Raw genomic sequence first — 348118 nt, forward strand, 5'->3', positions numbered from 1 at the left:
TACCTTTTATTGTATATATGTTTATCCATATATCAAGACGTTGACGTAAACTTCATAAAACTGTCATAATGGCGCACTCCCCAGTTGCAAGTGAACACAAGTCTTGTGTCTTGCAACGAAGAACAGAGAACAGATTAAAATGGGGCTGGATGCTCCCGTAAAAAGCTACCCACTTCCTCTAACACATCATCATGTAGTTCAAGATCAAAAGCAGCCAGATTCTCATTAAGTTGCTCATCGCAAGTAGCACCAATAATGGTTGAGGTAACACCATCAACCTGATTCACCCACGCCAATGCTAACTGTGTTGGGCTTAGTTGATGTGCTGCTGCCAAATCAACAAAAGCCCGGATCGCAGCATTGGATTGCGGGGTATCACGAAACAAACCATTGCGCTGTACCAGGCTCCAGCGACTGCCCTCTGGCCTTGCACCACCCAGATATTTACCGGTAAGGGCCCCACCCGCCAGTGGTGACCAAGGTAGATAGGCAATATTTTCATGCTGGCATTGCTCAATTAAATAGGGCCAATCTTTGGTGTGTAGCGGGCCAAACTCATTTTGAATAGACACCATACGCGGCAAGTTGTGCTGCTCACTGAGTTTTAAATACTGGCTGATCCCCCAAGGCGTTTCATTCGATAAACCGCAATGGCGAATTTTACCTTGCTGCACTAGCTTGGCTAAGGTTTGCAAAATCGCCAGTATCTCATCTTGTTGCTGCTTGGCATCAACGTTTGAAAAAGGGATTTGATTAACAGCATGCCGACCAAAATGTGGCGAACGTCGGTTAGGCCAATGCAGTTGATACAGGTCGATATAGTCGGTATTAAGCCGTTGTAACGAGCCTTCTACTGCTTGAACCAAGGTTGCCGGACTGACATTGCTGCCATCTCGAATATGGCTTAAGCCATTACCTGCTATCTTGGTGGCGATCACCAGTTTGTCGCGTTGATTGCGGTTTCGACTAAGCCAGTGACCAATGATTTTTTCAGTCGCGCCATAGGTCTCTGGACGTGGCGGAATGGCGTACATCTCGGCGGTATCAATAAAATTCACGCCGGCAGCGAGTGCTAAAGCAAGCTGTGAATCGGCGTCGGCTTGGGTATTTTGTTGACCCCAGGTCATGGTACCTAAGCACACTCGAGAAACGGATAAGCCGCTGCTACCTAAGATTGAATACTGCATAATTGTCTCTGAAGTGGTTATAACTGGCTGACTATACCAGATTAAAGCGGATTTTGATCAGTGCAGTAGATGACTAAGCGGCTAAGGGCGCAGTGCAAATCTCCAATCTGCTTTTACATCAGGTATAGCAGATTCAAGACTGGGGCATCCGGCGGCTAAACGCGTCGTTATATTCTGGTGTTGCTATCAGGCTTACTTGTTTTGCGAGCCAATAAAGCACACATTTGCAGCTAGGCAGCGAGCCGATAATGCTAAACAAAGCCTGTCCAGCATGGATGCTGGAGAAGAGCTTACAGGGATGTTTTTACAGCGTCTTTGTGTGCGTTATCGGCTGCAAGCAGCCTAGCGGTTCGGTTCAAACACCCCCACAGAAGCAAATCGCAAACCACAAAGTACGCATTTGTAGCTGGGCAGCGAGCCGATAATGCTAAACAAAGCCTGTCCAGCATGGATGCTGGAGAAGAGCTTACAGGGATGTATTTACAGCGACTTTGTGTGCATTATCGGCGGCAAGCAGCCTAGCGGTTCGGTTCAAACACACCCACAGAAGCAAATCGCAAACCACAAAATACACATTTGCTGCTAGACAGCGAGCCGATAATGCTAAACAAAGCCTGTCCAGCATGGATGCTGGAGAAGAGCTTACAGGGATGTATTTACAGCGTCTTTGTGTGCGTTATCGGCTGCAAGCAGCCTAGCGGTTAGGTTCAAACACACCCACAGAAGCACAAGGCGAACCTATAAAATACAACATTTTTAGCTATACACAGCCGTCAGTTAAAAACCTCTGACAACCACTGCCATACCCGCTGTTGCTGCGCTTCTCCAAACTCATGTCCCATCTCCGGCCAAAGCTCAGTGGTAAGCTGCTGCTCAGCACCATGCGCCTGCCAGACCTGTCGCATTTGCTGAAATGCCTGTAGGGTCCCAGCTGCGGGCATCAGCTTATCTTTGTCTCCCATAATAAAAAGCATCGGCTTTGGTGCTGCAATAGCTGCAACGTGAGGATAATCCAACTGCGCAGCAAGACCAGGATGCACTGTCCAAAAAGCCGTTTGCCCGCGAAGCTGGTTATTACCGGGCGTTATCGCTGTATCCGCAGTAGTCATCCAACTTATCGCAACAGCAGCCTGAATATCATCAGTTAACGCCGCTAACTGCCACGCTCGAAACGCGCCCATTGAGAACCCAAGTGCGGCAATTTTACGATCATCACTGGCCGGTAGTTGCTTTAAAAATGCAGCCAAACGCAGATCTTCATAAGCGGCAAAGCCCGCCAAAGAGCGGCCTAGTTGCAAAAAATTCGCGGCTAAAGCCTGCTGCAACTCGTAGGTTAATGGCCCCCGATCTCCCCACCCCAAAGTATCAGCCGCTAAAACCAGATAACCCTGCCTTGCTAGCGCATCGCCAACAAAGTGCCCACCATAATATCGTTCAGTCCAAGCCTGTGCTCTTGCTATTTTTTCATCAAGGATGAATGGGCGGATCAACTTTTCTTTTCCAATATCAAAATGCGCGCCATGATCATGTAGCAGCAAGACCGCAGGAAAAGGGCCGTCACCCTCGGGGCGTAACAGCAATATAGGTATGCGATTATTAGGCGTTATTGTGATCAGCCAGCGTTCGGCTTGATACCCGTCGCGGCGTTCGGCTGCAATTAACTGTGGTGCAAAGTCGATATCTTGCTCAGGCCAGAGCAAGGCATTGCGTAGACGTTGTCTGGCCTGCACACGCCATCTTGCTGGATCTTGTGACGGTGTATTGTGCCAAGCGGCTGGAAAGCTCTGCTCAGCTTTTAATTGGTGATAAAAACTGGGCAGCACCAATTCAGTTAACACTACTGGCTTTGGTACCATGCCTTCTGAGGCCATTATCTTGCTATTTAGCGATAATACGAGTATGCAGCAAACCAATAGCTGAAAGCATCTTTTACCTTCAATCAAACAACTTATTGAAAATAATAAAATGCCGCACGGTATAAAAACCTGCGCGCCTAATACTGAAAAAAATGTCGTCATATAGGCGTTAAACCCATCGTCATAGCATATCAACGTGTGAACCCGCAAAAGGGAGTATTAACCAAAAATTTGATTAACAACATTAAAGACGTTTCGTTAGCGCTGAAAGACCAAATATGAACATTATGTGAGATAACAGCCATGACGTTTGATCACCCTGTTTGTTTGCTATGCTAAAAAGCGCTTCACGCAACAGACGGCTAGGGTTTAGTGAGCGTAAAAACGCTATCAGCAACCACTCGCTGTAGTTGCACATTAAGTATCACGCTTTGAAATGGCTTAAAAAACTGCGCTAATTGCACCAAGGGGATCTGTAACCCAGCAGTCGCATTTGCCGCTACTGCGTGAAAGCCGACTGGCTGACGTGGCGGTTTAAAATGCGGCTGCGCGTTAAAGCTTAAATAAAGTCGTTGAAACTTCGGATCCTGTTTTAAACGCTGCAACACCGCAAGATCAAAGTAAAATGCACGATTTGCCGGATCGTCATTATGCGCATGCACGTTGACTAAAAACTCTCGGTACAAGGTTTCCTCAAAACGCGTATCGCTGCCTGCCGTACGATACATCTCTAAAAAGTAATCACGCACTCCCAAACCATGTTGATCGGTTAACCGACATAACACTTGACTACGCGGATCGGCCTGCCAATTTTCAGGAGGATTGAGCGCATCAAGCTGCCGTTGCCAGGTAAAGCTCTGCGCGTTATCAAGTTGATAGTCCTGATCTGATACCATTAACGCTTGGCGAATAAGTGACTGCGTTAATGGATTATGTGGTGCGTTGCGCCCTTTGAAGACAATAGTACTGTGGTTTTCGTTGGCTAACACCGAAAACGCGATAGCGCCTTTACTGGCCTGCTGCTGAACGCTACCAGGAATAATGTGTTGGCGCGCATCTAAGGCGAAGGATAAAAACTGACAATTGAGATTTGCTCCACAGATCCTTACCGTACCATCAGAGCCCGCCTCGTTGGCAATGGCACTGATACCACGATACCCCGTATCGCCGATCAACACCGTAGCTAGCATCTTGCCAGCACCATACCACGTGTCTTCAGCAAACAAATCTTGCTGGGCTAAGGACCGAGTATACGCGGAGGCCAACTCTAACCCGGTTAAAATAGCAGTCCCAGTTTGAAAACCGGGCTGATTCCACCCTTTAACCGCCCTACCATAAAAACTGCGCCCCTTATGCGCCAAAGGCGAGCCAAAGTTTGCCGGCGCGAGTTGAACAAAACGCTTTACTGGGTTCGTGTTAGCGGTGTAATAGCGCGTAAACCAATGCCGCGTGACTAAGGCACCGGTACTATGCACAATAATATCAACGCTTTGTGGTGTGGTGGGCAGTTCCAGCGCCAACCAGGCTTTTTGCATAGCCTCAGCCAGATCGGCATAATTGATATCATCATGCATCGACAACCAATCGGCTAAATACAACGGGTGAACTGCCGCGCCAAAGGTGTGTTGTAGAAAGTCGGCGAGGACTTTAAACGCTCGGCTGTTATCACTCCAGCCATGTAAAATAACGATCGGATTACGCATAACACCCTCCCAAGAGAACACGATCTTCAGCTTAAGGGTACGGCGTAATCCCCAACACAATGTTTAACACATTAACTAGCTCACCAAGACTGCACCATATACTGTGCCCGTTCACCAGTATAGCTACTCAACGCCCGTATAGCTGCATCATCTAGGGCATTTTGTAATGAAAACCCCTGTCGTTGCCAGTACCCAACCGAGCCCTGAACCGCTACTAATCCCAATTGCCTAACACTCAGGTGCTGCGCATGCTGTTTAGCCTGTGTGAGCAACGCGGTCGCTACCCCTGTGCCTCTAGCGGCTTCACTAACGGCCATATCATGCAAATAAAGCAGATCTGGCTTTTCTGCAATAACAAATGGCGATGCCAACGCCGATAGCTTGCCAAAATAAGAGGGGTAACTAAATAAATATGCCAGTACCGGTATATGCTGTGCCGGTTTATGCGCCTGCAAAGACGCTGTTGTGCAAGCCTCAATCTTCTCTACGGCGGTCATTTCTGCAATCCAGCAACTTTGCTTAGCAACAGCTAAACGCGCTGATAAAAGGGTTGGTGGTTCATATAATGCGGCGCTGTAACAACGATCTTGCAAGGCAATCACCGCTGGCAAATCCGTTTGCTGCATCAACCGTATCTTGACTTGCATAAATCTACTCAACTCCCTGTAACGCGACTCTTCGCACAATTGGATCACACAGGCATCTGTTCAGCACACTTACCCCGCACAAAATTTAACGCCCCGACAATAGCCGCAACCTGTGCCAGAATACATTGTTCTGGTGTGGCACTTGGGCTGTCTGGGTAAACTTCAGTGGTAGTCACATAGCGCGCAGCAGTCATACCGCCACATAATCCTAGTACACGTTTTGGATAATTAACTACGCCAAACTGCGCGATGGGCTCACCAATCAAGCAGCCCTGTTCGTCGGCGGGAGCAATATGCGTCACGTTGGCGACCTCTGCAATAATAGCAGCCTGAAAAGCCGGTTCTGGATTTTCACTATCGCCCACAAGGTAAAAACCATCCGGTATAGTCCAATTGCTATTTACCGTGCCATCTCGCGCGGCTTTAGCGGGGCGAAATTCGCTGTTATCACTGTCAGTCGTTTCATGTAAATCGATATGCAGCAACGGCGTGATCCCCTGTGCAATAAGATACTCACGTAACAAACCGGCTTCGGCTGATAGACTATTTGCCACAAAAGCACGATTTGGATCTACGGTTAACGGATTCCAACGATTAATGGTTTCGTATCCCCACGGGCTAATACAGGGGACAATAAGCACGTTAAACGCTGCTGTATACTGTTTGGCTGTAGTAGCAGCAAAACGTAACGCCCCTAGTACACCACTGGTTTCATAGCCATGCACGCCACCTGTTACAAGCGCTACTGGTTTGTTCGGATGCCAATCAAGACTTTTTAAGATAAATAGCGGATATTGGCCTAATCCTAAAGCTGAATAATCTAACTCACCATACTGGATCACGGCAAAATCCGTTTGCAGTGCGGGTAGCATTTCTACAACATCTGTTTGATAAGCACGCTTTTTACGTTGCTCTGCAAGCCATTGCTGCTTTTCAGCCTCTCTCCACGGTTGCCCTTGGGTACCAATATGATAAATAAACGGTTGCATTGAGTCCTCGCAAAAAATGAGCCCACATTGATACGTGGCAAGTAAAACAGCTACTACAAGCTATACAACACCAGCAAAGCCGTAATAAAAAACCGAGTATAGCAAAATAACAACCTTGGCCCAACGCTACGCAAACTTGCTATATCCAATTCGCTCTTTTAAGCCCTTGCACAAACCTTCACATTGATACCCCAATGTATTATTAATGATGGCATAATTTAAAGATGGGGCATTAACATCAGGTTAGCTTCACTTTCTTGCTCCAATCCAAGCGTCATAACATGCTGCTGCAGGGCAGGATAAAAAACTAAAAAAAGTTGCTCAAAAGCTAAATAATTCGGGGTTATTTCATCAATAATACCGGTAAAGGCGTTTTCAAAACGGATACGTGACGCGACGTTATCTAGGGCACGTGCCAACCCAGGTAAATGCTGATAGGCATTTAGCCAATCTTGTTGTCGCACTTTTTGCATGGTAAAGCGCATCGGTAAGGGCATCAAGGGTTCAGCATGGGCGAGATGTTGATAAAGCTGTGCCTTCGCCACATCAAAGGGCGATAGATGAAAACGCTGCCAATGCCGGATCAGATAATGATCAAATAACATATCCAGTGCCACCCCTGCAAACCGCCGACGTGCTGGTGAAAAGGCCATTTTGGCTTGCTGCACCAAAGGATGCGTGTCGGTAAATCTGTCAACTGCACGATGATTAGCCAAGCCTGCGAGCATCGATTCAGGCAGGGACGATAACGCGACGCCTTTACAAAAATCCCCCAGTAAATTACCCACTAAAGATTCCTGTGTCGCTCTGGCCAAGGCGGCATGTGCAAGGTAATTCATATCAGCATCATCTTTAATAACACGCCAGAAGCGCAGCTAACCCCTATTTTTATTGGGATAACTCTGCAACGTAGTTAAAAGAAGTTAGTTAAACCCAAAACAGTCGTTAGTTTAACGAGCAAACACTCAAACAAATAGGCTAAAAATAAAAAACCCGCTATAAAGCGGGTTTTTAATAAGGAAAGCACCTTATAAGCTAACGTTTTTAATACGCGCTTTTTCTTTAATGTAACTTTCCCAACTACGTGTTTGGCGCTCTGTTGCCGGATCACGCTTGGCCGCTTGTAATGACGTATTGGCTTCGCGTAACTTGCCCTGATAGAAGTAAGCTTCCATCATGCTCATGTGGATCCGACCAGCATTGCTAGAATCACGGGCTAATGACGCTTCAAAAGCACGAATTGCGTCGTTGTACTTTTGAATAGCCATAAATGCCATACCTTGACGACGATACGCATCGGCTTCATTCGTCATCGCAGCCAGCTCGCCGTAATAGGCTGCAGCTTTTGCAAATTCACGAGCTGCCTGGAAGTTAGATGCTACTGCATTTAACATCGTGCGGTCTTTTTTAATTTTACCGCTTTTCAGGTACTTCTCGTAAATAGTCGCTGCTTTGTATGGAATATTATTATTCGCATACATTTGACCTAACATTTTAAGCTCAGATTCAGACTCCAAATAGCCATTGGCATAGGCAATCTGAAACGCGCTTAACGACTTCTGATAATCTTCTAATAGCGTGTAAAAGTTACCCAGGTAAACCCAGTACTGACGTTCTTCAGGGAACAACTGCACCATGGTTTCAACCGTTTCAACGGTTTTAGGGTAATTTTTAGATTCGTATAACGCGCCCATTTTCAACATATAATGTTGTTTATTAGGTGCTTTTGCATAACGAATCGCATTGTCGATAGGGGTTAACGCTTTGGTAAACTCACCTAACTGATAATGCGCGTTAGCAATACGAAGATAGACATCAGGATCATTTTCGCCCGTAAACTTAATCCAAGCTTCGTAATTTCTGATCGCATCTTTATGCATGCTTTCCATTGATTGCAAATCAGCAACCAACTTTAATGATGCAGATTGATCAGCGTAGCTTAAAATATCAGGCTTGGTGGCTTGCTCAAGGTATTTGATCGCTTGCTTAGCATCTTTAGTAGCATATAAGTTACCAATAAAGCGGGCTAAAAACGCCGTATCAAACTCATTACCACCGCGAACTTCTAACAGGATCTTTAACGCTTCATCAACTTTTTCTTCGTTGTAAAGCTCGAACGCTTGAGTAACACTTCGACCAACACGTTCACCAGGAAGCTGCGTTTTACGCGCTTTGCGTTCTTCAATGCGAGCACGGTCTGCGTCCGTCAGCGTTACCTGTGCCATAGCTGGCACAGTAAACGTAAAGCTGGCGGCGACAATTAACGCAGAGGTAAGTAAAGATAATTTTTTCATTTCTTTAGCCTCCTTGTGCCATGTCTAAAGTAAAGTCAAGTTGAACCTGCTGGCCAGGCTGACGCTCTGGTTTACCATCAACCACTTTCGGGCTGTATTTCCAACGGCGTAAGGCACGAATTGCTTCGCGGTCAAATACGCGGCGAGGTTCTGCTTCAATCACTTCTACCTCGTCTACGCTACCGTCTTCCATAATGGTGAAACGCAATCTTACCCAACCTTGTAAACCATCACGCGCGGCTTGAACCGGATAACGTGGTTCAATACGTACGATAGGCGTAGCATCACCATCACGTAACAATGAACCAGGATCACCTAACCCCGTGTTAACGCCCAGATCAAGACCTGGCATGTTAAACGATACCCCACCTGCAGTGTTACTCATCTCTGGCTCCGGTTGCGGCTGCTTAGGCGGCTGCGCCGGTGGTGGTGGTGGTGGCGGTGGTGGTGGAGTCCGCGTCTGTGTATCTGAATCCGGCGGTGTCGTATTTATTTCGATAATAATACGCTCCTGCTCAGGAGGACGCCGGTCGCCGCTGCCCTCAATGAGCAGCGCCATAATCAGAAACAACAGGAACGTTACCACAGCACCGATAATTAACGATGATAGGAAACGTAACATAATTAGTTATTCTCCCCGGCAACAGTAATAACCAGTGATGGATCAGCCACTTTGATCTGGTCCATAACTTCCATTACTACACCGTGTTTAGCTTCTTGATCCGCTTGAATGATAATAGTATCAGTAGGCGACTCAGCTCTTAAGCGCTCGATGTTTGCAGCAACCCGCTCAACATCAACTGGGCGCTTGTCCATCCACACTTCACCATTAGCACGAATTGCAATGAAAATCGTTGCACTTGGCTTTTTAGTGGCTTGTGTTGCTTCAGGTTTGTTGACATCAATACCCGCTTCTTTGACGAAAGAAGTTGTAACGATAAAGAAGATCAACATAATGAAAACGATATCCATCATCGGCGTAATGTCGATTGCGGCTTCTTCGTCTTCGCGTATACGTTTACGTGCCATAAAATTCTCTCTTAATGATGCGGTAAGCTGTCAACGAGATCTGCTTTCTCTCGTTTAACCTTAACTTCCAGCCGCGAACTGAAAAATACACCCGACAACGCCGCAACCATACCGGCCATTGTTGGAATAGTTGCCATGGAGATACCCGCCGCCATAGTACGTGGGTTACCGGTACCTTGGGTGGCCATAATATCGAACACCGCAATCATACCGGTTACTGTTCCAAGCAGACCCACTAATGGGCACATCGCAACCAGTGTTTTTATCAGTAACATTCTTTGATCGAGTTTATCCGTTGCTTCAGAAATCCAGCAATCACGGATTTTATGCGCATACCAGGAAGTTGTATCTTCCCGAGCATCCCACTTGGCAATAATGTCCCGTTTTGTTTTTGGGAATATTGCCGTGACATACCAGTAGCGTTCTATCATCATTACCCACATGACGAGGAGCACTACGGCGACAACGTACAGGACGTTGCCTCCCGTATGGATAAAATCCTGTACCGATTCCCACAGCCCAAGTAGCTGGAGCATCATTAGGCTTTCTCCTTCTCCGCGTGAGCAGCAACAATACCTGCAGCTTGCTCATCAAGGACTTGTAAAATAGATTTAGCACGTGACTGAACAATGCTGTGTACGAATAACAATGGCAGAGCACAGATCAGACCTAAAGCTGTAGTAACTAGCGCAAGAGAAATTGAACCAGCCATTAACTTCGGATCACCAGTACCGTACAGCGTAATTTGCTGGAAGGTTAAGATCATACCGATAACGGTACCTAATAGACCCATTAACGGGGCTACAGCAGCAAATAGCTTGATTAAACCGATACCGCGGTCAACTTTCGGCGTTTCACGCAGAATAGCTTCGTCTAATTTCAGCTCTAAGTTTTCAACATCTGAATTTTTGTTGTCATGATACACTTTCAGAATGCGGCCCAGTGGGTTGCTTTCTGAAGGATTGCTCAGGTTCTTCAACTGTGAACGCATTTTTGCACCAACAGCAGATAATACTAAGATACGCTCAAGTGCAATCAGTAAACCAATAGCCAGTAACACGGTGATTAAGTAACCAACCGTACCACCTTGATGGTAATATTCCATTAAGGTTGCGCGCTGTTGGTTCAAACGTAACAGTGAGTTACCTTTGGTTGGATCAACATACAAGCTTGATAATTGACCAGCAGAAGCACTGTTGAATCCAGCAACTGAACTCTGGATTTTAGACTGTGGTGCACGGCCTAATGGCTGGATCTGATCGGTATCTACGTTACGGATTAAATAATCAGTCGCCGTAGTTAAATGGAAAGAACCAAAACGGGTTACGCGCTGAGTAGAAGTACCACCAGCTAACTCAACCACTTCAGCGTCAAATTTTGCAATTTTACCTGATTCAGTCATTTCGGTTAACATGGCTACCCACAACTCTTCCATTTGCTCTAACGTTGGAAGTTCAGTCGCGTTTGCGATATCACGTAAAGCAACATCACGGCCTGGGTATTGCGCACTGATGATAGAACTTGAGATTGCACCAACAGTTTTATTCGCCGTTTGACGAACAACACCGAACACTTCACCCATAGTACCTAACGCGCTTTGTAACTCTTGTTGCTTTTGCGCAATAAGAATATCGTTTTGCGCATATTCTTGCTGTAAACGTTTACCACGTGCTTCTTCATCAGCTAATTGACGCTTAGCTGTGTTTAATAACGATTGTTTGTCAGCACGGTCTGCTAAGAAGGCACGCTCGCGCTCTTGGTTTACACGGCCTTCAACAGTACGTTGTTGTTGAATTTGTTGTAATAACTCATCCAGCTTTTGGTTATTTGCTGATGCGTTAAAAGCCACTGAAGCAGAAAGTGTAACTGCCGCAGCGACGACTAAACTTTTAATTGCCAATTTCATCTATTCTTACTCCGCTGCGAAAAGTGGTACACGGTCCATTTCAAGCGTGGCTTCACGACGAGCCATCTTGATAAAGTTACCGATTGAAGGTATGAACGAAGCATCTACACTTTCCCAGCTTCCGGTACCTTTGTTGTACACCCAGCCAGCGCTGTTATCTAAAGCCACTGCCATTAACGACAAACGGCCTAAATGCACGAAATCAACAGTAATGTCTGCACCACCAGTGTTCAGCGTGCCTTGGAAAGCCGCTAATTCGGTGCCGTAGCCCATTTCAATTTCGTAGGCTTCTAAAATTTGACGGAACTGCTCTGAACGTTGCACATCTGAACGCCCCATCAGTTCACGTAAACGCTCGATACGCTCTAAACGACGGTCAGTACGTAATGGAATGTCTGCTTTAACAAACTGTTCCAGTGAATCGATCATCCGGAACATCAGTGGTACTGTGCCCTGGTTGGTCTTTTCTAAGCCATCGATCTGACGTTGTACAGAGTTAATTTGACGCTGTTGATCAGCCACTAATGTTGCTAAAAAGTCGTTATACACTTTTAAGTTGTCAGTTTGATCAACAACAACACGGTATTCACCTAACAGCTCTTGAGACTGTTCGTAAATAGTATTGATTTTTTCTTGTGACTGAACAGCGGCGCGTTGAATTTGAGTGTTAGCCTGATGCAGATCTTTTAGGTCTGTTGCTGCGGCTGAACCAGCAAGGGCAAAACTACCCGCCAGTGCAGAGGCAACAAGACTCATATGGATTTTTTTATTAAACATAGTTCCCAACCAATTATTGCTGATTAACGTAACCTGATGTTGTAAGGGTCGCCGTTTAAAAACGACGGCAGACCCTCGATTTAGAGGGTAAACCGACCGCATCATTACAGGTAAAAAGCCATATGTCAACAGACAGAATAGCCCTGAAAACCTTTAATGATGCGGTTTACTCTTCGGTTTAGCACCAATTTTAAGCCTCATTAAAAATAAATCGCTTTTTATTTAATGAGCTTTGATTACTTTGGTTATTTTATGTTCGGTGTAAGCTTTCCAGAAACATATAAATCAACCATCGTATCCAATGACAACGGCTTGATCTTACTGCCTTGCCCCGCACAGCCAAAGGCGGTGTAGCGAGCAATACAGATATCAGACATTGCCTTTACGGATTCTTGTAAATATTTACGCGGATCAAATTCCGCGGGATGCATCGCCATATAACGACGAATGGCGCCGGTTGAGGCTAAACGTAAATCGGTATCAATGTTAATTTTACGCACCCCAAACTTAATGCCTTGTTGAATTTGCTCAACTGGCACGCCATAGGTCTCAGGAATAGCACCACCATATTCATTAATAATTTCTAACCAATCTTGTGGGACTGATGAGGAGCCATGCATGACAAGATGCGTATCTGGGATCCGCTCATGAATCGCTTTTATCCGATCAATGGCTAAGATGTCATCTGTTGGCGGACGGCTAAATTTATACGCCCCGTGTGAAGTCCCACAGGCAATCGCTAAGGCATCCACTTGCGTTTCTTTTACAAATTGCGCGGCTTCTTCTGGATCAGTGAGCATTTGATCATGCGTTAGTTTGCAATCTGCGCCAATACCATCTTCTTCACCCGCATCACCCGTTTCAAGCGATCCTAAACAACCTAATTCACCTTCAACAGAGACACCACAAGCATGCGCTATTTCAACAACTTTACGAGTTATGTTGGCATTATAGGTATAGTCTTTGGGTGTTTTACCATCTTCACCCAAGGAACCGTCCATCATTACTGATGAAAATCCCATCTGAATAGAACGCTGACACACCGCTAAGGAGGTTCCATGATCTTGGTGCATCACCACTGGGATGTGCGGAAACTCTTCAACAGCCGCTAAAATAAGGTGGCGTAAAAAGGGGGCTCCTGCATATTTTCTGGCGCCAGCTGACGCTTGCACAATAACAGGGCTGTCCGTTTTATCTGCTGCCAGCATAATAGCGCGCATTTGTTCTAAATTGTTCACGTTAAATGCCGGAACGCCGTAACCAAATTCGGCGGCGTGATCAAGCATTTGCCGTAATGATATGAGTGCCATGAGATCCTCTCTTTTTGTGTAGGGTACAGGTTAAAATTTTTTTTATGACAGTGTTTTTAACGCGTCGCTGTCAGTTTTTTAGTATGTTTTGGCCAGTGGCCTATTTTTATCGCATTTTATCTGCGTTTATTCGTGCACTTTTTGCAAAGCAGTATTAGGTGCTATGCCGCTAATTTACCAAACAATCTAGGTAACATTATCGTACAAAATTTTTAAGATATTATTTTACTGAATTTTGCGCGCGTTCTTCTAAAATTGCCACGGCTGGAAGGGTTTTTCCTTCCAAAAATTCCAGAAATGCACCACCGCCGGTTGAAATGTACGAAATTCGCTCAGCTACACCGTATTTATCAATCGCCGCCAAGGTATCGCCCCCCCCTGCAATAGAAAACGCATCACTGTCTGCAATGGCTTCCGCTAGGGCTTTGGTGCCAGCAGCAAACTGATCAAACTCAAAGACCCCTACTGGACCATTCCAAACAATCGTCCCCGCATGTTTTAAAATAGCGGTTAACGCTGCGATACTGTCAGGACCAATATCAAATACCATATCATCCGATGTAATGGCGTCTACCGTTTTTAATGTTGCCACAGTATCAGCGCTAAACGCCGTTCCCGTTACTACATCGGTAGGCACCGGAATGTTGCCGCCCCGGGCTTTAGCTTGTGCTATTAAGCGTTGCGCTTCAGGAATAAGATCATTCTCACAGAGTGATTTACCCACATTATGGCCATTCGCGGCAATAAAGGTGTTAGCGATACCGCCGCCAACAATCAGTTGATCAACAATACCGGATAGCGATTCGAGCACTGTAAGCTTCGTCGAGACTTTAGAACCGCCAACAATAGCCACCAAAGGCCGTTTAGGATTTTTCAACGCAGCGGCCAAGGCATCGAGTTCTGCGGTAAGTAATGGTCCAGCACACGCAATCGGGGCATATTTGGCAACACCATGTGTTGAGGCTTGTGCCCGGTGCGCAGTACCAAAGGCATCCATCACAAAAACATCACATAACGCCGCTAATTGCTGAGCCAATTCATCGTTGTTTTTACCTTCGCCTTTGTTAAAGCGCACGTTTTCAAATACTACGACTTCACCACGCGCAACCTCGACTCCATTTAGGTATTCCGCAACTAATCGCACCGGTGCATTTAGTGCTTTGGCAAGGTAATCAGCCACAGGCTGCATGGAAGACTCAGCATCAAATACGCCCTCTTCCGGCCGCCCTAAATGCGACATCACCATAACTTTGCCGCCTTTGCGCAAGGCCAGTTCAATGGTCGGTAAAGCGGCTTTTAAACGGGCGTCAGACGTAACCACACCGTTTTTAATTGGCACATTTAAATCTTCTCGAATCAGCACTCTTTTTTCATTGAGGTCTAAATCAGACATACGAATGACAGACATATTTATACTCCCCTAAATTAACGCTGTGTTGTAATTCCTTGTTATATCGCTTGAACGCTTAATGTGCCATGACTCTGGCGGTGTCTAACATGCGGTTAGCAAAACCCCATTCGTTGTCACACCACACTAAGCATTTCACTAACCGTTTGTGACTGACGCGCGTTTGTGAACCGTCAACAATACAAGAATGTGGATCGTGATTGAAATCAACCGAAACAAGTGGTTCTTCAGTATAATCTAAGATGCCGCTTAACGCGCCCTGACTGGCCGCACGCAATACCCGATTAATATCGTGAATACTCACATCTTGGTGCAGCGTGACACTAAGATCCATCGCTGTAACATTTAGGGTGGGAACCCTAACTGCAATGGCTTCAAAGCGCCCTGCAAGATGTGGCATGATCCGTTCGATACCCAGCGCGAGTTTGGTATCCACTGGGATAATGGAATGACTCGCTGCCCGAGTACGACGTAAGTCAGGATGATACGCATCAATCACTTGCTGATCGTTCATCGACGCATGAATGGTCGTAATAGTGCCACTTTCTACGCCAAAATGCTGATCCAGCACTTGAATCACGGGTACGATACAATTAGTTGTACAGGAACCCGCAGACACCACTTGCATGCCTTGGGTAAGTAAATGTTGATTAATGCCAAAAATAATCGTGGCATCAATATCGGCTGCCGCCGGATGCGAAAACAATACTTTCTTGGCGCCAGCATCCAAGTGCCACTGCGCGTGTTCGCGGGTGTGAAAAACCCCCGTACACTCTAAGACGATATCAATGTCCAACTCTTCCCAAGGCAATTCCAGCGGATCAGCTTCTGCAAACAGGGCAATGTTATCTCCTGCCACCGATAAACCACCGGGATAAGACTGTACTTTGTGTGAAAAACGTCCATGGGAACTGTCATACTTTAAGAGATGGGCAACCCCTTGCGCATCGGCTAACTCATTAATGGCGACAACCTGTAATTGCTGTTGCCAGCCGTTTTCATAAATAGCGCGCAAAATATTGCGGCCAATTCGGCCAAAACCGTTTATTGCCAGTTTAATTGTCATATACTTCAATAAAAAATGGGCTCACAGGGAGCCCATTATAACAGGTGATTACGCTAACAGCTCGTGCGCTGCTTCTAACACTTTTTCGGTGGTGATGCCAAAGTAAGCAAATAACTGTTCAGCAGGTGCTGATTCACCAAAGGTGGTCATGCCAATTACTTTACCGTCTAAGCCAACATATTTATACCATCCATCAGTAATACCCGCTTCTACGGCAATACGTTTGGTGACGTGCGACGGCAATACGGCAGCACGATACGCGGCATCTTGTTGTTCAAAGACATCAGTAGAAGGCATCGAGACCACACGAACCGCTTTACCTGCAGCGTGCAGTTGTTTTGCAGCCTGCATAGCTAGCTCAACTTCTGAACCAGTGGCAATAATAATTAACTCAGGCACACCTTCGCTATCTAATAAAACATAACCGCCACGTTTAATATCTGCTAATTGCTGTGCATCACGTGCTTGCTGCACTAAATTTTGTCGCGTGAAGATTAAGGTACTAGGACCTGTAGTACGCTCAATCGCTTGCTGCCAGGCTACCGCCGACTCGACTTGATCACAAGGCCGCCAGTTCATTAAGTTTGGTGTAACACGCAAGCTCGCTAATTGTTCAACGGGCTGGTGTGTCGGGCCATCTTCACCCAAACCAATAGAATCATGAGTATAGACAAAAATGACCCGCTGTTTCATTAACGCGGCCATACGCACAGCATTGCGCGCATATTCCACAAACATTAAGAAGGTGGCCCCGTAAGGGACAAAGCCACCATGCAACGCAATACCGTTCATAATGGCCGACATACCAAATTCACGCACACCGTAGTACACGTAATTACCCGATGCATCTTCGTGTGTTAATGGCTTAGAACCTGACCAAATGGTTAAGTTTGAACCCGCTAAATCGGCCGAGCCCCCCATAAACTCAGGCAATATTGGGCCAAAGGCATTTAAGGTATTTTGTGAAGCTTTGCGACTCGCTATAGTAGCTGGGGTTGCTTGTAACTTTTCAATATAAGCTTGGCTTTGCTCGGCCCAGTTAGCAGGTAACTCACCGGCTGTTCTGCGCGAAAACTCTGCCGCTAATTCAGGGTGTGCAGCAGCATAAGCTGCAAATAATGCTTGCCACTGTGCTTCGCGCACCGCACCGCTGGCTTTGGCATCCCATTCAGCATAAATATCGGCAGGGATTTCAAATGGCGCATAAGGCCATTGTAAAAATTCACGGGCAGCAGCAATTTCCACATCACCTAACGGTGCGCCATGGCAATCATGACTGCCACCTTTATTAGGAGAGCCATACCCAATAACTGTTTTACAACAAATCAGTGTTGGTTTATCGGTTACCGATCTCGCCTGCTCTATTGCCGCTTTTACAGCGTCAGCGTCGTGACCATCAACATTGGCCACAACATGCCAGCCATAAGCCTCAAAACGCGCGGGGGTGTTGTCGGTAAACCATCCTTCAACATGGCCATCAATCGAAATACCGTTGTCATCCCAGAACGCAATTAGCTTACCCAAGCCAAGAGTGCCCGCTAAAGAACAGGCTTCGTGCGAAATCCCTTCCATAAGGCAGCCATCACCTAAAAATACATAGGTATAGTGATCAATCAGATCAAAACCCGGCTGGTTAAATTGTGCTGCTAGGGCTTTTTCGGCAAGCGCCATCCCCACGGCATTGGTAATGCCCTGTCCTAATGGCCCAGTTGTGGTTTCTACACCTGGTGCATAACCAAATTCAGGGTGGCCTGGTGTTTTGGAGTGTAATTGACGGAACTGCTTTAAATCGTCCATGCTTAGCGCATAACCACTCAGATGAAGCAAAGAGTAAATTAGCATAGAGCCGTGGCCGTTTGATAACACAAAACGATCTCGGTCAGCCCAGTTTGGATTTTCTGGATTATGCTTCAGGTAATCTCGCCAGAGTACCTCGGCAATATCCGCCATGCCCATAGGGGCGCCTGGATGGCCCGATTTTGCTTGTTGTACCGCATCCATGCTAAGGGCACGAATGGCATTGGCCAGTTGTTTACGAGATGGCATGTTCACTCCTGAGATTAAAAGCTGAAATAGTAAAATTTACTGTTTTTTATCTGTTTGCGCGTTGATTTGCCGCTATTTTCACCCAGCCTAAGCCAGATGGCAATTGTTAATATTGTGGATCGCCTTGCTTTATTTTATTACGCAGTGAACTTATCACAGCCTGTAACGTAAAACGCACACTGTAACACAGACTTAAAGACGTCTGGGCGGCAAATATTACTGGTAATCCAGAATATTTTTCTCTAAAATTAACGGCTATTTTTTTGGCGCCAGTCAAAAGCATTCCGTCCCTAGCGCATTGCACAGCACCGTTCTGTATCGGATGTTGCGTAAGAATCCTAGTAATAGATGCTTTTGGTAAGAACAGCATAGTTAAGACCCACGCGCGTTAGCGTTGGCAAATGCTGTTTGGAATGGTGCCTTTCGTGTATCTGCGTCTATGGCGTTGAGATACTTAGCTTTGTGCATTAACTAATGTGGTGGAAAACAACTGATGGCACAACATATATTTACGTCGGAGTCAGTCTCTGAAGGACATCCGGACAAAATTGCTGACCAGATCTCTGATGCAGTTCTAGATGCAATTCTAGCGCAAGACAGCAAGGCGCGTGTTGCGTGTGAGACCTTTGTCAAAACAGGTATGGTGTTAGTAGGCGGTGAAGTGACTACCTCAGCCTGGGTTGATATTGAAGAGCTGGTACGTAAAACCGTTCGCGAAATCGGCTATACCCACTCCGATATGGGATTTGATGCCGATTCTTGCGCCGTATTAAACGCCATTGGTAAACAATCACCAGATATCAACCAAGGGGTTGATAAAGCGGATCCGCGTGAGCAAGGCGCAGGCGATCAAGGCTTAATGTTCGGTTATGCCAGTAATGAAACCGACGTATTAATGCCAGCACCTATTACTTACTCGCACCGTTTAGTTCAACGTCAGGCGCAAGTGCGTAAAGATGGCACCTTGCCTTGGTTACGCCCCGATGCTAAATCACAGCTAAGCTTTATCTATGAAGATGGCAAACCGGTAGGTATCGATGCAGTCGTATTATCTACTCAGCATTGCGATACTATCAGCACAGCCGATCTGCGTGAAGCCGTAATGGAAACCATTATTAAGCCAGTATTACCCGCTGAGTGGCTAACGAGCAAAACGAAATATTTTATCAACCCAACCGGCCGTTTCGTCATCGGCGGTCCTATGGGTGATTGCGGGTTAACGGGCCGCAAAATTATCGTAGATAGCTATGGTGGCATGGCGCGTCATGGTGGCGGTGCTTTCTCGGGTAAAGATCCATCAAAAGTTGACCGTTCAGCCGCCTATGCCGCACGCTATGTTGCGAAAAACATCGTGGCTGCAGGCTTAGCAGAACGTTGTGAGCTACAAGTGTCTTATGCTATTGGTGTGGCAGAGCCAACGTCAATCAGCTTGGAAACCTTTGGTACCAGCAAGCTGTCTGAAGATGAGTTAATTAAATTAGTTCGTGAGCACTTCGATTTGCGCCCATATGGTTTAATCGAAATGTTGAAGTTAGAGCGTCCAATTTATCTACCAACTGCAGCCTATGGCCACTTTGGCCGTGATGAGTTCCCTTGGGAGCAAACGGATAAAGCTGAGCTGTTACGACAGTACGCAAAATAAGCGGTTTAGTTAAAATCACTTAAAAGGAGAGCCAAGCTCTCCTTTTTGTTATTTTAATTTGGCAGTAATACCAAATTGCCGCTTAACTGCGGCACAGTTTTGTGTATGATTATGACCACGTTGTACCTTCCAGGGTCACTCGCAAACATAGCGAGTACACAAATAAAAAAATAAAAAGGATATGTTATGTCTGAACAAACTGCAGCCACTAACACTGGCTGGATGAATCGCGCGCTCAATACCATTGAGGTCGTCGGTAACAAATTACCAGATCCGGCAGTGTTATTTGCCCTATTAATGGGGTTTGTCTGGTTACTCTCTTGGTTGTTGTCAGGTGTAAGTTTCGCCGAAGTAAATCCAAGAACGGGCGAAACCATTCAAATTATTAATTTATTATCAGGCGATGCGTTAACTAACTTCACGTCCAACATCGTAAACACCTTTGTGACGTTCCCCCCCCTAGGTGTTGTGTTAGTGGCCATGTTAGGGTTAGGCGTCGCTGAATATACCGGCTTTATCAATGCGGGTTTACGCTCAATACTCTCTGTAACACCCAGAATGTTATTGACCCCCGTGTTAATCGCGGTGGGTGTATTAAGCCACGTTGCCGTAGATGCGGGGTATGTCTTAGTCGTTCCGCTTGGTGCCGTTATTTTCTATGCCGCTGGACGTCATCCTTTAGCCGGTATTGCGGCTGCTTTTGCTGGCGTCTCGGGGGGGTTCTCGGCAACCTTTTTCTTACCCTCAAGCTTAGATCCTTTACTGGCTGGATTAACGCAAACCTCTGCGCAAATCTTAGATCCCACGGTTACCGTTAATCCATTAAATAATTACTTTTTTACCACTGCTTCCACGTTTTTAATTGTGTTAATTGGCTGGTTTTTAACGGATAAAGTAATTGAGCCGCGTTTAAAATCGACCAAAGTTGATGGTGATACCTCACAAATGGTTAGTATGGACGCTTTAAAACCGAACGAATTACGTGGTTTAAGAGCGGCTGGTCTCTCCATGTTAGCGGTGGTGGGTTTGTTAGTATTAAGCATTGTTGTTCCGGAAAACACACCTTGGGCGGCAAAACCAGACGATGTGTTACCCGGCGTTAGCCCATTATTAACCGCTGCCGCGCCGTTAATGAAGTCGATTGTTACCATTATCTTTGTCTTCTTCTTGGTGCCCGGTATTGTTTATGGCTACGTTTCTGGCTCAGTAAAAACCCACCGCGATGTGATTAAAGGTATGAGCCATGCCATGAGTGGCATGGGTTACTATATTGTTATGGCATTTTTCTGTGCTTTATTCTTGTATGCTTTTGCGCAATCTAACCTTGGTGTACTGATGGCAGTGAAAGGCGCAAATGCGTTAAAAGCCATGGGCTTACCATTGGCCTTAACGTTAGTAGGCATCGTGTTTTTATCAGGTTTTGTTAACTTGGTTGTTGGCTCTGCATCGGCCAAATGGGCACTGATTGGTGCCATTATGGTACCGATGTTAATGGAATTAGGCGTTTCACCTGATTTAACTCAAGCGGCCTATCGCGTGGGCGATTCTTCAACCAATATCATCACGCCGTTACTGCCCTACTTCCCATTAATAGTCGTATTTTGCCAGAAGTACGTGAAAAACAGCGGTATTGGTACCTTAGTCGCGCTAATGCTACCTTACTCTATCGCCATGTTAGTGCTGTGGACTGCCTTTTTGTTAGGCTTCTGGGCACTGGATATTCCTCTTGGCTTAGGCGCGTCTTACGATTATATTCCAGCTCGCTAAGAGCGTGTACGCGAGTATACTTTTACTAGGCCCTGCGGGGCCTTTTTCAACTGCGGCTAAAAACTGCTACTATCCATCTTTTTCTTTATGTGATCAGCCAATGCGTACTGTACGAATTTATCACTCCGGGCGTCTACAAACAGGCGATAATCTGTTTTTAGACGATGATGCCGCTAACCACGTTGGTCGAGTGTTGCGGATGCAAACTGAGCAGTCGCTGCAACTGTTTAATGGTGATGGGTATAACTACACCGCAGTTATTACCGACGTGAGCAAAAAACAGATTCAAGTGCGTATTGATAATATGACAGCGAATCCGGTGGAATCCCCCCTACGCATTCATCTGGGCCAAGGTATTTCTCGCGGGGATAGAATGGACTTTGCTATTCAAAAGGCCGTAGAGTTAGGTGTGACAGAAATTACCCCTTTATTTACGGAGCGCTGCGGTGTAAAACTGGAAGGTGATCGTTTAAGTAAACGTAATGAACAATGGCAAAAAATTGCTATCAGTGCCTGTGAACAAAGTGGTCGCAGTGTGGTGCCAACAGTGCACCCGGCCATTACTTTAACAGACTGGCTGGCACAACCGACAAAAGACTTAGCCTTAACCTTGGATCCGCGGGCTAGCGCCACCATTAAGACGTTAACTCCCGCAACAGCGATACGGTTGGTAATTGGTCCCGAAGGCGGCTTTACCGATCAAGAAGTGGCGATTACCGCGCAGGCAGGCTTTAACGGCATTCAGTTGGGGCCGCGTATTCTACGTACAGAAACTGCTGCATTAACCGCAATAAGTGCCCTACAACTGCAATTTGGCGATCTTGCCTAAGGATAACAATGAGCACCATTAAACTTGGGATTGTGATGGATCCCATCAGCCAGATAAACATCAAAAAAGATTCCAGCTTTGCCATGCTGTTACAAGCGCAAGAACGTGGTTACGAAATTCATTATATGGAAATGGCTGATCTGTATTTATTGCAAGGAGAGGCTCGTGCTCGTAGCAAAATTCTAAAGGTTCGGCACGATTACCAAAGCTGGTATCAATTTGATACCGAACAAGATATTGCCTTAAGTGATTTACAGGTAATTTTAATGCGCAAAGATCCGCCGTTTGACACGGAATATATCTATGCGACCTATATGCTAGAACGGGCTGAAGATGCTGGCACCTTGATTATCAATAAACCGCAAAGTTTACGTGATGCCAATGAAAAACTGTACACCAGTTGGTTTAGCCAATACACACCAAAAACCTTGGTTAGCCGCGATCCAGGTCGGCTAAAAGCGTTTTATCAACAAGAGCGCGACGTTATTTTAAAACCGCTTGATGGTATGGGCGGCGCGTCTATTTTTCGATTAAAACCTGATGATGCTAATGTAAGTGTGATCATTGAAACATTAACAGAGCATGGCCAACGTTATGCTATGGCGCAGCGTTTTATTCCTGAAATAAAAGATGGCGATAAACGTATTTTAGTGGTTGATGGCGAACCTGTGCCATACTGCTTAGCACGGATCCCTGCCTCGGGCGAAACGCGCGGTAATTTGGCCGCCGGTGGCCGTGGTGAAGCACGCCCATTGTCTGATTCTGATTGGGCTATTGCCCGCGCTATTGGGCCGACGTTAAAAGCCAAAGGGCTTATTTTTGTTGGCTTAGATGTTATCGGCGATAAGCTAACCGAAATTAATGTAACCAGTCCCACCTGTATTCGAGAAATTGAAGCGGCCTTTCCAGTCAGTATTACGGGGATGTTGTTTGATGCCATAGAACAGCGTTTAGCCACTCGTTAAACGTTTTTTCCTTTTTCATCACATGTTTGTAGCGGAGGTTGTATGCAAGGATTTCAAAATCATTTTCTTATTGCCATGCCAGCTTTAGATGATCCTATGTTTAAACGTAGTGTCACCTATGTTTGCGAACACAATGCTGATGGCGCGATGGGGATAGTGGTAAATCATCCATTAAATGTCAAAGTGGCTGATTTACTCGAACAACTTGAAATTGCTTATGATGCCAAGAGTCCAGTCGCGGGAAGAAATGTCTGTGCGGGTGGCCCAGTACAGAGCGATCGGGGTTTTGTGCTACATACCGCTAAAGCCGGTTACCACAGCAGTATGGATTTAGAAAATGGTTTAATGGTCACTACCTCTAAAGATATTCTGATTGATCTGACCACCGACCGCGCCCCAGATAAGTTTATTTTGGCTTTAGGTTATGCTGGCTGGACCGCAGGACAACTGGAACAAGAAATTATTGATAACAGCTGGCTTGTGATCCCTGCCGAGAACCATATTATTTTTGATCTTACTCATGCCGAGAAATGGCAATCCGCCACCGCTACTATTGGAATAAAACCCTGGCAATTAACTAACGAGGCTGGCCACGCGTAATGCAACATCGTACCATTTTAAGTTTTGATTATGGCACCAAAAGTATTGGGGTAGCCGTTGGCTCGGAGTTAACCGGCAGCGCTACCCTCTTACCCGCTTTGAAAGCCCGCGATGGCATTCCCGAATGGGAACAAATAGAACGGCTGATTAAAGAATGGCAACCGCAATTGCTGTTAATAGGCTTACCACTGAATATGGATGGCAGCGAACAAGAATTTACGGTGCGTACCCGTAAATTTGCTAACCGTTTACATGGTCGCTTTGGCCTACCAGTAACCTTACATGATGAACGCTTGTCGACTGCAGATGCCCGCAGCCGCTTGTTTGCTGAAGGCGGCTATCGCAACTTAAGCAAAGATAAAGTCGATAGCCTATCAGCACAAATTATCTTTGAGGGCTGGTATGAACAACGCAGCTAAGCCCACCATCGAATTAGGCTATTATCAACATTATAAAGGCCGCTATTATCAGGTAACGGCCTTGGCACAACACAGCGAAACCTTGGAATGGTTGGTTATTTACCGCGCGTTGTATGGTGATTATGGTTTATGGGCCCGTCCAGCAGGCATGTTTTCGGAAAATGTACTGATTGCAGGTGAAGAGATCCCGCGTTTTCAATTTTTAAGCGCGGCATTACCCGCAGAACTGGATGACAAAGCGTCAGAATTGCCCAGTGATGCAACTGGGCAAATGTAATAAGGCAAACGGCTGTGTCGTGCGCTAGCCCTGACGTTGGCGATACCATTCGCCCAAAATTAAGCTCGCTGCGACACTCACATTCAGTGATTCTACGTTGCCCGTCCCCGGAATTTGTAACGCTATATCAGCGGCCTTAGCCACGTTTTTAGACACCCCAAACATTTCTTCTCCAAATACAATCACCACTTTCTCTGGTAAAGCCGTTTGGTACAAAGACGTTCCGCCATGACTAGAGGTGGTTACCAACGAATAGCCGGCCTCTTTACATAAACGCAGCGCCAATGGCATATCATCACACTTTAAGGCTTCAACAAATTCCCCCCCGCCCTCAGCCGTGCGCAGCGAGGCTCCTGAGTGCAATAACTGTGGCTCACGCATAATCACGCCGGTTACACCAAAATGAGCGCACGTACGGGCAATCGCGCCCAAGTTATGTGGATTCGACACCCCATCTAAGGCCAATAAACAATCACGTTTACGGCTTTTTTGGCTTAAATAATGGGCAAGCGTAATAAGGGGTTTGCGTTTAACAAGGAGTACAATGCCACCGTGATGTTGACTGGCGGCCACTTTCTCAAGCTCTGCCTCGTCAACAATATGATAGGCTTTTTTAGCCACAGCCAAATGCTTCATCACATCGGCAAATTTTGGTGCTATCTTTTCAGAGACATAAAGCCGCACTATGGCGTCCGGTCTTTGCGTAAACAGCACTCGACAGGCATTTTCACCGTAAACTTTGCCTTCGTCATCATGTATCGATTTTACTTGTTTTGTCGCACCTTCTCGGCCAGATGATTTTTTTGCTGCTACCGCGTTACGGTTGCCTTGTGGCGAAGCATTTTTTTCCGTTTTTGACCACGGTTTAATTAACGTGTTAGCACCCTGGCTGGGTTTGCTGCGGTGTTGCGACATGAGGTTTCCTATAAATAGCTGACAACGACAATCGAGTTAGACAGAATTTTAGCAGCATGCGTGCCACAATACTTGTATTTTCCAGGGTGAATAAGCACACCTAGACGGTTTTACAATCAATAATCCACACAACAGAGAAGAGCCAAGCACTTAAAGTGCTAAAAAGTAAATGCGGCATTAACAAAATAATGCGCCTTATGGTGAAAAGAATTAAGTGATCGGATGGGTTAGCGGTTACCAAACAGCAGGAACATCAAATCCTGCTGTCTGGTAAAGATATAGCTTACGCTTGTAACGCTTTACTGATCATCAGATCAATCAGCGCTTTTTGAGCTTTCGCAGCATCATCCGCGCCGCGTGGCAGTTTGCTACCTTGAATCGTGTTCAATTGTAACAAGGCCGCTGCTTTGGCTAAATTATCGTACTCACTGGCTTTCTCTAAACCGGCAATACCGATCAAGCGTTTGACATACTCGACCTGTAAATTATGGCTTTGTGAGCTGGCATTACGGCTATCGACAAAGATACTGTCGGTTAAATCCTTCATAAAGCTGGTTAGGCTGTATTGGTTGCCATACAGCGCTGAATCAGAAATACGCTGTAAAACCGCTTTGTGTAATAACTGATTTAAGACCGATTGCTGCATGCTTAAAATCATCTCATGCGCTTTCGGATCCAGATTACGGCCATAGTGGCTAAACCCCCGGCGCTGTGGCAACAATTTGTTGTACAGTGGCTGCATACTCTGCAACACATCGGGCGCAAACACCTTGTCAGTTAACAGTTTCATGGCCGCTTTTTGCTGTGCTAACGGTACCGGTGTCAGCGGTTTGCGATCTGTTGGCGCACCCACTACATCACGCTCAACATAAACACCGCCAATTTGCCGTGATACCACATCCGCTTGGCTACGATATTGACCAAATAAAATATTGGCCGATGTTAATAAACGCTGATATGACTGACCATCGGTTAAGGCTGTATTGCTTAGCTGTCCAAATAACTGCTCAATAAGTTGCAGACGATCAGCCGCATAAGCCACCGGATCGGATGACATATCGCCAATCATCACACGTGGATCTATGTGTCGGCCAGGCGAGCGCATATCATCGGCATCATTACCAAATGCCAGAGCAGGTTCTACTGAACGCGCTAAAATAGTCTCTAAACGCGCTTGTTCTGCCGCAGGATCGGCAAGCGCAGGACTGTATCCAAACGTGATTGCCCAATCATCATAAGGCCCTGGCTTGGTTTGAAAAATATCGCCTTGCGCTTTACCTACAGGCGCAATATTGGCTGGCGTATAGTCCATGACCGATCCGGTAAGAATACCCTGTGTTTTGGTTTTATCATGCACCTCTTGTGCATTCCATAAATTAGACGCACGCATATTGTGGTTTAAACCCAACGTATGCCCAACTTCATGCAACACCAGCTCCATTAAACCTTGGCGTAAAATTTCGTTATTATCAATCCCCATACCCGTGCCAAGTGCACCCGCAAAGATAAGGCTTTGTTGTAATTGATGCCCTGCCGAACACAGTACGCCATTGGCATGCACATGCCCCTGAGTTTCAGCTAAAACGTTAGATGCGCCATCGGTATACAGCTGATCAAAAATCCAACGGTTCTTCATAAAAACGTATTCGAGCATAATATCGGCACCCAAAATTTCGCCTGTCAGCGGATTGGCCAGCGACGGGCCATAACCACCAAACGGAGGGGTGGGTGAAGAAGTCCAACGTAACACATTGTAATTGATGTCGCCCGCGTCCCAATCGGCATCATCGGGTTGAATACGTACTTCAATGGCATTTTTAAAACCGGCTTTTTCGAAGGCACTGTTCCACGCCAGCACCCCCGCCGCCACGGTGTCTCGCCATTCAACCGGTGTCGTGTTCTCTATCCACCAAACAATCGGTTTTACCGGCTCAGATATGGCGGCAGAGGGATCTTTTTTCTGTAAATCCCAACGATGGATCACATCGCGAAACGGTGCCCAATCAGCGGAGGTCATATCATCCACTTGGGTGGTAAAATACCCTACCCGAGCATCATCAAAACGCGGCTGGAAGTTATTCTCGGGCAAAGCAATAAAGGAGTGCTGGACTTTAATGGACACCGAGCGAGGATCACTTAGTGCATTACCCCCTCGAACGCCCGGATTGGCATCAGCAAACACATAATCTACCACCACATCTAAATTCTCAGGATAGGGGCGATGTTGCACAATGCGTGATTTCTTCTCGTCTAATTTTCCTAAATTAAACCGATTTTTTGCATTAGGATCATTTGGATTCGCCCAGGGGGAAATCTTGTGTAAATCTTCGCTTAGCAGAAGTTTATCGGCCTTAAGTAACAGTTTATCTTGCTCTTGTTTTTCAATTTTAATGCTAGCCAGCACCGCTTCGCTGATATTGGCTTCTGCCGCCCGCGAGATGGCACTGTTTTCATCAAAGTAAAAACGCGGTGTTTTGCTAATTACATCGATTCGGTCAAAATAACGACGAAATTCAATCAGCTTTGTCTCTCGATAGGCACCCCGAAAATGCCCAGCTTCTGTTACACCATCAAGCGTTTGTGCAAAATACAAAAAGGGTTTATTTAATTGTGCTTCGGTGATCACGAGTAAGTTTTCACCGGTTTTTTCATCCAAGTAAATAGTGAACAAACCAGAAATTGCTTTTTTATTTGCAATTAAACTGCTAAACGTTTGCTCTTTGGCTTTAGGCGTTGCGGCGGCGGTTTTTTCTTCAGCCATCAGCGGGAATGTTGTAGCTAGGGCGAGAGAAATCGCGAGTGTGACTAAGGTTTTTTTCATCGTTGTACTCTTATTCTTATTGATAGGCGGTGTTGGACACAAGGTGTTGTTCGCGCAGGCTTTACCCTGACGCAGGCAGAGCATTGGCATGTGTAAAGTCGCTGTCTGCTGAGATGGCGTCAAGCCTAATCAGACAAAGTTGCAGCTATTTACGACTAATTCACATACAGGCACCCGCCGTGAAATTCGGGCTTAAAACGCTAAACCGACAAAGGCACCACGATTGCGTTTTGAAACGGCTTGCATAAAGGCCGCAAACTGCGCTGCATCACCACCATTCGGGCGATAAAAACCAATACCATGGATCCGAAACCGCGGCTGTCCTTTGGGATCAGTATTTTGTTGGGTGATGTCGGTGACAATACGATCCAAATCGGCGTGGCGATAATCGTCACCAAAGACATACAAACTCACCTTACCTCGGGTTTTACTGTACAAATCCAGCGCTCTTAAAATGCCAACCTCGGGGGCGCTACCACCGCCCGTAAAACGCTTCATACGATCCATGGCGCGTTGGCGCATTGTGTTAGAGTCGGTTAACCATTGCCCCTCTTGGCCAGGGTATAAAAAACTACCATCAGCGGCCATGATCTGAAACCCTTTCATTTGCGGATGATTAGTGAGAATGTCGTTCACGACCGAGATGACCTGACTCCATTTTGCCCCCGACACCATTGAGCCCGAATTATCAATGACAAACACCACATACTCAGCATCGGTTGGGATGCCTCCGACCTCGGCACTGGGTTTATCCGTTGACGTGGGAACGTTTAACATGGCGGTAGCTTGCCGGAGTTCATTGCGCAATGTACTGGCCTGATCCTGCAATTGTTGTAAAGTTTGCTGCGCGCGGGGAACAGAAGATTCTAACGCCTTTAACTGTTCGGTAACCGAGGCTGAGCGGGCTTGTGCATTCGCCAGCGCTTGCTGCTTATCCGATAAGGCCCCTTTTAATAATTCAACATTCAGCTGCGCAGCCAGCACCTCATCAACGAGGACACTGAGATTATTTGGCCCAGCTTGGGTATCTGTTTCGCCATTTTTTGCCAGTAACACTAATAGCACCACCGCCCCAAAGGCACAGGAAATGATGTCTAAAAAGGCCAGATTAAAAATCTCTATCGGAGCACGTTTGATGCGTCGCATTAAGGCCACTCCCCAGCAGGCGCTAAAAAGGTACCACCGGTGACTTGCGTCCAGCTCCAGTACATGGACGAGGCATAAGGATCGCCTTCAAGTGGCAGCAAAATTACATGAACCCGAAAACCTTGTCCGGCGCGCTTCACTGTTTCAATCAGTAATTCTTGGCGACACTGCGAAGAAATGGTTTTTTTACTGGTTAAAACACCACGACAACGCGCCCCCAAGCCATCGCCCAAGGTGGGCAAACCATCTGTAATGATATACACATCAGTGACATTAGGATGCACTTCACGGAGTTTTTGTAAACCCACTTGCAAATTAGTGCCACCCTGAGGAACCAACTTTCCAACATCTCTGACCATTGCACGCATCGAGTCTGTGACCTTAGGCGAACTCGCTGGCCGATTACCTAATACGATGGCATCCTCTGAAAAAGCAACCAGTGTGATGTTAGACTCCTGCGGTGCACGCGCCAGCAGCCATTGGGCAGTTCGCCGCGTGCGTTGCCATTTAGGCTGTGACACTTTTTGCGCATCTGACAACGCCATAAAACGCAAAATATCGAGTAAATTCTCGCCCATCATCGAGGCTGATTTATCTAATAAAATGCCAATTTCACGTCCTTCCACCTTCAGTCCCGTAAGATAGCGCTGCTGACCACTGCCGCTTAACTGAATATTCGCATCGGGTACCGGTTGTTTAGCCAGCGCCGCAATTTGGTTTTCTAAATCGGCCACTACAGCAAGCTCCGTAGAGATTTGCTGCAATAACTTACTTTGGGTACTACTGGTATCGGCTTGTGAGCTGCGAGAATCTTGCTGGGTACTCGACTCTAACGCTATTTTATCATTTAGCTCATCAATCGCTTTTTGCAGTTGCTCACGCTGGTGTGCCGCCGCGTTTAATTCCTGTTGTAGCTTATTCGTTTCATCTGTCGGCTCGGGCTGAAACGCATGAAAATCTACCAAAATAAAAATGAGGATAATGGCCCCTAAACCACAAGCCATCACATCCAAAAAGGACATGTTAAATCCATCTTCGGGGCGCCGTCTTAGTCTCATCGTTGTGATCTCATAACCTTCGCTCAGTTATGTATCAGTTGTGTAGGTGAGCAAGTAAATGCTTTTCACACGATTGCTGCGTATTAAGTACCATCGTATCTTGACGGCTGGTCAGTAGATGCATAAAAAACATCAGGATCAACGAAATAAACAACGCCACTAAGGTTGAATTAAAAGCTACGCCCAACGAGGCTGTCATGCCAGCAATGTCGCCAGCCAAGGCTTGATCAGCCTGTGCCAAGGCCTGACCAATACCCCGAACAGTGCCCACAAAACCGATACTTGGAATGGCCCAAATAATATAGCGGATCATGTTATTGCCACTTTCTAACTGTGCCGCAACATTATCAACCGAGGAAGCAATAGCATCGGCTGCGTGTTGTACATTTTGGGTGTTTTTGAAACGACGGATACAGTTTATCCACGTCGCCATAGCAGGGTTTTCGCGATAACTAGAGGACTCTAAATCAGACAATGCTTGCGCAACATCTAAAGGTTGGCTTTTGTCATACTCTTTTAAAAAATCACGGGTATAAAGTGTTTCTTCTTCCACTAAACGCCACAATTTATAGCCCATTAAAAATAAGCAGAAAAATAACAGCGAGAAACAAATCTGCTGTTCCATATCTTTTAAGATCACCCAAATCGAAAATAAGCTACTGCTGCCGGCTGCAGCGACAACCACACTGGCTGCAGGACGGATCAGCCCCTCGTAAACAAGGTGTACCACCGTAAAGCTTGCTAGCAGCACCAGCAAACTCGTCAGCAAATTGGGATTCATGGTAGCGCTAGTCGCTTTATTCATTGGCAGGTCCTACCGTTAAATACTAATGGGGAAATCTTGGGGAGCATCTAATGACACAAAGTAGGCGGTGGCTGAACCGGCTAGCGTTAATAACAGCACAGCCAGGAGTAGTTTTCGTTTTGACATCGTTAAGGCTCCTTTAACAACAGTTCTATTCATAACGCGCAATACGAAAGCCAATATCGTCAGCAGGCGCATTGCCTTCTGCTCGGATACTTGCTCGTAATTCTTTTAAACGGCCGGATTTAAAGGATGCACCTTTAACAACATGGCTTTGTCCATTCTGTGCTGGTCCAACGTAATCTTGCTGTACGTCGGTGGTATTGGGCACGCTGAGTGTGTAGCTATCGTGTACCCATTCCCGCACATTGCCATCTAAATCAAAAAACCCTGCGCGCTCCGCTTTAAAGCTGCCCACGGGCGCTTTACCCGCAAAACCATCTTGGTAATCTCGAAAGAAGAATGGCTGTTGCCCTTGTAACGCGGAATCGGCAAAATTACCTTGTTGCGTTCGTAACCGCTCTTCGTTGCCCCAAACATAGGTGGTGCGCGCGGCACGTCGATTGTGCTTGGCGATAAATTCCCACTCCGCTTCGGTTAATAAACGGTAGCCTGTACTGTTGGCACGGATCCCATTTACACGGTTACCCTGCACGGTGTAAAATGGTTCTAACCCCTCTTGCTCGCTTAGCCAATTGCAGAATTTAACCGCATCAAGCCAGGAAACCTGGGTAACAGGTAATGTCGATGCAGAGCTACCTCCTTGAAAAGCGGCATACTGCGCCTCCGTAATTTCGTGAGCTGACACCAAAATATTACGGCTAAAACTGACGGGAATCGCATGCTCATTTCGGCCACGATCGGTCTCGTTTGGCGGAGATCCCATCGTAAACGGCTTAGGCTGTACCGCAATAAATTGGATGCCTATGCTAGCGGAGAATAACGCTTGTCCCTCAGCCCGACGCGCAGCAAATTCGGTTTTCAATTCAGCACGCACCCGTTGTGCTTGCCGTGCGCTTGGTGTCACGGTGCGCTGCACAGTCCGATAGCCGGCTTTTCGAAACTCTACTTGCTGTGCTATCGACGGTAGCGATAACGTTATGGGTGTTTGTCCCTGCCGTTGCCCATTGATCCATACCTCGGCGACTTCGTTACTGCTAAACTGTACTTCCCCAAACTCAGCCGTTAACGCAAAGGTAAGGGTTTGCTGCTGCCCAGCGTTGAGCTGAACACGCTGACTTTGTGAAAGGTAGCCGGCTTTTTCATAGCGTAATGTATGGGCTTTACCAGCCTCTACACGCACCGTTTGCTGCGTGGTTGGCGTAACAGGTTGACCGTTAACCAATAAAATACCATCGCTAGGACTGAGTTGCAGCTGTAGGGTAGCCTGCTCGGGGCGTAAAAAGTAATCACGTTGCTGTAGTGGTTGCTGATAGCTCAGTGTAATGGTTTCGGTTACAGGCTCATAACCGGCAAGCGTAATGGTAACGGCATAGGCGCCACCCGATTGTGATAACGTAAGTGGTGTTTGCCCTACCGATGCGCCATTTACACTGATCAGCGCACCTGATGGACGAGAGCTTAACTGCAATTGCCCCGCGACAGGTGTTAAAGAAAGCGTTTGTTGGATCGCATCGCCAGCGAGCAGCGATACGCTGACACTGTTCGGCTGATAAAACGGATGTTCGGCAGTAATCTCATAACGACCAGGTGCAAAAGGCGCCTGAAAGCGCGCCGCTTGTGCGATTAATTGGCCATTAACATGCCAATTTATGTCATCCAGCGTGGGGGCGGTAACGAAATCTACACTCGCGGGCATAGGATCTAACGTCACACTGATCTGACTATCTTGTGTGGCCACTACAGTCAGCGTTTTTGCTGCATATTTGTGGGCACTGATCCGTATTTGCGCCTCTGCACCCAGCAAATAAAACGTATTATCAATAAAAAAGCCAGCGCCTTGTTCTACTGAGAATTGCTGACTTGTTGCGGCCTCCGCAGGTAATACCTGTACCGTAAACCCTTTTAACAAAAATAACCACGCAAGATAACCGCACAAGACGATTGATAATACGCTGGCGGAACCCAGCACCACCCACTTACGCTTGCGTTGTTCCGCATAAATAGCTTCATCAATACGATTCACTGCATACTCCTGTTAAATGCGTACTTTACAGTGCACAGCAACATCAATGGGGGCATTATCAGCGTGTACCGCAACGGTAACAATTTCCGTTCGATAGCCTTTACACACCCCTTCAAACTGATAGGTGCCAGGCGCTAGCTGCAGTGTTTTCTCTTTTACTTCACCCACATTCCCCACCCCTAACACGCGAATCGTCGTGCGATTATCACTGGTAATTCTCACGGCAACAGGCTGCTGCTTTATAGTAAGCTGTGCATGTAACTGTGTTTGAAGCGTCGCTAATTTGGCACTGTACGGGTTAAGCGCATCGGCTTCAGTGATGGCTTGCGCGGCTAATTGCTGAATATTGCTGTCGGTTAAACGTTCGGGTTGGCGTAAAAATCGCGCCAGTTTTTCTGATACCGCAGCAATCTGCTCTGCTACTTGGCGCGCCTGCTGTAACTCGGGATGATCGGGGGCGACGCTTAACGCTTTATTCGCTAATAACAACACGGTGGGCCATTCGTCGGCGGCACGAAATACATTAATCTGTTCTAATGCCGATTGCACCACCTCTTGTTGTTCCGCGCGCGCAAGCTGTTGCTGTATCTCTTGTAGCTCAGGGCGATTAGGCGCAATCCCCTTTGCCACCGTTAACGCTTGGCGAGCATCGGCATAGCGTTGATTCTCTATTGCTGTTATGGCTTGGGTTAAAGCACGTTGAAAAGCCTGTTGCTGCGAAGCGCCTTTTAAACTCGCTAAACGCGCTTGAGCATGTGCATCGGCTGCATCAAGTTGGCTGATCTGTGTCAGTAGCGTTTGCTGCTTAGCGGTATTATTTTCTAACTCGGCTACTCGAACTTGCTCCCATAATACTTGTACGTCTGCCGCAACCGCTAAACGTTGTTGTAACTGTACTGCGGGGGGATACTGTGGATGAATAGCGAGTGTACGATTGTTGTGAATAGTGGCTTGAGCAAGATCAGCTTGTGCAAATGCCTGCATGGCCGCAGAGTGTGCTTGCTGATAAGCTGCATGAAAGGCATCGATATGAGCTTGAGCCTGCTGTTGAATTACCGGCAGTAGTGCTGCCGTCTCAGCATACTTTTGCTGCCCATACCATTGATAAGCTTGCTGCATGTCGGTCTGTAGTTGAAAAACCGTTGCCTGCTGCCACGCATTGAGTAAGGGATCTGCCACTAAGGCGTTTACTTGGTTATTTGTCTCTGATAACAGCTGCTGTAAACGACTACGATCTTCTGCAGAAAACGGCGTTGACTCTCCCCCTAGCGCGCCAGTGGGTGCGGCTGAAAGTGTCACACCTGTGGGCGCGGCTGAAATAACACCTGTTGACGCAGCTGGAAATGGCGTAACAGGCGCGACTTCATGCGTAGAAGATGCAGGTAACATGAGGACCACGCCCCAGGCTAACCCTATCGCGAATACAACACCTGTACTGATGCCGGCGTAACGAAACCAACGCGATTTTTGAGCCCGTTGTTCTCCCTGTATTTGTTCATCTAACGTGGTCACGTGCTATTCCTTGCCTTGAGCAGCATTACAATTGTGTGTCGGGTGTCGCTTCTAACTGATATATCTCAAGCAAACGTTGCCTAAGTTGAGTATATTGCTCGCTGGCAGTACCCTTCAATTCAATGGTTTGATCATTTAACTCAACGACTTGCGGCGTGACTTTAATATCCAGATTTTGTCCCATTTCACTTAACACATCACGCTGCGCGCTGACTTGACGATTCGTTTCAATCGCTTTTGACAAACTGTATACGGCGGTTGCGCCAGCAGCTATGGCCCCAATTTCACCTGCGGTAGAATTGGAGTTTTTTGCTAACATAATACCCAGCACGGCACCGCCAGCCGCAACTAATTGCTGCGTAGCACGTTCTGCTTTCTTACGGCGGATATCTGCGGCAATCGGCAAGGTTTCACGTTGATATTTCAAATAAGCATCGTGTGTTTGGGCATAAAACGCTTCGTAGCTGTCTTGTAATTGATCGACAAATTGCTCATCTTTATTTTGTAGTAACTGCACACGTTGCAGCATGGGATCTTGAGGTGATGGCGTACCGGTTAATTGAAATACCGTTTGGCGCGAGGTGATCCCTTTGCGTTTGTTCACTAAATAGCGCGAAAACGCCTCAGGACTATACATGGCGGCATAACGTACATCCGATACCTGTTGAATGGCTTTTTTCTCAGCATCAGATTTTTTAATCAGTAAATCATATATATAAGCTGCAATATCATTAAAGATAGGGGCATAGGGGTTTTGATCTTTACGAAATGCGTCGCGGTAAAAAGCTTCTCCTACCTGATGCTCAAAGGTTTTTTCGCCCCAAACATCATTGGTCGCGTCCATTACACGTACGCTAATTTTCACCGTTTCAGTATCAGAGTAATTGATTTTACCCAACACATAAACATCTGCAGAAGCAGAGGCATCGGGGGTAATGTTAATGGCACCAAAGGCTTTGGTTGCGGCCAAGGCTTTTTTAGTATCGATCGCGAAACGATTGGCTTCGAGTCGACGTACTTGCGGCCAAATATCTTGTTCAGCGACTTTTTTATCATCAATATTGCCACGAGCATCTAGCGGAATACCGGGGTCAAAGACAGGGATCGCCACATCCAAAAAAATCGAAGAATTATAATTAAATTGCCGCTTTACCGTGCCAAGTTCTGGTGTTTTTGTGGGACCAGCTATTGCAGGCCCAACCGAGCTGACATTGGTTTGTGTGCTTTGACAACCACTCAATAGCAAAACGGATAAGGTGAGGCTAGTGATTAACCAATGCTTTGCTAACACAACACCCTGAAAAATGTTTATCTTACTCAGTATACTCATGGCTCTGTTATCACCTTATCTCTGCAGTTACGAACAGCCGTATTGCGTCATTAACGCTTTAAAATGTGTTTTTTCACTTTCCGTTGTTGCACCAGCCAAACCTTGTTTTACGGTATCACACACGGCGGATGTGCCCGACTTACTCTGGCCCTTTTGCGTATTAGTCGAGGGCGTCGAGGGCATATGTTGTGCGCCAGAAGATATTTCAGGTGCCTCGCTGTTCGCTGCTGCGACCCCCTCTGTTGTAGCAGCGCTTGGCGCATCTCCCTGTGCTGCCGCACCCAAAGCACCAAGACGCTCTGCGTTACTCGTCACGGCTTGCTCCATACACCTATCACTGCGATTAAGATTGTCTGCGAAATCTTGATCCATCTTTTGCACTAATTCGGCTTTAGTGAGTTCGCGGCCATCAATATCTTTAAAGTCAATGAGGCTACAATCGCTAAAAGCCGCGCGTTGATTTGGTGCACTATTAAGTGTACTTGTTGTACTTGGTGAACTTGGCGCACCTATTGTACTGGGCGTACCGCCTGATGCTGCGGTTGAGGTTGCTGCAGTAGGCGGCGGGACTATAGAAGGCTGTGCACAAGCCGGGAGTGTTATACAATATAACAGAGTACTGAACACCCACACATGAGGGCGATGTTTTGGCATGGCATACCCTAATCGCGCAACTAAATTACGCTGCTGAATGTTTATCATGATGCCTCCTGCAACAGCCAATGTGTGCTTATCTTAGAGAATTTTCAAACGTTTATCCAGCAGCAAAATTTACTGTAAATCAATGCGATATTCTGCAAAACCGGTCGGTAACGTTTTAATTTTTGTCATGGGCCTAAATTGTTGTGTTTTTACAAAATGATCGGCGATCTCTGAGTCTTGTGTTTGAAAACGAATGTCTAACGTCACTGGGCTTTGTAATGGTAATAAACGCCAATTGTGATCAGCCGCTGGCTGAACTGCCGCCAGGTAACGCTGAGTTGCGCTATCAAATTTGGACTGTGCTGTAATGTAATTAACCAACACTTCCCGATTGGTATCCGGTGTTTCTAAAATAACCTTATGGCTGCCAGTCCCCGCAAATAGCCCCGTAAAAGCACGATAGTTATTGGTGGCAACAATAAACGCTTGTGCAGCAAAGGCGTCGCCAGTTAAACGCTTACCAGTAGCATCAATATAACTTAGGTTGACAATACGGGACGCATTCGCATCTTCAAGCTCACAGCGGCCATTAAATTTTGCGGGTTGGCTTACATCAATCTGATACTCAATACCGTTGATCACATCAAAGTTGTAGGTGGCATGTGCCGTATTAATAAGTTGTTGCGGTGCAGAGCTAGTAATATCAATACGATTAAACTGGTTGGCAGCACATTCTAACCAATCTTTAATTTCTGCGCCTGTTGCCTTAACTGCCACTAGGGTATTGGGGTACTGATATAAATCAGCCGCATTTCGAAAACTCAGCTCGCCTTTTGCAACCTGCACATACTGCTGGGCATCGTTACTGCTATTGCGTCGACCGCCCGCTTTAAAGGGCGCCGCTGCAGATAAAACCGGTAGATGCAGCCATTCAGTAGGTAAAAGACTTTTCACCCGTGCTTGCTGGGCATCGGCAACAATTTGTACCGTAGGATCATCTTGGATTTGCGCTAAAAAACTGTACATATCACTCGCAGCATACCCGATGGGGCGCTGCATAAAGTCGATAGTACCCTGATGGCCCGCAGTAACCGCTTTTACCACTGCTGAATCTGCCGTCACCAATGCCTGCTGTGTAGTATGATCAAACACGGGTAACGCTTTAGCAGTGGCCGCGATAACCTGCCAACCTGAAGCACTAGGGCTTAACGTTAAATCCACAACACCCAAGTGATCGCCCCAGCGTCCTGGGATGACGGTAGGCACGCCATTAATTAAGCCTGTCGAGATATCGGTATTAGGCAAGTGTTGATAACGGGCATCTGGAAATAACGAATGACTGTGACCAGAAAGCACCGCGTTGACATCGGGCAACAGCGTTAAGGCATAGGCAAGTTGTTCAGCCTGTGGATCAGGTGTATCAGTCGCTTGTCCTAAGCCGGAATGCGCCAACACAATGATAACGTCAGCACCTTCAGCTTTCATTTTCGGGATCATTTGCTGCGCGCTAGTTAAGATACTCTCAACCCGAATTTTTCCAGCTAAGTGCTGCTTGTCCCATTGCATCACTTGCGGCGGCACAAATCCGATATAACCCACATTTATGTGCTGCGTTTCACCAGCAGTGTCGAGTACAGCCTTTTTCTGAATAAGGTAAGGTGGATAAAGATGATCGCCATTGAACACCCCTTCGCGGCATTGCTCAGCAGCACAATACACATTCGCACTGATATAGGGAAAATTAGCACCTGCAAGCGTTTGATACATAAAGTCTAAGCCAAAGTTAAACTCATGATTGCCCAAGGTGGCTACATCATAATTTAGTACATTCATTGCTTGCATGACCGGATGAATCTCGCCTGCGGCTAATCCTTTAAAAGCGACATAATCACCAAGCGGGCTACCTTGAATTAAATCGCCGTTATCTACTAGCACACTGTTAGGAACCTCGGCTCGCGCGGCGGCAATAAGACTGGCAGTGCGGGCTAATCCCAACGTCGCATCGGTATTTCCGGTATAGTAATTGTAATCCATGATATTGGCATGAAGATCAGTGGTTTCTAATACCCTTAAGTGCACCACAGGCTGTGGTTCTTGCTCTGTCTTAAGTTCGGTAAGCTGACTGTGGTTGGCTTTTGAACATCCCAGCAGGCTCATCGTTAGCAAAACAGACAGCGTGGCAGGGCTGAAGGAAGTATGGCGTCTTAACATCTTGGTCCGCTCTTAATAGATTGCCTTGACAAAAGGTACAGGCTTAACGAAAAGTGCAGTATAAACGATAATACTGAAACATAAATATGAGTGTTTAACCACTATGCTAGAAAAAATGCATCTGAGTATTTTGCGTGAAATTGCCCGCCAAGGTTCGCTCACCGCAGCTGCGGAGCAGCTTAACTTATCCCAATCTGCGCTTAGCCATAGCATTAAAAAATTAGAGCATGTATTAGCGTTAGCGCTGTGGGTAAAGGATGGCCGGAATATTAAATTGACCGCCGCAGGTGAGTATTTGTTGGGGCAGGCAAATCGAATTTTGCCGCAATTTGAACGCGTAGAAGAAACCTTAAAGCAATTTGCTGCCAATGAGCGAGGTACGTTGCATATTGGCATGGAATGCCATCCCTGTTATCAGTGGCTATTACGTGTCGTTAATCCGTTTTTAGCCACCTCACCGGGTGTAGATATTGATGTAAAGCAACAATTTCAATTTGGCGGAATGGCCGCCCTATTCAATTACGATATTGATATTCTGATCACACCGGATCCGATCCAAAAAGACAGTATTCACTTTGAGCCGGTGTTTCCATACGAACAAGTGCTTATCGTTAGCCAACACAGCAAACTCAGCACGGTTGCACAGCTCACCCCCCAACAGTTAAATGATCAAACCCTATTTACCTATCCAGTTGATCTGGCCAGATTAGACATTTTTCAGCAGTTTTTATTACCCGCGCAATGCTTACCACAAAAACATAAAACGCTAGAAGACACCGATATTATTCTGCAAATGGTAGCAGCCAATCGTGGCGTGGCTGCTATGCCAAAATGGTTAGCGCTGGAATACGCAAAAACGCTGCCCATCGTCGCCATTAGGCTTGGTAACGACGGGATCCACAAGCATATTCACGTGGGTTACCGCAAACACGAGCAGCACAATAAACATATCGAAACCTTTATTGCGCTGGCTAAAAATCTTTAAAACTACTGAACTTTATACTTTGCAAGCTGCTGATTTAACTGCGCGGCTAACTGATTTAAGCTAACAGCGGCTTCTGCTGTATTGCTGGCTAAGTCAGCGCTTTGCAAGCTAGTGTTTCTTACTTGTTCTAAGTTACGAGCGATGTCAGCTGACACCTGACGCTGCTCTGACGCGGCGGCAGAGATCTGGCTATTAATGTCTAATAAGCTTTGCATGGCTTGCGTAACGCTACTTAATGCTTGGCCTGCAGCTTGTGCAGCTACTAAGTTCTCACTTGCGCTTTGCATATTGTGTTGCATCAGTTGCGATGCATCACGACCATTAGTTTGAATACGTGAAATCATATTACGAATTTCACCGGTTGAGTGCTGCGTTTTACTCGCCAGTAACCTAACTTCATCGGCTACCACGGCAAAACCGCGACCTTGCTCGCCGGCTCGGGCCGCTTCAATGGCGGCATTTAATGCTAATAAATTGGTTTGATCAGCAATTTCATTAATAACGGTAAGGACTTTAGCAATATCTTCACCTGCTGCCGCTAAACTGCTCACCACTTTACCGGCTTCTTGTAACGAATTGGCCTGTGATTGCGCGTTATTTATGGTTTTCTGTAAGCTCGTCACCGCCAAATTAACTTGTTGATGTGTACTGTTTACCATCTGCTCTGCGGTAGCAACGTTACCCGAGACTTCCTCAGCAGAATGGCTAAGTTCATAAGTCGCTGTTGCAATTTGCTCGGTTTGCGATTTTTGCGCTTGTGCAGAACTCAAGGCATTTTCGGCTAAATGCGACAATCCAACTGAGGCTTCAGAGACTGAACTTGCCGAGGTTTTACTATTGACAACGGTTTGTTGTATGCGGTCTAACAAACGGTTAAACCCCTCCGCCATTTGCGAAAATTCTTTGCTCGATGCATCACGGCTAAAACGCATCGTTAAATCACCTTCGCTACCTGACAAGCTTTCAACAGCGTTAATGTAGCCTCGTAAAGGTTTGATCATTAAGCTACGAATAAACCAGACCAACGCAAGCAACAACAAAATGCCTTGTACAATTACTAACAACAACTCTTGCCACAGTGTTTGCCATACCATAGCACTAACATCACTCTGATAATAAGCCGTTACAACCTCATAACCCCAAGGGGTAAACGCATTTACGCGTACTTCCCAATCAGCCTGTTGCTCACTCAAGATCGCTTCAATATCACTGGTGCTGACATGGTCTGAATGCAAACGTATACTGCCTTTGCCATCACGTAATGCCACAAAACCTTGTTCAAGAATACGGGTTTTGCCAATCACATTCGCCAATGCAGCTAAATCTGCCGAATACCCTACATACCAAATACCGATAATTTGATTGTCTTGCCTGATAGGCTCGTAACCTGTGATAAAAGGGCGTCCTAAAATATCGACTTGGCCATAAAAAGCATTGCCCTGCGCAATGGCTTTTATCGCTGCACCATCGGGTGCTAACAAGGTGCCTGTAGCCCGTTTCCCGGCATTCTGCACATTAGTAGATATACGCACATAATCATTGCCTCGACGGCTAAATACGGTAGCCGTGCCGCCCAAAATAGCGGTAACGTCGTCAACCAACGTGAACTCATTGGCAAGACTCGAATCACCCAATTGGATGTTCGCTACCGTTTGCTCGCCTACTTGCACCATATCACCGAGCTGCGGTTCACCAAGCATCGCAGCTTTTGTTTGGAGTAAACGCATACTGCCTTGCACGCGTTCAGCCATAATGCTATCGGTTACTTGCAATAGGCTAAGCAACTGTTCACTAACATTATTCATTTCAACATCAACTTGCTTATTTACCCGGTCATAACTTTTTATGCTTGCTACCGTGACAGTGATTGCAGCAATAACGAATACCAGTAAAAGTAAAGCCCAAAATAGTTTGCGACTGAGGCTCATTGCGTTACTCCAAAATGACCTAATTAATTACAAATTGTAATAAAAATATGGATAATGTTATCGAGAGTAAGAGTAAATGATTATGTAATTATCTGTTTTTTATGTTTTTATGCTATTACTGAATGTTGTGTCATTACGTTATGAATATAGCACATGCTAAAAAAGAGGATAGTGTTTAACGCGCTTTTTTGTCTCATTTGTCGCAAAAAACGAATTTAAAAAGAAGCTATCCTGTGTAATTAACATGGTGTAATCGCTAAGTACACAGGTAGCCGTTACTCTTTTACCTAAGGAGTAAGCACTATTTTCTCTAACACCTTTGAAGTTGCTTTCAAACCAACTTCTGTCGCACCACCTAGTACATAAATTGCGTTATTAAATGTTATTGCACCTAGGCCATGTCTGGGGATTGGCATAGTACCCTGTTGTTGCCATTGGTTTTGCAAAGGCTGATAAACCCAAACCTCTGCATAGACGCCCCCGTTGTCAGTAAAGTATTCACCGCCTAAAACCCAAATCTGTCCCATAAGCGCCGCTGCCGCTAAACCTCCCTGTGCTTGAGGGAGATCGGCCATGGCTTGCCATTGCTGTATTACCGCATCAAAACGCATCACGTGTGCTAAATTTGCGCCACCCACTTGTCTGCCACCGATAACATACCATTGCGCATCCAAGACCACCGCCGCAGCACTGTTAAAGGCCATTGGTAACGGCGGTGCTTCCATGGTTTTTAATGTTTTAGGATCAAAAATCCAATGCCAATTCACATCTTGCTGATCACGCCATTGCGCATTGGCTTCGCCACTAGGTGAACGACCTGCAGCAAAATGTACCTTGTCGTTAATCACGCCAATAGTGGTTTCTGTTAACGGCTTGGGCAGTACCGCAACAGTAATCCACTGTTGTTGCTGCTCGTCTAAACGCAAAATATCAGCACTGGCGCGCCAACGTCCATCTGCCGTTTTTACAAAACCGCCAAATAAAAAAAGTTGCTGCTGCACCGAGACTAAATAGGCGTGGTGTCTGGGCTCAGGTAAATTAGGCCCCCATGACCAGTGCTGCGTTTGCAGATCAAAAATTTGTACCTTGGCGCTCATTTGTTGTTCAGCCATTGAAATACTGTCGCTAAGTCCGCCAGCGACATAAATTTTTCCATTGTGTAGCGCGGGGTAAATTTCTTGTGCGGGTTCAAGCATAGGAGGCAATGTTTGCCACGCAGGTGTAGCTTGTGTGAAGGGACTACAAATCAAACACCAACACAAAACCAGCCATAAATTATAATTTCGCATATCAGAACACCAACTGAGTTTAAAAAAGGTGAATGTACTTAAAACTAAACTGTATGAAACAGCAATATATAAAAAATGATGCTAAAAATTACCTACCGTCAACAATGCAAGATTGTCAAGAATTCAAAACAGTAGCGTTTTAAAAAGAGGTAGTAAACAAAGTATGTGGCGATATTAAGTTATGCTGTTTGCTAAGCACAATCTGCTGTAAAATGCGGCACCGAATTTAACCATTGCCCTATTATGCTTGCCACTAACGCCTTATATACCGATCTCTCAGAGTATTACGATTTAATGTGCTGCGATATCGATTATCTCACGCAGTCTCAAGGCATCCATCGGCTGCATCAACTCTTTGGTAATGGGGGCAAATCGCACTTAGATTTAGCCTGTGGCACGGGTCCGCACATCCAACATTTTTTAGCTGCCGGCTTTGATTGCCTTGGGCTTGATCTTAATTCACCTATGCTGACACGCGCGAAACAGCGCTGCCCAAGCGCAGCGTTTATGTTAGAAAATATGTGTCATTTCGCATTAGATAAACCTGTTGATCTTATTACCTGTTTTTTATACTCCATTCACTACACAGGTAAAATAATGGCGTTAAAACAATGCATTGACAGCGTTTACCGCGCACTTAGCGTTGGCGGTGTATTTTGTTTTAATGCCGTTGATAAAACCAAAATTTGTAATATAAGTCGTGTAAGCCATCGAACTCAACATTTAGAGAGTGTGTTTGAATTTAGCTCTGCTTGGTTTTATCAGGGGCAAGGAGAAGAGCAACGTCTACGCTTATCTATTTGTAAGACGACAGGCGAGCAAAAACAATTTTGGCAAGACGAACACCCTATGGTGGCGATAAGCTTTGATGAATTAGAAGCCCTTTTATCACCCTACTTTGAGGTGCATAAATTAGCCCATGATTACCAACGCATTCAGCCTTGGCAAATGGATGCCGGTAATGCCCTATTTTTGTGTGTTAAACGCTAAGCAAAATTAAATATGATCCTTTCCTGATAGGTGTACGTTAAACAGGCAGACGTTTTTGTCTATTAACATGCAAGAGGATTAGCTATGAAATTAACACATTTAATCAGTGGTTCTTTATTAGTAAGCTCTTTAGTATTTGGTGCTTATGCTCATAACCATAAAGCAAAAGCTGACATCGTTGACACCGCTGTTGCTGCTGGTAGTTTTTCAACGTTAGTTACTGCAGTTCAGGCAGCTGATTTAGTTGACACTTTAAAAGGTCCAGGTCCATTCACAGTATTTGCACCAAATGATGCTGCCTTTGCCAAGATCCCAGCAGCCGATTTAAATGCCTTAGTGGCTAACAAAGCCGCATTAACGAATGTATTAACATACCATGTCGTTGCTGGAAAAGTTATGGCAGCTGATGTGGTGAAATTGACCTCTGCCACCACTGTTCAAGGTGAAAATTTAGCGATTGAAGTAAAAGATGGCAAAGTCTTCGTAAACGGCGCTGAAGTGATTGCGACTGATATCGAAACCAGTAATGGTGTCATTCATGTGATCGATTCTGTTGTAATGCCGAAAAACTAATTACCCCTGCCAACAGATAACAAACAGACGTTTGTTATCTGTTATTTCTACACCACGTCACTAAACTGCACAATTATTCCGCAACCAAAAAGACCCTTGAAATAATAGCCAACCATACCGGCACCATCAAACAGCCTAGCAGCGTCGATTGCGCTATCACTTTTGCTACTTTTTCTTTATCAGCACCATACACGGCAGCTAATACATGGGCCGCTGAGGCGGTTGGCATAGCGGCGAACACCATCAAAACAATCACCGGTCCAGTAGCCAAAGTAAAAAGTATCCCGATAAGCAACATAGTTAGCGGCAAGATCAACAGTTTAATACTGTGTAAAGCCACTTCAAATCGGGATAAAGTAAGCAACGCGCGCCAATTAATGGCGGCACCTATGGATAATAATGCTAAAGGCACGGCGGCAACCGCTAACTTCTCCAGTGCGATCATTATAGGCTCCGGCATACGCCATCCCAAGATTGCACAGCCAATTCCAGCTACACTGGCCAAGAGAAAAGGATTGGTGACAACTTGCTGAACGGTTCGCCACACACTGAGCTGCTGTCCACGGGTAAGCGCCAGTACCGCTAAGATATTGGCTACGGGTACGGCCAAACCAATCGCTATTGACATTAATCCACGATACTCCGCCGGTAAGGCTTGCACAACGACCATGGCAAATGCCGTATTAAAGCGCCAAGCGGTTTGCCACATCCCAGCAAAATCAACAAATTTTTCGGGGCCCCACCAACGCACTAGCCATCCTAAACCGCATGCTAAGCCCATTAATCCCCACACACCGGAGCCCATTATCAACAAATCACTGCCCTTAGGTGGACTCGCTAAGGCACTGATAAAAATCAGAGCGGGAAACAACAGATAGAAATTAAGGCGATCAATACCTTGCCAGCCTACTGGGGGTAACGTGCGTTTCAGGCAGCCGCCACCTAACAACAGTAATAAATCGGGTAACAGCGTAATTAACACCAAACAGCTCTCTTTAAATTAATACCAAAGCAATATTGCCTGAGTTTATTCCTTAGGGTTTAGCGAGGATGGATGTGGAGGCGGCTGCGCCGGACGCTTCATCTGTTCCGAAATAGGTATGATTGTGTTTGGCATAGGGGGATCTGTAGGTGTCAGCAACTCTGGTTTTGTGTTGTCTCGTAACCATTCGCGCCAAATAGCCACCAATAACGCCATCAGCACAGGCCCAACAAACAGCCCAACTAAGCCCATCGTTTTTACCCCACCAATCAAACCAAAAAAAGTGGGTAAAAAAGGCAGCTTTATCGGCCCCCCAACTAGAGTAGGTCGAATGGTTTTATCAACAATAAATAACTCGATACTGCCCCATAAAAATAAGCCCACCCCGGCGGTTACATCACCGGTGCCTACTAAATACAACGAGATTAGTGTAAAGGCTAACGGCGCCCCACCGGGGATCAATGCCATAAAACCCGTAATTACACCAAACGCCACTGGCGAAGGAACCCCCGCAATCCAATAGGCAACCCCTAAAATCACCCCTTCACCAATGGCAATAATGGTCATGCCCATTACTGTAGAGCTCACCGTGGCGGGCACCACGCGCGAAAACCGCTGCCAGCGTTCAGGCAATACCCGCTCACCAATGGTATCAAGCTGCACGGCTAATTTATCGCCATCTTTATACAAGAAAAATAAGGTGATAAGCATAAACAGCAAGCTCAGCAAAACGCCCGCAGTATGCCAACCTAAACTTAACACCGTACGAGAAATACCGGTTAAATGCTCACCACTGACTAAGGTTACCGCATGCCCAAATTGGTGTGGCTCGCTTAAATATTCTTGCCAGAGCCTTGCCAATCCATTACCTATTCCGGGTAATGCAGCCAACCATTCGGGAACCGGAGCACCCACTTGATTAGCCGCAATCAACCATTTCATCCATACTTTCATTTCTTGAATAGCAAACGAAAATACCATGGTTAAAGGCACCACTAAGCACAATACAATCACCAAAATGGCGATACTGGCAGCTAACGTGTGTTTTTGCTGACAGCGCGCTAATAAACGCTGATAAATTGGCCAGCTAGCAAAGCATACGACTAACGCTGCTAACACCGGCACTAAAAAATCAATAAAAAAATAGACACCCGCCGCTAAAATGAGCAGGAGTAAGGCTTTGCTAATTGCGGAATAACTGAAAATTTGTGACATCACAAAACCTACTTCATTAAGAGATCGCAACGTTACCTTTTTATTTGCTACCTGTAAACGGGGCTATCTTATTGTTAGCTGGCTATTTTTAGCACGATCACGCCACCAACGATTAACATGACGCCCACATAACGCAGTAAAGAGCTGGCATCACCAAAAAAACAAATGCCCACCAAAAAGGTTCCAGCAGCCCCAATACCCGTCCAAACCGCGTAAGCCGTTCCTAAAGGAATGGTACGCTGCGCTAAAAATAACAAAGTACCACTTATCGCCATAAAACCAATTGCCATAGCAATACCGGCAATTTTATGTTGACCAGATTGCGCAATCTTTAACCCCACCGGCCAGCCAATTTCGGTTAATCCCGCTAATACTAAGTATATCCAACCCATTTTTCACCTCGATTAATCTGCTTACTGACGAACATCAGCACACTTGACAGTGCAGGAATAATATCAGTTAATTAGATTCATCAAAGTTGGTTACTATCAAAAAAATTCATATGTTAAGTTTAGAGCAACTCAATATGTTTGTTATTGCTGCCGACGAAGGCTCTTTCTCGGCCTGCGCACGGAAAACCGGTAAAGTTCAATCGGCGGTTAGTCATGGCATTAACACCTTAGAAATAGATTTGAATGTAAGTCTTTTTGATCGCTCAACGCGCCATCCCACGCTCACGCCGGCCGGAGAAAGGCTTTATCGGTTAGCCAAGGGGCTACTGATCCAAGCAAAAGAATTAGAGAAAACCGCCCAAGCCATTTCGCAACAGCAAGAGACACGATTAACGCTGGCAGTTGATGATGGCTTATTGCTGCCCGAGGTTTATGATCTGCTTATTAACGTTGAGCAGCGCTTTCCTACGCTAGAAATTGAACTGATTTCACTTACCTCAACCGATATGGCCATCGATGTCGCTCAGGGTGAAATAGATTTAGGCATTATGTTTAGCGAAGTCGAAGCCGCTAAGCAAATCGATTTCTGTTTTATCGGACATGTCGAGTATGTGGCAGTCTGTCACCCCCAGTTTCCGTTGGCAGAGCATCAGGCTATTACCACCACGGCGCTACTTCCTTACCGACAAATTGCCGTACGAGGTCGCAACAAACGTGAATCATCCTTGCTACTGAGTATGGCATCACATACCTGGTGGTGTTCTAGCTACGCTCATGTATTAGCGCTCGTCAATCGCCAAATAGGCTGGGCTTACTTGCCTTATTTCATGGTGCAACCCTTAATTGATAAAGGCCTGCTAGTTAATATGCGGATGGCCTTTGATCACATTACATGGTCAGTACCTGTTGATCTTATTTATGCCAAAGGCGCAAATCAGGGTCCGGTGTTTCGCTTTATAACAACTGCACTAAAACAACTGTATAGCCAGCGCCAGCAACGTTTACCCTAAGTGCAAGCAAACACTAAGGCGGATTGCACAGTAATAACACTTTATTCAGTGAGCTTTTATTAGAAAACTTTTATCAGAAATAACGTTTATAACGTCAACTAGCCCGCGACTTCGCTTTGAACGGGGATTTTCTCAGAATTATGCTATAAAAACTGGAATGGATAACGCAACGTAACACTAGGATATCTCATAACCATATCCCATAAACCACTCTACTCGAAGCCATACTATGATAACGACGCAATCGACTACACCATTCACTACAACAACCACAACAGAGCCCATGTCCCACTCATCGGATCGCACAACGCCACAGACGAAAGAAGTGATTGTTATCACTGGCGGCGGCCAACGCGTTGGCTTGTATTGCGCCTTAGCGTTATTAGCGCAGGGTTATCATGTTGTTGTGAGCTATCGTAAAACCTCCGAAGGTATCACACAGTTGCGGGCTGCCGGTGCACACTGTATCCAAGCCGATTTTACCCAGTTAAACGAGATGGCAAGTTTTGTAGAAGCCCTCGCCGTATACCCCAGCCTGCGGGCGATTGTTCATAACGCCTCGAGTTGGCAGCCTGATCGGCCGTTAGCCTCTGTAGAAGGCCCTATCCTGCAGCAATTAGAGGCAGATGCCGCGGTATTCGATGCCATGCAACATATTCATGCACGAGCACCCTATTTGCTTAATCGGGCATTATTATCACAATTACAGGCCAGTGAACGTGCGGATATTATGCATATCACCGATTTTGTCGCCAGTGTGGGGAGTGGTAAACATCAAGCCTACGCCGCGTCTAAAGCCGCCTTAGAAAACCTCACTTTATCGCTTTCGCGAAAACTGGCGCCCAACATTAAAGTAAACGCGATTGCCCCTGCATTGTTAATGTTTAATGAGGGTGATGATGCCGCCTATCGAGAAAAAGCCTTGGCTAAATCCCTGATGGCGATAGAGCCAGGCCCAGATGAAGTGTTACAAAGCATCTTATACTTATTAAATAGCCGCTATATTACAGGGCGGATCTTGGCGCTTGATGGCGGCAGACATTTACAATTACCCTAACCGCTCTCGGTTGTCGTAGCCAATAATCATGACTGCGGCAACCCATCTTGCTTAGAGCAACGTGGCAAAAATTAATCGCGCTCTAAAGCTATATCGTTTTTATCTATCAACCCAATCTATTTTATTCGCAATAAACTATCAGCAACTTACTATACTATTTTCATTGTTACTTCACTAAGTCGCACTGCTCATGGCAAGTGCGCTTAAAACCCTGTTAGCTCATAACAAACACCGGATGGGTCATGGGTTTTTTAGGTAGCAATCCGTGCTTGTATAAAAAAGGTTTTGAAGGAGACCAACAATGACACAACAACGTTTTAATAAAACGCTCCTCGCTGGCATGATGAGCCTGTTACTGGCCTCAGGTACCAGTTTTGCCAATAACGCACCGGCAGAAATTAGTAAACCACAAGGTGCAATGGGTTCAGGTACTGCCGCTATTGGTGCCGTTAGAACAAACCAGTTTTGGTGGCCTAATCAACTCGATTTATCACCACTGCGTGCCCACGACATTCGCTCAAATCCTTACGGCGAAAACTTTGATTATGGCAAAGCGTTTAGCAGCTTAGATCTGGCCCAAGTCAAACAAGACATCGATAAACTGCTTACCACCTCACAAGATTGGTGGCCGGCAGACTTTGGCAACTATGGCCCATTTTTTATTCGAATGACATGGCACAGTGCTGGAACCTATCGCACCTTAGATGGCCGCGGTGGTGCAGGTGGAGGTCAGCAGCGCTTTGATCCGCTGAACAGCTGGCCAGATAATGCCAATTTAGACAAAGCGCGTCGCTTATTATGGCCAATTAAACAAAAGTACGGTGAATCACTGTCTTGGTCAGATTTAATTGTCTTGGCAGGTAACGTTGCCTTAGAAAATATGGGGTTTCAAACCTATGGCTTTGCCGGTGGTCGTCCAGATGATTGGGAACCGGATCTGGTTTACTGGGGTCCCGAAGTAGAGATGCTGGCAAGCGATCGTGAAGATGCTGACGGTAAGTTACAACGTCCTTTGGGCGCAACCCATATGGGCTTAATTTATGTTAACCCTGAAGGTCCACGCGGCGTGCCGGATCCGGTTGGCTCAGCAAAAAACATTCGGGTGGCGTTTGATCGCATGGCCATGAATGATGAAGAAACAGTTGCTTTGATCGCCGGCGGGCACACTTTTGGTAAAATGCACGGTGCACGCAAACCCGCGGATTGCGTTGGCGCAGAACCCGGTGCTGCAGGTATTGAAGAGCAAGGCTTGGGCTGGAAAAACAGTTGCGGTAAAGGCCACTCAGAAGACACCATTACCAGCGGATTAGAAGGGGCTTGGACACAGGCGCCAACCCGTTGGACAACATTGTATTTAAGTAACTTACTTAACTTTGAATGGCAGCAAACACGTAGCCCAGCCGGTGCAATTCAGTGGATCCCAACGGATGAATCGCTGCACGCTTCGGTACCTGATGCGCATATTAAAGGTAAGTTTAACCCGCCAGTGATGACCACCGCTGACTTGGCGCTGAAATACGATCCTGAATACCGTAAAATTGCTGAGCGTTTTCTGGCAAATCCAGAAGAATACCGTTTAGCCTTCGCCAAAGCTTGGTATAAATTAACCCACCGTGACATGGGACCACCACGCAATTTCTTAGGTGCTGAGGTCCCCAAAGATATCTTAATTTGGCAAGATCCGATTGACGCAAGTACGCAATCAACCATTAATGATCGCGATGTTAAAACGTTAAAAACGCGGATCTTAGACTCTGGTTTAACGGTACCTGAGTTAGTCCGTGTTGCTTGGGGTGCTGCCGCAAGTTACCGTGATTCAGATATGCGTGGTGGTGCAAACGGTGCACGTATAGCCTTGGCACCACAAAAAGATTGGGCAGTAAACAACCCGGCTGAAACAGCCAAGGTGTTAGACGTACTTAAAGGTATTCAAACTGACTTTAACAAGAGCAGAAGAAAAGTATCACTGGCCGATCTTATCGTGTTAGCGGGTACGGCTGCAGTTGAAAAGGCAGCCAAAGATGCCGGTTATACCGTAACTGTACCCTTTACACCCGGCCGTGGTGATGCCACGCAGGAACAAACCGATGTCAACTCGTTTGGCTTGTTAGAATTAACCGCTGACGGTTTCAGAAACTATTTTGATGCTGAAAATAGCTACAAGTCGCCAACGGAAATGTTAGTAGACAAAGCCGATCAGCTTGACTTAACTGTACCCGAAATGACGGTTCTGGTTGGTGGGTTACGTGCACTTGATGCCAACTATCAAGGCAGCAAACACGGGGTATTTACCAGCAAACCTGGGACCTTAAACAACGACTTCTTCGTGAATTTGTTGGATATGTCTACCGTATGGCGTAAATCTGAAACAGATGGACTATACGACGGTTTTGATCGCCAAACGGGCGAGAAAAAATGGTCAGCAACATCAGTTGATTTAGTGTTCGGTTCAAACTCTGAACTGCGCGCCATCGCTGAAGTGTATGCTTTTGATACCTCTAAAAAGAAGTTTGTTGATGACTTCGTCAAAGCATGGACTAAAGTAATGGAACTTGATCGTTAAGTTTTGCTTAGCGATTAAAAGGGCCCTCGGGCCCTTTTTTTTCGTCGAATAAACGCTGTTGCTCCTAACGCGAGCTGGCTAAAAAGGGATTGGCGGTAACTTGGCGGTGCTTTGACGGCGCCATGCGGTTCCAGACGCTTGCAGAAAATCAGCGAGCTTGCTTAACTAAGCTGCCCGTTAATTGCAAAAGTGTATTATGGATATCTCAGCCGATAAATTAAGAAACATGCGACTACGACATAACCTCTCGCAGGAATTACTCGCCAAACAATCAGGACTGAGTCTTCGCACTATTCAGCGCTTAGAACGCGAAGGTGGTGGCTCCAGTGAAACATTGCACGCTTTGTGTGCCACCTTCAATATTGACGCCGAACAATTACAACAGCAAAAAGCACCACTTTATAGTCGTTGGCATCGCGCTACTGTTATTAGCAAAATATTCCTTTTTATGCTGTTGTTTGCCGGTGTACTGAGCTTAATGAGGCTGGCTACCGTTGATATTAGTATTTATATTGATGTGATCGCACTATTCATTCTAATCGGCTATCTTAGCCTTTCAACACTGCTCTGCTTTGGTTTACAGGGTATAAAAAGTGCACTGAGTGGTATAAGGTTTTTAGCGAGCTCAACGCTTTATGCCCAAGGCTCAATTGCGTATTTACACTCCCTTTATGGCTATATCTATTTTAACTGTTACATAGCCGCAGCACTGGGTAGCGGCATAGGATTGATAAGTTTATTAGAGATGCTGGCAACAACAGGCAATCACCTCCAATTTTTTGCCGGGCTGCAAGTGTTGGCTATTTTATGGGTTTATGCGGCTATTGTTGCTGAATGTGTTATCAGACCTTTGCGCTATAAATTAACGCTGGCGGCATTATAAAGGGGAGCGTGTTTATTTAAGTGCGCTTTAAAGTAGCCTGGCACGTATAACGGTTTACACCACTTAAATAGAGGAGAAATACGTGAAAATTTTAGGCACTACCCTGATGGCACTGTTTTTGGCTGGCTGCTCCATTGTCGGCCACAGTGAAGTTGAAACGGCTCCCTATACCTTGCTAAAAGCCGACGAGAAACAAAAGATTGAGGTGCGACGCTACGATAATATGATACTCGTGTCGACCAGTATGGCAGAAGGTCGCAATACCGCCTTTCGTAAACTATTTCGCTACATCAGCGGTGACAATACTCTCGCCACCCCTATTGCTATGACCGCGCCGGTATTTATGGACAACAATACCGCAGCAAGTGCGCCTAAAGGCACCGAAATTGCGATGACTGCGCCCGTTTTTATGAATAACAGTGAAGCGGATACGCTGATGTCATTTGTTATGCCAAAAACCTTTACGCTCGACACCACGCCCAAACCCAATGATCCTAGCGTTAACGTCAGCGAAGTTAATGATTACACGGTTGCCGCAATCCAATTTAGCGGTACCTTAAGCAAAAGCAATGTGGCTAAGTATACCAAGCAGCTTGAAACATGGATGGCGGCTAATGGCTATACGGCTGCCAGCGCGCCCATTGAAGCGGGCTATAATGGTCCGCTTACACTTCCTATGCTACGCCGAAATGAAATTTTAATTTCATTGCAATAATTTTTGATTTTTTGATTTTTTGATTTTTTGAAATGCTATCGTGATGTCGTTGCACGACCATCTACTATTAGGCTGCAGTGATGCTGCAGCCTGTTATCGATGTACCGCGTTTATGGCACGGCAATGATCAAACGCGGTTACGCTTAACGTTGACGTGGTGCCTTGCCAGCTTTTGATGTGGCAGGCTTTTTTGGAGCACTGCTTGGTTTAGACATTGCGCCGGACGTTGGCGCAGATCTAGGCTTGGCTTTCGGTTTTGCCTTAGCACCCGCTTCTAATTCTATTGTTGTCTCTGAAGCTTTGTTAGACCGACCGGTAAGCACTTTGCGCGATATCGTCTTTAATAACGACCCCCGGTTACTAACTTCAAAACCTGGCTTAACGACCCGTTTGATGCTGCTGCCAATCAACTTTTGGATCCGCTCTAAGCTTTGCTCTTCTTCGCGGCTAACAAACGAAATAGCCTGACCTGACGCGCCAGCACGCCCGGTACGGCCAATACGATGCACATAATCTTCAGGCAAATACGGTAAGTTGAAGTTAACAACATGGTCTAACCCTTGAATATCTAAGCCACGGGCGGCCACTTCAGTCGCAATTAACACCTGTAATTTTGCTGATTTAAAATCAGCAATTGCCCGACGGCGCGTACCTTGGCTCTTATCGCCATGACAAACCGCCGCATTGATTTTCGATTTTTGTAAATCGGCTAACAAGCGATCGGCTTGCTCTTTAGTACTGGTAAACACCAACACCTGAAACCAGTTTTGCTCAGCCAACAATTGCTCAAATAATTCAATTTTACGGCTTTCTTCTACGGGATATACCACATGTTCAACGGTATCCGCTGTACTGTTGGTTTTTGCTACTCGAATTTGCTGATGATTTTTTAGAATCTTATGCGATAACTCATTCACAGCCGGTGACGTAGTAGCCGAGAACAGCATAGTTTGACGTGAATCCGCGGTCATTTGCAGTAACTTTAACACATCGGTGCTAAAGCCCATGTCGAGCATACGATCGGCTTCATCCAGCACCACAAACTCGACGTCACTTAAAATCACATTACCCAATGCCATATGCTCTAGCAAACGGCCAGGTGTACTGATCACTAAATCAACACCAGCAATAAGCTTATTGGCCTGGCCACCCATTTTTACCCCACCATATAGCGCGGTAACACTGATCGGCAAAAACTGTGCATAAGCCGTTATCGCATTAGCAATTTGTTCGGCTAACTCGCGGGTAGGTGTAAGAATTAACGCTCTGGGGCGACGTTCGGTGGTGGCTTTAGGTTTGTCCAGCATCCGCTGTAAAACCGGAATAGCGAAAGCGGCTGTTTTACCCGTGCCTGTTTGCGCGGTAACTTGTAAATCTTTGCCGCGACGAGCCGGAACAATCGCTTGCGCCTGTACCGGTGTCATCTCATGGTAATTGCATGCCAGCAGCGCGCGTTGTAAATCGGGAGCTAAATCTAATGATGAAAATTGCATAACGGTTCCTCTGCAATGTAACGGTAACCTGAGGACCTCGCGATGCACAAAGCTGGCAAAACGTTAAATCCTAATATGTTGCTGTGTTTAACGCTAAGTGCTACTCAGCACTCTCAAGATCAAAATCAAGAGCAGTACGTGGTTTAAACTTAGATGCCTTGGCCAGGATCTCCAGATAAAACTGCGGATATTCCTGTGCTACAGCAGCATCAATATGTTTATTAATTTCCGAGTTAAAAATGTTAACTGCAGTTTCTTCAGATGCACCAAACCGACAATCAAATGCCCAGTAATCTTGCCCTGCCGGCAAGGCTTTGCCGCGCTCGCGTCTTAAATATTTTTTAATATCATGCTTAATCGAATCCACTAAGCGCGCGGTATTCAATTTTGGGTGGGTTAACGTGAATGTTTTTTTCATTAAAATTCCTACAAAAATGTACACAGCGCCAAGTACGCACGCTTATCGCGGCGTATTCTACATGGTTATCGCGCAGATAACTGCCACTATCTGCTTTTTGCCGACAATATCTGTATGAAATACCCAAATTAGGGTACTGCTTGTAAGACAACACCAGAATGCTGTTGCAAGGCATGGCTTTGCGTTTCAGTAAAGCGTACTGATTGTATTGCGCCTTCTGCGTTAGCGTTCTCACGACGAGCATCAAACTGTTGTATATTGGCTTGTGTATTGTTCTGAGCAACGGCCTGATCAATAAAGAGCACCGATAAGCCATGCTTATTGGCTACCTCTAACCCAGCCGCCGTGCCTAAGCACAATAACGCGGTTGACCAGGCATCTGCCTCGGTTAAATCGTCATGCAATAAAGTCACCGATACCGTATTGTGGGTCACGGGTGCCATGCTCCGTGCATCTAAAATATGGCTATAACGGGTGCCCGCGTTGTCATAATAATGCCGGTAGGTGCCTGAGGTCATAATAGCGATAGGATCGGTTTGCGTAACCTGAACAATTTTTTGTAATTGCTGCGCGCCGGGCAAGGGACGCTCTATTGCTACTCGCCATTTACTGCCATCAGGCTTGTGGCCACGCGTTTGTAATTCGCCCCCAATTTCGATTAAATAATGTTGAATGCCAAACTGTTCAGCGATGGCCGTTAAGCGTTGCACCGAATACCCCTGCGCTATGGATGATAGGTCAATACTCAGTTGCGGGTGCTGCTTTTGTAACGACTCAGGGCTAACGATCTGAACTTTTGCCAGTCCAAGCTGTGGACTAAGTTGCGCCAAGGTCTCATGGCTAGGGATCTGTAAAGCTTTATCGCGAAACCCCCAGGCAGCAAATAGTGGGCTGATCGTCAAATCATAACAGCCCGCACTTGCTTCGTTGATCTGCTTTGCAATATGCACTAACTCCACAATTTCGGTACCAACTGCAACGGGCTCCGTACTTGTGGTCCGATTAAACCCTTCTATAATCGAATCGTTACGATAATTCGACATCAGCTTATCTAACCGCGCCAACTCAGTACTAATAGCCAATTCTACTGGCTGTTGTGCAATCTCAGTGTCGCTCCAATAGGTTATGCTGTAGGTTGTACCTTGCGCCGCACCTGAAAACTTATGCAATTGCGGCACTCGCTCGCAACCGGTAAGACTTAAGGCTAATAAAATAATGAAATATTTTTTCATATGTCACTCGTAGTTACCTTAAATGCCAAGAATTCACCAAAAACGCGATCGAATATTCTTTCAGCCTAGAGCACGCTTAATATTTAATTTATAAAAATCAATGCATTAAACTTAAAAACCCTTTATGGTGGCTACAAGACTAGAGCGAAAATTTGCACAATGGTTACTGGGTGAAGCTGTCAATCGACGTGGTCATACAGTAACAGCGTTGTACGGAGCAGCTATTATGGAACAAGCCGTTCGGCAACTCACACAAGTATAAACACGCTCTCGACAAAATATTATGTCAACGACGTATTGAAAAGTTCATTCACCATAACTTGATATAAAACAGCATCAACATCACCAATGGCATCCTGATGTATAAAACGCTTAATAAAGCGCATTCCAAGCTTTTGCATCACACCAATAGAACCTGCATTTTCTGGCATAGCAATCGCTGACAAGGTAAGCACTTCTGGCTGATTGGTTAAGACTGCTTTGGCAATTCTCAACGCTGCCTCGCTTGCAAACCCTCGCTCCCAAAACGCTCGCTTAAAGCGCCAGCCTATTTCAACATCTTGCTCACTTGGATTAGCGGTATTAAAACCCATCGGTCGGATCAATACCCATCCTAAAAACACATTATCGGCTTGCCTTCGCACTTGCCAAATACCGAAACCTTTCACGGGATCACGGTACTTAGCCATTCGAGGCAGCATAACTTGCTCAATGGTTTGTCTATTGGTGCAGGTACCGCCATTGATAAAACGCATGACCGTTTCATCTTGATCAACCTCAAACAATAAATCAGCATCTTGCAAAGACATCAGCCTAAAATACAGCCGTGAACTTGATGGAATCGTTAGCATATTCAATTACTGCTTTTTTACGTTACCGGCTTCTAAAATGGGTAAACCCGCTTCTGTTGGAATATAAATTCTCTCGCCAGTACCCTCTTGTAAGCCCTTTATCCAAATATACTGCAGATACTCCGAATTCCCTTTTAATGATTCACCGATAATTTTGTTCGCTTCTGCTGCCGCTTTGGCGCGTTCAATATCGGCTAAGCCTTCTGCTTTCGCTTTTACCAGCGCGGCTTTACCCTCCGCTTCGGCTAACGTAACGCGGGCGTTTGCTTGCATTAACGACGCGGTTTCCCGAGCGCGCGCTTCCTCAATTAAAATTTGCTTGCTCCACTCCGCTTCTTTTAGCGCTGCTCGGCCACTCATTTCCATGCGATATAAGTTGTATTTTGGCCATGCCCAAAGCGACATAACAATTAAAGCGATAATGGCGAAAAACAAAAACATCAACGAACCTAAGGCGAGGACTTGCCTGTTTTGATACATTTTACTCTCCCTGCATACATAACAAAATGTGACATAAAACGACGATTTTTTTCTGCTGCACATTACACAATTAAACAAGAAAAAATAGCAATTAAAATTTGCTTGACGACAGTATTGCTTACTAAGGCGCGACGGGAATTCAGGCTATTAAAATCAATTGCGACATAATGTCGCTGTTGTTATAGAAAGACTTGTCATTACCTCTTTTTATCACTACTTTACTCTTAAGCTTTTAATCAAAAATAGGACATTCCATGCGATCATTATTGCTGTCATTCTCTCTTCTAATCACACTGATAGTCACACTGAGCTGCGTCATACTAAGTACGGCAATTGCTGCCGAGCTGCAACTTAAACAAGGCGAAGTGAGAGTGCCAATGCCAGGTCGCACTGTCACCGCGGGTTACTTTACGCTGGAAAATACTACGGCCGCTACCGTAGAGCTGGTAAAAGCCAGTAGCCCAGCATTTGCCAAAGTAGAACTGCATCAACATATTAAACAAGACGATGTCATGCGCATGGTCGAGGTTGAAGCAATAAGCATAGAACCGGGCGCAACGTTAGTCTTTCAGCCTGGCGGTTTACATTTGATGCTTTTTGAACCTCAAGTGGCTTTAACCGTGGGTGAAACGGTCAGCGTAACGCTACATTTTGCCGACAACAGTACTAAAGTGCTTGAGCTCCCGCTCACCGCAATGCCGCGGCGTTAACCCTTATTATTTGTGGGATTTTTGCTATCTATAATGACGGGCTTCGCTACTCAACTTAGCGAGATAAAATCTCGCGAGTAAAAATACAGCAGCAAGGCCACATTCAATAGCACGGTAGACCAAAATTGCCACAAAAATGATCTTTTTTGAGATTTATGTCGCAAATAATGCTGCGCCAGCAAAGCGCCTGGCCAGCCACCAATAAGTGAACAAAATTGTAAGGTTGATTCCGGTGTTCGCCAGTTGCCTGTTTGAGCCTTACGTTTATCAAACCAATAAACCACGAAGGTAACAACACTCAGCAACAAATAAGCCAATAAAACAAAAACTGGCATCCGTTGTGTTACAACCGCCATCAGCAAACCAGCTAAAAAAATGAGCAGCAAAGCGATTGGCCAAAAACCTCCTTTTTTTGCGGCTTTAACACGAAGTGTCTCCCCAGCAAACGTCACGCTATCTGCCTGCGAACGCCCACTTTTGTCCTGAGTAACTGAATAGGTTACAACATCTCCGATCATCGGGCGGCGTTGTCTATTTTGCAGCGTTTTTATATGCAGAAATACCCGATCGCCGTTTAGCATTGGCTGAATAAAACCAAAGCCTTTTACATCATCCCACTGCGTGATCTTTCCTTTTAAGCGCATTTATAATCCCTGATTTTATTGTTCTTGTTTTTGTTCTTGTTTTTGTTCTTGTTCTTGTTTTTACATTTCTCAACACGCGTCATAGCCAACGTCACAAAATATAAAAAATGACGCATGGTAATAGGGTCAAGCAATTAACCCAACCCCTCTCTTCATTTACTTATCATTTACTTAGCTGGCTTTATCACCAACTCAACTAAATTGGGGTAAAGTCGCTGATAGTCTACTAGCACAGTAGCTAGCTTTTCAAATGTCTGAAACGTTGATTTTAACGCAACATTATTGGTTAAAAACTGTGGTAAGCGACCCGAAGGATCAGCTTGCCCCTCATACTCAATGTGTACTTGCCCCGCTGAAAGAGGAGTAAGTGTCCACACACCAACAACGCGCTGCATTCTGATATAGCCCGCTTTTACTGGAAATTGTTGTCCCATATCGCTCACGGTTAGGGTTACCACCCCAGTTTCTGGGTGCTGCGACCACACTGAATGGGTAATCATATCCCGTGGTGATACTGGCCACACTGCCTTAAACTGCGTATGAACAATGTGTGTGTAGGGATCTGGTTGAGCCAAAATTACAGCACGTTCACTGTTTACTAACCAATTTTGGATGTTAGCGGTGTCTTCAAGCAAATGCAAAAAAGCGCCTAGGCTTGAGTAGACCGTTGTGCTGGCGTTTATCTGTAACAACTCATTGGCATTTTTACGGTATTCAACGCGGACAGTAGGCTGCTCTTGATATAGCTGCCAGCCCTCCTCCGCTGCAACACAGCAGCTAAAAGAAAAAAGTAAAAATAAGAAGATGCCGCATACAGTACGCATAAAATCCTTAATATCAAGCGATAAAACTGATTACTTTACGCCAAGCGAACGGAACAAAGTGTCGGCAAGTTTTGCTAAATCCAAACGCAAAAAACAGCTAATAACTTTATTGCGGCGCCTTACTTAATATTTAACGTTTACTAAACCGTCTTAGGTTCAGATCTATTTTCTTTTATGCCAAACCGTTAAAATCGATCTTAAGATTCACATATTCTGCTTTCAACGCTACTATAAGCGGCATTAACGCGACGTTATTTCCCAAGTAATTTCATCATACGTAAAAGGCGATAAGATGCGTATTCACTTTGTTGTTCATGAAGCGTTTGAAGCGCCGGGCGCGTATGAAACATGGGCAAAAAGCCACCATCATACCCTAACCTATTCTCGGGTGTATCAAGGCGACCTCTTGCCTGGCAACATCGGCACGATCGACTTTCTGATTGTTATGGGTGGCCCGCAAGATCCACATACGACCAAAGCGCAATGTGCTCACTTTGATACTCACGCTGAGCAACAGCTAATTAAACAGGCGATTAACGCAGGTAGAGTAGTCCTTGGCATTTGCTTAGGCGCCCAATTAATTGGTGAAGCACTAGGCGCAACATACGCGCAGAGTCCAGAACGTGAAATCGGAAAATTCCCTATTACCCTCACCGAGGCGGGCATCGCACATCCGCTTATAAACCATTTTGGTAACGTGCTAGAGGTAGGACATTGGCACAATGATATGCCAGGATTAACTGCCGACGCGCAGATTCTTGCCTACAGTGAAGGCTGCCCGCGTCAAATTATCGCTTACAGCGATCGAGTCTTTGGTTTTCAGTGCCATATGGAATTTACAACCGATATTGTGGCCATGTTAATTGCCAACGATACTCCCTTTACAGCAGCACAACATCGCTTTGTTGAAACCCCAAGCGCATTACTCAACCATGATTTTACAGACATGAACCAACGGCTATACACGTTTTTGGATAAACTCGAAAAGCTTTATCAAGCCTTTATTAATAAGAAATAGCAACAAATAGCAACACTTAAAGAGACAGCCCTGTGACATGTTCGTTGTGCGCTAACAACATGCAATTGTCAGAAATTTGCTGCTACATTTCATTAAACTAAAGCATGCCATGCATTTTAAGCCAGTGTGAAAACGCATCAAACCAGCCGGTACTCGTGGTTTCTTTGGGGTACATGCCAAAGCCATGACCGCCTTGTTCATAAAAATGAAACTCTACCGGTCTACCAGCCGCATGCCACTGCTGTATCAAGCCAAACTCACCTGTGGCAAAAAGAGGATCGTCGGCAGCTATAGCAACAAAGAGTGGTGGCGCATCAGCAGGTACGGCTACTGCCGACAGCGGGCCATAAATATTACCAATAAACGCAGGCTTGGCATCTGGGCTAAATAGCGTGGTTGTCATCGTTAGCATCGCGCCGGCTGAAAAACCAAGCATACCAATGCGATTTGGCTCAATATGCCACTCCTTTGCTCGACTGCGGATCAGGGTAAAAGCGGCCTGCGCATCGGCAAGCTGCGGTGCTAAGCTTATTCGCATTGCGTCGACATCAGGACGAGGCGGCCTGCGCCCTGCGGCCGAAAACATCTCGCGCATTTCACGTGTAAAATCGGCCATGTTAGCGGGTGTTTGCTGTAAACGGTATTTAAGTACAAAAGCTGCAATGCCTTGCTGTGCCAACGCTTGCGCGACATCCCAGCCTTCGTTGTCCATCGATAATGTACGAAAACCACCCCCTGGCATAACAATCACTGCCGCACCACTTGCCTTGGTTGGATCGGGTAGAAAAGGCGTGAGAGTTGCCACAGTAACGTTACGTACAAAGCGACTGCCATACTGAGAATGCCATGATTCTGGCGTTTGCGCTCCCATCAACGGGCCCGTATCTAGGGTGATCGCCGACTGTTGATTAGGCGGTGTAATGGGCGTCATGGTGTCATTTGCTTGCAAAGATAACGGCATCAGCACAGAGCACACTAATAACAAAAAACTAATCGTCCACCGCAAGGCCTTAATGCCCGATGCTAACGCCCACAAAACGCTAATCTGATGTTGATGCAGCGGCATTATAAGTAAACGCATTAACGCTCTCCTTATGATATTAACAGGGCAAAGCACGATACTCTGCGGCAGCAGCCTCTCGGCTAAGGTGTTATTTAGCGCGACCTTTTACCGTGCGGACAATAGGTTTAATAGTGCCATCAGCATTAAAATACACTCTGTCCATGCTCACAGAGCGCCGATAATTGCCCCCGCCTGGTAAATCAGCACTGTGATACGCTAAATACGTGTTACCGTTAAACTCAAACATGGCGGGATGAATGGTGGTGGTGTTGGGTAGTGGATCCATAATGATCCCTTGGTACTGCCAAGGCCCCGTTGCAGCGGTACTGGTTGCGTACGCAAGACTCTCTGGAAACCCAGCGGCATACACCAAATAATAAAGCCCATTGTGCTTTGACAGATATGGACCTTCTTCAAAGTTTGGTAGGGTGTCTACTCGATTAATTTTTACCTGACGCGTATCGCGATTTTGCATCTTGTCAGCAGGATCTAAGGTGTAACGTTCGCCTTTTAAATGAATAAGATCAGCGTCAAGCTCAACCCACCATAATTGCTTATTGCCCCAGTACAGGTAGGCTTTGCCATCATCATCAATAAACACCGCCGGATCAATATTGCGCCAGCTATGCGCCTTGTCCTGGGCAGTATCTTCCAATAAGATCATTGGCATACCGCGTGGATCTGTAAAAGGTCCTTCTGGGCTATCCGAGACGGCAACACCAATTGAAAACCCAAACTGATCCCCCGTTTGGCCTCCCTCTACAGCAGCATAAAAATAATACGTTGACTTACCCGATGCATCTTTACGGTGAATCACATGATGTGCGTAGGCATTACCGGTTTTTTCATCTCCTCGGGCCCAAGCAAAATCAGAGTAACGCAGCACCGTACCTTTATTCTCCCAGCGGATCAGATCCTGACTGGTCCATAACCGATAGTCATACATACGATAATCTTTGCCTTCAACCGATTGCTCATCGTGCGTGCTGTAAAGGTAAACCGTGCCATCTACCACCATAACTGCCGGATCGGCAGTGTAGATAAACGCGCCCGCTTCATTGGTTGGATCGGCAGTATCGTACTTAATAATAGGGTTATCGAAATGGGTAGGCGCACGCTCCGCTGTGTTGGTTTTGTCAGCAGCAAAGGCAGTGGGAGCATTTATAACCCCACCCAACAAGATTGCAATACCAAGCTGTCGCCAACGCGTGCAGTCACGAAGACAATTAAGATTGAGGTTCTTTTTTACACCTAACATAACCGCACTACCTTAACGTTGTATAAACATTGGTTGGTAGTGTGGGGTAAAAATAACCTAGGATCCTATTACGAATCCGTATAAGTGCTTTATCTTATTTTTAGCCTTAAGACAGCGAAATTAAGTAAAAAATGAATACCCCTATTAAATTGGTCTGCCGCTTGATGCGTTAACGTTACTTATGGAACGATAAACTTTATGCAGCTGATCCTAAAAGTTTAAAACCTGTTGGGATCTAATATTTTTAGGCTCTACTTCCGAGGTACCTAACGCTTTGGTAAAGCAGCCAATACCTTAGCAACAAGTTGATTTAGCTCGTCGCCATTGCCTAGCCAGCGTGCCACCAGCAACAGATCATTTTCACGATCAATATAAATAATATTGCGCCCTGCCCCTTGAAAGGTAATGGCACTCTCAGGGGCGCTCGGTAGCGCTTTACGCCCTGGGTTTAAAAACCAATTTGCAAAACCATACTCTGGGTTTACCCCCGCGCTACTGGCAAGATTAATCCATTCGCGGCTAACTAATTGCTGGCCTTGCCATTGCCCGTCGCGTAAAAACAGATACCCAAAACGCGCCAGATCCCAGGCATTAATAAAGATACCGCCGCCCCAATGGCCACCACCAGATACCGACTGGATCCGCTGGCCATCCAGCTCTATCCAGCTATTGTCGTAACCATACCAACGCCAAGTGGAAGACGCGCCGATGGGCTGCATGATGTGCTCGTTTAATACTTCGGGTAGTGGCTTACGCCATACATAAAGGGTTGAAAGGGCAAGTAAATTAATGCGCACATCATTGTATTTATAATGGCTACCGGGCGTTCGTAATGGGCGGTTTGGCCACTCTGCCGGTGTGTTACCTTCTGGCCGGTCTGCCCAATCGGGTTTCCCCCAGAGCGTTCCCTGCCAATCACTGGTTTGCCGCAGTAAATGATCCCAGCGAATTTGGCTATTATGCTCGCCCTGATATAAATCCACACCATGTGGCATATAAGGGCCAACCCTATCTTGTAGATCATGGATCAGCCCACGCTGCCAAGCCAGCCCGGTTACCGTGGTTAAAAATGTTTTAGCGATGCTATGCGTCATATCAACGCTATCCACATCCCCCCACTGAGCAATAAGCTTCCCCCGATAAATAATCAGGCCATTTGCTGCCGCGCGTACGCCCATCGGGCCAATAATTTGATCATAGGGTTCTTTGGCACCAAAGGTTGTTGCCTGCACAATGGCCTGATCTTTAGAGGCAGGATTTTCACTGGCAATGGCATAAGCAACGGCGTCGGCCAGTTTTTGTTCATGCACATTCAGTGACGCCGGGCTTACCGTGGCCCAATGCCCAGGTGGCGGATAATAGGTTTCAGCGGCCAAGGGCAACGCCAGTAATAACAACAACACAGCAGACACTCGCACAGCAGGCTCCTTTGACTCATTCATAAATAGCGATAAACACTATACTGCGAGTTAGGCCAGTATTGTGCAAGTAGCTTATTGATAATACACCTTCCGTATCAATCAGCGCCAAAAGCTAACCATCAAGATCTTCCCTCGATGGTTACTAAAAACAAGCCTTGAAATTCTCACGCTATGAGGTCGCATCAGGGTGTCAAAATCCTTTACAGTGAAAGATTGCAAAAATAATATATCATTGAATTTAAAGCAAAAAAAAACGGCACAAACCATGCATGCACAAGATTTGAAAACAAAAACCACTCTGGAGTTCATGATGTCTTTCATTAAAAAAATCACAATGACGGCCTTTGCGCTGTCTTTTACCATGTGTCTAGTACCACAGGCTAACGCTGCGATTATCACCCCTATTATCACCCCTGGCACCTTTATTGGCGGCAATGGTAACGCGGGCGAATCACTTGCCAGTACCAGATACAGAGCATTTTTTACTTCTGCTGCTCAACAGGAAAACTTTCTCGGAATTCCTAGCCTTGGAACTGCAGCGAATCGCGTAGGGCAAGACATCAACTGGGGTAACCTCACAACTGAAACATTCTTCGATTTTAGCTTTCAGTACGACAAAACCAATGACATGTTGATCTCCATTCTCGGGAACAATGTGCTTCAATACACTGACTGGTCGACAAAATTAGCGGCCAATACCAATAAAACTAAAACAGCTTCAGACTTGAACGCATTTCAAATCAGTATCGGTGATCGGAGCACAACGTCTTCTGTCAGACTGAAAAGTCTGGTTCTGGATGGTATTTCATTAGGCGATTTCACGGGTTCAGATACTTATCTCGATTGGCTCGTCACCGGACCTGATCTGAATTTGACCGATGGCTTTATCCTTAGCGGACAACTTGGCTTACAAGGAACAACTTGGCCAACCAACCCAGAAACTTCTGTGGTCAACCTGACGGCAGGTTGGGATGCACGTGGTTTTAGCCCTGCTCAAGTCCCTGCCCCAGGTGCTTTCGGTTTATTTGCACTAGGTTTATTTGGCTTGTTTGCTACACGTCGTTTTAAAAGTTAAAGTTATTAACCTTCGGGATCAACCCCGAAGGTTAGATTTTTCTGGATGCTGCATATTATGGATTATAAACTTCGCAGTAACTTTAATAATCCGCTATTAATCGCCATGGGCGCAGCAGCCGTATTGTTTACCCTAACGAGGTTAATGCTGCTGTGGCAGCGCTTCCGGCCAAAACGTATATTTTACACATAAATTTTTCCAAGCAATTAAACCGGCAAAACCATCAGCCTCCAGCACTAAACGAAGCATTAATGCAGCCCTCGTAAACCTTGCTTAAAAACGGCATAATTTCATACCTCTATCGCGTAGGTCGTTTTTAGTATTTGGGGTTAATCATGGGTTTTTATATGCTGCTGGCGCTGGTATCGGCCGTGGCGATGGCTAGTAGCGGTGTGATTGCCAGGCTAAGTGGCCTGGCGGCGGCTGAACTAACGTTTTATCGTTTAGCGGTAGGTGCACTGTGTCTGTTGTTGTTATTGCTGGCAAGCGGCAAACTTACGGTACTAAAAACCAAACCCGACTGGCGTATCGGGCTAAACGGCGTACTATTGGCCAGCTTTATGCTGTGCTTTCTAAGTGCCATTCAGTATATCAGCCTAGCCAATGCCATTATGCTGGTCTATCTGGCACCGCCGCTATCGGCAATGGTGGCACACTGGCTGCTACAGGAAAAACTGGATTTACCCGATACTGGCCTTATCGCCCTCTCCTTTTTGGGGTTTGCCATGCTACAACAGTTCCAATTTCAACTGGTACTGGACGCAGCGCAGTTACCGGGTTTAGTGTTTGGCCTGTTGTCACTGCTAGCCTACAGTGGCTTTTTGCTGTTAAACCGCCGGCCACAACCAGGCCACTCGCAATTACAACGCACCTTTTATCAGTTACTGATCGGCGCGTGCTGTGTACTGCCGTTTTTAAGTGGCATAGCGCTACCCACCACAGATAGCCTGCTCTGGATTGCACTAGCCGGTATTTTCCCGGGTTTTCTGGCAATCTACTGCGCCATTGTCGCTTTGCAGCATTTACCCACCCGCGTTTATGCCACCCTAGCCTATCTGGAACCGGTAACGGTGATTCTGGCCGGCTGGCTGCTCTTTTCCGAGCAGTTAAGTTTGTTGCAAGGCGCAGGCGTGCTGCTGATTATGCTAACCGGGCTGATGCTGGCACTAAGGCATAAACCGGCCACAGTGGTCGCGCAGGCGCTCACTAAAGTGGAGCAGCAATTGGCCCCACTGGCTGCTAATGCTGATACCACACAAGTAGCAAATGACGTAGAGCCTGAAAAAACCTAAATCACGTTTAAACAGACCTTTTCAGCTAAGCGGTCAGTAACTTCGTAAAAAGCACAATATGGACTTCCCAGCTTTTACTGGCGGGCGGCGAGAAAACCTCTAATGCCTCACCCGGCTCAAGGGACTTGATACGTTGTGTTTTTTGCCGGTCCTTGAACCTTCGGTATCTGACCCCGAAGGTTCCCAGGCTTTTTAGCAATCTACTGTGCTATTGTTGCCTTGCAGCATTTACCCACCAGGGTTTATGCCACCCTAGCCTATCTGGAACCGGTAACGGTGATTCTGGCCGGCTGGCTGCTCTTTTCCGAGCAGTTAAGTTTGTTGCAAGGTGCAGGCGTGCTGCTGATTATGCTAACCGGGCTGATGCTGGCACTACGGCATAAACCGGCCACAGTGGTCGCGCAGGCGCTCACTAAAGTGGAGCAGCAATTGGCCCCACTGGCTGCTAATGCTGATACCACACAAGTAGTAAATGACGCAGAGCCTGAAAAAACCTAAATCACGTTTAAACAGACCTTTTCAGCTAAGCGGTCAGTAACTTCGTAAAGAGCACAATATGGACTTCCCAGCTTTTACTGGCGGGCGGCGAGAAAACCTCTAATGCCTCACCCGGCTCAAGGGACTTGATACGTTGTGTTTTTTTGTCACCCGGCTCAAGGGACTTGATACGTTGTGTTTTTTTGCAGGTCCTTGAACCTTCGGGAACCTTCGGTATCTGACCCCGAAGGTTGTCCGCTGTTATCAATGTATTTGTTGTAACATCTGGGCCGCTGGTTTGTTAGCCTGCTGTTTCCAACTTATCCAATTCATCAAGCAACGCTAAACCTTGCGCGGCAGTAGCACGGGCGGCACGAACCTCATAGCTGACTTGCGCATCATATTCTGTCAGCGCAATAGTAGAGAGCTCTTCGATAAGCTTGTTTACACTGATATTACGACGTCGCGCCAACGCTTTTAGTCTACTGGCTTTATCGTCAGGCATTCTGATTGTAAGGGTTTTCACAGTAATACCTCGATTAGCGGTTCAGGCTTAATTTTTACAGCACTTTCAGATGCAGAAAACTGGTTTCACGCCGCATGTGGCGAAATTTCTTTATTGATTTTCTCACCACTTTCCTGCTCAGCACGCTTCAGATCATAGATAGCCTGCAAGTTAAGCCAGCTTTGTGCATCACCACCAAAATAACGTGCCAACCGCAGTGCGGTATCTGCCGTGATACCTCGTTTCTCACGCACAATTTCATTAATTCGTGCTGGCGTTACCCTTAACGCTTGCGCCAGCGCATTGGCACTCATCTCGAGTGGCTCCATATAATCTTCGCGCAATACCTCACCGGGGTGTACTGCACGCATGCCATTTTTAAACATAGCTTCACCTATTAATGATAATCGACAATTTCAACGTCCCAGGCATTACCGTCTTGCCAACGAAAACACAAACGCCATTGCTCGTTAATCCGAATACTATACTGCTCAGTCCGATCGCCCTTTAAAGGTTCCAATCTATTACCTGGCGGGCTGCGCAAAAACTCTAATGTGGTCGCTGCATCTAGTTGCGTCAGCTTTCGGGTGGCGACCTTTGCAATAGCAGACCACCGGCTGGATTTGCCAGTTTCAAAAAGCTGCTGCGTTACTGCACATTTAAAACTTTTGATCATGCTTAATCATATATCGATAATCGATAAACGTCAAACCAAAGTTAAACACCCATAAAAAACCCGACACAAGGTCGGGTTTTCAGACAAGCTTAACTCACGCAGTAAATCTTACCGATAATCTTCTGGGCTTGGGCATGAACACATCAGGTTGCGGTCGCCGTATACGTCGTCGATACGGGTAACCGTTGGCCAGAACTTGTTTTCTGCTACATATTTTACCGGGAAGGCGGCGTAGGTACGCTCGTAGGCGCGATCCCAGCTTGGGTCCAGAATGTCGGCCATGGTGTGTGGTGCGTATGCTAGTGGGTTGTTATCCACAGTCCACTCGCCCGCTTCTACCTTGGCAATTTCAGCTCTGATCGTCGTCATCGCTTCGATAAACTTATCCAGCTCGGCTTTGCTTTCTGATTCGGTTGGCTCAATCATTAGCGTGCCGGCTACCGGGAAGCTCATCGTCGGTGAGTGGTAACCAAAGTCCATCAAGCGCTTGGCAATATCCATTTCGGTAATACCGCTGGCTTCTTTTAACGGACGAATATCGATAATACACTCGTGCGCCACGCGGCCGTTAGTGCCCACGTACAGGATTGGGAAGTGTGGGCTCAGCTTTTTCGCCACATAGTTGGCCGTTAAAATGGCAAACTCGGTCGCTTGTTTTAAGCCTTCGCTCCCCATCATCGCGATATACATCCAACTGATGGGCAGAATACCTGCGCTACCAAAAGGTGCGGCGGCTACTGCACCGTTATTAGCGCCAGTACCATCAATTTTAACAATACTGTGATTAGGTAAGAACGGCGCTAAATGGCTCTTCACGCCAATTGGCCCCATACCTGGGCCGCCACCGCCGTGTGGAATACAGAAGGTTTTGTGCAGGTTTAAGTGCGATACGTCTGAGCCGATAAAGCCTGGCGAGGTTACCCCAACCTGAGCGTTCATGTTGGCACCATCCATATACACTTGGCCGCCGTAGGAGTGCACTACGTCGCACAGCTCAGCGATCGTTTCTTCAAATACGCCGTGTGTTGACGGGTAAGTCACCATAATCGCGGCTAAGCGATCGCCCACTTCGGCAGCTTTGGCTTTTAAATCAGCCATATCGATATTGCCTGACTTGTCGCAATCAACTAAGACCACTTCATAACTGGTCATGGCGGCGGTAGCTGGGTTAGTACCGTGCGCCGATACTGGGATTAAACAGATATTACGATGGCCTTCACCACGGCTTTCGTGGTACTTACGAATGGCGACCATACCGGCGTATTCGCCCTGTGCACCTGAGTTTGGCTGCATAGAAATATCATCATACCCAGTGATATTTACCAGCCACTTACCCAGTTGACCAATCATCTCGTAATAGCCTTCAGCCTGATCGCGCGGAACAAACGGGTGTAAGGAACCAAACTCTGGCCAGGTTACGGGGATCATCTCGGCCGTTGCATTGAGCTTCATGGTGCATGAACCTAACGAGATCATCGAGTGGTTCAACGCTAAATCTTTGTTTTCCAGTTTTTTGATATAACGCAGCATCTCGGTTTCACTGTGATACTGGTTAAATACTGGGTGGCTTAGTACCTTAGAGGTGCGCACTAACTCGGCTGGAATAGACGTTGAACCATTTGCGACGATGTGTGCATCTAAGGCGTTTACGTCTACACCATGGCCTGCACCTAACACAATATCGAATAACTCTGCGATATCAGCGGCCTTGGTGGCTTCGTTAAAGCTGACAGCTAGGCTGTCGGTTACGTCTGTCCGTAAATTTACGCCAGCAGCTAAGGCGCGGGCGATAACCGCAGCGCGATCAGCCACTTTAAACGTCACGGTGTCAAACCAGTGGCTATTCACCAATGCAATACCTTTGGCTTGTAAGCCAGCAGCGAAGATATCGGCGCTTCGATGAATGCGCTCAGCGATATCTTTTAAGCCTTGTGGACCATGATAAACGGCATAGAACGACGCCATATTGGCCAATAATACTTGGGCGGTACAGATATTTGAGTTGGCTTTTTCACGGCGGATATGTTGCTCACGCGTTTGCATCGCCATACGCAAAGCTTGATTACCACGGCGATCTTTTGATACACCGATAATACGGCCTGGCATAGAGCGCTTGTACGCATCGCGGGTCGCGAAGAACGCAGCGTGTGGGCCACCGTAAGCCATTGGTACGCCAAAACGTTGCATAGAGCCCAGTACCACATCAGCGCCCAGCTCGCCCGGGGCTTTTAACAGCATTAATGCCATTGGATCAGTAGCTACCGCAACCACGGCTTTTTTCGCTTGTAAAGCAGCAATTAAGGCGCTGTCGTTACGGATATCACCATGCGTAGTTGGATACTGTATTAAGGCACCAAATACATCGTGCTCAGCCGCTTCAGTGGCGTTGCCTACCACAATATCAAAACCAAACATTTCGGCGCGGGTTTTTACCACGTCGATGGTTTGTGGATGCACGTCGTCAGCAATAAAGTACAGGTTAGATTTGCTCTTAGTCACACGCTTGGCTAGCGCCATGGCTTCGGCCGCAGCAGTAGCTTCGTCTAATAACGAGGCGCTGGCTAATTCCATCGTGGTAAGATCTAAGCATAGTTGCTGGTAGTTTAATAACGATTCTAAACGACCTTGCGCAATCTCTGGTTGGTAAGGCGTATATGCCGTGTACCAGCCCGGGTTTTCTAATACGTTACGCAGAATCACGTTAGGGGTTAGCGTTGGGTGATAACCAATACCAATGTATGATTTATACATTTTGTTTTTTGCCGCAACGGCTTTTAAATAACTCAGTGCATCGGCTTCAGTTTGGCTCTCACCAATAGCCAACGGCTGTGGTAAACGAATGCTCTGCGGCACAGTTTGCGCAATTAACTGTTCAATACTGTCCACGCCCAGCGTGTCTAGCATCGCTGCCGTTTCAGCCTCATCAGGGCCGATGTGGCGCTGAATAAATTCGTCGTGTTTCGCAAGTTGCGTCAGAGTTTTCACTGCGGTATGGGTCATGCTAATTAATCCTGGTGTTAATTCAGGTAATTCCCTTACTTTATTAAGGATGGCTCGCTGTGATACACAACATCGTCATCAAGCCAAGTCGATAATAAAGTGGGACTAATGCTTTCTAACATAAAGCCCCGTTATCTACGGGGCTTTGCGCTGGCAGGATCTGCCGAAAATTTAGGCTTCGTCAATTACGCCTTGGTAGCCGGCAGCGTCGAGTAATGCGCTTAATTCGGCTTCATCAGCAATTTTAATTTTAAACATCCAGCCCTCTTCGTATGGGCTGCTGTTTACCAGCTCCGGTGAATCGCTCAGCGTGTCGTTAACCGCGATAATTTCACCCGATACCGGTGCATAAATGTCTGAAGCTGCTTTGACTGACTCAGCTACGGCACAATCGTCACCCTGAGTGACGGTGTCACCTACTTCAGGTAACTCAACGAAAACCATGTCGCCCAATAATTCTTGTGCGTGTTCGGTAATACCAACAGTGTAAACACCGTCACCGTCTGCACGCAGCCATTCGTGGCTAGACGCATATTTTAAATTTGCAGGGATGTTGCTCATGTTGTTTTCCTTAGCTGTTTTCTGTTATGCACCTTTTTTACGGGTAATGTGCCTTTGCATACAACGTTACCGCGTTAAGGTATTTTTACTTGGTATTACACACATTAAATTAATTTTTTACCCGCACGCACAAAAGCCGGTTTAACGACTTTTACACTTACCAGTTTACCACGAATGTCGACGTCTGCCGTGTCAGTGGTAGCAGCAGGCACGCGCGCCATCGCAATACTAAACCCTAAGGTTGGCGAAAACGTGCCAGAAGTAATCACGCCCTCACCCGCTGGGGTGATAACACGTTGACCATGACGCAATACGCCTTTTTGCTCCATCACTAACCCTACCAGCTTGTCGGTGCCGTTAGCTTTAGCGTGCTCTAGGGCTGCGCGGCCGATAAAGTTACGATCGCTTGGTTCCCAAGCAATGGTCCAGCCCATATTGGCCGCCAACGGCGATACGCTATCGTCCATATCTTGACCATATAAGTTCATACCAGCTTCTAAGCGCAGCGTATCACGCGCACCTAACCCACAGGGTTTTACGCCAGCGGCTAACAAGTTTTCCCACAGCGCTACCGCGTGGTCATTGGGTAACGCAATTTCATAACCGTCTTCACCGGTATAACCGGTGGTGGCAATAAACAAATCTGCAGCTTGGACACCAAAAAAGGGTTTCATACCGGCTACAGCCGCTTGCTGATCGGCAGTTAACAAGGTCGCCACTTTGGCTTTGGCATTTGGGCCTTGTACAGCGATCATGGCAAATTCAGGTCGTTCGGTAACGGTTACGTTAAAGGCTTTAGCTTGCGCAATAATGTGCGCTAAATCTTTTTCACGGGTAGCAGAGTTAACGACTAAACGAAAGAAATCTTCTTGTAGGAAATAGACAATTAAATCGTCAATAACGCCGCCTTGCTCGTTCAGCATGCCGGTGTACAGCGCTTTACCTGGAACAGTGAGCTTTGCAACATCATTGGCTACAAGCACACGTAAAAATTGACGGGTATTGGCACCGGTTAAATCAACGATGGTCATATGCGACACATCGAACATGCCGGCGTCTTGCCTTACGGCGTGGTGTTCTTCAATCTGTGAGCCATAGTTGATTGGCATTTCCCAGCCGAAGAAATCGACCATCTTGGCACCTGCTGCCAGGTGGCTGGCATGTAACACGGTTTTTTGAGCCATTATTTTTTCCTACTTATGATGAGGGTAGGTAGCATAAAAGCAGATGCACTTAAAAGTTAATATATTTCAACTAGTTAAATGCGAGCCCTGCTACCTCAACTAAAAAATACACCTCGATTATACCGCAAGCATTGCCCTGTAAACAGCCCAATTTGGATTACTTTTTGTAATGCGACAAGGCGAGTTACCAAAAAATCTAAGGTGAATTATGACAGTTTTACTAACCTTACTTAGAGACAGTAACCAGATTGCTTTAAGCCAAGTCTCGAAGGCATGGATGCCTGACAAATGCGGTGGGAGCGTATTTGTAAAGCTCGCTGACCCGCAGGGGGAGTGTCATGGAAGACATTCGCAATGAAGCCTACAGGGAGGTATTCACGGCGGCTTGGCGTAAGCAATGGGTTATAGGCTTCTAATTTAGTACTTCGCTATCTCCGGCAAATCACCGCTATTACCCAGTGCAGCCGCCATGAGTTTTTGTTTTACACCTGGTAACTTATTAGCTAGCACTAAACCGGCACCGCGTAACAATTTTAACGCGGGGATATCATTGCCAAAACCACGTTTAAACGCTTCCATGGTGGCAATCATGGTTTGCGCTTCAGCTTTTCGCCAGCGCTGATACGCCAGCAAGGCGCGTGCTTCGTATATCGGTTTTCCTGCCGCCATTTGTTCAGCTAGAATTTGCGCCAACGCCGCGGCATCCATCAATCCCAAATTCATGCCCTGCCCAGCTAAAGGATGAAAACTGTGTGCAGCATCGGCCACTAATACTACGCGGCCACGTACCCATTCGCTGGCATAACGCATGGTTAATGGAAACACTTGTCGTGTACTGTGCAGTGAAAGGGGCCCTAACACACTTTGACTGGCCGCCGTAAGGGCGTGATTAAAGGCTTGATCGTCTAACGCCATAAGATGTTGCGCGTGCGCGGTATCGGCACTCCACACAATAGAACAATAATGCGGATCGGGTAAGGGTAATAGAGCTAAGGGGCCTGTGGCTAAAAATGCCTGTCGGGCAGTAGCCTGATGCGGCTCTTTACAGGCGATAACGGCAACAACAGCCTGTTGATCGTAGTCCCAATGGGTAAGCGGTAACTGTTGTTGCTGACGAACAAACGAATGGATACCATCGGCGCCCACTAACAGTTGGCTAAGCAGAATAGCGCCACTGTTAAGTTGTACCAACACATCGCGCGCCGTTTGCGCAAGTTGTGTAATGGTACTGTCAAAATAACATTGAATTGTTGGTTGCTTTACTACCTGTAAATAGAGCTGCGTACGAATAGCATCATTGTCACAGATCCATCCCAAATCTGCTGATTGCCCAGGCTCAGCCGTAAAGGCTATCTGGCCAAAACTGTCAGCTTCCCATACATGCATATGTTGATAAGCGGCCGCGTGCGCAGCAATATCCGGCCAAACCCCTAAGGTAGAAAACATCCGCATAGTTGCCGGATTTAACGCGCTAACACGTTGATAATCTGGTTGTTGCTCGCTACTTGGCGCTGGGCCTTTTTCAATAATAGCCACGCTTAAACCTTGCTTTGCAAGTAATAAGGCTAAGGTTAAGCCGGCACTGCCCGCGCCTACAATAGTGACATCAAGATTTTGCATAAGGCGCTCCAAAGCCCATGGTCTGGCGCGCCAATGGTGTTTTTAAATCATCACAAAGTAACATCGCAAATAGCCCAAGATTGCGCGCCAGCGCGACCAAGCGTGAACGAGTAGAAAAAGTACGCACTAGCGCATCGGTTAACCAGATCACCCGCTGCATATCGGCTTGACGGGCCTTGGCATAGTCGCGTAATTGCCAATATCCGCCAACCTCACCTACGCCACCTTGTGCTAGCAAGGCGCTTAAACAAGCAATATCACGCAGCGCTAGGTTAAATCCTTGCCCCGCAATAGGGTGTAAATTGTGCAGGCTATTGCCCAGCAACGCGGTACGGTGCTTAACGACCTGTGGACTTTGCCGCAACACCAGAGGATAAGCATGACGCGAACCGCAACCACTAAAAATGCCGGCACGATAACCAAAGGCCTGTTGTACCTTGGCAACAAACGCCGATTCTGGCAATGCCAGCAGAGCGGGAGCCTGCGTTGGTGGTACCGTCCACACCAAGGAGTAACGATTGTCGACCAACGGTAGTAACGCCATAGGGCCATGTTCGGTAAAACGCTCAAACGCAGCATTGTTATGTCGCTTGGCTAATGCGAGATTGGTAATAATCGCCGTTTGTTCGTAGGGCGTCTCGTCTACTGGCATTGCGGCTAATTTGCGTGTTGCCGATTGGCCACCTTCAGCAATTATCAGTAAACGGCAATCGAGTTGCTGCCCATCGGCTAAAGATAAACGGTGCTGTTGTTCAGAGGTAGCAATTGCGGCGATCTGATTAGGTTGAAAACGGGTAATGGCCGGACCTTGCGCTAATTGCGCGCTGAGCATAGCGCCTAAATGTTCAACTTCAATCACTTGCCCTAAGGCAGGAACACGGTATTCAGCGGCACTTAACCAGGTTTTGGCAAAATGCCCCCTATCTGACACCGCAATATCTAAAATGGGGCAACCGTGTTTTGCTAATCCTTGCCCCATACCCCATTGCTGCAATAACGTCACGCTGCCCGCCGATAGCGCAATACTTCGGCTGTCAAAACTGGCCTTGGGCGCAGTATCGGCATGCTGTTCTACTATGGCAAGGCGAAGTTCAGGGCAAGATTGCTGTAACGCCACCGCCAGCATGCTCCCAGCCATGCCACCGCCAGCGATGACCACATCAAATTTTGCCAGGGTTTGTGGGTACGGATTTACAGTATTCTGCTTCACGACACTGGGATTCACGACATTAGGTATCATAAGGTTAACTGCTTCAGTCGTCATAATAATAGCAAGATCCGCTTCAACTGTGTTTCATCAGCTGTTTTGCATTAATTGTTCAATGTCGGCCACGGTTTTTACACACCCTGCCGTGAGGTTTTCAGCCCCGCTTTCGGTAACTAAAATATTATCCTCAATCCGTATCGCAAGCCCCCACCATTTTGCTGCCGCGGCGCTGTTTGACGAAATATACAGGCCTGGCTCAATAGTGAGTACCATACCGGGTTCAAATGGCCGATCTTGCCCAGCAGATTTATAGGCACCAACGTCATGCACATCGAGCCCTAACCAATGCCCTATGCCGTGCATAAAATACTGTTTACAGGCTTTGTTCTCGATAAGCGTGTCAAGCTCTCCTTGTAAAATACCCAAGGTTAACAACCCCTCGGTTAATATCCGTTCGGCAATGGCATTTAATATCGCAAAACTCGCGCCCGGTTTGACTGCCGCAATACAGGCCAATTGCGCCTCTAATACCAGTTTATACAAGGCCGCTTGCTCAGGTGAAAATACCCCATTAACCGGAAAAGTACGGCTTATATCTGCCGCATAGCCGAGCAATTCACAACCCGCATCAATTAAAACTAAGTCCCCGCTTTTAAGCTGATGCGCGTTTTCAATGTAATGCAAAACACAACCGTTCTCACCACTGCCTACGATAGTGTTATACGCGGGAAAACGTGCACCCTGCATGGCAAATTCATGCAAAATCTCCGCTTCTAATTGGTATTCCCAAGCGCCAGCATGGCTAAATCGCATCGCACGATGATGAGCTTGGCTGCTAATGTTTGCTGCTCGGCGCATCAGTGATATTTCAGTATTGTCTTTAATTAAACGTTGTTCGCTGCTAAACGGCCGTAAATCGTGCAGGCTGACAGGCGCAATATCGCCGCGCTTTTCACGCTGACGCATGTTTTGCATGATGTCGCGCAGTTGCTGTTCTAGCGCGATGTGCTCACCAAGATTTAAATATACCGCCTGTTTACCGTTGATTGCTTGGCTGAGTTGCTCGTGTTGTGTTTGGATACTTAATGCAGGTAAACCCAATGTGGTAAGAGCCGCTTCAGGACCTAAACGACGCCCTTGCCACATTTCGGCAAAAGGATCTTTGTCGCGGCACAACAATAAAGCAGAACAGTGTGCGTGCTGATCTTTACTCAGTATAAGTAGGGCTTCGGGCTCATTAAACCCAATGTAGTACCAAAAATCGCTATGTTGGCGAAACGGATATTCTGTGTCGCGACTGCGAGTGTGTTCAGTCGCCGCGGGCACTAACACGACACTATTCACCGGCAGTTTATTTAATAGCTGCTGCCTGCGCTGTAAATAAGTTTCAAGTTGCATAACGCCTCTAAAATGTTAAACAGCAAATACTTACCGGCGGTTCATGCCTAACACGGCTAAGCGATCTTTAATACAGTGTTTAGTAAGGTGTTTAGTACAGTGCTTAGTGCAGGGTTTTACTAATAATGCCTTTATCTACCGGCTTACTGCCCACTTCGTTAAAACAACTAAACACCATAATACGAATATGCTCTAGCACCATAAAGTACGCTTCTTCATTTTCCTCCGCACTGCTGTCATCGCGGGTATCTATGGACACTTTTGTGACTTCAGTCAGCTGCTCTACAGCCTCACGCACATCTGCCGATAGCAACGACAAATCAGTTTGCTGTACCGCGAAACCAACTAAAAACGCTTGAGTCCATTCCACCATCCCCTCTAAGCGCTCGGCTAAACTGTCGTCATCATTCGGTAGAAGTAACGCAACATCGTAATCGCCGCTTTGTAAACTGCTGGCTGTATTATTAATTAATTGCTGTACATCGACTTTAAGCGCTGAAGGCAAGGCCTGACCATCATTTAAAAAGTCGTAAAGTACCGGGAAGAAGTCGGGACTTTGCGCCGACAAACCACCACTCAGTAAACCACTGATTAACCCGTGCAGTTCTGCGGCTGACGCCATCACAAAGGCCTCATCCAATTGCACGCTCCAACGCTCGTAGCTGTGAATTAAGGTTACCGACATGCTGGCCTCTCTCTTTATACTGTCTTAGTGCTTTGCTGGGTCACGCCAACCGGTTTTCAGGCAAGGTTGTGTGCCTAAAGGTAAACCTTACCAGCGTGAATGCTATTTTTAGATGATGCTATGCTACCACTGCCGCTGCACTTCGCCAACCGCAGCCACGCTCAAGGCACGTGCGTTATGCCAAAAAACAGCTAAGCGTTCAGCTCGCACTATGTTAACGCTATTGGCTTTTTTGCCTTTTGATTAAAAGGAACAAACAAACAGCAGTTAAACACTTTTCCTGCAGATTCTCTTAGACAGCGTGCCGCACAGTGTTATACTTAAGGCGTTCTCTGGGTGGCTTGTGTTCTTGTTGACGTCCCTGAGCCGATAATTGTTTTATTTAGGGACTCTTCTGCGTTGCTTTTGTGCAGGCCCGGCTTGTACTGGGAAGCCTACGGTAGCCATTGGCGTTCCGCCTTGAACCTTGGGTTCAAGGGCTTAAGCAAGGTACGGCACACCCGGAGAACACCTGCCCCTTTCTGCTTTATCTGTGTTATTGTTCTCTGAATCGTCCCTCTATTACTTATTTTCGCCGTGATATCTGAACGCCAACAATTACGAACGATGATACGCCAGCGTCGCAATGCCTTATCTCCTGTGGCACAACAGCAGGCCGCGCAGGGTTTAGCCTTGCAATTTACGCAACACCTTGCCCTGTTTGATACGCCGCAAACCGATAAGCTAGCCATGCAACACGTGGCCATTTATTTAACACATGAAGGCGAAATAGATACAGCGCCATTAATTGCCGCATTACAGGCAGCTGGTAAAACCCTATATTTGCCGGTTCTACATCCTTTTGCGCCCGGTTTTCTAATTTTTCAGCGTTATGAGCCTAACACGCCAATGCGCCAAAATCGCTTTGGTATTGCCGAGCCCATGCTTAATTGCCATGAGATTAAACCTGTGGCAGAACTGGATAGTATTTTTACCCCCTTGGTTGCGTTTGATTTGCAAGGCCAGCGCTTAGGCATGGGTGGCGGGTTTTATGATCGTACCTTGGCCCAATTACCGGCCAATCATCGCTGTGCTATCATAGGATTAGCACACGATTGTCAATTGGTAGATACCGTGCCGAATGAACCTTGGGATCACCCCTTATCCGCCATTTTAACGCCTTCGCGCCTTTACACTTTTAAGCGTTGATTTGCAGCCAGCTGCACCATGGATTTGAAGTAGAAAGGGTGTCGCTTCTTTTCCTTGTTTGAGTATATAATATCCATCTGAATGGCTAAACGTGTAAAGTGACGCGAATGACTCAAGATGAAATGAAACGTAATGCTGCCCGCGCGGCCATCGCGTTTATCCCAGAAAACAGCATTGTGGGGGTGGGCACTGGCTCAACCGTTAACCATTTTATTGATGCACTGGCCGACAATAAACACCTTATTAAGGGCGCCGTATCGAGCTCTGAGCAATCAACTGCTCGTTTAAAAGCCTTAGGCATACCGGTATTAGATTTAAATCATGTGACAAGCTTTAATGTGTACGTAGATGGTGCTGATGAAATTAATCCACAGCGTCATATGATTAAAGGCGGCGGTGCAGCCCTTACCCGCGAAAAAATTGTTGCGGCCGTTGCCGATACCTTTATATGTATTGTGGACAGTACCAAACAAGTGCCTGTTTTAGGACAATTTCCACTGCCAGTTGAGGTGATCCCAATGGCCGCCGCCTATGTGAGTCGCGAGCTAGTTAAATTGGGTGGTACCCCGTTTTTGCGCGAAGGTGTGATCACCGATAACGGCAATGTGATTATTGATGTTAAAGGCTTGTCGATTACCGATCCACTCACCTTAGAGCAAAATATCAATAATATCGTTGGCGTAGTAACAAACGGTATTTTTGCCCATCGCTCCGCCGATATTGTATTAGTGGGCACCGCTTCAGGCACCCAAACGTTACGCTAAGCCCTTATAAGGTAATCGTAAGATCCATAACAGTATAAATAATAAAATCAGATACACTGATTAAGCATTACACCCTAGGCCGCATGTTATTTACTTAAGCACAAGAGACGTATCATGGAAAAATTTTCGCTAGCCAAAGACAAAATTAAGATCCTGTTGCTGGAAGGCTTACACCAAAGTGCGGTACAAACCTTTAAAGATCATGGTTATACCAATATCGAGTACTTGAAAACTTCCTTACCCGAAGACGAACTGATTGAACGCATTAAAGATGTACACTTTATTGGTATACGTTCGCGGACACAATTAACTGAAAATGTGCTGGATGCTGCCACTAAGCTCGTTGCAATTGGCTGCTTTTGTATTGGTACTAACCAGGTAGATTTAAACGCTGCGTTAAAACGGGCCGTACCGGTATTTAATGCGCCATTTTCCAATACCCGTTCAGTGGCTGAATTGGTGCTAGGCCAAATTATTATGCTGCTTCGCGGTATTCCGCAGCGTAATGCCGCAGCCCACCGCGGCGAATGGCTAAAAACGGCCGATCAATCATTTGAAGCTCGCGGCAAAACTCTCGGCATTATTGGTTATGGCCATATTGGTACCCAATTAAGCATTATGGCCGAGCACATTGGCATGCGTGTGCAATTTTATGATATTGAAAGCAAATTAGTATTGGGTAACGCCACGCAAGTGGACTTAGGCACCTTGCTAAAAACCTCGGATGTGATCAGCTTACATGTACCTGAAACACCGCAAACGCAAAATATGATTGGCGAAGCTGAACTGCAGTTAATGAAACACGGCGCAGTGTTAATTAATGCCTCACGCGGTACCGTAGTAGACATCCCTGCATTAACCTCCGCCTTAGAGAGCAAAAAACTGGCTGGCGCCGCCATTGATGTGTTCCCAGTAGAGCCTAAAGGCAATAATGAAGAGTTTGTCTCGCCATTACGTCAATTTGATAATGTTATTTTAACGCCGCACATTGGTGGTTCTACCCAAGAAGCACAAGAAAACATTGGCTTTGAAGTAGCGGGGAAATTAGTAAAATACAGCGATAATGGCTCTACGTTATCCGCAGTAAACTTCCCTGAAGTGTCATTGCCTGAGCATAAAGATCGTGCTCGCTTACTGCATGTGCATAAAAACCAACCCGGTATGTTGACCAAAATCAACGAAGCCTTTGCGAAGCATAATGTGAATATTGCCGGTCAGTACTTACAAACTAACCAAGAAATTGGCTATGTGGTTATTGATATTGATTCGGCCGATCGTGAGCTGGCACTCAACGAGCTTAAAGCGATCCCTGGCACCTTAAGAGCCCGTGTGTTGCATTAGTATTAATGCTTAGAACACTATAACAGCTGATACTTTAATAGCTGATACTTTAACAGCTGATAGTGTAGTAAAAAGTACGCAGTGTAAAACGCTAACCTTATCAACACAGCTATATAACAGTGTCTAAGTGATACCTCAGAGTAAACCGCATTCGGATCAATGCGGTTTATTTTTTCAATTTAAACAATGCCTTAGATGTTAACTTAAAACGCATAGACCAATGACGCGGATATTTCGGTATCCAATGTTTCAAGCTCACCTTCTGGCGATGAGTTGTAGTGCGCATTAAAACTTAAGCGCATCCCTAAACGACCATTAACCTGTGAGGTTAACGAAGAGCGGCTAGTGAACATCGAGTTTTGTCCATCTAATGAAATATTACCTTCAAAGGTTTGCCGAAAGCGACTGCCCTTATACACTTCTTGTTCAAAGTTGGCGGCTAAAAACCAAATTAAACCTTTGGTATTATTGCCTGAAGCACTCTCTCGAAAGGCAAAACCGGGACCAGTTTCTAAATCAAGATAGTTGGTTTGCCGCTCATATACCCGATTAGCATAACCCGTTGCCAGAGATCCCTGCTGTTTAAACGCCCCCTGCATGTCGTAGGCATAGGCTGCCCGACCAAAAAAGGATTGCGTACCGGTTAAAAACTTATAATTACTTTGCCCTGACAGCGCGTAACGTTTTACAGTAGTTTGTGTATCTACTGCGCCGGTTTCCGTGTCAGTAAATCGGTTTTTCTGAATACGGCCTTGCACATTATAACGATTACGGAAATATTCGGTGTCATGCACCATCTCTGTAGCAACGCGAAATCCACGTGCATCAGTGTTGCCGTCTATAAACAAAAAACCAACTTCAACATCACCCGTAATAGTACCGAGAATGCCTAGGTCAATTAGGCCAGGTAGGAGAATTTCATCATATTCAGGTTCCTCATTCGCTATTACAGCAAAGGAGAAAAGCCCTAGTAACAGTAGTAAAACAGGCATGTTTGAGGTTTGTCTACCAATAAGTTAATGTCGTCTTTAATAAAAACGCCTGTTTGACAGGCGTTTTTATTATCGGCCTAGGCGTTTTCTGCACGTTGTGTAATGTACTCAAGTGCCAACGCAATTCGCGCCAAGGTGCGCGTTTTTCCTATGAGTTGCAAGGTGACATCCAGCGCAGGCGAATTACCACCGCCAGTTACGGCCACTCGCAATGGCATGCCGACTTTACCCATTCCAACTCCTAATGCGTCAGCAGCCGCATTAATTTGTTGATGAATCGCGTCGGTTGTCCACTCTGTTAATTCAGTCAGTTTGGCTAATACTAAGGCTAAAGGTTCCGCAGCAACGCCTCTTAAATGCTTTTTAGCGGCATTTTCTTCAAACTCAGCAAAATCTTCATAGAAGTACCGACTCACTTCTACCAATTCTTTTAACGTTTTCACCCGTTCGGCTTGCACCTTGATCACCTCAGTAATGGCGGGACCGTTTGAAACGTCGAGCTGTTGTTGTGCTAAATGCCACGCCAGTTGTGTTGCAATATGCTCTGGCGGCAGCGTTTTTAAATAATGCTGGTTTAACCAAATAAGCTTATCGGTGTTAAACGCAGAGGGGGCTCTGTTGCACGCAGACAAGTCAAAAAGTTGCACCAATTCGTCTAAACTAAAAATTTCTTGATCGCCATGCGACCAGCCAAGGCGTACTAAATAGTTAATCAGTGCTTCAGGCAAAAATCCGTTATCGCGATATTGCATGACGCCAACGGCACCATGACGCTTAGACAAACGCTTACCATCATCGCCCAGGATCATCGGTACATGCGCATACTCTGGAATCGTCGCGCCTAAGGCCGCAAGAATATTCATTTGGCGCGGTGTATTATTAACATGATCATCCCCACGGATAACATGTGTAATGCCCATTTTCCAATCATCAACCACCACAGTAAGGTTGTAAGTAGGTGTGCCATCGCTGCGCGCAATGATTAAATCGTCTAATTCGGCATTAGCAATTTCAATCCGGCCTTTGATCAGATCATTAATAACGACCACACCGTCTAACGGGTTTTTAAAGCGAATAACATAAGGCTTATCGCTAGGATGATCGGTGCGATCACGCCACATGCCATTGTATTTAGGTTTTTCACCCGCAGCAGTTTGCGCTTCACGCATCGCATCAACTTCTTCAACGGTGCAAAAACATTTATAAGCTTTGCCTTCAGCTAGCAGCTGCGCAACAACCTCTTTGTAGAGATCAAAGCGTTTTGTCTGGTAATACGGACCTTCGTCATGTGCTAATCCCAACCAGTGCATACCTTCAAGAATAGCGTCTACCGACTCTTGGCTGGAACGTTCTAAATCGGTATCTTCAATACGAAGTATAAATTTACCACCCATTTTTCTAGCATATAACCAACTAAATAAGGCAGTACGTGCACCACCAACATGTAAATAACCTGTTGGGCTTGGAGCAAAACGAGTCACTAACGACATAATTTATCCATTTTGACAAAACAACATTAAGGTGGCTATTGTAGCAATGCACGCTTACGGATGCACTCAAGCTGAAGCCTTCATCAACGACTTTTTTCAGTGAATGCCGGTAATCTTAAGCAAATTCGTGATGACTGTTTAATTTTACGGCAAGCAAACCCAATTTTCGAAAATAAAGTTGACACTGTTTTATCGCTCCCTATAATGAGCGCCATCACAGCGTGGATTGTTAGCTCAGCTGGGAGAGCACCGCCCTTACAAGGCGGGGGTCACTGGTTCGAACCCAGTACAATCCACCAATTTTTAGTCATGTTATAGAGAGCACCGCCCGCTTTTTACGACGAGACGGTGGTAACTGGTTCAAACCCAGTACAATCCACCAATTAATGTGTCAACTCTACTCCCATGGATTGTTAGCTCAGCTGGGAGAGCACCGCCCTTACAAGGCGGGGGTCACTGGTTCGAACCCAGTACAATCCACCAAAATTTTATATATGTACTTCCCATGGATTGTTAGCTCAGCTGGGAGAGCACCGCCCTTACAAGGCGGGGGTCACTGGTTCGAACCCAGTACAATCCACCAATTTTTAGTCATGTTATAGAGAGCACCGCCCGCTCTTTACGACGAGACGGTTGTCACTGGTTCGAACCCAGTACAATCCACCAAACTCCTGCTATTAAATACACGTTTATTATTTCATTTTTTAGTTTCAAAAATCCAATATGTCTTTTTCTGTTTTCAACTATATAGTTATTTTTAGCATACTGCTTTAAATATCGGCTACAGGCAGCCTAGCAGTTTCAGCTCATTCACAGAAGCAAACTTACCAAGTCAGCTTGAGTTCGAGGCATCCGGCGGCTAAACGCGGCGTATCGCTTTTTAGAGGACCGCTGTGAATACCTCCTTGTACGGTTATAAACTTCATCCTGAAGTTTACCCTGCGGGTCAGCGCAAGCGCTGTTCAAATTCGTTCCCGACGAATTTGTAGGTTTTTCATCCCTGAAAAACACGTCCCCATAAAAAGGATACTCTGCGTTTACCACCTCGTGTTATTCCCGTATTACTATCTGGCCTAATGATCTTTTTAAACAAACAAGCAAATAACACCTATCAAGTTAGGCAGCGAGTCGATAATGCTAAACCAGGCGTCTTTCGCAGGGATGCGAAAGTTTACAAATTTGCCAGGAGCAAATTTGAACAGCTTTAGCTGGCCCGCAGGGCAAATTTCATGGATGAAGTTTGTAACCTTCCATGGATGGATTCACGGCGGCCTGGTGTGCATTATCGGCTGCAAGCAGCCTAGCGGTTCGGCTCAAACACACCAACAGAAACAAATTACACACCCACCAAGCACACACTTGCAGCTAGGCAGCGAGAAAATAGTTATTACCAAAAATACCGCTTAACTACTTAAAAATAATACCTTTGGATTACCTTAAAAGATAAAAATAACTGCATATTAGTCGCGAATAATTAACGCTATACAGTTATTCTGGATGAAAAAATTGCTATAGTATGGCATCTAGAACAAAACAGGACCGTAGCTGTAGATGGAGAGTTCGCTGAAGCGCAATGAACGTATACTCATTATTGATGAGCAATCATTGTCCCAGAGCTATCTACGTTTTGCGCTGGATGAGTTAGGCTATCAAGATGTCACCATCGCCGACAGGCCACAAATCGCCTTAAACCTTTGTCGTGAAAATCATTATAGCCTGATCATTTGCTCATACAACCAAGGTACCGGCAAAGATGGCTACCAGTTATATGAAGAACTCAAATTTAGTGGTTTGCAAAAGCATACAACTGGCATTATTTTCATAAGTGCAGAAACAGATCCAACTTTAGTGCACAGCGTTATTGAGTTGCAACCCGATGAATTTATGGCGAAACCCTTCGTGATAAAGGATTTGCAAGTACGTATTGAACGGGTATTAAAACGCAAAGAACAATTACGCCCGCTGTATCAACTGCTTGATGCGCACAACTACCCTGCTGCATTGCTTTATATTGATCAACAGCTTTCAGATGTCGCACAGCGAAAATGGTTTCCGCTGCTATTAAAACTCAAAGGCGACATTTTATTAATTGAACAACAGTTTGCTGATGCCGAACTCTTTTTTAAAGCGATGTTAGCGATCCAACCCTTTAGCTGGGCGAAAATGGGCTTAGTACGCTGTTATTTGCAATTAGACAAAGAAGCCCAAGCGTTTAGTGAGCTAGAGACGATGCTGGTTCGCTCTGATAGCCGATTATTTGCATTAGATTTATTGGCCGAGTTGGAGTTTAAACAGCAACGTTACCAAGAAGCACAGCAACATTTAATTAATGCGGCTGAGTTAGCGCCTCGTAATCTATTGCGTCAGCAAAAATTACTGCAACTCTCACGTTTAAATCACGATTACGAAGTACAATATCGTGCCGCCAAAGATATGGTGAAATTTGCACGCTACTCTATATTCGAACAGCCCGATTTGTATTTAAATTTAGCCCGCGCCAGCATTGATTTTGCGCTTAGCAGTGAAGATGAAGAGCAAAATAGTCGCTTAAACCGGCAAGCCACACTCAGTTTACAAAGCCTTCAAAAACAGTTTGCTAAACACGATTTGAGCGAACAACATCAAATTTTGCAAGCACGATTACTTTACCTGCAAGATCACAAAGATAAAGCGAAGGCGTTATTACGAGACTTAGATATAAATAGTCCAATTCACTCCCTAGAGGATGCGCTTGATAAGGCTAAAGCCTTACATGAGATTGGCTTAACCGATGCCTCGCAGCAATTATTTGACCAGATTAGCCAATATTGTTTGCAACAAAATACCGATCCGATGTTTAGTGCTTATTTACAGCAAGAGAAAGTTGAACGTAAACAAATGCAACAAGGGCCGCGTGAACTAAACAATAATGCGGTACAAATGTATCAAAGAGGACATTGGGAGCAAGCCTTTAACGCCTTTTCGCTGGCACATCAGGTTATGCCGAAAAATGCCGGTATTGCACTCAATCTATGGCAAACAATAATGACGTCGCCCCGCGCGTTATGCTCGGCAAAAGAACAAAGGCGTCTTCAATTAGAATGCCAACAAATAATTGAAAACTCGCCTCTTAAGCCAGAACAAAAGCGTCGCTACGATCAGCTTAAATTAAAATTTCAACATCCTGTTTCTTCAAGTTAACTTAGTTCTTCGATACCGGTTCAGGCCATTCTTTAAACACTGTTGGTAAGGTTTTTGATCGCAGCAACCAAAAAACTGCAATCCCCAGTGCGACCACCGTACTTATGCGCCATGGTGCATCTAAGATCGCGTCGGCGGGTAAATCGTACAAGGTATAAAACAAGTCAGCCACACAACAAACCAGTAATACCGGTTGGCTAAAACGCCACATATTTCGCCATGCCTTACTGCGTTTATCGCTGCGTTGCGTTAGCGCAGCAACCACAAACAACACCGGCAAGGCGATGCAACACGCCACAATAAAATCCAGTTGCTGTGGATAAAACAGCTTTAATAAATCTTTTTGTTGCGGCGGTAAGGTTAACACCAATACCCAACTTAAGTAGGGACGCAGTAACAACAATAATAACCAGTATAATCGCTGCGGTATCGGCGTTAATCCATATTTATCTAATAATGGCCAATCGTTCATGACAAACCATATTGTGCAAATAAGGCTAACATTTGCGTTTCGTTCCACACCGGCACGTTTAGCTCAGAGGCTTTCGCCAATTTAGAGCCTGCGTTATCGCCTGCAATAACCGCATGGGTTTTGGCCGACACCGAACCTGACACTTTTGCGCCAAGGCGCTGTAACAAGGCTTTGGCATCATCGCGACCCATACTGGTTAGGGTGCCAGTTAACACAATTGTTTGTCCTGCAAGTGGCTGCTCACTTTCTTGTACTTTTGCAATTTCCGGCCAATGCAATCCTTGCGCGATCAACGCAGCAACGACCTGCTGATTATGCGCTTCGCGGAAAAAATGAAACAGATGTTCAGCCACTACCGTACCAACATCCTGTACCGCAATAAGCTCGTCTAAACTGGCCTCTGCTAAGGCGTCAAGGGTGGTAAAATGATTGGCAAGGTTAAGCGCTGTCGCTTCACCGACTTCACGGATCCCTAACGCATAAATAAACCGTGGCAAGGTGGTACTTTTGGCTTGCTTAATGGCCTGTAATAATTTTAAAGCTGACTTCTCTGCCATCCGCTCAAGGCCAACTAACGAAGGCATATCAAGTGAAAATATCGCATCTGGCGTTTTCACTAAGCCTTGATCGACTAATTGCTCAACTAATTTGTCGCCGAGTCCCTCAACATCTAATGCTTTGCGTGACACAAAGTGTTTTAGGGCTTCTTTTAATTGCGCCGCACAAATTAAGCCACCACTGCAACGCGCTACCGCTTCACCCGTAACCCGCTCAATGCTGGAGTCACATACCGGACAGGTTGCAGGAAATAACACTGGTCGGGCATCAGCGGGCCGCTGCTCGCGGACGACCGATACAATTTGTGGGATCACATCGCCAGCGCGACGCACGATCACCTTGTCGCCAATTTGCACGCCCAAGCGGTTAATTTCATCTTGATTATGTAAGGTCGCATTACTTACCGTTACGCCGCCTACGTTTACAGGTGCTAGGCGAGCCACCGGTGTAATGGCTCCCGTGCGTCCCACCTGAAAATCGACCTCAAGCAAGGTTGTGATCATTTCTTGTGCTGGAAACTTAAACGCGATGGCCCAGCGCGGCGCTCTGGCCACAAATCCCAGCGCTTGTTGTTGGGTTAGATCACTGACCTTGATCACGACACCATCAATTTCATAGGCCAATTGCGATCGACGGTCCAGAATATCGTGGTAATAGGCTAAGGCAGCCGCTTCCCCTTCAACTAAACGGATCTCTGGACAGACGGGCAAGCCCCACGTTTTTAACTGCTGCAGACGCGTATAATGGCAAAGGTTATTGAATTGATTAGCATTATCTTCAATTACACCAACGCCATATGCATAAAACATCAGCGGACGCGTCGCGGTAATGGCCGGATCAAGTTGACGTAAGCTACCGGCCGCGGCATTGCGTGGATTCGCAAAAACTTTTTCGCCTTGCTGGCGCGCCAGATTATTTAATTGCTCAAACCCTGCAAGCGGCATAAAAACTTCTCCGCGCACCTCAAGTACTGCGGGAATCTGCTCGCCTTTTAGCTTTAACGGTACGGCACGAATGGTTCTGATGTTACTGGTAATATCCTCGCCGGTGTAACCATCACCCCGTGTCGCGGCTTGCACCAATACACCGTTTTCATAACGAATACTAACGGCTAATCCATCTAATTTGGGTTCACAGCAAAAACGAAATTCGCCTGCTAAATCTAAGCGGTCTCGCATCCGTTTTACAAAACTTGCAAAGTCGGTGGCATCAAAGGCATTATCCAGAGATAACATAGGGATACTGTGCTGGACTTGTGAGAACTTGGCTAACGGCGCAGCGCCAACCCGCTGTGTAGGCGAGTCAGAGCTAATCAGTGCGGGATATTGTTGCTCTAGCCGCTGAAGTTCACGAAACAGCCTGTCATATTCTGCATCAGGCACCGTTGGGGCGTCTAAAACATAATATTGATAATTGTATTCGGCCAGTTGCGTGCGTAACTGGCTGATTTGCTGTTCTGGACTTAGGTTCATAATCTCTGTAACTCTTAATAAAAACGGCAGGTATAAACCTGCCGTGATAATAGTCGTTGCGCCACGCTTGGCAGGGACTTAGCGGCGAATTAACCGCTGACGCTGAAACTCTCTTATCCGTTCAACATAGTGACGCACCGTTTGTACGGTAAGCACACTGCGTTGTCCATCTAATACCTGACCACCAAATTCTTCTGCCAGCTTCTTAGCCGCATTATTCATCACATTAAAGTTTTGTAGCGGTTCACCTGGCCCAGGTAACGTCATAAACAAGCTTAACCCGCGTGTGGTTAATTGATCCATATTATGAATATCAAAGGTGCCGGGGTTAAACATGTTCGCTAAACTAAATAACACCTCGCCATTGCCGGCACTGTCTTGATGACGATGAAAAATATCCATCTCGCCATATTTAAAACCTAATACCGTTAGCGCTGATAATAATTCTTGCCCCTGAATTTCTTTATGCTCGGGTAACAGTACATACAAAATTAACACTTCAGATGGCTCGGTAGCAGACTGATCTTGTAAGCTGTCTTGCTCAGTCGTTTCTGCAAACTGATCATAATCAGCATCTGTATCGGCAACGGTAGGCGCTTCTTGTGGCTCGTCAAACGCTGAAAAATTTAAAACCGGATCTTGAGGCGCCGTAAATAAATCGTCTTGCTCGGTTGGAACGGTCCGACGCTTCAAATCAATAGGCCGACTTTGGGGTTTTGCTTCTGGCCGAGGTGTGGTGGTGAAACGGGGCTTTTCGGGCACTTTTTTACCGCCGCCCTTCACTACCCGCACGGAGCCCACACCAAGCTCGTCAAACCCTTCTGCTGGTGGCGCGTCTTTGGTATTTTCTTCTGGATGATACCTGTGCGGCGTTTTGTTGTTGTTTTTACGCACAGTCCATAAGCCATGTAAAAATAAGCCCCCCAACAAGAGGGCACCTAAAATAATTAATACTAAACGCAACTCGCTAGCCATTTCTTATACCTTTAACTTTTTAGGCTACTGCCAGTTTGACAGCATCATCCACATCTACCGCTACCACCCTAGATACCCCGGGCTCCTGCATGGTAACACCCATTAATTGCGCTGCCATTTCCATAGCAATTTTATTGTGGCTAATATAAATAAATTGTACCGTTTCAGACATTTCACGCACCAAATTACAAAAACGACCCACGTTAGCATCGTCCAGCGGTGCATCTACTTCGTCCAGCATACAAAAAGGCGCTGGATTAAGCCTGAAGATTGAAAACACTAATGATAAAGCGGTTAACGCTTTTTCACCACCGGATAATAAATGAATTGTACTGTTTTTTTTACCAGGTGGTCGGGCCATGATGCTGACTCCCGTTTCAAGTAAATCATCATCGGTAAGATCCAGGTAAGCACTGCCGCCACCAAACACCTTAGGAAATAATTGCTTTAATCCGTCGTTTACCTCGTCAAAGGTTTCTTTAAAGCGTTGGCGAGTTTCCCGATCAATCTTACGCATCGCCGTTTCTAAGGTCTCTAACGCCGACACCAAGTCTTGATGTTGCTCGTCTAAATACTGTTTACGTTGTGCTTGTTGCTCATACTCTTCTATCGCAGCAAGGTTTATGGCGCCTAAGCGTGATACGGCGTCAACCGTTTTATCTAACTGCTGCTGCCATATTACTGCATCGGCGTCAGCAGGAAGCTCAGCTAAAACCGTTTGCATCGACACTTGCTGCTCTCGAAGTAACTCCATCATATTCGTCGCCCGTATACGGTAACCTTCGGCATCTAATCGCAATGACTCCAAGGCCTTTTGTTGTTGCGCGACACGCTGCAATATGCCCGACTGCCCTTGATCAATTTCGCGAATTTGTAACGTTAACGCGTTTAACTGATTGTTTGCAATAGCTAAAGCTTGCTCAGCGTCTTCGCGCTGTAATAAGGTTTCTTGTAATTGCTCTTGAAGCAACACCGGTGAGTCGTCTTGCAGCGTTAGCTGTGTCTCTAACGCGTGCACTTGTTCTGTAAGGGCGCGTTGTTGTGCTGCGGCACGTTGCACTGTGTCTTGTAGGGTTTGCTGTTGGCGCTGAGATACGGTTTGTTGCATCTGTAGTTGCGATAATTGCTCTTTTTGGGCCGTATGCTGTTGCCGTAATTGCGCTTCGTACTGACGCGCTTGGATCAGGGCCGCCTGGAGATCATCTTGCACTCCCTGCTGCTCTTGTAACGCATCTTCTGCATCGGCTAATTGCACCTGTTGCTGCTCTTGCTGTGCAAGCAGTAAAACGTGCTCTTCGGCTAACGCCGAGAGACTTTGCTGCAATTGCTGCCGTTGCTGTTGTCGTTGCTGCAATTCAAACTGTTTAAATTGCGCAGCACTCTGTAATTGCTGTAACTGGGATTTCGCCGCATCACGCGCTGATGAAGCCTGCTGACCACGGGCTTTAATAGCATGGCGTTGTTCTTGAGCGGCTTGTGCATGCTGGATCGCTGAGGCGAGCTCGGCATCAGCTGTTTTTTGCTCCGCCGCTAATTGCACTAGACGCTCTTGACGCAATAAGGCACTGTCTGCCGCTTCAATACTGGCGCTCAGCCCCCAGTTGCGGCCAAACCAACTTCCATCGGGACAGATCACAGATTGTCCCGGTTGCAGCTGGTGCAATATCTCCTCGGCTTCTGCCAGCGTATTGGCCAGCAAAATATGCCGAAAACTCTCAGGATAAGGTCCCGAGATCACCACGCTGGCTAAGGTTGCGCTATTCTCGTTTGCACTCCCTAGCCCCTGCGTATCGCATAACAAGTAAGCGTGTGTCGTTTGTGTTAACGCCTGCAACGGCGTGGCTGTTGCAGCCAACGTGCTATCTGTAGGGATCAATGTGGCCTGCTGTAATGCGCCTAGCGCGTGTGCTACGGCAAGCGCCCACCCTGGACGAATATTCACATGTTGTAATAAGTGCTGCTCTGTTGGGGGGATGCGCTGTTGCAACGCCAACAAATGCTGCTGTTCAAGTTGTAATACGTGATGCTTATTTTGCCAATGCTGCCGTTCGTCGTTAGCCACAGTGTAAGCTTGCTCAGCCAATGACAACTGCTGCTGCGCTAACTGCCATTCTTCATCAGTGGCTAACAGCACGGCCTGCTGCAGCGTCTGTTGCTGTTCAAGCTCTGCCAACGCTGTATGTAACGTGGTCTCCTCCAACTCCGTGAGACGCTGCGTCTGTTTAACCTGCTGAGTGGCAAGTTGCTGCAATTGTTGTTGCACATGCTGATCTTGCAATTGCAGTTGTTGAACGCGCGCGCGTAAACCAAAGGCGTATTGCTGTGCGTGATCATACTGCTGTTGCTGCTGGGTTACCTGCTCTGTTGCATCTTGTAATTGCAACGCGAGCTCGGCTACCTGCTCAGCCTGTAGTGCTAAGTCGGGTGCTAACTCGCTTAATTGCGCCGCTAGCTCGGCCAATTGCTGTACATCCATCTGCTGATGTCGATTAAACTCGAGCAAGGTGTGTTGTTTTTGCTGCAACTGTTGTTGCAATAACTGCTGCTGTTGACGCTGACTTAGTAATTGTTGCTCTAAACGGCTGATGGTTGCGCCCAATTGATAGTACAGATGCTGTTGACGTTCTTGCTCTGCACGCGCCGTTACTAACTGTTCTTTTAATTCCAGCAAAACACGCTGATCACCCACTTGGGCGGCGTGGTATTTTTCCAGCTCAGTTTCTTGCGCCTGTACTTGCTGCTCAACCTGTTGCAATTGTGCAGTAAACCCTAACCATTTAATGGTGGTCACTTCGGCTTTAAGTTTGCGTTCTTGCGCCTTGAGCTCTTTATAACGTTGTGCCGTAGCGGCCTGACGTTTTAACTTCTCAATATTTTTACCTAGTTCCTCGCGTACAACCGCTAACCGATCTAAATTATCGCGCGTATGTTTAATGCGATTTTCAGTTTCGCGGCGCCGTTCCTTGTACTTGGAAATACCGGCAGCTTCTTCCAGAAAGACCCGCAATTCTTGCGGTTTGGATTCAATTAGTCGAGAAATCATGCCTTGTTCAATAATGGCATAACTGCGAGGCCCTAAACCGGTTCCTAAAAAGATATCGGTGATATCACGACGCCGGCATTTACTGCCATTTAAAAAGTAACTGGATTGCGCATCACGGGTGACCAGGCGCTTAATGGCAATTTCACTGCGATCCGCTAATTGTCCCGCGAGCCGCCCTTGCGTATTTTCAAACACCAGCTCAACCGACGCTTGTGATACTGGTTTACGCTGCGCCGAACCATTAAAAATGACATCGGTCATGGCATCGCCGCGTAGGTTTTTTGCCGAGCTTTCGCCCAGCACCCAGCGCACTGCATCAATGACATTTGATTTGCCACAGCCATTGGGTCCCACTACCGCCGTCATCGCTTGTGGAAACGGGACTGTAGTGGGATCAACAAAGGATTTAAAACCGGCAAGTTTAATTTGTTTTAAGCGCATCGCCCCGCTGCAGATTTTTAGTTAAGCAGTTAATTAGGTTATTATTATTCAAGTAGTTTTAATCTACCGAAATTGTTTTGAGCTGTCACTTGCTAATTCGGCTGATTGGTCGGGCAGGATGATTTCTTTTGCGCCAGCGCTCGGCTTTGGTGATCACATCGACACTTTTACGATGCGGCAATGCGACCGGCGCCACACTGACAATCACTACCGGACGGGAGATAATCAAATTATTAGGATAAATAATCCGCTCTTGTTCTTTGGTGGTCAGCACGGTATTAAACAAATGGATTTCGGAGATATCGCCTTCTAGCGAATTATTACCATCAATAATTCTCACTTTACTGCCTTCGGCAAAGTCACGCTGTCCCAGCAAAATAAAAAAAGCGGTGACATTGCTAATTAACGACCAAGAGGCAAATAACGCCACACCGGCAACCGCAATAATGGACGATGCCAGTACCAATAAGCCACGAATGTCTACCCCCCACACGATGCTGAGAAGCACCATTAACAACAGGAGTAGTAAAATATGACACACAACCAACGCCCGTTTATTCATCTCTGGGCGCATGCGATTGCCCGCCAATAAATTATACATCACGGGGACGAGTCGGCGACTGATCACGATATAAGCCAAGAGAGCTAAAACGGATAAGCCTATTTGGATAATTGTTGGGCTTAAATAGCTACTTAATTGGGTGAGCAAATCGCTCTCGGCAATAATAGATTGTTCGACACTCATGGGTATTAATCCAAGTCGTTCAATGGCCAACTAACGATATAATCTTCAAACTTGTCCATATCGACATGATCTTCCGAAATCGTTTTGTTGCGAACCGACATCTGCTTTTTATGCATCAAACTTTTTTTGCCGCCATTTAATAACGGATGCCATGATGGTAAACCACGGCCTTCATGCAAACGCCGATAGGCACAGCTCGTTGGCATAAAAAAGATATCTTTCAGATTATCTTTGGTGAGTTTAATGCAATCCGGCACCAAAACGGTTCTTTGCTCATACTGCGTACATTCACACTTATGGCTGTTTAAATAGCGACAGGCAATATTACTAAAATGCACTTGCTCATCTTGCTGTAAAATCGCCGTAGGTCCTTCTTCTACTTCATCATCAATAAATTTGTTTAGGCAGCATTTGGCACAACCATCGCACAGTGCTTCCCATTCTTCGGTGTTCATTTCGGCCAGTGTTTTGTGCTGCCAAAAGTTTTCTGCTAAAGCCATTTAGTGGGTTACCTGGGTAGAGATTGAAAAAAATTGTGCTAAGTGTAACTGCAAACTGTCGCCTGCGTGCAAGGGCCCTACACCTGCGGGTGTACCAGTGAGCACCACGTCCCCCGGCAGCAGGGTAAAGTGCTGGCTCATCTCGCTGATCACTTGTCCGATACCGCGGATCATATTGGCGCTGTTGCCTTGCTGACGCAGCTCACCATTGACCAGTAAGCGAAAATCTAACTGCTGTGGATGCATGATGGCATCTTTCGCTACGAACTGGCTCAGTGGACAGGCGCCGTCAAACCCTTTGGCCACCTCCCAGGGGCGACCTAATTGTTTAAGTTTGGCCTGCACATCACGCAGGGTTAAATCTAATGCCAAGCCGTATCCCCAAATGGCGTCATTCACTTGTGCAACAGTGGCCTTTTTTAACGGTTTGGCAATCAAAACGGCCACTTCTAACTCATTGTGAACGGCTCCATGGCCGACAGGAATAGCAAAAGACGGTGCCAGCGGCACTAAAGCGGTTGTGGGCTTTATAAAAAACAACGCTTCTGCAGCCGTTTTGCTTTGCATCTCTGCAATATGATCTTGATAATTTTGCCCAATACACACCACTTTGCCTACCGGCAAAGGGATGACAGGTGCCGCAGCGTTATTTAGTACATATTCTTGATGTTGGTACATATTAACCTTGCTCCGCCACAATTAAATCGGCTAAATAACCGACACTGGTGACAAAGTAATACGAGCGATTCCAGTGCATTAAACTTTTGTAATTACTGTAAGCTAAAAAAGCGCGACCGTTAGGGCCATCGGGTAATATCAGCGCTGCAGGCATATCTCGCTGTGGCAAGCTTTCACCATTTAACCGCTGTACACCAAGTTTATGCCATTCGGTTAAAGAACGCTCTGAGGCATTCCAGCGTTGTAACCATTCGTTACGCGCCAAACTGCCACGTTGAATGGCATGCGCTGGGTCAAACCCTGCCGGCAACACCACTTCGCGCCCCCAGGTGCCACTGTTATCCCAGCCTTGTTGTTTTAAGTAATTGGCAATGGAGGCAAACACATCCAATTCATTGGTCCAAATATCTTTTTTGCCATCGCCATCACCGTCCTGCGCATAGGCTAGAAAAGAACTTGGCATAAACTGGCTTTGTCCCATTGCGCCAGCCCATGAACCTTTCATGTCTTCTAAGCGAATGTGACCTTCTGCCAGAATATCTAACGCATTAAAAAATTCTTGTTTAAAAAACGTTTCGCGGCGCCCTTCGTAGGCCAATGTTGCCAAGGCAGACGGAATAGAATAAGTCCCCATAAAACGGCCAAAGCTACTTTCTAAGCCCCATAATGCAATAATAAAGCGAGGTTGCACCTCATAGCGCTTTCCAATTTCCTCTAACTGTGGACCGTACTGCTGATAACGTTCCCGAGCCATCCGAATACGAATTTCACTTACCCGTTTCGGTAAATACGTACTCAGTGTTTCAACCACTTCTGGCTGGCTACGATCGGCGCTGATCACGCGTTCATGAAATTCCAAAGAGCTGAACACGGCATCTAAAAGAGCAGCATCATAGCCTCGTTGTTGCGCTTCGGCTTTTAACGCTGCGGTATATGCGGTGAAATCTGGTTTGGCATTGGGTGTTGTGGCAGCATCTTGTGCCAAGCTGCAACTGGACGTAAGCAATATGGCACCAGCAGCAAACCAATTACGTAAAAATAAACCCTTCATCATGCTCTCCTTTTTTAGACTACTGACCCAGTTGGGTGGCCGCTTTATGTGCAGCCAGCAAGTTTTCTGGTGGTGGTGGAAGTTGCAAATAAAAACCTTGCTCGACTAAAGCGGCTTTTAACTTATTGATATCAATCTGCGCCAAATGTTCCCTTTTTGCCAGATTAAGGATGGTGACGAGCTGGGGCGAACCAAAGTTTTGCAACAACAAGTCGGGCACTTTACTAAAGTCGTCCCGCTTTTCAATATACAAATAGGTGCCTTCTTTACGCAGGCTACGATAAACAGCGCATAACATACAATAAAACTACTTCGCTAACTTGCCTAACACATAGCAAGACTATAACATGAAGCGAATGTATAACGCTGCTGAAGCAGTGATAATAATAGCAAAAGCGCTGAATTTTATGTCTGAACACTCCTTAGAACTTAAGGGAAGTTTATTCCCTTTGTCCGTGTTACATTGTACTGATGTAAGTGTGTCTACACTGGAACCGCTGTTATCCGCGAAATTGGCTCAAGCACCGGGATTTTTCTATCAGGCACCTATCGTTTTAAACTTACAAGATTGCCAGCAGGTACCCGATTTTGTCGCATTAAAGCACCTTTTTGTTGATCTTAAACTGGTATTAGTTGGCGTTACTGGCGCGTCACCCACCATTAAAGCCGCCGCACAGCAGGCCGGATTAGCCGCCTTGCAAGCGGGTAAAACGACTTCAGCTAAAACTAACGAGGCACCACAGGCTGCTGTTAGCCCACAACAACTTGCACCGAGCACAATGGATAGCAAAATTGTTGAGCAGACGGTGCGTTCGGGCCAACAAATCTACGCAAAAGGCGCCGATCTTATTATCAAAGGCGCAGTTGGTGCGGGTGCGGAAGTGATCGCAGATGGCAATATTCATATTTATGGCTCACTACGCGGCAAAGCTATAGCCGGTGCTAGCGGTGACACCAGCAAACGTATTTACTGTTTTAACATGCAGGCCGAACTTATTTCCGTTGCAGGTAACTACTGGTTAAGTGACAGCTTGCAAGGTGAGTTTTGGGGTAAACCGGCTTGTATTAAGTTACAAGACGATACCTTGGTCATTTCAGAATTAGTGTAAGGAACGTCACTATGGCAAAAATTATTGTGGTTACATCGGGCAAGGGCGGTGTCGGTAAAACCACCTCCAGCGCCGCTATTGGAACAGGTCTAGCCTTAGCTGGGCACAAAACTGTTATTGTTGATTTTGATATTGGCTTACGTAATCTTGATTTAATCATGGGCTGCGAGCGCCGGGTGGTCTATGATTTTGTTAACGTCATTAATGGCGAAGCCAACTTAAAACAAACGCTGATTAAAGATAAGCGTGTTGATAATCTCTTTATTTTACCCGCCTCACAGACCCGCGATAAAGACGCACTGACTAAAGACGGTGTAGAGCGGGTGCTAACTGAGCTGGCAAAAGAGTTTGATTTCATTTTATGTGATTCACCTGCAGGCATTGAATCAGGTGCAATGATGGCCCTGTATTTTGCCGATGAAGCGGTCGTGGTTACCAACCCAGAAGTGTCGTCCGTACGCGATTCTGATCGTATATTAGGGATGCTTTCGAGCAAATCGCGCCGCGCCGAACAAGGTTTAGACGGTATTAAAGAGCATTTGCTGTTAACCCGTTATAACCCTGAGCGCGTGCAAAAAGGTGAAATGCTGAGCGTAGAAGATGTAAAAGAGATACTAGCAATTGAACTGATTGGTGTTATACCGGAATCACAAGCGGTACTAAATGCCTCCAACTCGGGTCAGCCCGTCATCATGGATAAAGACAGTGATGCAGGTCAAGCGTATCTTGATACCGTACAACGCCTGCTGGGCGAAACAGTGCCTTTCCGGTTTCTCACTGTGGAAAAGAAAGGCTTTATCAAAAGGATTTTTGGAGGATAACTGATGTCGTTACTGGACTATTTTCGTTCAAAAAAAACCAATACCGCCAGCACGGCGAAAGAGCGACTGCAAATTATTGTCGCGCATGAACGTAAACGCCGTTCTGGCCCGGATTATCTGCCACAATTAGAACGTGACATTTTAGAAGTGATCCGTAAATATGTTGATATTCCCGCCGACCAAATTGCGGTTTCGCTGGAACAACGCAGTGACGAATTATCAGTATTAGAACTGAATGTCACTTTCCCTGATGAAAAGCGCTAAGTAGCGCTTTTTCTTTTAATCTCTGTCAAAGGAGCAGACAATGCGCAAGACTCTTATTGCCGCAGCGGTTATCGCTGCAGGCGCCCTCGGCTATTATGCTATCAATCAATCATCTTCATCGGGTGTAAGCTTAAGCGAATTAGATTATGTTCCCGCTGATACGGCTCTGTTTTCTGGTCAGTTTACGGCTTTAGATTTAGTAGCCTATCTGAAAAGTCTTGGCATGTCTCCTGCGCAATTAAGCAATGACGAGATGCAAGAAGCGATGAACAGCTTATCGGCGGAATCTTCACCCGCAGTGAAATTCGGTATTGCGCTATTTCAAGATTACATGACCATTTTGAGTACACCGGATGATTTTGTTAAAAACACCGGTATTGCAGCAAAAACGCGCTCATTAAGCTATTTAGTCGGTGCCGCACCCGTTGTTCGCTTTGAGGTTGTTGATCCCGTTGCCTTTAAAGCCTTTTTCGAACGTGCCGCAGCAAAAAGCGGTGTAACGGTTGAAACGAAGCAGCTTGATACACACAGCTATCAAGTTTATTCGCTGCATGAGGTTCTAGAGGGATTAGAATTACTGGTCAGTGTCGATCGTGGCTGGGGCACCGTATCGTTACACAGCAATAAATTATCTGAAACCCATCGTGCTCAAGCGTTAGCACAGCAAAAACCTGCAGACAATTTAGGCAATAACAGCAAACTTGCTGATATGAGCAAAAAATACCAGCTAAAACAAGATGGTTTAGGGTTTTTAAGCACCGAGCAATTGGGTGTTGCCTTCACCACAGTTGATGGCAACCAACTCGCAAAAGATCTGCAGTTAGCCTTAAGTACCGTGGCGCCAGAGGCGCTAAACGTTTGGCAAACACCCGCTTGTCAAACCGACATTGCCATGTTAACTAAAACCTGGCCCGGTTTAGTTATGGATGCTGAAATTAAACAGCAAGATAATACCGGCATGACATTAAGCAGCAAAATGCTGTTCCCTACTGAAAGCAAAATTGCTTTAGAAGGCTTGCAAGGTATGCAAGGTTTTATTCCTAGCAGCCTGAATGGTAGCTTACATGCGTCTATGTTCTACATGGCACTGGGAACCGAAATCAGTCAATTGACACCGGCCATGAGCAAGATGTGGAGCGGGATGACCGATCTTAGCTTGAACTGCGAGCCGTTAGTTGCCGCGCAAACGCAAATGAAAGAACAAAATCCCATGATGATGCTAGCCATGGCCGGTATGGCGGCGAATGGGTTGCAAGGGATGTCAATTACCATTAACAGCTTTAGCATGGATGTTGCTACCGGCATGCCGAAAAGCGCTGATAGCTTAATTACGCTCTCTGCTGATAATCCACAAACCTTGTTTAATAACGCCAAAGCGATGTTACCTCCTTTAGCCGGTATTACCTTACCCGCTAATGGCGAAGACATCGCAGTAGCTGACATTTTCCCGCCTATCGCTGCATCTGGGTTAGATGTGCGCTTAAAAGCCAGCGGTAATCATTTATTGCTGTATGTTGGTGATATCGCTAAAACACAGGCTGAAACTATTGGTAAAGAGCCACTAAGCAAAAATGGTATCTTATCGGTAGGTATGGATTATAAACAGTTTTTTACCAGCATGGCCGACATGATCACCTTGTCTGGACAGCCTATGCCGCCTGAGTTTGAATCGATGATGAACACTAATATGCAAATGGGGTTTAGCTTTGGTGTAGACCAACATGGCATGGTCTTTCAAACCAATATGAAACTGGCAGAATAAAACGCAGAGCGTGACCTAATTAGCCAGCAGCACACCTTGCTGCTGGCTTTTTTATTGGTTAAGTGTATTAAATTGTTTCTAACATACTAATTAATCTTGCTGCTGATTCAGCTGCTGTTTCGCCCTACTCGCCCACCATGCATCAATGCTGTAACAACACAATGCTAACCAAATCAGTCCAAAGGTGAATAAGCGCTCTGCCGCAAAGGGTTCCTGATATAACCATACCCCAAATACAAACATAAATGTGGGACCAATATACTGAAAAAAGCCCATAGTGGATAATTGTAAGCGTCGAGCCCCAGCAATAAAACACAACAAGGGGATGGTTGTGACCAGGCCTGCCGCCATTAAGTAGGCATTTAACCCTAGACTATTTTGCATTAAATTGGCTGCTGGACTGGCCGCTAGCGCCCACCAATACCATAATGCTATTGGCAAAAGTAATAGTGACTCAAAAAAGAGGCCTTTAATGGCATCTACCGCGAGTTTTTTCCGGATCAATCCATACACAGCAAAAGAACTGGCTAACACCAGTGCTATCCAAGGGATAGCGCCAAAACTGATCACTTGCCATATTACGCCAGCCGTTGCCAATGCCACAGCAAGCCATTGCATAGGACGTAAACGTTCACCTAAAAAGCACATACCTAATAACACATTCAATAAGGGATTAATGTAATACCCTAAACTCGCATCCAACATATGCGCGTTATTCACTGCCCAGATAAATAATCCCCAATTACCGCCTAACAATACGGCTGAAAAGAGTAAGCAAGCCATTAATTTGGGACGCGCGACAAGTGCAAGTGTGGCACGACCTTGTTTAAGGACGATAATCACAACGAGTAATAACAAAAATGCCCAAACGATGCGATGAACAAGGATCTCAGGGGTAGGAATAAAATCAATTTGCTTAAAGTACAACGGGGCAATACCCCAAAGGGTATAGGCGCTGGCGGCAAAAATGCCCCCAAGCTTTTGTTCTCGCGTTAAAGACATAATTACTCCGATATTAAGGCGGGGATTATATCTCTAAACTAGGTGTCAAGGCAGCGTTCGCCAGAAATAAAGACCCCATTCAGCAACTACCGAATGGGGTCTTTATCAAAAGATGAGGTAAATGTTATGGCTAATGATTATTGCGCTACAACAAAGTCATCCATTAAAATTAATCCAACGTCACCCGTTAAGCCGGCACCATCACGCGCAATAGCGGTATAAATCTTGTTCGCGTCTAGGTCTAAAGCTACTGGACCTATGGCGGCCGTTTTGCTGCCTGCAGGGGTTACCGTAACAACATACTCACCGGCATTAAGCGATACGTATCCCGTTTCTTGTTTAAAGGTTACCGCAGCGAAAGCAGGTGTTGCAGTACTGATATCGCTAGTTGGCGTAACATAGATATCAACTGGCCCAGCTAAAGTCGAACCATGCACAATACGCACTTGTGCTTCGGTTGCAATGCGACGTGGCATATCACTTAGCACTAATGGCTCAATGCTATTTTGACCTAACGATCCCACCGCTAATACACTGTAGAAGGCCCCTTTTTCTAAGGTTAAATCCGCGTCAATAACCACAACACTGTTGTCAGCTGCAGCGGCCACTTTTACATTATACGTATCAGGTGCTACACCCACGTAATCCGTAAAGTTCGGGAAGGTTAATGCCTCTACCAGTTTAATGCTGTCGTTAACGATCACATCAACCGCAGGCGCATCAGATACGTTATGTACAACGCGCACCGACGAAGTTGTATTTACGTCGGTAATATCAGAAAAGGCACCATCAGGCGCGACCGCTAATAATGACACCGGTGACTCGCCCGAAAAACGACTATTAATGGCCGCAACCACAAGATCAGTGCCTCCCGCTAGAGCAAGCGTTCCAGAATCGAATACCACCGCTTGCTGACCTGGCAGTGTAATACGGACACGGTAGTTTCCAGCAGGCACGTCAAGTGCAGCAGTTGAGCCTTTATACTCTAGGGTAGCTAATGCTGTACCCAATGCCGCATCTGGAGCGGTAACATGGATGTCAACCGTAGGCGCTGCCGATGCCGCATGCACAACTTGTAAGCGAACATTGCCTGCTGCCAGATCTTTTACATCAGAAGTAACCACTAACGGCTCTAAGGTGTCACCGGCAACCGAGCCTACAGCAAAAACTTTGTAGTTTGTGGCGGCCGCTAAGGCAAGGTCCAAAGGTCCTATAACTGTTGCCGTGGTATTACCTGGCAGTATGCCTTGCACTGCAACATTAATAGTTGCCGGCGCCAAGCTAAAATTATCGGAGCTTTGGGCGTAGGCCAAATCTTCTATTACAGGTTGACCACCCACTAATACATTCACATTTGGCGCATCAGAAGCAGCGTGAATAACACGTAAAGTCGCATTAACTGGTGGTGGTGGCGGTGGTGGTGGCACAAACACCGGTTCATCACTGCTATTACAGGCACTGAGTGTCGCCATAGCAAGCGCGGCTAAGGAAAGCGGAATGATTTTTTTCATTGTTGTTACCCTTAAGTTGATGTAAGCGGAAAAATTTACGCCGCTTAAATTCCAGAGGATCAACAATTAATTGTTAAAAAATAAGCAAAAAATAGCATAAAATTAGCTATTTTTTTCACTGAACCAAATGTTACTTTATAACGTATCTTTTAGTTGTTTCTACTATAGCAAATTATAAAGCGCGTGTTACAACCTCGCGCCCCATAAATTAAGTCATTGAATAATAAAAACTTAAATATCCTTGCCAGCCATTTGCTCACTTTCTAGGTGTGTTGGCATCGGCAAAAATGGCTTCAATATTTCAGCTCGCCAGCTACAAAGATATTCTGGTAACGGTAACAATGCGCGCTCTTGCTCAGTAACACGCCAACACCAATTAAAAAATTCATGCAATTGCCGGCGGGTAGATAAAAAAGACGCCGGGATCCCCGTGGCTAAAGCGGCCTCTTTAATTGCTTGCCCAAGTTCGGCTAACACCACTTTTTCGCCCGCAAAATGTGCTGGGTAATAGAAACGTTGTGGACAAAGCTCAGCGGGGATGGCCTTGGCAAGTTCGATCACGTGCACAAGGTGCTTTGCATGCCTTCGCATATCGCGGCTCGCCATGCCGGGGATGTTTAGCAAACTTTCGGCTGTAGCAGGTCGGCGTTTTGCTAATTCCAGTAATTGGGCGTCTTTGGCAACAAGTCCAAGCGCAAGATCTCGCTCTACCGCATAGTGATAACGCCAACTGACGAGATCACGCAGTACAGCTAATTCTCGACTGGTTAACTGTGTACTGTTTTTTACTTCAAGATATTTAAATGAAGGAGGTAACTGTTGTTGCCGCCGTAACAACAATTGTTGCCCTTCTGCCAGTAATAACCGTAACTTAAGGGGATCGGTTAATTCCGCTAAAAGTTTACGATACACCGGCAACAGAAATTTCACGTCGTTGGCAGCATAAGTGAGTTGCTTGTCTGCCAAGGGCCGGGCTAACCAATCGGTTCGTGCTTCACTTTTATCTAAGACGGCACCCGTTAACTGTTCCACCAGACGACCATAGCCCATACTGCTGCCCCAATCGACAATTTCTACGGCTAATTGAGTATCAAATAACGGGCAGATATGAGTAATACCAATGGTGGCAAACGCCTCTAAATCTTCGGTGCATGAGTGCAGAATTTTGGTTATATGTAGTGCAGCGAATAATTGTTGTAATGGCTGCCAATCAGTTATGCTCAAGGGATCGACCAGTGCTAACTGCTCGCCATCATATAACTGAATTAATCCTAATTTTGGGGCTAATGTACTTTGACGAATAAATTCAGTGTCCACCGCCAATAACGGTTGTCGCATCGCTTGCTGACAAAACTGGGCTAAATGTTGGTTATCGGTTAGCAGTGACATGGTTAACTCTCTTTCGTGCACGCTTTTCAGTATCAGCTTTTCAGCACGCCAATAGGCGTAGAGATAAACGGTAAAAAGCGCCAAATAATGCTGACAAAAAAGCCGGCCCAAGGCCGGCTTTTTTGATTAACCGCGTAATTCGCGGCGTAAAATTTTGCCTACGTTCGTTTTGGGCAACTCACTGCGGAATTCTACCAGTTTCGGTACTTTGTAGCCCGTTAAATGTTGCTTACAATGTGCAATCACTTCTTGCTCTGTTAGTGAGGCGTCTTTTTTAACAATAAACACCTTAACAACTTCACCCGTTGCCTCGTTTGGCACCCCCACAGCAGCCACTTCTAATACTTTCTCGCTCATGGCAACGACCTCCTCAATTTCATTAGGAAACACATTGAAGCCTGAGACTAAGATCATATCTTTTTTACGATCAACAATATAAAAGAAACCCTGTTCGTCCATACGGGCAATATCACCCGTATATAACCAGCCATTTTTAATGGTCTTGGCGGTTTCTTCGGGTCGATTTAAATAGCCGAGCATGACCTGCGGACCTTGAACGATCATTTCACCTGATTCGCCTGGCGCAACGTCATTATCATTTTCATCCACTAAACGAATATCGGTTGATGGTGCAGGTAAGCCAATACTGCCGTTAAAATCTTCTAAGTTAAATGGACTTAGTGTCACTAATGGACAACATTCGGTTAAACCATATCCTTCTAACAAACGGGTCTTCGTGACTTTTTTCCAACGTTCGGCAACCGGCCGCTGAACAGCCATGCCGCCACCCAAGGATAATTTTAATTTGCTAAAATCCAGCTCAGCAAAACCCGGTGTGTTCAATAAACCATTAAATAAGGTATTAACACCGGTGATAGCGGTAAAAGGAAATTTAGCGAGTTCTTTGACAAAATTAGGCATGTCACGCGGGTTAGTGATCAGTAAATTGGTACCGCCATGTTTAAAGAACACGAAGAAATTCGCTGTCAAGGCAAAGATGTGATAAAGCGGTAAGGCTGTTACCACATTCTCCGTACCTTCATTTAAGAATTGATCCAGAAAACCACTGGCTTGTTCTAGGTTTGCCACCATATTGCGATGCGTTAGCATGGCGCCTTTCGATACGCCAGTCGTGCCGCCCGTATATTGTAGAAAAGCAATAGCATCGCCTGTTACCGAAGGTTTTTGCCATTTAAGGCTGGCACCACGCGCTAACACCTGATTAAACGACGTAAATTGGTGTAATTGATAAGCAGGAATCAGCTTTTTGACATGCTTAACCACCAGATTCACTAACGTGCCTTTCACGGTACCCAGCATATCGCCCATTTTAGTTAAAATAACATGCTCTAAACGCATGTTTTTCTCAACTGCCATCAGGGTATGCGCAAAGTTTTCAACAATAACAATAGCTTTAGCTTTGGAATCACTAAGCTGATGCTGTAACTCGCGTGGTGTATAAAGGGGATTAACATTGACAACACAGCAACCTGCCCGTAGTACACCCATGAGTGCAACAGGGTATTGCAGCAAATTAGGCATCATAATGGCCACAGCATCGCCAGGTTTTAACCCTAACTCATGTTGTAAATAGGCTGCAAAGGCTTGGCTTTGTCGATCAAGCTCACGATAGGTGATGCTTTTACCCATATTAACAAAAGCGATCTTATCAGCGAATTTTTCAATACTTTGACTAAATATATCTAACAAAGAAGAATAATGATCAGGATTAATTTGCGCCGGAACGCCCTCGGGGTAAGAATTTAACCAGACTCTGTCCACCGTCTACTCCTTAATAAAGTTGTTGTACTTCGCGCACACTTGCATGTTTTAGAACCGCATAGCATGGCTTTTTCTAGTTATTGTAGCTGCATTTAACCAAGTTGCTGGATTACCCTTGGATAGCAGTTATTAATATTGAGCTTTTACTCTAACGCCATCATCCCATAAAAGCGCTAAACAGACAATCAGTCGCCTTACTCCTGTTCCAGCGGTTTCACAAATTTCAATGTCATCCGATCGCTCTCGCCAATGGCAAGATAAGCATCGCGATTTTCCAACCCTAACGCTAACGTTGGCGGTAATGTATAAACGCCCTTGGTATAATCTTTAGTATCTTTAGGATTGGCGTTAATTTCACTGCTAGCAACTAACTGAAAGCCAACACGTTCAGCGACTGAAATTAAGAAGGCTTCGTCGGTATACCCTTCTACGGCATAACTGGTTAAATCGGTTACTCGGGCTGCGCGATGCTCTACCATACCGAAGGTACCACCGGGTTTAAGCACATCAAATAAGGTTTGCATAGTCGCTAAGAGCTGCCCGCGTTGATGCCAGATATGCACGTTACGAAAGCTAAGTATCATATCAAATTGGTCAGGCGCTAATACGGGGATAAAATTTGGTGGATCTAGAGCTACCCGCCCAACATCACCAAATTCATCGGCTTGTTGAATAATTCGCTGTTCTAACCGCGCGCTTAATCTTGCCCAAAAAGCACTGCGTTCATCCAAATTATTCACACCATCTTGGCGAAAATGGGCAATGGTCAGCTGACCTTGATCTTTGACAAAAGGAGCAATAATTTCGGTATACCATCCCCTAACAGGCCATAACTCTAAAACAGACATCTGCGGTTCAAGTCCAAAAAACATTAGGGTGTCGACAGGGTTACGATATTGATTACGGTGTAAATGTGCAGCGCCACGCTTCGGGTTTTCTGCTAGTACGGTCAAACGTTCACGCCATTGTTCAGGCGTTTGCGCAACCGCAGACAACACCGGCAGTACCGCGAGAAAACTGCACATCACTATGCTTGTAGTTATTTTTTTCATAGTTAACCTTAATGTTGATAACATCGTGATAAAAGCTAGTGTTATGACTGGATCCATAAATAACGTGCTATAACCTTAAGATAACGCTCTCCTTGTGCAAAAGTCCAGCAAAAGCGCATTTCGTACTGACGTCATATTTTCGCGTGTTTATCGCAACAAGCTTGGCGAGCCTGATGTGCTGCTTTACACTAATTTCATTTTGTATAAAGGTGCCTGTATGCGCGCATTGTTACTTCTTCCTTTACTCACTTTTGGCGCTTACGCTGATGCAGCCCCAAAAAATGTTATATACATGATTGGCGATGGTATGGGACCTGCTTATCTAACAGCCTATCGCTATTATCAGCATCAACTTGCCGAATCGCAGCAACAAACCTCGTTGCCCATCGCCAATACCATATTTGATGATTTACTGACAGGCATGGCCAGTACCTATCCAGACGATGACACCTTAGTAACTGACTCTGCAGCAAGTGCTACCGCGTTAGCAACTGGCGTTAAAAGCTTTAATGGCGCAATTTCTGTTAATAGACAACACATTCCAATCGGCACCATGATGCAGTTAGCCAAACAGCTAGGCAAAGCTAATGGTATTGTTGCCAGCTCGCAGGTTAACCATGCGACGCCTGCAGCCTTTGTTTCTCACAATGTTAGCCGTCGTAATTACAATGCAATTGCCGATATGTATTTTGATTATCGAATAAACGGTAAACCGGTTGCCGATGTGATTTTAGGCGGTGGCACCGATTATTTTGTTCGAGACGATCGAAATCTGATTACTGAATTCAAAAAGGAAGGCTATCAATACGCTGACAGCTGGCAACAACTCTCCACGCTTAGCCAGAAACCAGCGATCGCTTTATTAGACAAAACCGGCTTACCGGCTGCGCTTAATAGCAAACAACCGCAACAATTAGCGATCCTCACGACAAAGGCCCTGGAATTATTAGCGCCTGCCGAAAAAGGATTTGTTTTGATGATTGAGGGGAGCCAAATCGATTGGTGTGGTCATGACAACGATATTGCTTGTGCTATGGCGGAGATGCATGACTTTGCGCAAGCAGTGGCCGTAGCGAAAGCCTATGTTGATGCAAATCCTGATACCTTATTGATTATTACTGCAGATCACGAAACGGGTGGGATGTCTTTAGGAGCTGACGGCAAATATCTATGGCTGCCGGAAGTCATACAAGGCGTAACAGCAACCGGACGAAAAATTGCCGACGAATTAAATGCAGCGAGCACGGATGAGGCGGCATTAAGCCGCTGGTTAGCACTTACCAACATTACGTTAACGCCAGAGGAACAACAACAATTACTGGCGCAGCGCGGCAAAGAGCAGCAGGCATTGCGAGACGTCGCGGTGAAGTTGGTGGCTAAATATTCTTATACGGGCTGGACCAGCAGCGGGCACACCGCGGCGGATGTCCCTATCATGGCTTATGGCAAAAACAGCACGGATTTCCATGGATTTATGGATAATACTGCCATTGCTAAACAGTTAATTCGTTATATCAGCACGACCCAGCCGTAATGCAATTGTTGGCTTAGCTACCCGATAAGCCAACACCATAAAATTGAAATGCCCAGTGATTAACTGGGCATTTTGGTATCAGGAATATCGTTGCAATAGTGCTAATTAAAAGAAGCTTATGACTAATCGCTAGCTTCGCCGATTAGTTGTGATCTTAATTTTGGCGCGCTGGTACCATTGTGCAGCCATATATTAAAGAAAGCTGGACCAAAAGCGTTATCAGTAAGCACCCCCGTGGCTTTACCATTAAAGTAAAACGCTACCGAATTGTCCGCTTGTAACACTGCCGCTAATGTATCGCCCTTTTTGACATCTTGCCATAACGACGTTAATTGCTGAGCCCACTGCTGCTGTTGCTCGGAACTACTCTGCTGTAGTTTTTTCCACTCATCTACAGTAGCTTTAATAAACTGATCACGGGTTATATTGCGTTTATAGGTAAGTTCTAATAGCAAAGGGGTGCTCTGCTCGTAATTTACAAATTGGCCATCAGCTGTCGCAAGCCGCGCATCATACAATTGCCACAGCATATAGCGATAACTGCCCTGTCCAACTGTTTTCAAATCAGGCACCGCTAACGCAGTCCCTGCAAACGTTAACAGCAATAACAAACCTAAAATTTTACGCATACCACCTCCGACTGTAACCAAATAGGATGCCTAATACGCCCCAAACCAGGCCAAGTATTACGTAAGATCCAACCCCGGCAGGAAAACTCATTATGCCATCACTTAACGCCGCACCACCAATATAGGATAAAGGGCCGCCAACCCCGGCAACAACGAAAGCGATGCCAGGATGGGTTAAAAACTTACTCATCACTTCAACTAGCGCTAAGGCAAAAATGGCCCATAGCAGCAGAAACCATATAGGCATCCAGGCCGTTTGAGCAAAACTCAACACCTCGGTCGCCACCATAATACTGTCAACGGCAATGCCAAAAACTGCAGTCAGCAAAACAGCTATTTGCGCATTTTTCGAGGGTAATTGCCATAAACCGTACAAAAGATAAATCAGGACAGGCCAAAATAACAATTGCTGGAAAAACACTAATAGAAACCAGCATAACTCGAAACCGATTAAGGATCGCCAAGGGATCTTAGTTTTTAAGGCTGTCATGTTTGCTTCATCCTTGCCGCCAAACTTGAACGCATACCATAAGGTAAGCAACTAAGGGCGTTAAGCAGATACCCAAGGCGCTTGGGAAAACGTAAACGCAATTTACCTGCTTCAATACCCTTGAATATGCGTTCGGCCGCTTTTGCTACAGGCATTAAAAATGGCATATCGAAATCATTCTTTTGCGTTAAAGGGGTATCAATAAACCCCGGTTCGATCAAGCACACCTTAATACCCGTGTGCGCTAAATCAACCCGTAAGCTTTCGGTAAAATAACTTACCGCCGCCTTACTGGCACCATAGGCTTCAGACCGTGTAAATGGGAAAAAATGTGCCATCGAACTGACAATCGCTAAGGTATTACCAGATTTAAGCATAGGAAGAAGCAACTTAGTGCTGGCGACAACCGCTTGAAAGTTAATGGCAAAGGTACGTTCAAACGCGGCAAGATCCAGATCGGTTGCCTCAACATATTCGCAGTTGCCTGCGTTAAGTAAAACCACATCAAAATTTAAATCTGCTGGCAAACTTTGCTGCCAACGTTGCATAGCTAAGGTGTCGGTGAGATCCAAACTTACTGGCACAATAGAATTAGTATACTGCGCGGCTAAGTCAGCTAATTTATCCGCTGAGCGCGCAACAGCATAAACCGTCCACCCTTGTTTGGCATAATATAACGCCGTTTCGCGGCCAATGCCTGAACTGGCACCGGTAATTAAAATGGTCGAAGACATGATCACTCCTTGGCTAATACTTCTATATACGTAAACTAATAAGAACAGTTCAGCACAAAGCCAGTAAACAAGCTAATCAACTGGTTATGCCTTCGATTAGGGCACATTAGAACTAAAAAGAAGGGCGAAAGCACCATTGGACCAACCAGGCGATTAACTGAGCAGAAGAGTAAATAAGCCTAGTGTAAGTAAATGAAGGTTTGATGACTCAGGATGAGTAAACGAAATCACTAAAATATAAAAACAACAGCCGATGAGTATAGAATTAAAGAGTGAACAAGTGATCAATACGTGTTGAATACAAAATTAACGCTAAGCGTATAAATCAACACCTAGCATGGCTTGCACTTCGCTACGACGCTGTTCATTTTGTAAGCTTTGATAGGCAGCAATAGCGCGCTCATTATTTTGCTCGGCAGTATTTCGCGATGACGCACGAGAGGATTCTCGCGCAAACTGTTGGGTCTGTTGTGCCTCGCGCTCTGTATCTAGACGCTGAATAACATCACGATCAATTCGAATGCCAGCAGCTTGATTCACCGTGCTCTCTTTCTCTGGCACAACCGCACGCGCTGGCTGCGGCCGATTTGTCGCCGGAGTCAGCAAATTGCTGGGAGTAATGGTGTTACTGGCGTTGATACTCATGGGCTAACATACTCAAAAAATAGTGATGCAATTATAGACAAGGATATCTCATTTTTGCCAGCGCTTTTCCCTTTTTTCTACGCAACTTTCTGGCTTTAGCTTGCTAGCGTCCAGGGAGCTTTTGCCATGTCACTTCGTCACGCACGTACACGGGCTCAGCGTGTTCAGCCGCAACAAAATGACCATGTTGCCAAGCATCAAGGCTATAAGGCAGCATAAACTGGGCGGATGGGTATAAAATATCGGATGCAATAGTGGCGGGTTTTAATAAACTTAACGCATCACCATAGGTTTGCCAGCCAGTACCGACGCCAATAACGCCCGGATCTAATTGTAAATCAGTAATAGCTGAAGGTAACGCTGCTGGTTTTGCGGCGACCTCGGGGGTAGAAGCCTGCATCACACCCTTAGCATTCAAAGTGTATACCGCCATATACACTTCTGCCATGCGAGCATCAATGGCGGCGATAACCTGTTTTGCGGCATGTTGTTGTGCTGCGGCTTGTGCCATAGCCGCAAGAGTCGATACACCATACAGCGGCACATCTACGCCGAACGCGAGTCCTTGCGCAACGGATACGCCAATACGCACCCCCGTAAAACTTCCTGGCCCGCGACCAAAAATAATACCGTTTACCTGATGTAAGCCAATACCTGCATCGGCTAAGAGTTGCTGCACCATTGGCAGAATACGTTTGCTGTGTTGTTGCGGGCAAACTTCATCAAACGCCAAAAGTTGGCCATGGTAGCTTAAAGCTACTGAACAGGCTTCAGTAGACGTGTCTAGGGCTAAAAAAATCATGTATTTCCTTGTTGCAACTGTTTTAAAAACGCGCTGGCTTCAGCCAAATCACGAGTACGGCGCATCGGCGGCAAACTCTTTAAAAAGGTGGCGCCATAGGGCCGAGTCACTAATCTATTATCGCATATCACCAACACGCCACGATCGGTAACATCACGGATCAATCGCCCTACCCCCTGCTTTAAAGTAATCACCGCCTGAGGTAATTGCACTTCGGCAAAGGGATCTTGGCCGCGCATAGCACAATCTTCACTACGTGCTTGTAGCAAAGGATCGTCGGGGGATGCAAAGGGTAACTTATCGATAATGACACAACTTAACGTATCACCTCGTACATCTACACCTTCCCAGAAACTGCCCGTACCAAGCAATACCGCATTTTCCAACTGAACAAATTGCTCTAATAATAATCGTTTACCCGTTGAGCCTTGCACTAACACAGGCTGGCGGATCTGTTCAGGTAAGGTTGCGGCCATCATTTGTAACATACGATGGCTGGTGAATAAAAAGAAACAGCGACCATTATTCGCCGTTATTAACTCAATAGCCATAGTCAACAATGCATGGGCCATGGCAGGCTCATGAGGTTCGGGCATAAACCGCGGTACACACAACAAGGCTTGTTTAGCGTAGTCAAAAGGACTTTCTAGCAATAACGTATCGGCGCCGGTTAAGCCCATTTGCTGTTGATAATGGCTAAACCCTTCATCTACTGACAAAGTAGCAGAGGTAAAAATCCAACTACGTTGTTCTGCAAATACCAATTTATGGAATTTATCGGCAATGCTCAGAGGCGTTAAATGTAAACCCACATGTAACTTACTCGTTTCAAACCACAAACTTACGCCTGTTTGTTCCACTTGTAACAATTTTACCAGCTGACCTTTTAATTGCGCTAAACGCTCGTAGCAACTGTCTAACGTCTGGCTTCGCCCCAAACTGCTTTTAACAATTTGATACAGCATATCTAAGGCATCATTAATTCGGGTTATGGCAGTTTGCATAGCCGGTTTTTGATACGCTTGTCGCCAATTCCCGCGGCTAGGATCGGTGGCAAACTGCAAACGCCAATCACGCGTTAAACTGGCCACTTTGTCAGCTGCCTTACTTAATTGGATAACATCTTTTAACTCGCCCTTGCCCACTAACTCAATATCTTTACATAAATCTTGCAAGACACGGGTAGAAAAATGCTCACCAAAATACTCACTGGCAATATCAGGGATTTGGTGCGCTTCATCAAAAATCACTACTTCCATATCCGGTAATAATTCGCCAAAGCCAGTATCTTTTAACGCTAAATCGGCAAAAAATAGGTGATGATTGACCACCACCAAATCGGCACCTTGTGCTTCTTTACGTGCTTTTAGCAAATGACAATCTTCATACACTGGGCAGTCTTTACCAAGGCAATTATCCGTTGTACTGGTAACAAAAGGCAGCGCTTTTGAATCTTCCGCGATATAGGTAAGTTCACCAATGTCGCCACTTTGCGTCTCAGTTGACCATTTTTTTATTAAACTCAGATCAGCAATAAGTTGAGGATCCGCTACCGGGACATGTTGGTAATGCTGCTCCAATCGAAATAAACACAGATAATTTGACCGCCCCTTTAATAACGCAATGGTAATGGGCAACGCCAACGCCTGCAAAACAGTAGGCAAATCTCGAAAATACAACTGCTCTTGCAAGTTTTTGGTGCCTGTTGATAACACTACTTTCTTGCCTGATAGCAAAGCGGGCACCAAGTACGCATACGTTTTACCCGTACCAGTACCGGCCTCTACAACTAAAGCACCGTCTTGCTGAATAGCTTTTTCAACAGCATTGGCCATCGCTAATTGCGCAGCCCGTGGCTTAAAACCAGGTATCTGCTGGGCTAAGGTGCCATTTTCGGCAAACACTTTCGCTGATTTAGTGTTCATTAGATATGCCAATTGTCAACGGATGTTGAGAATTAACCAGATTAACGCAACCTAGCCAAACGAGATCAGCAACGCAGTGAGCCCTTTTTAGGTGATCTAAGTGGTATGTTATTATCGGTATCATCTATTACCTGACTGCATTAGGCATAGCCAAAAAAGGCGTCTATTATGCCTTGTTTATCTAAAAATGCAGACAAAACGCCGTATTGTTTTAAACAAAAATATCAACATGGCCGTCTTTATCAACCCGTTGCTCTTCTTCTGGCGTGGTATACGGCGCAACGGGAAAGTCACCATCAGCCTGCTTACGCTGAGCAAATCGGCGTAAAATCAGATACTTTTGCTCATGCCGCTTCAGTGGCTCTAAGCGTGCCTCTTTAAAAACCGGTAAGACCATTTTCGGTTCTTGTTCAATTGGCGTACCCGGGGTACGTTGGATAAACGGCATAAAAATGTCCACGACGACCTCCTTTGGCTACACTGTGTTTATTTTATATCGGCCAAATCTTGGCAAACTAAAGCCCTTGCAATGACTATACAACATGAGCATTATTTAACCAGATAAATCATAGCGTAGTTTCGCAAACACTATTCTCACGTTAACCACATTCCAGCATTAATAATAAGTAACTGATTATTAATGATATAAAATTATTTCACTTTTAAAAATATAAAATTAATTATTGCACTTTAGCGCCAGCCAGAGTAACTTGTATAGCAATTAAATAAGGTTTTTATTGAACACTTTTATGAATAATAACGTAAGCGTAACACAGCACCACCATCATATCACCTAGCCTTCCGGTTTAGGCGGAGGGCTATTGTGTTGGCCTCCGGTGGACTTTGTTACAACCAACCCCGCAGGCCAAGCCACGGGGTTTTTTGTTTTTAAATGATTAGTATTTGGGAGTAACCAATGAGTCCGGCGATTGAAAGTAAAAGATTACGTATCGGTATGCAAAAATCTGGGCGTTTATCCACAGAATCACAAGCTCTGTTAACCAGTTGTGGCTTAAAAATCAACCTGCGGGAGCAACGACTGATTGCCCATGTTGAAAATATGCCGATTGATATTCTGCGGGTTCGCGACGACGATATCCCAGGTTTGGTGATGGACGGTGTCTGCGACTTAGGCATTATTGGCGAAAACGTATTAGAAGAAGTCTCGTTACAGCGGCAAATTGATAATGAATCTGCAGAATATGATGTGTTGGCGCGGCTTGACTTTGGTGGTTGCCGGCTATCTATCGCAGTACCGCAAGAAGAAGAATATCAGGGTGCCAGCAGTTTAGAGGGTAAAACAATTGCCACCACGTACCCGCGATTATTAACCCGTTATTTAAAGCAACAAGGTGTAAATGCCCGAGTAGTGATGCTAACCGGTTCGGTTGAGGTTGCTCCGCGCGCGGGTCTGGCCGATGCCATTTGTGATTTGGTTTCTACCGGTGCCACACTTGAAGCCAACGGTTTAAAAGAAGCCGAAGTCATTTACCGCAGTAAAGCAGTGCTGATTCAACGCAAAGGCTTAAACGATGCCCAGCACCTGAAACTGATCAATAAGTTAATGCCGCGCATTCAGGGTGTAATGCAAGCCAACGAAAGCAAATACATTATGCTACACGCCCCCCGCGCTAAACTAACCGAAGTAATTGCCCTATTGCCCGGTGCCGAGAATCCAACGCTATTGCCGTTGGTAGGCAACGATGCAATGGTCGCCATCCATGTAGTTAGCAGTGAAACCTTGTTCTGGGAAACCATGGAACAATTAAAGCTGCTGGGTGCAAGTTCAATCTTAGTATTACCCATTGAAAAGATGATGGAGTAACACATGCAGCGCTTTAACTGGAATCAACTGGATCAAGCAGGGCAACAAGCCGCGTTAGCAAGACCTGCGTTAGCAGACTCAGCCGCGTTAGCGCCAACTGTTCAAGCCATTATTGCGGCAGTAAGACAAGAGGGTGATGCAGCACTGCAGCGCTTTAGCCAACAATTTGATCAACTGCCCGACAACCCGCTTCGGTTAAGCCAAGAAGAGCAACAGCGCTTACTTGGCTTGCTGCAACCTGAGCGCAAAGCGGCCATCGAATTGGCCTATGACAATATTCGCAAGTTTCATGCGGCACAATTACCGCGCGATATTGAAGTAGAAACCAGCGCCGGGGTGATTTGCCAGCTAAAAAGCCGCCCGATCGGTAGCGTAGGATTATATATCCCCGGCGGCAGTGCACCCTTACCTTCTACGGTACTAATGTTAGGTGTACCCGCGCAATTAGCCGGTTGCCCGCGCGCGGTGTTAGTCACGCCACCAGGCAAACCTAATGCAATTGATATTGCGCCTGAAATTATTTATGCCGCTAATCTTTGTGGCATTTCTGAAATCTATACAATTGGTGGCGCTCAAGCAATTGCTGCTCTAGCGTATGGCACTGAGAGCATTGCCAAAGTCGATAAAATTTTTGGTCCTGGCAATCGTTATGTAACAGAAGCTAAACAGCAGGTCAGCCAAGATGCCAAGGGCGCACAAATTGATATGCCGGCAGGGCCTTCAGAGGTGTTAGTGTTGGCGGATGCGGAAGCTAACCCCGCCTTTGTTGCTGCTGATTTATTATCGCAAGCAGAGCACGGCCCAGATTCACAGGTGATCTTAATTAGTGACAGCAGCACCCTCTTGGATAATGTCGAAATTCAACTTGCTGCGCAATTAGCGGCTCTGCCGCGGGGCGCCATTGCAGCCAAAGCACTTGCCCATAGCCGTGCCATTTTAACAGCAGACCTCCAAACTGCCGTGGCGGTAACGAATGCCTATGCGCCCGAGCATTTAATCGTGCAAACGCGCGATGCCAGTGCGCTTACCGAGCAATTTGATAGTGCCGCCAGTATCTTTGTAGGGGAATGGACGCCAGAATCTGCCGGCGATTATGCCAGCGGCACTAACCATGTGTTGCCAACCTATGGCTATAGCCGCACCGTGTCCAGTTTATCACTAACGGACTTTTATCGCCGCTTTACCGTGCAGCAGTTATCAGCACAAGGTATGCGCAATATTGGCCCAGCTATTGTTACGCTTGCCGAAGCAGAAAGCTTAGAAGCCCATGCCAATGCGGTGCGACTGCGTTTAGCTGCGCTAGAAAAAGCCGGCCAGAACACGGCAAATGACTAAGGCAAGCGACTAAGGTTATTAGTCAGGCCAATATTAAGAAAACGAATAAACAAGGTTGAGGTTTGTGATGACAACTGCCAATAACGCCAACAGCACCAGCAATACCGTAAATACGCTGGCCCGGCAACTGGTGCAAGACATTGTACCTTATGCCTCTGCCCGCAGCAGTATGAGTGGCGGCGCAGTCTGGCTTAATGCTAATGAAAATGCGCTAGCTCCTGCTTATCAGTTAGATGATTGCTTTAACCGCTATCCGTCATGTCAGCCAAAAGCGGTAATTGACGCTTATGCCGCCTATGCCGGTTTGGCGCCTGAACAGGTGCTGGTAAGCCGCGGTGCCGATGAAGGTATCGAGCTGCTGATCCGTAGCTTTTGCGAGCCCAAACAAGATAGCATTACTATTTGCCCGCCGACTTATGGCATGTATGCCATTAGTGCCGAAAGCAATCAAACTGCAGTAACGAAAGTGCTGTTAAAAGACAGCGAGCGCTTGGATTTACCGGGTATTTTCGCTACCCACCCCAAACTGGTGTTTATTTGTAGCCCGAATAACCCCACTGGCGATCTGATCCCGCGTGAAGATATTATTGCCGTACTGGAGCACTTTAAAGACAAGGCACTGGTGGTGGTAGATGAAGCCTATATTGAATTCGCGCCCTCAGCCTCTGTAGTGCCGCTGCTTAGCCGCTACCCACATTTGGTAGTGTTACGTACGTTATCCAAAGCCTTTGGCTTGGCAGGGTTGCGCTGTGGTTTTACGCTGGCCTCGGCCGATATTATCAATGCCCTGAAAAAGATGATTGCGCCCTATCCCATTGCCGAACCGGTGGCACAAATTGCTGCTCAGGCACTTTCGGCAAAGGGCATCGCGCAAATGCAGCAAAGCGTAGCGATCATTAATCAATTGCGTAACGACTTTAGCACCTTTGTCTCACAGCTCCCGGGCATTGTAAAAATTTGGCCCAGTAATGCCAACTATGTGCTGTTACAAGTGAGTAATGCCGCCGACTGTGTGCAGGCATTAATCAGCGAAGGGATCTTAATCCGCAATCAATCCAGCCAGTTAGGCTTAACCGAGGTAGTGCGGGTGTCCATTGGTAATCCGGATGAGATGCAGCGTTTACAGCAAGCCATGTTAACCTATTTTTCCACGACGAAGAGAGCAAGCGCATGAGTGGCCAACCTATTTTATTTATCGACCGCGACGGCACCATGGTGGAAGAGCCACCAATTGACAAACAACTGGATAGCTTGGAAAAGCTGGCCTATGAACCGGGCTTGGTCCCTGCACTCTTAAAGCTGCAGGCCGCCGGTTATCGCTTGGTGATGGTCACCAATCAGGACGGCTTGGGCACCAGCAGCTTTCCGCGTGACACCTTTGATGCGCCGCATAACAAAATGATGCAACTGCTCACCTCGCAAGGCATCGTTTTTGATGATGTATTGATTTGCCCGCACTTTGACAGCGATAACTGCAGTTGTCGTAAACCCAAATTAGGCTTAGTCAAAGACTACCTGCAGCAAGGCAAAATCGACTTTACCAATTCCTACGTAATTGGCGACCGGCTGACCGATGTGCAATTAGCTGAAAATATGGGCTTGCCGTCGTTTCAGTACAATCGCGATACCTTAGGCTGGGCCGAAATCACCAAGCGCCTGCTAAGTCGCGGTCGAAAAGCCACAGTGCGCCGCACTACCCGTGAAACCGATATTGAAATCAGCGTAGATCTGGATAATAGCGGAAACAATTACTTTGGCACTGGCGTTGGTTTCTTTGATCATATGCTGGAGCAAATTGCCACCCACGGCGGCTTTTCGCTGCAAGTAAAAGTCACAGGCGATTACCATATTGACGATCACCACAGTGTCGAAGATACCGCCTTAGCACTAGGTCAGGCCCTAAAACAAGCCCTTGGAAATAAACGCGGCATCAACCGTTTTGGCTTTGTGCTGCCGATGGATGAGTGTCGTGCTGAGTGTGTGCTGGATTTATCGGGCCGCCCGCTGTTTGTGTTTAATGGCGAGCTGGGCGATGGTGCAGTCGGTGGTTTAACACTGGAAATGGTGCCGCACTTTTTCCGCTCGTTAAGCGATGCCATGTTAATGTCGCTGCATTTAAGCATTACCGAAGGCAATAAACACCATAAAGTGGAAGGCTTGTTTAAAGCTTTTGGCCGCGCCTTACGCCAAGCGATTACGGTAAGTGGTGAAGCCTTACCCAGCTCCAAAGGAGTGCTGTAATGGCGGAACTGGTTATTGTCGATACCGGCTGTGCCAATATCAGCTCGGTCTATTTTGCGGTAAAGCGCCTCGGTACTGAGCCGGTGATTAGCCACGACGCCAACGTCATCAAAGCGGCTAACCGGGTGATAGTGCCTGGTGTCGGTAGCGCCAAAGCCGCTATGGCGAACTTGGCCGAGCGCGAGTTGATTGCTACCTTACAAGGCTTAACCCAGCCGGTGTTAGGCATTTGTTTGGGCATGCAAATGCTTACCGCCCATAGTATGGAAGGCGATGTCGCCTGTTTAGGCTTAATCCCAGGCGAAGTCGCGCCACTGAATGCCGCAGGTTTACGCTTACCCCATATGGGCTGGAATACGCTGCATAGCATTAGCAGTCACCCTATTATGCAAGGCTTTACCGAACAAGATTACCTGTATTTTGTGCATAGCTTTGCGGTAGTGCCCAGCCAATATAGTTTAGCGCAGTGCCACTATGGTTCTGATTTCGCAGCCGTGATTGGCAAAGATAATGTGGCCGGTGCGCAATTTCACCCAGAGCGTTCAGGCAAGGTCGGTGCGCGTTTATTACAAAACTTTTTGGAGTGGCAGCTGTGATTATCCCAGCGATAGATTTAATTGATGGCAAGGTCGTGCGTCTATATCAGGGCGCTTATGATAAAACCACCGAATACGAATTCAGTCCGCTAAGCTTGCGCGATCGCTATGCCGCAGCCGGTTCACCCATTTTACATGTGGTCGACTTATCTGGTGCGAAAGATGCCAGTAAGCGGCAACTTAGCTTATTAACAGCCTTAATGACTAATTCGCCCTTACAGATCCAAGTCGGTGGCGGCGTGCGCAGCGAGCAAGATGTGAAAGATTTACTGGCCGCCGGTGCCAGTCGGGTAGTTATTGGCAGTTTAGCCATTCGTGAACCTGAGTTGGTGCAGGGCTGGATCAAGCAGTATGGCGGCGATCGTATCGTACTGGCGTTAGACGTGGCGATTAATGCCAAGGGCGAAAAAACCTTACCCAGCCATGGCTGGATTGAGGAGTCTGGTGTGACACTGGAGCAAGTGCTTGATGGCTATATCGCTGCCGGTGCTAAGCATGTATTGTGCACCGATATTAGTAAAGATGGCACCCTAAGCGGCTCCAATGTGGCGCTATACCGCGAACTGTGCAGCAAGTACCCACAATTGGCTTGGCAAGCCTCGGGCGGTATTGGCGCGCTCAGTGATATTCAGGCTTTAATTGGCTCTGGCGTAGCAGGTGTGATTTTAGGACGCTCGCTATTGGAAGGTAAATTTTCGCTTGAGGAGGCCATAGCATGCTGGCAAAACGGTTAATTCCCTGTTTAGATGTTCGCGATGGCAAGGTGGTGAAAGGCGTACAGTTTCGTAACCACGAAATTATTGGCGATATTGTGCCACTGGCACAGCGCTATGCCGAAGCCGGTGCCGATGAGTTAGTGTTTTATGATATTACCGCTTCCAGCGATGGCCGTGTGGTGGATAAAAGCTGGGTTCGGCGTATTGCTGAAGTGATTGATATCCCCTTTTGTGTGGCAGGTGGCATTAAATCAGTCGCCGATGCGGGCAAGATTTTAGAAATGGGTGCCGATAAGGTGTCGATTAATAGTCCGGCGCTGAGTAATCCGCAATTAATTGCCGATTTAAATGCCACCTTTGGCCAGCAATGCGTGGTGATTGGCATCGACAGTTTTTTTGATGTGGCTTCTGGCCAGTATCAGGTATACCAATTTACTGGCGATGAAACGCGCACCCAAAAAACCCAGTGGTTAACGCGGGATTGGGTAAGCGAGGTACAACGTTTGGGTGCCGGTGAAATTGTGCTGAACTGTATGAATCAAGATGGTGTGCGTCAGGGTTATGATATTGCCCAGCTGAAAACCATCCGCGATCTCTGCAAGGTACCCCTTATTGCCAGTGGAGGTGCCGGTACGATGCAACACTTTACTGAGGTATTTCAGCAAGCCGATGTGGATGGTGCCTTAGCCGCCAGTGTGTTTCATAAGGGTATTATTCAGATTAGCGAGCTAAAAGCGAAGTTAATTGCGGATGGGATTAGTATTCGGCCTTAGTGGTATAGTCATGTGCTTCGAACACGCAAACACTACGTACATTTTTTCTGTGACACGCCGTGAACCATCCATGGGCTCGATTGTAAATGTCATCCATGACATTTACCCCATGGAGGGGCCAGCGAAGCTGTCCAAATTCGTTCCAGACGAATTTGTCCGGCCATCCATGGCCTCCAACGGTCACAGAAAAAAGTACATCCGCGTTTGCTCATCCCGTTGACTACACCTATGTATCGAGCACAACACCGACACTGCTAAGCAAAGCGTCTTTGGCATGGATGCCAAAGAGGAGCCTACAGGGATGTATTCACGGCGTCTTTGCGTGTAGTGTCGGTGTTGCGCACACTCACTTTTGAGAGTTCAATATGAATCTACAACAAATCAACCAGCTAAGCTGGCCCGACACCCAACTGCTACCGGCGATAGTGCAGCATGCCATCTCCGGTAAAGTCTTAATGCAAGGTTATATGAACCCGGCGGCACTACAGCATACGCTGGATAGCGGCAATGTGACCTTTTTTAGTCGTAGTCAGCAACGCTTATGGACTAAAGGCGAAAGCTCTGGCCATACCTTAAAGCTCGTTAGCATTGACAGTGATTGCGATGCCGACAGCTTGCTGGTACTGGCCATGCCGCAAGGCCCTACCTGCCATGTCGGTACCGAAACCTGCTGGCACGATAATAGCGCTAACAGCCCGCAATTGGCTTTCTTATATGATTTAGAGCAAGTCATTCAAAGCCGTGAAGGTGCTGATCCGAAAAGCAGTTATACCGCCAGTTTGTTTGCGCGTGGCGTGAAACGCATTGCCCAAAAGGTCGGCGAAGAAGGCGTTGAATCTGCTTTAGCCGCCATGGCCGGCGATAGAGAAGAACTCGCCAATGAAGCTGCCGATCTTATATTCCATTTGCTGGTATTGTTGCGTAGCCAGAAACTGGAATTAAATGACGTGATCAAGGTGCTACAACAACGCCATAAATAATACTGCAGCGCACTATTCTTTTTTTAAAAATGGAGTAAGCTTAGGCAAGGATGCTAGCTAGAATAATGTCATTATGAATTCCAAGGCGCCGCATTTACACCGCGAGGCGAACCTGATCCAGATGTTCGATCCCTTAACGGCTGATTGGAATATCACTTTATCTGCTCAAAATACGCTAAACACACACCAAGTATTGGCCAATATAGATTTTGGCCGCCTTTCCACCCTATTCGACAGTTTTTTACAGGTATTACATATACCGATCGCCTTAGTCGATTTGCAGGGAAAGGTATTAGCGTCTTCCGCTTGGCAACGCGCATGTCATCAATTTCACCGTCAAGCACCAACAACCTTACAGGGCTGCTTAGAAAGTGATCGTGAATTAGCACTGCAATTACAACAAGGAAAAAATTATTCACTTTATCGCTGTCGCAATGGTTTAACCGATTGTGCTACGCCCATTATGTTAGAAGGTAAACATGTGGCCAATTTGTTTATGGGACAGTTTTTTTTACAAACACCTGATGAACAGTTTTTTAAACACCAAGCACAACATGCAGGCTTTGCAGAAAGCGACTATTTGGCTGCCTTAGCTGATGTTCCGATTGTCGACGAAGCTAAATTACCTGCCATGATAAACATGTTAGCCTCACTGGCGGTTCATATTGCAGAACTGGTGCTACTAAATAATCGGTATTTGCAGGTTTTAGAGCAATCGCAACTGCAGATTGAGCAACGAAATCAAGAACTGCAATTGCAAAACCACATTTTGAACCAGATTAGTGAAGGTGTGGCATTAAAAACAATTTTATACCATCTTGTGTCGCAAGTAGAACAGCTCCACCCCGATATGATTTGCTCAATTTTACTGCTGGATGAAGATGGCAAAACCTTACGCCATGGTGCAGCCCCTTCATTACCTGAAAGGTATAACTTGGCTTTGGATGGGGTGGTTAGCGGCATTGGTGTAGGATCTTGTGGTACAGCGGCTTTTAGTGGTGAAACCGTCATTGTTAGTGATACGCGTACCCACCCCTACTGGCAACCATATCAGGCGTTAGCACAACTTGCCGGCATTGCAGCATGTTGGTCGCAACCCATTAAAAATGCTCAAGGCAAAGTCTTGGGCACCTTTGCAATGTATCATAAACACCCTGCAGAGCCGACTCCCCATCAAATTGAGAAGATTCGAGGGTATAGTAACTTAGCTGAACTGGCAATCAGTCGCAGTATTAGCGCGCAACAAATAAGGCGTTTAGCTTTTTATGATAGCTTAACCGGATTAGCCAATCGTCGATTATTGGAAGAACATCTCAGCCAAGCCATGGCTGCAAGCCAACATAATGAAACGTACTGCTGTTTGATGTTTATCGACATGGACGATTTCAAACCTGTTAATGATCGTTATGGCCATAAAGCAGGAGATACCGTTCTGGCTGAAGTGGCAAGACGATTAACCCACAGTTTACATCTGCCTGGCACCGTTGCACGCTTTGGGGGGGACGAATTTGTGGTGCTAATTCGTGATATAGAACAAGACGTTACGCTGAGCATGCAGCAAATTGAAGATGTTATAAGCAAGATAAGGCAGCAGTTATTGCAACCTTATTTATTGCCTAATGGGCAATTTCACCAATGTGGATGCAGCATTGGCATGACGCTATTTAAAGGCGCAGCAAACATGGATACCTTGTTACTGCAAGCAGATACCGCCATGTATCAAGCAAAAAACCAGCAAGTGCCAGCATGCTGGTTTAATGCTTAATAGGCTTTTTATACCCAGCAAGCTGTACCCTGTTGCTTAAACATTCGTTTAGGCTTTAATTTGGTTTAACACTACTAACACAAAGCGTTTAACGTTACCACTTATGACAATACAGCAATCCTAAGGTGTTATGTCTCAAATTTTGAACTAATACGGGCTAACGATTCTGATAGCGCTCTAAGCTCACTAGCAATACCATTCACATCACCTTGTACCGCTTTTGAGTTGGTGAACGAACTGATCATTTTGCTGGTATTGCTTACAATCTGCTCTGCTACCATCGTTTGTTCTTCCGTCGCCGCCGCGATCTGCGCATTTAACAAACTGATCTGTTGGACTTCACCACTGATTTGCTCAATAGAATTGCCAGCATCTGCTGCTAACGTCGCGGAATGGGCTGCATTATTAACGGCTTGCTGCATAATATTAACTGCTTTGGTTACATTTTGCGTAAGCTCTCCCACCACGCGTTGCACCTGAACGACCGATTGCGCCGTTTTGGTCGATAAGTTACGCACCTCATCCGCGACAACAGAAAATCCTCGGCCATGCTCACCCGCTCTTGCCGCTTCTATGGCCGCATTTAAGGCCAGCAAGTTCGTTTGATCGGCAATGGCATTAATGCTGCTCAGTATTTGCGTCACATTTTTGGTTTTTTCTGCTAATTCTGTAATTACCGATTGTGCTTGAGCAATTTCAGTAGACAGTCCTTCTGAAAAATTAACCGCATGGCTCGTTTTATCAAAGCCCTGCTTCGCCAAGGTGCTTGCGGTTTCGGCTGAACGCGCAGCATCGTTTGCCGATTGGCTGATATCTCTGACCGATAATTGCATTTCAGCCATGCTTTGACTCACGGTTTCTGAATCGTGGCTTTGTTCTGTAGTCATGGCTTGCAGCTCTTTCATGCCTGACGCTAGATGACTGGAGCTTTGCGTTAACGGCTCTACAGCTCGGGCTAACTCGTTAAAAGAGCCCTGCAACATATTAATAAAGGCATTAAATTCACGGGCCACTTTACCTAATTCATCATCACTATTGACCGGTAGGCGACTGGCGAGATTACCTTTGCCACTGGCGAGCTCCGCTAAAGATGAACCCAATGTTTGGGCGGATTGGCTAATTCTATTCGCAATAACATGCCCAAGGCTGGCAGTAAGTACTAGCAATACGCCACCTAACACTAAAATGACGTTAAGCGCCCGCTCGGAATTGGCTGATACATCCGACAAGGCGGTAGCGAAACGTTCATCCGATTGTTGCTCAAACTTAAGAAAGTCAGCAGACAACGACTCATATAGCCGCGTTTTTGTGGCGACTTGCTGCTGAATCATATCAAAATCGACATCACCATCAATAAAGCGTTGCGCGATACCTGATGAAAGTTCGGCATAATTGCTGGCATCTTTAGATAACTGTTGTAGGGCCTCCGTCCACTCTGGGTTTAAGCTTTTCAAACGCGCCAAAGTTTCAGTAATTCTGACTTGATTTTGTTGTGCTGTTGCCAGTAAATCGGGATCGGATAAAGTAACAGCTTGTGTAAAAAATTCGTCCAAAGAGACAAAACCTGTTCGAACTTGCGAAGACAGTTTTGCTGTCTCGTACATAAAGTCCTGCATTTTTTGGATTGCCTCATTATTTTTGAGGGTAAACCAAATGCTAACCGTTACCACGGCAGAGAACGCCACGACCGCTAACGCAATCACCAACCAAATTTTAGCAATGATAGACAAACTTTTCATAAGGCGACCTCAAACCCGGCAGACGTGCTGCCGGGATTTGGTATTAGTTAATAGTGTGAACAACCTTTACGGCACTGGTGACTTTATCAGCGCTAATGTAACCAATGCCCTGTGGATTATTTGCTACAAACTCCAACACTGCTTCTTCGCTAGCCAATTCTGCTGGCGGCGTACCCTTACCGGTAAACACCAACTTTGACCAATGGGCTTTTAATTGCGCAGACGTTCGACCCACGCCTTTTTCGTCGAACTGCGCGCGTAAAGGCACAGACTCGGCTAGATTAACCGCACTAAAGGCATTCGAACGACCGGTATAAATTCGTACTAATTCCTCCGCATTGACACTGCTGGTATTACTTGGATTCACGATCACAACAATGTTAGCTGCCGCAGAAAAAGAACACGCAAGCAACAGGCCGAATAGCATTTTCTTAAACATAACCACTCCTTAAAACACTAAATCAACGCCAAGGGCAATTAAACCGGCCCGATCACCTGTGGTATCGTTCTTTTCAGATGAATATTGCACTTTAAAGGCAGCTGATGGATGAAAATCATAACGCGCGCCAAGGTTCCACGTTTTAGTACTGCGCTCTTGCGAACGCACTAATCCTTGCACAGGCACAAATAATTGCGGAGGCAATACCGTTTGGAAAGGCAAGAAAATATCATCACGACTGTCGTTATCTTCGACCTCGTAAGATACATAAGGGGTAAAACTGTTAAAACGTTTCCCTAACGAAACATAATAATTGTTTTGTTCTGCAATAAAACTGTTATCCACTTTAACGCGTGTGATTTCCGTTACGGCAACCCAATCACTATTATCGTAGGTTAAGCCAAATCCTAAAAAGGTTCCTTTTTCTTCTTGAATATCAATCGCACTCACCAGGTTGTTTAAGCCAAAACCGTTAAGGGTATTGAATAATCCCCCAATCGTGACATTTTGTCCAAGCGAGGCTGACTCAGCGTCAATAGTCACTTTGCCGGTTAAATACGCCACGCGTCCGCTTAAATTACCTTTGGCCAGCTCCCACGTTACGCCGAGGATATTCTTAATTTCGGCGTCTACTTCTAAACCGCTAACGATCGCTTTTCCATCATAAGAACCGGCGACCGCTTGTAACGTTGATTCAAATGCCCCTAATTGCGCTGTGCGATAAAAAGAAACACCTTCGATATTATCAAAACCTAAGCCATATACGCCTTGTGGCACACGTAACCAATCGTAAGCATAGGCAACATCTTTAAAATCAGAGTATTTATAAAAAGGTGTACGCAAGCGGCCTGCATTGACACGCATATTGTCTGATAATTCGTACGTAATAAACGCCCACTCAAACCCTACGTCAAAATCTTTATTACCACGCCCCATGAGTTGCCCAGTAACAGAGAGTTTCTCGCCTAAATCAGATTTAACCTGTAACGCAAACAAGCTCTCGTTTTTCAGATCAAAGCTATCATCATAACCATATAAAAACTCATCACTGCCGGTGGTCATGCCGCCTTTTATTGAGGCAAAGCCATTAATAGCCACGTTTGCAAACACCGCAGGGGCCGCTAAGCATCCCATAAGCGCGAGCGATAACACTGTTTTTTTCATATTGACCTCATTAAAAGACGCTAGTAATTCATGCTGTTACTGTAACAATCAACAAACTCAGTTTCATATTAGCATAGTATCGTTTTTAGCAAAGGATCTTTAGGACATTTGAGACATTATTTTTTTAAGTGCGGTAATTTGTAACAGAAGATTGCTAAGTATTGACAATAACAGCTTGCTACAACCACTATGGGGAGTAATCAATCTTATCCACCTCCATAACAAATAAGAAATACACTTATGAAAAAAACCTTGCTCGTACTGGCATTAACCGCCAGTGGTTTTACCCTTGCCAACGAAGGCATGTGGATTCCCCAACAATTACCAGAAATTGCCGCCGAGTTAAAAGCGGCCGGTTTAGAACTTGATCCTGCCAATCTAACTAAATTAACTGAGTTCCCTATGGGCGCTATTGTCAGTTTAGGCGGTTGTTCTGCATCCTTTGTGTCACCGCAGGGCTTAGTTGCCACTAATCATCACTGTGTTTATAACAGCATAGCGCACAATTCAACGGCAGATAATGATTTATTAAAAAATGGTTTTTTAGCAAAAAGTTTTGCTGAAGAAGTCCCTGCCGCGCCAGGGAGTCGCATTTTTGTTACCAAAGCGGTAGACAATGTTACTGCGCAAATTATTGATGCAAAAACGGCAAAACTCGCTGGTAAAAAGCGTGTCGATGCCATTGAAGCCAATCAAAAAGCCTTAGTAGCCGCATGTGAGCAAGATATTGGTCATCGTTGTACCGTAGCCGCTTATTATGGCAGCTTAGAGTATTTCTTAATTAAACAATTGGAAATTAAAGACGTACGCTTAGTACATGCACCTGCAGAAGGTGTTGGCAAATTTGGCGGTGATACCGATAACTGGATGTGGCCGCGCCATACTGGCGATTATAGCTTTTTACGCGCCTATGTGAGTCCTGATGGCAAGTCAGCTGATTTTCATGCCGACAACGTCCCTTATACGCCAGATTTTCATCTTAAATTGGCTAAAGAAGGCTTGAAAGAAGGAGATTTTGTGATGGCGTTGGGTTATCCAGGCCGCACGAACCGCCATCGATTACCCTCTGAGGTCGCCGATACGTTTGAATGGAGCTATCCAAATACGGTGAGCCAATTCACCGAAACACTGGCAATTATTGATCAAGAAACGGCGAATGATCGTGATGCCGCACTAAAATATGCAAGCCGAGTGGCGGGCTTAAATAATTATTTAAAAAATCGTCAAGGCATGCTCGACAGCTATGCACAAAGCGATTTCTTAGCCCGTAAACATGCTGAGCATGACGCGTTAACACAATGGGTAAATAGTACCAGTGCTAATAAAAAGGCCTATGCTAAAGATTTGGCCGCTATTGAAAAACTGTTAAAAGAGCAACAGCAACAAGGTCGAGATAGCTATTTACTCGCCAATGCTACACCACGGTTACTTACCACCGCTCGTAGCCTGTATCGTTTAGCCGAAGAGGGAACTAAACCTGATGCAGAGCGTAAAGCCGGTTTTCAAACGCGCGACTTACCACGCTACAAAGCCTTTGTTGCCGGTATGGATCGCTCTTTTGATAGCAAAGTAGAAAAAGCGCTCGATTTACATAACCTGGCTAAGTATATCGAATTACCTAAAAAACAACGCAATGCTGACTTTGATAAAGCGCTTGGCATAAAAGATGGCATGGATAAGCAAGCGTTAGAGGCATTAATTGATAGCTGGTATAGCGCCACTATCATGACAGACGCAACGCAACGTGCAGCACTGGTAGAGTCTACTCCAGCACAATTTGCACAAAGTACTGATCCCTTTGTTAAAGCCGCTGTGGCATTGTATAAAGCGGATATGAAACGTGAAGCGCAGCAAGAAGAGCTAGCCGGCAAAATTCAACAAACCTACGCCAGCTACATGCGGGCGAAGATTGCCTTTATGCAATCACAAGGTAAAGCGGTTTATCCTGATGCGAATAGTACATTACGTGTGACCTTTGGTAATGTTACAGGCCGTCCTCATGGTAACGAAGATGGTAATGCCTGGACCGCTTTTACTACATTACGTGGTATCACGGCTAAAGCTACCGGCGAGGGTGAGTTTAATGCGCCACAAAATCAATTAGATGCCATTAAGGCGAAAAACTATGGTCCGTATGCCGTAAGTAGCCTAAATTCTGTGCCAGTAAATTACTTGGCAACGTTAGATATTACCGGTGGTAATTCGGGCTCAGCTATTTTGAATAGCAAAGGTGAGTTTGTTGGATTAGCCTTTGATGGCACCTTAGACTCCATTATCTCGGACTGGGATTTTAATCCAGCCAATACCCGTTCTATTCAAGTTGATTTACGCTTTATGCTGTGGCAAATGCAGCAAGTGGATAAAGCCGATAATCTACTCAAAGAAATGGGTGTAATGTAAAGCTAGGCCTTTGTAGTCGCGGTACTTTGTGTCGCGGTTATTTATTATGCAAAAGCCCCTTCCTTGTTGGTTGGGGCTTTTTGTTAGTCAGACACGTTGCATAAACAACAGGCGCTGTGAATAAACAATATGCGCAGCAACTTTGTAATTAATTAACGGGGATGACAACGTAATTGTGCAAAATAATCAGATAATAATAATGTTATCATTGGCGCACTGGCTTGCTCGCTTTGTTCACGCAATACACTCAGGTATAACCCCATCACATAGGCTTTTAACGCAAAGGCGGCACGTTTTTCATCTAACTCTGCAGCGACTAAGCCCATATCACGTGCTTTGGCAAACAATGCTTCGCAGCGCAGGCGGATACGATTGTGTAAGTCTAAATCATGTTGATGCAAATCGGCTAAATCACCGACCTGTTCACAGCGTGTTAGTAAAATAGCATGAACACGGTAATGCCGGGCATCTTCATATAATTGCATTAAGCTAGCGTGGCACATGTCATACAGTGCTGCTAAGGGATCGGTTTGCTGTTCAATTTTCTGCTCGAACATGCGCTCCATGGGTAATTTAACCCGTTGTAGCATGGCATTAAATAAACTGACCTTATCCGCAAAATGCCAATAAATCGCACCCCGCGTAAAACCGCCAGCGCGAGCAATCATTTCAAGCGACGTTTTGCCATAGCCATGTTCTAAAAACATCAGCTCTGCGGCATCTAAAATTTTATCGCGGGTTTGTTCCGAATCCGCTTTGCAAGGTCTGGCCATAATAATCTGGGGTCCGCTACAGCAGTATTAACACCTTTCATAATCCTTTGCACGACCAAAACCCTTTCAAACGTTTGCTTCGGTATATCAACGTTCCAAGCTGTCTTGCTGTTTTAAATGACAATAGGAAAATGCCATATGCGTACAAATATTATAATGTATAAGAAATTAACATTCACGGATGTTTGCTGCAATAGCTTTTCGCTGAATCCCCCCGCAACTACGATTAGCCGCACAAATTTGGTGCAAGGTATTAGGGGAACTGGCAAAGATATATCTTAATATGAATCTTGCTCAGTTTTTGAATTTAATTCATAATTCACCATCATTATGGCAACGCGAGACTGATCTTATGACGGTAACCGAGCGTAAAGAGCGGCAACGCTTGCTTCGAGAGCAGTTATTTCTGGATAAAGCCGCCGAGCTGATTGCTCAGCATGGCATTCTTCCTCTACAAATGGCGCCGTTGGCCAAGGCGTGTGATTATGCAACAGGCACCTTGTATCAACATTTTAGCTCAAAAGAAGATTTACTTTTGGCATTAGCCAATCGTAACAGCTGTCATCAGATACAACTATTCCAGGGGATTGCCGCGTTACCCATTAGCAGCAGAGAAAAAATGCTTGCCCTGTGTGTCGCGGACCACATGAACCAGCAAGCACATCCCAGCCATGCAGGACTAGAACAATATATTTTTACCGAAGTTGTTTGGAAAAATGCCTCAGCAGCTAGACGCCAAGCCATCATTGATAACAGTAAGCCATTGGCTGAAGTGGTAAGCGGTATTGTGCAGCAAGCCATTATTGATAATGAATTACCAGCACACAACTGCGATGCCTTTAATTTGTCGGTGGCGCCCTGGGCGCTGTGTGTGGGAACAAACACCCTAGAGCGTACTGAGGGCTTATTAAGTGCATTTGGTGGCAATGCCGATCCGCTGCAACGTTATCGCCATCTGCATATGTTATTAAACGGTATGCAATGGCAACCGTTACAAAGAATCGATGATCGCGTGGAATTATCCAAACAAATTGCCCTGTTACAGACATTGCTTGAACCGTTTTTTCAATGTGAAAACACGGCGTAACCATTTTTATCTATCAGTTTAATTGTGATTTTGGGCACTGCCCTTTCAAGGAGAAACCATGCTTAAGCGTATGCTTATAATGTTAGTCGTTGTTACTTTGCTATTTGGCGGTATTTTTGGCTACAAAGCTGTTGGCAACTATTTTATGAATCAGTTTTTTGACAATATGCCAATGCCCCCTGCCGCCATTACGGCCACCACTGTTAGCGAAGATAATTGGCAACCTTACCTCAATGCAGTTGGTAGCTTTGTCGCAGTGAATAGTACAGAACTCACTACCGAAGCCAGCGGCATTATTAGCCTGATCCAATTTGAAAATGGTGCGGCAATCAAAAAGGGACAATTACTCGTGCAATTGGATGATTCGGTCGATCAGGCTGAACTCGCACGCTTAGTGGCTGCCGAAAAATTGGCAAAATTAGAGCAAAATCGTTTAGAACGTTTGTTTCGTGATAAAGGGGTCTCTGAGCTAGAGTTACGTCGTCGCGAAAGTGAAGCAGCACAAGCCAGCGCTGCCGTCGTATCGCAACAAGCGCGCATCGCGCAAAAGTCGTTGTATGCGCCGTTTGATGGTGTAGCAGGTATTCGTCAAGTAAGTTTAGGGCAATTACTCACTGGCGGCACTGCGGTAGTAACGTTGCAATCACTGGATCCCATTTACCTCAATTTCACCCTACCAGAGCAACACTTAACGTTAATTGAAATCGGAAAGCCTTTAAGCATTCAAGTTGATGCCTTTGGTGATGAACGCTTTGACGGCACCATCACCGCTATTGCGCCTGCCATTCGTGAAAGTACTCGCAGCATTGAGGTTCAAGCTACCTTTGCAAACCCTGAACAACAATTACGCCCAGGTATGTTTGCCCGTGTGCAGTTAAACAACGGTGAATCTAACCAAGTTACATTAGTGCCGCAAACCGCTGTGCAGTTTAACCCTTATGGTAATTCTGTTTTTGTGATTACTGAGCAAGATGGTCAAAAAACGGCGCAACAACGCTTTGTGAGCACCGGTGAAGCACGGGGTGATTTAGTCTCAATTACCGCAGGCGTAACTGTTGGTGAAGAAGTGGCCACGTCGGGCTTACTCAAATTACGCAATGGTGCGGTTGTTAACATTGTTAGCGATACCACGGCTGCGCCCAGTGCTGAGTTAAACCCTACGCCAGCTAACCAGTAAGGATGTTGCCATGCGTTTTACCGATATTTTTATTCGTAAGCCGATACTGGCAAGCGTAGTAAGTTTATTAATTTTGCTATTAGGCTTTAGAGCCATTAGCGAAATGAATGTCCGCCAGTTTCCAGAAATTAAAAACGCGGTGGTCACTGTAAGCACTGTTTATGTGGGGGCCGATGCCGATTTAATTCAAGGTTTTATTACCACGCCATTAGAACGGGAAATTGCCGCTGCCGAGGGGATTGATTACCTCGTGTCAAGCTCGGTGGCTGGGGTAAGTACGATTCAAGCCTATTTACGGCTTGACTATGAACCGAATGAAGCACTGACGCAAATTGCTGCGCAGGTGAATAAAATCCGCTCTGAATTGCCTGAAAATGCCCGCGATCCGGTGATCTCATTAAAAATGGGGCAAAATGTCGCGGCAATGTATTTATCGTTTTACTCTGAAATATTGGGTAATAACCAAATTACCGATTATTTAGTGCGCGTCATTGAACCTCAATTAGCCACTATACCTGGCGTACAACGTGCCGAGATATTAGGTGCACGTACTTTTGCTATGCGTATATGGCTGGACCCGGCCAAAATGGCAGCGTTTGATCTTACCGGCTCCGATGTCAGCGCTGCCCTGCGCAGTAATAATGTGCTTGCGGCACTGGGCAGTACCAAAGGACAAATGATCACTATTGATTTAAATGCAGCCACTGATTTACGCAGTGTGGAAGAATTTAATGCGCTTGTAATCAAAGGTGATGGCCAAAGTTTAGTCCGTTTAGGTGATATTGCAAAAGTTGAGCTAGGCGCAGAGAGCTACGACAATTCAGTCAGCTTTAACGGCTTGGCGGCCACCTTTATGGGGATAGAAATTTCGCCAGATGCGAACGCCTTAGATGTCATCGCGGAAGTCCGTAAAGTATGGGAACGCGATATTTTAACGCAGTTACCTCAAGGACTAGAAGCGGATATCCCGTATGATTCTACCGAGTATATCGAAAGCGCCATTGACGAAGTGGTGGTATCGATTGTTGCTGCCTTGGTTATTGTAGTATTGGTTATTTATGCCTTTTTAGGTTCAGTGCGTAGTGTAATTATCCCTGCGGTCGCCATTCCAGTTTCGCTGGTTGGTACTTTTTTCTTGATGTGGATTTTAGGTTTCTCCATCAATTTGCTGACGTTGTTAGCAATGGTGTTAGCGATTGGTATTGTGGTCGATGACGCGATCATCATGCTTGAAAACGTGCACCGCTTCATTGAAGAAGGCTATTCCCGCATAGATGCCGCGATCTTGGGAGCACGTCAATTGGCGTGGCCGATCATAACCATGTCAACTACCTTAGTGGCGGTATTTTTACCCATCGGTTTTGTTGGAGGATTAACCGGCGTACTGTTCGTCGAATTCGCCTTTACCTTGGCCGCATCGGTCATTTTATCCGGTATTGTCGCATTAACCCTATCCCCGGTCATGTGTGCCTATATTTTAAAACCTCATCAGGGCGACGAGAAAGAAGAGAAATCATTAGAAGCTTGGCTAAATGCGCGTTTTGAATCGCTGCGTACAGGCTATCAACGCCAACTCCACAGCACTCTTAATACGATGCCGGTGGTGCTAACCTTTGCGGCAATCGTGTTAGTTTCTTGCTATTTCTTGTTTATCACCAGCCCATCAGAACTGGAGCCAGCGGAAGATCAAGGCTTTGTGTTTTCAATTTTGGAAGCCGACAGCTTTGCTACGCTTGATTATTTGGAACGTAATACTGCTGAGTTAAATAAACTCCCAGCACAAGCGCCTGAAATACGTAATGTGTTTATTATTAATGGTCTAGGCAGTACCAACTCAGCCATTGCCGGCTTTGTGTTGGCACCTTGGGATCAACGTGAACGGACCACAGCGGCCGTGCTAGAACAAAATATTCAACCCCATATGGCAGGGATCCCGGGGTTAAACAGTTTTGCGTTAGTGCCGCCTTCTCTGCCCTCACCAGGTGATGGTACACCAATAGAATTTATCATTGGTTCTACCTTGCCGTTTGCCGCATTAGATGAAGTGGTAAAAGAAGTCTTAGGTCGCGCTATGGCGTCTGGCCGCTTTATCTTTGTAGACAGCGATTTGAAAATCAATAAACCACGCCAAACCGTGCAAATTGATCGTGAAAAAGCGGCATTAATGGGTGTCTCGATGCAACAAATTGCCGCTGACTTAGGCAGCTTGTTATCGGGAGCCGATGCGGGCCGTTTTGCGCTAGACAATCGCTCATACCGGGTGATCCCGCAAGTGGAACGTGCCGAGCGATTAAACCCTGCTCAATTGAAAGATTATTACACCCGCAATGAACAAGGCGAGTTAATTCCCTTATCAACCTTAGTCACATTAACAGAGTCGGTTCAACCGCAAGCGTTACGCGGTTTTCAGCAGTTAAATGCAGTGAAAATCTCGGGAGTGCCTCGTCCCGGTGTGCCCCTTGGTGAAGCACTCGCGGTACTTGATCAAATCGCGGCAGAGGTCCTTCCTGCAGGCTTCAGTGTTGACTATGCTGGACAATCACGCCAGTTTAAGCAAGAAGGCCAGCAATTGGTGGTCACCTTTTTCTTCGCGTTAATCGTGATTTTCTTGGTCCTCGCGGCGCAATTTGAATCTTACAAAAACGCCATTATCATCATGGTTACTGTGCCGATGAGTGTATGTGGTGCGTTAATTTTTACCAGCTTAGGCGTAACCAGCATTAATATTTACACCCAAGTCGGCTTACTCACCTTGGTAGGATTAATTGCAAAACATGGTATCTTGATTGTTGAATTTGCTAATCAATTACAACAAGAAGGCCGGACTAAGCGTGATGCTATTGAAGAGGCAACTGCTCTTCGCTTGCGTCCAATCTTAATGACAACCGCCGCAACCGTACTGGCCGTTATTCCATTATTAATTGCTACTGGCGCCGGTGCTGCCTCTCGTTTTGCCATGGGTGTCGTGATCGCAAGCGGCATGACCATTGGTACTTTCTTCACGCTATATGTGGTGCCTGCCATGTATTTACTGTTGGCACGCGATTATCAACGTGATCCTGATACAGAAACGCAGGTGGATGAACCACTGGCGGCTAAGAAAAGCTAAGCACCAGCATTACGCTTAAAAAATGGCAGGATATTCCTGCCATTTTTTTGTTTACTGCCTCACGCCTCATCTTAAGTCGTCAAACTTTTCCGCCCTGATAAGGTGCTTCCCAAAGACGCACTGATCACGAAAAAAATGGCTAACCATTGCGTTAGGCTCAACAACTCACTTAGTAAGATAAAACCTGCTAACGCGGCAATGGCCGGCTCTACACTCATTAGCACACTAAAGTTTTGCGCCGACAGGTTTTTTAACGCAATCATCTCTAAGCTGTAAGGTAAAGCACTGGATAGTGCAGCCACGGCAATCGCTAAGGGAATAATCTGCCAGTTTAGCAAAGCACTGCCTGCACTTACGATCCCAATCGGAACTAAAAAGGCGGCCGCCACGGTCATACCCAATGCTACCGTGACGCCACCAGAGCCAAGATTGCCTGCACGCTGACCATACAAAATATACCCTGCCCAACAAGCACCCGCCGCTAAAGCTAACATCACCCCTACCGGATCGAGAGCATCAACACTGCGCATATCTGGCAGCAACAATAAAATGCCGCCCAGCGCCAACGCAACCCATAATAGATCTAAGCGCCGACGTGATGAAAAAAGGGCAACGGCCAAAGGCCCTGTAAACTCTAATGCCACACCGATCCCTAATGGAATGCGGGCAATCGCGAGATAAAATAATAAGTTCATGCCCCCCAAACACAGTCCATATACCACAATGGCACGCCAATTTCGGTGTGTGGATAAGGCACGCCAGGGCCGAAACACACACCACAGCATGATTGCAGAAAATCCCACCCGTAACGCGGTGGTGCCCGCAGGGCCAATTAATGGGAAGAGTTGTTTAGCAATAGATGCGCCCGATTGAATCGTCACCATTGCTAAGAGCACACTGACAATAGCCAGATAAAATGCTTTATGTTGTTGCCACATATCGTTTCCTATTACGCAATACTCCCACCCCCTAAACCTTGGTGTAGTACCTCGCTATTGTATGCCAAGTATTATTGCTTGCCGTACATTTATTCGAATGATTGCACCGTTACTAAGCATTTTGCCTTGTTAAAACACGGCAAAATGCCCTTTTTTCACCTTAAATGTTACGCGTATTATAAATTTCATAATATTTTTATAGGCTTATCACTTTTGACACCTAAACTTCACGGGGTTTTCTCTCTGGCATAGATACTGCAGTCAATCAGGCCGGGTAACACACATTATTGAGGTGACTTATGGAAAGCTTATCCCGTCGCAATCATCCTATGCGTGATGTTCTTGATAAAGAGCTGCAACAGCGTACATTTCCAGCCATTGAAGCCCCCTGCCGCCTATGTCACTTTATGCTCACCGTGACACCGGCCTCGCGCGCCTTGGAATTGCAATTAATGCAACAATTAGCAGCGCAGCTTAATTGCCCGCTAACCGACACAGCACAAGATATTACGTTGCCCTTGTATGGCCAATGGTTACGTTGGGAGCGTCATGGAGAATTTTCAACCTATACCTTTATTCGCCAAGGCGCCACCCAACCTTGGTTTGATGATCCGTTGGATTTTCTGCCATCACGAGACTGGTTTCAGGCCATCCCTGGACAGGTTTTTCGGATTGTGCAACTTACCGTGATCAGCAACGCGAGTGCCTTAGTCGCACAAGACGTGGCCCCCTTATTTCATGCAGAAAACTGCATTAATAGCCAGCTTGCTGCGGGTAAAGCCCAAATATGGACCGATTTTCAAAAACATGCCGAGGGCGCAGGGCGCATGTTGCTTGTGAATCAAGGCCTTTCGGCAAGCGCCTTAGGGCGCGTAGCGCAGCAGCTATTCGATCTGGGTAACTATCGCAAATTATCCTTATTAGGCTGGCCGGTTTCTCAACAAAGCCTGCATAAACTCAACAGCCTAGAACAAGATTTAGCACAACTTATTCAGCGGATAGAACAAGAGCCGCACAATGATGAACAATTGCTTAAACACATCATTCAACTTGCCGCCGCCACCGAACGCTTAATTGCCGAAAATAATTCTCGCTTGCAAGCGACTGCAGCCTATTATCAACTAACACTCGATCGCTTAAAAGCACTGGAAGAGGTAGCGATTGATGATAAGCTGTCTCTGCATGATTTTACGGCCAGACGCTTAACCCCAGCGTTTCGTACCAGTGAATCAGTGCAATTACGTCAAAACAGTTTATCAGGACGACTCGGGCGTTCAACCGCGTTATTGCGTACCCGCATTAATGTAAAACTCGAGCAGCAAAATCAACAACTCTTGCTCTCTATGGAGCAGAAAGCTAAGCTTCAACTCAAGCTGCAGCAGATGATTGAAGGGTTTTCTTTTGTTGCCATCAGCTATTATGCTGTGCAATTAGGCGAGAAAATGTTGAACGCCGTCAGTTATTGGCAACCACAACTTAATATCGCGTTTTGGAAAGCGCTCAGCGTGCCATTTATTGTCATTACTGTCGCAGTATTACTCAGTTGGTTAAGCAAACGGGTGAAGCAACAACGCTAAGGAGCAGGATACTGATTATGTTTAAGCCCAGTCTGATATTCTTAGGTTGCGCCAGCTTGAGTATTGCCTGCCTAAGTTTTGCCGAACACAGTTTTGCTGACACAAGTTTGGCCAATATTGCGGAACAAGATGCTGCTACCCATAAGGCACGACGCCGGCTATCACCACATACTGATTCACCATCAAGCGTACCCTCGAGTACACCATCAGATCAGCCAAAACCGCGGGCTGTGCCGAAAATTCATGTTTACAAAACCGTATTGGCTGATGGCAGCGGGCATTTTTCTGATAAACGCCCTACTCATCAAGCATTTGAATTACTGCGTTTCGATTGCTTTGCCTGCGCGCCTAAGTCTAGCATTAATTGGCAAAATACCCCATTATTTACGCAACGTTTTACCCGCGTAATTAGCCAAGCGGCCAGCGAATTTAACTTAGATACCGCGCTGGTACAGGCGGTTATACACGCAGAATCGGCATTTAATCCCCGAGCCGTATCACACAAAGGGGCAACGGGTTTAATGCAATTAATGCCCGCGACACAGCAGCAATTTCAGGTCTCGGATGCGTTTGAACCTGAGCAAAATATTCGCGCGGGTAGCCAATATTTAGCCCAGTTATTAGTGGCATTTCAAGGTGATCTTAGCTTAGCCCTAGCCGCCTACAATGCCGGCCCTGCAACGGTAAAACGCTATAATGGCATACCACCGTTCGCCGAAACGCAAGCCTATGTTGAACGAGTGAAGATCTTAATGCAGCGCTATGCGCAGCATTAATAGTCTTTACTTTGCCGCTTTCGCCAGTAACGCACTTTTAAGAATATCTTTCCATGATAACAAGCCGAGTAACCGTAGCTGGCTGTCGGCCACAATTAAACAACTGATGTTATGTTCAATTAGCATCGCTGCAGCAACACGTAACGACGTATCTGGGGTAACGGTAATCACCGGCGACACCATAACCTGATGCACCTTGCGTGTGCGCATAAAGAGCCCAATAGCTTGATCACTGGCTGCATCCATCACCGGGCTTAGCACCTTAAAATAATCTTTAACAGACACTATGCCGATAACCTTATCAACGCCATCCACCACCACGACATGCTGAAAACGCGCTACAGTAAAGACATTTCTTAAAGAGGCTAAACTGGCATCACCATGGGTGGTTATCAGCTTACTTCTTGGCGTCATCATGGCATTAAGTGGCATAGTTATCTCCGTTAATTCTTATCCATTCCATCTAAGGTTACGCCAGCTAAGAAACCCGAACCTTTCACTTCGTTATTACGGAGTTTAATCATCAAACGTAAATCATTAGGCGAATCAGCATGATGAATAGCATCGGTATAACTGATGGTGCCGTTTTGATAAAGATCATAGAGTGCTTGATCAAAGGTTTGCATACCCAGCTCTCGCGATTTACTCATCACGGTTTTAATCTCACCAATTTCACCTTTACTGATTAAATCAGCAATAAAAGGTGAGTTTAACAATACCTCAATAGCTGCGACGCGACCATTTCCATCTGAAGTTGGAATTAATTGCTGTGCCACAATACCGCGTAAATTCAGTGATAAATCAAATAGCAATTTATCATGCATTTCTTTTGGCACTAAATGCATAATCCGATCAATCGCTTGGTTAGCATTATTGGCGTGCAGCGTAGCAATACATAAATGACCAGTCTCTGCAAAAGACAGGGCATACTCCATTGTATCTTGCGAACGGATCTCGCCTATCAAAATCACATCGGGCGCCTGTCGCAATGAGCTTTTTAACGCAGCAGCAAAAGACTCCGTATCTATCCCCACCTCACGCTGTGTAATTAAACTACGCTGATGCTCGTGCACAAACTCAATGGGATCTTCAATAGTCAGGATATGACCTTTGGCATTTCGATTGCGATAACCAATTAAGGCGGCTAGCGAGGTAGACTTACCCGTACCCGTACCACCGACAAACAACACTAGTCCGCGTTTGGACATAATGATTTCTTTTAATATCGGCGGTAGCCCTAAATCATCCACATTAGGGATATTCGTAACAATACGGCGCATCACCATGCCGGCTTTGTCGCGTTGCCAAAAAGCGGATACCCGAAAGCGACCCGCCTCGTTGGCGATAGCAAAATTACACTCTTTGTTTTGCGTAAATTCATGCCGCTGCTTATCGTTCATGGCGGCTAGCACTAAATTAAGTGAATCGGCTTCGCTTAATACCGCATCAGCAATCGGTAACAATTCGCCATTTATTTTTGCTGCAACCGGCATACCGGCGGTAACAAATAAATCTGACGCGTTTAACTCAACCATCTTTTTTTGATAATCAACCAGTTGCATAGCTACCCCTACATTCGACCTATACCACCAAAAGTGTTTTTATCTTGTGCTTTGGCGGCAGCATCTTTTTGGCTGACTAGGCCGCGATTCACTAAATTGACTAAACATTGATCCATAGTTTGCATACCATGCGCTGCGCCGGTTTGGATTACCGAGTACATTTGCGCAATTTTATCTTCTCGTATTAAGTTACGAATGGCCGGCAACCCCACCATAATTTCATGCGCGGCAATACGCCCACCACCGACTTTTTTCAGCAAGCTTTGCGAAATAACCGCTCGCAAGGATTCGGATAACATAGAACGCACCATGGCTTTTTCTTCACCCGGAAACACATCGATGATCCGGTCAATCGTCTTAGGTGCCGAAGTGGTATGCAAGGTACCGAATACTAAGTGACCAGTTTCTGCCGCCGTCATCGCAAGCCGAATCGTCTCTAAATCCCGCAATTCGCCCACCAAAATAACATCGGGATCCTCACGCAGCGCGGAGCGTAGCGCATTGCTAAAACTGTGCGTATCGCGATGCACTTCACGTTGATTGATTAAACTGAATTTATTTTGATGCACAAATTCAATCGGATCTTCAATGGTTAAAATGTGATCAAAACGACTGCTATTAATGTAATCGATCATGGCAGCTAAGGTGGTACTTTTACCCGAACCGGTTGGACCGGTGACTAGCACTAAACCCCGTGGATTTTCCGCAATGGTTTTGAAAATATCAGGCGCGCCCAGATCATCTAAAGTTAATACATCACTTGGGATCGTACGAAATACGGCGGCGGCACCACGATTTTGCACAAAAGCATTTACCCGGAAGCGGGCTAAATTAGGCACCTCAAAAGAAAAGTCTGATTCTAGGCGCTCTTCGTATTCTTTACGCTGCTTGTCCGTCATAATCTCATAAATAAGCGCATGTACTTGCTTATGGGTTAAAGGCGGAATATTCAGTTTGCGCACATCGCCATCGACTCGAATTAGCGGCGGGACACCTGCAGAAAGGTGTAAATCGGACGCCTTATGTTGCACACTAAAGGCTAATAATTCGGTAATATCCATGCTTAGGAACTCCAACTGACTTATTTATGATGAATAACATAGCAGAACAACTTGCCCTCGCCTATCACCAGTTAGCGAAAAACTGCGAACAGGCGCACGTCCCTCAAGAGCGCGTTAAACTGATTGCGGTTAGCAAAACGAAGCCAAACAGCGCTATAGAAGCGGCATTTGCTGCTAACCAACGCCAATTTGGTGAGAATTACCCACAAGAACTCGCGACCAAAGCAGACGCTTTGCAACATTTAACAGAGATTGAGTGGCATTTTATTGGGCCTTTGCAATCGAATAAAACCCGTTTGGTTGCAGAGAATGCAAGCTGGGTGCACAGCATTGATCGTTTAAAAATCGCACAGCGCTTAAGTGAGCAACGCCCCGTTAAACAGGGTGATTTAAAGATTTTATTGCAAATAAACATTAGCCAAGAAGAAGCGAAATCAGGTATTGCCCCGGATCACATGCTAGAACTTGCTGCCGCAGTAAGTGCGTTACCCAATCTGACACTACGCGGGCTGATGGCGATTCCCGCACCTGGCGATAACACGCGTCTGACAGCCGATTTCGCTGCCATGCAACAATTATCACTCGAATTACAAAAACACTATCCTGACGCGACTGAATTATCGATGGGCATGTCCGATGACTGGCCACTGGCTCTACGATACGGCGCAACTATGATAAGATTAGGCACCGCAATTTTTGGCGCAAGGAATTATGACTGAGATGAATGACAACAGAGTCGCTTTTATTGGCGCAGGCAATATGGCACGGTGTGTCATTGCCGCCATGGTAAAAGCTGGGTATCCCAAAGACAATATTATGGCCGCTAACCGCAGCGAGCCGAAATTACTGGCACTTGCCGCTGACTTTGGTATTCATACCTCGTTGAGCAATGCAGATGCCGCAACATGGGCTGATGTGATTGTACTCGCAGTTAAACCGCAAATGATGCAAGACGTTTGTCAGCAATTGTTAGCCGACGCCCCAGAGGCAGCTGATAAGCTTTTTGTGACATTGGCTGCGGGCTTACCGGTTACCCATTATGAACAATGGCTAGGACCTATCCGTTTGGTTCGCGCTATGCCTAATACCCCCTCGTTAGTGGCATTGGGTGTAACAGGATTATACCCAAGCCGCTGTTCTAATTATGAAAAAGCCTTTGTTGATCATATGTTCAGTGGTACCGGTATGACGGTTTGGTTAGAGGAAGAGCATGAAATTAATCATATTATTGCCGTAACCGGCAGCTCACCCGCTTATTTCTTTTATTTTATGCAAGCCATGCAACAAAAGGCTGAGCAACTGGGCTTTAGTTCCGAGCAAGCCAAAGCTATGGTAGCGCAAACCGCGCTTGGCGCCGCGACCATGGCCTTACAAAGTGAACATAGCTTTGCCGAATTACGCGCCCAAGTGACCTCTAAAGGGGGCACAACCCATGAGGCCGTAAGCTCCCTGGCAACTGCGGGCTTAGAAAGTATCATTGATAACGCCATGCAAGCGGCCATTAATCGTGCCGAAGACATGGCGAAAAGCATTTAACCTGTGGGCGGAGACGCGTTTATGGAAGCACTACATTTTTTAATTAATACGGTATTTACCCTTTACTTAATGGTCGTTTTACTGCGGTTTTGGTTACAATTAGTTCGAGCAGACTTTTACAACCCTTTTAGTCAATTCATTGTTAAGGCGACAAATCCGATAGTACTCCCTCTGCGTCGGGTGATCCCCAGTCTTGGAAAACTGGATACCGCTACGCTGGTCATTGCCTACTTACTTGCCACTGCAAAATTTATTGTGCTACAACTGGTTTTTTCGGTTTCGGTGCAAATCGGGCCAAGCCTAATTCTTGGTGGGCTTTTGCTGATTAAAGAAACCTTGAATTTGATTTTCTGGGTGTTGCTGATCCGCGCCATCATGAGTTGGTTCAGCCAAGGTCGTAACCCGATGGAACATGTCTTTCAGCAACTGACCGAGCCGTTTTTAGCCCCTATACGCCGGATCTTACCCCCCATGGGTGGCCTAGATTTGTCGGTACTCGTGGCCCTTATCGCGTTAAAGTTTGTTGAGCTGTTACTCGGTGACTGGTTTAGAGGCTTATAACCTCATCTGTAGATGCAATAATGGGAGTCATACTATGCAACATGTTATGAGACAATCATCACTAGGATGGTTAAACGCTATTCAGCATAAGGTACTAAAGGTAAGCCTATTTCTGATGCTTATTGCGAGTTTCTGGTTTACCGCCGGTGTGCAAGCAGAGCAAAAAAAGCAATTAGGTGATTGGGATATTCATTATATTGCCTTTAATTCTACCTTTTTAACTCCAGACGTCGCCCGAGCGGCTAATTTAAGCCGCAACAAAAATAACGCTATCATTAATATTTCAGTATTAGATACGCAAACGCAACAAGCACAAGCGGTCACTATTGGTGGCATTGCTCGAAACTTATTAGGGCAACAACGCGATCTCGTGTTTCGGGAAATTAAAGATGGCGATGCGATTTATTATATCGCCGTGATGCCATTTCGAAATGAAGAGCAATTACGCTTTAGTTTAGATATTCGTCAGGGGACTAAGCGGCAGCAACTGAACTTTGAACAAAAACTCTATACTGAATAAGGTTTTACTCATGCAAAAAGTTGTTCTTGCCACCGGCAATAAAGGAAAAGTCACCGAGCTCAGTGCCATGCTAGCGCCTTATGCGATCTCGGTGATCCCACAAACGCTATTGGGCGTGGGTGATGCAGATGAAACGGGCTTAACCTTTGTTGAAAATGCCCTGATAAAAGCACGCCATGCCGCGCATATTACTGGTTTACCCGCCATCGCTGACGATTCTGGCTTGGCGGTAAACGCGCTGGGGGGCGCGCCAGGTATTTATTCGGCACGCTATGCTGGGGCGAATGCCACTGATGCGACTAATATCGATAAATTACTCGCGGAAATGGCTAACGTTCCCATGGCACAACGACACGCGGCGTTTCACTGTGTCTTGGTTTATTTACGTCATGCGACAGATCCAACGCCCGTGATCTGTCATGGCAGCTGGGCGGGCTTCATCGCGCTCAATCGCTCGGGTGAAGCAGGCTTTGGCTATGATCCGGTATTTTATGTGCCAGCACTCGAAAAAACCGCTGCCCAATTATTGCCTGCTGAAAAACAGCAACTGAGTCATCGGGGACTGGCATTACGTGCGTTAGTGCAACACCTTGCCACCTTACCACACAGCGAGATAACCGTTTGAGCCTGCAATTACCGCCACTTTCACTGTATATTCACATTCCGTGGTGTATTCAAAAATGTCCTTATTGCGATTTTAACTCGCACGCGGTAAAACAAGGGATCCCAGAACAAGAATATATTGCACATCTCTTAGCGGATTTACGCCAAGATTTACCGCTCGTTGTCGGTAGACCTTTGCACAGCATTTTTATTGGCGGCGGCACGCCCAGTGTATTTAGTGCAGCGGGTATTAAACAGATCTTAGACGGCGTTAAACAGGAACTGGCGACGTTACCCAACATGGAAGTCACCATGGAAGCTAATCCGGGGACCTTTGAAGCTGAACGCTTTGCTGGGTACGTTGCTGCAGGTGTTACCCGTTTTTCTATTGGTGTACAAACCTTTCAAGCCGCTCAGCTCAGTGCCTTAGGGCGTATTCACAATGCCGCAGAAGCACAAGCCGCCGCAAAACTTGCTGCAACACTGCCTTTGCACAGTTTTAATTTAGACTTAATGCATGGCTTGCCAGGACAAGATGTGGCGATGGCATTACACGATTTGGATACCGCCATTGCGTTAAATCCCCCCCATCTATCTTGGTATCAACTGACCATTGAACCGAATACAGCCTTTGCCTCACGCCCTCCTGTGCTGCCCGACGATGACATTCTTTGGGATATTCAGCAGCAAGGATTAGCGCGCTTAGCGGCCGCAGGCTATGAGCAGTATGAAACCTCGGCATACAGTAAAGTGGGGCATAAATGCCAACATAATCTAAATTATTGGCGTTTCGGGGATTATTTAGGTATCGGTTGTGGTGCTCACGGCAAGATCACCTTACCCTCAAGAAACGCTATTTTACGGACGGTTAAAATTAAACATCCAAAAGGTTATATGGATTTGAGCCGTGGTTACTTGGATGAAAAACACCCAGTGCTGGCCGAAGACCGGCCATTTGAATTTTTTATGAATCGCTTTCGTTTACTGGAAGCGTGCCCGTTTAACGATTTTACCGCGTTTACCGGCTTACCGTTAGCAACCCTTAATGAACCTATTGCCACGGCGTTAACCCAAGGTTTATTGACTGAACAGGCAGATGCTTGGCAAATCACCCCGCATGGTGCACGCTACTTAAATGATTTACTGACCCTGTTTATTTAACAAGGTTAAAAAGGAATAGATGTTATGAATATTCGCTCTCCCCGTTTGGGTTTACTTTCTTTAGCGCTAACTGCGGCCTTAGTGTCTGGCTGTGGCCCGAAAACGGCGCAACCGTCGTTAATCACTGACACCTCGACACAACAACAGGTGGATTTGAACGAACGCGCCAATCAACTCTTTGAACAAATTTTTAATGAACGCGTGCAACGCAATCCAGTATTACAAACCAGTTTAGGTATAAAAGATGATTATGATAAATGGCAAGATCTAAGCGATGACGCCTTTGCCGCAGAATTAGCGATGACGCGCCAACATTTAACGCTATTAGAAGCGATTGACAGCCAAGCGCTGGATCCGCAAACGCGCTTAAGTTATCAGTTAATGCACAAACAGCTGAATGACACCCTCGAAGACGCCAAATGGCGACTCTATAACTACCCAGTAAATCAAATGTTTGGCATTCACTCGCAAGTCCCATCAGTGCTTATTAACCAGCATAAAATCAGTGACGTTAACGATGCCAAGGCCTATATCGCCAGATTAAATGCCGTGCCACTGTTATTTCAACAATTACAACAACACCTAACCGCACAAGCCGATGCGGGTATTATTGTGCCACAATTTGTATTTGCGCATTTACGTTCAGCCAGCGAGAACATTATTCAGGGTGCGCCTTTCGACGAACAGGCTGACAGCACATTACTGGCAGACTTTAGCGGCAAAGTCGCGCAACTCTCTCTAAGCGAGGTTGAACAAAAATTACTAGTGGATGAAGCACGTGTTGCACTTCTGACCAGTGTGGGCCCGGCTTATCGGCAATTACTACAATACTTTTCTGAATTAGAACAACGCGCAGGAACGGATGATGGTGTCTGGCGTTTTCCAGACGGCGACGCATATTATCAAAACCGCTTAACGCGGATGACAACAACTGATTTTACTGCAGAAGAAATTCATCAACTGGGTTTAGATGAAGTGGCGCGGATCCATACCGAGATGCAAGCCATTATGCAACAGGTTGGATTCAGTGGCACCTTGGCGGCATTTTTTGAATATATGCGCGACGCGCCTCAATTTTACTACCCAGAAACGGCTGAGGGGCGTGCCGCCTATTTACGCGATGCGACTGCCATTATTGATCATATGCGCACGCGGTTAGATGAGCTGTTTTTGGTGAAACCACAAGCAGAGATGATTGTACAAGCCGTTGAGCCTTTTCGGGAGCAAAGCGCTGGTAAAGCGTTTTATCAACGCCCATCGATGGATGGTACACGGCCAGGCGTTTACTATGCCAACTTATATCGCATGAGTGATATGCCAAAGTATCAGATGGAAGCATTAGCCTATCATGAAGGGATCCCCGGTCATCATATGCAATTGGCCATTGCGCAAGAGCTAGAAGGTATTCCTAAATTCCGTCGCTTTGGTAGCGTAACAGCCTACATTGAAGGTTGGGGCTTGTATTCTGAATTATTGCCAAAAGAAATTGGCTTATATCAGGATCCTTACGCTAATTTTGGTCGCCTAGCGATGGAATTGTGGCGAGCAGCGCGTCTTGTGGTCGATACCGGCCTGCATGCCAAAAAGTGGACGCGAGAAGAGGCCATACAGTACCTTGTAGACAATACGCCTAACCCCGCCACGGATGCCAGTAAAGCCATTGAGCGCTATATTGTGATGCCTGGCCAAGCAACGGCTTACACGGTGGGCATGGTTAAAATTCTGCAATTGCGTGCTCATGCTCAAGCGAGCTTAGGTGAGCATTTTGATATTCGAGCCTTTCATCAAGTTATACTTGAAAATGGCGCGGTACCACTGGATACCCTAGCACAGTTGGTTGACGCCTATATTGCGCGAACTAAACCCGCTAACTAAACGTGACGAGGTAACAACATACTGGTTATGGTATGTTGTTGCCTGCTAGAGAATTCAGTAGGTAGTCTATGATTCATATTCATTATTATGATCCCGAACTTGCTGCATGGCAGCAGCGTCAGGTGCAGCAGATCGCACAAGAATTACGATTAAGTGCCCCTATTTGGCTAGACTTAACTCAGGCGACGAATGAAGAAGAATCGCAGGTAATGCACGCCATGGCGATCGCGCCTACCATGGCAGAAGACTTTACCCGGCAACGACATCCCCCTAAATTTGAAGCACAAGCGCATTTTTCGCTGTTAGTATTACGCGGCTATGCTGATCCTGACTTTTCAGAGATAACCCAAAGTGCTCAGGTGAATTTGTTATTCTCAGGGGATGTGCTTATTAGCAAAGTACAATGCCATGAGCCCTTACTTGCCGCACAGTTAAAACCTGTACTCTCTGCTGAGGGTAAAGTTAGTGTGGTGGACTGGGTAAAACACTTTACCCTGGTGGTTTCTGCCAGCTATTTAGGCAAATTGCTTAGTTTTGAAGAAGAGCTCAGTGAGCTCGAAGATGCTATGCTGCATAAAGGCAATGATGAATTAATGGCAACGATGATGCGAAATCGCTCGGTATTACGCAAAGTAAATCGGAACTTAGCGTATCAAAAAGATATCTTTTCTGATGCCATGTATGAAGAACAACATGTCTTAGCGAATCATTTCTCTAATGCCGATTTGCGAGACTTTTATGAAAAGTTTGAACGTCTTCATTCTATGACCGATATGTACTACGATCAGCTGAGTGATTTAGTCCATGGCTACATGTCGACCACTTCGCATCAGATAAATGAGCGTATGAAGGTTCTGACGATGGTCAGTACCATTTTTATCCCTCTGACCTTTGTAGCGGGTGTCTATGGGATGAACTTTCATAATATGCCCGAGCTCACCTTTGCTAAGGGGTACTTTATTACGCTATTGGCGATGCTATTTATGGGCTTGGGGAGTCTTGCCTGGTTTAAATTTAAACATTGGTGGTAACAAGGATGCCTTATGGTTGAAAACCCACATCTGGATTTAGAAGAAATTGTGCGGGATAGCTTTGATGAAGAAGAATTCAATCAGCTATTAACCCGCTTAACAGAGCTTGAGCCAGCCGAACTGGCCCTTGCCTTAGAATCGATGCCACTTGAGCAACGACTTAACTGTTGGCTGGGTTTAGCCCCTGAAGATCAAATTGCCGCCCTTACGCATATGCGGGTCGATGCCCGCGAAAACGTGTTTAAGCAACTTGACGATGGACAATTAAAAACCCTCGTTGAAGAAATGGACGTTGATGCTTTGCTGGAGCTTTTAGAAGAGCTGCCACAACGTTTATATGATTACGCCTGTTCTCGGCTCGATGCCAGCCAGCGCCGCTGGTTAGAAATGGCGCTCACTTACGATGAAGATCAATGTGGTCGTTATGCCGATCATGATCTATTGATTATTAATAAAAACGCCAAGGTACGCGATGCCATACGGCTGTTCCAAACGGTGCCAGACGACGCCGAATATCAAGATACCTTGTTTGTTATTGATCGGACCGGTCGCTACGCAGGACAAATTCAGGCCAGCAGCTTACTTGGTCGCGGCAGCCATTTGCCTATAGAAGGCTTTATTGATGAAGATTGCCCAGTGGTTGATGGTCAACTCGATTTAGATCAAGGCTCAGATATTGTTGCACGCTCTGGCTATACCGCCCTCGCCGTTGTGAATGATCAAGGTAAATTACTGGGACGCCTTTCCATTGGCGAGGCGCTAGAGAATGTCCGTCGCAGCCTAGAAAGCCAATTTATGCATACTGCAGGCTTAGATGAAGAAGAAGACTTGTTTGCGCCTATTTTTATCAGCGCCAAACGACGTGCAGTGTGGTTAGGCATTAACTTATTAACCGCCTTTTTAGCCGCGTGGACCATTGGCTTATTTGAAGCCACGTTACAACAAGTGGTCGCTTTAGCAGTACTAATGCCTATTGTTGCCAGCATGGGCGGTATTGCAGGTAGCCAAACCCTGACCTTGATGATTCGCGGGCTAGCCTTGGAGCAAATTACTGAACAAACCTATATGACCCTGTTGCGCAAAGAAATGGGGGTTGCGGCGATTAATGGCGTATTGTGGTCGATTGTTATCGCCGTTATTACGTATTTTTGGTTTGGCGACTGGCTTATCGGCGGTATTATTGGTTTAGCCATAGTAATTAACATCATTATTGCTTCCGTATCTGGCGTGTACATCCCGCGCTGGTTAGACAAGCTGAATATTGATCCCGCCTTATCAGGCTCAGTGATCCTAACGACAGTCACCGATGTGGTAGGTTTTTTTGCATTCTTAGGACTAGGTTCGCTATTTTTACTGGCATAATATTGTTATCTGGAGTGGGTGAGCATAAGGTTTACCCACCGTCTCAATTCGTTATTGCCTGACGTGCTTAATACGACAGGCAGGAGCCTTTATGAAAATAGCGATACTGTCACGTAACGCCGAACTTTACTCTACAAAACGCTTGGTTGAAGCAGCCACCGCAGCAGGCCATGATGTTCATGTTATTGATCCCCTCATGTGTTATATGAACATCAACCGTATCAGCTCTTCTATTCACTACAAAGGAGAAGTGCTCGAAGGGTTTGATGCGGTGATCCCGCGTATAGGTGCCTCAATTACGTTTTATGGCACTGCGGTACTACGGCAATTTGAAATGATGGGCGTTTATTCGTTAAATGAATCAGTTGCGATTGGCCGGGCACGCGATAAATTACGCTCATTGCAATTACTGGCACGCCAAGGCATCGGTCTACCTGTCACCGGTTTTGCTGATAAACCAGGCGATATCCCTGACTTAATTGAGATGGTGGGTGGTGCGCCCTTAGTGATTAAACTGTTAGAAGGGACACAAGGTATTGGTGTGGTGTTAGCCGAAACCCGTACTGCCGCAGAAAGTGTTATCGATGCCTTTATGGGGCTTAATGCGCATATTTTGGTGCAAGAGTATATTCGAGAAGCGAACGGTGCTGATTTACGCTGCTTTGTCGTTGGCGACAAAGTGATTGCTGCCATGAAACGCCAGGCTAAAGCCGGTGAGTTTCGCTCAAACTTACACAGAGGTGGCACAGCCACCAAAATTAGCTTAACGCCAGAAGAGCGACGTATTGCGATTGCCGCGGCAAAAACGATGGGGTTAGCGGTCGCTGGGGTTGATTTATTGCGCTCGAATCATGGCCCTGTGGTAATGGAAGTGAACAGCTCACCTGGGTTAGAAGGTATCGAAACCACGACGGAAAAGGATGTTGCTGGCTTAATTATTGCGCATTTAGAAAAACAAGTGGCCAGCTTTAAATCGAAAAAACAAGTTAATACTAAGGGGACTGGCTAATGACACGACCGCTCACCCAACAACGCAGCCCTTTTATTTTGGGTGATAGCCATATTGCGCCAGGTAGTCGCCAAGTTGTTGATATCCCCTTTGGTAAGCTGTATACGCACACTGAGCTAAATATTGGCGCACACGTGGTACATGGCCGACAAGCCGGCCCTGTGCTGTTAATCACGGCAGCCTTACATGGTGATGAAATTAATGGTGTAGAAATTTGTCGGCGGCTTTTAAAAATTCCACGATTAAATCGATTACGCGGTACGCTGGTTGTAGTGCCTATTGTGAATACCTATGGTTTTGTGCAGCAATCACGCTATTTACCCGATAGACGAGATCTGAACCGCAGCTTTCCTGGAAGTGAGAAAGGCTCCTTAGGAAGCCGTATGGCCTATCAGTTTACCAATAGTATTTTAGCGAAATGTACGCATGCCATTGATTTACACACCGGTGCTATCCATCGCGCTAATTTACCGCAGGTAAGAGCCAGTGCTAAAGATAAAACCGCACTACGAATGGCTGAGATCTTTAATGCGCCCATTATTATTAAAGCTGCCAGCCGAGAAGGCACCATGCGCGGCACAGCAAATACCTTGGGTATTCCCATTTTATTGTATGAAGCGGGTGAGGCACTGCGTTTTGATGAGCAATCTATCAAAATTGGGGTGCGGGGTATCGTCAATGTTATGCAAGATTTGGGTATGCTAACGCATACCAAACGCGGGATCAAAACCGGCTCTCTTTTCTCGAAGAAAAGTAGCTGGGTGCGTGCAGAGCACGATGGCATTGCACGGTATTATGTCAGTTTGGGCCAAACGGTACAACAAGGGGACTTACTGGCTCATATTTATTCACCCTACTCCGATTTTGAAGTCGCCATCACCGCTACGCTAGCCGGCGTCGTCATAGGACGCAACAATCTGCCGTTAGTTAATGAAGGCGAAGCGTTATTTCATATTGCTGAAGTAAGTTCATTAGAAGAAGCAGAAAAAACCCTCGATGCGATTAGTGACGAAGTGGATAATGCGATGCCCAGCTCAATCACTGATGAATATGGTGTAGTGTAGCGTCATTATAATGTGGTGCTTAGCAGTGCGCCTTGGCAATTTAAAGTTTTTCGACAACCACGTCATACTCTGCCAACAGCGGGATCCGCTGTTGCAGCTTGCTTTCTATATGATCTAATTCTCGCATCCGCTGGCAAAACAGCGCCGATTTAGCTTCCAATTCGACAATCTTTTCATCCATACCCAGAGTGATTTTTTCCATTAACTGATTAACGGATTGCCAATCTTGCGTCTCAGCACGCTCAAAGTTACTGTCGGACTGACGTAAAGCATCACGCAATGCTCCCCACACAGCCCCCACACTGTGTCGTGCTAGGGTGTGTAACTGGGGTTTAAGCTCACGGTTTAAAAAATTATCTAGCTCATTCAAACTTTGTGGGGCTAAGTAAAAATGATCACCGGTACGGACAAAACGTGATAAAAACTGAAAGGTGGTTTCGCGGATTAACGCCCGCCATTCCGCTTGCTGCGATTTATTGCCCACGCCAGCTAACATCGCTTCAATACTGGATAAACCGACTTCAACACCATCTACAGCTAAACTGACAATTTCAGGCACAAATTTGCGCAACCCTTCCGAGTAAAGTTGTAGCAAACGTTGCTCTTCTTCATCTAACTGCTGCCACTCCCCTTTTACAAACAGCTGTTGATTATGATTTATTTGCACAAAAGTACGATTATTTTGCATCACACGAATATGCTCAGGCGAAATTAGCACACCATAGCGAAAAGCCATATTACAGTCTGCCTTAACCGACAAACTGCTTAGAAGTAGCAAAATAAACACAAGTACTGGCACAGGAGTAACCCAACAATCTATCTTAGTTATAGCATAAGAAAAAATGGGCTTTATTACACCTCATGTTAACGCAGCGCCCCACCTGCTGGTCGCATAACACTACAAAGGCTCAATGCTGGGATGACCATCAACGATCTTGGCGATAGAGGGCCCATATTCACGCCGGCTTCTTACGGTTTCATGCCCAAATTGAATATCTACCGCAGAAAACACTTGTTGGGTCGCTTTAACCTCTAAGGTCAATAGTAACTCTTGCCGTTTAGCTTCTAAGGCTCTTAACTCAGCTAACAGCATCTTGGCCAGTTTTTGCTGTTCAACAAACTCAATTTCGAACATCTGCATTTGTGGATCCACTTGACCGGTCTGCAGTTTTTTCTGTCCTTCAATATGCTGTTTTAAATCGGCCAGCAGATCTTTGGCTTCACTCACTTGGGTACGTAACAACGCCTGCTGTTCAACCAAAGGATCCAATAATCGATTCAGCTTAATCATCACTGCACCATTTGAAGGCGAGCCGAGTTGTCCACAATGCAGGCTTTTAGCAAGGTAATAATGGCCACCGACCACCTTGCCATTTATTTTATCTTCCGTCCCGGCTAATACGGCATGTGCATTAACAAAACAGTGCATAAGGTACTTGCTGGCATAAATATGACCATCACAATTGAGCGCTGAGTACTGCGCCATATTACAGTGTATATTGCCTTTGGCTTTTAACACCGTACTATATTCTTGCTGATTGGCTGTCATCACTTGATGTCCAATGATCGCCCCACCAACCACAATATCGCCACCAGCCTCAATAAGCTGACCTTCTACTACGCCTTTAATAAATACATTACCGCCGGCAATCACTTTCATTCCAGCTGAGACATTTCCGCTGATCACAACAGAGCCTTTAAAAATGATATGCCCGGAGGTTAAATCGACTTGATTCACCGTAAAAACATCATCTACCGTAGCACCATTTTCAATTGCTCGAGGCAAGCCATCCTGTTGGGCTAGCAACATATCAGGATCATCTGCTGCCAATTCAACCCCGGCGCCTAACTGCCATTCAATGATCACGCCCGGTACTGGAGGCTGTCGCTCGCCCGTCACGGTAAAGCCAGGTTCACCTTGCGTTGGCGGTAAACGTTGCATCAAAGGTGTGCCTGCCGCAACAGACGGAATAACACCAAAATCACGTAAATCAGCTTTAGACTCAGAGTCAACCAAGGGTTGATTGCGCCGTATTACCATATCCGGCAACATAGGAATAAAACGTGAATTCACCCCATTTACTGCGACACGACCATAAGCGACTTCTTCACGCAGCCGAATACCAGGCTCAGCTCGACTCGCATCTTGGACTAAACGTACAATATTCTCTTTATTAAAACCAAACACAATGCCAGCTTCTTGCGCGGCTTTGACTAACGCATTGGCTGCAATAGGAGCTCCGCCCCACGCTGCAGTAATAAACGCCACGGCTGTCATTTTGTCTTCAGCAATTTCAAACACTAATTGGGCAGCCCGTTTTTCCGCAATAGGATAACTAAGCGATTTCGCAGCGTCAGCTAAAGTGCCCGCAATCACTTTTTGCTGTAATTGATGATATTCTGCCAATAAATTATCGAGTTGCGCTTTTAGTAAATAAAAACGGGAATAGCCCGCATCATGCAGGGATTGCTGAACATGTTCGAACGTTAACGATGAAGCAGTAACCGACACGTTAATTGTTATAGTACTTTCGTGTTCAGTAAATTGCATAAGTACCTCACCCACTACGACTGGGGAAAAAGGGAGATTAGGATATTAATGAAACAAAAAAAGGCATAAAAGGCAAGCCCTGAGTTATTCAAGGCTTAGTGCGAAGACGGGATATGAACAATCAAACGTTAAATATAGTTATCTTGGTGCAGGCGAATAAACATGTCGGAGCCTTGTTTAGTATAATCTACTTTATACTCTTTGTTATTTAAAGCCTGAATAAACAACAGCGTTTTAGTCTCACCAAACACATCAACACTCGACACATCGACCAATTCTAAATAGCGCTCTTTTGCTTCTACCCGGCTCCCAGGAACCTCTTCATCAAAAAGCTTTACGCCATTACGGGTCACAATCAATGGCGGATCATCATCATCATTGATGATCACCAAATCTAATTTTTTGTTTTTATGAATAAGTGTATTGCGACCACTCACCAAGAAAGCTTTTTCGTAACTATTCATTATTGCCTGCCAGATGATTGAATTTTAACTTATTATGATACAGCATTTAAGAGCTGTCTAGAGCGGGTTACTATTTGCAGGATGTAACTGTGTTAAGCGTAATTTATTAATTTGCTGGCACCATTGCTGCGCTTCAACTGTCTTGGCATTAATAGGTACCATGAGTTCAAAACCGCTCACATTGCCCAAACGCTGCATACGATGCGCAAAAATAGCTTTTACACCAGCGTAATCTTGTTTAGCTGTTTTAAATACATCTTTTTCCCGCAATAATTCTGAAGCGCATTGACCAGTCTGACAACTTTGCTTAATCGCTTCCAAAAACAATGGCCTTTGCTCCGTCATAATGCGGACGGCTAAACGTAAAGAGATTTTCGTTAACACTGCATCATAATCTGAGACTTTAAAACCGATATAAGCTAAATCGTTGCCATCAATGCTGGGCACGGCACTGTATTGAAATGCATGCCAGGGTAAGAACCAACTGCCAACACGATGATGATAATGTACTCCGGCGTCATCGCAAACCAAACTGTATTTAGGCTCTGCAAGTTTTGCCCAGCCAATAAACACGCCCATAAAACTGGCTATATACGCAATGGCCAATAGCCAGCTAAAAGACTCCGCAATAAATGCCGTATAAATCAACAGCAACAGGAAACCACCTACACTAGACAGCAACAAGTACGCCCCCCCGCTACTGGCTGAGCCGGAAAAAGTTAACGTGGTTGCAGTGTTGGCCATAAAAAACTCATATCAGTTATAAGGTATGCGCTTTATTTACGGTGTAAATGCGCGCTTTAGATTGGTTAGGCGTAAGATTACCATAAAATTATTGCTAAGCAGTTCATCATTTAGATGAATGATACGACCAATCCCCCGCTCATTGCGATAATAGGAAATCTGAATGCACCATAATTCCATACAATAGCCCACAGGCTTTTTTTGATATAACTCGGAGTTCCCTTGGCGCAATTACATTCACGACTAATATGGTTTATTTTACTGGCAATGCTATTTTTTGTTGGTTTTTTATACTGGCAAACGCAGCAAACAAATGGGACTAACCGAAGCCGTGTAGCCGATGTGGCAGTAAAAACGGCGAAAGTTGAAAGCCTTGCCATGAGCCGCGAGGTTAGCGCGCTAGGTACAGGTATTGCCAATAATTCCATCCAATTAATTGCGCCAAGCAGCGAATTTCTGATTGAGCTGAATGTCAGTGAAGGAAAAAAAGTAGAACAGGGAGAAGTGATTGCGCGGTTGAATAACGTGCAACAACGCGCCCGGGTTGCCGAACTGGATGCGGTATTAATGGAGCAAAGTCGTCAATTGGATCGTTTGAAAAATTTAGCGACTACTCAAGCTGCAGCACAATCGCTGTTAGACGAACAACAAAGTAAAGTGAATAGCACCAAAGCGCAATTGGATATCGCACGCCAACAACTAACTGAAATGACCATAAAAGCGCCGTTTACGGGGCATTTGGGATTACGTCAAGTTAGCCAAGGCGCCTATGTTAGCGGCGGTACGGTGATTACGACGCTGGATGATATGCAGCAATTACGTGTCGCCTTTAGTATTGCCGAACGCTATCTTGCTGAAGTCGCCGTTGGTATGCCCATCAGTGTGACCAACGTTGCTTATGGCAATATCAAATTTCAGGGTAAAGTATCAGCCATCGACACGCGTTTAGATCCTATAACGCGCTCAGTCACAATACACGGCATCATTGATAACGAAAGCCTACAATTACGCCCTGGCATGCTGCTAAATGTGCAACTACAACTGGAAAATCGTGAGGTCCTGCGAATTTCAGAAAAAGCCTTGCTACCGCAACAAAATCGTCAATATGTGTTTATTGTCGACAGCGAAAACAAAGTTCAACAAAAAGAAATTGAAGTGGGACAACGTATTCCTGGTTGGGTAGAAGTTATTTCTGGCTTGCGTGAAGGCGATGAAATTGTGATTGAAGGCGTACAAAAACTTCGTACTGGCGTGACCATTAGCAAAGTCGGAGGCTAACCATGTGGCTATCTGATACCTCTGTAAAACGTCCGGTTTTTGCCACCGTCGTTAACTTATTGTTGGTTATATTCGGTATTGTGTGTTTTACCATGCTGCCGCTGCGTGAGTATCCGGATATTGATTCCCCTATCGTTAGTATTAATACTAACTATCCCGGAGCCTCTGCGGAGATTGTCGAAAGTAAAATTACCCAAATTCTCGAAGACCGCATTAGCGGCGTTGAGGGCATTAAAAGTATCGATTCTAGCAGTCGCAATGGTCGTTCTAGTATCACTATCGAGTTTAATGTTGAACGCGATATTGATGCTGCGGCAAACGACGTGCGAGAGCGCGTATCACGTGCACTAAACAACCTACCTGATCAAGCTGATCCACCAGAAGTGTTTAAAGCGAATGCAGATGAAGACACCATCGCATGGTTTGTACTTAATAGCGATAATATGACCACGCTGGAACTGACCGATTATGCGAATCGTTATATTGCGGAGCGTTTCTCGGTAGTAGATGGCGTGGCCCGTTTGCAATTTGGCGGTGCACGCGATTATGCCATGCGCATTTGGTTAGATCGTGATGCCATGGCCGCACGTGGGGTAACGGTACAAGATGTTGAAGCCGTTTTACGTGCTGAAAACGTTGAACTACCCGCGGGTAACATTAAATCCTTTGATCGTGATTTTACCGTGCGCGTGGTGCGTTCGTTTCGTAGCCAGCAAGATTTTGAACGCATCGTGGTTAAACGCGGTGCAAACAATTATTTAGTACGCTTGTCCGAAATCGCCGATGTGATGCTGACCGCTGAAGACGAAGAAGGCGAGTTTCGTAGCGATGGTAAAAACATCCTTGGTATCGGCATTATTAAGCAGTCTAAAGCCAATACGTTAGATGTTGTACGTAATGCGCGCGCCGAAATGGAACGGATTAAAGCCAATCTTCCCCCAGGGATGACGATAGAGCCAGGCTATGATTCGTCGGTGTTTATCTCTGAATCAATCAAAGAAGTGTACAACACCTTGGGTATTGCCATGTGTATGGTGATTTTGGTGATCTTCTTATTTTTGGGTAATATCCGCGCCACCTTTATTCCTGCCATTACCGTGCCGGTAGCCCTAGTTGCTGCAGTCACCGTGTTATATGCGCTCGATTTTTCTATCAACTTATTGACACTACTTGCTATGGTTTTAGCCATAGGTTTGGTGGTAGATGATTCTATTGTTGTCCTAGAAAATATTTATCGGCGTATCGAACAAGGTGAAGCCCCATTACTTGCGGCTTATCGCGGGGCACGTGAAGTGGGTTTTGCTGTGGTAGCAACCACCTTAGTGTTAATCTCCGTGTTTGTTCCTCTGGTATTTATGCAAGGACAATTAGGTAAACTCTTTACTGAGTTTGCGCTTGCCGTCGCCGCCGCCGTGGCGTTCTCCAGTGTGGTTGCCTTAACGTTATCGCCGATGTTGTGTAGTAAGCTGCTAACACATCGCAAGCGTGAAAGTAAATTAGGAACTTGGCTGCACAGCGGATTTAACCGACTTGAACGTGCTTACACCAATCAGCTCAATATCGTGTGCAGTAAAAGATGGCCCGTTATCTTGGTCGTCGTGCTCTGTTTCCTTGCCAGCGTACAATTGGTAAGGATGCTACCCGGCGAACTCGCGCCTCAAGAAGATCGCGGCACCTTTTTTGTGATGATGAGCCCAGCTGAAGGCGCGAGCTATCAAAGTAATAGCCGTAACATGCGTCTAATTGAAGATATTTTGACGCCCTATTACGAAGATGGCCAATTAACTCGGATGCTGATCCGAGTACCCGGCTGGGGTAATAATGGTGGCGTAGCAATTGTGGGTACTGAAAACTGGTACAACGGCAAACGACGCACCCAAGATCTAGTATCCGAAATTGGGGTGAAAATTAACGAACTACCCGATGTGAGAGCCTTTACCTTTATGCGTGGTGGCTTAGGTGGCGGCGGTGGCGGTAATCGGCCTATTCAGTTTGTTATACAAGGCAACACCTATGAGGAATTGGCGCTGTGGCGTGACATTATCCTTAATCGCGCCGCTGAGAATCCTAATCTGTTGATGTTAGACCATGATTACAAAGAAACCGTGCCGCAAGTGTTGGTAGAAATCAATACGGATCGTGCAGGTGACTTAGGCATTTCGGTTGGCGCAGTAGGTCGGGCACTGGAGGCCATGTTAGGCGGGCGTCGCGTAACTACTTTCTTAGATCGCGGCCGCGAATACGATGTGATCATCGAAGGCTTAGATAACGACTTCCGCGCACCGGGTACGATTAGTAATGTTTATATCCGTTCAGATAGCAGCAACGAACTGATCCCATTAGATAATTTAATAACCTTACGTGAAGAGGCCACAGCATCAAGCCTGAACCGTTACAATCGGATGCGCTCTATTACTATTACGGGCAGCATGGCGCCTGGGTATAGTTTAGGCGAAGCACTCGAGTATTTGGAAGATATTGTGCGTACTGAAATTGACGCCCCTGTGGGTATTGATTACAAGGGCGAATCACTTTTATTCCAAGAAAGCGGTCAATCAACGGCTTTGGTATTTATATTAGCGCTGTTGATTACCTATCTGGTATTGGCTGCCCAATTTGAGAGCTTCATTCATCCGCTGGTGATTATGATCACGGTGCCGCTTGGGTTAGTTGGCGCCTTATCAGGCTTGTATTTTGCAGGTATGACGTTAAACATTTTCAGCCAAATAGGCCTTGTGATGCTTATTGGTTTAGTAGCGAAAAACGGCATATTAATAGTGGAATTTGCCAACCAATTACGCGACGCTGGCGTGGCGTTTGAAGATGCGGTAAAGCGTGCAGCAACACAGCGCTTACGCCCCATCGTTATGACAGCCTTTACCACGGTAATGAGTAGTTTGCCGCTGGTTCTTGCCACTGGACCTGGCTCAGAGAGCCGTATGGTCATTGGTATGGTGATTCTGTGTGGTGTTGCGTTAGCAACCTTACTCACCATTTACGTGGTGCCGGTGATCTACATTGCTATTGCTCGTAATACAGGTTCGCCATTAACGCTAACGCGAGAACTCGCGCGCTTAGAAGCCGATGCACCAGATGAGCATGCCGCAGATGAAGTGGTGCCAACTGCCACACCGGCAAAGGCAACAACAGCCTTACCCAAAGACTGATAACAGTATGTCGCTGGGCCTTCCTTAAGGCCCAGCCTGCTGCAGTAAAAGCTTGTCAGTTAATAAAACACGATCTTAACAACCGTATACCAATAAAAAAACCGAGTTAGACTCGGTTTTTTTCATTGCTTTCGCGTAAACACAGAACGACCTTTCTACTAAATACGTTTAGGCAAAGATGCTGAGGTTATTCATTATTTTTTCTTTGTTATCCAATATCCGTATGATTGCAATCCTGTTTAGAACGGTAATACCGTACCATCCCAATTAATCAGTGCACCCGATTGTTCGGGCGTGACCGCAGCGAACACCGCAATTAAGCGCGACGCCGTATCGGCAGCACTGCGTAATTGACCTTGTGGTAGATTCTTTTGAAAAGGAGCGGATAACTCTGAATCAGTAGTGCCTGGGTGCAAACTAAATAACACTGCAGTTTTATTATAACGTGCCAATTCGATACTGCTGCTCTTTACCAGCATATTTAAGGCTGCTTTTGCCATCCGGTAACTGTACCAACCACCTAATTGATTGTCGCTGATACTGCCCACTTTAGCACTTAATACCGCCACTTTAATTGCTTCTTGTTTAGCAAGAAAAGGCAGCAATGCTTGCAGGTATAATGCAGGATGGATCACATTAATCTCATAGCTTTGCGCTAACGCGCGACGACTCAGTTGTTTAATCGACTTTTCAGGTAACATGCCTTCACCGTGCAACCAGCCTTGGCACAACATTATTGCATCGACTTTGCTTGCAAAAATCTCTGCCAACACGCTTGGCGCGGCAGTATCATCAGCAGATGCTAAGGTATACCAGGTTAACGCCTGCGGCGTATGTGTTATTTCAAATGGCGTTGATAACGTTGTGGACAGCGGCTGACGACTGATTGCCGATACCCGATGACCCTGTGCCAAAAGCTGCTGTACCATGGCAAAGCCAATACCACCGCTAGCGCCTAAAATTAACCAATGTTGCATCGTGTCTTATCCTATTTGAGGCCCTATTTGAGGGCCAGTATCTTACTGGCAATATCATCACCACTTAACCAGGCATTTTCTACTCGGCCACCACGCATCCAATCACCTGCCAGCCACACGCCCTCATGGGGATTATCCGATAGATTCATCTCAGCCGCCCCAGCATCAATTTGTGCATATAACCAACGATGACAAATGGCCTCTGTCACACTAATCGGTTTGCCGATTATCTCGGATAAACAGTCTGTAGCGTGTTGTTGCAAGAACTCGGTGGACGCCTGCAAATGGGACGCACTGAAATGTGGGCTAAAATGTAATAACCAACTTTCGACCTGTGCTCTGCCAGGCTTGCTGTTCTGCCGACTGATCCAACTCAGCGAACGGTGTTCACCTTTCACAAAAATACCCCCTGCGGCATGGCCTGTTGGCGCCGCTAACACCAGCGTTGCAGCCCAACAAGGCTGTAAAAGCGTTTCAGGTAAGCTTATGGTTGTGTCTGTTGCCAAAGATGCAGAATGGCTATTGAGCAATGCCGCTGCTTGTACGGGAGGTATAGACAACACTACATGTTGGAAGGGACCAAACACCTGTCCTTGTTCAGAGGTTAATTGCCAGCCTGAAGACACCTGCTGCAACAAGGTTATTCGGCAATCCATTTCACTCGGAATAGCCTGAGCTTGCCACTTTAATGGGCTGTGCATGGCAGGAATACCGATAAAGCGTTGTTGCTCATCAGGCGAGGCACTTAATTGTCCTTGGTTATACTGATACATTGGCGCTAACCAACGACTCACTACCCCCTGCTGCTGCCATCTTGCTACTTGTTGCTGAAATTTTGGGTGACGCGCCGTAAAATATTGCGCACCAAAATCCATATACCCATGACCCGTGCGCTTACTGGTCATGCGACCTCCGGGACCCCGTGCCTTGTCAAACAACATGACACTGCAACCGGCTGCATGCAACGCGCTGGCACAACTGATCCCTGCAATACCCGCACCTATTACTGCTACTTTCATGTTTTAATTCCATCCTGTTATCATTCGATGAGTAGGATCCTGTATGTCAACTTGGCTTAGCTCTCATCTTGCATCTTGCATGTCGCAATCATCCAAGCGTTTAAATACACCGTAATGAGTTAATGCTGAGTAAATCTGAAGAGCAAACAACAAAAAATGCTGCTTATAACTGCCATACTATTTTACGACGAATAATGACAGCACGATCAATCTCGACGAGGTTAACCCATTGGTTAACCTATTTGTTAACAATGCACCTTAAGGACTAACTATGAACGTGACAACAGAGCAAACAGAACTGGCAACCTTTGGCGCAGGCTGTTTTTGGTGTTTAGAAGCCGCGTTAAACGAAGTAAAAGGGGTTAAACTCGCCGTCAGCGGCTATATGGGCGGTCAAACGGCGAACCCAGATTATCGTAGCGTGTGCACTGGCACAACCGGTCACGCCGAGGTGGTGCAAGTACAATTTGATCCTACACAGATAAGCTTTGTTGAGTTGTGTCAGATTTTTTTTAGTTTGCACGATGCCACGCAACTTAACCGGCAAGGCAATGATGTTGGCACGCAATACCGTTCGGTGATTTTTACCCATAACGCTCAGCAGCAGCAAGATGCCACCAGCATGATAACGGAGCTTACGCAGCACAAATTGTTTAACGCACCGATTGTTACTGAAGTCAGCCCTGTAAGCCAGTTCTATCCAGCAGAAGCTTATCATCAAGGGTATTACAAACAAAATCCCTATCAAGGTTACTGTCAGATGCTCATCACGCCCAAAATGGCTAAATTTCGGCAGCGCTTTACACACGTCCTTAAACATCAAGCAGACTAAACGTCTGCTTGATGTGCATCACACGGCATAAAACAACACCCTTACTGCGCCCCTCTTACTGTGGCCGATAGCTCAGGCTAAGGCCAAAATTTACGCCCGCCGTAGTGTAACTGGCATTGGTTTGATAGCGTTTATCAAACAGATTGGCAAGATTGGCTCTTACAATCAAACTGTTAGACACCGGATAACTGGCGCCTACTCCCCAGACTGTAAACCCGCCTAGATATTCTTGACTGGCAAAGGGACCTTGATAGGTATTACTTTGATAATCTGCAGAGACAAATGCCGATATCTTGCCCCACTGCCGTTCTGCACGCCAATTAAGGGTATTTTCCGGACGACGAACTAAGCGTTGTCCGGTTAAGGTATTTTCAGTATCAATCCAACTATACGCAAATTGCTGTTGGATCTCTGCAACATCAACATTGATCACCAATTCTGCACCTGAAATCTGTGCTTTTTCAATATTTTGCGGCATAAACGTCGCCATATCGAACTGAATCAAATTATCAACATCGTTTTCAAACCAAACCAACTGAATACTGCCATTACTTGCCCGATAATGGATGGCAACTTCATCAGATACCGTTTGCTCAGGCGCTAAATCAGGATTAGCGCTGCCTGGATAATACAAATCGTTAAAGGTTGGAGCCTTAAAAGCAGCGCCACGACTTGCTCGCACTTGCCACGCCTCGGAAAAAAAGTACCCTGCTGCCAGTTGCCACGTGGTATTGCCACCATATTGATCGGTAACATCGCGCCGCACCGATCCTTCAAGCTGCAATTGTTGTTGCTTAAAACTCATCCCAGTAAAAAACGCCCGATTAATTCGGCTATCAATGACATAATTTACGCCTGACCGCGCAACATCTTCAGAATACCAATTAACGCCAGCTAACCCGGTAAGCTGCTCGGTGAGAGAGGTGCTAGTTTGATAATTCACTTCATCACGCTCGGTCACAAAAGGACTGCGGGAGTCTGGCCCAAAGCTGGTATCATCATCTAGCACGCGACTTAGTTGAGCTTGATGTTGCCACTCACCCACGGCATGCTGCCAGCCAAGTAAGTAACTGCGGCTTAATGTATCTGCCTCATCCTCAGTGCCCCAGGCTGTGTCAAATTGGTTAAAACCAGAATTAATATCAAATTGTGCCTGCCAGGTACCAACCGTGCTCTGATACTCAGCGGCTACTTTAGCAAATCGTTGCTGATACCCATCACGATCGGCATCTAAATCTTTGCGCACATTAAAGCCATCTGCCCGGCTATAACCTGCTGTCGCACTCACGGTTAAATCACCCACTTGTTGACTCACGCTAAGATCCGTACCGGCTTGCCCAAAGCTGCCCACATTCGCATTGATCTCGGTACCCTGTGCTTTACGAGTACTTATCGCAATGACGCCGGATAAGGCATCAGCGCCATACCACGCGGCACGTGGCCCACGGATCACCTCAATACGTTCAATCAGTTCCAGCGGTACCATGGCTAACGCTTTATAACCTAATGTTGCAGATCCCGTCCGAACACCGTCGATCAACACTAACGTGTGACCACTGTTGCCGCCGCGTAAATACAGGCTGCTGTTCTGACCACGCCCCCCATCACGGGCAATATTTATGCCAGGCATTTGTGCTAACAATGTTGGTAAATCAGTGGCTTGACGGGAAACGATATCGTCACGTTCCAATACTGTAACACTGGCTAACACCTGTGATTCAGCCGTTGGCAGACGATTTGCATAAATACTGATACGTTCGATGGCGTTTTCTGCTTGCGCAGCAGAACAGCAAGAGGCCAGCATAACCGCGGCCCAAGAGGGTTTTAACATACGTACTCCAATCCAGTGCCCACCGCACAGGGTAAAGGTGAAAGAACTTTTAGGCCGGTCTCCGGGCTAACAATCTGCTTACGCCGGTACTTCGCCTTCCCATCAACTGACAGTGGCGTATGAAATACCTAAGATTGATTACCGTTGCGGGGGCAGCTTTGGTTTTACACCAAATTCCCGTTTAACACTGTTCCATCACGCTATAGGGCCGCGTTGCATAAAACGCTAAAAGCGTAACAACGTGCGCTACTCTGATAATACAGTGCACCTAAAAAGACGACGGCTCCCAATGGAGCCGCCGCAAGTGTACGCATTAATCCCAAAAAGTCAACAGACATCTAGATAGCCAAAGAACCAGAGAGGGCTCTTCTATATCCACGTTAGATCAGGAACTAATCACGGAAGTTGGTAAATTGAAACGCTTGTTCTAACTCAGTAGCCCGAATTAAGGCAATCGCTTCTTGTAGATCATCACGCTTTTTACCGGTAACCCGCACTTGATCACCTTGAATCGCGGCTTGAACTTTTAACTTATGATCTTTGATCAGCTTTACTAACTTTTTTGCCATCTCAGTTTCAATACCTTGGCGCAACGTTAAATTTTGGCTATAGGTTTTACCTGAATGAACAACATCGCCTTCTTTAAAGGAACGCACATCTAAGCCACGTTTAACGGCTTTAGTTAAAAAGATCTCTAACATTTGTTGTAATTGGAATTCTGAGTCCGCTTTTAGCGTGATCTCTTTTTCTTTAAGGCTAAATTCCGCGTTCACACCCCGAAAGTCAAAACGGGTTTGTAACTCTCGGTTTGAATTGTCTACTGCATTTAATACTTCTTGTTGTTCCACTTCAGAAACAATATCAAAAGATGGCATTTCACTCTCCAGTCAATCGGTATAGGTATAGATCTAGGTATGCTGGTGATTATAACCAGAAAACTGTTACAATCCGAGCCTCATTATCGGGAGGATTGACGTGCCCCAAGCGTTTTATCGATTTTTATGTTTGGCTTTTCTTGTTATTGCGACCGCCGGCTTTATGGTCGAGCTCAGTGGCAATCCAATTAAGAGTGGCTTTGAGCACATGGACAAAGTTGCTCATTTTGGCATCTTCTTTGTGTTAAGTGGATTAGTCTGGAAAGGATTTCGCCCTACCATTTGGAAAGTAGTGCTACTGATGGCTATTTATGGCGCGCTGGTTGAGGTTATACAAGAGAACTATACACGTCGAAATGGTGATTTTTGGGACTGGCTAGCCAATATGGCCGGCGTATTGGCGTTTTTCCTGATTCGTAAGCTTTGGCATCTATGGCGCCCACGCAGCAAAACCTAGCGTGGAGTGTTGTTGGGCAAGGGGCAATTGGTTTACTTGCCGCCTGTCGTTTGCAACTTCATGGCTATGCTGTTTCGTTGTGGCTGCGCGAACCTGCACCACTCTCAGTAATCTTCAACACCTTAGAACATCAGCAATATAGCTGTTATTTTTTACCCACTATAGCCCCTATCCAGCATAGTGTTGTAGCCGTAAAAGCCTATGCAGTGGCATCCTGTCTGGCACAATTAAAACCTTATTTAGCCCATCACGCCCAATTGATTATCAGCCACAATGGCATGCCGGATCTTGATAGTTTGCGTCAATTTGCCGGTGTAGATCAAGGGATATGGTTTTTAAGTACCAGCCATGGTGCGTTGCGTAAGAAAGGCGCTATAGAGCACACGGGAGAAGGACAAAGCAGCCTTTGTCCGCTAAATCACGCTGCCGTTAAAGCTACACCAGCAGTATTGGATGCCATGCAGGCAGCCTTAGGACCGGTAACGCTAACAGAGAATATTATGCCAGCGCTCTGGCGAAAATTAGCGGTTAACGCCGTCATAAACCCATTAACAACCTTGTTTAACTGCCGAAATGGCGCGCTTGTCGAACCGCAATATGCGAGCACAATTCAACGTATTATAGCCGAAGTCTGTGAGCTGGCCAACGCAGAGGGCATGGCATTACCTTATGACAGCACCCTACAACATGTCTATCACGTTATGCAGGCAACAGCCAACAATTACTCTTCTATGCAACAAGATCACGCACAAGGCCGGCCATTAGAGTTAGCGGCCATCACCGGCTTTATTCTAAAAACAGCAGCAAAACATCAACTCGCCATGCCTGAAAACCAGGCCATTTGGCAAACACTCAGCGCCGATTAAGGGCGATATACGGCGATATTGGTAAAGCCCATTTCTTGTAATAACAACGTTTGTAATCGACTCATAACGCCGTGCTCACAGTAACAATAATACTGTTGTTGCGGATCTAGGCTTGGAAATTGACTTGCTAAGCGAAAAAATGGAATTTCTAGCACAAGATGCTGCTGCAACTGCAAAGGTTGGTGTTCGGTTTCTTCGGGTGAACGCACATCAATAACAATTGCATCACGCGGTAAAACCGCTTCGGTCGCGACAGTGCGAGCCTGCTGCTCAGCTTGATACTCAATGGTTCGAATATCATAAATTTTACTGTGGGTAAGCACATTCGAGAGGATAGCAACATCAATCTTAGCCTCAGCTGCCAGTACCGCGTCTAACGCTGCATTAATCGTGGGGCTTTTTGAAATAACACCACAATATTCAGGCATAGTACTACACAAGGCTTCAACGCCTATTTGTCGGGCAATATCAATAATATCTTGTTTATCATGGTAAATTAGCGGCCGCAGAATAAGGGTATCGGTTGCCCGGTCAATAACAGCAAGATTAGCAATGGTTTGGCTTGCTACCTGTCCTATACTTTCACCGGTGACAATAGCTTGGATCCCTAACTGCGCAGCAATGTGGCTGGCCGCCTGCATCATCAGCCGTTTCAGCACCACACCCAGCAAACTCGAATCGACTTTTGCCACAATCTCGTTCACTACCGGCATAAAATCGACACTAACAAATTTTACCCGATGCGATAAACCGTATTTTTGCCAGATATAAAATGCAATTTCACGCACACCCGCTTCATGCGCATTACCACCAAGATTAAAAAACAAAAAATGACTTCGGATGCCTTTTCTAATCATCAAATAGGTAGCAACGGCAGAATCGTATCCCCCAGAAATAAGGGATAATACATCTTGTTGGGCAGGGATGGGAAAACCACCCATACCAGAAAATGTCTCTACCACCACTAAAAATTTTTCCTGCTTAATTTCTAGTTTAATAGTGATATCGGGCTGTTTTAGTTGCACCTTCGCGTTATTGACTAATTGATTCAAACCGCCGCCAATATACCGTTCGGCCTCTAGCGAACTAAACTCATGATTACCCTGACGCTTTACCCGCACACAAAAGGTTTTACCGCTAAGTTGCGCGCGATAAACAGCAGCAACTTGCAAAAAAATATCATGCAAATCGGTGAAGTGACAAGTCTTAGTTTCGGCAAAGGTGACAATACCGGGAATACACTGTAAGCGCGCGATAAAGCTCCCTCGCTGTGCCGCTAGCTTGCTACGAACAATCAGATGATCATACACACTACGCACAGCAATTTTTGGATCAAGCCGTTTTAAAATGGTAATAAGATTACGTTCGAGTAGCTCGGTTTGTCGTTGACGCACCGACTTACTTTTAATGGCTATTTCGGGATGCAGTTTGATAATAAATTCGAGCATAAAATCGCGGCCGTCTAAAAATTGCCGCGTAGTATAGCGAATAACCGGACTAAAAGCGCGTTAAACGCGTAAATGCCTACACCGCACTTTTAGTGAATCATACCTTTTATCGCGTGGCAAAGCGGGCTAATACTAGGATTGCGCTTTGCCACACTATACGCATGACTTCCGTTATAAAACCGCTCGCAAAGGTCGTAAGCGATGGAAACGTACTAAGGATTAGTCACGGGTTCAAAACTAATCGGATCCGAGACCTTGGGCTTACCTTGCATAATGGAAATTTCTACACGGCGATTACGTCGCCGATTTAGCTCACTGTTATTCGGTACCAAAGGCCGAGTATCAGCATGCCCTACCACCACTAAACGGTTACGATCAAAACCGGGCGCCCGAATAATCTCCGTAGCCACCGACACCGCGCGTTTGGCCGAAAGATCCCAGTTATTGGCATGTAATTCATCAGCTACCTGAAAATCATCGGTGTGCCCACTAATGGTAATTTCACCGGGTATATCATTTAACATCTGTCCAATTTGTAACACGATAGGTTTAAAACGTGGCTGTAAAAAGGAGGAGCCTGACGGAAAAGAACCATTTTCTCGGATCCGAATAATAATTTGTTGCCCTAATGATTCTAGCTCAATAGCACCATCAACAATTTGCTGTTCGAGCTCTTCAGCCAGTTTTTTCACGGTTTCATTAATTTGCTCTTGTGCCGCTTCTGCTGCAGCTTCGGCGGCTTCAATTTCCTCAGCGTTTAACGCAGACTGGCCCCCTGTTTGATCATCACGCTGCTCTTGCCTGCCGCCTGATGAATCTTCTTCACCAGCCTGAAACTCGATTACTTGCTGTGTCATTTCCATGGTTTGCTGTTGTAATGTTTCGATCGGCGTTGGATCAGGCCGCCCCGGCCGGAACTCCATCGCAATCACGCTAGTGCCTTTCGGAATATCATCCACTTCAATTTTGTTTTGCACCCCAAAGGCAAACTTCATTGAACCTGCAATTTGTTTAAATTTCAGCACGTCCATTTCGGAAAAGGCTAACAGCAGAACGAAGAAGCACATTAAAAGAGCCATCAAATCTGCAAAAGTTCCCATATAAGCAGGTAACCCTGGTGGCGGACATTTGCACTCTTCTTCCATGTCACTCATGTAGCGTCTCCAGCGGGCTCACGTTTGCCCTGTGCTAAATAATTACGCAAGATCCCTTCGATAACTTTCGGGTTTTGCCCATCTTGGATGCCTAATACAGCATCAAGAATGAGCATATTATTCAGTTTTTCTTGTTGATTACGGATAGCTAACTTATCTGCAAGTGGAATGGCGATTACGTTAGCAATAAAAGCCCCGTAGAGCGTTGTCAGCAAAGCCACAGCCATCGCCGGACCGATGGCTTTGGGATCATCCATATTTGATAACATCGCCACTAGACCAATTAATGTTCCAATCATGCCCATCGCTGGGGCAACATCACCTAAGCTCTTAAAAAAAGCAATGGCGCTTTCATGTCTCTTCTCAGTTAACGTAATATCCTTTTGCATCGTGGCACGAACGACATCTGCATCATGTCCATCAACTAGCATATTGATGCCTTTTTGCATAAAAGCATTAGGAATTTCGGCTTCTTCAAGCGCCAAAAATCCGCCTTTACGAGCAGAATCACCCAATTGCACGGCTTTCTCAATCAATTCTTCTGGTGCTTCAATTTTGAACATAAACGCTTTAACTGCAGCCTTACCAGCCCCTAAAAATTGCTGCAGCGTAAACTTAGAAAGCACCACAAAAATTGAGCCGCCAAAAACAATGAGGACAGACACTAAATCAGCAAACATTCCCACGTCGCCACTACTACCTATTACCATGGCCATAACAATGAAACCAATAGCACCTACCATTCCTATAAGCGTCGCTAAATCCACATTTTACTCCTTCAGAAAGCCAGTTGGCTGGGGCACTGTACACGACTTATTAATTATAATAACTTACCTGCTGCCTAGTTATCGACCTTTGCCGAGAATCATTAAGCAATAATTCAGCAAGTAACATCAAAATAGTCGTTCCAAAGCGCTTTGTCATTGACCATAATAGCTTGCTACGATAAGGTTGCGCACAGTTTTTTTGGGGAATATTATGAGCAAAACAAACAGTACCCCAGGCCAGTTTGAACAATCGGTGCTGGAGCTGGAACAAATCGTGCAACAACTGGAACAAGGCGAGTTAACCCTAGAACAAGCCCTAAGCCAATTTGAGCGCGGAATTAGCTTGGTAAAACAGAGCCAGCAACAGTTACACGCCGCTGAACAAAAAGTGCAAATCCTCTTGCAACAGCAACAGGAACAATTACACCCTTTTGAACCGCAAGCAGGAGACTAACTTGGCGCCATCCAGTTTGCCCATGTTTCAACAACGTGTGGAACAGCAGCTGCAACACTTGCTCGCAAGCAAAATTCCAAAAACCAGTTTGTTATATGATGCGATGGCCTATAGTCTATTACTAGGTGGTAAACGTATAAGGCCTTACTTGGTATATGCGGTAGGTCAGCTTTTGGGTGCGAAGCTTGAAGATTTAGATGCTGCAGCGACAGCCATCGAGGCAATACATTGTTATTCCTTAATTCATGATGACTTGCCTGCAATGGACGATGACGCCTTGCGCCGCGGAAAACCTACTTGCCATATTGCATTTAATGAAGCGACAGCTATTCTTGCCGGCGATGCCCTGCAAGCACTGGCATTTGAAGCACTTTGCGATCATGCCTACATACAGGTTACGCCATCACGGCAATTGGCCATGGTTAAAGCGTTAGCGCGGGCTGCAGGTGCCTCTGGGATGTGTGCGGGACAAGCTATTGATTTGGCCCATACAAATCAGCAAGTGGCATTAACCACTTTAGAGCAAATGCACAGGCTGAAGACCGGCGCCTTAATTGAATGCACGGTACAATTAGCCTATTATGCCAGCCCAATTGACGCGCCTACAGTGCTGGCTGACTTGCGCCAATTTGCTGATGCGCTCGGTTTAGCCTTTCAAGTACAAGATGACATTCTGGATATTGAAAGCGACACGGAAACCTTGGGTAAACCACAAGGCTCTGATGTAAAAGCCAATAAATCGACGTATCCAGCATTACTTGGATTACAGGGCGCAAAACAAAAAGCCCAACAGCTTTATCATGATGCGATAGCGGCATTACAACGGCTACCTTACGATACGACGGAGTTACAACACTTCGCTCATTATATTATTGCCAGAAAGTTCTAACATAGGCATTTGTTATGCACATTGATATGACGGATTATCCGCTGCTGACTAAGGCAAATTTGCCTGAACAATTACGTCAGTTACCTCAAGAACTCTTGCCACAATTAAGTCAGGAGTTACGCCATTTTTTACTAAAAACCGTAAGCCAGAGTAGTGGTCACTTCGCTTCAGGTTTAGGGGCAGTAGAGTTAACCGTCGCCTTACATTATGTGTATAACACCCCCTTCGATCGTTTAATCTGGGATGTTGGTCATCAGGCCTATCCGCATAAAATTTTAACGGGCCGTCGCCACAAAATGCATACCATCCGTCAGAAAGAGGGCTTGCATCCTTTTCCTTATCGGGAAGAAAGTGAGTATGATATTTTATCTGTTGGCCACTCTAGCACATCAATTAGTGCGGCAATGGGTATGGCCGTTGCCGCTGCGCAAGCTAAAAATCAACGTAAAGTGGTGGCCGTTATTGGTGACGGTGCGATTACTGCGGGTATGGCGTTTGAAGCATTAAATCATGCGGGTGAAGTGAAACCCGATATGCTGGTTATTTTAAACGATAATGAAATGTCCATTTCGGAAAATGTTGGCGCGTTAAATCAGTATTTTGCCCGCATTTTATCTGGCAGCTTTTACACCAGCTTACGCGAAGGGGGTAAAAAGATTTTACGTGGCGTGCCTCCCCTGCATGATTTGGCCAGCAAAGCAGAAGAGCATTTTAAAGGCATGGTAACACCAGGTACCTTCTTTGAGGAGCTTGGGTTTAATTATATTGGGCCTATTGATGGCCATGATGTGCTGGGCTTAGTCGATACCATTCGCAATATGCGCCAACTCAAAGGCCCGCAGCTATTGCACATTGTAACCAAAAAAGGTAAAGGCTATGCCCCTGCTGAGGCGGATCCTATTGGCTATCATGCTGTGGCTAAATTTGATCCCAGTGCCAGCACTCAACCCGCTAAAAAACCTGGTCTGCCTGTTTTTTCTAACATTTTTGGACAATGGATTTGCGATATGGCAGAGCAAGATGAGCGTCTGCAAGCCATTACGCCGGCAATGCGTGAGGGATCAGATTTAGTTGCCTTTTCTAAGCGCTTTCCTAATCGGTATTTTGATGTGGCGATTGCCGAACAGCATGCGGTTACCTTAGCTGCAGGCATGGCGATTGAAGGGTTAAAACCCGTTGTTGCTATTTACTCAAGTTTTTTACAACGTGGTTATGATCAACTTATTCACGATGTGGCGCTACAACAACTTGATGTGCTTTTTGCGATTGATCGGGCTGGCATTGTTGGCGCTGATGGCCCAACCCATCAAGGGGCCTTCGATATTAGTTTTATGCGCTGTATCCCAAACATCACCATTATGGTGCCTTCAGACGAGAATGAGTGTCGGCAGATGCTCTATACTGGCTATCAACACGCAGGCGTGGCAGCGGTACGCTATCCTCGAGGATCTGGCACGGGAATAAGCGCCAATAGCACGATGGAATTGCTACCCATTGGCAAAGCTCGTTTGGTACGAGCAGGGCAACAGCTTGCTATCTTAGCCTTTGGCCCTTTACTAACGGCATGCCAGCAAGCCGCCGCAGCGCTAGATTCAACCTTGATTGATATGCGTTTTGTGAAACCTTTAGATGAACATTTATTGTTGCAACTTATCGACAGTCATAGCCACATTATTACGGTTGAAGACAACGCAATTATGGGCGGAGCAGGCTCGGCAGTAAACGAGTTCTTATTACAACAAGGTTTCCGCGGTAAGGTCTTGAATTTGGGTCTGCCTGATCACTTTATTAAACATGGCGCGCAACAAGAGATTTATCAGGAATTAGGTTTAGACAGTGCAGGGATCAGCAAACACGCTGAGCGTTTTTTTCAAAAAAACTAGCACTTTACCCGATGTAAACAGCAATCAGTCCTTACCGCACATTGCGGTAAGGACTGCCGGTTAAATAATGTTCCTAGCTATTTAATATGTTATTAGCTTAGCTTTTTTAGCGGTTTGTTTAGCCGTGTTCCAGAGTAATTAACCCTTCGGCAATTAATCGATTTATTTGAACCGCTAACTCTCGACTCTCTTCAAATTCGAACGCGTCAACTTGTTCGTCAAACTGCAAAGTCGCAACTTTATTTATTACGCCTTTCGCGTGTAATTGCGCTAAGGCTAACGCAGCCATTTCAATTGAGACCTCCCAGCTAAGGAGTTGTCCGCCTAATAACGGTAGAGGATACAATGCGTAGCCCGCAGTAACATGGCATTTTATGCTATTACCCTCTAGCAAGTTAAACTCAGTTGCTGCCAATTGTTCAACCAAGCGACGACCATATTGACTCACTTGATGCACTGAAATATCTCTAAACACCAAGATAAAATGCGAAGCACTGTAACGCACCACATAATCAGACCCACGTGTTTCTCGACTCAATAGCGCCGCCACCTGCTGCAATATGCTGTCTGCTGTTTTGCTGCCGTATTGTTGCAAGATCCTATCGTGATCATTTAGTTCAAGTAAGAGTAACGCGATTGTTTTACCTTGTTGTAACAACGCTTGCCGATTACGTTGAAAATGCTCAATGTCTTTAGGGAGTTGTTCTTGCATAAATCGTAAATTTCGTAAACCCGTTGTGGTGTCACGATGCGTCAATTGGCTAAGTTGCTCATTAAGCTCATTTAACTTCAGATTAGTATTTTCCAACTCTTGCGTTCGTTGCAGAACAAGCCGCGACAATTGCTCTTGTTTGGATAACGCATTTTTCCGGTATAACCAAAACGCAGCATACAGTACGCAAACCACTAATAATAACCACAGTAAACGATACAATAACGTTTCGTGAAACGCGCGTGGGATCACCACATCTAATGTTGCCTGTTGCGCGTCCTGCCAGGTTTGATGCACGTACTTTGCTTCTAACTGAAACACAAAATGTCCGGGGGGTAAATTGGTGTACACCGCCTGACGTCGTGTCCCAACTTTATGCCAATCATCATCAAACCCGATTAATTGATAGCGAAATTCAACACTATCAGGGCGATTAAACTCGAACGCTGCATAATTAATCGTGATGTTACGCTCATGCTGCGCCAATACTTGTCGTAGTTGTAATGCACCAATAACATACTGCTGCTGCGCACTCACCTGTTTAATCAGTGGATTCAGTTGACGCTGGGCGGCGGTATTAACCTGTTCAGGCACAGCAACTAAGCCGCGCAATGTGGGATACCATAATTGTTCTTGCCAGTGCACGACTTTTGCCTGTCCAGCACCATTGCAACAGCGACTGGAAAAGCTCCCCATTTGCCGATCAAAAGGAGAAAGTACCTCTTCTATTCTAAAGCCTGTAGTCGCAGCATCTTTAATGCTGTCACGCCATAATCTTACAATGCCTTTATGCGTGCTGATCCAGACCCAATCGCTTTGCTGGTGCTCATAAAAACTTAACGCTGGGCCATGCAGTAAACCATTACCGCTATCCAGCCGGCTCCACGCCTGCCCAGGTACTTGAATAAAAATACCATCGTCAAGTGTACTGACCATTATGGTACCGTCTTGTAATAGCTGCGCCGCCAAAATATACGCGTTATACAAAGCACTGCCTATGCCTAAACGCGTGAGTTTATTTTCTTGTAGGCGATAAAACCCGCGGCTTGTTCCAAAAAACAGCTGATATTGATTTTGGGTCAAACTAGTGATCTGTCTTGATTCTAACTCGGCATTAATTGGTAAATGCGTGAGTGTGGCCGTTGACGTTACGTCGTTAGGTTCTGCGAGCTTAATATGATACAAACCCTGTAACGCGCCTACCCAGACCCCCCCATCTGTCGCAGCCTGAACCACTTTAACTATTTGCCCAGTTAATTCTTTAAACACCGGAGTAAGCTGATTGTCGATTGGGTTATATTCGAAAAGTCCTCGATCTAAACCCAGCCATAAATGTTGATTGTCTCGCCAATAGAGATCATGCACGGTTTGATCTTTTAATAGCGCTTCGTTGATATAAGGCCGATAAGTTCCGTCACTTTCCAAGGTACCTACTGCACGCTGACTGGCAAAAAGTAATTTGCCTTGTGGATTTAATGACACACTGCGAATAACCGGCTCTAAGCCCGGTAAAATGCGCCGGATTTGGCTACGACTGGCTAAATACACCCCGTCACTAAAACTACTTAACCAGATATTTTGTTCGTGATCTTGAAAAAGAGAGCTAAACCAAGGAACACTGCCTAACTCTGTGCTGGTTACCACTTGCCAAGGTTGCTGGGGAAACTGATAGAAAAGCTTGCGATGGCTTGATAACCACATGGCCCCGCTCTGATCTTCCAAAACACGGTAAACAGCTGCGGTTGCATTATCTGGCAACAATTGCAGGGTTATAGTGCCGTCTGATTGCAATCGATATAAGCCCACTTCACTCGCAATTAATAAACCTGATGACGTCCAAGCAAGATCATAAATGGGGTTTTGCGCTAATTCTGGCGGTAACGAAAATTGCTGCCATGTTCCCGCATGATCGCGTTGATATAAGAACTCGCTACCCGATACCCAGAGCTGCTCATCAGTTTGTGCTAACTGACTAACTACCGATTTAATGTGTTCAACTCGACTGACCTTACCGGCGCTGACTTTAAATAATTGATCTGCCGCAACCCATACTTCACCAGGAGCAACTTCAAGTAATGAGGTCACTTCACTAAAAATTGGTAATCGCTCGAATTTAAGCGTGCTAGGATTAAGCAAAGATAAACCGGCTTTGGTGCCGATCCAAATATTCCCCTCACTATCAGTCAGTAATTGGGTAATAGTGTTACTGGCCAACGTGGGGTAAAGCTCGGTCGTAAAAACGTCAAAGTTCTTACCATCAAACCGATTAAGACCATATAAAGTTCCAAACCAAATATAACCTTGTTCATCGCGGGTAATAGCACGCACAGAGTTACTGGACAAACCGTCGGCGCTAGTCCAATGCTTTATATCAAAATCATAAACGGAAGACGTGGCGTGAGCTACATGGCAGTAAAAGCACAAGAGTAAAAAAAGTATCTGTCGCATAACCTCTCCTTGGTCTTATTCTGTCATTCTTGTCTGGCTAACTTAACCACCCAAGGTACAATACCAAATGCATTAGGCCGAGGGCCGGCAAAGCGGCGAGTATATCATCCAGCATAATGCCCAAGCCGCCGTGTACCCGTTGATCACACCATCGAATCGGCCAAGGCTTAACAATATCGAAAAAACGAAACAAAACAAAGCCCAAAACCAAAGTGCCTAAACTTACTGGCACAAATAACATGGTCAGTGTAAACCCGATTATTTCATCCCAGACAATCGCCCCATGATCATGCTCGCCGACATCAGCAGCGGTTTTGCCGCACACATAAATACCTAATAAGGTTCCCAGCAGAAGAAAAGCGATAAACCAGGCGGTTCCCGCGAGACTGAGTAACCACACCAAGGGTAATGCCACCAAGGTCCCAAAAGTGCCAGGTGCTTTCGGCGCTAAGCCGCTACCAAAACCTAACGCCAGAAAGTGTTGCCATTTAGATAATTGAAAAGATGCTTTCATCAAAAATGCTGAAATCCCTGATGTTGGTATGTAAAGGGCTGTTCACCCGCTTTTAGTTCTAATTTACCCGCCACACCAGTAATTCGACCAATACAGGTAATAGGAACACCATAGGGTGATAATAAAACATCTAATGAGCCACGACGATTCTCAGGTACGGTAAAGAGTAATTCATAATCTTCGCCACCTGACAGTGCCAGCTGTAAGGCTAACGCCGGCTCACAGCTGTCTTTTAGCGCTTGCGATAATGGCAGACGATTGACATCGATATAAGCACCAACGCCCGAGCGCTTTAAAATGTGAGGTAAATCTCCCGCCAAGCCATCAGAAATATCCATCGCACTGCTTGCGGTATGCCGTAATGCCTGCCCTAAGGCAACGCGGGCGGCAGGATAATGAAAACGTTGTAGCAAATGACCTTGGTGTTTTTTACTCACTTCATGTACACCTTGAACCAATCTCAATCCCAAGGCGGCATCTCCCAGGGTGCCAGTAACATACACGTAATCACCTACTTTGGCGCCACTACGGGTAATGGCTTTGCCACGCGGTACCTGGCCTTTTGCCATCATGGTTAAACTCAATGGGCCACGCGTGGTATCGCCTCCGACAAGCTGGCAATTATAATAATCGGCTGTCTCGTGTAAGCCGGCAGCAAATTCAGCTAACCACGCTTCATCCAAAGCGGGCAACGTAATGGCTAATGATAACCAGCTGGGTTCTGCCCCCATCGCGGCTAAATCACTAATATTAACAGTCACTAATTTGTGACCTAATGCGCGTGGATCCACATCGGGGAAAAAATGTGTGCCACAGACCATGGTGTCAGTGGTAACAACCAGATCGTAACCATCGCGCACTTGCAATACAGCACCATCATCGCCAACACTAAGAGTCGTATCTGCGCGTTTCACCCCTGCATGCGCAAAATATTTGGCGATTAAATCAAATTCACCCATAAAGATTAAAAAGCCGACTTACGTCGGCTTCTCCATTAATTTGGACGCAATACCCTAACCGCTTTATCTAAGATGCCGTTAACAAATTTATGGCTATCATCTGCAGCAAAGGATTTCGCTAATTCAATCGCCTCGTTGATCACGACTTTGTAAGGCACGTCTAAGCGGTACTTTAATTCATACGCAGAAACGCGTAATACCGCTTTTTCAACCAAGTCAATCTCGTCGAAGGGTCGCTCTAAATAAGGCTTAATGGCTTCATCTAATTTACTGTGGTGTAACACAACGCCACGTAAAATATCCTGGAAATACGCAACATCAAGATGTTTTACGTTATTTTCAAGCAGTAATTGCTGTTCAATATCAGCGATAGGATTATGGCTAACTTGCCAACTGTAAATACCTTGCACGGCTAACGAGCGTGACTGACGGCGAACATTGGGTTTCATTGACAGTTCCTGTTACAGCTGTTCCAGCACATTAATCATTTCCAGCGCCGACATGGCAGCTTCGCCCCCTTTGTTGCCTGCTTTGGTACCCGCACGCTCAATGGCTTGCTCAATGCTATCGACCGTTAACACGCCAAACGCAACAGGTAAATCATATTGCATAGAAACCTGCGCAATGCCTTTTACACATTCGCCTGAAACATATTCAAAGTGCGGAGTACCGCCACGAATAACCGCACCTAGTGCGACAATAGCATCATATTTTTTGCTGGCGGCAACACGCTGCACGGCCAGTGGTAGTTCAAACGCACCTGGAATTCGCACCACAGTGATATCTTGCTCAGCGATATTACCCACGCGCTGCAACGTATCGATAGCGCCACTCAGTAAACTCTCTACGATGAAACTGTTAAAGCGCGCGACCACGATCGCAATTTTTTTGCCACGAGCTGAGTAGCCTGCTTCAATTACCTGCATTGCCAGTCCTTACTTATTAACTGCCATCAAAAATTAGCCGCGTATTCTAACATACTTTCTGTCTATACCCAACGGGTTTAAAGATGAAGAGGATACGCGGATAGGCTTATTCCGAAACGTAATCGACCACTTCTAATCCAAAGCCAGACAACGCATGATACTTCTTTGGCTGACTAAGTAAGCGCATTTTTTTCACACCCAGGTTAGCCAAAATTTGTGAGCCTAAACCAACGTTACGAGAGGTGCCCTTCCAAGGTGCAGAACGCGGTTTTTCACCTTTATCCTCAGCTTCAAAATTTTGTACCACATGCACCAATTCGTCAGTTGACTCGTGTTTACCTAACAATACTAAGACGCCCCCCTCGGCAGCAATGCGCTGCATTGCAGTATGTAACGGGAAACTTAAATTATTACCGCGCGTGGTTAACAGTAAATCGTTAAACGTATTGTGCAAATGAACGCGCACCAGCGTAGGTTGCTCAGCGTGGATCTGGCCTTTTACTAACGCAAAATGTAATTGGTTGTCGATCGTATCTTTAAAAGTTACCAATTCAAATTCACCCATCGCCGTTGGCAATTGGCAAGTAGCTACTTTTTCAATAGTGGTTTCGTGTAAATTGCGGTATTCAATAAGATCGGCAATGGTACCAATTTTTATATTATGCTCTTTAGCAAAAATCTCTAAATCCGGCCGCCGTGCCATGGTGCCATCATCATTGAGAATTTCTACAATCACCGCGGCCGGCTCAAGCCCCGCTAGACGCGCCAAATCGCACCCAGCTTCAGTGTGCCCTGCGCGCACTAAAACCCCACCATCTTGCGCCATTAACGGGAAAATATGTCCAGGCTGTACAATATCTTGCGGGCTAGCATCCCGCGCAACGGCAGCTTTTACGGTGCGCGCCCGATCAGCAGCAGAAATACCGGTAGTCACGCCCTCAGCCGCTTCAATAGACACCGTAAAGTTGGTCGCAAAAGGCGATTTGTTCGCATCCACCATCAAGGGTAAGGCTAATTGTTTACAGCGTTTTTTAGTCAAGGTTAAACAAATTAAGCCACGACCATATTTCGCCATAAAATTAATGGCTTCTGGCGTGACATATTCTGCCGCCATCACCAGATCACCTTCATTTTCACGATCCTCGTCATCCATTAGGATAACCATTTTTCCTTGGCGAATATCATCAATAATTTCAGCAGGTGTATTCAGTTGCATAGCAAACCTTCTTTATAAAAACCCACGCTGCTTGAGCAACGCAAGATCAACACCGCCTGCCGCTGCAGGGGCTTTTGCCAGTAATAAACGCTCTAAATAGCGCGCAATGAGGTCAACTTCAAGGTGAACACGCTGACCTTTTTGCAAATGGATCAGCGTTGTGTGCTGCGCAGTATGCGGCACAATAGTTAAACGAAAACGATCATTGGTCACATCATTTACGGTAAGACTTACCCCATCGATCGTTACCGAGCCCTTGTAAGCTAAATAAGGTGCCAAGGCTGGGGGTAAACTAAACCAAAGTTGCCAAGCTCGAGCCGTTTTTTCCAAATGTAACAGCTCGCTTAGCCCATCAACATGGCCGCTCACCAAGTGTCCACCCAATCGACTGGTCGCCATTAACGCTTTTTCAAGATTCACTTTTTGCCCAATCTGATACGTAGCAAACTGGGTAAGCGCAAGTGTTTCTGCCGATAAATCAGCTCGAAAGCTATTCTGCAATAACGCGGTTACCGTTAAACATACGCCATTGGTCGCAATGCTATCACCTAATTTTACATCGCTAAAATCTAAGGTGTCGCTGTGAATAGTGACCACGATGTCACCACCTTGGCGCCTGAGCTGGGTAAGTTGCCCCGTTGCTTCGATAATCCCAGTAAACATGTTAATGTGCTTCTTCTGTGGAGGCGTCTGACGTCGCCAATGATGGAAAAACAGGTAGCGCACGGATCCGGATATCAGATCCTAGCATCACCACGTCTTGGATAAGCCATTGTGGTCCCTGCTGTAAATCTTGAAAATCGCCCAGTTTAGCCAACGGTTGCGCCAGCTCGCCCAAGAAGCGTGGTGCCTGATACAACACTAACTCGTCAACTAGCCCGTGTGCAATAAGTTGCCCCGCTAAGGTACTACCAGCTTCTGTCCACACACTGTTTACTTGGCGCTCATGCAACGCGGCAAGCACCGACGTTAAACACAGGTGTCCAAACGCAGTGGTAGTCATCGCTAACTGTTCAACTGGCACCTTTGCTTGCGCAAGATGCTTGGGCGTTTGCTCTGCTGCGTAACAAAGTAACACCGGGCCACCTTCTGCAAACAGAGGCTCGCTGCCGGTTAAACGTTGTTGTCTGTCTAAAATAACCCTAAGAGGTTGGCGTATCTGATTATCCGTTAATGGCGTGATACTACATGCTGAAACCTGTCGAACCGTTAAACGCGCACTGTCAGTTAACAGTGTGCTGGCAGTAGATAAAATAGCACTGCTTTGCGCCCGAAACAGCTGCACATCTTGCCGAGCCCCAATGCCGGTTAGCCATTGACTCACACCATTCGCCAATGCGGTACGCCCATCTAAACTGGCCGCCATTTTTAACCAAACATAAGGGCGTTTACGTTCCATTCGACTTAAAAAGCCAGGATTAAGTGCCCGCGCCTCAGCGGCTAAGAGCCCGCTTTGCACATCAATACCCGCCGCTTGTAAAATAGCAACGCCTTTGCCTGCAACTAACGGATTCGGGTCCAACATCGCAATCACTACACGGCTAACGCCAGCTTTAACTAAGGCTTCGGCACAAGGAGGGGTTCGGCCATAATGTGCGCAAGGCTCTAATGTTACATAACACGTCGCCCCTTTCGCGGCGGCACCCGCTTCGGCTAAGGCGTAAACTTCCGCATGGCCTTGACCGGCTTGATGATGATAACCTCGACCAAGCACCTGCTGATTCTTCACAACTAAGGCACCGACATTCGGATTGGGATCGGTGGTAAAACGGCCTTTTGCCGCCAACGCGATGGCTTCAGCCATAAAGGCAATATCGTCATCCGAAAAACGCATTATTGCTCTCCTAAGCGAGCGATTTCCTCACCAAATTCTCGAATGTCTTTAAACGAACGATAAACTGACGCAAAACGCACATAAGCCACTTTGTCTACTTTTACCAGTTCATCCATAATTAAATTGCCCAACATATGACTAGCCACTTCACGCTCGCCAGTAGCACGAAGTTGTGAATTAATTTTTTGGATCAGTTGTTCAATTTCTTCCGTCGACACAGGCCGCTTCTCTAACGAGCGCAACAAGCCATTACGCAATTTATCTTCATTAAACGGCTCACGCGAGCCATCGCGTTTAATGATACGTGGCATTACTAGCTCAGCGGCTTCAAACGTAGTAAAACGTTCATGGCAAGCCAAACACTCGCGGCGACGGCGAACCTGATGACCATCGGCAACCAGGCGAGAATCAATAACTTTTGTGTCATCAGCATTACAAAATGGACAAAACATGCAGGGCTCTCTATGTTTTCCTATCACCCACTCAGGCGATAGCTTGTCATAAGTAATTGACCAATAAAAATGGCCGCATTAGCGGCCATAATAGCATGTTATTTGCGGTTACGCATAAACAGGGAAGCGCGCACAAACCGCAGAAACCTGTGCTTTTACCTGTTCAATAACGGCCGCATCACCACGGCTATCCAATACGTCGCAAATCAGATTGGCGACCAAACGGGCCTCAGTTTCTTTAAAACCACGACGCGTAATAGCCGGCGTACCAATACGTAATCCACTGGTCACGAAAGGTGAGCGTGGATCGTTTGGTACCGAGTTTTTATTCACCGTGATATGCGCAAAACCTAACCACGCATCAGCTTCTTTACCGGTGATTTCTTTATCAATAAGATCCATCAAAAATAAATGATTATCAGTACCACCAGAAACAATTTTGTAGCCACGAGACATCATTTCGGCACACATTGCTTTAGCATTTAACAATACTTGTTGCTGATAAACTTTAAATTCAGGTTGTAAAGCTTCTTTGAAAGCCACAGCTTTTGCAGCGATGACGTGCATCAATGGTCCGCCCTGTCCCCCCGGGAACACTGCAGAATTTAATTTTTTCTCAATGACTTCGTTTTTACGGGCTAGAATTAAGCCACCACGTGGACCGGCCAGTGTTTTATGCGTTGTTGTTGTAACAACATCTGCGATAGGCACCGGATTTGGGTAAACGCCAGCAGCCACTAAACCAGCTACGTGCGCCATATCCACCAATAAGTAGGCACCCACTTTATCGGCTATATCACGGAAACGTTGCCAATCAACGATACCTGAATACGCTGAAAAACCAGCAATAATCAACTTAGGTTTATGTTCTAACGCTAGGGCTTCGGCTTGATCATAATCAATGACGCCCGTTTCAGGATGTAACCCGTATTGTACTGCATGATATAACTTACCAGAGGAGCTTACCGTAGCACCGTGCGTTAAATGACCGCCATGGGCTAGGCTCATCCCTAAAATAGTATCACCGGCATTTAACAAGGCTAAGAATACCGCCGAGTTAGCCTGTGAACCAGAATGCGGCTGTACGTTAGCGTAGTCAGCGCCGAATAATTCCTTAGCACGGGCAATGGCAAGATCTTCTGCGATGTCAACAAACTCACAACCACCATAGTAGCGTTTATGTGGATAGCCTTCGGCATATTTATTGGTTAATTGTGAACCTTGCGCCTGCAACACCCTAGGGCTGGCATAATTTTCTGAAGCAATTAGCTCGATGTGCGCTTCTTGTCGATCAGTTTCTTGTACCATCGATTGCCATAATTCCGGATCGAAATCAGCAATATTCATATCACGCTTTAACATGCTTTCTCCTGGGCGCGCCTGTCACGCTTAACGGTTAACTACAGTCTGAAAAACTGGCCCATATTCTACCCTGAAAATGCGTACCTTGCACTGAAAAAGAAGACGTCTAAACGTCCAAAGTTAAAAATAATCTATCAAACTAGCATAACGCGCGCTTTAAATGGCATCTTAGCTTTACAAAGTCGTGACGCATCGCTAAATTACTGGTTATTAATACAGTGCACAGGTTATTGTGTTTTTACTATGACAACGCATCGCAAAATTATCCACCTTGACATGGATTGCTTTTTTGCTGCCGTTGAGATGCGGGATAATCCTGCATTAAAAACCGTGCCGCTGGCTATTGGTGGCAGCCGTAACGAGCGTGGCGTTATTGCCACTTGCAACTATCCAGCACGCGCCTTTGGCGTTCGCTCAGCGATGCCCACGCACGAAGCGCTAAAACGTTGTCCGCATTTAACATTACTGCGTGGCAATATGGAGAAATATAAAACCTTAAGTCGGCAGATTCAGGCAATTTTTTTACGTTATACCGATTTGGTTGAACCGCTGTCGCTTGACGAAGCTTACCTTGACGTAAGTAACTGCTCACTCTTTAGAGGCAGCGCCACACTTATTGCAGAAGATATTCGCAGAACGGTCTTGCTTGAAACTGGGTTAACGGTGTCGGCCGGTGTAGCACCCAATAAATTTTTAGCTAAAATTGCCAGTGATGAAAATAAACCTGATGGGCTGTTTGTATTGCCACCACATCACGTTCCTGCATTTATCGAAACCTTGCCACTAAGACGAATACCCGGCGTCGGTCAAAAAACCAGTGAAAAACTGGCTGCCTTGGGCCTAACTTTATGCCGCGATATTGTGGCAAATGGACAAGAACCAAGCACACAGATGTTGAGTCTATTAGTCAAACACCTTGGTAGTTTAGCCAGCAGTTTGCTGCAACGCTGTCAGGGTATTGATGAGCGCCCAGTACAACCGAGCCGTGAACGAAAATCGATTGGTGTAGAACATACGCTAGCACACGATCTGCACGATCTTGCTCAGGTTCAAGACGCTCTATTGAGCTTACTGCCTACCTTAGAGCAGCGTTTATTGCAAAGTGGCAAAACGGCGTTATTGCATAAAATTGGCGTAAAACTTAAATTCAGTGACTTTCGCCAAACCACAGTAGAAACACAATGTAGCCAGCTTAATCCGTTGCTTTTTCAACAATTATTGGAACAAGCTTGGCAGCGGCGCCAGGAAAAAACCGTGCGTTTAATTGGGTTACACCTAGGTTTTCGGCCAGTGTGCGAAGAGCAATTATTACTGCCGCTCACACCACAATAGAGACGAAAAAACAACTATAAGGCGCGTCGCTACGTTTGAGCAAGCGTAATAACAAGCATAAAAAAGCCGGCAACTAAGCCGGCTCTTAATAAACTTTTATCAATTAACCGATAACAGTTACGTTTTCAGCTTGTGGGCCTTTTTGACCTTCAGTAACGATAAAGGTTACTTTTTGGCCTTCAACTAATGTTTTGCGGCCAGTACCGTTGATTGCGCGGAAATGTACGAATACATCCTTACCACCTTCACGCTCAATGAAACCGAAACCTTTATCTTCGTTGAACCACTTAACTGTACCAGAAATTAACTGTGACATAACACTCTCTTACTTTAACAAATTTTGCCGGGCTTCCGGCGACTTAAATAATACCGGCCACGTCATCGAGCTGATACATATTCAACCGCATTATCAGGGATGCTGATTAAGTGGTCAACATAAATACCGGGGCGAACAGAAAATAGTTTCTGTACAGGCCGTTCCGGCTCAAGAAATTATTCCTGAGCAAGTTAAGTGTAGCAGTAAATGCTGAAAATATACTCAATTTACATCATTTTTTTTACGTCTAACCGGAGCAGTACCATCATCTCCCCCTTCAAAGAAACGCTTCGCCGGTTTTGTTGCCCCTTGCGGCGTCTTTTTCGGCTTTGTATGGCTAGGTTTGCGCGTGGTTGTCGCCGCGGTTACCTGTGCTGGTGAACTTACTGCGGGGGCAATCTCCCCTTTAAAACGCGCTTCTAAACCGCTTATGCTCGAAAAGGTAACGGGACGGCGCAAAAAAGCTTCAATTTTTTGTAATGCTGCCCAATCTTTGGGGCCAACAAACGATAATGCCGTACCCTTGGCGCCAGCACGCCCAGTTCGACCAATACGGTGCACGTACTCTTCTGCATGCTTGGGTAAATCGAAATTCAGCACATGAGAAACTTGCAGTAAATCCAAACCTCTTGACGCTAAATCGGTTGTCACGAGCACTTGATATTTACCGGCGGCAAACTGTTGCATTACCGAATTACGTTGACCTTGGTTTAACCGCGCACTTAGACCCATCGCCGAGAAACCTAGATCCGTGCATAGCGTTGCTAAACGTTCAGCATCATCCCGCGTGGCGGTAAAAATAATTAATTGCTTAATAGCCGCATGTTGTAAGGTATGTTTTAACAACGCCTCTTTATGCGTTAAATGATCGGCAAACATAAAGTGTTGAGCAATATCGCTATGCTGCTCATGACCTGCACCTAAGGCCACCCTAAAAGGATTTTTGAGTAGCGACAGGGTTAACTCGTCGACTTCGGCGTGATCTAAGGTTGCCGAAAACATTAAGGTCTGACGTAAGCGGTGATCCGCCGCTTTATTAATGGCATTAAGTTGCGGCATAAAACCTAAATCGAGCATACGATCCGCTTCATCTAGGATCAATAACTCCAGTCCCTGAATATAAACAGATTTATGCTCTAAATGATCTAAAAAACGCCCTGGCGTTGCCACGATAATGTGCGGCTGACGTTTTAGCAGTTTTTCTTGATCGTTGAAGTTCTCACCGCCAACAATTAAAGCCCCTGTTACCGGGGTATTGGCAATAAATAAACGCAATTGCGCATAAACTTGTTTAGCTAACTCTCGAGTGGGCGCTAAGATCAATGCTCGGGCATCTTGTTTAGATAAAGGTTTGCTTTTTAACAGACGTTGCATCATAGGAAGCAAATACGCCAGCGTTTTACCCGAGCCGGTCTTAGACGAAACAATCAAATCACGTCCTACAAGCACGGCAGGAATGGCTTCTTGCTGAATGTCAGTGGGCTTAGCAAAGCCTAAATGTTGCACTGAACGAAGTAAACGTGGGTCTAGCCCTAAATCTTGAAATACCAAAATGAACCCCAGAGTTAAAATAGCGCGTTATAATAACCGAACTATCCAATTTGAGTTAGTATCATTTATCATAGCGGCTATTTTGCTAAGTGTATAAATCGAAAAGTGTATAAATCGAATTAAGAGTAATCTATGAGTAATGCCTTTAAAGAACAGTTATTAAAAGCCGGCTTAGCCGATCCTAAAAAACTTAAAGCGGCAAAAAAACAGCAGCATCAAGCACGCGTGCAAAGTGGCAAAAACCAAAAAACTGTCAGCGAAGCTACGTTACTCGCTGAACAACGGCGGCAAGAGCAAGTCGCGCGAGATCAAGCGCTAAATCGTGAAAAACAAGCGCAATTGCATAAAAAAGCCATTGCAGCGCAAGTAACACAACTCATTACCCAAAACACCATTAAAGCCAGTGGCGACCTTGCATTTAATTTCACAGATGGCCAAGTGGTAAAGCGCCTATACGTTAACAACAAGTTGCAAAGTGAATTAACACGTGGTTTACTGGCTGTGGTTAGGCAAGGCAATCAGTATGTACTGGTTCCTGCAAGTATTGCCGAGAAAATTGCGCAGCGCGATGCAGATTGTATCGTTGTGTTGCACAGTCGTCAGGTGCAAGACATTGCAGAAGATGATCCTTATGCCGCTTATCAAATCCCTGATGATTTGATGTGGTAATACCGACTGGGCCTGTTGCTTAACGCAGTTAACTGCATACCCCTTAACACGCCTCGAAAGGAGTTTACTATGCCACGGTTTGTTTATTTATTTTTAATGTTAATGTTCTTTAGCAGCCATACCTTATTTGCGGCCTCGGTATGGCAGGTTAGTAAAGATAATCAACAATTTTATCTGGTGGGTACAGTGCATCTGTTAAGTGAAAGCGACTTTCCCTTGCCAAGCGCTTTTGATACAGCATTCAATGCCAGTACCCATTTGATTTTCGAAACCGATCTGGCTGAACTGACCGGCCCCAGCGGAATGAATAAATTAATGTCGCAAAATACCTATAAACCTGGACAGAATTTGCAACAGGTTTTATCCAAAGAGGTATATGAGGCGTTACAAACCGTAGCTAAAGCGCGCCAATGGCCGCTTACTTCCATTGAACAATTTAAACCCGCGTTCGCTGCAATGATGATGGCTACCCTAGAATTACAACGTTTAGGTGCCGCCTCAACCGGCGTCGATATGCATTACTTACAACGTGCGCAGCAACAGCAAAAAACGATTAGTGGTTTAGAGACTATAGATGAACATCTCGCCGTGATGAGCGCGATGAATGAATTAGATGCCGATAGCTTAATCAAGAGCACGATTAAAGACATTGAACAAACAGAAGAAATGTTATCGAAGATGAAAGCCGCATGGCGCAGTGGCGATAGCCAAGCGTTGAAACAACTGTTCATAGATGACATGCAACAATTTCCTGAAATGTATGACATTCTGTTGGTTAAACGTAATCATGCCTGGCTCAAAGCATTAGAACAACTTGATGAACCGAACGTAATGGTGCTGGTGGGCGCTTTGCATATGGTGGGCGAAGATGGCTTGCTGACGTTACTTAATCGCCAAGGTTATCAGATCACCCAGTTAACCGAATAACAAGCTCATCCGAGGGGGCACTTAGGCTAGCAATGAATTGCGGTTGTCAATAAATTGCGAGGGTGCGCCCCTATCATGAGGTGTCTTATCAGCTATGTCCAGATCTGGCACTGATGCCTTGTGTCGCCGTGTAACCTCGTTGAACCTGCCATTTTGGTCGAATTGGGGTTAAGGGTAATTCTCGCTTTCTCGCAACTAATAAATAGTTAGCAGCAAAATAGTTAAGATAACGCTCACTAAAGCGCTGCCAGCGACCCGCACGAAACTCTGTTGCTACCATGGCACTGGCAAAAAAACGCTCTTCACTCAGCACTTCAAACCCTACAAGGTGTAACCAATCTTTGATACGCGCGGCACTAAAAAAATGCCCCTGCCAAGGTAATTCGTGTTTTAGCCAAGGTAAAAACTGACACACACCAAGCAAGCTATGAGGATTAAACCCTGTGACGAGTAAATAACCATCGGCCATCAATACCCGATGCGCTTCTCGAATAACATGGTGTGGATCCGCTTGAAACTCGAGACAATGACTAAGTAACACCGCATCAATACTGGCCGACTGGATTGGTAACGCATCAGGCTCAGCTAAGAGCATTGGGCCTATATCAGGCGACGGTGAGACAGGGATATGATGACGCAAACGTGCTGAGGTGGTGTCAAGTTGACAACTTAAATTCCCCACTTTTAGCAAATAATACCCAAAAATTTGCTGCCACCAAGGTGCAAGTTGCTGGTTAATCGCCGCAGCTAAGGCGCTCCCTTGACGAAAGGCTTGCCAGCCTGCAGGCGCAGGAGGATGATTTTCTCGAAGTGCTGGTTTCATGTTAAGCTTCTGACTTTACGTTTATGTAGCATAGCAAAATGATTGAGATTATCCCACTCCCAGCATTTCAAGATAATTACATTTGGGCCATTACCTCGGCGCAATCGCCCTGGTGTATTGTCGTTGATCCCGGCGAGGCGAGCATTGTTGAACAATATCTGCATAAGACTAACAAACATTTACTCGCCGTATTAATTACCCATCACCATGCCGATCATACGGGGGGGCTGCAAGCATTAAAACAACAATGGCCATCATTACGTGTTATTGGCCCAGCGGCAGAAGCGCATAGGATCCCGACGCTAACTGAGCAGGTCGCAGATTTGGATACTCTCACCTTTGCGGAGATGGCGTTAAACTTTCATGTAATGGCAATACCAGGCCATACCGCAGGACATATTGCGTTTTATTCAGCTCCGGTTCTGTTTTGTGGTGATACGCTCTTTAGTGGTGGTTGTGGCAGGCTACTCGAAGGACGTTTTGAAGAGAGTGCAGTTACCATGTACCATTCTCTTGAGCGTCTCGCGTCGTTACCCGATGATACGGCGGTATATTGTACCCATGAATATACCTTAGCTAACTTGCGATTTGCCCATACTGTTGACCCCACTAATCAAGCGTTGATCAGTTACCAGCAATTATGTGAGGTCAAAAGACAAAATGCTCAGGCTACCTTGCCATCAAGTATCGGGTTAGAAAAAAAAGTTAACCCATTTTTACGCTGTAAAAACAGGGATTTGCAGTTGAAATTTAAACAAAATACTGCCCAAGCGTTATTTGCTTGCTTAAGGATGGCCAAAGATCAATTTAAATCCTGACTTGCAAAGATAAGTCAGACAGGTAATATTTGCTTTTTAGATTTGGAATCTTGTAATGACTGTAAGAATCTCTGCCGTAATATTGCTGGCATTTTTAAGCGGCTGTGTCAGCACGACAGGGTCTCACTCAGACAACACCACGTCTGTTCCACCACCTGAAACCCAGCCTGTAAAACCACAGACTATTGCGGCTAATTTTCATCGTAATACTGCTTCGGCTGAGAAAATCGCTGAGCGTCTTTGGGTATCAGGCATTACCGAAGAACAATTACTTGATGCCACCGAAGCTGAAGATTTATGGCAACGCATTCAATCACAACTGAGTTTTAAGGTACCCCAAACTCGCCCTATTATTGAACAGCGTAATTTTTACACCGATAACCAAGCATTTTTAGATCGCGTTGCTGGCCGTGCCCAACCTTTTTTATATTACATTGTAAAAGAGTTAGAAAAACGCGAAATGCCGTTAGAAATCGCCTTACTGCCTATTATTGAAAGCGCTTTTGATCCAATGGCCTATTCCCCTTCCCGCGCAGCTGGCATGTGGCAGTTTATGCCTGTTACGGCAAAACGCTTTGGTTTAAAGCAAAATAGCTGGTACGACGGGCGGCGTGATGTGATTGAATCGACTCAAGCCGCGTTGGATTACTTGCAATATCTGTATAACACTCTTGAACATGATTGGCTAAACGCTATTGCGGCATATAACGCGGGTGAAGGACGTATTATGCGTGCCATCCAAGCCAACAAAAAACGGCGTTTACCTACCGATTTTTGGTCACTCGATTTACCTGCTGAAACTACCGCCTTTGTCCCAAAATTATTGGCGCTGGTCGATGTATTACAACGTCCGGAAGAATTTCAAATCGTTTGGAAGTTTATAGCAAACGAACCTAAAATCGCTGTTGTCGATATCGGCCGTCAACTGGACTTGGCCGTGGCAGCCGACATGGCAGATATGAGCCTTGCTGATTTACAAGCACTTAACCCAGGTTTTATTCAATGGGCCACTGCGCCAGAAGGTCCACATCAACTTGTTATCCCGATAGAAAAAAAATCTAGCTTTACGGCAAAACTCGCTCAAACGCCAGCAGAACGTTTAATGCAGTGGCAACCTTATCAAGTGAAAAGTGGCGATACGTTGGGCGCCATTGCCCGACGTTATGGCATTTCTGTAGAGGCACTTACCCGTTTAAATCAATTATCTAACAACACTATTCGGATCGGTCAAACATTGCTGATCCCTCGGGCGGGTGATAACAGTGCAACTGGCACTGAACTTGCCAAGACCAATACTACCAACGCTGCAAAGAAGCCTAATACGAACAAAATAGACCATACCATCACTCGGGGTGATACATTATGGGATATAAGCCGTAAATACGATGTTACTGTTGCGCAACTTCGTAATTGGAACAAGTTGTCATCTAGTACAATGTTAAAAGAAGGGCAAATATTGCAGATTTGGCAAAACGTAGTGAATAAAAGCGAAGCGCCAAAAATGCGTACGCTAAATTATCGGGTGCGACCTGGTGATTCTTTAGCCAAAATAGCTCAACGTTTTAGTGTATCCGTTGACGATATCGTAAAATGGAATAATATTAACGCCGAACGTTTTATCCAACCGGGTCAACAGCTCATGTTGCTTGTTGATAACAATGCGGTTTAAACGCTAACGGGGCAGGTCATGAAATATTGGGTAGTGGCATTACTGGTTTTTATAGGACAAGCCAAAGCCGATTTTAACTACAACGGTGAGTTACAACTGCACTTTTTAAATGGTAAACAGACCACTAGCCCTTTTATCATGTCATTGACCACCGAAGCCGGTGCCCAGTTGTTCCAGGTTGGCAACCAAACCGCTAGGTTGCCTATGGCGCCACAAAAATATTCTTTAGCATTAGTATTGCAGCGTGATCGCGAAGTCTGGGTCACTGATTTTGCCGAGCAACCTTTACAAGCTTTTACCTTGTCTATTGCTGATTACCAATTACGATTGATCCAGGAACCACAAGCTACGCAAGCCAGAGGACGATACGTACTTTATGTTGGTGATGAAATGTATTTCTTTGGCAGAGGACCAGCACAAATAAACTTTGTGTTCGGACAAAATGGTATCACGGATATTGAAGTTCGGGGCATGTTTAAACCTCGCAGATAGTGATACCCCCCCTAAATCGGATTAATGATGTTCTTTTTGTATTTGCAGTGCAGGCGACAACCCTGACAGCAAACATAACAATGGCGCTAAAAGCATCCACCAAAAATAATCCAATGGAATATTATACCACCAGGCATGGATAGCAGCAGTAACCTGAAACACTAGGCCAAAACACCCTGCATAGCATAATAATCGGTTAAACCAGCGTTTTGGTAGATGCAATTTCATGCTTATCCTGCCGCGTGATATTAACTAACATACGAGAAAACACGCCTAATAAAAGCCGCTCCTGTTCGCTATAGTAATGATGTTGCTTTACTGAGTCAAAACCTACAAAACCTAACAGCGCCTGTTCAGCTACAATAGGCAGTGTGAGTAAACTTTTGATGCCTTGGGGCTGCAATATCTGTTTTAGGCCGTCGCCTTCAGGTAACGAAGGCACATCAGGTATATACATTTGAGCACCGCGCTGATGTGCACTCACCCATTGTGGAATGGCGGCTAAAGGCACTTGTTGCAAACTTTCACGCTCTGGCACAATGCCATTGGCACACCATTCATAGGTATTAGAACACGTGTTGTGCTGAAAATCATAATCGAAAATATATACCCGATCTGCCGATACGGCCTGTCCAAGCTGAGCTAATGTTGCATTGATAAGCACTGGCAAAGCAGTAGGCTCTACACCAATAAAACGCGGAGCGACCTCAAGCAATAAGGTGGTTAGCGCATCGGGTGAAGACCAGCTGTCTGTAACCATTGCCGGCGCCGATATCACATTACTCACATTGGGAATTTGGTGCAACGTGACTAACAGCAAACCACTTTCTGGCGCATAGCAATGTACTTGATATTGCAAAGCCGTGTTAGGTGATAGATAAACAGCACGCAAAGTGTAATCATCTGCTTGGCTGGTTTGTAGCGCCGATTGCGTTAAGCCAGTGACCACGCGAAAAACCGCATTCGCATCAACAAATTCCGTTTTGCCTAAACGGTCAAAGGGCCCACGATACAGTGCACACGCAAAAGGCGCTTGGCGCCACCATGAAAAATAATCGTTCACAGACATCCTATGTTATTGAACAAGACAAACCTAACCCGAAACAGAGCAACAAATTCCAGTTATTTAGCGTAAATCTTATTGTAATGCAATAGCGTGCTAACGTTCGGCGTCGGGTTGTTGCTCTGGTGCAGCGAGAACAAAGGCAGCAAGCTGCTGACAATGTTGGTAAATTCGGCTTATGTTTGGATAAGGCTGCAGCGATACGTTAAACCGCAACGCATTATACACTTGAGGTACCAAACAAATATCAGCAAGTGAAACCGAGTCGCCATAACAATATTGCCCCGCTGAGAGCGCCAAACGTTGCTCTAATGCTGTAAAGCCTACCGCTAACCAATGTTGGATCCACGCTAATTTTTGTTGCTCAGTAAGCGCCAATGGCCCAGTAAGATACTGTAAAACACGCAAGTTATTTAACGGGTGAATATCACAAGCAATATCTAAAGCCATTGCTCTGACATGGGCGCGAGCAAGAGACGCTTTCGGCAGTAAGGCAGGTGCTGGATAGGTCTCGTCTAAATATTCAATAATGGCCAGCGATTGATTAAGCATAACATCATCATCTTCAAACACAGGCACCAGTTCCGAAGGATTCCGTTGTTGAAAATCGATATGATGTTGTTGCCCACCGTCCCGAAGTAGATGTACAGGGATGGTTTCAAAACCTAATTGTTTTAAATGCAATGCAATACGAACGCGATAAGCGGCAGAAGAACGCCAATAACTATGAAGCTTCATCTCATACATCCTTGAAACCGGCCTGCAGCTTGGCTCGCTGCAGACCCTGTAACCCAATTACGCTGCTTACCATGTTAAGTAACCACTCGAGCCAACGTAATCAACCAAAGAATAGCTTATTGTTGACGATACTCGATGACCTGCTGATCGATGGCGCCAAAAATACTTTGCCCCTGAGGATCGAGCATCTCCAGACGAATGCGATCGCCGAACTGCATAAAGCGTGTGCTTGGCTTACCATCGCGAATGGTTTCAATCATGCGGATCTCGGCAATACAGCTATATCCCACGCCCCCTTCAGCAATCGCTGTACCGTAGTCTGTTCCTTGCTTATTCGAGACCGTACCTGAACCTATAATGGCTCCTGCCCCTAAATGGCGAGTTTTCGCAGCATGTGCAATCAGCTCACCAAAATGGAACGTCATATCAATACCTGCATTGGGTTTTCCAAACGGCTGCTCGTTATAAGTAGACAGTAATGGCAAGTGCACCTTACCCTCACGCCAGTGCTCTCCCAACTCATCGGGCGTCACGGCCACCGGGCTAAAACTTGACGCTGGCTTTGATTGAAAGAAACCAAAGCCTTTCGCTAACTCATTAGGAATAAGGCCACGAAGCGAGACATCATTTACCAACATAATAAGGCGAATGGCGGCTAAGGCGTCACTGGCTGAACAGCCCATTGGAACATCATCCGTAATGATCGCAACCTCTCCCTCAAAATCAATACCATGCTCAATACTAATTGCTTCAATGGCATCACGCGGGCCAATAAAGGCATCCGAACCACCTTGATACATCAGCGGATCGGTCCAAAACGTTTCTGGCATTTCTGCATTACGCGCCTTACGAACTAGCTCCACGTGATTAACATAGGCACTGCCGTCGGCCCATTGAAAGGCACGCGGCAAGGGGGCTGCACAGGCTGCAGCCACAAAGGGTTGTTCGCCGTTCACTGTGCCAGCATTTAAGGCTCGATACACGTCACGCGCTTTTGGGGCAAGTGATTGCCACTGATCAATGAGGTTTTGCATGGTGCTGGCGATCTGCGGGATAGCGACACAACGCTGTAAATCACGACTTACTACCACTAACTGACCATCACGGGTCGCATTTTTTAAACTTGCTAACTTCATGTTTTATCCTTAATCGACCGCTTATGCTTTAACTTGCCAGCTATTAACATAGGCTGGATTTTCAGTAGTTAGTGCCGCGTCACCAACGACTAAAGCGTCTCGGGTATCTAACATTACGGCCACTTCATCAGTGAATTTTTTTCGGTATTCTCGACCTGCTTGAAACGCTTTCGGGTGCGGGCCATGCGTAAAACCTGCTGGATGAAAGGTCACCATGCCTTTTTCAATATTATCGCGACTGAAAAAGTCGCCCGCATGATAGAACAGCACTTCATCATAATCGTCATTGTTATGATAAAACGGCACTTTTAATGCACCAGGATCGCTTTCAATTGGCCGCGGCACAAAAGTACACACCACAAAACGTTGCGCAACAAAGGTTGTGTGAGCTGAAGGCGGCAAATGATAACGATGACTCATCAACGGCCGAATATCTCGCCAGTTAATACGCATCACGGCTAAATCGCCATGCCAACCAATCGCATCCAATGGATTGTATGGGTAAGTGATCAGCGACACCTGATTATGGCGTTTGACTTCAACTTGCCACGCTGTTTCACTATATTGAGCCTGAAAAGCCGCATCGATCTTTGGTGTGTCAAGCATAGCGGGATCAAAAATAGCGTGATTACCGACTAACCCTTTTTCGGGTAATTGATAGCTATCATTGGTTGCTTCAATGAGCAACACAACCATGGGTTCAAGCGGTTCCAAACGCCACATAGTGGAACGTGGGATCACCACATAATCGCCATCACGTAATGTTAAATGCCCATAATCACAAAACAGCTCAGCGCGACCTTCATGAATAAACAACAGCTCATCACCATCGGCATTGCGTGCTAAACGTGGCATATTTTCGTTTAAGCGCCAGGTTCGAAATTGACAATGCGCATTATGTAATAAACTCGGAACAGACCAAGGCGAGGCGCTGGTGTTCTCAGTCAACGCATTAAAATCAAATAAGCGCGGCCTTAATGGGCCTTGCCAATCGCTCCAACCGGTAGGCGCATGTTGATGATGGAAATGTGTAGCCGGACCAAAAAAACCACTGCGCCCTGCTTCACGTTCATAAATTGCCCGCTCTGGAAAATCGGCATGGGCTTGCCGAGAAATATCGCCTTCTTTTAACGGAAAGGATGCCCATTTACGCATTGCTTAAGACTCCGCGTTGAATTTGATCTTCTTCGATAGATTCAAACAAGGCTTTAAAATTACCTTCACCAAAGCCCTCATTACCCTTACGTTGAATAATTTCGAAGAATACTGGACCAATCACCGTTTTAGTGAAAATCTGCAACAAAATACCGTCTTTCATCGGCGCGCCATCAATTAAAATACGCAGCTCACGTAATTGTTCCAGATCTTCAGTGTGTCCTTCAACGCGCGCATCAACTTTATTGTAGTAGGTTTCTGGCGTTGGCATAAATTCCATACCGCGCTCACGTAAGGTGCGTACAGTTTGGTAAATATTGTCTGACGTTAAGGCAATATGTTGAATACCTTCGCCTTTGTATTCACGAATAAACTCTTCGATTTGTGATTTATCATCTGATGATTCATTAATCGGAATACGAATCTTACCGCAAGGTGCTGTCATGGCTCGAGACACTAACCCCGTTAGTTTGCCTTCAATGTCAAAGTAACGGATCTCACGAAAATTACCGATCTTCTCATAAAAACCAGACCATAAGTTCATATTGCCGCGCATAACATTGTGCGTTAAATGATCCAACACTTCTAAGCCAACGCCATGACGCGACATACTGACTTGCCAATTGTCATAGTATTTGAAATCAATGTCGTACACTGAGCTTGCACCATAACGATCTACAAAATACAGCAAACTACTGCCAATGCCGTACACGGCTGGAATATTCAATTCCATTGGACCAATTTGATTTTTATATTCTTTAGCCCCATTTGCCAATGCATGTGCCAACGCAACAGCGGCATCTTTTACTCGGAATGCCATCGCACACACCGAAGGACCATGTTTGCGGGCAAATTCTTCGGCCTGTGAATTGGGCTCGGCATTAACAATAAAATTGATATCACCTTGTTTGTAAAGCCAAGCTTGCTTCGAACGATGCTTAGCCACTTCGGTAAAACCGAGCGAAAAGAACAGATCTTTTAGTTTTTGAATGCCTTCAGCATCGGCGGCAGTATATTCTACAAATTCAAAGCCGTCGGTACCCAGTGGATTAATATGATCGGTCATGCCGTTACTCCTGTCGTATCTACAAACGCATTGCGTAATAATGACGATATGATGCGCCAGCGCCAAAAAAAAGAAAGAGTCGTTTGTGTAACAGCCTGAGGCTGCAAGATGCGCCTAAATGTACATTAAGTCATACAAAAAGGGCGTTTTTTTACTTTCACAAAAGCAAAGGCCGCCAGACGTGGCTGGCGGCCTTTGCAAAGTACAGCTTTTCGCACGAATTCGTACTTAAATCTTTACGCTCTTGCGGTTAATACCGTAATCACGCAACTTATTTGCCACAGCGGTATGACTTAAGCCTAACTTTTTCGCCAACTGGCGTGAACTTGGATAAGCAGGAAACAGCTTTCGCAGCAAATTAGCTTCGAAATGTTTAACCGCCTCATCAAGAGTGCCATCAAAATCTTGTTCAAGGTAACCAAAGTCACTGGTATAGCTGGGCAATTGTAAGTGATGCTTATCCAGCTCACTGCCATCCAACAAGGTTACGGCACGATATAACGCATTCTCCAATTGGCGAACATTACCAGGCCAAGGATATTGTTGTAAAAACTGGCAGCAACCTTCGGTAAGCTTTGGCGGCTTACGCCCCAAACGTGCGGCATAACGCGCTATAAAAAACTCGGCAAGTGGCACCACATCTTGTTTGCGCTCGCGCAGAGGCGGTAAATTAAGTGTAAGGACATTTAGCCGGTAAAATAAATCTTCGCGGAACTTATGTTCTTGCACCATCGTTGGCAAATCTTTTTGGGTAGTACACAGTACGCGTACATCTACCCGCACTTCTTTTTCCTCACCCACTCGTCGAAAACTGCCGTCTTGTAAGAAGCGTAATAACTTTGTTTGTAATTGATGCGACATTTCACCCACTTCATCAAGGAAGACCGTGCCGCCATTAGCTTGCTCAAAAATGCCTTTTTTACCTTCTGTCGTGCCAGGAAACGCATTTGGACCATACCCAAACAACTCCGACTCAGCCACATTGTCGGGCATTGACGCACAAGGTACCGTTAAAAAGGGTTTGGTATGACGGCTACCGGCCGCATGGCACGCTCGCGCCAGTAACTCTTTGCCCGTGCCGGTTTCGCCCATAATTAAAATAGGTGCATCCAATTGCGCCATACGTCGCGCTTCACGCACCACTTTACGCATAACATTGCTGCTAGCTTGAATACTGTTAAAGCTTTCTTGATCACCTTTTTTAAAGGCAATCATATGCTGCCCCAACCGGCTCTCTGATTTCAGATTAATCACAGCGCCCGCTAAAATTTCATGGCCGTTCTCATCAGGCACTAATACCGGCAAAATATCGGCAATAAAACGCTTATTATGAATTTCAAACCGGCGCGTTTGGGCCAGAACATCGTCGCCCTCTAACCAGCGTAAAAAATTAAAGCCTTTAACCATCCCTTGCAGCGACTGTCCGGCAATATCTTCGCGTACGACAGATAACGCCTCCAGCGCCGCATCATTTATTACCGTCACATTGGCTTTTATATCGATCGCAATAAGCCCATCAGGCAATGTCCGAAGTAAGGTTAATAACTCATTATGCTCGCGTTCAGAAGGCATAAAGGCCGTCGTTTTGACATCCTCTACGCCATTGATGCGCCGCATCTTGGCCATCAGCTCTTGAAACTGCTCAAAATTCACAGATGGAAAGGAAACATAAATTTTGTTTAACGACGGATCAACTTCAATACCTCTTAAATCCAGTTTATAACTTACCAGGATATTTAAGACTTCTTGGGCTAAACCCAGTCGATTTTGACAGAGAATTTCTAAACGCATAACCGCCTTACACCTTTGGCAGAAGAGATGCAGCATGATACGGTAAATGAGGAGAAACAGACCAGACTTTTTGTAAACAAATATGAACAAGGCGTTCGGTAGGCTAATCAGCCTACCGATTAGGGGATATTAACTGGCTAACAAGGCATCCGTTTTAGCGGCACAAATAAAATCATTTTTATGCAGCCCTTTAATGGAATGCGACCACCAAGTAACTTTGAGTTTACCCCATTCCAGTAATAATGCAGGATGATGCCCTTCGGCTTCAGCCATCTCAGCGACTTTGCCATGAAAAGCCCATGCTTGCTTAAAGTTTTTGAATTTATATTCCCGCTCCAATTGTAACACTCCCTCGCGCACCACAGGGGTCCAATCGGGCAGTTGTCGCATTAGCTCGGGCAGCTCAGCGTCTGATACTTTAGGCGCATCTGAACGACAGGCCTCACATTGCATTTTGGTTAATTCGGTCATGCCTTAATCCTAACTTGCTTGTTTTTCTTTAGGGGGGAATTTGGGGGCATGTAAGCCCAACGCTTTGGCTTGGTTTACCAATGCCATCATATCAAGTTTCGCTGCATCAAACAGGGTATCAATATGATCTAACGTAAAGTAAACCGGTTGCATAATATCAATCCGATAAGGGGTGCGCAGCATCTCTAGGGCATCAAACGGCAAACGTTCTGGTACGTCTGATTGTAAGGCATAAAGCGTCTCACCCGGCGATGATAAAATACCACCACCATAGATTCGTAGGCCATCTGCCGTATTCAATAAACCAAACTCAATGCTAAACCAATACAAACGCGCTAAATACACGCGATCTTGTTTACTTGCAGCTAACCCTAGCTTGCCATACATATGCGTAAACTCAGCGAAAGCAGGATGGGTTAGCATGGCACAATGACCAAAAATCTCGTGAAAAATATCAGGTTCTTGCAGGTAATCAAATTCTTCACGGCTTCGGATAAATGTGGCCACCGGAAAACGCTTATTGGCTAACAATTCAAAAAACTTATCAAAACTGATTAGCGCCGGTACTTCTGCACACTCCCAGCCTGTCGTAGCCCGCAACACACTGCTCACTTCGGCCAGCTGCGGTATGCGATCGCGTGGCAGTTGCAGCTTGTCCAAGCCTTGCATAAACTCTGAACACGCCTTTCCTTCCACAACACTAAGTTGGCGGCTGATTAATTCATGCCAAATTTGATTTTCTTCAGCACTCCAGTGGATGATCCCGTTGGCATCCGACTGACGTGACACATATTTACTGGTCTTAGTCATACACTACCTGTTGGTTTAACAAGGCGGCTAAAGCCGCAATGCTGCCGAGATTATTCTAAGAGAGGCTCGGTCAGCGCGTTTATAGCGCTGATACTAGAGGATAGTCCGTCAGGAGTTAATCCCATCACGGTGAAAAGCCGTGATGGTGAGCGTAAAGTATAGCGTACAGTTAAGCCGGTGTTGCTTCCTGGGCCGCCGAAACCGCAGCCTGCGCTACAGGGATGATACTTAATGCTTGCTGCAAATCTGCCAAAATATCGTCAATGTGCTCCAAGCCTATCGATAAGCGGATCAAACCATCACTAATACCGGCTTTAGCGCGTTCTGCTGCTGTGTAGGGGCTATGGGTCATTGACGCTGGATGCTGCACCAGTGACTCAGCATCGCCTAAACTGACCGCTAAACTAAAAAGCTTAAAGCGATTAATAACCCGGCGGCTTTCTGCTAAATCGGCTTTTAACTCTACCGCCAGCACGCCCCCTGCTGCACGCATTTGGTTGCCAATAAACCGATAACCGGGATGGCTGGGCAAGCCAGGATAATGCACTATTGCAACGGCTGGATGCGCCGCGAGATACTCTGCAACCTGTTGCGCATTATCACAATGACGCTGTAAACGAACCGCTAAGGTTTTTAAACCTCGAATAATTAACCAGGCATCATGCGGACTAATTGTGGCCCCCATATCTTTGAGCGTCGTTAATTTTATCGCTGCAATTTTCTCAACATCCGAGATAATGATCCCCGCAACAACATCGCCGTGGCCATTAAGGTATTTTGTAGCACTATGAATCACAATGTCTGCGCCAAATTTGGCAGGTTGCTGCAACAATGGCGTCATAAAGGTATTGTCGATAACTGAGATGATGCCATGTTGCTGACAAAGCCCACATAAAAAAGCCAGATCCAGTACTACTAGACTTGGATTGATCGGTGTTTCCGCAAACAGCATTTTCGTTGTTGGCTTAATCGCATCGATCACCGCCTGATGATCGGTCATATCGACGAAGCTAACATCTATACCGTAGCGACTGAATTGATGGCTAAATAACGCATAGCTGCATCCATAAAGGGTATTACAAGCAATCAAATGATCGCCTTGTTGTAAAAACGCCATGGTTGCTGCAGCCACTGCCCCCATACCCGTTGCGGTTGCGGCAGCGTCAGCCATGCCCTCAAGAGCCGCTACCTTAAGCTCTAATTCACGGGTTGTCGGATTACCCAGTCGGGTATAGATATACCCAGCTTCGTCACCCGCAAAACGGGCAGCACCCTGCTCGGCATTATCAAATACGAAAGTAGAGGTTTGATACAACGGTGTGCTTAAAGCGCCATAAGGCTGTTTGGTTTTACCCGCATGGATACACAGGGTGTCGAGATTCGCATTATTATTATTGATCATTGCTAACACTCTTTAAAGATGATTAATGACTCACCTTTACAGCAATAGCAGAAAGTTTAAAAAAAGGAAGCAAGCCAGACGGCTTGCTATCCATGATTAACCAAAATGCGTAAATAACACTGTCAGCTTTTGTTGTCAGTATTAAAAGATCATCTTGAAATAGGCTGACGTTAATACGCAATTACTCAGAAGCTGTAACAACATCAGCAGCAATTTAGGCTTGGCGCTCGGCCTCAGGCTTAGCGTTAAACCGCGCAACAAGCGCTTGGCTTAGATCCGTAAAATTAAGTCGTTGCGCCTTAACTAAGGGCAAAGGACGTAATTGTTGCTGCGCTAATACACCTAACCTACCAACTAACAGCCCCGCGATAATACCTTGGCCAGCACGAGCAGAAAGCTTGGCAGTCAACTCACTGCCCAATACGTCGCTTGCCATATCTAAAGCAAGTTCAGAACTGCCAGCCCATAATAAAGCCGCTAGTGCACGCTTTAGCATTGCTAAACTACGTAATTGTCCTACCGGCGCACCATAAAGTGCCGCTAGAGCACGCAACATACGGCTGCTTCGCCATACCACCAATACCATATCGGCTAACGCAAAAGGGCTAACAGCTACGGCCAAACTGGTGTCTGTACTAGCACGGCGAATAAGTTGTTGTGCTTGTTTATCAAGATCGCGTAACACCACGGTATCAAATAATTGTAATTGTTCTTGGTCACTATGCTCAGCGGTGATGGCGCTGCGCCACTGGGTGGCGGCCTGTTGGAGGGTATCGCTAGCAGGCATGGCGTGTAAAATTTGCTCGCAAAGCGCAGAAGCTTCACCAAATTGCACACTGTTTGCAATACGCGCGGCTTGCTGCTGCCATTGTTGATTTAAACGAAGCCGCCGCCATAAACGCCACTCGCGAACGCCCACCATGGTCAATAACACGCACACGACAAGACTAAATACCGTGTTGATCGATGCCATCATGATATTGTCTTGCCAACTTTGTTGCAGCCATAGTCCCCATTGCAACACACTGATCAAAATCAGTAGCCCTAGCGCTAGGCAAGCGACGAAACCGAAAGAACGCGATCGCAGCGGTTTTTCAGGCACAACAATCGCAGATTCCGTGGTAAAGTCTTCGGCAGTGAATTGCTGTCGTTGTTGTAATGGCGACGCTAAGACCGGCTCATCTTCGGCACAATGCTGCGCCGAAAACCGTTGTGCAGGTTTGAGTTGGTTCATCGCAATTTATCTCCAAGTAAAAACTCAAGGGCGTGATCCATACGCACATGGGGTAAAGGTTGCTGCACATCCAGCGTGCTTGGCGCGAGCGCCGGAAACTGAAAAGGATGTGTTTTAAATAGTTCTGCTGTCGGCAGGGTACTTGGCACATCGCCCGGAAATAAAGTCACTGGCTGGGCTGCACCCAATTCAAAACCACGGATACACGGTTGTTTTTGTCCGCCTTGTTCTATATAGCCCGCTTGACTTGCGCGGATGGCAGCAAGCGCCATCGCCTCACTTTGCGCCGCCGCGTAATGGCTATGTTTGATTGGCTGCTGAAGTAATTGCTGCAGCAGTAACGTCAATGCTTTATGTTGCTCTGGAGTAACATGATCAGCCTTACTTGCTGCAAAGAGTACCTTATGGATTTGCGGTTTAAATACTCTCGCTACAACACTGGCAGGTCCATAGCGAAAACTTTGCATAATTAATCTTAACGCCTGCTGAAGTTCTTGCATTGCGGCTTCACCGGCATTGAGCGCCGACAAACAATCAACTAGAACCACTTGTCTATCTAAACGGGCAAAATGTTGTTTATAAAAAGGCTTTACTACGTAATCACAATAACTGTTGTAATGTTCTGTCAGCTTTTGTAGCAATGGCGAGGGAGCAGAGAGCTGCTCAGGTAATAAAGGAAATAATTGCAACATCGGCGCACCCGCTAATTCGCCTGGTACGAGTAAACGTCCAGGTTGATGCAAGTAGGTGCCGGCATGTGCGCGAAATTCCTGCAGCAGCGCGCTGTAGGCATCGGTTAACTGCTGTAATTCAAGCTCAGCAAGATTATTAAGATCGGCTTGGCGTAACCGCTCTGCAAAAACGCGACTGAGCGCTTCTCGATGTGGTTGTGCAAACAACGCCCAGCAAAAGTGAGACCACGCCTGATAATCTTGTTGTAGCATAGGTAAATCTAATAACCATTCCCCAGGATAATCAATCAACTCCAGATTAAGCTCACTGTGGCTTTGTAACCGTGCGCGCACCCCATGGGCAGGTTTATATCGCAAGGTTAAATTGAGTTGACTCCATCCCGTGGTTGACGGCGGCCATGCTGCAGGGCGCTGTTGTAAGTGGCGTAAATTATGCTCATAAGGAAAACGAGGCAACGACAAGGGTTGATTGCTGGCTAAGCGCCCGCCCAAATAACGTTGTTGCGCGACTACCGAAAAAAAAGGCAAATGCGCCGGCTGATCGCCTAGCGTTAATTGATGCACGAGTGAGGTAATAAATGCTGTTTTACCTGCTCCACTTAATCCGGTAACGCCCACTCTTAAGTGACGATCCAGGGCGCGGTTACCCCACTGCCGGCCCTGATAATGTATGCCCTCTAACCAACTCATGTTATTCCGTTTTCCTTAAAATACATCGATTACAGATTATTGAATTCCCGATTTAATTGGAAGCGGTTAGACGTAACGTGCCGTTCCATATCACGCAAGGTTAACTCTAAACTGTTAAATTGATGATTTAGATGCGCTAGCGCTTGTTTTGGTGACTCGCCCCGTTGCCATACGCGCGTTTTTAGCTCTACTGGGCGATCCGCATAGGCGACAGGTCCGGAACCTGCGGCGAGCGATCTCGCCGCCTTAGACTTTTTTTCAAGCACCACCCATGCAGCAATATACAGTACAAAAACGATACCTGCGCCACCCAGAAAGAAAGCTGAGACCGTAATAATACGTACCAACCACAGTTCCCAACCGAAATAGTCTGCAATGCCCGCACATACGCCGGCAATTTTGCCGTTTTCGTCGTCTCGAAGCAGTTCACCTTTTTTACTGATCATGTTGAGTTCTCCATCTTGGGCTATCCGCATCTAAAATGGCTTCTAAGGTTTTAATTCTTTCAGCCATTTTCTCTGCTTTAAGGGTTAATGCATTTAACTGATTTAACTCCGCTTCAGTTAACCCTTGCGAGATCTTATTTTTACTGCGGTAGTGCATGATCACCCACAGCGGTGCCACAAAAATCATAAATAAGATCAGAGGCACAAAAATAATCTCATGAATATCCATCGCTCAGTCCTTGGTTAGTACAGACGCCCTACTCAGGCGTCTTTTGTGGGTTATTTAACTTGGCTTTTAAGGCGGCCAATTCATTATCAATCTTATCTTGCGCGGCTAATTCAGCAAACTCATCTTTTAAGCTTTTCTTGCCCAAATCATACGATTCAACCTGTGCTTCTAAAGAATCGATTTTTTGTTCATACCGCTCAAATTTGTACATCGCATCGTTGATCCGGCTGCTATCAAGCGTTTTCTTGACTTCTAACCGATTGGCGACCGTTTGCTGACGCATCAACATGCTCTTTTGCCGCGCTTTGGCATCGGCCAGCTTTTCTTGTAGCTGCCCGACTTCGTCTTGTAATTTACTAATATGTTCATCTAAATTGGCAATGTCCCGATTAACGGCTTGCGCTTGATCGGCTGCTTTTTGCCGTTCAATAAGGGCAGCCCGTGCCAGATCATCACGCTCTTTAGATAATGCTAGCTCAGCCTTTGCTTGCCAATCAGCCGTTTCTTCCTCTAAACGGCTAACTAATCGCTGTAACTCTTTTTTCTCAGCAATGGTTTTTGCTGATGATGAACGCACTTCAACCAAAGTGTCTTCCATTTCCTGAATAATCAGGCGCACCATTTTTTCGGGATCTTCGGCCTTGTCGAGTAAGGCATTCAGATTAGAATTCACGATATCGGAAAAGCGTGAAAAAATACCCATAATAATTACCTCTTAGTTAGTTGGAATGTCGTAGACACATATTACTATTCAGGTTTCTTGCCAACTTGTTTTATTATTTTAAGAAATTGATTTATATAGTGTTTATTTATTTCAAAATAGCGCTGTCGCCTTGAGCAATTATGAAATACACTATTAATTAGCAGATTTCACTAACTTGTAGCCGCTATGAATCGAAAGTACCAACAAGATAACCTGATTGGCCAAGCCAATAGCTTTTTAAATGTGCTCGATCAAGTATCGCAACTTGCCCCACTTGATAAACCTGTACTGATCATTGGTGAACGTGGCACGGGTAAAGAGCTAATTGCCGCCCGTTTACACTTTTTATCGAAACGTTGGGATCAGCAATACCAAACGCTCAACTGTGCGGCATTAAACGAAAACTTGTTGGAAAGTGAATTATTTGGTCATGAAGTAGGCGCTTTCACTGGGGCGAGTAAACGCCATGAAGGCCGTTTTGAACGCGCCAGTGGCGGGACATTGTTTTTAGATGAGTTAGCCAATACGCCTGCGATGGTACAAGAGAAACTGTTGCGGGTAATTGAGTATGGTGAATTTGAACGGGTGGGCGGCAGCCGACCTATTCGCGTTGATGTGCGATTAATTTGTGCCACCAATGAAGATTTACCTTCAATGGCCGAGCAAGGCGAGTTTCGAGCCGACTTGTTAGATCGGTTAGCCTTTGATGTGATCACATTGCCACCGATGCGAGAGCGTCGTGAGGATATCTTACAATTAGCCGAACATTTTGCCATGAATATGGTGCGAGAGCTTGGCTTAGAACTCTTCAGTGGCTTTACTGAACGGGCAAAAAGAACGCTGCTTGACTATGATTGGCCAGGTAATGTTCGAGAATTAAAGAATGTGGTAGAGCGAGCAGTTTATCGTAATAACAATGCCTATGTGCCTGTACATCATATCCAGTTAGATCCCTTTGAATCGGCGTTTCGCCCGAAACAACGGATAAGAACACCGGCCAAATCTGTGACGATGCCGCCGGTAGCGCCTACAACAAACACGGCTTTACCTTTGCCAGCAGCGTTAACACCGTTACCGGATCTGGATTTTTCTTCCGGTTTAGATTTTAAAACACTGTCACAAGACTTCGAAATCAATTTAATTAAGCAAGCGTTGGCAGCTAGCCAATTTAATCAGAAAAAAACCGCTGATATTCTGGGATTGACCTATCATCAACTACGAGGTTATATGAAAAAATACCAACTACTGGACAGCCAACAGTGAACAAACTGGGTATTTTTGCCTTATTTAGCGCATTAAGTTTAAGCGCATGTCAGCCAGAACAACCTGAAACCATCCGAACAGGTTTAGTTTACTGTGCCGAAGGTCCCCCTGAAAATTTTAATCCGCAACGGGTGACGTCAGGGACGACCATCGACATTGTGAGCCAGCAATTGTACGACCGTTTGCTGGATATCGATGCCAACACGGGTAATTTACTGCCAGCGCTAGCCACTGCATGGCAACGTTCTGCTGACGGTATGACTTACGATTTTACCTTACGCCAAGATGTTGCCTTTCATCACACGCATTTTTTCAAGCCAACTCGACCGCTAGTCGCAGACGATATTGTTTTTACCTTTAATCGTATTATGGATCCCACCCATCCCTATCATTTTTTAGGCGGCGGGATTTATCCCTATTTTCAAAGTGTCGATTGGGCAAACTTAGTCAATAAAGTTACAGCCATTGCCGAAGATAAAGTGCGTTTTGAATTAAATCGACCTGATAGTTCATTTCTGGCCAATTTAGCGACCGATTTTGCGCCAGTATTATCCGCTGAATATGCCGCCTCACTCCTTGCTGAAGGCCAACCACAGCGATTAGATACGCAGCCCATCGGTACCGGCCCGTTTCACTTTAAAGAATATCAAAAAGATGTGTTAGTCCGCCTTTATCGCCATCCTACCTATTGGCGAGGCCCTGCGGCAATGGAGCAATTGGTGTTTGATATTGTCCCAAATAATGCACGACGGATGGCAAAACTGCTCACTCATGAGTGTGATATTGTTGCCTTTCCCCGTTTAGCTGAATTATCGCTCATTACTGAACGCCCTGATGTCAAAGTGCAAGAAAGCACTAATATGAATGTGGGATTTTGGGCTTTTAATACCAAAAAGTCCCCTTTTGATCAGGTGAAAGTACGGCAAGCTTTAGCACTGGCTATTAATCAAAGCGCCATCTTACAAGCAGTGTATTTTAATCAAGCTACTGCGGCGAAAGGGATCTTACCCCCTACCTCATGGGCCTTCGATCAGCAATTACCTGCTGCTAATTATGATCCTGCTCAAGCCAGAGCATTATTGGCGGAAGTGGGATTGAGCCAAGGCTTTAGCATGGATATTTGGGCAATGCCCGTGCAGCGCCTGTATAATCCAAACGCTTTAAAAATGGCTGAATTGATTCAAGCCGATTTAGCGCAAATTGGCGTAACGGCTAATATTGTGAGTTATGAATGGAATACGTTTCGACGTAAACTAACCGATGGAGAACATGATTCAGTGCTTATTGGTTGGGCGGCGGATAATGCCGATCCTGATAACTTTTTCCGTCCGTTATTAAGTTGTGCAGCAGCCGACAGCGGCAGTAATCGTGCACAATGGTGCGATCCGGTGTTTGATCAATTATTGCATCAAGCCTTAAGCACTGGCGAGCAACAACAACGATTAGGCTACTACATTACAGCACAACAATACCTGCATCAACAAAAGCCCTTAGTGGCTATTGCACATTCACAACGTTTCCAAGCCATAAACGTGAATGTTGAAGGGGTAAGCGTAAACCCCTATGGTGGTATTGCGTTGTTTGGTGCAAGGCGGATCACCCCATGATAATTTTTTTATTGAGACGTCTGTTTCTGCTTGGTACGGTTTTGTTAGGGTTAAGTATTTTTGCTTTTAGTCTGGGGTATTTGTTTCCTGGCGATCCGTTACAAAACTTTACTGGCTTACGCTACATTGATAGCGCGCAGCGTGAACAATTGATACAGGCGTATCAATTAGATCAATCCTATACCACCCAGTATGTAGCCTTTTTAACGCGTGTACTACAAGGTGATTGGGGATTATCTTTTTCTAGCCAGCAACCACTCCTGAACGAAATATGGCAAGTGCTTCCTGCTACCCTAGAGTTAACGACGTACGCATTGTTACTGTCGTTTTTCATTGGCGTTCCCTTAGGGATCTTGGCCGCAATGAAACCTAATCATCTTTTTTGCAAAAGTATCTCAGGTATGGCCTTGGTGGGCTATTCGTTACCTATTTTTTGGTGGGCATTATTGCTAATTATGTTGTTCTCTGTAACGTTGGGATGGCTGCCTTCCGGCGGGCGCTTGGGCGTTTTATATGAAATTCCCACCCTCACGGGCTTTATGTTAGTGGATATTTTACTATCCAACACCCATTATCAAGATGCGGCTTTGATGGATGCATTTCGACATCTGATTTTGCCCACCCTAGTACTCGCAACCTATCCGACCACAGTGATGATCCGCTTTGTTCGCGATGCCATGCTGGATGTGTGGGAGCAAAATTACATTAAAACCGCCAAAGCAAAAGGGCTTAACCGGCTGCAAGTTTTGTATCGACATGGCTTACGCAATGCACTCTTGCCGGTTATCCGACAAATTGGTTTACAGTTTAGTACCCTCATTACGCTAGCGATGTTAACTGAAGTGATTTTTTCTTGGCCAGGAATTGGGCGCTGGCTAATTGATAGTATTTACCAGCGTAATTTCCCGGCAATTCAAGCTGGGCTGATGATTATCTCTACCCTGGTCATTACCATTAATATGCTTACGGAAATTATGCATACCTTCTTTAATCCGCTGGCCAGGAAGTATTAACATGGCAAAATTCCGGCTTTATCTGGATGAAAATAACCGCTCTCCGCTGGCTCAACTATGGCGTGAGTTCTCGCGACAACACAGTGCATTATTTGGCTTAATCTTATTTAGCACCTTTTTAAGCTTAAGCGTACTAGCGCCCTTTATCACCCCACATGATCCGTATTTGCAAGCCGATAATTTACTGTTGCTCGCTCCCTCTTGGACTGAGCAAGGGTTAGTACAGTACCCTTTTGGAACAGACGACTTAGGCCGTGATTTGCTCTCGCGGATGTTAAAAGGGACGACCTATACCTTTGGACTGGCATTACTGACGGTATTAGCCAGTTTACTAGCAGGCTTGGCTTTGGGGGCATTAGCGGGTATGAGCCGTGGCGTGAAATCGAGCTTTTTTAATCATCTGCTCGATCTTATTTTAACCATACCCTCTTTGCTACTGGCTATCATTATCGTTGCTGTGCTGGGGCCGGGGCTTGAAAATACCGCTTGGGCGGTCATTTTAGCGCTGTTACCACAATTTGTGCATGGGATCAGAAACGCTATCGCCGAACAACTCAAGCAAGATTATGTCACCGCCTATCGATTAGACGGTGCCAATAATTGGCAAGTATTAACCCGTCTTATTATCCCAAATATTTGGGAGAAAATTACCGTTTTAAGCAGTATGGCACTGTCGACGGCCATTTTAGATATTGCTGCACTGGGTTTTTTAGGATTAGGCGCACAAGCGCCTATTGCCGAATGGGGAGCCATGATCAGCGATTCTCTCGATATTATTTATGTTGCCCCTGTTAGCGTAGCCATACCGGGGTTATTAATTTTTGCTGCAGTGTTGTCGGTTAATCTAGTCGGAGATGGGTTAAAAGTGGCTATTCAGAAACGGCGGGAAAGCTGATGTTATTGCTGGATATTAAAAACCTTACCATTGAACTAGAAACCCCCGACGGTCTCATTCGCGCGGTCGATCGCGTTAGCCTTAGCTTACGTGAAGGCGAAACGCGTGGCTTAGTAGGAGAATCAGGCTCAGGGAAAAGCTTGGTCGCAAAAGCCATAGTAGGCGTTTTAAATCGGCGTTGGCGCATTACCGCTGATCGCTTTAGTTGGATGGGCCAAGATATGCTGCAAGTGAGTGCAGAGCAGCGCCGGAAAATTATTGGCCGCGATATCGCGATGATTTATCAAGAACCCAGTCGCAGTTTAGATCCAACGGCATTAGTGGGTGAACAATTAGAAGAGGCAATACCTACGTCACTGCTGGATGGCTATTGGTGGCAAAAACCCTTTTTGCGTAAGAAAAAAGCCATTGCCTTACTGCATAAAGTGGGTATTCGCGATCATCAAAATATTATGCAAAGTTATCCCTATCAATTGTCAGAAGGGATTTGCCAAAAGGTGATGATCGCTATGGCGATTGCCAAAAACCCCAAATTGTTGATTGCCGATGAACCAACTACCGCGCTTGAAAGCACCACGCAAGCGCAGTTATTCCGTTTATTGGCCAGTTTTAATCAATTAAAAGGTATGGCGATATTATTGATTAGTCACGAATTAGAGAGTGTGGCGCGCTATACCCAAAATTTAAGTGTGCTGTATTGTGGCCAATTAGTTGAGAGCGGCGATACCACTGCCATATTAAAACACCCCTTTCATCCCTACACCCATGCGTTAATTAAAAGTGTGCCCGAGTTTCAACCAGACTTATTACCTAAAAGCCCTTTGTACGCACTCCCTGGCAGTATTCCCACCCTCCAGCACTTACCTATCGGCTGTCGTTTAGGTCCCCGCTGCCCGAATGCCCGTAAAGAGTGTGTAAAAACACCTAACTTAGAACGCTTACAGAATCACTACTACAGTTGCCATTTTCCTTTATTAAAACGAGACGAATCATGAGTATATTGTTGGAAGTCTCTGGGCTTGGTAAAAATTATTATAAACAACGTGGCATAACCCGAAAAAAAGTCACGGCCCTAAACAATGTGAGTTTTCGTTTACATAGCGGCAAAACGTTGGCGATTGTAGGCGAAACTGGCTCAGGTAAAAGTACTTTAGCAAAACTGTTAGTTGGGATTGAAAAACCCGACAGCGGCATCATCAAACTATCGGGTGAGCAAGTCGATATAAGTAATTATAAAAAATATAACCATGTCATCCGTTTTATATTTCAAGATGCAGGTCGCTCGCTTAATCCCTTGCAAAAAGTGGGGCAAATGCTGGAAGACGTTTTACGCTTTAGCACCATCTTGGATGCAGAGCAACGCCGCGTAAAAATACGAAAAACTTTGAAGCAACTGGGTTTATTAGATGAGCATGCCGAGTACTATCCGCATATGTTTTCCGGAGGTCAGCTGCAGCGCGTTGCCTTAGCCAGAGCCTTGATCTTAGATCCAAAACTCCTTATTCTCGATGAGGCACTAACGGCGTTAGATCCCTCTTTGCGCGCACAAATTGTCAATTTATTGCTTGAGCTACAACAGCAAGATGGCCTAGCTTATTTGCTGATTACCAACAATTTACAACTTGTGCGCCATATCAGTGACGAGATGTTAGTCTTATATCAAGGGCAAGCAGCCGATTCGGGTCTTACCGCTGAAGTGTTTGCAAACCCACAACACGACTATACAAAAAAGCTGATCAACAGCGCTTTATAAACCGTAAAGTTAGATGCGTTGATCAAAACAACATGTTTTATACAAGGTAACTGATGCTAACTTCTGCGCTGTTGATCGCCTTATCGTCCCCTATGCAATTGGGTACTAACATACCGCAAGCACAAAACAACTCGGCGCATCACCAAATTAGATGCATTATGCAGAATGTTGGCCAGCCTTACGACGTGCTAGACATGCCATGGCTGCGCGCCAGACAAGAGTTGCGATTACAGCGTATCGACGGGTACTACACCGCTATTTTATTAAACGAAATGTCACCTTTTGGGCAATTATCAGCGCCATTATACTTAGAAAATTGGTATTGGTTCGTCGCTCCTTCTGCACAGCGCTTACCAAAAGAAATGAGGCAATACGGCGTGGTACGTGGTAGCCATCAAGCAAAATGGTTTGAGAGCCTGGGGATCACACCGACTGTAGAAGTGAATACGGCAGAAGAGCTCTTGTTAGTATTAAAACGCAAAAGAATCGATACGGTACTGATGGATCTGGAAACCTTTGCAGAAATCGCCGAACGTGTCGAACTTACCACGGAGGCCTATAGTAGCGACTTTTTTCGGTATGTGCCGTTAGGGGTCTACTTTTCAAGCCGTTACTTACAAGAAAAACCCGATTTTCTGGCCGCTTTCAATCACAATATTCCATTATGCACACAAACGCCCTTTGCTCTATCTGAACGAGAAAAAGTGCAAATTAAAAACCAGCTGTTTATTGCCGCGGAACAACTCAGCCAAGACCCTCGCCTGGTCTCTGCCGTACAAGAGGCCAATAGCCAACCGTCTAGTGAAGAACAACTGACGTTACTTGATAAGCAGTGGGCAGATGAGCTTGCGCTTAATATTTCGGGTTTAGCCGTCAGTATGCAGCAAAGCCCCTTATCTAAATATTTACACACTTGGCAGCAACAGTTTTCTGGTCAGGTGGCTGAAATCATGTTAATGGATCAACAAGGCCGTAATGTCGCTATTAGTGAAATTACCTCAGATTATTGGCAAGGTGATGAAGCAAAATTTCAGCAAGCGGTGCAGGCGTTACAGCCTTACTATTTTGATGCAGTAAGTTTTGATGCGTCAACCCAACGCTTTCTCGTCCATTTAAGTATCCCCCTGTACGAGATAAAAACCGACGATAAAACTGCAGGCAATAAAGAAAGGGGTAATAAAGAAACTGCTGATAACACCATAAATAGCAATACGCGAGACGCTAACGCAACTCCCGCTATCCCAGCAACCCCCATAGGCATGTTAATACTAGGCATTGATGTTGAGTTAAGCCTACAACAATGCGCGCAATCCTTAAGTGCGCTTGATTGCAGCTAAACCTTGATTGCAGCTAAACCTTGATTGCATCTAAACGTAGACGCGCAATATATCGTATGATGGTTGTTACCGATTTTACACATAAAAAAAGGGAACCGGAGTTCCCTTTTTTATGTGTACAGCTCGCGTGATTAAAACGCTTCAGTAAGTTCTGTCGTGCGTAACTGCCGGGTAATTTTAGCCTGTGATTTTAAGGTCGCTAAAAGAGCTTGGTAGTGCAATTCAGCTTGTTGACGTGAAATCGCTTCTAATTGGCTGGCATCTGGCGTAGCCGTTACTTCAGTTGCCGTGACATTATCAACGGATACTACCACCACGTCGCCATTGGTTAACTGCACAGAATCAACACTGCTAGCACCCTCAGCAGGTTTTGGCATAGCAAAGGCTTTACTCCGTACCTCAGCATTAAGCTCGCCACCAAAGCGCGACACGGCAGCTGCGGTAACAATCTCAGCATTGGCTTGCGTCGCCATATCAGCCAACGAGACGCCTGTAGCTAACAACTCTGCACCACGTGCCAGCGCTTGTTTCGCCTGAGCATCTTGGCGTACTGCAGCCGTTACCTGCTCTTTAACGTCGTCTAAACTTTGAGTACGCGCTGGATTATGGGTTTTAATCCGCACCACCACCACGTGCTCACGGGCCAGTTCCAGTACGTCGCTATTTAATCCTTCGCTAATGAAACGCGGATCAAATAAACGATTTAATACGTTTGGTTGGGCTAAAACACCGCTTGCCGTATCACGGCTAAATAAGTCGGTTGTTTGCACTTGCGCGCCCAAGACTTCGGCGGCTTCATCTAGATTATCGGGTTGTTCGAACGCAACTTGTGCCAAGCGTTGTTGTAAATCATAAAACAAGGCCGTTGCTTGTTCTTGACGGATTAATGTTTCAATCTCGGCACGAACCTCGTTTAAGGGTTGCGTTACCGCAGGCTCAAACGTCGTAAGTTTAATAATGTGGTAGCCAAACTCACTTTTGATCACTTCTGATAGTTGACCTTGTTGCGTTAGAGCAAACCCTGCCGCTTCAAACGCGGGATCCATTTGCCCAGCCACTAACTCACCCAAGGCACCACCATTTTCAGCAGAGAACGTATCTGACGAGTGAGTTTTTGCTAATTCAGCAAAATCCGCACCGTTTTGTAATTCTGTTAATAAGCTGCCCGCTTTCGCTGCAATCTCAGCATTTTCAGCGTCGCTTTCTAACATAATATGGGCGACTTCGCGGCGCTCCGCTTTCCCAAAACGCGCTTGATTAGCGTCATAGTACTCTGCTATTTGTTGTGCCGTAAACTCGATATCTTGCGCTAACGTTGCCGCAGACAGCTCAACAAATTCAGCAGCCACTTGTTCTGGCGTCATAAAACGGGCAATATTTTGCTGATAATAGTTTTGCAACATCTCATCCGTCACCGACACAGTTTCTGCATACGCCGCGGCGTTTATGGTGAAATAACGCAGATCGCGGGTTTGTTGTTGCAGCGACAGCAATAAATTGATTTCAGAAGCTAGACCAAACTCGCTACCAACAAGACCTTGCATCAATTGACCGGTGGATAAGTCTTCTCTAACCATCTCCCGGAATTGGGCTGGCTGATAGCCGGCTTGACGTAATAAAGCATTAAAGCGTTCAGTACTAAACACACCATCAATTTGAAATTCTGGCAAACTGGTAACGGTTTGTCTTACCTGCTCATCCCCTACTCGCAAACCTAATGTCCGAGCAAATTGCTTTTGTAAGGTGTCATCAATAACACGCTCAAGCACGTCGCTGCGGAAACTGGCCATATAAGCCGGATCGGCGGCGAGCGTATCGTACATTTCGCCAAACTGCTGTTGCATACGGGCACGCTCATTTTGCAATGCCTGATCGTAGCTTGCTTGGCTTATATCTTCCCCATTTACTACGGCCACAACGGCTTCGGTTGGCGTGCTAAGATAGCTACCAACACCAGCTAGGGCGAATGTCAGGATCACTAAACCAAGAATAATCTTAGCGGTAAGTCCCTGCGAGCCTTCTCTGATTCGTTCTAACATCTTTGCTCTTTCTCTGTTATCAGTGACACACATGTTGTGTTAAAAAAAAAGCGCATCTTAACAGATGCGCCCTTTTTATAGAAGCCTTGGCATTGTCTGCTGGCTTAAGAAACCCGCCCGGCGCGCCGGAGAGGATTCTGTTAGTTTACAGCGTCTTTTAACGCCTTACCTGGCTTGAAAGAAGGAATTTTCGCAGAAGCGATTTGAATAGTAGCGCCAGTTTGTGGGTTACGGCCAGTACGAGCAGCACGCTCACGTACGGCGTAGGTGCCAAAACCAACTAAAGCTACTGAGTCGCCTTCCTTAAGAGCTTCGGTAACAGCGTCGATGAACGCGTCTAAAGCACGACCTGCTGCGGCCTTAGAAATATCTGCATTCGCAGCAATTCTGTCGATTAGTTGAGACTTGTTCACAATATCATCCCCTTCAATTGTTATTATTTTCTACAACGGCAAGCTATTAGTCTAAGTGGTTGCCCGCGTGTTATAACAAGCAACAACTTTGCTTGCAAGCAGCAGAAACGCGAAAACTAATAATTTTGGCTTTGACCGCAGCCCTTGCTACACAAGGGCTTGGCCGAAACTGCCAATAACTTAGCACAGCTACCGCGAATGAAAAGCCCCTAAACCGGATTTTTTTCGGTTTTTTTGCTTTTTGCTGCATTTTTTACCGTATTTAGCGGTGTAACGCGGGCAATCGGCTCTTGCAAGGCGAATTCTAATACTTCGTCAATCCACTTTACAGCTTTGATCTCGATAGCATCTTTCACGTTATCCGGGATTTCTTTTAAATCCCGAATGTTATCGTGGGGAATTAACACACGTTTAATACCACCACGATGTGCCGCTAACAGCTTTTCTTTTAAGCCGCCAATCGGCAGAACTTCACCACGTAAGGTTATCTCGCCCGTCATAGCCACATCGGCTCGTACAGGGTTACCGGTTAAGCTTGAAACCAACGCCGTCACCATACCAATACCCGCACTTGGCCCGTCTTTTGGCGTTGCGCCTTCAGGCACGTGAACGTGGATATCGCGCTTCTCATAAAAATCTTCGTTAATTCTCAGCGCTTCAGCACGGCTTCTAACCACGGTCATCGCGGCTTGAATCGACTCTTTCATCACATCGCCTAGGGAGCCGGTATATGTCAGTTTGCCTTTCCCCACTACCGCCGCAGCTTCTATGGTCAGTAAGTCTCCACCGACTTCCGTCCAAGCTAAACCCGTTACCTGACCAATGCGATTACTGTCTTCAGCTTTACCATAATCATAACGATGTACACCCAAAAATTCTTCTAGGTTTTGTTCGTTGATCACAACTTGCTTGACGTTTTTGTTCAATAAAATCTGTTTAACCGCTTTACGACACAATTTAGAAATTTCGCGTTCTAAACTGCGCACCCCAGCTTCACGGGTGTAATAACGGATGATCCCTACCACTGCGCTATCTTCAATCAGAACTTCTGACGGCTTCAAACCATTACGGCTCACTTGCTTTTGGATAAGGTGCTGCTTAGCAATATTAAGCTTCTCATCCTCGGTGTAGCCTGACAAACGAATCACTTCCATCCGATCCAACAAGGCCGCGGGTATATTCAAACTGTTTGAGGTCGCGAAGAACATCACATCAGACAGATCGTAATCTACTTCTAAATAATGATCGCTAAATGCTGAATTTTGTTCTGGATCTAACACTTCTAATAACGCAGCTGCAGGATCACCGCGGAAATCTGACGCCATTTTGTCAATTTCATCAAGTAAAAATAGCGGGTTACGCACCCCTACTTTAGCCATCTTTTGAATAATTTTACCCGGCATCGAGCCGATATAAGTACGACGATGACCACGAATTTCGGCTTCATCCCGCACGCCGCCTAAGGCCATACGAACGTACTTACGCCCTGTTGCTTTGGCAACAGATTGCCCAAGCGATGTTTTACCCACGCCTGGCGGACCAACCAAACACAAAATTGGGCCTTTTAATTTGTTTACACGCTGCTGAACCGCCAAATACTCAATGATGCGTTCTTTCACTTTATCTAAGCCATAGTGATCAGCATTTAAAATTTGTTCTGCTGCGGCCAGGTTTTTCTTCACTTTTGAACGTGCTTGCCATGGTACTTGGGTTAACCAATCAATATAGCTACGCACCACTGTCGCTTCAGCCGACATAGGCGACATCATTTTTAGCTTTTGCAGTTCGGCACGCGCTTTTGCTTCGGCATCGGCAGGCATTTTTGCTTCAGCAATTTTTTTCGATAGCGTTTCAAACTCGTCTGGCGCATCTTCTAACTCGCCTAACTCACGCTGTATCGCTTTCATTTGCTCATTTAAATAGTATTCGCGCTGGCTTTTTTCCATCTGTTTCTTAACGCGGCTACGAATACGGCGCTCAACTTGCAAAATATCAATTTCGCTTTCCATCATCGCCATTAAATACTCAAGCCGCTCGGTAACATTGGTCAGCTCTAATACTTTTTGTTTATCTTCAACCTTTAATGGCATATGCGCTGCCATGGTGTCGGCTAAACGAGCACCATCGTCAATACCGCTTAAGGCCGTTAAAACTTCAGGCGGAATTTTTTTATTCAGCTTAATGTAGCCTTCAAACTGATTAATCGCTGAGCGTAAAAACACTTCTTGCTCACGACTGTCAATATCCTGCGTTGCTACGGGATCAATGTAAGCGGCAAAACTGTCTTGAGTCTCGGTAAACTCGACAAGTTGCGCTCTCTTACCCCCTTCAACTAACACTTTTACCGTACCGTCTGGCAATTTCAATAATTGTAAAATCGTCGCAACGGTACCAATACGATACAAATCCTGTTCTGTAGGATCGTCTAAGGTGGCATCTTTTTGGGCAACCAGGAAAATTTGTTTGTCGTTATCCATGGCCGCATCTAAACATTTAATGGATTTCGCCCGGCCAACAAAAAGTGGGATTACCATGTGCGGATAAACAACAACGTCACGCAATGCCAGCACGGGCATATGCATACGTTCAGAGTGTGCTGTGGTCATTAATTTACTCTCGAATTAAGTTACTGCAGGCGACAATGTTTAGTATATGGGGGCAGTTCTGTAAACTTCAATTCATCTGATAAAAAAGGAGCTTTACAGCTCCTTTTTTCATGTCGTTTGTGTTTAGTGGGATTCAGCCACCGCCGACTCACTGCTCTCATAGATAAGTATGGGCTGGCTCTCACCTCGGATCACCGTCTCATCAATTACCACTTTGCTAACATCTTGCATTGAGGGTAATTCATACATGGTGTCTAACAGCACACCTTCTACAATCGAGCGCAAACCACGGGCACCGGTTTTACGCTCCATGGCTTTTTGTGCGATGGCCTTTAATGCATCTTCACGGAATTCTAATTCAACATTTTCCATCTCGAACAATGCAGCAAACTGTTTACTCAGTGCATTCTTCGGTTGACTCAGAATTTGCACTAAAGCATCAAGGTCTAACTCGGTTAGCGTAGCCACTACTGGTAATCGCCCGATAAATTCTGGTATTAAACCGTATTTCACTAAATCTTCTGGTTCAACGTCACGGAACGACTCGCTTAAGCTGCGCGTATTTTCTTTACTTTTAACTTGTGCACCAAACCCAATCCCTGAGCCTTTTGCACTGCGCTGCTCGATGACTTTATCTAGTCCGGCAAAGGCGCCGCCACAAATAAACAGAATTTTAGACGTATCTACCTGCAAAAACTCTTGCTGAGGGTGCTTGCGTCCGCCTTGCGGGGGAACTGAAGCAATGGTGCCTTCAATCAGTTTTAATAGGGCTTGTTGTACGCCTTCACCCGACACATCCCGCGTGATCGAAGGATTGTCTGATTTACGCGATATCTTGTCTATTTCATCAATGTAAACGATACCACGCTGCGCTTTTTCCACATCATAATCGCATTTCTGCAATAATTTCTGAATGATGTTTTCAACGTCTTCACCCACATAACCCGCTTCGGTTAAGGTTGTGGCATCAGCCATGGTAAACGGCACATCTAACAAGCGAGCCAGCGTTTCCGCTAACAAGGTTTTACCGCTTCCGGTAGGGCCAATAAGCAAAATATTACTTTTACCAAGCTCAACGTCTTGCTTTAATTGGGCGCTACGTAAACGTTTATAATGATTGTATACGGCAACAGCCAGCACTTTTTTGGCATGTTCTTGTCCGATAACATAATCATCTAAATGCTTACGAATATCACGTGGTGTTGGCAATTTTTCCGTATCACGCTTTGGCGAGATATCTTTGATTTCTTCGCGAATAATGTCGTTGCACAGATCAACACATTCATCACAAATATAAACCTGTGGCCCTGCGATCAACTTACGCACTTCATGCTGTGATTTGCCACAAAAAGAGCAATACAGTAATTTGCCGCTCTTATCGCCGTCAGTGCGGTGATCAGACATGTAACTACCTCTTTTCTAGCTGGCGAGCACGTCTTGCTCGCCTCATTTAATTATTTTGCGTCTCGATTCGTTAATATGGCATCAACCAGACCATAATCCAAGGCCTGTTGTGCACTTAAGAAGTTATCACGCTCAGTATCTTTACACACCTGCTCATAGGTCTTACCACTGTGCTCGGCCATTAAACGGTTAAGCTTTTCTTTGATATAAAGAATTTCGCGAGCATGGATTTCAAAGTCAGTCGCTTGACCTTGGAAGCCCCCTAAAGGTTGGTGAATCATCACGCGGGCATTCGGTAAGCAGTAACGTTTACCTTTGGTGCCACCTGATAATAAAAATGCGCCCATACTGGCAGCTTGGCCTACACACACCGTTGCAATATTAGGTTTAATATACTGCATGGTGTCGTAAATAGACAAACCTGCGGTTACCGAACCACCGGGTGAATTAATATAAATATAGATATCTTTCTCTGGATTTTCTGATTCCAGAAACAATAACTGCGCGACGATCAGGTTGGCCATATGATCTTCAACCTGCCCCGTTAAAAAGATAACACGTTCTTTTAAAAGGCGGGAATAGATGTCAAAAGAACGTTCGCCTTTAGCGGTTTGCTCAATAACCATCGGCACTAAGGCATTAACAATGTCATTCATGTCGCGAGACATAGGCATAATCTGGATTCCCTCTGGGGTAGCGGTTTAAATAGTGGTCTAAACGGTACCTAAAAATAAAATGGCCCGAACACGTGTTCGAGCCATTAAAACCGTCACGCGCTAAGATGTCAATCTTAGTTAGCGGCCTTTGGGTTCATAATTTCGTCAAACGCCGCAACTTGCTCGGTTACCTTAGCAGAAGCCAGAACCACGTCAATGGCTTGTTCTTCTAACGCAACGTTACGCATACTTTGCATTAATTCTTTGTTTGATTTGTAGTATTGAACCACTTCAGCTGGATCTTCATAAGCAGACGCTACATTGTCAATTAACTCTTGCACTTTAGCTTCGTCAACTTTTAAGCTGTTTGTCTTGATGATTTCGCCTAACAGTAAACCCACTTTTACGCGATCTTTCGCTTGCTCTTCAAATAAAGAGGCGGGTAATTCTGGCAACTGCTTAGGATCAACATTTTGACCAAAACGTTGTAAAGCTTGTTGACGTAATACATCTACTTCGCTGGCGATCAGCGCTTTTGGCACATCAACGTCATTCGTCAGTAACAGACCTTTAATGACTTGCTCTTTTACTTTGCCTTTAATGGTTTGCTTTAATTCGCGTTCCATATTTTTACGGACTTCCGCTTTTAACGCGTCAACAGAGGCATCTGCTAAACCAAATAAGGTGGCAAATTCATCGTTTAATTCTGGTAATACTTGCGCTTCTACTTTGCTTACAGTTACCGCAAAACTGGCCGCTTTACCCTTTAAATTTTCTGCATGGTAATCTTCAGGGAAGGTAACGTTAACCGTTGCTTCTTCGCCTGCGGCCTTACCGATAACACCGTCTTCAAAGCCTGGGATCATCCGACCTTGGCCTAATTCTAATACGAAATTAGAAGCTTTACCGCCTTCAAACTCTTCGCCATCAATTGAACCAACAAAGTCCATCGTTACGCGATCGCCAGTGGCCGCAGCAGCGTTTTTGTCTTCCCATTTCGCATGTTGCTTGCGTAAGGTGTCTAACATTTTGCTCAGATCGTCTTCAGAGATCTCAACCACTGGCTTAGACACTTCAACTTTATCTAACGCGGCAACAACAACCTCAGGATACACTTCAAACGTCGCCGTGAAGGCTAAATCTTTACCGGCTTCTAAGGCACCTGGTGCAAACGTGGGTGCGCCAGCAGGCGTTAACTTGTTTTCAATAATGGCATCATAAAAAGAACGTTGCATTTGTTCTGAGGCCACTTCTTGTAACACCGCTAAGCCAAAGCGTTTTTGAATAATAGAAATCGGTGCTTTACCTGGACGGAAGCCATCAATACGCTGGCGTTTTGCCAATTCACGTAAACGGTTTTTGACTTCAGTATCAATGTTAACTGCTGGAACAGTAATATTTAAACGGCGCTCTAAACCCTGGGTGGTTTCAACAGAAACTTGCATCTCTTTACCTCAAATTCAATGTCAGGCGCCTCTATATACGCCGTAGTGTGATAGCTGGGTGTGAAAACGTAGCAATAACCTAGCCTGTTATAAAATGGACGCGGCATTATAGCGAGCTATAACTCAGTAGTCGAGCCCCAGATTCAATGCTCAAGAAGATGGTTTTAACTTATTGTCAACAAACAAAAAAACAGGCTTTCACTTTGTGTGAAAGCCTGTTTTTTAACGCAAAAGAGCTGATTAGCCGCGAATTTGTCCTTGACCCGTTACAACATATTTTTCAGTCGTTAAGGCTTCAAGTCCCATCGGCCCATATGCATGTAGCTTACTGGTAGAAATACCAATCTCTGCACCTAAGCCTAGTTCTCCACCATCTGAAAAACGTGATGAAGCATTATGCATAACCACCGCAGTATCGACTGTTGCAATAAAACGATCGGCATTTGTCTGATCAGCGGTACAAATCACTTCGGTATGCTGGCTACCAAAACGATCAATATGCGAGATAGCCTGATCTAAATCTGCCACGATACGCACTGCAATTTCTGGTGCTAAGTATTCTTGGCCAAATTCATCATCGGCAATCAACGACGCCCCTGAGAAGAAAGGTAAGCTTTTCGCACAGGCGTGCACTTTCACATGATTTTCTGTCAACGCTTTTGCCACTATGGGTAAAAAGTGTGGTGCAATAGCGCTGTGTACTAACAAACCTTCAAGCGCGTTACATACCCCAGGACGCTGCACTTTGCCGTTAATCAATAGTGTTAATGCCATATCAATATTGGCTGTCGCATCGACAAATAAATGGCACACCCCTTTAAAATGCTGGATAACTGGGATCCGACTATGTTCAGTGACAAATCGAATAAGCCCCTCCCCACCGCGCGGGATCACCAGATCGATAAATTCATCTTGCTTCAACAATGACAATAATAAGTTTCTATCTGGATCTGGCACGATACTAATCACCGCTGCAGGTAAATTATGCTCAGCAAGGGCTTCACGCATCGCGGCAGCAATCGCTAGGCTGGTTTTAATCGCCTCTCTGCCACAACGTAAAATTACCGCATTCCCCGATTTAAAACATAAGGCACCGGCATCGGCCGTCACATTGGGGCGCGCTTCATAAATCATACAAATCACACCCAGCGGAATACGGCGTTTGGCAATATTAATGCCATTGGGACGTTGTTCTATTTGACGCGTTAACCCAACCGGATCGGGTAAACGAATGATTTGTTCTATGGCAGATGCCATGGCGTCAATGCGTTCTGCCGTTAAGGTTAAACGATCTAACATCGCAGGGCTGGTGCCATTGCCATTGGCTTCAGCAACCTCAGCGCGGTTTTCCGCAAGAATAGCAGGGGTTGCTGAACGGATCTTATTGGCAAACGCCTGTAGTACAACATTTTTTTGTTCGGTACTCAGCACAGCAACCGCTTTTGCTGCTACAGCAGCCTCCGCGGCCAGTTTAGCCGCCACATCGGTAATCATAATTTCTCCAGTAACATCATTTCACTGCGATGAATCACCGCATTACTGCCATTTGGACAATACCCTAAACATTTTTCAATATGTTGGGTTTTTTGGCCTTTAATTGAAAATAGCTCGTGTGCGCTGTAACGGCTCACACCTTTTGCAATCGATCGTTTACCCACTGCGCAGCGCACAATCACGGCATCACCCGATTCAAATTCGCCTTTGATTTTTACTATACCACTGCTTAATAAAGACGCGCCATGTTGACACAACGCAGCAACACAACCGTCATCTACCCAAATTTCACCTTTAGCGCGCAGCGTATGCCGTACCCAATGCTTTTTAGCCGGTAACGGATTTTTCTGGGCATAAAAAATGGTACCCGGATTCTTGCCCGCTAAAAGACACTGAAAGGTTTCTGGCTGATGACCATCCGCAATGATGGTATCCACCCCTTGCGTTGTGGCTTTCTCAGCCGCTTCAATTTTAGTCCGCATTCCCCCGGTACCCACCGCTGATGCCGCACCGCCGGCGAGCGCATAAATTTGTGGCGAAATGTGTTTTACTTCTGGAATAAATTCAGCAGCAGGATCTTTGTTAGGATCAGCAGTGAAAAGCCCTTTTACATCAGAACAAATCAGCAACGCATCGGCATGCGCAACCGTGGCAACCATCGCGGCTAGGTTATCGTTATCACCCACTTTTAATTCTTCAGTCGCAATAGTGTCGTTTTCATTCACGATGGGCAGCACCCCATGATCTAACAAACGACGCAACGTATTCTGCACATTAACATGCCTGACTCGATCACTCAGATCGCCATGTGTCAGTAACACTTGGGCACACGGGAAATCAAAGCAACGACTCCAAAAATTCATCATTTCGTTTTGACCGACAGCTGCCATAGCGCGTTTTAATGCCAATGGCACACGGTGATGTTGAAAATTAAAATGATGGCGACCAGCGGCAACGCTGCCCGAAGAAACTAGGATAACTTCCCGGCCAAGAAGACGACATTCGCGGATAAATTCAGCAATGGGACGTAAATATTTTTCACTACATCCTTCATTGTCTGGCGCTATTAGGGCACTGCCGACCTTCAGTACTATCCTACGCCAAGATGGGTTTAACATAACTCCTCCGTTGTGTGAACCGTGAGCTATTCTAGCAAAAAATGTAACCCAGCACCACCCAACTTACCATTTCCGCGTTAGTTGCATCTAACGCCACAGAATAAATAAGCATTACTATTCATAATATTACAGTTTTAATTCGCTTTTAATGCTTACTTTTAACGTAACTGAGAGCATCAAAAACTGTAATTAAATTACAGATTTAACAAATACCTGTTGCTGTACTGCCGTGTGAATTCTTTTTGCGCAACAATGCAGTATTATTTTGATGAATATTGGGTATAGGGAGGGTTTGAGCCGAACCGCTAGGCTGCTTGCAGCCGATAACTCACACAAAGACGCTGTGAATACATCCATGTAAGCTCTTCTCCAGCATCCATGCTGGACAGGCCTTGTTTAGCATTATTAGCTCGCTGCCAAGCTGCACTGGTGTCATTTAATAAATGGCACGACAAAAACATAACGAGGTGGTAAACGCAGAGTATCCTTTTTACGGGGACGTGTTTTTCAGGGATGAAAAACCTACAAATTCGTCGGGAACGAATTTGAAAAGCGCTTGCGCTGGCCCGAAGGGTAAACTTCAGGATGAAGTTTGTAACTGTACAGGGAGGTATTCACAGCGGTCCACTAAAAAGCGATACGCCGCGTTTCGCCGCCGAATGCAACAAGACTCAAGCTGACTTTGAAAATGTGACCCTGTGATCGGAATTAAACTAAAAATTATTAGAAAAATACCCGAAAAAAGAGCGATATCTAAATAGATTATTTTGTAAGCTAGTTCTGGAAGGATAGTCGGTTATGCAGGATTTAAGACTGCTACACGTTAGAAAAATAAAAACTATAAATTATAGATTATAAGTGGAATATTTTTAAATTTAACTCTGGGAGAATGGTCGGTGATGCAGGATTTGAAATTGTGACCCATTAGATAAAAAACACCTAAACCAAGTGCGCTACCAAAACGTTTTTAAAATGATCGGTGATACAGGATTTGAACTTGTGACCCGTTAGATAAAAAACACCCAAACCACGTGCGCTACCAAAACGTTTTTAAAATGGTCGGTGATACAGGATTTGAACTTGTGACCCGTTAGATAAAAAACACCCAAACCACGTGCGCTACCAAAACGTTTTTAAAATGGTCGGTGATGCAGGATTTGAACTTGTGACCCGTTAGATAAAAAACACCCAAACCAAGTGCGCTACCAAAACGTTTTTAAAATGGTCGGTGATGCATGATTTGAACTTGTGACCCGTTAGATAAAAAACACCCAAACCAAGTGCGCTACCAAAACGTTTTTAAAATGGTCGGTGATGCAGGATTTGAACCTGCGACCCCTTGGACCCAAACCAAGTGCGCTACCAAACTGCGCCAATCACCGAGCAAGAGGGGATGGGGTGGATGATGGGGTTCGAACCCACGACAACCGGAATCACAATCCGGGGCTCTACCAACTGAGCTACAACCACCACATTTTAAAAACATTTACGCCTAAATGGCGCGCCCGATAGGATTCGAACCTATGACCCACGGCTTAGAAGGCCGTTGCTCTATCCAACTGAGCTACGGGCGCACATGTCAAACGCCTAACAGGGTTGAATATTTGTAACTTTTAAAGTGGTCGGTGATGCAGGATTTGAATTTGTGACCCGTTAGATCAAAAACACCCAAACCTTGTGCGCTACCAAACCGTTTTTTAAAAGTGGTCGGTGATGCAGGATTTGAACCTGCGACCCCTTGGACCCAAACCAAGTGCGCTACCAAACTGCGCCAATCACCGACGATGTTGCACTGCTACAACGGGGCGAGATATTAACGCTCGCCATGCACACCGTCAAACCTTTTTTTTGTAAATCGTACTGTTTGGCTATTATTTGAACCTAATTCAAGTAAGTGCTGATTACAAACAGCGATGATAGCCTTATTTGAGTAGCTGTGCGAAAATATCAACATATTCATCAAGGGGGAAATCAGCAGGCATGACAGCTCAAATTATTGACGGCAAAGCGGTTGCGCAAGCAACAAAAGACAAAGTAGCAGCACAAGTACGTGCCAGAATTGCTGCAGGCAAACGTGCACCTGGTTTAGCCGTCGTACTGGTTGGCCTAGATGCGGCTTCACAAGTTTATGTTGGTAGTAAACGAAAAGCATGTGAAGAAGTAGGTTTTCACTCTGTCTCCTATGATTTACCCGCAGATACCCGCCAAGCACAATTACTGGAACTTATTGATAAACTAAATGCAGATAACAGTGTTGATGGTATTTTAGTTCAGCTACCTTTGCCCGCGGGCTTAGATGCTTCGGCAATATTAGAACGTATCCACCCTCATAAAGATGTCGATGGCTTTCATCCTTACAATATTGGCCGTTTAGCGCAGCGTATGCCGGCATTACGCCCATGTACGCCCAAAGGGATTATGACGCTACTACAAAGCACAGGTGTCAATATTAAAGGAATGGATGCGGTTGTGGTTGGGGCCTCAAATATTGTAGGGCGCCCTATGGCATTAGAACTCTTGCTGGCTGGCTGTACCACTACCGTTTGCCATAAGTTTACTAAAAACCTAGAGCAACAAGTTCGCCGCGCTGATTTACTGGTTGTGGCGGTGGGACGGCCGGAATTTATTCCTGGCGATTGGGTAAAACCAGGTGCATTAGTGGTTGATGTGGGCATTAACCGCTTAGATAGCGGTAAATTAGTGGGTGATGTTGACTATGCCAACGCCGTAAAACAGGCGCGTTATATTACCCCCGTACCTGGTGGCGTCGGCCCTATGACCGTGGCCAGTTTAATTGAAAACACCCTAGAAGCCTGTGAGCTCTATCACGACAATCACGTTTCCTTGCCGGCGTGATCCACCAGCTTAAAACACTGGCACCGTAATAAAAAACCGCCTTTCGGCGGTTTTTTTACTGAATATATTAGCCTTTACGCCACGTGGTTATACCATTTTTATCTTCTACGATAATACCTTTGGCTGTAAGCTCTGCTCTGGCAGCATCCGCAGCAGGCCAATCTTTGGCAGCACGAGCGGCATTACGTTTTGCAATTAACGCTTCAATTGCAGCAACATCATCAATCGAAGTACCACTTTGTAAAAAGTGTTCGGCATCGCCTTGTAATAAACCAAGTACGCCCGCTAACAAACTTAATAAACCTGCCAACTCAGCCGCTTTAGCCGGTTCAGTTTCTTTAAAGCGATTGACCTCACGCGCCAGCTCAAACAATACAGGTAACGCCTCTGGCGTATTGAAATCATCATCCATTGCCGCTTTAAAACGGGCAATATAGGGACTCTTTAAATCAATGCTCTGGCTTGGCGTAATGTTACGCAATGCGGTATATAAACGGCCTAGGGCCGCATGCGCTTGCTCTAAGTTTTCTTTGGAATAGTTAAGCTGACTACGATATTGACTGGATAACAAGAAGTAACGTACTGCCTCGGCATTATATTCTGCCAATACCTCTTTTACCGTAAAGAAATTCCCCAACGATTTTGACATTTTTTCTTTATCAACCTGCACCATCCCCGTATGGATCCACGTGTTGACATATTTATGACCATGCGCACAGGTTGATTGTGCAATTTCATTTTCATGATGCGGGAACTGTAAATCAGAGCCACCGCCATGAATATCAAAATGCACGCCGAGGTGTTTGGCACTCATCGCCGAACATTCAATATGCCAGCCAGGACGGCCATTACCCCAAGGCGATTCCCAAAATGGCTCACCAGGCTTCGCCGTTTTCCACAGTACAAAATCTAAAGGATCATCTTTATTATCGGCCACTTCAACTCGGGCGCCCGATTGCAGCATCTCTAGATTTTGCTGACTTAAGGCACCATAGGCCTCATATTTACTTACATCAAATAACACATCACCATCGGCTGCTTGATAAGCATAGCCTTTCAGCAATAACGTTTGAATGAGCTCAATAATCTCAGTCATATGCGTTGTTACGCGCGGCTCGATATCGGCAGGTAACAAACCTAATGCTGCAAAATCGGCGTGCATAGCCTCCGTAAAACGCTGCGTTAAGGCATCACAACTTTCATTGTTTTCAGCTGCCCGCTTTATAATTTTGTCGTCTACGTCGGTGATATTACGTACGTAAGTCACATCGTAACCACTAAAGCGCAAATAGCGATTCATGACGTCAAACGCCACGTACGTTCTGGCATGACCTATATGACAATGATCATAAATAGTAATGCCGCAAACATACAATCCTACTTTACCCGGCACAATGGGGGTAAACACTTCTTTCTGACGGTTTAAGGTATTGTATATCTGTAACATTATGTCCTCTGACAAACTTTAAGTGGCTAACACAGTAATAGGCTAAATAGTTTATCACTGGCAGCGCACTGCCGCTATCCTTGCTTTATGATTTGCTCACAGTGCGATAGAATAGTGTCCTTGCAACTACAAGGATATTGATCATGGTCACGTTACATACTAATTATGGCGTTATTACATTAAATTTATTTGCCGATAAAGCGCCAATTACAGTGGCTAACTTTATTAGCTATGTAAAAGACGGCTTTTACGACAACACAATTTTCCACCGTGTTATTGACGGCTTTATGATCCAAGGCGGTGGTTTTACGCCAGATATGGATCAAAAAGAAACCAAAGCGACCATTAAAAATGAAGCAAATAATCGTGTTGCTAATAAAAAAGGGTCTATTGCTATGGCACGCACCAGCGATCCACACTCAGCAACCTGCCAGTTTTTTATTAACGTAGCCGATAACAGCTTTTTAAATTTTAGCGCCGAAAATTCGCAAGGCTGGGGTTACTGCGTTTTTGGTGAAGTGGTAGAAGGTATGGACGTAATTGATAAGATCAGAGCGGTTCGTACAGGCCGTTTTGCGGGTCATAGCGATGTGCCTATTGATCCCGTATTAATTGAACGCGCGGTGTTAAACGACTAAGTGAACGCACACACGTTATTTATTGCCGACTTACATTTGTCGGCACAACGGCCTGATATTACGCAGGCCTTTTTAACGTTCTTGCAGCAGCAAGCCCCTGCTGCTGACGCACTCTATATCTTGGGTGATTTATTTGAAGTCTGGATTGGTGATGACAATCCAGAGCCACTGCTTGACACGCTTGCAAAGGCTATTAACCAGCTAAGCCAGCGTATCCCCGTTTACTTTATCCATGGCAATCGTGACTTTTTATTAAAGCAAGCTTATGCTCACCGGGCTGGTATGCGGCTTCTTCCACCACATAAAGTGATTGATCTTTACGGTACACCAACCCTGATTATGCATGGGGATAGTTTGTGCACCCTGGATATTAAGTATCAAAAATTTCGTCGATGGTGGGACCAACCTTGGTGGCAGTGGTTAATGCTCTCGCTACCACTGTGGTATCGGCAACGATTAGCCGCCAAAGCTCGTGCGAAAAGCGCTAAGGCCAAAGCCAGTTATAAAGCCATGGGCAGCAGCAATATTATGGATGTCACCCCTGAAGAAGTTCCAAAGGTTATGACAGCATACCACGTAAAGCATCTTATCCATGGCCATACTCACCGACCAGCCATTCACGATGTCCTTGTAAACAATGCGGCCGCTAAACGCTATGTTTTGGGCGATTGGTATACACAGAGCAGTTATCTAAAAGTGTCTGCGACAGAATGGCAGCTTTACTTTAGGCCGCTGCCACCGTCTTAACAGATGCGATAGTCTCGGCAGGCTGACCACTGTGGAATTTAAAATCGATATCTGCACTTAAAATCAATTCAGCTTCTACTTCACCAAAAAAGCGGATGCGATCGCTAATATCTGTACCCGCAATTTGCTCAGCTAATTGCAAGTAATCCTGATAATGCCGCGCTTCAGAACGCAGTAATGAAATATAAAAATTACCGATATCGACAGGTAATAGCGGGGCTAACCGCGCAAAGCGCTCACAAGAACGAGCTTCAATATAAGCACCACAAATGAGTTTATCTACCAACGCATTAGGTTCAAACGTGCTGACATGACGTAACAAGCCTTTAGCATAACGGCTAGAAGTGATTTTATCGTAGGGGATCTGATAGCGTTGCATCATTTCTAATACTTGATAAAAATGATGCAACTCTTCCTTAATCAACAGCACCATTTTATCGATCAGCTCTTGTCCATACTCAGAATGAGATTTAGGTAACATCGATTTTTTAAGTTTAATGTCTGCGAGTGCTTGCCATTCGCCCTGTTGACGATACGTAAAATCTTCATAGGGTTTTAACCATTGAAGTAGTGCGTCGGCACTTTGCTCATCGACAGCGTAGCGTCTAATTAAATACATCGCTGATTGCGCTGCTTTTAATTCACAAATTAAATGATCAGTGAGTATTACGCTGAGCTGCTCAGGCTGTTGCGCCACGACAAGCCAACTTTGGGGTGTATCACAGTGTAAAAACTGTTGGATAGGCGCTAATAAAGACTGGTATTCGTTACTTAACATAAAAAGAGTCACCCGCGAAAAGACGAGATAATTATACCCGAAGCCTGCAATTGACTCCAGCCACTCAGTATTCGGTTAAATTTTCATCGTTACCTTGACGAATTGGCAGAGATCAACCATAACTGATGTACGGGTAAATGTGACTATCCTTAATTGCTCAAGTTGTGTGCGTTAAACAGCGAGCAGATAATGGGGTAACAACTCCCGTACAAAGGCTTAGTCGTGCGATAACAAGGATAATAATTATGATACTAAACCATTTATGGGGTTTATACGCCCACCCGAAAGAAGAATGGCATACCATTGATGCTCGGCATGAAAGTTTTCGCTACAGCATGATTCATATTATGCTAGTTGCCTTAATTCCATCTATTTGTGCCTATTACTCCGCGGTACATCTTGGCTGGAGCATAGGTGTGGGCGATAAAATCTTTTTAACAGCAGAAAGTGCGATGATGCTTTCTGTTGCTATGTACATTGCGTTGATTGTTGGCGTATTTGTACTTGGGTTACTGGCACACTGGATGGCACACACCTTTGGCTCTGAGCCAACCTACACTCAAACATTAGAATTGGCTTCTTATACCTCAACCCCTCTGTTTATGGTCGGTTTTGCAGCACTTTACCCTGAATTGTGGTTTGTAATGATGGTCGGTCTGGCAGGCCTAGCGTACTCAGTGTATCTACTTTACGTTGGGGTACCCATTTTGATGCATATACCAGAAGAACGTGGTTTTATTTATGCAAGCTCTGTAGTAACCTGTGGTTTAATTTTGTTAGTTAGCGTGATGGCAGCCACAGCAATTTTATGGAGTTCAGGCTTTGGCCCGGCGTTTACGCACTAATCCTGAATTTACGAACTAGCAGACAACAGATAATAAAAAAGTAAGACAAGGTAGTAAAACGGCTGCAATTGCAGCCGTTTTTTTCTTAATTAGCGCGCTTAACCTTCGTTATACGTTTCTAAATTGGCAGACATTGCCATAACAGACGCAACCTTCGCATCATCACTGCGCATTTGATCTAAACGGTTAAGATAATCTTGATCAATATCATTAGTCACATAGTAACCATCAAATACCGAGGTTTCAAACCTGCTGATCTCTGCGTTTTCAGTACGAACCGCCGCAATCAAATCAGGCAAAGATTGAAATATCAGCCCATCTGCACCAATAATTTGACAAATACTCTCTACATCATGTCCATGGGCAATCAATTCTGTCGCAGAGGGCATATCAATCCCATACACATTAGGGAACCGAATTTCTGGTGCGGCTGACGCAAAATACACTTTCTTGGCACCCGCCTCTCGTGCCATCTCAATGATTTGGCCAGACGTTGTGCCGCGCACGATAGAATCATCGACTAACAACACATTTTTACCTTTAAACTCTTGCCAAATCGCGTTTAGCTTACGTTTTACGGATTTTTTGCGTTGTGTTTGACCAGGCATAATGAATGTACGGCCAATATAACGGTTTTTAACAAAGCCCTGACGATAAGGCAACGCTAACACATTGGCAATTTCCAACGCGGCGTCATTGCTTGTTTCTGGAATTGGAATAACTACATCAATATCTAAATGCGCCCACTCCCGTTTGATTTTCTCACCTAAGTAAGTTCCCATGGCAACACGTGACGCATACACCGAAATGTTATCCATGGTTGAATCAGGACGAGCAAAATACACATATTCAAAAATACAGGGGGTATAGCTAGGATTTTCTGCGCATTGCAAACTGTGCAGCTCTCCTTGCTCGGTAATATACACCGCTTCACCAGGCGAAATATCACGTAACACAGTAAAGCCGTCTGCGTCTAAAGCCACACTTTCAGACGCCACCATATACTCAGTACCGGCAGCGGTTTCACGTTTTCCCATCACTAAAGGACGGATCCCATTAGGATCTCGAAAAGCAACCAAGCCATGGCCAATAATTAACGCAACAGCAGCGTAGCCACCACGCACTTTACGATGAACATTTGCCAACGCTTTAAAAATTTGTTCCGGCTGTAACTGCATATTTGGCTGCAAAGCGAGCTCATGTGCTAGCACATTCAGCAACACTTCTGAATCAGAGGTGGTGTTAACATGACGGCGTGCTAAACGGAATATCTCATCTTTAAGCTCGTGAGCATTAGTCAGATTGCCATTGTGCGCTAAAGCAATACCGAAAGGGCTGTTTACATAAAAAGGCTGGGCTTCAGCGGTACTTGACGAGCCTGCCGTAGGATAACGTACATGGCCAATACCAATATTGCCTGCAAGTCGCTGCATGTGCCGTGTTTCAAACACATCTTTAACCAGTCCATTTGCCTTGCGTAAACGCAAGGTGTTGTTATCAACCGTCACGATACCGGCGGCATCTTGCCCGCGGTGTTGTAGCACTGTCAGGCCATCATATAGCGCCTGATTTACGGGAGACTTACCTACGATACCAACAATACCACACATTGATTCATCCTCGCCGGCTATGGCTTTTGCATAAAACTAGAATGGCTCTTTAAATATTCAAAGAACCATTCAATGATAAATCCGAACTCCGGGATCAGGCGCGATTGGCGCCACCAATCGGCAGAAGCCGCCGGAGTAAAAGCATCGCTAAAAAATAACACCGCACTGACTACTAATACGCCTCGTAGCGCACCAAAAACCAACCCTAAAATTCGATCGGTTCCAGATAACCCCGTTGATTGTACTAGGGTGCCGATAAGGTAATTGATTAAAGCGCCAACGATAAGCGATGCGATAAATAGAATACCTATGGCAGAGGCATTGCGAAGTGTCGTGTCAGAGATTTGCGTGAAGAAACTAGCAAGATAGGGATAATAGGAGCTGGCAATAAAAAAAGCCGCGATCCATACGGTTAGCGACACTGCCTCTTTGACGAAGCCGCGAACCAAGCTCACCACAGCAGAGAGTGCGATGATGGCTAAAATAACGAAATCAACCCAATTCATTTGCTACCAAAGGATGCTTAATGACGGCGCGCATTCTATCAAATTGCATGGGAGAATAGCTAATTATTTTCGGTAGGTTGATAATTACTAATGGTCAGCCGTTCAATACCAGTAAGCTGCTGCAATTTGTTTAGCCCTTGCTCTAACCGCTCTTTCCGAAGTTCTGGGCCCACAAAAACACTGGTCAGTGGCTGGCCATTGGCATTTGTGATACTGCGCGTAAAGGTCGCAAAACCCGCCTGACGTAATTTCGCAACTAACGCATTCGCATTTTGAGGATTACTAAAACTTCCTACACGCACAACCCATGCGGCTTGGCCAATACCTGGCGCTGGCGGCGGACTTACCGTTACCGGTGTCTTTGTCGCGGGCGTTTCAGTTGCTGTCGTATTACTAGGCACCCTCACAGGCTCTGCTGTTTCAATTGGAGTGGCGTTGGCCGATCCAACGGTTACTTGAGCAAATTGCTGCGATGGTAAACGCTCACTTGCAGCGAGAGAATCGGTCGCAACACTCGCTTCAGCTAGATCGTCTGCTACCACAGTATCATCAACGGGCTGAGCTGCTGCAGCTTCCGCTCTGGCGGCAAACGCTGCCTCATCAAAGGGCGTGACTTGCTGCACACCAGCAAATTCAGGTTTATTGGGAATAGCTTGGAAATCATCTTTGATCACCTGCTTTTCCCCATCAAGCAAATCAGGCAAAAATATGATGCCTGCCAGAACCAAGATACTGGTGCCTAAAAGCCGATGTTTAAATTTTGCTGTCATTGCTACTCCTGCCGCATTGCCAGTACTGCGGAAACGGTAATAAAAGAACCAAAAACAACCAATAATGTGGATGGCTGTAAGGTTTGCATGATAGCGGGATACGCAGTTTGCATACTGTCATAGTCATATACTGACAACATATTGCCTGACGATACCACAGATAACGCCTCAGCTAGCAGCACATTGTTTGCACCACGCGTTCCAGGCAGACTAGCAAGATGCCACTCATCAACATAAGCCGTCAAGGGCGCTAAGGTTTGTGTTACATCTTTATCTTTTAGCATCCCGACTAAGGCAATAATTTTACTATAACGCGGTTTAAGAATATGCAACTGACTGGCCAAATAAGCAGCTGATTGTGGATTATGTGCCACATCCAGTAACACATCAGGCTGATGTTGCACAAACTGCATTCGACCTGGTAAGCGCAACTGCGATAAGCAAGCGTTTAATGTTGCCTCCGCAGGTAATTTGCCTAACTGCTCTAAAACCGCCAAACTGGTCGCCACATTTTGTACCGGCACTCCGGGTAATGGGAGATTGGCGTAACGATGAGAGATCCCTTGCCATTCCCAACTGTCTGAAGCAAGACGATAATGAAAATGTTGGCCTACTTGGAGTAACGTAGTCCCTTTTTCCAACGCCACCGCTAAAATAGCCTGGGGCGGTTCTACTTCACCTGAAATGGCGACTTTTCCGGTGCGAAAGATTCCTGCCTTTTCTTTACTGATGCTCTCTACATCATGCCCTAACCAATCTTGATGATCTAAACCGATAGTGGTGATAACACTGACATCCGGTTCGATGATATTAGTCGCATCCAATCTGCCCCCTAAACCAACTTCGATGAGACAATACTCAGGGGAGTGCGCTTGCAAAATAGCGAAGGCAACCAACGTAGTGAATTCAAAGTAGGTCAATGAGGTATCTTGACGTAAAGCATCTACTAACGCAAAGGCGTCAAGCCAATCTGCATCAGCAACATCCTGTCCATTCAAGCGCAAGCGCTCATTAAAATATTGCAAATGGGGTGATGTATATACGCCAACAGTATGGCCTTGGGCTAAGAGGACTTGTTCTAAGGTGCGCAGTGTTGTGCCTTTACCATTGGTGCCAGCAACTAAAACCACTTGCCCTGGCAATGAGGTTAAATTACCACGTTCAGCTACACGCTTCACACGCTCAAGTCCCATCTCAATCTTATCAATTGGATGGCTTTGCTCAATATAGCAAAGCCAATCGGCCAGCGTGTGGCGCGATTGGCTATTCAGGTTTTCGACAGACATAAATCCTTAAGCGGCGCTGCTTTTAACAACGGGCAGCGGCAATTGCATAAACTTAGCGACTAATCGTGCAATTGTATCGCGCATTTCACGGCGGTCAACAATCATATCAATTGCACCATGTTCTAATAAGAATTCACTGCGCTGAAAGCCTTCTGGTAACTTCTCTCGAACTGTTTGTTCAATAACACGTGGTCCGGCAAAACCGATTAAGGCCTTCGGCTCACCAATATTAATATCCCCTAACATCGCTAAGCTGGCTGAAACGCCCCCCATCGTTGGATCTGTAAGCACAGAAATATAGGGTAAGCCTTGCTCGCTCATTTTGGCCAAGGCAGCACTGGTTTTCGCCATTTGCATTAACGAGAACAAGGCTTCTTGCATCCTCGCGCCGCCACTGGCAGAAAAACAAACAAAGGGGATTTTGTGTTTCAGCGCGTATTCCACCCCTGCCACAAATTTTGCACCAACCACCGATGCCATCGATCCGCCCATAAACTCAAACTCAAAGGCGGCAGCAACCACAGGCATACCATGTAACGCACCGTGCATCACCACCATCGCATCTTTCTCGTTAGTGTCTTTTTGTGCTGCGACAAGACGATCTTTATACCGTTTACTGTCTTTAAACTTCAGTAAATCTTGTGGTTCTAACTCAGCGGCAAGTTCTTTGGTAGAACCGGAGTCAAAGAAGTTTTGCAAGCGACTGCGTGCAGTCACGCGCATGTGATGATCACATTTTGGACATACACCAAGGTTACGATCTAAATCTGCTTTATACAGCACCGCATCACACGACATACATTTGGTCCATACCCCTTCTGGAATATTACGACGACCTGACGAAGAGGTTCTGGGGAGGATCTTTTCTAACCAACTCATAAAGGCTTCCTAATTCTGATCATGCTGATAATAGTTGATTATCTGAGCATAAAATACGCTAAAACCATCGAAATGGCGCAAATGCCACTATTAAAACACAAATATAGGCCCATCGAATACAGAAAACTGGTCTTAGTAGTATGGGGCGTTAACATCACAGAGTCTACAACTTACGTCGGGGGCAAAAACAAAGGCCCTAATGCCACTTTCGGGATCTGAAAATGCGCTGGATAATCAACATCAACTAAATACAATCCCCCCGGCTTTGCCGTTGCAGCAGCTAAATGACGGTTTTTACTCGCCAGTAGCATCGCTAACCAATCGGGGGATTGCCGCCCCATACCAATCTCTAATAGGCTGCCGGTAATATTGCGTACCATGTGGTGTAAAAATGCATTGGCTTTAATATCCAAGACCACATAGTCACCAAAACGTTCCAAGCGCAGATGCTGAACATGGCGAAACGGCGTGTTCGATTGGCATTGAATTGCCCGAAATGCACTAAAATCATGCTCCCCAAGCAACACAGGTGCCGCTTGCTGCATTAAAGTAACATCCAAGGATTGATGATAATGACTGATACCAGAGCGTAAAATGGCTGGCCGATATTTGTGGTTATAAATAACATAACGATAACGACGGGCCGTCGCACTGAATCGGGCATGAAAATCGTCAGGAACCACTTTCGCCCATCGAACAGCCACTTGATCAGGTAACTGGGTATTGGTGCCCATTACCCACGCTTTCTCATCACGTATAGATGTGGTGTCAAAATGCACCACCTGCCCTGTCGCGTGCACGCCGGCGTCTGTTCGACCTGCGCAAAACACTTCAACAGGCTGGTTAGCCACCTTGGCTAAAGCCATTTCTAACTCTGCTTGCACACTGGTTACTTCCCGCTGGCGCTGCCATCCAAAAAAACCAGTGCCATCGTATTCAATACCTAAGGCTATCCGCATTTTCCACCCTCAATTAACTGCGGCGATTATACCGCAGCTAAGCCGATATGCCCAAACACCTTAAATACGCCCTACTCTGGCTTTAACGCGGTTGCTTTATCTTTAACATAATCAGGGGCGTCCGAGTTAAGGACTTCATCAATCAGAGAAAGTGCACTCTCTGGTTCATCCATTTCGAAATAGGCCCGAATAAGATCGAGCTTCCCCGCAAAACCGGCGTCTTCTTGATCAACATCTGTTTTGTTGTGTTCACCGATAATATCAGCAAACTCGTCAAGCCCCACATCCACATTTAATTGTGTAAAACGTTCTTGATCTTCTTCAGTTTGCTCCATAGCATTAAGCAAATTATCGATCTCGACAAAATCGTCATCTGATAATACCGGCTCGTCGTCGTTATCAGACGTATCAGCGATGGCAGAATTTAACCATGCTTCAGCTTCGGCATCAGCGTCGGCCTCCATGGCTGCAGTATCTTCTTGTTTAATCGCTGCAAGCTCGTTTAGCAACTCATCGAATTGACTATCATCAAGCCCTAACACCAATTCATCGTCGTTATCCGTTATGGTGTCAGTACTTTCACTGTCTTGCCACAGTTCCGTATCCGCCAACTCGCTGGTCTCTAAGGCATTAACGTCAGCATTTAACAAAGCATCAAGTTCTGCATCAGTATCTGTATCTGTATCTGTATCTGTATCTGTATCTGTATCTGTATCTGAATCAAACGCTAACTCAGTCTCAAAATCAGTATCTTGCGCCAAAGCACTGTCTAGATCGGTATCGTTAGCCGTATCTAGCGCTAAATCAGTACCTGTAGCGATATCGGAATCAAGCTCTAGATCAGGATCGCGTGTGAGTTGTTCAATTTGTTGCGCCAACTGACTAAGCTCTGCCGCATCTTGCGCGGCTGCAGCGGCGTCATTGTCTAATTCAACAAAAGCATCTTGCACATCTTGCACATCTTGCGCTGCAAATTCAGCGTCATTGTCTAACTCAACAATAGCATCTTGCACATCTTGCGCTGCGACTTCAGCGTCATTGTCTAACTCAACAATAGCATCATGCGTATCTTGCGCTGCAACTTCAGCGTCATTGTCTAACTCAACAATAACATCTTGCGCTTCAGTAACTGTGTCTTTATCTAACTCAGCAGGCGTATCTTGTTCATCAGGTGCTAAATCCAGCTCGGGATAACTGTCAAGTATTTGGCTTGGATTCTCAACCGATAGCGCGGCTTCGCTTGGCCGGTTGACCGAATTATCTTCTGCCGTATTCAAATCTAACGATAACGCATTATCGTCATCGTTATGTGTTATCTGCTCAAGATCAATATCCGAAAGAGTGAGTTCTTCGGCAGCCGTTAATGGTGAGTCGGCTGTACGCAAAGACTGTTCGGCAGCAGCCTGCTGCTCAATATCATCCAACTCTGCATGCAACAACTGCTCATCTTCAGAAAGCAGTTCTTGTCCCTCATCAAGCGCCAGATCAGACAGATCTTGAGCTTCTGTTTCAGCGGCCAAGCGTTCAGCAAACTCTTCTAGTTCAGAATTATCAAAGCGTGTTTCTGTAGTAACATCGGTGTCTACTCCCGTGTCGACATCCGTGTCTAACAGAACCGTATTCTCTTGAGCATTGGCAGAAGAGAAATCAAAATCAGCCTCATTTAAAAGGCTGATATCGTCTGCCAAGTCATCTGTAAGCGTATCAGCGGATAAACCCGTCTCAGCAAAAGAGGCATTATCTTGCTTATCGGCCGTTTCACGTCCCTGCTCTGGATAGTTTTCGGGCAGATCCAGTTCAATTTCTTCTAGCAAACTATCAATATCATCTTGATTATCGAAAGCAGTAGCCTCGCGCTGTTCTGGCAGGGTGTCAGCGGAATCGCCCAGAAGATCTGATAACTCCGAGTCTTCAGGATCCGCCAACTCGATTACTTCATCAGCGTCATCCTCCACGGCTAACAGCGCGGCAAGATCGGTATCAGATAAAATATTATTAGCGTCAAAACTTAATTCATCTTCAGTAGGTAACGACAAATCGTTATCCGCTCGGCCCGCTGATGGCTCATCAAGCGTAATATCCAAACTGTCATCCAAACGATCATTCAGATCACCTCCGTCAAGTAAATCGGTGCGTAATGGATCCGGTTCGTTTAACTCATCCAGTAAGATGTCATCACTAAAATCAGGTAAATCATCATCCAACAAACTGTCTTTAGCCGTAGCCTGTTTCGATGTTTCTTTTGGCTCAAAGGCATCGCCTAGCAGGCTGTCATCAAGATCAAATAAACTATCGTCAAAATCCTGACTGGTATCTAATGGCGGTAATGGCGACTGATATCCCGGCTTCGCTACCGGCTCACTGATCGCAGCGGCGACGGTCTGTTCTGTTTTACGACTACGGCGCATGATCCAGAATAACCCGCCAAGTAATAACAAAATCGCTGGCAATGAAGCCGCCACAACCCAACTCAATGGATTCTTGAGCAAATCATCTAACGCTGAATGTTGTTCAGCCGCTAATTTTGCCGCCTCTTCAGCGGCTTTCTGCGCTTGTTGTTCTGCCAAAATTTGCTGTTGCTGCTGCAATAACTGATTTAATTGTTGCTGTAACAGGCTATCTTCTGCTAACTGTGCTTTTAACCCCTGTAATTCTTCCTCAACTCGACCAAGCGAACCCCGCAACTGTTGATTTTCAAGCGCAATACCTTCGATCAATTGCATAGAGTCTTGATATTGTTCTTTTAATACCGTTAATTCAGCAGCTGTTTGTTGCTGAACGACATTAGGTTTTGCCGCAGCTTCTCGTGCTTTGGCGCGCGCAGCCGATTCACGTGCGACACGCTCTGCCCACCATTTATCGTCAGCATCCGCTTTACGCCTCGCGACTTCGGGATCCACACTGCGTATTTCCCGTAAATCAGGCAGTAGTAGCATGGCACCAGGTTGTAAATGATTGAAGTTCGCGTCATTAAACGCTTGGGGATTTTTTAAGAACAATGCATACATCACCTGATAGGTCGTCACACTGCTATTGGGTTTAACTTGCTCGGCAATCCGCCACAAGGTATCGCTGGCAGTTAATGGGCCAAATTGTTTTTGTAACAGCACACTGTCTGAGTTTTTTGGACCACGAATTTGCGTTGGTGCCGAATCGGCCATCGCAAGTGGCAATATATTGACAAAAACTAATAGTAAAACAATTAGAACGGGCATCAGGATTCCTTAGCCGAGCACCTAGACTCACATTAAAGTCAAACTCTGTGGCTGTGTTATGCAAGCCGTGTTCCATATTACGCTTGCGCAGTGCGTTAAATATAATGCAGAACCACTTTTCTGGCTAGTAGTTGACGCTGGCATGTTAGCAAATTGATAACGTTATTGACTTAATGGCGAGCTCAAGCACTCTACAGAAAAAAAGCGCCCTTGGGCGCTTTAAGACAGGCGGTCAGGCTCATAGCCATTATAAGTAATCGCGAATGAGATGTTCGGCAATTTGAATACTATTGGTGGCGGCCCCTTTGCGAATATTGTCTGCCACTATCCACAAATTAATGCCATTTTCATGGGAAAGATCTTGCCGGATCCGGCCAACAAATACCTCATCTTTGCCAGCAGCACTGCACACCTGTGTTGGGAAGTCAGCATTATTCTCTAACAACACAACACCGGGCGCGTTGGCAAGTAGGGCTTTAACATGTTCAACGGTAATGGGCATTCTGGTTTCAATGTGAACGGCTTCCGCATGACCAAAGAATACCGGGACCCGCACTGCAGTGGCATTAACCGAAATACTGCTATCACCCAAAATTTTCTGGGTTTCCCAATGCATCTTCATTTCTTCTTTGGTGTAACCGTTATCCATAAACACATCAATTTGAGGAATAACGTTAAAGGCGATTTGACGCGCAAACTCTCCGTCTTCATCAATCGGCTGACCATTTAATAACTTAGCTGTTTCTTTTGCTAGCGCTTCAACAGCTGACTGGCCAGCGCCACTAACAGATTGATAAGTCGCGACATTGACTCGACTGATCCCAACCGCATCATGAATTGGTTTTAATGCCACTAACATTTGTATCGTAGAGCAGTTGGGGTTAGCGATAATATTGCGATTACGATAATCGGCAATAGCCGCGGCATTTACTTCGGGTACAACCAACGGAATATCGGCTTCGTAACGGAAATGCGAGGTATTGTCGATAACGACACAGCCCGCCTCAGCTGCTTTAGGTGCATAAATGGCTGAAATACTCCCGCCAGCAGAAAATAACCCAATTTGAGCTTGGCTCCAATCGAATTGCTCGGCATCTAATACCGTGATTTTTTTGCCTTTAAACGTAATAGTGCCACCAGCAGAGCGACTACTAGCGAGCGGAAATAATTGCGCCACAGGGAAATCACGTTGTTCAAGAATTTCAATTAAATGTTGGCCTACCAAGCCGGTCGCGCCTAAAATCGCGACATTGTATTGCGACGCCATGCGATGCATCCTCTTAATTAAAGCCTAATTGGCTAAGCCAGGGCGGTGTAGCCTGACCGACAAGCTGTAACGCGCTAAACTCCCGTCGCGCCGGATATGACTTACGAAGCCAGTCAAATCCTTTCCCTTCAATATGATAACGAAATAAGGCATCGTCACGCCGTACATCATATAACATTCTCGCGACATTTTGGACATCTGGAAGCCCAAAATTTGCAGATATTTGCAGTTTTTCCACTGCTGGCACTGGCAATAATTCGCTAAGGTGTGCGCTCTCGGGGATCTGTAACAGTTCACAGCAACGTTGATATAACATGGCGGTACCACGCGCCTTACCCTCAATACTGTGTCCAGCAATATGGGCTGTAGCGATATCACAATAGGCGATCAATGGTCGCAAGATCTCAGGCTCGTGTTCCCAGACATCTAACACCAAGGGGCGCCGACATTGTTGCTGAGCTGCCAATAAAGCGGCATTATCTATTACACCGCCACGTGAGGCATTAATGATGGCGCAATCCGGTTTAAGTTTCGCCAATTGTGTGGCGTTAAGTAAATGCGTGGTTTGCTCTAAACCGGTTTTTGTCAGTGGCGTATGAAAACTAATAATATCGGCTTGCTGACATAGCTGTTCAAAATCGGTATGCGCAAAATCAGCTTCGTGCTTGGCCCGAATAGGATCACAAAGCAGCACCGGAATGTGTAAAGCCGTTAAAGCATTAGCCAAACGACGCCCAATGTTACCAACACCAACAATCCCGACGGTTTTGTCACGCAATTGCCATTGATAACGCTCGGCTAAACACCAAAGGCTACTTAATACATATTCCACAACCGATTGGGCATTACAGCCAGGTGCAGAACTAAATGCAATATTTCGTGCCGCGAGATAAGTACGATCAATGTGATCCATGCCAATGGTCGCGGTACCGACAAATTGTAATTTTTTATTCGCTGCTAACAAAGCCTCATTAACCTGAGTCACTGAACGTACTAATAAAATATCGGCTTCAGCGATATCATTTGCGCGGGCCGTTCGACCATTGAAAAGCGTTACCTCACCCAATTTTGCAAAAAACGCTTGCACCAGGGGCATATTTTCGTCAGCAAAAATCTTCATCATGCGTTCTCATTACGGCTTAAAAATTAAGCATGCTCACTTGGGAAGCCCACTCTTCCATTCAGCGTTGCTTAGCGTACCACCGCCTGTTGCCATTATGCTAGAAACATCATACTCACTGCATTATTTTTGCAACCGTTGTCTGAACAAAAAAGGCGCTTAATCAAGCGCCTTTTCAATGCACAGAGAAAGCTTAATTGGTATAGCGCTGCAACACTAACGTGGCATTAGTGCCACCAAAACCAAAGCTGTTTGACATCACAGTATTGAGCACGGCATCACGTGGCTCAGTCACAATGTTCAATCCTTTGGCAGCGTCGTCTAACTCGCCAATATTTATAGAAGGCGCTATAAAGTTATGCTGCATCATCAGCAATGAATAAATCGCTTCATGCACCCCCGCGGCTCCGAGCGCATGCCCTGTCATCGCTTTAGTCGCACTTATGGCAGGCATTTGACCTGCAAAGACTTCTTGAATAGCCCCCAGCTCTTTAACATCACCCACTGGGGTACTGGTACCATGCGTATTTAAATAATCAATAGGGGCTGATACACCCTGCATGGCCATTTGCATGCAGCGTACAGCGCCCTCACCACTTGGGGCCACCATATCGTAACCATCCGAGGTGGCGCCATAGCCGACAATTTCTGCGTAAATCGTCGCACCACGCGCCAGCGCGTGTTCGAGCTCTTCAACAACCACAATGCCACCACCACCACTGATTACAAACCCATCGCGATTAGCATCATAGGTTCGAGACGCAACTGTTGGTGTATCATTATAACGTGAGGATAACGCGCCCATGGCATCAAATTCCATGGCTAAGGTCCAATGCACCTCTTCACCGCCCCCCGCAAACACGATGTCTTGTTTACCTAATTGAATCAGCTCCATGGCATTACCAATACAGTGCGCGCTGGTGGCGCACGCTGAGCTGATAGAGTAGTTAACACCCTTAATTTTAAACGGTGTCGCTAAACAAGCAGAACAGGTACTCGACATCGTTTTAGGCACGGCATAGGGTCCAACCCGTTTTACCCCTTTTTCCCGTAAAATATCGGCTGCTTCAACCTGAGTTTTAGACGAAGCGCCACCTGAACCAACCACTAGGCCGACGCGAGGATTGGAAATTTGTTCTTCAGTCAGGCCAGCATCTTGCATTGCTTCTTGCATGGCGATGTAAGCATAGGCTGCTGCATCACCCATAAAACGCAACGCTTTACGATCAATCAAATCACTTGGGTTAAGTTTTATGTCACCCCAAACTTGAGAGCGCAATCCTAGCTCGGCAAATTCCTCAGCGCGGGTAATTCCGGATTTACCGGCCTTTAACGCAGCTAATACTTCTGTTTTATTGTTACCAATACTGGATACAATGCCAAAACCGGTTATTACGGCTCTTTTCATGCTGACTCCCCAACCTACTTATTCAGGTTATAAAATAATTTGCGTGTTATTCTACGGCTTTTATGCCGAAAACTGGTCTGCTTTCAGCGAACAGTTGTACTCTATTTTTAATTTTGCTTCAGCCTGAGGTAAACTACAAGTTGAATTTTTCTTGGTAAGCTTACTATGCAGTCAATAGCACATGCCCGTATTCACTTCAATCCGCAAGGTACACCGGTTGCCACCGATTTTGATGATATTTACTTTTCTAATGAAGGCGGCTTAGCGGAAACGGATTATGTTTTTTTGCATCATAATGGACTGCCACAACGCTGGCCGCTTCACCCCGCTCGTTTTTTCCACATTATAGAAACAGGCTTTGGTACCGGTGCAAACTTTTTAGCCACGTGGCAACGTTTTAACGCCTATCGCGCCCGCTATCCGCAGGCACCGTGTCAACGTTTATATTTTACCAGTTTTGAGAAATATCCCCTTAGCTTGGCTGACTTAACACAGGCACTGCAGTGTCATACCGAGCTGAAAGCCGAATGCGAGCAACTGCTACATGCTTATCCAGCGCCGGTCAGTGGCTGTCACCGTTTACTCTTTGAACAAGGCCATATTGTGCTTGATTTATGGCTGGGCGATGTTAATACCCTGCTACCCCAACTACCTGCACAAAATAAAGTGGATGCCATTTTTCTTGATGGCTTTGCGCCCTCTAAAAATCCGGATATGTGGCAGCCCACGTTGTTTCAGCAACTCTTTAGATTAAGTCATCACGACACGACCCTCGCCACGTTTACGTGTGCCGGTATGGTGAAACGTGGCTTGCTTGATGCAGGCTTTATCGTTAAGAAAGTAAAGGGATTTGGTCGCAAGCGGGAAATGCTGTTGGCAACGCCCAATATTATGCCAAGCCATGATGCAGCAATAACGACAGCCGACATGCGTTCAAACCACGAACCGATAACCGTAATAGGTGGCGGCTTAGCCGCATTATGTGCGGCATTTTCCTTAATTCAACGTGGTGTCCAGGTTCGTTTGCTTTGTGCCGATGCCGACGTTGCGCTTGGCGCTTCGCAAAATAGACAAGGTGCGCTTTATCCCAACTTATCGGCCAATATCAGTTCGGCGGGATTATGGCATTGCCACGCCTTTCATTTTGCGCAACAGTTTTATCAACAATGCCAAGCATTGGGCATGGTATTTCCGCTGGCACGATGCGGCCTGCTGCACTTAGCCACAACTGACTTACTGCACACTCGACAGCAAAAAATGGCCCAGCAACAATCATGGCCGACTAATTTGGTTCGTTTTGTTGACGCAGAAATGGCAACCGCGATTGCGGGTATCCCCCTTAAGCACGCTGGGATCTTTATTCCCAATGCAGGTTGGCTATCACCGCAGGGTTTTTGCCAGGCACTTTATCAGTACTTAGCCACGCATCCGTTGTTCAGCGCGCGGTTTAATTATCATGTTGATCGTATTGACGCGATCAACGCAGGATGGCAGCTGCATTCGGGCGAGCAAACTGACTTTGCCAGCCAACTGCTTGTGGCAACCGGCGCCGATCTGCAACAACTTAACCTATTTTCTGCTCTACCCGTTAACCGTGTTCGGGGGCAAGTCAGCCATGTTGAATCGAAAGAATTACAATCACTTAAAACGGTTATTTGTCATAAAGGCTATTTAACACCGGCAATGGACGGCATTCACAGTGTCGGTGCAACCTTTGATCGAGCCGGTCAAGAAGCGCTTGTTCTCGCCGCGGACGACGAAACAAACCTCAACGAGTTACAACAACAATTACAGAGTCACGCCTGGTTACAACAGCTTAACGTTATCTCGGCAAAGGCAGCGTTTCGCGCAACGACACCCGATCATTTGCCACTATGTGGTTTTTATCATCCGGATGAACAGGCGACAGCGGGGATATGGGTGTTAAGTGGCTTAGGGGCGAGAGGGCTACTTTTTGCACCACTTTTAGCCGAGTTATTGGCCTGTCAACTCACGGCTGAACCCTTGCCGGTTGCCGAGGACACCTTAAAAATGCTTAGCGCAAACCGTTTTAGAAAAGCAGCAAAGCCCACAATTTAGAGAACATTGCTTTTTTACTGATTGCTTTGTGACTAATTGCTTACTGGTGTGATTGCCATTTACGCGTCATCCGTTAGGGTCTTGCCATCTGCAGAACAACGCGTCGGTTAATGGCGCGGCCCAACGACGTTTCGTTAGGCGCAACATGGCGTCGCTCGCCAAAACCTTCAATTTGTACTTTATCTTCTGAAACGCCGGCGGCGACAAAAAACGCTTTGATCTTTTCAGCGCGTTGTACCGATAACTGTTCATTCATCCAACGTCCCCCAAAACTATCGGTGTAACCTTGCAGTTCGATAGATTCAACGTCGGTATCATATTTTAGATACTCAGCGATTTGACTTAAGCGACGACGTGAATCTCGCGTTAATTGATCACCACCGCTTTCATAGGTTAATACCGTAAAAGCGATATCCTCGAAGCTGTAAGGTAATAACCCCGCAATACATTGACTAAATGCGGCGTACTGCGTGGGGAACTGCACAGGGTTTAGTGCTGCCACAACCTTGTCAAAAGGACTATACCAATCAGCATAATAGAAGGTTGGGCTAAAACCTTGTTCTAATTCTGTGAGTAATGTCCAAGCTGTTTTTTTAGGTAAGTCGCCATTAAATTGCTTTAACAAGCGCATACTGGCTAAGGCTTTTGTTTTTTCGCCAGCACGCCATTGCGGCGGCACCGACAACACTTCTGCGAGATCATAGTTATCTGGTAGGCGTAACATGGCTAACTCAAAATCCATATTTAAGCCTTTGCCAGCGTGACTTCGAAAAATTGCCGTACCAAAATTAGGGATATTATGCTCAAGCTGACAATGCAGAGGCGTATTTTTACTCAGCAACCATTGTGATTGATCAATACTGGCAGAATATTGACGCACCTGTGTAGGCGCAGCGCTAACCACCACGCTAGCAGCACTAAGACTGATGCCCAAAACACAAAACATAGCACGCATAAACACTCTGAGATCCTTTTTTAAGCTTGACCTTGCGCTGTGTTGGCAAACGCAATCAACGACTCGTTTTTAACTACGCCAAAAATACGATCAAAATACGATCAAAAATACAATAAAGACGGAGACATGCCCAACTGCAGACACGACATTAACCACACCATCAAGCAAAGCAAACATTGTGCCGAGATTTTACTAAAAATATACTAAGTTGTACCGCGCGTGATTATGCCACGATGTTACTAAGCCACGATTTTACTAAGCGAAGATGTTACTAATCATAGTACAGAGATTGTGCCGAAATTGTCCGTCACCCTCCGGTAACCCGAGCCTACAACATAAAACCACCTGACAATCGCCTACAACACAAGACCTTGTGGGGATTATTTGGCATAATATCGTTCACTTTACCCATGATAGAGCGATATCGAATAGATGCCTTCTCAAACCACGTCTTTGCTCGCGCGCCGTTTTAGGGGCTATTACCCTGTAGTTATCGACATAGAAACCGCAGGCTTTAATCCAAAAACCGATGCATTGTTGGAAATTGCAGTAAATTTATTGCAAATGGATGATGAAGGTCATTTATATCCAGGTGAAACATTACACTTTCATGTTGATCCTTTCGAAGGCGCCAACCTCGATGCCAGTTCCTTGGCGTTTAATGGCATTGATCCGTTTAATCCACTTCGTGGTGCGGTGAGCGAACGTGATGCTATTTCAGCTATTTGTAAAGCGGTACGTACAGCACAAAAAGCGGCTGGCTGCCAACGATCGGTGATTGTGGCGCACAATGCAGCCTTCGATCAAAGTTTCTTTAATGCGGCGATCAATCGCGTAAATTACAAGCGTTCCCCTTTTCATGCCTTTGTTTCATTTGATACCACCAGTTTGTCGGCACTGGCTTTAGGGCAAACCGTGCTAGCAAAAGCCTGCGCGCAGGCGGGTATCGCATTTAATGCAAAAGAAGCACATAGCGCGTTGTATGACACAGAACGCACCGCAGAACTATTTTGTTTTATTGTCAATCGCTGGCAAACACTTGGCGGTTGGCCTTTAACGGCCGTTGCGGAAGAAGAGGAAGAAGAGGCACAACTTGACCCGTTATAACAGGCTGCATCTGCACGATGCAGAGCAGCCTCATTACACAGAGTTAATCAATAAGCGTAATGCTTATTCAACATCTGTATCCGCAACTTTGTGCTTAGCCGCAGCGTCTTTGATTAGCGGCTGTAATTCACCACGTTGAAACATTTCTAAGACGATATCACAGCCACCGATCAACTCTCCCTCAACCCACAATTGTGGAAAAGTTGGCCAATTCGCGTATTTAGGTAACTCAGCCCGGATATCAGGATGTTGTAAAATGTCCACAAACGCAAACTGCTCACCACAGGCAATCAACGCTTGCGACGCTTGAGCAGAAAACCCGCAGCTTGGAAATTTTGGTGAACCTTTCATAAATAACAAAATGGGGTTTTCAGCGATTTGCTGTTTAATCTTATCTAACGTTTCCATCATGACCTCTAAAATTAATCTGTCAGTCTTACTATTTTACCCTGTATTACGCCTACAAGCACTTGAGTTTTTGATAAAGCCCCCAATATCAGCTGAACAATTAAATATGCTGTTAGCACCAGTTAGTGGCAAACCCCGCGTCGGCGAATAAAACTTGAGTATTTTAGTCAGGTTTTGTAGTCTACGTCATGCAGACACTTTTAACAACGTGAACGGAGAGCAACAATGGCCTTTGAATTACCCGCATTACCTTATGCTAAAGATGCATTAGTCCCACATATTTCTGCCGAGACGTTAGAGTACCATCACGGTAAACATCACAATACCTACGTGGTAAAACTAAACGGTTTAATTGAAGGCACCCCTTTTGCCAGCCAAACACTGGAAGAGATTGTCCGTAACAGCGAAGGTGGTGTATTTAATAACGCCGCGCAAGTTTGGAACCATACGTTTTACTGGCATTGTTTAGCGCCAAATGCGGGCGGTGAACCAACAGGTGCACTTGCTGATGCCATTAACGCTAAATGGGGTTCGTTTGCTGCGTTTAAAACGGCCTTTAACGACAAAGCCGTTAATAACTTTGGCTCTAGCTGGACATGGTTAGTGAAAAAAGCGGATGGTAGCTTAGATATCGTGAATACCAGCAACGCGGGTACACCGATTCAAGATGCTAGCGTCACACCAATTATCACTGTTGACTTATGGGAACACGCTTACTACATCGATTTCCGTAATGCACGCCCAACTTACTTAGATGCCTTCTGGGCACTGGCTAACTGGGAATTTGCGGCGGAAAACTTCGCTAAATAAGCGGTTTCTTACCGAATTCTTACCCGGCATTTGCCGGGTATTTTTTTGTCTGTGCGTTGAACCTTCCTCTCCCCCCTTGCTCAAAAATAATACAAAACCAAAAATAAATTTTGCGCGTAAAGTATTTTGATTGCAGAATTTTTTGATTGTAACGGGCAAAGCTGACGATTCATGTCTACCCTTAAACTAACAGCTGAAAGCAGTTTTCCCGGATTAGTAGCTGGAGGGTCAAAATGGGCATATTTGAACATTACAAAGCACGCTACGAGGCAAACAAAGAGGAAGAACTTACCATTCAGGATTACCTTACGCTCTGCAAACAGGATAAAAGCTGTTATAGCAGTGCTGCTGAGCGCTTACTGATGGCGATAGGTGAGCCTGAACTGATTGATACATCTCAAGACTCGCAACTCAGCCGCTTGTTCTCCAATCGTTTAATTGCTCGTTATCCAGCATTTTCCGAATTTTATGGAATGGAAGATGCTATAGAACAAATTGTTTCTTATCTGAAGCACTCCGCGCAAGGTTTAGAAGAACGTAAACAGATTTTATATTTGCTGGGGCCTGTTGGCGGCGGCAAATCCTCATTGGCAGAAAAACTCAAACATCTTATGCAACAAATCCCTATCTATTACATTAAGGGATCGCCAGTGCAAGATCACCCACTGTGCTTGTTTGATGCTGCTGAAGATGGCGATCTATTGCTGCAAGAATACGGCATACCTAAACGCTATCTCAGAAGCATTATGTCGCCTTGGGCTAGTAAGCGGCTGCATGAGTTTAATGGCGATATAAGTCAATTCCGGGTGGTAAAACGCTATCCATCCATTCTTGACCAATTGGCGATAGCGAAAACCGAACCGGGCGATGAGAACAATCAAGATATTGCCGCACTAGTGGGTAAAGTCGATATTCGTCAATTGGAACATTTCGCGCAAAATGATCCTGATGCCTACAGTTACTCTGGCGCGCTCTGCCGGGCTAACCAAGGATTGATGGAATTTGTCGAGATGTTTAAAGCCCCGATTAAGGTATTGCATCCCCTGTTAACGGCAACTCAGGAGGGGAATTATAACGGTACCGAAGGGCTGGCGGCCTTGCCCTTTGACGGGATCATTCTGGCACACAGTAATGAATCGGAATGGCAAACTTTCCGCAATAACAAAAACAACGAAGCTTTTTTAGATCGGGTTTATATTGTTAAGGTGCCTTATTGCCTACGGGTTAGTGAAGAGCTGAAAATCTACCAAAAACTGCTGGAGCACAGTGAGTTGAAACAAGCGCCCTGCGCGCCCGGCACCCTAAGCGCTTTAGCGCAGTTTGCGGTACTTTCCAGATTAAAAGCGCCGGAAAACTCCAGTATCTACTCAAAAATGCGGGTCTACGACGGTGAAAGCTTAAAAGATACCGATCCAAAAGCGAAGTCTTATCAGGAGTATCGTGATTATGCTGGTATTGATGAGGGCATGACCGGCTTATCCACACGTTTTGCCTTTAAGATTTTGTCGCGAGTATTTAACTTTGATACGACAGAAGTAGCGGCAAACCCAGTACATTTGTTTTATGTGTTGGAACAACAAATTGAGCGGGAGCAATTTCTGGCCGATACCGCAGAGCGTTATCTTGAACATTTAAAAGGCTTTTTAACGCCAAAATATGTTGAATTTATCGGCAAGGAAATTCAAACCGCTTATCTGGAATCTTATTCTGAGTATGGCCAAAATATCTTTGATCGTTACGTGATTTATGCCGACTTTTGGATCCAGGATCAAGAATATCGGGATCCAGAAACCGGTCAACTGTTTGACCGGGCTTCGTTGAACGCGGAGTTGGAAAAAATTGAAAAACCGGCCGGCATCAGTAACCCTAAAGATTTTCGCAATGAAATTGTCAACTTTGTACTACGAGCTAAAGCAAAAAACAACGGTAAAAATCCGGCATGGACCAGCTATGAAAAACTGCGCACCGTGATTGAAAAGAAAATGTTTTCCAGCACGGAAGAACTGCTGCCAGTCATTTCTTTTAATGCCAAAACCAGCACCGATGATCAGAAAAAGCACGATGATTTTGTTAACCGTATGATGGAGAAAGGCTACACCCGCAAACAGGTTCGGTTATTATCGGAATGGTATTTGCGGGTCCGTAAATCTCAATAGCTCCGGAGGTAGTATGGCGCACTTTATTGATCGCCGTCTTAATGGGAAAAACAAAAGCGCGGTAAATCGCCAGCGCTTTATCCGGCGCTATAAGCAACAAATTAAGCAAGCCGTATCTGATGCTATCAGCAAACGTAGTGTAACGGATTTAAGCAGTGGTGAGAGCATCAGTATACCCGCGCGCGATATCAGTGAACCATTGTTTCATCAAGGTAAAGGCGGTAAACGGGAGCGAGTGCATCCGGGTAATGATCAGTTTAGCGAGGGTGACCGGATCCCACGCCCGCAAAGCGAAGGTGCTGGCAGTGGTAAAGGCGATGCAAGTCAGGATGGTGAAGGTAATGACGACTTTGTGTTTGCCATTTCGAAAGACGAATATCTTGATCTACTATTTGAAGATTTGGCACTGCCCGATCTTAAACATAATCAGTTAGATAAACTTGTTCAGTATAAAAACGTACGGGCAGGTTATCGAGCAGAAGGCGTGCCGGCAAATATTGATATAGTGCGCTCTTTACGTGGTTCCCTAGCACGCAGAGTCGCGATGAGTTCAGAAAAGAAAAGACAGTTACGCCAAGCCGAGCAACAACTTGCCGAGCTAGAGCAACTCGCCGTACCAGATGAATTGCTTCGCCGTGCTTTAACAAAGCACATTACCGAGTTAAAACAAAAAATAGCAGCAGTCCCCTTTATTGACAGCTTTGATCTACGTTTTAGAAATTATCAAAAACGGCCCGAACCTACCAGTAAAGCGGTCATGTTTTGTTTAATGGACGTCTCTGGCTCGATGGATCAAGCCACTAAAGAGATGGCAAAACGCTTTTATATTCTGCTGTATTTGTTTTTAAGTCGTACCTATAAAAATGTTGAGGTGGTGTATATCCGCCATCATACCCAAGCTAAAGAAGTGGATGAGCAAGAGTTTTTTTATTCACAGGAAACGGGTGGCACTATCGTCTCGTCAGCGTTAAAACTGATGTTAGAAATAGTACAACAACGCTATAACCCGCAAGAATGGAATATTTATGCTGCCCAAGCGTCTGATGGCGATAACTGGGCAGAAGATAGCGCGCCCTGTGCCAAGCTATTGGCTGAACAGCTATTACCCCTACTACGCTACTACGCTTATATAGAAATTACACCACGGGCGCATCAATCACTCTGGGAGCAATATCAGCAGTTACTTGCCAACCACCCCAATTTGGCAATCCAGCATATTCGGGAGATCAGTGATATTTACCCCGTGTTTCGCGAACTATTTAAAAAACAGGCCGCTTAATAGGAGGCAACATGAGCAGCATTGCCTTTAATATGGGATCTTGTCTGAGCGATAGCCCAGATTGGAGTTTTGATTTACTGCATGATTATCAGCAGCAGATAGCACGTGTCGCCGCGCTCTATAAATTAGATACCTATCCTAATCAAATTGAAGTGATTACGGCAGAACAGATGATGGATGCTTATTCGAGTATCGGTATGCCGTTGGGTTACCATCATTGGTCGTATGGCAAAAAATTTATTCAAACTGAGCAGCATTATAAACGCGGTTATATGGGGTTAGCTTATGAAATCGTGATTAATGCCAATCCTTGTATCGCCTACTTAATGGAAGAAAATACCCTGCCAATGCAAGCGCTGGTGATAGCCCATGCCTGCTATGGCCATAATTCTTTTTTTAAAAATAACTATCTATTTCGCACCTGGACTGACGCCAGCTCTATTATCGATTATCTAGTATTCGCTAAAAATTATGTCAGCCGCTGTGAAGAAAAATATGGCGTCGCAACCGTAGAAGACTTTCTCGATTCCTGCCATGCACTAATGAACTATGGTGTAGATCGGTATAAAAGACCGCAAAAAATTTCGATGGAGGAAGAGCAAAAACGTCAGGAAGAACGTGAAGCCTTTTTACAATCGCAGGTTAATGAATTATGGCGTACCGTGCCTGGCAAAGCCCAGGTAGCAACAACGAGCAACATTTTCCCCGCTGAGCCGCAAGAAAATATCCTGTATTTTATCGAAAAGCACGCGCCGCTGTTGCAACCTTGGCAACGTGAACTGGTGCGCATAGTACGTAAAATAGCCCAGTACTTTTATCCGCAAAAACAAACTCAAGTAATGAACGAAGGTTGGGCCACCTTTTGGCATTACACCTTGCTACACCATCTTTACACTGAAGGGCGACTGAGTGATCGCTTTATGCTGGAGATTCTGCACAGCCATACAAATGTGGTCCTGCAGCCTGAATACAACAGTAAATTCTATTCAGGCATTAACCCTTATGCGCTGGGTTTTGCCATGTTTAGTGATCTTAGAAGGATCTGTGAGCAACCTACTGCGGAAGATAAAGTGTGGTTTCCCGATCTGGTCGGCAGTAACTGGCTGGATACACTACATTTTGCTATGCAAAACTTTAAAGATGAAAGCTTTATCAGCCAGTATTTATCGCCTAAAGTGATCCGTGATTTCAGGCTCTTTGCCATAACAGACGATAGTAAAGAAGCAAGCTTAGAAGTTGCCGCTATTCACAATGCCGAGGGTTATCAGCAGATACGGCAGCGATTATCAGCCCAATATAATCTGAGTCAGTTAGAGCCTAACATTCAAGTACAACAAGTTAACATTAATACCGATCGGGCACTCACTTTGCGTTATATACCGCATAATGGCATTCCACTTGGCGGCAATATTAAAGAGGTGATGCGCCATCTACATCGCTTATGGGGCTTTGAAGTAAGGCTAGAACAACAAAGTAGCGAAGGAAATATATCGATTTTAGCAAGCTGTTCTGAGTTAAGTTAGCGAAGGGCCAACAGCCCTTCGATACATCACGAAAGCGGTCTATAAGCAGCTACAGATCCTTGCTGTAACGAGTGACCTGATTACGCCCTTTCGCTTTGGAGGTATAAAGCGCTTTATCGGCTGCCTCTATCCACTGCAGATAATCCTGTATATCAGTATTCCGCTGCACCAAACCGAAACTCATCGTTAGCTTTATAGTCTGCTGATTGTATAGCACTTCAGTTTGTTCAATTTTACGACGGACTCGCTCTGCTAAATAACTGGCTTGATCTTCTGTCGTATCTAGTAACAAAATGGCAAACTCTTCGCCACCATAGCGACCAGCAATATCGGTACTGCGTAAACTTTTCCGGATGATTTCTGCCACCGATTTAATGACTAAATCACCTGCAGCATGACCATAGGTATCATTAATGCGTTTAAAGTGATCAATGTCAGCCATGATGAGGCTACTTTGATGTTGCGGATAGCGCTGCAAACGATTAAATTCTTGTTTAATATTTTCTTCCCAATTACCCCGATTGCGCATTTGCGTTAAATAATCGGTGGTAGATAACTGACGTAGTTGACCGTTAGTTGCCTGCAACTCTAATTTACTTACTGCCGCATCGGTTACATCATAAATAATAAAACACAAATGGCTGACGTCTCCCCGCGTATCGGTGATCGGAAAAATTGTGCTGTTTTGATACATGTAATCGGCATTTCCGGTGATTGGCCGATAATTTTTGAACCGAAAAATATACGGTCGTTGCTCCCAAATCGTAAAAGCACGGTTTTTCAGCAATAACACTGGATCACACTTACGCCTTAACCAGTCTTCATCAATTTCTGGGAACAAATCAAATAAATAATGCTCTCGAACTTGACGAGGTGTCAAACCACTGTGGTTTTCCATAAAACCGTTCCATAATTGAATACGGTAATCGGCATTCACCACCACTAAACCGACATCGACTGTTTGCAACATGTCCATCAACCAGTGTAGCTCAGAGGCACCTGCGTTCATTTCAGTCATTAGGCATCATCCATCAAAAAGGCTAACTTATAACGTAAGGTCTTTAAACTATCTTCAGTAAATAACAGTAACAAATCACAATTGATGTCAAACCGCTCAATACCATAGCTAAGCTCAATAGTCAGTGTGGTGCGCCAGCGCTTGGCATTCGCTTTAATTAATTCCGTAATCGGGGCATGCTGCCCCAGTACTACGGGATGTCCTTGACTAAAGCTCATATCAACTTGTTCAGCAATGCCTTTTAGCACGGCACCGATCAGGATATTCGCAATATCCATCAGCAATTCTAACTCTACGGCATTATTTACTTCACCGTGATAATTCAGTAATCGGGCAATATCCTGAAAACTGGAATCGGTTAGAATTAGTAACGCCTCGCCCGCTACGCCACTGCCAATAAAACCTTGGCAAACCGCAGACGTTTTAGAATTCGGATCAACTGAGGCAAGGGCCATAGTTAATTCGCTGACTTCAATCAAGTTAACATTAGGAATGGGCAATCTTACAAACACATTTAACAAGCGCGCCAGTAAGTCGCCAGCTTGTCCCATTGCAACATTCGCCACTTCTTGAAAGACATCGCGCAACTCATTATCGAGTTGCACACGATCAGGCGCTATATAGGTCCGCTGTCGTTTTTTATCTTCAGCCGATACCGGTGCCTCTGTTTGCAAAAGCGCGGTTAACTCTGTCGCGCTAACCGGTTTTTTTAAAAAGGCTTTTGCCCCTAATGCCATAACACGCTCATAAGCTTCAGGCTGAATATCGCCTGATACCACCACAACTTGGAGCGATAATCCCAGTTTTTTTAGCTCTGCTAACACCTGATAACCGTCCATCACTGGCATATTCAAATCTAAAAATAGCCAATCAATCGTATGGGCTTTAATGGTATCGAGTGCATCTGCACCATGACCAGCAAAAAAAACAGTAGCTTGCCATTCCTGTGGTAAGATTCTGGCAAGTTGTTTTCGAGCTAGATTTGAATCATCACAAATCAATATAGCAGGCGTCATAACTTTCTCGCATTGCGGCGGTCTTAACTTATCATAACGTTGATTTACCACTGGAGCAGCAAAATGTTTTTAAATTTTAAAAATAGTAGCAAATTACTAGTTGTCTTGTATTTAAGTGCAACCGGCTTTAACACCTTTGCGGTTGACACCACAGATAAACTCCCTTCCCGTGTCAGCACAGTTAAAGCGGGCGACCAACAAGTGGTCTTACTAGGAAAAGAATTAAAAACAGGTAAGCAAGCCCCCAACTTCAAAGTGGTTGACAATAACTTTAAAGCGGTATCTTTAGCAGACTTTAGCGGCAAAACCATTTTGCTAAGTGTGGTGCCTAGTATTGATACTGGCGTGTGTTCTATCCAAACTAAGCGCTTTAATGAAGAAGTCAGTAAGCTGCCTGATAATGTCGTTTTATTGACCATTTCCACAGATCTTCCCTTTGCACAAAAACGCTTTTGTCAGCAAGAACAAGTTGAAGCTATGGCCGTTTTATCCGACGCCGTGTGGCGTGACTTTGGCAGTAATTACGGGTTATTGATTAAAGATATGGGATTGTTGACACGGGCCATTATTATTATTGATAACCAAGGCAAAGTGGCTTATCAGCAAATGGTGCCTGAATTAGCGCAAGAGCCCGATTATGCCGCTGCTCTGCAAGCGTTACAAGGCGTGATTGGTTCTTAAAAAAAAGGCCAGCACACTATTGCTGGCCTTTCTTAAACACGTTATTAAATATTGCTGATGCTTAGTAAAATCATTTGTGGTTAGCTTACAATCCTAAGTTAAGCAACCACATATTACCGGATTAACAAGCAGCTAAACCTTACGCGTTAGCCTAATAGCTTAACTAGGTGCTGACTTACCGCATCAACAGCTTGGGTGCCATCTAGGTGATGATAGTGGGTCTGGCCTTGTTCAGCGGCCTTGCGATAATACCCTACTAACAATTCTGTTTGTTCGTGATAAATGGCCAAACGCTTACGCACTGTGGCTTCAACATCATCAGCACGAATCACTAACTCTTCGCCTGTTTCATCATCTTGTCCGGCAACCTTAGGGGGGTTATAGACTAAATGGTACACACGACCAGACGCGGGATGCACGCGACGCCCACTCATGCGCTCAACAATGACATCATCGGGAACATCAAACTCAATCACGTGATCAACATCGATACCCGCATCTTTCATCGCATCAGCCTGCGGGATCGTACGTGGAAAACCATCTAATAAAAAGCCGTTCGCACAATCAGCCTTAGCTACACGCTCTTTGACCAGACCGATAATTAAATCGTCTGACACCAGTTGCCCCGCATCCATGATTTTCTTTGCTGCCAGGCCAAGTTCTGAGCCTTCTTTGATCGCAGCACGAAGCATATCGCCGGTTGATATTTGCGGTATACCGTATTTGCTCATCAAAAACTGGGCCTGAGTTCCTTTCCCGGCACCAGGGGCTCCTAACAAAATTATGCGCATAGCGTCTATCCTCGTATTCTGGGATTAATCTGTAATTTTTATCAGATCTAATCTTTGCATAATGCGCCGTTTGAAACAAGAATTTTGTCAACTGGTGCTACCTGAGAAGGCGCAGTTACTCGCCTTTAGTCGATAGCCTGCCTGATAGCGCCATCTCAGGTAATAATTGTTCACTAAGGTCAAAAAGTGACAATTAACTGCCCATATTGCCGGCGGTATCAGACTAAAGTCTGAACCGTTTGACCAACTCTTGTAGTTGCTCAGCCAAGGCAGACAAAGAAGAACTGGCTTGAGCAGACTGCTTAACATTTTCGTTAGTTTGATAGGCTACATCACTGATTAAATGGAAGTTTTGATTAATATCCCTCGAAACAATTGTTTGCTGCTCCGTAGCGGTCGCAATTTGATGTGTCGTACCACTGATTAAGATAACTGCCTCATTTATTGCTAAAAGTGCTTGCTCAGCCGCACTAGCTCGCTCTGCGGTTTTTTTCGCTGCTAATTCGCTGCTCTCCGTCGCTTTTACCGCCCGTTCTGTCCCCTGCTGTAATTTGTCAATCATCCGCTTAATTTCGGTCGTTGAGTCTTTTGTACGGCTGGCTAAGGTGCGTACCTCATCCGCAACCACAGCAAACCCCCTACCACTTTCCCCCGCTCTGGCCGCTTCGATAGCCGCATTCAGGGCCAGTAAGTTGGTTTGCTCAGCAATACTCTCTATCACTTGCAAAATACTGCCTATCTGATCGCTGTCTTGTTTTAATAAGCGGATAATGCCTGCGGCAGAACTCACATCTTCAGATAAGGTATTGAGTTCACGTAAGGTATTTCCCACAACATCTCGACCTTTTTGGCTTTGCTGCTCTGCATTAGTGGCGGCTTCAGCCGCTTGCTGCGTATTACGCGAAACGTCTTGTAAGGTGCTGGTCATTTCATTCATTGCCACAGCCGCATTACTAATCTCGGTATTTTGTACTTGCATTCCCTCACTGGTTTGCTGATTAATTTGCGACAACTCTGTCGACGCTGCAGCAACTTGATCAGAGTAAGTCCCCACTTCTGTCATCATTTGCCTTAGCTTTTGCTGCATCACGGCTATAGAGGCTAATAGGCTGTGTTGGTCGCCCATTGCAACCTTAATCGACGTACTCAAATCGCCCTCAGAAACACGATGCACAACAGATGCCGCATACTCGGGTTCTCCCCCAAGTGTTTTTGTTACACCATTCACTATCCACATGCATATCGCAGAAGCAATAAGCAATACCACCACAGCAGCCGACAATAACGTCCATAACATCCCCCGAACGTCACTAAAGGCTTCATACTGGCGGCTTTCTAACACTAAACTCCAACCTAACATTGGCATAAATTGATAGCTGCCAATAACAGGATCATTAACGGCATTAAGATATAAACTAGAACCGCTTTGTTTTTCTCTGGCGGCTATTGCCGCATCCGTGTCAAGACGGGTAGTGTTTTGCACAGAAGAAGCCGGAGAGAGCGCTACACCTTCTGAATCAATTAAATAGATTTCAGTATAAGCATTGTGGGTTAGCTCATTCACTTTTTTAAAAATAGTCTCAAGCTTAACCGCACCACGCATTACCGCAATGATTTGATTGTTATATCGAATAGGGATAGCGACTGTACTAACAGTTTGTCCCGTTGCACGCGATACCACTGGCTGTGAAAACACATTTTGACCTGCAATCGCTTGCTGAAACCAAGCGCGATCAGCGACATTAAAGTTATTAGCCTCAGTCTCTGAGAGAGGCTTAGCAACACCGTCTGCAAAACTGACACCCACTAGACCTGTACCGTTTAGACCGACCACAAAAATCGTGTCATAAAACCCACTGTTTTGTGCTAATTGCAACATCAACTCTGTAGCTAATGGCATATCCAAGGTTTGTATAGATGGCAAGGTAGCGAGTAATCGCATTTCTTCTTGGCGTACCAACAGCCATTCTGTAAAGGCTTTCGCATTAAGCTCTGCCGAGCTATTCAGCGCAGTTACCACGCCCTCTGTCTGCGACGTTTTATAATTTACAAACACTAAACTGGTGAGCGAGACAATTGCTACCAGAAATAAGCTGACCATAACCAGAGTTAACCGCACCCCAAGCCGAAGACCACGCCAGTACTGCACCATATTACACCTGTATAATTATTATAATGACGGATTAAGTATAGCGGAGTTTTTACGAGGAAGGATAAAACGAAAAAGCTCATTTATCATGGATCATTGATTATCCACAATAAATGAGCTTAAAAAGGGAAAGTGTTACTTAGCTAAAGAGAGCAATAAACTGTTTAACCGTGTTACAAAGCTTGCGGGGTTTTTCAAACTGCCCCGCTCAGCCAGTAAGGCTTGTTCAAACAGCACTTCTGCCCATTGTGTAAACCGTCCTTCGTCTTGCTCATCAGCGATATGTTTGACTAACTGATGCTCAGGATTTAATTCGAATATCGGCTTCACATCAGGCGCTTTTTGACCAACTGATTCCATCAGCTTAATCATTTGCGTGCTCATGTCGTACTCATCAGTAACCACACACGCAGGGCTGTCGGTTAAACGATGACTCACTTTTACGTCTTTCACCTGAGCGCCCAAGGCCGTTTTAAAACGCGCGACGACACTGGCAAACGCTTCTTCAGTTTGCTGCTGCGCCTGCTTGGTTTCTTCATCGTCTAATTTAGACAGATCTAAGCCACCCTTAGCAACAGACCGCAGTTTTTTACCATCAAATTCAGGTAAATGCTGCATTAACCATTCATCAATCCGATCAGACAACAGTAACACTTCTATGCCTTTTTTGCGGAAGACTTCTAAATGCGGGCTGTGCTTAGCGGCTTCGTAGCTGTCGGCTACTAGGAAGTAAATTTCATCCTGACCTTCTTTCATCCGCGCAACATAGTCAGCCAGTGCAACAGTCTGCTCGCTACCGTCATTTTGGGTAGAAGCAAAGCGTAATAACCCTGCGATGGTGTCTTTATTAGCGGCATCTTCGGCCGGGCCTTCTTTTAATACCTGACCGAACTCTTGCCAAAATAGCGCATATTGTTCAGCATCTTTTGCCAACTTCTCCAGCATTTTTAACGCGCGGCTGCTACAGCCTTTACGTAAACTTTGACTGACTTTGTTATCTTGCAAAATTTCGCGTGATACGTTTAACGGTAAATCGCTAGAGTCTAATACCCCTTTGATAAACCGCAAATAACTCGGCATAAATTGTTCAGCATCGTCCATAATAAACACGCGCTGTACATATAGCTTTAAACCATGTTTGGCTTCGCGGTTCCACATATCAAACGGGGCTTTTTTCGGCACATATAATAAGCTGGTGTAGTTGGCATTACCTTCAACTTTATTATGGCTCCAGCTTAACGGCTCATTCCAATCGTGTGTGATGTGCTTATAGAACGCTTGATATTCTTCATCTGAAATGTCTGATTTATCGCGAGTCCATAACGCAGTAGCTTTGTTTACGGCTTTAAACTGTCCTTCAGTCGCCGCAATGGTTTCGCCGTCTTCTTCACGTTCTGGCGTGCCTTCTTGCCACATTTCTACCGGAATCGAAATATGGTCTGAATACTTAGTAACAATGCTCTCTACTTTCCAGCGACTTAAAAACTCGTCTTCACCTTCACGTAAATGCAGCACAATTTCGGTACCGCGCGTCTCTTTCACAATCGGTGTTAACGTATAATCACCTTCACCAGCTGATTCCCATTCAACTGCGGCATCAGCAGGTAAACCGGCTTTGCGAGTGCGAACGGTCACTTTATCGGCCACAATAAACGCAGAATAAAAACCGACACCAAATTGACCAATTAACTTAGAATCTTTGCTTTGATCGCCCGACAATTGCGAGAAAAACTCTTTAGTTCCTGATTTAGCGATAGTACCTAAATGGGAAATAACGTCTTTTTCGTCCATACCAATGCCGTTGTCGCTAATGGTAATAGTACGTGCCGCTTCATCTAGGCTAATACGAACTTTAAGATCGCCATCATTGCCATATAAACTGCCATCTGATAGCGCCATAAAGCGCAGTTTATCAGCCGCATCTGAGGCATTTGAGACCAGTTCGCGCAAGAAAATTTCTTTGTTTGAATACAGCGAATGGATCATCAGTTGCAGTAATTGTTTTACTTCCGCCTGAAAGCCATGAGTTTGCTTCTGGCCAGCGTGGGCAGTGGTATCACTCATTTTATTTTTCCTCAACCTATTATAACAAGGGTTCAGTAAGCGCCTTAGTGCGCATCCTGAGCTTTAGCTGCACTGGATATGGGGTTAAGAAATGAGATTTCAAGCGCGAAACAAAAGCATGAAATATTTAGATAAGACAAGTTGTTGCGTTAAAAGCGTTTCCGGCCGCTTAGGGCGTGCGCCAGCGTGGTACCATCAATGTATTCTAGCTCGCCGCCAACGGGCAAACCTTGCGCTAAACGGGTTACACTACAACCATATTGCTGACATAATTCGGCAATATAAAAAGCCGTAGCCTCGCCCTCAACCGTAGGATTCGTCGCCAGAATAACCTCGTTAATCTGTTTCTGTGCTAATAATGCTGCGAATTGATCCAACCCTAACGCGGCAGGGCCTACACCATCTAAGGGGGACAAGTACCCCATCAAGACAAAATAACGACCTTTAAATTGTCCCGTTTGCTCTATCGCGAGTTGATCAGCAGCAGAGCCTACTACGCATAACGTATCGGCTTGCTGGCGTCGGGGATCACTACAAATACTACACAAATCTGATTCGGCAAAAGTCCGACATTGTTGGCATTGGCCAATGCCGGACATTGCTGCGGTTAAGGCCGCCCCTAATTTCGCTCCACCTTGGCGATTACGCTCTAACAATTGGAACGCCATTCTTTGCGCAGATTTTGGCCCAACCCCCGGTAAAACACGGAGGGCATCAATCAATTGCTGCAGCAGCGGTGGGAGCTTTGCCATGCGTTGTAAGCCCTAAATTAGAAAGGAAGTTTCATGCCAGGCGGTAATTGCATGCCACCCGTTACCTTAGCCATCTGCTCTTTATTGTTCTCTTCTACCCGACGCACGGCATCATTTAGCGCGGCCGCAATCAGATCTTCTAGCATTTCTTTATCATCGCTCATTAAACTTTCATCAATATGTACCCGACGTACATTGTGATTGCCCGTCATGGTTATTTTGACTAAACCCGCGCCTGATTCCCCAGTCACTTCCATATTGGCAATTTCGGCCTGTACTTTTTGCATTTTTTCTTGCATGGCTTGCGCCTGCTTCATAATGTTGCCCATACCGCCTTTAAACATAATTACTCTCTCTTATCTGATAGCTGTAGATTTATGGCGACAAGATAATAACTCAAGCCGCAAATTACAAGGTTAATTCACTTGCAGCGTCTCTAATTGTAGCTGCGCGGCAAAACGTTGCTGAAGCGCTTGTACAATGGGATCCTGCTGCATTAAACGACTAACATATTCTTTACGCTCTAACTCAATACGTTGTTGGATCCTAATTGGACTGTCATTGACCTCGTGCTGATAATCAATCACCAACGTAAATCCAGCCGCAAACACGGGGCTAATGGCGGTGTAAAGCGTTTGCCTAAACTCGCCTTTATCTAGGTGTTGCTGACTTTGCGCCACCGTAAGCGTCACCGTGTTTTGTGCTTGCGCCATAGCACTGTGCAACAAATATAAACGCATTAAACCGCCAACAGGTAACTGCTCGATCAGTCGAGACCACGCATCAACTTGTGCCGCAAAGCGAATAGAAAAACGTTGTTCATCTAAAACATCTGTGTCATCTGTTGGTAAAGGCTCAAAATGTTGTTGTTGCCACCACGCTTCACTCAGTGCCTGTTGATCGGCAAAACTGACTGACTCATCCTGCTGCTCATACCCCTCTGCATCGGCAGAGAAAGGCGGTGATTCAGTGCTCGGCATAAAGGTGTCAATGACGCCTGATGATTGCTCATGCAAAGGCTGATGAGTCAAATGCCGAGCGGGTACAGATTGTTGTAGCGCCGACTGGCGCTCAAACTTTTTTTCTGTAGCAACGATATTATCTTGAGCAACCTGTAGAGAAGGCTCGCTGGTTACTGAACCATGAGCAGTATGTGTTGTAGCGGGCGATTGAACCGCTGTAGAGGATACAGACGGCGTTGACAAGACAGCTGACGGTGGCTTTAACGGTTGCGTTACCGTGGGAATGACTACCCCTCGACGCTGCATGATCCGCGCCGTTCCAGCATCAATACCACTGCTATGCAGCGTAGCATCTGCGATGTCAGTATTCGTCGCTGGCGTTAACGCGGTTTCAGCCTCGGGCTCACTTGTTAGGTTAACATCGTTTGATACTGGCGTTGCTGTAGTGGTGGCTGCAACCTGTGTTGGACGAGATGATATGATTGGCAATGCAGATGACAACGGAGATGGCACCGCAGATGGTGTTGCAGCTGACACAGCAGCCGCCATTGTACTGGGCACAAAAGCCATCGCTCTTAATAGGGCCATCTCTAAGCCCATCAGCGGTTCAGGCGCATAAGGTAAATCTTTTTTACCGCTGAGCAATAATTGATAATAAAGCTGTACCGCTTCAGGTGTTTGCTGTAACGCGAGCTGTTGAATAAACTCTGCCTGCTCACTTAAGGCGGCAGCGGCAGGCTGCAATTGTGTTAGTGCCGTTAAATGAAGCAAACCTAACATATCGTCTAATACTTGCTGGTAATCAGATTGCTGTGCTAACAGCGAATGCAACACCTGCTGTAATTGCGGCAGATCAGCGGCAAGTAAGGCCGCGAGCAATTGTACAGACCAACTAGTATCTAATAAGCCCAACATTTGCCTAATAGGCTCAAGAGTGATATGTCCGTTAGTAAGCGCGATTGCCTGATCGGTTAAACTTAACGAATCACGTAAACTACCTTTAGCCGCTTTAGCTAACAACGTAAGAGCCGCTGCGTCAAAAGGCATATTTTCAGCAGTTAAAACGTGCGCTAAATGCTGTTCAATTTGTGCTACCGTTAATGCTTTTAGGCTAAATTGCAAACAACGAGACAACACAGTAACCGGCAGTTTTTGCGGATCGGTGGTCGCCAGCAAAAACTTAACATGAGGTGGCGGTTCTTCTAAGGTTTTTAGCAGGGCATTAAAACTGTGACGTGACAGCATGTGTACTTCGTCAATTAAGTACACTTTAAAACGACCTCGGCTTGGCGCGTATTGCACGTTATCAAGCAGATCACGCGTATCTTCTACTTTGGTGCGCGAGGCCGCATCAATTTCCATCAAATCAACAAAATTGCCTGCGTCAATTTCCAAGCACGCACTACATACGCCACACGGCGTTGCCGTAACCCCGGTTTCACAATTCAAACTTTTCGCAAAAATACGGGCAATTGTTGTCTTGCCGACACCGCGAGTTCCTGTAAACAAATATGCATGGTGTAAACGGCTGCTGGTAAGCGCGTTAGCCAGCGCCGTTTTAACATGTTGTTGCCCCACTAACTCGCTAAATTGCCGAGGCCGCCATTTTCTTGCTAGTACTTGATAACTCATGCCGGCTGTCCTGAATCGCTGTTAATGGCTGCTAGCCTAAACTTATTCGCCCTGATACTCAACCAAACTAAAGATATTCAGATCCAACGCTTGCAAACGCGCGACACCACCCAGAGCAGGTAACGCAATCACAAAGGCGGCATCTTGCACTTCGCCGCCTAAACGCCGAACTAATTTTACGGTAGCATCAATAGTACCGCCCGTTGCCAGTAAATCGTCAACCAACAATACTTTATCCCCTGCCACAATGGCATCAGCATGCAGCTCTAAAGCATCCTCACCGTATTCAAGCGTGTATGCCTGAGAAATACGCTCACGTGGAAGCTTACCGGGCTTGCGCACTGGTACAAAAGAAATACCTAAGGCATAGGCTAAAGGCGCGCCAAAAATAAAGCCGCGCGATTCAGTACCAATAATTTTCGTGATCCCCTGCCCTTGATATTGCGCAGCAAAAGCATCAATCACTTTTTTAAAACTGGGACCATCTTGCATTAAACTGGTAACATCGCGAAAAGTTATCCCTGGCTTAGGGTAGTTTTCAACAGTCTTGATTACCTGTTTTAATTCAGCACTCAGCACATGCTCATTCATTTTTGAACCCTTTCTTGAAAAACCGATAAAAAAGCCGCCCAAGCGGCGGCTATTCAGCTGGTGCTTCGCGCATCAGAATAACAGTTGGAACCAGCGCAAGATGGGCGCTAGACACAATAAACCTGCAAAAAAAATGATAAACACTATGATCTGTTTTACGTTTAACGAGTCTTTAAAGTTTTCGTCTGCCATATCACTACACCGCTTAATCATTGATCTACATCAACAGAGGGCTATATGGTAATGAATTTGGAGGCTTTTGAAAAGTCGCAAAGTGAGTAAGCTGAAAAGAAAAAACCCTTACTACACGTAGTAAGGGTTTTAAAAAGCTACTTTAACGTGTTTTTACGATTAGAAATCGTAAGACACTGTCATAAAGAAGCGACGACCTAAATAATCTAACTGTGATGCAAATAATGGTACATTACCCACTACGTTAGAAGCGGCAGGGCTAGCCATTGGTGGTTGCTTATCAAACGCATTTGCCACACCAAAGGTGATATCAAAGTTATCAACTAAGGTAGTATTAGCAGAGAACGCGTGCAGAATATAGGTTGGCGTTTCGGCTAAGAAAGTAACTGGTGTACCACGATATGTTGTACGGTTACCATTAACAAATGTGTTGTAGTTAGCTGTACTACCAAAGTAATTCATAGTCCAGTTAAAACGCCAATCATCGCGTCTCAAGCTAGTTTGTAACGTGCCAACTTGTTTAGGGTTACCGATACGGTTAATAAAACGTGTTTCTGGATCAGTAGCAAACTGTTGGAAGTTACGCTCAATTTGCTGAGTATGCTCTAAGCGTACACGTAAATCACCAAACGAGAAGGTGTCACGGTAAGTCACAGCATAATCAATGCCGCGCACTGTTTGCTTAGCGGTATTTAAGTAACCACCACGAACCACTGCAACACCCCAGTCACCGTCTGTACCTGGACGACGGGTAATTTGACGGCAGAACGGTTCATTAGCAAAGTTCTCTGAGAAGTAACATTGGTTTAATACCGCAGCACCGCCCACGTTTGAAACCTGATCACGGATTTCAACATCATAGTAATCTACCGAGGCAGCAAATACACTGTCATCGCTATCAAACACAATACCGATACCTTTAGATACCGATGTTTCAGCATCTAACTGGCCTTGGCCACCACCGGTAATGGCAGTCATACTCGAACCGATACCAACCACGTAAGTTGCAGGGATACCCGCAGCTTGACAGTTGGTTTTTAATAATTCATTGGTGCTTTCTACCCAGTTAACACATGGATCAGCCGTTTGACCAATGAAGCCAGTTTGGTTGTCTAAGAACAGTTCAAATAGTGCTGGCGCGCGGAATGATGTACCGCGTGAAGCACGAATACGCCAATTGTCAGTAATTGACCAGTTCAGGCCGGCTTTATAAGTATTACCACTACCATAGGTGTTCACATCAGTCCAACGGCCTGACACTGTTAAATCAACAGATTGGGCGAAGGGTAAATCACGTAAAAGTGGCACAGCAAATTCACTGTAAATCGCTTTAGTATTAGAGCGACCTGTAGTAATACCTGCTCCAGTTAAACCAGCAGAGTTTCCACGCAGCGTCTCCATACCTGGGGTATCTTTGATGAAGTCGGTTTGATATGTTAAACCAAATACGCCACCCACCATACCTGCTGGTAATTCAAATAAATCTGAAGTGGCATAGAAATCGGCAGTATCTTGTTTGTAGTAAGTATTACCGGTTTCTTCACCAAATAAGAAATCACGTGCACCTTGGCTTGGATTACCGTTTAAGAAATCTCTATCAAACCACTCTACTGCATAACATGGACGTTGAGATAAAGGTGTTAAGCCTTCACATGCTTCGCCACGTAACACACGTTGTGATTTTAATACGGCATCACGAATGAAGATATCTTGACGATAAGTACCGTTGTTGAAGGTTCTTTGGTATGAGAAGTTCCAGTACCAATCATCTAATTCGCCTTCAAAACCTACTACACCACGAGTATAGTCAATGGTTGTATCATTGCTAAAGTGGTTACTGATGGCTACAGGTAGCACAGAAGCTGTACCTGACCAACCAGGGATGAAAGTTACGGGAATAAAACCACCACCGCCTGGATCTTGCGAGAATAACTGACGTACGCTGTTAACTTCTGTTTTACGGCTACTATGTAAAAACTCACCAAACATTGACACTTTATCGTTGATGTCATAATCGCCTTGCAGGTAGATTGAACCTACTTTTGATTCAGGAATCATAGTAGCGCCGCGTTGGAACGGATGTTGACCATCTAACCAACCATCTGTTTCTTTATTCCACCCCGCATAATACCAGCCAGCTGGTGCAGTTAATGGGCGGTTTGCTGCAGGTGTACCAGGAGAAGTAAAGGTACTTCCCGCACCAGGGAAACCAAAGTTATTGTAATCGTATTGGAAACGACCGCCAGAAAGGTTAAACAAACCATAACCGGTACCATTACAATGCGCTTCACCAGTACGTGGATCGATAGGATCCGCTAAAGCACCTGTTTGCGCATCAAATAATAAACGGGTATTACAGTTAAAATATTCACGATCATCGCGGACTAAACCCGTGTTAACGTTATAGTCAGCAATTACTCGCCATGAACCGCGGTCGAAAGTAGAACCATAAGTACCGTTAACACGATAAGTCTCGCCACCTGATTCAAATGGCTTGCTACCTGATACGGTGACATTGGCTGCATCATCACGCTTGGTGATAATGTTGATTACCCCAGCAACCGCATCAGAACCATACAGTGATGAAGCACCGTCTTTTAAAATTTCAACACGCTCAATGGCTGAAACAGGTAACGCATTCATATCAAATGCAGAAACCTGACCGCGGGCACCCGCAGGACCAGCACGACGGCCGTTTAATAACACTAAGGTACGATTAGAACCTAAACCACGCAGAGAGATAGACTCAGCGCCAGAGCCACCCGCTGTAACAAAACCCACTGAGTATGCAGAGATTAATTGATCAGAACCTGCAGCGATAGTAGAAGTACGTAGTAATTCACCTAAGGTGTTTAAACCTTGTTCTTGCGCGATAGACGCACTAATAATAGTAACAGGTGTAGCGCTGTCTAAACCATCGGTACGAATACGTGAGCCGACAACCTGAATACGTTCGGCTTTTTCATCTTTTTTGGCTTCTTCTTCATCAGTTTCCTGTGCTGCTACTGAGCCCGCTAAGGCTAAGGTAGAGGCAGCACCAAACATCATAGCTAAACGCACGGCTTTGCTAAGCTTGTTATTAGTGAACATAATTGAACTCCCTGGATGACCTTTGTAAGGTATCTCGATATTTATTTTTAGATATTATTTATTCTAATTACCGACTAATTAGGTGTACCTACTTAGTCATACCCAATAATATGCAGCAAAAAAAAAACGGGTCAAGCATTTGACCCGCTTTTTATCGCAAAAAAGTGAACTTTTTTCTAATAAGTTTTTTTGGGGTGGTTCTAATACAAACCTCTTAGGTTCGCTTAAGAGTAATCGCCCAAGCAAAAGGCAGATTATTTAACGTAAACGGGTGAATATCGGCATTAAATCCAGCTTTTACAGCGTGATCGTTAAATCGTCTTATATCCTGAATGCTATAAGCGGCTTGTACTTGATCTGCTATTCTTGTTAGCTCAAATCCTAATTGCTTTTTTAAATGTTCAAAATCACAAACATTTAATTCACTTTGATTGGACATCAAAGACACAAATGGGCCAATTATGTCGTTGAAAAAACTGGCTTGCATGTCATTTAAGCCCATTCTGTATTGCTGAAAGGCCATAATAAGTTTTTTGTTATACTCACGCCTAGCGTCGAGCTGCACAGCATCTGTTTTTGCAAAACGCACAGCATAATCGATCAATTGATCAATTAATGAACCCTTTTTGAGCAACTCATTTAAAACCGTTATACCCGCTTTACACAGCAACGAAATCTCAGAAGCCGCATCATGACACAACAAAACTGCTTTACCATTAGGCTGAAGCACTCTAAAAAGCTCAGGTAAGGATTGTGTGATATCGGAGTATTCAAATCCAAACTGACTGATTGCTAAATCAACATGGTGCTCAGCAAAGGGTAAAGCTTCCATTTTGCAACTTGGGTGGAAACTAATCTGTTTTAGCTCAGTTAACAGCACGTGATCATCAGCGAAGAGCTGACAAGGATCAATAGCCGCGAAATCAACAGCTAATATGGTAGACGCTTTACCACTTCTTAGTGCGAGTAAACTTAATGCGCCATTACCACAGCCAAGATCTAACATAACGGCACTACCAGCTAACCCAGCAAAGGTATCTTGCCAAAATTGCGCTAACTGCCCTGCGTAGCCTGTATCATAACCACTGTTGGCAAAACTGGTTACAGTTTTTCGATTCAACCAATAATGATCCCAATGTTCCATACATTTTTTTCCAAAAAAAAGGGCGAGTAAGACTCGCCCTTAATAACAGCTAACTAATTAGAACGATTGAGAGATACGGAAGTACAGTACGCGACCGTAAGCATCATACAAATCGAAGTTGTAGCTACGAGAGAACGTTGGATCAGTACCTAATACTGGCTCTTTCTCAAACACATTATTCGCACCAACAATTAACTTAGTGTTGGTTGGTAATGAGTATGATAATTGCAGATCGTGTGTGATCCACGTTGGGAAATGACCTGAACGCTCAATGGCGCCGCCAGCTACCGCTTCAACATCAGCAAACTGTGAACCGATATAGTTAATGTTCCAGGCTACGTCAACATCACCAAATGCATAGACGTTGCTGAATACACCACGTTGTCTTGGTTCACCTGGATCCATTACTGTGTTACGACCGCCATCAATCTTGCTATCAAGACGGTGACTTAACTGTAATGTTTGATTTAAACGACCAAAGTTACCGAAATCGAAGTTGGTGTTGATGTTAAAATCTAAACCACTGATCGCCCATTCACCTTCGTTCGAGTTACCTTGAGTGATTAACTCAATACCACCGCTTGGGAAACGCGTTAAACCGATACCTGGTGGCAATGCCTGACCAGTTTGTTCGCGTTGTAAAATAGTACCCGCGCCAAAGAACCGGATTAAGTTAGTGATTTTGATATCATAGTAATCAACAGACAGGTTTAACCAATCTGTAGGCTGCCATGCGCTACCAAGAGAAAGTTGCTTAGAAGACTCTGAGCTGATTTCTGGGTTAGCAATAGTGATAGCCTGAACCTGTACGTTACAGTTTGCGGCTTGACCAAAGTTGATACAGGTTGCCGGATCGTTTACGCCTGGGTTACCTGGCTGTGGCTGCTGCGTTAAAATATCTAACGTAGGTGCACGGAAACCTTCACCGTAAGAACCACGGAACACTAAACCTTCACCGTAAGAACCACGGAACACTAAACCTTCAGCAGCTTCCCAACGCAGTGCGACTTTTGGTGAGAAATCATTACCGTAATCAGAGTATTTGTCGTAACGACCAGCGAAAGACAGCTCTAAACCATCAACGATAGGCACTAATGCTTCAACATAAGCACTCTTCAGATCGCGTGAACCACCCGCACTGTTACCTGCAGAACCACCTACTTGACCAGCTTCTGATAATGAGTCGTAAATGTCAGCATAAGTTTCTTTACGGTATTCAGTACCGGCAACCATTTGTACCATACCAGATGGCAATTCAAAGGCGTCAAAAGATACTGATGCAAAAGCTTCTTCTTGATCGAATACACCGATACGGCTGGTAGTTACTTTTAAGCTATTTAATAAAGCGGTGTAAGCACTGATCTCACCTGGCGTTGTGAAACGCGCACCGAACGGGTCATCTAAACGGTAAGTACCGTTATCAACTGCGCGTCTGGCGTTAGAGCCCATCAGATAGTTACGACCGATTTCATAGGTTTTGGACTTGCTCTTACGAACACCGAAATCCACAATGGCACCGCCAATTTGACCTTCGGCACCGATTAAGAAATCGGTTGACCAGTTGTCAACTTGATTATCACGGTTACCTAATGCAGCAAAACGGTGACGATACAACACTTGACGATTTGGTCCATTAGCTGCATCAAAGAATGGGCTAGCTGGGTTTGTTGGGTTATTGATGCTGTTCGCGGCAATGAAACGCGCTTCACCAGCGTCATTTAATGACGGTGCATAACGACCAAACGACTTAGTTTTAGATACTAAAGTGTGAGAGAAGACTTTCCAGTCATCATTGATATCATACTCAGCTTTTAAGAAGCCAGAGGTGTTACCAGTAGAAGCTTCGTTGGCGTTAGTCGCGTTAAAGTTGTATGCACACAGACCAGAAGCCGTTGAAAAGAAGTTTTGTAAGCCATCACAAGTAGCTGCTGAGGTGATAGAACGGAAACCACCTGACGCTAACTGCCAGTTGTTACCAAAACTTGATACACCTGGTTGTACCCATGGATAATGACGTTCAAAAATGATGTCACGCTCGTTCCATGAAACACCACCGATCACAGATGATTTGCCTGAGCTAGCGCCAAACACTGCTGAACCTTCTTCACGGTCGCCGCCTTCTGAAGGTAAGCTAACAGAAGCTTGACCTAAACGAAGCTCTACACCATTGAAATCTTTTTTGGTGATGATATTAATAACACCTGCGATAGCATCAGAACCGTATACCGCTGAGGCACCATCAGATAAAATTTCAATACGCTCAACAGCCGCCATAGGAATTGAGTTTAAATCTTGTGAGTTACCCGTTGAAGGCGATTTTGGCAAACGACGGCCATCAACTAAAATTAACGAACGCTCAGAGCCTAAGCCACGTAAGTTAACTTGTGAAATACCTTGCGCTGAACTACCAGATTGTGGACGGAAAGAACCTGATGAGTTGAACGAAATATTACGAATTAAATCTGATACTGAAGTTTGACCTGAGAAGTCAATTGCAGCGCGGTCGATAACAGTAACTGGCACCGCACCTTCTAAATCAGTACGTTTGATACGTGAACCAGTAACTTCAATACGTTCAACCTTAGCAGTTGATTCGTCATCTTGTGCTGCTTGTTGAGCGATAGCTGCACCGGTAAAGGTTGAAGCCGCGCCGAACGCGATAGCTAAGCGCACAGCTTTGCTTAATTTATTATTTGAATACATGTAAAACTCCCTGGACCACGTGTTGTGATTCTGTTTTTTCAGTTACTAATTCTGATGCGAAAAAAATTTCGCTTTAGCACGGATTGGATTCCGAGTAACGCCCCCCGATAATAAACGCAATTTTTCTGCTGGGTCAACCGCTTTTACGGAACATTTTCGGATTCTGGTTGTCTTACTACGTTGTCAATTAGTCGCAAATCGTTAGCGCCCGCTGTTAATTGCAACACATCGCTTACAACAAAGAAGATATATTGTTGAAATACATCATGAAATGTAAACCTAAGCCGCTACTGTAGCGATTTTGGCGGGTTTAAGGCTTTTTAGATAAGAATAATTTGTAAAATAAACAATACAAAATCAAACTGCTCTTACCAGTAATATCTCAGCTGCAGTTTTGTTATTTTTTTCAAAAAAACACCTCCCTCTCTATTTTTTAGAAAAACTGGCTCTCCTTGTTTGCGCGCGTTAGAATACTCGCTGTACATTTATACAGAACATATATGCTTACCGACGCACAAAAACAGCAAATCCGTACCATACACCAACAGTTAAAGTGCCAGCTGCCCGGGTACCAACCTCGGCCCGCACAAAATAAACTGATTGCTGAAATTGCCAGTATCATTGCTGGCCATTATGATCGGCACGATCGCATTGGCTTAATTGAAGCGGGTACTGGCACTGGCAAATCGCTAGCTTACATTCTAGGGACTCTGCCTTATGCGCTAAGCCAAAAAAAAACCGTGATCATCGCCACGGCAACAGTGGCCTTGCAAGAGCAATTAGTTACCAAGGATTTGCCTTTCTTTCACCAGCATAGTGGCTTATCGTTTAATTTTACCTTAGTAAAAGGTCGGCAACGCTATGCCTGTATTGAGCGGTTACAACAACACATCCAGCAACCCATGTTATTTGCCAGCACTGCGCCTGAACCTGAACATCAACGGTTACTGCAGCGTTTGTGGGAGGCTTGGCGCGAACGACGTTGGTTAGGGGACCGTGATAGCCTCCCTGAGCCAGTCAGTGATGCGCTTTGGTTTAGTTTGCAAGCTGACGCCCATCATTGTAGTAAAACGCAGCGACGCCATCTGACTTGCCCCTTTCATTTAGCCCGAGCCGAGATTATTGATTCGCAGGTATTGGTCGTTAACCACAGTTTATTGTTATCCGACATCCTGACAGGTGGCGGCGTACTCCCCGCGCCAGCAGACTGCATTTATGTTATTGATGAAGCGCATCATTTGGCTGTATGTGGTCGAGAACTGTTAAGCGCCAGTGCACAAGTGTCTGACAATGCACAATGGCTAGAGAAGTTGCGCAAAAACTTACAAACGCTGCAAGCGATCTTACCCGACACCAGCTTGCGCGATATTTTAAAATTGGATGATACGGTCAGTGATTTTCATGCGGCATTAAAACCGGTTGAACGAAGCTTACCCGGTTTTTTGTCGCAATGGTTTGTTAGTAAAGAACAAACAGACTATCGTTTTAAACACGCGGCGTTACCAAAATTATGGCAACAGCAAGCTCAGGTTATTTGGCAAAGTGCACAAAAAGCCGCAGGAAGTTGTGAAAAACTGCTCACCGAACTGCAAACCACAGTGGCCGAACAAAAATCTGCTACCGCGAAAGCCGCAAAGCAAGGCTATACCTTACTTCAAGAGCTGGCTTATGCCCGACAACGCTTTGAACAGCAACATACGCTGTGGCAATTACTGCATCAAGAACAAAAAGAACCGGCGTGGCAAGCGCGCTGGATTAGTAAAGATATCCCCGAACAGGCAGTAGACCGCGCAAGCCCTCTGCTACACCTTCATGCCACGCCCCTATCGGCAAGTTTACCGCTAGAAACGGCTTTTTTCAGTCAGGCATTTGCCGTAATATTGTGCTCAGCAACATTAACGGCGCTAAATTCATTTGATTACGCCAAACGTGAACTCGGGCTCACTGAGCATGCCGGTTTACAATGCCTACAAGTAGATTCTCCTTTTGCGTACCACGAAAAAGCCGAAATTCTGCTACCTAAAACACGATGTGAGCCAACAGATCCGGCTTTTACCGACGAATTAATTCGCCTGTTACCTGCCTATCTCACGGAAAAAGAAGGTTCATTGGTGTTATTTGCCTCGTACTGGCAAATGCAACAAGTGGCAACTGCGCTGCGACAATCGGGTTTTTCGTTATTAGTTCAAGGCGAAGCGTCACGTCAGGCTTTACTGCAATTACATGCTCAGCAGGTAAAAGCAGGTAATAAAAGTATTTTAATGGGCACACAAAGTTTTTCTGAAGGGTTGGATTTACCCGGCGACCTGCTTACAAATTTGATTATTACAAAATTACCCTTCGCCGTGCCCACTTCTCCGCTAGAAGAAGCCTTAAGCGAAGCCATTAGCGCCCGTGGGGGAAATGCTTTTTTACAATTAAGCATCCCCGCCACGGCAAAAAAACTGGTGCAATCTTGTGGTAGACTGCTTAGGCAAGAACATGATCACGGGCGTATTGTGATCCTGGATCGGCGCTTAGTGTCTAAAACCTATGGCAAAGCGATGCTTGACGCGCTACCGCCTTTTCGGCGTCGTATTGAGTATTAATACAAAACATAACAATACGATTACCGAACTTGCCATACCTTTCTTGTGATAGGACGTTGAAAGTAACGGGCTAAATCGTGCCAATTAAAACTTAAACCTCGACCATGTTGCGATGGTAAATGGTTAGCACGAATCGTTAAAAATGTATTAAGGATACATTATTTTGATACCAGAGATTACGCTTACCCTTGAGCTCTTGCTGCTATTGTGCAGTGTGGCATTTATTGCCGGTTACATTGATGCCATTGCTGGTGGAGGCGGTTTATTAACGGTTCCCGCATTGCTCACCGCCGGTTTGCCGCCTCATGTCGTATTAGGCACCAATAAACTGGCAGCGACCTTTGGCTCAATGACGGCTTCTGTAACCTATTATCGTAAAAAACTGTTCAACCCTGATTTTTGGCGGTATAGCCTGGTGTTTACTGCTATAGGCGCCATTTTAGGCACGCTGGCGGTGGATCAAATCAGCACCGAGTTGCTAGAAAAAATATTACCCATTTTGATTTTATTTGCCGCGCTGTATACGTTATTTAATCGTATGCAACCAGACGATCGCCTTGCTTTACCCGAAAAAAATCGAAAACTCTATTGGCAACAACGGCTTCAAGGTTTAACACTCGGGTTTTACGATGGTGTAGCGGGTCCAGGTGCCGGTGCGTTTTGGATGGTCTCAACCATGGCGCTGTATAAAATAAATCTGCTACTCGCCAGTGGCGTAGCGCGAACGATGAATTTTGTTAGCAATGGTTTTTCATTGGCGGCTTTTATTATCTTAGGGCATGTACACTTTACGTTGGGTATTGCTATGGGATTATGCTTAATGTTAGGTGCCTGGTTAGGCGCACACTCGGCAATCCGTTTTGGCAGTAAATTTATTCGACCTATTTTTATCAGTGTAGTGATTGCCATTGCCGCTCGGCTCGCGTGGCAGGCATGGAGCCAAGGCTAATGGATACCCAGCAACAAATTATCCAGTTAAAAACGCTGTTACAGCAATTACTCAGCTGGGCACAACAATTGGATCGGAAAAAAAAAGCGGGCAAACCCACCCACTGGTTCGATTCTGCTTTATTTAGCTGCCACTCGCCCGATCTTGCTGATTATGTTTTAGATAGTCTACGCCATGTCGAACATTTACAACGCCAAGCTGAGCATTTATCAATAGCCGCTCGTCAGCGTTTAATTGAACGCGTCAATGAACAAGTAAACGCACTCACGTTGGCGTTTCGTAATCGTGACGTGCGCCAAGCACCCAGTATTACGCGCACCAAAGCGGTCGTGCAACAATTGGCCGCAAGTGGTCAACAGCTTTATCAACAACTCAGTGAATATCAGCAATTTGAGCAACGTTTATTAGATATGGTGCGATTAGCGCAGCGTGATCAAAGCGCCGATGCAACACACAAAACACTGGCACTGCAAGCGCGATTAGGTCGTTGTCGGCGAGCAATTGATGAAGTTGAACAACAAATACAACAGCTTGAATCAGGTAAATTGGTATGACAGTAGACTTACCCGCATTGGTTTATCATGAATGTTATAGTGAGTTAATTTTACCGCCTTTACATCGCTATCCTATCGGCAAATATCGTACTTTGTATCAACGTTTACGTGAGCTGGGTGTACCAGCAGAGCAGTTTTCCACCCCATCAGCAATTATGCCATCGTCACTGGCGGTGATTCATGATCCACAATATATCCAGAGTTTATGTGAAGGCACGCTAGATCCAAAAGCGATGCGCCGTATTGGTTTCCCTTGGTCGCAACAGCTAATTTCTCGCTCATTAACCTCTACCGCCGGTACCTTACTGGCGGCTGAACTCGCATTAGCACAGGGCTCACAAGGCTTGGCGATACATTTGAGCGGCGGCTACCACCACGCTTTTTACGATGTAGGAAGCGGTTTTTGCTTGTTTAATGATTTAGCATTTACTGCCGCCACGTTACAACAACGTGGCGTAGGCCCGATCTTAATTTTCGATTTAGACGTGCATCAAGGTGATGGCACCGCACAACTTTTTAGCGAAAATCGTCACATCATTACTGCTTCAATTCACTGCGAAAAAAACTTTCCAGCACGTAAACAGCATTCGGATTGGGATATTGGTTTAGACCGTAATTGTAGTGATGCAGCTTATTTGGAGGCCGTATCACAAAGCTTGACCAGTCTACTAAGCTGGCACAAACCGGAATTAGTCATTTACGATGCCGGCGTTGATGTGCATCATGCGGATGATTTAGGACTCCTCAATTTAAGCACAGCCACCATTGCGGCCCGAGATGAACTGGTGCTGAGCCTTTGTCAGCAGCAAGGTATTCCCGTTGCTGCAGTCATTGGTGGCGGCTATCAACGTGATTTAGACGCCCTTACGCAGGTCCATCTGCAATTGTTCAAAGCCGCTTTTACGGTAAAAGGCTCACCTTTGGGGAGCAAAATAAAATCCTAATTGCCGTTTTATGGCTTGTGGTAATGCAGGTAATGCAGATTTGGGTAACAAAAACGTCGCCATTGAAAACAAATCGGTGAATATACGATTTTTTTCCGTGGTGCGCTTCAGATAATCGTGCCCAGAAGAACCGCCAGTCCCTATTTTACTGCCCAACATACGTTGTACCATCATGGCATGTTTATAGCGCCAGATAGTTAATTGCTCATCAACTTCGGTTAAACACGTTAACAGCTGAAAAGGCAAATTAAATAAGGGTTCTTCCTGATAAAGATTTATAAACAACGCTGACAACATGGCCTTTTGGCTTAGCCGAAAACTGCCCTGCTGCTGCAGTGTCTGATATTGTTGCGCGTCCAATAAGGCCGCAAACTTTTCCCGGGTACGCGCGATCTCCGCTAGCTGTAGCGCACGTTCATGCTCAGCAATTTGCGTAATACTTGAGACAATCGCCTGATCACGCGCCAACATAGTCTCGGTCGCTTGCTGATACATTTGCCAAAAACTGAATTCATCAAATTGTAAAAAGGGCATGCGTTCTAGCCATTTTTCAACGCGCTCAAATAAACTGGGTTCATGCTCCAAGGCTTGCAAGAAGACCCGATCAGGTTCGTTTAAACGACTGTAAAACGCATTTTTGTCAAAATCGATTCGGTACTCCGTTTTTAATCCCAAGCCAATTTCTAACATTTTAAACTGAATACTTTGAAAGCCTGATGCGGGAACCAAATAATCCCGAAACGCCATAAAATCTTGAGGTGTCATGGTCTCTAATACGGCAATTTGTTGATTCAGTAGCTGTTGGATACTGATGATCCTTTTTAGCTTGTGCACGATACCGGTTAGTTGCTCATCCTTGACTTCAGCCGCGGCAAACACCGACATGACTGCTTTTAACTCATGCAAAATTTGCTTAAACCATAACTCGTACACTTGATGCACAATAATAAACAAGGTTTCGTCGTGTGCCTCTGCGCCGTAACGCGCACTCTCGGGTGCTTGAGCCGTTAACAGTTTGTCGAGTTGTAAGTAATCGCCATAATAACAAGGTGTGGTATTTTTTTGCATCGGGTTGCCTCCGTGGCCTAAGGGTGTGGCATTGTAACAAGGCTCAACACTAACTCAATCTTTCAGTGGTCTTTTCTGTCGAAGCTGATTATGCTGATAGCGTAAGTCTGTTAAGGCACATAATTGATGCGGTTAGCGATCAACGCGGTTCATCGCGTTGGCTTTGTCGCAGTTAGGCGCTTGCTTATCGCACCTTTTACCCTATTATATTTAAGCCCGTTTAGGAGTTATAAACATGAAATTAGATGACGATATTCATAATTATTACGAAAAATTAGTACTCGATCACATTATCGCGCTGGGACTTGACCAAGAGAAAGATCCTGAATATTTGGCAGATCTTTGCTGCATCTCGCTTAATCTGTTGCCACCGCGCTATATACGATATGAAGTCGATATGGCGTTTTACATGCCGCAGAGCGAGCGTTTTGAAATGTCGATGAAAGTCAAAGAGGCCGTGGCCAGAGCATGCAGCTTTTTGGATAACCAGTAATAGATTTTTTGCTGGCAGAAAATTCAATCGGCGAAGCGTAGACAAAATGGGCTTTAAAGGTGGGTGGCAACTCCACCAGCCACATCCCGGCACATACATCATAAACTGTGGCTGCTTCCTTCCGGACCTGACCAGGTTCGCCTACTAGTATTGCGAGAGGACCAATGGAGTTACCATTGCAGTGCTATTGTGATTGAAATAAGAGGCTAAGAAGCCGCTTCACAACACAGGTGCATTATCCGTAAAAGGCGAGTCTGTTGCAAGCGCTATCCGGCTGAATAACGCTTTGCTGCTGATAAAACAAGCAATTAGTTACCTAATGCTTGCTGATACGCGGTCAACAACGCTTTTAAACGTTGTTGCTGTGCAGGCGATAAACGTAATACTTGTTTTTGCGCTTCGGGAAGTGCTTCAAGCTGCTCATCAGCATAAGTATAAAACACGGTGGGTCGCGTTAACTCAACATCAGCATCCAAACGCGGTGTGGCCAATAATACGGCAATAGCCTGACGCAAACGCTGATCAAACGTCAAATCTGGATAGCCAAGCTCAGCAAATGCTTCATCTAAAAGCGGCTGATAGCGCTGTTTTAACGCTAATAATTGCCTAACCGGCACACTTTCGAGTAACTGTATATACGGCTCGTAGCGTGTTGCATTATTCGGTGACACTTTATAACGATCTTGTGCAATATTTTCTACCTGATAACCACTCGCTGGAGCTGTTAACACATTATGCCCAGCCACTAATTGTCCTTGCGCGAGGTTATCGATAGTCACCACAAAGTGACGAATCATCTCCTCTCGGTTGAACAAACCGGCTAAACCCGGCTTCCAATTTAACGCAAAAAAATCAGCCGCTAACATCGCATCTGAATCGTCTAACGCAGGAAGTGGTGGCAATACGGGTTCTGGGATCACTGGCTCGGCGGGCTCTAGTTGAACTTGAGCAACAACCGGAGACTCCGTAGGAATAATAGCAGGCTCGGGTTCAGACAACGTGGGTGCGGGATCAGGTGTAACGTCTGGCGTCGGAAGTATCACAGGCGGTAACGCCACAGTCTCTGTGTTGTCGTCGCCACCGCTAAATAACAGCCAAAGTGCACCAATAATGATAATGACCACGCCGGCTAAACCGGCATAATAAACTGATTGACCCGTACCTGAAGCCTGTTGTGTCATAGCATTCTACCCATACTCACTGAAAAATTACCTAAAAAGAGGTATAGCATTGCATTAATCTGAAATATCAGCAATATACTCTTTATGCACGGTAGTCTGTTTACACAGAGCCTGATAATAAGAAAAAGTTCATTTAAGGAAGAACATGGCAGTTACATCTGAGCCGGCTGCACACAAAACGGCGCTTTTGCTTACAGGGGGCGGAGCACGCGCGGCCTATCAAGTTGGCGTACTAAAAGCGATCGCAAGCCAATATCCACGCACAAGCCCTTTGCCCTTTCAGATTATTTGTGGCACGTCGGCAGGCGCCATCAACGGTGCGGGGTTAGCGTGTTATGCGTCCTGTTTTCACCTGGGTGTAAAAAAAATAGAATCAGTGTGGCGCAATTTTCATACAAGCCATGTGTATTATTCTGATTATCCTCGTCTTTTAAGGCAGCTGATCCGCAGCATTTACAGCGCCTTTCAAGCTGACTATGCCAACAAAAAACCCGTGAGCTTGCTCGACAATAAACCGTTGAAGCAATTATTAACGCGCATTTTGGATTTGCAGCGGATTGATCGCAATATTATGCGTGGGTATTTATCCAGCTTTTCAGTTACCGCATCCTGTTATAACAGCGGCGATTCGATTAGCTTTTTTCAATCTGATAGCGCGAATGAATGGCGCCGAGCAAAACGTTGCGGTCAAAAAACGCTGTTAGGCATTCATCACTTATTGGCTTCGGCCGCGATCCCGTTGATTTTCCCATCAGTGCGGATCCATCAACAATACTATGGGGATGGCTCAGTAAACCAATTGGCTCCCCTTAGTGCGCCGATTCACTTAGGCGCTGACAAAATTTTAATCATTGGTGTCGATGATCCTAGGCCTACTGAGCAACATAATCGGTTACTGCATCATCCAGATGTCGCGACGGTAGCTGGACATTTGCTAGATACCGTGTTCACCGATACCCTTAACTCTGATCTTGAGCGATTAAACCGTATTAATAAAACCGCTGAAGTCTTACAGCAGCATAATATTGCTACCGAGCTAAAACCTATCCAAAGTTTATTGATCAATCCTAGCCAGAACTTTAGTCAGCTCGCCAGTGAATACTTTTTATGTTTACCCATGGCGATTCGTACCTTGTTACGCTTAACCGGTATTCGACAACATTCTGACTCCAGTTTAGTCAGTTATTTATTATTTGAACAAAAATATACGCGCCGTTTAGTAGAATTAGGCTATCAAGATGGTATGAATCAGTTACCTCACATCATGCAATTTCTTGCCGCGCCCTCGCCATTCGCGCCGCAAGAGAACGCCGTCAAAAAGACGACACACGCAGAAGTAATCAAAAAATAGCTATTAAAATCAATATCATAGAATAATGGCTTGATACTTGCTTATTTACACCAAGTGCAATTGAACAACGATGGTGTTGATATGTGGCAAGAATCGGGCAACTTAACAAATGCGTTTGGCGATCTAACGATTAGTAGCAACTGGCAAGACAGTCCAGACTGTAGTGAAAACAGTTTGGTAAGCCAATTACAAACCACGTTAGATTTACAGCAGCAGTTGGACATTTTTTCAATGAGTGCGGGCAGAGTCCTTACGTTGAGCGGCTTAACCTTAAAAACAGCTTTAGGTGAGTTTACGGCACGTGGCTCAAAAAATGGCCAACACCAACATCTAGTGACTTTAACTTTAGAAAAACAAGTACTGGCTGAGTTATGCTACGAAGCGGAGTACGCTTTTACTCCCCTAATTCAACAACAACTCTTATTATTAGAATCTGAGTGGTTATTTGCTTTACGTAATGCTTTGGTCGTTAGCCGTTTACAACAAATGGCATTAAAAGATCCGCTTACCTTGTTAGGTAATAGACGCTTTTTTGACGACAGTTTTGCTAAAGCCATACAACTGGCCAAAAGACACCAGTCTCCGTTTGTATTGTTGTTACTCGATTTAGATAACTTTAAACAGGTTAACGATATTTCTGGGCACAGCGTTGGTGATGACGTGCTACTAAAAGTAGCCGATTGTATGCGTGATACCTTACGCGCCACAGACAGTTTGTTTCGGTTTGGTGGTGATGAATTCGCCGTATTATTAAGCGACAGTGATGCTGAGCATGCTGAACGAGTTTCAGAGCGTTTATTGCAGGCGATTAAGCAAGATGCTTTTTTAGCCGAGCATCAGGTTGGGTGTAGCATTGGTCTTGCCCGACTGGCGCCAGAGCAACAAGCTAGAGATGTTTTTCATCAAGCCGATGAGGCCTTATACCAAGCCAAGTTGTCTGGCAAAGGTAAAGTCCGTCATAGTTCACTTACTCGCCCAAAGTTTGCTGAGGCACGCGCTGGGGCGTTACTGGCTGCCAGCTAAGCCAATTCTTACCAGCCGTTGCCGCGCAACGGCTGGCAAAGCCTACAACGGCATAAAGGGTCTCATCTGCAAATAATAGCGGGACCTGACTGCGCTGCCAAGGCGGCACTTGCCATAGTTTAAACCACTGTTTTAACGGCTTAGTGGGCTGGCCACTTGGTTTAAAGTTGCTACTGAGTAAACCAAAACCGACAGTAAATTCTTGGTGATCAGAAGCAATCGCTACCGCACCTTGTATACCCTCTGCATGCCAGTGCAAATAGCCCTGTCCCTCTGCGACATATTGAGGTTTACCCACGCTAACCACAGCGGCCATCCCTGAGCGAATGGCTGGCGGATCAGCCAGTAGGTATAGCCAATGTAAATACCGACGCACCTGCAACGAACCTAAATGTAATATCGGTGTAGCATCTTGACGGGCGCCAATCACTTCAGCTTGCAACGTACTGAGCCATTGCGTATCCGGATTCAGGCCTGCAGCTGCCAGCCATTGTCGTATAACTAAGGGCTGTTGTAACGGATGATACTGTGCTAAACGCAATAGATTAAGACGATCGCCCTCTAAACAAGCCGTTAATGCCAACGAGGTGTAATGTTCAGCCAATGTATGCGCGTGTTGTAAATGTTCAGCACTGCGCGTCACCGTTTTGGTCAGCGCTGGCCAGCGCTGTTTCAATGGTGGTGCAATAATGTGACGCAAAAAATTGCGATCAAAGTCAGTATTTGCGTTACTGTCATCTTCAATCCAATGTAGCTGTTCAGCAACAGCGAACGCTTCAAGTTGCTGCCGAGAAAACGTTAACAACGGCCGATATAATTGCCCTTGTGCAAAAGCGCGTAGCTGGGGGATCCCGGCTAAACCGGTTAAGCCTGCGCCGCGTTTTAACGCCAATAGTACTGTTTCAAGCTGATCGTCAGCGTGATGCGCCGTTAAGAGAAGGGTGGAAGGGGTTGTGACAAATTGCGCTAAGGCAGCATATCGTGCGGTTCTAGCTTCTTGCTCAACATTATGCTGAGGATCTAGGCTCACATAACGCAAATGGAAATCGACCTGACGCGCTCGGCATTGCGTCTCACAAAAAGTCGCCCAGGCATCGGCCTGACGATTAAGACCATGATGCACATGAACAGCAAATAAAGCTATGGCCATATCGTGGCAGATTGGGGCAAGAATATGCAGCAACACCTGCGAATCTAAACCACCACTGTAGGCTAACACCAGCCGAGTTTCCCCAGCTGGGTGTGCTAACTGCTCAATTTGCGCTAACAGTGCTGTTTTGATAACTTGTGCAAGTGCTAACATCCAGCCCCTAACCTACGCAGGTCAACGTCACACTTTACTGTCTTGCGCTTCTAGCGTTTTGAGCAACAACGCCTAAACAGTAAAAACCCAAGACGATGTTAACAGTAACCGTATGACATTAAACGTTTATAACGGCGGTCTAATAATTCGGCAATGCTGAGTTTCTGCAGTTTGTCTAAATCACGCAACAACGCCGCCTTCAGTGAGCTGGCCATTTGCTCTGCAGAGCGATGGGCGCCCCCTAAAGGCTCACCAATTACCTCGTCAATCAGCTTAAGCTCTTTTAAACGCTCCGCCGTAATGCCCATAGCATCTGCCGCTAATGGCGCTTTTTCAGCACTTTTCCACAAAATAGATGCGCACCCTTCTGGCGAGATCACTGAATAGGTGCTGTATTGCAGCATATTAACTTTATCACCCACGCCAATAGCTAAAGCGCCGCCTGAGCCGCCCTCACCTACGACCGTGCAGATCATGGGCACCTTTAAGCCCGCCATCACTTTTAAATTACGGGCGATAGCTTCAGACTGTCCACGCTCCTCAGCACCGATCCCAGGATAGGCTCCCGGTGTATCAATAAAGGTGATAATGGGCAATTTGAAACGTTCAGCCATTTCCATTAAGCGTAATGCTTTACGATAGCCCTCTGGTCTTGGCATACCAAAGTTACGACGAATTTTTTCTTTGGTATCACGCCCTTTTTGATGGCCAATGACCATAACGGCTTGCTCACCAATTCGAGCCGTACCACCAATAATCGCATTGTCGTTGGCATAAGCACGATCACCGCACAATTCATCAAAATCAGTGAAAATGTGCTCAAGATAATCCAGCGTATAGGGCCGGCGAGGATGCCGTGCTAACTGTGCAACCTGCCACGCGCCTAACTCCGAAAAGATTTTTTTGGTCAGTGTTAGGCTTTTCTCTTTGAGCTTATTTATTTCTTCTTCTAACCCAAGATCATAATCGCCATTGCGACTGACATTGCGTAACTCGTCTATTTTTGCTTCCAGTTCAGCAATAGGTTGCTCAAACTCTAAATAATTCAGCATCATCGACTATCATTACCTAATTAATTAAATTCCAATTCTATTGTCGCAATTTGCTTTAACTGATGCAACAAAGCGTCTGTGGGCGTAACCCACCAAGCCGTACCCAACTGCAGTCTAACCTGCCCTTCTTCTCGCTGATACCAGATATTCACTGGCACCGTACCCGCTTTAAACTCATCCAGCGCTTGCTGCAGTTTAGGCAAGTAATGTTGATCAATCTGCGTTGATTGTACCGTTATATTCAGTGATTTCAGCGATTTTTCACGCATCGCGGTGATTTCGCTGACATCGCGGCCGGACATTGTAAGGCCACCATTAAAATCATCAAAGCTGACCTGTCCACTCACCAGCAAAATACGGTCTTTTTGTAGCAAATGCTCGAACGTTTCCAGCTGTTCTGTGAAAAAACGCACATCTAAACGCGCCGATTTATCGTCTAACGTAACAATACCCCAGCGCCGCCCCTTTTTATTAATCATGATACGCACGGCTACCACTAAGCCAGCAACTTGCACGCTCTGATCTTTTTTAGTGGGCTGTAACTCAACTAAGCGACAATTAACGTAATGTTTTATCTCATCAAGATAGCGATTAATTGGGTGTCCTGTTAGGTACAATCCCAAGGTTTCTCGCTCTCCCTCCAACCACACATCATCTGCCCATAATGGCACGATTTTAAAACTTTGACTGGACGAGTGCTCATCAGGCCCTGCCAGCAAACCGAATAAATCGTCTTGTCCAACCGCTTGCGCTTTGGCGTGTTGCTCTGCAGCTTTCATGGCTTCTTCAAGACTGGCCATTAAGATCGCGCGCAGTGGCCCAGGATGTTGCTGTTTTTTACGTTCAGGTCCCAGCCTATCCATTGCACCAGATAAAATCAACTTTTCCATCACACGCTTATTCAGGCGCTTTAAATCGACCTTGGCACAAAAATCAAATAAATCACTGAATTCACCATGGATTTGCCGCGCTTCAATAATTGCTTCTATCGGGGCTTCGCCAACCCCCTTGATCGCGCCAATACCATATACAATGTGACCGTGCTCGTTAACGGTGAATTTATATTGACCGGTATTCACATCTGGCGGGATCAAGGTCAGTTTCATCCGCTCGCATTCATCAACCAGTGTCACGATTTTGTCGGTATTATCCATATCTGCCGACATAACAGCTGCCATAAATTCAGCTGGAAAATGCGCTTTCATCCACAAGGTTTGATAAGACACTAACGCATAGGCGGCAGAGTGCGATTTGTTAAAACCGTATCCGGCAAACTTTTCTACCAGATCGAAGATTTTAATTGCTAGCTCTGGATCAATACCGTTTTTAGCCGCGCCTTCTTGGAAGGTATCACGCTGCTTAGCCATTTCTTCCGGCTTTTTCTTACCCATGGCCCGACGTAGTAAGTCAGCACCGCCTAGCGAGTACCCCGACAGCACCTGCGCAATTTGCATAACTTGCTCTTGATACAGGATAATGCCGTAAGTGGGTTCTAAAATGGGCTTTAATGATTCGTGTTGCCAAGTGGCGTCTGGATAAGAAATGTCTTCTCGGCCGCGTTTACGATCGATAAAGTTATCTACCATGCCTGATTGTAAAGGGCCCGGACGGAACAACGCGACCAGTGCGATCATATCTTCAAAACAGTCAGGCTGCAGGCGGCGTATCAGATCTTTCATACCGCGCGATTCTAACTGGAACACCGCCGTGGTATCGGCACGCATCAATACCTGAAAACTGTAACGATCATCTAATGGGATGGTATTAATATCGACCGGAGCTTTGCCCTCCTTTTTCAAGCGAGCGTTGGCCATATTCAGTGCCCACTGCAAAATGGTCAGCGTACGCAAGCCAAGGAAGTCAAACTTGACCAGACCGGCGTATTCCACATCGTTTTTATCAAACTGGGTAACCGGGTTTAAGCCATGCTCGTCACAGTAAAGTGGGGAGAAATCGGTGATCTTAGTGGGCGCAATAACAACGCCCCCCGCATGCTTACCCGCGTTTCGGGTAACGCCCTCAAGTTGGCGTGCCATATCAATTAGATCGCGCACGTCTTCATCTGAGTCGTAAAGTTCAGGTAAGCGCGGCTCTTCTTTAAAGGCTTGTTCCAACGTCATCCCCGGCGTAGGCGGGATCAGTTTGGAAATACGATCAACAAAACCATAGGGATGGCCTAGCACTCGGCCAACATCCCTAATAACGGCTTTAGCCGCCATGGTTCCAAAGGTGATAATTTGCGATACGGCCTCGCGGCCATACATATCTGCAACGTGTTCTATTACCTCATCACGCCGATCCATACAGAAATCGACGTCAAAGTCGGGCATCGACACCCGCTCTGGGTTTAAGAAACGCTCAAACAGTAAATCAAATTCTAAGGGATCTAAATCCGTGATTTTTAACGCGTAAGCGACCAATGAGCCGGCGCCTGAACCGCGCCCTGGTCCCACCGGAATATCGTTATCTTTACTCCATTGAATAAACTCCATAACCACCAGGAAGTAGCCAGGAAAGCCCATTTGGTTGATAACATCGAGTTCTATTTGCAAACGCTCGTCGTAAGGCAGTCTTTTTTCAGCGCGTACCTGCTCATCTGGGAATAATTGCAATAAACGCTGCTCTAATCCCTCACGTGATTTTAAGACCAAAAAGTCGGCGTCAGATAAACCACCGGTTGGAAAGGCGGGTAGGAAATACTCACCCAGCCGGATCGTAACATTACAACGTTTGGCTATTTCAACGCTGTTTTCCAACGCTTCTGGGATATCAGCAAACAACTGCTGCATTTCCTCGCTGGTCCGCAGATATTGTTGTTCAGAATAGTTCTTCGGACGTCTTTTGTCATCTAGGGTATAGCCATCATGAATTGCCACACGAATTTCATGCGCCGCAAAATCGCTAGCCTTTAAAAATACCACTTCATTGGTCGCTACCACAGGCAGTTGTGCCTGCTCAGCTAGCTGAATCGCCTTTTGAATATAACGCTCTTCATCTGGCCGGCCAGTGCGAGTTAATTCTACATAGTAACGATTAGGAAAATGCTGCTGGTAAAACTGTACCAGTTGCTGCACACTTTGCGGGTTTTCCTTTAGCAGGGCTTTCCCCAGCAAACCGTCTTTCGCGCCTGAGAGTAAAATTAACCCTTCGGCATGTTCGACTAACCACTCGTGATCGAGCTGTGGTTTACCATTTACATGGCCACGTAAATACGCTTTAGAAATCAGGGTAGTGAGATTTTGATAACCGGTATTATCGGCACATAAAATCAGCAAGCGGTTTAACTCACCCGGAAAAATCGGATGCTGTACCCAGCAATCGACGCCGATGATCGGCTTTATACCCGCATCATGCGCGGTACTGTAAAAACGCACTAAACCACACAGGTTCATCTGATCCGTCAAGGCCAGAGCGGGCATACCCGTAGCCGCCGCCGCTTTAACAATAGGTTTAATCTTGGCGACGCCATCAATCATAGAGAAATCGCTGTGTACCCGTAAATGGATAAAAGCCGGTTCACGCATCAGCGACTACCTTGTTCAGTGTTGGCACAGGATAACGCATCACGCTCGGCTATCAGTCGCACCGGTTTAAAACTCCGACGATGTTCCGCCAAAATACCGTATTGCTGGATAGCCGCCAAATGCGCGGCTGTTGGATAACCTTTATGATCGGCAAAGCCAAATTGGGGATAACGCTGATGTAAGAGCGCCATTTCTTCATCACGCGCGACCTTGGCTAGAATAGACGCCGCACTAATTTCTGGTATTAATGCATCGCCTTTTACCACCGCTGTCGCAGGCATAGCCAATGGCGGACAACGATTACCATCAATCATGACCCATTCGGGCTGAATGGCAAGTGCGGCTACCGCGCGTTGCATCGCCAGCATAGTGGCATGCAAAATATTCAGCGCATCAATTTCGCTGGGTTCCGCCCGCCCTAACGCCCAACATAAGGCGTTTTGTTTTATCTCTGCTGCCAATAACTGCCGTTTTTTCTCCGTTAGCTTTTTTGAATCGGCTAACCCTGCAATCGGTTTGGCGGGATCAAGGATCACTGCAGCCGTCACCACCGCGCCAATCAGTGGACCACGCCCCACTTCATCAACGCCACACAATAACGCCACCTTGGGACGCTGTAACTCACTCATCTGCCATAACCTGTAAAATAGTGGCGGCGGCAACCGCGCTAGCATTTTGCTGTAATTGCTGATGTAAACGCTCGTACTCTGCGGTCAACGAGACATCAATACCCAATACGAGAGGTTGCATAGCCTTAACCAGTGCAGGCACAGTAAGATCAGCTTGCAGCAATTCGGTGACCATGCCACGTCCCGCCAATAAATTAGGTAAACTGACATGTTGTAGCGTAATTAAACGCCGTGCGATTTGATAGGTTAACCAATTGGTCTTGTATCCAACGACCATAGCACATTTAGCTAGCATGGCTTCAAGCGTGGCCGTGCCTGATGCGATAAATGTGGCATCGGCCGCTAGCAATGTTTGCCGCGCCTGACCAATAAACTCCGTGACCTCTAGATCGGGGGCATACTCGGCTTTCATCCGACGCCATAACGTCGCCTTTTCAGCTGTTACCATATTGGTGATCAGTTGTAGTTCAGGATGTTGTTGCTGTAATTCAGCCGCGGCGCGTAAAAAATCTGGGGCGAGTAAGGTAATTTCGTTGGTTCGACTGCCCGGCATAATAGCTAATACGGGTTGGCTTGGGTTTAACCCTAAGGCCGTTTTCGCCTGCGTTTTATCGACCTGAAGTGGCATACTATCGGCCAATGTGTGCCCCACAAACGTACAAGGCACCGCGTATTTGTCATAAAACGCTTTTTCAAAGGGTAACAATGCCAATACCATGTTAGTGGCTTTCGCAATTTTAAAGATACGTTTGTGCCGCCATGCCCATACAGAGGGACTTACATAGTGTACCGTTTTAATACCTTGTTGTTTTAAGGCTAGCTCAACCGGTAAATTAAAATCGGGGGCATCAATGCCAATAAAAATATCAGGGTTGGCCGCGGTAATCGCCGTGGTGATCTCACGTTTAATCTGCAGTAAACGACGTAAGCGTCCAAGGACTTCAACCAAGCCCATCACGGCCAATTCTTCCATATCAAACAGCGCTTTGAAGCCTTCAGCTTGCATCCTTGGCCCACCGATACCAAAAAACTCCGCTGTGGGATGCTGCTGCTTTAATGCCACAATTAAGGCCGCGCCAAGAATATCGCCAGAATGTTCTCCGGCAATTAAGGCGAATTTACGTGGTGAAGATGTTACTAACGCTACATTAGCCATAATGAGGCAAAAATCCCTACGAACAATCCCAATGAACTCAAAGAAAAACGCTCTGCTCGAAAAACCCAGAGCAGAGCGTTAATGTTTTATTTTTCTGCACCGGTAAGGTGTTTAACGCACAATACCACGCGAAGCATTCGCAATAAAGTCAGTAAAGGCTTTCACCTCAGGCATACTGGCAGATTTTTCTGCGAGCGCATGTAGCGCTTCAGGCACTGTTTGGCCTTTACGATAGACTTCTTTATACGCTCGGCGTATCTCTAATAAAGCATCGCTACTAAAGCCACGACGCTTTAAGCCTTCAGTATTTACGCCAGCAGGAACACAAGGTGCACCATGCACCATTAAGTAAGGTGGAACATCTTTTAACACGATAGAGCCACCGCCACAAAAGCTGTGTGCTCCGATTTGCACAAACTGGTGCACACCGGTCATACCACCGAGAATAGCCCAATCGCCAATATGTACATGACCTGCTGCTTGTGCGCCACTGGCAAAAATCACGTGATTACCGATAACACAATCGTGCGCAATGTGCGTGGTGTTCATAAAGAGATTGTGACTACCAATAATGGTTTTGCCTTGATCTTGGATCGTACCACGGTGTACTGAGCAGCCCTCACGAAACACATTGTAATCACCTACAATTAATTCTGTAGGTTCACCTTTGTATTTCTTATCCTGACACGCTTCACCAATACTACAAAATTGGTAAAAGTGATTTCCCTTGCCGATCGTGGTAGGGCCCTTTATTGCAACATGCGTCTCTAATACACAATCGTCACCCAATACCACATTGTGACCGACATAGCTAAAAGCACCCACTGTTACATTTTGTCCCAGCTTGGCGCTGGCTTCAATTACCGCGGTAGGATGGATCACGTTACATCTCTCTTCTGGCACACATCAATTCGGCACAGCATACAACCTGGCCATCAACCTTCGCTTCTCCATAGAATTTCCATAGATTACGACGTTCTTTTAAAAACTTCACTTCAAGAATCATGGTATCGCCTGGTACTACCGGTTTTCTAAAACGCGCTTCGTCGATAGCCGCAAACAAATATAATTCATTCTCAGATCGTTCTGTGGCGGTTTTAAAACCCAAAATACCGGTAGCTTGCGCTAACGCCTCTAGAATCAATACGCCTGGGAAAATAGGCATGCCAGGGAAATGGCCAGTAAAAATGGGCTCATTAATTGTCACATTTTTTAACGCCGTTAAACTTTCACCTGGTGTGTAATCCAGTACTTTATCGATCAATAAAAAAGGATACCGATGCGGCAATAACGCCATGATTTCTTGGATATCCAGAGTATTCAGTTGATTCGCCAAAATTATTCCTCAGTTGACGAAACGGCCGCTGCTACGGGCGCCGCCAGTTGTTTTTCTAATTGCTTTACACGCTGATAAAGCTGATCAATTTGTCTAAGCTTAGCCGTGTTACGACGCCATTCGGCATTAGTCGTTGCCGGTAAACCTGAAGTATAGACGCCTTTTTCCGTGATGGGCTTCATTAGCATCGCCATACCTGAAATATGTGCACCATCGCAAATCTCAATATGGCCATTGATGACTGCGGCACCACCGATAATACAATAGCGACCAATCGTTGTGCTACCCGCTATAGTGCTACACCCCGCCATCGCCGTATGATCGCCAATTTTCACGTTATGTGCTATTTGGCACAGATTATCAATAATCACATTATGGCCAATAAGGGTGTTTTCTAAGGCCCCGCGGTCAATACAAGTATTGGCACCAATCTCACAATCATTACCAATAATGACTGTACCTGTTTGCGGTATTTTCAACCAATTGCCGCGCTCATTGGCAAAACCAAAGCCATCCGCACCAATAACAGCACCACTTTGAATGATACAGCGTTCACCAATTTCTACTCGATGATACACTGTGACATTGGCCCATAAACGCGTATTTGCAGCAATCTTCGCACCTTCACCGATATAACAACCCGCACCAATTTGCACGCCAACACCAATAACCGCATTTGCCGCAATAACCGCCTTAGCACCAATTGCTACACCCTCTGCCAATTGCGCAGTGGGATCAACGACCGCGGTAGGATGAATACCGGCATATGCACTTTTCGGTGTGGTATCAAATAACTGCGCGACCCTTGCAAAGGCCACGTAAGGATCAGCGACCACTAACACATTAACACCTGGCGCCACAAAGGGCTGATCATCCGCTTTGATTAACACGGCTGACGCCTGACTTTGTGCGAGGTATGATCGAAATTTGCTGTTCGATAAAAAACTAAGCTGGCCTGCGCCAGCCTTCTCTAACGGAGCCACAGAAGAAACGCCGCAAGCGGCGTCTCCAATCAGCTCTGCATTAAGCTTTTCAGCTAAAACAGATAGTAGAATCACGTTATTAGTTCGCCTTACCAACCTGCTCGATCACCTTTTCAGACAAATCGTATTCTGGTTTGGCATAAACAGCCGCATTAGCGTTTAACACCACATCAAATTTTTCACGTTCAGCAACTACGTCAATTGCCACTTTAATCATCCCCAGAATGCGATTACGCTCTTCCGTTTGACGCTGACGAATTTGCTCATCCAAAGGACGGGCTAAATTTTCATATTGCTCGCGCTGTTTATTTACCGAAGCCGTTAACTCTTGTTGCTGCTTCTCGCTCATCGTTGGGCCGTCACGGCGCAATTTTTCGATATTAAAATTAATATCGGTTTCAAGTTTATTCACTTCAGCAATCTTTGCCGCAAATTCCGTACGGATGTTTTCCTGTACTTGTTGCGATTGTGGAATGCTGGCAGCAACAGCGGATACATCAACAAAACCAATTTTAACTTCCTTGGCTTGCGCAACACCTGCGAAAAACATGGTTGCAACAACAAAAACAGCAGATTTAAATACATTATTGTTAAACATCTTGATTCCTATCATGTTCTAGAAAGTTGTACCGATATTGAAACTAAAGTTCTCTTGCAAATCGCCTTCATACTTTTTAATAATTTTCGCCAGACTGAAGGTCAGTGGTCCCATAGGTGATATCCATTGCACTGATACCCCTGCAGTAACCCGAATTAAGCTGGGATCAGAATAATCGATAAGCAATGGCTCTCGATCATTCTGGCGCAACTGTACCAAATTGGCATAACGATTAATATCAAATTCTGTATCCCAGACATTACCCGCATCAACAAATAAACTGGTACGAACAGAATTACGGTTTTCCTCACCCAAGAATGGCGTTGGCGTAATTAATTCCAATGTCAGCATGGCTAACGCATTCCCCCCAATCGAGCGCTGCGATACCTGATAGATATCATTGTCAGGATCAGAAGGGAAATTCGTACCACCACCAAACGGATCAGGCACCCCAGGGATAGAATTGGCTGAGCGGAAAATAGCATGCGGGCCGATAATACGGTTTTCAAAACCACGTAAGTTTTGTCCCCCACCTACAAAATTCTCAGTAAAGGGTAAGGTATAATCATACCCATTTTTATTGCCATAGCCGTTACCATATCCAAGCTCTAACTTAGTACGGAAGGACCACTGATGATCATTACTTAATGGGATATACTGCTGTGCTTCAAAGTTTGTTTTGAAGTATTGCAGATCCGAGTTTGGCGTAGTTGCCCTCAGTGATAAGCTAAACATACGCCCTGCCGTTGGGAATAAACCGCGGTTTAACGTACTGTGCAGCCAACCGGTGCTTAACTCAAAGTTGGTAAAGTTATAACCACCGTCCGGGTTTTGTGCATCTAACAACACGGCACGGAAATGGCGGAGCTGATCATACTCATTGATCGATTTGATTTTGTTAACTGAAACGTTTGCACCAAAATTCAGTCGATTATATTCGTTGATAGGGTAACCAATGTTACCGCCCACACCATAACGCTGCTGATTATAGGCTTCCAAATTTGATGATAAGGAGCTGTAATCTAAATCAGAGTAGAAAACCTGCCCACCTAAACTTACCCCATCCAAGGTAAAGTAGGGATCGGTATAACTTAACGTAATACCTTTTTGGAACTTACTGGTATTTAAGTTTATGCCGGCAGAGTTCCCTGAGCCCATAAAGTTATTTTGTTCAACACCAATCTGGAAAGATAAACCTTGGAAGCTGCCGTAAGACACCCCCGCATTAAAGCTGCCTGACGGTTGCTCTTTAATGGTAAAACCAATATCCACCAGATCATCAACGCCGGGTACCGGAGACGTAGCAAAGTCAACTTTCTCGATATAAACTAATCGTTGTAAACGCTCTTTAGACAGCTCCAATGAATCATTGGATAACCAAGCCCCTTCCATTTGCCGCAGCTCACGACGAATCACTTCATCGCGCGTATTAACATTACCTTTTACATCAATACGACGCACATAAACGCGTTTACCAGGATCGACACTTATCGTCAGTGCAACTTCCTTGGTTTCATCGTTAATATTCGGAATGGTTCTTACTTTAGAGTTAGCATACCCAAAACGCGCTAATAGGCGGGCAATACTTTCTTCAGTAAAGGTAACTAAAGCGCCATTATATAATTGGCCTTTTTCTAACGGTAAAATAGAGCGAATAAACTCGTCTTGACCGATCAAATCGCCAACAAAATTAATGTCGCTGATTTTATACTGCTCGCCTTCTGTCACATTCATGGTGACATAAACAGCGGTTTTGTCTGGGCTTACCGCAACTTGCGAAGAATCGATATTAAAACGCAGGTAACCCCGATCGAGGTAGTAGCTGTTGATCTTTTCAAAGTCGCCTTGTAAGGTTTGTTTTTGATAACGATCAGAGGTCCAAAAACGCCACCACGGCATATCTTGCTTTGACTCAACGACATTCAATAATTCTTCATTGGAAAATAACTGATTTCCCACGATATTGATTTGCCGAACAGAAGCAGCATCGCCCTCTTCAAATTCAAATTTTAAGTCAACCCGATTACGCGGTAAGTACGTTACTTTAACTTCAACCTTGGCTTGGTACTTACCAACACCATGGTAAAATTCCGTTAAGCCATTTTCGATATTTTTCAGAATGGTCTTATCCAGTGGTTCCCCCACCTGGATCCGGTTTCCAGACAAACTTTCATTTAACTGTTCATCTTTAATATCTTTATTACCATCAAACTCAATATTATTGATGGTTGGCCGTTCGCGCAGGCGATAAATCACGGTATTACCATCGCGGAATACACGAATATCATCAAAGTGTCCGGCACCGTAAAGTGTACGAACACTTCGTGATAATGTGAAATCGGTCACCGTATCACCAATGTTAAACGGCAGGTTATTTAAGGCCGCACCAAGTGCGACACGTTGCAGGCCTTCAACCTGAATATCCTGAACGGTAAATGATTCTTCAGCAAGCACCGAGTTACTGCCTGTAGCAAGCAACATCGCAGCTACTAATCGTTTAATTGTCATTATTTGAACTACTTATGATTAGTTTATTACAAACGAGAAATATCGTTGAGCAGCGCAATTCCCATTAACATCAGCAGGACTAAAGCACCGAAGCGAAAACCTATTTCCTGCGCTCTCTCAGAGACAGGTTTACCGCGTATTAGTTCCACCACAAGATACATTAAATGGCCGCCATCCAAAATAGGCAGCGGCAATAAATTGATAACACCCAAATTAACACTTATTAGTGCCATAAAAGATAAAAAGGCAATTAACCCCATACTGGCTGTAGTGCCAGCGCCTTGAGCAATCGCAATTGGACCACTCAAATGTTTTACCGACACATCACCCGTTAATAACTTTGCGACCATGGAAAAACTGAGACGTGTTAATTGCCAGGTTTGATCGATCCCTTCTTTTGCGGCTGCAAAGATGCCATAACGTTGGATATAGCGCAAATCTTCTGGCCATGGCGATGCCATTGGCACAATGCCTAACAATCCTTGGCTAAACCCATCAGCATGTTGGCTCAGCGCTGGCGTTGCCTGAACTATGATAATCTCGTTATCCCGTTGCACTTCAAGGCGAAGCGTCGTTTCTGGACTATTTTTAATAATGCGATCAATTTGTTCCCAACGGGTAATGGGTTCGTTGTCAATCACTAGGATCGTATCACCAGCACGTAAACCGGCTTGCTCAGCCGCCGAACCGGGCGTGACTAACGCCAACGTGCTGGTGGCTTGCGGTTGCAATAAATTTAAACCTAGGCTTGTAAAGACGCCTTCTTTTTCGGGATCAAACTGCCATGCACGGGTATCTAGCACCACCTCTCTAACTTGCAAACTCTCGCGATGTAGCAACGTTAAGCGGATTTCAGCTCGACCCAACTGCTCAACAAGTAATAAATTCGCCGTACGAATATCACGTGCTGCTCGCCCATTTACCGCTAAAATCTGTTCATTTTCAATGATGCCTGCAGCCGCGGCGATAGAGGTAGTCTGCGTAGTTTGAATAACAGGTTTGACTTCTGGAACACCAACCAAATACATGATCCATAACAAGAAAATAGCAAATATAAAATTAGCGGCAGGACCAGCAGCCACGATAGAAATACGTTGCCACACGCTTTTATGGTTAAACGCCAAGTTTTGATATTTAGGCAACACCGGATCCGTGCGCTCATCCAGCATCTGCACATAACCGCCGAGGGGGATAGCAGCGATAACAAACTCAGTATCATGTTTATCACGCCAGCGCACCAACGCCTTACCAAAACCAATTGAGAAACGCTTTACAAAGACGCCATTTTTGCGAGCTACCCAAAAGTGACCAAACTCATGAACCGTGACTAAAATCCCTAGGGCAACAATAAAACTCAGTGCATTCCACAGAAAAGCCGACATCATAACGCTCCCAACAGCTGACGTGCATATGCGCGTGTTTCGGTATCGAGTGCTAATATATCATCCAAGGCGCTTGCCTGATAGCTTACGAAACGATCCAAGCAACGTTCGTTTACTAGGCTAATCGCCGTAAAAGGAATATTACCCGCTAAAAAAGCAGCTACAGCAACTTCATTGGCCGCATTTAAGGCCGTCGTGGCCCCTTGTCCTGCAGCACACGCCGCTATGGCTAAATAGAGATTTGGATAACGTGCCGGCTCAGGTGCCGAAAACGTAAAGGACGGTAGTGCGAAAAAATCGAGGGGTTTAGCAGGGCTGCTCATCCGCTCAGGAAATGCTAGAGCATGTGCAATAGGCGTGCGCATATCAGGTTGTCCTAACTGCGCTAATACTGAACCATCCGTATATTGCACCATAGAATGAATAATACTTTGCGGGTGAATGACGACTTGAATATCTGCCGCCGTACAATTAAACAACCAACGGGCCTCGATAAATTCTAAGCCTTTATTCATCATGGTCGCACTGTCGACAGAAATTTTATGCCCCATACTCCAATTAGGATGCGCCACAGCTTCCGCAATAGTAATATCGGCAAAGGTATTTAAAGGGCGCGTTAAAAATGGCCCACCACTGCCTGTCAATAATAAACGGGCAATGCCAAAATCGGGTAAGCTGGCACGGTGCCCAGCTTGCTGCAAAGGTAAAGGTAAGCACTGAAAAATCGCATTATGTTCGCTGTCAATTGGCAGCAAGGTAGCACCATGCTGCGCAACTTTATGCATAAACAGTTCGCCGGTCATTACCAAGGCTTCTTTATTCGCCAGTAATACCGTTTTGCCCTGCTCAACAGCTGCTAACGTGGGCAGTAAGCCAGCTGCCCCCACTATGGCCGCCATAACAATATCAGCGTCAGGGTGCGCAGCAAGCGCGATGAGCCCTTCTGTGCCACTAAGCACTTCCGTTGCTAAGCCTGCACTTTTTAATCTGTGTGCAAGCTGCAAAGCTGCTGAAGCATCTAACATGGCCGCGAAACGGGGTTTAACTTGCACGCATTGCGCAAATAGCTTATCGACCCCCGTAGCCGCAGTAAGTGCTAACACCGCAAACTTTTCAGGATGCTCTGCCAACACCGACAAGGTACTGCAACCAATTGAACCGGTCGCGCCCAGTACAACAACTTGTTTCATAAAAACTGTTTACCCAAAAACGCTAACAGCAATGCATATAACGGCGCAGTGGCAGTTAAACTGTCGATGCGATCGAGAATACCACCGTGGCCGGGTAAAAATATACCACTGTCTTTTTTACCGGCGACCCGTTTAAACATGCTCTCACTCAGATCGCCAAAGACCGATAACACGGTAAGTAATACCGCAGCAATGTACCAGTGCTCAGCTTGACCTGGCCAATCTAACCAGAACATTAATCCAGTAACAACGATGATAACCAGTACTAATCCGCCCAACATGCCTTCAAGGGTTTTGCCAGGGCTAACTTTAGGTAACAATTTAGTCCGCCCAAAAGGTTTGCCCACAATATAACCACCAATATCGGCGGCCCACACTAAGCCCAGTAAGGCAAAAATAAGCCAAGCACCATAAAAAGGCGAAGTATCGTAATCGAATCCACGAATAAACAATAACGCAGCCCAGGCAGGTAATAAGGTAAACCAGCCCATTAAAGCACGTCGCCAATCACTGCTAGCCCATAAACGCTGACTTCGCGGAAAACTTAACACTAAAATAATGGCCACTATCCACCATGCCGCACCCAATAACAACATACTGAGCAAAAGGGTATTAGAGGATAGTTCGCCGGTTAAGGGGGTAAGCGCATAAAACAACGCCATAATACCTGCGGTAGTAACCACATACCCGGCACGTAAACGGCGTTTACTTAGCCCACAAAACCCACTCCATTCCCATGCACCGAGTAAAAATGCCAAGGACAGAATGATGGCAAACCCCATCAAGGGTAAATAAAACACCGCACATAGCGCCAAAGGCGCCAAAACTAACGCTGTCAAAACACGTTGCTTAAACAATATTATTATCCTTTATTTTCAGCAGCGAGCTCTCTGATCTGCGCACCGGTGCAGCCAAAACGCCGCTCGCGATTCACAAAGGTAGCAATGGCATCAGAAAACACTTGCTGATCAAAATCGGGCCATAAGGTGTCAGTAAACCACAGTTCGGCATAAGCGGCTTGCCAGAGTAAAAAATTACTTATCCGCAAATCACCGCCCGTTCTAATCAACAAATCTAGCTCAGGTTGCTCGGCCATTTGCACTTGCTGGGCAAATAGCGCTTCATTAATTTCACTTACTTGCAGTGTACCTTGTTGTACTTGCTGCGCCAATTGCTTGCTTGCAGCAACAATGTCCCAACGGCCACCGTAATTCGCGGCAATATTTAACGTCATGGCTTTGTTATCGGCGGTTAGCGCTTCTGCTTTTCTTATACTTTGCACCAGGCTTGGGCTAAATGCCGATAAATCACCAATAATTTTTAAACGAATATCATTTTTGTGTAAGGCTTTTACTTCTTTTTGCAGCACTAACAAAAACAACTGCATTAACGTGCTCACTTCCTCTTCTGGACGACGCCAGTTTTCGCTACTAAATGCAAATAAAGTTAATGAAGGAATACCTAACTCACGGCAAAAACTGACACTGCGCCTGACGGCTTCAACGCCCTTTTTATGGCCCCAAACGCGTGGCTTGCCACGACGCTCAGCCCAGCGGCCATTACCATCCATGATAATCGCCACATGTTGTGGCAATACTTGCTGTTTCAGCGTTGGTCCTACTGTCATCAGTGTTATCTGTCCAATTTGACGTGAAAATGTTTAGTGCTAAGTTAACGCGTTGGGTTCCACTACTTATAACAAAAAAGCGCCGCGAAGTTGGACTGGCACGGCGCTTTATTAATTACGGAGCAGTTACTAAATGCGAACCTGGTAAAAATTGGGACGGGATGGTCTAGGATTAGACTTCCATCAGCTCTTTTTCTTTTTCAGCCAGCACGTCATCCACTTTTTTTACAAAAATGTCGGTGAGTTTTTGAATTTCATCTACAGCTTTACGCTCATCATCTTCACTGATTTCTTTGTCTTTTAACAGTGCTTTGAAATCAGAATTCGCATCGCGACGAATATTACGAATGGCAACACGGCCACCTTCAGCTTCACCACGAACATGCTTGACTAAATCACGACGACGTTCTTCGGTTAACGCCGGTAGAGGCACACGAATAACCGTACCAGCAGACATGGGGTTTAATCCCAAGTTAGACATCATAATGGCTTTTTCAACGGCTTGTGTCAGGCTTTTGTCAAATACGGTAATGGCTAAAGTACGCGAGTCTTCAACGGATACGTTAGCGACCTGACGTAAAGGTGTATCTGCACCATAGTAAGACACTTGAATACTATCCAATAAACTGGGATGCGCACGGCCGGTGCGAACTTTAGTTAATTGAACTTTAAGGGCATCAACGCTTTTATCCATACGGATTTTAGCATCAGCAATAATGTCGTTAATCACGATCGTTATCCTTTTTTGTTTATGCAACAGTAACGCAAAGCACTAGTTTACTGTAAATTTTCAGCGTGGTCGATGACTGTACCTTCTTCTTCGCCCATAATCACCCGCTTCAACGCACCGGGTTTGTTCATATTGAACACCCGAATTTGTAAATTATGATCGCGTGCTAAGGTAAACGCAGCCAAATCCATTACTTTTAACTCTTTATCTAACACTTCATTATAGGTAAGTTGGCTGTAGAGTGTAGCGGTCGGATCTTTAACCGGATCGGCAGAGTAAACACCTTCAACCTTGGTCGCCTTTAACACGGCATCGGCTTCAATTTCAATACCGCGCAAACATGCTGCAGAATCGGTAGTAAAAAATGGATTACCGGTGCCCGCAGAAAAAATGACAACTCGGCCTGATTTTAACAAACTAATCGCTTCTGCCCAGCTATAATTGTCACAAACACCATTTAAGGGAATAGCACTCATCATCCGCGCGTTTACGTAAGCACGGTGCAGTGCGTCACGCATGGCTAAGCCGTTCATCACAGTAGCTAACATGCCCATATGATCGCCTACGACGCGGTTCATCCCCGCTTTCGCTAAGCCTTCACCGCGAAAAATATTACCGCCGCCGATAACAATACCTACTTGTACGCCAAGCTCAACCAATTCTTTAATTTCTTGCGCCATACGATCTAGCACTTTGGGATCAATACCAAAGCCTTCATCTCCCATTAGGGCTTCACCGCTAAGTTTAAGTAGAATGCGACGGTAGGTTGGTTTTGGATTGGTGCTCATAGTTACCCCATTAGGCTCATTATATTGGTCGGGCAAAAAAAAACCGCGACGGAAGTCGCGGTTATTTTAACGTTTTTCAGTGCATTGCTAAAGTGCAAATTACTTTTTAGCCGCAGCGATTTGCGCAGCAACTTCAGCAGCGAAGTCTTCTTCTTTCTTTTCAATACCTTCGCCTACTTCTAAGCGAATGAAAGAAACAGCCTTAGCAGAATTTTGCTTTAAGAATTCGCCAGTCGTGATTGACGGATCTTTCACGAACGGTTGACCTGTTAAGCTCACTTCGCCCGTGAATTTCGTCATGCGGCCCGCAACCATCTTCTCAGCGATTTCTTGTGGCTTACCAGAGTTCACCGCGATATCGATCTGAATTTGACGCTCGCGCTCAACCACTTCAGCAGATACATCTTCTGGGTTAACGTAGCTTGGGTTGTTAGCAGCAACGTGCATCGCAACGTCTTTCGCGATCTCTTCGTTACCGCCTTCTAACACGGCTAATACACCGATACGGCCAGAGTGAATGTACTGACCGATTACCGCGCCAGCAACTTTGGCAATACGACGTACGTTGATGTTTTCACCAATTTTAGCAACTAAAGTCGCACGGGTATCTTCAACAGAGGTACCGTTCAAATCAGCGGCCAATAAGGCTTCTACGCTGTCGATGTTCTGTGCTTGTGCTAAATCAGCTACGCTGTTAGCAAAGGCTAAGAAGCTCGCATCACGTGCTACGAAGTCAGTTTCACAGTTAAATTCAATAGCAATACCAACACCGTTAGCAACACGGGTGATAACAACACCTTCAGCAGCAATACGGCCAGCTTTCTTGGCAGCTTTGGCTAAGCCACTTTTACGCATCGCGTCGATTGCCGCTTCGATGTCACCCGCGGTCTCTTCCAATGCTTTTTTACAATCCATCATGCCAGCGCCAGTGCGCTCGCGCAGTTCTTTTACTAAAGCGGCAGTTACAGCCATGAGTGCTTCCTCGTAATTGAGTTCAGACAAACAGGGGCTTACGCCCCTGTTGCAAAGTGATCCTGTATTTCAGCTGGTAATATTAAGCGCAGCTGATGACAGAAAAATTATTCTGCTTCAACGAAGGCTTCAGCTTCAGCTTGCACTTCGATGTTTTTGTCACGACCTTCCTGAATCGCTAGGCTTACCGCACCCAGGTATAACTGGATAGCACGGATAGCGTCGTCGTTACCAGGGATTACGTAATCAACACCTTTAGGATCTGAGTTAGTATCAACGATTGATACCACAGGGATACCCAGGTTGTTGGCTTCTTTGATAGCAATGTGTTCGTGGTCAGCATCGATAACGAACAGCACGTCTGGCAAGCCGCCCATATCTTTAATACCGCCTAAGCTCTTTTCCAGCTTGTCCATCTCACGCGTACGGTCTAAAGCTTCTTTTTTAGTCAGCTTGTCGAAAGTACCGTCTTGGCTTTGCGATTCAAGATCTTTTAAGCGCTTGATTGACTGACGCACAGTTTTCCAGTTAGTTAACATACCACCTAACCAACGGTGATTTACGTAGAACTGGTCAACATTAATTGCGGCTTCTTTGATTGCTTCTGAGGCTGCGCGCTTAGTACCTACGAACAGGATTTTACCTTTTTTTGCAGATACTTGCTGGATGAACGCTAAGGCGTCATTCATCATAGGAACAGTTTGTTCTAAGTTGATGATATGAACACGGTTACGAGCACCGAAAATGAATGGCTTCATTTTTGGGTTCCAGTAACGAGTTTGGTGACCGAAGTGAACGCCCGCTTGGAGCATGTCGCGCATAGAAACTTTTGCCATGATATATTTTCCTGTTAAGGGGTTAGGCCTCCATGCATCCCATATGCCGACTAAAACTGTCGTTTTAGCACCCCGGAATATGTGTCGATGCATGTGTGTTATTTAATTAAGGTTAATGCAATCCGCTAAGCAAAGACGTTATTACTTATCACGAGAAATTCTGTAAAGCTACAGACCTACAGCGTTAAGTTAGGGTACAATGCAAATTACGAAATTGCGGCGCGCTTTATACCATAGTAAGCTCGCAAACACAATGAAATGTGTAATTTTACAGCAGTCGCTACTGGATAGATTTACAAGAGAGAGCAGGCATGACAGCACCGATCAAAACCTTGGCCGAAATTGAAAAAATGCGTATTGCCGGCCGTTTAGCCGCCGACGTGCTAGAAATGATCGAGCCGCACGTACAAGCGGGTATTACCACGGATGAGCTTAACACCATCTGCCACAACTATATTGTTGATGTGCAACAGGCAATCCCTGCGCCACTTAATTATCACGGCTTCCCAAAGTCTATTTGTACCTCAGTGAATCAGGTTATTTGCCACGGCATTCCAAACGACAAAGCCTTAAAAGACGGTGATATCATCAATATTGATATCACGGTAATTAAAGATGGCTATCATGGCGATACCTCGAAAATGTTTGTGGTCGGTAAACCGAGCATTATGGCCGAACGGCTAATTCGAGTAACACAAGAAGCCATGTACTTAGGCATCAAAAAAGTGAAAGATGGCGCACGCTTAGGTGATATTGGTTTTGTTATTCAGCAACACGCTGAAAAACACAGTTATTCTATTGTCCGTGAGTATTGTGGTCATGGTATCGGCGCCGTGTTTCATGAAGAGCCGCAAGTGCTACATTACGGTAAACCGGGTACTGGCGAAGTGTTAAAAAGCGGTATGTGTTTAACCATAGAACCGATGGTCAATGCCGGTGGCCGCCATAGCAAGTTACTCAAAGATGGCTGGACCGTTGTAACTAAAGATCGCAGTCTATCAGCACAGTTTGAACACACTATTTTAGTCACCGATACCGGTTGCGAAATTCTTACCTTACGTAGCGATGATACTATTGATCGTATTGTTATCGCAGAATAAGCCCTTTTAAGGAGTAACATGTGACCCAGGCCCTGAGTTTTAACCGCCCGCTGCCCGACCATTACTCCCTTGATGGCTATAAAAAGCACTTTGCTGATTTTCAAGAGTTTCAAGCGCGTGCCTTTCATAGCCAACCGATTAATACGCTGGTTAAAGCGCGGGCACGTTTCGTCGATGACGTTTTGTTGGAACTCTGGCAACACTGTGATTTAGCGAAAGATAAAAGTATCAGTTTACTTGCCGTAGGCGGTTATGGCCGCGGCGAGCTGCATCCTTGTTCTGACATTGACTTATTGTTATTGGTTGATAAGAGACCAGGTAGTGTGCAACAAGAGGCTATTTCGCGCTTTATAACCTTGCTGTGGGACTTACGTTTAGAGGTCGGCCACAGTGTTCGCACCTATAAAGAAACCCTCAGCCTAGGTAAAGACGACATTACTATCGCGACTAACTTATTAGAAATGCGTCTACTCACCGGCAATAAAACGCTGTTTAATGAGCTACAGCAAGCCGTGATGGCTGATAACTTTTGGAGTAGCCAAGCCTTTTTTCAAGCCAAACGGCATGAGCAACAACAACGCCATGCGCAGTATCATGGTACCGCTTACAATCTAGAACCCAATTTAAAAGCCAACCCCGGTGGCCTTCGGGATATTCAAACCATTGGCTGGGTGGCCAAAAAGCACTTTAATACCCGCACCATGCGGGAGTTAGTGGCCTATCAGTATCTGACCGAAGATGAATACCAAGAGCTGATGGAGTGTGAAGCGTATTTATGGCAAATGCGCTTTGCCCTGCATTTAGAAGCGGGGCGGAATGAAAACCGCATTTTGTTTGATTATCAGCCCGCTGCCGCAGATCGTTTAGGGTTTGGCGCCGACGGTAAAGCCTCTGTTGAACGGATGATGAAGCGATTTTTCCGTACAGTCCAGCGTGTCAGCGAGTTAAACGAGATGCTATTGCAGCATTTTGAAGGCAGTATTTTAAATTCGCAGCAAACAGTCAAAGTAAGTCAGTTAGATGATTACTTTGAACTGCATGGCCATTTAATTAAAGCCAGCGATAATGCCGTTTTTGCACGGCGCGACAACCTGCTTCGGCTATTCTGGCATATTGCGAATAATTCTAATATTACCGGCGTGCACTCCACCACGATCCGCTTAATTCGCCAGGTTCGGCGACGTTTAATGGGTGATTTGCAAGATTACGAAGCCTGTCGCCAATTATTCTTAACCTTGTTACGCCATCCACGCGGTATGGATAAAGCCATTACGCTGATGCATCGCTACGGTATTTTGGCCGCCTATTTACCGCAGTGGCGCAATATTGAAGGGCAGATGCAATTTGATCTCTTCCACGCTTACACCGTGGATGAACATACCCATCGCCTCTTAAAAAATCTGTATAAATACAGCTTGCCCGAACACGAAAGTGAGTTTCCCCTGTGCAGTGATATCGTTAAAAAAATGGAAAAGCCAGAATTGTTGTATCTGGCAGGCATTTTCCACGACATCGCCAAAGGGCGCGGCGGCGATCACTCTGAATTGGGCGCAATGGATGTGCGCGAGTTTGCCAAACTGCATAAACTCAGTGAATTTGACAGCAAACTGATTGCATGGTTAGTGGAGCATCACTTGCTGATGTCAGTAACCGCGCAGCGACGCGATATTCATGATCCTCAAGTGGTAGCAGAATTTGCCGAGAAAGTTCGCGATGAAACCCGCTTAAATTATTTATATTGCCTAACATTAGCCGATATTCGCGCCACCAATGATAATTTGTGGAATGATTGGAAAGGTTCCTTATTACGTGAACTGTTCTTAGCCACGCAAAAAGCGTTTCGTCGCGGTTTGGAAAAACCCATGGACTTACGCGATCTGATCCGTGAACACCAAGCCGAAGCGCTGCCATTGCTGATTAAGCAAACTTTTATCGAAAGTGAAATACTGCACTTGTGGAGCCGGATCAAAGCGGATTACTTTGCCCGTTATAGCCCGAAACAAATTGTGTGGCACTGTGAGCATATTTTACGCCACAGAAACACCGATGAACCGCTGGTATTAGTGAGTAAAGCGGCGATTAAAGGCGGCACCCAAGTTTTTGTGTATACCAAAGATCAACCGGGGTTATTCGCCCGCATGGTGGCCGCGCTAGACAGTAAAAAAGTGAATATTTTTGATGCGCAAATAATGACTAACAAAGACGGCTTTGCGATGGATACCTTTGTGGTATTGGAGCAAAACGGCGAGGCCGTTACTTCCCCTTCTCGACAACAAAGCATCAAAAAAGCCTTAGAGCAATTTATTGCCGGCAAGCCAGATTTTTCGCGGCAAAAACCGCGTTTATCTCGGCAAATGCGACAATTCACCGTTCCCCCTAAAGTTGTATTTTTACCGGGGAATACCAAGCATCGTACTATGTTAGAAATGGCCGCCTTAGATACGCCTGGCTTACTGTACGATATTGGTCAGGTCTTTCAGCAATGTGGTGTGAATATTCATGCCGCGAAAATTACCACTATTGGCGAACGTGCCGAAGACTTTTTCTTAATTTCCAATGATCAAGACGATGCTTTAACTCCTGAGCAACAAAGCCAGTTAAAGCGTAGTTTGATCGAACAACTCTCACAGCAAACAGAAGGCTAAATAAACCGATGTCTGATTTAAAAAACCTGATTGAAACCGCATTTGAACAACGCGCTGATATTACGCCTAAAACAGCTAGCGCTGAGCTAAAGCAAGCCGTTGAGCAAGTGCTCACGATGTTGGATAACGGCAGCGCTCGCGTAGCCGAAAAGATTGCTGGAGAATGGGTCGTACATCAGTGGTTGAAAAAGGCGGTGTTACTCTCGTTTCGGATCAATGATAACGAAGTGATGGATGGCGCGGAAAACCGTTTCTTTGATAAAGTGCCTATGAAATATGCGGCTTATACTGATGCACAATTCCGGGCCGATGGCGTGCGTATTGTGCCACCTGCCGCAGTACGTCGTGGTAGCTACATTGGTAAAAATGTGGTTGTGATGCCTTCTTATGTGAACATTGGCGCCTATGTGGGCGAAGGTTCAATGGTCGATACGTGGGCTACCGTAGGCAGCTGCGCCCAAATTGGTAAAAATGTGCATTTATCTGGTGGCGTTGGTATCGGCGGTGTATTAGAGCCGTTACAAGCCAATCCAACCATTATTGAAGATAATTGTTTTATCGGTGCGCGCTCTGAGGTGGTAGAAGGCGTTATTGTTGAAGAAGGTGCAGTATTATCGATGGGTGTTTATATCAGCCAAAGCACTCGGATTTACGATCGCGAAACCGGCCAAATCACCTATGGCCGCGTACCCGCAGGAGCAGTAGTTGTCCCAGGCACTATCCCTGCAAAAGACGGTAGCCACAGCTTGTATGCTGCCATTATTGTGAAAAAAGTGGACGCGCAAACCCGGGCTAAAGTGGGTATTAATGCGTTATTACGCAGCATAGACGAGTAAAATAATGACAAATTTATTAGCGATAATGGGCCCTGCTTTGCTATTTACCGCGCAGCTACTGTTGTTATTGTCAGCGCTAATTTGCTCGGTATTAATTATTTTTCCGTCTAGTAGCGACGATCCCGAAAAAAGGTTTGAGCAACGATTGGAATATGTAATTTTTACTATCGGCACCAGTGTGCTCTGGCTTTTAGTGGCTTTTGCACCTCGCTAGAGCAATGTGTTAAAGCCGTGAAATACTCATGAGTAACTCACGGCTATTTTGCTACTATTGCTGGTACAGAAATACCTGATATAGCGTCACTGTAGCTTAAGATTATACGTAATTGTGCTACACCCTCTTTACGATTAACACGGCTAAATATTGCGCGAATACGTTGAGGTTTGATTGCTGCCCTAAACATTTCTTCAATATGCTGTTCATTATCACCTGACAACATCACCATACAGAAGCCACCACCGCAGTTAATACGGTGTAAGTCTGCTTGTAATGGACTATCTGCAATGTGCTGGAAAAGCGCTTGTTCTAATTCATCACGCAGCTTGAAGTCTACATCATGCACAGGCTCTAATGCGTCAACATAGTTATCAAATTCTGATTGCGCTAACATCACTTCCGCGAGGTTGTAAGGAATTGCGCCCATTTTCTGAGCTTGCTCAACAAAGTCAGTCACTTGTTCTGCGATTGTTGAAGTGGCACTGTCACTACTTGGGGTTACCTCTGTTTGAAAGACATCTGACTGCGTAAGTTCTGACTGAGTAAGGAAAGTAGTCGTAATTTCAAGGTTTTCTTCAGTGGTAGGCTGCTCAATTGCAACCTTATCAGGTTTTGCATTCTTTATTGTAGTAGGTTGTGTTACCTCGTTGGCAAGGGGTTGAAACGATCCAACATACCACCAGAGCATAAAGCCAACAAGCAGGACAAAACCAACAAAAACACCTTTTAGAAACATAAAACATCCTTATTTATCACACATAAGACGACAGTAACAGTATTATCCTTGCACAGCAATACCTCGTTACGATTTCGCTGCTCAAGCTTACATAAGCAGCGTTATAATGGCGTTATATAAGATGTAAGAGAGCACTTATGGGCTATTTTTTTAAAGGTCTGCGCTTATTAGGACAAACGGGACTTAAACGCTTTGTCTTGATCCCGCTACTAATCAATATTGTGATTTTTTTTGCTGCACTTATTTGGTTATGGCAAGTACTACGCACGCTGATTAACTCGCTGCAAAGTAGCTTACCTGAATGGTTACATTGGCTGGAATTTCTGCTTATTCCCTTGGGATTATTCTCCCTTATCGTTAGCTTTGCCTATAGCTTTACGATGGTTGCCAATATCATCGCAGCGCCTTTTAATGGCTTATTAAGTGAAAAAACCGAACAATTGCTCAATGCCCGGCAAGTGGCGCTTACCGGGCAAGCGCCAGCCCTGAATCTACCTGATATTACCCTAAAACAATTTATTGCAGATTGCCCAAGAATGTTAGGGCGAGAATGGCAAAAACTTTGTTACCTTTTGCCCCGAGCCATAGTGTTGTTTATTCTGTGTTGGTTTATCCCGATTATCGGAGTTGTACTATGGTTTTTATGCAGTGCATGGTTTTATAGTTTGCAATATATTGATTATCCTTTTGATAATCATCGAATAAGTTTTCTACAATTACGCGCTCAGGTCCGAAGATCACCAAAGTTAAGCCTCTCTTTTGGCAGTGCTATCGCCGTAGGCAGTATGATCCCGGTCTTTAACTTATTGGTGATGCCGGCAGCCGTCTGTGGCGCTACGGCCATGTGGCATGAACGTTTTGCTGCAGAATATGATCCCGCGCTACAAGCCGCGGGAGCACGCAGCTACAAAAAGCTAGATAAATATTGCTAAAACTGTTGCGCTAACCAAGGTAATGCCACGTCTTCTGCTTGTAAGGTCTCGCCTGCGTCAATTTCTAACATAGGCGCTATAGCCTCACCTTGCAATTCTGTCATCAACTCAAATACTTGGCGTCCGGCGGCGCAAAAGGTGTCGCCATAGCTACTGTCTCCTAACCCTAAGACAGCAAACTTTTTACCGGTTAATAAAGGGAAGCGATCTCGGCAAGCAGCATAAAAAGGAAATAAGCTGTCAGGAATATCACCTTGCCCAGTAGTCGAACTAATGATAAGCCAGCAATCTGCATTAAAAGCTAAAACGGCATCCAGGTCAGCAGGTTGAAACCATTGCACCTGATAGCCTTTGCCTTGTAATAAAGGTAAAGCTTGTTCTGCGACATATTCTGCACCGCCGTAGACACTGCCTACCATTATTGCGATTTTTTGCATGGTTCTTGCTCCAAAAATTGGTTAAACATTGTTTGATAATATGCTGGCTCCGTTGGCCAAGCAAACTGCGCGAACAGCAGGGCCAATTCAGCTAAACCGGCATGCAACGTTAAGTTAACGCCAGTGACAGGATGCGGAAACCGCAAGGTATAGGCACAGAGTAATAATCGTGTATTTGCAAATTGCGTTTTAAAAAATGCATTATGCTTCCCATCACCATGGCTAGTATCACCGACAATAGGGTGGCGTAAATGGGCAAGATGCCGCCGCAACTGATGTTTTCGGCCCGTAAGAGGTTGTAATGCCACTAAGCTATAGCGAGCTGTCGCATAACGCCCAACAGAAAAAGGTAGTTCAACAGTATGCAGCGGTTGATACCGCGTAACAGCCTCTTGAGCTGGTTTATCTTGCCGCGCAAACTTGTCAGCAATATTATCAAGCTGTTCTTTCAGAGGATAGTCGAGGGTACCTGCCGTCTTCAAAAATCCTCTAATAACGGCAAGATACCCTTTTTGCCAATGTCCTGCGACGATTTGCTCGCCTAACGCACGCGCAATTTCAGCAGACAAGGCGAAAACGAGTATACCCGACGTGGGTTTATCTAAGCGATGAACTGGATAAACATGTTGGCCCAGTTGATCTCGCAAACGTTGTAACACAAATTCCGTTTCGTGTTTATCCAAGAAAGAGCGATGAACTAACATGCCACTGGGTTTATCTACCACCACCAGGTACGCGTCTTGATACAAAATCGTTAATTCAGACACGTATCTAACCTCTTAATCACCGCTAATAAGCTAGCAACTTCTGACGACTTATTCGCGTAAACATGCTCTGCCATTGGCAGTATCTGTACCTTATGCGGTAAGTGCCCTGCAGCAGCAAGCACCTGTCTCATTTTAGGAATAAATACAAATTGCAACCAATTCTCTAATGGCATGGTATCACAACAAAAAGGGGCGCTACTGGCCAATGCTTGCGCACTAGGGGCATGCGCCTGCCACAATGCCGTTGCTTTTAATGCTGCCTCAAGATCGTCTAGTAACAGTGCAACTCGCTCAGACATTATTCACTCCATTCTCCGGCGTGGGCTAAAGACGTGTATTTTATACCAAAATAGCCACAAGATTCGAGCTTGATCGCGCTTGCTCATCTTGCAAAATGTGCTGGCGATCACCACTATGTACATTTACAAGGAGAAGACATGTCTACCATTTGGTTTTTATTACTGCTCGTCAGCCTGGTTTATGGATTTTGGTTACAACGCAAGCAAGACGAACGCGCGGTTCATCTGGCCAAGCAATTATGTCGACAGCATCAGCTGCAATTTTTAGAATGTGGCAGGCATGGGCATCGGTTTGCCAGGGTAAATGGTCGCAGACGTTGGGTAACCTACTTCCAGGTAGACTTTAGCAGTGATGGCGAGAGCCGCTATCAAGCAGAACTGGTATTACAAGGCTTACATTTAGCGCAATTCACGTTACCGCCCCATCGCATTTAGCCGCAAGCCATGACTATTTTACCCTTGAGAAATCCCAGCTTGTGCTAACTTAGCAGGTAATTGCCCTGTTAAAAAATCTTTATACATAACCCAGTCAGCGGCCAAACTGTACCAAGGGTATTGAAATGTCGCAGGTTTATTGTGTTCAAAAACCATGTGTCCAAACCAAGCAAATCCATAACCGATCACCGGCAGGCTTAATAGCCATAGCCATGCCCCCGTTAATAATATAAACACCAAAACCAATAAGACTAAACTGCTACCGATATAATGCATCAGCCGACAACGGGCATCGGCATGCTCTTGCAAATAATAAGGGTAAAATTGCTGAAAAGACGTAAAACGTGACATCACTACCTCGCACACAAAGGTTCATCGTTAACGTGTTGTATTATTTAAATTTAGGCACTTTCAGAACGACGATCTTGCCTTGGCCGGAACATTAACGTACCACTCACCGATCCAAACACTAAGTCATTGACTCGATAATATTTATCATCCGCAAAAAAATTATGATACTTTTCTAAGGTGACAAAGACACCAATACCGGCAGAGGCAACATCTTCGTCGACTAAGCGATCAACGGCATGGATGAGGTAATGGCCCAGCCCTGCATGCTGATACTTGGGAGATACCGCGATAAATGCGAGCATGTGATAACGTTTTGCTGGCATCGCAGCATGAATTTTTTCTTCTTTTGCGAGCAATTGCTTAGTAGACACATACCCTGCGGTGAGTAACATTTTTAACCGCCAATGCCATAAACGGCTACTACCAATCCCCGAGTCGGGTCCGACTACGCAGGCGACCCCGAGTAATTGTTCGTGATAAAACAACCCAATAATAGGTTGTTCAGCTTGCCAAAAAGTACTGAGCTCCTCGCGAATTGCAGAACGTAATCGCGCCTCATAATCGGTGGCATTCGCACGAAAAATAGCCATAAACAAAGGATCATCATGATACGATTGATAAAGCAATGAGGCTGCCAGTTTAAGATCTTCACCGCCCAGCAGCGCTGCACGTAAATGAGCGGGTTCAACATCACTGAATTGAGCTAACATATCGCACCTAAGGTTGTTGTTTTTTTATCCACCATAACAGTGTCATTCCATCTTGCCAAGTCCGTTTTTTTAAATGTTATGTGTGACTTACTAACTACTCAAAATAAATCGAACATAACGCGGCTTCTGAACTACACTTAGTAAAATGGAGAGGAATGATGGATATAAATCAATACACATTACGCGATCTATTTGCCCAATTAGGTCTGGCGAATTCGAAAGCAGACATACGACGTTTTGTGGCACAGCATCCGCTGGCAGCCAGTGTATCGTTAACAAAAGCACCGTTTTGGAACCATGCCCAAGCTATGTTTATGCAAGAAGCTTGGCGTGAAGATGCCGATTGGTGTGGCGCGATTGATGAATTAAATAATCTATTACATCAACCACATTGATATCCGCATAGCATTTTGTGTTTTGTGTTTTGTGTTTTGTGTTTTGTGTTTAGAGATAACACCACTGGGTATCATCAGCAAATCTCACTACATCAATAAACTGCGTAAATGGCAGCAATCTCCTCCATGTTATTGCTGCTATTCTAAGTCATTAAGCTACGCTTAGCGGCAACCTGAGTGCTTATAAATATTGATAGGCTTTATCCCCCCAGCCAGTGAGTTCATTATTTTTAAACACTAAGGGCGTGCATGCGTCTTTTGTCGTTTTATGCTGATCTTTATGCTGATGGGTGCGATAAAATAACACTAAAATTTGCTCGCCCTCTTTTTGAAACATTTCAGAAAAATCAGGCGTCCCTAATTGCGCGCGCACGGTTTCTGCTGGCATACCCAATTGTAACTGATTAATTTGCTGTACATTAAAGGCTTGCGTTTTCGCCAAGCTGCTGTCGGTTTGCGGACCATTTTTATCACCAATGGCCACCACACAACCGCTCAGTGTGGCAGTCATCACGGCGATTGCGATTGCTTTACTTAATAACACTTTGTTTAACAACATAATTGCTCCCTTCTTCTCTACATGTTAATTTTTTACAGACTACTTCTTTACGCATTGCGTCTTTACAAATACATAGCGCTCAGAAAAAAACAGCCAAATACCTCAGTATTGACCTTACATTGCGAATGTAATGTCAGCAAATTAAATGCCAAGATTAATTTATTTTATTTTCAATAACTTAAATAAATGATACTTTTTATAAAACCGAATGAATGGTAAATTACACCTCTTTTTAGTGGACTTGGCGATTCACCATGGCATCGGGTATTCAATTGTTACAACAGCTCGCAACAACGTTGCGAAAAGAGGGCAAGCAACCCAGTTTGGCCCTGTTTAAAGCACGCTTAGCAGGCCAACTTAGCCCTCCAGAATTGTTTAGCGCTTATCAGCATTGGCGGCAACATCCTGAACCCTTTTTAACCGATGCAGTAACTGACGCCGACGTAACTGCCATCCAAGCCATCAACACAGAACAAGATATCAGCAGTCACTTACAGCGGATTGAACAGAAACTCGATCGGGTTTTAGCCTTATTGGAACAGGCTAATGTATCTCGCTGAATTACGTTTTAAAATTATTGCTGATACACAGTTTGCGCATGCTGAACAGGCTATCCGACAGTATATTGAAGCCTTGATATTCAATGGCCAAGTATTGGGCCGCGAGTTTCCCACAGCATGGCAACAAGAGGAATTTGTTAGTCGGATTGTCGTACCTAGCGAAGATGCATTACAGCCTAAATGGCATAGTGATAAAGGCCGTAGCGCTGAACAACTGCTCGGCGCAGCTGGGCTAAGCTACCCACGATATCACGTGCTTGGCCAAGATATATTGTCGCAAACCAGTTGCAGCAGCCTGCCCAAAGAATGTGTGTTATTTACCACCTTTGCCGATACCTGCTCACCTATTCGTTGTGCTGAAACGTTACAACCCGTGCCCTTATTTTGGCTTACTCCCATGCAAAACGATCATGAAGCATTGATCCGCTGGCAATTACAATTTCAAGCACTCGACGAAATTCAATTGCAAGAGCAGCGTGTGTTGCACAAAGTAGCGGAGAACAGTTTACAAGGTTGGCATAGCACGCTAAATCGTGTGGGTCGTCAATTAAGCAAACATTTAAGCAAAATTAACAACCTGCCGATTTATTATGCTTTATATAGTGGTAGCGCTCATGATTGTAACAGCGAACCGAATAAAACCTGCCCAAATTGTGGCAAGCCTTGGCGTATCAGCCCGCCACAAGCTGGACTGTTCGATTTTCGCTGCACATCGTGCTTTATCATGAGTAATATTGCGTGGGAATGTCAGTCAAATAGTGGAGAATAAGCCAGCGGCGTTAAGCTGTTTAAAAAACTTTCCAGATCCGGAGCCACCAACTCACTCACCTCTTTACCCACCGGCTCTAAGTAAACGGCACCAGTACTGTTGAGTATCGATAAGACGATATTTTCATCATCCGTCACGGCGAAAAAGACAGTTTCACGCTGCTTAAGACGCCGCTTCATCAAAAAATGTCCGATAATATTTTCTTGCAAGCGAGCGATGTCTGCAGCATTCCACGGCATAAGTAACGCTAAGTTGCCGCGAGCGTGCGTGGCAGCCAAGTTTGCACCATAAAAACTACTGTAAAACGTTTTTATATCGGCATGCAAGTCAACGTCTAAGGCCTGTTCAACATTCGTAAAATCAGCACTTGGCTGTTGTGCTACGGGTTGCCAACGCACCCGATCTTCCGCTATCCATTGCTGCTGACACGGTGAGGGACTTGCAGGATCCGCCCAGGTGGTTAATTCCAGCTGCTTGGCTGCATGCCAGGCAAGGCTGCGCTCGATAAAATTTGCATAGGCTTGTTGCGTTGACACCTCTACTCCCTGAATCACTTGTGATAATATAATGGCTATTGTAGCTAAAAAGACACCGAAATGACAAAAAGCCATGCCGACGTTTTAGCCGAGTTGAGTCTTGGTAAAATAACCGATTATATCGATCACTATACTCCTTCATTATTACAAGCCGTGCCACGTAGCTTGGGTCGGCAATCATTGGGCTTATCTGCTGCTAATTTGCCTTTTGTTGGGCAAGATATTTGGCATGGCTATGAGCTATCGTGGCTCAATGCCAAAGGTAAGCCGATGGTGGCGTTAGCCACCTTTGTGGTCCCTTTTGATTCGCCTAATTTGATTGAATCCAAGTCGTTTAAGCTGTATTTAAACAGTTTTAATCAAAGCCGCTTTGCTGATTTAGGATTAGTGTATCAGGCGTTACAACATGATTTATCTGCCTGCGCAGGTAAACCCGTACAGGTAAGCTTACATAACGTAAGTGAAATCATGGCATTTCAACCTACATGGATTCCCGGTATCTGCCTAGACGAGCAAGATATTAGTATAGAACAATACCAATATGATCCCAGTTTACTGGCGCTTGCCCCAGAGCGTGGCCATGTAGATGAAAAACTCCACTCACATTTACTTAAATCGAATTGCTTGATCACGTCGCAACCAGATTGGGCCAGTGTCTTTATTCATTATCGTGGCACCGCGATATCACATGAAGCATTACTGAAGTATTTGATCAGTTTTCGTAGCCATAACGAGTTTCATGAGCAATGTATTGAGCGAATTTTTAATGATATCTGGCAAATGGCAAAACCAGACTGTTTAGCTGTTTATGCACGCTATACGCGTCGTGGTGGGTTAGACATTAATCCTTTGCGTAGCAGTGAGCCATATACGGCGCCTAATATTCGTTTAAGCCGCCAATAATCTGTAACGCACACTGAAAACATACCAAGCAGAAAACATTTTTAAACATTTAGCTCAGCGTATAGTTTAATAAGTAGCTATATAAATACTCTTTTACGCTGAGCGTCTGTTGTGAAAGCTAACTTTTTTCCGCGTTTTAGCTACTCTTGAACACTAATCTTCGAGACGGTTCATGTTTTTAGAGCTCCCAGATGGTAACTCTGCGTGTAACAGTACAATTTCACTTTCAATTTAGCTTTCAATTTAGTGTAATTTTTGGTCTAATACTTCAGCCTGATGTCCCAACAGCAGGCTGTTGATTAATATGGAACCGAACTATGCACTATCTTACCCCTGATGAAGAAATGAGCTGGTTGCCTTACTATTTAACGAAGTAACATCATTCGTACGTAAGACACAGACAACAATAAAAAAACACCCTACCAAAGCGAGCCTAGCTCGCTTTTTTCTTGGCAAACTAGACAGTATTTTGTTCTACCATCTGCCCCTGCATAAAGCGATAGTCGTGATGCTCGCATCTTAAGGTTGTTTGAGTATATACTTAATAAACAACCTTTTTCTGCTAGCGTTAAAGTAAGGTGGCCCGATTGCAATCAGATCTCAAACAACAATTAAGCGAAGCAGTCAGCGCACGCCAATCTTTAGAACGTACCTACACGCAGCAGTTTAAGCTGTTAGCGCAGTTTGTGTTACGCTTGTCATTATTGTGCAAAGGCATTGATTTAGAACTTGATAATCGATTAGCCAAGTTACGCACCGAATTAGCAAAAAATGCAGATTTAGAAAAACTGATGCCGTTTTTAGAAGAAACCAGTAATAGTTTGCAACAGTTGGAAAAAAAGCAACAACAAGACATTCGGCAAGTTCAACAGGATCTCACTGAAGCGGGTCGTCTACTGCAACAGCAACGGGGTTTACCTGATCAACTAAGACGTGAGCTAAGGCAACTGCTCAGTACCGTAGAGCAACCCACTGCAACCTTGCAAGCATTTTTACCGCAACTCAGTGGCCTTACCCAACTTTACCAATTAGCATTAAAAACCCGACAGCAGCACGATAGCACTCCTCCTGATGAAGAACGCTATGGCCATATTTGTCGCCAAATCACACTGGAACTGACCAATTTATTGAGTGAACTCACGTTCACCGGTAAATACACGGTAGAAGTAGAGCACATAAAATCCAGCTTGCTTGGACAACTTAACATTGAGGCTTTATTAGATACTTGTTTACGTTCAATCACCATTATTGTTAATGGTATTAATGAAGAGCGGTTATCCTCTGAGAGCTTTTTAATAAAACTTAATGATGCTCTGGCGACGGTACAACGCGCTGTTGAAAGTACACTTCAGGATTCGAGCCAATTACAACAAAAACTCGCTGAGCTTAATCAAAAAATTGAACAGCAAATTGATAATCTCGGCCAACAAACGGCACAAGCCCAATCGCTTGAGCAATTAAAACGTCTCGTGATCCATCGGATGAGTGATCTCACCTCATCCTTATCGGAAAAAGAACAACTCGAAAAACAAGAGCGTGCAAGAATATATCAAATCTTAAGCACGATGGAGCAACGCGTAAAAGAACTTGAACAAGACGCTCTACTGTTTAAACAACGCTTAACCGAACAAAACTTTAGAAGCTTACGTGATTCACTCACCGGCATTCCTAATCGTGCTGCCTATGATGAACGCTTACAACTAGAACTCAAGCGCTTTAAACGCTTTGGAAAACCGCTGTGTATTATCTTGGGTGATATCGATTACTTTAAAAATATCAATGATAGCTACGGACACAGTGCCGGCGATAAAACCCTACAAGTTATTGCCAAAGCCCTACAAAACGCGATTCGACAAACCGATTTTATTGCACGCTATGGCGGTGAAGAGTTTGTGATCTTAATGCCAGAAACCAGCGCGCAACAATTGCTAGAACCGTTAAACCTGCTACGAGAAAAGATTAAAAAGATCCCCTTTAAATTTAGAAATAAAAGTGTACCCATTACTATTTCTTTTGGTGCGACAGAAATGTTAAATGACGAAACACCAAGACAAGCCTTTGATCGTGCTGATGAAGCTTTGTATCAAGCTAAAAAAGACGGCAGGGATCGAATTGCCATAAAATGACGTCGTGGCAAGCTGTCACGTAAACGAGGAGTAACGCGATGCAAGTGCATCTTAACCCAATCGGGGCAATGGATTTATTATCACAACTGGAAGTAGAACGCCTACAGCAGAACACCGAACAATCCGCATTTCAGTTATTTAGAAACTGTGCCTTAGCCGTCCTTAATGTAGGCAGCCATACCGATAGCTCAGCAGAGATTTACGATCAATATCAGAATTTTTCGATTAATTTACTTGCGCGCGAGCGCGGCATTAAAATTGAACTTAACAATCCACCGTTAAGCGCCTTTGTTGATGGCCAGATTATTAAAGGCATACATGAACATTTGTTTGCCGTTCTACGCGATATTCTCTTTTACCACACCCGGCATAGTGTAGACACTAATCCCTTAGATTTAACCAATAGTGCCCATTTAACCCACAGTGTTTTTGATATATTACGTAATGCCCGAGTGATTGATGCAACCAGTGAGCCTAATATGATCGTATGCTGGGGAGGACATTCCATTCGGCAAGTTGAGTACGATTATACCAAAGAAGTGGGTTATCAGCTGGGTTTACGCGGCTTGAATATTTGCACGGGCTGCGGCCCAGGTGCCATGAAAGGCCCTATGAAAGGGGCTACCATCGGTCATAGTAAACAACGTATTCGTAATGGCCGTTATTTAGGCTTAACTGAGCCAAGTATTATTGCAGCTGAGCCACCGAATCCTATTGTAAATGAGCTGGTGATTTTACCCGATATCGAGAAACGCTTAGAGGCGTTTGTTCGGGTTGCGCACGGGATTATCATTTTCCCAGGTGGTGCTGGAACAGCTGAAGAGTTATTGTATTTGTTGGGTATTATGTTGGATGAACGTAATGCTAATCAGCAATTACCCATCATACTCACTGGGCCAGCAAGCAGTGCCGCGTATTTTAACGAAATTGCTGAATTTGTTGAGAAAACCTTAGGAAAAGAGGCGCTCGACTTATTAGATATCATTATCGATGATCCAGCAGAAGTAGCGAAACGTCTCAAACTGGGGTGCCAAGCCGTACGTCAATATCGTAAGTCGGTCGGCGATGCATATCATTTTAACTGGACGCTCGATATCCAACCTGATTTCCAACAACCTTTTATCCCGAATCATCAGAATATGGCCGCACTTGACTTGCACCTAGAACAAGACAAAGCCAAACTGGCCGCTAATTTGCGTCGAGCTTTTTCAGGTATTGTCGCAGGGAACGTGAAAGATGAGGGCATCCGTGCTATTCGAGAACATGGCCCCTTTGTGTTACGTGGAGAAACGTCTTTGATGCAGCTTATGGACAAACTACTTAGCGCCTTTGTGGATCAAGGTCGTATGAAGCTCCCTGGCACCCAATACCAACCTTGTTATCGGATTGAACAATAACAGATGGCAAAAGTGATACTGATCGATGCCTTAAACTTGATACGGCGCTTATATGCCGTGCAAGAGCGACCTTATCTGCCCTTAGCAGGTGAGGTTGCTGAAGGCACTCGTCAGCAAATCATCAGTAATACCCGTAACATGGTATTACAAGCCGTTGCTAAATTACGCCACGATCTGGTGCCTAGTCACGCATTGATGGTATTTGATGGCGGTAATAGCCATTGGCGCCAACAGCTTTGTGCGCGGTATAAAGCCAACCGCAAGCCAATGCCGAGCCTGTTAGCGGATGCTTTACCTGAACTCATGCAGGATGCAGAACAAGCAGGTATTCGCTGTTTTCAACAAGCTGAGTATGAAGCAGATGATGTTATTGCGACTATTGCCAGTAAATTACGGCAGCATCAGCAGCACGTTATTATCATTTCAACTGATAAAGGGTTTTTGCCACTGCTCACGCATGGGGTAGACGTTTATGATCCTTTTACCAAGCAGTTTATCCGGCGCGAACACGTAAAGGAAAAGTTTGGCGTGCAGCCTGAGCAACTTGTTAGTTGGTGGAGTTTAGTGGGTGACAGCACCAATAATATCCCGGGGGTGCCAGGTGTTGGCCCCAAAAGTGCTGAAGAATTTATGGCCCTAGGCCGTAGTTTAAATGATGCGTTACAACACCCCGATTGTCCTAAAAAACTTAAACAAAAGATCAGCGAACAAAAACACGAAATTTTAACTTATACCCAAATCTTAGCCTTACAAACCAATTTAGAGCTAGGGCTGAACTTGCAAGATATACGTTTAATGGAGCAACTTTAGCCATTATGAAACTTACTCCCTTGCTATGGTTTATTGTCGGTGTGGCAGGCTATTGTTTAGCCACCGCTGCCGTACTGTTTTTTTATCCGGATAATCCGGCCCAAATGAATTGGCAAGATCGTGAAGCATTTAATGCTAAAATTATTCATCGTTTGCAGGCGAGTGACTCGACGCCACACAGGATCAAGCAAGAAGCGTTAATCGCTCGCTTAGGCAGTCCGGATATTACTGAAGCGTATCAACATAATAACCAAGTATACCAATTACTGTATTACCGTACGCATCGTAAAGCTGCTGATGGTATTACAACGGCCGATGAGTGTACTGCGTTATTGTTTATTGATCGCCAACTCTCCGCCATTGGTGATAGCGCGATAGCTCGTTATCAGGAGTGGCAGCCTCATGCCGGAATTGTCGAATAATTGGCTTAAATGCTATGAGCAGCTTGCTGAACTAAGCTGCAAATTGCAAGACGCTACGCTCCTTGAGCAGTGGCAATCCATTCTAAACTTATGCCGCGACATCAATACGCAGTTACAACAGTTAACCGATGAGCATTTTGGCGCCTCGGTAGCACAATTGGCTCTCAATATTCCTAATCACCCTATAACAACGCAGCGAGCTATCAAAAGCTGGGTGTTGCTCACGTTACTCTGCCGTTTAAAACATTGGCCCAATCCTCGCCGAGATACCTTGGGGATCTGCGTGCTACTGGCCAGTTGTGCGCGGCCTGCAGGAAAAATGCCCGTAGCCTTAAGCGTTGCGCAACAGTTGAAGCACCTGAAAATGGGTGGCGTCCTGACTACAGTTCTGGCTGGGAGTTATCATCAGTTACAAAAACGCCAAGCATGGCAGGTACACCATGACAGTCCGCTACTCACCTTGGCCCTGGATTTAGCTGCGCAATTACAGCCCACTACGGCAGAGGCCATTGCATTAGAAGATGTCTTGGCAGTGCGGATCAGCGAAACACAGAGTGAATTTGAACTTGAACAACTTGGCCAACTTGCTCAATTGGCGCCGGCACTGTATTTATGCGGTCGCGTGGCACAAGATCCCCTGGCGCGCTTCTGGCTATTGTGCCAACGCGATGGTGAAGGGTATCAGGCCTTGCCTTTTTGGCCTGAACAACAACGCCTTGGTGAACAATTAAGTTATCGAGCCTTGGATGAGCTCACTATACAAGCGCCAGCAACGCTGCCACCAAATACGTGGTTAGATAAAGTTCAACTAGCGCCGATTACGCATTATGCCACACCAACCCCCAGTAGCTTATTGCAGCACTCAATACTGCCTAAGCTGAGCCATCACAATATCGACGCACAACTGGCATTACTAGAACAGCAACCGATTATCGTGCAATTTTTGCTGGATAACGCGTCTGAAAGTAACCGGAAACAGACCACCATCCATCGTTTACGCCATGCATTAGCCATTTTCGGCCAAACGCAACTCCCATTGGCAGTAGCTAGAGCTGAGATTGCGCACTATTTACAGCTGCAAGGCAGCAATCAACATGCATGGTTACAGCAATTACAACAATGCTTGCATTACGCGTTATTGCTGGTGGGTAAACACTTACCTCATGGGCTACATGAACAGCAAGCAGGGTTAATTGCAGCGTGTTGTAGTGCACCACTTTGGCATCATCCTAGCCTGCAGGCGGTGCCATTAAGTAAAACCCATCAGCATCAATTACTCGTGGGGCAACTGTGTCAACAGTACTTACTTGAACCGGTGAGAAGCCAACGTTTTACTGCTGCCTTACTGCAACACTATCAACAGCATACCTGGGCTGAGGCAGCGTTACGCCAATACCAAACGTCGGCACCCGATACAACCGTGTCAAGCACAACCCAATTAGCATTTGTCTTACGCGTTAGCTGGCAACTCACCTTTAGTGTATTTTGTTACCCTAGCGCCCAACAGAGCACGCACGAACTGCTACAACGCGCAGCATCCATACTGTCGTTACCAGAAGCTAATCTCAGCTATTGGCAGCAAGCCATGCTTGAGTGTTCAGCCCTCTACTATCCACTCCCATAATCGCCCTTCACATTCACCGTATTTATAGTGCTTATCAGGGTTTTAACTGGTTATAACTGGCGTGCAACTGGCGAAAAACATGAGTTAAGGCTATAATTGGCGCGCTTTCAGGCGTTAGCCTGACTATAAATTTCAGAAATACATTACCGCTAAGGATCCCCATGAGCAAGCAAACGATTACCGTCATTAAAGGTGATGGCATTGGCCCAAGTATTGTTGAGGCGGCTATTCAAGTGCTGGAGAAAGCCGGCTGCGATTTTAATTACGAATATGTTGATGCTGGTTTAGTGGCATTAGAAAAAACCGGCGAGTTGTTACCACAAGCGACGCTCGATGCAATCGCGCGCAATAAAATTACCTTAAAAGGTCCGTTAACCACCCCCGTTGGCGAAGGTTTCACGTCTATTAACGTTACCTTACGTAAAAAATTCAATTTATACGCGAATGTGCGCCCCGTTATTTCGTTTAAAGGCACCAAAGCGCGTTACGAAAACATTGATATCATTACAGTACGTGAAAATACCGAAGGCATGTATTCAGGCCATGGCCAAATCGTGTCTGAAGATGGTCAAACGGCACAAGCCTCAAGTATTGTGACAAAAGAAGGTGCGCGTCGCATTGCTGAGTTTGCTTTTGAAACAGCCCGTCGCGAAAAACGCAAAAAAGTTACCATCGTTCACAAAGCCAATATTTTAAAATCTACTTCCGGTTTATTCTTAAAAACTGCTCGTGAAGTGGCTCAACACTATCCAGATATTGAAACACAAGAAATGATTGTAGATAACACCTGTATGCAGTTGGTGATGAACCCACAGCAATTTGATGTTATCGTTACAACAAACTTGTTCGGTGATATTTTATCTGACTTATGTGCAGGTTTGGTCGGTGGTTTAGGGATGGCACCTGGCGCCAATATTGGCACAGACTGCGCTATTTTTGAAGCAGTACATGGCAGTGCACCTGATATTGCCGGTAAAAACCTTGCTAACCCCAGTTCGGTCATTTTAGCGTCTATTCAGATGTTGGAATATTTAGAAATGAAAGACAAAGCTGAGAAAATCTTAGCGGCGGTTAGCGACGTTATTGCAACCGGCGATCGTACTACTCGCGATTTAGGCGGCAGCTTCGGCACCACTGACTTCACACAAGCCGTATTAGAGCGTTTATAAGCCTAAAATTACGGTCTTAAAACTGCTAGAATAGCCACTATTACAGTGGCTATTTTTTTGAGAACAACAATGACCCAACCTAAAAATCCGCTTCATGGCTTTACGTTAGAACAAATTGTTACCGCCTTAGTCAATCACTATGGCTGGGGTAAGCTTGCAGAACATATTGATATAAACTGCTTTAAAAAAGATCCTTCGATAAAAAGCAGTTTAACATTTTTACGCAAAACACCTTGGGCGCGTGAAAAAACCGAAGCACTCTTTGTCGCCACAAAGTTATATCAAAAATAACGGTTTTGCTATGGGCAGCCAGAGTGAGGCTTAGCCATTATAAATGGTGCCACCATCCTGCACATACGACTGTAGCACCGCCGCTGCCGCCGGTTGTTGAACGTTACGAACCACCTCAACGCCGGCATCACGTAAATACTGATAGCTTTGCTCAAACACCGGGCCTTCGTCGAAACCAATTGCCCGAGCATCCTCAGCCGTTGCGGCACAAACTAAGCGCTTAACGCCGCTCCATAAGGTCCCCCCCAAACACATGGCACAAGGCTCACAGGAGGTAAAAAGCTCCCGCGCCACGCCGTCAGCCCCTAAACTAAAAGACTGCACCGCCTGTTCAGCCAGCATAATAGCGACCATTTCGCCATGCGCACTGGAATTGCTTAATGGCATAACCCGATTCACGCCAACACTGACCAACTTACCGGTTTCAATTTCAAAAATGGCGCTTCCAAAAGGCCCGCCAGTACCTCGGGCCACATTTTGTTGCGATAACGTAATCGCCAGCGCCATTTTTTCATCGTCGTTATCATAACGACGTTGCCAATCGACCACCTCGTTAATCCACTCGGGTAAGTGTATGGTCGTGCTATGCAGCATTACTCGCCACCTTCAACCAAGGGTTTGCTGTAAGCCAGCTCCATATCCCAAGGTAATTGGATCCAAGTGTCTTGTTCAATATCAGTAACATAATGGTCAACCAACGGCTTACCTTGTGGCTTAGCATAAACCGTGACAAAACGTGCTGTCGGGAAACGCTCACGTAAGGCTTTCGCTGTTTCGCCCGTATCAACCAAATCATCGACAATCAATAATTGTGCTGAGTCGCTTAACTGTGCATCTTTAAGCACACTTAAGCTACCTTGTTGATCATGTTGATAGCTGGCAATACAAATGCTGTCGAGTACCCGAATGTTTAACTCACGAGCAAGAATGGCTGCGGGGACCAACCCCCCACGACTGACCGCCACAATGGCGTTAAAATTCTGCCCAACTAGCTGGTGCGCTAATTCTTTGGTGGCGCGGTGAAACGCTTCCCAAGAAACATAGAACATTTTATTACTGGCTAATGACATAAGCGTTAATCCTAAACGTGTTTATAAACAGCCTAAGGCCACTTCGACCATTTCATTAAAGCTGGTTTGCCGCAGCTCTGCACTTAACGCTTCACCGGTGCGAATATGATCGCTCACCGTAAAGATCGCCAAGGCATTGATACCATACTCAGCAGCGACGCCATATAAACCTGCGGCTTCCATTTCAACCGCCAAGACGCCGTATTTTTCAAGCGTATCAAACAACGTTTCGCTTGGGTTATAAAAAAGATCAGAGGTAAATACATTACCGACTTTCACATTAATCTGTTTAGCACGAGCCGCTGCAACCGCTTTTTCCAGCAAACTAAAACTGGCTATGGCCGCAAAATCCATACCCGCTAACCGATTGCGGTTTACGCTTGAATCCGTGCTTGCGCCCATACCAATCACCACATCACGCACTTTCACATCCAACGGTAACGCGCCACAGGAGCCAATACGAATAATATTTTTAACCCCATAAAACTTTACGAGCTCAGTCGCATAGATCGACATAGAGGGCACACCCATGCCCGAGCCTAATACGCTTACGGGTTTACCTTTATAGGTGCCGGTGTAACCAAACATGTTACGTACCGTGTTTACGCAAACCGCATTCTCTAGAAACGTTTCAGCAATGTGCTTAGCTCGTAATGGATCGCCAGGCATTAACACGGTTTCAGCAAAGGCGCCTTCTGGCGCATTAATATGTGGAGTAGCCATAAATTCTCTTATTGTAAAGATGCTAAAAATGATTCGCCGTATGCCATTGCATCCAGCCCGTAAAACTCGGCTAAGGTTTGTCCCATATCGGCGAAACTCATCCGTTCCCCCAAATCAACACCCTTTAGCCCTGCTTTGTAAAGCACCACTGGAACATATTCACGAGTATGTTCGGTACCCGGCCATGTCGGATCACAGCCATGATCAGCAGTAAGCAGTAATAACGTATCTTCACCACATGCGGCCATCAGCTCGGGTAAACGGGTATCGAAATACTCTAAGGCTTCACCGTAACCAATAGGATCGCGACGATGACCAAAGTTTTGATCAAAATCGACTAGGTTAGTAAATATTAAGCTTTGTGGTGCTTGCTGGGCCATTTGCGCCAGCGTTTTATCGATTAAAGCCGGCAAGCCCGTCGCTTTAATGCTATCGCTAATACCTTGATGCGCGTAAATATCCGCAATTTTACCAATACTAACGACTTTCCCCCCCGCAGCGGTTAGCTTATCAAGCACGGTGGGCGCTGGTGGCAATACCGAATAATCGCGACGATTACCCGTCCGCGCGTAATTGTGCGCTGCGGTCCCTAAAAAGGGCCGAGCAATCACTCGGCCAATATTATACTTATCCAGTAACTCGCGCGCGGTTTCGCAAAACTGCAGCAATTTCTCTAAACCAAAATGTTCTTCATGTGCAGCAACTTGAAACACACTGTCTGCAGAGGTGTAGCAAATTGGCTTACCGGTTTGAATATGTTCATCACCTAATCTGACAAGGATATCGGTACCCGATGCATGGCAGTTACCTAAAATACCTGGCACACCCGTCCGTTGACACAACTCGTCGATTAATGCAGGAGGAAAACTTTGAGTTTTCTCATGAAAATAGCCCCAATCAAACAACACCGGAACGCCAGCAATTTCCCAGTGGCCGCTGGGGGTATCTTTACCACTGCTAAGCTCACGCGCGTAACCGTAGGCTCCCACACATTCTGGGGTGTCAAGCACAGCTGGCGCAATACCGTTACTGGCAGCGGTCGCGGCTTTTACTAACCCGAGTCGGGCTAAATTGGGTAAATGCAAAGCGCGTTGTTTTTGCGCATTAAACGTTCGAGCTATGCTGGCAAAGGTATTTGCACCCACATCCCCAAACTTGTCGGCATCAGGCGCACTGCCAATACCAAAACTGTCGAGCACTAAAATGACGGCTTTTGTCATCTGTTAACTCCTCGGCTGAATAGTCTCGCTATTCTGCCAGATTGTGGCAGCCACATAAAATAAAAAGGGCACGAAGCTTAATATGCCTAGCAAATTTAAGCAATCCCCATATCGGACAAAGCTTATCCCCTTCATTGTTGGCTATTAATAAAAATGAAGGGGCCCCTCACGGTGCCCCTTCATATCCTGTTACCCACTCAGGTTAATAACAGCTTAAACTCGCGAGGCCTTTACGGCTTAGTTGAGTATGCGTTATTTTGGTAAACTACTGTAACCCATATTAAATAACGTAAAGCTGTAAATATCGGCAGCCTGATCAATGACCATTGATACTGGCATACCCGCACCATGGCCCGCATTAACATCTATCCGAATTAATTGCGGGGTTGTTTTACTGGCTTTTTCTTGCAGTTCAGCCGCAAACTTAAACGAGTGCGCAGGGACCACGCGATCATCATGATCCGCGGTGGTAATCATGGTGGCAGGATAGGTTACGCCCGTTTTTACGTTATGTACCGGTGAGTAACCTTGAAGGTAGGTAAACATTTCCTTCGATTGTTCAGCCGTACCATAATCGTAAGCCCAGCCAGCGCCCGCGGTAAAAGTATGATAACGCAACATGTCTAATACGCCCACTTGCGGAATCGCTACGCCAAATAACTCTGGACGTTGTGTCATCACGGCACCGACTAATAAACCACCGTTCGAGCCACCACGAACAGCTGTTTTCGCTGGCGACGTATACTTCTCGGTATGTAGGTATTCTGCCGCAGCAATAAAATCATCAAACACATTTTGCTTTTGTAACTGCGTACCAGCCGTATGCCACGCTTTGCCGTATTCGCCCCCACCGCGAATATTAGCTACAGCATAAATCCCCCCCATTTCCATCCATACGGCGTTAGCCACGCTGAATGACGGCGTTAAACTAATATTAAAGCCCCCATAGCCATATAAAATAGTTGGATTAGTGCCATCACGTTTAAGATCTTTGCGATAGCTAATGATCATAGGGACTTTTGTGCCGTCCTTCGACGTATAAAAAACTTGCTCTGACACAAAGTTGCTAGGATCAAAGTTCACTTTTGGCTGGTTATATAAACTTACTGTGCCCGCTTTAGGCTCAAAGCCATAGATGGAACCAGGCGTGATATAATTGGCAAAACTAAAATACAAGGTATCCGCATCTTTTTTGCCACCGAAGCCCCCTACGCTACCCACGCCAGGCAATTCAATATCACGCACCAACTTGCCGTCGTAGTCATATTGTTTAACCTTGGCAATGGCATCAACAATGTAATTGGCAAACAAGAATCCGGCACCGCTGCTCACACGAAGCACATGCTCAGTTTCTGGGATCAGCTCTTGCCAGTTTTCTGGTTGGGGCGCCGCAGCAGACACCTTCACGACTTTACGATTCGGTGCGTTACGGTTGGTGGCTAAAATTAAGGTATCACCAACACTGTCTACTAAATCTACGTCAGAATCGGTATCGGCAACAATAGCCACAAACTCACTGTCGGCTTGGGTAAGATCTTTAATAAATAATTTATTGCCTGAGGTTGATACCGCAGCAGACACTAATAAATAGCGATCGTCTTCCGTAACAGAAGCCCCTACATAACGATGTTTTTGAGCATCGACGGCACCAAAAATCACTGGATCAGCGGATTGCGGCGTGCCTAATTTATGGTAATACAACTTGTGCTGATCGGTCATCGCCGATAATTCACTGCCATCAGGTTTGTCGTAACTGGAATAAAAGAAACCGTCATTACCCTGCCAAGCAATACCACTGAATTTAATGTCGGTAAGCACATCGCCAATTTGCTGTTTAGTATTTACGTCAATGACAATGACTTTACGCCAATCACTACCGCCTTCAGAAATAGCGTACGCCGCTAAACTGCCATCACGTGAGAACTGAATATCGGCCAGCGACGTGGTGCCGTCAGTACTGAAGGTGTTGGGATCCAAAAACACTTCCACCGCACCGCCGTCTTTTTGTCGATATAAGACAAACTGATTTTGTAAGCCATCATTTTTATAAAAATAGGTGTACTCGCCTTCTTTAAAAGGCGCGCCAACGCGCTCGTAGTTCCACGCTTGTTGTAACTTGTCGCGAATTTGATCCCGATATGAAATTTGTTTCAGATAATCAAACGTCGTTTGGTTTTGGGCTTTTACCCAGGCTTCCGTTTCCACGCTACGATCATCTTCTAACCAACGGAAGGGATCAGCAACCGCCGTACCAAAATAATTGTCTACCACGTCACCCTTTTGCGACACGGGATAGGTAAAGGCTTGTTGTTGCTCTGTAACTGTCACATTTTGCTCCGCTACAACGTCTTGTTTAGGGCCACCACAAGCAGTAAGCACCGCAGCAGCTAGTAACGTAACGACAAATCTCATTTAGATGAACTCCATTTTTTATGGTTATTGATTTTGGTTAATGGTTAATGCTTCTATGAACACTGTTATACGGGTTTTGGATACACGCTTGAGCTTAACAAAGAAGTATGGCTTTGCCTATTTCACTGAACGGGAATTTTTGCAGGACTGTCTCCGCCCATTGCTGTTCAAAATCGCCCAGAGCGATTTTGAACAGCAATAAGCTGGCCCAAAGGGCGAGGTACAGGACGCACCGAGTACAAAATCGCCAGGAGCGATTTTGAACAGCTACAAGCTAAAGGCATGGGCGCTAAAAAGTAAAACGCCAGCACTAGGCTGGCGTTTTGCAATTATGGTGCCCAGAGGCGGAATCGAACCACCGACACGCGGATTTTCAATCCGCTGCTCTACCGACTGAGCTATCTGGGCAAAAACGTTGGTGCCGCTTATCCGAGTCGAACGGATGACCTACTGATTACAAGTCAGTTGCTCTACCAACTGAGCTAAAGCGGCAAATCAATTTTCTAGTATCGTTTAAACAACACCATTTAAATTATGGTGCCCAGAGGCGGAATCGAACCACCGACACGCGGATTTTCAATCCGCTGCTCTACCGACTGAGCTATCTGGGCAATGCGGCGTATTAAACGGATTTTGCGAAGTTAAGTCAACAGAAATTTATTAAAACGCAATCGACAGCTTATAACTTAAACAAAAAACGCTTTTTTCTGCTATTTTTGAGTAGAAAACAAGCAAGATAGAATACCTCGCATTACTTGTTTTTCCTCGCAATATGCTCGGTATTTTCGACACGCCGAGCACAAAAACTTTAACGGTTAGAGGTATCCAGTGGCGCAAAACGTTTGATCAATTGATCCAAAGCTTGCATTTGCGTTAAATACGCTTCTAATTTGGCTAATGGCAACGCACAAGGACCGTCACATTTTGCCAAGTCAGGATCCGGATGTGCTTCGATGAATAAGCCCGCTAAACCTAACGCCATACCTGAACGCGCGAGTTGTGCCGCTTGCGCGCGACGACCGTCTGCTGAGTCTTCACGTCCACCCGGCTTTTGCAAGGCATGCGTCGCATCAAAGATAACCGGCGCATACTGCTTCATTTCATCCATACCTAGCATATCAACCACTAAGTTGTTATAACCAAAACTGGAACCACGTTCACACAGTATCACCTGATGATTACCTGCTTCGGCAAACTTCTTGATAATATGCCGCATTTCATGGGGGGCTAAAAACTGCGGTTTTTTCACATTAATCACTGCCCCAGTTTTTGCCATCGCCACCACTAAATCAGTTTGCCGGGCTAAAAAGGCGGGCAGTTGAATTACATCAACAATTTCTGCCACCGGCACCGCTTGATGCGGCTCGTGAACATCGGTGATTAAGGGGATTTTAAACGTTTGCTTAATCTCTTCAAAAATCCGTAAGCCTTCCTCTAAACCTGGGCCACGATAGGAATGTACCGATGAACGATTGGCCTTATCAAAGGATGCTTTAAATACATAAGGGATCTGTAATTTGGCACAGACAGTGACGTAGTGTTCGGCAATTTGCATTGCCAAATCGCGCGACTCCAAAACATTCATGCCACCAAACAACACAAATGGCTTGTGATTACCAACTTCAATTCCGGCCACATTAACTAGGGTATTCTGCATAGTAATTCCGTGTTCAACTAAACATTAGAAAGGTAAAAATAGCGGCTGTTTGCTTAAGGCAACCCGAACCATTAAGCCTAACCAGCCCAGAGCGCCTAAAAAAGATAACCAGCGAATAACTGGGGTACGTCCTCTTAACGCTGAAAACGCTAACGCGATATAGGCGAACAAGGCGATTAACTTTTCAGTCAGCCAACCGTTTACAAAAGGATATTGCTGAATCGTGATCATTAAGGCGACAGCAGACAAAATTAAAAACGTATCAACGACGTGCGGCGTAATTTTAAAAAACTTTTGCTGCAACAACGGTGACGATTTAAGGCGTAATCCGAAGCGGATGAATAAGAGTAATACACTTAGCACCACTAACAACAAATGCAGATGTTTAAACGCCATATACATAATAAAAATACCCCTCAATTAATAATCTAGGTGATTGAATTTATTGCACCAAATTAAACAGCCGTTACGGTATCATCATCTGGATATTTTTGCAGTATTGCTTCTAACTTTCCGACTATCGTTTTGAAGGTTTCGACCAACTTTGGCTCAAACTGTCTTCCCGATTGCTCGGTAATTTCAACCATCACTTGCTCTAAGGTCCAAGCTTCTTTATAACAGCGGCGATGCCGAAGGGCATCATACACATCCGCTAACGCCGCAATGCGTGCAAAAATGTGAATATCCTCGCCTTTTTTGCCTGCGGGATACCCACTGCCATCCCATTTTTCATGATGATCTCGTGCAATGACGGCACCTGCTTGAATAATGGCGCGTTTTGAATTTTTTAAGATGTTAAAACCAATGCTGGCGTGTGTTTTCATCACTTGCCATTCCGTATCATTTAAGCCTTCAGGCTTATTTAAAATGGTATCCGGGATCCCTACTTTGCCTACATCATGTAATGGTGCGGCAAACATCAATTTTTCCGCTTCAACATCGGGTAAGCCATAGGCCTTTGCTAATTCATAGCAAATAAAGGCAATACGCCGTACGTGATTACCCGTTTCAACTGAGCGCTGTTCAACGGCTTCACTCAGTCTATAGACGATTTCGCGTTGCGTATCTTCCACTTCATTTTGCAATTGCACGTTTTCATAGGCGATTTGCACATTTTGCGCGAACAGTTCAACCAATTTGCGTTGATTCTGACTCATTGGGCCTGGAATACCTGACACATACAGTAAGGAGCCTTGCGTAAATTTGCTACAACAATAGGCAACCAGGTAATTATCACGATAGACAATATCTTTGCTGGTTAAAGCTTCTTCAAACGCATCCAGCAAATTGGGCTCAAGCACATCTTTGATCGCACGGCCCTCTTGCTGCTCAAACTCGCCCTGCCCGGCAAATACCACTAAATCGTGCGGATCCGTTGTTTGCACATTACCTGCTACTAAGGAGGAACTGACCAGTAACGCATTTTCATCACAGCCTAACACTGACGTTAATTGCTGTAATACGCCATCAATAAATTGCTCCATAGAATGCGATGAAAAAAGATCAACTGACGCATCTATGATTTTCGCCAAACCAAGACGGCTTTGCTCCAACGAGATGATATCGCGGTAAGAGCGCAAACTTGACATGATAACGGTAAAGAGTTTTTGTGCGGTTAACTCGGTTTTAGATTTATAATCATTGATATCATAATCAACAATCACTTGACGTTCAGGGGCCTGCCCAGGTTGGCCAGTTCGTAATATGATACGAACAAATTGATTTTGCAGTTCGCCACGAATAAATTGCGCTACTTGAAGGCCTGCGTCGTCGGTTTCCATCACCACATCCAGCAAGACAATAGCGAGATCTTTATGCTCAAGTAAGAGTTTTCTCGCCTCACTCCCTGAATAGGCACTAAAAAACTCCAAGCGCTTATGTTGAAACTGAAAATCGTTTAATGCCAATTTAGTAACGGCATGCACCTCGGGTTCATCATCGACAATTAACACTTTCCAACTGCCATGAATTGTGGGCTCGTCGCCTTCAACTTCGTCAGCAAATAAAAAATTATCACTCATCACACGGCTCCAAGGTGGGGGTTGCTAACCTAAACGTATTTTTAGTGTATTGTTATATGCTGCTTTGAAGCGTAGGTCAAAACTCTTTATAGCACGCCACGTTCAAATCAGCTGACCACCCGTAATACGCCATTGATTGCCATAATCCTTTACTGAGCTAACTTGACTAAAACCAGCAGCTAACATCATTGCTTTAACAGCATCTGCTTGGTTGTAGCCGTGCTCTAGCCACAACCAGCCACCTGCTAACAAATACGCGGGAGCGGCTTGAACAATATGCTGTAAATCGGCTAATCCTTGCTCATTGGCCACTAAGGCGGATAAAGGCTCATACGTTAAGGCCTGCAAGTGTGGATCTGCGGGTTCAATATAGGGAGGATTACTCACGATAAGCGCAAATTGCTGGGAGGGTAATCCGCTAAACCAGCTACTTTGCAGTACGTTAACATTATTAAGCGCTAAGGCGGCGGCATTGCGCTGAGCGAGCGCGACCGCTTCGGGATGGTAATCGACGGCGGTAAGCTGCCAATCGGGTCGGTTTGCCGCAAGCGCCAACGCGATCGCCCCCGTCCCGGTGCCTAAATCAAGCACTTGGCTACCAGCAGGCAAAGGATGACGTAAAGCTTGCTCAACTAATATTTCGGTGTCTGGACGTGGAATTAACGTGCAGGGTGCAACAGCTAAAGGTAATCCGTAAAAATGCCACTCGCCAAAGATATAAGCTAAGGGTTCACCTTGCTCGCGACGTTGCAACATCTCCTCAAGGGAAGTAAATGCCTGAGCATCTAGCAGCCGCTCAGGATAAGTATAAAGATAACTTTTTTGACAGGCTAACTCGCGGCACAGCATTAGCTGCGCCTCGTGCAATGGCTGATCACTTTGCTTGACTAAACGCGCAGCAGCGTGTTGCAGCCACAAAGCCAGCGTCATTAACGGTTTTCTTCCGCTAACGCAGCTAATAGGTCTGCTTGATGTTCTTGTTTAAGTGGCTCGATAACCTGTTCCAACTCGCCTTCCATGACATCGTTTAGACGATAAATTGTCAGATTGATACGATGATCGGTTAATCGCCCTTGTGGGAAATTGTAGGTACGGATCCGTTCTGAACGATCGCCACTGCCCACCAAGGAGCGGCGGGTGTTTTGCTCGACTAGCCGGCGTTTTTCATCTTCAGCCGCTTGAATACGCGATTGTAAAACACTCATCGCGCGGGCACGGTTTTTATGTTGCGAACGCTCATCTTGACACTCCACCACAATTCCAGTGGGTAAGTGCGTGATCCTAATCGCAGAATCCGTACGGTTAACGTGCTGCCCACCCGCTCCTGATGCACGATAGGTATCCACTTTTAAATCAGCTGGATTAATTTCGATGGCTTCGCTTTCTGGAATTTCTGGCATTATCGCCACAGTGCAGGCTGACGTATGCACACGTCCCTGGGATTCAGTAGCAGGGACGCGTTGCACTCGATGCCCACCTGATTCAAATTTTAACGTACCGTAAGCGCCTTCGCCTTGCACACTGGCGATCACTTCTTTAAAGCCGCCATGCTCGCCCTCGTTAGCGCTTACTATCTCTAGACGCCAGCGCTGACGTTCGGCATAACGACTATACATGCGAAACACATCGCCAGCAAAAATCGCGGCTTCATCACCACCAGCACCGGCTCTAATTTCCAGAAAACAACTATTGCTGTCATTGGGATCTTTTGGCAATAGTAAGATCTGTAATTCATTGTCTAATGTTTCAATGCGCAGCTTCGCTACTTTATATTCCTCTTGCGCCATTTCACGCATCTCGGGATCGCTGTCTTTTTGCATTTCTTCTGCCATCAGTAAATCGTCTTGCGCTTGCTGATAACTTAAAAAAGCTTTATTGAGATCCTCTAGCTGGCTGAACTCTTTAGATAATTCACGAAACCGCTTCTGATCGCTAATTACCCCTGCGTCGCTGAGCAAAGCCTGAACTTCTTCGTAACGTTCAACTAAGCCTTGTAGCTTACGATATACCGACTCTTTCATGTTAATCTGATAACCATATTATAAATCAACTAAGACCTTAACCAGCTCGGAAGCCTCCGGCTGATCGGATTGTAATAACTGTCGAATTGCGCGAGTCGGACTGTGCATCAAGCGATTGCTCAGTTTCGTGGCGAGTTCTGCCAACACTTTGTCAGGATCTTGACCTGCAGCAAGCTGATTTTGCGCGCGAATCACTAACTCGTTTTTTACCTGTTCACAACGGTGGCGGTACTCGCGTAGCCAATCTGCTTTATCCTGTAACTGCAACCATTGTTGAAAATCTGTGGCACCAGAGGCTATCATCACCCCCGCTTGCTCGGCGGCTTGCTGCCGATTGTTTAAATTTTGCGCCACAATACTTTGCAAATCATCCACCGTATACAAATAGGCGTCTTCTAACTCAGCCACTTGCTGTTCAATATCTCGAGGGACCGCTAAATCCACCAGAAACATCGGTTTGTGCTTACGTTGCTTTAATGCCTGCTCAACCATACCTTTGCCCACAATAGGTAAGGTACTGGCCGTTGAGGAGATAACAATATCGGCTTCAGCCAAGCGGGCGGGGACCTGCGATAAAGTCAGCACTTGTGCATTAAACTGCCGCGCTAAACTCTCGGCGCGCTCAAACGTACGGTTGGCAACACTTAGATGCGTAGCGCCTTGCTCGGTTAAATGTTTCGCCACCAGTTCTATGGTTTCACCGGCGCCAATCAGCAACACCCGCACTTTTTCCAGTTTACCAAAAATCTGTTTCGCCAACGTCACCGCCGCAAACGCCACAGACACCGCATTGGCACCGATCTCGGTTTCAGTTCTAACCTCTTTAGCCACAGCAAAAGTTTTTTGGAATAATCGCTCAAACTGAGGATTTATCGCACCAGCCTGACGCGATTGATTGTAAGCCTGTTTTACTTGGCCTAAAATTTGGGGCTCACCCAACACCAAAGAGTCTAACCCAGCGGCAACCCGCATCAAATGCTGCACTGCATCCTGATCGCGATAGAGGTATAAGTGTTGCTGTAATTCCGATAAATTCAGTTGATGAAATTGCGCCAACCAATGTAACACCTGCTCTGATTGTTCAGCGTTACCGCTGAAGTATAATTCAGTTCGATTGCAGGTAGACAGGATAACCGCATCAGCCAAGCGTAAATCCCCTGCTAGTTGCTGCAAGGCCTCAGGCACCTGTTCCGGAGCAAATGCGAGCTTTTCACGCAGTGCAACCGGTGCGGTTTTATGATTTATGCCTAGTGCAAAAATAGCCATCACCTGTATTATGGTTTATGTAAGGGGCGAATTGTACGAAAAACCCCAGGTTATGAAAAGCAAAAGCAAGGACTTTAGTGTGTCATTCTCAACATGTCGATTAACGCTGGTATTTTTAGTGACCTTTTTAGCGGGCTGTAGCATAAAACCAAACTCCCCGCCTGCTGCAGACATACTGCCGGCCACTGAGCGCCAGCAGCAGCTAACTGCTATGCAACAATTTACGGTGCAAGCCTCGATGGGTATTCGATCACCCGCAGAATCTGTTAGCGGTAGTCTACGTTGGCAGCAAGTCGATCACACCACATATCAAGCTAGGCTTGCAAATATGTTGGGCATTAGTTTGTTTGAATTAAGCCAAAAACCAGAAAGCACCGAATTATTGTTACGCGGTGAACGTTATCAAGCAGCAGATATCAGCAGTTTGCTGTGGCAATTGGCTGGTTGGTCGGTACCGTTGCACGATATGCCATTATGGTTACGGGGCTTACCGGGCAGCAGTGCAACGGATCTTAAATATGATCGTGCAGGGCGTTTAGTCAGCTTTAGCTTGCTTGATAGCACGGGTATTCGCTGGCAACTGAGCTATAACAGTTTTTTTGACGATGCTCTGTCACTACCAAAACAATTACAACTACAAAGCGATGACACACAAATTCGTATCGTGATCCGGAGTTGGCAACGATGACTCTTAGCTTGCCCGCGGTGGCTAAACTGAATTTATTTTTGCATATCACTGGTCGGCGCGCCGACGGTTATCATAATTTGCAAACCTTGTTTCAAATGCTCGACGTGGGCGATATGCTGCATTTTAGCCCAAACGATAGCAATACAATCACCTTAGAATGTAACGATGCCAGTTTGATCGGGGTGGATAATCTCATCTACAAGGCCGCGCAACGATTAAAACCCCTCGCGCCACCTAACGCCGGTTGTCATATTCGTTTAGATAAACATTTGCCCATGGGGGGCGGTTTGGGAGGCGGTTCGTCCGATGCGGCAACCACTTTACATGCCTTAAATAAATTGTGGCAGTTAGATTTAACCACAACAGAACTTGCCGCAGTAGGTCTAACCTTGGGTGCCGATGTGCCGGTGTTTGTTCATGGCAATACCGCCTTTGCCGAAGGGGTTGGCGAACATTTACAACCGGTAAAGTTACCACGTAAAACGTACTTAGTCGTGACCCCTGAATGCCACGTTAGCACCGCTGAGATCTTCCGTCACCCGGCCTTAACACGCGACACGCCAGCTATGACACTATCCGACCTTATGCAAAAAACCTGGCGTAATGATTGCCAACTCTTGGTAGAACAGCTCTATCCTATTGTTGCAATAACCTTACAGTGGTTGGTAGAATACGCTCCGTGTCGAATGACGGGTACTGGCGCAAGTGTGTTCGCCGAATTTCCGGACACGGCCAGTGCTCAACATGCTCTTGCGCAACTTCCGCCGCATTGTCGAGGATTTATTGCCCAAGGGGTCAACCAGTCGCCACTGCTGGCTGCGTTGGCAGATACCGATTATAACAGTTGATGCCTAGTAAATAGGTTTATGCTTCGTAAGCATTGTCTTTCAGCATATGCCTATATTTTAAGCATTGTAATGATTTAAACCGGACTCACCACTGCCCTGAGGATCCTACCGTGCCCGACATGAAGATTTTCGCTGGTAATGCCATACCAGAACTTGCCAACAAAATCGCCAGCCGTCTTTACATCAAACTGGGAGACGCCGCTGTCGGACGCTTCAGTGATGGCGAAGTCAGTGTGCAAATCAACGAAAATGTACGCGGTTCAGACGTTTTTATTATTCAATCGACTTGTGCGCCTACCAATGACAATTTAATGGAACTGATTGTGATGGTGGATGCTTTACGCCGAGCCTCAGCAGGTCGGATCACCGCGGTTATCCCTTATTTTGGATATGCTAGACAAGATCGCCGAGTACGCTCTGCGCGCGTCCCTATTACCGCTAAAGTCGTCGCAGATTTTCTCTCCAGCGTGGGTGTAGATCGGGTGCTTACCGTAGATCTGCATGCTGAGCAAATACAAGGTTTCTTTGATGTACCGGTTGATAACGTATTTGCTAGTCCGGTGCTATTAGAAGATATGCGTAAAAAGTCGTTGCAAGCGCCCGTAGTCGTTTCACCCGATATCGGTGGCGTTGTGCGCGCCAGAGCTGTCGCCAAATTGTTAAACGACGCCGATTTAGCTATTATCGATAAGCGCCGCCCTAAAGCGAACGTTTCACAAGTCATGCATATCATCGGAGATGTTAAAGACCGCGATTGTATTATTGTGGACGATATGATCGACACAGGTGGCACCTTGTGTAAAGCGGCTGAAGCTTTAAAGGAACAAGGCGCGAAACGGGTCTTTGCCTACGCCACACATGCAGTTTTCTCAGGCAATGCACCAGAGATTATCAGTAACTCAGTGATCGATGAACTTATTATTACTGATACCATCCCGCTCTCTGCTGCCATGCGCGCCATTCCAAAAGTTCGCCAACTTACCTTGAGTGAACTATTAGCTGAATGTATTCGCCGCATTAGCAATGAAGAATCTATCTCATCAATGTTTGACTAGTCGTGTGGCATACCGACTAAAATTAAGGCGCCTCATGGCGCCTTAATTTTACAGCAATAGGTATCAAGTGTTTTTTAGTTCATCATTCAGCAGTTATTTGCTCGTCTAATGCGTTGTTTAGCACGGTAACCAAGCTATCAAGACTGGCTTCGCCAAAGCCAACACTGTGATAGACCACTTTGCCATGTTTACCTATTACAAATAAGTTAGGTAATCCCTCTACACCATACTTTCCACCAATAAGTCCTTTTTCATCATGGGTAAAAATTAACGCAGGGAGTGATTCTGAAATGACCTTTTGCACCTTACGATAACGGCGTTTGTCTTCTTTATAGTTCACGGCAATGACGTGCATAAGTTCGGAACCCGCTTCATTTTGAACGGCATTAAGCACAGGCAGTTCTTGTAAGCAAGGCGCGCACCACGACGCCCAAAACGACACAACGACAACTTTGCCTTTATAAGCATCTAACGTTACTTTTTCACCTGTAATATCATATCCCAAGAACGGCGGGGGAACGTCCCCTTGCTGCGGTACAGCCGCAAGACGAAAAGACAACACCATAACAAAAACAATTACCATACTTTTATATAGCATAAATTCTCTTATTACATTCAATTGCAAACAGCGCAGTATATGTTTTTACTTTACCATTACACAACTAACAGTTTACATAAAAATAAATAGCTTGTTTAAGGGGGGCTATTAAAAGAACACTGCTTATTGCTGATCAGCCTGCCGAAGTGATGGCGATATCCTATGAAATACTGCGTTACTTACTTTGACATTGAGTTGCTGGTACACAGTTGCATTGATGAATATCATTTGCAGCACACTTGGGGCAGTGGTAATATGTCGCGCCTTTTACAAGGGCTACAAGTTTTAGCTGGTCGCAAGCTAAAACACACTTTAATTTTTGGAGTACATCAATGTCTGATGCAATTTTTACCTTATCAGCAGAAGTCCGCGCTGACCTGGGGAAAGGTGCGAGCCGCCGCCTTCGTCACGAAGACAAAGTGCCAGCTATCATCTACGGTGGTAGTCAACCAGCACAATCTGTTACTTTAGAACACTCAAAGCTGTTAAAAGCGCAAAGCTTCGAAGCTTTCTACTCACACATCCTGACCATCAATGTGGCCGGTGAAGAAGTGAAAGCCATTGTGAAAGCAATGCAACGTCACCCGTACAAACCAAAGATTCTGCACGTTGACTTCCAACGCGTTGAAGCGGGTCAAGAATTACACACTACAGTACCTGTACACTTCATCAATGAAGATGCTGCTGGTAAAAAAGGCGGTGTAGTAGTCCACGGTTTGAACGAAGTTGAAATCACTTGCTTACCACAAGATTTGCCAGAGTTCATCGAAGTTGACCTGGCTGATGTCGCTGTTGGCGTAACATTACACTTAACCGACATCAAAGCACCTAAAGGTGTAACGTTTGTACAGTTAACGAAAGGTGAAGGTCATGACCTACCAGTAGTTTCTGTAAACAAACCAGCTGGTAAAGCTGAAGATGACACTGCCGCTGAGTAATGTCTGACGCTGTTCTCCCCAAGATACAGCTAATCGTGGGCCTGGGTAATCCAGGCCCCGAGTACCAACACACTCGACATAATGCTGGCGTGTGGTTTATTGAGCAGCTCGCGCGCGCATACAATGCGCCATTAAAACCTGAAAGCAAATTCTTTGGCCATACAGGCAAGTTTGTTTTATCAGGGCAAGAATTCAAATTACTTATCCCCAATACTTACATGAATCTTAGCGGCAAAGCAGTATTAGCTATGGCGCAGTTTTATAAACTCAATCCTGAACATATTTTAGTTGTACATGATGAGCTAGCATTACCGCCTGGCAGCGCAAAATTTAAATTTGCTGGTGGTCACGCGGGACACAATGGATTGCGGGATATAACAAGTAAGTTGGGAAATAATCCCAATTTTTATCGGCTTAGGCTGGGTATTGGCCATCCAGGTCACAAAGATCAGGTAACCGGTTTTGTGCTTGGGAAAGCGCCAGCGAGTGAGCAAAAATTGCTCGATGCCTGTATCGATGAAGCCGTCGCCTGTTTCGCCTTACTTGCCAAAGATGGTTTGATAAAGGCACAGCATCGTTTACATAGTTTTCAAGCCAGCTAAAATAGCGGGATATTCCCGTTTTAACAGCACACTAAAGGATACACTCATGGGTTTCAAATGTGGCATTGTAGGTTTACCTAATGTGGGCAAATCTACCTTATTTAACGCTCTGACCAAAGCCGGCATTGAAGCCGCCAACTTCCCATTTTGTACAATAGAACCAAATACCGGTGTGGTACCTGTACCCGACTTACGTTTAGACAAGCTGGCTTCAATTGTTAAACCGCAACGTGTACTTCCCACCACCATGGAGTTTGTTGACATCGCCGGTTTAGTTAAGGGCGCTTCACGTGGTGAGGGTTTGGGCAATAAATTTTTAGCGAACATTCGCGAAACCGATGCGATTGGTCACGTAGTGCGTTGTTTTGACGACGAAAATATCATTCACGTTGCTGGAAAAATTGATCCGGCTGACGATATTGAAACCATCAACATGGAACTGGTATTGTCGGATATGGACAGTGCAGAACGCGCCATCTTTCGCGTGAGCAAAAAAGCAAAAGGCGGAGACAAAGACGCTAAAGCAGAAATGGTGGTGTTAGAAAAAGTCAAAGCGCACCTAGAACAAGGTCATACACTGCGTCAACTCGAGCTAGACAAAGACGAAAAAGCATTAATTGCCTATATGAATTTCTTGACCATTAAACCAACGATGTATATTGCAAACGTGATGGACGATGGTTTTGAAAATAATCCCTATTTAGATATCGTTCAAGCTATTGCTGATAAAGAAGGCGCTATAGTAGTGCCGGTCTGTGCTGCTATTGAATCAGAAATTGCAGAACTTGATGATGATGAAAAAGCCGAATTTATGGCTGACATGGGCTTGGAAGAACCTGGCCTAAATCGCGTGATCCGTGGTGGTTATTCTTTACTAAACCTACATACCTATTTTACGGCTGGCGTAAAAGAAGTGCGCGCGTGGACCGTTGCCGTTGGCGCAACCGCTCCACAAGCGGCGGGCGTGATTCATACCGACTTTGAAAAAGGCTTTATCCGTGCTGAAGTTATCGCGTATGATGATTTTGTACAATTTAACGGTGAAGCCGGTGCCAAAGAAGCCGGTAAATGGCGCTTAGAAGGCAAAGACTATATTGTCAAAGATGGCGATGTGATGCATTTCCGTTTTAACGTTTAAATTACGCCTATCCAAGATTAAGCCGAACCCTGCGTTCGGCTTTTTTGTATCTACCTTGCTCACACATGATCTACAATCTAGCGTTGAAGTCCTTATCATATTCAAGCTAAATTAGCCCATCGTCTTTTTGTATGATGTATTTGAAGTTTGGCTATACAAGCCATCAGGCATTATTCACACCATCTAACGCATTGCACCGAGTGAACAGATAATCGCCATTATACTCAAACGAGACAAATTAAACGGGCTAGGCTGGATATAAATTCGGCAAACACACCTTATCCTCGCGATTATTGCAAAAAAACGGTTGACGCTAATAAGTGAGATCAGCATAATACGCGCCACTTGCTTAGGACAAGTTACAGTGGCTACATAGCTCAGCTGGTTAGAGCACAGCACTCATAATGCTGGGGTCGCAGGTTCGATTCCCGCTGTAGCCACCACTTAATCTCCTTGCATGCGGGAATGGCGGAATTGGTAGACGCACTGGATTTAGGTTCCAGCGCCGCGAGGCGTGAGAGTTCGAGTCTCTCTTTCCGCACCACAAGGTGCACACTAAGTTAGTACAAGTTTTGCAGGGGCGTCGCCAAGCGGTAAGGCAGCGGGTTTTGATCCCGCCATGCGTTGGTTCGAATCCAGCCGCCCCTGCCATTAACTTTTCAAATTGTAAGCTTCCTTGTAGGGGCGTCGCCAAGCGGTAAGGCAGCGGGTTTTGATCCCGCCATGCGTTGGTTCGAATCCAGCCGCCCCTGCCATTATTCAGAAAACCCGACCTCGCGTCGGGTTTTCGCTTTTCTGTTCTTCGATAATCCTACTTAAGTGCATATAGCCGCCGGATGCACCAATCTAGAATCTGCTTGCTTAAGAAGTTTTGCGAAATCGAACCGCCAGGCTGCTTGCAGCCGATAATACACACAAAGACGCCGTAAACTCTTCCATCGGGGATTACAAGCTTCATCCATGAAGTTTGCCCTGCGGGCCAGCTAAAGCTGTTCAAATTTGCTTCTGGCAAAATCGACTCGCTGCGTGGCTGCATCGGTGAATAAAAAAAGATCGTGAAAGCTCAGCAACATTCAAACGAGGTGGTAAACGCATAGTACACTTTGACCGAGGGCGTGTTTTTCATGGATGAAAAACAGGAGCCCCCATGGATTGTCAACAACAACCCAATAGTGATCCACCCCAACAATCTAAAAGTGATCCACTACTCTTTAGTTTT

General features: G+C 45.6%; 311 protein-coding genes, 14 tRNA genes, 2 other RNA genes, 2 pseudogenes and 1 riboswitch. Of the genes and pseudogenes, 126 read left to right on the forward strand and 203 right to left on the reverse strand.

The window, feature by feature from the left end:
- Positions 1 to 134: 134 nt before the first annotated feature.
- The 16 genes from IE070_RS00780 to tkt form a co-directional block, all read right to left on the reverse strand.
- On the reverse strand, positions 135 to 1187 hold the full coding sequence (locus IE070_RS00780; protein WP_189479465.1) for an aldo/keto reductase: 1053 nt from the start codon (positions 1185 to 1187) through the stop codon (positions 135 to 137).
- 773 nt (positions 1188 to 1960) lie between these two features.
- Positions 1961 to 3058: a dienelactone hydrolase family protein gene (locus IE070_RS00785; RefSeq protein WP_189479468.1), complete on the reverse strand. Its 1098-nt coding sequence runs from the start codon at positions 3056 to 3058 to the stop codon at positions 1961 to 1963.
- A gap of 347 nt (positions 3059 to 3405) precedes the next feature.
- On the reverse strand, positions 3406 to 4746 hold the full coding sequence (locus IE070_RS00790; protein ID WP_189479469.1) for an esterase/lipase family protein: 1341 nt from the start codon (positions 4744 to 4746) through the stop codon (positions 3406 to 3408).
- A gap of 80 nt (positions 4747 to 4826) precedes the next feature.
- Positions 4827 to 5393 carry a GNAT family N-acetyltransferase gene (locus IE070_RS00795; RefSeq protein WP_189479471.1) on the reverse strand — a complete coding sequence of 189 codons (567 nt, stop codon included), beginning with the start codon at positions 5391 to 5393 and terminating at the stop codon, positions 4827 to 4829.
- A 44-nt stretch (positions 5394 to 5437) separates the two neighbouring features.
- Positions 5438 to 6382 carry a M14 family metallopeptidase gene (locus IE070_RS00800; RefSeq protein WP_189479473.1) on the reverse strand — a complete coding sequence of 315 codons (945 nt, stop codon included), beginning with the start codon at positions 6380 to 6382 and terminating at the stop codon, positions 5438 to 5440.
- Positions 6383 to 6600: 218 nt separating this feature from the next.
- Positions 6601 to 7221, reverse strand: coding sequence for an acyl carrier protein phosphodiesterase (locus IE070_RS00805; RefSeq protein WP_189479475.1), 621 nt, complete (start codon positions 7219 to 7221; stop codon positions 6601 to 6603).
- 189 nt (positions 7222 to 7410) lie between these two features.
- Entirely contained in the window at positions 7411 to 8676 is a 1266-nt protein-coding gene (locus tag IE070_RS00810) for a tetratricopeptide repeat protein (RefSeq protein WP_189479477.1), read from the reverse strand.
- A gap of 4 nt (positions 8677 to 8680) precedes the next feature.
- Complete coding sequence (locus IE070_RS00815) at positions 8681 to 9298, reverse strand: energy transducer TonB (RefSeq protein ID WP_189479479.1); 618 nt, start codon at positions 9296 to 9298, stop codon at positions 8681 to 8683.
- A 2-nt stretch (positions 9299 to 9300) separates the two neighbouring features.
- Positions 9301 to 9705: an ExbD/TolR family protein gene (locus tag IE070_RS00820; RefSeq protein WP_189479481.1), complete on the reverse strand. Its 405-nt coding sequence runs from the start codon at positions 9703 to 9705 to the stop codon at positions 9301 to 9303.
- Between the two features lie 11 nt (positions 9706 to 9716).
- On the reverse strand, positions 9717 to 10241 hold the full coding sequence (locus tag IE070_RS00825) for a MotA/TolQ/ExbB proton channel family protein (RefSeq protein ID WP_189480070.1): 525 nt from the start codon (positions 10239 to 10241) through the stop codon (positions 9717 to 9719).
- Between the two features lie 2 nt (positions 10242 to 10243).
- A complete protein-coding gene (locus IE070_RS00830) occupies positions 10244 to 11611 on the reverse strand; it encodes a MotA/TolQ/ExbB proton channel family protein (RefSeq protein WP_189479483.1) in 1368 nt (455 codons plus the stop codon).
- Between the two features lie 6 nt (positions 11612 to 11617).
- Positions 11618 to 12388, reverse strand: coding sequence for a DUF3450 domain-containing protein (locus tag IE070_RS00835; RefSeq protein WP_189479485.1), 771 nt, complete (start codon positions 12386 to 12388; stop codon positions 11618 to 11620).
- Between the two features lie 245 nt (positions 12389 to 12633).
- A complete protein-coding gene (gene fba, locus IE070_RS00840) occupies positions 12634 to 13698 on the reverse strand; it encodes a class II fructose-bisphosphate aldolase (protein ID WP_189479487.1) in 1065 nt (354 codons plus the stop codon).
- Between the two features lie 220 nt (positions 13699 to 13918).
- A complete protein-coding gene (locus IE070_RS00845) occupies positions 13919 to 15106 on the reverse strand; it encodes a phosphoglycerate kinase (protein ID WP_189479489.1) in 1188 nt (395 codons plus the stop codon).
- A 58-nt stretch (positions 15107 to 15164) separates the two neighbouring features.
- Positions 15165 to 16172, reverse strand: a complete 1008-nt coding sequence (gene epd, locus IE070_RS00850; protein WP_189479491.1) for an erythrose-4-phosphate dehydrogenase — start codon at positions 16170 to 16172, stop codon at positions 15165 to 15167.
- A gap of 48 nt (positions 16173 to 16220) precedes the next feature.
- Positions 16221 to 18218 (reverse strand): transketolase, encoded by a 1998-nt coding sequence (tkt, locus tag IE070_RS00855; protein WP_189479492.1) that lies wholly within the window; start codon positions 18216 to 18218, stop codon positions 16221 to 16223.
- Positions 18219 to 18711: 493 nt separating this feature from the next.
- On the opposite strand from tkt, the gene metK reads away from it, so the two are divergent.
- The 7 genes from metK to IE070_RS00890 all read left to right on the forward strand — a co-directional run bounded on the left by metK (position 18712) and on the right by IE070_RS00890 (position 24717).
- Positions 18712 to 19860, forward strand: coding sequence for a methionine adenosyltransferase (gene metK, locus IE070_RS00860; protein ID WP_189479494.1), 1149 nt, complete (start codon positions 18712 to 18714; stop codon positions 19858 to 19860).
- A 186-nt stretch (positions 19861 to 20046) separates the two neighbouring features.
- Positions 20047 to 21627 carry an AbgT family transporter gene (locus tag IE070_RS00865; protein ID WP_189479496.1) on the forward strand — a complete coding sequence of 527 codons (1581 nt, stop codon included), beginning with the start codon at positions 20047 to 20049 and terminating at the stop codon, positions 21625 to 21627.
- A gap of 100 nt (positions 21628 to 21727) precedes the next feature.
- Positions 21728 to 22456 (forward strand): 16S rRNA (uracil(1498)-N(3))-methyltransferase, encoded by a 729-nt coding sequence (gene rsmE, locus IE070_RS00870; protein WP_189479498.1) that lies wholly within the window; start codon positions 21728 to 21730, stop codon positions 22454 to 22456.
- Positions 22457 to 22464: 8 nt separating this feature from the next.
- Entirely contained in the window at positions 22465 to 23421 is a 957-nt protein-coding gene (gene gshB / locus IE070_RS00875; RefSeq protein ID WP_189479500.1) for a glutathione synthase, read from the forward strand.
- 42 nt (positions 23422 to 23463) lie between these two features.
- On the forward strand, positions 23464 to 24021 hold the full coding sequence (locus IE070_RS00880) for a YqgE/AlgH family protein (protein WP_189479503.1): 558 nt from the start codon (positions 23464 to 23466) through the stop codon (positions 24019 to 24021).
- The gene (gene ruvX / locus IE070_RS00885) at positions 24021 to 24440 is read left to right on the forward strand and encodes a Holliday junction resolvase RuvX (RefSeq protein ID WP_189479505.1); all 420 of its coding nucleotides are present in this window, start codon (positions 24021 to 24023) and stop codon (positions 24438 to 24440) included. The genes IE070_RS00880 and ruvX overlap by 1 nt, the downstream gene beginning before the upstream one ends.
- Complete coding sequence (locus IE070_RS00890; RefSeq protein WP_189479507.1) at positions 24424 to 24717, forward strand: DUF1653 domain-containing protein; 294 nt, start codon at positions 24424 to 24426, stop codon at positions 24715 to 24717. The genes ruvX and IE070_RS00890 overlap by 17 nt, the downstream gene beginning before the upstream one ends.
- 24 nt (positions 24718 to 24741) lie before the next feature.
- Here IE070_RS00890 and IE070_RS00895 read toward each other — a convergent pair whose 3' ends face one another.
- The 10 genes from IE070_RS00895 to IE070_RS00940 form a co-directional block, all read right to left on the reverse strand.
- The gene (locus IE070_RS00895; protein ID WP_189479509.1) at positions 24742 to 25632 is read right to left on the reverse strand and encodes a tRNA/rRNA methyltransferase; all 891 of its coding nucleotides are present in this window, start codon (positions 25630 to 25632) and stop codon (positions 24742 to 24744) included.
- Positions 25633 to 25915: 283 nt separating this feature from the next.
- Positions 25916 to 28453 (reverse strand): zinc-dependent metalloprotease, encoded by a 2538-nt coding sequence (locus tag IE070_RS00900; protein WP_189479512.1) that lies wholly within the window; start codon positions 28451 to 28453, stop codon positions 25916 to 25918.
- Between the two features lie 192 nt (positions 28454 to 28645).
- The gene (locus tag IE070_RS00905) at positions 28646 to 29599 is read right to left on the reverse strand and encodes a vWA domain-containing protein (RefSeq protein WP_189479514.1); all 954 of its coding nucleotides are present in this window, start codon (positions 29597 to 29599) and stop codon (positions 28646 to 28648) included.
- Positions 29599 to 30621 carry a VWA domain-containing protein gene (locus tag IE070_RS00910; protein WP_229796879.1) on the reverse strand — a complete coding sequence of 341 codons (1023 nt, stop codon included), beginning with the start codon at positions 30619 to 30621 and terminating at the stop codon, positions 29599 to 29601. Before IE070_RS00910 ends, IE070_RS00905 begins: the two co-directional genes overlap by 1 nt.
- Before the next feature lie 70 nt (positions 30622 to 30691).
- Positions 30692 to 31462 carry a MotA/TolQ/ExbB proton channel family protein gene (locus IE070_RS00915; protein ID WP_189479518.1) on the reverse strand — a complete coding sequence of 257 codons (771 nt, stop codon included), beginning with the start codon at positions 31460 to 31462 and terminating at the stop codon, positions 30692 to 30694.
- A 151-nt stretch (positions 31463 to 31613) separates the two neighbouring features.
- Complete coding sequence (locus IE070_RS00920; RefSeq protein ID WP_229796880.1) at positions 31614 to 33608, reverse strand: SUMF1/EgtB/PvdO family nonheme iron enzyme; 1995 nt, start codon at positions 33606 to 33608, stop codon at positions 31614 to 31616.
- Positions 33609 to 33620: 12 nt separating this feature from the next.
- Entirely contained in the window at positions 33621 to 35120 is a 1500-nt protein-coding gene (locus IE070_RS00925; RefSeq protein WP_189479520.1) for a tetratricopeptide repeat protein, read from the reverse strand.
- 25 nt (positions 35121 to 35145) lie between these two features.
- Positions 35146 to 36450 carry a hypothetical protein gene (locus tag IE070_RS00930; RefSeq protein WP_229796881.1) on the reverse strand — a complete coding sequence of 435 codons (1305 nt, stop codon included), beginning with the start codon at positions 36448 to 36450 and terminating at the stop codon, positions 35146 to 35148.
- 27 nt (positions 36451 to 36477) lie between these two features.
- On the reverse strand, positions 36478 to 37152 hold the full coding sequence (locus IE070_RS00935) for a hypothetical protein (RefSeq protein WP_189479522.1): 675 nt from the start codon (positions 37150 to 37152) through the stop codon (positions 36478 to 36480).
- Between the two features lie 69 nt (positions 37153 to 37221).
- Positions 37222 to 39303 carry a bifunctional 2',3'-cyclic-nucleotide 2'-phosphodiesterase/3'-nucleotidase gene (locus tag IE070_RS00940; RefSeq protein ID WP_229796882.1) on the reverse strand — a complete coding sequence of 694 codons (2082 nt, stop codon included), beginning with the start codon at positions 39301 to 39303 and terminating at the stop codon, positions 37222 to 37224.
- 103 nt (positions 39304 to 39406) lie between these two features.
- Between IE070_RS00940 and IE070_RS00945 the strand changes: the two genes are divergently transcribed.
- Positions 39407 to 40288, forward strand: a complete 882-nt coding sequence (locus tag IE070_RS00945; protein ID WP_189479524.1) for a LysR family transcriptional regulator — start codon at positions 39407 to 39409, stop codon at positions 40286 to 40288.
- A gap of 2 nt (positions 40289 to 40290) precedes the next feature.
- Here the strand turns inward: IE070_RS00945 and IE070_RS00950 are convergent, their stop codons facing one another.
- Both IE070_RS00950 and IE070_RS00955 read right to left on the reverse strand, forming a co-directional pair.
- Positions 40291 to 42216: a methyl-accepting chemotaxis protein gene (locus IE070_RS00950; protein WP_189479526.1), complete on the reverse strand. Its 1926-nt coding sequence runs from the start codon at positions 42214 to 42216 to the stop codon at positions 40291 to 40293.
- 287 nt (positions 42217 to 42503) lie between these two features.
- Positions 42504 to 43505: a Kelch repeat-containing protein gene (locus IE070_RS00955; protein WP_189479527.1), complete on the reverse strand. Its 1002-nt coding sequence runs from the start codon at positions 43503 to 43505 to the stop codon at positions 42504 to 42506.
- Between the two features lie 243 nt (positions 43506 to 43748).
- Between IE070_RS00955 and IE070_RS00960 the strand changes: the two genes are divergently transcribed.
- A complete protein-coding gene (locus IE070_RS00960) occupies positions 43749 to 44495 on the forward strand; it encodes a class I SAM-dependent DNA methyltransferase (RefSeq protein ID WP_189479529.1) in 747 nt (248 codons plus the stop codon).
- An 84-nt stretch (positions 44496 to 44579) separates the two neighbouring features.
- Positions 44580 to 45068 (forward strand): fasciclin domain-containing protein, encoded by a 489-nt coding sequence (locus tag IE070_RS00965; RefSeq protein ID WP_189479531.1) that lies wholly within the window; start codon positions 44580 to 44582, stop codon positions 45066 to 45068.
- Positions 45069 to 45141: 73 nt separating this feature from the next.
- On the opposite strand, the gene IE070_RS00970 is transcribed toward IE070_RS00965, so the two are convergent.
- The 3 genes from IE070_RS00970 to IE070_RS00980 form a co-directional block, all read right to left on the reverse strand.
- Entirely contained in the window at positions 45142 to 46050 is a 909-nt protein-coding gene (locus tag IE070_RS00970; RefSeq protein ID WP_229796897.1) for an AEC family transporter, read from the reverse strand.
- Positions 46051 to 46095: 45 nt separating this feature from the next.
- Positions 46096 to 47265: an AI-2E family transporter gene (locus IE070_RS00975; RefSeq protein ID WP_189479535.1), complete on the reverse strand. Its 1170-nt coding sequence runs from the start codon at positions 47263 to 47265 to the stop codon at positions 46096 to 46098.
- A gap of 74 nt (positions 47266 to 47339) precedes the next feature.
- Positions 47340 to 47657: a DMT family transporter gene (locus tag IE070_RS00980; protein ID WP_189479537.1), complete on the reverse strand. Its 318-nt coding sequence runs from the start codon at positions 47655 to 47657 to the stop codon at positions 47340 to 47342.
- A 110-nt stretch (positions 47658 to 47767) separates the two neighbouring features.
- Here IE070_RS00980 and IE070_RS00985 point away from each other — a divergent pair, with 110 nt between their 5' ends.
- From IE070_RS00985 to IE070_RS01005, 5 genes are all read left to right on the forward strand, one after another.
- Positions 47768 to 48667 carry a LysR family transcriptional regulator gene (locus tag IE070_RS00985; protein ID WP_189479538.1) on the forward strand — a complete coding sequence of 300 codons (900 nt, stop codon included), beginning with the start codon at positions 47768 to 47770 and terminating at the stop codon, positions 48665 to 48667.
- A 283-nt stretch (positions 48668 to 48950) separates the two neighbouring features.
- Positions 48951 to 49724 carry a dihydromonapterin reductase gene (folM, locus tag IE070_RS00990; protein ID WP_189479540.1) on the forward strand — a complete coding sequence of 258 codons (774 nt, stop codon included), beginning with the start codon at positions 48951 to 48953 and terminating at the stop codon, positions 49722 to 49724.
- A 301-nt stretch (positions 49725 to 50025) separates the two neighbouring features.
- The gene (gene katG, locus IE070_RS00995) at positions 50026 to 52287 is read left to right on the forward strand and encodes a catalase/peroxidase HPI (RefSeq protein ID WP_189479541.1); all 2262 of its coding nucleotides are present in this window, start codon (positions 50026 to 50028) and stop codon (positions 52285 to 52287) included.
- A 196-nt stretch (positions 52288 to 52483) separates the two neighbouring features.
- Positions 52484 to 53170 carry a helix-turn-helix domain-containing protein gene (locus tag IE070_RS01000; RefSeq protein ID WP_189479543.1) on the forward strand — a complete coding sequence of 229 codons (687 nt, stop codon included), beginning with the start codon at positions 52484 to 52486 and terminating at the stop codon, positions 53168 to 53170.
- Positions 53171 to 53252: 82 nt separating this feature from the next.
- Positions 53253 to 53885: an SOUL family heme-binding protein gene (locus tag IE070_RS01005; RefSeq protein ID WP_189479545.1), complete on the forward strand. Its 633-nt coding sequence runs from the start codon at positions 53253 to 53255 to the stop codon at positions 53883 to 53885.
- 143 nt (positions 53886 to 54028) lie between these two features.
- On the opposite strand, the gene IE070_RS01010 is transcribed toward IE070_RS01005, so the two are convergent.
- From IE070_RS01010 to IE070_RS01030, 5 genes are all read right to left on the reverse strand, one after another.
- A complete protein-coding gene (locus tag IE070_RS01010) occupies positions 54029 to 55378 on the reverse strand; it encodes a DEAD/DEAH box helicase (RefSeq protein WP_189479547.1) in 1350 nt (449 codons plus the stop codon).
- Between the two features lie 100 nt (positions 55379 to 55478).
- On the reverse strand, positions 55479 to 55796 hold the full coding sequence (locus tag IE070_RS01015) for a DUF6172 family protein (RefSeq protein ID WP_189479549.1): 318 nt from the start codon (positions 55794 to 55796) through the stop codon (positions 55479 to 55481).
- A gap of 128 nt (positions 55797 to 55924) precedes the next feature.
- Positions 55925 to 57028 carry an FAD:protein FMN transferase gene (locus tag IE070_RS01020; protein ID WP_189479551.1) on the reverse strand — a complete coding sequence of 368 codons (1104 nt, stop codon included), beginning with the start codon at positions 57026 to 57028 and terminating at the stop codon, positions 55925 to 55927.
- Positions 57029 to 57309: 281 nt separating this feature from the next.
- On the reverse strand, positions 57310 to 57879 hold the full coding sequence (locus IE070_RS01025) for a GNAT family N-acetyltransferase (protein ID WP_189479552.1): 570 nt from the start codon (positions 57877 to 57879) through the stop codon (positions 57310 to 57312).
- Positions 57880 to 57885: 6 nt separating this feature from the next.
- Entirely contained in the window at positions 57886 to 58359 is a 474-nt protein-coding gene (locus IE070_RS01030) for an SPFH domain-containing protein (RefSeq protein WP_189479554.1), read from the reverse strand.
- A gap of 254 nt (positions 58360 to 58613) precedes the next feature.
- Here IE070_RS01030 and IE070_RS01035 point away from each other — a divergent pair, with 254 nt between their 5' ends.
- Positions 58614 to 59069: a copper chaperone PCu(A)C gene (locus tag IE070_RS01035; protein ID WP_189479556.1), complete on the forward strand. Its 456-nt coding sequence runs from the start codon at positions 58614 to 58616 to the stop codon at positions 59067 to 59069.
- Positions 59070 to 59119: 50 nt separating this feature from the next.
- Here IE070_RS01035 and IE070_RS01040 read toward each other — a convergent pair whose 3' ends face one another.
- Positions 59120 to 59713 carry a DUF1294 domain-containing protein gene (locus IE070_RS01040; protein WP_189479558.1) on the reverse strand — a complete coding sequence of 198 codons (594 nt, stop codon included), beginning with the start codon at positions 59711 to 59713 and terminating at the stop codon, positions 59120 to 59122.
- 167 nt (positions 59714 to 59880) lie between these two features.
- Positions 59881 to 60537 carry an START domain-containing protein gene (locus IE070_RS01045; protein ID WP_189479560.1) on the reverse strand — a complete coding sequence of 219 codons (657 nt, stop codon included), beginning with the start codon at positions 60535 to 60537 and terminating at the stop codon, positions 59881 to 59883.
- A 292-nt stretch (positions 60538 to 60829) separates the two neighbouring features.
- Here IE070_RS01045 and IE070_RS01050 point away from each other — a divergent pair, with 292 nt between their 5' ends.
- Complete coding sequence (locus tag IE070_RS01050; RefSeq protein ID WP_189479562.1) at positions 60830 to 61555, forward strand: glutamine amidotransferase-related protein; 726 nt, start codon at positions 60830 to 60832, stop codon at positions 61553 to 61555.
- A 97-nt stretch (positions 61556 to 61652) separates the two neighbouring features.
- Here IE070_RS01050 and IE070_RS01055 read toward each other — a convergent pair whose 3' ends face one another.
- The 3 genes from IE070_RS01055 to IE070_RS01065 all read right to left on the reverse strand — a co-directional run bounded on the left by IE070_RS01055 (position 61653) and on the right by IE070_RS01065 (position 65294).
- Complete coding sequence (locus IE070_RS01055) at positions 61653 to 62636, reverse strand: alpha/beta hydrolase (protein ID WP_229796883.1); 984 nt, start codon at positions 62634 to 62636, stop codon at positions 61653 to 61655.
- Positions 62637 to 62706: 70 nt separating this feature from the next.
- Positions 62707 to 63876 (reverse strand): glycoside hydrolase family 43 protein, encoded by a 1170-nt coding sequence (locus IE070_RS01060; RefSeq protein WP_189479564.1) that lies wholly within the window; start codon positions 63874 to 63876, stop codon positions 62707 to 62709.
- Between the two features lie 266 nt (positions 63877 to 64142).
- Positions 64143 to 65294, reverse strand: coding sequence for a serine hydrolase domain-containing protein (locus tag IE070_RS01065; RefSeq protein ID WP_189479566.1), 1152 nt, complete (start codon positions 65292 to 65294; stop codon positions 64143 to 64145).
- A 190-nt stretch (positions 65295 to 65484) separates the two neighbouring features.
- On the opposite strand from IE070_RS01065, the gene IE070_RS01070 reads away from it, so the two are divergent.
- The 4 genes and pseudogenes from IE070_RS01070 to IE070_RS01080 form a co-directional block, all read left to right on the forward strand.
- Positions 65485 to 66372: a PEP-CTERM sorting domain-containing protein gene (locus IE070_RS01070; protein ID WP_189479568.1), complete on the forward strand. Its 888-nt coding sequence runs from the start codon at positions 65485 to 65487 to the stop codon at positions 66370 to 66372.
- A 36-nt stretch (positions 66373 to 66408) separates the two neighbouring features.
- Positions 66409 to 66564 (forward strand): annotated as a pseudogene (locus IE070_RS16575) (PepSY domain-containing protein); the annotation flags it as partial.
- A gap of 143 nt (positions 66565 to 66707) precedes the next feature.
- A complete protein-coding gene (locus IE070_RS01075; protein ID WP_189479570.1) occupies positions 66708 to 67664 on the forward strand; it encodes a DMT family transporter in 957 nt (318 codons plus the stop codon).
- Between the two features lie 192 nt (positions 67665 to 67856).
- Positions 67857 to 68162, forward strand: a pseudogene (locus IE070_RS01080) (EamA family transporter); the annotation flags it as partial.
- A gap of 280 nt (positions 68163 to 68442) precedes the next feature.
- Here the strand turns inward: IE070_RS01080 and IE070_RS01085 are convergent.
- From IE070_RS01085 to IE070_RS01130, 10 genes are all read right to left on the reverse strand, one after another.
- Complete coding sequence (locus IE070_RS01085; protein WP_189479572.1) at positions 68443 to 68667, reverse strand: ribbon-helix-helix protein, CopG family; 225 nt, start codon at positions 68665 to 68667, stop codon at positions 68443 to 68445.
- 65 nt (positions 68668 to 68732) lie between these two features.
- Positions 68733 to 69032 (reverse strand): HigA family addiction module antitoxin, encoded by a 300-nt coding sequence (locus IE070_RS01090; protein WP_189479573.1) that lies wholly within the window; start codon positions 69030 to 69032, stop codon positions 68733 to 68735.
- An 11-nt stretch (positions 69033 to 69043) separates the two neighbouring features.
- Complete coding sequence (locus IE070_RS01095; protein WP_189479574.1) at positions 69044 to 69322, reverse strand: type II toxin-antitoxin system RelE/ParE family toxin; 279 nt, start codon at positions 69320 to 69322, stop codon at positions 69044 to 69046.
- Positions 69323 to 69430: 108 nt separating this feature from the next.
- Complete coding sequence (gcvP, locus tag IE070_RS01100; protein ID WP_189479576.1) at positions 69431 to 72322, reverse strand: aminomethyl-transferring glycine dehydrogenase; 2892 nt, start codon at positions 72320 to 72322, stop codon at positions 69431 to 69433.
- A gap of 171 nt (positions 72323 to 72493) precedes the next feature.
- Positions 72494 to 72883, reverse strand: a complete 390-nt coding sequence (gcvH, locus tag IE070_RS01105) for a glycine cleavage system protein GcvH (protein ID WP_189479578.1) — start codon at positions 72881 to 72883, stop codon at positions 72494 to 72496.
- Between the two features lie 104 nt (positions 72884 to 72987).
- The gene (gene gcvT / locus IE070_RS01110) at positions 72988 to 74067 is read right to left on the reverse strand and encodes a glycine cleavage system aminomethyltransferase GcvT (protein ID WP_189479580.1); all 1080 of its coding nucleotides are present in this window, start codon (positions 74065 to 74067) and stop codon (positions 72988 to 72990) included.
- Between the two features lie 417 nt (positions 74068 to 74484).
- Positions 74485 to 75687 carry an FAD-dependent oxidoreductase gene (locus IE070_RS01115; protein ID WP_189479582.1) on the reverse strand — a complete coding sequence of 401 codons (1203 nt, stop codon included), beginning with the start codon at positions 75685 to 75687 and terminating at the stop codon, positions 74485 to 74487.
- The gene (ubiH, locus tag IE070_RS01120; protein WP_189479585.1) at positions 75674 to 76927 is read right to left on the reverse strand and encodes a 2-octaprenyl-6-methoxyphenyl hydroxylase; all 1254 of its coding nucleotides are present in this window, start codon (positions 76925 to 76927) and stop codon (positions 75674 to 75676) included. The genes IE070_RS01115 and ubiH overlap by 14 nt, the downstream gene beginning before the upstream one ends.
- Positions 76928 to 76984: 57 nt before the next feature.
- A complete protein-coding gene (pepP, locus tag IE070_RS01125) occupies positions 76985 to 78292 on the reverse strand; it encodes a Xaa-Pro aminopeptidase (protein WP_189479588.1) in 1308 nt (435 codons plus the stop codon).
- 103 nt (positions 78293 to 78395) lie between these two features.
- On the reverse strand, positions 78396 to 78977 hold the full coding sequence (locus IE070_RS01130) for a UPF0149 family protein (RefSeq protein WP_189479590.1): 582 nt from the start codon (positions 78975 to 78977) through the stop codon (positions 78396 to 78398).
- A 326-nt stretch (positions 78978 to 79303) separates the two neighbouring features.
- Between IE070_RS01130 and ssrS the strand changes: the two genes are divergently transcribed.
- The 4 genes from ssrS (at position 79304) to serA (ending at position 82270) form a co-directional block, all read left to right on the forward strand.
- A non-coding RNA gene (ssrS, locus tag IE070_RS01135) (6S RNA) lies at positions 79304 to 79488 on the forward strand.
- A 65-nt stretch (positions 79489 to 79553) separates the two neighbouring features.
- Positions 79554 to 80165 carry a 5-formyltetrahydrofolate cyclo-ligase gene (locus tag IE070_RS01140; RefSeq protein WP_229796885.1) on the forward strand — a complete coding sequence of 204 codons (612 nt, stop codon included), beginning with the start codon at positions 79554 to 79556 and terminating at the stop codon, positions 80163 to 80165.
- Between the two features lie 107 nt (positions 80166 to 80272).
- Complete coding sequence (gene rpiA, locus IE070_RS01145; RefSeq protein ID WP_189479593.1) at positions 80273 to 80929, forward strand: ribose-5-phosphate isomerase RpiA; 657 nt, start codon at positions 80273 to 80275, stop codon at positions 80927 to 80929.
- A 114-nt stretch (positions 80930 to 81043) separates the two neighbouring features.
- Positions 81044 to 82270, forward strand: a complete 1227-nt coding sequence (gene serA, locus IE070_RS01150) for a phosphoglycerate dehydrogenase (RefSeq protein WP_189479595.1) — start codon at positions 81044 to 81046, stop codon at positions 82268 to 82270.
- A 203-nt stretch (positions 82271 to 82473) separates the two neighbouring features.
- Here the strand turns inward: serA and IE070_RS01155 are convergent, their stop codons facing one another.
- Both IE070_RS01155 and gltX read right to left on the reverse strand, forming a co-directional pair.
- Positions 82474 to 83262 (reverse strand): DUF481 domain-containing protein, encoded by a 789-nt coding sequence (locus IE070_RS01155; RefSeq protein ID WP_189479597.1) that lies wholly within the window; start codon positions 83260 to 83262, stop codon positions 82474 to 82476.
- Positions 83263 to 83339: 77 nt separating this feature from the next.
- Positions 83340 to 84752: a glutamate--tRNA ligase gene (gltX, locus tag IE070_RS01160; protein ID WP_189479599.1), complete on the reverse strand. Its 1413-nt coding sequence runs from the start codon at positions 84750 to 84752 to the stop codon at positions 83340 to 83342.
- A 223-nt stretch (positions 84753 to 84975) separates the two neighbouring features.
- Here gltX and IE070_RS01165 point away from each other — a divergent pair.
- From IE070_RS01165 to IE070_RS01180, 4 genes are all read left to right on the forward strand, one after another.
- A tRNA-Val gene (locus IE070_RS01165) sits at positions 84976 to 85051 on the forward strand.
- A 108-nt stretch (positions 85052 to 85159) separates the two neighbouring features.
- A tRNA-Val gene (locus IE070_RS01170) sits at positions 85160 to 85235 on the forward strand.
- A 24-nt stretch (positions 85236 to 85259) separates the two neighbouring features.
- Positions 85260 to 85335: transfer RNA gene (locus IE070_RS01175), tRNA-Val, on the forward strand.
- Between the two features lie 968 nt (positions 85336 to 86303).
- Positions 86304 to 87932 (forward strand): response regulator, encoded by a 1629-nt coding sequence (locus IE070_RS01180; RefSeq protein ID WP_189479601.1) that lies wholly within the window; start codon positions 86304 to 86306, stop codon positions 87930 to 87932.
- A 1-nt stretch (position 87933) separates the two neighbouring features.
- On the opposite strand, the gene IE070_RS01185 is transcribed toward IE070_RS01180, so the two are convergent.
- From IE070_RS01185 to IE070_RS01225, 9 genes are all read right to left on the reverse strand, one after another.
- On the reverse strand, positions 87934 to 88404 hold the full coding sequence (locus IE070_RS01185; RefSeq protein WP_189479603.1) for a DUF2919 family protein: 471 nt from the start codon (positions 88402 to 88404) through the stop codon (positions 87934 to 87936).
- Positions 88401 to 90434 (reverse strand): NAD-dependent DNA ligase LigA, encoded by a 2034-nt coding sequence (gene ligA, locus IE070_RS01190; RefSeq protein WP_189479605.1) that lies wholly within the window; start codon positions 90432 to 90434, stop codon positions 88401 to 88403. The genes IE070_RS01185 and ligA overlap by 4 nt, the downstream gene beginning before the upstream one ends.
- Before the next feature lie 78 nt (positions 90435 to 90512).
- Positions 90513 to 91409, reverse strand: coding sequence for a cell division protein ZipA (gene zipA, locus IE070_RS01195; RefSeq protein ID WP_189479607.1), 897 nt, complete (start codon positions 91407 to 91409; stop codon positions 90513 to 90515).
- 19 nt (positions 91410 to 91428) lie between these two features.
- Entirely contained in the window at positions 91429 to 94893 is a 3465-nt protein-coding gene (gene smc / locus IE070_RS01200) for a chromosome segregation protein SMC (protein ID WP_189479609.1), read from the reverse strand.
- An 85-nt stretch (positions 94894 to 94978) separates the two neighbouring features.
- A complete protein-coding gene (locus IE070_RS01205) occupies positions 94979 to 95638 on the reverse strand; it encodes a mechanosensitive ion channel domain-containing protein (protein ID WP_189479611.1) in 660 nt (219 codons plus the stop codon).
- Positions 95639 to 95643: 5 nt separating this feature from the next.
- On the reverse strand, positions 95644 to 96138 hold the full coding sequence (locus tag IE070_RS01210; protein ID WP_189479613.1) for a YcgN family cysteine cluster protein: 495 nt from the start codon (positions 96136 to 96138) through the stop codon (positions 95644 to 95646).
- The gene (locus IE070_RS01215) at positions 96139 to 96816 is read right to left on the reverse strand and encodes a fumarylacetoacetate hydrolase family protein (protein ID WP_189479615.1); all 678 of its coding nucleotides are present in this window, start codon (positions 96814 to 96816) and stop codon (positions 96139 to 96141) included.
- Position 96817: 1 nt separating this feature from the next.
- On the reverse strand, positions 96818 to 97870 hold the full coding sequence (locus tag IE070_RS01220) for a lytic murein transglycosylase (RefSeq protein WP_373296879.1): 1053 nt from the start codon (positions 97868 to 97870) through the stop codon (positions 96818 to 96820).
- A 16-nt stretch (positions 97871 to 97886) separates the two neighbouring features.
- Positions 97887 to 98165, reverse strand: coding sequence for a YcgL domain-containing protein (locus IE070_RS01225; RefSeq protein ID WP_189479617.1), 279 nt, complete (start codon positions 98163 to 98165; stop codon positions 97887 to 97889).
- Positions 98166 to 98274: 109 nt separating this feature from the next.
- On the opposite strand from IE070_RS01225, the gene minC reads away from it, so the two are divergent.
- Genes minC through IE070_RS01245 form a run of 4 tightly spaced genes read left to right on the forward strand, consistent with a single transcriptional unit; the run spans position 98275 to position 101823 of the window.
- On the forward strand, positions 98275 to 98976 hold the full coding sequence (minC, locus tag IE070_RS01230) for a septum site-determining protein MinC (protein ID WP_189479619.1): 702 nt from the start codon (positions 98275 to 98277) through the stop codon (positions 98974 to 98976).
- Between the two features lie 11 nt (positions 98977 to 98987).
- Positions 98988 to 99797: a septum site-determining protein MinD gene (gene minD, locus IE070_RS01235; protein WP_189479620.1), complete on the forward strand. Its 810-nt coding sequence runs from the start codon at positions 98988 to 98990 to the stop codon at positions 99795 to 99797.
- A gap of 3 nt (positions 99798 to 99800) precedes the next feature.
- Positions 99801 to 100061 carry a cell division topological specificity factor MinE gene (minE, locus tag IE070_RS01240; protein ID WP_189430780.1) on the forward strand — a complete coding sequence of 87 codons (261 nt, stop codon included), beginning with the start codon at positions 99801 to 99803 and terminating at the stop codon, positions 100059 to 100061.
- Positions 100062 to 100101: 40 nt separating this feature from the next.
- Positions 100102 to 101823: a hypothetical protein gene (locus IE070_RS01245; RefSeq protein WP_189479622.1), complete on the forward strand. Its 1722-nt coding sequence runs from the start codon at positions 100102 to 100104 to the stop codon at positions 101821 to 101823.
- 90 nt (positions 101824 to 101913) lie between these two features.
- Here the strand turns inward: IE070_RS01245 and rarD are convergent, their stop codons facing one another.
- The 5 genes from rarD to IE070_RS01270 all read right to left on the reverse strand — a co-directional run bounded on the left by rarD (position 101914) and on the right by IE070_RS01270 (position 108559).
- Positions 101914 to 102825 carry an EamA family transporter RarD gene (gene rarD / locus IE070_RS01250; protein WP_189479624.1) on the reverse strand — a complete coding sequence of 304 codons (912 nt, stop codon included), beginning with the start codon at positions 102823 to 102825 and terminating at the stop codon, positions 101914 to 101916.
- 137 nt (positions 102826 to 102962) lie between these two features.
- Positions 102963 to 104336: a DUF4397 domain-containing protein gene (locus tag IE070_RS01255; RefSeq protein ID WP_189479626.1), complete on the reverse strand. Its 1374-nt coding sequence runs from the start codon at positions 104334 to 104336 to the stop codon at positions 102963 to 102965.
- Between the two features lie 231 nt (positions 104337 to 104567).
- Complete coding sequence (gene rnd / locus IE070_RS01260; protein ID WP_189479628.1) at positions 104568 to 105725, reverse strand: ribonuclease D; 1158 nt, start codon at positions 105723 to 105725, stop codon at positions 104568 to 104570.
- A gap of 126 nt (positions 105726 to 105851) precedes the next feature.
- Entirely contained in the window at positions 105852 to 107507 is a 1656-nt protein-coding gene (gene fadD, locus IE070_RS01265; protein WP_189479630.1) for a long-chain-fatty-acid--CoA ligase FadD, read from the reverse strand.
- Positions 107508 to 107701: 194 nt separating this feature from the next.
- Complete coding sequence (locus IE070_RS01270; RefSeq protein WP_189479633.1) at positions 107702 to 108559, reverse strand: class I SAM-dependent methyltransferase; 858 nt, start codon at positions 108557 to 108559, stop codon at positions 107702 to 107704.
- 217 nt (positions 108560 to 108776) lie between these two features.
- On the opposite strand from IE070_RS01270, the gene IE070_RS01275 reads away from it, so the two are divergent.
- On the forward strand, positions 108777 to 110093 hold the full coding sequence (locus tag IE070_RS01275) for an alkaline phosphatase (RefSeq protein WP_189479635.1): 1317 nt from the start codon (positions 108777 to 108779) through the stop codon (positions 110091 to 110093).
- Between the two features lie 122 nt (positions 110094 to 110215).
- Here IE070_RS01275 and IE070_RS01280 read toward each other — a convergent pair whose 3' ends face one another.
- The 7 genes from IE070_RS01280 to IE070_RS01310 form a co-directional block, all read right to left on the reverse strand.
- Positions 110216 to 110722: a chalcone isomerase family protein gene (locus IE070_RS01280; protein WP_189479637.1), complete on the reverse strand. Its 507-nt coding sequence runs from the start codon at positions 110720 to 110722 to the stop codon at positions 110216 to 110218.
- Positions 110715 to 111212, reverse strand: coding sequence for a DUF2878 domain-containing protein (locus IE070_RS01285; RefSeq protein WP_189479639.1), 498 nt, complete (start codon positions 111210 to 111212; stop codon positions 110715 to 110717). Before IE070_RS01285 ends, IE070_RS01280 begins: the two co-directional genes overlap by 8 nt.
- Complete coding sequence (locus IE070_RS01290; protein WP_189479641.1) at positions 111209 to 111946, reverse strand: SDR family NAD(P)-dependent oxidoreductase; 738 nt, start codon at positions 111944 to 111946, stop codon at positions 111209 to 111211. Before IE070_RS01290 ends, IE070_RS01285 begins: the two co-directional genes overlap by 4 nt.
- 312 nt (positions 111947 to 112258) lie before the next feature.
- The gene (locus IE070_RS01295; protein WP_189479643.1) at positions 112259 to 112591 is read right to left on the reverse strand and encodes a hypothetical protein; all 333 of its coding nucleotides are present in this window, start codon (positions 112589 to 112591) and stop codon (positions 112259 to 112261) included.
- 103 nt (positions 112592 to 112694) lie between these two features.
- Entirely contained in the window at positions 112695 to 113393 is a 699-nt protein-coding gene (tsaB, locus tag IE070_RS01300; protein WP_189479645.1) for a tRNA (adenosine(37)-N6)-threonylcarbamoyltransferase complex dimerization subunit type 1 TsaB, read from the reverse strand.
- The gene (yoaA, locus tag IE070_RS01305; RefSeq protein ID WP_189479646.1) at positions 113390 to 115318 is read right to left on the reverse strand and encodes a DNA repair helicase YoaA; all 1929 of its coding nucleotides are present in this window, start codon (positions 115316 to 115318) and stop codon (positions 113390 to 113392) included. Before yoaA ends, tsaB begins: the two co-directional genes overlap by 4 nt.
- Before the next feature lie 211 nt (positions 115319 to 115529).
- On the reverse strand, positions 115530 to 115778 hold the full coding sequence (locus tag IE070_RS01310; protein WP_189479649.1) for a hypothetical protein: 249 nt from the start codon (positions 115776 to 115778) through the stop codon (positions 115530 to 115532).
- A 456-nt stretch (positions 115779 to 116234) separates the two neighbouring features.
- Here IE070_RS01310 and hisG point away from each other — a divergent pair, with 456 nt between their 5' ends.
- From hisG to IE070_RS01355, 9 genes are all read left to right on the forward strand, one after another.
- A complete protein-coding gene (hisG, locus tag IE070_RS01315) occupies positions 116235 to 117143 on the forward strand; it encodes an ATP phosphoribosyltransferase (protein ID WP_189479651.1) in 909 nt (302 codons plus the stop codon).
- A gap of 3 nt (positions 117144 to 117146) precedes the next feature.
- Positions 117147 to 118478: a histidinol dehydrogenase gene (gene hisD, locus IE070_RS01320; protein WP_189479653.1), complete on the forward strand. Its 1332-nt coding sequence runs from the start codon at positions 117147 to 117149 to the stop codon at positions 118476 to 118478.
- Positions 118479 to 118545: 67 nt separating this feature from the next.
- On the forward strand, positions 118546 to 119652 hold the full coding sequence (gene hisC, locus IE070_RS01325) for a histidinol-phosphate transaminase (protein WP_189479654.1): 1107 nt from the start codon (positions 118546 to 118548) through the stop codon (positions 119650 to 119652).
- Positions 119649 to 120719 carry a bifunctional histidinol-phosphatase/imidazoleglycerol-phosphate dehydratase HisB gene (gene hisB, locus IE070_RS01330; RefSeq protein WP_189479656.1) on the forward strand — a complete coding sequence of 357 codons (1071 nt, stop codon included), beginning with the start codon at positions 119649 to 119651 and terminating at the stop codon, positions 120717 to 120719. Before hisC ends, hisB begins: the two co-directional genes overlap by 4 nt.
- On the forward strand, positions 120719 to 121315 hold the full coding sequence (gene hisH, locus IE070_RS01335; RefSeq protein WP_189479658.1) for an imidazole glycerol phosphate synthase subunit HisH: 597 nt from the start codon (positions 120719 to 120721) through the stop codon (positions 121313 to 121315). The genes hisB and hisH overlap by 1 nt, the downstream gene beginning before the upstream one ends.
- On the forward strand, positions 121312 to 122049 hold the full coding sequence (hisA, locus tag IE070_RS01340; RefSeq protein ID WP_189479660.1) for a 1-(5-phosphoribosyl)-5-[(5-phosphoribosylamino)methylideneamino]imidazole-4-carboxamide isomerase: 738 nt from the start codon (positions 121312 to 121314) through the stop codon (positions 122047 to 122049). Before hisH ends, hisA begins: the two co-directional genes overlap by 4 nt.
- Positions 122031 to 122804 (forward strand): imidazole glycerol phosphate synthase subunit HisF, encoded by a 774-nt coding sequence (gene hisF / locus IE070_RS01345; protein ID WP_189430819.1) that lies wholly within the window; start codon positions 122031 to 122033, stop codon positions 122802 to 122804. The genes hisA and hisF overlap by 19 nt, the downstream gene beginning before the upstream one ends.
- A gap of 365 nt (positions 122805 to 123169) precedes the next feature.
- Positions 123170 to 123784 carry a bifunctional phosphoribosyl-AMP cyclohydrolase/phosphoribosyl-ATP diphosphatase HisIE gene (gene hisIE / locus IE070_RS01350; RefSeq protein WP_189479662.1) on the forward strand — a complete coding sequence of 205 codons (615 nt, stop codon included), beginning with the start codon at positions 123170 to 123172 and terminating at the stop codon, positions 123782 to 123784.
- 73 nt (positions 123785 to 123857) lie between these two features.
- Complete coding sequence (locus IE070_RS01355; RefSeq protein ID WP_189479670.1) at positions 123858 to 125549, forward strand: PocR ligand-binding domain-containing protein; 1692 nt, start codon at positions 123858 to 123860, stop codon at positions 125547 to 125549.
- Positions 125550 to 125677: 128 nt separating this feature from the next.
- On the opposite strand, the gene IE070_RS01360 is transcribed toward IE070_RS01355, so the two are convergent.
- Genes IE070_RS01360 through IE070_RS01370 form a run of 3 tightly spaced genes read right to left on the reverse strand, consistent with a single transcriptional unit; the run spans position 125678 to position 128891 of the window.
- Positions 125678 to 127288, reverse strand: a complete 1611-nt coding sequence (locus IE070_RS01360; protein ID WP_189479672.1) for a methyl-accepting chemotaxis protein — start codon at positions 127286 to 127288, stop codon at positions 125678 to 125680.
- A gap of 43 nt (positions 127289 to 127331) precedes the next feature.
- Positions 127332 to 127727, reverse strand: coding sequence for a type 2 periplasmic-binding domain-containing protein (locus IE070_RS01365; protein WP_189479674.1), 396 nt, complete (start codon positions 127725 to 127727; stop codon positions 127332 to 127334).
- A 9-nt stretch (positions 127728 to 127736) separates the two neighbouring features.
- Positions 127737 to 128891, reverse strand: a complete 1155-nt coding sequence (locus IE070_RS01370) for a porin (RefSeq protein ID WP_189479676.1) — start codon at positions 128889 to 128891, stop codon at positions 127737 to 127739.
- A 240-nt stretch (positions 128892 to 129131) separates the two neighbouring features.
- On the opposite strand from IE070_RS01370, the gene IE070_RS01375 reads away from it, so the two are divergent.
- A complete protein-coding gene (locus tag IE070_RS01375) occupies positions 129132 to 131291 on the forward strand; it encodes a S46 family peptidase (protein ID WP_189479678.1) in 2160 nt (719 codons plus the stop codon).
- 152 nt (positions 131292 to 131443) lie between these two features.
- On the opposite strand, the gene IE070_RS01380 is transcribed toward IE070_RS01375, so the two are convergent.
- Entirely contained in the window at positions 131444 to 132064 is a 621-nt protein-coding gene (locus IE070_RS01380) for a TetR family transcriptional regulator (protein WP_189479680.1), read from the reverse strand.
- A 283-nt stretch (positions 132065 to 132347) separates the two neighbouring features.
- On the opposite strand from IE070_RS01380, the gene IE070_RS01385 reads away from it, so the two are divergent.
- From IE070_RS01385 to IE070_RS01395, 3 genes are read left to right on the forward strand one after another with little or no spacing between them, the layout of a single operon-like run.
- Entirely contained in the window at positions 132348 to 133151 is an 804-nt protein-coding gene (locus IE070_RS01385) for a TetR/AcrR family transcriptional regulator (RefSeq protein WP_229796886.1), read from the forward strand.
- Positions 133152 to 133209: 58 nt separating this feature from the next.
- A complete protein-coding gene (locus IE070_RS01390) occupies positions 133210 to 134328 on the forward strand; it encodes an efflux RND transporter periplasmic adaptor subunit (protein WP_189479682.1) in 1119 nt (372 codons plus the stop codon).
- A gap of 10 nt (positions 134329 to 134338) precedes the next feature.
- Positions 134339 to 137437 (forward strand): efflux RND transporter permease subunit, encoded by a 3099-nt coding sequence (locus tag IE070_RS01395; protein WP_189479683.1) that lies wholly within the window; start codon positions 134339 to 134341, stop codon positions 137435 to 137437.
- A 71-nt stretch (positions 137438 to 137508) separates the two neighbouring features.
- Here the strand turns inward: IE070_RS01395 and IE070_RS01400 are convergent, their stop codons facing one another.
- Positions 137509 to 138375 (reverse strand): EamA family transporter, encoded by an 867-nt coding sequence (locus IE070_RS01400; protein WP_189479685.1) that lies wholly within the window; start codon positions 138373 to 138375, stop codon positions 137509 to 137511.
- 299 nt (positions 138376 to 138674) lie between these two features.
- Between IE070_RS01400 and IE070_RS01405 the strand changes: the two genes are divergently transcribed.
- Together IE070_RS01405 and IE070_RS01410 are read left to right on the forward strand one after the other, a co-directional pair.
- The gene (locus tag IE070_RS01405; protein ID WP_189479688.1) at positions 138675 to 139952 is read left to right on the forward strand and encodes a DUF3422 domain-containing protein; all 1278 of its coding nucleotides are present in this window, start codon (positions 138675 to 138677) and stop codon (positions 139950 to 139952) included.
- Positions 139953 to 139969: 17 nt separating this feature from the next.
- Complete coding sequence (locus tag IE070_RS01410; protein ID WP_189479690.1) at positions 139970 to 140728, forward strand: lytic transglycosylase domain-containing protein; 759 nt, start codon at positions 139970 to 139972, stop codon at positions 140726 to 140728.
- 6 nt (positions 140729 to 140734) lie between these two features.
- Here the strand turns inward: IE070_RS01410 and IE070_RS01415 are convergent, their stop codons facing one another.
- Genes IE070_RS01415 through IE070_RS01425 form a run of 3 tightly spaced genes read right to left on the reverse strand, consistent with a single transcriptional unit; the run spans position 140735 to position 143351 of the window.
- The gene (locus IE070_RS01415) at positions 140735 to 141160 is read right to left on the reverse strand and encodes a CBS domain-containing protein (protein ID WP_189479691.1); all 426 of its coding nucleotides are present in this window, start codon (positions 141158 to 141160) and stop codon (positions 140735 to 140737) included.
- 11 nt (positions 141161 to 141171) lie between these two features.
- A complete protein-coding gene (locus tag IE070_RS01420) occupies positions 141172 to 142290 on the reverse strand; it encodes a PilT/PilU family type 4a pilus ATPase (RefSeq protein ID WP_189479693.1) in 1119 nt (372 codons plus the stop codon).
- A gap of 8 nt (positions 142291 to 142298) precedes the next feature.
- Positions 142299 to 143351: a type IV pilus twitching motility protein PilT gene (locus tag IE070_RS01425; RefSeq protein WP_189479695.1), complete on the reverse strand. Its 1053-nt coding sequence runs from the start codon at positions 143349 to 143351 to the stop codon at positions 142299 to 142301.
- Positions 143352 to 143377: 26 nt separating this feature from the next.
- Here IE070_RS01425 and IE070_RS01430 point away from each other — a divergent pair, with 26 nt between their 5' ends.
- From IE070_RS01430 to IE070_RS01480, 11 genes are all read left to right on the forward strand, one after another.
- A complete protein-coding gene (locus tag IE070_RS01430; RefSeq protein ID WP_229796887.1) occupies positions 143378 to 144070 on the forward strand; it encodes a YggS family pyridoxal phosphate-dependent enzyme in 693 nt (230 codons plus the stop codon).
- 1 nt (position 144071) lies between these two features.
- Entirely contained in the window at positions 144072 to 144887 is an 816-nt protein-coding gene (gene proC / locus IE070_RS01435; RefSeq protein WP_229796888.1) for a pyrroline-5-carboxylate reductase, read from the forward strand.
- Between the two features lie 21 nt (positions 144888 to 144908).
- Positions 144909 to 145448 (forward strand): YggT family protein, encoded by a 540-nt coding sequence (locus tag IE070_RS01440; protein WP_189479699.1) that lies wholly within the window; start codon positions 144909 to 144911, stop codon positions 145446 to 145448.
- Between the two features lie 34 nt (positions 145449 to 145482).
- Positions 145483 to 145968: a DUF4426 domain-containing protein gene (locus IE070_RS01445; RefSeq protein WP_373296880.1), complete on the forward strand. Its 486-nt coding sequence runs from the start codon at positions 145483 to 145485 to the stop codon at positions 145966 to 145968.
- Between the two features lie 10 nt (positions 145969 to 145978).
- Positions 145979 to 146593, forward strand: a complete 615-nt coding sequence (gene rdgB, locus IE070_RS01450; RefSeq protein WP_189479701.1) for an RdgB/HAM1 family non-canonical purine NTP pyrophosphatase — start codon at positions 145979 to 145981, stop codon at positions 146591 to 146593.
- A complete protein-coding gene (gene hemW, locus IE070_RS01455) occupies positions 146590 to 147732 on the forward strand; it encodes a radical SAM family heme chaperone HemW (RefSeq protein ID WP_189479704.1) in 1143 nt (380 codons plus the stop codon). The genes rdgB and hemW overlap by 4 nt, the downstream gene beginning before the upstream one ends.
- A 24-nt stretch (positions 147733 to 147756) precedes the next feature.
- Positions 147757 to 149607, forward strand: coding sequence for a DUF885 domain-containing protein (locus IE070_RS01460; protein WP_189479706.1), 1851 nt, complete (start codon positions 147757 to 147759; stop codon positions 149605 to 149607).
- 68 nt (positions 149608 to 149675) lie between these two features.
- Positions 149676 to 150638 carry a magnesium transporter CorA family protein gene (locus IE070_RS01465; protein ID WP_189479707.1) on the forward strand — a complete coding sequence of 321 codons (963 nt, stop codon included), beginning with the start codon at positions 149676 to 149678 and terminating at the stop codon, positions 150636 to 150638.
- Positions 150639 to 150650: 12 nt separating this feature from the next.
- Positions 150651 to 152000, forward strand: a complete 1350-nt coding sequence (locus IE070_RS01470) for a magnesium transporter (protein WP_189479709.1) — start codon at positions 150651 to 150653, stop codon at positions 151998 to 152000.
- A gap of 91 nt (positions 152001 to 152091) precedes the next feature.
- The gene (gene rimK, locus IE070_RS01475) at positions 152092 to 153009 is read left to right on the forward strand and encodes a 30S ribosomal protein S6--L-glutamate ligase (RefSeq protein ID WP_189479711.1); all 918 of its coding nucleotides are present in this window, start codon (positions 152092 to 152094) and stop codon (positions 153007 to 153009) included.
- A complete protein-coding gene (locus tag IE070_RS01480; RefSeq protein ID WP_189479714.1) occupies positions 153009 to 154073 on the forward strand; it encodes a succinylglutamate desuccinylase/aspartoacylase family protein in 1065 nt (354 codons plus the stop codon). The genes rimK and IE070_RS01480 overlap by 1 nt, the downstream gene beginning before the upstream one ends.
- A gap of 40 nt (positions 154074 to 154113) precedes the next feature.
- Here IE070_RS01480 and IE070_RS01485 read toward each other — a convergent pair whose 3' ends face one another.
- The 4 genes from IE070_RS01485 to IE070_RS01500 form a co-directional block, all read right to left on the reverse strand.
- Positions 154114 to 154809 (reverse strand): DUF2884 family protein, encoded by a 696-nt coding sequence (locus IE070_RS01485; protein ID WP_189479716.1) that lies wholly within the window; start codon positions 154807 to 154809, stop codon positions 154114 to 154116.
- Between the two features lie 162 nt (positions 154810 to 154971).
- Positions 154972 to 156624, reverse strand: coding sequence for a flagellar assembly protein A (locus tag IE070_RS01490; protein ID WP_189479717.1), 1653 nt, complete (start codon positions 156622 to 156624; stop codon positions 154972 to 154974).
- Between the two features lie 128 nt (positions 156625 to 156752).
- On the reverse strand, positions 156753 to 157088 hold the full coding sequence (locus IE070_RS01495) for a hypothetical protein (RefSeq protein ID WP_189479719.1): 336 nt from the start codon (positions 157086 to 157088) through the stop codon (positions 156753 to 156755).
- A 57-nt stretch (positions 157089 to 157145) separates the two neighbouring features.
- Positions 157146 to 157832, reverse strand: coding sequence for a DUF2982 domain-containing protein (locus IE070_RS01500; RefSeq protein WP_189479721.1), 687 nt, complete (start codon positions 157830 to 157832; stop codon positions 157146 to 157148).
- Between the two features lie 222 nt (positions 157833 to 158054).
- On the opposite strand from IE070_RS01500, the gene IE070_RS01505 reads away from it, so the two are divergent.
- The gene (locus tag IE070_RS01505) at positions 158055 to 159110 is read left to right on the forward strand and encodes an efflux RND transporter periplasmic adaptor subunit (RefSeq protein WP_189479723.1); all 1056 of its coding nucleotides are present in this window, start codon (positions 158055 to 158057) and stop codon (positions 159108 to 159110) included.
- A 2-nt stretch (positions 159111 to 159112) separates the two neighbouring features.
- Entirely contained in the window at positions 159113 to 162277 is a 3165-nt protein-coding gene (locus IE070_RS01510) for an efflux RND transporter permease subunit (protein WP_189479725.1), read from the forward strand.
- A 239-nt stretch (positions 162278 to 162516) separates the two neighbouring features.
- Here the strand turns inward: IE070_RS01510 and IE070_RS01515 are convergent, their stop codons facing one another.
- Together IE070_RS01515 and IE070_RS01520 are read right to left on the reverse strand one after the other, a co-directional pair.
- On the reverse strand, positions 162517 to 163254 hold the full coding sequence (locus IE070_RS01515; RefSeq protein WP_189479726.1) for an SDR family NAD(P)-dependent oxidoreductase: 738 nt from the start codon (positions 163252 to 163254) through the stop codon (positions 162517 to 162519).
- 23 nt (positions 163255 to 163277) lie between these two features.
- Positions 163278 to 164273 carry an NAD(P)/FAD-dependent oxidoreductase gene (locus IE070_RS01520; protein WP_189479728.1) on the reverse strand — a complete coding sequence of 332 codons (996 nt, stop codon included), beginning with the start codon at positions 164271 to 164273 and terminating at the stop codon, positions 163278 to 163280.
- Between the two features lie 271 nt (positions 164274 to 164544).
- Here IE070_RS01520 and msrA point away from each other — a divergent pair, with 271 nt between their 5' ends.
- Complete coding sequence (msrA, locus tag IE070_RS01525) at positions 164545 to 165105, forward strand: peptide-methionine (S)-S-oxide reductase MsrA (protein ID WP_189479730.1); 561 nt, start codon at positions 164545 to 164547, stop codon at positions 165103 to 165105.
- A 55-nt stretch (positions 165106 to 165160) separates the two neighbouring features.
- Here msrA and IE070_RS01530 read toward each other — a convergent pair whose 3' ends face one another.
- The gene (locus tag IE070_RS01530; protein WP_189479732.1) at positions 165161 to 166936 is read right to left on the reverse strand and encodes a TonB-dependent receptor domain-containing protein; all 1776 of its coding nucleotides are present in this window, start codon (positions 166934 to 166936) and stop codon (positions 165161 to 165163) included.
- Positions 166937 to 166971: 35 nt separating this feature from the next.
- Positions 166972 to 167172, reverse strand: a riboswitch (cobalamin riboswitch).
- A gap of 156 nt (positions 167173 to 167328) precedes the next feature.
- Entirely contained in the window at positions 167329 to 167811 is a 483-nt protein-coding gene (locus IE070_RS01535; protein WP_189479734.1) for a YajQ family cyclic di-GMP-binding protein, read from the reverse strand.
- A gap of 100 nt (positions 167812 to 167911) precedes the next feature.
- Here IE070_RS01535 and IE070_RS01540 point away from each other — a divergent pair, with 100 nt between their 5' ends.
- Both IE070_RS01540 and IE070_RS01545 read left to right on the forward strand, forming a co-directional pair.
- Entirely contained in the window at positions 167912 to 168268 is a 357-nt protein-coding gene (locus IE070_RS01540) for a VanZ family protein (RefSeq protein ID WP_189479737.1), read from the forward strand.
- Entirely contained in the window at positions 168244 to 169134 is an 891-nt protein-coding gene (locus IE070_RS01545; RefSeq protein ID WP_189479739.1) for a ketopantoate reductase family protein, read from the forward strand. The genes IE070_RS01540 and IE070_RS01545 overlap by 25 nt, the downstream gene beginning before the upstream one ends.
- On the opposite strand, the gene thiI is transcribed toward IE070_RS01545, so the two are convergent.
- The 3 genes from thiI to pomA all read right to left on the reverse strand — a co-directional run bounded on the left by thiI (position 169131) and on the right by pomA (position 172503).
- Positions 169131 to 170582 carry a tRNA uracil 4-sulfurtransferase ThiI gene (thiI, locus tag IE070_RS01550; protein ID WP_189479741.1) on the reverse strand — a complete coding sequence of 484 codons (1452 nt, stop codon included), beginning with the start codon at positions 170580 to 170582 and terminating at the stop codon, positions 169131 to 169133. The genes IE070_RS01545 and thiI overlap by 4 nt on opposite strands.
- 212 nt (positions 170583 to 170794) lie before the next feature.
- Entirely contained in the window at positions 170795 to 171736 is a 942-nt protein-coding gene (locus IE070_RS01555) for a flagellar motor protein MotB (protein ID WP_189479743.1), read from the reverse strand.
- Positions 171733 to 172503: a flagellar motor protein PomA gene (gene pomA / locus IE070_RS01560; protein ID WP_189479745.1), complete on the reverse strand. Its 771-nt coding sequence runs from the start codon at positions 172501 to 172503 to the stop codon at positions 171733 to 171735. Before pomA ends, IE070_RS01555 begins: the two co-directional genes overlap by 4 nt.
- Positions 172504 to 172714: 211 nt before the next feature.
- Here pomA and IE070_RS01565 point away from each other — a divergent pair, with 211 nt between their 5' ends.
- From IE070_RS01565 to dxs, 3 genes are read left to right on the forward strand one after another with little or no spacing between them, the layout of a single operon-like run.
- On the forward strand, positions 172715 to 172957 hold the full coding sequence (locus IE070_RS01565) for an exodeoxyribonuclease VII small subunit (RefSeq protein ID WP_189479747.1): 243 nt from the start codon (positions 172715 to 172717) through the stop codon (positions 172955 to 172957).
- Position 172958: 1 nt separating this feature from the next.
- The gene (ispA, locus tag IE070_RS01570) at positions 172959 to 173846 is read left to right on the forward strand and encodes a (2E,6E)-farnesyl diphosphate synthase (protein ID WP_229796889.1); all 888 of its coding nucleotides are present in this window, start codon (positions 172959 to 172961) and stop codon (positions 173844 to 173846) included.
- A gap of 14 nt (positions 173847 to 173860) precedes the next feature.
- Positions 173861 to 175729 carry a 1-deoxy-D-xylulose-5-phosphate synthase gene (gene dxs, locus IE070_RS01575; protein ID WP_189479749.1) on the forward strand — a complete coding sequence of 623 codons (1869 nt, stop codon included), beginning with the start codon at positions 173861 to 173863 and terminating at the stop codon, positions 175727 to 175729.
- 118 nt (positions 175730 to 175847) lie between these two features.
- Here the strand turns inward: dxs and IE070_RS01580 are convergent, their stop codons facing one another.
- The 10 genes from IE070_RS01580 to glyA form a co-directional block, all read right to left on the reverse strand.
- Positions 175848 to 178889 carry a ligand-binding sensor domain-containing diguanylate cyclase gene (locus IE070_RS01580; RefSeq protein ID WP_189479751.1) on the reverse strand — a complete coding sequence of 1014 codons (3042 nt, stop codon included), beginning with the start codon at positions 178887 to 178889 and terminating at the stop codon, positions 175848 to 175850.
- A gap of 37 nt (positions 178890 to 178926) precedes the next feature.
- Positions 178927 to 179403 (reverse strand): phosphatidylglycerophosphatase A family protein, encoded by a 477-nt coding sequence (locus IE070_RS01585; RefSeq protein WP_189479753.1) that lies wholly within the window; start codon positions 179401 to 179403, stop codon positions 178927 to 178929.
- A complete protein-coding gene (gene thiL / locus IE070_RS01590; RefSeq protein WP_189479755.1) occupies positions 179403 to 180362 on the reverse strand; it encodes a thiamine-phosphate kinase in 960 nt (319 codons plus the stop codon). The genes IE070_RS01585 and thiL overlap by 1 nt, the downstream gene beginning before the upstream one ends.
- 35 nt (positions 180363 to 180397) lie before the next feature.
- Positions 180398 to 180811 (reverse strand): transcription antitermination factor NusB, encoded by a 414-nt coding sequence (gene nusB / locus IE070_RS01595; RefSeq protein ID WP_189479757.1) that lies wholly within the window; start codon positions 180809 to 180811, stop codon positions 180398 to 180400.
- A gap of 12 nt (positions 180812 to 180823) precedes the next feature.
- Positions 180824 to 181288 (reverse strand): 6,7-dimethyl-8-ribityllumazine synthase, encoded by a 465-nt coding sequence (ribH, locus tag IE070_RS01600; RefSeq protein ID WP_189430933.1) that lies wholly within the window; start codon positions 181286 to 181288, stop codon positions 180824 to 180826.
- A 106-nt stretch (positions 181289 to 181394) separates the two neighbouring features.
- The gene (ribBA, locus tag IE070_RS01605; RefSeq protein ID WP_189479759.1) at positions 181395 to 182504 is read right to left on the reverse strand and encodes a bifunctional 3,4-dihydroxy-2-butanone-4-phosphate synthase/GTP cyclohydrolase II; all 1110 of its coding nucleotides are present in this window, start codon (positions 182502 to 182504) and stop codon (positions 181395 to 181397) included.
- Between the two features lie 12 nt (positions 182505 to 182516).
- A complete protein-coding gene (locus IE070_RS01610; protein WP_189479762.1) occupies positions 182517 to 183167 on the reverse strand; it encodes a riboflavin synthase in 651 nt (216 codons plus the stop codon).
- A gap of 1 nt (position 183168) precedes the next feature.
- A complete protein-coding gene (ribD, locus tag IE070_RS01615; RefSeq protein ID WP_189479764.1) occupies positions 183169 to 184338 on the reverse strand; it encodes a bifunctional diaminohydroxyphosphoribosylaminopyrimidine deaminase/5-amino-6-(5-phosphoribosylamino)uracil reductase RibD in 1170 nt (389 codons plus the stop codon).
- Positions 184338 to 184790, reverse strand: coding sequence for a transcriptional regulator NrdR (nrdR, locus tag IE070_RS01620; RefSeq protein WP_189479766.1), 453 nt, complete (start codon positions 184788 to 184790; stop codon positions 184338 to 184340). Before nrdR ends, ribD begins: the two co-directional genes overlap by 1 nt.
- A gap of 108 nt (positions 184791 to 184898) precedes the next feature.
- The gene (glyA, locus tag IE070_RS01625; RefSeq protein ID WP_189479768.1) at positions 184899 to 186152 is read right to left on the reverse strand and encodes a serine hydroxymethyltransferase; all 1254 of its coding nucleotides are present in this window, start codon (positions 186150 to 186152) and stop codon (positions 184899 to 184901) included.
- Positions 186153 to 186395: 243 nt separating this feature from the next.
- On the opposite strand from glyA, the gene dinB reads away from it, so the two are divergent.
- Entirely contained in the window at positions 186396 to 187484 is a 1089-nt protein-coding gene (gene dinB / locus IE070_RS01630) for a DNA polymerase IV (protein WP_189479770.1), read from the forward strand.
- 103 nt (positions 187485 to 187587) lie between these two features.
- Here dinB and IE070_RS01635 read toward each other — a convergent pair whose 3' ends face one another.
- Together IE070_RS01635 and IE070_RS01640 are read right to left on the reverse strand one after the other, a co-directional pair.
- Complete coding sequence (locus tag IE070_RS01635) at positions 187588 to 187800, reverse strand: cold-shock protein (protein WP_189430946.1); 213 nt, start codon at positions 187798 to 187800, stop codon at positions 187588 to 187590.
- Between the two features lie 222 nt (positions 187801 to 188022).
- Positions 188023 to 189351 carry a DEAD/DEAH box helicase gene (locus IE070_RS01640; RefSeq protein ID WP_189479772.1) on the reverse strand — a complete coding sequence of 443 codons (1329 nt, stop codon included), beginning with the start codon at positions 189349 to 189351 and terminating at the stop codon, positions 188023 to 188025.
- Between the two features lie 132 nt (positions 189352 to 189483).
- Between IE070_RS01640 and IE070_RS01645 the strand changes: the two genes are divergently transcribed.
- Together IE070_RS01645 and IE070_RS01650 are read left to right on the forward strand one after the other, a co-directional pair.
- The gene (locus IE070_RS01645) at positions 189484 to 190020 is read left to right on the forward strand and encodes a DUF2058 domain-containing protein (RefSeq protein WP_189479774.1); all 537 of its coding nucleotides are present in this window, start codon (positions 189484 to 189486) and stop codon (positions 190018 to 190020) included.
- 69 nt (positions 190021 to 190089) lie between these two features.
- Complete coding sequence (locus tag IE070_RS01650) at positions 190090 to 190947, forward strand: TraB/GumN family protein (protein WP_189479776.1); 858 nt, start codon at positions 190090 to 190092, stop codon at positions 190945 to 190947.
- An 88-nt stretch (positions 190948 to 191035) separates the two neighbouring features.
- Here the strand turns inward: IE070_RS01650 and IE070_RS01655 are convergent, their stop codons facing one another.
- Complete coding sequence (locus IE070_RS01655) at positions 191036 to 191770, reverse strand: class I SAM-dependent methyltransferase (RefSeq protein ID WP_189479778.1); 735 nt, start codon at positions 191768 to 191770, stop codon at positions 191036 to 191038.
- Between the two features lie 38 nt (positions 191771 to 191808).
- On the opposite strand from IE070_RS01655, the gene gloB reads away from it, so the two are divergent.
- From gloB to IE070_RS01670, 3 genes are read left to right on the forward strand one after another with little or no spacing between them, the layout of a single operon-like run.
- Positions 191809 to 192588 carry a hydroxyacylglutathione hydrolase gene (gene gloB, locus IE070_RS01660; protein ID WP_189479780.1) on the forward strand — a complete coding sequence of 260 codons (780 nt, stop codon included), beginning with the start codon at positions 191809 to 191811 and terminating at the stop codon, positions 192586 to 192588.
- Positions 192589 to 192643: 55 nt separating this feature from the next.
- The gene (locus IE070_RS01665) at positions 192644 to 194257 is read left to right on the forward strand and encodes a lytic transglycosylase (RefSeq protein WP_189479782.1); all 1614 of its coding nucleotides are present in this window, start codon (positions 192644 to 192646) and stop codon (positions 194255 to 194257) included.
- Between the two features lie 18 nt (positions 194258 to 194275).
- The gene (locus tag IE070_RS01670) at positions 194276 to 194749 is read left to right on the forward strand and encodes a hypothetical protein (protein WP_189479784.1); all 474 of its coding nucleotides are present in this window, start codon (positions 194276 to 194278) and stop codon (positions 194747 to 194749) included.
- Between the two features lie 21 nt (positions 194750 to 194770).
- Here IE070_RS01670 and IE070_RS01675 read toward each other — a convergent pair whose 3' ends face one another.
- From IE070_RS01675 to pspA, 15 genes are all read right to left on the reverse strand, one after another.
- Positions 194771 to 194977 (reverse strand): hypothetical protein, encoded by a 207-nt coding sequence (locus IE070_RS01675; RefSeq protein WP_189479786.1) that lies wholly within the window; start codon positions 194975 to 194977, stop codon positions 194771 to 194773.
- The gene (locus tag IE070_RS01680) at positions 194946 to 195818 is read right to left on the reverse strand and encodes a GAF domain-containing protein (protein ID WP_189479788.1); all 873 of its coding nucleotides are present in this window, start codon (positions 195816 to 195818) and stop codon (positions 194946 to 194948) included. Before IE070_RS01680 ends, IE070_RS01675 begins: the two co-directional genes overlap by 32 nt.
- A 90-nt stretch (positions 195819 to 195908) precedes the next feature.
- Entirely contained in the window at positions 195909 to 196550 is a 642-nt protein-coding gene (maiA, locus tag IE070_RS01685) for a maleylacetoacetate isomerase (protein WP_189479791.1), read from the reverse strand.
- Positions 196551 to 196666: 116 nt separating this feature from the next.
- Complete coding sequence (locus IE070_RS01690) at positions 196667 to 197686, reverse strand: fumarylacetoacetate hydrolase family protein (RefSeq protein ID WP_189479793.1); 1020 nt, start codon at positions 197684 to 197686, stop codon at positions 196667 to 196669.
- A gap of 21 nt (positions 197687 to 197707) precedes the next feature.
- On the reverse strand, positions 197708 to 198841 hold the full coding sequence (locus IE070_RS01695) for a homogentisate 1,2-dioxygenase (protein WP_189479794.1): 1134 nt from the start codon (positions 198839 to 198841) through the stop codon (positions 197708 to 197710).
- On the reverse strand, positions 198834 to 199907 hold the full coding sequence (gene hppD, locus IE070_RS01700; protein ID WP_189479797.1) for a 4-hydroxyphenylpyruvate dioxygenase: 1074 nt from the start codon (positions 199905 to 199907) through the stop codon (positions 198834 to 198836). Before hppD ends, IE070_RS01695 begins: the two co-directional genes overlap by 8 nt.
- Before the next feature lie 228 nt (positions 199908 to 200135).
- A complete protein-coding gene (gene tyrR / locus IE070_RS01705; protein ID WP_189479799.1) occupies positions 200136 to 201698 on the reverse strand; it encodes a transcriptional regulator TyrR in 1563 nt (520 codons plus the stop codon).
- A 129-nt stretch (positions 201699 to 201827) separates the two neighbouring features.
- Positions 201828 to 202169: a 4a-hydroxytetrahydrobiopterin dehydratase gene (locus IE070_RS01710; protein ID WP_189479801.1), complete on the reverse strand. Its 342-nt coding sequence runs from the start codon at positions 202167 to 202169 to the stop codon at positions 201828 to 201830.
- A 9-nt stretch (positions 202170 to 202178) separates the two neighbouring features.
- Positions 202179 to 202979, reverse strand: a complete 801-nt coding sequence (phhA, locus tag IE070_RS01715) for a phenylalanine 4-monooxygenase (RefSeq protein ID WP_189479804.1) — start codon at positions 202977 to 202979, stop codon at positions 202179 to 202181.
- A 169-nt stretch (positions 202980 to 203148) separates the two neighbouring features.
- Complete coding sequence (locus IE070_RS01720; protein ID WP_189479806.1) at positions 203149 to 204381, reverse strand: trans-sulfuration enzyme family protein; 1233 nt, start codon at positions 204379 to 204381, stop codon at positions 203149 to 203151.
- A gap of 214 nt (positions 204382 to 204595) precedes the next feature.
- On the reverse strand, positions 204596 to 205615 hold the full coding sequence (locus IE070_RS01725; RefSeq protein WP_189479808.1) for a TIGR01620 family protein: 1020 nt from the start codon (positions 205613 to 205615) through the stop codon (positions 204596 to 204598).
- Positions 205612 to 206997, reverse strand: a complete 1386-nt coding sequence (locus tag IE070_RS01730; protein WP_189479810.1) for a YcjX family GTP-binding protein — start codon at positions 206995 to 206997, stop codon at positions 205612 to 205614. The genes IE070_RS01725 and IE070_RS01730 overlap by 4 nt, the downstream gene beginning before the upstream one ends.
- Before the next feature lie 29 nt (positions 206998 to 207026).
- Complete coding sequence (pspC, locus tag IE070_RS01735) at positions 207027 to 207443, reverse strand: envelope stress response membrane protein PspC (RefSeq protein WP_189479812.1); 417 nt, start codon at positions 207441 to 207443, stop codon at positions 207027 to 207029.
- The gene (pspB, locus tag IE070_RS01740; RefSeq protein ID WP_189479814.1) at positions 207433 to 207672 is read right to left on the reverse strand and encodes an envelope stress response membrane protein PspB; all 240 of its coding nucleotides are present in this window, start codon (positions 207670 to 207672) and stop codon (positions 207433 to 207435) included. The genes pspC and pspB overlap by 11 nt, the downstream gene beginning before the upstream one ends.
- Before the next feature lie 28 nt (positions 207673 to 207700).
- Positions 207701 to 208375, reverse strand: a complete 675-nt coding sequence (gene pspA, locus IE070_RS01745; protein WP_189479817.1) for a phage shock protein PspA — start codon at positions 208373 to 208375, stop codon at positions 207701 to 207703.
- Between the two features lie 186 nt (positions 208376 to 208561).
- Here pspA and pspF point away from each other — a divergent pair, with 186 nt between their 5' ends.
- The 7 genes from pspF to IE070_RS01780 are packed head-to-tail and all read left to right on the forward strand — an operon-like array spanning position 208562 to position 216243.
- Positions 208562 to 209638 (forward strand): phage shock protein operon transcriptional activator, encoded by a 1077-nt coding sequence (gene pspF, locus IE070_RS01750; protein WP_189479819.1) that lies wholly within the window; start codon positions 208562 to 208564, stop codon positions 209636 to 209638.
- Positions 209635 to 211245, forward strand: coding sequence for an ABC transporter substrate-binding protein SapA (gene sapA, locus IE070_RS01755; protein ID WP_189479821.1), 1611 nt, complete (start codon positions 209635 to 209637; stop codon positions 211243 to 211245). The genes pspF and sapA overlap by 4 nt, the downstream gene beginning before the upstream one ends.
- Positions 211242 to 212258 (forward strand): ABC transporter permease, encoded by a 1017-nt coding sequence (locus tag IE070_RS01760; protein ID WP_189479823.1) that lies wholly within the window; start codon positions 211242 to 211244, stop codon positions 212256 to 212258. Before sapA ends, IE070_RS01760 begins: the two co-directional genes overlap by 4 nt.
- A 1-nt stretch (position 212259) precedes the next feature.
- Positions 212260 to 213153, forward strand: a complete 894-nt coding sequence (locus IE070_RS01765) for an ABC transporter permease subunit (RefSeq protein WP_189479825.1) — start codon at positions 212260 to 212262, stop codon at positions 213151 to 213153.
- The gene (locus tag IE070_RS01770; RefSeq protein WP_189479828.1) at positions 213153 to 214148 is read left to right on the forward strand and encodes a peptide ABC transporter ATP-binding protein; all 996 of its coding nucleotides are present in this window, start codon (positions 213153 to 213155) and stop codon (positions 214146 to 214148) included. Before IE070_RS01765 ends, IE070_RS01770 begins: the two co-directional genes overlap by 1 nt.
- Positions 214145 to 214906, forward strand: a complete 762-nt coding sequence (locus tag IE070_RS01775; RefSeq protein WP_189479830.1) for an ATP-binding cassette domain-containing protein — start codon at positions 214145 to 214147, stop codon at positions 214904 to 214906. The genes IE070_RS01770 and IE070_RS01775 overlap by 4 nt, the downstream gene beginning before the upstream one ends.
- Positions 214907 to 214959: 53 nt before the next feature.
- Positions 214960 to 216243 (forward strand): transporter substrate-binding domain-containing protein, encoded by a 1284-nt coding sequence (locus IE070_RS01780; RefSeq protein ID WP_189479832.1) that lies wholly within the window; start codon positions 214960 to 214962, stop codon positions 216241 to 216243.
- A gap of 131 nt (positions 216244 to 216374) precedes the next feature.
- Here IE070_RS01780 and IE070_RS01785 read toward each other — a convergent pair whose 3' ends face one another.
- The 12 genes from IE070_RS01785 to IE070_RS01840 form a co-directional block, all read right to left on the reverse strand.
- Positions 216375 to 218282 (reverse strand): SurA N-terminal domain-containing protein, encoded by a 1908-nt coding sequence (locus tag IE070_RS01785; protein ID WP_189479834.1) that lies wholly within the window; start codon positions 218280 to 218282, stop codon positions 216375 to 216377.
- A gap of 140 nt (positions 218283 to 218422) precedes the next feature.
- Positions 218423 to 218695 carry a nucleoid-associated protein HU-beta gene (gene hupB, locus IE070_RS01790; protein WP_189479836.1) on the reverse strand — a complete coding sequence of 91 codons (273 nt, stop codon included), beginning with the start codon at positions 218693 to 218695 and terminating at the stop codon, positions 218423 to 218425.
- Between the two features lie 209 nt (positions 218696 to 218904).
- Positions 218905 to 221301 carry an endopeptidase La gene (lon, locus tag IE070_RS01795; RefSeq protein WP_189479838.1) on the reverse strand — a complete coding sequence of 799 codons (2397 nt, stop codon included), beginning with the start codon at positions 221299 to 221301 and terminating at the stop codon, positions 218905 to 218907.
- A 123-nt stretch (positions 221302 to 221424) separates the two neighbouring features.
- Positions 221425 to 222705 carry an ATP-dependent protease ATP-binding subunit ClpX gene (gene clpX / locus IE070_RS01800; RefSeq protein WP_189479840.1) on the reverse strand — a complete coding sequence of 427 codons (1281 nt, stop codon included), beginning with the start codon at positions 222703 to 222705 and terminating at the stop codon, positions 221425 to 221427.
- Between the two features lie 50 nt (positions 222706 to 222755).
- The gene (gene clpP / locus IE070_RS01805) at positions 222756 to 223361 is read right to left on the reverse strand and encodes an ATP-dependent Clp endopeptidase proteolytic subunit ClpP (protein WP_373296888.1); all 606 of its coding nucleotides are present in this window, start codon (positions 223359 to 223361) and stop codon (positions 222756 to 222758) included.
- A 134-nt stretch (positions 223362 to 223495) separates the two neighbouring features.
- Positions 223496 to 224806, reverse strand: coding sequence for a trigger factor (tig, locus tag IE070_RS01810; RefSeq protein ID WP_189479842.1), 1311 nt, complete (start codon positions 224804 to 224806; stop codon positions 223496 to 223498).
- Positions 224807 to 225046: 240 nt separating this feature from the next.
- The gene (locus IE070_RS01815; RefSeq protein WP_189479844.1) at positions 225047 to 226300 is read right to left on the reverse strand and encodes a glutamate-5-semialdehyde dehydrogenase; all 1254 of its coding nucleotides are present in this window, start codon (positions 226298 to 226300) and stop codon (positions 225047 to 225049) included.
- The gene (gene proB / locus IE070_RS01820) at positions 226297 to 227418 is read right to left on the reverse strand and encodes a glutamate 5-kinase (protein ID WP_189479846.1); all 1122 of its coding nucleotides are present in this window, start codon (positions 227416 to 227418) and stop codon (positions 226297 to 226299) included. The genes IE070_RS01815 and proB overlap by 4 nt, the downstream gene beginning before the upstream one ends.
- Before the next feature lie 1305 nt (positions 227419 to 228723).
- Positions 228724 to 228800 (reverse strand) — tRNA-Pro (locus tag IE070_RS01825).
- A gap of 12 nt (positions 228801 to 228812) precedes the next feature.
- Positions 228813 to 228888 (reverse strand) — tRNA-His (locus tag IE070_RS01830).
- Positions 228889 to 228915: 27 nt separating this feature from the next.
- Positions 228916 to 228992 (reverse strand) — tRNA-Arg (locus IE070_RS01835).
- Positions 228993 to 229122: 130 nt separating this feature from the next.
- A tRNA-Pro gene (locus tag IE070_RS01840) sits at positions 229123 to 229199 on the reverse strand.
- A gap of 199 nt (positions 229200 to 229398) precedes the next feature.
- On the opposite strand from IE070_RS01840, the gene folD reads away from it, so the two are divergent.
- Positions 229399 to 230274, forward strand: a complete 876-nt coding sequence (folD, locus tag IE070_RS01845; RefSeq protein ID WP_189479848.1) for a bifunctional methylenetetrahydrofolate dehydrogenase/methenyltetrahydrofolate cyclohydrolase FolD — start codon at positions 229399 to 229401, stop codon at positions 230272 to 230274.
- Positions 230275 to 230341: 67 nt separating this feature from the next.
- Here the strand turns inward: folD and cysS are convergent, their stop codons facing one another.
- On the reverse strand, positions 230342 to 231721 hold the full coding sequence (gene cysS / locus IE070_RS01850) for a cysteine--tRNA ligase (protein WP_189479850.1): 1380 nt from the start codon (positions 231719 to 231721) through the stop codon (positions 230342 to 230344).
- A 143-nt stretch (positions 231722 to 231864) separates the two neighbouring features.
- Here cysS and IE070_RS01855 point away from each other — a divergent pair, with 143 nt between their 5' ends.
- Both IE070_RS01855 and IE070_RS01860 read left to right on the forward strand, forming a co-directional pair.
- Positions 231865 to 232359 carry a peptidylprolyl isomerase gene (locus tag IE070_RS01855; protein WP_189479852.1) on the forward strand — a complete coding sequence of 165 codons (495 nt, stop codon included), beginning with the start codon at positions 231865 to 231867 and terminating at the stop codon, positions 232357 to 232359.
- Entirely contained in the window at positions 232360 to 233106 is a 747-nt protein-coding gene (locus IE070_RS01860) for a UDP-2,3-diacylglucosamine diphosphatase (RefSeq protein WP_189479854.1), read from the forward strand.
- Here IE070_RS01860 and miaE read toward each other — a convergent pair.
- Complete coding sequence (miaE, locus tag IE070_RS01865; RefSeq protein ID WP_189479856.1) at positions 233084 to 233884, reverse strand: tRNA isopentenyl-2-thiomethyl-A-37 hydroxylase MiaE; 801 nt, start codon at positions 233882 to 233884, stop codon at positions 233084 to 233086. The two genes, IE070_RS01860 and miaE, sit on opposite strands and share 23 nt — an antisense overlap.
- A 245-nt stretch (positions 233885 to 234129) precedes the next feature.
- Here miaE and IE070_RS01870 point away from each other — a divergent pair, with 245 nt between their 5' ends.
- Positions 234130 to 234729, forward strand: a complete 600-nt coding sequence (locus IE070_RS01870) for a Yip1 family protein (protein ID WP_189479858.1) — start codon at positions 234130 to 234132, stop codon at positions 234727 to 234729.
- A gap of 98 nt (positions 234730 to 234827) precedes the next feature.
- Here the strand turns inward: IE070_RS01870 and purF are convergent, their stop codons facing one another.
- The 10 genes from purF to fabB form a co-directional block, all read right to left on the reverse strand.
- Positions 234828 to 236339 carry an amidophosphoribosyltransferase gene (gene purF / locus IE070_RS01875; protein ID WP_189479860.1) on the reverse strand — a complete coding sequence of 504 codons (1512 nt, stop codon included), beginning with the start codon at positions 236337 to 236339 and terminating at the stop codon, positions 234828 to 234830.
- Positions 236340 to 236356: 17 nt separating this feature from the next.
- Positions 236357 to 236845 (reverse strand): CvpA family protein, encoded by a 489-nt coding sequence (locus IE070_RS01880; protein WP_189479862.1) that lies wholly within the window; start codon positions 236843 to 236845, stop codon positions 236357 to 236359.
- A gap of 59 nt (positions 236846 to 236904) precedes the next feature.
- Entirely contained in the window at positions 236905 to 237615 is a 711-nt protein-coding gene (locus IE070_RS01885) for an SPOR domain-containing protein (protein ID WP_189479864.1), read from the reverse strand.
- Positions 237616 to 237617: 2 nt separating this feature from the next.
- The gene (folC, locus tag IE070_RS01890; protein ID WP_189479866.1) at positions 237618 to 238901 is read right to left on the reverse strand and encodes a bifunctional tetrahydrofolate synthase/dihydrofolate synthase; all 1284 of its coding nucleotides are present in this window, start codon (positions 238899 to 238901) and stop codon (positions 237618 to 237620) included.
- A gap of 6 nt (positions 238902 to 238907) precedes the next feature.
- Positions 238908 to 239780 carry an acetyl-CoA carboxylase, carboxyltransferase subunit beta gene (accD, locus tag IE070_RS01895; protein WP_189479868.1) on the reverse strand — a complete coding sequence of 291 codons (873 nt, stop codon included), beginning with the start codon at positions 239778 to 239780 and terminating at the stop codon, positions 238908 to 238910.
- Between the two features lie 170 nt (positions 239781 to 239950).
- Positions 239951 to 240739 carry a tRNA pseudouridine(38-40) synthase TruA gene (truA, locus tag IE070_RS01900; RefSeq protein ID WP_189479871.1) on the reverse strand — a complete coding sequence of 263 codons (789 nt, stop codon included), beginning with the start codon at positions 240737 to 240739 and terminating at the stop codon, positions 239951 to 239953.
- A 71-nt stretch (positions 240740 to 240810) separates the two neighbouring features.
- Complete coding sequence (locus IE070_RS01905; RefSeq protein ID WP_189479873.1) at positions 240811 to 243954, reverse strand: FimV/HubP family polar landmark protein; 3144 nt, start codon at positions 243952 to 243954, stop codon at positions 240811 to 240813.
- Positions 243955 to 244201: 247 nt separating this feature from the next.
- Complete coding sequence (locus tag IE070_RS01910; RefSeq protein WP_189479875.1) at positions 244202 to 245221, reverse strand: aspartate-semialdehyde dehydrogenase; 1020 nt, start codon at positions 245219 to 245221, stop codon at positions 244202 to 244204.
- A gap of 13 nt (positions 245222 to 245234) precedes the next feature.
- Positions 245235 to 246341: a 4-phosphoerythronate dehydrogenase gene (locus IE070_RS01915; RefSeq protein WP_189480095.1), complete on the reverse strand. Its 1107-nt coding sequence runs from the start codon at positions 246339 to 246341 to the stop codon at positions 245235 to 245237.
- 193 nt (positions 246342 to 246534) lie between these two features.
- Positions 246535 to 247749 (reverse strand): beta-ketoacyl-ACP synthase I, encoded by a 1215-nt coding sequence (fabB, locus tag IE070_RS01920; RefSeq protein WP_189479877.1) that lies wholly within the window; start codon positions 247747 to 247749, stop codon positions 246535 to 246537.
- 165 nt (positions 247750 to 247914) lie between these two features.
- Between fabB and mnmC the strand changes: the two genes are divergently transcribed.
- Positions 247915 to 249828, forward strand: a complete 1914-nt coding sequence (mnmC, locus tag IE070_RS01925; protein WP_189479879.1) for a bifunctional tRNA (5-methylaminomethyl-2-thiouridine)(34)-methyltransferase MnmC2/FAD-dependent 5-carboxymethylaminomethyl-2-thiouridine(34) oxidoreductase MnmC1 — start codon at positions 247915 to 247917, stop codon at positions 249826 to 249828.
- 73 nt (positions 249829 to 249901) lie between these two features.
- Here the strand turns inward: mnmC and IE070_RS01930 are convergent, their stop codons facing one another.
- Positions 249902 to 250783 (reverse strand): flagellar protein MotY, encoded by an 882-nt coding sequence (locus IE070_RS01930; protein WP_189479881.1) that lies wholly within the window; start codon positions 250781 to 250783, stop codon positions 249902 to 249904.
- Between the two features lie 432 nt (positions 250784 to 251215).
- Between IE070_RS01930 and rnt the strand changes: the two genes are divergently transcribed.
- Positions 251216 to 251890: a ribonuclease T gene (gene rnt / locus IE070_RS01935; protein ID WP_189479884.1), complete on the forward strand. Its 675-nt coding sequence runs from the start codon at positions 251216 to 251218 to the stop codon at positions 251888 to 251890.
- Between the two features lie 63 nt (positions 251891 to 251953).
- Here rnt and IE070_RS01940 read toward each other — a convergent pair whose 3' ends face one another.
- Positions 251954 to 252298 (reverse strand): Grx4 family monothiol glutaredoxin, encoded by a 345-nt coding sequence (locus IE070_RS01940; protein WP_308428923.1) that lies wholly within the window; start codon positions 252296 to 252298, stop codon positions 251954 to 251956.
- Between the two features lie 225 nt (positions 252299 to 252523).
- Between IE070_RS01940 and IE070_RS01945 the strand changes: the two genes are divergently transcribed.
- From IE070_RS01945 to IE070_RS01960, 4 genes are all read left to right on the forward strand, one after another.
- Positions 252524 to 253108, forward strand: coding sequence for a Fe-Mn family superoxide dismutase (locus IE070_RS01945; RefSeq protein WP_189479888.1), 585 nt, complete (start codon positions 252524 to 252526; stop codon positions 253106 to 253108).
- Positions 253109 to 253341: 233 nt separating this feature from the next.
- The gene (locus IE070_RS01950; protein WP_189479890.1) at positions 253342 to 255264 is read left to right on the forward strand and encodes a PrkA family serine protein kinase; all 1923 of its coding nucleotides are present in this window, start codon (positions 253342 to 253344) and stop codon (positions 255262 to 255264) included.
- A gap of 13 nt (positions 255265 to 255277) precedes the next feature.
- Entirely contained in the window at positions 255278 to 256543 is a 1266-nt protein-coding gene (locus tag IE070_RS01955; RefSeq protein ID WP_189479891.1) for a YeaH/YhbH family protein, read from the forward strand.
- A gap of 11 nt (positions 256544 to 256554) precedes the next feature.
- On the forward strand, positions 256555 to 258066 hold the full coding sequence (locus IE070_RS01960; RefSeq protein WP_189479893.1) for a SpoVR family protein: 1512 nt from the start codon (positions 256555 to 256557) through the stop codon (positions 258064 to 258066).
- 49 nt (positions 258067 to 258115) lie between these two features.
- On the opposite strand, the gene IE070_RS01965 is transcribed toward IE070_RS01960, so the two are convergent.
- Positions 258116 to 259084 carry a sensor domain-containing diguanylate cyclase gene (locus tag IE070_RS01965; RefSeq protein ID WP_189479896.1) on the reverse strand — a complete coding sequence of 323 codons (969 nt, stop codon included), beginning with the start codon at positions 259082 to 259084 and terminating at the stop codon, positions 258116 to 258118.
- Positions 259084 to 260100: a response regulator gene (locus IE070_RS01970; RefSeq protein ID WP_189479898.1), complete on the reverse strand. Its 1017-nt coding sequence runs from the start codon at positions 260098 to 260100 to the stop codon at positions 259084 to 259086. The genes IE070_RS01965 and IE070_RS01970 overlap by 1 nt, the downstream gene beginning before the upstream one ends.
- A gap of 63 nt (positions 260101 to 260163) precedes the next feature.
- Here IE070_RS01970 and tpx point away from each other — a divergent pair, with 63 nt between their 5' ends.
- On the forward strand, positions 260164 to 260781 hold the full coding sequence (tpx, locus tag IE070_RS01975) for a thiol peroxidase (RefSeq protein WP_189479900.1): 618 nt from the start codon (positions 260164 to 260166) through the stop codon (positions 260779 to 260781).
- 146 nt (positions 260782 to 260927) lie between these two features.
- On the opposite strand, the gene adk is transcribed toward tpx, so the two are convergent.
- From adk to IE070_RS02025, 10 genes are all read right to left on the reverse strand, one after another.
- Complete coding sequence (gene adk / locus IE070_RS01980) at positions 260928 to 261572, reverse strand: adenylate kinase (RefSeq protein ID WP_189479902.1); 645 nt, start codon at positions 261570 to 261572, stop codon at positions 260928 to 260930.
- 223 nt (positions 261573 to 261795) lie between these two features.
- Entirely contained in the window at positions 261796 to 263724 is a 1929-nt protein-coding gene (locus tag IE070_RS01985; RefSeq protein WP_189479904.1) for a methyl-accepting chemotaxis protein, read from the reverse strand.
- 132 nt (positions 263725 to 263856) lie between these two features.
- On the reverse strand, positions 263857 to 265785 hold the full coding sequence (gene htpG / locus IE070_RS01990) for a molecular chaperone HtpG (protein ID WP_189479906.1): 1929 nt from the start codon (positions 265783 to 265785) through the stop codon (positions 263857 to 263859).
- A 149-nt stretch (positions 265786 to 265934) separates the two neighbouring features.
- A complete protein-coding gene (gene recR, locus IE070_RS01995) occupies positions 265935 to 266537 on the reverse strand; it encodes a recombination mediator RecR (RefSeq protein WP_189479908.1) in 603 nt (200 codons plus the stop codon).
- Between the two features lie 17 nt (positions 266538 to 266554).
- Positions 266555 to 266881 carry a YbaB/EbfC family nucleoid-associated protein gene (locus IE070_RS02000; RefSeq protein ID WP_189479910.1) on the reverse strand — a complete coding sequence of 109 codons (327 nt, stop codon included), beginning with the start codon at positions 266879 to 266881 and terminating at the stop codon, positions 266555 to 266557.
- 72 nt (positions 266882 to 266953) lie between these two features.
- Positions 266954 to 269131 carry a DNA polymerase III subunit gamma/tau gene (gene dnaX, locus IE070_RS02005; protein ID WP_189479912.1) on the reverse strand — a complete coding sequence of 726 codons (2178 nt, stop codon included), beginning with the start codon at positions 269129 to 269131 and terminating at the stop codon, positions 266954 to 266956.
- A 42-nt stretch (positions 269132 to 269173) separates the two neighbouring features.
- Positions 269174 to 269722, reverse strand: coding sequence for an adenine phosphoribosyltransferase (gene apt / locus IE070_RS02010; RefSeq protein ID WP_189479914.1), 549 nt, complete (start codon positions 269720 to 269722; stop codon positions 269174 to 269176).
- 351 nt (positions 269723 to 270073) lie between these two features.
- Positions 270074 to 273004, reverse strand: a complete 2931-nt coding sequence (locus IE070_RS02015) for a TonB-dependent receptor plug domain-containing protein (protein ID WP_189479916.1) — start codon at positions 273002 to 273004, stop codon at positions 270074 to 270076.
- 214 nt (positions 273005 to 273218) lie between these two features.
- Positions 273219 to 274148, reverse strand: coding sequence for a class I SAM-dependent methyltransferase (locus IE070_RS02020; protein WP_189479918.1), 930 nt, complete (start codon positions 274146 to 274148; stop codon positions 273219 to 273221).
- A gap of 57 nt (positions 274149 to 274205) precedes the next feature.
- Positions 274206 to 276851 (reverse strand): TonB-dependent receptor plug domain-containing protein, encoded by a 2646-nt coding sequence (locus tag IE070_RS02025; protein ID WP_189479921.1) that lies wholly within the window; start codon positions 276849 to 276851, stop codon positions 274206 to 274208.
- A gap of 500 nt (positions 276852 to 277351) precedes the next feature.
- Here IE070_RS02025 and dinG point away from each other — a divergent pair, with 500 nt between their 5' ends.
- From dinG to IE070_RS02045, 4 genes are all read left to right on the forward strand, one after another.
- Positions 277352 to 279439 carry an ATP-dependent DNA helicase DinG gene (dinG, locus tag IE070_RS02030; RefSeq protein WP_189479923.1) on the forward strand — a complete coding sequence of 696 codons (2088 nt, stop codon included), beginning with the start codon at positions 277352 to 277354 and terminating at the stop codon, positions 279437 to 279439.
- A 163-nt stretch (positions 279440 to 279602) separates the two neighbouring features.
- On the forward strand, positions 279603 to 280388 hold the full coding sequence (locus tag IE070_RS02035) for a sulfite exporter TauE/SafE family protein (protein WP_189479925.1): 786 nt from the start codon (positions 279603 to 279605) through the stop codon (positions 280386 to 280388).
- A complete protein-coding gene (priC, locus tag IE070_RS02040; protein WP_189479927.1) occupies positions 280388 to 280942 on the forward strand; it encodes a primosomal replication protein PriC in 555 nt (184 codons plus the stop codon). Before IE070_RS02035 ends, priC begins: the two co-directional genes overlap by 1 nt.
- Positions 280939 to 281886, forward strand: a complete 948-nt coding sequence (locus IE070_RS02045) for a histone deacetylase family protein (protein ID WP_189479928.1) — start codon at positions 280939 to 280941, stop codon at positions 281884 to 281886. The genes priC and IE070_RS02045 overlap by 4 nt, the downstream gene beginning before the upstream one ends.
- Here IE070_RS02045 and IE070_RS02050 read toward each other — a convergent pair.
- Complete coding sequence (locus tag IE070_RS02050) at positions 281857 to 282954, reverse strand: tryptophan 2,3-dioxygenase family protein (protein ID WP_189479930.1); 1098 nt, start codon at positions 282952 to 282954, stop codon at positions 281857 to 281859. The two genes, IE070_RS02045 and IE070_RS02050, sit on opposite strands and share 30 nt — an antisense overlap.
- A gap of 235 nt (positions 282955 to 283189) precedes the next feature.
- On the opposite strand from IE070_RS02050, the gene IE070_RS02055 reads away from it, so the two are divergent.
- Positions 283190 to 283447, forward strand: a complete 258-nt coding sequence (locus tag IE070_RS02055; protein WP_189479933.1) for a late competence development ComFB family protein — start codon at positions 283190 to 283192, stop codon at positions 283445 to 283447.
- Between the two features lie 70 nt (positions 283448 to 283517).
- Here IE070_RS02055 and ffs read toward each other — a convergent pair.
- Both ffs and IE070_RS02065 read right to left on the reverse strand, forming a co-directional pair.
- An RNA gene (gene ffs / locus IE070_RS02060) (signal recognition particle sRNA small type) lies at positions 283518 to 283614 on the reverse strand.
- A 141-nt stretch (positions 283615 to 283755) separates the two neighbouring features.
- Positions 283756 to 284628: a DUF3014 domain-containing protein gene (locus IE070_RS02065; RefSeq protein ID WP_189479934.1), complete on the reverse strand. Its 873-nt coding sequence runs from the start codon at positions 284626 to 284628 to the stop codon at positions 283756 to 283758.
- Between the two features lie 145 nt (positions 284629 to 284773).
- Here IE070_RS02065 and IE070_RS02070 point away from each other — a divergent pair, with 145 nt between their 5' ends.
- Positions 284774 to 285979 carry a patatin-like phospholipase family protein gene (locus IE070_RS02070; protein ID WP_189479936.1) on the forward strand — a complete coding sequence of 402 codons (1206 nt, stop codon included), beginning with the start codon at positions 284774 to 284776 and terminating at the stop codon, positions 285977 to 285979.
- Positions 285980 to 286009: 30 nt separating this feature from the next.
- Positions 286010 to 287002, forward strand: a complete 993-nt coding sequence (locus IE070_RS02075; protein ID WP_229796890.1) for a GGDEF domain-containing protein — start codon at positions 286010 to 286012, stop codon at positions 287000 to 287002.
- On the opposite strand, the gene tilS is transcribed toward IE070_RS02075, so the two are convergent.
- From tilS to rpsB, 18 genes are all read right to left on the reverse strand, one after another.
- Positions 286947 to 288305 (reverse strand): tRNA lysidine(34) synthetase TilS, encoded by a 1359-nt coding sequence (gene tilS, locus IE070_RS02080; protein ID WP_189479938.1) that lies wholly within the window; start codon positions 288303 to 288305, stop codon positions 286947 to 286949. The two genes, IE070_RS02075 and tilS, sit on opposite strands and share 56 nt — an antisense overlap.
- Before the next feature lie 98 nt (positions 288306 to 288403).
- On the reverse strand, positions 288404 to 289360 hold the full coding sequence (gene accA, locus IE070_RS02085) for an acetyl-CoA carboxylase carboxyl transferase subunit alpha (protein WP_189479940.1): 957 nt from the start codon (positions 289358 to 289360) through the stop codon (positions 288404 to 288406).
- 17 nt (positions 289361 to 289377) lie between these two features.
- The gene (dnaE, locus tag IE070_RS02090; RefSeq protein WP_189479942.1) at positions 289378 to 292881 is read right to left on the reverse strand and encodes a DNA polymerase III subunit alpha; all 3504 of its coding nucleotides are present in this window, start codon (positions 292879 to 292881) and stop codon (positions 289378 to 289380) included.
- Complete coding sequence (rnhB, locus tag IE070_RS02095) at positions 292881 to 293510, reverse strand: ribonuclease HII (protein ID WP_189479945.1); 630 nt, start codon at positions 293508 to 293510, stop codon at positions 292881 to 292883. Before rnhB ends, dnaE begins: the two co-directional genes overlap by 1 nt.
- On the reverse strand, positions 293503 to 294666 hold the full coding sequence (lpxB, locus tag IE070_RS02100; RefSeq protein WP_189479947.1) for a lipid-A-disaccharide synthase: 1164 nt from the start codon (positions 294664 to 294666) through the stop codon (positions 293503 to 293505). Before lpxB ends, rnhB begins: the two co-directional genes overlap by 8 nt.
- A 111-nt stretch (positions 294667 to 294777) precedes the next feature.
- Entirely contained in the window at positions 294778 to 295548 is a 771-nt protein-coding gene (gene lpxA, locus IE070_RS02105) for an acyl-ACP--UDP-N-acetylglucosamine O-acyltransferase (protein ID WP_189479949.1), read from the reverse strand.
- 1 nt (position 295549) lies between these two features.
- Positions 295550 to 296002 carry a 3-hydroxyacyl-ACP dehydratase FabZ gene (fabZ, locus tag IE070_RS02110; protein ID WP_189479951.1) on the reverse strand — a complete coding sequence of 151 codons (453 nt, stop codon included), beginning with the start codon at positions 296000 to 296002 and terminating at the stop codon, positions 295550 to 295552.
- Between the two features lie 2 nt (positions 296003 to 296004).
- Positions 296005 to 297060: a UDP-3-O-(3-hydroxymyristoyl)glucosamine N-acyltransferase gene (lpxD, locus tag IE070_RS02115; RefSeq protein ID WP_189479953.1), complete on the reverse strand. Its 1056-nt coding sequence runs from the start codon at positions 297058 to 297060 to the stop codon at positions 296005 to 296007.
- A 4-nt stretch (positions 297061 to 297064) separates the two neighbouring features.
- The gene (locus IE070_RS02120; RefSeq protein WP_189479955.1) at positions 297065 to 297583 is read right to left on the reverse strand and encodes an OmpH/Skp family outer membrane protein; all 519 of its coding nucleotides are present in this window, start codon (positions 297581 to 297583) and stop codon (positions 297065 to 297067) included.
- Between the two features lie 18 nt (positions 297584 to 297601).
- A complete protein-coding gene (gene bamA / locus IE070_RS02125) occupies positions 297602 to 300091 on the reverse strand; it encodes an outer membrane protein assembly factor BamA (RefSeq protein ID WP_189479957.1) in 2490 nt (829 codons plus the stop codon).
- A gap of 26 nt (positions 300092 to 300117) precedes the next feature.
- Entirely contained in the window at positions 300118 to 301473 is a 1356-nt protein-coding gene (gene rseP / locus IE070_RS02130) for a sigma E protease regulator RseP (protein ID WP_189480100.1), read from the reverse strand.
- On the reverse strand, positions 301473 to 302663 hold the full coding sequence (gene ispC, locus IE070_RS02135) for a 1-deoxy-D-xylulose-5-phosphate reductoisomerase (RefSeq protein ID WP_189479959.1): 1191 nt from the start codon (positions 302661 to 302663) through the stop codon (positions 301473 to 301475). The genes rseP and ispC overlap by 1 nt, the downstream gene beginning before the upstream one ends.
- Complete coding sequence (locus IE070_RS02140; protein ID WP_229796891.1) at positions 302660 to 303502, reverse strand: phosphatidate cytidylyltransferase; 843 nt, start codon at positions 303500 to 303502, stop codon at positions 302660 to 302662. Before IE070_RS02140 ends, ispC begins: the two co-directional genes overlap by 4 nt.
- Before the next feature lie 23 nt (positions 303503 to 303525).
- Entirely contained in the window at positions 303526 to 304290 is a 765-nt protein-coding gene (gene uppS, locus IE070_RS02145) for a polyprenyl diphosphate synthase (protein WP_189479964.1), read from the reverse strand.
- 172 nt (positions 304291 to 304462) lie between these two features.
- Entirely contained in the window at positions 304463 to 305020 is a 558-nt protein-coding gene (frr, locus tag IE070_RS02150; protein ID WP_189479966.1) for a ribosome recycling factor, read from the reverse strand.
- A gap of 47 nt (positions 305021 to 305067) precedes the next feature.
- Positions 305068 to 305808: a UMP kinase gene (gene pyrH, locus IE070_RS02155; RefSeq protein ID WP_189479967.1), complete on the reverse strand. Its 741-nt coding sequence runs from the start codon at positions 305806 to 305808 to the stop codon at positions 305068 to 305070.
- A gap of 99 nt (positions 305809 to 305907) precedes the next feature.
- Positions 305908 to 306780 carry a translation elongation factor Ts gene (tsf, locus tag IE070_RS02160; RefSeq protein WP_189479969.1) on the reverse strand — a complete coding sequence of 291 codons (873 nt, stop codon included), beginning with the start codon at positions 306778 to 306780 and terminating at the stop codon, positions 305908 to 305910.
- A 107-nt stretch (positions 306781 to 306887) separates the two neighbouring features.
- Positions 306888 to 307616 carry a 30S ribosomal protein S2 gene (gene rpsB, locus IE070_RS02165; RefSeq protein ID WP_189479972.1) on the reverse strand — a complete coding sequence of 243 codons (729 nt, stop codon included), beginning with the start codon at positions 307614 to 307616 and terminating at the stop codon, positions 306888 to 306890.
- Between the two features lie 311 nt (positions 307617 to 307927).
- On the opposite strand from rpsB, the gene map reads away from it, so the two are divergent.
- The 4 genes from map to IE070_RS02185 are packed head-to-tail and all read left to right on the forward strand — an operon-like array spanning position 307928 to position 312411.
- Complete coding sequence (gene map, locus IE070_RS02170; RefSeq protein WP_189479974.1) at positions 307928 to 308716, forward strand: type I methionyl aminopeptidase; 789 nt, start codon at positions 307928 to 307930, stop codon at positions 308714 to 308716.
- A gap of 20 nt (positions 308717 to 308736) precedes the next feature.
- Positions 308737 to 311361, forward strand: coding sequence for a [protein-PII] uridylyltransferase (gene glnD / locus IE070_RS02175; RefSeq protein ID WP_189479977.1), 2625 nt, complete (start codon positions 308737 to 308739; stop codon positions 311359 to 311361).
- Between the two features lie 8 nt (positions 311362 to 311369).
- Positions 311370 to 312197: a 2,3,4,5-tetrahydropyridine-2,6-dicarboxylate N-succinyltransferase gene (gene dapD / locus IE070_RS02180; protein WP_189479979.1), complete on the forward strand. Its 828-nt coding sequence runs from the start codon at positions 311370 to 311372 to the stop codon at positions 312195 to 312197.
- A gap of 4 nt (positions 312198 to 312201) precedes the next feature.
- Positions 312202 to 312411 (forward strand): hypothetical protein, encoded by a 210-nt coding sequence (locus tag IE070_RS02185; RefSeq protein ID WP_189479980.1) that lies wholly within the window; start codon positions 312202 to 312204, stop codon positions 312409 to 312411.
- A gap of 43 nt (positions 312412 to 312454) precedes the next feature.
- Here IE070_RS02185 and IE070_RS02190 read toward each other — a convergent pair whose 3' ends face one another.
- Positions 312455 to 313150 carry a hypothetical protein gene (locus IE070_RS02190; RefSeq protein ID WP_189479982.1) on the reverse strand — a complete coding sequence of 232 codons (696 nt, stop codon included), beginning with the start codon at positions 313148 to 313150 and terminating at the stop codon, positions 312455 to 312457.
- Between the two features lie 137 nt (positions 313151 to 313287).
- On the opposite strand from IE070_RS02190, the gene cysZ reads away from it, so the two are divergent.
- Positions 313288 to 314082, forward strand: coding sequence for a sulfate transporter CysZ (cysZ, locus tag IE070_RS02195; protein WP_189479985.1), 795 nt, complete (start codon positions 313288 to 313290; stop codon positions 314080 to 314082).
- On the opposite strand, the gene IE070_RS02200 is transcribed toward cysZ, so the two are convergent.
- The 3 genes from IE070_RS02200 to IE070_RS02210 are packed head-to-tail and all read right to left on the reverse strand — an operon-like array spanning position 314079 to position 315585.
- The gene (locus tag IE070_RS02200; protein WP_189479987.1) at positions 314079 to 314519 is read right to left on the reverse strand and encodes a flavodoxin domain-containing protein; all 441 of its coding nucleotides are present in this window, start codon (positions 314517 to 314519) and stop codon (positions 314079 to 314081) included. The genes cysZ and IE070_RS02200 overlap by 4 nt on opposite strands.
- Positions 314501 to 315286 (reverse strand): tRNA pseudouridine(65) synthase TruC, encoded by a 786-nt coding sequence (truC, locus tag IE070_RS02205; RefSeq protein WP_189479989.1) that lies wholly within the window; start codon positions 315284 to 315286, stop codon positions 314501 to 314503. The genes IE070_RS02200 and truC overlap by 19 nt, the downstream gene beginning before the upstream one ends.
- Positions 315274 to 315585, reverse strand: coding sequence for a YqcC family protein (locus tag IE070_RS02210; RefSeq protein ID WP_229796892.1), 312 nt, complete (start codon positions 315583 to 315585; stop codon positions 315274 to 315276). Before IE070_RS02210 ends, truC begins: the two co-directional genes overlap by 13 nt.
- A gap of 138 nt (positions 315586 to 315723) precedes the next feature.
- On the opposite strand from IE070_RS02210, the gene IE070_RS02215 reads away from it, so the two are divergent.
- A complete protein-coding gene (locus IE070_RS02215; protein ID WP_189479991.1) occupies positions 315724 to 316020 on the forward strand; it encodes a DUF3301 domain-containing protein in 297 nt (98 codons plus the stop codon).
- Between the two features lie 18 nt (positions 316021 to 316038).
- On the opposite strand, the gene IE070_RS02220 is transcribed toward IE070_RS02215, so the two are convergent.
- Complete coding sequence (locus IE070_RS02220) at positions 316039 to 316371, reverse strand: Mpo1-like protein (RefSeq protein WP_189479993.1); 333 nt, start codon at positions 316369 to 316371, stop codon at positions 316039 to 316041.
- A 50-nt stretch (positions 316372 to 316421) separates the two neighbouring features.
- Positions 316422 to 317081 carry a GNAT family N-acetyltransferase gene (locus tag IE070_RS02225; RefSeq protein WP_189479995.1) on the reverse strand — a complete coding sequence of 220 codons (660 nt, stop codon included), beginning with the start codon at positions 317079 to 317081 and terminating at the stop codon, positions 316422 to 316424.
- Between the two features lie 155 nt (positions 317082 to 317236).
- On the opposite strand from IE070_RS02225, the gene IE070_RS02230 reads away from it, so the two are divergent.
- Positions 317237 to 317476, forward strand: a complete 240-nt coding sequence (locus tag IE070_RS02230; protein ID WP_308428920.1) for a DUF2789 domain-containing protein — start codon at positions 317237 to 317239, stop codon at positions 317474 to 317476.
- A 181-nt stretch (positions 317477 to 317657) separates the two neighbouring features.
- On the opposite strand, the gene IE070_RS02235 is transcribed toward IE070_RS02230, so the two are convergent.
- Positions 317658 to 318035 carry a DUF3192 domain-containing protein gene (locus IE070_RS02235; RefSeq protein ID WP_229796893.1) on the reverse strand — a complete coding sequence of 126 codons (378 nt, stop codon included), beginning with the start codon at positions 318033 to 318035 and terminating at the stop codon, positions 317658 to 317660.
- Positions 318036 to 318289: 254 nt separating this feature from the next.
- Here IE070_RS02235 and IE070_RS02240 point away from each other — a divergent pair, with 254 nt between their 5' ends.
- Together IE070_RS02240 and IE070_RS02245 are read left to right on the forward strand one after the other, a co-directional pair.
- Positions 318290 to 318595 carry a hypothetical protein gene (locus IE070_RS02240; protein WP_189479997.1) on the forward strand — a complete coding sequence of 102 codons (306 nt, stop codon included), beginning with the start codon at positions 318290 to 318292 and terminating at the stop codon, positions 318593 to 318595.
- Positions 318582 to 319364: a DUF2310 family Zn-ribbon-containing protein gene (locus IE070_RS02245; RefSeq protein WP_189479999.1), complete on the forward strand. Its 783-nt coding sequence runs from the start codon at positions 318582 to 318584 to the stop codon at positions 319362 to 319364. Before IE070_RS02240 ends, IE070_RS02245 begins: the two co-directional genes overlap by 14 nt.
- Here IE070_RS02245 and syd read toward each other — a convergent pair.
- Entirely contained in the window at positions 319343 to 319900 is a 558-nt protein-coding gene (gene syd / locus IE070_RS02250; RefSeq protein WP_189480000.1) for a SecY-interacting protein, read from the reverse strand. The genes IE070_RS02245 and syd overlap by 22 nt on opposite strands.
- 60 nt (positions 319901 to 319960) lie before the next feature.
- Between syd and queF the strand changes: the two genes are divergently transcribed.
- The 8 genes from queF to IE070_RS02290 all read left to right on the forward strand — a co-directional run bounded on the left by queF (position 319961) and on the right by IE070_RS02290 (position 328642).
- Positions 319961 to 320803 (forward strand): NADPH-dependent 7-cyano-7-deazaguanine reductase QueF, encoded by an 843-nt coding sequence (queF, locus tag IE070_RS02255; protein ID WP_189480002.1) that lies wholly within the window; start codon positions 319961 to 319963, stop codon positions 320801 to 320803.
- Between the two features lie 578 nt (positions 320804 to 321381).
- On the forward strand, positions 321382 to 322929 hold the full coding sequence (locus IE070_RS02260; RefSeq protein WP_189480003.1) for a GGDEF domain-containing protein: 1548 nt from the start codon (positions 321382 to 321384) through the stop codon (positions 322927 to 322929).
- Positions 322930 to 322967: 38 nt separating this feature from the next.
- Positions 322968 to 324326: a nucleotide 5'-monophosphate nucleosidase PpnN gene (gene ppnN / locus IE070_RS02265; RefSeq protein WP_189480004.1), complete on the forward strand. Its 1359-nt coding sequence runs from the start codon at positions 322968 to 322970 to the stop codon at positions 324324 to 324326.
- A gap of 3 nt (positions 324327 to 324329) precedes the next feature.
- Positions 324330 to 325136: a flap endonuclease Xni gene (xni, locus tag IE070_RS02270; protein ID WP_189480006.1), complete on the forward strand. Its 807-nt coding sequence runs from the start codon at positions 324330 to 324332 to the stop codon at positions 325134 to 325136.
- A 5-nt stretch (positions 325137 to 325141) separates the two neighbouring features.
- Complete coding sequence (locus IE070_RS02275) at positions 325142 to 325558, forward strand: DUF3192 domain-containing protein (protein ID WP_189480008.1); 417 nt, start codon at positions 325142 to 325144, stop codon at positions 325556 to 325558.
- Positions 325539 to 327182, forward strand: coding sequence for a hypothetical protein (locus IE070_RS02280; protein ID WP_189480010.1), 1644 nt, complete (start codon positions 325539 to 325541; stop codon positions 327180 to 327182). Before IE070_RS02275 ends, IE070_RS02280 begins: the two co-directional genes overlap by 20 nt.
- 161 nt (positions 327183 to 327343) lie before the next feature.
- Positions 327344 to 328351, forward strand: coding sequence for an isocitrate dehydrogenase (locus tag IE070_RS02285; protein ID WP_189480012.1), 1008 nt, complete (start codon positions 327344 to 327346; stop codon positions 328349 to 328351).
- Positions 328352 to 328420: 69 nt separating this feature from the next.
- Positions 328421 to 328642, forward strand: a complete 222-nt coding sequence (locus tag IE070_RS02290; protein ID WP_189480014.1) for a VF530 family protein — start codon at positions 328421 to 328423, stop codon at positions 328640 to 328642.
- Positions 328643 to 328672: 30 nt separating this feature from the next.
- Here the strand turns inward: IE070_RS02290 and IE070_RS02295 are convergent, their stop codons facing one another.
- The 14 genes from IE070_RS02295 to hemA form a co-directional block, all read right to left on the reverse strand.
- Complete coding sequence (locus IE070_RS02295) at positions 328673 to 329236, reverse strand: nucleoside deaminase (protein WP_189480016.1); 564 nt, start codon at positions 329234 to 329236, stop codon at positions 328673 to 328675.
- Positions 329236 to 329712, reverse strand: a complete 477-nt coding sequence (gpt, locus tag IE070_RS02300; RefSeq protein ID WP_189480018.1) for a xanthine phosphoribosyltransferase — start codon at positions 329710 to 329712, stop codon at positions 329236 to 329238. Before gpt ends, IE070_RS02295 begins: the two co-directional genes overlap by 1 nt.
- A 21-nt stretch (positions 329713 to 329733) precedes the next feature.
- Positions 329734 to 330435, reverse strand: a complete 702-nt coding sequence (gene deoD, locus IE070_RS02305; protein WP_189480020.1) for a purine-nucleoside phosphorylase — start codon at positions 330433 to 330435, stop codon at positions 329734 to 329736.
- Positions 330436 to 330443: 8 nt separating this feature from the next.
- Positions 330444 to 331655, reverse strand: coding sequence for a phosphopentomutase (locus IE070_RS02310; RefSeq protein ID WP_189480022.1), 1212 nt, complete (start codon positions 331653 to 331655; stop codon positions 330444 to 330446).
- 252 nt (positions 331656 to 331907) lie between these two features.
- Positions 331908 to 334067: a prolyl oligopeptidase family serine peptidase gene (locus IE070_RS02315; RefSeq protein WP_189480024.1), complete on the reverse strand. Its 2160-nt coding sequence runs from the start codon at positions 334065 to 334067 to the stop codon at positions 331908 to 331910.
- Between the two features lie 332 nt (positions 334068 to 334399).
- A tRNA-Phe gene (locus IE070_RS02320) sits at positions 334400 to 334475 on the reverse strand.
- An 8-nt stretch (positions 334476 to 334483) separates the two neighbouring features.
- Positions 334484 to 334559 (reverse strand) — tRNA-Thr (locus tag IE070_RS02325).
- Between the two features lie 43 nt (positions 334560 to 334602).
- Positions 334603 to 334678: transfer RNA gene (locus IE070_RS02330), tRNA-Phe, on the reverse strand.
- 197 nt (positions 334679 to 334875) lie between these two features.
- Positions 334876 to 335724: a 3-deoxy-8-phosphooctulonate synthase gene (kdsA, locus tag IE070_RS02335; protein ID WP_189480026.1), complete on the reverse strand. Its 849-nt coding sequence runs from the start codon at positions 335722 to 335724 to the stop codon at positions 334876 to 334878.
- 24 nt (positions 335725 to 335748) lie between these two features.
- On the reverse strand, positions 335749 to 336126 hold the full coding sequence (locus IE070_RS02340) for a SirB2 family protein (RefSeq protein ID WP_189480027.1): 378 nt from the start codon (positions 336124 to 336126) through the stop codon (positions 335749 to 335751).
- 53 nt (positions 336127 to 336179) lie between these two features.
- Positions 336180 to 337745 carry a DUF3369 domain-containing protein gene (locus IE070_RS02345; RefSeq protein ID WP_189480028.1) on the reverse strand — a complete coding sequence of 522 codons (1566 nt, stop codon included), beginning with the start codon at positions 337743 to 337745 and terminating at the stop codon, positions 336180 to 336182.
- Between the two features lie 102 nt (positions 337746 to 337847).
- On the reverse strand, positions 337848 to 338675 hold the full coding sequence (prmC, locus tag IE070_RS02350) for a peptide chain release factor N(5)-glutamine methyltransferase (RefSeq protein WP_189480029.1): 828 nt from the start codon (positions 338673 to 338675) through the stop codon (positions 337848 to 337850).
- Positions 338675 to 339766 (reverse strand): peptide chain release factor 1, encoded by a 1092-nt coding sequence (gene prfA, locus IE070_RS02355; RefSeq protein WP_189480030.1) that lies wholly within the window; start codon positions 339764 to 339766, stop codon positions 338675 to 338677. The genes prmC and prfA overlap by 1 nt, the downstream gene beginning before the upstream one ends.
- An 18-nt stretch (positions 339767 to 339784) precedes the next feature.
- Positions 339785 to 341032, reverse strand: coding sequence for a glutamyl-tRNA reductase (gene hemA, locus IE070_RS02360; protein WP_189480031.1), 1248 nt, complete (start codon positions 341030 to 341032; stop codon positions 339785 to 339787).
- A 79-nt stretch (positions 341033 to 341111) separates the two neighbouring features.
- On the opposite strand from hemA, the gene lolB reads away from it, so the two are divergent.
- The 3 genes from lolB to IE070_RS02375 all read left to right on the forward strand — a co-directional run bounded on the left by lolB (position 341112) and on the right by IE070_RS02375 (position 343623).
- Positions 341112 to 341720 carry a lipoprotein insertase outer membrane protein LolB gene (lolB, locus tag IE070_RS02365; protein ID WP_229796894.1) on the forward strand — a complete coding sequence of 203 codons (609 nt, stop codon included), beginning with the start codon at positions 341112 to 341114 and terminating at the stop codon, positions 341718 to 341720.
- Positions 341717 to 342568, forward strand: coding sequence for a 4-(cytidine 5'-diphospho)-2-C-methyl-D-erythritol kinase (gene ispE / locus IE070_RS02370; protein WP_189480033.1), 852 nt, complete (start codon positions 341717 to 341719; stop codon positions 342566 to 342568). Before lolB ends, ispE begins: the two co-directional genes overlap by 4 nt.
- A 110-nt stretch (positions 342569 to 342678) precedes the next feature.
- Positions 342679 to 343623 carry a ribose-phosphate pyrophosphokinase gene (locus IE070_RS02375; protein ID WP_189480034.1) on the forward strand — a complete coding sequence of 315 codons (945 nt, stop codon included), beginning with the start codon at positions 342679 to 342681 and terminating at the stop codon, positions 343621 to 343623.
- Positions 343624 to 343705: 82 nt separating this feature from the next.
- Here the strand turns inward: IE070_RS02375 and IE070_RS02380 are convergent, their stop codons facing one another.
- Positions 343706 to 344221, reverse strand: coding sequence for a TlpA family protein disulfide reductase (locus tag IE070_RS02380; RefSeq protein WP_189480036.1), 516 nt, complete (start codon positions 344219 to 344221; stop codon positions 343706 to 343708).
- Positions 344222 to 344553: 332 nt separating this feature from the next.
- Here IE070_RS02380 and IE070_RS02385 point away from each other — a divergent pair, with 332 nt between their 5' ends.
- The 7 genes from IE070_RS02385 to IE070_RS02415 all read left to right on the forward strand — a co-directional run bounded on the left by IE070_RS02385 (position 344554) and on the right by IE070_RS02415 (position 347654).
- Entirely contained in the window at positions 344554 to 345159 is a 606-nt protein-coding gene (locus tag IE070_RS02385; RefSeq protein ID WP_189480037.1) for a 50S ribosomal protein L25/general stress protein Ctc, read from the forward strand.
- Positions 345159 to 345761, forward strand: a complete 603-nt coding sequence (gene pth, locus IE070_RS02390; protein WP_189480039.1) for an aminoacyl-tRNA hydrolase — start codon at positions 345159 to 345161, stop codon at positions 345759 to 345761. Before IE070_RS02385 ends, pth begins: the two co-directional genes overlap by 1 nt.
- A 46-nt stretch (positions 345762 to 345807) precedes the next feature.
- Positions 345808 to 346899, forward strand: coding sequence for a redox-regulated ATPase YchF (gene ychF, locus IE070_RS02395; protein WP_189480041.1), 1092 nt, complete (start codon positions 345808 to 345810; stop codon positions 346897 to 346899).
- A 366-nt stretch (positions 346900 to 347265) separates the two neighbouring features.
- Positions 347266 to 347342 (forward strand) — tRNA-Met (locus tag IE070_RS02400).
- Positions 347343 to 347358: 16 nt separating this feature from the next.
- Positions 347359 to 347443 (forward strand) — tRNA-Leu (locus tag IE070_RS02405).
- Between the two features lie 32 nt (positions 347444 to 347475).
- Positions 347476 to 347550 (forward strand) — tRNA-Gln (locus IE070_RS02410).
- Between the two features lie 29 nt (positions 347551 to 347579).
- Positions 347580 to 347654 (forward strand) — tRNA-Gln (locus IE070_RS02415).
- The last annotated feature ends 464 nt before the right edge of the window (positions 347655 to 348118 follow it).

The sequence above is a fragment of the Alishewanella tabrizica genome (assembly GCF_014652375.1).
Taxonomy (GTDB): Bacteria; Pseudomonadota; Gammaproteobacteria; order Enterobacterales; family Alteromonadaceae; genus Alishewanella; species Alishewanella tabrizica.

Coding starts and splice junctions, on each gene's coding strand:
- IE070_RS00780 (WP_189479465.1), bottom strand. CDS start 1,187: ATGCAGTATTCAATCTTAGGTAGCAGCGGCTTATCCGTTTCTCGAGTG.
- IE070_RS00785 (WP_189479468.1), bottom strand. CDS start 3,058: ATGGCCTCAGAAGGCATGGTACCAAAGCCAGTAGTGTTAACTGAATTG.
- IE070_RS00790 (WP_189479469.1), bottom strand. CDS start 4,746: ATGCGTAATCCGATCGTTATTTTACATGGCTGGAGTGATAACAGCCGA.
- IE070_RS00795 (WP_189479471.1), bottom strand. CDS start 5,393: ATGCAAGTCAAGATACGGTTGATGCAGCAAACGGATTTGCCAGCGGTG.
- IE070_RS00800 (WP_189479473.1), bottom strand. CDS start 6,382: ATGCAACCGTTTATTTATCATATTGGTACCCAAGGGCAACCGTGGAGA.
- IE070_RS00805 (WP_189479475.1), bottom strand. CDS start 7,221: ATGAATTACCTTGCACATGCCGCCTTGGCCAGAGCGACACAGGAATCT.
- IE070_RS00810 (WP_189479477.1), bottom strand. CDS start 8,676: ATGAAAAAATTATCTTTACTTACCTCTGCGTTAATTGTCGCCGCCAGC.
- IE070_RS00815 (WP_189479479.1), bottom strand. CDS start 9,298: ATGTTACGTTTCCTATCATCGTTAATTATCGGTGCTGTGGTAACGTTC.
- IE070_RS00820 (WP_189479481.1), bottom strand. CDS start 9,705: ATGGCACGTAAACGTATACGCGAAGACGAAGAAGCCGCAATCGACATT.
- IE070_RS00825 (WP_189480070.1), bottom strand. CDS start 10,241: ATGCTCCAGCTACTTGGGCTGTGGGAATCGGTACAGGATTTTATCCAT.
- IE070_RS00830 (WP_189479483.1), bottom strand. CDS start 11,611: ATGAAATTGGCAATTAAAAGTTTAGTCGTCGCTGCGGCAGTTACACTT.
- IE070_RS00835 (WP_189479485.1), bottom strand. CDS start 12,388: ATGTTTAATAAAAAAATCCATATGAGTCTTGTTGCCTCTGCACTGGCG.
- fba (WP_189479487.1), bottom strand. CDS start 13,698: ATGGCACTCATATCATTACGGCAAATGCTTGATCACGCCGCCGAATTT.
- IE070_RS00845 (WP_189479489.1), bottom strand. CDS start 15,106: ATGTCTGTCATTCGTATGTCTGATTTAGACCTCAATGAAAAAAGAGTG.
- epd (WP_189479491.1), bottom strand. CDS start 16,172: ATGACAATTAAACTGGCAATAAACGGTTTTGGCCGAATTGGCCGCAAT.
- tkt (WP_189479492.1), bottom strand. CDS start 18,218: ATGCCATCTCGTAAACAACTGGCCAATGCCATTCGTGCCCTTAGCATG.
- metK (WP_189479494.1), top strand. CDS start 18,712: ATGGCACAACATATATTTACGTCGGAGTCAGTCTCTGAAGGACATCCG.
- IE070_RS00865 (WP_189479496.1), top strand. CDS start 20,047: ATGTCTGAACAAACTGCAGCCACTAACACTGGCTGGATGAATCGCGCG.
- rsmE (WP_189479498.1), top strand. CDS start 21,728: ATGCGTACTGTACGAATTTATCACTCCGGGCGTCTACAAACAGGCGAT.
- gshB (WP_189479500.1), top strand. CDS start 22,465: ATGAGCACCATTAAACTTGGGATTGTGATGGATCCCATCAGCCAGATA.
- IE070_RS00880 (WP_189479503.1), top strand. CDS start 23,464: ATGCAAGGATTTCAAAATCATTTTCTTATTGCCATGCCAGCTTTAGAT.
- ruvX (WP_189479505.1), top strand. CDS start 24,021: ATGCAACATCGTACCATTTTAAGTTTTGATTATGGCACCAAAAGTATT.
- IE070_RS00890 (WP_189479507.1), top strand. CDS start 24,424: ATGAACAACGCAGCTAAGCCCACCATCGAATTAGGCTATTATCAACAT.
- IE070_RS00895 (WP_189479509.1), bottom strand. CDS start 25,632: ATGTCGCAACACCGCAGCAAACCCAGCCAGGGTGCTAACACGTTAATT.
- IE070_RS00900 (WP_189479512.1), bottom strand. CDS start 28,453: ATGAAAAAAACCTTAGTCACACTCGCGATTTCTCTCGCCCTAGCTACA.
- IE070_RS00905 (WP_189479514.1), bottom strand. CDS start 29,599: ATGCGACGCATCAAACGTGCTCCGATAGAGATTTTTAATCTGGCCTTT.
- IE070_RS00910 (WP_229796879.1), bottom strand. CDS start 30,621: ATGTCCTTTTTGGATGTGATGGCTTGTGGTTTAGGGGCCATTATCCTC.
- IE070_RS00915 (WP_189479518.1), bottom strand. CDS start 31,462: ATGAATAAAGCGACTAGCGCTACCATGAATCCCAATTTGCTGACGAGT.
- IE070_RS00930 (WP_229796881.1), bottom strand. CDS start 36,450: ATGAGTATACTGAGTAAGATAAACATTTTTCAGGGTGTTGTGTTAGCA.
- IE070_RS00935 (WP_189479522.1), bottom strand. CDS start 37,152: ATGATAAACATTCAGCAGCGTAATTTAGTTGCGCGATTAGGGTATGCC.
- IE070_RS00940 (WP_229796882.1), bottom strand. CDS start 39,303: ATGTTAAGACGCCATACTTCCTTCAGCCCTGCCACGCTGTCTGTTTTG.
- IE070_RS00945 (WP_189479524.1), top strand. CDS start 39,407: ATGCTAGAAAAAATGCATCTGAGTATTTTGCGTGAAATTGCCCGCCAA.
- IE070_RS00950 (WP_189479526.1), bottom strand. CDS start 42,216: ATGAGCCTCAGTCGCAAACTATTTTGGGCTTTACTTTTACTGGTATTC.
- IE070_RS00955 (WP_189479527.1), bottom strand. CDS start 43,505: ATGCGAAATTATAATTTATGGCTGGTTTTGTGTTGGTGTTTGATTTGT.
- IE070_RS00960 (WP_189479529.1), top strand. CDS start 43,749: ATGCTTGCCACTAACGCCTTATATACCGATCTCTCAGAGTATTACGAT.
- IE070_RS00965 (WP_189479531.1), top strand. CDS start 44,580: ATGAAATTAACACATTTAATCAGTGGTTCTTTATTAGTAAGCTCTTTA.
- IE070_RS00975 (WP_189479535.1), bottom strand. CDS start 47,265: ATGTCACAAATTTTCAGTTATTCCGCAATTAGCAAAGCCTTACTCCTG.
- IE070_RS00980 (WP_189479537.1), bottom strand. CDS start 47,657: ATGGGTTGGATATACTTAGTATTAGCGGGATTAACCGAAATTGGCTGG.
- IE070_RS00985 (WP_189479538.1), top strand. CDS start 47,768: ATGTTAAGTTTAGAGCAACTCAATATGTTTGTTATTGCTGCCGACGAA.
- folM (WP_189479540.1), top strand. CDS start 48,951: ATGTCCCACTCATCGGATCGCACAACGCCACAGACGAAAGAAGTGATT.
- katG (WP_189479541.1), top strand. CDS start 50,026: ATGACACAACAACGTTTTAATAAAACGCTCCTCGCTGGCATGATGAGC.
- IE070_RS01000 (WP_189479543.1), top strand. CDS start 52,484: ATGGATATCTCAGCCGATAAATTAAGAAACATGCGACTACGACATAAC.
- IE070_RS01010 (WP_189479547.1), bottom strand. CDS start 55,378: ATGCAATTTTCATCATTAGATTTAGCTCCCGATTTACAACGCGCGCTG.
- IE070_RS01015 (WP_189479549.1), bottom strand. CDS start 55,796: ATGAAAAAAACATTCACGTTAACCCACCCAAAATTGAATACCGCGCGC.
- IE070_RS01020 (WP_189479551.1), bottom strand. CDS start 57,028: ATGAAAAAATATTTCATTATTTTATTAGCCTTAAGTCTTACCGGTTGC.
- IE070_RS01025 (WP_189479552.1), bottom strand. CDS start 57,879: ATGCTAACGATTCCATCAAGTTCACGGCTGTATTTTAGGCTGATGTCT.
- IE070_RS01030 (WP_189479554.1), bottom strand. CDS start 58,359: ATGTATCAAAACAGGCAAGTCCTCGCCTTAGGTTCGTTGATGTTTTTG.
- IE070_RS01035 (WP_189479556.1), top strand. CDS start 58,614: ATGCGATCATTATTGCTGTCATTCTCTCTTCTAATCACACTGATAGTC.
- IE070_RS01040 (WP_189479558.1), bottom strand. CDS start 59,713: ATGCGCTTAAAAGGAAAGATCACGCAGTGGGATGATGTAAAAGGCTTT.
- IE070_RS01045 (WP_189479560.1), bottom strand. CDS start 60,537: ATGCGTACTGTATGCGGCATCTTCTTATTTTTACTTTTTTCTTTTAGC.
- IE070_RS01050 (WP_189479562.1), top strand. CDS start 60,830: ATGCGTATTCACTTTGTTGTTCATGAAGCGTTTGAAGCGCCGGGCGCG.
- IE070_RS01055 (WP_229796883.1), bottom strand. CDS start 62,636: ATGCGTTTACTTATAATGCCGCTGCATCAACATCAGATTAGCGTTTTG.
- IE070_RS01060 (WP_189479564.1), bottom strand. CDS start 63,876: ATGTTAGGTGTAAAAAAGAACCTCAATCTTAATTGTCTTCGTGACTGC.
- IE070_RS01075 (WP_189479570.1), top strand. CDS start 66,708: ATGGGTTTTTATATGCTGCTGGCGCTGGTATCGGCCGTGGCGATGGCT.
- IE070_RS01090 (WP_189479573.1), bottom strand. CDS start 69,032: ATGTTTAAAAATGGCATGCGTGCAGTACACCCCGGTGAGGTATTGCGC.
- IE070_RS01095 (WP_189479574.1), bottom strand. CDS start 69,322: ATGATCAAAAGTTTTAAATGTGCAGTAACGCAGCAGCTTTTTGAAACT.
- gcvP (WP_189479576.1), bottom strand. CDS start 72,322: ATGACCCATACCGCAGTGAAAACTCTGACGCAACTTGCGAAACACGAC.
- gcvH (WP_189479578.1), bottom strand. CDS start 72,883: ATGAGCAACATCCCTGCAAATTTAAAATATGCGTCTAGCCACGAATGG.
- gcvT (WP_189479580.1), bottom strand. CDS start 74,067: ATGGCTCAAAAAACCGTGTTACATGCCAGCCACCTGGCAGCAGGTGCC.
- IE070_RS01115 (WP_189479582.1), bottom strand. CDS start 75,687: ATGCAAAATCTTGATGTCACTATTGTAGGCGCGGGCAGTGCCGGCTTA.
- ubiH (WP_189479585.1), bottom strand. CDS start 76,927: ATGATACCTAATGTCGTGAATCCCAGTGTCGTGAAGCAGAATACTGTA.
- pepP (WP_189479588.1), bottom strand. CDS start 78,292: ATGCAACTTGAAACTTATTTACAGCGCAGGCAGCAGCTATTAAATAAA.
- IE070_RS01130 (WP_189479590.1), bottom strand. CDS start 78,977: ATGTCGGTAACCTTAATTCACAGCTACGAGCGTTGGAGCGTGCAATTG.
- rpiA (WP_189479593.1), top strand. CDS start 80,273: ATGACTCAAGATGAAATGAAACGTAATGCTGCCCGCGCGGCCATCGCG.
- serA (WP_189479595.1), top strand. CDS start 81,044: ATGGAAAAATTTTCGCTAGCCAAAGACAAAATTAAGATCCTGTTGCTG.
- IE070_RS01155 (WP_189479597.1), bottom strand. CDS start 83,262: ATGCCTGTTTTACTACTGTTACTAGGGCTTTTCTCCTTTGCTGTAATA.
- gltX (WP_189479599.1), bottom strand. CDS start 84,752: ATGTCGTTAGTGACTCGTTTTGCTCCAAGCCCAACAGGTTATTTACAT.
- IE070_RS01180 (WP_189479601.1), top strand. CDS start 86,304: ATGGAGAGTTCGCTGAAGCGCAATGAACGTATACTCATTATTGATGAG.
- IE070_RS01185 (WP_189479603.1), bottom strand. CDS start 88,404: ATGAACGATTGGCCATTATTAGATAAATATGGATTAACGCCGATACCG.
- ligA (WP_189479605.1), bottom strand. CDS start 90,434: ATGAACCTAAGTCCAGAACAGCAAATCAGCCAGTTACGCACGCAACTG.
- zipA (WP_189479607.1), bottom strand. CDS start 91,409: ATGGCTAGCGAGTTGCGTTTAGTATTAATTATTTTAGGTGCCCTCTTG.
- smc (WP_189479609.1), bottom strand. CDS start 94,893: ATGCGCTTAAAACAAATTAAACTTGCCGGTTTTAAATCCTTTGTTGAT.
- IE070_RS01205 (WP_189479611.1), bottom strand. CDS start 95,638: ATGAGTGTCGAACAATCTATTATTGCCGAGAGCGATTTGCTCACCCAA.
- IE070_RS01210 (WP_189479613.1), bottom strand. CDS start 96,138: ATGGCTTTAGCAGAAAACTTTTGGCAGCACAAAACACTGGCCGAAATG.
- IE070_RS01215 (WP_189479615.1), bottom strand. CDS start 96,816: ATGTACCAACATCAAGAATATGTACTAAATAACGCTGCGGCACCTGTC.
- IE070_RS01220 (WP_373296879.1), bottom strand. CDS start 97,870: ATGATGAAGGGTTTATTTTTACGTAATTGGTTTGCTGCTGGTGCCATA.
- IE070_RS01225 (WP_189479617.1), bottom strand. CDS start 98,165: ATGTTATGCGCTGTTTATCGTAGCCTGCGTAAAGAAGGCACCTATTTG.
- minC (WP_189479619.1), top strand. CDS start 98,275: ATGTCTGAACACTCCTTAGAACTTAAGGGAAGTTTATTCCCTTTGTCC.
- minD (WP_189479620.1), top strand. CDS start 98,988: ATGGCAAAAATTATTGTGGTTACATCGGGCAAGGGCGGTGTCGGTAAA.
- minE (WP_189430780.1), top strand. CDS start 99,801: ATGTCGTTACTGGACTATTTTCGTTCAAAAAAAACCAATACCGCCAGC.
- IE070_RS01245 (WP_189479622.1), top strand. CDS start 100,102: ATGCGCAAGACTCTTATTGCCGCAGCGGTTATCGCTGCAGGCGCCCTC.
- rarD (WP_189479624.1), bottom strand. CDS start 102,825: ATGTCTTTAACGCGAGAACAAAAGCTTGGGGGCATTTTTGCCGCCAGC.
- IE070_RS01255 (WP_189479626.1), bottom strand. CDS start 104,336: ATGAAAAAAATCATTCCGCTTTCCTTAGCCGCGCTTGCTATGGCGACA.
- rnd (WP_189479628.1), bottom strand. CDS start 105,725: ATGTCACTGCTAACCGATAACCAACATTTAGCCCAGTTTTGTCAGCAA.
- IE070_RS01270 (WP_189479633.1), bottom strand. CDS start 108,559: ATGAAAAAAATAACTACAAGCATAGTGATGTGCAGTTTTCTCGCGGTA.
- IE070_RS01275 (WP_189479635.1), top strand. CDS start 108,777: ATGCGCGCATTGTTACTTCTTCCTTTACTCACTTTTGGCGCTTACGCT.
- IE070_RS01280 (WP_189479637.1), bottom strand. CDS start 110,722: ATGCGTAAAATTTTAGGTTTGTTATTGCTGTTAACGTTTGCAGGGACT.
- IE070_RS01285 (WP_189479639.1), bottom strand. CDS start 111,212: ATGACAGCCTTAAAAACTAAGATCCCTTGGCGATCCTTAATCGGTTTC.
- IE070_RS01290 (WP_189479641.1), bottom strand. CDS start 111,946: ATGTCTTCGACCATTTTAATTACCGGTGCCAGTTCAGGCATTGGCCGC.
- IE070_RS01295 (WP_189479643.1), bottom strand. CDS start 112,591: ATGAGTATCAACGCCAGTAACACCATTACTCCCAGCAATTTGCTGACT.
- tsaB (WP_189479645.1), bottom strand. CDS start 113,393: ATGATTTTTTTAGCCCTAGACACGTCTACTGAAGCCTGTTCAGTAGCT.
- yoaA (WP_189479646.1), bottom strand. CDS start 115,318: ATGAACACTAAATCAGCGAAAGTGTTTGCCGAAAATGGCACCTTAGCC.
- hisG (WP_189479651.1), top strand. CDS start 116,235: ATGAGTCCGGCGATTGAAAGTAAAAGATTACGTATCGGTATGCAAAAA.
- hisD (WP_189479653.1), top strand. CDS start 117,147: ATGCAGCGCTTTAACTGGAATCAACTGGATCAAGCAGGGCAACAAGCC.
- hisC (WP_189479654.1), top strand. CDS start 118,546: ATGACAACTGCCAATAACGCCAACAGCACCAGCAATACCGTAAATACG.
- hisB (WP_189479656.1), top strand. CDS start 119,649: ATGAGTGGCCAACCTATTTTATTTATCGACCGCGACGGCACCATGGTG.
- hisH (WP_189479658.1), top strand. CDS start 120,719: ATGGCGGAACTGGTTATTGTCGATACCGGCTGTGCCAATATCAGCTCG.
- hisF (WP_189430819.1), top strand. CDS start 122,031: ATGCTGGCAAAACGGTTAATTCCCTGTTTAGATGTTCGCGATGGCAAG.
- hisIE (WP_189479662.1), top strand. CDS start 123,170: ATGAATCTACAACAAATCAACCAGCTAAGCTGGCCCGACACCCAACTG.
- IE070_RS01355 (WP_189479670.1), top strand. CDS start 123,858: ATGAATTCCAAGGCGCCGCATTTACACCGCGAGGCGAACCTGATCCAG.
- IE070_RS01360 (WP_189479672.1), bottom strand. CDS start 127,288: ATGAAAAGTTTGTCTATCATTGCTAAAATTTGGTTGGTGATTGCGTTA.
- IE070_RS01365 (WP_189479674.1), bottom strand. CDS start 127,727: ATGTTTAAGAAAATGCTATTCGGCCTGTTGCTTGCGTGTTCTTTTTCT.
- IE070_RS01370 (WP_189479676.1), bottom strand. CDS start 128,891: ATGAAAAAAACAGTGTTATCGCTCGCGCTTATGGGATGCTTAGCGGCC.
- IE070_RS01375 (WP_189479678.1), top strand. CDS start 129,132: ATGAAAAAAACCTTGCTCGTACTGGCATTAACCGCCAGTGGTTTTACC.
- IE070_RS01380 (WP_189479680.1), bottom strand. CDS start 132,064: ATGGCCAGACCTTGCAAAGCGGATTCGGAACAAACCCGCGATAAAATT.
- IE070_RS01385 (WP_229796886.1), top strand. CDS start 132,348: ATGAATCTTGCTCAGTTTTTGAATTTAATTCATAATTCACCATCATTA.
- IE070_RS01390 (WP_189479682.1), top strand. CDS start 133,210: ATGCTTAAGCGTATGCTTATAATGTTAGTCGTTGTTACTTTGCTATTT.
- IE070_RS01395 (WP_189479683.1), top strand. CDS start 134,339: ATGCGTTTTACCGATATTTTTATTCGTAAGCCGATACTGGCAAGCGTA.
- IE070_RS01400 (WP_189479685.1), bottom strand. CDS start 138,375: ATGTGGCAACAACATAAAGCATTTTATCTGGCTATTGTCAGTGTGCTC.
- IE070_RS01405 (WP_189479688.1), top strand. CDS start 138,675: ATGGAAAGCTTATCCCGTCGCAATCATCCTATGCGTGATGTTCTTGAT.
- IE070_RS01410 (WP_189479690.1), top strand. CDS start 139,970: ATGTTTAAGCCCAGTCTGATATTCTTAGGTTGCGCCAGCTTGAGTATT.
- IE070_RS01415 (WP_189479691.1), bottom strand. CDS start 141,160: ATGCCACTTAATGCCATGATGACGCCAAGAAGTAAGCTGATAACCACC.
- IE070_RS01420 (WP_189479693.1), bottom strand. CDS start 142,290: ATGCAACTGGTTGATTATCAAAAAAAGATGGTTGAGTTAAACGCGTCA.
- IE070_RS01425 (WP_189479695.1), bottom strand. CDS start 143,351: ATGGATATTACCGAATTATTAGCCTTTAGTGTGCAACATAAGGCGTCC.
- IE070_RS01430 (WP_229796887.1), top strand. CDS start 143,378: ATGATGAATAACATAGCAGAACAACTTGCCCTCGCCTATCACCAGTTA.
- proC (WP_229796888.1), top strand. CDS start 144,072: ATGAATGACAACAGAGTCGCTTTTATTGGCGCAGGCAATATGGCACGG.
- IE070_RS01440 (WP_189479699.1), top strand. CDS start 144,909: ATGGAAGCACTACATTTTTTAATTAATACGGTATTTACCCTTTACTTA.
- IE070_RS01445 (WP_373296880.1), top strand. CDS start 145,483: ATGCAACATGTTATGAGACAATCATCACTAGGATGGTTAAACGCTATT.
- rdgB (WP_189479701.1), top strand. CDS start 145,979: ATGCAAAAAGTTGTTCTTGCCACCGGCAATAAAGGAAAAGTCACCGAG.
- IE070_RS01460 (WP_189479706.1), top strand. CDS start 147,757: ATGAATATTCGCTCTCCCCGTTTGGGTTTACTTTCTTTAGCGCTAACT.
- IE070_RS01465 (WP_189479707.1), top strand. CDS start 149,676: ATGATTCATATTCATTATTATGATCCCGAACTTGCTGCATGGCAGCAG.
- IE070_RS01470 (WP_189479709.1), top strand. CDS start 150,651: ATGGTTGAAAACCCACATCTGGATTTAGAAGAAATTGTGCGGGATAGC.
- rimK (WP_189479711.1), top strand. CDS start 152,092: ATGAAAATAGCGATACTGTCACGTAACGCCGAACTTTACTCTACAAAA.
- IE070_RS01480 (WP_189479714.1), top strand. CDS start 153,009: ATGACACGACCGCTCACCCAACAACGCAGCCCTTTTATTTTGGGTGAT.
- IE070_RS01485 (WP_189479716.1), bottom strand. CDS start 154,809: ATGGCTTTTCGCTATGGTGTGCTAATTTCGCCTGAGCATATTCGTGTG.
- IE070_RS01490 (WP_189479717.1), bottom strand. CDS start 156,624: ATGCAATTTACTGAACACGAAAGTACTATAACAATTAACGTGTCGGTT.
- IE070_RS01495 (WP_189479719.1), bottom strand. CDS start 157,088: ATGAATAGTTACGAAAAAGCTTTCTTGGTGAGTGGTCGCAATACACTT.
- IE070_RS01500 (WP_189479721.1), bottom strand. CDS start 157,832: ATGGCCAACACTGCAACCACGTTAACTTTTTCCGGCTCAGCCAGTAGC.
- IE070_RS01510 (WP_189479725.1), top strand. CDS start 159,113: ATGTGGCTATCTGATACCTCTGTAAAACGTCCGGTTTTTGCCACCGTC.
- IE070_RS01515 (WP_189479726.1), bottom strand. CDS start 163,254: ATGCAACATTGGTTAATTTTAGGCGCTAGCGGTGGTATTGGCTTTGCC.
- IE070_RS01520 (WP_189479728.1), bottom strand. CDS start 164,273: ATGAAAGTAGCAGTAATAGGTGCGGGTATTGCAGGGATCAGTTGTGCC.
- msrA (WP_189479730.1), top strand. CDS start 164,545: ATGAACGTGACAACAGAGCAAACAGAACTGGCAACCTTTGGCGCAGGC.
- IE070_RS01530 (WP_189479732.1), bottom strand. CDS start 166,936: ATGTTAAAACCCTCTTGGGCCGCGGTTATGCTGGCCTCTTGCTGTTCT.
- IE070_RS01535 (WP_189479734.1), bottom strand. CDS start 167,811: ATGCCATCTTTTGATATTGTTTCTGAAGTGGAACAACAAGAAGTATTA.
- IE070_RS01545 (WP_189479739.1), top strand. CDS start 168,244: ATGGCGCCCACGCAGCAAAACCTAGCGTGGAGTGTTGTTGGGCAAGGG.
- thiI (WP_189479741.1), bottom strand. CDS start 170,582: ATGCTCGAATTTATTATCAAACTGCATCCCGAAATAGCCATTAAAAGT.
- IE070_RS01555 (WP_189479743.1), bottom strand. CDS start 171,736: ATGAGTGACATGGAAGAAGAGTGCAAATGTCCGCCACCAGGGTTACCT.
- IE070_RS01565 (WP_189479747.1), top strand. CDS start 172,715: ATGAGCAAAACAAACAGTACCCCAGGCCAGTTTGAACAATCGGTGCTG.
- dxs (WP_189479749.1), top strand. CDS start 173,861: ATGCACATTGATATGACGGATTATCCGCTGCTGACTAAGGCAAATTTG.
- IE070_RS01580 (WP_189479751.1), bottom strand. CDS start 178,889: ATGCGACAGATACTTTTTTTACTCTTGTGCTTTTACTGCCATGTAGCT.
- IE070_RS01585 (WP_189479753.1), bottom strand. CDS start 179,403: ATGAAAGCATCTTTTCAATTATCTAAATGGCAACACTTTCTGGCGTTA.
- thiL (WP_189479755.1), bottom strand. CDS start 180,362: ATGGGTGAATTTGATTTAATCGCCAAATATTTTGCGCATGCAGGGGTG.
- nusB (WP_189479757.1), bottom strand. CDS start 180,811: ATGAAACCCAATGTTCGCCGTCAGTCACGCTCGTTAGCCGTGCAAGGT.
- ribH (WP_189430933.1), bottom strand. CDS start 181,288: ATGCAGGTAATTGAAGCAGGCTACTCAGCTCGTGGCAAAAAAATTGCG.
- ribBA (WP_189479759.1), bottom strand. CDS start 182,504: ATGCAACTGAATACACCTGCTGAAATTATTGATGATATTCGCCAAGGA.
- IE070_RS01610 (WP_189479762.1), bottom strand. CDS start 183,167: ATGTTTACTGGGATTATCGAAGCAACGGGGCAACTTACCCAGCTCAGG.
- ribD (WP_189479764.1), bottom strand. CDS start 184,338: ATGCGTTTTTCGGATGACGATATTGCCTTTATGGCTGAAGCCATCGCG.
- nrdR (WP_189479766.1), bottom strand. CDS start 184,790: ATGTTTTGTCCATTTTGTAATGCTGATGACACAAAAGTTATTGATTCT.
- glyA (WP_189479768.1), bottom strand. CDS start 186,152: ATGTTAAAGCGTGATATGAATATTGCTGATTTCGATCCGGAATTATGG.
- dinB (WP_189479770.1), top strand. CDS start 186,396: ATGACAACGCATCGCAAAATTATCCACCTTGACATGGATTGCTTTTTT.
- IE070_RS01635 (WP_189430946.1), bottom strand. CDS start 187,800: ATGTCACAGTTAATTTCTGGTACAGTTAAGTGGTTCAACGAAGATAAA.
- IE070_RS01645 (WP_189479774.1), top strand. CDS start 189,484: ATGAGTAATGCCTTTAAAGAACAGTTATTAAAAGCCGGCTTAGCCGAT.
- IE070_RS01650 (WP_189479776.1), top strand. CDS start 190,090: ATGCCACGGTTTGTTTATTTATTTTTAATGTTAATGTTCTTTAGCAGC.
- IE070_RS01655 (WP_189479778.1), bottom strand. CDS start 191,770: ATGAAACCAGCACTTCGAGAAAATCATCCTCCTGCGCCTGCAGGCTGG.
- gloB (WP_189479780.1), top strand. CDS start 191,809: ATGATTGAGATTATCCCACTCCCAGCATTTCAAGATAATTACATTTGG.
- IE070_RS01665 (WP_189479782.1), top strand. CDS start 192,644: ATGACTGTAAGAATCTCTGCCGTAATATTGCTGGCATTTTTAAGCGGC.
- IE070_RS01670 (WP_189479784.1), top strand. CDS start 194,276: ATGAAATATTGGGTAGTGGCATTACTGGTTTTTATAGGACAAGCCAAA.
- IE070_RS01675 (WP_189479786.1), bottom strand. CDS start 194,977: ATGAAATTGCATCTACCAAAACGCTGGTTTAACCGATTATTATGCTAT.
- IE070_RS01680 (WP_189479788.1), bottom strand. CDS start 195,818: ATGTCTGTGAACGATTATTTTTCATGGTGGCGCCAAGCGCCTTTTGCG.
- maiA (WP_189479791.1), bottom strand. CDS start 196,550: ATGAAGCTTCATAGTTATTGGCGTTCTTCTGCCGCTTATCGCGTTCGT.
- IE070_RS01690 (WP_189479793.1), bottom strand. CDS start 197,686: ATGAAGTTAGCAAGTTTAAAAAATGCGACCCGTGATGGTCAGTTAGTG.
- IE070_RS01695 (WP_189479794.1), bottom strand. CDS start 198,841: ATGCGTAAATGGGCATCCTTTCCGTTAAAAGAAGGCGATATTTCTCGG.
- hppD (WP_189479797.1), bottom strand. CDS start 199,907: ATGACCGATCATATTAATCCACTGGGTACCGACGGCTTTGAATTTGTA.
- tyrR (WP_189479799.1), bottom strand. CDS start 201,698: ATGCGTTTAGAAATTCTCTGTCAAAATCGACTGGGTTTAGCCCAAGAA.
- IE070_RS01710 (WP_189479801.1), bottom strand. CDS start 202,169: ATGACCGAATTAACCAAAATGCAATGTGAGGCCTGTCGTTCAGATGCG.
- phhA (WP_189479804.1), bottom strand. CDS start 202,979: ATGACTAAGACCAGTAAATATGTGTCACGTCAGTCGGATGCCAACGGG.
- IE070_RS01720 (WP_189479806.1), bottom strand. CDS start 204,381: ATGATCAATAATAATAATGCGAATCTCGACACCCTGTGTATCCATGCG.
- IE070_RS01725 (WP_189479808.1), bottom strand. CDS start 205,615: ATGAACCAACTCAAACCTGCACAACGGTTTTCGGCGCAGCATTGTGCC.
- IE070_RS01730 (WP_189479810.1), bottom strand. CDS start 206,997: ATGAGTTGGTTAGAGGGCATACATTATCAGGGCCGGCAGTGGGGTAAC.
- pspC (WP_189479812.1), bottom strand. CDS start 207,443: ATGATCAGTAAAAAAGGTGAACTGCTTCGAGACGACGAAAACGGCAAA.
- pspB (WP_189479814.1), bottom strand. CDS start 207,672: ATGGATATTCATGAGATTATTTTTGTGCCTCTGATCTTATTTATGATT.
- pspA (WP_189479817.1), bottom strand. CDS start 208,375: ATGGGTATTTTTTCACGCTTTTCCGATATCGTGAATTCTAATCTGAAT.
- pspF (WP_189479819.1), top strand. CDS start 208,562: ATGAATCGAAAGTACCAACAAGATAACCTGATTGGCCAAGCCAATAGC.
- IE070_RS01760 (WP_189479823.1), top strand. CDS start 211,242: ATGATAATTTTTTTATTGAGACGTCTGTTTCTGCTTGGTACGGTTTTG.
- IE070_RS01765 (WP_189479825.1), top strand. CDS start 212,260: ATGGCAAAATTCCGGCTTTATCTGGATGAAAATAACCGCTCTCCGCTG.
- IE070_RS01770 (WP_189479828.1), top strand. CDS start 213,153: ATGTTATTGCTGGATATTAAAAACCTTACCATTGAACTAGAAACCCCC.
- IE070_RS01775 (WP_189479830.1), top strand. CDS start 214,145: ATGAGTATATTGTTGGAAGTCTCTGGGCTTGGTAAAAATTATTATAAA.
- IE070_RS01780 (WP_189479832.1), top strand. CDS start 214,960: ATGCTAACTTCTGCGCTGTTGATCGCCTTATCGTCCCCTATGCAATTG.
- IE070_RS01785 (WP_189479834.1), bottom strand. CDS start 218,282: ATGTTAGAACGAATCAGAGAAGGCTCGCAGGGACTTACCGCTAAGATT.
- lon (WP_189479838.1), bottom strand. CDS start 221,301: ATGACCACAGCACACTCTGAACGTATGCATATGCCCGTGCTGGCATTG.
- clpX (WP_189479840.1), bottom strand. CDS start 222,705: ATGTCTGATCACCGCACTGACGGCGATAAGAGCGGCAAATTACTGTAT.
- clpP (WP_373296888.1), bottom strand. CDS start 223,361: ATGAATGACATTGTTAATGCCTTAGTGCCGATGGTTATTGAGCAAACC.
- tig (WP_189479842.1), bottom strand. CDS start 224,806: ATGCAAGTTTCTGTTGAAACCACCCAGGGTTTAGAGCGCCGTTTAAAT.
- IE070_RS01815 (WP_189479844.1), bottom strand. CDS start 226,300: ATGATTACCGATGTGGCGGCTAAACTGGCCGCGGAGGCTGCTGTAGCA.
- proB (WP_189479846.1), bottom strand. CDS start 227,418: ATGTTAAACCCATCTTGGCGTAGGATAGTACTGAAGGTCGGCAGTGCC.
- folD (WP_189479848.1), top strand. CDS start 229,399: ATGACAGCTCAAATTATTGACGGCAAAGCGGTTGCGCAAGCAACAAAA.
- cysS (WP_189479850.1), bottom strand. CDS start 231,721: ATGTTACAGATATACAATACCTTAAACCGTCAGAAAGAAGTGTTTACC.
- IE070_RS01855 (WP_189479852.1), top strand. CDS start 231,865: ATGGTCACGTTACATACTAATTATGGCGTTATTACATTAAATTTATTT.
- miaE (WP_189479856.1), bottom strand. CDS start 233,884: ATGTTAAGTAACGAATACCAGTCTTTATTAGCGCCTATCCAACAGTTT.
- IE070_RS01870 (WP_189479858.1), top strand. CDS start 234,130: ATGATACTAAACCATTTATGGGGTTTATACGCCCACCCGAAAGAAGAA.
- purF (WP_189479860.1), bottom strand. CDS start 236,339: ATGTGTGGTATTGTTGGTATCGTAGGTAAGTCTCCCGTAAATCAGGCG.
- IE070_RS01880 (WP_189479862.1), bottom strand. CDS start 236,845: ATGAATTGGGTTGATTTCGTTATTTTAGCCATCATCGCACTCTCTGCT.
- IE070_RS01885 (WP_189479864.1), bottom strand. CDS start 237,615: ATGACAGCAAAATTTAAACATCGGCTTTTAGGCACCAGTATCTTGGTT.
- folC (WP_189479866.1), bottom strand. CDS start 238,901: ATGTCTGTCGAAAACCTGAATAGCCAATCGCGCCACACGCTGGCCGAT.
- accD (WP_189479868.1), bottom strand. CDS start 239,780: ATGAGTTGGTTAGAAAAGATCCTCCCCAGAACCTCTTCGTCAGGTCGT.
- truA (WP_189479871.1), bottom strand. CDS start 240,739: ATGCGGATAGCCTTAGGTATTGAATACGATGGCACTGGTTTTTTTGGA.
- IE070_RS01905 (WP_189479873.1), bottom strand. CDS start 243,954: ATGCCCGTTCTAATTGTTTTACTATTAGTTTTTGTCAATATATTGCCA.
- IE070_RS01910 (WP_189479875.1), bottom strand. CDS start 245,221: ATGGCGTCGCAATACAATGTCGCGATTTTAGGCGCGACCGGCTTGGTA.
- IE070_RS01915 (WP_189480095.1), bottom strand. CDS start 246,341: ATGAAGATTTTTGCTGACGAAAATATGCCCCTGGTGCAAGCGTTTTTT.
- fabB (WP_189479877.1), bottom strand. CDS start 247,749: ATGAAAAGAGCCGTAATAACCGGTTTTGGCATTGTATCCAGTATTGGT.
- mnmC (WP_189479879.1), top strand. CDS start 247,915: ATGCAGTCAATAGCACATGCCCGTATTCACTTCAATCCGCAAGGTACA.
- IE070_RS01930 (WP_189479881.1), bottom strand. CDS start 250,783: ATGCGTGCTATGTTTTGTGTTTTGGGCATCAGTCTTAGTGCTGCTAGC.
- rnt (WP_189479884.1), top strand. CDS start 251,216: ATGCCTTCTCAAACCACGTCTTTGCTCGCGCGCCGTTTTAGGGGCTAT.
- IE070_RS01940 (WP_308428923.1), bottom strand. CDS start 252,298: ATGGAAACGTTAGATAAGATTAAACAGCAAATCGCTGAAAACCCCATT.
- IE070_RS01945 (WP_189479888.1), top strand. CDS start 252,524: ATGGCCTTTGAATTACCCGCATTACCTTATGCTAAAGATGCATTAGTC.
- IE070_RS01950 (WP_189479890.1), top strand. CDS start 253,342: ATGGGCATATTTGAACATTACAAAGCACGCTACGAGGCAAACAAAGAG.
- IE070_RS01955 (WP_189479891.1), top strand. CDS start 255,278: ATGGCGCACTTTATTGATCGCCGTCTTAATGGGAAAAACAAAAGCGCG.
- IE070_RS01960 (WP_189479893.1), top strand. CDS start 256,555: ATGAGCAGCATTGCCTTTAATATGGGATCTTGTCTGAGCGATAGCCCA.
- IE070_RS01965 (WP_189479896.1), bottom strand. CDS start 259,084: ATGACTGAAATGAACGCAGGTGCCTCTGAGCTACACTGGTTGATGGAC.
- IE070_RS01970 (WP_189479898.1), bottom strand. CDS start 260,100: ATGACGCCTGCTATATTGATTTGTGATGATTCAAATCTAGCTCGAAAA.
- tpx (WP_189479900.1), top strand. CDS start 260,164: ATGTTTTTAAATTTTAAAAATAGTAGCAAATTACTAGTTGTCTTGTAT.
- adk (WP_189479902.1), bottom strand. CDS start 261,572: ATGCGCATAATTTTGTTAGGAGCCCCTGGTGCCGGGAAAGGAACTCAG.
- IE070_RS01985 (WP_189479904.1), bottom strand. CDS start 263,724: ATGGTGCAGTACTGGCGTGGTCTTCGGCTTGGGGTGCGGTTAACTCTG.
- htpG (WP_189479906.1), bottom strand. CDS start 265,785: ATGAGTGATACCACTGCCCACGCTGGCCAGAAGCAAACTCATGGCTTT.
- recR (WP_189479908.1), bottom strand. CDS start 266,537: ATGGCAAAGCTCCCACCGCTGCTGCAGCAATTGATTGATGCCCTCCGT.
- IE070_RS02000 (WP_189479910.1), bottom strand. CDS start 266,881: ATGTTTAAAGGCGGTATGGGCAACATTATGAAGCAGGCGCAAGCCATG.
- dnaX (WP_189479912.1), bottom strand. CDS start 269,131: ATGAGTTATCAAGTACTAGCAAGAAAATGGCGGCCTCGGCAATTTAGC.
- apt (WP_189479914.1), bottom strand. CDS start 269,722: ATGAATGAGCATGTGCTGAGTGCTGAATTAAAACAGGTAATCAAGACT.
- IE070_RS02015 (WP_189479916.1), bottom strand. CDS start 273,004: ATGTTCACTAATAACAAGCTTAGCAAAGCCGTGCGTTTAGCTATGATG.
- IE070_RS02020 (WP_189479918.1), bottom strand. CDS start 274,148: ATGGAACATTGGGATCATTATTGGTTGAATCGAAAAACTGTAACCAGT.
- IE070_RS02025 (WP_189479921.1), bottom strand. CDS start 276,851: ATGTATTCAAATAATAAATTAAGCAAAGCTGTGCGCTTAGCTATCGCG.
- dinG (WP_189479923.1), top strand. CDS start 277,352: ATGCTTACCGACGCACAAAAACAGCAAATCCGTACCATACACCAACAG.
- priC (WP_189479927.1), top strand. CDS start 280,388: ATGGATACCCAGCAACAAATTATCCAGTTAAAAACGCTGTTACAGCAA.
- IE070_RS02045 (WP_189479928.1), top strand. CDS start 280,939: ATGACAGTAGACTTACCCGCATTGGTTTATCATGAATGTTATAGTGAG.
- IE070_RS02050 (WP_189479930.1), bottom strand. CDS start 282,954: ATGCAAAAAAATACCACACCTTGTTATTATGGCGATTACTTACAACTC.
- IE070_RS02055 (WP_189479933.1), top strand. CDS start 283,190: ATGAAATTAGATGACGATATTCATAATTATTACGAAAAATTAGTACTC.
- IE070_RS02065 (WP_189479934.1), bottom strand. CDS start 284,628: ATGACACAACAGGCTTCAGGTACGGGTCAATCAGTTTATTATGCCGGT.
- IE070_RS02070 (WP_189479936.1), top strand. CDS start 284,774: ATGGCAGTTACATCTGAGCCGGCTGCACACAAAACGGCGCTTTTGCTT.
- tilS (WP_189479938.1), bottom strand. CDS start 288,305: ATGTTAGCACTTGCACAAGTTATCAAAACAGCACTGTTAGCGCAAATT.
- accA (WP_189479940.1), bottom strand. CDS start 289,360: ATGATGCTGAATTATTTAGAGTTTGAGCAACCTATTGCTGAACTGGAA.
- dnaE (WP_189479942.1), bottom strand. CDS start 292,881: ATGCGTGAACCGGCTTTTATCCATTTACGGGTACACAGCGATTTCTCT.
- rnhB (WP_189479945.1), bottom strand. CDS start 293,510: ATGAGTGAGTTACAGCGTCCCAAGGTGGCGTTATTGTGTGGCGTTGAT.
- lpxB (WP_189479947.1), bottom strand. CDS start 294,666: ATGGCTAATGTAGCGTTAGTAACATCTTCACCACGTAAATTCGCCTTA.
- IE070_RS02120 (WP_189479955.1), bottom strand. CDS start 297,583: ATGTTTAACAATAATGTATTTAAATCTGCTGTTTTTGTTGTTGCAACC.
- bamA (WP_189479957.1), bottom strand. CDS start 300,091: ATGACAATTAAACGATTAGTAGCTGCGATGTTGCTTGCTACAGGCAGT.
- rseP (WP_189480100.1), bottom strand. CDS start 301,473: ATGTCGGCTTTTCTGTGGAATGCACTGAGTTTTATTGTTGCCCTAGGG.
- ispC (WP_189479959.1), bottom strand. CDS start 302,663: ATGAAACAAGTTGTTGTACTGGGCGCGACCGGTTCAATTGGTTGCAGT.
- uppS (WP_189479964.1), bottom strand. CDS start 304,290: ATGACAGTAGGACCAACGCTGAAACAGCAAGTATTGCCACAACATGTG.
- pyrH (WP_189479967.1), bottom strand. CDS start 305,808: ATGAGCACCAATCCAAAACCAACCTACCGTCGCATTCTACTTAAACTT.
- tsf (WP_189479969.1), bottom strand. CDS start 306,780: ATGGCTGTAACTGCCGCTTTAGTAAAAGAACTGCGCGAGCGCACTGGC.
- rpsB (WP_189479972.1), bottom strand. CDS start 307,616: ATGGCAAAAGTTTCTATGCGCGACATGCTCCAAGCGGGCGTTCACTTC.
- map (WP_189479974.1), top strand. CDS start 307,928: ATGACAGCACCGATCAAAACCTTGGCCGAAATTGAAAAAATGCGTATT.
- dapD (WP_189479979.1), top strand. CDS start 311,370: ATGTCTGATTTAAAAAACCTGATTGAAACCGCATTTGAACAACGCGCT.
- IE070_RS02185 (WP_189479980.1), top strand. CDS start 312,202: ATGACAAATTTATTAGCGATAATGGGCCCTGCTTTGCTATTTACCGCG.
- IE070_RS02190 (WP_189479982.1), bottom strand. CDS start 313,150: ATGTTTCTAAAAGGTGTTTTTGTTGGTTTTGTCCTGCTTGTTGGCTTT.
- cysZ (WP_189479985.1), top strand. CDS start 313,288: ATGGGCTATTTTTTTAAAGGTCTGCGCTTATTAGGACAAACGGGACTT.
- IE070_RS02200 (WP_189479987.1), bottom strand. CDS start 314,519: ATGCAAAAAATCGCAATAATGGTAGGCAGTGTCTACGGCGGTGCAGAA.
- IE070_RS02210 (WP_229796892.1), bottom strand. CDS start 315,585: ATGTCTGAGCGAGTTGCACTGTTACTAGACGATCTTGAGGCAGCATTA.
- IE070_RS02215 (WP_189479991.1), top strand. CDS start 315,724: ATGTCTACCATTTGGTTTTTATTACTGCTCGTCAGCCTGGTTTATGGA.
- IE070_RS02220 (WP_189479993.1), bottom strand. CDS start 316,371: ATGTCACGTTTTACGTCTTTTCAGCAATTTTACCCTTATTATTTGCAA.
- IE070_RS02225 (WP_189479995.1), bottom strand. CDS start 317,081: ATGTTAGCTCAATTCAGTGATGTTGAACCCGCTCATTTACGTGCAGCG.
- IE070_RS02230 (WP_308428920.1), top strand. CDS start 317,237: ATGATGGATATAAATCAATACACATTACGCGATCTATTTGCCCAATTA.
- IE070_RS02235 (WP_229796893.1), bottom strand. CDS start 318,035: ATGTTGTTAAACAAAGTGTTATTAAGTAAAGCAATCGCAATCGCCGTG.
- IE070_RS02240 (WP_189479997.1), top strand. CDS start 318,290: ATGGCATCGGGTATTCAATTGTTACAACAGCTCGCAACAACGTTGCGA.
- IE070_RS02245 (WP_189479999.1), top strand. CDS start 318,582: ATGTATCTCGCTGAATTACGTTTTAAAATTATTGCTGATACACAGTTT.
- queF (WP_189480002.1), top strand. CDS start 319,961: ATGACAAAAAGCCATGCCGACGTTTTAGCCGAGTTGAGTCTTGGTAAA.
- ppnN (WP_189480004.1), top strand. CDS start 322,968: ATGCAAGTGCATCTTAACCCAATCGGGGCAATGGATTTATTATCACAA.
- xni (WP_189480006.1), top strand. CDS start 324,330: ATGGCAAAAGTGATACTGATCGATGCCTTAAACTTGATACGGCGCTTA.
- IE070_RS02275 (WP_189480008.1), top strand. CDS start 325,142: ATGAAACTTACTCCCTTGCTATGGTTTATTGTCGGTGTGGCAGGCTAT.
- IE070_RS02280 (WP_189480010.1), top strand. CDS start 325,539: ATGCCGGAATTGTCGAATAATTGGCTTAAATGCTATGAGCAGCTTGCT.
- IE070_RS02285 (WP_189480012.1), top strand. CDS start 327,344: ATGAGCAAGCAAACGATTACCGTCATTAAAGGTGATGGCATTGGCCCA.
- IE070_RS02290 (WP_189480014.1), top strand. CDS start 328,421: ATGACCCAACCTAAAAATCCGCTTCATGGCTTTACGTTAGAACAAATT.
- IE070_RS02295 (WP_189480016.1), bottom strand. CDS start 329,236: ATGCTGCATAGCACGACCATACACTTACCCGAGTGGATTAACGAGGTG.
- gpt (WP_189480018.1), bottom strand. CDS start 329,712: ATGTCATTAGCCAGTAATAAAATGTTCTATGTTTCTTGGGAAGCGTTT.
- deoD (WP_189480020.1), bottom strand. CDS start 330,435: ATGGCTACTCCACATATTAATGCGCCAGAAGGCGCCTTTGCTGAAACC.
- IE070_RS02310 (WP_189480022.1), bottom strand. CDS start 331,655: ATGACAAAAGCCGTCATTTTAGTGCTCGACAGTTTTGGTATTGGCAGT.
- IE070_RS02315 (WP_189480024.1), bottom strand. CDS start 334,067: ATGAGATTTGTCGTTACGTTACTAGCTGCTGCGGTGCTTACTGCTTGT.
- kdsA (WP_189480026.1), bottom strand. CDS start 335,724: ATGCAGAATACCCTAGTTAATGTGGCCGGAATTGAAGTTGGTAATCAC.
- IE070_RS02340 (WP_189480027.1), bottom strand. CDS start 336,126: ATGTATATGGCGTTTAAACATCTGCATTTGTTGTTAGTGGTGCTAAGT.
- IE070_RS02345 (WP_189480028.1), bottom strand. CDS start 337,745: ATGAGTGATAATTTTTTATTTGCTGACGAAGTTGAAGGCGACGAGCCC.
- prmC (WP_189480029.1), bottom strand. CDS start 338,675: ATGACGCTGGCTTTGTGGCTGCAACACGCTGCTGCGCGTTTAGTCAAG.
- prfA (WP_189480030.1), bottom strand. CDS start 339,766: ATGAAAGAGTCGGTATATCGTAAGCTACAAGGCTTAGTTGAACGTTAC.
- hemA (WP_189480031.1), bottom strand. CDS start 341,032: ATGGCTATTTTTGCACTAGGCATAAATCATAAAACCGCACCGGTTGCA.
- ispE (WP_189480033.1), top strand. CDS start 341,717: ATGACTCTTAGCTTGCCCGCGGTGGCTAAACTGAATTTATTTTTGCAT.
- IE070_RS02380 (WP_189480036.1), bottom strand. CDS start 344,221: ATGCTATATAAAAGTATGGTAATTGTTTTTGTTATGGTGTTGTCTTTT.
- IE070_RS02385 (WP_189480037.1), top strand. CDS start 344,554: ATGTCTGATGCAATTTTTACCTTATCAGCAGAAGTCCGCGCTGACCTG.
- pth (WP_189480039.1), top strand. CDS start 345,159: ATGTCTGACGCTGTTCTCCCCAAGATACAGCTAATCGTGGGCCTGGGT.
- ychF (WP_189480041.1), top strand. CDS start 345,808: ATGGGTTTCAAATGTGGCATTGTAGGTTTACCTAATGTGGGCAAATCT.